Origin of the sequence: Aliiroseovarius pelagivivens (assembly GCF_900302485.1) — a bacterium.
Classification (GTDB): domain Bacteria; phylum Pseudomonadota; class Alphaproteobacteria; order Rhodobacterales; family Rhodobacteraceae; genus Aliiroseovarius; species Aliiroseovarius pelagivivens.
Genome location: NZ_OMOI01000002.1, coordinates 1 through 453,801, shown reverse-complemented (window position 1 = coordinate 453,801; position 453,801 = coordinate 1). Strand labels below are relative to the sequence as shown.

Genomic DNA, 453,801 nt, shown 5'->3' with positions numbered 1-453,801 from the left:
TGCGGGTAGACCTGCGGATGGGTGGGTTTATAAGGCCGCGCCACATGTCCAGAAGGATAGGTGGGTTCGTCGTCATTTCCCGACAGCAAGACGCCAAGTGTTACCAGACCCAGAAGGGCTGCGATGATGGCGGCGCTGTCATCTCCGCGCGTTGCATCGCGGGCCTGAACAGGGGAAGCGGCCAATGTAGCCGCGACGGCGGCACTGAGAACAAGCTTCATGAAAGAGCGGGGCATTGAATTCGGGATCATGGGATCCTCCTTCCTGTTGGGTCGGTGCAAGCAGGCGCTTGATATGTCCCCAACATGCGGATCCCCCATAAAGACAGGCAATAACGGGCGATTGCTATCGCCTATCAGCCCGCTCGGGCGGGGTTTGTTATTGAATAACCAGCCCACGCGCCGCATGTTCGACGCATGATGAAACAAACCGCACTCACTTTACTTCTTGTCGCCATGGCATCGACGGCTCAGGCCGCGTGCTATGCGGACTACAAGGCCAAACGGGATGACCCGCTGAAGCTCCATTATGGTGTGATCGAGCTGTCGGACGACGTCTGTGACAATCGCAAAGACGCGCGTCGGCAGATTCGTGACCGGTTAGAGGCAAACGGCTGGTCCCTTCTGAAAGTCCAATCCATATTCGACGACACAGGTCTTGAGGAAAGGAAAGAAAGTGCCGGTAAATTCTTCCTTCGCTACTGATACGCTGAAGCGCTCAAATCGCGTGGTTGTTATCGGGATTGTCGCGATTGTCGTGATCCTGCTGGTGGCTGCTGTATTCCTGTTCATGACTCTGCCGGATGCCAATGCGTTTAACGCGCGGGTTGAACGGATCTTTGTTGAAAACGACGGGCTGAACTCGGGCGCAGAGATTAAGCTGCTAGAGATCCTGGCCCAGTCCGGCACCTCGTTTGCCGACACGCTGACCAGCTATCGCATGGTGATTTTCGTGCTGCTTATCTTTGCCACCGCGCTGCTGGTGGCCGCACTTGTGTTCCTTCTGACCATTTTCGGCCTGAACCGCCGCATGAGCGAGATCGAGCGCGCAGGCATTCAAGTGAACTCGCTTCTGATCAGCCGCGAAGAACGCACCGTGTATCTGAACAACATGGAGTTCTCGCTGACCGAGGCCGCCATCGAAACCCTGTCGGCCCTGGCCGAGGCACGGATGGACGAAGATGTCCTGTCCGGGTCCCAGCTTGAGGGGCTTATTTCTGGTCGCGACCCATCCGAGTGTGACGAGGCCGCCGGCGCGACTCGCATCAAACGTCTGCGCGACGCGCTGGGCAATCAGTTGATGAGCGAACTTCTGGTGAAAACAATCGCCCGACGCGGCTATATGCTGTCGATCGATAAAGATGTCATTCAGATGATCTGATTGGAGGCGATCTCTGCGGGGAATGGACCCGTCAGGTGACCGCGAAATCTAATCACATTGACCATAACAGTTGATCCCAATTTTCGACCATTGCCGTCGATCAATCGGTTTGCGGTGCGTTGAACCATGGCGAGAATGTGTCTGAAAAAAGACAGAAACATGGATTCCGCAATGTGGATTTGGTACAATTATTGCTGCAACCGATTATAGATTCTCGCTTGGTTGGGCGGAAAAATTATTTGGAGGGGAAACAATGAATACCAAAATGGTAAGATTAGTCGCGCTTATGATGGCAATCTTTTTGACCGTACCGGCAACCGGAACAATGGCGCATGCGACCACGACCGCAGAAGGCGGTGGTGGTACTGGTGATGGAGGTAGCACCGGTGGCGAAGGTGGCGGCACCGGCGGCGAAGGCGTTGGAACCGGCGGCAGTGGTGGCGAAGATGGCGGCACTGGCGGTGGCGAAGGCGGCGGCGGCGGAGAAGGTGGCGGCGGCGGCGGCAAAGGCTCGAAAGCGAATAACGGCTTCGGCAATGGCGGCGGCGATGGCGTGCCCGGCAAATCGAACAAGAACGACAGCAACCGCTGATATCTTGAGCCCCTGATTGTGGGCTAAGATAAGGTGACCATAAAAGCTTAGCCCGGCAGAAGGATCTCTCCTGCCGGGCTATATCGTTGTGAATAAGAGTAGGCGCTAGGCTTACTTAAGCTGCATTCCATTAGAGAAGACCGACCCGTCGGCGGTGACTTCGATTTCGGTCACGCGGGCATCATCGCCATTCGCGGTATCGGCGGCCGTAAACATATCCAGCATCATCATCGACCCGACAATCTGCTCGGCCGGAATACCAACCTGTTCCAACTTCTGCGAAAGCGCGGTCAGCCCTTTTGCGCGCAGGGTCAGTTTACCTTCTGGGCGCGGGAAGCCATCAAAGGTCTCTAGGTCGCTGGAATCGAAGGTAAATGCACCTTCTCCGGTGATCTCGGCGCCAACCGCCGACAAGCGCAATGCATTCAGCGTCGCGCTGCCCGGTTCCACCGGCAACAGGTCACCCAGCGCCTCGAGGCTGGCTTCGACATTGGCGAAATCAAGCCATTCGACGTTGTGCTTAAGCGTCCCGGAAAGATCGAGCGTCAAGTGGATGGGATCGCGTGGCAAAGCCCCCGCAGGATCGCCCATTGCCCACACCATATCGTCCAGCGTCAGCCCGTTCAGATCGAGGTTAAACGCCACGGGACCAAAGCTGTTATCCGCCAGAAGGGGGGCCTGCATCGTGGCAGTGACCGACGCAATGTTCCCACCAAGCGGCAGCCCGGGCATCATTGGCGTCTCCATCTCAATCCGCAGGTCATCAGCAGGCCCCGAGATCACGACACCGGTTGCATCAACCTTCATGGTCGTGTCGTAATTCTTGGCCGACGTGGATTGGGCCATCATGACCGTACCGCCCTGCGATGTGACCTGATTCGAGCTGTAGCTGTCGATGAGATAGTTCGCTTCCATCTCAAACCCATCGCGAAGGGATTTCGCGAGGTTCGCTAGGTCAATCCCAGTTGTTGGGGAAACCATACGCATGCTGCCCTCCATCCGGGCTGATTTCAGGACAGACTCGACGGTCAAAGGCCCTGCATCATCAAAACTCATTGTTTGGCTGACTGTGATGTTTTGCTCTTCAACAGAAAAAGTCACATCAGAGGAAATCATTTCGCCTGTTCTCGTCACCGATTGGCCCACGAGACCAAGGTACGAACCGTTCATCGCGAAGCCCTGAATTTCTTCTGGAAGGCCATTGATATCGAATTCAAGGTCAAGCCGATCGGCCTTTTGGTCGAATACAATCTCTTCCGGCGACCCCGAGAATGTGTTGGTGAACCCCTGATGGCTCATGCTCACGTTGCCGCTGAAGCTTTCGCCATCGGTGTCGGTATAGGTCAGCGCATAGAGCTCTTTTTCTGGCAGTACCATTTCAACACGACCATCGCCCATATCGATCAGATCGAATGCGCCCAGATCCATGCTTACCATGCCGGAATCAAATGGCAGGGTTAGGTTGAAGGTCACGCTTTCCAGCGCAAGACCGTCGCCACGCTCGGACATTTTAGCACTCAGCGTGCCGCCAACAGACGCCGAGCTTTGCTGAAAATGCTGCCAAACATCATTTGCAGAGAGGTCTGCGAAAGCAGAGCCGGGCAGAAGGGTGGCGCCCAGAAAAACGGCGCTGGTCAGCCGGGTGGCAAGAGTTTGCATGTGCGATAATCCTTTGCACTGTATGTGTAATTGGCGCGAAAGTAGTTCAGCGTTATAGGGGTTACAACACCTTTTGGCGTAGTGATGGCTTCTGATACAACGCATCCTTGCAGGGATGTTTGACCCACCTCCTTACTTTGAGGCGCCCACCAGAACATCGTTTATCAGCGCCAGTTGATCCGAGCGGATCATCTTGGGGGACAGTCGCAAAACCAACTTCCGTGGAAGGTTCACGATACCCGCGAAGGGGCGCACAAGCTCGCCACTGTCCAGAAAACGCTGCACCAGTGCCTCGTGCGCCATCAAGACGCCGCCGCCATGGCGCGCTTCCTCAAGCGCTACGGCGAAAAGCGAATGCTCGGTCCCGCCTGTGGCGATGCCGCCCTGATCCGTCTGCGCAGATAGCCAGCGCTCCCAATCGTCGGACCATGTGCTGTCACGCAGAAGCGTCTCGTTGCGAAGATCTTCAAGGCGCGTCTGACGCGCGGCCAGTTCTGGGGTGCAGATCGGGAAGATACGGTCCTGAGAAACCTCGATGTCATTTGGTCCCAACGGGTCAGCGGTGAAGAACAGCGACATATCTATTGGTTCGCGCACCAGATTCGGCGCCTCTTCCAAAGCGATCACCGACACCTGCAAATCAGGGGCGATCCGGCGCAGCCTCCCCAACCGCGCGGGCAACCAGTACTGGGCAAGCGACGGCAGGGTCGCCAGCTTGATCTTGTTCGGCGCGACCTGTTTGCGCAGCGCATGGACGGCAAGGCCCAATTGATCAAAGGCGCGGGTGAACTCGGGCACCAGCGCCTCAGCCATTGGGGTCAGCGCGACGCCGCGCGCATTCCGAACGAAAAGTGGAGCTTCGGCCCAGGCCTCCAGCGTTTTGATGTGCTGCGTCACCGCGCCCGGCGTGACTGACAGCTCTTCCGCGGCAGCTGCGAAGCTGCCCAGACGTGCTGCGGCCTCGAACGCGCGCAAGGCGTTTAAATGCGGGCCTTTGGGACGGGGTGGCGAGACGGGCATGACTGTCCTTCAAATAAGGCATAGTTTTTCTACGCCAAAATTATAGCAATACTGATTTGCGCGATCTAGCCCCGCTGACCGATCCTGAGGACGACACGGAAACGGACCTCAGGAAGGCGAGCCACCAGATGACACTTCAATTCAACACGCCGGTCGCCCAAACTGATCCGCTGATTGCAGATGCGCTGAACAGTGAGAAGCAACGCCAGCAGGATCAGATCGAACTGATCGCGTCGGAAAACATCGTCAGTCGCGCCGTTTTGGATGTGCTGGGGCACGAGATGACTAACAAAACGCTGGAAGGCTATCCGGGCAATCGCTTTCATGGCGGCGGCCGATTTGTGGACGTGGTCGAACAAGCCGCGATTGACCGGGCAAAGGCTCTATTCCACTGCAATTACGCCAATGTGCAGCCCCATTCCGGCTCGCAGGCCAATCTAGCCGTGTTCTTTCTGCTGCTGAAACCCGGCGACAAGGTACTGTCGTTGGATCTGGCTGCTGGTGGTCACCTGTCTCATGGACTGAAGGCCAATCTGTCGGGTCGTTGGTTCGAGCCACACCACTATGGTGTCGATCCGGAAACCGAGGTGATCGACTATGACGCGCTGGAACAACAGGCCATCACGCTACAACCAAAGCTGTTGATTGCGGGCGGATCTGCCTATCCGCGCGAGATTGATTTTGCGCGCATGGGTCAGATCGCCAAGAAGGTGGGTGCCTGGTTTCATGTGGACATGGCGCATATCGCGGGGCTGGTTGCGGGCGGGGCACACCCCTCGCCTTTCCCACATGCCGATATTGTCACCTGTACCACCACCAAAACCCTGCGCGGCCCGCGAGGGGGGCTGATCCTGACCAACAACGAAGATTGGTTTAAGCGCCTTCAATCCGCGGTCTTTCCCGGCGTGCAGGGCTCGATCCACACGCAGGTTCTGGCCGCAAAGGCTGTCTGTCTGGGCGAGGCGATGACGGATGCGTTCAAAGCTTACGCGCATCAGATTAAGGCCAATGCGGATGCATTGGCCAGCACGCTAGCCGCACGCGGAATTCGCATCGTTTCCGGTGGAACAGACACACATATCGTGCTCTTGGACCTCAGCAGCATGGGCCTGACCGGCAAACGTGCCGAGGTGGTTCTGGAGCGCGCCAATATCACTGCAAACAAAAACGCGATCCCCAACGACAGCCCCCGCCCGCCAGAATGGGTCGGCCTGCGCCTTGGGGCCAGCGCCGCCACGACACGCGGGATGAAAGAGGCCGAGTTTGCGCAACTAGGAGAGATCATTGCTGATTTGATTGACGCTGAAGCTGCGGACAATGCGGCCGCCCTTGAGGCAGTTGTGACTAAGGCCGCGGACAAGGTCGCGACGCTCTGCGCGGCTTTCCCCGCCTATTCCGGCTGACAGGATTCCTCTTGCCGACTACCTTTGCCTCGTCTGTGAACTCAGGCGGGTTCTCCGGGTCATTTGACCGACGCGCAGGTGTCGTTTTCAGAAAAGTCGGCCTGTGGTTAGGCTCTACGGTACAACGTAAGAGGAATTTAGAGCCGGAGGGATCCCATGCAGTCTCATGCGAAGGTCGTTGTTGTTGGGGGCGGCTGTGTTGGCGCCTCGATCCTGTATGGGCTGACTGAACACGGGTGCACCGATGCGGTCATGCTGGAGCGCACGCAGCTAACGGCGGGATCCACCTGGCACGCGGCGGGGCTGCTTGTGACCTTTGTACGGTCTCACAACGTCTCGAAAATGACGCTGGAAACGATCCGCATCTATACCGAGGTCGAGAAGAAGCTGGGCATGTCGGTCGGTCTGAAAAAGGTCGGGCAGCTGCGCGTGGCAAACACGCCTGAACGCTGGGACGAATTCCAAAGCTATCTGTCCGTGGCCGAGGCCGCAGGTGTTCCCTGCAAATTGCTGACCCCCGAAGAGGTCGCCGAGGTGCATCCGCTTTTGAACCAAAGCGACAGCATTCAGGGTGGCATCCTCCACACCGAAGATGGCTATGTGAATCCTGCCGACATCACGCAAGCCATGGCCAAGCTGGCCCGTGATGCAGGCGCCAAAGTGTACCAGAATACCGAGGCTCAGAGCTATGAGAAGCTCGAGAACGGATTGTGGAAAGTAGTCACTAATCAAGGCGAAATCACCTGCGAACACCTGATCTTCGCCACCGGGAACTACGCGCGCGAAAATGCCCGACGGGTGGGTATGGACCTGCCTTGTATCCCGATCGTGCACCAATACTGGACCACCGAAACAGTGCCGCATCTGATCGACCGCAAACAGCAGGGCTTGCCCGAGTATCCGATCCTGCGGGACGAGGATTACGGCGCTTATTTGCGCGAAGATACGGGCGGCCTTCAGTTTGGTCCCTATGAGTTCGAGAAGGATCTGAAGCTTTTCGCCGTGGACCGCGTGCCGCCCGAATTTGGCGCGGACCTTCTGCCCGAGGACTTCGATGCGGTGGAAACCCAGTGGGAACGCGCCATCGAACGTGTGCCAGTGTTGGGCGAGGTTGGCATCAAGGCCAACACCCGTGGCCCGTTCCAGATGACGCCCGACGAATTGCCTCTGGCTGGACCGGCTCCGGGGCATGAAAACCTGTGGCTGGCCGAGGGCATGCCGGGTGGCATCCTGTGGGGCGGAACCGTTGGCAATCAACTGGCGCAGTGGATCCTGAACGGACAGCCCGGAATTGATATGTCCGAGCTCGATCCGCGCCGGTTCGGAGACTATGCCTCGAAACGTTGGACCATGGACAAGGTGCGCGAGACGTGGGGCAACCACATGCACGCGCATATTCCCGGCGAGGACTTCCCCTCGGCCCGGCCCATGCGCACGGTTGGATCTTATGATCTGCTGACTGCCAAAGGGGCGGTCTGGACGACCTATAATGGCTATGAGTTCCCCAAATGGTTCGCGCCCTCGCCCGAGGACGCAATTCCGGTGCATTCCTTCCGCCAAACCCACGCTTGGGACCACGTCACCGACGAGGTGAAGACGACCCGAGAGCAAGCCGGCTTCATCGAAATGTCGCCCATGACAAAGTTCATGGTGCGTGGGCCGGGTGCTGCGGCGTGGTTGGACGGGTTGATGGCCAACAAGCTGCCCAAGGTGGGGCGGATGACCTTGTCTCTGATGTTGAACGACCGCGGCGGCATGGACGCCGAATACACCATCGTGCGCGACGCCGAGGACACGTTCTATCTGGTCTCGACCCCCAACGGGCAGGTCTATAACTGGGACGAGCTGACCAAGCGCCTTCCCAAAGATGGCTCGGTTGTGATCGAGGATGTATCCGAGCAATACGGCGTGGTCGCGCTGGCCGGTCCGCAATCGCGGGACATCCTGCAGCCGCTGACCGACAACGACCTATCCAACGAAGCCTTCCCGTGGCTGACGGCCCAGATCGGCGAGGTCGGCTATGCCAAAGGCGTGCGCCTGCTGCGGGTTAGCTATACCGGAGAGCTCGGCTGGGAAATTCACCATCCCGTCAACTACAACCGCCACATTGTCGATCTACTTTTAAAGGCTGGCGTGCGTCCCTTCGGGGCGTCGGCGCTGGAAAGCATGCGGCTTGAGAAATCCTATCGCGCGATCAACCGCGAGATCTGCAAGGACATGACCCCCTTCGAAGCCGGTCTGGACCGTTTCGTCGCCCTGAACGACCGGGACTTCATCGGGAAGGACGCTCTGCTGCGGCAAAAGAAAGACGGCAGATATAAGACACTAGTCACGCTGAAACTGCCCTTCCGCGAGACATCGGTGATCGCGCACGAAGCAGTCTATCATAATGGCCAGATCGTGGGGCGGGTGACCTCGGGCGGGTTCTCGTATTTTTGCCAGCATGACATCGCCATGGCGCTGGTTCCGTCAGAGCTGACCGCACCCGGCACGACGCTTCAGGTCAAGATCCACAACGAACTGCGCGAGGGCGAAGTGATCGACACCTGTGCCTATGATCCGGACAACCTGCGCCCACGAGCGTGACCGAAAACCGGGATGAGGATCTGAAGGCAGGAGGAATTTGGAGTAAGATAGAGGCCCGACTTATGTCGTTCCAGAACTTGGACGACATACCTTGCAGCCTCGTGCTGGGCCCGGGCGCATCGTGCAAATAGAGAGTGACGGAGATGAAACCGCCGAGATCCAGCCCCTCAATTCCGAGCTGGATGGAAAATATCGCCTTAAGGACAATCAAAATTGAACCGGATTTGTGTTAATCTTTACGCACTATTGGGATCACCTATACGTATTTGAGCCGCCCGACCGCGATTTAACCGGGCACGTGATCCCTCGATTTAAGACTGCAGGCCAACTGATTTTCAGGTGCATCTTCGCATCTCTGACGGTCTGTCCAATTGTTTTGGAGGATTGGAATAATGGCAAAGATTATCGGAACAAATGCCAATGAGACCATCATCGGCACTCAGGCAAAAGACATTTTGAAAGGCAAGGGCGGGAATGACACCATTCGCGGTCTTGGAGGGAATGACAGGATATTTGGCGGCGAAGGGGCCGATCTTATGATCGGCGGCGCTGGGAATGATTTTATTGACGCTGGCCCCACAAATACAGGGTTCAACGTGGCCAAAGGTGGCGGCGGCAATGACACGATCTACTCAAGTGGTACTGGTGAGTATTACGGCGGTTCCGGCAATGACTATATCAAAGCCGGGTTTGGTGTGAATGAACTTTTAGATGGTGGAAGTGGGGTTGACTGGCTTGATACGTCGCTTGTGAGCCTTAGCTATACCGTCAACATGGTCACCGGGGCCACGAACTGGGCTGGAGAGTCTTTTGTCAATTTCGAAAACATCCTGACGGGAGACGGGAATGACAATATTACAGGGACCAGCGGGAAAAACATCATTATGACTGGTGCTGGGACTGACACCATTAATGCTGGCGCTGGGAATGATATACTTGACGGCGGGCGCGACGCCGACATCTTGAATGGCGGATCGGGAACTGACACCGCTGACTACAGCAATTCGACTTCTTCGATCACGGTAGTCATTGATACCAACAAGGTCTGGGACGGCACAGGAACCGATACCATATCAAGTATCGAAAAGTTCAAAGGCAGTGACTACACTGACTATTTCTATTCAGATTTCGGTGACCATTATACTTTCCTTGGCCGTGCTGGCGATGACTATTTCTACAAGACTGAAGGGACAGGGCCAAACAACAAACACACCTTCAACGGTGGAAGCGGAACTGACACATTCCATGGACAGGGCCTTTCTAGTTTTCATACCATTAACCTGACCAAAGGGTATGTCTATGCCGACACCACCGAACGCGACAAACTGATTTCGATCGAGAATGTCGTCGCGTATAACGGCTCGACGGTCATTGGCAGCCACGGGGACAATGTTTTATCGGGCGCTGGCAATTACTCCTATACCCTGAAAGGGAACAAAGGGAACGACACCATCAATGGCAATTCACTAGGTGACGTTCTGTTCGGTGGCGCAGGGAAAGACACTATCCGCGGCAACGGTGGCAACGACACCATCAATGGTGATCAGGGAAATGACAAAATGTGGGGCGGTTCAGGCTCGGACACATTCGTGTTCAAAGGCCAGTTCGGCAAAGACCGCATCAACGATTTCAATGCGTTTGATTCCGATGAGAAGATCGACTTTAGCGGGGTGTCGGGCATCACGGGCTATAACGACCTGATGAACAACCATGCCACGCAAGTTGGGACGAATGTTGTGATCAAGGTTGGCAGCAACAAGGTCACGTTGGTTGACGTCAGCCTCAACGACTTGGATACAACCGACTTCTTGTTCTAGATGATGACACTGATCGGGCCGTGCTTTTGTGTGCGGCCCGCTACGCTTATCTGGCCTGCGATGTCAGCCAGTTCATCACGGCGTTCACCTCGGCGGTAGGTGCGGGTTTTCGCATCGACAGAAGATAGAAATCCTGCGCCGTGACCGCGGGCAGTGGGCCGATTTCAACAAGCTTCCCAGCGTCGAGATCCCGGACCGCAAGAAATCGATTGACCAGTGCCACACCCTGACCCGAGATCGCGGCGTCGACCGCAAGCGCCGTTTGGCTAAGCCGAAGGTGCCGCTGGCTTTGTTCCTTGATCCCAAGTCCAGCCAAGACGCTTGGCCAAAGATCATGGGTGTCGTGAATTTTCGGAAGCTGTGACAGCGCCTTGGGATCAAGTTCGGCGTCGGTGCGGTCAATCAAACTTGGCGCGGCCACCGCGATCACATCCCGCTTGAACAGAAGTGTGGCATTCAGTGCTGCGCCGAACGGAGGTTCCCCTTGGCGTATCGCAAGGTCAATTCCATCGCTGTGAAAGCTCGATACTTTCTCTGTCGCAAGAATCCGCAGATCAATGTCGGGGTGCTTTTCCGCCAGATCCGGCAGGTTGGGGATCAGCCATTTCGACGCGAAGGTCGGCGTGACGCTGATCAAGACCTTGCCGGGTTCGGGTTTCAGCTGGGCCGTGGCCGATCGCAGCTCGTCAAAAGCGCTTGAAATCCTGCTGTGATAGCTTCGCCCGGCAGGGGTCAGAGCCAGTCCCTTGGGCAACCTGTCAAAAAGAATGACGCCCAGATGTGCCTCAAGCTGACGCACCTGCTGCGCCACGGCGCCTTGCGTGACGCCCATCTCGTCCGCCGCAGCCCGAAAGCTTAGGCGGCGACCGGAAACATCAAATGCACGAAGCCCGTTGAGGGGAGGAAGATCGGCCATGCTGACAATAGTAATTCTATTGCCAAAGAAGATCAAATCTCGTTCGCGCTGACGCTTTGGGGCCAATATCTTAGGTCTAAGCGATGAAGGAGACTGATATGTCAGTAGAAAAAGTAGCACTTGTGACGGCCGGTGGCAGCGGAATGGGCGCCGATACGGCACGCCGGCTTGCAGCGGATGGGTTCAAGGTCGGGATCCTGTCATCCTCGGGCAAAGGCGAAGCCTTGGGGCAGGAACTCGGCGGGTTTGGCGTGACAGGTTCCAATCTGGACAATGACGCCCTGACCGAACTGGTCGAAGGTGCGCAAAGCCGCTGGGGCCGGGTGGACGTGCTGGTCAATTCGGCCGGACATGGCCCGAAAGGTCCGGTCTTGGACATAAGCGATGACGATTGGCATCAAGGTATGGAAGTGTACCTGATGAATGTGATCCGTCCGACCCGGCTGGTCACGCCTTTGATGCAGAAACAGGGCGGTGGCGCGATCATCAATGTCTCGACCTTCGCAGCGTTCGAGCCTGATCCCCTGTTCCCGACCTCGGGTGTGTTCCGCGCCGGGTTGGCTGCCTTCACCAAGCTGTTTTCCGACAAATACGCGGCAGAAAACATCCGCATGAACAACGTCTTGCCCGGCTTCATCGACAGCCTGCCCGAGACCGAGGACCGCAAGGCACGCATCCCAATGGGGCGGTATGGCCGTGCGGATGAAGTGTCATCTCTGATCGCGTTTCTGGCATCAGAGAATGGGGGGTATATGACCGGGCAGAACCTACGCATTGACGGAGGTCTGACCCGTGCCGTCTGATGTGATGATCGCAGAACCATCGCGCGAGCGGCTGGTATTCGCCGTCAAATGGGGTGCATCGGCCATCCAGATCATGGGGTACACCGCCACGGGGTTTGGCTGGACCCCGTGGAACCTTTATCTGTTCCTGGTCGGCGTTGTCGGTTGGTTCGCTGTTGGGGCGCTGTGGAATGACAAGGCTTTGATGCTGGTTCACCTTGTCGCCTTGGGCGCGATGATTGCCGGAATGGTCAGCGGCTAGGGCAATGCCGGCAAGGAACTGGTTCTTCACGTCGCGTCCGATCGTTTCATTTGCAAGAAAACAGTGGACCTCGTCATGTTAGCGCACATACATAGGGACCCAGAATAGAAGTGAGACCGGCCAGTTTCTGACGCCGGTCCATCTAAGGGAGTCCAATAGATGAGCGCCTCAGCTTATGTATATCAATCCATCGCCCAGTCGCTGGTGGATCACAATCACACCACCATGTTTGGCCTGATGGGCGACGCGAACCTGTTCATGGTCGATCATTATGTCCGCGAATGCAGCGGCGAATTCGTCCCCGTTGCGTTTGAAGGCAGTGCCGTTCTGATGGCGCTGGCCTATGGCCGCGTGTCCGGCAGTGTCGGCATCGCCACGGTCACGCACGGCCCGGCCCTGACCAACTGCGTCACCGCCCTGACGGAAGGCGTGCGGGGGCGCGTGCCGATGGTCCTTCTGACCGGGGATACGGCTGTGGCCAACCCACAGAACCTGCAGAACATCGACCAGCGCGAGACGGTGAAGATCACCGGCGCGGGGTTTGAACAGATGCGGTCGCCGGAAACCGCATCCTATGACGTGGCGCATGCGATCTATCGCGCCGAAGTCGAAAAGCGGCCCATCGTGTTGAACATGCCCGCCGATTTCATGTGGGAAGAAGTGACCCACGAAAAGCATGTCTTCCCCGCCTTCAGCGCCCCGGCTCATGTGCCCGAAGGCGATGATCTGGACGAAGCCATCGGCATGATCGCCAGTGCGAAGCGCCCGATCATTCTGGCCGGTATCGGTGCCAAGGACTCCGTGGATCAGATCAAGCGACTGGCCGACCGTCTGGAAGCCCCACTGGCGACCACGCTGAAAGCCAAGGGGATGTTCAATGACCATCCGTTCAACATCGACATCTTCGGAACGCTGTCGACCCCGGCTGCCTATGAAGCAATCGCCAAGGCCGACTGTGTTGTGGCCTTCGGTACGTCCTTGCATCACTTCACCACCGACAAGGGCGCCTTGATGAAGGGCAAACGCGTGGTGCAAGTGAATGACACGGTGACGGAAGTCTCTAAAAACTATCACCCGGACGCGGCCTTGGTGGCGGATGCCGGGCTGACGGCGGACAATATCGTCTGGTGGCTGGACGAGGCCGAAATCCCCCCCAGCGGCTTCACCGCCGAGCTGGATATCGATGCTCTGACCGCGCACCCTAAAGGCAACCCCGACAAATCCGCGCCCGGTTTTGTGAATTTCGAGTACGCGCTGGATCGTCTAGATGCAGCACTTCCCAAGGATCGCTTCCTGACCACCGATGGCGGCCGCTTCATGACCGAGGTCTGGTGCCGTGTCGCCGCCCCCGATGCGGAAAGCTTCATCGCCACGACCAACTTCGGCTCGATCGGGCTGGGGCTTCAGGTGGCCATTGGCGCGGGGTTTGCCGTGAAGGACCGCCCTGTAGTGCTGTTCACCGGGGATGGCGGCTTCATGATGGGTGGCATCAACGAGTTCAACACAGCCGTGCGCATGAAGCAGGATCTGGTCGTGATCGTCGCCAATGACAGCGCCTATGGGGCCGAGCATATCCAGTTCCTCGACCGCAAGATGGATCCGGGCTTGTCGATGTTCGACTGGCCATCCTTCGCTGAGATCGGCACCGCGCTGGGCGGGCAGGGTATCTATGTGGACAGCGTCGAGACGTTGGAAAGCGCGATCACTGCGATTGATACACGCACGAAACCCTTGTTGATCGAGCTGCGACTTGATCCCAACGACGTGCCGCGGATGCGGATCTAACCCGGGCGTTTACGCACTGAGATCGGTCAGGATCCGGTCCATCATCGCGTCGCAGGCGGCCAGTTCGGACAGGTCTACCCCCTCGTCCGCTTTGTGGCCGTCGCGCGCCATGTCTCCGGGTCCGATCACCACGGTCGCAAGCCCTTCGGCGGCGAAGAAACCTGCTTCGGTGCCGAAGGCGACCTTGGTGGTGTCGGGAGTGTTCGCCATCTGAGTCGCCCAATTGATGACCGGATCATCGATGGGCGTTTCCAGCCCGTAATAGGCATTGGTTTGTGTGATCTCGACACCCGTCGGGGTGTTGAACGATGCGCCGACACGCTCGGCGATATCGGTCAGATCGGAAAGAATCTCGGACGCCGGGGTTTGCGTCAGATGACGGTATTCCATCTCTAACTCTGCCAAATCCGGCACAATGTTCAGTGCGCGACCTCCGGTCATACGCCCGATATGGACGGTGGAATAGGGAATGGAATAGGCCGTATCCGTCGCGCCCTTAGCCAACCGATCCTGAAGCGCGCGGACCTCGTCGATGAACGTTGCGGCGACATGCAGGGCGTTGGTGAATTCGGGCGCCAGCGCACTGTGACCCGCTTCCCCGTGGCATGTGACCTTCAGCGCCACCTTGCCCTTGTGACCCGTCGCCACCTGCATCGAGGTCGGCTCGCCCACAATCACTGCGCGCGGATTGCCCAGAAGGGGCGCCAGCGTCGGCATCATCTGGCGTATGCCCACACAGCCAATTTCTTCGTCATAGGAAATCGCAAGGCTGAGCGGTTCTGTCAGGGGCGCACGCGCGGCACGTTCCGCCATCGCAAGAGCCGAGGCCAGAAACCCCTTCATATCCGTCGTGCCCCGCCCGTGCAGGCGATCCCCGCGTTGGGTCAGGGCAAACGGGTCGCTAGACCACTCCTGCCCATCGACCGGAACCACATCCGTATGCGCGGACAGGCAAACGCCGCCAAGTTCAGGCCCGATTCGGGCAAAAAGCCCGGCCTTCTGACCGCAGGGCGATGGGATGCGCACCAAAGCGAACCCGGCGCTTTGCAGCAGGTCCTGCACATAGCGAATCAGATCCAGATTGCTGTCTTTGCTGACGGTCGGAAAGGCGATCAGCCGCTCAAGAATCTCAATTGTGCGGCTCATTGTGCCTCCTTCGTTTCGGCATGTATCCTGACCGATCTGTGGGCAAAGGAACAGGTGCGATCAGTCCACAGCCAGCTCGGTGATTTCGCGGCGGAAGGGTAGGGCGTCGCCGATATCCTCTCCGTCCAGTTCACGGGCATAGCGGTGGCCGGCATAGGTTGCCCAGGCAATCGGGCCGGGCGCTTGAGCGTCTCCAATCAGTTTGACCGACTTGATCCCGGCATCGGCCCAGTCCGCCTGACGTGCTTTTAGGTCGTTGTAGACGCTGTTGTTCTCCAACTTTGCAGACACCAGAAGCACCCCGTCGCATTCAATCGGACGACGCTGATCGGTGAACGTGCAGTTGGTTTCCACGCAATCCTTGCCGATGGCCGTGACGCCGCGGTTCAGCTCGATTGTCACGCCCATCTCGACCAGACGGCGGTGGATTTCGTGCTGTTCTAGCGTGTTTAGTGTCCATTCGCTGACGTAAGCGGCAGGTGTGACCAGCGTGACCTTGCACCCCTTCTGCACCAAAAGCTCGGCCATCACGCCACCCATGTAATAGTGGTCGTCATCATAGATCACCACATGGCCCGAGGGGCTGGCCCCGTCCATCAGGTCGTCGGGCGTGAACAGCGGCATGGCGGCATCGGTCGGGAAGGGCACCACATGCTGGCGCGAGACCCCGTCGCGGCGCCATTTGGCTCCGGTGGCGATGCAGACATTCTCGAACCCGAACTCAAGGATGCTTTCCGCATCGAGCTCACTGTCGAAATAGGTTTCGACATTCGGTTTTTGGCTGATCTGGTATTCGCGGTAATCCACAACACGGCCCCAAGCCGACAGGCCCGGCAGGGTGCGTTCACGGGTGACGCGACCACCTATGACGGTGCCGGCCTCGGCCATCGCCACGTCATAGCCGCGTTCGGACAGGGCACGCGCGGCCTCGAGGCCCGCAGGACCGGACCCAACCACCAGCACGTTCGAGCTGTCGCCTTTGGTGTTCATCCGTTCGGGGTGCCAGCCTTTGCGCCATTCCTCCATGAAGGTGGGGTTCTGGGTGCAGCGGCTGATCGACATGGTCATGTCGCCGGTGATGCAGATATTGCAGCCGATACATTCGCGAATGTCCTCGATCCGGCCTTCTTCGACCTTCTTGGGCAGGAATGGATCCGCGATGGACGGACGGGCGCATCCGATGAAGTCCAGCGTGCCAGTGCGGACCATCTTGGCCATCACGTCAGGGCTGGTGAAGCGCCCGACGCCAACGATGGGCCTGTCCGTAAGCTCGTGAATGCCTTTGACCAGCTGTTCCTGCGCGGCTTCTTCCTTGAAGCGCGACGGGCCCGAGCAATCCTCCCACGTGCCCTGCGCCAGATCCCAAAGATCGGGCAGGTTTTTGTTCATCTCGACAAACTCGCGCACCTCGGCGTTGGAAAAGCCAAGATCACCGATGGTCTCATCCAAGCTGACACGCAGGGTGATCCCCATCGTATCGCCCACGGCGTCTTTGATGTCAGAAATCACTTCGTTCACGAAGCGCGAGCGGTTTTCCAGAGAGCCGCCATATTCATCCGTCCGGTGGTTGGTGGCGCGGCTAAGGAAGTGCTGGAAAATGCCGAACCCATGCGCGCCGTAAAGGCAGATCAGGTCAAACCCGGCGTCTTTCGATCGTACGGCGGCGTTCACGAACCAGCGGCGCAGATCCTTGATGTCCTGCTTGTCCAAAGCACGCGCCTGAACCGGGTCGTTGGTGAAGGTGCGGATCGGCTGGGCGGACACGGCCAGCGGAACCTCTTTGCTGTACAGATTCGGGCCATTTACGCCGGAATAGGCAAGCTGAATGCCCGCAAGCGCCCCGTTGCTTTTCATCGTATCGGACATTTTGCGCAGCATCGGAATGTCTTTGTCTTCCCACAGGCGCAGCTCGATAAATGGCGTGATTTCAGAGGTATGGTGCATCTCGCACTGCTCGGTGAAAATGACGCCCCAACCGCCTTCGGCCTTGGACCCGCGCATCGCCGCAGCAGCAGACGGATCGCGATAGCCACCCCCGTTGCAGTGGGGCACTTGATAGAAGCGGTTTTTGGCTGTGACCGGCCCGATTTTCATGGGCTCGAACAAAATGTCATAGCGAGGATCGCGCACGTTTCATCTCCTGTCAGGATGGTGTTATCGGGCCAGCGTGACAGATGATTGGGTTAGGCTAAAGTCGTGCTTGTGAAAGCGCGGCTTAGGCTGTGCTTAACTCTTGGGTGGGATGGCGCTGCCGGGATAATTCCAGTCGCGGATTACTGTCGCGGCGTGGTCAATGAAGGCGTTCACCGTCAAGACACTGCGCGCGCCTTCGGGGACAATCAGGCCCAGTCGCATGGGGCGCTGTTCCCCTTTCAAAGGGATAAACACCAGCCGCCGCCCGTCCGGAGACAGGTCGGAATAGGGTCTAATATTGGCGATTGCATAGCCAAACCCGTTGGCCACCATCGACCGCATCACCGCCATGTCCCGCGTACGTTCGACAATGCGGGGCTTGCGACCTGTTTGGTCAAAGAAGCTGAGGAAATAGTTGCTGCTGAGCGGCAGGTCCAAAAGGACCATCGGATAATCCAGAAGCTCGGCCACCTCGACCTCGTTCTGACGGGCAAGGGGGTGGCCTTCGGGCACCATTGCATAGGGGGGGAGCGAGCGAAGCGGCACGAATTCTAGATCCGGCGGGATCTCGAGGTCATAGGACAACGCCACGTCGATTTGCGCCCGGCGCAGCTGCTCGATCAGGTTCAGCTGGTCGGTTTCAATCTGGCTGACGCGGACATCCGGGTATTTCAGTTCAAACTGACGCCGAATCGCGGGCAAAAGCACCTGCGCGAAGGTCACAAGGCAACCGATGTTCAGCGGCCCCTGCACATTGCCCGAGATATCGCCCGCCAGCCGGTTCAGGGCATCCGCTTCCTGCAACACCTGCTTGGCTTGCGCCATGAACTGTCGGCCCGCTTGGGTCAGGCTCAGCCCATGCGCGTGTTTGCGTACGAAAAGCGGCAAGCCGAATTCGTCTTCTAGCTGGGAAATCGCGGCCGAGATCGACGGCGACGACACATTCACCCGCTCGCTGGCGTGCGAGATCGAGCCTTCCTCGCCGACGGCGACGAAGTATTCCAACTGACGAAGAGTGAACCGCAAAGCCATCGTGCGATTATGCCTTACGGTTCAAATGGTTCAAGACTGATACTTGATCCATGTGGTCTTCAACGCGGTGTATTTGTCGAAGCTGTGTAAGGACAGATCGCGGCCAAAGCCCGACTGTTTCATGCCGCCGAAGGGAGTCTGCGCGGACAGCGCGTCGACGGTGTTGACCGAAACGGTTCCGGCAAACAGCTTGTCCGACACACGCAGCGCGCGGCTTAGGTTGTCGGTCCAAACCGATGCTGCCAGCCCATAGACCGAGTCATTGGCCATGGTGACGGCTTCGTCCTCGCTGTCGAACGGGATGATCGACAGCACCGGGCCGAAAATCTCGTCTCGCGCCAGCGGATCGTCATGGGCGACGTCAGCAAAGATGGTGGGTGGCACGAAACAGCCCTTGCCGTCCACGTAAGCGCGTTCGCCCCCTGCCACCAGATTGGCGGTTTTCTTGCCGCCTTCAACAAAGCGCATGATGCCCTCGGTCTGCTTCTCGTCGACAATGGCGCCCATTTTCGAGGCGGGGTCCAACGGATCGCCCGGCTGCATTCCTTCGGCTCGTGCGATCATCTTTTCGACGAACGCATCCTTGATCGAGCGTTCCACATACAGCCGCGAATTGGCCGAGCAGACTTCGCCCTGATTAAAGAAGATGCCAAAGGCGGCCATGTCGGCAGCTGCGTCCAAATTCTCGCAATCGGCAAAGATTAGGTTGGGGGATTTTCCACCCGTTTCCGGCCACACCTGTTTCAGGTTCGACTGGCCGGAATACTCCATGAATTTCTTGCCGATCATGGTCGAGCCGGTGAAGGCCAGACAGTCCACATCCATATGCAAGCCCAGCGCCTGGCCCGCTGTTTGTCCAAAGCCGGGCACCACGTTGAAGACACCGTCAGGGACGCCAGCCTCAGCCGCCAGTTCGGCCAGCCGCAAGGCGGATAGGGGCGATTGTTCAGCCGGCTTCAACACGACCGAGTTGCCAGCTGCCAGCGCCGCCGCTGATTTCCATGTGGCCATGTCCAAGGGAAAGTTCCACGGAGTTACTGCGCCGATTACGCCCAAGGGCACGCGACTGACCAGCGCCAGATCGCCGGGGCCTGTCGGGGCGACCTCGTCATAGATTTTGTCGATGGCTTCTGCGTGCCACTGGAAGAAATGGGCTGAACCGGGGGCATCTACGGTGACCGCATCGGTTACCAGCTTGCCCATGTCCAGACTGTCCAGAAGCGCCATTTCGTACAGGTTCGCACGGATCAAGTCGGCCAGCTTCAGAAGTATTGCCTTGCGATCCCCCGGCGCCATACGCGACCAGCGCCCATCCTCGAACGCGCGCCGGCCGGCCGCCACGGCCAGATCTACATCCGCCGCGTCGCATTCGGCCACCTGCGCCAGCACCTGCCCATTGGCCGGATTGATGCTGTCGAAGGTCTTGCCCGACACGGCATCAACGAATTTGCCGTCGATGAAGGCCTTGTTGCGGAAGGAAATCTGAGCCGCGCGGTTGCGCCAGTCTTCTAGGGTGTGGTCAAGCATTTCTCTCTCCTATTGGGCGGCCACGATGGCGCTGTCCTGCCGCGCTAGCCAGATTTGGAAATCGCGGATTGTTCCTTCGTAGTCATCCCCTGCAAGCGGCCCCTCAAGCGCGTGCTCGGACCCCAAGGCCACCTGCATGCGCTCAAGCTTTTCGCGGTCCTCGCGGTTGACCTCTTCCCACAGCTTGATGCGGGCGGTGATGGTTTCGTCTTCCAGATCGTCGCCATAGACGGACATGGTCCACTTCACACGGATTTCCCCCGCACTGAGCGGGAAAATACTGAGCGACACCAAAAGACTGGCCGCTTGGCTGGCAACTTGGGTCGGGAACTTCGCAAACAGGGTCGAGCGCATGCGTTCGTCGTCGTTCAGCCCGTCAGCCCCTTTCCCGCGAGGGGGGATCGTCGCGGGGTAGTTTGCGGCATACGAGGTGAAGTCATAGCCGGCCAACAATTTGCGCGCCAACCCCGTGGGGGTGTAGCCATGCAAGGTTTGAGGATGGACTACGGACAGGTGGTAGCCTTCCATGAAATTCTCGACGAGGCACTTCCAGTTGGTAAGCCAGTTCTCTTCGGCTACGTGGACCAAACGGAACTTCTCGGTTTCGTAAGGAGCCAGCAATCCGTCGAGATCCGGGTGATCAAACGGGGCCGCATAAGTGTCTAGATTGACGTAAATGAACCCGTTCCACAGATGCACATTATGCCCATGCAGACGACAATTCTTAGTGTCGAACCCGGCGTTTTCCATCCGCGCGGCCCGCAAAAGCGCCCCGTCTCGGCCATAGGTCCAGGCATGATACGAACACACGAAACGCTTCACGTTTCCGCGCCCTTCGGCCAACGGCATGCCCCGGTGACGGCAGACATTGGCCAGCACGCGTACATCCCCGTCATCGCCACGTATGACGATCAAAGGTTCGGTCAGAAGTTTTACGGTGAAGAAGTCACCTGGTTCAGGGATTTCGTCCGCGCGACCAAGGCAATGCCACCCGTTGTGCAATACGGTGGCGGCCTCGTGTTCGAACTGGGCCTGATTGGTATAAAATGCACCCGGCATGCACATCGGCCGGTCGGCCGGCAAGGCGGCCAACTCCTGAAGCTTCGTTCTCAAATCACCCACTTTGCCCTCCGTTTCCTGTTGCGGTCTTGGGTTATTCGTCGCCGGGTACGCCGTAGGACGGCGCCTCGCGCGGGTCGAGCGCGCGTTGGACATAGGCGTCCAGCTGCGGCTTATAGATTTCCCACGCGGTGGCGATGTTTTCGATTGGACAGTCCTCGGTCCAGTCGCAGCGCAAGTCGGCGACCGGCCATGCGACCTTGTCGACCAGCATCATGCCTGCCGAATGGATTGGGCCAGCTTCGCCACCAGCCGCGAGGCCTGCGCGCATTGCGGCAATCAGCCGGTCGCCCAGATGGCCCGAGCTGGCCAGAAATCCATCAACAATGGCTTGCGGCACGCCGTCATTGGCCAAAAGGTTCCCACCCGAGGCCACATCCGGCCCCTGCGCCTGCGTCCAAATTCCAAGGCTGTTCGGCCCAGAATGGATTGCGGTCGCGCCGTTTTTGTCGACGGCCAGCACCTGACGGTATTCGATGAACCGACCCAGATCTTTCACGCCCGCGATCGCTTCGGATGCGGACATGCCGCCCTGCATGAGATCCAGTGCCAGCGGTCCTAGCATCGGATCCGTCACATTCTGCGATGCCACAGCCCCCACACCCGCGCGGGCATAAGCGCAACGCGCCGCCACCGCAGGGGATGACGACGAGATCGCAATGCCAAACATGCCCGTTTCGGCGCAGCGCGCCACCAGTGAAAAGGTCATCGTGTCACTCCGGAATGACGGCGGTGCCGTCGATTTCGACCAGCCAATCCGGCCGCGCCAATGCCTGCACCACCAACCCGGTCGAGACGGGGTACACGCCTTTGATATATTCGCCCATGGTGCGATAGACGGCCTCGCGGTGGCGAACGTCGGTGATATAGACTACCACCTTCACCAGATGCTCCATCTCGCCACCAGCTTCTTCGATCAGCTGGCGGATGTTCTGCATCACCTTGTGGGTCTGTTCGACCGGGTCGTGGCTGTCGATATTGACCGCGTCATCAAGGTTCTGCGGGCATTGGCCGCGCAGATAGACGGTTTTGCCGCCCTGCGTGACCACGGCCTGACACAGGTCGTTGTCCAGATTTTGTTCGGGGTAGGTGTCCGAGGTGTTGAACTTGCGAATACGGGTATGGGCCATTTGGCGTCCCTTATGTGAGATGTTGGGTCAGTTGCCGCGACCGGCGTTGATGCGTGCCATCAGATATTGGGCGAAGTCATAGTTGGGACGTTCCAGATGGCTAAGATGTCCGGGCACGGCGCGGTCGGATGACAGCCCTTTGAACACTTTCTCGGTGCAGCCGCGATCTTCGACATTCACGTCATCCAGAAGCGCCTTCAGGTCCGCGAAATTCTGGTCGATATCGGGATCATCGGCGAAATCATTCGACATGCCGCCTCCGAAACGGATCAGCACCTGACCCGGTCCTTTGGGATGCAGCGATAGATACCAGAAATAGCCCGGCGTCAGCGTAATAAGCAGGCTTGGATAGATCGCCAGCAAATAGGTGGTGCGCCGTTCCTCGCCTTTCAGGCGGTCGTTCTTCGCGTGCGCCATCGCGATGCGCAGCTCTTCATCCTTCAGGATGGTGTGATAGTTGAAGGCGGGCAGGCCCGGCGGGCAGATCATATCTTCAAGCTTTGACAGCCCGCCGATCGTGCCCGAGTGGCAAACGGGCAGGTGATAGCTTTCCATGAAGTTCTCGGCCAGCACCTTCCAGTTGGTGTCCCAGACGTGCTCTTCATAGAACGCCTCGGTATAATTGGTCATGTCATAGCCCGCGATCATCTCTTCGACTTGGGCAAGCTGATCGGACACGTCGGGGGCGTCGGCGTTCAGGGTGATGAACACCCAGCCCAGCCATTCCTGACATTTCACCTGAGGCAATTGGTACTGATCTTTGCAGAATCCCTCGTTCAAGGTCATCGCAGGGGCGCCGCGCAGGCTGCCGTCCAGATTATAGGTCCAAGCGTGATAGGGGCAGACGATGGCGCGCGTCTTGCCGTTTCCGTGCAAAAGCGTGGACATGCGGTGCAGACACACGTTGGACATGGCGCGCAGTTCGCCGTCGCGATCACGAATGACCAGAACTGGCTGGCCTGCCAGTTCACAGGTAGTGTAGGCACCCGGTTCCTTCAGCGCATCCGCCCGACCTACGCAGAACCAATCTTTCGAGAAGATGTGTTCCAGTTCCTCGTTCAGGAACTCGTCGGACGTATAGACCGAGGGCGGCATGGCATGGGCTTGCTCGAACGGCTGGGCCGTGTTCTGACGAAGTTCCTCTACCGGGTCGATGTGGTCTTTTGCCATCGGAGTTCCTTCTCGTTGAGCTTATTCTGCAGCCGAGGACACAACAGCCGCTTGGCCGTCGTAATCCAGATAGGCCCGCTGGGTCGCGATCTGATCCGCCACGTGCTTGGCGTCGTGCCAGACCCCCCACAGGAAGGTCGATCCACGGCGTGACTGCCACGGCAGACCAAGGAAATAGACGTCCGGCTCGACCGACACGCCGCGCTGATGGATCGGCGCGCCCTTGTCGTCGAATCCACCGATTTTCATCCAGTCGAAATCCTGCCGGAATCCGGTGGCCCAGATGATCGTCGTGATCCCTTCTTTGGCCAGATCGACCGAGCGGATGGGATTGCTCAGGCAGTCCGGATCGGGGAACACCTGACGCGCTTCGGGTTCTTCGGGCAGGGTCAGCCCTGTGCGGTCGACATAGGCATCGGCGGCGTCTAGCATCTCGTTATAATTCGCGTCACCAGCGGCCACATTGGCTTGCAGATCGTCGCGGAAGGTCAGCGTGTCGTTGTCAAAACCCTCGGTCAGACCAAGCAGGGTGACACCTTCGCCTGCCAGACGGCGGAAATCCATCGTTTGCCCGCCATAGGCACCACTGACCGAGATCGTTACATGTTCTGTCCCCGGATTCGGCGCGGCCATGTCCCACAGGCCCAGCACGCCCAACCACCAGACGAAATCGCGACCACGATAGCGGCGCGGTGGGCGGTCATGCGGCCCAACGGACAAGAAAACTTTGCGACCCGCGCGGTTCAGCTCGTCCGCGATCTGGGCACCCGATGATCCCGCACCGACAACCATTACCGCCCCATCCGAGAGCTGGGATGGGTTCTTGTAATGGAACGAATGGATCTGCTTAACCCCGGCCGTTTCCGGCACGATGGGCGGGATCACCGGATGTTGGAAGGCGCCGGTCGCGGCGACGATCCGTTTTGCCTCGATCACGCCTTCGGACGTTTCAACCCGGAAGCCGGCCTGATCGGGCAGTCGTTCTGCTTTCAGTACCTCGATTCCGGTACGAATCGGGGCGTTTACCATCTGCGCATATTCTTCCAGATAGTCCGCCACGCGGTCTTTCGTCACAAATTCGTCCGGGTCATTGCCCTTGAATTCAAGGCTGGGGAAGCGGTCGTGCCAAACAGGCCCGTTCGTCACCAGCGCGTCCCAACGCCCTGACCGCCAAGCCTCGGCCACGCGGTTCTTTTCCAGAATCAGATGCGGCACGCCACTGTTCCCAAGGTGTTCGCTTACGGCAATTCCAGCCTGGCCGGCGCCAACAACAAGCGTATCAATGGTTTCAACGGGCATGTGTCTGGTCCTTTCGTATGAATGCCGAGTCGGCGCAGCCGCAATGGCCGGGCACGCCTTGTTCGGCGACCGCTCTACTTTGGCAGGATGGGACCCACAGAAAAGAACGTTCTGTGTCAGCCATGATTAGGCAATGGCTAATGTTCGGAGGGTTTGAAAAGGTTAAGCCTAAGCCAAACTTCGCAAGATACGTATTTTTACGAAGCCGCGCGGCTTCTAGCCTTTTGACACTGACTCGGAGGTCAACATGCGCGGACATATCAATCCCCCATCGGGGGACTCGACAGCTTTGCAGACACTTGGATTTCCCACAGAACGGAGAGATCACAATGAATGACGACACCCAGATCGCGGTGGACGTACGCGATGCGGTGAAACGCTATGGCGATTTCACGGCGCTTCAGAAGATCTCGCTTGGGATTCGCGACAACGAATTCTTCACCCTGCTTGGCCCTTCAGGCTGCGGCAAGACCACGCTTCTGCGCATGATCGCTGGGTTCGAGGATGTGACCGAAGGCGCCATCTTCCTGTATGGCGACGAGATCGCGACCCTTCCCCCGCACCAACGCCCGGTGAACACCGTCTTTCAGAATTATGCGCTGTTCCCGCACATGACAGTCCTGGACAATGTGGGCTTCGGGCTTGAAATGCGTGGTGCGTCGAAAGCCGATGCGCGCAAGAAGGCTGGCGAGATGCTGGATCTTGTACAGCTGACGCAGTTTGCCGCGCGCAAGCCGTCGCAACTGTCGGGTGGTCAGCAGCAACGTGTGGCGCTGGCCCGTGCGCTGGCGCCCTCGCCCAAAGTTTTGCTATTGGACGAGCCGCTGTCCGCGCTGGATCTGAAGCTGCGCAAAGCCATGCAGATCGAGCTGAAACACATTCAGCGTGAAACCGGCATTACCTTTATTTTCGTGACCCATGATCAGGAAGAAGCCCTGACCATGTCCGACCGCATTGCAGTGATGTCGGCTGGAAGCATGCAACAATTGGGCGAACCCAAAGACATCTATGAAAGCCCGCGCAACATGTTCGTGGCGGACTTCATCGGGGAAACCAACCTGCTGGAAGTCTCGGTCGATGCGATCAATGACGGCCGTGCCGTCTGCCACTTGGGCGGCGGTCACGAGCTGACCTGCAACGCGGTGGACGAGGTGGGCGTGGGATCGACGGTACACATGTCCGTGCGGCCCGAACGTCTGTTCCTGTCGGACGAACCGACCGAGTCGGAAAGCCTGAAAGGCACCGTGGTCGAGAACATCTTTATCGGCACCGACATCACCACGATCATTGACCTGAACGAGGGGCCGAACTTCACAGTCCGGACCTCAAATTCGGATCGCGGCACCAAGCGGATCTTTGATCCCGGAACTGAAGCCTATGTGAATATGGAGGCAGGCTCGGCTCGCCTGTTGGTCGACTAATGGCCGGCGGAGCCGCATCCGGAGGGTCGTCCGCGTCCGACACCTATGCCGAGGCCCGCAACTGGCTTTTGCTGCCGTCGTGGGTCGTGTTGAGCATCTTCGTTCTGGCGCCGGTCCTGATGATGCTGGTTTATTCCTTCCTAACGAAAGAGTTTCGTGGGGGCGTCATCTGGGAATTCTCGCTGAACGCCTATGATCAGTTCTTCTTTGATCGCGGGCTGTTTGGGGACGAAGCACCGAAGATCGAATGGACCTATATCGCGATCTTCTGGCGTTCCATCTGGCAGGCGGGTGCGGCGACGATCCTGTCGCTGATCATCGGCTTTCCGACCGCCTATTTCATCGCCACCCGGCCTGAAAAGTCGCGCGCAATGTGGGTGTTCCTGATCACCATTCCCTACTGGGTGAACCTGCTGATCCGTACCGTGTCGATGAAGTTTCTGCTGCGCGACCAAGGTCCGCTGAACGACTTCCTGATCAATATCGGCCTGATCGACAGCCCGCTTCATATCATCAACACCAACCTCGCGGTGCAGTTGGGTCTGTTTTACAGCTATCTGCCCTTCATGGTGCTGCCGATCTATGCCTCGGTCGAGCGCTACAACTTCGCGCTTAGCGAGGCGGCGGCTGACCTTTACGCGACCAAGTGGGTCACGCTGCGGCGCATTCTTCTGCCTACTGTGAAGCCCGGCGTGATTGCGGGCTGTATCCTTGTGTTCGTCCCGTCGCTTGGTGCCTTCCTTGCGCCTGATCTTCTGGGCGGAGCCAAGAACTTCATGATCGGGTCGCTGATCGAGGAACAGTTCAAAGGCAACGCGGGCAACTGGCCGTTTGGGGCCGCGGCGTCGATGATCCTTCTGACGATGGTCTTGATCATCCTTCTGATCTTTGCCCGCCAGCAACGCAAAGCGGAGGCCGTGTCATGAGTGCCAAGACCGATGTCAAAACCTATCCCGGCTTCAAGTTCATGACCCTGCTGTGCCTGGTTATTCTGTATGCCCCGCTGGTCGTCGTGACGGTCTATTCTTTCAACGCCTCGAAATCGATCACGGTGTGGGAAGGCTTGTCGCTGCGCTGGTATGTCGACGTGTTTGTCGGGCCGGAAAGCGGCAAATTCAAACAGGCGGCGATCAACTCGTTCACCATCGCGATCGTCGCGGCAACCATATCGACCACCATCGCCACCACGGCGGCGACTGCCATTGTGCGTGGGGGCAAGTTCCGTCTGCGCACGGCATCGCTGGGTCTGATCAGCTTGCCCCTGATGGTGCCCGAGATCGTGACCGCCGTCGCTTTGCTGATCTTCTATAACTCGGTCGGCTTCACACGCGGATATCTGACCATCCTCGTGGCGCATATCGCGTTCTGCATCCCCTTCGCATACCTGCCCATTCAGGCCCGGATGCAAGGGATCGAGGATACGTTCGAACAGGCCGCGATGGACCTTTATGCCACCAAGGCACAGGCCTTCCGCCGCGTGCTTCTGCCTCTGATGATGCCCGGCATCATCTCGGGCTTCCTTCTGGCGTTCATCGTCAGTCTGGATGACTTCATCATCACCAACTTCGTCAAAGGCGCAGGGGTCGAAACCCTCCCCACGGCGATCTTCGGGTCGGTGAAACAGGGCCTCAAGCCCAACATCATGGCGATCTCGACCATGCTTCTCAGTGTGTCGATCGTGATGGTGACAATCTCCTACTTCGTATCGAAGTCGGACAATACCAAATAAAAACAGGGAGCTAACATAATGAAACTTCTTACCCAATCCGCCATGGCGCTGGCCTTGATGGCCAATGCCGCCGCTGCCGAGGGCGATCTGGTTGTCTATCACTGGTTCGAATACATGCCGCAAGAGCTGCTGGATAAGTTCACCGCGGAAACCGGCATTAACGTCACCATGGACACCTATGACTCGAACGAGGCGATGCTGGCCTCGCTGAAAGCAGGCGGCATGGGAACCTATGACGTGGCCGTTCCCGGTGACTACATGGTGTCGATCATGGCGGGCGAGGGTCTGCTGGACACCATCGCAGACGGAGAGCTTGCCAACAAAGGCAACATCGCGCCTGAATGGGCCGATCCATCCTTTGATCCGGGCCGCACGCATTCGATCCCGTATCAGTGGGGGTCCACCGCGTTCTCAGTAGATACCGAAGCTTACAGCGGTGACATCAACACCACCGACATCCTGTTCAACCCACCGGCCGAGCTTTCGGGCAAGATCAACATGCTGGACAGCCAGGGTGAAGTGATGGCGCTGGCCTCGCTTCACATGGGCATTCCGCAATGTTCGACCGATCGCGAGCAGCTGAAAGCGCTGAACGAGATGCTGGTCAATGCCAAGGCGCATTGGGCGTCCTTCAACTCGGACACCGCGAAAGAGGTTCTGGTCTCGGGCGATGTGGCTGTTGGCATGATCTATGATGGGTTCGGTGCCAAGGCGCGCTCGGAAAAAGCATCGCTGCAATATGCGTTCCCGACACAGGGCTATGTGGTCTGGATGGATAATGTCGTGCTGCTGAACGACGCGCCTAACCGTGATAATGCGCTGAAATTCATGGACTTCCTGTTGCAGCCGGAAAACATCTCGGCCGTGTCGAATTATGCACGCTATGGCGCAGGTGTCAGCGGCGTGGGCGATTTCCTTGACCCCGAACTGGCCACCTTGCCGGAATCCAACCCACCGGCCACAGCCGGTCAGGGCGCCTTCATCGAGGTCTGCGACGAGGCCACTCAAGCGGTCTATGACCAGATCTGGACCAACGTGAAAAAGTAAGTCTTAATGACGATAAGGGGCGGCTTCCGGGCCGCCCTTTTTGTATCTGCGGAGGCCCGAATGGAAACGATCTTTACCGAGAAACACCACCTGCGAAACTCGAAGTTCGAACTGTTCGGAGGCGAACTGGTCGAGCCCTTCGAACGTCCGTCGCGCGCGGAGTACATCATTGACCGTGTGCGTCAGGTGGGGCTGGGGCCGGTCTCGGACCCCGATGATTTCGGCATGGACCCGATCTTGGCCGTACATGACGCAGGCTTTGTGGAATTTCTGCAAACAGCATGGACCGAATGGGTCGCCGAAGGTTTCAAGGGCGAGGCGCTAACCACCGTCTGGCCCGCCCGCCGCATGTCCACCCGCATCCCGCGCCATATCGAAGGCAAGTTGGGATACTACTCGCTGGCCTGCGAGACCTCGATTTCAGACGGCACATGGGAGGCCGCATATGCCGCCGCGCAAGTCGCCCTAACCGGGGCCGAGCGGATCCGACAGGGCGCGACATCTGCGTTTGCGCTGTGCCGCCCGCCGGGGCATCACGCCGCAATCGATATGTTCGGCGGGTATTGCTTCGTGAATAATGCCGCCGTTGCTGCTCAACATCTGTTGGACAAAGGCGCCAAGCGGATCGCGATCCTTGATGTGGATTTCCACCACGGGAATGGCACGCAGGACATTTTTTATGATCGCAATGACGTGCTGTTTCTATCCATCCACGGTGATCCAATGGATGCTTTCCCGCATTTCCTAGGGCACGAGGACGAGACGGGCACAGGCGCAGGCGAAGGGTACAACGTAAACTACGCCCTGCCGCCCGGCACCGATTTCCCGACGTGGCGCGCGGCGTTGACAGATGCGCTGGCCCGTGTGGCCGAGTATGGACCGGATGTCCTAATTATCTCGCTTGGGGTGGACACGTTCGAAACTGACCCGATCAGCTTTTTCAAGCTGACCAGTGACGATTTCACCACCTATGGCGCGGATATCGCCAAGCTGAACCTGCCCACGCTGTTCGTGATGGAAGGCGGCTATGACATCGACGAGATCGGCATCAACGCCGTGAATGTGCTTCAGGGATTTGAAAGCGGGGCGTGACCAAACACGCCCCGGCTTTGTCACCGCATGACAAAGGGATTGGCCATCGGTTTGTCCGAGGTACTGATCCACGTGGTTTTGGTGCGGGTGTAATCCAACACCGCCTCAAGCCCCGCTTCGCGACCATATCCCGATTGATCATAGCCTCCGAATGGCGCAATCGGTGACACCGCGCGATAGGTGTTCACCCAACAGATTCCGGCCTTCAGCCGCGACGACACGCGGTGCGCGCGGGCGACGTTTTCGGTGAACACTCCTGATCCCAACCCGAAGGGCGTTGAATTGGCAATCGCAATGGCCTCGTCTTCCGTATCGAAGGGGACCAAGGACATGACCGGCCCGAACATCTCGACCTTCAGGGTCTCAACGTCTGTGTTGGGGCATTCCACCAGCGTCGGTGCCATGTAGTTGCCGGGGCGATCCAAAGGCGCGCCTCCGAACCGAATGCGCGCGCCGCCGTCGCGGGCGGCTTGAAGCGTCGCCTCGATGGTTTGCACCTGAGCCGCCGTGCAGAGCGGGCCGATATGGGTGTCCGCCGACAGTGGATCGCCGACGACAACCGACTGCATCTTGTCTTCGATCCGCTTGACCAGAGCGTCAAAGATCGACCGATGCACCAACCCACGTGTCCCTGCCACACAGCTTTGCCCCGAGGCGCCGAAGTTCCCAGCAATCAACCCATTGGCCGCGCCGTCCAGATCGGCGTCCTCGAACACTAGAATGGGGGATTTGCCGCCCAGTTCCAGCGAGGTGACGGCGAAGTTTTCGGCCGAGTTGCGCACCACGTGCCGTGCAGTTTCCGGACCGCCGGTAAAGGCGATGCGGTCCACATCCGGGTGGCGGGTCAGCGGGATGGCGCAGTTTTCAGCGTCCCCGGTGATGACCGAAACGACACCGGGTGGGAAGCCCGCCTGTTCGATCAGACGTGCGAATTCCAGCATCGGTGCGGGGGCAACCTCGGACGCTTTCAGCACCACCGAACAGCCCGCCGCCAAGGCCGGACCCAGCTTGGTCGCGGTTAAGAACATCTGCGCGTTCCACGGCACGATGGCGACCACCACGCCGATGGGCTCGCGCCGAGTGAACACATGCATGTCGGGCTTGTCGATGGGCAGAACCGCCCCTTCGATCTTGTCCGCGAGCCCCGCGTAATAGCGATAATAGTCCCCGACATAGGCCGATTGGGCCGAGGTTTCAGCAAGCAGCTTACCGCTGTCCGTCGTCTCGATCTGGCCAATGCGCTGGGCGTTTTCCTCGATCAGCTCGGCCAGACGGTACAGCAGTTTGCCCCGCTGGGTTTGCGTCATGTCCCGCCACGCGGGATCGTTCAGAACCCGACGCCCGGCTGCGATGGCACGCTCGACATCCGAGGGCGCGGCGCAGGCAAACGTTGCCCAGTCCTGACCCGTCGCCGGGTTTTGCGAGGCCATGACCTGCCCGTCGGCCCCATCGACCCACTGGCCGTCAATAAATAGCTGATAATGCGGTTTCTGTTCCATCTGTTCCCTCACTGAAACGCTGGCATGACGTCGTCGATGAACCGGGCCAGCGACTCGCGCTTGCGCTCAAAGCTCATGCCGCTGTCGATCCAGAAAGAATACTCATCATAGCCCAAATCTTCGTAGCGTTTGATCTGGTCGATCACTTCCTGCGCGGTGCCCATGGTCAGATCGCGTTTCAGGTTCTCGGGCGCCATCATCGTGTTTGCGGCCATTTCTTCTTCGGTCAACTCCTGAATCAAACCTTGGCTGACTGGACGCTTGTTCTGGAACCACGCGCCGAAATAGCAATAGAACTTCGACAGCTCTTTCGCCGCCTGATCCACATCTGCCGCGTCTTTGCCGACATAGGTGTGATGCAGCAGCATGATTTTCGGGCGCTTGCCGTCATAACCGTCACAGGCTGCGTTGAAGCGTCCCATAAGCGTTTCGATCTCTTCCATCCCCTGCCACAGCGGTGTCACCTGAATGTTGAATCCGTTCTGAACGCCAAATTCATGGCTGTTAGGGTCGCGCGCGGCGATCCAGATCGGCGGGCCGTCTTCCTGCACCGGCTTGGGGGCCGAAGTTGTGGCGGGGAACTGGAAGAATTCGCCGTCATGCGCGCAATCGCCTTCCCATAGCTGCGGGATCAAAGGGGCGATTTCACGCATGCGCTGCCCAGCTTCCCATGCGTCCATGCCCGGCATCAGGCGCTCGTACTCATAGGAATACGCCCCGCGTGCGATGCCCAGTTCGATCCGCCCATTGGTAATCAGATCGGCCGAAGCCGCTTCGCCCGCCAGCTTGATCGGATGCCAGAAGGGCGCGATCACGGTGCCAGTACCAAGGCGCACGTGCTTGGTGTGATTGGCCAGATTGACCAGCGCCAGAAACGGGTTCGGCGTGATGGTGAAATCCATCCCGTGATGTTCCCCGGTCCAGACCGCCCGCATCTTGGCGTCATCGGCCATTTTGCACAGTTCAATGAACTCGTCATTCAGCTGTGTGTGGGACTGGTCGGGCGTCATGCGCTCCATATGAGCGAACAGCGAAAATTCCATGGATCAGGTCCTTTCTGACAGGGCGTGCACATCGCCACGCTTTGCATCGCCCAAATAAAGGCCAAAGCTGCGGGTGCGGAATTCAAGGGCGTAACGGGCCATCATGTCGGCGATGGCTTGGGTGGTGTAATTCAGGGACGGAAGGTCGGCGACGGGCACGGCCTGAAGCGGGGCGGACACATCGACGTCATCACTGGTACCCAGAAAATACGCGAAGTGTTGGCCGCGGCTGGCATCATCATAGACGGAATAGGCCGGGCCCAACCGCGCTGCGATCCCGCGAGCGGCCAGATCCTCCTGCAGCTCCTGCCGCAATTGCCCGCGATCCGAGCGCTCGATCTGCGGCAGGCGGAACCCATTCGGCGTCTGCTCTAGCAGCACCGCATCTCTGGCCGAGATGATGGCCCCGCAGATCGCCTGACCTTCGGTTTGCTCCAGCGCGGCGCGCTCCAGCCCAAGGCTGAAATACTGACCGCTCGCATAGCCAAGGCCACGGCCTTCGGACTGAGCGAAATCTGTCACTTGCCCGATCAGGATCTGGTGGTCGCCTGCGGGCATGGAGTTCCATGTGGTGCAGGAAAACTGCGCAATCGCGCCGTCGATCAGGGGAATGCCATTGGGGTCAGATTGGTGACTAACCTTGGCAAATCGGTCGCCTTTGAAGCTGGCAAAGGTGTTCGACACGTCCTCTTGCCCTTCGGCCAGAATGTTCACAGCGAAATGGGTGCAACCTGCGAAGGCATCAAACGACGACAGGAACTTGCCCGGGCAGACCAGCAACAAGGGCGGGTCCATTGACACCGATGAAAACGAGTTTGCCGTGAAGCCGCAAGGCGTACCATCCGGCATGCGGGTCGTGACGACGGTCACACCGGTCATGAAGCGGCCAAAGGCTTGGCGCAGGGCGCGCGGGTCGAGATCGGTCATGGCCATAGCTCCTTTGCGAGATCCAGAAGGGCCGTGTTCACATCCGCCGCATGTGTCATCGGCATCATATGAGCGGCGCCCTCGACGATGTGCGCGCGGCCTTGCGGGGCCAGTGCGGCCATGGCTTGCGACATGGCTGGGGTCGAATTGGGCTCGTTCGCGCCCGTCATGAACAGTGCGGGGCAGGTGAGGTCGGTCAGGTCGTCCGCATCGGGTCCGTCCTGATGCGCGAAGATGGTGTAGGCGGACTTGTACGCCGCCGGATTCACGTCGCGAAGCCACGCGTGACAGGCGTCACGTTCAGGGGATGCGTCATTGCCAAACCACCGTTCCAACGTGCCAGAGGGATCGGCCATGCTGGTGCCATTCAAGCTGCCTGCCCGCGTCTGCACTGCCTCGGATGCATCGGGGCGACGACGGAAGATACCGTTCAACGCCGCGACGCCACGCACTTTTTCCGGATACCGGATCGCCATATCCAGCGCGATCATCGCACCCATGGAATGGCCGACCAGCATCACCGGCCCGTCGATCCCGGCGGCGATGGCATCGGTGTAATCGGACAAGCTCAGATCGCCCGTGGGTAGGGCGCTTTCCCCATGTCCTGGCATGTCCACGGCAACCACGTGATAGAGCGGCGACAGCGCGTCCAGCTGTGCCCCCCATGCTTCGGCCCGCATGCCGACGCCGTGGATGAACACCACCGTTGCCCCCTGTCCTGCGGAGATCGCAGACAGAGAGGCAAGATTAGACCGCAGCCGGGTTGTCCAGGTCATGTCCCAGATCCTTTAGGTCCTGATACCGGTCGCCGATACGGTGATGGGGCCGGCCGCTGGTGGCTGCGCCCAGAACGACGACGATTTCGTCATCGCGCGGCGCATCCGGGATTGCGAACTGCAAGGTCAGGTAATGCGAGCGGCGCCCGGCGTCGTTCTTGTCCATCAGGGGCACCATGATCGGCGCGTTCGCCGGGCCACGGGTGTTGGTGAAGGCCAGATAGGATTTCGCGCCCACGGCCTCGCGATAGAAATTGCCGAAACGCAGGGTGTGGATCAGGCCCGAGGCATGCTCGACCTCGCCATTCAGACCGACGACGGCGGCTTTGCCATAGGCTTCGATCGCGTCACCGCTTCCAGCCAGTGCGATCATCCGCTCGGTCATCATCTCGCCCAGCACCGGGCCAAAGGCGTGGATCTCGGGCTTCAGGTCTTCAACGAAGCGCCCGGCCCACGGGTTCTTGACCACGGCGGCCACGGCGAACATGCGCCACGGGGTGTCGGTGGGCTTGAACCCCTCGATCAGTACCTCTTCGTCATAAGTCACGATTTTGCGGATTTCGGGCGTCATTTTGGTCTCCTGTTCGCTTGCCGACATCATCGGAACGCCCTGATATTTTGACAAATGATAGTTTTACTGGCTTAGGTATTAGCAACACTAATGGCTTGGTTGACCCATGAAGAAATCTCTTCCCCCCCTGACTTGGTTTCGTGCTTTCGAAGCTGCCGCCCGGCACCTGAGTTTCACCGCTGCGGGCGACGAAATCGGCTTGACCCAATCCGCCGTCAGCCAGCAGGTTAAAGCATTGGAATCGCGGCTTCGCGTGTCGCTGTTCACGCGCCATGCACGCGGGCTGTCCTTGACCGATGACGGGCGCAAACTGCTGCCGCAAGTGGGCGCTGCCTTGGGCACACTTGCTGCTGCGACCGAGGTGTTTGACGCGGGCCCCACCCAGAACCTTCTGACCATTGCCGCATCGGTCAGCGTCGCCCAGTGGATCATCGCGCCGCACCTTCAGGACTTCACCCGGACGCATCCGAATGTCCGCGTGCGGTTCCTTAGCGCGATCTGGCCGGATGAATTCAACGCCTCACGCGCGGATGTGGAAATCCGCTTTGGGTCTGCCAAACAGGTCGGGAAGAACGCCGAGCTGCTGACCCCGAACCGGCTGGTCGCTCTGAAGTCACCGACCCTGTCTGGCACGCTGCATGACTTGCCGCTGATCGAAGCCGTCGGCACGTCGGGCGGATGGAAAAGCTGGTCTGAACAGATCGGCGGTCGCTTTGAACCCACGCTGTTCGCCGATTCCTTTGGCATGGCCCTGCACCTTGCTGCCCACGGGAACGGCGTGGCGTTGGTCAGCGAGCTTCTGATCCAGAACGCGCTTCAAACCGGTCAGTTGGAACGTGCCCATCCGGCGGCGATTCCCAGCAACGAAGGGTACTATTTGTCTGCAAATGACCAGAACCCCGCCGCCGTCGATTTCCGCGCGTGGTTGCTGAATCTGCTGTCAAAGGACGCGGAAGCATAGGCCCTAGGGATAGGACGCCCGCAGTGGGGCCGAGCGAGACAGATACCCCGAAAGCGCAAGGCCAGACACGGCGTGCCAGATCCCCCAGAAGGCCGCAACCACGGCCATCCCGCCAAGGCCGCTGAAGAAGCCGAAAATCAGGATAAGCCCGAGGCCAGAGTTCTGGATGCCGGTCTCGATCATGATGGCGCGGCGATCAAACGCGGACAGCCCCGCCAAGGTGGCGATGCCGAACCCCGCGCCCAGCGCCAAGGCGTTATGCGCGATGACCAAGACGGCCACGGCCTCGGCGTACTCTAGGAACAGCGACCAATTCGCGGCCAGCGCCAGCACAACAAACGCCACGAAAATCCCCATCGACAGATACTGAAGCGGCGTGCGCAACCGGCGGGTGATGTCGGGCCGTTTGGCGTTCAACAGCACGCCAAGGCAAAGCGGTAGCACCAGCATGACGCCTACGGTGATGGCCACCGACACAGGATCAATCGAGGTCTGCCGCAGGATCTCGCGCGTCGGTTCATAGAGGCTTCCCCAGAACGCGATGTTGAACGGTGTCAGGATGATCGCAAAGATCGTCGCAAACGCGGTCATCGACACCGAAAGCGCCGCGTTCCCTCCTGCGCGATGCGTGATGAAGTTCGAGATGTTTCCACCGGGGCAGGCCGCAACCAGCATCAATCCCAGCGCAATCGACGGGCGCGGGGTGGTGGCCAGAACCAGACAGAACGTCAACGCGGGCAGCACGATGAATTGCGAGGCCAACCCAGTCAGCAAAGGCTTGGGCGCGCGGATCAATTTCTTGAAATCACTCGGTTTCAGATCAATCGCGATCGAGAACATGACCACCGCAAGCACGGCGTTTAGGATCTGCAGGCTTGTGGGCGAGAAGTTCAGCATCACCTCATCAATGCCAGCTTGTGCTGGTGTACTCATGCTGCTCCCCCGTCCCTTGTTTGCCGTGTCGGTCTGTAACCGATTGGTGACACGTCAAGTTTTGAACACCGACTGCCACTTGGGCAAGCAATAAACGAATTGACCGCAGGTACTGCCAGATTGCAGTCTTGTCACCTACCACTCAGGCGCAGCTGCGCGTTTGCACCCACTACTTGAGATCACAAGGCCAATTTTGCCCCGACCGACGACAGAAAACCCAATGGACGAGCTGTTGCGTGCGCGCCTTCGGCTGACGAACAGCGCGCATTTGCGGCTGAAGGGGCTGCGTTTTTTGATGGGCTCGGTCGATCTGTTCAGCCGCACCCTGACCGGGCAGGCCTTCTTTGCCCTGCGCGAGACCGAGCAGGTGTTGCGCGAACTTGATGGCCGGACTGGTCCGGATCTTGTGAAGGCGTTGCTGGACATGAAGGGGGGCACGCAGATCACCGCGCATGGGATTGAAAATATCCCGGCCCAAGGTGCCGTAATCATTGGCGCGACGCATCCTGTGGGCACGTTCGATTTCATCTCGCATGCTGGCGCTTTGCTAAGCCATCGACCGGATTTGAAGGTTGTCGCCAACCGAGAAGCAGAACGGTTTCTGGGCGCCGATCGCATTGTCGCCGTGGACCTCGACCGGTCGGACAAAGTGCTGGGTGCGCGTCAGACCCGCGCCGACATGCAGGCGCATTTGGAACAAGGCGGCGCGTTGCTGGTCTTTGGGTCGGGGCGTGTGGCGGATATGGCCGGAGGGTTGCTGGTCGAGCCGCCTTGGCGCACCGGCATCACCCGCGTTTCGGCGGCAAGTGGCGCGCAGATTGTGCCCGCGTCTGTCGGCCTTCGAAACTCGCGTCACTATTACCGAACCAGAAAGCTTGCCCGCGTTCTGAGTGGCAACAATGAGTATATCGGTCGCGAGGTTGCCTCGCTTCGATACGTGTCCGAGCTGCTGGCCAAGCTTGGTGGCAGCTACGAGGTGCATTACGGCCCAATTCAGCCACCGGGGGCCACTCCTGAAGAGCTGCAAGTTTTGGCTGAGGCATTGATCCCCGGACTCTACCGCCCGGCCTAGAGCCGCTGATTGCCGTTTGGGGCAGCCTTCCGCAAACTGATTGCCTGCGGAAGGCCATTTAACTCACACCAATGCGCGTACTTTTTCAAGCAGCGCTGCATTCACGGCCACGCCCTCTTTCGCGGCGCGGATGCGGGCGGCCTGACGACCGTCACCCGGCAGACGTGCACCGTCTTGGTCGCGGAACGAGGCGATCAGAGCTGACAGTTTTTCCTGGAACAGACCGCCGGATGTGGCTTCCGGATCAATGGCAATGAAGAACTGGCCGGTCTTGGGCGGACCACCTGCGGTGCCCGAGAACGGGCTGGCGACCGAGCCCAGCGTGGCGCCTGCCATAGCGGCGGCCATCAGTTCCACGGTCAAAGCAACGCCGACGCCCTTATAGTCGCCCGATGGCACCATCGAGCCCTTTAGTCCGGCCTCGGGATCAGTGGTGGGCTGACCGTCTGCGTCCAGCACCCAGCCTTCCGGAACCGGCTTGCCTTCGCGGGCGTGTTTCATCACTTCGCTTTTGGCGATGGTGCTGGCCGACTGGTCGATCAGAAGCGCGGCGTTCCCGTCGGCATCGGGGGCCGAGATCGAGAACGGGTTGGTGCCAACCACCGGCTTTGCGCCGCCCGAAGGCGCAATCGACGCAGGCGCGTTGGTGAAGCCGATACCCATCAGGCCAGCTTGTGCCAGACGCTGCGTGTGCACGCCCAGAACGCCACAGTTATACGAGTTGTTCACGGCCAGAACTGCCACACCCATCTCTTTCGCCAGCGGGATCAGCTTTTCAAAGCCAAGATCAATCGCGCTGTGGGCAAAGCCTGTGGCGGCGTCCACGGTGACAACCGCAGGGCGCGGCTGTTCGACTACGGGTTTGGCCTGACCATCCACCTTGCCGCACTCGACGTGCTGGGCATAGATCGGAATATAAGCCAGCCCGTGCGAAGCGACGCCATCGGCTTCGGTCATCGCCGTTGCGACGGCCAAGGGGCGTGCGTTTTCTTCCGAGGTGCCCGCCTTGACCAGCGCGTCAAAAGCAAGTGTTTCGATTTCCGAGAGCGAGAGTGTTTCAGTGGCGGTCATCATTTTTTCTTTCTTTTTTATCAGTCGTTTGATGGGGGCAGCATCCCGCCCCCAGTCAAGATATCAGTCGTTGTCGCTGACCCCGGCACCCGCACCGCGCAGGCGGCTTTCTTCGGTGGCGGGGGCAAAGGTACGGTGGGCAAAGCTGCCCAGCTGTTCCCAGCTGGTCTCGCAAACGTCGGCACGCATCACCGGTTCACGCTTGCCCGTCATCTCAGCCGGAGCCGAGAAGACCAGCTGACTGGCATGTTTGGCCTGAAGTGCTTCAACGTCGCCCTGAACGCACAGCTGCTTTCCATCGGTGGCAACCCGTGCGCCATCCCATTCGGCGGCCACGGGTACGCCAAGACGCAACGCAGCGCCGCCCATGAAGGGCACGGCCAGCAATGGCAAGCTGACGTCTTTCATGGTGATGGTCCCGCGTTCCAACAGACGCACGGCGCAATCGGACAGCGAGGCACCTGCGATCAGAGGGCTCATCCGGCGGGTTGGCGCGTGCCAGATATCGGCGCTCAGCGATACGGGCGACACGTCAATCGGGGGGATCCGATCGTTCATTTCCAGCAGCTCAGCCAGCATTTCCGTGCCGGGAAAGCCGAAGGCGGACAGCCAGCGTGTGCCCTTTGCGGCTTCTTCTGACAGACCCCAAGACAGCCCGGCCCCGCGTGCGGCGCGTTTGCTCATGGCTTCGATTTCGTTCAGCGAATGGCTCATGCGACGCCCTCCTCAAGCTTGGTGTCGGCGTCGGGGAAAACCCAGAAATCGGCGTTGTCCTGTGTCAGTTCGGTGGGCAGCGGCGCGTTGCCATACATGCAAATCCGCACCCAGCGATCCGAACGCGGGTCGAATTGCGTGGCGCCAAAGAAGGCCAGCTTGCAGCGCAGCATGTCGATGGGCAGCACATGATCAGAAATCGTGTTGTCGCGGATTTCAGCGTAAGGCGCGCGGCCAACGATCTGGGCACGGCGAAGAACATGGCGGTGTTCGGGGTGACGCAGAAGGAAGTCAGCAACCTGTGCTTCATCTGGCCAATGGTTCAAGGCGTTGAACAACTGCGCGGCATCCCGACCCGGGGCCAGCGGCTGCTCATACTCCTCGATCGGTTCTTCGAAGCGTTCACCCAGACGGGGCTCGAGCTTTTCTTCCGACACATACCAAGCGCGGGCGCGGTTTTCCGGTGCCTGCCAGTTGGTGTCGATTGCCCAAGAATACACATCGGTCAGAAGCGCACGCAGATCACCCACGCTCATCGCGCCAGCGATGCGGAAGGTGGCGGTGTTGTCGGCGGCCATATCCTGAGCGTAGCCATCCACAAGCGAACCGTAGGGTTCCAATATCAGCGAGGCGATCCATTCCTGCCCTTCAAGCGACAGGTTATCTTCCGCCCAACGATACAGCGCGTCCCACGGCTGGCCCGAGGTCAGGTCAGCACCCGCCAGATAGTCATCCACCTTGGCCACATCCGCGCGCAGGTCGTTCAGCTTCTCGATCTGGATCGGGTGTTCAGAATGCCATTGGGCAATCGTGATCTTGCTGCGGGCGATCAAAGACTGGAACAGCGCAATCTCGTCCGCGCTGGCTTTCACAAGCTTGCGCACAGTCTGGATCGCGTTCTCGCGGGCGGCGACCCAGTTGTTGAACAGGACTGGGTGGTTCAGCAGAAACGGAGCCATACCCAAACCGGTCGAGTTGCCGATCCCCATGGCACGTCCGATCTCGGGCGACAGCTGGGCGGCTTCGCGCCCGTTTGCGGCGGCGCGACGGTCGGCCATGTACTGCACCAGATCCAGCACGAACCAGCGGGTCAGATAAACCGACAGCATCTCGACTTGGAACGGCGCGCGGAATTCCGGGCGGTCGGCGATCATCTCGCGATCGGCGGCACCCAGCTTGCCGGATCCATAGACGGCAGTTGTGCGCATCAAGTACCCAACGGCCTTGATTTGGTCGATGTCGGGCTGGTTGCCTTCGGCAAGGTTCGAGACCACGTGCTCCCACAGGCGGACCGAGCGGTTGGCGCGCGAAACGGACAGTTCGGTTCCGCTGACGCGGCCCGCTTCCTGTACCGGAATATTATGCGACAGACGTTCGATGTCGTCTGCTGTGGGCACGCCGTCAAACAGGGTGAATGTTGCATCCCATGCATCCGCGATAACCCGATCCGAGCGTTTCTCGGGCGGCAGGTCATGGGCATAGGCGATTAGCGAATAGGCGCGGTCGGGGCCGTAGGCGGTATAGACCGCGTGGCCTTCGCCTACGTCGTTTATGTTGAAGGCGGTCTTCTCAAATCGCCAGCCTTCACGGGCCAGACGACGAGTCAGCACGCGCATGAAAGACAGGCGTGATTGATGGATGGAACCGAGGCGCGCAAGGCGCATGACCAGTTCAGGATCGCGGCGTGGTATCGTGTTCATACTCTTGGCCTTTGCAGTCAGGACAATAGAGCATTTCCGGACTTTCGTCGAACAGGGTCCGATAATGCGCGGGGGTCAGGGGCGCCCGAAGGCGCCCCGTCTTGATTAGCTTTCTTTGCCTTTTGCCAGCGTGATGCGCAGGGCATCCCACAGCGACGGCAGCAAGATCAGCGATACCGGTACGGCGGTCACAACGATGAAGCTTTGCAGTTTAGATACGCCTCCGGACCCGACCGAGATCAAAATTACGGCCATGACACCCATGGCGATGCCCCAGAAGACACGTACCATTGCGGGCGGGTTGTCACCGTTGCTCATCGTGGCCGAGATCACATAGCTCATCGAGTCGCCGGTCGTGGCCACGAAGATCGTGGTCAGGATCAGGAACATCAACGAGACAAGGAAGCCCAGCGGCAGGTTCGAGGTGATCGCCAACAGCGCTGCGGGCAGGTTGAAGCCCTCGAACGCTTTCGAGATCGTGCCGGTTTCTGCCAGCTCCATCGAGATGCCGGTGCCGCCGATGATGGTGAACCAGAAGTTGGTCACGATCGGAGCGATGATCGACAGCATGATGATGATCGAGCGGATCGAACGGCCACGCGATACACGGGCGATGAACATTGCCATCAGCGGGCCATAGCCCATGAACCAGCCCCAGAAGAACACGGTCCACCAACCAAGCCAGCCGGGAGCTCCGAACAGACCTGCGTCACCGCGGTACAGCGCCATCTGGAAGAAGTTGGCGATATAGGTGCCGAAGCCCGAGAAGAACGAGCCGAAGATGAACCCGGTTGGGCCCGCCAGCAGGACGAAGACCAGAAGCACAGCCGCAAGGATCACGTTGATCTTCGACAGAAGCTGAATGCCGCGCGACAGACCGGTCATCGCCGAGATCGTGTAGATGCCCACAAGACCGGCAATTACCAGGAATTGCGTGGCGAAACCGTTCGGGATGCCAAAGAGGTCATCCAGACCATAAGCGACCTGCAGACCCAAAAAGCCGATCGGGCCAACGGTACCTGCCACAACGGCGATGATCGATGCCGCATCCGCGATCAGGCCGATCGGGCCGTGGATCGCCTTGTCACCAAAGACCGGGTACAGCAGCGTGCGCGGGGCAAGCGGCAGACCTTTTTCATAGTGGTAGTGCATCAGCATCACGGTCGACAGCGAGCCAAGGATCGCCCACGCCAGGAAGCCCCAGTGCATGAAGCTTTGTGCAATCGCGCCGTTTACCGCATCAGCGGTCCCGCCTTCGGCACCAAACAACGGCGGCGAGGACAGGAAGTGTGCAATCGGCTCGCCTGCGGCCCAGAACACGCCACCACCGGCCAGAAGCGTACACATGATCATCGAGCCCCACTGGAAGGTGGTGAACTCGGGCGCGGCAAGCCCGCCCATGATCGCACGGCCACCGGGCAGTACGCACAGCACAAGACCAATCAGGAAGGTCGCAAGAAGCAGAACCTGCCAGTAAAGGCCGAAATAGGTGGCCGAGACGTTGAAGCCCCAGTCCACAGTTGCCGACAGCGCGTCAAGATTGACCAATGCTGCCAGACAGAAAAGGGCGATGAACCCGCCCGAGATCAGGAACAGCGGCTTGTTCACGCCGCTGGATTTCTGATCAGTCACTCCCATAGATGCTTCAGACATCTATCTCTCCCTAGATATGGCCCCTCCTGTTCGCTCGAGGCCAAGTTTCACGTCCCCGGCCCCTTAACGTCCTGTCTGAGGGCCAAAATTCTCTGCAAAAAAGCGATACCAATTACGTCCCATGATGCCGGCAACCTCGCCGTCATCCATGCCCACGGCCTTCAGGCCGTTTTCGATGTTGCCAAAGTGGCGGTTGTCTTCGAACCAGCTGGGCATCGGGGGGAAACCGGGCGCGGATTTGGAGCCCTCGCCATAGTCGATTTCCTTTGTCCAACGGCCCACGCGCATCCATTCAACGATGCTGTCGGGCTGGTCCTGACAAAGATCCGTGCCGATCCCCAGATGCTCTGCGCCATATTTGTCCGCTGTGCGTGCGATCATCTCGCAGAAGCTTTCCAGCGTGCAGTCACCCTTGTCTTTCAGGTGGTGCGGATAGACCGAAAAGCCGAGCATCCCACCATTTTCGGTCACCGCACGGATCACCGCGTCGCGCTTGTTGCGCAAAGCGGGCGACCAGTCATACGGATTTGCGTGAGTGATGGCGATGGGACGCTCGGACAGTTCAGCGGCCTCGATGGTTGAACGATCAGCCGAATGGCTCATGTCAACCACAAGACCCACACGGTTCATCTCTTTGATGACCTGTTTGCCCATGCGGGTGATGCCCATATCCTCGGCTTCGTAACAGCCGGTCGCCAGAAGCGACTGGTTGTTATAGGTCAGCTGCATGAAGCGGGCACCAAGGGTGTGGACGATCTCGACCAGGCCGATGTCATCTTCGATCGGCGACGGGTTCTGGAAGCCGAAGAACACAGCCGTGCGCCCGGTTTCGCGGGCCACGTCAATGTCCGAAGCCCACAGACCCTTCATGATCAGGTCGGGATACTGCTCAAACCAACGGTTCCACTTTTCAAAGTTCAGAACCGTTTCGCGAAAGTTCTCGTGGTACGAGATGGTGACGTGGATTGCATCCACGCCCCCTTCGCGAAGCTGGCGGAAGATCTTCTCGGACCAGTTGGCGTATTGAAGACCGTCGATCCGCATCAGACAGGGCCTGCGCTGATATAGGCGGTCTTGACCGTGGTGTAGAACTCGGCGGCTGCCTTGCCCTGTTCACGCGGACCGTACGAGCTGTCGCCTCGGCCACCAAACGGCACGTGGTAGTCGGTGCCTGCGGTCGGCAGGTTCACGGTGACAACACCGGTCTGAGCATTGCGGCGGAAATGCGTGGCGCGGGCCAGCGATTTCGTCACGATGCCCGAGGTCAGGCCGAAGTTGGTGTCGTTGACGGTGGCCAGCGCCTCGTCATAGCTGCCAACCTTGATGACCGAGGTCAGCGGCGCAAACATTTCTTCGCGGTTGATGCGCATGTCGTTGGTGGTGTTCAGGAACACGCCGGGCGACATGTAGAATCCCTGATGCGGCATCTCAAGACGCGCACCGCCGCAGGCCAGCTCAGCACCTTCGGTTTTGCCCAGATCAACATAGGCCAGGTTTTCCGAAAGCTGCTGTTCGCTGACGACGGGGCCCATCTGGGTGCCATCTTCCAGCGCGTGTCCAACTTTCATGGCCTGCGTGCCAGCCACCAGTTTCTCAACAAAGGCGTCGTGGATTGCTTCGTGCACAACCAGACGCGAGGACGCGGTGCATTTCTGACCGGTGCCACCGAAGGCGCCGCCCAGTGCCAGCGTTACAGCCAGATCCAGATCGGCGTCATCCATCACGGCCAGCGCGTTTTTCGAGCCCATCTCCATCTGAACTTTGGTCAGGTTCTGGATCGCAGCAGAAGCGATGCCTTTGCCCACCGGAACCGAACCGGTGAAGGAAATGGCGTTCACTTTCGGGCTTTCCACCAGACGCTGGCCGATTTCGCGGCCTGCGCCCATGACCAAGCTGAACAGACCTTTCGGGATGTCCTGACGGTTGATGATTTCAGCCAGAGCAACAGCCGAGGCGGGCGTTACGTTGGCGGGTTTCCAAACCACGGCGTTGCCGTAGCACAGTGCAGGCGCGATCTTCCACGAGGCGGTTGCGGTCGGGAAGTTCCAGGGCGAGATGATGGCGACGGTGCCAACAGCTTCACGACGCACGTCGATTTCGACGCCCGGGCGCACGCTGTCTGCGTTCTCGCCCAGCTGACGCAGGCATTCAGCTGCGTAATAGGTGAAGAACTGGCCGGCGCGGTAGACTTCGCCTTTGCCTTCCGCGAACGGCTTGCCTTCTTCACGGGCCAGAAGCGTGCCCAACTCTTCGCAGCGGGCGATCAGTTCGTTGCCGATGGCGTTCAGAACCGCCTGCTTGCGCTCCATGCCATAGGCTTCCCATTCGCGCTGCGCCACTTTGGCTTGGTCCAGCGTTGCGTCCAGTTGGTCGCTGCTGGCCTGCGCAAAGACGCCAACCAGATCGGTCAGGTCCGAAGGGTTACGGTTTTCAATTTCGCTTACGCCTGCCAGCCATTCGCCAGCAATCAGGTTCTTTTGGATATCGGTCATGGAAGTGTCGCCTCACACAGAAGTCAGTTTCCTTGGGTATGGACTTTTTAAGTAACTTCAATCAAACTCAAATTACTTAAGGTTATTTCAGATAAACTGAAGTGTGGTCACTATGGCGCTGAAAATCGAAATGCTGCGTGGCTTTGCCACCGTCGCCCGCAGCGGCAATCTAAGCGATGCGGCCCAAACGTTGGGGCGCACGCCCTCGGCCGTGTCTATGATGCTGAAGCAGCTGGAAACCCATCTGGGCGAACCGCTGTTCGAAACCGACCGCAAAAGCAAACTGACCGCGCTGGGCACCTTCGTTCTGGAACAGGCCGAGCGCGAGCTGCAGCAGTTCGACAATACGGTGAAAGCGATCGAGGGCTTTGCCAAGGCCACCCACGGCCATGTGCGCATCGCCACCGTACCGTCCGTCGCCGGCACCATCATCCCGCAGGTTTTTTCGCGCCATATCAATGACTACGGAAATGTAGACATCGAACTGCGCGATATGGATTCAAGCTCGATCCTGCACGAACTTGACCGCGACAGAATCGATATCGGTATCGCAACAATGGGCCAGCAAAACGTGGGACTGAACAGCCAGCACCTTTTGTCTGACACGTTTGGCGTCATCTGTGCGCCCACCCATGCGCTGGCGCAGGAAACCGGTCCCGTCACGTGGGAGGCGTTGGATAATGAACGGCTCATCGCGAACTCTCTTTCGGCTGGGATCAGCGCGGAACCGTCGATCTTGCTGCACGAAAAAGCGCTGCTGTCGGCCCATAACCTGACCTCGATCATGGGGATGGTGCATGCCAATATCGGGGTAACAATCCTGCCAGAGATGGCAGTCAGGGCATCAAATTCAGCGGGTTTGATCTTCCGTCCGCTCGCTGAACCGCACGCAAAACGCGAAATTCACCTGCTGCGCCGGGCTGATTCGACCTTATCCCCGGCAGCTCGCCTTTTAGAGCGGCACATTCTGGAAATCGCTGCCGAGATCTCGCAAGACACTTTGATGGGAATGTCCTCATGACTGATGCAAGCGCGCCCCAAGCCCCGCTGACCTTGGGGATTTTGATCTTTCCCGGTTTTCCGATGGCTTGCCTGACCTCGTGTATCGAACCGTTGCGCGCGGCCAATGAAATTTCAGGGCAACAGGCGTTTCGCTGGAAGGTGATTGCAGAAGACAACGCCCCAGTCGACTCGTCAGCCGGGGTCAGCTTTGCGCCGGATTGCACGCTGTCCGAGGCCGGAGAGCTGGATGTTCTGTTGTTCACCGCCAGCCCCAATGCCCGTTTTGCGACGCCATCGCGGGCCAATGCCGCCCTTCAGCGTTACCAGCGTGGCAAGACCCGTCTGGGATCCATCAGTGGCGGGGTTTTCGCCTTGGCCCGCACCGGTCTGACGCGCGAGAATCCGTTGTCGGTGCATTGGTGTTACGAGGCCGCATTTCAGGCCGAGTTCCCCGACATCCCAGCGCAAAGCACGGTGATCTGCGAAGATGGGGATTACACAACCATCTCAGGCGCATCTGCCGCCTTCGACCATATGCTGGCCCTGATCGAAGACCGTCTGGGCGGCGATATCATGGCCGAGGTCGCCTGCTGGTTTCAGCACCCCTATATCCGCAGCGCCGCCGCCGCGCAGAAGACCCCGGCCCATGACACGGCGAAAAGTCAGGACCTGCTGCCCAAGCAGGTCGAACGCGCAATCGAGCATTTCGCCGCGCATATCGAAAGCCCCATCCAGATAAGCAAAGTGGCCGAGGCGGTGGGCGTCTCGACCCGCTCGCTTGAGCGCAGCTTCAAAGAAGCGACGGGGCAGAGCCCGCTGAAGTATTACCGGAAGATGCGGATGAAACAGGCGCGCCAGCTGGTGCTCTATTCCAACACGCCGGTAACCGAGGTCGCCTTCATGGTGGGTTATGCCACGCCCGGCGCATTCCTGCGGCACTATCGCGAGAGCTTCGGGATGACACCGATTGCGGATCGGCGTTCCAAGAACTCAATGCGGGTCAAGGGCAGCGATGCGCTGCCCTCGTGATCTGTGTGGATTAGACGACCGAACGGGCCGCTGCCACCAACGCGTGATGCAAGGACGCCGCTGACGAGCGCGGGGCGATCACAGCCATGCGGTCGTCAGCGAGACGCCACAGAAACGCGCCCAAATGTTCAACCGTGCCACGGATCACATCCCCGGCCGCCATCGTGCGCACGGGCACGTTGGACAGACGTTCGAAATGATCGCAAAGTGCTGCGCCCGACACGTCAAACCGGCACCAGCCGTCGGTCTGTTCCACGACCGACGCCGTGTCGCCCACGATCTGTTTCAGCTCTGCCGCCAGCAATTCGTGCTGATCGTGATCGGCAGAGATCATCCACTGATCGGGGCCGGTCCAGAAGGCTGCAAAATCGCCCTGCGTTGCGGATTTCCCGACGCCGGGCAAGGTCAGCGGCAGCGCCTTTTGCGCAGCATCTAATTGCCCTTCGCGCGCGGCCACGGACGCAAGCGCCTGATCCACAACCTCGGCAATGGTCAGCGTTCCGATCTGGTCCACTTGCGGTTCTTCCGCGCCCAGCGGGGTGATGGGTTTCAACTTATGCACGGAGCTTCTCTCCTTCCGGATCGACGAAATGCGGGCTGACGATTTCGACCAGAACTTCTTGCCCTTCCAGTGGGTTAACCAACCGAAGTTGTTCCCCCATCCGCTCAAAGCCCGACTTCACAAAGCCAAGCCCGATCGAACTTTCAAGGATTGGTGAGTAAGCGGCCGAAGTGACATAACCCTGATCATGGGCCGCATCGACGGGACCAGAGACACTCATCAGATGCCCACCTGCAGGCACAGAATTCGACGCGTCCACAGGGCGCAGCCCCACAAGGTTCAGCGCATCTTCCGCGGTCATCCCATCGCGACGTGACAGCACGTTGCCGATGCAATCTTTCTTGGTCGAAACCATACGGCCCAGCCCAAGGTTCAGCGCTGTGGTGGTGCCATTCAGTTCATTGCCCGCCGCGTGGCCCTTTTCGATCCGCATGACGCCCAGCGCTTCGGTCCCGTAAGGGGTCACGTCGAACTCTTCGCCCGCCGCCATCATCTGACGCATCAGGGCATCACCGTAACGGGTGGGGACGGCGATTTCATAAGCCAGCTCGCCCGAGAACGAGATACGGAACAGCCGTGCACGGCAACCGCCGCAGACGGCAATCTCAGCGCAGCCCATGAAGGGGAATGCTTCGTTCGAGATGTCGAACTCCGGATCCACGATCTTTTGCAACAGCTTGCGCGCATTGGGGCCAGCGACGGCGTATTGCGCCCAGGCTTCGGTCGTCGAAATCAGCTGCACATCCAGATCCGGCCACAGGCATTGGCGGGCGAATTCCATGTTGCGATAGACCACAACCGCATTGGCGGTGGTGGTGGTGACGACGAAGTGATCCTCGGCCAGACGGGCGGCGGTGCCGTCGTCATAGGCCACGCCATCCTCGCGCAGCATCAAGCCATAGCGGACCTTGCCCACGGGCAGTTTCGCGAAACCGTTGGCGTAGATCTTGTTCAGGAATTCAGCGGCATCCGCGCCCTGCACGTCGATCTTGCCCAGTGTGGTCACGTCGCAAATACCGACAGAGTTGCGGGTCGCCAGAACCTCGCGGTCCACGGATTGGCGCCAGTGCGTTTCGCCTTCTTGTGGGAACCATTGCGCGCGCAGCCAGTTGCCGACTTCGACAAACACGGCGCCCTGTTCCTCGGCCCATTTGTGGCTGGGGGTCAGGCGGGTTGGGTGGAATTCCTTGCCCACCGCACGGCCTGCCAGTGCGCCCATCGAGACGGGCGTATAGGGCGGGCGGAAGATGGTGGTACCGGTCGCCGGGATCGACTTTCCGGTCAGTTCCGCCATCACCGCCAGCGCGCCCATGTTCGAGGTCTTGCCCTGATCGGTAGCCATGCCCAGCGTGGTATAGCGTTTCAAGTGTTCCACGGATGTGAAGTTTTCCTGATGCGCCAGCTTCACGTCCTTGACGGTCACATCGTTCTGGAAGTCGAGCCACGCGCGTTTTGCGCCCGAGACATGCCAGAATGGGGTGAGCGTGATGGGCGCGTCTTCGGCTTTGGGCAAGTCTGTTGGGGACGCAGTGATACCCAATTCAGACAACGCTTCGACAGCTTTCGCAGCGCCACCGGTCAGCGCGGCATGGGTCGACATCTCGCCCATCGCGGCCCCGGCAACGCTTTGGCCGGGCGGCAGGCCCTGACCCGGTACAAAGGCGTGGATATTGTTGCTCCAAACCGGGCGACCGCGCTGATGGCAGGTCAGGCCGAGGTTGGGGTTCCAACCGCCAGACATCGCCAGCGCGCCACAAGGGATCACGCGGGTCTGGCCGTTTGCCAAGCGCACGGTGACCGAGCTCAGGCCAAGACGGCCCTTGGTGTCGATGATCTGTGCGCCTGCCAAGACTTCAGTCCCGTCGATTGCGGATGCATCCGGGCGGATGTCGACCACGGCGGGCACCTCGACCCCTTTGGCGATCAGGTCGCGGGCGGTCTGGTGGGCGTCATCGTTGTTGGCAAACACCACAACCGACTGCGCGGGCGCGGCCGCATAGCGGTTGGCATAGGCGCGGGTGGCACCGGCCAGCATCACGCCGGGACGATCGTTATTCTCAAATCCGATCGGGCGTTCAATCGCGCCGGCAGCGACCAGTGCGCGTTTGGAATAGATCCGCCAAAGCGTCTGGCGTGGTTTGTCAGCTTCGGGGGCGATCAGGTGATCGGCGTTGCGCTCGACCGCGCCATAGACGCCGTGATCGTACGAGCCAAACACCGTTGTACGCGGCATCACGCGGACATTGGGAAGCGAGGTCAATTCGGCCTGCGCCTGTTCAACCCAGTCCGCGCCGGACTGATCCGACAGCGACCCGGTGTCCAACAACAGACGCCCGCCCAGACGGAAATCTTCGTCTGCGATGATGACCTGCGCGCCAGCACGGCCTGCGGTCAACGCGGCGGCAAGACCTGCAGGCCCCGCCCCGATCACCAGAAGATCGCAATGCAGAAAACCCTTGTCATAGACGTCGGGGTCGCCCTCGCCTGTCAGACTGCCAAGACCGGCGGCTTTGCGGATGATCGGTTCGTAGAGCTTTTCCCAGAAGGCGCGTGGCCACATGAAGGTCTTGTAGTAAAACCCGGCGCTTAGGAAATTCGAGAAGCGATCATTGATCGCCATAAAATCGCGTTCCAGTGACGGCCAGCGGTTCTGCGAGTTGGCGGTGAACCCGTCATAAATCTCGGCCACGGTGGCGCGGGTGTTGGGTTCTTGACGACCGCCAGAACGCAGCTCGACCAGCGCGTTGGGTTCCTCGGACCCGGCGGTCAGCACGCCGCGCGGGCGGTGGTATTTGAACGAACGCCCCATCAGGCGCACGCCATTGGCCAGCAATGCGGAGGCCAGCGTGTCGCCCGCATAACCCTGATAGCTTTTGCCATCAAAACTGAAGTTCAGCGTGGCGGATCGATCGATCAGCCCACCGGAAAGGCGGTTCGCCTGTGTCATTGCATTACCTCGGCGGCGCGGTTGGCGCGGGCGACGTCACGGGCCAGCTCGACCTTGGTGATCTCATGCGTGGTGGTGTCGCGGGTCACGACCAGCCAGGACCGGTCGCCTTGTTCGTGGAACCACAGTTCGCGGTGCAAACCAGCGGGGTTTTCGCGCAGATGCAGATAGTCGTGAAACTCGCGTAGGGCGTTTTCCGACAGCCAATAGGGACGGTTGATCAGGCCCGCGTCGCCCAGATAGGTGAACTCTTGCGCGTCGCGCGGTCCAAGAAGCGGATGGTTGATGATCATCGGTTCAGTTCCTCAAATCGCAGCTGTGTCAGTGCAGGTTTGGTTGGGCGCCTTGGCCCTTTTCGTCGATCATGTGCCCGGTCATGAACCGGTCCAGCCGATAGGCCTTCGCGGTCTCATGCGGACGGTCGGTTTTCAGAAGATGGGCAAAGCAGAAGCCCGCAGCAGGCGTGGCTTTGAAGCCGCCATAGCACCAGCCGCCGTTGAAATAGAGGCCCTCGATATGGGTCTTGTCGATATAGGGCGAGCCGTCCATCGACATGTCCATGATGCCGCCCCAGCTACGCAGAAGCCGCGCGCGTCCAAGGCCCGGAATCAGTGACATGCCGCCTTCGATCACGTCCTCGACCACTGGCAGGTTGCCGCGTTGGGCGTAAGAGTTGTAGCCGTCGATATCACCGCCAAAGACCAGTCCGCCCTTGTCGGATTGGCTGCAATAGAAGTGACCCGCGCCATAGGTGATTACGCCCGGAATGAAGGGTTTCAGCCCTTCGGACACGAAGGCCTGCAATACGTGGCTTTCGATGGGCAGACGCATCCCCGCCATCGCCATCACCCGGCTGGAACTGCCCGCGACCGACACGCCAACCTTCTTGGCACCAATAAACCCGCGCGAGGTCTCGACGCCCAGAACCCGCCCATCTTCGATCTTGAAACCCGTGACTTCGCAGTTCTGGATGATGTCCACGCCGCGCTGGTCTGCGCCGCGGGCATAGCCCCAAGCGACCGCATCGTGGCGCACGGTCCCGCCGCGCCGGTGCAACAGCCCGCCCTTGATCGGGAAGCGGGCGTTGTCGAAGTTCAGGAACGGGTACATGGCGCGCACGCCGTTCGTGTCCAGAAGCTCGGCATCTGATCCATTCAGGATCATCGCATTGCCACGCCGCCGCGCTGCATCGCGCTGCGCATCGGTGTGGACAAGGTTCAGAATGCCGCGCTGGCTGACCATCGCGTTATAGTTCAGGTCTTGCTCAAGACCTTCCCAAAGCTTCAGCGAAAACTCGTAGAATGGCTCGTTCCCATCCAGCAGATAGTTCGAGCGGATGATCGTCGTGTTCCGGCCCACATTACCGCCGCCGATCCAGCCCTTTTCCAGCACCGCGATCCGCGCGCCCTGAAACTCTTTCGCCAGATAATAGGCCGTGGCCAACCCATGCCCGCCACCGCCAATGATCACATAGTCATAGGCGTCCTTCGGGTCGGGATCACGCCACTGCGGCCCCCACCCCTTGTGTCCGGTCAGGCTTTCTTTGATCAGTCTCAAAGCAGAATAGCGCATGAGGGCTCCTGTTCTTTCTTCCTCCATGAAGATTGATATTGCCGCAAAGCACCTTTTCGCTTTTAGACAAGATTCACGTCAGAATCGACATGGGCGCCCAAAACCACCTCAACTTCAGCCAAGTCTTGCGGTGGTGGCAATAAATGCCAGCGCCAGAGCAGATCTCAGCGGGAAGCTGAAAATCGCTCTGCGATGTGATGAATATATGCAGGTGATCTTGGCGACCCCGGCAGGATTCGAACCTGCAACCTGCCCCTTAGGAGGGGGCTGCTCTATCCAGTTGAGCCACGGGGCCGTTTGCGCAGGAGATAGGCAAGCGGGCGCGGCTTGTCTAGCGGCGTTTCAGGGTCTCGCCAGCTTCGATTTTGGGCGTAAGCTCGATCCGTTCGGCACCGCCTGTGTCGCCACTTTCGGTGCTGCGGTCCGCGATGATCTGCGCAGCCGCGCGCCCGATTTCCTTGCGACAGGCGTCCATCGTTGCCAGTTGGCGGGGCAAGCCGTCCAGAAGTTCGACCCCGTTGAAGCCCGCAAGGCCGATTTGTCCTGGTACGTTGATCCCTTTGTCCAGGCAGTACAACAAACCACCCGCTCCGATCATGTCGTTGGAGTAATACAGGAAATCCAGCTCTGGAGTGCGTTCCAGCATGACTTCGGTCATCTCACGACCTTTGGCCAGAGCCGACCCGCCTTCATAGAACTCGCGATCTGCGATCTCGATCCCTTCCTTGGCCAGCACCTCGGTGAAGCCCTCGAAGCGCTTGCGGGCGCGGTGGTCCAGCGGCATTTTGGTGCCAAGGAAGCCGATGTTTTTGTAGCCAGCCTTCAGAATGGACTGGGCCATTTTGCGCCCGGCACGGCGGTGTGAAATGCCCACGCAGGCGTCGATCGCGTCGCCGTCGGTGTCCATGATTTCGACCACGGGGATGCCCGCGGCCTTCAGCATGGCTTTGGCCGCATCAGAATGCTCTAACCCGGCGATAATCACGCCTGACGGACGCCATGACAGCATCTCGTACAGCACTTTCTCTTCGCGTTTGGGGTCGTAATTCGTGACGCCCACGACGGGCTGCAACGGTGTTTCGTCCAACACCTCGTTGATGCCCATCATAACTTCGGGGAAGACCATGTTCGACAGGGACGGAATGATCACAGCAACAAGGTTCACCCGTTGCGAGGCCAGCGCACCGGCAATTTTGTTGGGCACGTATCCCAGTTCCTTCGAGGCCTCCAACACGCGGTCGCGTGTGGCTTGGCTGACATCCCCACGATTTCGCAGCACGCGGCTGACCGTCATTTCGCTGACGCCCGAGGCTTCAGATACGTCACGAAGGGTCAGTGGGCGGCGGTTCGGGGGGGTCTGTCTGTCTGTCACGAAGGCATCCTTGAACATATGAGGGTTGCCGTATGTTAGCGATAGATATGCGCTTGGCAATGCCCTCTTTTCACAGGGATGTTAGGCTAACGGTTCCGCTAACCGTGTGATCAACGCGTCATGGACCGGCGGCGTTCCCGCGACCATGCCGTGCAACTGCGGATGTGGGTTGTTGAACCGCGCAAATCCCTTGGCTTGATCCGTGACCGATCCGCCCGCCTCTTCCACGATCAATGCCCCTGCTGCCACGTCCCATTCCCAAGTTGGGCGCAGGGTAATCATCGCGTCAAATCGACCCTCGCCTACCAGAGAAAGGCGATACGCCAACGAGCTTCGGAAGGCGCGCTCGACCGGAGGAACGTCTCTATTCCGCCAGAAAGAGGGGTTGAAGTTGGGTTTCGACGCCAAAACCGTGGCACCGTCGATCCCGGTCTTCGGGCTGACAGTCAAGGCCGTGTCATTCAGCGTTGCCCCTTGTCCACGCGCGGCGGCATAAAGCTTGCCGCGTTCGGGCAGATAGACAACTGCCGCCTCGACAATCCCGTCCCGCGCGATGGCCAGAGAATGCGCCCAAGTGGTCGAGCCCTCGATGAAGGACCGCGTGCCGTCGATCGGGTCGACAATAAACACCTGTTCGGCCTCCAGCCGCGCTGGGGTGTCTTCGGTCTCTTCCGACAGCCAACCATAGCCGGGGCGTGCTGCGGTCAATTCGTTTCGCAACATCCGGTCCACGGCCAGATCGGCTTCGGTCACGGGGCCTTGCCCGCCGGGTTTGTCCCAGCGTTCGGCCGAGCCGTGGAAAAAGCCCGAGGCGATCTTGCCCGCTGCTTGCGCCGCGTCGATCAGAAGGGTCAGGTCATCAGTCACCGGCAAGGGTCATCCCTTCGACCAGCAGGCTGGGGATCATACGGCTGAGATGTGGTTCCGCGTCATTGGCCGGGATGATCCGCTTCAGCATATCGCGCAGATTGCCCGCGATGGTGCATTCGTTGACGGGATAGGCGATCTGCCCGTTCTCGATCCAAAACCCCGACGCCCCGCGCGAATAATCGCCCGTGTTCGGGTTGATCGTGGACCCGATCATCGAGGTCACCAAAAGCCCGGTGCCCATCTGCGCGATCAGATCTTCTTTCGTCGATTTACCCTGCGTTAGAGCCACATTCGAGATCGACGGCGAGGGTGGCGAAGATGTTCCGCGTGACGCGCTGGCGGTACTTTGCATCCCCAGCTGGCGTGCGGTGGCGATGTCCATGGTCCAACCCGTCAGTTGCCCGTTATCGACGATCTTGCGCATCTGCGTGGGCAGACCTTCCCCGTCAAAGGGACGCGAGCCGGAAATGCGTTTGCGGAGCGGATCCTCGATCAGGTCGATGCCATCGGGAAGCACTTGCTCTCCCAGCGCATTCAAGAGCCAAGACGATCCACGGGCGATCATCGCCCCGTTCGAGGCGCTCAGCAGATGACCGATCAATGACGCCGAAATCCGTTCGTCATAGAGCACCGGAAAGGCACCCGTCGGCGGTTTCTTGGCGCCTAGACGTTCGACGGTGCGATTGCCGGCCTTGGTGCCGATCTCTTCCGCGCTGGGAAGATCGGCCTGAAAGGTGCGCATCTCGCCAGCATAGTCACGTTCCATCGTCGCGCCTTCGCCGGTGATAGCCACCGTGGAAATGGCCCGGTGAGTACGTCCATATCCGCCAGAAAACCCGTTCGAGCACGCCAGATGGAACTGATGCCGCCCATAGCCCGCCGACGAACTGCTGACCTGCGATACGCCTTTCACGGCCAGCGCGGCGGCTTCAGCCTCTAACGCATCACGTTCCAACGCAGCGGGGTCCGGCTCGGCGCTTGGGTCGGCCATCTCGAGCGCGTCCAAATCCCAGTCTGTCGCCAAATCCGCCGGATCGGCCTGTGCGATATGGGGGTCTTCCGGCGCTTCCTTGGCCATTGCCACGGCGCGCTCGGCCATGGCCTCGATCGTTGCCTCAGAGACGTCGGAGGCGGATACACAGGCCTGACGTTGCCCCAGCATCACGCGCAGGCCAATGTCTACGCCCTCGGACCGTTCCGCGTGCTCCAGCTTGCCGTTCAACACGTCAATCGACACCGATGTGCCATCCACGGCCAACGCATCGGCCCGGTCGGCCCCCGCCTTACGGGCGGCGTCCAAAAGCTGTTGTGTCAGGCTGTCAAGCGATGCGCGCATGGGGCGTCCTTTCAATTACGTGCCTTTCAGGTAACCCCTGCACCCCGCGCTCGCAAGATGTGTCTCTGGCATCTGGGCGAATGCTGCGCTAGCATCAACGGAAGGGAGGGCACCATATGCATGATATGACAGGGAAAACCGTTGTGATCACCGGCGCAAGTCGCGGGATCGGAGAAGCCGCCGCGCACATCTTTGCGCAGGCAGGGGCCAACGTGGTGCTGACCGCCCGCAGCGCGGGGCAGATCCAAGCCATCGCGGAATCCATCGGCGAGCGCGCCTTGGCCGTCACGTGTGACGTGTCAAACTGGAGCCAAGTGAAAGCCGCCATTGATCTGGCTCACGGACGCTTTGGAACGGTCGATGTGTTGATCAACAACGCAGGTGTCATCGAACCCATTGGACCACTGGAAACCTCGGATCCCGAAGGGTGGAGCCATGTCATCGATGTGAACCTAAAAGGTGTCTATTACGGCGCAAGAGCAGCCTTGCCGCACATGATCGAACAGGGCTCGGGCTCGATCCTGACGATCAGTTCCGGGGCTGCGCATCACCCGCTGGAAGGTTGGGCGCATTACTGCACCTCGAAGGCTGGGGTGAACATGTTCAACCGGGCGCTTCACCTTGAAACCGCAGGGAAGGGCATCCGCGCTATCGGCCTGTCCCCGGGTACTGTCGCGACGCAGATGCAGCGCGAGATCAAAACCTCGGGCATCAACGCAGTTGCGCAGCTGAACTGGGACGATCATATCCCCGCCGAATGGCCCGCGCGTGCGCTGTTGTGGATGTGTAGCGAAGATGCGGACGAGTATCTGGGGCAGGAAATCTCGCTTCGGGATGTGTCGATCCGGAAAAGGGCAAATGTATTCGGATGATTGAACTGACAAAAGAAAACGGCGTCTGGGTGGTGACCATCAACCGTCCGGACAAAGCAAACTCGCTGACGAAATCGATGCTGGAGCGGCTTGCCCAGATTGCGCAGGACGCGGCAGGGGATGCACGTGTGCTGGTGCTGACCGGCGCAGGCAAGGTGTTTTCCGCTGGCGCGGATCTGGACGAGGCGAAGGCCGGTCTGGCCACCGATGATGTGTGGGAGCGTCTGTCCGGCGCCATCGCCGCCGCGCCCTGTCTGACCATCGCCGCCCTGAACGGCACGCTTGCGGGGGGTGCCTTCGGCATGGCCTTGGCCTGCGATTTGCGCATTTCCGTCCCCAGCGCCAAGTTTTTCTATCCGGTGATGAAACTGGGCTATCTTCCCCAGCCGTCTGACCCTGCGCGCCTGTCCGCTCTGGTCGGTCCCGCGCGGGCCAAGATGATCCTGATGGCGGGCCAGAAAATCCTGACGGACGAGGCATTGTCATGGGGTCTTGTTGACCGTGTGGTGGAACCCGACGGACTGATGGAGGCCGCGTTGGAGCTTGCTGACCACGCTCGCTCACAAAGTGCCGACCACGTGGCTGCGATGAAGCGGATGATCCCCTGAAAAAGGCTCTAATTCGGCCTATGTACGACCTTTCCGGCGACGTGCTCCTTTGGTGACGGCATAGAAATCCGGAGGCCGTTTCGCGACCCAATGGATGAACTTGACCAGACCGGGGTGGCTGCGAAGGGATTCAGGCGTGTGATAGCTGTGCGCCAGCTCGGCCTCGCTAAGCTCAAGATGGATCTGGTTGTGGCAGATCTGGTGCAGCAGCACCGTTTCCCCACCCTTGCCACCCTTCAGTTTCGGGATCAGGTGATGACGGCTTTGTGCCACATCTGGCGGAATCACGCGCCCGCAAAGCGCGCATTCCGGCAAGGAAGTCTTGCCCTTTGAGGTCAAACCGCTATCCATTTCCAAAGGTTTTATCAGTGATCGCGTGAAGGCAAGGGAAAGCAGATGGAAAATCGACCTCAGATCGTGGACACCGCGCTGGGCTATCTGAACCAAGGGTGGGAGATCGCCGAAGGTTGGCTTCTGTCCCCTGCCGCGTGGTCGCAACTCGGCCTATTGATCGCGGCTTTTCTGGCTGCCCGATATACCGACAAAAAGCTTGAGCCGTTCCTGACGCGCATCCTGACCCCAAACGGGGATCGGAGCCATCCGATCGCCAAGATTCGTCTTTTTGCACTGATCTTCCTGCCGCTGACCATGCCGCTTCTGGCCTGGGCCTATACGGCACTGGGTGAACAGGTCACGCGGTCGATCTTCGGCTCTGGCGCCGTGATCGCCTTCGGCAAGCGCGTTTTCCTGTTTCTTGCGATACGCGCCTTTGCCCGCGAGATCATCAAAGATCCGTTCCTGAAGCTTCTCGGCAAATACATCCTGATTCCGGTGGCGGCCTTGTATGCCGTCGGCATTTTGGATCTTGTGACCACCAAGCTGGATGAAACTGTCGTTCCCTTGGGCAACATGAGCTTCTCGCTTTTGTTTGCCATTCGCTTTGCGGTCTTGGGTGGCGTGGTTTTCTGGCTGGGGCGCTGGTCGAATGACCAGACCGCGCAAGCGATCAAGAAGCAAAAAGAAATGCGACCCGCTGCGCGCGAGCTGGCGGTTAAAGCCGCCGAGATCGGGATCTTTGGTGCGGCCTTCTTGATCCTTATGAATATCATGGGGGTCAATCTGACGTCGCTTGCGGTTCTGGGTGGTGCGATTGGTGTGGGGCTTGGTTTTGGTCTGCAGCAAATCGCCTCGAACTTCATTTCCGGCATCATCCTTCTGCTGGAAGGGCAAGCGACGGTTGGAGATTACGTTGAGTTGGACGGAGGAGAGGCGGGCACGATCGTCAAGATGACGGCCCGTGCGGCCATATTAGAGACGTTTGATGGCAAATGGATCGTAGTTCCGAACGAGCACTTCATCACGACCCGCGTTGTAAATTATTCGGACGCGGGCAGCGCCAACCGGTACGAGGCGCCGTTCTCGGTCAGCTATAAAGCCGACATCGAAGCGGTGCCGGGCATCATCGAAAAGGCCGTGGCCGAGCTGGATTTCATTCTGACCGACAGCGAAGAACATATGCCTGACTGCGAGCTGCGCGCTTTTGGCGACAGCGGAGTCGACTTCGCGCTCGAGTTCTGGGTGAACGGCATTGACGACGGGCGCAACAAGTTCACACCGCGTGTCATGATGCAGATCTGGAAGGCGCTCAAGGCCAATGACATCGAAATCCCTTATCCGCACCGCGTGGTCGAGATGTTGGGTGCCACTGATGATTCTGCGGCCAAACCCTCGTGAAAACTGCGCTTGTCATTGGGGCAGGCCCGGCGGGCCTGATGGCGGCTGAAGAGCTTGCGAAGGCCGGACTTTCGGTGATCGTCGCTGACGCCAAACCTTCCCCTGCGCGGAAATTTCTGATGGCAGGGAAGTCTGGGCTTAATCTGACGAGATCAGAGCCTATTTCGGCCTTTTTGTCCAATATACACGGTCCGAACAGCCTGCGGGATATCGTGGCTGCGTTCGGGCCAGATGCCGTTCAGGAATGGGCGCAGAAGCTTGGGCAAGAGGTCTTTACCGGTTCGTCCGGCCGTGTCTTTCCCAAAGCCATGAAAGCCTCGCCCTTATTGCGCGTGTGGCTTGATCGGCTGGATCAGGCCGGGGCTCAGCTGCGTCGGAACTGGCGCTGGGTCGGGATTGAGAACGGCACAGTGCAGTTCGACACCCCTGATGGTCCGCTGTCCCTGCATCCGGACGTTACCGTTCTGGCATTGGGCGGGGCCAGCTGGTCGCGCTTGGGATCTGATGGAAAATGGGTCTCTATTCTTGCCGAACATGGCGTTTCTTGCGCACTGTTCCAGCCCAGCAACATGGGGTTTCAAGTCAACTGGAGCGCCCATATGGAGCGCCACTTCGGCCAGCCGGTGAAATCCGTTCGTGTGACCGCCGGGGAGCAGTCGGTACTAGGTGAGTTCGTGATCTCGTCACGTGGCATTGAAGGGTCCGCCATCTATGCCGTCAGCCGCGCCATGCGCGAGGGTACACCCCTGATGCTGGATCTGATGCCCGGTCGCAGTCTTGAAGACATCACCAGCCGCCTATCCCGCCCGCGCGGCAAAGCCAGCCTGTCCAATTTCCTGCGCAAAACACTGAAGCTGGATCCGGTGAAACTGTCTCTAATGCAGGAATTTTCGCGGCCATTGCCTTCTGATCCCGCTAAGCTCGCCGCCCTGATCAAAGTTTTGCCGATTCCGCACCAAGGCCCGCGCCCGATGGACGAGGCGATCTCGACCGCGGGCGGTCTTCCGTTCGACGCGTTGGACGACGGGCTGATGATCAAAGCGCTGCCCGGCGTCTTTGCCTGCGGTGAAATGCTGGATTGGGAAGCCCCGACCGGAGGCTATCTGTTGACCACCTGTTTCGCGACGGGGCGTCATGCAGGGCGTGCCGCTGCGGCCTATGCCTTGGCCTAGCGCTGGCCACCCATCATCGCCAGTCGGATCAAGGTCCGCTCCATCAGCGCCATCTGCGGGGCTTTCTGGGCAGAACGCAGCTTCAAATCCGTATCAATCAGCACCTCAAGCGCTTTTTCCAGGCGCCGCAGACCCCATTTGTTGGCCTGCCGCACCATCCGATCGCGGGATTTGAAATGCACAGGCGGGCGCAGACGGTTGATGCCTTGCCCCGGCCCGGCAGGGTCAGAACTTGCCCCATGAAGCGCACGGAAATGGCGTGTCGTACCGATGCAAAGCCCCACCGCAGCCACGCCTTGGGCCTGCAATTTCGCAAGAATAGGGCCTATTTCACCCGCGCGTCCCTCGGCGACCGCATGCAGCAGATCGTCCAATGCCGCCTCGGTCGAGGCAGGCGCGACGGCCAGTACATCGTCGGGCGTGACGGGCGAGGGGTCGGACAGCTTGTAAAGCCCCAGCTTCTCGACCGTTTGGCGGAAGTCGCCGGGATCCAGATCGCGCGACAGACCCATCAGGTCATTCATTGCCTCGGGGCCAATCTGACCGACGCCAGAGCGTTTCAGGTCGGCTTCGATCTCGTCCCGCGAGGGCGGGTCGTCATAGATGCCGGCGGCAAATGCGTTCGGGTGCCCCTCGAACAACTTCCGCAGGGCCGAGCGTGCAGTCAGAGATCCCGCCGTGACCACCACCTGCGCGTCGCCATCTTGCCAATCGGCAATGGCGGGCGTGATGATTTTAGCGAGCGTATCGGTGGCATCCTCGACAAAAGCCACGCGCGGGCCGGGGAAGAAGCCTTGCGACTTGATCGCGTCCGACAGCATCGCGGGGTCTTTGCGCAGATCAGCGGCGGGAATGCGGGTTAGGCGCATTTCCTCTTCGCCGGTCGGACCGATCAGATTGGCAATCAGCTCTTGCCGTTTCAGTGCTACACGCATCGCGTCCGCCCCGAAAATCAGCACGCCCATCCGTTTGGGATCGGGCTTGGCGAAATAGCCGCTGGCGTCCCGAGGGGAAAGCTTCATTCGCCCCAGCCTGCGAAGGTGGCCGAGAATCGTGTGGTGATTTGATCCGCCAACAACACCATCAAGCGGCGGTTTGCGTCACGCTCGACCGCGGCGGTGGATACGGTGGACCCTTCGGTCGAATAAGACGTGAAGTTCGACACCGTTCCGCGTTCCACCACCTCGCCCAAAGCGATGGAAGTGACTGAGAATTCGACGGCGCCCAGAACCTGCGTGCGGGTGATTTCCTGACGGGGCGTCACACCCACGCCTTCCGAGCGTGTGGTGATCGTATAGTCCAGCTGGTACGGCGCAGACAGGTTGCGGCCCAGACGCTCTTCCATCCGTTTCACGAACTCGTAGCTGTTGGAATCATCGGGCGCGGCGATTGTCACCGCCCCGCGCAACCCATCGGCCGAGCCACCCGGCGCATAGACCGGGGTAAAGCCGCAGCCGGATAAAAGCGCGGCAGCGGCTGTGATTTTCAGGAAATGGCGGCGATCAGACCACGACATTCACAATACGTCCCGGAACAACGATAACTTTCTTGGGTGCCTTACCTTCCAGCGCCCTGACGACAGCATCCTCGGCCAGCGCGAGTTTTTCAACCTCGGCTTTGTCCATGTCCTTCGGCACGCTGATTTCCGCACGGCGTTTGCCGTTGATCTGGATCGGCAGGGTGACGGTGTCTTCGACCAGCATAGCGTCGTCCGCGACGGGCCATGCGGCTTGCGCCACCAGACCTTCGCCGCCCAGCATCGACCAGACTTCCTCGGACAGGTGCGGGGTCATGGGCGACATCAGCTGTGCCATGATGCGCATGGCCTGCTTTTGCGCTTTGCCGCCGGCCATCGATTTCGAAATGGCGTTCTGGAAGGCGTAAAGCTTGGCGATGGCCGCGTTGAAGCCGAAGCTTTCGATGCCCATGGTCACATCATGGATGGCCTTGTGCATGGCGCGCAGCAGCTCTTCGTCATTTCCGTCCGCGTCATCCATGTCGGCGATCTTCACGGCAGTCGCATAGACGCGGGTCAAGTGCTTGGCGGCGGCTTCCGCACCGGAGGCTGTCCATTCCACGTCCCGTTCAGGGGGCGAATCGGACAGGACGAACCAACGGGCAGTGTCCGCGCCGAAGGCCGAAATGATGTTCACCGGGTCAACAACGTTGTTTTTCGACTTCGACATCTTGGCCGAGGGGATCACTTTGACCTTCTCGCCGGTCTCAGAGACGACCATCACGCCATCACGTTCCTCGACTTCTTCGGGGTAGTGATAGATCGCGCGACCGTTTTCATCGGTGCGCTCGTCGTTCTTATAGATCGCGTGGGTCACCATGCCTTGCGTGAACAGCGCGTTGAACGGCTCGCGGGCTGAATCTGGCAGATGGCCGCAGATGTTCATCGCGCGGGCAAAGAAGCGCGAGTACAGAAGGTGCAGAATCGCGTGCTCAATGCCGCCAATATATTGGTCGACATTCATCCAATAGGACGCCTCTTCCAAATCGGTCGGCGTGGCCGCGTTCGGCGAGGTGAAGCGCGCGTAATACCAAGACGAATCGACGAACGTGTCCATCGTGTCGGTTTCACGCTTGGCGGGCTTGCCGCAGGACGGGCAAGCGCAGTCGCGCCAAGTTGGGTGACGGTCCAGTGGGTTGCCGGGCACGTCAAATGTGACGTCTTCGGGCAGTTTGACTGGCAGATTCTCTTTCTTCTCGGCCACGACACCGCAATCGTCGCAATGCACCACGGGAATCGGACAGCCCCAATAGCGTTGGCGGCTCAGGCCCCAGTCGCGCAGGCGGAATTTCTCGACACCTGTGCCCCAGCCGGCGTCTTCGGCGAACTTAACGGTCGCGTCGATCGCTTCCTCGCCCGTGGCTTCACCCAGACCGGCGAAGTGGTCAACCCATTTCACCTTCTCGGTTTTCGGCGGCACGAAGGCTTCGTTTTCGACGGGCGCGGGGTTTTCCAGCGACAGGAACGTATCGATCACCGGCAAATCGTACTTGCGGCAGAAGTCCAAATCGCGCTGGTCATGCGCCGGACACGCGAAGATCGCGCCGGTGCCGTAGTCCATCAGGATGAAGTTGGCGATCCAAACCGGCAGCTCCCAGTCCGGGTTCAGCGGGTGTTTTACGCGGATGCCGGTGTCATAGCCCAGCTTCTCGGCGGTCTCGATGGCCTCGGCGGTGGTGCCGCCCTTGCGCATTTCGACAAGCTGCGCGGCAATCTCGGGGTTTTCCGCCTCGAGCGCCTTGGAAATCGGGTGATCGGGCGAGATGCCGACAAAGCTGGCGCCGTTCAGGGTGTCAGGGCGAGTCGTATAGACCTCGATCGCTTCGCCACCATCCACACGCTCAAAGCTGAACTGCAGACCTTGGCTGCGGCCAATCCAGTTGGCCTGCATGGTGCGTACTTTTTCCGGCCAGTTGTCCAGCGCGTCCAGCGCATCCAGCAATTCGCCCGAGTAGTCCGAGATCTTAAAGAACCATTGTGTCAGGTCGCGACGTTCCACCGGTGCGCCCGAGCGCCAGCCGCAGCCGTCGATGACCTGCTCGTTGGCCAGAACGGTCATGTCGACCGGATCCCAGTTCACCGTGGCGTTTTTACGGTAAACCAGCCCACGTTCCATGAAGTCGATGAACATCGCCTGTTGCTGGCCGTAATATTCCGGGTCACAGGTGGCAAATTCGCGGCTCCAGTCAATCGACAGACCCAGCGGGCGCATCTGGCCCTTCATGGTGGCGATATTGTCATAGGTCCACGTGCCGGGGTGACCACCCTGCGCCATCGCTGCGTTTTCGGCGGGCATCCCGAAGGCATCCCAGCCCATTGGGTGCAGAACCGAGAAGCCGCAAGACGACTTATACCGCGAGATCACGTCGCCCATCGTATAGTTGCGCACGTGACCCATATGAATCCGGCCCGACGGATAGGGGAACATCTCGAGCACATAATACTTGGGCTTCGATTCATCGCGCTTGGCGGTGAAGATTCCGGCCTCGTCCCAGGCTTTTTGCCATTTCGGTTCGATATCTGCGGCAGTGTATCGCGACATTCGTCAGGTCCTTGATGTGAAAACGCCGGGCGTGTGGCCCGGCGCATGTCTTATAAGTCTGGTCGATCCGGGTCTAGAGCTTGCCGTCACGAATACGTAGCTGGCGTGCGCGGGTCAGGATCGCGTCCTCAACCTTGCGAACGGCCTCGGCGCTGGCGGGGCGACCACCGCTTGTATAAAGCGCAACCGACAGCGAACGAGCGTCCAGCGCGGGGTCACGTACATATACGGTGGCTTTATATGCAGCGCCGCCACCCGGCGGGCGGCCAAGGCCAAACACGATAATACCCGAGAACGGATCAGCGGCCTGTACTGGCATGAAGCTCAGGACATCCAGCGATGCATTCCAAATATAACGGTTTACTTCGACGGTAGTGTTGGGGTCGTCCACGTTCTTGAACAAATCCCAGATGGTCTCGCGCGGTTCTTCAACCTCAGGGGTATGGCCAAGACCACCACCTTGTTGTTGTGCGTTCGCGCCGCCCCCGAAAATGTTGCCGGAACCGGCGGAGCCCACCGATCCGCTACCGCCACCACAGGCGGACAGGCCAAGAATCGCGATCAATGACAGACCAAAAGCAGAAGTTCTAAGGATGCTCATAAACAGCCCCATATGCATAAATTTCCTCTTGTTAGTATATAAGCCCCTGCGGGCGGGCAAGCGTTTTCCCAAATGCCGTAGATCACCCTAATAATAATAGAATCTCTTGATATTGCGGGTTTTCGCCCGATGCGTGAATCAAACTGTGGCATAGAAGCACCAATGCGCCCTGCATTCGGTTTTCGGCGTTTCAGTCGACTTGCAATGAACGTCGGAAAGGTAGATTGAACGATGCATACTCAATTCGGATACCCCTGAATTGGGGCGAACTCTTAAATCTCATGAGGGAAAACGAAATGAAAAAGATTCTCATCGCTTCGACCGCTCTGGTCGCAACTGCTGGTTTCGCTGCCGCTGAAGTAAGCTTCTCGGGTGAAGCTGGTTTTGGTGTTGTATACAACGACACCGCCGTAAACGAGTGGGCACCTGACTACTACACCACTCTGTCGGTTTCGATGACCGGTGAAACCGACGGCGGCCTGTCGTTCGGCGCTGACTTCGACATCACCATGGACAACGGTGCAACCGCTGTTGGTGACACCGAAGTGCACATCGAAGGCGGCTTCGGCAAGCTGACCGTTGGCGCTGTTGGTTCGGCTGTTGACGCAACTCTGGGTCTGGGCGACATCGGTTACTCGGGTCTGGGCGTAGACAACGTTGCAGAATTCATGATCGACCTGAACGACGCAGGCAACATCATGTACAAAGGTTCGTTTGGTGACTTCGGTGTTGCTCTGTCGTACGACATGAACGGCGCAGAAACCTTCTCGATCGCTGCTACCTACGCCATGGGCGACTACAACTTCGGCCTGGGCTATGACGACATGGTAGACGGTTCGTCGACCATCGTTGTTAAAGCTGGCGGAAACTTCGGCGACATCGCTCTGAACGGTCTGTACTCGCGCAACAGCGACAACGACGCAACCGCTTACGGCGTACACGCTGCCTACACCATGGGCGCAGCAACCATCTCGGCTGCTTACTCGGAACTGACCGTTGGTGCAGCTTCGGTTGACGCATTCGGTCTGGGCGTTGCATACGACCTGGGCGGCGGCGCTTCGGTTAACGCTGGTATCGGTGAAAACATGTTCGGCGCAACTGTTGCCGACCTGGGCATCATCATGACCTTCTAATCCTAACGGATTATTTGGTAGGGGAAGAGCGGGCCTTGCGCCCGCTCTTTTCTTTTGGGAAACCTGTTTCCAAGCACAAGACAGGATGACCCATGGCACTTTCAGACATTCAGGACCGCATCACCAAGGAAGAGGCTCGAATGGGCCGCACACCGGGATCGGCGCAATTGATTGCCGTATCTAAGGTTCAGCCCTTGGAACGCGTGGTCGCCGTGCTGGAAGAAGGCCACCGCGTTTTCGGTGAAAACAAGGTGCAAGAGGCTGCTGGCAAATGGCCAGACTTGAAAGAGAAGTTCGATGGGGTCGAACTTCACCTGATCGGTCCGCTTCAAACCAACAAGACCCGGCAAGCAATGGGGTTGTTTGACGTAATCCATTCCGTCGACCGACCCAAGCTGGCCCGCGCCATCGCGCGCATCGCAGACGAGGAAGGCCACTGCCCGAGACTGTTCATTCAGGTGAATACGGGCGAGGAGGATCAGAAAGCAGGCGTATTGCCGGGCGATCTGGCCGAGCTTGTGGCCCTTTGCCGCGAGCTGAACCTGCCCGTGGAAGGGCTGATGTGCATCCCGCCTTCAGATGAAGAACCCAGCCTGCATTTTGCCCTGTTGGCGAAGCTGGCGAAGAAGCACGGATTCGAGGGTCTATCGATGGGTATGAGTAGTGATTTCGAACGCGCGATTGCGCAGGGTGCGACCTATGTGCGGGTTGGCTCGGCGATCTTTGGCGAACGGGACTATGCGTAGGGGCTTTGCCCCTCGAGCCTGCGGCTCTCACCCCAGGATATTTTCGGTAAGAAAATAGAGTTAGCGAACGATGATCCGGCTTTGCTGGGTCCAGCGTTCAAGAATCCAGTGCAGGTCTTTGGGCGCAAATGCCAGGCAGCCTGCCGTCGGATGGCGCGGTTTGCGCCACTGGTGCACGAAAATGGCGGAGCCTTTGCCGGGCGTCGCGTCTGGATAGTTCCAGTCGCTGAACAGCACCACGTCATAAAGCGGCGCGGTCATGCGCATTTTTTCGTGGCTATGGGCATAGTTCTGCGCGCGTAGCCCGTGATTATAGGCGGGATCTTCAGGGTCGTCGGACCAGACATCCATTGGGCCGATGCTATTCAGGTTTAGCGGAGAAACAGGTTGGGGCAGGCGATCCGCGCGAAAGCTGCCGCCCATCAAGCGCCAGACGCCACGAGGGGTCGCCCCGTCGCCCTCGTGTTTGTCATCTGTCATGCCGCCACGGCCAATGGCCACGGCAAAACGCCGTCCCATGAAGCGTGCACCCCAGCGGGTGACGACCATGTCATGACGGCGTGGGGTGATCACAGAAGATGCCCAGATTTCTTGGCTTTGGTCGCCAGATAGGCCGCGTTATGCGCGCCTTCGCCCACTTTCAGCGGCACGCGTTCGGCCACTGTGATGCCGTTGTCTTCCATCATCGCCACTTTGCGCGGGTTATTCGTCATCAGTTTGACCTGGCTGAATCCCATGGATTTCAAGATCTCCGAGCCTATGCGGAAGTCGCGCTCGTCGTCCTCAAACCCAAGGCGGTGGTTGGCCTCGACCGTGTCAAACCCTTGATCTTGCAGGGAATAGGCGCGCATCTTGTTGGCTAACCCGATGCCGCGACCCTCTTGGTTCAGGTAGAGCAACACGCCCGCGCCGCCTGCCCCCATGGCGGCCAACGCGGCGTTCAATTGCGGACCGCAATCGCATTTCAGGCTTCCCAGCACGTCGCCGGTGAAACAGGCCGAATGCAGTCGCGCCAGCACTGGTTCGTTGCGCGAAGGGCGGCCAATTTCGACGGCATAGTGTTCTTCACCACCGTCTTCGGGACGGAAGATATGAAGCCGCCCGGCCTCGCTGACTTGCATGGGCAGGCGGGCATGGACCACGGGCACCAGATGCAGATCACGCAGCGTTGCCGGATCCAGATGTACCTGTGTTAGGCCATGCGACAGGGCCAAGGCGTCCGCATCTTGCGTTTCTACCACCAACGCCGAGGGCAGAAGTTGTGCTGTTTTGCAAAGCGCAATCGCATGTGCCTCCAGCGCGTCATCTCCGCCACGGCAGGTGCGGAAGGGACCTTTCATCGGGTGCGACAGGTCATCCGCCGGATCCGCCACCGAGGTAATCCAGCGTGTGTCCGCATCCGACGGTAGCTCGATCCGGGCCACTTGGTCGGAATAAGCACGCGCCTTCAGCGTCTCGGCGCGGCGCGGCGTGATCGCCAGAACAGCGTCCCCCAAGGCGCGCAGGCTGTCCAACCGCCCGGCAGACAAGGTCTCGGCCGCTGCTGCCAGCACATCGCGCCCATCCAACCGCAAGATAACCGGCACCCCCATGCGCAGATCGGCACGGGCGCGGGCTAGAAGCTCGGTCTGGTTTGGGGCAAGCGTCATGGGCATCCTTTCCCGCCCTAGATAGGCGGTTCTGACACGATATGAAACATTTCCCGGCGAATTGACACGAGGCCGTGAGAGTTTTGTTGCATATCTTGTCATTTCCGTGCGCGCCCACAAATCTGTCAACAAGGCGACAGAGGAGGGCACCATGTCCACGTTGAAAAAGATTTTGCTGGTAGATGACGACGAGGATCTGCGCGACGCGCTGGCCGAACAGCTTTTGATGACCGAGGATTTCGACGTGTTCGAAGCCGGGAACGGGGCCGAGGCGATCACCAAGTCCAAGGAAGCCCTTTATGATCTGGTGATCTTGGATGTGGGTCTGCCCGACACCGATGGACGCGAGCTGTGCCGCGTGATGCGCAAGCAGGGCGTGAAATGCCCGATCCTGATGCTCACTGGGCATGACACCGACGCGGATACCATTCTTGGCCTGGACGCGGGTGCCAATGATTATGTGTCGAAACCCTTCAAATTCCCGGTGCTTCTGGCCCGTATTCGCGCCCAGCTGCGCCAGCATGAACAGTCCGAGGACGCCGTGTTCCAGCTTGGGCCGTACACCTTCAAGCCCTCCGTGAAGATGCTGGTGACCGAGGACGACCGCAAGGTCCGCCTGACCGAGAAAGAGACGAACATCCTGAAGTTCCTCTATCGCTCGACCGATGGTGTCGTGGCGCGTGATGTGCTGCTGCACGAGGTCTGGGGCTATAACGCTGGCGTCACCACCCACACGCTGGAAACCCACATCTATCGCCTGCGTCAGAAGATCGAGCCTGACCCCTCGAACGCACGGCTGTTGGTGACGGAAAGCGGTGGCTATCGCCTGAACGCATAAGGTCTAAACGAAAAACGGGCGCAAGGTTTCCCCTGCGCCCGTTTTCTTGTGATTTGTCGTCCGATTAGAACAAGATCGACGTCTTGAGCGAGATCACTTCAAGCGTCTTGTTGTAATCGTTCGGCATAATCTTCGACATTTTGTCGTAGGACAGCTCGACCCGGGTGGTGCCGAAGCTGGTTTCGGTCTGCGCGCCCAAACCGACTGTGAAGCCTTTGGCGCGGCTGTCAGCGAAGGTGAAAGGACCGTCTTCTGCAAGGCCAGCTGCCGTGGCAAAACCACCCATCGCCATGATCTCAAAGTTGTCGCCAACCGGAACGCCAACAAAGCCGCGGAGGCGTACGATGTTGTCCACATCACACCAATCCGGCGAGCGGCTGGTGCACGAGGGCTGTCCGTTGTCATAGGACATCTCGCCGTTTTTCAGGAAATCGAATGAAGCTTCCACACCGGTCGACCAGCCGTTCTGGAGTTCGAACCGATAACCAGCAACGGCGCCCAAGGTGACGCTGCCACCCGTGGTGCGGTCGAATGAGTCACTTTCAAGCGTCAGAACGCCAAGCGATCCACCGTAGTAGAAGCCTTGTTCTGCTGAAGCAGCGCTTGCGCCAATCAGGGAGGCAGCAAATGCGACTGCTGTGCAAATCTTTGTTTTCATTGTAGTACCCTTTGTATTCCCAATATGGTCAATGTTTTCTTATTGACGACTAGTCAATGCACCGCGCCATTACGTTGTAAATTGTTGCGAGAGAGACACTCGGGTTGGTGTCGATATAGTTGTATTCTGTGCTGCGCGGTCAGGGGTACACCCCCCTGATGGACTGGCCGGGTCCTAGTGGTCCGGGTGTCTTATTTCGTCCCGATCAACTCCATGGAAATGTCGCGACCAAATAGGCGTTCTGCGTTCTTATAGGCAATCTTCTCGGCCACGCTGCGCGGCAGCTTGGACAGCCATTGCCGGTTGGACGCGATAATGCCCTCGTAGTTGTCCCATTGGCCGTTTACCCAAGTGTCGCTGCCAACCATCAGCCGATCTTGAAAATCGAACACGATTTTTTTCCATTCGGGATCAAGATTGTCGCCGTAACCCAGTATTGCATGCTCGCGCAGTGATGTGTCCGCGACCAGCTCTGGGTATTGGGACATCAGTCTGTAAACCTCGCTGGCGGGTTCACCCAGTCCAGCATGTGCCCAAATTATTTTGACATCAGGGTCCAAATCATAGAGCCAGCGGATGGGTTCGGCGTCGGAATGAACATGCAAAAAAAGGTCCAGATTTTTCGCCATTTCAATAATGCTACGAAACAGATCTTCGTCCCACATCTTCCGATTTCGAATGTGAAATTCGCCAATTCCCTCGTGAGGGTGGGCGTGTAGCCGTCCCTCAAGATACTGCTGCATCTCGGGGAATTCAGTCCAATTCGACGAGCCCGCATTGCCATGATAAGGGCGCAACTCGGGCACCACGCGATTGGGGGCATGCTCCCACAGCATGATGGTGCCTTCATCCGGGGTGGACGAGACAAGGCCCATCGCTACGCCTGTATTGTCCATCAGTCTAATCACGGATTCGACTGGATAGGGTTCCCAAGCGGGTTCCTTATAGTGGATATGCGCGTCGAAAATCGGCAGTTCCGAAACCGCGTCACCGATTGGGTGGTCATGAGAATCAGCAATAGCTACCGAGGGTAACAGCATCGCCCAAGAGGCTAATGCGACCTTTAGCAAGGGCGTGAGGTATGATTTCAACATGGCCAGTCTTCTCCCAAGCGGCGGTGACATTGTTAGGGTAGAGCGTCCCGTCGATCCGTCAACTTTTGCCCACCGCTAGGGTGTCAGGCGTTAAACATACTCCCAACCCCATAAGCCAACCCAGCCGCGGCCCCTCCGATCAGCAGTGTTTCGATGGCGGACCGCCACCACGGGCTAAGCGACCAATGGCTTTTCAGGGCACCGATGGCAAAGAAGCTCGCCATTGTTACCCATGCTGAATAGGTGAATGCACCCTCGAGTTTGAGGATGAAGGGCAGCAAGGGGATCATGCCGGCAACAAGAAAGGCCAGAAAGGTCGTTGTGGCTGATCGCAGTGGATTAGGGTCTATTCCGCCCAGTCCGTATTCGCCTTCCATCATCAGGGCGATCCAGCGTTCCTTGTCTTTGGTGACGGCGTTGGTTGCCTCGTCCAGGATCTGATCAGACAGCCCTTTCTGGGACAGGATTTCCCGAACCTCGCGCCATTCCCCTTCGGGATTGCGCGCGATGTGCTCTTCCTCGATCTTTCGGATACGCTGAAAGTTGTCCTGCTCGGCCTTGGTCCCGGAATAGGCCGCAGCCGCCATCGAAAACCCGTCGGCCAGCACGTTTGCCAGCCCCAGGATGACGATGATGAAGGGCGAGAGCCCGGCGCCCGCGACGCCCGCGACGATGGCGAAGGTGGTCACCGCACCGTCGATCGCGCCATAAACGGCATCTTTCAGCACCCCACGTCCAGGTGGGGAGCCGATGCGCGCTGTGATTTCCTGCGGGCTGTGTCCATGTTCTGGCATAGGCGGTCTCCTTCAGGGCAGTCTGACGGAGTGTTGATCGTGTTGCCTTAAGCCAGATCAAGAGGCGGGGATGGTCGGGACGCGTTAGTCCTCCGGCCTGACCGCCTCATCCCCCATCAGATATCGTGGCCCTGCGCCCTTATCCGCGGCCACATCGTCGGGGTTGTACAGCGCGCAGCGATCCAGTGACAGGCAACCGCAGCCGATGCATCCGTCCAGCTTGTCACGCAGGCGGGTTAGAGCCTCGATCTGTTCGTCCAGTTCGGCGCGGAAATCCTGAGAGATCTCTGTCCAGTCCGTAGCAGTCGGTGTGCGGCTTTGGGGCAGGCGGGTCATTACCTCGCGGATACGATCCAGCGTGAAGCCGAACTTTTGCGCGATCATCACGAAGCTCAGACGGCGGATGTCCGATCGCAAAAACCGCCTCTGCCCACCCGCGTTGCGCTCGGGCGCGACCAGTCCCTGTGTTTCGTAATATCGGATCGCGGACACGGCCAACCCGGTGCGGTCTGCCAGTGTGCCGATGGAAATCTCGTTTCTGCGTTCCATGAAAACCCCCGAAAGAAAAAGCTTGAGCTAAAGTTAGCTTTAGGAATTATCAACCGAGTCGCACCAAAGATCAAGGAGGCCAAAATGGCAAATCTAGAGCATGTGAATGTGACCGTAAGCGACCCTAAAGCAACCGCCGCATGGTTGGGCGCTGTGTTCGGCTGGACCACCCGTTGGGAAGGTGATGCAATATCGGGCGGCTACACCGCCCACGTGGGGGATGAAGGCAGCTATGTGGCTCTATACACGCCCAATATGGCGATCAAGGACCCTCAGCATTCCTATACAACCCGTGCCGGTTTGAACCATGTCGGGGTTGTTGTGGACGATATCGACGCCACCGAAGCGCGGGTAAAAGCGGCTGGTTTTAAACCCCACAATCACGCGGATTACGAACCGGGGAAGCGGTTCTATTTCGATGACCATGACGGTGTGGAATGGGAAATTGTGTCTTATGCCTGATCCGCTTGGATCAAACCTCGGGCCGGTGCTGCATCAGCCAACTTTTCACGTCAGCCAGTCGGCCGCGTGCAATTGGCACGGAGTTGCCGTTTGACAGCAACAACACCGGATTTCCCTCGTGGCGCTTGCGGCCAGTGACCGCTTTCTTCGCGACCCAATGCGAGCGATGACACTGAATTCCGTCTGTGTCATCGCACATCGCCACGAAATCCTTCAACGCACCACGCAACAAAAGCTCGGTCTGCTCGAATACAAACTCAAGGTAATGCTCTTGCGACCGGACATGCAGAAGCGAGGCGAGATGGATTCCCTTTTCGTCGAACAAAATGGTCCGCGGTTCAGGGGGGGCGGGCTTTGCCGCAGCTGGATAGGGCGCCGCGGTTTTACCCTCCCAAAAGAAGGGCAGAATGCTTGTAACGATCAGAAGTTCCACAAGTCCGGCGATCAGCAAGTTTCGCGCAAAATCGCCGAAAGTCAGGCTGGCAGACAGGAAAGTGCTTTGCGTCAGAACGCTGACCAAAACCGTGCTTGTGAAAACAGCCCCCACGGTTGCAATCGCCGTTGCCGGATAGTTGAACACGGCAGCTCCGACCTTCAGGCGATCCCGGATCAGGTGGACCGCGCGGATCAGCAGGTACCAGTACAAAGTGGTCAAGTAGACGCCAATCAGCCAAAAAATGATGCGGGTCAGGTAGGGCGCAGGAATGTTGAACAGCGTTTGTTTGTATGTTGCAAGCGCAAGAGCAATCAAAATGAACGCCCCATTCATCCGCCCAGAGCTGAGCAGGCGATGTAGGACGCTCCAATCACATGTAATGCGTGTGCCATTGATGGCAATTACATGCATTTCGTTCCAACGGGCTGTATTTGCTGGTGTTCTCATGCGATCAGAATCTCAGTCATGGGGGAGTGAGGCGCGACAAAATGCTGTTTGGCAGGTTGGCCGTTTGATGGTGGGTTGAGTAATTAGTTTTTACCATGATGTTAGAGCGCCAGTGTTCCAATACACTTGGTGCTCTTTTCTATTCCAAAGGTGCAAATAATTTCTGAATGGTGCCAGCTTTGTTTTTCTGGCAAGTCTTATGGCTCAAGCGATCTACAACCCGCATTAACAGGAAGACGCCCGATGAGCTTTACCCTTGCTACCTGGAACATCAACTCGGTCCGTCTGCGCGAGCCGATTGTGCTGAAGCTTTTGGAAGAAGAAGCGCCTGATGTGCTGTGTCTTCAGGAGTGTAAAAGCCCGGTCGAGAAGATCCCCCTAGAGGGCTTCGCGGCGCTGGGCTACACCCACATGGTTGCGCGCGGGCAGAAGGGCTATAACGGCGTTGCGATCCTGTCGCGCATCCCGATGGTCGAGGCTGAGAGCTTCGACTTCGCAGAGCTGGGCCACGCCCGTCATATCGCAGGGCAGCTGGAAAACGGTGTGACGGTTCACAACTTCTATGTTCCTGCGGGCGGCGATGTGCCGGATCGTGAAGTGAACGAGAAGTTTGGTCAGAAGCTCGATTATCTTTCCGACATGCGCGATCATTTCCGGCGCGAAAAACCGTCGAAATCTATTCTTGTGGGCGATTTGAACATCGCTCCGCGCGAAGATGACGTCTGGTCGCACAAGAAGCTTCTGAAAGTGGTCAGCCACACACCGATCGAGGTCGAGGCGCTGGGCGACGTACAGGACGCTGCTGGCTGGGTCGACATCACCCGTCAGGATATCCCGGAAGGACAGCTTTACAGCTGGTGGTCCTATCGTGCCCGTGATTGGGATGTCGCCGACAAAGGTCGCCGTCTGGATCACGTCTGGGCTACGTCCGATATCTCGAACGCGGGTCACGGCTCGCGGGTGGTACGCGATGCGCGCGGCTGGGAAAAGCCGTCGGATCACGCGCCGGTATTCGCGACATTCGACCTTTAAAACCTGCCTGACCCACGCCATATAAACGGTAAATCTATTAAACGGAGCCAAAGCCATGGAATTCGGACTGGACGGCGCGTCTGCGGGCGTGGAACTGATCAAAGATGTGGGTGAAGCAACCTTCATGCAGGACGTGATCGAAGCCTCGCAAGAGGCGCCGGTGATCGTCGATTTCTGGGCGCCGTGGTGCGGCCCGTGCAAGACGCTTGGCCCCGCTTTGGAAGCTGCCGTAACCGAGGCAGGCGGCAAGGTGCGCATGGCCAAGGTGAATGTCGATGAAAATCAGGCGATCGCAGGCCAGATGCGCGTGCAGTCGATCCCGACCGTCTATGCTTTCTTTCAGGGGCAGCCTGTGGATGGTTTCCAAGGTGCGGTCCCCCCCAGCGAAATCAAAGCTTTCGTGGAACGCGTCGCCGAATTGGCGGGCGACGGCGGGCTGGCGGATGCCATTGCCGCCGCTGACGAAATGCTGGAAGCGGGCGAAGTTCAGGACGCTGCCCAAACCTATGCTGCGATCCTTGAGGAAGATCAAAACTCGGCCGCAGCCTATGCCGGTCTGGCCCGCACACATCTGGCCGTGGACAACGCGGATGATGCCGAGGCAACCCTGAATGGCGCCCCTGCCGAAATCTCGGAAGCGCCTGAAATCGAGGCTGTCCGCGCCCAGATCGAACTGGCCCGCCAAGCCGAAAACGCGGGTCCCCTGGCCGAGTTGCGTGCGGCTGTCGACGCCAACCCCGACGACCATCAGTCGCGTTTTGATCTGGCGATTGCGATGAATGCAGACGGTGATGTGCAGGGTGCTGTGGATGAGCTGTTGGAGCTTTTCCGCAGGGATAGAGACTGGAATGACGCGGCCGCCAAGCAGCAGCTGTTCACCATTTTCGATGCTCTGGACGCCAAGGATCCGATCGCGTTGACCGGCCGTCGCAAGCTGTCGTCGATGATCTTTGTGTGAATGGAAAAGTCGCGCTAGACTGGTGTCATGATCTCATCAGCTGACTTGCCGGATACTCTTCCGATCTTCCCTTTGCCGGGCGCGCTGCTTTTGCCCCGTGGCCGGCTTCCCCTGCATGTGTTCGAACCGCGCTATCTTGCGATGGTCGACGATGTGCTGAAAACACCCCAGCGGTTGCTTGGTATGATCCAACCCATTGGCGAGGAATGCGGCGAGGATACACGGCTGCACAGCATCGGGTGCGCGGGGCGGATTACCTCGTTCACGGAAACCGATGACGGGCGCTATATGATCACGTTGACCGGTGTGTCCCGCTTCCGTCTGGGACAGGTGGAATCAGGCTTCATGCCCTATCTGAAAGCGCAGATGGGCTGGGACAGTTTCAACCGTGACCTTGGCAAAGCCGAGCATGACACCGCCCTGAACCGCGAGACGTTTCTGGCGCTGCTGACCCGCTATTTCAATCTGCAGGAATTGCAGACCGATTGGGAAAGCCTTGAAGAGGCCGAGGACGAGTTGTTGATCAATGCCCTATCCATGTTGTGCCCCTTTGCGGCCGAGGATAAGCAGGCTCTGCTAGAGGCCCCCTCGCTGCCAACGCGCCGTGAGACTCTGGTAACTCTTATGGAATTTGCGTTGCGCAAAGGCGCGGGCGAGGAGAAAGTTCAATGACCACCCCAGCTGAAACCAAGTTCGACCGCCGCATGATCGAGGCACTGGTCTGCCCTGTCACGCAGACGCAGTTGACCTATGACGCGGATAAGCAAGAGCTGCTGTCGAAAGCCGCCAATCTGGCCTTTCCGATCCGTGGTGGCATCCCGGTGATGTTGGTCGATGAGGCGCGCAAGATCGAAGACTGACCAAAGCAGTCGACGCCAGACCCACTTAGAACCAGTTGATCCGATCGCGGAAGTCCCGCCGCTCGGGGAAGCGGTGTTCGTGTTCTTTCAACAGGTTCTTGGCCGCATCTGGCGACCGCAAGGGACGGCAAAGGGTGATCAGGCGCTCAAGGTAATTGGGCGTTGCGGGCTCCAACTTTGACGCAGCTTCGAAGCATTCAAAAGCGGGCTCGAAATCGCGCGCCTGAACATAGCGCTTGCCGAACAGGGCCAAAGCTTCAGCACTGCTGGCGAACACATCTTTGTTGGCGTCGTAAAGCTTGAACAAGTCTTCGCTGTCACCCAGCTTGTCCAGCATCCGAGCCGACGCCAGAAGCGCTTCGAGTGTGTCTTCCTTTTCCTGACCCGCCGGGCTTTCGATATAGCTTTGCACGACATTGGCCATGATCCGCGCCACCAAATCCGGTGACACGTGGCGATAGTCACCCCGCGACCAAGCCACGGTCGGGTTGGATAGAGTGACGAACTCGTAAGACGGAAAGTAGTCCACACCTTCGCGGTTCAGCACGAACTGTTCAAGCGCGGCGCGTTGAACGGATTTGGAATAAGCGTTGGCAACCAGCACATCCATATCGCGGAACGTAGACAGAAGCGGCACTGGCGAGACCGTCAACAGCATCTTCAGCGGCTTGGAGCGGTGCTTTGTCAGAAGGGCATAGATTTCTTCAAGCCCTTCAAGCACGTCCTGAAAACTGAGCACACGGAATTCGAAACGCTCGGGCTCGGCATTCACCATGGGTTGCGGGGGCGAGACATTCAGATAGATGCCCAGCTTGTTGTCATACCAAGTCTCGACATAGCCCAGCGTGATGATGATCACATCTGCGTCCAGAACACGGCCCATGACGCCCGTAAACCGCTGACGGAAATCCATAATCTCGTCCAGCGGATACTTCAGCCGAGCCATGCCAAGTTGCAGGTCAGCGTATTCTTCGCCGTTGTTGACCGGATAAATGATATCTTCGCCGGGGAAGGTTTCAGGCTCGAGCGCCCAACGGATTTCATTCAGGACCGAGTGGATCGAGTACTTGTTATAGAAGTTCGCAGCGAACCCGAGGCTTTCACCAATCGGTCCAAGATCCAATTCGCGGCTGGTCACGGTCAGGCCGTTGTCGATCAGCGCGCTTTCGACGTTACGCGCAAAGCAAGATCCGATGGTGAAAATCGTGTCAGTTTGCTGGATGCTGAAAGACGGTTTCGCGGCAGGCGAGGCCAAAGGGTAAAGCCGGTCCCCGTCCCGTTCGGGCGAGGGATAACGTCGCAGTTTGTTGCGCCGAATCCTTTGAAAAGCTTCTGCGCCCGGGATGGACTCGAGGGGATGGTCAGTCATCCGGTTACCCAATAATTGAAAAACATCTAGAATGTTATACACCTCAAGACCTTAAGGAAAAGGTATACTGAGCAACTCCAGAAAATATCCCAGTGGTGATCAGTCAGTGATCCGTTTCAGAAGGGCAGCGAGGCTAGGATTGGCCGGATGTGCGGCCTGTACTTTTTCGACAAGATGCCGGGCGCTTTGCACATCATTGGCGATCAGCGCCTGTTCGGCGAGTTCGATCAGAGCATCCGGGTTGTCCGGGGCAAGGTCCAAAGCTTTCTGAATGGCGTTACGGGCTTCGTCTGGACGGTTCTCTTGCCGCAGCAACTGGCCGAGCAGCACGAACCGGCCCGGGCGGTCGGGCTGGGGGAACATGGTGACGGATTTGCGAGCCAGATCAATTGCTTCGGGAAGGTTCCCACGAAGGGTCAGAACCTTAATCAACTGAGCAATAACGGCCCGCGCCCTTGGCGACGTCTCGTGCGCATTGCGTAAGATTTCTTCTGCAGTTTCAAGCTGTCGTTTGCCGATTTTCACCCCGGCCAACATAACGCTGAACTGTGGATCGTTTTTGAACTTGAGCAACGCCGTCGTGAACAACCGCTCGGCATCATCCAGACGCCGCTCGCGCTGGGCCAACGCCCCTGCCATCAGATAGAATTCGCGCGACGTTGCGCCAAGCTTTTCGAGCCGCTTCAGAATACCCGCAGCCGCCTCGCGCGAGCGGTGGCGGATCAGAATCTCTGCATATTGCACAAGTCCGCCTTCGTCGGTGGCATCGGCAAGCACGGTCTCCATCTGATCCAACGCGGACGAGGCCTGTGGGTTCTTGGCGTCGTAGGCGAAATTCGATGGGTAAGCGTTGGGTGATTTATGGAAGGTCAGCGCATCATGGGTGCGCTCGATCGAATACACCATTGGGGCAAGCGCATCTATCGTGGCTTCTGGATAGTGAACAAGGATCTCGACATGATCGACCAAGGTGAACCGGTACATCGCATATTCCATCACCTCTCCGTTCGGATCGAAATCATGTGCCGGATCATCACTGCGCAGAACCAGAACGCTGTTGTCGCCCATGTCAGACAGGCGGGCCTCTAAGATATCGGCGTCAAAAGGTGCATCTTCGGACAGGGTCCAGATCGCGATGTCAGCTGCACTGTCGTTTTGCGCCGTCGCCGTGGGGCCCGTCAGCTTTGTCAAAGCGGTCAGATCTACATCGTCACGCCCGTGGAAAATCAGCTTGGGTAGTTTGTGTTCAAAGCGTTCGAAAAGAGATGAGGTAAACACATCCCGGTCCGCTCTTGTCGTGTCACGTTTATGCAGGGCAATGATGTTGTGATACCGCTCCATCCCCGCGACGTCTTGGATCAGGGGATCATCGCTGTCTGTGTTCAGCTGCTGCATCAATATACCGAAGAAGCCAACGCTGTTGGGTTCATCCAGTGTCAGAGAGCCACCAAACCGCGGATGGAACGAGGTCTGGACATCCTCGGCGATATAGATGCCGCCGGGCGCAAGAGTTGGAAACAGAAGGTGATAGCTTTCGACGATGTGTTCGTTTCGGTGCGATCCGTCGTCGATGATAATGTCGAAAGGACCGCGTTCTGCGATCACCTCGTGCAGAAAATCTGGGTCAACCTGGCTGCCCTGAAGGATCTTGACCCGAGGGCCAAAATCCAAGGTCTTTTTCTGAATGTCGATCCCGGTGACTTCCCCGTTCTTGAAGAAGTCGCGCCACATTCTCAGGGACTGCCCACCTCGGTCGACGTCAGCATAGCCGCCGACGCCGATCTCGAGGATTTTCACTGGCTTGTCGCGCAGATGCGCCAGCAGTTTGAAATAGTTGGGCGTGTAGTCGTGATAGCCGAACTTATCGGTGCCGTGCAGGATTGCGAGCGTCGAAAGAGGATCGGTCACGATGTGGTGCTCCTGCTTAGGTTTGCACACTTGGGGTCTGCACGGCGGGTCGAATTACTTCCTTTCGAACGGCTTGAAGGCCTGCTTCTGCGACACTTCCAGCTCGGCCAAGGATTCCTTCCGCTGATCGTCGTCCAAGTGCTGCCACGGGGTGGAATCTTCGATAAAGCCACCCTCTTTCAGACGCTCGTACATGACGGTGAAGTCGACCTCGCCAAAGGATACACGGCTGGGGCGGTTGTCGGATTCCGGGATCCAGTTGCGCAAGAGCGCGCTGACGGTGGTGGTCTCGATCCCTTGGAAGGCTTTCATCTGGCGGGCAAAGTACTGGTCCAGATTTCCTGCGCGCCGGGCGATGCAGGCCACTTTTTGATCGGCGTCACCCACAAGTGCCGCCAGATGCAAAGGCGAGCAATCGGTCGATACAATGTAGCGTGCGGCGCGATAGGCTTCGATCTGTTCTTGGAAGTTGTGCTTTTGCGGATGGAAAGGCACATAGCCTTCGGCCTCAAGCTTCTCTTCCAGAAACTTCTCGCCCAGAATACTGCCGCGTTGCGGGGGAAGTTGCGTGCGTGAGACATAGATTTTTTCCGGGCCTTTGGGGGCCGGAGCGTGATCGCTGATGCGGTTCACAAAATCACGGAATTCGGGTGCGCCTTCGATCATGTCGAACATGCCGAAGCCCTGCTGCGGGACGTACAGCTTTTCAACGCGGGTCGGGTCTTCAATGTTGAACAGGGGAACGTCGATGCCCAGCATTTCGGACAGAGGCTTGAAGACGTTCAGAACGTGCTGTGGGCGGTTCTGGAATTTGGGAACCCAGACCACTCCGTCAATTTTGTCACGCAGTTGATCCACAGCCCAGAAGCGACAAATGCTTTCCACCAGGAAGTGACCGAAATGGCCAAACAGGGGGCCCGCGAACATGTACCTGCCCTTTAGTTCGACGATGTCTTCGGCCGCAGGCATGGGGGGTTCAAGGTTGATCTGGTTGGTGTTGCGCCATGTTATGCTGTTGGCGACGAAATTGCCGTCAGCATCCAGAACGCCCGACTTCTGAACGGATCGGTTGGCGTCCCCTTTAGGGGGCGGCACGACAAGCGCGTTGTCCAGTACGTCAATCTTGTCCGAGATGCTGTCAGCCAGCGAGGGGGCACTTAAAGTCATGTGTTTATCTTATCCGTTTTGCCTGTTGGGTGCCGCTGCTTCACCTTGTTCGCAAGGGCGGTGTGGTTGTGATCAGATAGCCATTCAGCCAGTTGCAATGCAAGCTGATCCCGGCCTCGCGCCTGTAACCGGTCGGCCAATCCGTTCAGAAACCACGGAAGGTCACGCCGAGTGCGGTAAAGCGCATAGTAACGCGCGGGCGTCAGTTGCCCGTCCGCTGCATCACGCACGAGTGTTTTCAGGATGTCGGCCCGGCGCAGAAACAGCGCGGACTTATGCGAGGAGTACCAGCTTTTCAGAAAGGTGATGTTCGTCCCGTCATAGCGCGCGGCGTGACGGGCGTCGGGTTCAAAATAGGGGTCATACACCACAAAAACCTGATCGGCTTGGCTGCAATGTCGGGCCGCATCCGCGTAGCGACCGGACCAATCCTGTTTTCGGCCAGAGTTGAAGCGCTCTTCCCATGGAACCAGCCCTTCATCCAGCGTGGATTGCGGAGAGAATGCCAATACCGTGCAGCCCGGCACCAGATCGGCAAGGGCTGTGGCGGCATAAGCCCCCATCGAGGTGCCGGTCAGGACTACTTTCTTGTAGCCTTGAAAGAATCCCTCTGCGGCCAGCTTCTCGAACGCGTCAAACAGGTCGTCGTCGCGGTACCAATAGCGTTCGAACGCAAGCACGCCCAGATGCGACCAACCTTCGTCACGATAGAAGGGATAGCCCCAAGTCTCGCGCGACAGAGCGGGGTCATTGACGCTGGACAGGTTGTCGAAGGACACGATCAGGACGTCCGATTCCCGGTCTGCGAATTGCAGCGCACATTTGGGAAGCGACTGATAAAACCCTTTCCGATGATCGCTACGGCGGAAATCAGCCAGCCAGCGCGGGGCGGTGTCGATCTGCACAGCAGGGGCACTTTCTTCCGAAGCGAACTCTTCTGCCTGATCTGAAGGCGGTGCCATAAACGCCAAGAGCGCCGCATCCTCGGGACTCTCAGGGTTCAGTTCTGCGTGCATCTTGGTGATCGCCTGCATATGTGCCGCGACACAGTCCTGATGCGCTGTGCGCACACCGGGCAGGTTCATCAGCGCCTCGATCTGCGCCGACAGTCGGGTGGCGAAGGGCAGCATCACCGGGCGGCGCTGGGCGTTGCAGTTGAACCGGGCATAGGCGCTGGCCGCATAGTTCTGGGTGTCGCTGCCGGGAAGGCTTGAACCAAGCGATTGCAGAACAAAGCTTTCCGTGCTGCGGATCTTATAGTGGTGCACTTCGCACAGGTCTCGACCGTCCTGACCAGCGGGCGCACGCCAGCCCTTTTGTTGCAGGCCCGTATCGAACCGATCACCCGAGCCGTTCAACCAGACGAAGTTCGGGTCGGTTTGATGGTCAGCAATCAGTACTGGCCGATGCGGCTTCAGTTGCTCGACCACGGGCGGGCGGAACAGCGTTTTCAGACCGGGATGTGGGTTTTGATGCAGCGCGTCATCGGACGCGGCGCAGGTGAATTGCAGTGCTACGGGGGCGTCGACAAATGCCGTCTGTCCGCAATCCCCGAAGAATCGCCAGCAAGGGCTGATCGCTTGTGCATCCGGGGCGGTGGCCAGCAGCGTCTCAAGGCTGCCGTCCCCGGTGTGAACAACCAAAAACTCGTCCACATCCAGCACCATTGCCCAGTCGGCGTCCTGCACATCCGGCAGGTTCACCGCTTTGTTCAACGCGCGGGTGGCGTGGTCTAGGGCAGCCTCTGGATCGGAATTGTCGACGTGATTGATTACGCCCGCGTCAGCCAATGCCTGCAACAACGGGGTTGAGCCGTCTTGCGAAGGGTCGTCAAAAATCACGATCCGGTCAAAGCCGATCATCCGGTGCCATGCAATCCATTCGACCAGATAGGGCCCTTCGTTGCGGGCAGCTGTGACAAGCGTGTGTCGGGGCATCTTAGCTAAGCAGCCCCTTCAGATAGGTGCCATAATCGTTCTTCTCGAATGTGTCCGCACGTTCCGACAGTTGGTCGGCGCTGATCCAGCCGGACAGATAGGCGATCTCGTCCAGGCAGCCGGTTTGCAGACCCTGACGGCGCTCTAGCGTGCGCACAAAGTTGCCTGCGTCCAGAAGGCTGCCATGGGTGCCGGTGTCCAGCCACGCATAGCCGCGACCCATGCGCTGCACATCCAGTTTTCCGGCGTTCAAGTACATTTCAAGCAGTGTGGTGATCTCAAGCTCGCCCCGCTCTGATGGGCGGACCTCGCGCGCAAGACGTGGCGCGTCACCGTCCAGAAAATACAGGCCCGTCACCGCATAGCGCGAGGGCGGGACGGCGGGTTTCTCGATGATCTGCTGGGCCACGCCGTTTTCATCAAAGCTGACCACGCCATAGCGTTCCGGATCGGCAACGTGATAGCCAAATACAGTACCGCCATCGGTGCGTTGATCGGCCAGATCCAGAAGTTCAGGCAGGCCGTGGCCGAAAAAGATATTGTCGCCCAGCACCATGGCCGACGGCGCACCATCCAGAAAATCTTCGGCCAGCAGATAGGCCTGTGCCAGACCGTCAGGCGAGGGCTGAGTGATATAGGTCAGCGAGATACCCCATTGGCTGCCATCGCCTAGGGTGCGCTTGAACTGGTCCTGATCCTGTGGCGTGGTGATCATCGCGATCTCGCGGATGCCTGCCAGCATCAGCACGGACAGCGGGTAATAAATCATCGGCTTGTCATAGATCGGCAGAAGCTGTTTCGAGATGCCGATGGTGATCGGATAGAGCCGTGTGCCCGAGCCACCTGCCAGAATGATCCCTTTGCGTCCCGTGGTCGAGCCTGTGATCGAGGATGTCATGTGCGTGCTCCGAGTTGAGTCAGGATCGCGGAAAGCCCGTCACGCCACTTGGGGCGGGCGATGCCAAAGACCTGCTGGGTGGTCGTGCAGTCGAGCCGCGAGTTCAGCGGGCGTGTTGCCGGCGTTGGGAAGGCTGTGGTCGGAATGTCTTCGACCTCGCATTCGGTGCCGGATTGGGCAAAGATCTCGCGTGCGAAGTCGGCCCAGCTGGTGTCGGGCGCGCCCGAGAAATGATAGGTGCCTGCGCGGTCCGGCTGGGCGCATAGCTGATCCGCGATGGACAAACACGCCTCGGCAATGGCTCCGGCCGGGGTTGGGCCGCCGATCTGGTCGGCCACGATGGTCAGCTTGTCGCGCTCGGCCCCAAGGCGCAGCATGGTTTTCACGAAGTTGTTGCCATGTGCCGAAACAACCCACGAGGTCCTCAGAATAGCATAGGCTCCACCCGCTGCACGCACGCGGTCTTCGCCCGCCAGTTTGGTGCGGCCATAGGCGTTGGGCGGAGAGACCGCGTCGTTGGGTGTCCACGGCGTATCCCCGTCGCCAGCAAAGACATAGTCGGTCGAGATATGGACGAAGGGAACACCCAACTCTGCACAGACTTGCGCCATAGCGCCGGGCGCGATGCCATTCACCGCAAGTGTAGTGGCCTCGTCTTCTTCGGCCCGGTCCACGGCGGTATAGGCGGCGGCGTTGATCACGGCGCTGGGCGCGTATTTGTGGATCATCGCAGCACAGGCATCAGGATCGGTCAGATCCGCTTGCTCGCGACCCAGAAAAATAGCGTCAGGGGAACGCGCTTGCAGTTCCAGAGCAACCTGCCCGGTTCTGCCAAAAACCAGAAGCGTCATGTGCTTACTCCCACACGGGTGCCGACGCCATCGGTGTCCAAAAGGGGCTTCCACCAGGCTTGATTGTCCAGATACCACTGAACGGTCTTGCGCAGTCCCTCTTCCACGGTGACGGACGGACGCCAGCCCAGCGTTTTTCCGATAAAGGTCGGATCAATCGCATAGCGCGCATCATGGCCGGGGCGATCTTCCACATAGCGGATCAAATCGGCGTAAGGCGCAGTTCCCGGGCGCATGTCGTCCAGAAGGGCGCAGATGGTGGTGACAAGATCAATATTGCGCCGCTCGTTCTCGCCACCGACGTTGTAGCTTTCGCCGGGGGTGCCTTTCGTGACGGCCAGAAGCAGCGCGTCGGCGTGATCTTCAACATACAACCAATCGCGCACGTTCAGGCCTTGGCCATAGACCGGAATCTCTTTGCCCTGAAGCGCGTTCAGAATGACCTTCGGGATCAGCTTTTCGGGGAAGTGATAGGGGCCGTAATTGTTCGAGCAGTTGGTCAGGACCACGGGAAGCCCGTAGGTATGAAACCACGCGCGCACCAGATGATCGGAACTGGCTTTGGACGCCGAATAGGGCGAACGGGGGTCATAGGGGGTCTGCTCGGTGAACAAGCCGTCCTCACCCAGCGAACCATAGACCTCGTCGGTCGAGATATGGTGGAAGCGAAAGCCCTCGGGCTTGCCTTCGTGCACCCAATGGGTGCGTGCGGCTTCCAGCATGTTGTAGGTACCGGTGATGTTGGTCTCGATAAAATCGCCCGGCCCGTCGATGGACCGGTCTACATGGCTTTCGGCGGCCAGATGCATCACCGCATCGGGTTTGTGAGTGGCAAAGACCCGATCCAACGCAGCGCGGTCGCGGATGTCGGCATGTTCAAACACATAGTTCGGGTCGTCTGCCACGGGGGCCACGTTTTCCAGTCGCCCGGCATAGGTCAGCGCGTCCAGATTGACGACCTGATGCCCGCGCGACACGGCCAGTCGCACCACAGCCGAGCCGATAAACCCAGCGCCACCTGTGATCAGGATCTTCATGCGGAGACCCCATATGTGAAGGGGCTGTCAAAATCGGCCAGTGCTGGGGCGTCCTGATCTTTGGGCGACAACTGCGGCTCTCCGTCGAAATCCCAGTCGATGCCGCAACTGTCCCAACGCACGGCGCCGTCACAGTCCGGTGCATAGTAATCCGAGCATTTATAGACGATTTCTGTGTCTGGGCTGCGGGTGATGAAACCGTGCAGGAAGCCCTCGGGCACCAGAAGCTGGCGGCCATTTTCGAAGCTCAGCTCGTATCCAACCCATTGCCCATAAGTCGGGCTGCCTTTGCGGATGTCGACGGCCACATCGAACAGTGATCCACGCCCACAGCGTACCAGCTTGGCCTGCGCATGAGGGGGCGATTGGAAATGCAGTCCACGCACCGTACCCACCTGCCGGGACAGGGAATGATTGTCTTGAACGAAATCAATATCGATGCCGTTCTCGGACATCCGCTGACGGTTCCAGCTTTCCGAGAAAAAACCGCGGTCATCCCCGAAACGGGCGGGTTCCAGCAAAAGCACTCCGGGCAGGGTGGTTTCAGTTATCTTCACAAATGGACTCCCGCACAAAAACTGCCTCGCAAATAGCAAGGCAGCCGTAAATTGTCACGGTGCGATATTTTAGGCCCAAATGTGGCCTTAGATGGGCGAAACAGGCGGGGCGGGCTCTGTTTTCTATGGCTTAGACGGCCTGATCTCGGGCCAACCGCAAAGCGCGTCGATCAGGTGCTGAGCATCCTCTTTGAGGGCCCGAATTGGGTTTGGCAGACAACAGGAAAAGCTGGCATGGCGAAGCTGTTCTGAGGCTGTAATTCGCCCGCTTCAACCTTGAAGGCGTGGGTGGGGCCGCCCCGCGTCGCGGTTGCGTCAAATAAAGCGATAGCGCCTTGGTTTCAGCCGAGTAGGCAGAAGATCCAGTGATGTGCGGGGTTTCTGGAGCGGGCGGCGGGAATCGAACCCGCGTCATTAGCTTGGAAGGCTAAGGTCTTACCACTACACAACGCCCGCTCATTAAAAACAGGACATATTTCATGCGCTTCTGGGCGTCAAGAGCACCCAGCGTGGGAAATCAAAAGAGTGGATAATTGAATGTACTGAACGGGCGGGAAGCGGACTCTCGCTGCTGCCACTCCAATGTCAGCAATGCGCGTGTGATCCACATCAAATCGGCCGCACAAATAGGCGCTGCTATCGCGTATCCGAACTGATCAAATTTGCGGCGAGACCAAGAAACACGATCCCTGTAGACCTTTGTAGGAGAGTCTGGGTTCTTTGCGATTGAGAAAGGCGTTCGCTGGCGAGGCTGGACAACAAGGCGATACTGCCGAACGCGATCATCGTCACATCTGTTATAACCAGCCCCAAAACGAGAAGTTGTCCTTCGACATCCCTCTGTGTCGGATCAACGAATTGGGGCAGGAACGCGAGCATGAAGATCGCAACCTTCGGGTTCGACAGGTTCATAATCAAACCCCGGCCAACCAGGCGGGGCATCGACTGCAGAGGTGCCCCATTGGCGCTCAGTTTGCCGGGCCCTGCACGCAGAACGCCCCAGGCCAGATAGACCAAATACGCTGCGCCGATGGTTTTCAAAGCGGTAAAGGCCGACGGCATGGTCTGCACCACGGCAGCCAGGCCTACGGTTACCGCAAGAGTATGCACAAGCAAGCCCAGGCAAAGTCCAAGTGTCACCAGCAATCCTGATCAACGTCCGGACACGGCCGATTGGGTCATCACGAAAATATTGTCTGGACCAGGGACGAGTGCCAGCAGAGCAGATGCGGATATAAAGACGACCAGGGTTTCAACAGTTGGCATTCTTGGCTCCTTGAAGGTGCCTGGCCTCGCTTTGGCGAGCAAGTTGGAAGCAGACGGCCGCCAGTCCGGCACACAGGGACAGGCCAATGCTCAGGGGTAAGGCGGTTTGGTCGTAGAAGATCCCGGTTGCGTAGCCCGCGGCGACACCAAGACTGATCTGGATACTGCCGATCGCGGCAGAGGCCGTGCCCGCCCGAGCCGCAAACGGTTGCATGGCACGCGCCGTGGCGTTGGGCAGCACGATGGCGAGCCCGAAAACCACGCAAGCAGCGGGCCCTGCAACGGCGAGCGGTACGTGTATCTGTAACATCGACAGGACCAGCATCAGCACCCCGCCGACAAGAGAAACGGCAAGCCCCATGGCTGAGACCATGTGAAAAGGCACCCGTTTCAGCAAGCGCGCGTTGAGAAGTGCGCCGCATAGCAAGGCTGAAGCCGATAGGGCAAAATAGTACCCGTACTGCTCGGCCGGCAACCCGAAGCCATCAATCAGTACTGCCGGAGAGGCCGAGATGTAGCAAAGCATGCTGGCGTAAATGAACCCTCCGGACAGCATATAGGCACGTGAAGCGGGATGTCTGATGACAAGGACATAGCTGCGCAAGGATCCACGGAAATTTAGTGACTCGGCCTGCCTCGCCGGAAAAGTTTCCCTGAACCAAACGAGCGTTATGGCGAGCGTTAGAATGGACAATCCGCTCAGGGCCCAGAACACGCCTGCAACACCGAAGATTGCGACCAGAACACCGCCTAGCGTCGGTGCTATCAGGGGGCCAAAAGCCATGGCGAACATGACCATGGCCATAGCGCGTTCCGCCCGCGCACCCGAGTAGCAATCCCTCAAAATGGCCCGCGCCAAAATCGGGCCACAGCCGGCCCCCATTCCCTGCAGGAACCGCAGCGTATATAGGGCCTCGATCGAGCTTGCCTGCAATGAAAGCGCACTGGCCAGTGCGAAAATCATCAATCCCAACAGCAATACGGGTTTTCGACCATAGCTGTCCGACAGCGGCCCATAGAAAGGTTGCATGACGGCATAGCCCAGCAGGAACAGGCTGACGATTGCGTGGGTTGCGGACACATCTACGGCGAATTGGCTGGCGAGCGCCGGGATCGCGGGCAACGAAATATCTGTGGCAATTGCCGTCAGGCTGGTGAGTCCGCCGAGAAAGGCCAGCATCGGTACATCGCTTCGGGTAAGCGTGCTTGTTGAATCCGTCACACCGTGCTCCACACGTCAAAGACAATGAGATGCATAATGCTGCAAAAGACTGGATTTCACTGTCCGCCCAAAAGGGGGACAAGCTTGGCACTTACCGATCCGTTCCGCACAACGTGAACAACGCTGGTTTCGAATTGATCCCCAACTTTATGTAAGCACGTTTGCGATAGGTGGTTACTGTACTGGGCGCCACCTCAAGCTCCCAGGCAATCGCATCCGTCGTCTTGCCTCGCAGGATACCCTCGCATATCTCACGTTCACGCTCGGATAAGGACAAAAGCGGGCTGAGCATGTCTTGTGGCTGACTGTCGGAATAATGCAGCAGCGCCAACTGCCCCAGAACATCCAGGACCGGGTTGGCTGTAAGCTCTGGCGCAAAGGCACCGCTGTCAGCGAAACGATAGAAATTCACCCCAAGGCAGGACGTATCCCGCCGCGCCAGCACCGTCAGCTTGTCGACGATTCCCGGTAGCTCAAAAAACCGGTGCCGATAAAGTGGAGCCATGTTTGTCGCCAATGTACTCAAGGAGAACACATCGGTCCCATTGATGCCGGCCAACCGAGAAATCTGCGGTTGCAGGGGATCATCGGCATAGCCGGTTTCAAGATACGCCTGAGCCAACTGATTGGCGTTTTTTTCCGGGTGAGTGTTGTAGGACAGGTAACAGGTCGGTTTGCTGGCACCATAGGAAAACACCATGACCTGATCAGCCCCCAATTGGGTTTCGACTAGGTTCAGGAAAGCTTGGTTGAAACTCCTGTCGCCCACTTTTCCCATACAGGCAGCCAATTCCGATAACAGGTCTGAAGAGGAAGAGTTGGAACTGTGCGCATTATTAGACATGCGCACATTCTGGAAGGCATTCAAAGGGTAAGCAATGGCCAGATCATTCTTGGTCAAGATTATTCCGAGCAGAGCTGATCAATTCTATCGTGCGTGCGCCATCCCCCAGTTCCCGCGCCATAAGCAGGCTGAGCTTGCTCAGGAGCAGCTCTCGGTCGTTCTCAGCAACAGCATCCAATGCTATGGCCAATTCTTCATAGAAAGTTTCAAGATCGGAAAAATCGAGCGGCATCAGTTGGCCTCCTTCTTGCCATATGCTTTTTTGACCTGAGCGACGATTTCGCTCGCTGTATTGGGGTCCCAAATGGCCCCGAGATACCCGTCTGGCCGGATCAAAAGAACCGCTCCATCCACGATTTCCAAGCGAGTTATGACCCGCAGAAGTGCCTGTTCTCCAAACTGTTCGCGGATTTTGCTTCCGGTAACCAGTTCAAGTTCCGGATCGGCAGATGTTAGAGAATTGCGAAGCTCTGCAAGGTCGATGGCAGGCGTGTCGTTCAGCATCAATAGTGTGAAACCGTTGCCGAGAAGATCACTCAAATACGTGCCCTCCGAAAGCTTTTCGTCGGGCAAAACTGTCCCCGGTTTGAGCCCTGATGCAGAAGACGTGGTTTTCAGAACCGCACCGCCATCCGAATAGGTGAACGGTACCATCTGGCGTGGATTGGCGAATTCCCCAGCCCATTCATGTTTAAGCGACAGGGACAAAGCAGCGTCACGCATCAGTGCCCAGCCCTTGGTGGGCGGGGTCATAAAACGAGCGCTTTTGCTGGCATTTTCGAAGACGTCCAGCGTCGCACCGCGCCGTTCAGGCGAATAGCTGTCAAGAAGGGTCTCGTCGCTCAAACCTTTCACCACACGCGCCAGTTTCCAGCCTGCATTTTCGGCATCGGCCAGCCCGTTATTGAGCCCCCGCACGCCGAAAATCGGAACAATATGAGCGCTGTCCCCGATGAAAATCACCCGGCCATCGCGGTAATCATCAAGCGCCAGTGTATTGGCCGCATAGATGCTCCACCATTCCAACTCCCAGGCGCCCTCATGGCCGATATCATTCAGGATACGGGAAACGTTTGCGCGGATGTTGTCTTCTCGGATCGCCTCTTCTTCGGTCTGCCCCTCGGGCAGCTGGTAGTCAATGCGCCAAATATTGTCGGGCTGCCGGTGAATCAGGATCGTTTTGTCAGGATTTGACTTGCTGTCGAACAGGGCCCGGCGAATGGTGGGATAGTCATGATCCATTTGCACATCGGCAATGACATAACGGCCGGGGAAATTGTCGCCCTTGAGGCGAAGCCCGCGCATTCCGCGGATCGGGCTGCGGGCACCGTCGGCAGCCATGACCCACTCTGCATCACAAGTATATTCGCCATTCGTATCCCGGACACTCAGCCGCACCCCGCCTTCGGTGTCTTCGATACCCGTCACTTCGCTGCACCAGCGGGTTTCGATCAATTCTGATGCTTCGACCGCATCCCACAGGTATTGCTCGATATATTGCTGCTGGATGTTGTACATCGGCAGGTACTTGTCGCTGTCCGAATGCGGCATCTCGAATTCGAGAATCTGCTGGCCGCGATAGAACGTGCGCCCCTTGGTCCAGCCATAAGGTTTGTCGAGAAAGGATGCCACCGCTCCGGCACGCTCAAGTGCCTGATAGCTGCTGCGCTGAATGCAGATCGCGCGGCTGCCGTCGTTGAACGTATCCTTGTTGTCGAACAGAACCGAAGGAATGCCAAACCGCGCCATCGTTAAAGCGGCAAACATGCCCACTGGGCCGGCACCCACAATGGCGACCGTGAACCTGTTTTGCGCCAGGACATGTTCCCTGTCGGGAGCCGTGAATGAGGGGTAGTCGAAGTATAGTGATTCAAATTCACCCTTTCCTGTAGGTCTCAAAGCGCATTCCTTCCGATAGATGATTTGTTAGTGATCAAGATGAGGAAAAAGACGCGCTGTGACTGTCCCTCATAAGGGTGGACAGGCCGAAATCAGTTGGTAAGGGAAGGTATTGTTACGCTGTCAGAGTGAAAGGCAGCTTATGTTCGTGAACCGGCTCTTTGTTGTTGGGTTGCTCTGTGGCAGCTTTGGGCCGATTACACCATCGGCAGGAATGGCGGTAGCCCGTCTTTACTGCTTCTTGCGTCGGCCGCAAAGGTTAGTTTCACCGCGTCATACGCAACAGTCAGCAAAGCGCAGACAGTGAACTTCACGGAGTTCACCGTCTGGGGTAGCGATGTAGCCATCAAGGCTCATGGCGATATATCCAACGTATTGCGTCATGCGCGGGGTACCTTACTTGGGCCAGCTGACGGCAGGCAGGATCTGTCCGACGCAATCGCCAAAGCCGATCTGGAAACCGTCACCCTTGGCAGCACCGCGCAGGGTCAGCGTGTCGCCGTCCTCGATAAAGGTGCGGGTTTCGCCGGTGTCGAGCGTGAAGGGCTCGCGCCCCGCCCAGCTCATTTCCATCAGCGATCCGTATTCGGTCTTCGTCGGACCCGAGATGGTGCCGGACCCCAAAAGGTCGCCCACATTCATCGCGCAGCCGCCGATGGCGTGGTGGCACAACTGTTCAGCGGCCGAGTAATACATGCGGGTGTAGTTGGTTTCACCAACCACCGACGTTGTGTCGCCGCCTTCGGGCTGCATCAGCACCTGAAGCTCGATGTCATAAAGACCGTCCTTGGAGCCATCCAGATAGGGCAGCAGTTCTTTCTCGCGTTCCGGCGTCGGGGCGCGGAACTCTTCCAGCGCAGCGGCAGTCACGATCCACGGGCTGATTGACGTGCCGAAGGCTTTACCCTGGAACGGACCAAGCGGCTGGTATTCCCAGCCTTGGATGTCACGGGCGGACCAGTCATTCAGCAGCACGTAGCCAAAGATCATGTCGTCGGCTTCATCTACGGTGATCGGCTGACCGAACTCGGAGGGTTTGCCAACGATGGCCCCCATTTCCAGTTCGATATCCAGACGCATCGAGGGACCAAAGCTGGGCATCTCGGCGTCAGGCGCTTTGCGTTGACCGTTCGGGCGGTGGATGGGCGTACCCGAGATCACGACGGAGGACGCACGGCCGTTATAACCGATCGGGATGTGCAGCCAGTTGGCGGGCAGATCGGGCGAGCCACGCAGGATCGCGCCCATGTTGGCAGCGTGCTGACGACCGGCATAGAAGTCGGTGTATTCCGACACAAGGAACGGCATGTGCAGTTCCGCGTCGGCTTGAGCAACCAGCAGAGGCTCAACGGCGTCACGCTCGGTCGAGCCTTCGCCCAGCAGTTGTCCAAGACGGGCGCGCAGTGCGGACCATGCGTCCGATCCCAGCTCCATCAGCTCGTTCCAGAAAGGAACGTCGAAGACGGGTTCGTCACCGATCTCAATCAGGCCAGCTTCTTCAGCGGCCTGCATATCAAGGATCATATCCCCGATGGCCACACCACAGCGCGGCTCGGTGTCGGCGGTCGAGAACACGCCATAGGGCAGGTTATTCAGGGGAAAGGGGGTCTCGGCAGAGTTCGCGCTGTCCACCCACGACTTTTTCAGTTGGCTCATGTGATCCTCACTCGGCGTCGGCCTGTGCCTCGGGTCGCGCATCGGCGAAGGCGGGCAGGGCCAGACAGGTTTCTTCGATTTCGGTCAGACGCGGATAGGCGGTCAGATCCACCCCCCAGCGCCGTGCGTTATAGTACTGTGCGACAAGGCAAATGTCTGCCAGCGTCGGCGTGTCGCCAAAGGCAAACTTGGTGCCCTTGTCGACCATCTGTTCAAGGGCGGCAAAGCCCGTGTCCATCCAGTGGACCATCCATTGGCGCTTCGCCTCGGCATCCGCACCGAACGTGTCGCCCAGATGCTTGGCCACGCGCAGGTTGTTCACCGGATGAATATCCATCGCGATGACATGCGCGGCGGCCATCACCTTAGCACGTTTGACTGGATCTGCGGGCAGCAAGGCAGGCTCGGGCTGCACGGCCTCAAGATAGTCGATGATCGCCAGCGACTGGGTCAGGACGGTGCCGTCCTCCAATTCCAGCGAGGGCACCAGATGGGTCGGGTTCTTGGCCACATAATCCGACGCGTGCTGCTGTCCGCCATCTTTCACAAGATGGACAGACACATGCTCTGCTTTGAGCCCCTTGAGGTTCAGCGCAATGCGCACGCGATAGGCCGCAGTGGACCGCCAGTATCCGTAAAGCGTCATCACTTTTTACCCGGCGTCCCGTCGAACTTCTTCTCAAGGCTCTCCCAGCAGTCGATATACTCGTCCTGAAGCGGCGCTTCATTCGCCGCAAACGCGGTCAGGTGCTGCGGGAAGCGGGTCTCGAACATGAAGGACATGGTGTTGTCCAACTTCTCGGGCCCTAGGTTCTAGTTCGAGGCACCCTCGAAGGCATCACGATCCGGACCGTGCGGCAGCATCATGTTGTGCAAGGACACACCACCGGGGACAAAGCCCTGCGGCTTGGCGTCATACTGGCCATAGATGTTGCCCATCAGTTCGGACATGATGTTCTTGTGATACCACGGCGGACGGAAGGTGTTTTCGGCCACCATCCAACGCTCGCGGAACAGAACGAAGTCGATATTCGCGGTGCCCGGCTGGCCCGAAGGTGCCGTCAGCACGGTGAAGATCGAGGGGTCCGGGTGGTCAAACAGGATCGCGCCAACCGGGCAATAGGTTGTCAGGTCGTACTTGTACGGCGCGTAATTGCCGTGCCATGCGACGACGTCCAAGGGCGACTGGCCGATCTCGGTCTTGTGGAACTGGCCACACCATTTGATGGTGATGGTCGACGGCACTTCGCGGTCTTCAAACGCAGCAACAGGGGCTTTGAAGTCACGCGGATTGGCCATGCAGTTCGCGCCAATCGGCCCGCGGCCCGGAAGCTCGAATTTCTGGCCGTAGTTTTCACAGACGAAGCCGCGCGCGGGGCCTTCCAGAAGCTCAACGCGATAGACAAGGCCACGGGGGATGATGCCGATTTCCTGCGGCGCAAGGTCGATGACACCCAGTTCCGTATAGAAGCGCAGCTTACCTTCCTGCGGCACGACCAGCAGCTCGCTGTCGGCCGAGAAGAAATAATCATCCACCATAGACTCGGTGACCAAGTAGACGTGGGTTGCCATGCCGACTTGGGTGTTCACGTCGCCCGCCGTGGTCATGGTCCGCATGCCGGTGATCCAGTTCAGACCTTCGGCGGTGGGCACGGGATCCCAGCGATACTGGCCCAGCGAAATCACATCCGGATCCACGCAGGGCGCAGATTTCCAGTAAGGGACGTCAATCTTCGTGTAACGCGCCGAGTGCTTCACCGACGGGCGGATGCGATAGCACCATGTGCGCTCGGGCGGATTGGCTGTGAAGGCAGTGCCGGACAGCTGCTCGCCATACAGGCCATATTCGCATTTCTGCGGGCTGTTCATGCCTTGCGGCAGCGCACCGGGCAGCGCCTCGGTTTCGAAATCATTCGCCCAACCGGGCATGTAATGGGTCTCGGTGCCAACGACTGACACCGCGCGCGTCATCTCGCGCGAGGGGCTGTGCTTGTTCATAACTGTGCTCCGGCTTGCATTCAGGTCTTGCCCAGCTCTTTGGCGTGAAGCCAATCAGCATGCTTTGGTGCGCGTTTCGTCACCGACCATTCATTCAGCATATCCCACTTCACTGAATCCATACGCTCAAGCATCGCTTCCTCTTCAGGATCAGGGCATGCGAGTTCAATACGGTGGCCGTTAGGGTCAAAGAAGTAGATAGAATGGAAGATAGAGTGATCGGTCACACCTAAGACTTCGACGCCCTTAGTTTCCAAGTGCTCTTTGAACTCAACAAGAGTGTCACGATCCTTAACCTTAAACGCGATATGCTGAACCCAGATTGGTGTGTTTGGGTCACGACCCATCTCAGGTTTGGTGGGCAGTTCAAAGAATGCCAATACGTTGCCGTTTCCTGCATCCAGGAACAGATGCATGTAAGGGTCAGGTTCATGTGTCGAAGGGACATGATCTTCGGCGATTGCCAGGATGAAATCCATGTTCAGCATTTCGCCGTACCATTCGACGGTCTCTTTGGCGTCTTTACAGCGGTAGGCCACGTGGTGGATTTGTTCGATCTTCAAGTCGTATTCCTTTCTTGCAAGGGGTGGACGGGGTCCAAATGCACCCTAAACTTGGGTGTTGGATCCAGCGGCCAGCTGTAGCGCTGCATCAAGAGCTTGCGTGTCACCGATGTGATTACAAAGGATCAAGATCAGCCGAGCGTTCAGCGCGTCGCTTTCTTCTTTGGAAAGCTCCTCGTGAGCGGCCAAAAGGGAAGCATAGAAGTCGTCAGGACTTTTTATGTTTGGATCTGTATTGAGAGCAGTCATTAGATATGTCCTTTCACACACGAGCTGTAGCGACGTTGATCGCGGCGCGTACGGCAGTTTCATCAAAGGTTTCCCAGCGGGCTGCAACGTGCTGATCAGGGCGCATCAGGTAAACGGCTGAGGTAGCTGCCCCTAGATAGCGTTCTGCCAATTCCGGATTACCCGAGGCGCTGAGTGCAACGCGAGTGACACCGATACCGTCCACGTCCATGCTTTCTGGGGCGTCCGCATCGATAGTCAGTAGTTGGAATTCACCTCCAAGACGTTCCAGCAGCCACTTTCCATCTGCCGGGGCGTCTGCCATGGGTGCGCCAACACGCAATCGACTGGGAAGCTTATCGCTGTCGGGACCGTTCAAAGACAGATCATCATAGGTGCAAGGCACAGATAGGCGACCCGAATTTACCAGCGGGCGCGCAAATGCTGCCTCGCCGGATAGGGTAAGCACGGCATCGCGAAATATCTTGCTGACTTCCGATTTCGGCGTGATGAAATCAGTTGATCGGGTGGAGTTGAGGATGTTTTCATCAGCTCCATGCACTCGTTCTTCGGAATAGGTGTCCAAAAGAGCTTCTGGGGCCTTCCCGTTGATCACCAGGCCGAGTTTCCAGCCCAAATTGTCGACGTCCTGCATGCCTGAGTTGGCCCCACGCGCGCCAAAGGGCGACACTTGGTGGGCGGCGTCTCCGGCGAACAGGACCCGACCGTGACGGAAGCTGTCCATGCGTTTACACTGGAAGGTGTAAATCGATGACCAGACCATGTCGTAGTCCACGTCATCACCAAGGAACGCGTCTAGACGACGGCGTATATTCTCTTCCTTCATTTCTTCTTTGCGATCCACGTCCCAACCGATCTGGAAGTCTACGCGCCAGACATCATCAGGTTGTTTATGCAGCAGCGTCGATGCGCCCGATCCGTGAGAGGGTTCAAACCAGAACCACCGTTCGGTCGGAAACTCAATCTCACCCTTCATCTTGATGTCAGCAATAAGGAAGCTGTCTTGGAAGACTTTTCCTGTGAAATCCAGATCCATCATTTCGCGCAGCGGCGAAGATGCACCGTCACAGCCAATCAGCCAATCGGCTTCAATCTTGTACGGCCCGTCCGGTGTCATCACGTCCAGAACGACATGGTCATCTTTAACGTCGACGGCATCAACGCGGTTCTTTCCACGGATCTCAATTGGTGCACCTTGGGTCTGCAATTCACGCAGACGTTCGATCTGGAACTGCTCGTAATAGGGCTGCTGCAAGTTGATAAAGGCAGGGTACTTGTGCCCAGATTCTGGCAACAGGTTAAAATCGAACACTTTATCATCGCGATGGAATACCTTGCCCAAATTCCAGACAACGCCTTTGTCGAGCATCGGCTCGCCACAACCATATCGATCGGCAATCTCCAAACAGCGTTTGGCAAAACAGATCGCACGGGACCCCATGCCAATTCCTTCATGATCGTCCAGAACCAGAACGGGGATACCTTGCATTCCAAGGTCCAAAGCCGCGGCAACTCCGATGGGTCCGCCACCCATGACGACAACCGGATGCCGGACAGCTGTGTCTAGGTCCTGATCTGCGGATTTTTCGTATGGATAGAGCTTGTAGGCCAGAGTGTATCTATCATCGAACATTTCGTAATCTCCTCTCGAATTTCAGATCAACCCTGCAGGGCAGCCCACATGTCCAGATCGCGTTGTGCAGTCCAGATTCGAGGGGTGTCGATGCCACGGGCTTCGTCATATGCACGCGCCACATTGAAGGGCAGGCAGTGTTCATAGATGGCGTAGTCTGCGAACTTAGGGTCACAGCTTTCACGCACAGCGTGCCAAGCCTCTTTCAGGGACCCGCCACGAGCGGCAACCTTTGCTACAGGTTGATAGGTGCTATCGACAAAGTCTCGAGTGCTCTCGATGGCACGGTTTACTGCGTCTTTGCCGACCAAAGCGCCGCCACGCCCAGGTGCAATCGCATCCACATCATAGGCGAGGATATTGTCGAGCGTCTGACCCCAATCGTTGAAGTGGCCGTCGCCGCAGTAACAAGCGGAGTGGTCTTCAACGATATCACCTGTGAACATGACGTTTTGGTCAGGCACGTGAATCACGGTGTCGCCAGCGGTATGCGCGCGGCCGATCTGTTTGATGTCTACGCGGCGGTTGCCCAGATAAACGGACATGGAATCCGAGAAGGTCGTGGTTGGCCACGTCAGGCCAGGAATTGATTCATGCCCTTCGAACAGCCGCGGAAAGCGTTGGAATTCACTGTCCCAGTCTTCTTGACCGCGCTCAACGACCATCGATCGTGCGATATCCGACATGATAACCTGTTCGGCGCCAAAGGCACTCGCGCCCAGAACGCGGACCGCGTGATAGTGTGTTAAAACCACATGGCTGATTGGCTTGTCTGTAACGGACCGGACGCAATCGATAACTTTGTTTGCCAATCGAGGTGTCGCCTGGGCTTCGACAATCATCACACTCTCGTCACCGATGATCACACCGGAATTGGGATCCCCCTCTGCCGTGAAAGCATAAAGGCCATCGCCAATCTCATCGAATGTAATCTTTTTTTCCGTCATGTCCCCTTGGGACGCAAATTTCGTAGCCATGTTGTTTCCTCTTTCAGCTGTGAACAGTTCCCAGGAAGAGCCCGAACCTGCACACGGTTTTCTTAATTTGAGATCAGGGTCTCATTGGCCAGTTCGCGAGCTGTTGTGACAAACCGCTGATTGCGTATCGCCGACCCATCTTCATCCATGCGCGTGGTGATCCATCCGACATAAGTCAGCGCGCGAAGCAGGATAAAAAGATCAAGCATGTCAGTGTCGATCGGGCGGTGGCTGCGGTAGCCTTTGATGAGCGCATCGCGAAGTTGGGGATAATCCGGCTCGCGCATGTTCTTGATCAACGTCGTTGCGAGATCAAAAATTCGGAAGCCAAACCCGGCATCATCGAAATCGATGAACTGCAGCTTGTCGCCGTCGGCCATCACGTTTTCACGCACCAGATCAGCATGGATCAGGCCGAAATCGAGAGAAGCCTCTGCTTCTTCCAACTGCGCATTCGCGTGGTCACGTATGCGCATAAAGAGCTCACGGTCTTCGCTAGTGAGCGTAGGGTTCTCCCAAAACCGGCCCCAGAGTGGTGAATCGCCAACCAATCCTTTGCGGTCCCAATGACAACGCGTGAAGTTGTTAGGAGGAGTCCAATCGTCGGACAGCTTGTGCAAGCGGGCCATTTCACGACCCAATCGGAAGAACAGATCATCACGATCCGCCGTTTGAAGCGGCTCGCCTGTCTTGCCAATAGGTGCACCGGATAACCACGTTAGTACGTCGATCTGAACATCATCTACGACATGTAGATAATCTCCGGACGTTGAACGGATCGGTGCCGGTACATGCAAACCGCCGTCGGCGACAGCGCCCATCCATTCCAGTTCGGAAACCAGTTCTGCGTTTGTGCGGTAACCCGCGCGATGCAGGCGAAAGGCGAAAGACTTGCCGCCGTGATCTGCACGAAAAACGCGGTTCTCGCGTGCTGCGATCAGACGCCATTTCGCACCGTTCATACCCCAGAGATCAAGGGCCTTCTCAACCGTCTGTGTCATGGTGTTACCGGCGTTTTCGCCAGGACGTCATCGAGAGTATCGAACAGAAGGTCGGCGTTTTCGATTGAGAACGGCATTGGCGGCCGAATTTTCAATGTGTTTTTGTGGCGTCCAAGTTTTGAGAGGATGATGCCGCGATGGCGCATCGCATTGATGACGCGATCAGTGAATTCACTTGCTGGGGATTTGTCGTCATGGTTCAGGACCATTTCTGCGCCAAAAACTAGGCCTGATCCGCGCGTGTTGCCGATTACACTATACTTGCTGGCAAGTTGGTCGAGCCGCGATCGCGCGTAAGCACCAACTGTTTTGGCGTTATCCACAAGATTTTTTTCCTGAAGCTCTTCGAGGACAGCCATCGCCGCCGCACAGGAAACAGGATTGCCGCCAAACGTATTGAAATAGCGATACCCTTTGCGGAAAGTCGCCAGGATGTCGGTGTTCGTCACAACGGCGCCAACTGGATGACCATTACCCATCGGTTTGCCCAGTGTCATGATGTCGGGCACGATCCCCATCTTTTGGTGCGCCCACATGTGGGTGCCTGTGCGACCAAACCCGGATTGGACTTCGTCGCAAATCAGCAACCCTCCGGCTTTGCGGACAACCTCTGCGACGGGTTTCAACCATCCATCCGGATGATCGGGAAAGCCTTCGTTCAAGAAATAGGGGCAGATCACGAGGGCTGCGAAACCGGTGCCACTTTCTTCGTGTGCTGCAATCTGCTCGGATACGGATGCGGCGAATTTTGTGCCGTCTGGATCCGGGTTGCGGTAGCTGTCGGGCGCTTCCACAAAGCGGAAGTATTGCCTTAGCCCAAAGCCAACGGTCGGCACGTTGGATTGGCTCAATTGGCTGACCAGCGATGTGTTTCCGTGATAGGTCGCATCGGTTGCAATAATTCCGCGCTTTCCGGTCATACCTTCGGCCATGCGCAAAGCGATGTCGTTGGCTTCCGAGCCTGTACAGGTCATTACCGCAGTGTCGAGCGCGCCATCCAATGTGGAGGTCAAGCGTTCGACGTAGTCGAGGATGCCTTCGTGTAGATATCTGGTGTGGGTGTTGAGGGTGGAAGCCTGACGACAGATCGCTTCGACGACGCGCTCATTACAATGTCCGACATGAGGTACATTGTTATAGCAATCCAAATACTTGCGCCCATCGGCGTCCCAAAGCCAGACGCCTTCACCTTTTACGACGTGAATTGGGTCGTCATAGAACGTAGAGACGTTTGGCCCCAGAAGCCTGTTCCGATCTGCAAGCAATTGTTGTGTGGTTCTGGTCAAGTTACACCTCTTCATGTGAAGTCTGGGGATTAGTGATGGGAAGGGTTTCCCAAATCGCCGCCAGATCGTCTGGGACACGCCCGCCGCAAGACTGGGTGATGTCGATGCATCCTGCTCTGAGCGACGACAGGATGTTGTCTTTCAATTCGTCAGTCAGGCGGGACTGCGGAACAGGAACGGCCACTGTGCCGATCGCCTCTCCGTCTGGCCCAAAGAAAGGCATGCCAAATGAGACAATTTCTCTGGTGAAATACTGATCCGAGAAACTGTATCCGCAGGCTTGGAATTGCTCGATGAGATGCAACATGTCGGAACGTGCGATTACGGTGTTTGGCGCGAATGAAGTCATCGCGCTAGAAAACGCCGTGTCGATGATCCCTTCTGGCCCAAACGCCAGGATCGCAAGACCCGAAGCGGTTGCGTGCAGTGGCAGCAACTCTGCTTCGTCGAAAATTACACGCAACCCATGCCGCAACGGGTCGGCGTGGTAGGTGGGCGACATAACATCCCCTTGCAAGAGCGAAGCGTGAACGAGCTCGCCTAGTTGTTCTGCCATCCTGTCAACAACAGGCCTGATTGCGCTGCGAATCGGTAGATGCTTCTCGCGCACAGAAGCCAGTCTCAAAACTGCTGGCCCTAGGCGATAACCGCGAGTCTCGGGGTGTTGCTCTAAGAACCCATTCTTTTCCAGTTCAACCAGATGCCGTCGAACGGTGGCCTTATCGCCACCGCTAAGCCGCACGAAGTTCGCAAGTCCGATCTCGCCGCGGCTGGATGAAAAATGGGTTAGCAATGTCAATGCCTTAGTGATCGTTCCCATGGCTTTGTTCCACTCCGTGTTTTGTATTCCTGATCGCTTCATCAGTAATGTAAAACAAATTAGTTGCAATTCTGACTATAGCGTGTCAAATAATGACACACAAGACAAATTCGGGATTAGGAGGAGAAAACCGATGAAACGACAAACTAAGAAAGCGACAGCGCTCGCGCTCGCCACTTGCCTTGCACCGCTTGCTGCATGGGCTGAATATCCTGAGAAACCAGTAAGCTTTGTGGTTCCATTCCCTCCCGGAGATTTGGAAGACATCGTTACTCGCTTGATCGCGGATGAGTTTCAGGCGGCATATGGAACGCCTGCGGCCGTCGTGAATAAACCTGGCGGCGGCGGCGGCCCTTTCCCGGGCGCGGCTGAAGTTGCCGGTGCGCCGGCCGACGGCTATACAGTTGGATCGTTTGTAATCGACATCCCCGTCGTCGGCCCGCATGTCGGCATTCCGGCGCTGGACCCGAACCCGTTCGAGCCCATCGGAATTTTCCTGACCTATCCCTTCGTACTGGCTTCATCAAAGAGCCAGCCCTATTCAGATATGGATAGTCTCGTTGAGCACGCGCAGGAAAACCCAGTAGTACTTGGGCATTTCGGCTCATACCTGGTCCCGACCCAAGTGTCGCTCGCTCTCGCGAACGCCAAGGGCATGGAATACTCTGCCGACACAGCATTCGACTCGCTTGATTGCAACACTTTGGCGTCTGGTGACGCGGACGTAATCAACACCAACCTGCAATCGGTGCTTCCGTGTATCGACAACGTGAACGTGCTTGCCACGATCGGTGATGAACGTATTCAGCTTACTCCCGATGTACCCACTGTTGGGGAAATGGCGCCGGATCTGAATGTTAGTCTCTGGAACGGGCTTTTTGTGCACAAAGACACGCCTGAAGACGTGCGTGCGAAGATCGCAATGGTCGCCGAGAAAGTAATGAGCTCCGACCGTGTCAAAGAGATCTCAGCCGAAACCGGCGCACTAATCTACTGGGAAGACGCTGCAAGCGCTGCTGCACGGATTGAAACGGACAGTGCCACGTTGGACAGAATCAACTCGATTCTAGGCGAGTAATCTCCCTCTACCACTCAGTGAGTCGGCTAGTGAGCCGGCTCGCCCTACTCACACGGTTTCTCGGGGTGATTTACAATGTCGCACGTTAAGACGCTGCAAGATCTATTCAAACGCTATCGTCGACCTGGGGACCTCGTAATGGCATCCCTTTCAGTAGCCTTTGCGTTTTTTCTGGCGGTTAATCTTCCATTCCAGACAACTTGGGTGCCACGCACCAAACTGTTTGCGCAGCCGGCGTTCTGGCCGTCAGTGGCCGTTTCTTTGATGGTTGTGTTCTCTCTCATGCATCTTGTGGGGTCTTTGGTTTCCGAGCGGATCGCAGGTCGCATGCAAGAGATCATGATGTGGGTCAAATCACTCGAGTTTGTTTGTTGGTTCATGGGCTACGTCCTGTTGGTCCCACTACTCGGCTATCTGCCCATGACAATAGTGTTCACCCAGCTTCTAACGCGGCGCTTGGGGTACCGAGGCTGGACGTGGATCGCGTCAGCAATGGGCGTGGCACTTGGTGTTGTTGTTGTTTTCAAAGGCGTCCTGCAGGTCAAGATCCCAGCGGGTGCCGTCTATGACCTCTTGCCTGCGGGTGCCGCGCGCAACTTCATAATGATCTATTTCTAGGGGCTAAATGATGGAAGCTTTTCTGTCCGGACTGGACATTCTCTTCGCACCGCAAGTGGTAGTCGCTTTGCTGATTGGATCGATCGGGGGTGTCATCATCGGCGCCATTCCCGGAGTTGGGCCTGCTGTCGCCATTGCCATTTTGTTGCCAGCAACATTTTCATTCGAACCCATTGTAGGTTTGACGATGCTATTGGGAATCTACGGATCTTCGATGTATGGCGGTTCGCTGCCTGCGATTTTGATCAATACGCCCGGTACAGCTGTCAACGCACTCACTACCTATGACGGCCATCCGATGACGAAGCGCGGGCATGCATTGCGCGCCCTTGGCCTTGCATATGGAGCTTCATTCTTCAGTGGTATTCTGTCGATCCTCGCGCTGATCCTTCTTACGCCCCTTCTTGCAAAAATCGCTCCACACTTTGGCTCGCGCGAGATATTTTTGGCCGCATTGTTGGGGATTGTCCTCGTTGTGATTGCGCACCGCGGACAAACATTTGCCGCCGGGTCCTTGGCTGCTTTCGGCATCTTTCTTGGCACCGTAGGACTTGAGCCAGTGAAGTACACGCAACGCTTCACGTTCGGGTTGGACTTCATGAACTCGGGTTTTGATCTGATCGTTGTGGTGCTTGGACTCTTCGCCTTGAGCCAAGCCTTCATGCTCTTGACACAACCCGACCACGCACCAAAAGGACAGCTGCTTGAAGGGAATATGTTTCGTTCAATGTTTCGGGTTTTCCGCCACAAACGCGTTGCGTCCGTTGGTTCCGGATTTGGCGTAATCATGGGGATGATCCCCGGTGTCGGTGAGTTCACAGCACAATTCCTAAGCTACACTTACGCCCAGAAAAGCTCGAAAACGCCAGAAGAGTTTGGCAAGGGCAGCGAAGAGGGGTTGGTCGCAGCGGAAAGCGCAAACAATGCTGTACCAGCCGCAGCGATGATCCCTTTGCTGGCGCTTGGCATTCCTGGCGAGGCTCTAACAGCGATGATGCTGACGGTGTTCTACGTGCACAATGTTGTGCCAGGACCGGCGCTGTTCCGAGACTCCATGGATTTCATCTATGCGCTCTACATTGCAATGATCTTGCTAAATGTAATCGTCGTGATCTTTGTTTGTTTCTCTTCAAACATTCTGATGAAGATCATCCAGATCCCGACCCGTTTTCTTGGGATGGTAATTCTGACGTTGTCCTTTGTCGGCATCTACTCACTTCGGAATTCGGCTACCGATTGCGCCATCGCAGCGGCATTTGGAGTGATGGGGCTTATCTTGAAACGTCAGAACCTTCCGATTGTGCCGATCATCCTCGGAATGGTTCTGGGTGGGATCATGGAAGTTAAACTTCGTTCCGCCATGGCGCGGGTTCGAGATCCCCTAGACTTCGTAGACCGTCCGATTGCGGCGGGTCTGGCCATCGCAATCGTGTTGCTGATCGGTTTCCATATCTGGGGCGTCGTCCGCGAACGCCGCTATTCCGAGCCGGAAACTTCACATGACCACGACATTCATGACAGCCAACAAAGCTGACCAAAAATCGAAAGGACGCAAGAGATGACAAGATTTAACGGAAAAACCGTTTTGGTCACCGGGGCAGGGACGGGCATTGGCTCCGCGATTGCGCGCAGGCTTAGCGATGAAGGTGCGAATGTCGCCGTTATGGGCCGTCGCGCGGAACCGCTTCAGGCGGTTGCTGAACCGATCAACGGTTTGGTTGTGCAGGCCGATGCTGCCGATACCGAGCAGGTGAATGCTGCGATCCAGCATATAAACAGCCACTTTGGTCCGCTGGATGTGTTGGTTTGCAACGCTGGTGGATTCGGATTTGGTACGCTGACGGATAACACCAACGACGATTGGGACAAATCTGTTCAGGCCAACCTGAATACGGCAATGGTCACTGCTCGTGCGGCCATGCCGGATCTGATCGCGCAGCAAGGCAATGTCTTGATGATGTCCTCGATCGCTGGTTTGGCAGCGGGGCCGGAAGCGTGTGGCTATGTGACGATGAAGCACGCGCTAATCGGCTTGGCCAAATCCATCACACGCGACTATGGCGGTAAAGGCGTACGATGCAACACCATCTGCCCGGGGTGGGTGCGCACGGAAATGGCTGATAGCGAGATGGCGGAGCTGGTCGAACGAAAGGGCTTGTCCTCGGTCGAAGAGGCCTATGCTTTGGTGACGCGGGACGTTCCACTGGGTAAACCCGCCATGCCTGAAGACATCGCCAATGCCGCTGCATTCCTATGCTCGCAAGAGGCCGCATTGATCACGGGTGCCGTGCTGACCATCGATGGTGGGGCTACCATCGTTGATGTGCCCACGATCGCATTCGCAGACGAATAACACGCCTTCAGAAAGGTACGAAAATGCTTGACCAGATTCGGATTGACGAGCTTCGAAATGCGCCGGTTTCTCCGTTCCAGCACATCATTGATGGTGAAAAACGCGACTCCTCTGATGGGGATGTTCTGAATGTGATCTCTCCGTTGAATGGCGAGGTCCTGACGACGATGGCGCGAGGAACTGTTGAAGACGCAAACGCTGGTATCGCCGCCGCACGGCGGGCTTTTGACGATGGCCGGTGGTCGGATTTGGCGCCGTCGGCACGTAAGAAAATCCTGATGAAATGGGCTGCTTTGATCGAAGAGCAAGCGCTGGAGATTGCTGTTCTTGGTGTGCGCAATAATGGCACCGAGATCAATATGGCCATCAAAGCCGAGCCGATGTCCGCAGCAAACACCATTCGCTACTACGCTGAAGCAATTGACAAGATCTACGGAGAAGTGGCCTCGACGGATCCATCTGTACTTGCACTGGTCCATCGTGAACCAGTTGGTGTTGTCGGTGCGATCGTCCCGTGGAATTTTCCGCTTATGATCGGATCGTGGAAATTCGCACCAGCGCTGGCAGCGGGCAATACTGTGGTTCTGAAACCCGCTGAAACTGCATCGTTGACGTTGGTGCGATTGGCAGAGCTCGCGCTGGAAGCTGGCATGCCGCCGGGTGTTTTCAATGTCGTCACCGGCAAAGGATCCGTCGTTGGTGAAGCCATCGGTCTTTCGATGGATGTGGATGTAATGGTGTTTACGGGTTCGGGATTTATTGGCCGCAAGCTGCTTGAGTACTCTGCGCGCTCTAACCTTAAGCGCTGCTATTTGGAACTAGGTGGCAAATCACCGAATATCGTGTTTGCTGACGTTCCGGATTTGGACGAAGCAGTCAAGGTTTCGGCCAATGGCATTTTCCGCAATTCGGGACAGGTCTGTATCGCTGGTTCGCGCCTTCTGGTGGAGCGATGTATCCATGATGAGTTTGTTGAGAAACTCGCGGCGTTTGTCGAAACGCTCAACCCTGGCGATCCATTGAACATCAAGTCCACCGCAGGCGCGGTCAATTCGATGAGCCAACTACAGCAAAATTTGGGGTTTGTTGAAGAAGCCAGGGATCTGGGACGGGGGATCCGCACCGGAGGGACTCGCATTCTGGAAGAGACCGGCGGTTACTTTATGGCACCTACCGTTATCACTGGGGTTCATCCACGCGACCGGTTGGCCACTGACGAAGTCTTTGGACCAGTTCTGGCGGTCATTCCTTTCGATACAGAAGAAGAGGCCGTCGAAATCGCAAACGGAACAGATTTCGGGCTTTCCTCGGCCGTGTGGACGTCGAACCTTTCGCGGGCGCATCGCATGATCCGTGCCATTCAAGCAGGGGTCGTTCACGTGAACACCTATGGAGGTGCCGACACCACAGTGCCGCTTGGTGGCGTCAAGCAATCGGGTAATGGGCATGACAAGTCGCTGCACGCGCTCGACAAATATCTCGAACTGAAAACAGCCTGGATCAAACTTTAATTCCGGAAAAGAGACCCAACATGACTGATCATACTATTCTGGTCGTAGGGACCTATGACACCAAAGATGATGAACTGAATTTCATCGCTGACGTTATCCGCGAACAGGGTGGGTTGGTCAAAACGATGGACATTTCTGTGCTTGGAGATCCTAGTACGCCAACAGATTTTTCAAAGCATCAGGTGGCTGAAGAAGGTGGGCACTCGATACAAGAAGCCATTGATAGTGGTGACGAGAACGTTGCCATGCAGATCATGGCCAAGGGCTCAGCGCTTCTGGCTGCGCGATTGCACAACGAAGGCTTGTTTGATGGCGTGTTGGTTTTGGGTGGATCAATGGGGACCGATTTAGCACTCGATCTGTGCTGTGCGTTACCGATTGGCGTCCCAAAATACATCGTTTCTACGGTCTCGTTCTCTCCAATGATCCCCCCTGAGCGTCTGCCCGCAGACATTCAGATGATCCTTTGGGCTGGCGGCCTCTACGGTCTTAATTCCGTTTGTGAGGCGTCGCTCCGACAGGCGGCAGGTGCTGTTCTTGGGGCAGCCCGCGCTGCGCGACCAATGAAGCGAGATCGCCCTTTGATTGGGATGACTTCATTCGGCAAAACTGTTCTGCGGTATATGGTGCATCTGAAACCAGCCCTTGAGGCACGAGGGTTTGAGTTGGCAGTTTTTCACGCAACCGGAATGGGAGGGCGCGCTTTTGAAAGCCTGGCGTCCAAGGGCGAGTTTGCTGCCGTCTTGGATTTTGCACCTCAGGAGGTTGGCAACCACATGCTGGGATCAGCCATCAGCGCTGGTGAAGATCGGATGACCAATGCAGGTAAAGCTGGTGTTCCTCAAATTGTATCAATTGGATGCTATGATTTGGTCGATCTGGTCGGTTGGCACCCTGTTCCCCAAGCACTTGCCGATCAAGACCTGCATGACCACAACCGCCTGATCACAGCTGTCAGTATGTCTAGTGATCAACGCCAAGAGATGGCTCGTACGATGTGTGAAAAACTTGCCAAAGCGACTGGGCCGACAATCTTGATTTTGCCGTTGGAAGGTGGAAACGAATGGGATCGAGCAGGCGGCCTGCTTGAAGATGCAGAGGGCCTGTCGGCATTCATTGAAGAACTGCGTGAGCATTGTCCGGAAAATGTGACTTTGGTTGAGTTGGGTTGCCACATCAACGATGCAGAGTTCTCAGATAAAACCCTTGAAATCCTCGATACATGGATCTCGGATCAAGTGGTTTGATTAGATCATCTCGAACTTGAGGTTGTCAGTCAGCCTTAGTTTGTTGTGGTCTACGGCCATCCTGCAAGACTCTGCTCACCCGCAGAATTTACAGGATTGTTTAAGTGCCTTACGGACCTCAGAAAGGTAATAGATGAAAAAAATATACCCAAACGCAAAGACCGCTCTGGACGGGCTTTTGTCGGACGACATGCTGATTGCCGCCGGCGGCTTTGGCCTGTGCGGCATCCCCGAGCTTCTGCTGGAAGCCATCAAGGACAGCGGTGTGAAGGATCTGACCTTCGCCTCGAACAACGCCGGCGTTGATGATTTCGGCATTGGCATCCTGTTGCAGACCAAGCAGGTGCGCAAAATGATATCGTCCTATGTGGGCGAAAACGCCGAGTTCATGCGCCAGTATCTGTCGGGCGAGCTGGAGCTGGAGTTCAACCCGCAGGGCACGCTGGCCGAGCGTATGCGCGCTGCCGGTCACGGCATCCCCGGCTTCTATACCAAGACCGGCGTGGGCACCGTGATTGCCGAGGGCAAGGACGAAAAGGATTTCCCAACCGGCCCGAACGGCGAGATGGAAACCTATATCATGGAAGAAGGCATCTTTGCCGATCTGTCCATCGTGAAAGCTTGGAAAGCCGACGAGACCGGCAACCTTGTTTTCCGCAAGACCGCCCGCAACTTCAACCCGCCGGCTGCCATGTGTGGCAAAACCTGCGTAGTCGAAGTCGAAGAAATCGTGCCGACCGGCTCGCTGGATCCTGACTCGATCCATCTGCCGGGCATCTACGTGCATCGCATCATTCAAGGCGAGCACGAGAAGCGCATCGAACAACGCACCATCCGGGAGGCTTAAGACATGGCTTGGGACCGCAATCAAATGGCCGCTCGCGCGGCACAAGAACTGCAAGACGGTTGGTATGTGAACCTCGGCATCGGTATCCCGACGCTGGTGTCCAACTACATTCCCGAAGGCGTTAACGTAACGCTTCAGTCGGAAAACGGCATGCTGGGCATGGGCCCCTTCCCGACCGAGGACGAGATCGACGCCGACCTGATCAACGCAGGTAAGCAGACCATCACCGAACTGCCCCAAACGGCCTATTTCGATAGCTCGATGAGCTTCGGCATGATCCGTGGCGGCAAAATTGCCATGGCGATCCTTGGCGCGATGGAAGTGGCCGAAAACGGAGACCTTGCCAACTGGATGATCCCCGGCAAGCTGGTCAAAGGCATGGGCGGCGCGATGGACCTTGTGGCCGGAGTTGGCCGCGTGGTGGTTGTGATGGATCACACCAACAAGCATGGCGACTCGAAAGTTCTGAAAGCATGCACTCTGCCCCTGACCGGCAAATCGGTTGTGGACCGCATCATCACCAATCTGGGTGTGCTGGATGTGGTCGAAGGTGGATTGAAAATCGTCGAGACTGCCGATGGCGTGACCGAGGACGAACTGCGCGCCGCGACCGAAGCGACCATATTTTAGCTACCGCTCACGAGGTCTAGTTGAACATATTGATCGATAAGGAAGCAATCAGTTGAGCGAACCAATCTACGCGATCGGAGACGTGCATGGTCAGTTGGGTATGCTTGAACATACGCTTGATCTGATTGAGAAAGACGGTGGTCCACAAGCGCGTATTGTCTTCTTGGGTGACTATGTTGATCGCGGCGCGCACAGCAAGGGGGTAGTTACGTTACTCCTCGAAGGCCTTAACCGCGGTCGGAACTGGATTTGCCTATTAGGAAACCATGACCGAATGTTCTCTATGTTCATGGAAGAGTATCCGCGGCATGATGAGCAATTCTTGGTTGGATATCACTGGTTTGACAAACGGATCGGTGGGATTGAGACGATGAGCTCCTACGGCGTGGGCGTCGCCGAGAACGATCGACTCTATCAGATTCATGCCGCAGCCCAGCAACGCGTACCCTATCAACATGTAGAGTTTCTCAGGGCACTTAGGCCGTATCATCAGCAGGGGGACTATCTGTTTGTTCATGCCGGCATTCGCCCAGGCATTCTCTTGGAGGAGCAAACGGTAGATGACTTGATCTGGATCAGAGGTGACTTTCTGAACGACAAGCGGGCTCATCCATGGATTGTTGTTCACGGGCATACACCTGTTGACGGAGATGTCGCGCACTATGGCAATCGCATTAACGTCGATACCGGTGCCGGGAATGGGCGCAAGCTATCTGCTGTTGTCTTGGAAAATGGTAAGTCTTGGATCCTAGATGATCGAGGTCGTACGGAGCTAAATCCATCGGCAACCCTCGTTTGAAATCTGATCGGAAACCTCAGAATCGCGCTTCAAACCAACCAGATGAGCCGAACTCTCTCTTAGTTTAGCCAGCCTTTGGTTCCAAAAACTCTGACGACGGACAGTCACTTGCAGCTAGTGACGGGTTCGACGGGCCGCCCCGCAGTACCATCATAAGTTGCTGGAGGTCGACTAAGGCGGATTGTCCCTGTCTGATGTGGCTTTTTCTGTTCAATTCCCATTCGGCGCACAAAAAGGCTCCACCTCCGGTCCTCGGGAAGGCGGCAAAAATTTCTAACCCTCCCCCTCCCCAGTTGTTGATGGGCGGGGAGATAACAACAACAACCCAAATCTCAACACCTGCGAGGCGCTTCAAATCCCGATGCCACGGGGTGCGAATTACCCCCATTCGGGGGAGGGGCAGGAAGGACCCAAACCTTCTTCTCATTCGAAAATTTGTGCGGACAGCAGACCTTCGCTGCGTTCGGCAACAGGGGCGGCTATGCGGGACGAAGCGGACTTGTGCACATGCGGCTATTGCTGACGCAGCATATTTTTGCATTTGCGGGAGAGACAAGTCTGCGCCGCTGTTCCCGCCGCCAGACCGGTCATTGGCAAGTATCATATTCGCGCAAGCCGAGACCGCACCTTCGCTGCAAGTTTGCCAGACGAATGAGACCAAAACTCAAATCTGCTCCAACCTGGATACTACTGCCAGTCCGATCGCGTCGGGTGACGACTCTTTAACAAAGTGCAGCCCCAAAACGATGGGCACGACATTGGTGTTCTGAAACATCTGCGCTGCAGTCTCAGCGCTTGGCGGTGGGTTGAGGAGCCTAGGTTCCGCCCACATGGAAGACTTTGTAGTCTCGAAAGTACTCAGCTAATCGTTGCAGCGGTTGATCATCTCGGTTGGCGCGTCGCCAATCGGCAGTTGGCTGGACCAAACCAAGAACGGTTTGCGACCTGCATTGCAGCGACGTAGGGCGCGGTACATGGTTTACTCCGCCGATGATAAGCTCTGCCCCGTTGACATTCCAGGAAATGCCAGCACCGACAGCGTGCCAGGATGAATTGGACACGGTGCTACATGGATGCTGCGTTCTGGAACCAAGTGACCGTTTGCTTAAGCGCGCGACTTTCGCCCTGGAAGGGGCGGTGTTGAAGGAAGTAGGACACGTCGCGATCCGATACGCTCGGGCCGAGACGTAGGATCTCACCTCTGGACAGAGCTTCATCTACAAGTCCGTGCCACCCCAGGGCGATGCCGTCCCCTCGCTGGACTGACTGCAGAAGAAACGGGTAAGCATCGAATTCCGCCGAGGAGGCAAACTGCGGTGGTTTCAGCTTGGCGAGCGCGAACCACTTTGGCCAGGTCATGAAGCCTGAACCTCCGACATCGAAATGCAGGAAGAGTTCTGGCGGCAGGCTTCGAATGTCAGCTTCGACCTCGGGATAGGCCTGCAGAAAGCTCGGGCTGCAAATCGGGAAAATCTCCGACTTGATCAAGGGGATGAAGGGTCTGTTCGGAAAGCGCGCGGTGTCCCAGACCACGGCGGCATCCACGCGGCTGAGATCGATGTCTCCAAGCTGGTCCGTCGTGACAACGCGAACCCGTGCCCCATCCAGAGAATCTCTCAGGTCCGTAAACTTGGGCATCAACCATTGGTCGGCAAAACCATATGTGCATGCAAGGATTACCTCTGCGCGTTCGGAATGGGCAGCGACTTCTTTCCAGACCTGATCCACATGTCCGTAGCCGAGCCTGATTGCCTCCGCCATCCGCACGGCGCTTTGCGTTGGGGTAATCTGGTTGTTGTTTCGCCGAAACAGCGCTTGCCCGAGCCGACCTTCGAGTGTCGCGATATGCCGCGAAACCGCGGGTTGGCTTAAACCCAGTTCTTCAGCGGCGCGCGACAGGCTTGCATGGCGGACCGCAACTTCAAGAACGAGGAGTGAGTTCAGCGAACCAGTGGTTGGTCGTTTCGATGATTCCATAACAAAAAGCTATAGAATGCATCAACTCAAGACCAGTGTCTTTCTTTGCCCCAATCCCGCATTGTGCCTGGTAGCCATCTACCACATTGGTCAAGAGGAGCCCTTCATGTCTGTGGTCAACGCCATTCGAGGAAGCGAAATCGCACCGGATCCTGCAGGCCGGGAAGACACTCTCGCCGCGCGCTACTATGTCGACCAAAGCGTCATGGATACTGAGATCCGCGACCTTTTCTACAACTCCTGGCAGTTCGTATGTCATGAGAGCGAGGTCGCCAACCCCGGCGATTACTTTGCCTTTACCTTGCATGGGCAGGACTTCTTCCTTGTGCGCACGTCAGAGGGGGATTTGAAGGGCTTTCACAATGTATGCCCGCACCGCGGACACCGGCTTGTTGAGGGACAAGGCAGCAAGTCCCGCGTCACGTGTCCCTACCACGCCTGGACCTTCACGCTTGAGGGGAAGTTGCGCGGCGCAAGGGGCGTGAACCGGGCATCCGAGGCCAGCCGGGATCGAAAAAATCTTCTACCCGTGCGCGTGGATCAGATCGTGGGCTTTGTCTTCATCAATGCCGATCTCGATGCCGAAAGCCTTGCGGAATTCGCGCCTGGGCTTGAGCAACAAATGCTGGGGGCCTGCCCCGATCTGCCGGATTATGTGATCAGCGCCGGCAGCGATGAGTTTGGCCACACCTATCTCTGCAACGCCAACTGGAAGGTGATGCTGGACAATTTTCTGGAGTGCTATCACTGCCAGATGGCGCATCCCGAGTTCAACGAAATGATGGCGATCCCTGACAGCAAGTTCACCATGTTCAGGAATTTCACCTACCAGAACGCGCCAACAAAGCGGAAAGCTGAAAACCGGGCCTTTCCGCTCGATTTAGAGCATGACGTTCTGGTCGGCGAGTTTTGGTGGATGTTCCCCAATATCACCTTTGGCCGGTTTCCGGGCGTACAGAACTTCTATGTCTCGCGCTTCGATCCGCTGGAACCGGGGAAGACGTCACGCTACACGGTGACCCTTGCGCCGCGTGTGCCAACCGATCCGGGCGCGTCCGTGCGGGATCGCTTGCGCTCTGAATGGACAAACAATGTTGTGGCCGTCGAAGACAAGGACCTTTGCGAAGGCGTGCAACAGGGAATGTCGCAGCGGGCATTCCGCCATGGCTGGTATGTCACAGACCCCGATGATCACGGCGTCTCCGAGCACGCGATGCGCCATTTCCATGACCTCTACAGAGCCTGGGCCGACAAATCGCTCGATCCTCGCAGCTGATTGACCACGTCGTCGCACATTCCTCGCGGTTGCTCATCCACGGACACAAGACATGAAACCTATGTACACCTATGGCGCACAGCCAACCCAACGCATGCTGACCGTCAAGGATCTGCAGGACAATCGCGGCATCCGAAAACACACGATGGCCACTGCTGTAAGCCGGGATGAAGCCGAAGCCTGTGCCTTGGCCGGGATTGATACCATTTCCTGCGACTACGACGACTACGATGCCGTGCGCGCAGGCGCCCCCCATTCGTTGATCATCACGGCGTTGCCGCCCACGCAATTCGCGACGCAGGACGAGATCATGAGCGCCGCACTGTCTGTGATGGAACGTGGGAGCGATGCGCTTTATACCAGCCGCGGTCTGAGAACAGTCGAGATGCTGGCCCATGAGGGCTTTTCGGTGATGAGTCACATTGGCAACCTGCCACGCCATTCAACGAAATACGGGGGCCTCAAAGCGGTTGGCAAAACGGCACAGAGTGCCCGTGAGGTTCTGGAACGGTTCCGACGGCTGGAAGACGCAGGCGCATTCGGCGTCGAGGTCGAGTTGATCGCCGGGCGCACGATGGAAGAAATTGCGAAACGGACCAATCTTGTCACGTTCTCGATTGGGGCGGGATCCGCAGGCGACGTGATCTTCCTTTTCACCTGCGACATTTGCGGCGAAACCGAGAAACTGCCCCGCCATGCAAAGGCCTACGGAGACCTTCGTCCGCTTCTGGACGCCGTCCAGACAGAACGCGTCCGCGCGCTCTCCGCCTTCCGCTCAGATGTGGAGAACGGCGCGTTTCCCGGACCGGAGCACGCGGCGAAAGTGTCGGATGACGAGTTGTTCGCCTTTCTCAAAGATATTTCCTGATCCCATGATCTCGATCCTAAATCGGGCAACGCGCGAAATCGAAGAGCGACAAAACTGAGCTCCGGGATTTCCCGCGCTTCACTATACCTAATCCATGCCCTCGAAGTCTTCACTGCATCACCAACGAATGTCAGGTATTCCCGTCGCCGCGCAGCACTCCGAGGCAAGCAAATGAAGCAATGTCTACGCTGCAGGAGCCCGCAGCAATAAACTCAAACTCACGGGTTGGGCTCATTCCTGCCGATAGCTGCATCAAGCACTAAGGTTCGCAATGGGCCGAAACTGGCGAAAGGGAAAAATGATCTTCATAACCGCTTGAGAAGGCGAGTCTTGCTGTTTCGAGGAAACATAAAGAAATATCGCTCTTATCGCATTGATAATAATATGTTTTTTGAACCTAGTTCCGGGTCGAAGAGGTGAGTACCTGATTTTAGCTTGTGCCTCTGATCCTGCATATATCGACTGAAATTTCGCCATCTGAGGGAAATAAAATCTGCGCGTGCTAGGGGGACGGGTCTGCAGGCTGAAACATCTCAGGTATTTGACCTACCCCCCCATCGGCCCAAGGCTGTAACTCGTTCAGCGTCGCGAAACTATGAGACTTCCGATCTGTACTTCTTGAGCAAACGGCCTACCGCATTCGAGAAAGACAACACACCCTTTGTCATCTCGCCATAGATTACCTCAATCTCAGTTGCGGGAAGCGACAATAATCCTTCGTAGCCATACCCCTCCCGCTCGAACACCTTTACCACCCGCTTCTCAAACTCCCCCAAATCCATTTCAGTTTTGGATGCACCATGCTTTTCACTGAGCGACCTTGAGTTCGGCACTGTCTCTCTCTCAGAACTCCTCTTTTTCTTTATTGTTTCTTTTATAGTTTCGGGTGAACTGCGCTTCAGGGCTGAGCGGAAGAGCGCTGCAGGTTGAGCGGAAGTGGAGTTCATGGATGAAGAGCGCCCTGAGCGTGACTTCAGTTCTGACAATCTTGCAATCTGACCAAGCTCTTCCACAGAGTGAATCAGAAACTGATTGCGTGAACGCTTGGCGGCGCGATAACGCTTCACTGCGCCACGTTCTTCCAGCTCCTTGAAAGCAGAGCGAACGCTCCGCTCGGTAAATCCAGTTTCTTCTGCAAGCCCGATGGCAGACGGATCACAACGCCCGGATTTAGTATTCTGGCGATCCAGAAGTCTCATCAACACTGCGTAGCTAGCACGTGTGAGTGGTGGATCCATCTGAGCCCAATGTTGGGCTACAAACCATTTTTGCTTCAGGTCCAGAGGCGTTCTCTTTGACATCGGGGCACCTCTATTGGTCATATAGTACCGCCAATCAATGCATTTTCACGATTGGCGACCACATCCCCACAAGTCTTAGAATCCATCCAATCATCAAGATCTTTTCGACGATACCGGATGGCTCTGAGGCCAATGCGACAATATACCGGTCCAATCTGTGGGCCAGTTCCCATCCGGAGTTTTGCGAGGTAGCTTTCGCTGAGACCTGTGTAGCTGGCTGCCTCTGCAGCGGTGAGGTACTTCGGTTCCATTTCATTCTCCTTGGCATATTCAATGACCTTGAGAATGATGAGCTTTCTTCTAGAACTAAATGTCCATCAAATCGTAGTTTTCCATTTTGCCGTCCACGTACTTGCGCCAGCTATCGTAAGCCTTCCTAAAACTCGTCTTCTTGATCCCGAAAACATCAAAGACGTCACGTAGGAACCGAGTCAAATCGCCATAGTTATCCAAATCGTCTGGGATATTGATGCTCTTGTTGAATTTCGCGGCTCGAACACTGGCATCAATCAAAGCCCATTCATTGAACGTCTGTCTGTTGCGAGTGGGAATGCCCTCGGGAAGCTCTCGCTTTGTTATCTCAATCGCGGAAATCAACTCGTCAGAATGCTCGGCCAAAGACTTTAATGCTGCATAAGCCTTCGTCGCACCACGTTCGGGCAACATGTGTTGGAACAACACATCGTGTGTGGTCTTCTGCAGAAATCTTTCCTTGTTCAAACTATCAACTTGTCCTGTATCCCATTCCATTTGGTCCGTCACAAGCAACGGCAGATTGTTATACGCCCCAATAGCTTCCGACAGGGATCTTCTTAGCTTGTCCAAGGTCTTGCTCACATCATCCCTTCTCCAGAAATGAACCATCACGTTGTCAAAGTTTGCAATTATGGATGCGGCAAGTTGTCTGGAGGAATACCCTTTTACTGGACCGATATGCTCTTCCACGACTGGGATAAGGCGACCGCGAAGGTCGCGATACTCTTCGCTGTCTGGATCGTGGTCTTGGAACGGTTTAACGCCCATTTTATCATTCATCGGGGAATGCTCCGTTTTGTCTTCTAAATAGCTCTTCGCAGGCCACCTTCATCGCCGGTCGCAAGGCCGCCAACGAAGGCTTCACATATCTCTGCCCCGTGATCGACAGCGGCGTGTGGTTCAGCAAGCGCCCAACCACTTCCTCGAGCACGCCAGCCTCCATGGCGACAGTCGCAAAGGTGCGACGGTGCGCGTGCGGACCCCATGCGAGTCTCGCTGGGTTTGTGATATGACCCAACTCCGACTTCGGAGATGGAAATACCCATTGCTCGCTCAAGCCGCGAACAGGAGCCAGGATCTCATGATGCAACTGCAAGATGGGAAGATCAAAGCTTCGGCCGTTTTTGGTCATGGGGAGATGGATGTGATCCTCATGAATGTTTTTCCATTCCAGCGTCAGCGCCTCGCTCTTGCGCAAACCCGTAAACAGCAAGAGTTCATAGAAGACCTGATGAATGGGATTTGAGAGGCCATCGACGTCGTCGCGCCAGGCCTTGAGATCCTCAATGACCTGTCCCTTTGGCTGCTCATCAAACCACTCGATCGCCATAGTAGGCGCCTCGGGCAGATCATAGACCCGTCTGGCGTGGTTCCAGATCGTTCGGAAATACTTGAGCATGTGATTGGCTGCCGATGGTGTCGCTGCCATAGATTGGTGCTTCTCCACCACCATCTTCTTCGAGATCTCATCCAGTGGCAGCTTGAGCCACTCTTTCAGGTGAAGTTCGAACTGCTTGCGCAGAGAGCGCTTGTGGGCATCTGATCTCAGTTTGGGGCGTCCCAGGTACCCTTCTAATGCGGTCTCCAGCGTGGGCGCTCCGATCTGCGCTACTTTCCCAGCCCCGCGCCCCATTTCCAGCGCAAGCTCCATCGCGGTCTGCCGCGCAGCTTGTGCAGAAATCACCGGGAACCGACCGATCATCACCCGTTTCGTTTGACCGCCAACGTCCTTCTGAAAGTACCAGGTTTTCGAGCGTTTCCCGACGAAGAGGCAGAGCCCTCGCACCTCACTGTCCCAGTGCTTTTCGGTCCCCGTTTTGGACTGGGGCAGCTTGCGGGCAAAAGTTTCTGTGAGTTTCGGCATGATTTTTTTGTCGGAATTTTGTAGGTATTGAACTGAAAATCAGGGAAACTGAGGGAATGTCCCTACAATAAATTCTTCCATAAAGTGAATGACTTGGCAACTACAGGAATGTCAGGGAATAATATATCACGAGCTTGGAAGGCTAAGGTCTTACCACTACACAACGCTCGCCCAGTGAAAACAGGACATATTTCATGCGCTTCGGGGCGTCAAGAGCACCCAACATAGGAAATAGAAAGAGTGGACCCATGACCGTCTAAAGGGGCGATAGAGCGGCTGTTCGCTGCGCGGCCATCCTAAGTCCGCAATTGATGTATTCGCGCCTAGAACCAAGAAAGTCGACCTGACCCGAAGAAATTGACCAATCTGCAGTTGCTTTGCCTTAATTACTTATCGGTGTATTAGGCGTAAACGAAATACGCAAAGGCTCTACAGTTGCTCGATCTAACAGAAATCCGATCCGTTCTTTCAAACGCCTATGACCTCGCGCCTTCACCGGAATGTGCAGATTCGATGCAAGACATCTATTCACGGATGGATCGCGTGGTGACGCCTCCGGACTTCGCGATCTACGCGCCCTACATCAAGGCGATCAATGCGCTGAAGAAAGAGCGTAACGCGGTCATTCTGGGCCACAACTACATGACACCCGAAATCTTCCACGGCGTGTCCGATTTCGTGGGCGACAGCCTGCAACTGGCGATGAAGGCCAGCGATGTCGAAGCGGACGTGATCGTTCAAGCCGGCGTGCATTTCATGGCTGAGACATCGAAGATCCTAAGCCCCGAGAAAACCGTGCTAATGCCTGATATGGCAGCGGGTTGTTCGCTGGCCGAAAGCATCACAGCTGATGGCATCGAAGAGATGCGCGCCAAATACCCCGGTGCCCCGGTCGTGTCCTATGTAAACACGACCGCCGAAGTGAAAGCGGCTTCTGACATCTGCTGCACATCATCTAATGCGGTTCAGATCGTAAATGCGATGGAGAGCGACACGGTTATCATGACGCCCGATCAGTATCTGGCGCAGAATGTGGCGAACGAGGCAGATAAGAACGTTGTGTACTGGCCCGGGTCGTGCATCGTGCACGAACAATACACGGCGAAAGACTTGCGTGATTTCCGCGAATGGAATCCCGGAACGCGCCTGATCGCCCACCCGGAATGCCCGCCTGACGTGGTCGCCGAGGCCGATTTCTCGGGCTCGACCAGTGGCATCATCAAATACGTGACAGACGAAAAGCCGAAAAAGGCGATGCTGATCACTGAGTGTTCGATGGCATCCAACATCTCGGACAGCCTGCCCGAAGTCGACTTCGTCGGCCCTTGCAACATGTGCCCCTACATGAAGAAGATCACGTTGGAAAAGATCCTCTATGTGCTGCACACGATGGAGGGTCAGGTCGAAGTTGACGCCAAGGTGGCAGAGAAAGCCCGCCATTCAGTTCAGGCGATGATCGACCTGTCGAAGAAACTGGGTCTCTGATCTGACATGAAATCCATCACCACTGATCGCGTAGTTATCGTGGGTGCCGGTCTGGGCGCCCTTTATGCCGCGTTGAAACTGGCACCGCACCCGGTGGTGATGATTTCGCCCGAAACCTTGGGCGAAGGCGCAAGCTCGGCTTGGGCGCAGGGTGGCGTTGCGGCTGCGATGGACGCAGATGACAGCCCCGAAAACCATGCCAACGACACCGTGAATGCGGGTGCGGGTACGGTTGACCCGAAGGTCGCTGACCTAGTGACGCGCGAAGCGCGTGACTACATTCTTGATCTGACAACGATGGGCACGCCTTTCGATCGGACCGAAGACGGGGACTATGTGTTGTCGCGCGAAGCGGCGCATAGTTTTGCCCGCGTAGTCCGGGTAAAGGGGGATCAGGCGGGCGCTCAGATCATGGCGGCGCTGATCGATCACGTGCGCGAAACGCCGTCGATCCAAGTGCTGGAAGGCACAATGGCGCTGGATCTCGAGGTCAGTGCAGGACGCGTGACCGGAGTGGCCATTCAAGACGCAGGAGAAGGGCGCTCGGCCCCTGTAATGCTGCGTAGCCCAGCCATCCTGTTGGCTGGCGGCGGCTCAGGTGGGCTTTATGCTCTGACCACCAATCCGCCACGCATTCGTGGGCAGGTCATCGGTATGGCCGCGCGCGCCGGTGCATTGATTTCCGACGCTGAATTCGTCCAGTTCCACCCCACCGCCATGGATGTGGGCGAGGACCCCGCGCCGCTGGCGACCGAAGCCTTGCGGGGCGAAGGCGCAATCCTGATCAACAAACACGGCGACCGCTTCATGCAAGCCATCCACCCGGACGCCGAACTGGCCCCGCGTGATGTTGTTGCCCGCGCGATCTATGCCGAGGTGAAGGCGGGCAACCGCCCGATGCTCGACACACGCGAAGTGCTGGGCGAGGCAATCAAGACGCTGTTCCCATCCGTCGCTGAGTATTGTGCCCGCAACGACATTGATCCGGCGAACGAGCCGATCCCGGTTGCCCCCGCCGCCCATTACCACATGGGCGGCATCGCGACTGACACCAAAGGGCGTGCCAGTATCGAGGGGTTGTGGGTCTGCGGCGAGGCATCCTCGACCGGGCTGCATGGGGCCAATCGTCTGGCGTCGAATGGATTGCTTGAAGCTTTGGTCTATGCCCGCATCTGCGCGGAGGGCATTTCGGAAACTCTGCCGTCATACCAAGACGCTCCGCTCCTCGAACTGACGTTCGACGAAGGCGGCACCCCCCCTGCACCCGAGGCCGTAAAGGTGCTGCGTGAAACCATGACCCTACTTGTGGGCGTCGTCCGGGATCGCAAGGGTCTGGCCAAGGCACTTCAAACCATCGCGGCTCTTGAGCAGGCGAATGGCAACAGCCCATCATTCCTAAACATGTGCGCTACAGCGACGTTGATCGCCGCCGGTGCATTGGTCCGTGAAGAAAGCCGCGGCGCGCATGACAGGTCCGACTTCCCTGAACCCACCGCAGGACCGGGGAAACGGTCCGAGATGTATCTATCAGACGCGCTTATTATCCGCGCACAAGCTTGTAAGGAGCTGTCATGAGTTTTTCCTCTGTCCCCGATCTTGTTCTGGAACCGATGATCCGCAACGCGTTGATGGAGGATCTTGGCAGCTATGGCGACGTGACCACTCGTGCCGTGATCCCGGCAGACACCACTTATGACGCGCGGATCAACGCGCGCGAAGATGCGGTTGTGTCGGGCATGCAGGTCGCAGAAATTGCATTTCGTTTGGTGGACCCAACGCTTCAGGTTGTCACCCATGTCGCGGATGGCAACACCTGTCAGAAAGGTGACACGCTGATGACCATCAAAGGGTCGGCCGCGTCGATCCTGTCGGGTGAACGCGTGGCCCTGAACTTCGCGGGTCGCCTGACCGGCATCGCCACCAAGACCGCCGGTTTCGTGGCCGAAGCAAAGGGTACAAACGCTCGTGTCACCTGCACCCGCAAAACCACGCCGGGCCTGCGTCTGGTCGAGAAGCTGGCCGTCTTGCATGGCGGCGGGTTCAACCACCGTTACTCGCTTTCAGATGCGATCCTGATTAAGGACAATCACATCGCCGCTGCCGGTGGTGTGCGTCAGGTGCTGGAGGCCACCAAAGCTCACGCCAGCCACATGATGGCGGTTGAAATCGAAGTCGATCGGCTGGACCAATTGACCGAGGTATTGGAGGTCGGCGGTGCCTCTGTCGTGCTTCTGGACAACATGGACAATGACATGTTGCGCGAGGCCGTCGCGATGGTTGATGGCCGGTTGAAAACCGAAGCCAGCGGTAATGTGAAACTGGAGCGGATCGCCTCGATCGCTGCGACGGGCGTGGACTATATCTCGTCCGGCGCACTGACCCATTCGGCGCGCACAGTGGATCTCGGCTTGGATTTTTAAACCGTTCGATCCTGACCCTAAAACACTGCCTATTATAACATTGCAAATTTTGTCGCTTTGGCGATAGAAGGAGTCGTTTTTAGCCAGATTAGGTTGCCCCCATGAAGATGCGTGACACGTTCCTTAAGCCAATGCATCCTGAGGGGCGCAAATTTGTCAGCATCTTTGCCGCAATCACAGTCGTCCTCTTTCTCATATGGTCCGTTCTAGGGTGGATCGGTGTGGGTCTAACGATTTGGTGCTACTACTTTTTTCGGGATCCCGTGCGCGTCACTCCTTCGCGAGAGGGGCTGATCGTCAGTCCTGCTGACGGCATCGTCTCGCTCATCGAAAAAGCTGTCCCGCCAGCCGAACTTGGAATGCCTGATACGGCTCTAACCCGCGTCAGCGTGTTTATGAGTGTCTTCAATTGCCATGTGAACCGTGCCCCAATAGCGGGTCAGGTCGCAGCGATAGCCTATCGTCCGGGCAAGTTTTTCAATGCGTCGCTGGACAAAGCCAGTGCTGACAACGAGCGCAACAGCCTTTGTATTGAGATGACTGACGGCCGCCAAATTGCCGTGGTGCAGATTGCGGGGCTGGTCGCACGAAGGATCGTTTGCTTCACGACGAAAGGTGCCACCTTGCGTACCGGAGAGCGGTTCGGCCTGATCCGTTTTGGCTCGCGGTTGGATGTCTATTTGCCCGATGGGGTAGAACCAATGGTCAACCTAGGACAAACCATGATTGCAGGTGAGACCGTTTTAGCAGATCTTGCCTCTACTGAACCCGCGCGCACCGCCTTGGCGGATTGATCAATGGCTGAGCCCTTGGATAGTGAAAAGCAATCAGATATTCGCTTGATCTATCTGTTGCCCAATCTTATTACCATCGCCGCAATCTGCGCAGGGCTTACCGCGATACGATTTGGGTATGAGGGCAACTTTGAATTGGCTGTTCAGCTCATTCTAGCGGCCTGTGTTCTTGATGGTCTCGACGGTCGGGTGGCGCGTCTATTAAAGCGGTCAACCGCTGTTGGAGCAGAGCTCGATTCACTTGCTGATTTTGTTAACTTTGGCGTCGCACCGGTGCTGATCTTGCACAGTTGGGCTTTTCAGGACTTCCGAAGCGCTGGTTGGATCGCTGTCTTGTTTTACGCAATTTGCTGCGTCTTACGCCTTGCGCGTTTCAATGTCAGCGGTCGATTGGAAACGGGTTCTACGCCCTCTGAGTTTTTTGTTGGTGTACCCTCACCTGCTGGGGCGGTCTTGGTAATTTTGCCGATGGTCTTCTCGTTTGCAGTTTCAGACATGCCTCTGACCCCCCCGGCCTTTGTCGCTTTTTACATCTGCTTGGTAGGTCTGCTGATGATCAGTCGTATCCCGACCTACTCATTTAAGAACATGGCTATGGATCGCGCCAATGCCAAGTTCTTCCTGTTGGGGGCAGCGATTTTGACCGCAGCCCTGCTGACCTACCTATGGGCCACGCTGACATTTCTTACCTTAGTTTACGTAGTTTGCCTTGTTTGGGCATACCGCTGTTCACGAAAATCAAAACCAGTCGAGGGATAGTGTCTTGGAGCTCAATGCCGTCAAAACCTCATACGCCCGTTGGGCGCCGGTCTATGACAAAACATTTGGGGCCATTACGAATGTCGGGCGCCGAACAGCAGTCGACTACATTAACGAACAGGGTGCCGAAAAGGTTCTTGAGGTTGGAGTTGGAACAGGTCTCGCGTTGCCAAACTATCGCTCAGATCTGAGGGTGACGGGCATTGATTTCAGCGAAGATATGTTGGCCAAGGCGCGGGCCAAGGCCAAAACTCTGGATTTGAATCATGTACAAGATTTGAGGCAGATGGATGCACGCAATCTCGATTTTCCCGATGCATTGTTTGATGTCGTCGCCGCGATGCACATCATATCAGTCGTACCAGAACCCGAGCGCGTCATGGCTGAGATGGTACGTGTCTGCAAACCAGGCGGCCGTCTCGTGATCACCAATCACTTCGCCAGAGAAACCGGATTGCTCGCTCGGATCGAGCGGTTAACCGCACCATTTGCCAATCTGCTTGGCTGGCATTCGGACTTTGAAATCACCACGGTTCTCAAGCAACCCGAGCTTAAGGTGATCGAGAAGAAATCGCTGCCGCCCATGGGAATGATGACATTTTTGGTGCTGCAAAAAAGTGAATAGTTGATCTCTACACCAGACCCGTTAGGGGAATTCGTGCACGGTGATTGTATGCTAAGCAGCTACACTTACGCGTTGGTCTTCAGCGTTGATATTGTTCGCCTGAAGGCGGTTTTCAGGTTTCACCTTCGTTCAGCATGAGAGTGGGTTTTTTCTGGTCAATTTCAGCTTTGCGCGCAAGAAGGCTTCCCCTCCGGTCCATAGGCAAGTCGAGAAAGCTTGTGCCCTCCCCCCACCTCTTCGAGTTGGCGGGAGGAGAGGTGGCAACAATAACCTAAATCTCAACACTTGCGGGACGCTTCAAATCTCGATGCAGCGGGGTGCAAACTCCCCCCATTCGGGGGAGGGCCAGGAAGGACCTAAACCTTCTTCCCATTCGGAAATTTGGGTGGGAAGCAGCCATTCGCTGCGGCTGCGCCAATATCCACTTTGAGGTAATCAGGTCATCACAGCGGTCGCTGCCCGATTGCCCTTCATTGGTATTGCGCCTTGCTTACCTGGGCTCTGAATAATCTCAAAGCGAGGACAGGGCCTAATTTCACCTCAACTTTTCGCTACTACCTGGGTGCCCCAAAAGCGGGCGCATGAGGATTGGGGTTAAATACATGGGGAACTGGTAGCACCCCAGAAACAAAAGGAACTCGTCTGTTTGAGTGGCCGATGATGCGACAAGGAAAAGTGCAACGTTGCGATTTCCAGCCACCAAAGCCATGGGTGCCGCACTGTGCTTTGATCCAAACCGGCGCAACCCTACATATGACAGTGCCTGCAAGCCAAGGTTGGCCGCCATTGCCACAAGAAGCCATTTCACGAGCGTCCAAGGGGCTGTCGACAAGGCCGGTGCCACGGCGCTCATAAGTCCGATCACGATGACGACCAAAGCCAGCGACGTAAGCCCATCCAGCGCTTGGACTTCAGGCTTCCGCATCTCGGGCCGAATGATCGCACGAAGCGAGAACGCCAACACGATGGTCACGCAGATCGAAAGACCAAGGCGCAAGGCTGCATGAACCGCTTCCGTCAGGTTTCCCAACGCGGGTGAGGACCAAAAGATGGGAATAATCGTAATCGGCAGGACCAATGTACCAAGAATGAGCAACCGAAAGGCCGGCTCGGGTGCTTGGCCCAGCAGGACCGCCATGTTCGGGTTTGCAGTCAAAGACGGAGCGGCAAGCATGAGCGTTAACGCAATGGCCACTGGGCTGTGTGCAAGACCGAAGATTGCAAAGAGGGCGATGCAAAGCAGCGGCAATACCAGTTGATAGACCAGCACAATTCCAAACGTATTACGGGTTTGGGTAAGTCCCTCAAGTGCTGACGGCAGACCGACGCGAAACGCAGTAAGAAACAACAAAAGCAGCACTAGTTCGCTAAGCCACGGGCGAAGGGCCAAGGCTACGCCGGGCAACACAAGCCCGGCGATCAGTCCTATTACAAGAACAAAGCGCCCGTAGCGCGCAACGAACCCAAGCGCGTGAAGCATCCGGGCTTAGCGGCCCGGACCTTGGCGGATGTTTTCGGGCAGCCATGTGGCCAGTTCGGGCCAGATCACCAGGATAACCACCATAAGCAGCATAAGGCCAACCATCGGGATCGCTGTCTTGGCGATGTATCCGATATCGTGGCGGGTCATTCCCTGCAGCACGAAAAGGTTGAAGCCGATGGGCGGCGTAACTTGCGCGGTTTCGATAACAACAACAAGGAAGATCCCAAACCAGATCACATCAATGCCAGCGGCGCGGATCATCGGTTCGACAATCGCCATTGTCAAAACCACGGACGATAGCCCATCCATGAACATCCCGAGTATCAAGTAGAACACCGTCAACACTGCGATCAGGGCCACCGGCGATAGATTATAGCTTTCAATCAGTTCGGCCAACGCACGCGGCAAGCCCGTGAAGCCCATCGAGAGCGACAAGAACGCTGCTCCCATCAGGATAAATGCGATCATGGCCGAGGTTTTCGTTGCCCCCATCAAACTGCCTTGGAATGTCTTCCAATCAAGCGAACCTTGCATGGCCGAGAGGGCAAGCGCCCCAAGAACACCAACAGCAGCGGCTTCAGTGGCGGTGGCATAGCCAAGATACATCGAGCCAATGACTACGAACACGAGACCGAAGAGCGGCAGCAGAAAGCGGCTTTCGGAGAGCCGTTTGCCAAATGGCATCGGGGGTTCTGGTTCGGGGCGCTGCTCTTTGTAAATGAAGTGCCAGGCCATGATGTAGAGCATGAAAAGTCCAGCCAAGACGAGGCCGGGAAAGACACCCGCCATGAAAAGCTTGGTGATGCTTTCATTGATCGTAACGCCGTATACGATCAGTGTAAGTGACGGTGGGATCATTAGCCCAAGCGTCGCTGCACCCGCCAATGTTCCGATGATCATATACTCTGGGTAACCACGTTTGCGCAGCTCGGGGATGGACATTTTGCCGACCATATTAAGCGTCGCCGCAGATGACCCAGAAACAGCCGCGAAGATCGTGCAACCCGCGATGTTGGTGTGCAACAGGCCGCCGGGCAAGAAGCGCATCCAGGGTGCAAGCCCGCGGAACATATCTTGGGATAATCGCGTTCGATACAAGATTTCACCCATCCAGATGAACAGCGGTAGGGCCGTGAGGGTCCAGCTTGAAGCGCCTGTCCAGATTGTGGTGATCATCGCATCGCCGGCTGGGCGCGATGTGAACAGCTCCATACCAACCCAAGCCACACCCATCAGTGCAAGCCCGATCCAAACGGAACCCCCTAAAAGCGCAAAAAGGACAAAAAGGAAAATCGCTGTGGCGTATAGTTCGCTCATTCCAGAACCTCCCCGTGAATTTGACTTTTACGATGCGCAAGAAGTCGTGTCAGGTAATCCCAGATTGCGATTGCCAAAAGCACGGTACCAATCGACATCGGCAGCTGTGGCAACCAAACGGGTGTGTACACCCATTCCGACCCTGTCTTTGCCCACATCTCACCCCATTTTGCTGGGGAATTGGCGAACATGGAGAAGAATGTCAGCAGCCATTCCGGGACGAAATCCTGTCCTTGCGTTCGATCATTCAGCATCTCTGACATGATGTTGGTCTTGATCGCGTAACGCGCAAAATATGTGGCAGTGATGGCCGCAATGAACATCGCCACTGCATCAAGCCAAAACTCGGTGTGCCTATTGAGATTAAGCAAAACAGACACGCGGATATGCCCCCCCTGCGTCAATGTGTAAGCCAGGGCGAAAAAGGATGTCGCAGCCATGGCGTAGCCTGCGTATTCGGTCGATCCGGGAAAGGTGAGGCTGGACCAACGGGCAATCATCTGGCCGACAATCAGCAGCAAGATCACCACCATAAAGCATGCAGCAAGCACGCCAGCGGCCTTGTAGAGTCTATCGAGTAGCCTCCAAATAGGTGACAGAAGCGCGACGGCTTTTGGTCCCTGCCAAAGACAATAGAGCGCTAAAAGCGCTGGAAGCACAAAGAGCCAGACCCATAAGGGAAGCCCTAGAAATGGTTGCCAGTCTCGCATGGAAATTCCCCTGAATTCAGTTTGGTAGCGGCCTCGCTTTGAGTGAGGCCGCTACCATTGGGCTTAGTTGGCGTTGTAGGCGTCAAGGATAGCTTGGCCATCCTCGCCAACTTCTGCGAGCCAATCAGCTGTCATTTTCGCACCAATGGTTTCAAGCTCGGCAAGGAACTCGGGACCCGCGTCTTCGACCTTCATGCCGTTGGCTTCCAGCTGTTCGAAATACCAGTTGGCAAGCTCTGCCGACTTGGCCGCGCATGCAGTGCCCGTTTCATCGGCGGCCTTCTGGACGTTTGCTTGCATATCTGCACTCAGCCCATCCCAGACGCCTTTGTTAACCATGACATAGTTGCGCGGAAGCCATGCGTTCACTTTGTAATAGTGGGTCAAGTTTTCCCACACCTTCCGGTCATAGCCCGTTGAGCCTGACGAGATGAACGACTCTGCTACACCTGTGGCCAACGCTTGGCTAAGCTCTGCAGCTTCAACCTGAACGGGGATCATGCCAAGTTCTTCAGCAAAGGTGGCGGTGGCTGTGTTGTACGAGCGGAACTTCACGCCTTGGGTGTCCTTAGACGACATGACTTCTTTCTTGAAATAGAAGCCCTGCCCAGGCCATGGACAGGTGTACAACGCCACAAGGTTGAGATCGGACAGCTGTGCATTCACCTTGTCTTTGGCAGCCGCCCAAAGCTTGTCGTTGTTTTCATAGGTTGTCGCTATGAATGGCAGGTTGTCCCAGCCCAAAAGCGGGGCTTCATTGGCATGAGCAGACATGAAGCGTTCGCCAATGGGCGCCTGACCTGTTTGGACCGCGCGTTTGATCTCGCCGCCCTTGAAAAGCGAGCCGCCTGGGTGAACCGTGATGTCAATCTCGCCGCTGGTGTATTCGCGAACTTTGTCCGCAAACACGACACCCATCTCCGAATGGAAATTTGTTGCGGCATATGCCATTGGCATGTCCCATTGCTCTGCAGATGCGGCAGATCCTGCGATTGCCAGCGCCACAGTCATGGCGGTCGTACTTAATGTCTTGTTTAGTGGTTTCATCGTTCTCTCCCTAGGTTACTTTTTTGTTGATCTTGGTTATTTGCCCGCTGCAAAGCGCATTGGCTCAAAGGGGCGAATATCGTTGTTGGTGTGGTTTCCTGAAATTATATCAGCAACCAAACGGCCCGTTTTGGGTCCACCTGTCAGGCCAATGTGATGATGGCCAAACGCTGTAAAAACACCAGTTTCGCGAAGCTCGCCGATTAGGGGCAGGCTATCAGATGGTGCCGGACGATACCCAAGCCATTCTTCATCACTCGCGTATGTCAGCTTGGGGAACATCTCTTGTGCTTTTCGGCGCAGCAGCTTCAGAGGTGCTTTTGAAGGCGTCTCACTTAGCCCGCCAAACTCAACTACACCTGCGCAGCGCACGCCTTGATCCATAGCTGTGGCGACGAATTTTCCAGCCGTTAGCATCATAGGATTGTTGGGCTTAAGGTTGGGTTCTTTAAACATGATGTGATAGCCGCGCTCTGCTTCGAGCGGAACATTCAAACCCAGCTTTTGCATGAGCGGTTTGGACCACACCCCAGATGAGATAACTGCCTTGTCGCAGTGGATGCGACCAACGCTGGTATCCACTGCACTGACCCGACCCCCACCCAGTTCAAAATCTTTAACTTCGGCCTGAATGAACGTTCCACCCATCTGTTCCAGAAGCTCAACAAGATCCCCTACGTAAGAGCCGGGGTTCAGAATGAAACCGTGGTTCTTAAGCACGGCCAAGAGCTTCGTTTTAGGACCCAAGATCGGTTCCGCTTCTTGAACGGCATTGCCTTCGATAAACGTGGGTTCAAATCCGGCCTCGTGGCGCAGCTTCCATGCAAATGCATCGGCTTCAAAGGCGTTGCGATCAGGGTATGCGAAACTATAGTCGCTTTCCTGCACCCACTTCGCGGCCTTGGTGCCTGTGGTCAGCGCCTGATGTTGCTCAAGGCTGTCGCCAACAATCGTCGTCAGTCCTTGGCTGATCTTGCGCGTGTCATCTTCATTTGCATGCGACATGTATTTAATCAGCCACGGCACAAGTTTGGGTAAATAGCCCCACCGTAGGAAAAGCGGGAAGTTCGGGTCGGCCAAATACGCCGGGCTTTTCTTAAGAAGGCCAGGACCGGTCACGGGCACGACAGAGCAACTCGCTAAAATGCCGCCATTTCCGTATGAAGCCCCCATGCCGGGCGTCCCCTTATCTAGAAGCGTGACATCATATCCCGCACGGCGCAGCCATATGGCTGAGGACGCACCGACAATCCCGGCACCGATGACAACAATATGCTCTGAAGACATTCTGCGACTTACTCCCAAGGTTGGGATCCAGTTTGGCAGCCGCTATATATCATTTCCAATACTAATATCTGGCACTAATATAACTTTAAGTGATATACGGCGGTATGCGACTTCGGTTCCGACAGCTTCAAGCGTTCCATGCCATCATCGAGACCGGCACCGTCACAGGTGCTGCCGATTCCTTGGGAATTTCTCAGCCGGGGATATCAAACTTGCTGGCCCAACTTGAGCGTCAAACAGGGCTTACGCTTTTTGAGCGCTTGCACGGTCGGCTTGTCCCGACCCCCGAGGCAGAGCTGATGCACCGAGAGATCGACACGGTTGTGCGCGGGCTTGATCACGTCACACAAACCGTAGTTGACTTGCAAAATAAACAAGCCGGGCAGCTTCAGATCGCGTCCCAGCACTCTATGTCATTCGGTTTTGTACCCAAGCTCATTGCCGAGTTTGCGAAAACCAGACCGAACATGAATATCTCGTTCCAGTCGCAGTATAGTTCGAAGATTCAGGAGTGGGTCTTATCGGGTCTTTTTGAGATTGGCATATGCGAGATGCCGATGCTTTATGACACGCTGCAATACTACCCGCTGCATGTAGAAACGCGCATTGCGTTGCACAAGGATAACCCACTTCAGCGACATGAAGTGCTTACACCAGAGCTTCTGAAAGACGAGCCGTTGCTTGTGATGGGGCCTGATCATATTACTCAGCGGCGGCTTCGAGAGGCGTTTGAGAATTCCAACGTCCCAATGAAATCACGTGTCAATTCGCATCTGTTTAAGAACCTGCTGGCCTTCGTAAAGGAAGGTATGGGTGTTGCGTTGCTTGACCGTTTTGGATTGGAATTCGATTATGATGACCGCTTTGTCTCGCGTCGCTTTGAGCCACCCATAATGATGGACATGGCCGTGATCACGTCTGCAACACGCCCGCTCTCTCAACTTGGTAAAGAATTCCTGGCGCTGCTCTTGGCGGAATTGCAGCCATACAACGCCGACGGCAAACCCATCGAGCGCGCAAAATAGGAGGCGTTATGGAACGTGCAGCTATCGGTATACTGATGTTAGAGACCAATTTTCCGCGCCCTCTTGGCGACATTGGTCACCTGCACACGTGGGATTTTCCCGTCCAAAAGCGCGCGGTCGGTGGGGCCAGTGCTCAAAAAGTTGTGCACGAAGACCCACGCGCGCTTTTGGACGCCTTTATTCAAGTCGGACGCGAGCTGGTTGCCGACGGTTGTAGGGGGCTGACAACTTCCTGCGGATTTCTATCGCTTATGCAAGATGAACTAAAAGACGCCCTTGGTGTTCCTTTTGCCAGTTCGTCCCTGATGCAGATACCGATGATCGAGGCGATGCTGCCTACCAATCAAGAAGTTGGTGTTCTGACCATCTCAAAAGACAGCTTGAGGGCTGAGCATTTGCAAGCAGCAGGTGCCCGAGGCGACGTGCCGATAGAGGGATTGCCACGCGATGGGGCCTTTGCGACTGCAATTTTTGACGACCTGCCAGACATAGATTTCACGTCCTGCCAGACTGAAATGAGCGCAATAGCGCAGAAGCTCGTCTCAAAGCACGAGTCCGTGGGTGCGATCGTGCTCGAATGCACCAACATGGCACCCTACGCTGCCGACATTGAAAAGCTCACTGGATTGCCGGTTTATTCGATTGTCAGCTTTCTGAACTGGTTTCAGGCGGGGTTGGCTCCCATGCGCTACTAGATATTTTGCATAAGAATGGAGCCTCGAATTCTGAACTCGCCAAGCCTAAGAATTGTTCACTTTTGCAATCTAAATGGTCTTTCAATCCAAAGATCGTCCGGCGTGCGGAGCTGACAGCCAAATTGCACCCTTCGCGATGCGAGGAGCGCGTCACGATTTTTACATGGTCTCAACTACTCCACACCGGATCACAGCAAACGTCCGCGTGAAGTACTATTCGAGCAAAAGCCAAATCTGTTTCAATTGCACTCGGCTACGTCCACGGCCGATTGCATCGGTTGCAGATATGGGTCAATCTAAGCTTGTGAAATCGTCATTGTTGATACTCGCCTATCTCGTAGCTGTCCTCCTGCCGTTGATCGTCTCCTGGCTTGTCGGGGGGCCTCCGCGTCCGTTGCATCAAGAGCTGGCTTCGGGCCTTGGCATACTGGCGTTTTCAATCATTCTTGTGGAATTCATCCTCTCTGGTCGTTTCAAGCGTGTTTCCAATGGTATTGGCATGGATGTGACCATGCGATTTCATCAAGTGATGGCGCGTACGGCATTGCTTTTTGCGTTGCTGCACCCCTTTCTGTATGGGGGTACGCCTGCAGGTGGCCAACGACCGTGGGACCCCACGCGTCAACTCACGCTCACCACTGACTTGGTCTATCTTTCATCCGGGATTGCGGCATTCGTGCTGCTGCCAAGCGTTGTGCTGTTTGCGGTATTCCGCAAACAACTAGATTGGAAATACGAGAGTTGGCGCTTGCTTCATGGCCTTGGTGTAGTCTTGATTGCGCTGCTTTTGCTCCACCACACCGTGTATGCGGGTCGGTACGGATCGCAACCGATCATGACATGGGTTTGGCTGATATTGACCGGCCTGGCCGTCGCATCGCTGTTCTACGTTTACCTGATGATGCCATTCATCAAGAAGGCGAACGCATGGCGCGTGAGTAGCGTCGTCCAGCTATCACCAAGGCAGTGGGAGCTGACAGTCGCGCCTGACAAAGGGGCGGGCCTTGATTACTCGGCTGGGCAGTTCGCCTGGATCAATGTTGGCCAGAGCCCGTTTTCGCTCCATGAGAACCCGTTTTCGATTTCCTCGGCGCCGGCGTCCGGAGAAAAAGTTTCCTTCATAATTAAGGAGCTTGGAGATTTCACGCGGACCGTTGGCCAAATCAAGCCGGGGACCGTTGCCTATCTTGATGGAGCATATGGAAGTTTGTCGGTCGACGGCCGCAACGAACCCGGGGTTGCGATGATCGCCGGCGGTGTTGGCATAGCGCCGCTACTGGGCATCCTCAGACAAATGCGTCTCTCTGGTGATCCGCGTGCGGTAAAGGTTATCTATGGCAACCGGAGCATTGAGCAAATTGTCCATCGCGATGAACTTGATGCCGAGGACGTGCGCTATGTTCTATCCGAGCCGCCTGAAAATTGGGACGGCGAAACAGGCCTAGTCACTCCGGCACTGCTTGATAACGTCTTTTCCGATAAGGAGATCAAGCAGTGGGTGTTCGTGATCTGTGGGCCTGTCAAGATGATGGACATTGTTGAAGATCACCTGATCAGCCGGGGCGCTCCTTCAAGTCACATCCTGACAGAGCGGTTTGACTATGATTGATCCGAAGCACAGCATGAACTCGCGGCGTCGGTTGTCCCTCGTGATCTGGGGGCTAAACGTCATCTTATGTTTGACCTTGCTGGCTTTCGCGTTGCGCTAATCCCGGCTCTGGGTCTTTGTGAGGAACGGCAATGTAAGCGAAATGACCGTTCGTTCAGGCAGCCGAGACGCCCGCCTTCGACAGCACTTGAGCGTTCATCCCTATTGCTACATTGGGCTCAAACCGGACCTAGGCCGCACAATACATCTAGGTTCACTTTGTGCGGGAAGCAGCCATTCACCGCGCCGCTCGGGAAACGGTGAAGAACGTTAAAGCGGACCTTTGATATTGAGCCGTTGCAGGCCTGTTGGTCAGCACATCAGTTTCGGGGAAATGATGCGATATACCCGAATTGAAACAGCAATTCAGATTAGGTCAACTGGCGTTCCCTGAACGAGCGATCCTGCAGCTGCATCCGCGAGAAGCTGTGCTTGCAGACCGTCGTTCAAATTGGGCGTTGGCGATGAGCCACTCGCAACCGCGTCGACGAAATGGGTCATCTCGGCCTGATAGGCGGCCTCGTATCGCTCGAGAAAGAAATGCTGGGCCGGTGCCTTGGTGAAACCTGACGCCGTTGCTATTTCCACCGTGGTCTCGTGCACGTTTTCGGCGCGGAGCATCCCGCCAGAACCATGCACTTCGATCCTTTGGTCATAGCCATAGCTAGCGCGGCGTGAATTCGTGATCTGACAGATCTTCCCGCTGGCCGTGGTCAGCGTAACGGCGGCCGTATCCACGTCTCCTGCCTTGCCGATTTCGGGATCCACAAGTGACGCGCCGACGGCATATATCCGAACGAATTCTTCGCCCACCAGAAAGCGTGCCATGTCCAGATCGTGTATCATCATGTCGCGAAACAGACCGCCAGAGCTTTGGATATAGCTGACGGGGGGCGGGGAAGGGTCGCGTGATTGGATAGTCACGATCTCGACGTCCCCAATTTGTCCATGCCGAAGCCGGTTTTGGAGGTCTGCGAAATTCGGATCGAAACGCCGGTTAAAGGCTGTCAGGAAAGGTACGCCTGCTTGCTCGACAACTGTCTTGCAGTCTCGAATGCGATTTGAAGACAGGTCCACGGGCTTTTCACAGAAGATGGCTTTGCCCGCCCGGGTAGCAGCATGGATCAGATCATAGTGCGTGTCAGTGGGGGTGCCAATGACCACGGCATCCACGTTTGGGCTGTCGATCAGTGCCAACGGGTCTAGAACCTCGGCGCCGGTGCGTGCGGCCAATGCTTGCGCGGGTTCAGCAAAGGCATCGGCCACCGCCGTCACGCGCGCGCCTTCGATCTGGCTGATCGAGCGTGCATGCACCTGACCGATGCGGCCACAGCCCAAAAGTCCGATCCGTATCATGTTAGGCTCCTTTAAACGCTTGCAGAACCCGGCGGGCAGCAGCCACCACCGGATCGTGGGTTTCTTTCAGGATTTGCACGCGGTCAAAGCGTGCTGGGTCGGCGTTAATCGCGTCACGTAACGCGTTTCCAAAGGCCATACGCAATTCGGTCCCGATATTGAATTTGCAGATTTTCGAACCGCGCGCCAGTTCAGTGCGCTGGGCGACCGGCACGCCGGATCCGCCGTGGATCACCAGTGGTACGTCAGTCATGGCTTCGATCGCGCGGATGCGGTCGATGTCCAAGCCACCTTCTTTATCCTGCTGCAAATGTACATTTCCAACCGAGATCGCCATGGCGTCAACGCCGCTTTCACGGGCAAATTGCGCTGCTTCCTGTGGATCGGTGCCAGCTGACCCTTCGCCGCCGGAGTAGCCGACGAAGCCAATTTCGCCCTCGCAGGACACACCTGCCTTATGCGCCATTTCAGCAATCAAGGCAGTCTCGTCGATGTTCTGTTGAAGCGGCTTGCGTGAGCCGTCGAACATGACCGAGGTAAACCCGCTGTCGATCGCCTCGCGGCATTCATCAAACGTATAACCATGATCAAGGTGGGCCACGACGGGGACCGATGCGGCCTCCGCCAGATGACGAAACATCTTGCCGAGTATCGGAAGAGGGGTGTGTTCGCGACACGACGGGCCCGCCTGCAGGATGACCGGACAGTTCTCTGCCTCGGCCGCCGCCACATAGGCACGCATATCTTCCCAGCCCAGCGTAACCAAACCGGCCACGGCGTATCCGTCCTTCAGCGCGGGCTGAAGGGCATCTTTCAATGTCACAAGGCTCATTTGAACTTTGCCACCATGTCCATGATGCCCGGGATGGTGTGAAGCTGTGCTTCATGCGTCGGCTGGAAATATTGTTTCAGCGACCGCTGGCTCAGCCCGCCCAGAATAGTGAAATAGTACATCTGATATCCCGGCAAGACGGCACAGGGGTGATAGCCTTTGTCCAACATAATCGTGGAACCATCCATGATGTGATAGGCATCCCCCGGTTTGTTGTCTTCACGCTGCAACATCTGCACGCCTGAGCCGTAGTTCGGCTTGAAGCGGAAGTTATAGGTTTCGTCATGGCGGGTTTCGATCATCCCACCGTCGGGGTCGGGACGGTCGGTGTCATGTTTGTGCGACGGGAAGCCCGACCAACCGCCTTCACCCACGGTGTAAAGCTCGCTGACCAAAAGGCGGCCTACACGGTCATGGTGGTTCGCGCCAAGGATATGCTTGATCTTGCGGTGAGTCTTGGTGTCGTCAGACCCATACTGCACGACGTCCAGCTGTGCCTCGCGCACATCGAAGGGCTCAAGCACCTTGTCGTATTTCGCGCCAGCGATGAAGGTCTCGGTTTCATCGGTTTTACAGGTGATGCGCACTTTTGCGCCAACTGGCACATACACGCCCTCTGGCTCGCCATCCCAGACGTCCTCGGTACGGTTGCCAAGGTCCGGATAGATGGCCCCGTCGACGTCCACATCGACCGTGCCAGTGGCTGGCACCACGCAGGTCTCATAGCCGGGCACGGCATATTCGAACACCTCCCCGCGTTTGAGCTTCACGATGTTGAAGTAGTTCAGGGGGACCAGCGCATTGTCCGCATCCACGATGGGTTTGTTCTGGTTGTCATGGGGCGCAATATGCATTGAGCTCTCCTTTCATTCCGTGGGGCCGGGATGCGAGGCAAGAAAGGCCTCAAGCTCGGCGGTTGTGGGCATGGCATTGGCACAGCCGGGTTTCGATACGACGATCGAGGCACAGGCCGACCCGCGCAGAACAGCGTCGCGCAAGTTGTGGCCTGCCGCGATCGACGCAAGCAGACCAGCCATGAAACTGTCACCTGCGCCGTTTGGTTTCACGGCGGTGACGGGATAGATGCCGGTGCGGATTTCTTCGCCGCCAGCAAGGGTGATGGCGCCTTCGTGACCCATCTTGTAGATTACCATGCGCCCATCGGCGGCAAGCGCGCGGGCCTTGTCCAAGCCTTTGTCGATGCCCCCGGCCATGAAACCGAACTCTTCGTCATTTCCGACGATCAGGTCGCTTGCCTCTCCGGCGCGGGTCAGCACATCAGCGGCGACCTCGGGTGAGGTCCACGAATAGGGGCGGTAGTCGATGTCGAATATAATCGGCAGCCCGGCATCGCGTGCCTTATCGAAGGCGTGAAATGTCGCGCTACGCGAGGGTTCGGCGGCAAAGACGGTGCCGGCAGAGATCAGGGCGGTGAACGTGTTGTAATCGACCGCATCCATGTCCGACGCAGTCACCTGAAAATCAGCGGCGCCGTTGCGATAGATGACGTTCTGGAAATCTTCGATACAGCTTTCATAGACGGCCAGAGAGGTGCGGGCTTCTCCGCCCACCGACCGCACATAGGTCGTGTCCACGCCATAGTCGCGCAGACGGTTAAGGCAAAACCGGCCAACCGCATCATCCGAGACCGAGGTGACCAAAGCGGCCTCTGCCCCAAGCTTTACCAAGCCCGCGCAGATGTTGGCGGAAGACCCGCCCAGATCAGCGCGGAATGTGGCGGCGTCTTCGCTTTTGGTGCCAATCGGGTCGGCGAACATGTCCATGCCCGCACGCCCGAAGACCGCAAAACGATTGCCTTTGATGCCGTCGATCAGTGTCACGTGCGGCCCTCGGTGTTGCCCGCGCGGGCTGCGTCCAGCACCTCGGGGTAGGGATAGTTCAGCCCCAAAAGCTGGCGCATGTCCGGGCTGGCGTGATCCAGAAACTCTTTGGGAAGGGCAGCTGGCATGTCTTCCATAGGTTTGACCCATTTGGGCAAATATTGGATCAGGATGGCGCTGCGGTCGTGGTCGGCGTTGTTCGGCATCGCGCAGTGCCATGTCACGCCATAGAACAGGGCGACATCGCCAGGCTCTCCGGTCATCTGCTCGCAGCGATCAAAGAACTTGTCCTCGGGTCCGGGATAGCGCAGCTCTTTCTGTGATCCGGGTACATAGCCCGTCGCGCCGCTTTCTTTGGTGAACGGGTCCAGCAGCACCGAGACTTGCGCGTTCATTGGGAAAGAACCATTGAATCCGATCGGGTGCGTTTCGGGCTTGTGGAAATCCCAATATGGATAGTCCACATGGGGCTCCTGTCCCGGTCCGCCCGGCAAGATGCGGTTGGCTGCGATTGATCCCATGATGAATTCGGTGCCCAGAAAAGCGCGCAGGATTTCCATTAGCTTGGGGTGAGCAGCCATGCGCGAGAAGATCTCGCCCTTGCCCAGCAGGTTCCAGACCCGGCGTTGCAGGTTCAGCTTGCCCTCTTCAGCAGCGGCCCCCTGAAAATGTGTGACTTTCTCGGCTGTTTCCTCGGAATGCTCCATCACGATTGCGCGGGCTTCGGCAATCTCTTCTGGTGAGAACAGACCAGAGATGGCCACGGCGCCACCGCCATGAAGAAGTTCGTCGATGATGTCTTTCGGGTTGGCCGTTTCGGCAGTGAAGCGTTTCATCAAACACCCTTTCGTTGTTTGCTGCGCGAGGCTTCCCAATCGACATGGGCAGTGCGTACGTTTTCGTCTTCGGAGATGTGCGGAGTGCCAACTTCCCACCAGGCGTGGCCTTCGGTGGTCCAGCCCTCATAGGGATCAACATCCATCACGATCACATAGGTCTTGTCTGACGCCTTGGCGCGTTTGAACGCGTCGCCCAATTCGGCAGGGTTCGAGACTTTCTCGGCCGTCGCACCCATTGAAGACGCATGCGCCACGAAGTCGACGCCGAAGGGTTCGGCAATGGTCGGGCAGTCTTCAAGCAGATTGTTGAAGCTTTCGTTCCCCGTGTTGTTCTGCAGCTTGTTGATGACTGCGAAGCCACCATTGTCCAGAACCATGACGATCAGCTTTTTGCCGGACAGGACGCTGGAATAGATGTCCGAGTTCAGCATCATGTAAGAGCCATCACCACAGAAGGTAATCACGTCCTGATCGGGTTCCATTTGGGCTTGTGCGATGCGCGCGCCCCAAGCCCCCGCAATCTCGTATCCCATGCAGGAAAAGCCGAACTCAACGTCCACCGTACCGATGTCCAGCGTGCGCCAGTTGGCTGTCACCTCGGCAGGCAAGCCGCCAGCCGCAGCGACAACGCGGTCGCGCGTGTCACACAGCGCATTCACGACGCCGATGGCCTGTGCATAGGAACTCGGGCGGTTGCCATACGAAACATTCTCGGCAACGTAGTCGTCCCAGCTTTTCCGCACATCTTGAGCAAACGCCACCCAGTCTGCGGGTGCTTTGTAACCGCTTGCAGCGCCCAGTGCCGCAAGGCTCAGCTTCGCGTCGCCCACGACGGGCAGGGACATATGCTTGCCCGCATCATGCCGGGCTGCGTTGATCGAGATGAACTGTGCATCTTTGTCAAACGCGGTCCATGATCCGGTGGTGAAGTCCTGAAGGCGGGTACCGACCGCGACGATCACGTCTGCTTTCTCGGCCACGGCGTTGGCGCTGTCCGATCCGGTGACGCCGATGGGGCCGATGTTCAGCGGATGCTCTGCCAGCATATTGGCCCGCCCGGCGATGGTTTCGACCACGGGGATTTGATGGGCTTCGGCAAAGGCGGTCAGTTCGCTGACAGCGCGCGAGTATTGCACCCCGCCGCCTGCGATGATCATAGGACGTTCTGCGCCGGCCAAGGCAACGACCGCATCGGCGATCTCGGCTTCATCCGGCGACTGCCGACGAATGCGATGTACTTTCTTTTCAAAGAACTTGACCGGATAGTCATAGGTCCAGCCCTGTACATCCTGCGGCAGGCCGATGAAAGCTGGGCCGCAATCCGCGGGGTCCAGCAGCGTAGCAATTGCTGCGGGCAGCGATTGAATCACCTGCGCCGGGTGGCTGATACGATCCCAATAGCGGCTGACGGGTTTGAACGCGTCATTCACACCGAACGTCGGGTCGTTGAAGTGTTCCATCTGCTGCAACACCGGATCGGGCAGGCGGGTCAGGAACGTGTCACCGCACAGAAGCAACATGGGCAGGCGGTTGGCGTGGGCCAACCCGGCAGCCGTAAGAAGGTTCGCCGTGCCCGGCCCAGCACTTGCCGTGCAGAACATGAAGCGTTGGCGCACCCAAGTCTTGGCATAGCCTGCGGCTGCGAATCCCATGCTTTGTTCGTTCTGCCCGCGATACAGCGGCAGCTCGTCCCGTACGGTGTTCAGGGCCTCGCCCAGACAGGTCACATTACCATGTCCAAAGATGCCGAAGCCGCCGCCACACAGGCGCATTTCTTCTCCGTCTATTTCAATGAACTGGTTGGTAAGCCAGCGTATGATCGCCTGTGCAGTTGTCAGGCGGATGGTGTCGTCTTGCGCAGACATGTCAGCGTATCTCCCCCGGGAAAAATCGGTGCGGTGCCGAATGCGGCTTGCGAGGTTTCGATTCTCAGGATACAGTTTTTGCAACCGGTTGCAAATTGTTTTCAAACGAAAGGGACATCCACGTGACTCAGATCGGCATTGGCATTCTTGGCGGAGGCTACATGGGCAAGGCCCATGCAGTGGCTATGGCCGCCGTTGGCGCGGTGTTCGAGACCACGTTGCGACCGCGATTGGAAATGGTCTGTGCCTCGTCCCCGGACAGCGCAGAACGCTATCGCCGAGCCTATGGATTTGCGCGCGCAACAGACAATTGGCGCGCCTTGGTCGAGGATGACGCGGTCGAGGCAATCATCATTGCAACCCCGCAAGAAACGCATAGGCAAATCGCCGAGGCTGCCTTTGCGCTGGGCAAGCCGGTCTTTTGTGAAAAACCCTTGGGGGCGTCCCTGGAGGACAGTGCGGCCATGGTGTCTGCGGCCGAGGCTTCGGGCGTGACGAACATGGTCGGCTTCAACTATATCCGCACCCCGGCCAGCCAATACGCACGCGCCTTGATCGCAGCGGGCGAGATCGGGGACATCACATGGTTTCGCGGCGAACATACAGAAGATTTCTATGCCGACCCAAACGCTCCGGCAAGCTGGCGCACCAGCGGCATGGCTAACGGCACGATGGGCGACCTTGCGCCGCATATGGTGAACGCGGCGCTTGCCCTGTTGGGACCGATCGCGCGTGTCATGGCCGAGGTTGAAACCGTTCACAGTGACAGACCGGGCGGGCGCGTTACAAATGACGACCACGCTCAGATGATGTGCCGTTTTGAAAATGGTGCAATGGGGCAGATGTATTTCAGCCGCATCGCGACTGGGCGTAAAATGGGCTATGCTTACGAGATCACTGGAACCAAAGGCGCGATCCGCTTTGATCAGGAAGATCAGAATGCGCTTTGGCTGTATCGCATGGATGACCCCGAGGCCGAACGCGGCTTTCGCAAGATCCTGACCGGCCCTGCCCATCCCGACTATGAGCCCTTTTGTCAGGGGCCGGGACACGGCACCGGGTATCAGGACCAGATCATTATCGAGGCACGTGACTTCCTGCGTGCCATCGAAACCGGCGCGGATGTGTGGCCCACCTTCCGCGACGGACATGAGGTGAACCGGGTGATTGCGGCGGGGCTTGCCTCGACCGACAGTCAATCCTGGAAAGATATCAACGACTTCTGAGCATCGGAGACACTAAAAGATGAGCATCAGAATTGGCAATGCACCCTGTTCCTGGGGTGTTGAGTTTGCGGATGATCCGCGCAACCCGACGTGGCGATCTGTCCTGAAGGACTGTGCCGACGCGGGCTATAAGGGCATCGAATTGGGCCCTGTGGGGTTCATGCCCGAAGACCCCGCCGAGCTGGGCGAGGCTTTGGCCGAACATGATCTGGAACTGATCGGCGGCGTTGTGTTTCGCGCCTATCACGACCCCGACGCATGGGACGATGTTCTGGACGCCACGCACCGCACCGCGCGGGCGCTGAAGGCGCATGGCGCGCAGCATCTTGTGCTGATCGACTCGATCTCGCCGCGTCGTGCACCGACCGCTGGCCGGGCAGCCGAAGCCGAGAAAATGGACAAGGCCGAGTGGGTTGCCTATCGCGACCGCATTGCCGAAAGCGCCCGGATTGGTGCCGAAGAATATGGTCTGACCGTTGGTATCCACGCCCACGCTGCTGGCTTCATGGATTTCGAGCCAGAGCTTGAGCGTCTGCTGGACGAGGTCGACGAAAACCTTCTGAAAATCTGTTTCGACACAGGTCACCATTCTTATGCCGGGTTCGATCCTGTGGCGTTCATGAAGCGCCATGTTGGACGGATTTCCTATATGCATTTCAAAGATATCGACCCGAAGGTGAAAGCCGACGTGATCGAGAAGCGTACCGGCTTCTATGACGCCTGCGGGCAGGGGATCTTCTGTAATCTGGGCGAGGGCGACGTGGACTTCTCTGCCGTGCGTCAGGTTCTTTTGGATGCTGGGTTCGAGGGCTGGTGCACGGTCGAACAAGACTGCGACCCGACACTTGATCCGGATCCGGTGGGGGATGCCCGCAAGAACCGTGAATACCTAGAATCCATCGGCTTCAAGTAAGGAGTTCCCGATATGACGAAACTGAAATGGGGCATGATCGGTGGCGGCGAAGGCAGCCAGATTGGTCCAGCGCACCGCCTTGGCGCCCTTGCAGACGGCCGCTTCGCGTTCACGGCAGGCGCCTTGGATCACCGCCCCGATGTGGGGCGCGACTATGCGCAGCGTTTGGGCATCTCGGCTGATCGTGCCTATGGCGATTGGGAAGAGATGCTGGCAGGCGAAAAAGATCGCGACGACCGGATTGATCTTGTGACCGTTGCCACGCCCAACGCGACGCATTTCGAAATCACCAAGAGCTTTCTGGAAGCCGGTTTCAACGTGCTGTGCGAAAAGCCGATGACCATGACAGTCGAGGAAGGCGAAGAGATCGTAAAGATTGCCGAGAAATCGGGCAAGATCTGCGCCGTTAACTACTGCTACTCGGCTTATCCGATGGTCCGTCAGGCGCGTGCAATGGTGCGCGCTGGTGAAATCGGCAAGGTCCGTCTGGTCGTCACCAGCTTCAGCCATGGGCATCACGGCGACGCGACAGACGCGGACAATCCGCGTGTGCGCTGGCGCTATGACCCTGAAATGGCAGGAGTTTCCGGGCAGTTCGCCGATTGCGGCATCCATGCCTTGCACATGGCGAGCTTCATTTGTGACGACGAGGTTCAGCGCCTCTCGGCTGATTTCGCTTCGACCATTCCGTCACGGGTTCTGGAAGATGACGCCATGGTCAATTTCCGCATGGAAGGTGGCACTGTTGGGCGGCTCTGGACGTCGTCGGTGGCCATTGGCCGTCAGCACGGGTTCGACATTCAGGTGTTTGGCGAGACGGGTGGCCTGCGCTGGGCCTCTGAGCAACCCAACCAGCTGATCTACACGCCAGTTGGTGGTCGTACCCAGATCATCGAAAAGGGCGAAGGCGGGCTGCATGAAGATGCACAACGTCTAAGCCGGGTGGCGATCGCCCATCCCGAGGGCTTTCCGCTGGCCGTTGCCAATATCTATTGTGATCTGGCCGATGCCATTTCAGGTGCGGATCGCGACGGGTTGCCTAATGCGGCGGACGGTGTGCGCTCGATGGCGGCTGTTCACACGGCGGTGGCTTCGGCCAAGGATGGCGGCACCTGGATGGACGCTCGCCCACCGATGTTCCGATAAGTTTACGGGGCGGGGCGCAAGGTGTCCCGCTCGACGACCGAACAGGGGAAAATGCGGGCCTCGGGATAGCGATCCGGTTCGTCCAACATGGCAACCATCAACTCGATCGACGAGGTCACGATCTGCCGGATTGGCTGGTGGATGGTGGTCAGATTGATGTTTTCCCAACGCGCCATTTCCATGTCGTTCAGGCCGATAATTCCGATGTCATCGGGAACTTGCAGATTGCTGTCCTTGATCGCGGAAAGCGCGCCGATCGATAGAACGTCATCGCCGCAGAAATAGGCTTGTGCAGGATTTGATTTCACCAAGCGCAACATTTCCTTCCGTCCGGCTTCGAAGGAATAGGCCTCGGCAAAGGAATGTGTGGTTTGGATGTTGGGGTGCTTGGTCATCTCTGACATGAACCCGGCATGTCGGTCTTGTGTGGACGTTGCGTCCTCGGGACCGCCCATGAACCCCACATGTGAGTAACCACGCGCAATGAGGGTCTGAGCTGCCATGCGCCCACATTCCACGTTGTCGATTCCGACAACATGAACCTGCGGCGCGGATGATGACCTGCCGAAGCTGTGCACAACCGGAACGCCTGCGTCACGAAACGCCTTGGCAAAGCCTGGCGGCAAGGTGGACGACGCCACGACCACTCCATCAACGGAATACTGGCGTAACATGCGCACCGAGTGTTCGGGGTCAGTTTCGTCGGTCAAGTTTACCAGAAGCGGGCGCAAGCCGCGATCCTGCAAGCCCCGTGTGAACAGGTCGAACACTTCAAGGAAAATCGGGTTGTGAAAGTTGTTCGAGACTAGACCGATCAACTTTGTACGACCCGTGGTCAGCGAGGACGCCAATGCGTTTGGGCTGTATCCCAGCTCGCGCGCGGCTTTCTCGACCTTGCGGCGCATTTTGTCGGAAACAGAAGCGCCATCGGTGAAAGTGCGCGATACTGCGGAACGGGAAACGCCTGCGCGTTCTGCAACCTCTTTCAACGTAACGGCCATGTTCTGCGTGCCTTCTTAACTTGCCTCTTCGATCCTTTTAGCGCGTTTTCTCTGTCTCTGCAGCTTGAAACCATCCGGATCATTTTGCAACCGGTTGCAAAATGACGTTGAATGTGCTTTAATTCGAGTCGGAGAGGCGGGGAGGACCGCTCTCGCACCGGAAATAAGGTGAATTTTTGGGAGGAAATCATGACTTCACTTACGAAGAAACTCGCGCTTGTGGCTGCCGTTGCCGCAGCGCCGCTGATGGCGGCGACCGCGGCCTCGGCCGAAGGCGAGAAATACATTCTTGTTAGCCACGCGCCTGACAGCGACAGCTGGTGGAACACGATTAAGAACGGCATCGCACTTGCTGGCGAGCAGATGGGTGTAGAGGTTGAATACCGTAACCCGCCCACCGGTGACCTGGCCGACATGGCTCGCATCATCGAACAAGCCTCGGCATCTGGCCCGAATGGCATCATCACCACGCTGGCGGACTACGACGTCCTCTCTGGCCCGATTAAGTCGGCTGTAGACAGCGGTGTGGACGTGATCATCATGAACACCGGTTCGCCCGAGCAGGCCCGCGAAGTAGGGGCCCTGATGTATGTGGGTCAGCCAGAATATGACGCTGGTTATGCCGCAGGTCTGCGCGCCAAGGGCGACGGCATCGGCAGCTTTTTGTGCGTGAACCACTATATCGTGCAGCCGTCCTCGCAAGAGCGTTGCCAGGGCTTTGCTGACGGACTGGGTATCGATCTTGGCACCCAGATGATCGACGCCGGCCAAGACCCGGCCGAGGTCAAAAACCGCGTGCTGGCCTATCTGTCGGCCAACCCGGATACGGACGCCGTTCTGACGCTTGGGCCGACCAGTGCCGATCCAACACTTCTTGCGCTGGAAGAAAACGGTATGGCCGGTGACATCTATTTCGGTACCTTCGATCTGGGTGGCGAAATCGTCAAAGGCATTAAAGCTGGCGTGATCCAGTGGGGCATCGACCAACAGCCCTTCCTGCAGGCCTACCTGCCTGTTGTCGTGATGACCAATTACCATCGCTATGGCGTTCTGCCGGGCAACAACATCAACTCTGGCCCCGGCTTCGTTACTGCCGACGGTCTTGAGAAGATTGAGATGTTTGCAGGCGAATACCGCTGATATTCTCCCAAAGGGCGGCCGGAGCAATTTGGCCGCCCTTTTTCCATCCTGAATAAGGACACAGAGGCACACCATGTCCAATGCACCCACCGAAACTGCGGTCGACGAAAGGATCAAGACACGATCCCGCTTCCGCGAAGCGATGATCCGCCCTGAACTTGGCGGGATTGTCGGCACCGTCGCCGTCTTTACATTCTTTCTGCTGTTTGCGTTCGACAGTGGCATGTTCAACAGCCAAGGCATCATGAACTGGTCGACTGTTTCGGCCCAATTCATGATCATCGCAGTAGGCGCCTGCCTTCTGATGATTGCAGGCGAGTTTGACCTCTCGGTTGGCTCAATGATCGGCTTCGCAGGAATGCTGATCGCAATCTTCAGCGTGACTCTTGGCTGGCCGGTTTGGCTGGCGATCATGATCACGTTTGTGATGTGTACAGCGATTGGCGGATTGAACGGCTACATTGTGATCCGCACCGGGTTGCCAAGCTTCATCGTGACGCTGGCCTTCCTGTTCATCCTGCGTGGCTTTGCGATTTTCCTGCCGCAAGTGATCGAGCGTAAAACCATCATCGGTGGGATCAAAGATGTCGCCGAGGGGGATTGGCTTGCGCCGATTTTTGGCGGCAAGATACTTACCGGCCTATTCCAGTGGATGGGCGACGCGGGCGTCATCGCCGTGTTCGAGCGCGGCACACGTAAAGGCCAGCCAGTAGTTGATGGCATTCCGATGTTGATTATTTGGGCCATCGTCCTCGTCATCTTTGGTCATATTCTTTTGACCAAGACCAAGTTCGGTAACTGGATTTTCGCCGCAGGGGGCGACGCCGAAGCTGCCCGCAACTCGGGTGTTCCGGTCAACAAGGTTAAGGTCCTCATGTTCATGTTCACCGCATTCTGCGCCACTGTGTTTGCAGTTTGTCAGGTGATGGAGTTCGGATCGGCTGGTGCTGACCGCGGGCTTCTGAAAGAATTTGAGGCGATCATCGCCGTGGTCATCGGTGGCGCGTTGCTGACAGGTGGATACGGGTCGGTTCTTGGCGCAGCCCTTGGCGCGTTGATCTTTGGTGTCGTTCAGCAGGGTTTGTTCTTTGCGGGCGTCGAAAGCAGCCTGTTCCGCGTGTTCCTGGGGGTGATCCTTCTGGGCGCCGTGATCCTGAACACATACATTCGCCGCATCATCACGGGGGAGCGTTGATATGAATCCGGAAAAAGCTCCAATCATCCAGATGAAGAATATCGAGAAGCACTTTGGTAGCGTGATCGCGCTGGCTGGTGTCTCGCTCGAAGTCTTCCCTGGGGAATGCCATTGCCTTCTAGGCGACAACGGCGCCGGCAAATCAACCTTCATCAAGACCATGTCTGGCGTGCATCAGCCGACCCATGGCGAGATCCATTTCGAAGGCAAGCCGATGAGTTTTGGCGACCCACGTGATGCGATCACCGCGGGGATTGCGACCGTGCACCAGCACCTTGCCATGATCCCCCTGATGTCGGTCAGCCGTAACTTCTTCATGGGCAATGAGCCGGTAAAGAAGGTCGGGCCAATGAACTTCTTTGACCACGAACATGCCAATACGGTCACCATGGACGAGATGCGCAAAATGGGCATCAACCTGCGTGGACCAGATCAGGCTGTGGGCACCCTTTCGGGTGGCGAGCGCCAAACGGTTGCCATTGCACGTGCTGTGCATTTTGGCGCCAAGGTGTTGATCCTGGACGAACCGACCTCAGCTCTGGGTGTACGCCAGACCGCGAACGTTCTGGCCACGATCGACAGAGTGCGCAAGCAGGGCATCGCTGTGGTGTTCATCACGCACAACGTCCGTCATGCGATGGCTGTCGGGGACCGGTTCACCGTTCTAAACCGTGGCCAGACACTGGGTACGGCGCAGCGCGGGCAGATCACGCCCGAAGAGTTGCAGGATCTGATGGCAGGCGGTCAGGAACTTGTCGCCCTTGAGGGTAGCCTAGGCGGCACAGTTTAAAAGCAGACGTCCATAATCCTGGTTCGAGCCAGGTTGTAAGGACATTGAGCGGCACCCGTTGTTCCTAGGAACGGCGGGTGCTGCGTCGTTGTATCTTGTAGGTGTATTGGCGGTTCACGACGGGCCGTTCACTGTTTTCGGAGGCATGAGCCGTCTGCTTACTCCTGCATTGAGGGCGAAGTGCTGAAGTTCAGTGTGGGTGCTTTGTCACCGGTCTTCTCGGCATAAGCTGACGCACCGCAAGGGCCGATCGTCACCGCAGCAAGCCGCCCCATCACCTGTATGAATTGTCGACCTGTCACCCGTGGTAAGATGATTTTGGTGTTTCCCATGAATTCCGCGTGTGCATTACGAATACGGCAGGAAGTACTGGCGGCAACGGTGCGACGCTGTATGACTTTACCTTGCGGCAATTATTTTCTGGAGAGCGTTGGAAAATCGCTTTAGTTAAGAAGTGGTTCAAAAACAGAATTTTACCGCTGCTTGTGGTAGGTACAGGAGTGAAACAAATTGCCAAATGCGCACGCTCGGGAACCTGCCGAACGAACAATACTGGATTGGATAGAAGACAATGCATCCAAGTACCCAGATGCGCCGGCGCTTTTTGACATCTCGGGTTCTGTACGGTTGAGCTACACCGATCTGGCCGAGCGTGTCAGCACGCTTGCCCATGAATTTCGCGAATTTGGCATCGGTCGTAACACTCGGGTTGCGGTTTCCATGACGGATGGGCCGGAAACACTCACGATCCTTCTTGCCTTGATGAGCATCGCCGCTGTGATGCCAATTCATCCAGCCGCCGCAGCCGAGACCGTCGATGCGCTTGTCGACAAATTGGACATCTCGGTCGTCGTGGGTGCGCACAGGCCAGCCTCGGCAGCATGGAAAATCGCGGCGTCGCGGAACCTTTGCTATATTGAAGTTGAGAGCGCGCCTTCCAGAGCAGAAGGCGTTCTTCTAAAACCCCATGGCACGATTGCAGAACCGTCGCGAGAGCTGGCCGGGCTTGATGATGTGGCGCTCTACATCTCGACATCGGGGACGACGGGGAATTCTTCGGTGGTCGCGATTACTCAGCGCAGCCTTGATCGCAATATCTCGACACATGGCGCGTTGAATAACTATGGTCCGGGTGATCGCGCAGTGTGCGTGATGAACTTCACCTATCTCTTTGCTTATGTGCGTGCTTCGCTGCCCATACTTCGGTTCGGAGGCGCCGTAATCGTGGCGCCGGGCTATCGCTTCGCAGACATGCAACGATGCTGTGAAAACCTTAAGCCGACCAGTTTGGCCGCCACTCCAACGATCATCCAGAAACTGATCACGGACAGCGAAACCAGAGGCTGGCGGCCGGGGCCGGATGTGCTGCGAAAATTCCATGCAACGGGCGAGGCAATTCCGGACACTCTGCGGGCGCGACTGCGCGCGGTCTATGATGCAAGCCTTGGGACGAATTATGGGATGACCGAGGTGTCACCGCAGGTGGCGTATTGCAGGCCCGAGGATCAGTTGGATCTCGGCGCGGTTGGGAAGATCGCACTGCCATGGCAGGTTGATATCGTTGGCGAAAATGGCACCGTCATGCCCATCGGCGCTGTCGGCCGCATTGCTCTTAGGGGGGGCTATGTAAACGCAATCGTCGGAATGGAGAAGGAGACGCGTTTCGATCAAGATGGGCGCTTCCTGACGGGTGATCGAGGGTTCATTAACGACGCCGGCATCCTGTTCGTTGCCGGGCGTGCTGATGAAGTCATCAACCGCGGCGGCGAGAAGATGGACCCCAAGGTGATCGAGCAGTCGCTGGACCGCGATCCTGATGTGGTGCGGTCGGTCGTCTTTGGTTTGCCTGATCCCAAGCTGGGCCAGAAGATTGCTGCACTGATCGTTTTACGAGAAGGAGCAACGCGGAGCGTTCAGGACATCCGTGTGTCTGTTGGCGCTCAGATCACGGGCTGGGGAATGCCAGAGCGGCTTTTCGTCGTTCCTGACATCCCTACCAACTCGAATGGCAAGGTATCACGGCGCGACCTTTCTTTGCGATATGCGGATGAGTGAGCCGGACACCACAATTCTTGCTTCAGGCACGTCAGAGGCCATTCAGGAAGAGCTGCTTTCCGTGTTCCGCAATGCGATAGGGCGCCCGGATTTCAAAGCCGACGAGGGTTTTCTTGATGCGGGCGGCGACTCTCTGACGGTTATCGAAACCATTCTTGAAATAGAGCAGCAATATGGTGTTGCGCTGTCGGCGGCCGAGTTCATGGCGCTCGATACAGCAGAAAACCTTGCTCGGCGCATCGTGTCTGCGATGCAGGAAAATGATGCAGAGGCCGGTATCGCGTCTGCATCAGATGTCGACGACAGAACGATGCTTTCGGTTGTGCAGGAAGGGGAGGATGCCCTTCCTTTGGTGTGTGCATACGGGATGAATGGCGAGGCGGCCTATGCTGTGACGGCAGCAGGGTTTTTCCCGGCGAAACAGCCAGTCGCAGCCCTTCAGGTCCGTACAGACAAGGTAACGAGCGACAAGATGCGATCGTTCCGGGATCTGGCAAAATGCGACGCCGAGAAGATTCTTCAACAGTATCCGGACCGTCGATGTGTGCTTCTGGGCCACTCGCTTGGTGCCCATGTTGCGCTTGCGGTTGGCCATGAACTTGCCCAGCGTGGATGCCCCCCAGCCTTAATTGTTGTTCTGGACGATGAGGCCGATCTTGACCGCCGCTACTTCGGCGCATTGCAAGGAACCCCCCGGACCAACGGTATCAGGGGTACTCTGAAAGCCGCGTTGAAATGCACGCCTGCCCAACCCATTGCCTCGCGTCTGGTCTACGTTCGTTCAGCAGAGAACGATGCACTTTACCGATCTAGTCCAACATGCGGATGGGACGAAATCGCAACGGGGGGCGTCACGTGTTACGACCTTCCCTTCCACCATTTCAAAATCAATAGGAAGCATAGTTGGTGCCAGATCGCGCCACTTCTGCTGGACGAGATCAATGCGCCCAATCCGCAAGCGCCGATGCCGGACGAGGCTCAGATCCTTCGCTATACGGCACGTTGCGCCGCGCGTGAGGGGGATCTTTCAAAAGAGATTTCTCTTCTGACACAGGCGATTGGCAACGACGAAGATCAACCCGTCTGGGTGTACGCCAATCTTGCGGAAGCGTTGTTCCAAAAAGGCGACACCGCAGCAGCGCTTGCCGCTCTCTCGCAGGCGCGCCGTCGAGAGACTTGGCAACTTTCGTTGGATCTTCGTTTCCTGTCCGAATTTCAGAAACCCGGGCGTGAGGCCGAGCGTGAGGATGTGTTGCGACGGCTTGCAGCTTTGAAGGCAGATCACCCGTCTGTTCACGAACAGAAGGCAAGGGCGTATTTTCGTCTGGGGCTTGATCAAGAGTGCGAGCGCGAGTTGAGGGCAGGGCTTGCCATGCAGCCATCACATCTTCAATTGTCTCGCCTGTTTGCCCGGTACCTGTATCGTATCGCTGCATGGCCAGAGTTGATCGCGACGGCTGAACCGCTGCTCGAAGAATATCCTGTTGGTGCGCTTGTTCTGACGCCTCTTATTACGGCCTACATAAAGACAGGATCTCCGGAACGGGCTTTGCGTTTCCGTGATGAAATCATGGCGCGGGAAGAGCCTGACCGTGACGAACTTGTTGTCCTTGGCAGGGCACTGTTTCGCTGCGATCGAATGTCCGAAGCGCTTGATGCTGTCGACATGGCTCTAACAGTGAAGGCATCCCACCCGAATACTCATTCCCTGCGCAGCAAGTGCCTTAAGTCGTTGGGTCGCCATTCGGAAGCCGCCGCTGCAAGGAATGTGGCGAACAGTTTGCGGCGCAAGAAAACGAAGGCGCGCGCAGCGATCGTCGGCCCGCAGAGGAAGAAGGGCTATCTGGCATCTACAATCAGACGCCTGCTTGGAACTTAGAAAAACATGAGGGCCCTGCGTTCTAAAAGCGGAAGGGCGACCCGATGGGCCGCCCTTCCTTTTCTGCGCCCGTGAGTGGGGGGGATTAGGCCGCAGAAATGGCTTCGTGTTTTTCATCGCGTTTGAAGAACACGTAGTAGAACACCGGAGCGGCGACCAGCGTCAGGACCGACGCGAAGGCCAGACCGCCCATGATGGTGACTGACATCGAGACGAAGAAGGCGTCGCTTAGCAGCGGTGCCATGCCAAGGATGGTGGTCACGGCGGCAAGAACCACCGGGCGCACCCTTGACGCCGAGGCCTCGATGATTGCGGGGCGCAGGGCTTTACCTTCGGCGCGGACAAGGTCGATTTCCTCGACCAGCACGATGCCATTCTTGATCAGCATCCCCGACAGGCTGAGTAGACCCAGAAGTGCGGTGAAGCTGAAGGGCAGACCCGTGCCAAGCAGTCCGACCACAACACCATTCACCGACATCGGGACCAGAAGCCAGATGATGATCGGTTGACGGATCGCGTTGAACAGCAGGATCGAGATCATCACCATGATCAGAAGGCTGACTGGAAGCTGTGCCCCAAGGCTGGCTTGGGCGTCACGCGAGTTCTCGAACTCGCCACCCCATTCCAGGGTGTAACCTGCGGGAAGCGGCATGGCCTCGATCGCGGCGCGAATTTCGGAATGGGCCTGTGCGGCGGTCACGTTCGGCACCACATCCGCCCCGACCGAGATTGTGGGAACGCGGTTGCGGCGGTGCACAAGGGTGTTTTCCGTACGCACCTCGAACCCGTCCGTCACCTGTTCAATCGGCAAATGGCTGCCTGCAACCGGGGAGTAAACAAGCTGATCATAGATGTTGAACGGCTCTTCCTGTGGTCTACGCATGATGATCGGGATCTGCCGCTCGCGCTCGCGATAGACACCCACGCGCTGCCCATCCGTCGCAAACAGAAGGGTCGCGGCGATGTCTTCACGGTTCACACCGGCCGTCTGGGCGCGTTCGGTGGCGTAGATCGGCTTGATCACCAATTCCTGCTCGCGCCAGTCGGTACGCAGGTTCTGCAGACTGTCCGAGTTCTCACGCATGATTTGCGCGGCTTGGTTCGCCAGTTCACGCAGAACCTTTGGATCATTGCCCGAGAAGCGTGCCTGAATGGGATCCCCGCCGCCCGGTCCGAAGACCAGACGCTGCACGCGGAATTCAGCCTGCGGGAAGGTTTCCTTGCCGAAGCTTTCAAGCCGCGCGTGCAGATCGGGAATGTCGTCCAAAATCTCGGTGCGGATGATCAGGTGACCATAGCTTTGATTGTCCTTGCCGCCGTCATAGGTCAGCATGAAACGCGAAGCTCCGCGTCCAGCATAGGATGCAACCGACACCACCTTGTCCTGCTCAAGCAGCCATTCCTCCATTTGTGCCAGATCGTCCGACACCTGATGGATCGAGCTGCCCTGCGGGAGCGTGTAGTAGACGAAGAACAGAGGCGTGTTCGAGTTCGGGAAGAACTGCTGTTTCACCTGACCAAAGCCTGCGAAACAAACCACCGTGATGGCCACTAGCGCAGCGATCACCATCCAACGCGCCGACAGCGCCAGATCGAGCGTCCGTTTGTACAGGCGGAAGAATGGCCCGTTATAGGCGTCCTCGGGGTTCTGATTGTCATGTTTGAACAGATAGTGGCCCAGCAGGGGGGTCACAGTCAGTGCCAGCACCCATGACAGAAGCAGCGAAATACCGATCACGGCGAACAGCGAGAACAGGAACTCCCCGGTCGAATCCGGCGACAGGCCGATACCCGCAAAGGCCATGATGCCGATGACGGTCGCGCCCAGAAGCGGGATTTGCGTCTTCTTTGCAGCGTCATCTGCGGCTTCGCGTGAATTCCGGCCACGCAGCATCGAGATTTGCATCCCTTCCGCCACAACGATTGCGTTGTCCACCAGCATCCCCATCGCGATGATCAGGGCGCCCAATGAAATCCGCTCCATCTCGATGGAAAAGAGCCACATGAACAGGATGGTGCCCACCACGGTAAGCAAAAGCGTGGAGCCAATCACGATGGCCGCACGCCAACCCATGAAAGCGCCCAGCACGATGATCACGATCCCCACGGACATCGCGAGGTTCACAAGAAAGTCGTTCGAGCTTTGCTCAACCACCAAGTGCTGTTGATAGATCGGCTGCAGGTCAATCCCGTGCGGGATGCTTTCGCCAAGCTGCGCCAGACGCGCGTCAACGCGGTGACCGACTTCGACAATGTCTTCGCTTTCAAGGCCCGCAATCGCGATTGTGAAGGCCTCTTGCCCGTTGAAACGGATCATCTGGTCGGGGTTTGCCTCGCGTTCGCGGGATACATGCGCAATGTCTGCGACGTTCACCAGCACACCGTTTACGCCCACGTTCAGGGACGCAATGTCACCGATTGTTTCCGAGCCCTCGGGGGCGCGGAACATGGTGCGGCCCGAGCTGTTGTCCAGCCCGCCCGCAGATGCGACCGAGTTGGATGTCGACACGGCCCCGGCAATCGCATTCGGCGGAATGCCCTGATTGACGGCCAATGTCATGTTGGGTTCGATATAGATCACTTCGGCCGGAAGCCCCGCCAGATCCACGTCGGCAACGCCATCTACGACCAGCAGTTCGCGGCGCAGGAAGGTGGCCAGTTCGTGCCGTTCGGCATCGGTGAAGCCGGGGCTGGTGACGGCATAGTACAGGCCGAACACATCCCCGAAACTGTCGTTCACGAAAGGCGTCATCGCCCCGGATGGAAGATTGCGTGAAGTGTCACGGATTTTTGCGCGAAGCCGTGTCCAGATGTCCGGCAAAGCATCGGCCGGGTAGGTCGACTTGATTTCGATATCAATGCGGCTTTCGCCCGGACGGTTGGTCGAGGTGATCTTGTCGACCTCCTCCATCTTCTGAAGGGCGCTTTCCAGCGGTTCAGACACTTCTGTCGCGACCTGCTCGGCGCTGGCGCCGGGGTATTGGGTGACCACAACGGCCTGCTTGATGGTGAAGGCAGGATCCTCAAGGCGACCCAGATTGAAAAAGCCGTAGGTTCCCCCAAACAGCATGGTGAGGATGATCAGCCACGTATAAAGCGGCTTCTCGATCGAGGCGCGGGCGATGTTCAACATGACGGGCCTCAGTTCGCAAAGCCGTGAAAGGGACGTACGGTTTCACCGTCTGCCACTGACGAGGCCCCGGCAGCCACAATGACATCTCCATCAGACAGGCCTGAGGTCACGATGAAAGTGCCGTCAGGGGCCGTTTCTACCTGAATTGCCGTGGCCGAGATCGTGCCAACGCCGTCGGCGGTCTCGACAAAGCGCATGGCCTGTGTGTTGCCTTGCGGGTCAATGGAAATCGCTGTGGCGGGCAACTTGATCTCTTGAGAGTTGGTGGTTGCGCTGATGCGCACGTCGACAGACGACCCCGGCAGCAACCGCAGATCTTCAACCGGCTCCATCCCAAGGGTCAGGCGATAGGTTTGACCGGCAACGGCGGCCTCGGCGTTGAATTCGCGAATCCCAAGTGGGTAGGTTTCGGGGTGACCGGCAAAATGGGCCTCGATCGCGATGTTTTCTTCATCACCGGCGGACTGGAAAAGAATTTCGGGCACATCAATTTCGATGCGAATTTCGCTCATGTCATGCAGGCGCGCGATGGGAGAGCCCGCGCCAATGGTGTTGAAATTGCCGACGTTACGAGATGCCACAAGCGCATCGAACGGCGCGTAGAGCGTGGCGTTGTTCAAGTTCTTCTCGGCCTGACGGAACGCGATGTCCGCAAGGCTGGCCTGTGTCTCGGCGTCGTCAATCGTCACTTGGCTGACGGTGTTTCCGCGCAGCTTCGTCAGGCGTTCAAGGGTGCGGTCGGCCTGATCTTTCTGAACAAGGGACTGCTCGAGCGCCAGCGAGAACGGTTCCTGATCCAGCTGTGCAATCAGGCTGCCTTCGGGCAGAAGCTCGCCTTCGATAATCGGAAACTCAACAATCTGACCACCGACCTGAAACGCCAGATCAATTGTCTGACGGGCAACGACCTTGCCATAGAAGGTGCGCGAGAACGTCTGCTGGCTTTCCGAAATGGTCATCAGCTTGACCGGTTTTACGATGTCCGACGGGGCTGTGCCATCTTGTGCGACGGCCGAGCCAAGGGACAATGCGGTTGCCAATGCAGCGGCAACTAGGGGACTGGTGCGATGGGTCATGTGCCTCACTCAACCGTTGTTTAATTCTTGGATTTTCAGGTGTATTTTCAAAGAGACTTGGGCGAAGGCTTCGACCTCGTCATCTGACAGGCCCAGGGTGTCGTGCAAAAGCTCGTGGGCAAGTCCGACAACATCTTTGCGCTGCTGCTGGCCTTTTTCAGTCAAACACAACAGCCAAGCGCGGCGGTCTTCCGGGTCACGCATACGTTCAATCAGGCCGCGCTCTTCCATTTGGTCGGCGACGGTCGTCATGGTCGATGGCAGCGCGTCTAAGTCACGGGCCAAAGTGCCGATCCGCTTTGGGCGGTCCAGCTTGACCAGCACTTTGCGTTCCAAGGTGGGGCCGCTGCAGTCATCGCCCTGCTGACGCATATTTGTGTCGATGTAGGTGTAGAGTGAGAAGACCCCCATAAGGGCGCGCAGCTCGGGCTCAAGCTCGTCGGGTTTGGATTCTCTCTCGATGCTCATTGGACGGAGTCCTTCTTTGGTGAGCGCTCACATATACTTCAGAAAATGAAATGTCCAGAAATTAAATTAATGCAGCACAGAGGGAATCGGACGCGACGTCAACTTGCCTATTGTGAAGAAAACTATGTCAATTCGGCGCATGGTGCGTTTCAGTTCAACTGAAGCGATAGCGCCCGGTTGTCAGTTCTGTAGAGCCGACAAGGGGATACGTGTGAATTGGTAAGAAAATTTTACCAGTTAAGTAGATTCCAATTGAAATCTAATTCTAGCTGCGTAGTAATTGGCGTGGCAGCGCAGGCGGGCCATTGCTTAACCTGTGCGTCTCAGAAGAACAAAATTGAGAACTCGGAGGAGAAATATCCAATATGGAACGCCGTAAGTTTCTAAAAGGTGCAGCGCTGGGCGCTGGTGCAACCGCTCTTGCAACGCCCGCACTTGCCCAAAGTGGCAAAACCCTGACCATCGTATCGACATGGCCGCGTGACTTCCCGGGCCTGGGCATCTCGGCCCAGCGTCTGGCTGCTCGTATCGGCCAACTGTCCGATGGCGCGCTGAATGTTGAGTACTTTGCGTCCGGCGAACGTGTTGGCGCATTTGACGTCTTCGACGAAGTCGCATCTGGCAATGCTCAAGCCTATATTGGTGCTGAGTACTACTTTACCGGCAAGCATCCTGCATTCGCCTATTTCACGTCGGTACCGTTCGGTATGTCGACGCCAGAATGGAATGCGTGGATCAAGTTTGGTGGCGGTCAGGAACTGTGGGACGAAGTCTCGGGCGAATTCGGCCTGAAAGCTCTTGCCGCTGGATCGACCGGTACGCAGGCTGGCGGCTGGTTCAACAAGGAAATCGAAAGCGCAGATGACCTGAAGGGTCTGAAGATGCGTATTCCTGGTCTTGGCGGTCAAGTTCTGTCGAAACTTGGTGCGTCGACCGTTTCGGTGCCGGGTTCGCAGATCTATGAAAACCTAGTGTCGGGCGCCATTGACGCGACCGAGTGGGTTGGTCCGTACAACGACTACTTCATGAAGTTCTATGAAGCTGCCAAGTACTACTACACCGCTGGTATGCACGAGCCGGGTGGTGGTCTGTCCTTCAGCATGAACCGCGCATTCTATGACGGCCTTTCCGATTGGGAGCGTGCTGTGGTCGAAGCGGCCTGTAACGAAGAACATGCTGCTTCTCATGAAGAAAACATTGCGAAGAACGGTGAGTACCTGGCCAAGCTGGTTGACGAGCAAGGCGTTCAGGTTCGTGCGTTCAACGACGATGTTTGGGACAGCTTCGGCGAAGCTGCCGAGGAAGTGTTTGAAGAAACCCGCGACCACTCGGAACTGGCTGCACGGGTCAATGATGACTTCCAAGCTAAACTCCGCGAGATGGGTACCATGATGGCTCAGTTCGAAGTGGGTTACATCAACCAGCGTAACCGCGTTCTGGGTCTGGGCGAATAAGTCGCAGATCGTTGATTAACAATCTGAGCGGGGCCGAAATGGTCCCGCTCTTTTGTAAGGCACAGGGGCGACCACTGCGCTGACACCTTACGCCAACCGACCTCGGGGGAGCTGATGGCAACCGATTTTTCCGACATTTCACGCGAAGGCAGCCCGGCAATCACTGCACGGCTGTTTGCATGGGGCATGCTTGGCTTCCTATCTGCGTTCTTGGTTAACAACGTACTGGTAGTAGGCTTCGGCATGCCGGGTACAAAACCGATCTTCCAAGGCGGAGCGACGGGGGGCAGTTGGGCGAATATGGCGGTCTATATCGTCGGCGTAGCCGTTGCAGCCTTTTATGTTCTCAGCACCAAAGCCACGGCGCTTCGCTGGGATGCGATGAAGATCCACAAGTTTAACGTCTATCTGATCCGCGCCATGTTTTGGGCTGTTTTGCTGGTCGGCATCGCCGACAGCGCCATCGCCTTCATGCGGGTCGAGGGCATTCTGGCGGGCATGTTCAGCGAAGAGACTACCAAACTGTTCAGCAAATCGCGCTGGGTTGGGCCGTATATCCACATGCCGCTGATCGTGGTCGGTTTCGTCGTCGCCCTGTTCACCCGCACCTTGGGGTTCACTTGGTTGGCCTTGATGATCGTCGCGGCCGAGCTTCTGATCGTGATTTCGCGCTTTGTCTTCAGCTATGAACAAGCGCTGATGGGGGACCTTGTACGCTACTGGTACGCGGCCCTGTTCCTATTTGCCTCTGCCTATACCTTGTTCGAAGAAGGCCACGTGCGCGTTGACGTGCTGTATGCCGGCTTCGGGCGCACAACACGTGGCTTTGTGAACGCCTTTGGCTCGATCGTGTTGGGGATGAGCACCGTTTGGGTGATCCTGATTGTTGGCTTCAACGGAAAGACCGCGATCATCAACAGCCCCATCATCAACTTCGAGATTTCGCAGGCTGGCGGCGTGGGCATGTTCATCAAATACCAGATGGCCGCCTTCCTTGGCGTGTTTGCCATCACCATGCTGATCCAGTTTGTCAGCTACTTCCTTGAGGCCGTCGCCGACAAACGTGACGAGCCCGGACACCGAGAAGTCGCCCCAGCGGCCCACTAAGGACACGACAGATGGAATTCTACTTCCTAGCCCTTCTTATTCTGATCATGGCCGCCGCCCTTGGGTCCGGCTATCCCGTGGCCTTTGCGCTTCCCGGCGCGGCCATCATCACCATCGGCCTTGCGGCCGGTACCGGTTATATTTTTGCAGGCTCGACGGATGCCTTCTTCCACTCGGGCGGTCCAAACCAATGGCTGTCAGCGGGGGTGACGAACCTGAGGGGCGTCTACTGGGAGGTCGAGAGGGATACCCTGATCGCCATCCCATTGTTCATCTTCATGGGCATCATGCTGCAACGCTCGAAGATCGCCGAGGACCTTCTGGTCACGATGGCACAGCTGTTCGGTCCCGTACCGGGTGGTCTGGGCATTTCAGTTGTCTTCGTGGGTGCGCTGCTGGCGGCCACGACGGGGATCGTGGGTGCAACCGTTGTGGCGATGGGCCTGATTTCACTGCCTGCGATGCTGCGCAACAACTATTCGCCGTCGCTGGCGACCGGGACCATTGCGGCCTCGGGAACGCTTGGGCAGATCATTCCGCCCTCGATCGTGTTGATCATTCTGGCGGACCAGTTGGCCTCGGCCACGGACCAAGCCTCGACCGCGCGTAAAGCGTTGCACAAAGAGGCGACCGGCGAGTTGTCGATGCCGTCTGTGTTTGACGTCGGCTCGACCTCGGCGGGCGAGATGTTCCTGGGCGCGTTCATTCCGGGTATGCTGCTGGTTGGGCTTTATATGGCCTATATCCTTTTCTACGCGATCCTGAGACCCAAGCAGGCCCCGGCTGTGCCTTATGAAGGCAAGTATGACGGCGCCTTCTTGAAGAACATGCTGATCACTCTGGTGCCGCCGCTGGCGCTGATCTTCCTTGTTTTGGGATCGATCATTGCCGGTGTTGCTACGGTTAACCAAGCGGGTGCCATTGGTGCTGCGGGTGCAATGATTATGGCCGGCTATCGCCTGCCGAAAGCCAGCAAATCGCTGTATTATCCTGCGCTTTTGGCGATTGTAGCTCTGGCTGTGATTGCTTTCTCTCTGGCTAATTTCGACATGAACGTGAAGGCTGTCGAGGACGGCACGGATCAACTCGGGATCATTCTGGGAGCAGTCGGGACAGTCATGCTGTTGGCTTCGCTGGTGTGGTCCTGCTGGCGTGTTCTGAAGATTGAAAACACCTTGGCCGGTGTCATGCTGGAAACTGCCAAGACGACCTCGTTGGTGTTCATCATCCTTCTGGGTGCCGCCATGCTGACCGCCGCCTTCCGTGCTTTCGGGGGTGAGGATCTGGTGAAAGAATTCCTGCTGGGCCTGCCGGGCGGGTTCTGGACGCAGTTCTTCATCGTCATGCTGGTGATCTTCGTTCTGGGCTTCTTCCTAGACTTCATCGAAATCGCCGTGGTCGTGGTGCCGATTGTTGCCCCGATCCTGCTGGCTGATCCCGAGGCAAACATCACCGCCGTTTGGTTGGGTGTGATGATTGGTCTGAACATTCAGACCAGCTTCCTGACGCCACCCTTCGGATTTGCGCTGTTCTATCTGCGTGGGGTCGCCCCTGCGATCGTAAAGACGGTGCAGATGTACAAGGGTGTGATTGCCTTCATCTCGCTGCAGATTGCTGCTCTGGTGATTGTGGGCCTGTATCCGCCCTTGGTGAACTATCTGCCGAACCGGGTGAGCTTCCTGTCGGAAAGCAGCCCGCCGCCGCGCAACCCGAAACTGCAACTCTGCGTCGAGGATTACGTAGGCCAGAAATTGGCAGAAAGCTCGGCTACGCGTGATGCGATCGCCGCCGCACGTGGGCTGGATCTGTCGGTGCTGCCGAAGGGCCTGTCGGGTGACCTGACTGATGGTCTGGATGCTGCAGATACCGCTGTCGCGCAGTTGGATGCGGCCTTCGTTGCGGCAGTCAATGTGCAGGCAGCCTCGGGCGAGTATCGTCCGCAGTTGCGACTGGTACGCGGGATCGAAAAACAGATCCGCAATATTCAGCGCGAAGTGGACGAGTTCGAAAAGCTGGCCAGCCGGATGCGTGACGAAAGTCAGGCGGCTGAAAGAGCCCAGCTTGAGACGAAGGTTGCTGCTCTGAAAGCCGAGATGGAACATCTTCACTCCGGAATCCCGGCCAGCTGGGAAGGCGTGCATACAGTGTTCCAGACCCTGACGAAGGCCGAAAACAACGCACGCTCCAAGTATCGTCGTGCGGCTGATGAAGCTTGGGAAGCACCGCTATCGGTTCTGGCTGTGCTGGACGCCAACGACGGCTTCATCGCGCTGGAACAAGATCTGCGTGATATGAAAGCGACGATCATGTCGACGCCGGAAGACGAGGCGCAAGAGCTTGTGAACGAGTTGTCCAAAGTGTTCGGCAAGGTCGAAGGCGCGGATGACGTGAAGAAGGCTCTTGGCAAGGCGCGTAAGGCACTGAAGTCCAAGACACCGGATCGTGAGAAGGCGCTGGCGTCGTATGATGATGCCGTGGCCGCTTATGAGGCACAGCTGGCATGGCGCGCCGAGGCAGATGCGAAGCTGCGAAATGGTCTGAATGCCTATCTGGACGGAATCAGAGGTACTCTGGGTCTGCGTCAGCAGCAGCGCTTTACGCGTGATCAGGCTTTGGAGATGGCGTCTTGTACTGCTTATCACAGGGACATCTCGCTCAACTTCTGATCTGCAAGCGCAAGAACATATATAAATAACTGAAAGGGCTGGATTTTATCCGGCCCTTTTTGCTGGGCGTCGACGCGTTTGAAATATGGGTCTTTGCGCCTGAATTGTCGTTTTGCGTCATGTCATGTCGTAAACTTGTAACCGAGAGTCGGTATCCGCCCTTGCGATACGGCGGGTTCTGGGCAACTCTGTTGGCTGAACCAATAAAAAACGGCGGTCAAATACAACACGCCGACCACTCAGGGAGCCTTCAATGAAAAAAGAACTCGAACATCTGTCCAAACGCGTTGCGGAAAACAAACTGTCGCGTCGTGACTTCATGGGGCGCGCAAGCGCTTTGGGTGTATCAACCGCTGCCGCAAGCACCATGCTGTCTTCAGCTGCAATGGCTGCTTCCCCCAACAAGGGCGGCACCATCAAGCTGGGTATGAATGGCGGCGCTGGTACAGATTCGCTGGATCCGGGCCTGGTTGCTTCTCAGACGCCGCGGGCAGCTCTGGGCAACTGGGGTGATACACTTGTAAACGTATCGCCGGCCGGTGAGATCGATATGCGCGTTGCCGAAAGTATCGACAGCTCGGCCGACGCGAAAACCTGGCACTTCAACATTCGTCAGGGCGTAGAATTCCACAACGGTAAATCCCTGACCGCCGAAGACGCAATGAAGACGATCGAACGTCATTCGAACGAGGAATCCAAATCGGGTGCCTTGGGAATCGTGAAAGGCATCGAGAGCATGTCGGTTAGCGGCAACACGCTGACGCTGAACCTTGATACTCCGAATGCTGACCTTCCCTATCTGATGGCCGACTACCACCTCGCAATCCAGCCCAATGGTGGCATGGATGATCCCACAGCCGGGATCGGTACTGGCCCGTATCAGATCGAGAGCAACGAGCCCGGTGTGCGTCACACCTTCACCAAGTTTGCCAACTATTGGGATGACAGCGTAGGTCACGCGGACTCGGTCGAGATCCTGGTGATCAACGACGCCACTGCCCGTATGTCGGCTCTGCAGTCGGGTCAGGTACACATGGTGAACTCGGTTGATCCGAAAATCGCCAACCTGCTGGATCGTGCGCCCAACATTACCGTGCAGAACGTCTCGGGTCGTGGCCACTATGTATTCATCATGCACACCGACACGCCGCCCTTTGACAACAAAGAGCTGCGCCTTGCGCTGAAATACGCGATCAACCGTCAGGAAATGGTGGACAAGATCCTGCGCGGCTATGGTGGCGTCGGCAACGATATTCCGATCAACGCAGCTTACCCGCTGTTCGATGACAGCCTTGAGCAACGTGAATACGATCCGGTCAAAGCGGCAGAGCACTATAAAAACTCTGGCCATGACGGTACCCCGATCATCCTGCGCGTTGCAGAAACTGCGTTCCCGGGCGCCGTGGATGCAGCACAGCTGTTCCAGCAGAGCGCAGCCGCCGCTGGCATTCCGCTGGAAATCAAGCGTGAACCGAATGACGGTTACTGGTCGGAAGTGTGGAACAAGCAACCGTTCTGCGCGTCGTACTGGACTGGCCGTCCGGTTCAGGATCAGATGTACTCGACTGCCTATCTGTCGACGGCTGACTGGAACGACACCCGTTTCAACAACGCCGAATTCGATAACATGCTGCAAGCCGCCAAGGCTGAGCTGGATCCAGCCAAACGCAAAGAGCTGTACAGCAAAATGGCACATATCCTGAATGATGAAGGCGGCGTAATCGTCCCGATGTTCAATGACTTCATCGATGGGATCAGCAACGATATCGGTGGCTATATGCCGGATCCGAACGCCGAGCTGATGGCCGGTCTGGCAGCCTCGCGTTGCTGGTTGAAATAAGGGATTCTCATGCATCCCGTCCTTAAACTGGTGGCTCAGCGCTTAGCGCTGAGCACCCTTCTTCTTCTTGCGGCGTCGGTGCTGATCTTTGCGGGTACCACCATCCTTCCGGGTGACGTTGCACAAAACATCCTTGGACAATCCGCCACGCCCGAAAGCCTTGCCAACTTGCGCAAAGAGCTGGGCATGGATCAGCCCGCCACCACACGCTATTTCAACTGGCTGTTTGGTGCGCTGCAGGGCGATCTTGGCACGGCCCTGACCAATGGGCGTGACATTGTCGACAGCCTTGGCGGGCGTCTGAAAAACACACTTTTCCTTGCGTTCTGGGCAGCCGTTGTTGCCGTGCCGCTGGCCATTTTCCTTGGCCTGCTTGCGGTGCGCTATCGCGAGCGCTGGCCGGATAAGATGATTTCGGCGGTGACTCTGGCGTCGATCTCGGTTCCTGAATTCCTGATCGGTTACGTGCTGATGTACTATGTCGGCGTGAAACTGGGCTGGGCGCCTACCGTGTCCACGATCTATGACAGCATGTCCCTGGGCGAGAAGCTCAATGCGATTGCTTTGCCGGTGACGGTTCTGACGATGGTCGTGCTGGCACATATGATGCGCATGACACGTGCCGCCATTCTGAACGTGATGCAGTCGGCCTATATCGAAACAGCTGAACTGAAGGGCCTGACAAGTTTTCAGGTCATCGCACGACACGCTTTTCCGAATGCCATCGCACCGGTTGTGAATGTGGTCATGCTGAACCTTGCTTACCTTGTCGTGGGCGTTGTGGTTGTCGAGGTGGTCTTCGTCTATCCCGGCATGGGCCAGTATCTGGTCGACCACGTGGCCAAACGTGACGTACCCGTTGTGCAGGCCTGTGGTCTGATCTTCGCAGCGGTCTATATCGGGCTGAACATGGTGGCTGATATCGTGTCGATCCTGGCGAACCCAAGGCTGAGGCATCCAAAATGACCAGAATACCTCCTGTGGCCTTGATCGGCCTGTTCTTCACAGGGCTTTATTTCTTCATGGCAATCTTTGCCCCGTTGATCGCGCCCTATTCGATGACTGAAATTGTCGGCGATGTTTGGGAACCGTCCTCGTCCGAGCACTGGCTGGGCACCGATAACATCGGGCGCGACCTGCTGACCCGTATGATTTATGGCGGGCGTACAACGATCTTTATCGCAACCGCGGCCACGATTCTTAGCTTTACCCTGGGGTCAATCCTTGGATTTACGGCTGCCGTGGTTGGCGGTTGGGTTGATCAGGCAATGAGCCGTTTCGTCGACCTGATCATGTCCATCCCGACCCTGATCTTTGCGCTTGTTGTGTTGTCGGTCATGCCGGTGACGCTGCTTATCCTGATCCTTGTGATGGGACTTCTGGACTCGACCCGTGTCTATCGTTTGGCCCGGGCGGTCGCTGTCGACATCAACGTCATGGACTTTGTAGAGGCGGCGAAATTGCGTGGCGAAGGTCGTCGCTGGATCATCTTCCGCGAGATCATGCCCAACGCTTTGTCTCCGCTGGTGGCCGAGATGGGTCTGCGCTTTATCTTTGCAGTGCTGTTCGTGTCGACGCTTTCGTTCCTTGGTCTTGGTGTGCAACCGCCCAACGCTGACTGGGGCGGCATCGTGAAGGAAAACAAAGACGGTATCGTCTATGGCATCCCGGCTGCTCTTGTGCCCGCGGTCGCCATCGCGACGCTCGCGATTTCCGTGAACCTTGTTGCCGACTGGGTGCTGAACCGCACCACCAGCCTGAAAGGGGGCCGCGGATGAGCGAGAAACTTCTGAAGGTCGAAAACCTGAAAATCGGCGCGCGGATCTATCCGCCCGGCGAGAAACCCCGAAACATCGACATCGTGCACGGCGTGTCCTTCGAATTGGAGAAGGGCAAAGTGCTGGGTCTGATCGGGGAATCCGGGGCTGGTAAGTCCACCATCGGTCTAGCCTCGATGGCCTATGGCCGGGGCGGGGTCGAGATCACCGGCGGCAAAGTCTGGGTCAATGGTCGCGAGATCCTTGGCACCAACCTTAAGGACTTGCGCAAACTGCGCGGAACCGAGGTGACCTATGTCAGCCAGTCGGCTGCGGCCAGCTTCAACCCGGCCAAGAAGATCTTGGAACAGGTGATCGAAGCCTCGCTACACCAGGGCAAGTTCTCGAAGAAAGAGGCTGAAACGCGCGCGGTGGAACTGTTCACCAAGCTAGGTCTGCCTGATCCCGAAAATATCGGGGATCGCTATCCGCACCAAGTGTCGGGTGGTCAGTTGCAACGTTGCATGACGGCCTTGGCCCTGTGCCCTGAACCCGATCTGGTTGTGTTCGATGAACCCACCACCGCGCTGGATGTGACCACGCAGATCGACGTTTTGATGGCGATCAAAGATGCCATTCGGGACACCGGTGTTGCGGCGCTCTATATCACGCACGACCTTGCTGTTGTGGCTCAGGTCTCGGACGAGATCATGGTGCTGAAAATGGGCGACATGGTCGAACATGGCACCACGGATCAGATCATCAACCACCCGGTCGAGGAATATACCCGCGATCTGGTGTCGGTCCGGTCCACGCAGCACGATGGCAAGCCGCCTACGGATAATCCCGTTCTGACCGTGGAGAACGTCACAGCCCGCTATAAGGGCACGAATTTCGACGTATTGCACAATGTCACGATGGAGCTTCACCCGGGCCAAACTTTGGCCGTTGTGGGTGAATCCGGTTCGGGCAAGTCGACGACAGCCCGCGTGATCACCGGCCTGTTGCCTCCGCGCGAGGGTAAGATCCACTTCGACGGGCGCGATCTGTCATTGGATTTGGAAGGCCGGACGCGCGATGATCTGCGCGAGCTTCAGATGATCTATCAGATGGCTGACGTGGCCATGAACCCGCGTCAGACCGTAGGGACGATCATCGGCCGCCCGCTTGAATTCTATTTCGGCATGAGAGGTGCCGAAAAGAAAAAGCGGATCCTTGAGCTGTTGGAAGAAATCGAGATGGGTCCGGAGTTCTTGGACCGCTATCCGGCAGAGCTTTCGGGTGGGCAGAAACAGCGTGTCTGTATCGCCCGCGCGTTGGCCGCGAAGCCCAAGGTCATCATCTGTGACGAGGTGACCTCGGCGCTGGACCCGCTGGTGGCGGACGGCATTCTGAAGCTTCTGGAAAACCTTCAGAAGGTGGAAAACGTCGCCTATCTGTTCATCACCCATGACCTTGCGACGGTGCGGGCCATCGCAGACAGCATCGCAGTGATGTATCAGGGTCGCGTCGTACGCTATGGCCCGAAGGCAGAGGTGCTGGCGCCTCCGTTTGACGACTATACCGACCTGCTTCTCAGCTCTGTCCCCGAGATGCGTCTTGGTTGGTTGGAAGAGGTCGTGCAGAACCGCAAGATGGAGAGCGCGGGCAACTGATCGCTGGATTTCGATAATACCGGGGGCGCTGAAATTGCGCCCCCGTTTTCTATTCGCTGGGGTCAAAACCGACCCATTCTGGCGCATCTGTTACATAATTTCGCGACGGCCCGCGCCTAGTCTGAGGCAACTCAACGCGCAATCTGGAAGGGCGCTGACATGGACAGAAAACTCCTGCTTCTCATCATCGACGGAGTGCCGCATCGCAATTGGCGCCGGTTGTTCGGAAATCTGGAAGGCTGGGTGCAATCGGGTGATGCGAAGCTGTTGAAGATGCGTGCCGTGCTGCCGTCGACCTCGGCCAGCTGCTATGCCTCGATCCACACGGGCGTGACCCCGCAAGAGCATGGCTGCACGGGCAATCACGATGTCTTCCGCCTGTCGCATGATGATATCTTTAGCCAAGTCCGCAAGGCAGGTGGTGTGACAGGAGCCGTGACGCATTCCTTCTGGTCCGAGTTCTTCAACCGCGCACCTTTCGACGTGGTGCGGGACGTCGAATATGACGAGCCCGAAAGCACCACGATCAACCACGGGCGTTTCCACACGATGACCGGTTACGGGATGATCAACCAATGCACCCCCGCCGATGTCGATCTGTTCGGTACGCTGACCATGCTGTGCGAGCGCAAAGGGATCGACTATGGCATCCTGCACACCTGCACGCTGGACAGTATGGGGCACCGCTTCGGGCACGAATGCCATGAAATGGATGACGCGTGCTTTAAAATGGACGAGCAGATGGCCCCCTTCATCAAACGCTGGCGGGATCAGGGCTATGACGTGATCGTCACCGCAGATCACGGTCAAACGGATCGTGGCCATCACGGCGGGCATGAAGACCTGCAACAAGACGTCGCGCTGTACTATTTCGGGGATGCGGAAGTTGTCGATGACAGCGATACTCTGTGCCAAACTCAGCTGGCGCCCACGGTTCTGTCCCTGATGGGTGCGCCGATTGCAGACACGATGAAAGGCAAGGTGTTCCTGAAATGACTTGGGCCATTCCCACTCCCGCGCAACCGTTTCTTTCCATCGCTGGCTCGGACCAGAAATTCCCAGTGCGCCGGATTTTCTGCGTCGGACAGAACTATGCCGCCCATGCCCGCGAGATGGGATCGAACCCGGATCGAGAGCTGCCCTTTTTCTTTTCCAAACCTGCAGATGCGCTGGTCGCGGATGGCGCGAGCATTCCCTACCCTTCGGGCACGTCGAACCTTCATCACGAGGTCGAGCTGGTTGTGGCGCTTGGCAAAGGCGGTGCGAACATCGCAGCCGATGCCGCGTTGGATCATGTCTGGGGCTATGCGGTTGGCAATGACCTGACCCGACGCGATGTTCAGGCGGATGCGAAATCGAACGGGCGTCCGTGGGACATGGCCAAAGGGTTTGATCGATCAGCCCCCTGCGGAGAACTACATCCCGCTGAGTCTGTAGGGCATTTCACGAAAGGTGCCATTTCGCTGAGCGTGAACGGCGAGACACGCCAGAAATCGGATGTTTCCGATCTGATTTGGCCAGTGGCGGATGTGATTGCCTATCTGTCGACGCTGGTCGAGCTCAGCGCGGGCGATCTGATTTTTACCGGTACACCGGAAAACGTCGGTCCACTGCAGTCAGGCGATACTTGTGTCGCGCAGATTGATGGCTTGGGCAGTGTCACCACGCATATCGAGTAGAATTGGTCTTTTGGACGTTGTCGCAGCTTACTTGAGATAGGCCAGCAGCTTGTCTCGGGCCTCTTCGATATGGGTCAGCGTCAGCTCGGCCGCTTTTTCTGCGTCACCGGCCTCGCACGCTTCCTGAATCATAAGGTGATCGTTGTTGGCGCGGATCATGCCATCATCCATCATGATGCGCGCACGTAGATAGCGGTCGATCCGGTTCAGGGCGTTGTCGATGGCAGCCAGATGATAGGTCAGGCCACTGGCGGCATAATGCGTCGCATGAAATTTCCGGTTCAGATCGCCCCATTCCGAGGAATCGTTCGACGATGCCAGTGCTTCATAGTGCCCGCGGGCAATGCGCAGTGTCTCGGCGTCCATCTTCGGAACGGCTTGCGCAATGACATGCGGTTCCAACAGGGCTCGGAAATCAAAGATTTCGCGCACTTCGTCCTGCGACAGCGACGAGACAACAGCCCCCTTATAGCGCTGCGATGTCACCAACCCGTGTTCTTCCAGCTTCAAAATGGCTTCACGAACCGGGATGCGCGAGGTGTTGAACATCTTCGCAATCTCATCTTGCCGCAACGGGGTGCCATCCTCCAATTCACCCTCGACGATGGCCTGTTTCATCGCCTCGAAAATAATGGTGGTGGCTGATGCGGTCTTTGACACATCCACGGATTTCAACTGCATTCACTGGTCTCCCTTATGGGCAGACTAACAACATCGCTTGGTGGGTTGAAGTGCTTCAAACGGTTCTTCAGCTTCGGCCATCTATGTCGCGCGGAACTCAGGTGTCCTGACGCACGATGTTTGTGACCAGCACATCCTTCACCGTTGGCCCCAATATGGATTGCGCGACCTCAAGCAAGGCTGCGCGCAGAGGGTCCAAGCGGCTTGACTGCGTGAATACGCCGTCAAACCCACCCGTGTTGGCGTGACTGAACATCACTTGAAGGAACTCGTCGCGCAGTTTGGGTTCGCGTTGGTAAACAGTTTCACGCCCGCCCAGATCGACCTCGATATTCAGAGACATCACCACCAAGGACGAGATATTGCCATCGGCGACGACAGGTATGACGAACTGGTTGTTGATCTTCACGAACTCTGTGTCCGTGGGGTCATCCTCGGCTGTGTCTTTGGTGTCTACCTGCGCGATGGTGCCCGCGTCACCGCAGGGGTTCATCACGACGGGTTCGGGGTCAGGCTGAAGCATCATGCCTGCCCCTGCGCCGACCCCAAGCCCGATCAGGGCCAGAATGATTGGGATGAGCTTGCCCATATTAGCCCCCTTTAAAACGGAAGAATGATGTCAGCGGCTTGCTGGCCATATCTTGGCTGTTGGACGTCGCTGATCTGGCCGCGACCACCATAGGAAATGCGGGCCGATGCGATCTTGTCGTACGGAATCTCATTCTGGCGCGAGATATCTTCAGGTCGCACGAACCCGGTAACCAAAAGCTCGCGCAATTCGAAGTTCACACGAACCTCTTGCGTGCCCTGGATCTGCAAAACACCATTGGGCAGCGTTCCCAGAACAGTCGCTGCCACGCGCAGTTCCAGCTTCTCGTTGCGCTTGACTGATCCATTGCCGTTGAACGAACTGCTCGACGACAATCCGACCGCATTTGCCATCGACGCGCCCTCGGGCAATCTGTTGTCGACGGCTTGCGGGATCCCAAATAGGTTTGGAAGGCTCATGTCGTCGGATGCACCGCGCGCGCGGGCTGAGCTGTTGGAAAACTCGGCGCGATCATCAATTTTGATAACCACGGTCAGGATGTCGCCCGATTGCTGGGCGCGTCGATCCCCGAGCAGCGATTGGCGCCCACCACTCCACAGGGACGAGCGATCCACAGTGCCCTGCGGTGGAATGTCTTGCGGCAACGCCGAGGCGCTCATTGCGTGGTGTTCCGCACTCATTTCTACGGGATTCAGCTCGGGGGCTTTGCCGATGTTATCCACGCGGGAACAAGCGGCAACCATCATGGACAAGATCAGAATAGGCAGGGTCAAGCGCATGGGATTTCCTTGTTAAAAATGATTGTGAGCGTTCGAGACGATGACGTCGCCATTGGCTGAAACCGAGCCGGTGATCGTGGTGCGCGATGACAGGTTCATCACACGTACCCGGTCTCCGACTGCGCCACGTCCAAGGCTGCGCCCTTCAGCCAGGATGGTCATCGGGCCGGCCTGGTAGATCAGTGTCACGATTTGATTCCGGTCGATCAATGCAGGCGGGCCGATGTTGTTCGGTAGAATCGGGCGACCTGCATAGAGCACTACGCGCGCCTCTTGCCCAACGACGTCTTCGAGCAGCTGAAAGCCTCCTGCGATGTGGGTGTCGATCAGCTTTACGTCTTGCGTTGATACGATCATGCCAGGACGCAGGTTCTTGGCGGCGACGACGGTATCTGCCGCAGCCGGTATGGCGACCCCAACTAGAAGGAATGTCAGAAACCGTTTCATCAGCGTACCTGCGTGGTTGCTGCAAGCATCTGGTCAGCCGCAGTGATGACTTTCGAGTTCAACTCGTACCCTCGCTGGGCAGCGATCAGCTCGGTGATCTCGCGCACAGCATCGACCGAGCTGTTCTCTAGATAGCCCTGGCGAAGTGTGCCGCGCCCATCCTCGCCGGGGGCGCCGACAAAGGCTGGGCCAGACGCGGGTGTTTCACGAAACAGGTTCGACCCGATCGCTTCAAGCCCCTTGTCATTGGTAAAGCTGGCCAAGGTGAATGCGCCCAAAAGTTCGGGTTCGACCGTGTTGTCGAAATAGGCGTAGACCTCGCCATCTGCGTTGATCGAGATTTGGCGTGCATCGCTAGGAACTGTGATTTCCGGAGCGACCGAATAGCCGTCCGAGGTCACGATCAGCCCATCCCCAGACAGTTTCAGTCCGCCGTCACGGGTATAGCCTGACGCGCCCGAGGGCAGGGTGACTTCCAAATAGCCGCGCCCCTCGATCGCAAGATCTAGGTCGCCGCCGGTCTGCGCCAGGGTACCCTGCTGCACCATCATCGTGACCGAGGTTGGGCGAACCCCCAGCCCAAGCTGGACACCGGTGGGAAGAACGGTACCGTCTGCGGCATTGATCGTACCCGCCCGTGTGGCCTGCTGATAATGCAGGTCGGCGAACTCGGCCCGGCGGGTGTTGTAGCCGGTGGTCGACATGTTCGCGAGGTTGTTCGAGATCGTCTCGACCCGCATTTGCTGGGCCAACATCCCGGTAGCTGCAATGTTCAAAGCGCGCATTTGGGCCTCCTGTTATCCGATGACCGTTTTGGTGACCGAGCGGATGCGTTCATCCTCTTTCTCCATGAATTTTTGGCCCAACTCATAGCTTCGCTGGACTTCAATCATGCGGGCGATTTCTGCGATGGGATCGACGTTGGACCCCTCGACAAACCCCTGCAGAATCGTGGCTTCAGTCAGGGCTGGTTCGACCCCGCCAGGGGCTTCGAACCGGACGCCGTCACGGTGCTGAAGGTCAGTTTGGTCCACTGGGGAAAACAGCCCGATCAAGGCCAACGCCCGTCCACCTTCTGACAGCGTCCCATCTGCAGACATCGATACGGCTTTGGCGTCCGGTGGAATGAACACGGGGGACCCGCCACCATCCAACAGGCGATATCCGTCGGGGGTCACAAGCTCGCCTTCAGCCGATGGAGTGAAGACACCCGCGCGCGTTAGAAACTGTCCGGTCGGTCCGTCGAGTAAAAAGAACCCATCGCCCTCGATGGCGAAGTCGAATGTGCCGCCGGTTTGGGTTAGCGCACCCTGCTCTAGGTTCAATGCACGCGTGTTAGCGGTCGCCATGGACAGAGAAGGGTCTTTTCGATCCAGCGCGTGAATATACTCGGAGAAGATCACACCTTCACGCCGAAATCCGGTGGTCGAAGCATTGGCAATGTTGTTGGCGATGCTTTGCATCTCGCGCATCAAGCCAGATTGCCGTGTCAGGGATGTATAGCCGATATTGTCCACTTCACCCTCCTGCAATCAAGGGAACGACGCGCAGTTGAAAGAAGCTGACCAGCGTTTCAGTCATGAAACCCATGCTGCCCCAGAAGACGACCAGAATGGCCACAAGCTTGGGCACGAAAGTCAGGGTCATCTCTTGGATCGAGGTCAGAGCTTGGAACAAGCCAACGATCAGGCCGGCAATCAGCGCAACCGACAGAATGGGAAGCGAGATCAGGACCGCGTCCCAAAGCCCCGCGCGCAACGTGTCATAGAATACAATCTCGTCCATCATCAGACCGGCATCCTTAGAATTTCCTGATAGGCTTCGACCACCTTGTCACGGACGGTCACTGCGGTTTCGACGGCTAGTTCCGTTTGGGCCAACGCCTGCACCAAAGCATGAGGATCCGCATCGCCAGACAGGGCGGCCATTGCGGTTTGTTCCCCGTTTTGCAGGGTCTGCGCAAAGTCTTGTGCGACACCTGTAAAGCTGTTCACTTTTTGTTCATTATTTGAAGTCGGCTGAGCCGCCTGACGCGAGGCCGCATATTGTTGCGACGCGAGTGATGCACGAATATCCATAATCTATCCTCCTACCGGCGCAGCAAATCCAACAGCCCGCGCGACATCTGGCGCGACTGGTCGAACATTTTCAGATTGGCCTCATAGCTTCGCTGCGCCTCACGGGCGTCCGCGATCTCGATCACCAAGTCCACGTTGGATCCTTGATAATGACCGCTTTCATCAGCAAGCGGATGCGAGGGGTCATAGATGCTGGGCAGGGCGGACTTGTCCAATTGGATACGCCCGGTTTCAACCAGACCGGTTTGGCGCCCACCTTCAAGGGCGGCCTGAAAGCTGACCATCTTTCTGCGATAGCCTGGCGTATCCACATTTGCGATGTTTTCAGACACATGGCGCAGGCGATTGGCCTGGCTCTTCATGCCTGATGCGGCTGCGGCGACCGAATTGCGAAGATCACTCATGACCCGTTACCTCCGCCCCAACGAGCTGCGCACAATGCCCAGCGTTGATTTATAGACGGCCAGCGCCATGTCGTGATCCCGTTTGGCTTCGGCTGCCATCATCATCTCGGTCTCAAGCGACACCGAGTTCCCGTTGGGTGACGTCGCACCCGCGCGATAAACGACATTGTCTTCTGCGACGGGCGTTGTTGCCAAACCTGCACCGAAATGCCCGCTGCGCGTGGCGCGCATCTGGTCTGTCCGGTCGGGTTGATATGTTTCAGCAAACGGGGCGACGTCGCGGGCGCGATACCCTGGTGTATCCGCATTCGCCACGTTCTGCGCGATGACGGACTGCCGTGCCGCAGCATGGAGCGCAAGGTCATTTGCCTTGGCAAAAATGGTCAATTTATCAAACATCGGGGCTTCTCCCTCGATTGGCTTCAACCAAGGCTTAACCCTGATTCCTTTATAAACAGTTTCAACGAAAATTTTAGGAGAATGCCGATGCAAAATGTTGGGTTCGAGCAAGTGTCCGCAGCGGTTACATCACTGCAGGTCGTTCGTCATATCGGGCGCGTGACTCACATTCGGCAGGGTATGGTCCAGGTGTCCGGGCTTGCGAAAATCGCGGCCCAGGCGGATCTGGTGCAAATCCATCCGCGTTCGGGTGACCCCCGCATGGGCGAGGTTTTGGGGCTGTCGGGTGGGAACATTTCGGTCCTACCAGATGGAGACTGCGCAGGGCTTCAGATCGGGGATGAGGTCGTGTTGTTAGGCGGAACCAGTATTGCCCCAGATGACAGTTGGATCGGGCGTGTAGTGGATCCGTTGGGGCAAAGTCTGGATGGGCAGCCGATCCTGCATGGGACGCATGCGCGTGCGTTGAAGGGCGAGGTTCCAAACCCGACCGCGCGCCGCCCTTTGGGTAACCGGCTTGAGACAGGAATGACCGTGTTCAATACTTTTCTTCCAATTGTTTCTGGGCAGCGGATCGGACTTTTTGCAGGCTCCGGGGTTGGGAAATCAACATTGCTCGCCAAGCTCGCGCGTGGCGTGCATGCGGATGTGGTCGTGATCGCGCTGATCGGCGAGCGCGGGCGTGAAGTGCGTGAGTTTGTTGAACGTGTCTTGGGCGAGCAAGGGATGAAACGAGCCGTTGTCGTCGCCGCGACATCAGACCAATCGCCGATGATGCGGCGGAGATGTGCGTGGATGGCAATGTCGGTGGCCGAGCATTTCCGAGATCTGGGGCGACAGGTACTGTTTCTGGCCGACAGCGTTACACGATTTGCCGAGGCGCATCGTGAGATCGCGCTTGCGTCGGGCGAGAACGGAAATCTACGTGGCTTTCCTCCGTCCACAACACAGCAAATTACCTCACTTTGTGAACGGGCCGGCCCCGGCGTCGGTCAAACCGGTGACATCACGGCCGTGTTTTCGGTTCTTGTGGCAGGGTCGGATATGGAAGAGCCGGTGGCGGACATTCTGCGTGGGGTCCTTGATGGTCATGTCGTGTTGGATCGACAAATCGCTGAACGCGGGCGATTTCCAGCAATTGATGTTCTGCGGTCGGTATCGCGTGCGCTCCCCGAAGCTGCTTCCGACGAAGAGAATGCATTTATTCTGGAGGGGCGTCAGCTATTGGGGCTGTATGACCGGTCTGAAATGATGATCCAAGCGGGGCTCTATTCGGCTGGATCAGATGCACTGCTGGATCATGCCGTCGAAGCCTGGCCGAAAATCGACGGGTTTCTTGCTGCACCCGAGGTGGTGAATACGCGCTCCAGTTTCGAGCGGTTGGCCCAGTGCCTAGAGAAAGGTGCCAAGTAGGTTAAGCGTATTGCAACAAGGTCAATGCAATCGAGTTCGAGCTGAGCGCAGCTGTTCCCTGCGCAATCTGCGAGCGGGCCAGAAACAGACGTGTAAGCTCTTCAAGCCGGTCGGGTTCTGAGAATTGATCAACCGTTGACGCTCCGAAATAGCGTTCGGATTTTTCTTGAAAGACTTCTAGTTGCTTATCGATATCGATGGTGCCGAAGGACGGCGGTAGGCCCAAAGCGGTCTCAAAAACTTGACGCAATGGTGGGTTGCCCATGACAGAATACCACTTGCCTGCATTTGACGTGGATTTACCAACAATATTTCCAAGGTCGCGTTCTAAGCTCATTGCTAGACGCATATCCTGATTTTGATTGCCAACGGCGACTTCGAATTGCCGTTCTTTGTACGCTTCGGTTGTCTTGGTGCCGAAATCTGAAATTTGGGTGCGTGGGATGTTGTAGTCCCCAAAGCCAAAATCCTTTGCCATTTCTAAATAGCGTTTATCCGAGAGTTTGTTGGCCAAAGCATCTGAATCAAGCGTCCCATCTTCCAGCACTTTGCGGATGAAGTAGGTGTTGTTGATGTCGTCGCTCAGACCATAGGCCCCTAGCGCGACAGAGAGCAGCCGGCGATCGCTTACCAGCTGTTCAGCTGTTGTGATTTCACCAATAGTTTCTTGGAAGTACTGCACGTCGCGCTGAAGGACCGCACCACTTTCAAACGCCGTTTGTTGGACATCTTTCGTGCGCTGTAAAAAGGCCCAGCCGGCCGCGCCGCTGAACGGTATGACCGGCTGAAAGCTCATGCGAAACGCGCCGACAGAAGGCGCTCTTCACGTGGCAGCAAGGTTCTGAGTTGCTTGAGTGCCTGATAGAACTGGTCATCCAGAACCGCGCCGGTGGCTGTACTCAGAATTGTACGGCTATCTGGATCGGTAAGCACCTGACTAAGTTGCTCAATCCCACGCAGCAGTTGTAGCTGCCCATCATTTTTCTTGGCATCTCCAGACAAGATCAGTTGCGCAATATAGCAGACGCGTCGAACTGGGGTATTTACTTCCTCCGGGTGGATGGCGTCTTTCAGGCGCAGGATGTTGGCGTTCGGTGTAACAACGGAAAGCCGTGACCTCCGGTCGCCATTCTCGATGACTGCTCCATTGATCAATACACGTTCTTTCGGGCTGAGTTTGAGGACCAATCCACTCATGCTGCTACTCCGGTTTGGCGAAGGCCACGCATTACGACGGTGTTGATGTCGACCAGCACTGAAGGATCGGCATCGTCGCTGAGAATCTTACGCGTATAGTCGGCGGTGAATTCGGCCAAATAGAAGATGCGAGCGCGTAGTTCCGCGGGCAGGCCGTTCATGTCTTCGGCCACATCTGCGGCAAGCAACGTCCAAAGTTTTCGATTGTCGTGAAGGGCGTGGGCCAGGTCTGCAAAGCCTGAAGCTCCCTTCTTTGCGTACTGATCCAGACGGTGTGTGATCTGTGCGAATAGTTCGTATTCGGTGCCACGGGTCGTTTGCAGCGCCGCGCGAGATGAAGGGGCATAGGCCGTTTTGGCCATACTGATTGCGTTCACGGTATTTCCTTCCGGTAACGAAATTTAAAAGGGCAAGGCGGAGGGCGCCATTTTGGCACCCTCCAGTTCCTTTAGCGGAACAGCGACAGGATGTTCTGCGGTGCCTGATTGGCGATCGACAGTGCCTGTGTTCCAAGCTGTTGCTGAACCTGCAGTGCCTGAAGTTTGGCCGAGGCGGCCTCCATGTCAGCGTCAACCAAAGCACCAATCCCCGACTTCAGCGAGTCGGACAGTTTGCCGACGAAGTCCGACTGGATTTCGATCCGGCCCTCGACCGAGCCAAAAGAAGCCGAGGCGTCGATAGACGTTTGGATCATGTTCTCGATGGCGCCCAAGGCTGCATCAGCGCCAGACGAGGTTGACACATCAATGGTACCAAGACCGGACAGGCCACCCGAACCACGGGTTGCTTCAAACGAGAAAGCAATGTCTGCGTTGGTTTCGTTGGTGATGACCAGTTGGCCGGCGTTGGTATCGATGTCCATGGTTAGGGCGCTGCTATCCATCCCTGCTGCCACCATGGCATTCTTCATTCCAGCGACGACCGACTCGGCGGTGTCACCTTCTTTCACGACATAGCTTCCTTGGACCGAACCGACTGTCAGTGACAGCTGGTCACCGACAACCATGCCGGTATTCACAGCCGTGTCGACACCTGCCGCGTTGGGAAGGACGGCTTCAGTGGCGGTTGCACCACCGGAAGTGTCCAGGAAGGCAAACGTATCTAGAGTGATCGAGTCGTTTGTGCCGCCATCATTGGCATCAATCACCCCAGCTGTGCCTGTATCAGTGCCAACTGATGCGGCCGCCGCTGCAAGATCCGTGCCTGCGGTCAACGAGAGGTTCTGCGCATCAACGCCAATGGAGCTGGTTACCACAGAACCATCGGCCTTGCGGTCGAGCGACGACAAAACGTCAACGCCGACACTGCCATTTGAGTTCGTGCCGGATTGCGAGCCGTCAACAAGGTTCAAGCCATTGAACTGTGCAGCCCCAACGACCGAAGTGATCTGGTCGCGCAGTGCGACAATGTCGGTCTGGATCTTGGCACGATCCACGTTGTCTTCTTGAGCCGCAACAATCTTGCCTTTGATTTCGGTCAGAAGGTCAGTCACAGTTTCCGATGCCTGACGGGCCACCGCAACTGTGCTTTCCCCAAGCGACAGGCTTTCCGAGATTCCTTTGAAACCTTTCACGTCGGCTTCCATTACTTTCGAAATTGCCCAGACGGCAGAATTGTCCTTGGCCGAACCGACCGCTTTGCCCGTCGAGATTTCGGCTTGGGTGCTGGCAAGGTTCGAGTTGATTGATTTCAGCGTTTGAAGCGCCACCATTGCGCTGTTGTTGGTCAGAATGCTGGACATTTTGTATTCCCTTCAATCTATGGCGCTTCGCGCCTATTTCCATGACCCCGATTCACACGGGAAGTCGTTGCCTTCTGACATCTGCAAGCCATTTTGATCGGCTGCGCCACCCGTCTGGATGCAAGGTGAAACTGCAGTGGAAACTCTGAACGAATACTGAATCTCGCAGGTCAGATTTCATACAAGTTGAACTAAACTGAGGTGTTCACGCACGCTTCTCAAAGCTCGAGGGCGTAGGCGAAAGAACACGAGATGCACCTGTACATGTATAGGTCTTGACCCCCTGCTCTCGATTGCGAATAGCGTCGAGCCGTTTGCGTGCAGAGCGAATGCCATTTGCAGCCGCTGTTAACAGGCTTTGATTGCGTACGGTCATGGCTTGAAGATGCGCAATCTGCTGTTGTGTGACCGCGTGTTGCCCAAGCTGTGTTAGAGCGTCAACTTTAGCTTCGGCCAGTTTGGGTAGATCGTGAAGGTCGCCGTTCAGAATCATCCTGCGTTCATCCTCGAGCAGGGTGAGCAGAGCTTTAACGTTGTACATCTGATTGTTCCTTCAGTGCTTCGAAAAGGGATTGAGCAAGCCCGATTCCACCGTTGTCGACCATGCTGCGGGCCTGTTCTTGGCGCAGGAACGAAGCGAACTGGTCCTCTCCGATTCCTCCGCCGAAACTGTCGGGTGTTTTGCCGATTCCGGCTGACTTCAGCATTTCGGACAGAAAGCTTGCTTCAAGCGCCTTCGCGGCATCCCAAAGCGGGTTGTCTGCGTCCGTTATGGTCGATTTTTGCGTAGTGAGGGGTGTCGATACACCTGAAACAGGATCCATGGTTTCGACCTTTCAAATTGGTCACAGTTTTTCCAACTATCGCAGTCAGCGGTAAAGATTTGGTAATTCCCGTCTGCAAACCTGTGTTCAACCGAGGCAGAACTCCCGGACGGAACACATGCAAATTGCACAACTCCTTTCCCTTCATTTAGGGCAGACAGGACGTGAGCTTCAGATCCCAAGTGAGGATTTGGGCGCGGCGGCCGGGTCACTGGCGACGCCTTTCGATATGGTGTTTTTGGCCCAGATAGATCCGTTGGTGACCAGAGTGGAACTGCCGGCAGAATCAGATGCTAACCTTGTGGGCGATGAGCAGGTTTCTGAGGGTCAGAAAGAAACGGAGCACGCTCCTCTGATGGAGCCGTCCGAGTTGGCTGTAACCACACCCAACCCTGTTGGTAGAGCGCGCGCGGAGTTTCCAGTAACCGCGGTGTCGATCAAGAGAATGGGTGATCCCGCCATTCAGGAAGACGTAGACGTGGTTGTATCATCGAAGCCCCTGGATCGGAATTCACCCGAAACGGGAGGCGTGAACTCAGAACCGGATTCCGTGCAGCTAACGGCTTGGGGAAATGTTCCGCCCGGTCGGCTCGTGGGACCAGTCGAAGTACCAGAATCAACGGGAGAAGCGCAGCCGAAATTTACGGAGGCAGAGATGCCAATATTGGCGGCAACGTTGTTGACGGAGGAGCCCGTTGCCGGGTCTGTGGTGCCAGGCGAGCAGGCCCCAAAACCCGCTGAACCTCATCGTGCGCAAGCCGAGGCAGCGTGGCCGTTCATTGAACAAGCTTTTGCAGAGGCTTCCTCGGATCGGGTTTTACATACTGATCCAACAGTTGCCCAATCGCATGTGTTGACCGATGCCGCCCCCCAGCTTGGACGCGCTCCTAACCCGGCTATTGCCGCGGTTGTTGCTAAGGTTCTGGAATCCGGACCGATTGTCGACGAACCTAGCCAAACCGTAAATCTGCCAGCGGAAACTGATCGCCCTCTGCACAGCACATCGGTTGTGATGCCAGAATCAATTGAACCGAAGGACGAGCAGAACGATACACACAAACCTTCTGGAAACGTGGTCGAGAGGCTGTGGAGTTCGACAAACCAGCCCGAAAAGTCGGCGTTCACCGCCCCCGTTTCTAACGCTGTGCCAGAACTCGGCGTGAGGTCCTTGTACAGTCCGGACGCGGCCAGATCAGTCTCTTTGCCTTTGACTTCCACACCCTTGATGCCAGTAACAGCGCAAGAGGCCGAGCACACACCTGCCGACGAAACTGGATTCCGGATGGTCGAGCACGTGACTACCTCTTCAAGTGATTTAAAACCGGCCACGATCACTCGCGGCCTGGATGTACCGCGTATGATCCCGACGCAGATCACAGAGATCATACGGCAGCAGCCGGATCGCCCGATCGAACTGACACTCAGCCCTGAGGAGCTCGGACGTTTGCGTATGTCCTTCCAGTCAGAAGGTTCTGCCATGCACGTCACGCTTAGCTTTGAAAGGCCTGACACGCTGGATCTGATGCGACGGCACATCGATCAGCTGGCACAAGAAATGCGCGCATTTGGCATGCCGAATGTGAGTTTCACTTTTCAGCAGCAAACATCTGGTGAAGGAGGCGAGTCTTTCTCAGACGACGGCTCGGCCAGACCTTCAAATGAACAACAACCCGACCTTTCAGGTGGACCAGATAACATTACGCCGATCATCCTAAGCGTGGCTGATCGTGCAGGTGTGGATATACGAGTGTGAGGAGCACAGCATGAACGTCACCCCAACAGCCATGCCAGCAGCGCTAACGGCTCCTGCGGCAAACTACACACAGGCCTCTGCCTCGGATGGGCCCGTGATCTCGTCCGATTTCGAGACATTCTTGGTGATGTTGACGGCCCAAATGGAAAACCAGGATCCGTTAAACCCGATTGAATCATCGGACTATGCCGTCCAGCTGGCAACATTCTCTGGGGTCGAGCAGCAGGTACGCACCAATGATCTGTTGAAAAACATGGGTGTACAGTTGGGTTTGATGGGTATGTCGGACATCGCAGATTGGGTCGGAAAGGAAGCGCGTGTGGCCGCCCCGGTTCAATTTGATGGTGACCCCATCACGCTGTCCCCAAACCCGGTTGCCGCCGCAGACGAGGTCATCTTGGTGGTGAAGAATGCCGAAGGCATCATTGTGGACAGTAAGCCCCTTCCGGTTTCGACCGATCCGGTGGAGTGGAATGGAGAGGATGGAAACGGCAACGGGCTGCCCTACGGTGTTTATTCATTTGAGCTGACCAGCCGCAGCAATGGGAAGCACCTATCGACCGATCCGATGGAGAGCTATGGCAGGATTGTGGAAACGCAGAACAGTGGTGGTCAGCTGTGGCTGGTGCTGGAAAGCGGTGAAAGGGTGACGGCTGATGCCGTTTCCGCCCTGCGTGAAGCCGCTGAATGAGTTTTCGTCGCCTAAGGCCCGGGTTATACAGGTTGCATGACTTTGCGCGACGACATGATGATGCACCCGACTGGAGCGTTGGAACACGACAGGTTGCAGCAATCGCTGTCCTTGATCTGGCAGGAAGAGGGGCATGTGTCCAAGCATGCCAACTGGTCCCGTCTTCTGGGCGGGCGCAGCAATCCGGTTTGGCGCATCACATCAGATGACATGTCACACGACCTTGTGTGCAAGCTGTATAACGAGGCGGCGGCGACGCCTCTTTTTTCCAATGACGGCACGCGCGAGGCGTTGGTCCTCAAGCATTTGGCAGGCACAGGCTTAGCCCCCGACTTTGTTGCGTTTCTGGACAGCGCGCTGGGCGCAAGCGTTCTGTATCGACATGTCGATGGTATGCCATGGTCCGGAGCCGTCGAGGACGTGGCGCGTTTAATGGCCAGGCTTCACCGGACGAATGCCCCCGAAGGATTGCCCGAGACGATCACATCGCCTGTCACACTGATTGCCGAGACTTGTGCAATGGGAGAGGCAACAGGCATCAGACTGACGCCTCCGCCGCAAGTGCCGAATGATCTGCCTGCCGCAACCCGACGCCTTTTGCATGGTGATATTGTGCCGGGCAATATCGTGGCCGCTGAAAGTGGATTGCGACTGATTGACTGGCAGTGCCCGACGATCGGGGATCCAGCAGGAGATATTGCGATCTTTCTGTCCCCTGCGATGCAAGTTCTCTATGGCAACCGGCCCCTTTCATCCGAGGAACAATCGGCGTTTCTAACGGCTTATGTCAGCGCTGGGGGGGATCCCGTCGGCGCAGCACGCTACAGGGCGCTTGCGCCGCTCTTTCATTGGCGCATGGCGTGCTATTGTCATTGGAAAGCAGCGCACGGGGACGCGGCCTATCGCGGGGTTGCAGAGTTGGAGCGCCGCGCGTCAGAGCAGGGTTGAGACCCAAACCGCTGCCAAAGCAAGGCCGCCACCCACAGCAACATAGCTCATCGCGCGCAAGGGACGGGCTCGGTCGTTTTCCACATGTGCTTCGGATTGGCGGATCAGAGCGGCCTCGGCCAGTTCTGGTAGGCGCGGACCAAAGCGGGCCAGAACGCGTGCGGTGAGCACCAGATCCTGCAACAGAGCCTTCGGCCCGATCGAATTCGAGATATAGCTTTCCACCACGGGCTTTGCGACTTTCCAGATGTTGATATCCGGAGACAGCGACCGCGCGACCCCTTCGACCACAACCATGGTCCGTTGCAACAAGATCAGTTCGGTGCGGGTTTCCATGCCGAACTTCTCGGTCACTTCAAAGAGATACGCCAGCAGGCGCCCCATCGAAATCTGCGTGGCGTTCATCCCGAAAATCGGCTCGCCCACAGCGCGTAGGGCACGGGCGAATTCCTCGACATCGCGGTCAGCGGGGACGTACCCAGCTTCGAAATGCACTTCGGCGACGCGGCGATAGTTGCGGGTGATGAAGCCATAGAGGATCTCGGCATAGACGCGGCGGGTGTATTCGTCGATCCGCCCCATGATGCCAAAGTCCACGGCAATGATGTCGCCGTTGGCGGCAAATTTCAGGTTGCCCTGATGCATGTCACCGTGAAACAGACCGTCGCGCAGTGCATGGGACAGGAACAATTGCAGCACGCGCTCGCCCAACCGGTGCATGTCCAGACCCGAGGCGCGGATGGTCTCGAGGTCATTGGCCGGAATGCCTTCGCCCCAGCCAAGGGTCATCACGGTCCGGCCGGACAGCCCCCAATTCACTTCAGGAACGACAAAGCCTTCGTCCTTAGCTGTGTTTTCGGCAAATTCACTGGCGGATGCGCTTTCAAGGCGCAGGTCCAGCTCTCCCATCACGGTGGTTTCAAAGTGCTCGACCACATCGGTGGGGCGCAGCCGGCGGGTCGACGGCAACAACATCTCGATCACGCGGGCCGAGAAGTGGAAGGCGTCAATATCGGTGCGGAAGGCGCGTTCGATGCCGGGACGCAGAACTTTGACGGCAACAGATTCGCCAGTTTCGGCCAGTCGCGCCTTATGTACTTGCGCGATCGAGGCTGCGGCGACCGGTTCCGAGAACTCGGAAAACACCTGGTCGATATCAATCCCAAGCTCTTTTTCGATCATGCGTCGGGCGATGGCCTGATCAAACGGGGGCAGTTTATCTTGCAGATACTGAAGCTGGTCCGCCAACTCGGGACCGACCACATCTGGTCGTGTCGATAGGATCTGGCCAAACTTGATATAGGCGGGGCCAAGCGCTGTGATCGCGCGGGTGACCGGGGGCAGTGTTGGATCGCCCTTTTTGCCAAGCCAAGCAAAGGGCCACCCAACAACGTGGGCCGCAACGCGGACCGACGGAGGGGCCTTCATCGCGTCCAGCACGACGCCCATTGCGCCGGTGCGCTGGAAGGTTGCGCCGGTTCGGATCAGGCGCCAGATGTTGTGAGGACCACGCATCTTAGATTTTCCACCCCGAATGCAGGGCCGCAATGCCCAAAGACAGGTTGCGATACTTCACGTTTTCAAACCCGGCCTCGCGGATCATGCGGGCGAAGGTTTCCTGATCGGGGAACTTTCGGATCGACTCCACCAGATACTGATAGCTGTCCGCGTCGCCTGCGATTAGCTGCCCCATCTTGGGGATAACGTTGAAGGAATAAAGGTCATAGAGCTTTTGCATGCCTTCATCGGGAAGCTGACTGAATTCCAACACCATCAGACGTCCGCCGGGTTTCAGCACGCGATAGGCTTCTTTCAACGCGTCCGGGATGCGGGTCACGTTGCGGATGCCGAAGCTGATCGTGTAGCGATCAAAGCTGTTGTCTTCGAAGGGCAGGGCCATGGCGTCGCCGACGACCCAGTCTAGATGATCGGCAAGGTGCGAGGCTTCGGCCCGTTGGCTGCCTTCGACCAGCATGCTTTCCGTCATGTCCAGAACGACGGCTTCAGCGCCCGGCGCACGCCCCAAAAAGCGGAACGAGACATCGCCGGTTCCCCCAGCCACATCCAGAAGGCGCTGACCATCGCGCGGGGTCAGCCAGTCCATCATCGCGTCCTTCCAGACGCGGTGGATGCCCACGGACATGACATCGTTCATAATGTCGTATTTCGAGGCCACATTGGTAAAGACGCCATGGACCATTCCGGCCTTGTCGTCCTCGTTCACGGTTTTGAACCCGAAATGCGTGGTGCGGTTGTCTGACGTGCTCATTGGGCATACTCGCTTCTTGCGGTTGATCCCTCATATCGTGACAGTAAGGGACGCACAATGGAGAGGCTTTCAACATGCCCGAATTACCCGAGGTCGAGACAGTACGCCGCGGATTGCTGCCAGTGATGGAGGGTGTGCGTATTGGGCGTGCCGAGACACGGCGAGACGGGTTGCGGTGGCCGTTTCCCGATCGCATGGCCGAACGCCTGACCGGGGCGACGGTGCAACGGCTTGGGCGGCGGTCGAAATACCTGTTGGTGGATCTGGATACGGACGAAACTTTGATCGTGCATCTGGGCATGTCGGGGCGGATGCTGATCTCGGGCCATAAGCTTGGGAAGTTCCATCACGAACATCCTGCACCAGAAAAGCACGACCATGTGGTCTTTGATCTTGAGAACGGCGCGCGGGTGACCTTCAACGATCCGCGTCGGTTTGGGGCGATGGATCTGTGCCCGACAGGGGCGTTGGATGATCACAAACTGATCCGCGTGTTGGGCCCTGAGCCGTTGGGCAACCAGTTCGACGAATCGTACCTGATCGAGGCGTTGCAGACAAAGAACTCTCCTATCAAATCGGCGCTGCTGGATCAGGGAATCATCGCGGGTCTAGGCAACATATATGTCTGCGAAGTGCTGTTCCGGGCTGGCATTCACCCCGCGCGTAAGGCCAGCAAAATTGCGAAACAGCGTGTTGCCAGTTTGGTTCCGATCATTCGCGAAGTGCTGTCGGATGCCATCGAAAGCGGCGGGTCATCATTGAAGGATTACCGGCAGGCGGATGGTGATTTGGGTTATTTTCAACACAGTTTTCGCGTCTATGGCCGCGAAGGTGAACGTTGCGTCACTTCTGGATGCGCGGGCGAAATTGCCCGCATAACACAATCTGGGCGCTCGACATTCTATTGCCCGCAATGCCAAAGATAGCTTGATCCAATGGGGTGGCGTGTTAGGACTCCGCTCCAACCACTCGTTACACAAGGCAGGGGAACCATGGCCTATAAGAACATCATCGTTGAAACCGAAGATCATGTGACGCTGATCAAGCTGAACCGGCCTGACGCTCTGAACGCTCTGAACCTGGACTTGCTGGGCGAACTGGGCGAAGCGCTGGCTGAAGCGCAGGCCAACGACAAGGTGCGTTGCATCGTCGTCACCGGCTCGGAAAAGGCGTTCGCCGCCGGGGCCGACATCAAGATGATGGCCGAGAAAAGCTTTGTAGACGTATTCACGGGTGACCTGTTCACCCCGGAAGAAGACGCAATCATGCGCATTCGCAAGCCAATCATCGCTGCTGTGTCCGGTTATGCGCTGGGCGGCGGTTGCGAGCTGGCCATGATGTGTGACTTCATTATTGCGTCGGACACCGCCAAGTTTGGCCAGCCCGAGGTGAACCTGGGCGTGATGGCCGGTATGGGCGGCACGCAGCGTCTGACCAAACTGGTTGGTCGCGCCAAGTCGATGGACATGAACCTGACCGGTCGTTTCATGGACGCAGAAGAGGCCGAGCGTTCGGGGCTGGTCAGCCGCGTTGTTCCCGCCAAAAAGCTGATGGACGAAGCCATGTCCGCAGCGGCCAAGATCGCTGAAAAGTCGATGGTCACTGTAATGGCGATCAAAGAAACCGTGAATCGCGCCGAGCAGCTTCCGCTGACCGAGGGTATCCTGTTCGAACGCCGCGTCTTCCATTCGCTCTTTGCGACCGAAGATCAGAAAGAGGGTATGGCCGCCTTCACCGAAAAGCGTCAGCCGCAGTTCCGCGACAAGTAAACCAATAGGGCTTCCCTTTGCGGCCGAAATGGCTTAAAGGGCAGCCCATCCATGCGCGTGAGGCCCGCTTAGGCCAGAATCACCGGTTCTGAACCCGGTCGGGTGCTGTACGCGCAGCTTTGACAACGTAACACACCCGAAAGAGGGATCAGACACATGGCAAATTCGCCCCAAGCAAAAAAACGCGCCCGTCAGAACGAGCGTCGTTTCGCCGTAAACAAAGCCCGCCGTTCGCGCATCCGCACCTACCTGCGTGCCGTTGAAGAAGCCATCGAGTCGGGCGACAAGGATGCAGCTGCTGCTGCCCTGAAAGCTGCTCAGCCTGAACTGATGCGCGGCGTGACCAAAGGCGTTTACCACAAGAACACCGCTGCACGTAAAGTCTCGCGCCTGAGCTCGCGTGTAAAAGCACTGGGCTGATTCAGATTCACCTCTGAACAGCGTCCGAAAACAAAAAAAGAGCGTGTCCAAATGGGCACGCTCTTTTTGCTAAGTCTGCTAAGAAATTTGATTTTGCGACGTGCCTTCGGGATTCGTTTCGGCAATCACAGAGTCAAGCGTGAAGTTCTATTGCGCCAGTCGCAGAGTGATTGCTAGCTTGCATTCAGCGATTCACTTCGCCGACTTGGGACTATCAGACATAAGTGGGCTAAACCCACGAACTATAAGGGGAAAACCCCTTTTGCCACATCCGGATTTGATTCTTTGAGGTCAGATCTCAATGCCTATTGTGTGCCTGCTGTCATGTGGTGCGCCTGAAGGCATGTTGCCACCCTGACTGCTAGGGTGGATGCGCAAACTGTAAAGTTCCGAACGTCCAATTGGGCATGTCGCCAGAATGGGTAACCATGTGGTGCGGTTCAGTATTGGGCGCGGCGTCTAAAGCATGCTCGTCGGCAGCGGGCTGTGGATTTCGTGTTTCGCCATGAAGGGGTGCGCTGAAAGTGCGCCGTGTGAATGGGATATTAGTGCCTGTGAGGGACTGTCTTGGGCGGTCTTAATAAAACGCTGGGTCGAGGTAATATGACGAACGAAGAATGGGGTAAGGTCCGTAATAAGCTGCAAAAAGCAGTGGGACAGAACAACTATACCAGTTGGATTGAACCCTTGGAATTTGCTGAACTGGATGGTGGTGTGGCGCGTTTTCTGGTGCCAACCAACTTTCTGGGCAACTGGGTCAGTCAGAATTTTGGGGATCAGATTCTGAAACACTTGAACGGCGAGGGCGTCAAAGTCGCGCGTCTTGAGTTCAAGGTTCCTGAAAAAGCAAAGCCGCGCCCGGTTGTGCCGAACGCTGACAAAACGGCCGCACCGGCGACCATCACCAAGCCCGATCACAGCGATCTGCCCGGTGCGCCGCTTGACGCGCGCTTTACCTTCGACAGCTTCGTTGTCGGCAAGCCGAACGAGCTGGCCCATGCTGCGGCCCGCCGTGTCGCTGAAGGTGGCCCGGTCACGTTCAACCCGCTCTTTTTGTATGGTGGTGTTGGCCTTGGTAAAACGCACCTGATGCACGCCATCGCGCACGAGATGAAGACCCGCCAGCCCGACCTGCGCGTGGTGTATCTGTCCGCCGAGCAATTCATGTACCGCTTCGTTCAGGCGATCCGCGAAAAACAGATGATCGACTTCAAACAGTTGTTCCGCTCGGTCGATGTGCTGATGGTGGATGACGTTCAGTTCATCGCCGGCAAAGACAGCACCCAGGAAGAGTTCTTCCACACGTTCAACGCGCTGGTGGACCAGAACAAACAGATCATCATCTCGGCTGACCGTGCCCCGGGCGAGATCAAGGATCTTGAGGATCGTATCAAAAGCCGTCTGCAATGCGGTCTGGTCGTGGACCTGCACCCCACCGATTACGAACTGCGTCTTGGCGTGCTGCAAACCAAAGTGAACGCTTACCGTGAACAGTACAAAGGTCTGGTGATTGCCGATGGTGTGCTGGAGTATCTGGCGCATCGCATTTCGACCAACGTTCGCGTGCTGGAAGGCGCTTTGATGCGTCTGTTCGCCTTTGCGTCGCTTGTTGGTCGCGAAATCACACTGGAGCTGGCTCAGGACTGTCTGGGCGACATTCTTCGCGCGTCCGATCGCAAGGTCACTGTGGAGGAAATCCAGCGCAAAGTGTCCGAGCATTACAACATCCGTCTGTCGGATCTGATCGGCCCCCGTCGTGTGCGCACCATTGCCCGTCCGCGTCAGGTTGCGATGTATCTGGCCAAGCACATGACCTCGCGGTCGCTGCCGGAAATTGGGCGTCGTTTCGGCGGTCGGGATCACACCACGGTCATGCATGGCGTCAAGCGGATCGACGAGCTGAAAGGCATCGACGATCAGATTGCGGAAGATCTGGAGTTGCTGCGTCGCGCGCTCGAGGCGTAAAGCGACCCCAAAACGGTGGGTTTTGGGCCTTAAACCCTTGACCCGCCCACGAAAGAAGCGGACATTCCGAATAAAGAATTGAGCCGGGCGGTGAACATGATATGGTCTCCGCCCCGGTATCTGTCAGGAGTGGGACATGAAGATCAGTATCGAACGCGGCGCGCTTCTGAAGGCCGTGGCACAGGCGCAATCTGTTGTAGAACGCCGGAATACTATTCCAATCCTAGCAAATGTTTTGATCGAGGCTGAGGGCAACAGCGTTTCCTTCCGCGCCACCGATCTGGACATCGAAGTGGTGGACAAGACCGACGCGATGGTCGAACGCGCTGGCGCGACGACCGTGTCGGCTGTGACCCTGCATGAAATTGTGCGCAAGCTGCCCGACGGGGCACTTGTCCAGCTGACCGATGACGGCGCCACCGGGCGTCTGAGCGTCGAAGCTGGCCGCTCGAGTTTCTCGCTGGCGACCCTGCCTAAGGAAGATTTCCCGGTCATGGCATCGTCGGAGTATTCGGCGAATTTCTCGGCCCCCGCGCCGGTTCTGCGTCGCCTGTTTGACAAGTCAAAATTTGCGATCTCGACGGAAGAGACCCGCTATTACCTGAACGGTGTCTATCTGCACGTCTCAGACGCCGAAGGCGGCAAAGTGCTGCGTGCCGTGGCCACGGACGGTCACCGTTTGGCACGCATCGACGCTGATTTGCCCCCCGGAGCAGAAGAAATGCCCGGCGTGATTGTTCCCCGCAAAACCGTGGGCGAGCTGCGCAAGCTTCTGGACGATGACGATGCGACGATTGCAGTGTCGGTATCGGAAACCAAGGTGCGCTTTGCAACGCCGGTCATCACGCTGACGTCGAAAGTGATCGACGGCACGTTCCCCGATTACACCCGCGTGATCCCCTCGGGCAACACACGTAAGCTGGAAGTGGACGCGACTGCGTTTGCTCAGGCCGTGGACCGTGTGGCCACCGTGTCCAGCGAGCGTTCGCGCGCTGTGAAGCTGCAGCTGGACGAAGATCGTCTGGTTTTGTCGGTGAACGCACCCGATGCGGGCGCTGCGGAAGAAGAACTGGCAGTCGCTTACAATGACGAGCGGTTGGAAATCGGCTTCAACGCCAAGTACCTGCTGGAGATCGCCAGCCAGGTAGATCGCGAAAACGCCGTCTTCATGTTCAATTCCTCGGGCGATCCGACCCTGATGCGTGAAGGCAATGATACCAGCGCCGTTTACGTCGTCATGCCGATGCGCGTGTGACCTGTCGGTCCTTGAAGCGTTGAAAAGGAGGGCGTGATGACACTCGCCCTTCGCGAGCTGACACTCAGCCATTTTCGAAGTCACAAAGTGGCCCGCCTGTCCTTGGATGGGCGGCCTGTTGCCATTCACGGGCGCAACGGGGCGGGTAAAACCAACATTTTGGAAGCTGTGTCCATGTTGTCCCCCGGACGGGGGCTGCGGCGGGCCGCGTTAGACGAGATGATCCGAAAGCCCGAGGCAGTGGGGTGGAAAGTCTCGGCCGTGTTGCAAAGCCTGCACCAGATGCACGAGGTTGAAACTTGGTGCGAGGCCGGGGCGTCGCGTCAGGTAAAGATCGACGGCAAGGCCGCCGCACAGGTGGCGCTGGGTCGGATCGCGCGGATTGTCTGGCTTGTCCCCGTGATGGACCGGCTGTGGGTCGAAGGCGCAGAAGGCCGTCGCCGGTTTCTGGATCGCATGACGATGAGTTTTGAGCCCGGCCATGCGGATGCAGTGCTGACCTATGAGAAGGCCATGCGTGAACGCAATCGGCTGCTGAAAGACGGGCAGCGCGACGCACATTGGTATGATGCGCTCGAGGCGCAAATGGCGCAGGCTGGGGCACGGATCATCGCAAACCGCGCCTATTGTCTGGATCAGCTGCAAGAGGCGCAAGCCTTGGCCGAAACCGCCTTTCCCGTGGCGGATCTGTCACTGGTGCAGGTGGATGATAGTGATCTGTCAGAAAGCGAGGGCGATTTGGCGGTCGCATTTGCCGATAGCCGGTCGCGGGATTTGCCGGCTGGGCGGTCTTTGGTCGGGCCGCATCGGACAGACTTGGCGGCGGTCTATGCGGCGAAAGGCGTGGCGGCGCGGGATTGCTCAACGGGTGAGCAGAAAGCGCTTCTGGTCTCCTTGATCCTTGCCAATGGCCGTGCACTGGCGCGGGATTTCGGGGCGCCCCCCATCCTGCTTTTGGACGAGGTGGCCGCGCATCTGGATGCAGGGCGACGTGCCGCGCTTTATGACGAGATTTGCGCCTTGGGCGCGCAGGCGTTCATGACAGGTACGGGCCCAGAACTGTTTGAGGAACTCGGCGACCGCGCCGCGCATTTCGAAGTGACCGAGACCGACGGCGTGTCGGAAGTAAAAGAGGTGAAGCCATGAAAACCAATCGCGTGACCCTGATCACATTGGGCGTCAAAGATCTGGAGCGCGCCGTGGCGTTCTATGGCGCCATCGGCTGGGAGCCATCCAATGTCATGGACAAGGTGGCCTTCTATGACATGAATGGCATGAAATTTGGTTTCTACACGTTGGAAGGGCTGGCCGAAGACATGAAACGCCCGGTCGAGGCGCTAGGCACAGGTGCGATGACGCTGGGCCAGAACTTCCCGACCGAGGCCGAGGTCGATGCAGCATATGACGCGGCCATTGCGGCTGGTGGCACGGTTGTCACGCGGCCTGACAAGATCTTCTGGGGCGGTTACTCCGGCTATTTCGCGGATCCGGACGGACATGTCTGGGAATACGCAATGAATCCCTTTTGGGAGCTGGACGAGGACGGCCACCTGACATGACCATCTCGCCTGCCGAACTGGGTTTCTACATCTTCGGCCTGTTCATCTTGTTCCTGACCCCGGGACCCGTCTGGGTGGCGCTGGTCGCGCGTGTGCTGGCGGGTGGTTTCACGCAAGCGTGGCCACTGACGCTAGGTGTTGCAGTGGGCGACATCTTCTGGTCGGTTCTGGCTGCTTTGGGAATGGGGTGGCTGGCGTCCAGTGTGGAAGGTGGAATGCTGGTGCTTCGCATTGTGGCGGCCTTGTTCTTTCTTTGGCTGGGCATCACGATCATCCGATCCGCGGGACACAAGGTGACGGGCGACAGCCGTTTGACACGACCCGGTATGTTGGCGGGCTTTGTTGCGGGGCTAATCGTGATCCTGTCGAACCCAAAAGCAATCCTGTTTTACATGGGTGTTTTGCCCGGTTTCTTCGATCTGTCGCTTTTGACAGCTGGCGATATCGTGGCCATCGCTTTGGCGTCCTTCATCGTGCCGTTGGTGGGAAACTTGATGCTGGCATATTTTGTCGATCGCGCAAGGTCGCTTCTGTCGTCAGAACAAGCACTTACACGGATGAACTACGCGGCAGGGGGGCTGTTGATTCTGGTCGGATTGGTGATCCCCTTCGTTTAGGAGAAACATCGCCAGAAAACCGCTAAATATGGTGGCTTCGGCGTGACAATCCCCTCGGAAAACACTATATTTTCCAGAACGAATAACAGGAAGGCCCTCATGGCTGATGACGCGCAGAACGGCACCGACTACGGCGCCGAATCCATCAAAGTTCTCAAAGGCTTGGAAGCGGTGCGCAAGCGCCCCGGCATGTATATCGGTGACACCGATGACGGGTCGGGCCTGCACCACATGGTTTACGAGGTCGTCGACAACGGTATCGACGAGGCTTTGGCAGGTCACGCTGACGCTGTGACCGTCAAGATTCATGCCGACAACTCGGTTTCTGTATATGACAACGGGCGCGGGATTCCCGTGGATATTCACAAGGAAGAAGGCGTGTCCGCAGCCGAGGTCATCATGACCCAGTTGCACGCCGGCGGTAAGTTCGACTCGAATTCGTACAAAGTGTCGGGCGGTCTGCACGGTGTGGGCGTTTCGGTTGTGAACGCGCTGTCCGATTGGCTTGAGTTGCGGGTTTGGCGCGATGGTAAAGAGCATGTCGCCCGGTTCGAGCGCGGCGAGACCGCGAAACATCTGGAAGTCGTCGGCGACTGCGGTGATCGCACCGGGACCGAGGTGCGGTTCTTGGCCTCGACCGACACGTTCTCGAACCTCGATTATCAGTTCAAGACACTGGAGAACCGTCTGCGCGAGTTGTCCTTCCTGAACTCGGGTGTGCGGATCATCATCGAAGATGAACGCCCCGCCGAGAAGCTGCATTCGGAATTGCACTACGACGGCGGCGTGAAAGAGTTCGTGAAATATCTCGACCGCTCGAAAACGTCTTTGATGGAAGAGCCGATCTTTGTCACCGGCGAAAAAGACGGCATCGGAGTCGAGGTCGCGATGTGGTGGAACGATGGCTACCACGAAAACGTGCTGCCCTTCACCAACAACATCCCGCAGCGCGATGGCGGTACCCACCTTGCGGGCTTCCGCGGCGCGCTGACACGGACACTGAACCTCTATGCCAACTCCTCGGGCTTGGCGAAGAAAGAGAAGGTGAACTTCACGGGCGACGATGCGCGCGAAGGACTGACTTGCGTGTTGTCCGTGAAAGTGCCGGATCCGAAGTTCAGCTCGCAGACCAAAGACAAGCTGGTGTCGTCCGAAGTGCGCCCGGCGGTCGAAGGTCTGATGAACGAAAAGCTGCAAGAGTGGTTTGACGAGAATCCACAGATTGCACGGATGATTGTTGGCAAGATCGTCGAGGCCGCCTTGGCCCGCGAAGCTGCCCGTAAAGCGCGTGAAATGACGCGTAAGAAATCCTCGCTTGATGTGGCGTCGCTGCCCGGAAAGCTGGCTGATTGTCAGGAAAAAGACCCGGCGAAACGTGAACTGTTCCTGGTCGAGGGTGACTCGGCTGGTGGGTCGGCCAAGCAGGGTCGCTCGCGTCACGATCAGGCGGTTCTGCCCCTGCGCGGGAAGATCCTGAACGTGGAACGTGCGCGGTTCGATCGGATGCTGTCCAGTCAGGAAATCGGCACGCTGATCACAGCGCTGGGTACCGGGATTGGTCGCGACGAGTTCAATATCGAAAAGCTGCGCTATCACAAGGTCATCATCATGACCGATGCTGATGTGGATGGCGCACATATTCGGACACTGCTTTTGACCTTCTTCTTCCGTCAGATGCCGGAACTGATCGAGGGCGGGTATCTTTATATTGCGCAACCACCGCTTTATAAAGTGGCGCGCGGCAAATCCGAGGTCTATGTGAAAGATCAGGCAGGTCTTGAGGATTACCTGATTAATCAGGGGATCGACGGGACTGTGCTGCGTTTGGCAAATGGCGAAGAAATCGCCGGTCCCGATCTGACCCGCGTGGTTGATGGTGCCCGGAATTTCAAACGCATTCTGGATGCATTCCCGACCCATTACCCGCGTAACATTCTGGAACAAGCCGCTCTTGCAGGTGCCTTTGATCCAGGCCGTGCGGATGCGGATCTGCAGCGCGTAGCGGACGATGTAGCGGCGCGTCTGGACAAGGTTGCAGTAGAATACGAACAAGGCTGGCAGGGTCGGATCACACAGGATCACGGCATCCGTCTGGCCCGCGTTCTGCGCGGGGTCGAGGAAATCCGTACGCTGGACGGCGCTGTTCTGCGCTCGGGCGAAGCACGGCGTTTGTCGGAAGTGTCACAAGATACCCGCGACATCTATCGCGAGCATTCGCACCTGTCGCGGAAGGATCGCGAGATCCTAATTCAGGGGCCGATTGACCTGTTGAGCTCTATTCTGGCTGAGGGCGAGAAAGGGCTGACGCTGCAGCGTTACAAGGGTCTGGGCGAAATGAACCCTGATCAGCTGTGGGAAACCACGCTGGATCACGAAGCCCGTACCCTGCTGCAGGTAAAGGTGGATGATTTGGCCGAAGCTGACGATATCTTCACCAAGCTGATGGGCGACGTGGTCGAGCCGCGCCGCGAGTTCATCCAGCAGAACGCCTTGTCGGTGGAAAACCTGGACTTCTGATCGTTTCAGGATGCAGTTTGATGATTGGGCGGCGCTCGTGGTTTCACGTGCGCCGCCCAGCTTTTTAAACGCGGAAGATATGCGCAAGTCAGGCGTTTATGCCGCTCGAAAACGTTCGCGCCAAAGCTTGATGCGTTGATCGTCCCGGCTTTCATATTCGTTGATTGCCGCAAGTAGATCGCGATGAACTTTCGCTTCCCTGTCCAGTCCAAGATCTAGCATTCGCATGGTGAACCAAGCGGTCATTCCGCCGGGGGGCAAAGCGTCAAATCGGGGGAAGCTGGGATCGTCGCCACCTGCTTGCCACGTTGTTGGTAAGTCCGGATCAAGAACGAATCCACGGGCCACCCCGACGGCATCTACATCGCCGGACGCAATGGCCTGTTCTGCTTCCTGACGATGCTTGAAACCACCTGTGGCCATAAGCGGGAAAGTCGACACCGCACGGGCCGCGCGTGCGAATTCGAGGAAATATGGTCCCTTGGTCGTTCGTTCCGAGCTTGAAGGTGCGCCGGGGAAATAGGTGCCACCGCTGATGTCCAGCAAATCGACACCCTTGCCTTCAAGTGCCGCAATAACCTGAAGAGCGTCATCTTCGGACAGTCCGCCATCCAGTTGATCGGTCGCGTTCAGTTTGGTTGCCACAGTAAAGTCGCTGGGAACAGCCGCGCGAACGGTCTCGACCGTTTCGATCAGAAGCCGCATCCTTTGCTGGACCGAGCCACCGTAGGTATCTGTTCGACGATTGAATAGCGGAGACAGAAACTGGCTGAGAAGGAAGCCGTGGGCCGCGTGAATTTGCACGCCGCTGTATCCTAATTCCGATGCCCGCCGAGCAGTTCTGGCGAAACTTTCGGGTACGGTTTGGATCTCGGCCAAAGACATTTCTTCTGCGCGGAAGTCAGGGAATGTCATGGCGCTGGGACCCTTGGGCTGGCTGATCGGAAGATGCGACAAGGCACCTGCATGGCCCAGTTGCAGCCACAGATCAGCCCCGTTGACCGAGCCGCGTCGCGCGAGATCCTGGAACGCTGCGCTATCTGCATTGTTGTCCAATACCAGATTGCCTGGCTTCTCTGGATAAAGTGGATCGCCCTGTACCTCGCCGATGATCGACGCCGCAAGCCCGCCTTCGGCCCAACGTTCATAAAGGCGCATCTGCGCGGGCGTCGGATTGCCCCGACCATCCCCAAGCGAATCCGACATGGCTGATTTGATGATCCGGTTTTTCAGAACGCGCCCGTTCGGCAGCGTAAGCGGTGAGAATAGAGAGGAGTTGGCAATGGTCGACACGGAGGGACTCCTTGGGTTGGGCGTGCTTTTGATATAAACTGGATAGAAGATGTGGAAAATGGTGAGATTAGGATCATGAATTGATCCACACGGGATCAAGTGATGCAAAAATCAGATCTGGAAATCCTGTTGGCTGTAGTCGACCATGGCAGCTTTTCAGCAGCCGCACGCGTGTTGGGATACACACCGTCAGCGGTGGGAAAACGTGTACATCTTCTTGAGCAACGCTTGCGGGTGCCCCTGCTTATCCGGTCGACGCGACGCATGTCCCTGACCGAGGCAGGGCAGCGCTATGTCGAGGAGGCTCGGGACATTCTGGCGCGCATGACGGCGTTGGAAGAAGACATTGCCGAAGATGAAAGCCAGCTGAGGGGCGTTATCAGGATGACCTGCTCGGCTGCTCTGGGACGATTGCGGGTGGTTCCATTGGTGAACGACTTCATGTCTCAGCATCCTGAGCTGGAGATAGAACTTCTTATATCGGACAAGCTTGTCGATCTGGTAGGCGAGGGGTTCGACATCGCGATCCGAAGTGGGAACTTGACGGACTCTTCCCTTATATCGCGGAAGATCACGGCGTATCGGCGGGTGTTATGCGCATCACCCAAGTATATTGAGGTGTATGGCGTCCCGCTGGATCCAACTGAGCTTGGACACCACAGGTGCCTGCGTCTGAATCTGGAAAGACAAGTTTCAGACTGGGGCCTGACCAAAGGGGATAACAGTCACGCCCGTCTTGGCACCGGTATGATGTGCAACAGCCTAGAAGCGATCCATTCAGCATGCGTTGCCGGGCTTGGAATCGCCTGGCTGCCCGAGTTCCTTGTCGATCGCGATCTGAATGAAGGTGGCCTGGTTCCGGTGCTTTCGGAATACTCCGATCCTAGCGCTGGCGGAGGTGTCTTTATATTGCGCCCGGAAACAAGCTTTTTGCCGCACAGGGTGCGCTTGCTGGTCGAGCATCTGGCCGCAGGTTTGAGGATGAATTAGCTGTGGTTGTAGAGTTGATTGAGTTCTCAGGGTCAGAAGGGCGCATGTAACAATCTGTATATAAACGATTTATACAGATTGTGGATTGCCTCATGCGCCCATTGCATACCCTATACGATATCGGCATTTGCGCCCACCTGCCCCCGGCTCTAGCGTTTTGATCACAACCACAGGGGAGTAAATCCATGACTAAGATAGTCCGTAGCCTTGCGGCGGCCGCCGCAGTGGCGACGTTGGCATCGGCAGCTTATGCCGAAACCACCGTGCGCGTTGCTTATGACGCTGACCCGGTTTCGATGGACCCGCATGAACAACTTTCAGGCGGCACACTACAGCTTTCACATATGGTCTTTGACCCGCTGGTGCGCTGGACCAAGGATCTTCAGTTCGAAGCCCGTCTGGCCGAAAGCTGGGAACAGATCGACGCCACCACCATGCGCTTCAAACTGAAGAATGGTGTCAAATTCCACTCGGGTAACATGCTGACCGCAAAAGACGTGGACTGGACCTTTGACCGTTTGAAGGCCAGCGACGACTTTAAAGGCATCTTCTCGCTGTTTACCGATGTTGAAGTCGTCGACGACATGACTTTCGACCTGAAAACATCAGAGCCGTACCCGCTGGTGCTGCACACCGCGACCTACATCTTCCCGATGGACAGCGCGTTCTATACCGGCACGACCGATGACGGCAAAGACAAGTCGGAAATCGTGAAGCACGGTGACAGCTTTGCCTCGCGCAACATTTCGGGTACTGGCCCGTTCGTTGTGTCCGAGCGTGAGCAGGGCGTGAAAGTGGTCTTTGATCGTTTCGACGGTTACTGGGATACTGAAACCGCTGGCAACGTCGACAAGATCATCCTGACCCCGATTAAAGAAGACCCGACCCGTGTGGCCGCCCTTCTGTCGGGTGACGTTGACTTCATCGCTCCGGTTCCGCCGACTGATCTGAAGCGTGTGGGTGACGCTGATGGGATCGACCTGATCACCATGGCTGGCACACGCATCATCACCTTCCAGATGAACCAGAACCGTGTCGAGGCGTTCAAGGACCCGAAAGTGCGTCTGGCCATCGACTATGCTGTGAACAACGCTGGTATCGTGGACCGCATCATGCGTGGCTTCGGCACCGTGGGTGCTCAGGCATCGCCGGCTGGCTATCTGGGTCATGACCCGGCAATCATGCCGCGTTTCGATCTGGAAAAAGCGAAGGCACTGATGGCTGAAGCTGGTTACGCTGATGGTTTCTCGATCACGATGATGGCTCCGAACAACCGCTATGTAAACGACGACAAGATCGCACAAGCTGTTGCCTCGATGCTGTCGCAGATCAACATCAAGGTTGACCTGCAGACCATGCCGAAAGCCCAGTACTGGCCCAAGTTCGACGAGCGCGCTGCTGACATGATGATGATCGGCTGGCACGCAGATACCGAAGATTCGGCGAACTTCCACCAGTTCCTGTCGGCTTGTCCGGATGAAGCTACCGGCAACGGTCAGTACAACTCGGGTGCTTACTGTAACTCGATGGCGGATGACCTGATGAACGCTTCGAACAGCGAAACCGACCCGGCAGCACGTGCTGCTCAGCTGCAGAAGCTGGAAGGTATCCTGTACGATGAAGCGGCCTTCATTCCGCTGCACTGGCAGAACCTGGCTTGGGGATCGAAGTCGAACATGAACTCGGCTGACATCGTCAACGCACTGAACTTCCCTTACTTCGGCGATCTGGTCGTCAAGTAAGAGGTAATCTCCGGGCTGGCCTTGTGCTGGCCCGGATCTCACCCTGATTGCGCGCATTGTCCGCTTGGCTCTTGCGAAGCTACCTGTCTCCTGACATCACACGGTGCGCAACAGATACACGTCTACAAAGGTCAAAACGATGTTTGCCTATCTCGTGAAGCGAGTATTTCAGGCGATTGCAGTGATGTTTGTCATCTCGGTGATCGGCTTTGCCATCCAGGGCAATCTGGGCGATCCGCTACGCGAGCTGGTCGGGCAATCGGTATCAGAAGAAACGCGTCAGCAATTGCGCGACGAGTTGGGGCTGAATGACAGCTTCATGACCCAATATCTTCGGTTCGCAGGTAATGCGCTTCAGGGGGATCTGGGCACGTCGTACTTCTTCAAAGAGCCCGCGCTGGACGTGATCTTGAAAAAACTGCCCGCCACGCTTGAGCTGGTGATGGGCGCAACAATTATCATCATAGGCCTGTCGGTCCCGCTGGGTGTGTATACGGCGATCAAGCCAGACACGATCCTAAGCCGGTTGATCATGGGCCTATCGATTATCGGGATTTCGATCCCGGTGTTCCTGACCGCGATCATGATGATCTTCGTCTTCTCGGTTCACTATGGCTGGTTCCCGTCTTTCGGGCGTGGCGATGTTGTGCATGTGTTCGGCTATTGGGAAACCAACTTCGCTACCGTCGATGGGTGGATGCACATCATCCTGCCATCGTTTGCGCTGGCGTCGATTATGCTGCCCTTGTTTGTGCGCCTGATCCGCTCGGAAATGATGGAAGTGCTCCAATCCGAGTACGTGAAATTCGCCCGTGCCAAGGGCATCAGCCCGCGCCGCATTTATTTCCTGCACGCGCTGAAGAACACGCTTCTTCCGGTCATCACCGTGGGCGGTGTGCAGATCGGCACGATGGTGGCCTATACGATCCTGACCGAGACTGTTTTCCAGTGGCCCGGCATGGGTTTCATGTTCCTCGAAGCCGTGAACCGTGTCGATACGCCCTTGATCGTGGCCTATCTGATCGTCGTAGGTTTCATCTTCGTGGTGACGAACACCATCGTTGACCTGATCTATGGCCTTGTGAACCCAACCGTGAATATTGCGAGGATGGGCGCATGAGCAGCAACACCATGACCCCCGGCACCGAACCGTCGCACTTCGCGAAGATCTGGAACTCGAATATCGGGTATAGTTTCCGCAAGAACCCCGTTGCGATTGTCAGTATGGCGATCTTCCTGATTATCGCGATATCCTCGTTGCTGTCGCCTCTGCTTGCTCCCTTTGATCCTTATGATCCCGCGTCGATCGACATCATGAACTCGGAGTATCCGCCGTTCTGGGTGGATGGATCCCTGCCTGACTTCTCGCTTGGGACCGACGATCAGGGCCGCGACCTGTGGTCGACAATCCTTTACGGAACTCGTTTGTCGTTGTTGATCGGTGTTTGCGCGGTGGCGCTGCAAGCCTTTCTTGGCATCTCGATCGGTCTGATCGCGGGTTATGTCGGCGGACGTCTGGACAGCCTTCTAATGCGTCTGGCAGATATTCAGCTCAGCTTCTCGACCCTGATGGTTGCGATCATCTTCCTTGCTGTGACCCAAGCGATGTTTGGGTCCGAGACCTTCAACCAATATGCCGTGTTCTTCCTGATCGCTGTGATCGGCGTGGCCGAGTGGCCGCAATATGCGCGGACCGTGCGGGCGACCGTGCTGGCTGAGAAGAAGAAAGAGTACGTCGACAGTGCTCGCGTGCTGGGCTTTGGGCCGGGTCGCATCATGGTGCGGCATATCCTGCCGAACTCGCTGTCACCGATCTTTGTTATCTCGACTGTGCAGGTGGCAAACGCAATCATCTCGGAAGCGTCGCTAAGCTTCTTGGGTCTGGGCATGCCACCCAGCCAACCGTCGCTTGGTTCGCTGATCTCGTCCGGGTTCGATTACATCTTCTCGGGCAGCTGGTGGATTACCGTCATTCCGGGCGTGGTGCTGGTCGTGCTGGTCCTTGTTATCAACCTGTTGGGCGACTGGATGCGCGATGTCCTGAACCCGAAACTTTACAAGGGGTGACGCGATGAGCCTTCTTTCCGTCCGTGACCTGACCGTAAAATTCGCGATGCGCGAACAGACGGTCACCGCTTTGAACGGCATTTCCTTTGATCTGGCGAAAGGCGAACGCCTTGGGATCGTTGGGGAAAGCGGGGCAGGCAAGTCGATCACCGGCTTTGCCCTGATGAACCTGCTCAGCCGTCCCGGCTTTATCGACCACGGTCAAATCATGTTCGAGGGCGAAGACGTCGTCACCATGAATGATCGGCAGCTTCGCGGCATCCGGGGTAACCGTATGGCGATGATCTTTCAGGATCCGATGGTGACGCTGAACCCGGTTTTGACCATCGGCCAGCAGATGATCGAGACCCTGATGGCGCACCGCAAGCTGTCACGCGAAGAGGCACGCCAGATCGCGATCGTCAAACTGCGCGAGGTGTATATTCCCTCGCCCGAGGAACGGTTGGAGCAATACCCGCACGAGCTTTCGGGTGGGATGCGGCAACGAATTATCATTGCGATTGCCCTGCTTTTGGATCCGCAGATGATCATCGCGGACGAACCGACCACTGCGCTGGATGTGACCATTCAAGCAGACATCATGGAGCTGTTGCTGGAGCTCTGCCAGTCCAATCAAGTTGGTTTGATCCTGATCACCCACGACCTTGGTGTGGTCAGCCAGATGACCGAGCGCACATTGGTTATGTATGCAGGGCGGATCATTGAATCCGGCCGCACGCGCGAGATCATCAACGATCCGCAGCACCCCTATACGCAAGGGCTGATCAACGCCCTGCCACAACAGACACTGCCGGGCCAACGGCTCAAGCAGATCCCGGGAAACATGCCGCCACTCACGAACATACCCCCGGGATGCCCTTTCAATCCGCGGTGCGAGTATGCGACGGACGTGTGCCGTTCGCGTATCCCCGAGATCTCGCATTTCGGCGAGGTCGAGGTCGCCTGCCACGAGGTTCAGCGCCTGCAATCCAATGACGCCCGGCGAGAGGTCAAAGCATGAAGGATATGGCAAGCCAGACCCCCCTTCTGGAAATCAAAGGTCTTGAGAAACGGTTCGATTTGGACCAGGGCTTTCTTGAGACGGTGAGGTTCAAAGGCGGTCGGATTACCCGCGAAACGCGCTCGGTCCATGCGGTGAACAACGTGTCTTTGGACGTCAATCGCGGCGAAGCACTGTGCGTGGTCGGCGAAAGCGGATGCGGCAAGTCCACTGTGGCCCGACTGGTAGCGGGGCTTCTGACCCCCAGCGCCGGCGAGATCCACTACGAAGGACAGCGCATTGATGATCTGTCGCGCCATGACATGTTGCCCCTGCGCAAGAAGATCCAGATGATCTTCCAGAACCCCTATGCGTCGTTGAACCCGCGCATGACGATCCTGCAGGCCTTGGAAGAACCGGTGCGCCATCACAACCCGAAGTACTCGGCTGCCGAGGTGCGCGACAAGGTGACCGAGGTCATGATGTCCGTCGGCGTCGATCCCACCTGGATCAAACGCTATCCGCACGAATTCTCGGGTGGGCAACGTCAGCGGATCGCCATCGCGCGTGCCCTGACCGTCGATCCCGAGTTCATCATCGCGGATGAACCGATCAGTGCGCTGGACGTCTCCATTCAGGCGCAGGTCTTGAATTTGATGCTGGAAGCCAAGGAAAACCGGGGCCTGACCTATCTGTTCATCACCCATGATCTAAGCGTGGTCGAGCATTTCGGAACGCGGGTTGCGGTTCTGTATCTTGGAACCGTCTGCGAGGTTGCCGAAACGGCAACTCTATTTTCGAATCCAAAACACCCCTATACTAAAGCCTTGCTGTCCGCAGTGCCGCAGTTGAAGGATGATCGTCCGAACCATATCCGCCTGAAAGGCGAGATCCCGACGCCGATCAATTTGCCGCAAGGTTGCCCCTTCGAAAGCCGCTGTGCTTTTGCGAATGGCAGATGCAATAGTGAAAAGCCGCGCGCCATTCACCAGCCAGACGGCAGCACGGTTGCCTGTCACGCCCTTGAAGAAGGCAGGTTGGATGCGGATGCGACCGGCCTTTAAGGCGGATTGGTCCTTTGGACATTCTTTGGTTGAAAGACTTCGAAGCGTTGGTCGCGTGCCGAAATTTCTCGCGCGCTGCGGAAGAGCGGAATGTCAGTCAGCCGGCGTTCTCGCGCCGGATCCGCGCGCTTGAGAACGACATCGGTGTGCGGCTTATCAACCGCGAGACACTTCCACTGACATTGACGCCTGCGGGTGATGTGTTCCTGTCGCAGGCACGTATCATGTTGCGGACCTATGAAGAAACGATCGAACGTTGCCAAACCATTGATGCAGCTAAGGAAAACGTGATCCGTTTTGCTGCGTCTCAGTCGCTTTACATGACGCACTACAAGCAGCTGATTGCGCCCTTGGTGATGGAAGGCGGGATGGAGACTGATCTGAACTCGACCTCTTGGGCGGCAGATCAATTCGTCAGCGCGCTGCAACAGAGGTATTGCGATGCGTTCCTGACCTATTGGCATCCGTCGATGGATTACCTTGGCCCGCTTGAGGTTGCCAGTTTCGAGCATATGACGCTTGCCCATGATCAATTTGTTCCGGTGTCGCGGTGCAAATCTGGCGGGGAGGCGGAATTCACGTTTAGTGAAACGGCGAAAGACGCGATGCCGCTACTGTCCTACGGAGCTGTTTCGGCGCTGCGATCGGTGCAGGAATTCGTGGTGGAACAGATTGTCAGCCCACGAAAAGTCTTTGTCGTGAACCAAAACGCGCTGGCGAACAGTGTAAAAGCGATGATCCTTGAAGGGTTCGGGATGGGATGGCTGCCGCTTAGCCTGTGCCAACCCGAAATAGATGAGGGTGTCTTGACCATCGTGGACAATCGTCTGGTCACAGATCTTGAGATCCGCATCTACCGTGATCCTAAGAACAGCAAAGCGACCCTGAACGATCTTTGGAGCCAGCTTTCCGATTTTGGGCACGAAGTATTGCCCGTCGCGTTGAAAGCTGCGCAACGGGGCGTTCGGCCCAGTTAAGGCTTCTTCAACCTCTCTGTTTAGAAAGCTCGACACCCATCACGCAAGGTGCCCAGATTGTGGCCGCCTGTCAGCGTGTAAACTTGTCAGGAGCTTGCAATGTCCAACCCCTTCGAAAACCGTTCGCCGTCCCTGCGTGGACCGGCCACCGACATCGAACCCGTTCTGCCGTCCGACCTGAGCGATCTACCTAATGTTGCTGTGTCTTTGTATGTGGAAACAGGTGGCACGGTGTCGTTTGAAAGTGCGGCAGGGATGGCACGTACAGTAGTGGTCGCCAACAACGCCATTCTACCGGTCGGTGTTCGCAAAGTCATGTCGACGGGCACAACAGCGTCGGGCATTCATGCGTTCGTGCTGATCTGATGCTGTCATTAGGATTTGAACTTCCGGCGGTAGCTCTGCGGACTGCAGGGTCATCGTCATCACCTGCGCCGTTCTCGCCGTTGCAACTTGCACCCTCGGCGATGTTCGATCCGGCGAATACAGCACAGTTATATCAGGACGATGCGGGAACGACTGCCGTGACTGCAGATAACCAACCGGTCGGGCTTTGGCAGGATGAGACACTGAATGGGCTGGATCTGAGCCAAGCGGTCAGTGCCGCACGTCCCAGCTATCGGACCGATGGTACCTATCACTGGATCGAGACGGATGGCGTGGACGATGGTTTGGTTTCCTTGCCGTCATTACGGGTCGGAAACCCGATGACCATGGTGCTTGGCTATCAGTTGCTCACAACAGTTGGTGCTGCTCGTGTGAACTTCGCTGAAATCAGTAAAAACAGCGCGAATGGCATGTCGATGGGATCCCATGCGAGCTATGACCGCCTGCAGTACTACAGTCGATTGGTGCAAGAAGGGGTGAACGCCAGCAATCTGGTTGCCAACAGCATCTGGGGTGGCCACCAGATCCGCGTTGCTACGCTGCAAACCTACGCGGGTGGAGCGACGATGCGCCTGGACGGTGTAAAGGTTATGACGCGCTCGCAAAACTTGATGAGCGAGTTCGTCGATGCCCAGCCGTTGCGGGTAGGTTTGGCCGAGGTTTCAGGCAGCATTCCCGGGGCGTTTCGTCTCTATGGGCTTCAGGTGTGGGATAGCACCCGACCTCAGCCTAGCCTCACGCAGATCGAGATGCTTGAACAATGGATGGCAGACAAAATCGGAGTAACGCTATGACGCTTCGCATAACTATTGCATGTCCCGAGGCCATGATGGCCGATGCCAACCAGTTTGCACTTTGTGTTGGAAGCAGTGCGGCGGATGTTCAGACATTCAAGCGTGCTGGGTGGGAGAACCAAACCGGCGCGCGTTTCGCTTTGGCATCTTTGCTGGCCGGTGATGATTTCCCTGTTGCCGCGTCGAGCGTCCTGCAAACACCTGCGCATGCGCCAATGGCGGATATAGATGCGGCGGCTCGGGCACAAAGCAAGCTGGCGATCTGGTCTCCGCTCATGTCGGATACGCCACCCGTGCTGAATCAGGATACGCTTCTGGCCATTGTCGGGGTGGAACCGGGTTCTGCAATCCCGCTTCTACATCTTGCGCCGATCCCAATTGAAGAATGAAGAGATCCCGCCCGAAAGGGCGGGTTTCTACCGGGAACAGATAGCTTTGATGGCTTGTTTCTTAGACTTTGTAATAGTCCCGATACCACGCGACGAAGCTGTTTACTCCATCTCGGAAATCTGTGGCTGGGCGATATCCAGTTAGGCGTTGAAGCAGGGTCGCGTCCGCCCATGTGGCCGGCACGTCACCCTTCTGCATCTCCATGTAGTTCCGCACGGCTTTCTTGCCCAACGCGTCCTCGATCGCTTCCACGAAATCCAGAAGACGCACTTTGTCGGAATTTCCGACATTCACCACGCGATAGGGCGCGGCGGGGGACAGGCTGTCGCCTTCTTCGATGTCATCCTTGCTGTCGGGGCGCACGGGCGGTTCGTCAATCAACAAACGGATACCGCGGACCAGATCCTCGACATAGGTGAAGTCGCGGAACATGTCGCCATTGTTGTAGATGTCGATGGGCGTGCCCTCGATGATCCCTTTGGTGAATTTGAACAGCGCCATATCAGGCCGTCCCCACGGGCCGTACACGGTAAAGAACCGAAACATCGTGGACGGAATGTTCCACAGATGGGCATAGCTGTGCGCCATGCTTTCATTCGCTTTCTTAGTGGCCGCATAAATGGTCAGCTGATTGTCGGCCTTTTCCATTTCGGTGAACGGCATTTCGTCATTGGCGCCGTAGACCGAACTGGTCGAGGCCATCAGAAGATGCTCAACCTCGTGACGCCGGGCGGCCTCCATCACGTTGAAGGTGCCGACAACATTCGAGTCGATATAGGCGCGGGGGTTCTCAAGGCTGTAACGCACGCCAGCTTGTGCCGCCAAATGCACGATGATGTCAGGCGCGAAATCGTCTGCCATCTGGTCAAACAGCTCCAGATTTTCCAGCATTCCTTCGGTGGCCGAAAAGCTTTCATTTTGCAAAAGCATCTGGTGGCGGCGCTGCTTCAAGGTGACGTCGTAATAATCCGTCATCCCGTCGAAGCCATGCACGCGAAAGCCTTCTTCCAGCAGAAGTTTTGACAGGTGATAGCCGATAAACCCGGCCGAGCCCGTCACAAGAACCTTACGTTTACGCATTGAAAATGACCTTTTCTGAAATCGTCTGGCTTAACCCTAGACGCCACAATCGGCTGCGCCAAGCAGGTTGGTGATACGCCGAGGCCAATGTGCAATCCCAGCGAAGATGTCAATCTGCTCTGGTTTCAACGTGCGCGAGGTGATAATCGCTGCCAGACAGGAACACTAAGATAAGGGTGGGAACCGCATGCCTGCTTACAGATCCAGAACTTCTACTCATGGCCGCAACATGGCTGGTGCCCGCGGCCTTTGGCGCGCGACCGGCATGACTGACAGCGATTTCGGCAAGCCGATCATCGCCATCGTGAACAGCTTCACGCAGTTCGTTCCGGGTCACGTGCACCTGAAGGATCTGGGCCAGATGGTCGCCCGCGAGGTCGAGGCCGCAGGCGGTGTCGCCAAGGAATTCAACACCATCGCCGTCGATGACGGCATCGCGATGGGCCATGACGGGATGCTCTATTCGCTGCCGTCGCGCGAAGTGATCGCGGATTCGGTCGAGTATATGGTCAACGCGCACTGTGCGGACGCCATGGTCTGTATCTCGAATTGCGACAAGATCACCCCGGGTATGTTAATGGCCGCCATGCGCCTGAACATTCCGGTGATCTTCGTTTCCGGTGGTCCGATGGAAGCGGGCAAGATCGACATTGCCGATCTGGACATGACCAAGATCGACCTTGTGGACGCGATGGTTGCCGCTGCGGACGACAAATTCACCGATGAGCAAGTTCAGCACATCGAAGAAAACGCCTGCCCGACCTGCGGGTCGTGCTCGGGCATGTTCACCGCGAACTCGATGAACTGTCTGGCCGAGGCGCTGGGCTTGGCACTGCCGGGCAACGGCTCGACGCTGGCAACCCACGCCGACCGTAAGGGCCTGTTCCTGGAAGCGGGCCGCAAGATCGTCGAGATCACAAAGCGCCACTATCAGGACGAAGAAGCTGGCCTGCTGCCGCGCGAGATCGCGACCTTCAAAGCGTTCGAGAACGCCATGTCGCTGGATATCGCCATGGGCGGATCCACCAACACGGTTCTGCACCTTCTGGCCATCGCCAACGAAGGCGAAGTTGATTTCAACATGACCCACATGGATCAACTCAGCCGCAAAGTGCCGTGCCTGTGTAAGGTCGCGCCGAACATCCACAACGTGCACATGGAAGACGTGCACCGTGCGGGTGGCATCTTCTCGATCCTCGGTGAGTTGTCGCGTGCTGGGCTTTTGCACAACGATTGTTCCACGGTTCACTCGTCGACCATGGGTGAAGCGATTGCCAAGTGGGACATCAAGGTTGCCAACAATCCCGAAGCGGAAAGCCTGTTCAAGGCGGCCCCCGGTGGCGTGCGCACCACGCAGGCGTTCTCGACCGAGAACCGGTACAAGGAACTGGATACCGACCGCGAAGGCGGCGTAATCCGTTCGAAAGAACACGCGTTCAGTCAAGACGGCGGTCTGGCGGTTTTGTTCGGCAACATCGCTGAAGATGGCTGCATCGTGAAAACCGCGGGTGTGGATGCGTCGAACCTGACCTTCACCGGCACGGCCCATGTCTGCGAAAGCCAAGATGCCGCCGTGAACAACATCCTGACCGGCAAGGTCAAGGAAGGCGACGTGGTTGTCATCCGCTATGAGGGTCCGCGTGGCGGGCCGGGGATGCAGGAAATGCTCTACCCGACCAGCTATCTGAAATCGAAAGGGTTGGGGAAATCCTGTGCGCTTCTGACGGACGGTCGTTTCTCGGGCGGGACCTCGGGCCTGTCGATCGGTCATGCTTCGCCGGAAGCGGCTGAAGGTGGTGCCATTGGCCTTGTGCAGGACGGCGACAAGATCGAGATCGACATCCCGAACCGCTCTATCAACCTTGCCATCTCGGACGAGGAAATGGCCACACGCCGCAAGGCGCAGGATGAAAAAGGCTGGAAGCCTGCCGAGCCGCGCAAGCGCAAGGTATCGAAGGCACTGAAAGCCTATGCGATGCTGGCCTCGTCGGCAGCCAAAGGCGCCGTGCGCGTCATCGACTAAACACCATCGGGCGCGTAGGTAGGAATACCTTCGCGCCCGTTTTCCCTTTCCCGACCGCCCTGCTTGCCCGTAGGCTAAGGTGGCGAACGGAAAGGATCCCCCATGCCCATAAAAGCGATTGCATTCGACGCCTATGGCACCCTGCTGGATGTCTATTCGGTCGGCGCATTGGCGGAAGAGTTCTTCCCCGGAAAGGGTGCGGACATTGCCGTCACATGGCGCGACAAGCAGATCGAATACACCCGCCTGCGGACGATGTGTGATCGCTATACCGATTTCTGGCAGGTGACCGGGGACGGGTTGGATTATGCTTGCGCATTGCATGGGGTCGCCCCAACGGCCCAGCAACGTGCCGCGCTGATGGGCGCCTATGAGAAGCTGACCGCGTTCGACGAAAACCACGCTCAGCTGACCCGTTTGAAAGCTGCTGGTGTGCCGATGGCGATCCTATCCAACGGGACGCGTGCGATGATCGACAGCGCGCTTGAGGCCGCCGGTTTGGACGGGCTGTTGGACCATGTTTTGTCGGTCGATACCGTCGGCAAGTTCAAAACCGCACCCGAGGCCTATCAGATGGGCCCGGATGCCTTCGGCTGTGACGCGTCGGACATCCTGTTCGTGTCGTCCAATTGCTGGGACATCTGCGGGGCCACATGGTTTGGCTATCACACGATCTGGCTGAACCGTTACGGCCTGCCGATGGAACGGCTGGGGGTCGAGCCAATGGCGCGCGGCAAAAGCCTGAAGGACGTGGCGGATTACGCGCTGGCGTCATTCTCGGGATAGCGCGCCGCACGTTTTGGCCCCTGATCGGTGATCATGTCATACGACAGCGTATGGTCCATGTTCCGCATTCGGTGGCGCAGCATTTGCCGTGTCAGGCGCGCCAGATCAGGAGCGAATTCTGGCTTGTCCGCCACGTCCTCTAGCTCTCCCTGACCACCGTGATCAAACAGAAGCGGCGGCAGGTCTGCGGCGAACTCGATCAGGGTAAACCGTTGGTCGCGCAGGATGCCGACGCAGGAATTGCTGGCATCCGTGCCCAGCTCTTTTTGCCACAGGGTCGGTGTGATCGGGTCGCCAAAGTCCAATTCCGAGAAGGAATACTCACGCCAATCCTCGGGCGTTTCCCCGGACATGAGCGGCAGCAAAGACCGCCCATCCATCGCATTCGGAACCTCCTGTCCAACCCATGACAGGATCGTCGGAGTCAGGTCGATGCTTTCTGTCGGAACGTCCACCACATGCCCCGCAGTGCAGCCCGGCGCGTGGATGATCAGCGGCGTGTGATAGGCCGCGTCATAGACCGAATGTTTGCCCCATGCGTGGTGGTCGCCCAGCATCTCGCCATGGTCGGCGGTCACGATCAGAAGCGTGTCCTCCCACTGGCCGCTGTCTTTCAAGAAGGTGACGACGCGGCCGATATGATGGTCCACCTCGGTCGCCAGTCCCAGATAGACGGCGCGCAGGGCTTGCAGGGTTTCGTCGCTGTCGTCGGCCTTGGCTCCAATGACGAAATTCGCAGCCTTTTCTTTGGCCAGCGCAGGCCCGAAGAAGGGATGCACTGCGGTCTCGTCCTTGCGCGTGCCGACACGCGTGGGTGCGGGCAGGGTGGTCGGATCGTACATGTCGTTATAGGGCGCGGGGGCAACAAGCGGCGGGTGCGGCCGGATGTACGTCAGATGTGCGAACCAGCTTTGATCGGCATAGGCAGGCATCCGGTCAAGGAACTGATTGGTCAGGAAGGCGGTGTCGCTGTCCTCGGCCTTATAGACAGCCGGGGCGTTCAGCGCAGAGCCATCGCCGCCGGGAATGTAAAGCTGCCAGTAATTGTCCCAGTGATGCCCCTTACCCATCAGGTAGGATCGCCACGGATAGGACATCTCAAGCCGCATCTCGACCTGCTCGACAAAGCCGGACATGGCTGCTTCATAGGTCTGCACTGCCGGGTCATTTGGCGCGAACACGCGCGGATCCTGCGAGGTGTCGGTATAGCCAAACAGCATCGGTAGATACCCCGCCTTGCGCATCTCGCTGGCGATGGTGGGCGTGTCGTGACGAAGCGGCGTGCCATTGCGCACGGACCGGTGGTTCATCGCATACTGCCCCGTCAGGATCGAGGCACGCGACGGCCCGCACGGGTTCACGACCGAGAAGTGACGTTTAAACGTGACGCTGTCGTCCATCAGGGCCCGCAGGTTGGGCAGGTCCACGTGATCGGCCAGAGCACCATGCAGGCAGTCCGCCCGCAATTGGTCGATGATGATAAACAGCACGTTCTTCTTGGCGGTCATCGCGGAACTCCTACCCCGTTTCACAATTGATAGGGCATGGAATTTCTTTGGGTCCAGCGGAAGTTTCTCTGGATCCGTCGAAATCGGCAAACTGGAATGTGCAGCCACAGAAAAAGCCGCAGCGCACGGGGCGGCTGCGGCTTTGGCCCGAAGGGCGTGTTTGGATCAGGCTTCGGCGCGCGACAGAACGCTGGCCGGGCGTACCTTGACCAAGGCGGCGGTCAGCATGCCAGCAAGGGCCGCTTTGATCGCGTCGCCGGGGATGAAGGCCGTGACCAGACCGGTGGCTTCCAACAGCGACTTGTCCAGCATGAAGGCCAGACCCGGAATGCCAAAGGCATAGAGCACGATGATGCCGCCCACGACGGACGCCACGCCGGCGCTCAGCCAGACGGGGCCGGCACGCCATTTTTCAGTGATCAGGCCGGTGACGAAGGCTGCGATCGGGAAGCCGATCAGGAAGCCGACGGTCGGGCTCGCAAAGACGCCAAGGCCTCCGCGTCCGCCAGCCAGAAGCGGCAGGCCGATGGCGACCAGCAGCAGGAACAAGAGCACAGCCAGCGCGCCGCGTTTGGCGCCCAAGATGGTGCCGCACAGCATGATGCCGAGGCTTTGGGCGGTGATCGGAACGCCGAAGAACAGATCAATCTTGGGGATCAGGCCCAAGGCCGCGATCAGCGCCGCAAACAGGGCGATAAGGGTTACGTTCTTTTCCATGATTTCTCACTCCTTCATAGCGTCGAAACCACCGCGCGCACGCAGCGCATCGGCAATATGGTCTGCGTCGTCCAACGCAAGAACCGTGAATGGTAGGATAACACGCCAGCCGGGACGGCGGGCAGACCGGGCGCGCCACGCCTCGGTCAGGTGGGTGCCTTTGGCCAGTAGGACAGGCGTAAAGCGAATGACCAGCGCGATGGCGGTCTCAAGATATTCGGTGCGTAGCCCCAGCGCGCGCAGGGGTGTGGCCAGCCAGCGTACGACGGCGATCATGTCAGACAGGCGCGTGGTCATGGTGACCAGATTGGCCAGCCCGACTGCGGTCAGCATGCGCAGGATGATCACCAACCCGTCCACGGGACTGCGGATGATAAGGTGATAGATCCCGACCAGCAGCACGAAGGGCCAGAGCACTTTCAGTGACCGCAGGCCTGCGCGCAGGAAGCTTTGGCCGGGCAGGGCATAAAGCGTCAGCGTGGTTGCGAAAGCGGCCAGATGGAACCACAGGCTTTGCATCTGGAACAGCACGATCGTCACGACGCACAGCCCCGCCAGCTTCAGCCCAGCAGGCCAGCCGTGGGCGCGGGTCTCAATCGGAGAGGTCAGAGATATCATCGCTCTCTCCTTGCTGTGTCATCTGGGCGGTAAATGCGGGCAGCACGTCGGTGGGCAGGCCCTGTTGCGCCAGCTTCCCGGCCTCGATCCAGAGCACGTGGTCATAGGCGGTCAGTTCGTGCGGGTCATGGGTGACATGGACCAGCGTGCCTTCATATTGATCCAGATAGCGGCCCAGTTGCATCCGCGTGGGGATGTCCAACCCCGCGAAGGGTTCGTCCAGCACCAGAATGCGCGGGGCCATTGCAAGAACCGCCATCAGGCAGACCAGTTGTTTCTGCCCCTGAGACAGCCCGTGCACGTGGCTATCCGCCCAATGGGATTTGCCAAACCGATCAAGTTGTGCGCGGGCAGCTCCCTCGGGATCGTCCAGACCAAGCTGCCGCAGGCCAAAGGCCAGTTCCTCGACCACAGTGGGAAAGATGATCTGGTGATCGGGGTTCTGAAACAGGATGCCCACCAAGGACAACGCGGCGCGGCGATCTTTTGCGGGATCGACTCCGTCGATCCGCACGGTGCCTGCGCTGGGCTCCACCAGTCCGGACAGAAGCCGTGCAAAGCTGGTCTTGCCAGACCCATTGCGCCCGATGATGCCGATGCGTTTGGCGGTCAGGTCTACCGACAGGTCCGACAGAATCCGACGCTCGGCCACCGTAAGGGCAGCGGTGCTGAATTCGATCCGCGCGGGTTTCATCTGACTGTCCATGTGCCCTTTCCAAGGCCCGAAGTTTGCAGGTGTTTGACGGGCCTTTTAGCGGGACGCAATAGAGAATACCGCAAGAAAATGCAGAAAACGTAGTTCTACCACGTCACATTTTGGGCTTCGAATTTGATCACATCAGGTGCAGATCGCAGTTGTCAGCGTGTTCCATTGGCGCTGGGTCAGCTCTCCGCGTTCCGCCACCATCCAGTAGGAATTCTCGGACGGAAGAGCGTCTTCGGACAGGCGGATCAGCTCTCTAGATGCCAAAGCGCGTTCGACCAATGGGACCGAGGCCAGCAACACACCCGCACCTGCGCGTGCGGCAGAGAGGGCAGCGGTGAAGGTATCAAAACGCAGAAGCGGAATCGGGGTGGGGGCGTCGCCGGTCTGCGCCGCCCATTCATGCCAGCCCATGCGGGGCCCGGACAGTCCGATCCGTGGCAGGTCCTGCCAGCGCTCCGGCTCCAGCCCTCGCATCAAAGCGGGCGCGGCGACGGGGGCCAGCACTTCGTCAAACAGGCGGGCGCGGTGGGGGATGTTCCAATCGCCGCTGCCATAGCGCAATCGCACCCCGCGCAGCTGCGGATTGTCTTCGGACGCCAGCATCAGCGTCTTGAACGATAATTGTACGTCTTCTCCCAGTGACAGCCCCGCCAATCGCGGCGCAATCCAGTGTTCAAGGACCGAGGCGCTGCTCCAGATCGTCAGGCGCTTGCGTTGTATGCCGAAGAGCTCTTCCGAGCTTTGGCGCAATGTCCCCAGCGCGTGGGTGACATAGGGCAGCCAAGCCTCGCCCTCGACCGACAGGACAACGCCGCGCGGCTTTCGGATGAACAGCGCGACGCCCAGCCGGGTTTCCAGATGCCCGATCCGTTGGCTGATCGCGGCCTGCGTTAGTCCGGTTTCCTGCGCGGCGGCGGTAAAGCTGCCCAGCCGTCCGGCGACCTCGAACGCGTGGATCCAATCGAGGGGCAGGTTTGAGAGGGGGTTATCCATAAGAAAATCGAGGTCTCAGATGCAATTTCGCTTGGTTGTCCTTATCACGGATTGCGTGGACAATCACCACAGGATCAACGCGTCACAGGAGACACGCGCATGTTTACCACCCAGCTTGACCCGGCGGGCCAGGTTCTGACCCTGACCACCCCAAACGGCCCCCTTCGTTTTCACGCTATGTGGCTGCGTGACAATTCCTGGGATCCCGAAACCCGCGCGGCTGGCAATGGCCAGCGTCTGCTGTCTTTGGGCGAACTGCCCGCCGACACGCATATGACCGAGGCGGCGGCAAGCGGCGACCAGATCACCATCCGCTTCGCGCCGGAAGGCAAGACCGTCACCTATGATGGGGGCTGGTTGATCGACAACGCTTATGACCGTCCGACTGCAACAGAGCGTGGTTGGCTGGGCGACGGGATCTCGACATGGGATTCAGGGCTGATGGGCAATGTGCCGATTGGCGACTTCGCGCAGCTGTCCTCGGACCCGGATGCGCTGGGCGCCTGGCTGGAACAGGTCACACGTTACGGCTTCGGTAAGGTCGTGAACGGCCCGATTGAGGACGGCGCACTGTTTAAGGTGGTCGATCTGTTCGGCTATGTGCGCGAAACCAACTATGGCCGCCATTTCGAGGTGCGGACCGAGGTGAACCCGACCAACCTTGCCTTCACGGGGCTTGGGCTTCAGGCGCATACAGACAACCCATACCGCGACCCGGTGCCCTCGGTGCAGGTGCTCTATTGTTTGGAAAGCTCAGCCGCTGGGGGCGAGAACATGGTCGTGGACGGCTTCGCCGCCGCCCGCCGTTTACGTGAAGAAGACCCGGCGGCGTTCGACGTTTTGGCCAATCACTGCGCCCGGTTCGAATATGCGGGTGAAGAGGGCGTTTGCCTGCAATCCCGCCGCCCGATGATCGAATTGGCCCCGGATGGCGAGATCATCGGCTTGCGCTTCAACAACCGTTCGCTGGCCGCCGTGACCGACGTGCCCTTCGACCAGATGCAGGCCTATTACGCCGCCTATCGTCGTCTGGGCGAGATCATTGACGACCCCGCGATGGAGGTCACCTTCCGCCTTGAGCCCGGCGAAGGCTTCGTCGTCGACAACACCCGCGTTTTGCATGCGCGTAAAGGCTATTCCGGCGAAGGCACGCGCTGGCTTCAGGGATGTTACTCGGACAAAGACGGGCTGCGCTCGACCTTTGCTGCCCTGTCGCGGTCGCGTCGTCAGGAGGCTGCGGAATGAAGCCGAATATCGAAACCCTCACCGCGGAAAACATCGTCGACTTCATTGGCGGGATCTTCGACCGCCGTGGCGGTGAGGAGTATCTGGGCGAAGACGTCACGATGGCCGAACATATGCTGCAAGGAGCCACCATCGCCGAGCAGAACGGCCAAAGCGAGGAAATCATTGTCGGTGCCCTTCTGCACGACATCGGCCACTTCACGTCCGAGTTCGGCACCTATCACCCCGATGACACCGAAGACCGCCATCACGAAGATGCCGGTGCCGAGGTGCTGGAGCAGTTCTTCCCGAGCGTCATCACCGATTGCGTGCGGTTTCACGTGGCGGCGAAACGCTATCTTTGCGCGACCAAGCCGTCCTATTTCGATCGCCTTAGCGCGGCATCGGTGCACACGTTGGAGCTGCAGGGCGGGCCGATGAACGATGACGAGGTCGCCGATTTCGAGAAGAACCCCAACCTGAAAGAGATCATCGCGGTGCGCTATCTGGACGAAGCTGGCAAGCGCGCCGGAATGGAAACGCCGGACTATTGGCACTTCGCCCCCATGGTTCAGCGTATGGTAGATCTCCATCATCCAAAAACGTGATAAAACGCGGATGGTTCAGAATGGGCCATCCGCATTTATTCGCCGAGCAAAAATCGCAACCTTGCGGCGAATGTGTAATTTTGTTTTGTAGTCCCCAGATATCTGGCTGGAGAACAAAATGAGCAGCGCCACCACGGATTTCCACAATTTCCATGAGATGACCTATGACGCCAGTGTTACGGCGGCTTCAGGGCCCTCTTTTGCGTCACTGCCCTATTACTCGACAAATCAGGTCGCAGACTATCTGGTGAACGGCTACTGGGCTGATACTGGGCGATCAGCACGCAAGTTTGCCGTGTCAACAGGTGGAACGCTCAGCTATTCGGTCGATGGCCTCGAAGCGGCGGGTGTCTGGTTTGTCGAAAAAGCGCTGGAAGCTTGGAGCGTTGTGACCGGTATTAACTTTTCCAAAGTAAGCGGGTCCAATGCGGATATCGTGTTCCAAGATGGCGCGGCCGGGGCATATAATTCGTCAAGCACGTCCGGCGGCACCATCAACAGGTCTTGGGTGAATGTGCACCCAAGCTGGTATCAAGGGCAGCAGTATGACCTGCATAGCTATGCCTACCAGACCTATGTCCACGAGATCGGCCACGCGCTGGGTTTGGGGCATGGCGGAGATTATAATGGATCGGCGTCGTTCCCCGGTGGTGCGCACTATGCCAACGACAGTTGGCAGATGTCCGTCATGTCCTATTTCAGCCAATTCGAGAACACCAACATCAACGCTGACTATGCCTATATTTTGACACCCATGATTGCGGATGTTGCTGCGATCCAAAGCATGTATGGCAAACCGACAAACGCAAATGGTGGCAACACCACATGGGGCTACAATTCGAATGCTCAGGGACCGTCGAAAGATTTTACATCACTTGCGGGTGGGTCGACTGGCATTGCAATGACGGTGTTGGACACTGGCGGTGAAGACACGTTTGATTTTTCCCGAACCGCGCAAAGCCAGAACATCGATTTGCGTCAAGGGCGCATTTCGGATGTGTTGGGGTACAAGGGAAATCTGATCGTTGCCAACGGCACCGTGATCGAGCATGCGATGGGCGGTTCAGGCAGTGACAAGATCGTGGGCAATGGACAGGATAACGAGCTGTTCGGCGGCGGCGGCAGAGACACGCTGGTCGGGCGCAGTGGCGCAGACCAACTGTATGGCGGCACCGGATCGGACGATCTGACCGGAGGCAAGGGCAAAGACCGCCTGTACGGGTCAGATGGCGATGACGAGTTGACGGGCGGCAAAGGCAAGGATCGGTTCTATTATGACGACGGCAAGGACCGTATCACCGATTTCAAGGCCAAGCAGAATGACAAGATTTACATTGATCAGGATGATGTGCCGGCCGGAATGACGGTGAGGCAGCTGTTGAAACAGAATGGCACGGTCAAGAACGGTAATGTGCACATTGATTTCGGGAATGGTGACAAGCTGATTATCGAAGACGTGTCCAACAAGATGAACCTTGTAGACGATATTCTGTTCTACTGATCACACTTCGGGCGGATGGATCAGGATCGGGGCGGCAAAGCTGTGCTCTTCCAGATTGGTTCCATCGCCGATCCGATCCACGACCGCATAAAGCCCTTGCGCGTCGATGGGGGCCAGCACCCCGTGCCAAGTCCCTTTATGTAGGTTGATCGCTTGATCAGGGCGCATCACGAAGGCATGCGGCGTGCCGGGGCTGCCGTCTTCATCCGGGCAGACGGTGACCAGAAGGGGTACGCCGTTCATCGGGATGAAGGCTTGTGATCCCAGCGGGTGCCGTTCGACCAGATCCAGCGCATAGGGAAACTGCCGCGCCTTGCCGTCAAACAGGCTGATCCCGGCACGCCCTTCGCCAAAGTCCAGCTGCGCCAGATCGTGATGACGCTGGCACATGCCTGCGTTGATGGTCAGGCTGTCGTGGTCGGTCAGTTCCAAAACATCGCCGAACGGGGCGAACGCTTCGGCGGTCAAGGGCCGCGCGGTGATCTTGGTCATAGCAGCAGGTCCATCAGGCGGAACTCGGCGATGCGTTCGACCTGACGGCAGGCTTCGGCAAACTCGGTGGCGCGGTCATTCCTGATGCGTCGTTTGAAAGCCGCAAGGATTGACGCCTTGTCGTGATCGCGCACCGCGATGATGAAGGGAAAGCCGTGTTTGGCCACATAGTCTGTGTTCAGATGCACAAAGGTTTCGCGTTCTTGATCCGTCAACATGTCCAGCCCGGCGCTGGCTTGCTCGGATGTGCTTTCCGCAGTCAGTCGCCCCGCCGCTGCCAGTTTGCCCGCCAGATCGGGGTGCGCAGTCAGCACGTCCAACCGTTCATCATCGCTGGCGGAACGGAAGGCGCGGCACAGCGCGTTGTGCAGACCCTTCGCGCTGTCATGCGCGGGGCCAAGTTCGAGATCAAATGCCGCTTGGGCCACCCAAGGGGAATGTTCAAATATCCCGCCATACAAAGTCACAAAGCGATGCCGTTTCATCTGACTGGGACGCTCGATCCGTCGGTGTGGATGGTGAGCCGCCCAATGCTCGGCAATCTCGATCCGGCGAGGACACCAGACGCCATCGTGGCGTTGGATATGGTCGATGAAACGGCGCAGCCCCGCGATCTTGCCGGGGCGTCCGATCAGGCGGCAGTGCAGCCCGACCGACATCATTGCGGGGCGGTCGCCTGCCTGCCCTTCCGCATAGAGCGTGTCAAAGGCGTCGATCAGATAATCTCCGAAGTCGTTACCTGTCACCCAGCCCGGCGCGGTGGCAAAGCGCATGTCATTGGCTTCCAGCGTGTAAGGGATGATCAGCTGGTCCCGATCCCCGATCTCGGCCCAATAGGGCAGATCATCGTCATAGGTGTCCGAGACATAGTCGAACCCGCCATGCTCGGCGACCAACCGCACGGTGTTTTCCGAGCAGCGCCCTGTGTACCAGCCGCGCGGAGGCGTTCCGACGACCTCGGTATGTAGGCGGACAGCTTCGTCGATCGCGGCGCGTTCGTCGGCTTCGGGCATGTCCTTGTGTTCGACCCATTTCAGCCCGTGGCTCGCGATCTCCCACCCGGCATCCGTCATCGCCGCTACCTGTTCGGGGCTGCGCGCAAGGGCAGACGCCACGCCATAGATCGTCACCGGAATATCCGCACCCGTGAACAGACGATGCAACCGCCAGAACCCCGCCCGCGCGCCGTATTCATAGATGCTTTCCATGTTCCAATGCCGCTGGCCCTGCCATTGGGCGGCGCCGGGGATATCGGACAGGAACGCCTCGGACGCGGCATCGCCGTGCAGCACGCAATTCTCGCCGCCTTCTTCATAGTTCAGGACAAACTGTACCGCGATCTTGGCATCATTCGGCCAGTTCGGGTTGGGCGGTGTCGGGCCGTGGCCGCGCATGTCGCGTACGTATCTGTCTGGCATGGGTTCTCTCGTGCTTGGTTCCTGTCCACCCTTCCAAGGAAAGGTCGAGACGTCAAATAGGATTGCGCGTTGGTGCGGATCCCCCAATAGTGGGGCCGAGGAGAGGACTTATCATGACCGGATATCTGACCACCCATGTTCTGGACACAGCACGCGGCTGTCCCGCGCAAGGCCTGCGCATTGACCTTTACCGGATCGAGGGCGAGGCGCGTGCGTTGGTGAAAACCCTTGTGACCAATGACGACGGGCGAACAGACGAACAAATCCTGCCCGCTGATGTGTTCGAGGTCGGAACCTATGAGCTGGTCTTCCATGCGGGCGACTATCTGCGGGCCTCTGGTCAAGATGGCACAAGCCCGCTTTTCCTTGATGTGGTCCCAATCCGCTTTGGCATGTCCGAACAGGCGCATTATCACGTACCACTTCTGTTGTCGCCTTATGGATACTCTACGTATCGCGGAAGTTAATTCTGTTTCATAACAATACCTTGCGCTTTTTGCGACTTTTGCAGTGGCGTCTGCGACCCGTCGCCCCGCGCGCTTTCGCTTGACTCGTCCCCGCCAGTTCTGACATGCAGAACCAGCGATCGGTTTCGCGTGTGCAGAAGCACCGCGAAAGTAATAGGGAACCCGGTGAGGTGTAGCCAACAGGCGCCAAAACCGAGACTGCCCCCGCAACTGTGAGCGGCGAGCGAAGCTGAACATGCCACTGGGTCCGCCCGGGAAGGCCAGCCAAGCAAAGACCCGCAAGTCAGGAGACCTGCCGGACGCTGGGCATTTGCCCATTTCCACCGGACGCCGGGGTGAGCGTCTGGCCCGGCGGTCCAAAGACCCTCCCGTGCCAAAACCCCGTTCGTTCATTCTTGATTGCAGGTAACCCCTGTGACGTCGAATGAGGACGACATGAAAAAGACTATTCTGGCCACTGCACTGGCCACTTTTGTACCCGTTGCCGCGCAGGCGCATTTCCTGCTGCAACACACCGACGAAGTGCTGATCGACAAGCCCGGCGACGTGCCGATGGGCCTGATCTTCTGGCACCCGATGGAGAACGGGCACGCCATGGATATGGAAGCTCCGCAAGAGTTCTTCATGATCCACAACGGCGCAAAGACCGACCTGATGGATCGCGTGGCGCCTGCTACGTTTATAGGCAAGCACAATGAGGCCGCCGCTTTCACGGCTTCCGTGCCGGTCAAACGGTCGGGCGACTATGTGGTCGTGACCGTGCCCACGCCGTATTATGAGCAAAGCGAAGACATCTACATCCAGCAGATCACCAAGTCGGTTCTGAACCGCAACACGCTGCCCACCGATTGGGATCAGCCTGCTGGCTTGCCGACTGAGATCCTGCCGTTGAACAAGCCTTATAACGTCGTGGTCGGATCGACCTTCTCGGGTGTGGTTCTGTCCGAAGGCAAGCCGGTTCCGGGCGTTGAGATCGAGATCGAATACATGGCCGCCGAGCCGGATCTAGAGGCATTCGCAGCCACTGACAGCACCGTAGGCGCCATGCCGGGCGGGACCATTGTGGCCCTGACCGACGCAAACGGCGTCTTCACCTTCGGCATTCCAAAAGCAGGCAACTGGGGCTTCGCGGCCTTGGGGTCGGGTCCGGTCACCGAACATGACGGCAAAGAGCTGAGCCAAGACGCGGTTTTGTGGATCAACGCGACAGAGCTGAAGTAAGGAGCCCGCGATGCACATTGTAGATGGAGCCCTGTCAAATCCCGTGCTGATCGGCGGCGCGGCCTTGGCTGTGGGCGGTATCGCGATGGGTCTGAAAAAGCTGCCGCTAGAGCGTATTCCGGCTGCAGGCGTGCTGTCTGCAAGCTTCTTCGTGGCCTCGCTGATCCATGTGCCCATCGGCCCAAGCTCGGTCCATCTTATCCTGAACGGGTTGGCTGGCTTGGTGCTGGGATGGGCTGCGTTTCCGGCGCTGTTCGTTGGGCTGCTCTTGCAGGCCGTGTTCTTCGGATTTGGCGGGCTGACCGTTCTGGGCGTGAACGCGATCAATATCGCGGGACCGGCTGTATTGGCCGGGTTGATCTTTGGCCGCCTCGTCGCCCGCGGCAGCCCCATGCAGGGCGCCGTTTGGGGCGGGATCGGTGGCGGTTTCGCCATCGCCGTGACAACGCTGGCCGTGGCCTTTTCGCTGGCCTTGTCTGGGGACGAATTCATCCCCGCCGCCAAGCTGGTCTTCGTGGCGCATATTCCTGTCATCTTCATCGAAGCGCTTCTGTCCGGCGCGGCCATCTTCCTGGCCCGCCGCGTTAAGCCCGAGCTTTTCGCAGGCTCGAAAGGAGGCTGGGCATGATCCGATCCCTTATCCTGATCCTCGCCTTGGCGGCACCTGTACCTGCGTTGGCCCACAACATCATCTCGTCCGTTTTTCCGTCTGGATCGGACATCGAAGGCGAGATCGGTTTTTCCAGCGGCGACATGGCCACCGATCTGCTGGTCGAAGTCTTTGACGAGGCTGGCAACAAGCTGGGCGAAACAAAGACCGACGCGGACGGGTTCTTCGTCTACACACCCATGCAGCCCGTGACCCATATCTTCCGCGGCGATCTGGGCGCCGGCCACGTGGCCGAGGTCATCATGACTGCCGCAGACGTGGCCGCGCTGATGGGGCAGGACGCTGCGGTCTCGACCTCCGCCGCCTCTGCTACGGCACCTGCGTCGACGGCTGGTCTGTCTGGTCTGTCCGATCAGGCCCGCGCAGAACTTGCCACCATGATCCGGACCGAGCTGCGCCCCCTGCGACAGGAAATCAGTGCCTATAAAAACAAGAACAATCTGCAGACCATTCTGGGCGGGTTGGGCTATATCGCCGGCCTCTTCGGTCTTGGCTTCTACATCGCGGCCCGCCGCAAGATGGAGGGCGGCAAATGACCTATGTCCTGACAGGGGAAGACAAGCCGCTTACTGGCTTCGGCGCGCTTCGGGCCGCGGTGTCCTCGCTTGATCCGCGTATGCGGATCGTGATGACCGTGATCTACGCCGTGACCGTGGTTGCGCTGGATGATCTGCGGGTTCTGTCGGGCGCTTTGATCCTGTCGATGTGGCTCTTGGCTATTTCAGGTCTGCCGTTTCAGAAGACATTGAAACGCATGGCGATGATGGATGGGTTCATCATTTTCACCCTGATCCTTCTGCCCTTCACCATGCCCGGCACGCCGATGTTTTCGGTGTTCGGGTTTGACGCTACATGGGAAGGCCTCTGGCGCGCGACCGAGATTGCGCTGACCGCCAACGCGGTCATTCTGGCGGTGATGACGCTGGTCGGCTCGATGGAGCCGGTCACCATGGGCCACGCCCTGTTCGCCCTGAAGACGCCCGAGCGGCTGGTCCATCTGATGATGTTCACGATCCGCTATATCGACGTCTTGCGCGAAGAATACATGCGTCTGCGCACCTCGATGAAGCTGCGCGGGTTTCGCCCCGGCACGAATTGGCACACCTATCGCAGCTATGGCTATTTGGTGGGCATGATGCTGGTGCGCGCGATTGAACGGTCCGAACGTATTCTGGCGGCAATGAAATGCCGGGGCTTTTCGGGCCGGATCGTTCTGCTGGAAGAGTTCCGCCTGACCCGGACGGATGTAATGTTTGCAGGCGCCATGGTGCTTGCGCTGGCTGCCCTGATCTGGGTCGAGGTCGCCTATGCCGTTGCTTGAACTGACTGACATCCATTTCGCCTATCCGGGGCTTGAACCTGTGCTGGAAGGGGCATCCATGCGGATGGAGCCGGGCGAGCGGCTGTCGATTGTCGGGCCGAATGGCGCGGGCAAGTCGACGCTTCTGAAGCTTATAATGGGGCTCATGCCGCCAACCGCCGGAACCATCAAAGCCTTTGGAAAACCCCGCGCCGAAGAGGCCGATTTCCACGAAGTCCGCCGCCGCGTCGGGTTTGTTTTTCAAGATGCCGACGATCAGCTGTTCTGCCCCACCGTGGCCGAGGACGTGGCCTTTGGCCCCCTGAACCTTGGCAAATCCAAAGACGAGGCACTGGCGATTGTCGATCAGGTTCTGACCCGTCTTGGCTTGATGCATCTGCGCGACCGGATCACGCACAAGCTGTCTGGTGGTGAAAAGCGTCTGGTGACGCTGGCGACCGTTCTAGCGATGGAACCCGAAGTGCTGATCTTGGACGAGCCCACCAACGCGCTGGACCCGGACAACTACGCCCGCTTGACCGAGATTCTGAAAGGGCTGGATCAAGCGATCCTGCTTGTCAGCCACGCCCCCGATTTCCGGGCCGAGATCGCACCCGATGGCTATCGTCTGGAAAATGGGAAACTGGTGCGGATCTAACCCAGACGCACGACCTCGCCCCCAGCCGCATCCGCATCTTCCTGATCATGGGTGACCATCAGAACGGGCAGAGCGCGGGCGTTGGCGTGGTCAAACACCAGCGCGCGCACTTGTTCACGCAGGGCGGCATCAAGGCCGGAAAAGGGCTCGTCCAGCAACAGCGCCTTTGGCTCGGACAGAAGCATCCGCATCAGCGCCACCCGTGCGCGTTGCCCGCCGGACAGGGTTTCGGGGTCGCGATCGGCAAAGCCCTCCAGCCCCACCTCGGCCAGAGCCGTATCAATCTGCGTGCGGCGTTCCGCGCGGGTGCCACCTTGGGCTAGCCCGAAGGCCAGATTGGCCCCAACGCTGAGATGCGGGAACAAAAGCGCGTCTTGGAACAGGATCCCGACACAGCGATCCTCGGGCGGCAAGGGAAGCAAATCACGGCCCTCTAGGCGGACATGGCCTTGCAGGTCAAACGCAGGGGGCAATGTGCCGATGATCGCGGACAGCAGAGTGGATTTCCCCACGCCGCTTGGCCCCATGATGGTCAGCACCGAGCCCGGCGCTACATGGGTGTCGATCTCGATCAGCGGTGCGCCGTCTTTCAGGATGCGGACCTGATCCAGATGCAATCCGTTAGCCATTCAAAAGCCCCTTTCGGTTGCGCCATACCAAAGCCGGCAGCGCCAAGGCCAGCGCGAAAGGAAGCATCGCGGCGGCAGTTTGCATCAGGCCGAAGACGCCAATGGCGCGGCGATCCCCTCCGGACGCCAGCGCGACGGCCTCGGTCGTCAGGGTCTCGACCCGGCCACCGCCTGCCAGAAGCGTGGGCAAGTATTGCCCGACAGACACGGCAACGCCCACAGCAGTGGCGGTCAGAAGCGGGGCCAGCAGCATCGGCAGACGCACGCGCCACAGGATTTGGTTCGGCGTGGCCCCCAGCGCTTTGGCGACAGTGGCTTGACGGGTGTCCCATGCCCTCCATGGTCCTTCCAGAGACAGGCGCAGATAGGGCAAGACGAAGACCAGATGCGCCAAAATGACCGGCACGCGTCCCATTCCAAGCCCAAGGTTCAGCAGCAGCGTTTGCAACCCCGGTAGGAAGGCGGTTTGCGGCAGGATCAGCGGCAAATAGATCAGCCACATCCCGCGTTGGGTCATACGTAGGCCGTATCGCTCTTCGGTCTCCAGACAGCCAATGGTCAGGATCATCCCGATGGTGACCGAGACCCCGGCGATCAATGCTGTCTCGCCCAGAGCATCCAGACTTCCCATGCGGTGACGCATCCAGCTGCGCAGGGTGAACTGATCGGGTAGCAGGTCAGGGAAGCTCCAGAACCCAGCGAAGGACCAGATGATCAGGCCAAGGAACCCAAGCAGCAGTGACAGCGAGACAGTGGTGCCAAGGGCGAAGCCTACGACGCGCAGGGGGGTGTCGCTGTGCCCGCGGCGTCCGGCCTCGACCTGTCTGCGGGCAATGCGGGCAATCAGGTGCTCGCCCAGAAACCAAAAGCCTACGCCCGCGACGACCAGCACCAGTTGCCACAGTGCGGCAGCGGCGGCGAGCAGGCGGAAGCCGATGTCGGGGTCGGACATCCAGCGCACGATTTGCACGGACAGGGTGGGCGGAGTGGACGGCCCAAGGATCACCGCCACATCCACCACCGACATGGCCCATGTCAGGACCACAAGGACGGGCAGGCGAATGCGTGCATAAAGCGCGGGGAAGATGGCGATCATCCATGCCTTGATGCGGCCGTATCCCATGCTCTGGCTCAGCGCCATACGGCGGCGGCCGTCGATCTGGCCAAGTGCGGCGATGGACATAAGCAGCAGGAACGGCACCTCTTTCACCACCATGCCCGCGATCAGCGACAGCCCCCACGGGTCGTTCAGGATCAGCAGGTCTGGCGGGCGCTCCCACCCGGTCAGCCACGGGGAAAACAGCCGCGCGATCCAGCCCGAAGGGGCGATCAAAAAGGCCAGCCCGAAGGCGGCGGCAGCATGGGGGACCGAAAGGAAGGGAGACAGTAGACGTTCGAGTGCCCGAAACCCGCGTGTGCCGGTCCAGCCTGCAAGGATCAGCGCCGTGATGGACAGTGAAAGCAGTGCCGAGACAACGCCCGTGACCAGCGACAGCCGGGACGCATCCGACAATCCGGGCCAGTCAAGAAGCGCGCGAAATGGATCAAGCGAGGGGCCATGATGCCCCCCAGCCGGGAAATGCCCAAAGGCAGGCAGAAGCGTCCCCCACAGTCCAGCCACCAGCGGTCCCAGCAGAAACAGGACCGTCAGTAATGGAAACAGGGGAAGGCGGGGGAAGCGGATCATACTGGGATACTGCCCCGCGCGCAGGACGCGGGGCAATGAGATGTTTTACTGAACGCCGTAGCGTGTTTGCCAGTCTTCCGCGATGCGGGTCATCCAGCTGGGATGCGGTTCGTCCTGCACGCGGCCAAGCTGGGCTGGGGGCAGGGTCGCGATGCCCAGATCCAGCGCGTCAAAGCGGGCGCGGTCTTCGTCAGACAGGGCGGCCATGTTCAGAACCGTGCCATAGCCCAGCACGTTCGGGTCTTGGGCGTTGGCCTGCGCCTCGGGCGACATCAGGAAGTCCGCCAGCACCATCGCGCCCGCTTTCGACCCCGAGTTATAGGGGATCGCCACGAAGGACGCGTTGCCGATGGTGCCTTTATCCAAGACGAAGGTGCGTACGGTGTCCGGCAGCTCGTAGTTTGCAATCGCGGTTGAGGCCGCGCTGGGGCTGAACGAGACAGCCATGTCCAGCTCGCCGTCATTGATCAGCTGGATCTGACGGGTGCCGTTGGGCGGATAGGTGCGGCCCTCGCGCCACAGGGCGGGGGTCAGTTCTTCCAGATAGGCCCACAGCGGCGCGGTCACGTCGGCGTAGTTTTCGTCAGACACAGGCGCGGCCAGAACGGAGGGATCGTCCAGCAGCTCGACAAGCATTTGCTTCAGGAAAGTCGTACCCAGGAAGTCAGGCGGTTGGGGATAGGTAAAACGGCCGGGATGGGCTTTGGCCCACTCAAGGATCGCGGCGGCGGAAGGCAGAGGTTTGGCAATGTCCGCCGTGTCATACATGAACACCACCTGCGCCATCGCCCAAGGGGCCTCGTACCCTTCGACGGGAACCGTAAAGTCAGTACGTACGGTCTTGCCCTCGGCATCTACAAACTTCCAGTTGGGCAGATCCTCGGCGAACGGGCCAAACAGCAGACCGTTGTCTTTCATCGAGGCAAAGTTGGCCCCGTTAATCCAGATCATGTCGATCGCACCGTCATCATCCTGACCAGCCTGCTTTTCCGACAACACGCGGGTCACCGCGTCGGCAGTGTCAGTCAGCTTCACATGCTCCAGCGTCACGCCATAGCGCGCTTCGATCTGGTCGCCTGCCCATTCGATGAAGGCGTTCGTGGTGGGTGAACCACCCCATGCGTTCCAATAGACGGTCTGGCCTTTCGCCTCGCCCAACACGGCATCCCAATTCGCGGGGTCAGGATCGGCAAAACTGGTCGTAGGCAGAAGGGTCGACGCCAAAAGGCTGGCGGCAAGAGCAAGGTGTTTCATTTGGACTCCTGTTGATCGGAAAGAGAGGGGCCAAAGGCCTGATACGCACCCCAGACACGCAGAATGGCGGTGGCGAAACAGGCGATGGCGAACAGCCATGCCAGAGGCATGAAGAAACGGGGGGCAAGGCAGAGAAGCACGAAGAACAGGATCGTCTCGGTGCCCTCAAGGATGCCGTTGGAATAGTAGAGCGACTTGATGCCCTGCGCGTGGGTATCGAGCCCCTTTTTTGCGGCAAGGATCGCATAGCCAAGGAAGCTTGCGCCGTTCACATAAAAGCTCAGCAGCAGGACGGCCCCGGCAATGCCATTCGTGGCAGGGTCATGCAGAATGAACGCCAAGGGAATGGCGCCGTAGAAGGCAAAGTCGGCGGTGATGTCCAGATAGCCGCCGAAATCGGTCCGGGTGCTGGCGCGGGCGATCGCTCCGTCCAGCCCGTCGGCCACGCGTGATGCCAGAACCAGCCACAAAGCCAGCGTGAACTGCCCAAACACGATGCTGACCGCGGCCAGCAGGCCAAGTCCCAGCCCGACCAGCGTCACCGCATTGGCGCCGACGCCCGCGCGCGCCAACAGGCCGCCCACGCGATCCAGCGGTGGATCAATCAATCTACGTGCATATGCGTCCAGCATGACGCGTCCTTTCCCTTCGCCAATCCATTTCGGCGTGTCTTGGTTATCTGGACCAAATCTGCACCTCTCGTCCATGCGGCATACGAAAACGTGAGCATTCGTCATAGGTTCCGCGTGAAAAACCTTGGCGGGTGTGTTGTCTTGCGATTGTATGGGACGTCAATCGGAGGCCTTGATGAAGAAACCGACCTATTACACGCCCAAGGGTGGTTTGCCGCCGCAGACCCAGCTTTTAACGGATCGCGCGGTGTTTACGGATGCATATGCCGTGATCCCTAAGGGTACGTTGTCGGACATCACGACCTCGGCCCTGCCGCATTGGTCGGATGCGCGCTTTTGGGTCTTGGCGCGTCCGCTGTCGGGCTTTGCTGAAACATTCTCGCACTATATCGCCGAGGTCGCGCCGGGTGGTGGAAGCGATCGGCCCGAGGACAACCCCGAGGCCGAGGCCGTTCTGTTCATCGTCGAGGGCGAGATGACCTTGACCATCGACGGGACTTCACACGACATGCAGACGGGCGGCTATGCTTTTCTTCCGGCGGGCTGCGCGTGGGCGTTGAACAATCGCTCGGATGCGCCGGTCAGCTTCCACTGGATTCGCAAACGCTTTCAACCTGTCGATGGCATCGCCGCCCCCACCCCCTTCGTCACGAACGAGACTGAGCACGACCCGATGCCGATGCCCGACACCGACGGCGCATGGGCCACAACGCGCTTTGTGGAGCCTGCCGACCTGCGGCACGACATGCATGTGAACATCGTGACCTTCCAGCCGGGCGGGGTCATTCCCTTCGCCGAAACCCACGTGATGGAGCACGGGCTGTATGTGCTCGAGGGCAAGGCCGTCTATCGCCTGAACCAAGACTGGGTCGAGGTCGAGGCGGGTGACTATATGTGGCTGCGCGCCTTCTGTCCGCAGGCTTGCTATGCGGGTGGGCCGGGGCCGTTTCGCTATCTGCTCTATAAAGACGTGAACCGCCACATGCCCCTGAACGGGTTTTGATCATAAGGCTTGAACCTTCCGTGCATTTCCCCTTCTGTGGCACCGACACAGGCGCGAGGGATCAACGATGTCACACAAGATTCGCATCGGATTGAACGGGTTTGGCCGCATTGGCCGATCCATTCTGCGCATTTTGGCGCAGGATTCCGACCCGTTCGAGGTGGCTTTCATCAACGATATCGAAAGCTTGGACACCTGCGCCTATCTGTTCAAATACGACAGCGTATTCGGCCCCTTCCCGGGCGAGGTTTCAGCGGCGGAACAGGCGCTTGTGATCAACGGACAGAGCATTCCCTTCTATGACAAGCCTGACATCAGCACGATGGATTTGTCCGATGTGGACGTGGTTCTGGAATGCACCGGCATGGCGGGCAAACGCGCCGTGGCCGAGCGTGGTCTGGCGGCAGGCGCGCGCAATGTCCTGATCTCGGGCCCGTCGTCCGAAGCGGATGTGACCGTGGTGCTGGGCGCGAACGAGGATCAGTTGGCAGGGCACCGGATTGTGTCCAATGCCTCTTGCACCACCAATGCGCTGGCCCCGCTTTTGAAGCTGTTGGATGACCAACTTGGCGTGATTGGCGGCCACATGACCACCGTGCACTGCTATACCGGCAGCCAGCCCACCGTGGACAAACCCCGTGCTAATGCTGCGCGGTCGCGTGCAGCGGCGCTGTCGATGGTGCCGACCACCACCAGTGCGCACAAGCTGGTGGGCGACGTGCTGCCCCAGCTAGCTGGCAAGGTCGAAGCCCGCGCCATCCGAGTGCCCACCGCCTCTGTATCCTGTATCGACCTGACCGTGCGCCTACGCGACGAAGTCACCGAGGCCGAGGCCCGCGCGATCCTGCAAAAAGGCGCGACGGGCAAGGTGTTGGGCTGGACCGAGGAACCTCTGGTGTCGTCCGACCTGCGGATGCGGCCGGAAAGCATCGTGATCTCGGGGCCCGAAACCTCGGTTTGCGAGGGTGGATTGCTGCGGGTTTTCGGCTGGTATGACAACGAGTGGGGCTTCTCGCACCGGATGCTGGATGTCGCCCGCTTGATGGCGCGTGGCTAGGCGTATTCCAAGATTGCTTACCTAAAGTAACGTTTCAGTCCGGATTCCCGTAAGGGTGCGCCCCTTGGCGGGTCGCTGGCGCGTTGCTACACTTAAGTCATGCGAACCCGGCGCCGATGGCGCGTTGATGACTGACTGAACATGACCGAACCTGCGCATCCCATGTCAGGCCAGAAAGAGGGTCTGACAGGTAGAACCCGCGATGAAGCGATCGAACGTCTTTACGACGTGGCGCTTGATCCGTCGCGGTATGAAACGCTTTTGGACTTGTGGGAAACGGCGCTGAAACCGATGCGTGAAGGGGTCGACCTGTCCGCGCCCCGGCTTCTGGATGACAACACCATTTCCAGTCATTTCGAGCGCGCCAGCGCCTTTTTGGACCGTCTGGAGCAATCCAGTACGCAAGCGCAGCTGAATGCGGCAATCGCCCCTTTTGACAAAGTTGCGGCCTTTCTTCTGGATCCACAGGGCAAGGTTGCGGCGGTAAATTCGGCAGCAACGCAGGTCTTGGGCCTGTCGCTTGGCGACGACATCGCTGCGATGCGGGTGAACCCGGAAGATATCGAAAGCATCCGCGTTGCGGCCCGGACCTTGGTGACCGATACGCGCGACAAAACCGCCGTCTTGCGCCTGCGCTCGCGCGAGAAGGGGCATTTCGTCGTGGTTCGCCTGCAAGAGGTGCAGGTCGGCGACCGGGGCGCGTTTGTACTTGCCGCCTCGTCCGAGGTCAGCTGCCCGGATGGGTTCGAGGACATCCTGAAACGCGCCTTTGACCTGACCGGGGCCGAGGCCAAGGTCGTGCAAAGCCTTGTCGAATGCTGTTCCGTCAAAGAGATCGCTGAACAGCGGGGCCGGTCGATCGACACAGTGCGCGCGCAGATCAAGTCGATCCTGTCCAAGACCGAAACGAAAAGCCAGATCGAGCTGGTGCGCCTTGCGCTGTCGGTCATGGACATGTCGAACCTGACCATCAAAGCAGATCCCGGTCCGCGTATCGTCAGCCGGGGTTATGCCACGCTCAAAGAGCGCCCCTTCCAGACGCTGATCACGCCCGACGCGCGGCGATTGGATTATCTGGTGCTGGGGGATCCGGCTGGCAAGCCCATTTTATTCCTGCCTTTGGATTATGGTCTGGTGCGCTGGCCTGCTTCGGCCGAGGCCGAAGCGCAGGCGCGTGGGTTGCGCATCATTGTTCCCGTGCGCGCGGGTTACGGCCAGTCTGACATGGTGGCGAAGTCGGTTGACTATGATAACTGCGCCGCACGCGACACCGTGCAGATCCTGCAAGCCGAACGGGTGGACCGTTGTCCGGTGATTTCGCTGGGATCCGACAGCTACTATGCCTTTGCGCTGGCGGCTCGGGATGACGTCGATCTGACCGCCATCATCGCCTGCGCCGGAACGCTTCCGATGACCAAGCGGGTCCAGTACGAGCGGATGGAGAAATGGCACCGCTTCATTCTGGCAGGTGCCAAATACACGCCGCATCTGTTGCCTTTCATGGTCAAAGCCGGGTTCTATCTGGCACGTAAGATCGGCAAGCGCGGCTTTGTGCATGCGGTTTACGGCAATAATCCCGCCGATATCGAAACCTTTGAAAACCCAGAGGTTTTCGAGGCGATGGTCACGGGATCAGAAACCGCGCTGACCGACACCCATTCCGCACACGAGGCGTTCTCGCGCATGGTGATGGGGGAGCAGCAGGGCGACTGGTCTGATTTGGTCAACAGGCAGAAAGACCGCCTTCCAGTGATCTATATGAACGGAGCACAGGACCCGCAGGTGCCGCTTGCGACACTGGACGAGTTCCGCGCCGATCATGATTGGATCGACTATCGCCTCTATGATGATGCAGGGCAGCTTGTGTTTTTCCGTCATTGGCGCGACGTGCTGGATGAGGTGGAAAAACACCTTCCTTAGATGCGTTTTACCCCAACTTGGGTATGACGCCGTCCCAGCGGCCTCTTAGTCTTAATCGTATTGATGCAAAGAGGTTTCTAGTTGCCAAGTGTTCTCGAAATTTTTGCGAGATGCTCATGACTTCTTCTGGTCAGAAGGGGTTATGGATCGGCCATCTGAGTGGGTGGGTTCGCACCGGTTCACCATGGGTATACATGCGGCAACGGTGCTGGGAATTCGCTGTCTAAGTCATTGGCAGCGGTCCTTGTGCTGGCCAGTCTGAATGATGCTCTTGATCTAAGGTCTTCGTGACTTGGGTCGGGGCATCGTCTGCAGAATGGTTGGGGTGGTTCGTCGTGGGGAGGCAGCTCGCTACACAGTGCCATGTCGCCGGAATTTGACGGTGGCTTGGCGCGCTTTCCTGCGACGGAAGCATCTTAAGCGCGGTGCAAAGTCAGATTGTGCTTTGTGATGGTCCCGACCAGGGGATGGTTCTTGGGCGTCACTAAACGCACAATTCATGGATGATGTGGAGCGTCCATGTGAAATCTCGGGATCGTCGTGTCTTGCGGCGATCCCGAGGTTATTTCTAGAACTTACATCAGCGAATGCGCAGGCAGGCTGAGCAGGTCAAGTTCCGCAATAGGTCGTGTAGGGTCCAAATCCGTCCGGTGCGGGCAGGGCATAGGCTTCGGCGCCTTGCTGTTCCGCGAAGGGGGCGCTGAGGATTTCCAGCATCCGATCAAACACTTCCATGTCACCGTCAGATGCAGCTGCCAAAGCCTCTTCCACCTTGTGGTTGCGCGGAATGTAGATGGGGTTCACCGCATCCATCTCCGCCGCACGTGTATCGCTCTCACCGTCGTTTTCTAGCCGGTGCTGATAGCGCGCGACCCAGTCTCTGGTACCTTCGGCGGCCAACACCCCATCCAAAGCAGCCCCGTCTCCGTCCGCTATGCGCGACAGCGCGCGGAAGGTGCGGGTATAGTCGCTGCCCGCCTCTTGCATTAGGCTGTGCAGGTCATTGGCCAGATCCAGATCCTCGTCCCGCTCGGTGAGCAGCCCAAGTTTACGACGCATACCCGCTAGCCAATGCTGCTGATACTGCGCAGGGAACTCCTCAAGCACCTGCATCAGCTGTGCAATGGCCGCGTCTTGGTCATCCGGGTTGATCAGTAAGACCAGCGTTTCGGCGAGCCGGGCAAGGTTCCACTGCGCTAGATTGGGTTGGTTCCCAAACGCATAGCGCCCTTGCCGGTCGATGGAAGAAAACACCGCGTCTGGGCTGTAGGCGTCCAGGAAAGCGCAGGGACCGTAGTCAATCGTCTCGCCCGAGATGGTCATGTTGTCGGTGTTCATCACGCCATGGACAAAGCCCACATGAACCCAGCTGGCAATCAGTGCGGCCTGACGGGCCTGCACCTGGCGGAACAGCTCAAGATAGCGGTTTTCGGCGTCTTCCACGTCAGGATAGTGGCGCGCAATGGCATAGTCGGCCAGTTGCTTCACGCGCCCATGGTCGCCCCGCGCCGCAAAGAATTGGAACGTGCCGACCCGCAGGTGCGAGGCCGCAACCCGCGCCAGCACCGCACCCTGTTCAGGTCCATTATTGCGCAGCACGGTTTCCCCGGTGGTCGAGGCCGCAAGCGCGCGGGTGGTCGGGATACCAAGGGCGTGCATCGCCTCGCCCAACAGGTATTCACGCAAGACGGGGCCAAGCACGGCCTTGCCGTCGCCGCCACGTGAAAAGGGCGTCTTGCCAGATCCCTTTAGGTGCAGATCGCGGCGGTTTCCGTTTCGGTCAATCAGCTCGCCAATCAACAGCGCGCGGCCGTCGCCCAGTTGCGGCGAGAAGCCCCCGAACTGATGCCCGGCATAGGCCATAGCGACTGAGCTACCACCGTCAGGAGTACGCATTCCCACCAGCTCTTGTGCGCCATCCGGGGTCATCAGGTGATCTGCATCCAAGCCAAGCTCGTCCGCCAAGGGGCGGTTCAGGCGCAAGACTTTTGGGTCGGGCACTTGCGCGCCCTTCCAATCTACATAGAACCCTTGAAGGTCACGGACAAAACTGTTGTCGAATTCTGGCTGTGTCACGAAACGAGCCTATTCGGCCGCGTCGCGTTTGGGCAGAACCCAATCGGGACGTGCAAAGTGGCAGGTATAGCCGTTGGGCAGGCGCTCTAGGTAATCCTGATGCTCGGGTTCGGCATCCCAGAAATCACCGGCGGCTTTCACCTCGGTCACGACTTTACCCGGCCAAATCCCGCTGGCGTCAACATCTGCGATAGTGTCTAGCGCGGTCGCTTTCTGGTCTTCCGACAGATAGTAGATGCCCGAGCGATAGCTGGTGCCAAGGTCATTGCCCTGACGGTTCACCGTGGTCGGATCGTGGATCTGAAAGAAGAACTCCAACAGCGTACGATAGCTGATCTTGGCCGGATCAAACCAGATCTCGATCCCTTCAGCATGGGTGCCGTGGTTGCGATAGGTCGCGTTGGGAACGTCCCCACCGGTGTATCCCACACGGGTCTTTTCCACGCCGGGCATCTTGCGGATCAAATCCTGCATGCCCCAGAAACAGCCACCGGCCAGAATTGCGCGTTCAGTCATTGGTTTCCCTCCACAAGGTCAAGATAGTCGCCATAGCCTTCGGCTTCCATCTGGTCTTTCGGTACAAAGCGAAGCGAAGCCGAGTTGATGCAATAGCGCAGCCCGCCCATCTCGCGTGGGCCGTCCGGGAACACGTGCCCTAGATGGCTGTCACCATGGGTGGACCGGACCTCGACCCGCTCCATCCCGAAGGTGCTGTCACGGTGTTCGGTCACATGCGCCGTTTCAATGGGTGTCGAAAACGCGGGCCAGCCACAACCCGAATTGAATTTGGCGGACGACGAAAATAGCGGCTCGCCCGAGACGATATCGACGTAGATCCCCGGCTCATAGTGCTTGTCATACTTGCCCGTGAACGCCCGCTCGGTTCCGTTTTCTTGGGTCACCCGGTATTCTTCCGGGGTCAGGCGTTCAATGGCGTCTTGGGATTTCTGATACGACATGCGGTCCTCCTGCGAGTTGAAGCAAGGATATGGGGTGTCGGGTGCAAATTGGAAGCGCCCCGTGGCGCACGTTGACGTGAGCGCCCTGTAACGATTGTGGTTCAGAACCGCGTCGGTGCGAACGGGTCCAGTGTCAGCCCCGGCGTTTCCCCAAAGATCAGAGCCGCGACCAACTCGGCCGTGCCTGCTGATTGCGTCAGGCCCAGATGGCCGTGGCCGAATGCGTAAAGCACCCGCGGATCCTTGGGCGAGGCGCCGATCACCGGCAGGCTGTCGGGCAGCGACGGGCGGTATCCCATCCACTGCGTGCCGCCGTCTGTGTTCAGGCCGGGCATGAACGCTTGCGCTTTCTTCAGCAAGACATCTGCGCGCTTGTAGTTCGGCGGCAGCTTCAAGCCGCCCAGCTCGACCGCGCCACCGATGCGCACGCCGCCGTTGATACCCGAGGCGACAAAGCCGTGCTGGCTGAAGGTCAGATGGGTCCGCAGGTCAAACGCGCCGGGGGGCAGGGTGGTGTTGTAACCGCGCTCGGTTTCCAGCGGGATCTTGTCGCCCAGAAGGCGTGCCAATTGGTGAGACCACGCCCCCGCCGCGATGATCAGTTTCGAGGTTTCAATCGGCCCGTCGTCCGTGTCGATCCGCACCCCGGTTTCCGTGGGCAGGATGTTCTTGACCGTGGTGATCTGGATTTCGCCGCCCGCGTCGCGCAGCGCCTGAGCGACGGTCTCTGTCCACAGTTTCGGGTCCACGGTGTTGAACCAATTGGGGGTGAATGCACCGTGGGTGAACCGCGGGTGCAGGCCCGGCTGATACTCGGCAATCGCCTCTGGGCTGGTCAGGTGGATGGCATCAAAGCCGTGCTGTTTCTTCAGCTCCCACGCGGGTAGGGTAGCGCGATAGGCCTTCTCGCCTTCATAGAGCGCCATCTGTCCTTTGCGCTGGATCAGGTCTTCGCGCTTGATACGCTCGACCTGCCGTTCAAACGCCGTCTTCGCCACGTGCATCAATTCGGCCTGCGCCTTCATCGAGTCTTCGTAGCGGTCGCGCCAACTGGCCCGCCAAAACCGCAGCATCCACGGCGTGATCTGTGCGGCATAGGCCGGCGGGATCGACAACGGCCCAAGCGGGTCCATCAGCCACTTGGGGGCTTTCTTCATGATGCCGGGGGTGGCCAGCGGCTCGATTTCCTGAAACGCAAAGGCACCCGCATTCCCGGCCGAGGTCTCGCCCGCGACGCCCTTGCGGTCCAGAACGCGCACTTTCTGGCCGCGGCGGGCCAGTTCCAACCCGATGCTGACGCCGATGATACCGGCACCGATGATTGTGATTTCGTTAGACATCTTGGACCTTGAGGGAAAAGTGGATCAGGTGCGGATACCATTCCTGAAAGGATCGGTAGCGTCAAAGATCAATCGACCTTCCGCCATGACAAAAGCTTGACCAGTGATGGAGGGGATGACGCCCCCGTTCGGTCCCGGCGTACAGGACAGACGATAGGGGCTACCAATGACGCTTTCCTGCGTGATCTCTTCCCCGAACTTCAGCCGACCATCGGCGATCAGACAGGCCAGCCGCGCCGAGCTTCCGGTTCCGCAGGGTGAGCGGTCATAGGCATCATCGGGGCAGAGCACGAAGTTCCGGCTGTGCATGTCCGGATTGGGCGAGGCGTCTTGGAAGATCACGTGGTCAATCGGCTCGCCCCCTTCGCCGCCGATGCCCTGTGCATTTGCGGTGTCGCGGATGGCGATGGCCGCATCTGTCAGGGCGCGGATGTTGTTTGGGGCGACGGGCAGGGGCGTGGGGTCAAGGATGAAGAACCAATTGCCGCCATAGGCGACGTCCCCGGTCACGTGCCCAAGCCCCGGCACATCAAACGAGACGCCCGCGTGCACACGGCGGCTTTCAATGTTGGTAACGGTGACGGTGTTGGGGTCGGACAGCAGAACTTCGACCACGCCAACGGGGGTCTCGATGCGATGGGTGCCAAGCCCGATCCGCCCAAGGTGAAAAAGCGTGACGGCCAACCCGATCGTGCCGTGCCCGCACATGCCAATCACCGCACCCGCGTCGAAATAGATCACGCCGGTGACACATGTCGGGTCCACCGGTTCGACCAGCAGCGCGCCAACCATGGCTGGCTGGCCGCGTGGCTCTAGCATCACAGACAGATAGAAATCTTCGTATTCCTCCGCCAGCGTCTGGGCGCGCCGGGCCAAGGGGCCAGAGCCCAGATCAGGGCCACCGTTTAGGATGACACGCGTGGGTTCGCCGCCCGTGTGGCTATCGATAATATCCATGACCGTTCATCCCAGAATTTCAGTGGAAACAATCAAGCGGCCGTTTGGCGCCTGATTTCGAAGTTCCGCCAGTCCGGCCGCGCCCACTTTGTGTGCGAAAATCGCATGGGCGACGGCCGGATCTGAGTCGAGGGCATCGAAGTAACCTTCGACGCGCAGACCTGCATTCGAGATGCGCTCAACACCTTCCAGTTTAAGTGCGTCATTGAAACTGTTTTGCCGTGTCCATGGGGTGGACGGCACGGCGCATTCTTCTTGATGGATTGATATGTTGCGCGTGTTGTCACATGCGCCAGCAATCCCTTGGAGCACCACATGATGCGGGGCCAAAGGGGAGAGCTCTCCATTGTATGAAATGTCCTGTTTCATTGACGACTGTTCGATAGAAGGCCGGTTGTCCGCGAGTGGTGAGATGAGCCTAATGTATTTTGGATCCAAAAATCTAGCGAAAACGCGACGACCCGGCGTAAACTAGCGCAAAGGTTGAGGGCGGCCAGCTTGGTGACGCTTCAGACTAAGACTGCGATGGACAAATCAGCGTGGCCTAGCCTCCGAACCCGGATAGATTTCCGAACGACCCGATGGCCCCGGTTAGGATAGGGGAGACGATGGCGATGATGGCCTTCAGGGCATCAAGCGTCGCGATGCGTTGTATGTCAAATCCCGCGACACCTGCTGCAAGCTCGTGCTTTCCGGCAGCATCAACCGCATCATGGAACGCATCAATGCGGACTTTAAGAAACAGGCTGACGGGCAGGTAATAGGACAGGATCAGCACCGAATAGGTGACGCCCCGATAGATCGACAAAGAGCTGACCAACTCGGCATGGGCCTTGCGCATGTCATCGTTCAAGATCGCGTCACCCGGCCAAGACATCCATGACAGCATGAGAACCATCCCGGCCGTCAGCAGAATGCCCGAGCAGTAAAGATAACGTTGCGTGGCTTCCTGTGCGGATTTCAGGATGCGCGCTTCTGCTTCAACGTCGGGGTGGGCCGACGGCCCTATGCTTGCGGGTCTGGACAGGGCCAGTACCATCCCCGCGATGACGGCCCCCGCCGACAGAGACGTCAGTATGTTCGCCCGATCCAACAGGTATTCCATCGCGAAATAGGCCCCCTGCTGGTCGCATTTTTCGGACAGGCCGCCTGTCATATCGCAGCCCGGAACGCCGGCTGGGATCATCAAAGCATGAAACAGGTTGTCCCCCAAAAGAGCCTGGCTTTCAAAGCTTGCAGGCATCCAGTCGGGTTCAAAGGTCGAAAAGCTGAGTGAGACCACGATGATCCCCAATATGCCCACCAGCGTGGTCAAGATCGACCGCCTTGTGTGGCGCGAATAAAGCTCGAACACGAAGATCGCGATGACCGAGATTGTCGCCCCTCCGAAGAAGAACAAAGCAGCCAGAAAGCGATAACGCGCGCTAAGCTCGATGAGTTGGGACTGATCTTTCAGCTCCAACCCCTCAAGATGAACCGCGGTATCCCCGAAGGTGCCAAGCAGATACTCGGCCACGATAAGTACCACCACGGGCAACAGCATGATCAGCAGATATCGCGGATCAATTTGCAGCTTGGTTATGTCCGAAGCTCGCGTCATCACAGCCTCCGATCAACCCAGGTCAATGTCAGCGATCAGCGCCTTGCGCGTGTCCGCCAGCTTGTCACGTACGATGTCGCGCACATCGGCATAGATGTCCGGGCTTAGGGTCAGTTTCTGGGCCGACAGCCAATAGTCCAGTTCATTCTTACCCCAAGACACGAACAACACATTCTGCTTGCGATCCTTGAAGGTGAAGTTGAACGCGCCCAAGGCCATGCTGATCACATGACCCGCCGCCTCGGCGCTGCCGATTTGGAAGTTGCCGCCGGTCGAGGATGAGGTCTCGAAGTCGAAAAGTTTGATTTTGCCATCGTCTTGCGTCAGGCCACGAAGCGCCTCGATCGCGCTTTCGACGATGCGAAATTGGTTGCCCGTCGCGACCTGCGCCAGCGTGGCCAGAATGACCTGATCAAAGCTGCCGTTGCCTTTCATTTTCTGGCTGGCCTCGACTGGGGCGGCCTCGCGGCTCCATCCCAACACGCTTAGCATTTCCATGTATTTCACGAACCAAGCCGCGCGGTCTTTCACCGGGTCGAATGCGGCATCGGCAGCGCGCTGGGCGAAGAGGGTAGACAGCAGCACGTCTTCTTTCTGCTGCGGGGTTAGGTTCTCGACGAATGAGATCACGCTCGAGGCATTTACCGCCGACTGAAGCGCCTGCTGTGCAGTTGCGCTGGTGGTGTCTGGATCGAACTGGCCTGCTGACCGGGTGGTGGGTTCGGCGAAGGCTGACGGTGTGAAATCGCCCGGTGCGGACCGTGTCTTGGCCAGAATGGTCGAGATCAGAATCGCGATCCGGTCTGCCAGTGCGGGGATCTTGTCCGGAATCCGAGACGTCTGAGGTTTGTCAGGTTTTGACGGCGTGCTGGGTTTCGACGACGCACCGGGCTTTTTCGGCAAAAGCGGGGATTTGCTTGGCAGTGCATCATCCCGAAACGCGGGCGGCCAGGTCGCGTTTGTACCGCGCGTATCGATATGGGTGAAGCTGTTGTAGCGCCCGATCCCCCCTGTGAAGAACCCTTCCTTATCGCGCAGCCAGCGCAGGGCCGTGGCGACTTGCGGCGCGTCCATCCCCGAGACTTTGAAGTCCAGCGCCCGGAACGCCATGTGCTGGCTTGAGGTCGCGCCGCCGATGCACTTGTTATAGGCGGGCCCGCGATAGGCGTTGGTGATCGCAATCGGTTTGCCCAGACGATCACGCAGATGGTCGATGACCTGTGCGGTCTTGGCGATGTTGGTCCACAGATTGCGCGGGGGGTAGAGGTTCTTGCCCTGACAGGCCCCGCCGGGCGTACTGTGCCCACCGCCCAAAATCAGAAACTCGTCGGTCGAGAAGTTCCTCAGACCCAGAGACCGCATGAACTTGTCGAACTTCGCATAGTCCGGCCAGTTCAGTGCGGCGGTCGAGTCGCGAAACCCAGCGCCGCGCGCTTTGGCGTCAAGGATCGCGCGCACTTCGCTGTCAGGGATCTGGTCATTCTCGTCGCCTTCTTCATCCTCGGCGCTGGCGTGGGTCGGACCTCCGATCGAAGTGGTGCGCCCACCCCGCGCGGGCAGTAGCGTAAAGGGCCGATCCGTGACGAAGTTCGGCTCTTTCAGCAGAGTTTCGAACAGTTGAGGGTTCTGGCTGTCGCTGTCGATTTCTTCGTCAATGGCAGCGCGGAAAGAACGGTAGTCCCCTTTGAATGCACCATCCGCCCAGACCTTCAAAAGCGCGCCGGTGAAGGCACCGTTCCGGGGGCCATCCATCGCAAATTGCGTGTCCTTGCAGGCGCCAAGATTCAGGACCGAGGCTTGGATCGGGCTGGACAGTGGCGAGGTCATCACGCTTTCCTTGAGCGCGCTATAAGACTTTGATGCCTCGCGATACGCCGCTTCATTCGCGCGCCAGACGCGCTCTTCGATATACAAAGGCATCGCCCGTACATTCGGGTTTGGTGACATCGGGCGCCCAAACAGGGTCGTTGGCGCACCGGGACCAAACCGGATCATCGAGCCTGAATGGCAGGTGTCCGGCACCACCAGCACCCGCACGCCCGCCTGAAACTTGGTCCACAGCATGTAAAGCTCGTCATCGGCGATCTGGAAATCGAACAGGCACAGGGTCTCGTCCATCTTGTCGTCGCCGTCATGGTCTTCGTCCTGATTGAAGTCAGGCACCCGCCCCCCATGGCCCGAGACGGTGAGCAGGAACATGTCGCCTGCCTTCAGTTCAGCTGCGGCTTGTTCGATCTGGTCGACCACGTTCTGCCGGGTGGCGTCAGCGGTCAAAAGCCGCGTGGGTGTGAACCCCTCGGCTTCGGCCAAGGCTTCCATGTCCAGCGCGTCGGCCTCGCAGGCCGCCAGCTTGCCGTCCCACCCATCGTAATGGGCCGGGTCCACCAAGTTCAGACCCACATGCAGGGACATCCCCTTGGGCGTCCCCCCCGCGATGACGGGCGTCGGGTGAATGTCTGCTTCCAAATCGCTGGCCAGACCAAACGGCCCGCTGACAATCGGGGCGGGACTGATGCGATCGGCTTCGATCTTTTTGATCTCTTTCTGAAACTTGCGCGCGACCTCGGCATAGCCCGTGTTGTCGGGGTGAAGCTCGTCATGCCAGTGCTTGTCTTTAACCAGTCCACGACAGTCGAGATAGGTGGCGTTTGGCACAGACCGGGTCAGCCGCCGCAGGCGCCGGTTAAAGGCGTCCATCATCTCGACAGCGATGGCGCGTTGCAGCTTTTTGTCGAGGATCTCTTGTTCTTCCATCGGGGCGCCCAGCCAGCGGCCTCCATCCGGGATGGGATAGTCATAGCCGTGGCACAGCACGCTGACATGCGGGAAGTGCTGCTGGACGTCCCGGAACATGCGTCCATAATTGTGGATCGCGTCGTCCAGTAAGGTTTGGAAAGACGGCAGAAGATAGTCCGCAGGCTTGAGCGCCGGATCGTATTTTTCGAGATGCGAGGCAAGCGCGCCACCGGCGACCAGATCATTGCCGCCGCCGGACAGCAGCAGGATCTCGCCTTTCTGTTCTTCTAAGGCTTTCAGGTACTCTTGCTTGTCCGCCATTCTTTTCAAAAGATCACCGGCAGCCCCCAGCGAAAACACTGCATAGGGCTTCATCAGATAATCGATGGTGTCGTGCAAACGCACCGGATACTGGAACCAGCTGTCCCCTTCGGACACGATGATCGGCCCTGTATATCCGGCGTTGACCTTATCCTTGAACTTGCCTTGCCGCTTTGCACGCGAGGCCCAGTTGAAAAAGTTCATAGCCGCTGCGGTCCGTGCCCGAGCATCCGGGCCTTCCGGGATTTCGACCGTTTTCGGGTTCAGTTCAAACATCGGGTTGAACGCACCGGAGCGTTCTTCATCCAATATGAAGTATTTGGCCAAGTCCTCTTCCGCGACGTTGGGATCCGCCATTTGGGACATAAGCTGTTCGACTGAGATTCTGGCCATCGGTCTTCTCCTTTGTCAGGTCACGTGTTTCTTGTTCCTCTGATGCACTCGAAAATACTGTTGGTGATGGTGGGGTCGGCATTCAGGTCGCTCTGCTGAATGCGTTCAAGATCGTGCTTTTGGTTGTGGATGCGGTTCAGGCGAAAGATCGCGCCGCTGGCAACCGCCGCGTCGTTTTCGACAAGGCTGGCCATGCCCAGAAAGGGCCGTGCTTTCAGATAGGCCGCAACATCTGGTGTATCGGTGCCACGCGGCAAGGGATAGCGATCTTCGAACGCGTTCGAGACCAGATGCAAAACGGATTTGCCGTAGGCACCGAAGCAGACGCGATCCTCAAGCTCTTCTGTTGGGACATAGATCCGGGCAGGAACATCGCTGGCCGCGCGCAGGACCGGCTGCACCACAGGACCACGCGCCCGGCTTTTGCTGTGACGCGCGGGATCCAGCGCCCCGTTCATCTGCGCGATCCGGGGCAGAAGGACATTCTGGGCGCGCGGCAAACCGATGGCCGGATGCGCCAGATGCATCGTGTCGAACCATGTTTCGCGGAAATCCACGCCGGGGCGCGAAAAGGGTGGGGGCATGTCGGGTTTCAGCAGCGACAGCATCTCGTGCACCATCAGAACGCCCGCACCTTCGGCCACGATATGCAGCTCGCAGCCGGTCTGTTCCTTCAGATCGAGAAGGCTATGCAGGAAGTCCCCGACCACGCCGGTATCAGAATAGCTTCGGTCCAGATGACGTTCGAACGGCAACTCGCCGGTGCCTTTCATCGCGCGCATGGCGCTCATCTCGATGTCCCGCCAAAAGGCACGGCCAACGCCGCGCACGCGGTTTTCGATCAGCTCGTCCAGATGTTCAGCGGTTTCGCCAGCTTGGGAGGTGCAGCTGTCGAACAAGCTTTCCAGCACCTCTAAAGACTTCTCGACGAAGCTGTTGCACCAGAAAATCGAATAGGGATACAGCCCCATCGCCTTGATCGCGTTCTTGCGTGCGACTGCGGCGGAAAAGGCGGGCTTGATGCCCTCCAAACTGCCGGGGATCCACACCAGCAATCCGCGATACTTGTGCGGGTCGTCCGGCGCGGCCTTGGGGTCCAGCTTAGGGGCAAGGTGGTCATGTGTGCGGGTCCAGCCGTCTTTGAACGACGGATAAGATCCGGTCGAAACATGATAGCCATCGTCCAGATGCATGTAGTGCCCGACAAGTTCGAAACACGGGGTCGAAGCCGAGCGGATCTTGCCGATCACACCCTTGGTGCCTTTCTCGCCCACCGAGGCCCCAAAGGCAGCGGGGGCAGGCACGCCCAAACGCAGCACCCAGCCGTCAATCACGTTGCGCGCCCAGTCGTCATAGCTCCACAATCCGATCCCGGCCTGCCCCTGATAGCCACCCCATTCCGCCCCCCACGAGTTCAGAACGTGAAAGCCGTGCTGGTCATAGCCGGTCAGAACAAAGGCGTGCGTCCCCATCTTGCCTTGCGCAGGGGGCCAACCAATCACCCCGCTGTTCTGCGGCGTGGCGTGGAGCCACCCGTCGTGGACATTGGCGCTGACCAATACGGCCTGCGCGTCGTTCAGTGCGGCGTGAAAATGGTTCAGGACCGAGGCCAACCGGAAATACGCCCCCAACCCAATGTCGCGGGCATGGCGGGCTTGCGCCACGCTGGTGAACCGCCGCCCCGCATCCGGGCCACCCGCCAGATAGCAGTCGCTTTGCCACCGTGTGTCATCGGGGGGCGCATCGGGGAATGGCCAGTCCAGACAGGCACCGTGATGATAGAACCCCTTGATCGCCGAGCGCAGGGTCAGGACGCCCTCGTGTGCCTCGACCTTCATGGCTTCAAGAGATGGATAGCGATCGTGGAAATGTGCCATGCGATACAGCATGTCTGCGCTGGTTATGTCGTCGGCATGGGCTTCGCCACTTTGTGGCGGCTCACCCCGTTCGGCCCGTTGCAGGTGTCGCTGAATGTCGATCAGATTGGCTAATGCAAACCCAACGCACCGCCCGGACGCGCCCTGATGTCGAACCGTGAAAACCGGATGTCGCAATCCCGCGTCATCAGGGGCGGTCAGCAACTGAGGGTCAATCGACAATGCGTGTTTCAGGATGGCCAGGTTCGGCACATAGTTCTGATCCCTCAGATCAACCCAATCTGCTCGGACCCCATTTTTCTTTACTATCTTGGCATCAATATCGGACATGCGCACCCGCGGCCCAAATCAGAATTTGCAATTAATTTTAGAAGGCTAGTCCGGCCACTCTATCACAAATTGGGGTGTTCTCAAAATTGGGGCAAAAATGGGGCAGATGGGGTCGGGCAAGATTTGGCGCAGTGTTTTAAGGGCGCAAGGCGTAGGTGGTTGTTTTCAAATGCCGAAAAGTCTTAGCTAGAACTGCTACTTTGTCCGAATTTGCGAAACAATTTGGTGCGATCAAACGCTTCTTCCAGTGCATCTGTCCGCGCTTTCACATCGTCCCAAAGGCGTTCCTGTACTTCGGCCACGGCGCATTCCAGCAAGACCAAAATCGCGGCCATGGAATCCCATGCAGATGGAACAGCGATACGTGCGCTGAAAGTGTGGCGCGCCAGCCGGTGAATGGGCGATCGCCACTGGTCGGTGAACAGCACGATCTCGGCCTCGCGTTCATGGCAGAGCTGCCCGATCACCAGCGTGGTGTTTTCATAACGGCGCACATCCAGCGCGATCAGTACGTCCCCCTTGCGAATGTCCAAAAGCTCGTGCGTCCACGATGCTGAGAAGGGCAAAAGACGCACGTCGGGCCGGATCATCTGAAGGTGCAGATAGAAATACTGCGCCAGCGTGCCGGTGATGCGGCCCCCGGCGATGAAGATGCGGCGGTTTGGATCACACAGCAATTTGCACAAGCCGTCGAACTCGTCCGGGTCGACCTCGTCCAGGCTGCGCCGCTGGTTCTCAAGCGCTTGTCGTGAATACCGGTTCAGCATGTGCTCTTCCGGCAGATCGGTCTTCCACACATCGCGTTTCGCGACGGGGTCCGAGATCATCTCTTTCAGCTCGCGTCGCAGGGCGGCCTGAAATTGCGGATAGCCCTTGAACCCGGTTTTTTGCAAAAGCCGCGCGACCGTGGTGGTGGACACCGACGCGTTCGCCGCCAGCTCGGTGATGCTGCCCAGCCCGGATAAGGGATAGTCGTCCAGAAGCACGCTCAAGAGCTGCCGCTCGGACGGGGTCATCTCTTCGCGATGTTGTAGAAGCTGATCAGTTACGCGCACGTGGCATCACCCTTTTGCTGTGAATTTAGTCATTCTGTCAAAAAACCGACAGGAAAATCAAGGGCGGGAAAATCGTTACGGAAAAATATTGACACAACGAATGAAGCTGTGGAACTTTTTCCAGATGGAATCGCAGTCGTTGAAATCTACTTTCGGTCCAGCTGTGCATGTGGATCAGATGGCCGATGCGCCCTCGGTGATCGTGGTGTGTGAACACGCCACGAACCGGGTGCCTGCGCATCTGGCGGGGCTTGGGTTGGATGACGACATACTGACCCGCCACATCGCTTGGGATCCCGGCGCGTTGCCCGTCGCCAAGGGGCTGGCGCAGAAGATGAATGCCGTGCTTGTGCATGGCGGAATTTCGCGGCTGGTGTACGATTGCAATCGACCTCCCGACGCGCCGGACGCTATCCCGGTCCGTAGCGAAGTGTTTGAAATACCGGGAAATACAGATCTGTCTGACGTCGCGCGCGCCGCAAGGGTGGACCATGTCTATCGTCCGTTTTCAAGCATGCTTACGGAACAGATCGGTGTGCACCGGGCGTATCTTCGGATGATGGTGACCGTCCACAGTTTCACACCTGTCTATCGCGACCAGATGCGCGCGGTACAGATCGGAATTCTGCATGGAGATGATGACCGGCTGGCGCACGCTATGATGCAGTCGATCCCGGCGGATCTTGGGATGGAGGTTCAGTTGAATGAACCCTATGCGGCATCGGATGGCGTCGCCCATACCCTCAATCACCATGCGGTGCCGTATGGGTTGCCGAATGTGATGATCGAAATCCGAAACGACCTGATCGAGACTGCTGACCAGCAATCTGGCATCGCGCTGATGCTGGCGAACTGGATCGCCGTGGCCGAGGCCACCATGACCGAAAGGAACACCACGTGACCGCGTTCATGACCGGATATGTACATGTCATCGACGCTGTGAACTATCGCATCGGGCGGGTGATGATGTGGGGGCTGTTCGTGATGATGGGGATCCTGTTGTGGTCCTCGATCTCGAAGACGTTCTTCCTGCCGTCGCTCTGGACCTTGGAAATGGCGCAGTTCGCGATGGTGACCTATTACATCATGGGCGGGCCGTACTCGCTCCAGATGGGGTCGAATGTGCGGATGGACCTGTTTTACCACACATGGAACGACCGCAAGAAAGCGTGGTTCGATGCCTTCACCATCTTCTTCCTGTTGATCTATCTTGGTGTGCTGATCTGGGGTGGCGTCGGATCGACGGCCTATTCGTTGGGCTATTGGGGCGACGCGCCGTTTTCCTATTTCTGGGGACTGATCACAGGGGCCGAGGAGATCGGGCGGCTTGAGAGATCATCGACCGCGTGGCGGCCTTATGCTTGGCCGATCAAATCCATCATGGTTCTGGGCTTCTTCCTGATGCTGCTTCAGGCCATTTCCGAACTTTTCAAAGACATCGCCCGCATCCGCGGCAACGAGATTGGTGTGACACGCACATGAGCCAAGAATATATCGCCATTTTCATGTTCGCATCGATGATGCTGATGCTGTTCACCGGACAGCGCGTGTTCGGCGCGATTGGTGCCGTGGGCGCGATTGCTGCGCTGTCGCTTTGGGGCGTGGGTGGGCAGGACATTCCGTTCTCGGCCGCGATGAAGCTGATGAAATGGTATCCGCTTCTGACCCTGCCGATGTTCATCTTCATGGGGTATGTCCTAAGCGAAAGCCGTCTGGCAGACGACCTATACCGCATGTTCCACGTCTGGATGGGACCGGTGAACGGAGGCCTCGCCATAGGCACCATCGGCTTGATGGTGCTGGTGTCCGCCATGAACGGGCTGAGCGTCGCGGGCATGGCCATCGGGGCCACCATCGCGCTGCCAGAACTTTTGCGCCGGGGCTATGACAAGATCATGGTCACGGGGGTGATTCAGGCGGGGTCTAGTCTGGGGATCCTTGTGCCGCCCTCGGTCGTGCTGGTGCTTTATGCGATGATCGCGCGTCAACCGGTTGGGCAGCTGTGGCTCGCTGGGGTGTTGCCGGGGCTGATGATGGCCACGCTGTTCGTCGTCTACATCTGGCTGCGTTGTAAGTTCCAACCGCACCTTGGACCAGCGATGGAGGACGCGCACGAAGTCTCGCGCGCCGAAAAGCTTCGCCTTCTGGGCGCAGGTGTCCTGCCACTGGCGATCTTTGCTGCGATGATGGTTCCCTTCGTGAATGGCTGGACCTCGCTGGTGGAAAGCTCGGCGATCGGAGCACTGACGGCTTTGTTCGCGTCCGTCGCCAAGCGTCGCATGACGTGGCACATCTTCGAGACCTGCACCAAGCAGACCTTGCTGATTTCTTGCATGTTCATGTGGATTATTCTGGCTGCACTGGGCTTTGGCGCTGTCTTTGACGGGCTGGGCGCGGTCAAGGCCATCGACAACCTGTTCACCGATCAGCTTGGGCTAAACCCGTGGGTCATTTTGATCCTGATGCAGCTAAGCTTTATTATCATGGGTACGTTTCTGGATGACACCGCGATGCTGGTCATCGTGGCGCCGCTTTACGTGCCCTTGGTCAAAGTGCTGGGCTTCGACCTGATCTGGTATGGGGTGCTTTACACCATCACCACCCAGATCGCGTATATGACGCCGCCCTTTGGCTATAACCTGTTTCTTATGAGGGCCATGGCACCGCCAGAAATTGGGCTGGGGGACATTTACCGTTCGATCGTGCCATTCGTCCTTATCATGGGAGTTGCCTTGGCAATCATCATGATCTTCCCCCAAATCGCTCTTTGGCTGCCCAATTATGTGTACGGAAAATAACAATAATAAAAACAACCAACTAGGAGAGAGAAGATGACAACGAGACGTAAGTTCTTAACCACCGCCGGGGTCGGCATGGCAGCCGCCCCACTGGCGACACCCGCACTTGCACAAAGCACAATTAAGTGGCGGATGCAGACCTATGCCGGTCCCGCGCTTGCCGCGCATGTGATTGATCCTGCAATCGCGATGTTCAACAAGATTGCCGGCGACCGCATGCAGATCGAGCTCTTCTATGCCGACCAGTTGGTCCCGACAGGCGAGCTGTTCCGCGCCATGCAAAAGGGTACGATTGATGCGGTGCAGTCGGATGATGATTCGATGGCGTCACCCACGGATGTGACCGTCTTTGGCGGCTATTTCCCGTTTGCCTCGCGCTATTCTCTGGATGTGCCGGTACTGTTCAACCAGTACGGCCTGAACGAGATCTGGGACGAGGAATACTCGGCCGTTGGCATCAAGCACGTCAGCGCCGGATCGTGGGACCCGTGCCACTTTGCCACCAAAGACCCGATCAACTCGCTTGCCGACCTGAAAGGCAAACGCGTCTTTACCTTCCCGACAGCGGGCCGGTTCCTTAGCCAGTTTGGCGTGGTCCCGGTGACACTGCCTTGGGAAGACATCGAGGTTGCCGTGCAAACCGGCGAACTGGACGGCGTTGCTTGGTCAGGCATCACAGAAGACTACACCGTTGGGTGGGCTGATGTGACCGACTATTTCCTGACCAACAACATCTCGGGCGCATGGGCTGGGTCGTTCTTCACCAACTTGGATCGCTGGAACGAGCTGCCGGAAGACCTGCAAACCTTGTTCCGCGTGTGCTGTGATCAGTCGCACTATTATCGCCAGTGGTGGTATTGGGGCGGAGAAGCCAGCCTGCGGGTCAACGGCGACAAGATGAAGCTGACGACCATCCCAGACGAAGAATGGGCGCAGGTCGAAGAGGCCGCCGTCAAGTTCTGGGACGAGATCGCCGCCGAAAGCCCGACCAAGGCCAAAGTGGTCGAGATCTTCCGCAAGTATAATTCCGACATGCAGAAGGCTGGACGGCCTTACCGCTACGGTTAATGTTACCGCGTGGGGCGGCCACCTGCCGCCCCCGCATTTCTTGAAAGAGGCAGTTATGACACTCGACGATCTGAAAGCCCAATTTGCCGAAGGCAGCGTTGATACGGTTCTGGTATGTCTGGTCGACATGCAGGGGCGCCTGATGGGCAAGCGGTTCCACGCGGGCCATTTCGTGGCCGGAGCCTATGAAGAAACCCATTGCTGCAATTACCTGTTGGCAACGGATCTGGAAATGGGCACGCCGGAAGGCTATGCCTCGACGTCGTGGGAAAGCGGGTATGGCGATTATGTCATGAAGCCCGATCTGTCGACCCTGCGCCCGGTCCCGTGGCTTGAAGGCACGGTGATGGTGATGTGCGATGTGCTGGATCACCATACGCATGCGGATGTTACCCATTCCCCGCGCGCGATCCTGAAGCGTCAGGTGGCGCGTCTGGCCGAGCTGGGCTTTGACGCGATGACCGCGACCGAGCTGGAATTCTTCCTGTTCGAGAAAAGCTTTGACGAGATTAGCAAAGGCGGCTTCCGCGATCTGACCCCGATCTCGAGCTACAACGAAGATTACCACATCCTGCAGACCACCAAGGAAGAACACGTGATGCGGCCGATCCGCAATCACCTGTGGAACGCGGGTCTGCCGATCGAGAATTCAAAGGGCGAGGCCGAGACCGGTCAGGAGGAGTTGAACATCAAATACGCGCCCGCGATGGACAATGCCGAGTATCACTCGATCGCCAAGCACGCGGTGAAGGAAATCGCGTGGCAGCAGGGCCATGCCGCGACATTCCTGCCGAAATGGCATCACGACAAGGTAGGTAGTTCGTCCCACGTGCATCAGTCGCTGTGGAAGGATGGTGCAAACGTGTTCTTCGACCCTGATGATGCGCTGGGCATGTCGGATCTGATGAAGAACTACATGGCGGGGCTTTTGAAATACGCACCGGATTACACCTATTTCATGGCGCCCTATATCAACTCGTACAAACGCTTCATGAAGGGCACTTTTGCGCCCACGCGGATCATCTGGTCGGTGGACAATCGCACGGCGGGGTTCCGTCTGTGCGGAGAAGGTACCAAGGCGGTGCGTGTGGAATGCCGTATCCCTGGATCGGACATGAACCCCTATCTGGCCATAGCTGGAATGCTGGCGGCAGGTATTGCTGGCATCGAAGAAGGGTTGGAGCTTCAGGCCCCGACCACTGGCGATGTCTATCAGGGGGACACAGGAATGATCCCGGGCAATCTGTCCGCCGCGCGCGATGCGCTGCACGGATCCGCGATGTTGAGGGCTGCGATGGGGGACGACGTGGTCGACCACTACACCCGCGCCGCCGAGGTCGAGATCGAAGAGTTCGAGCGCGTTGTGACTGATTGGGAAGTCGCACGCGGGTTCGAGCGGGCGTAACGGGCAAGCCCCTACGATAATTGTGACAAGAAAAAAGGGGCGTGATCCCTTGGAAGATGGAGACATGGCATGGGCCAGATGTTGAAATGTATCTCGCCGATTGACGGATCGGTCTTTGCCGAGCGCGAGGTGCTGTCGCTGGACGCGGCGCAAGAGGTCGTAGCACGTGCGCGGACGGCACAGGCAGACTGGGCCGCGCGCCCGTTGGCCGAGCGGGTGGAGCTGGTGATGGCAGGCGTGGCTGCCGTTGGCGCAATGAATGACGAGATCGTGCCGGAACTGGCCCAGATGATGGGCCGCCCGGTGCGCTATGGCGGAGAGTTCGGCGGCTTCAACGAGCGCGCTAGCCACATGGCGTCGATCGCGGCAGACAGTCTGGCCGATATCGAGGTGGGCGAGGATGCGACCTTCAAGCGCTACATCAAGCGCGTGCCGCATGGTGTCGTTTTTGTCGTCGCCCCTTGGAACTATCCTTACATGACCGCGATCAACACCGTCGCGCCTGCGTTGATTGCTGGGAACACGGTGGTTCTGAAACACGCGACGCAGACCCTGTTGGTGGGCGAGCGGATGGCCGCGGCCTTTGCCTCGGCTGGTGTTCCCGCCGATGTGTTCCAGAATGTCTTCCTGTCGCACGACGTGACCAATGATCTGATCGCGGGCAACGCTTTTGATTTCGTGAACTTCACCGGATCGGTTGGTGGCGGTCAGGCGATGGAGCGCGCGGCTGCGGGTACCTTTACGGGTGTCGGAACCGAGCTGGGCGGCAAGGATCCGGGCTATGTCATGGAAGACGCTGATCTGGACGCAGCGGTCGACACGCTAATCGATGGTGCCATGTTCAACGCGGGTCAGTGTTGCTGCGGGATCGAACGGATTTACGTGCATGAAAGCCTGTATGACGACTTCGTCGCCAAGGCGGTCGAGATCGTGAAGGGCTACAAGCTGGGCAATCCGCTGGACCCGGAAACCACGCTTGGTCCGATGGCCAATGTGCGATTTGCAGACGAAGTGCGGGCGCAGATTTCCGAGGCGCTGGCCGATGGTGCTGTGGCCCACATCGACACCTTCGCCGAGGATGATGGCGGTGCCTATCTGACGCCGCAGATCCTGACAAACGTCACCCACGACATGCGCGTGATGCGCGACGAAAGCTTTGGCCCCGTTGTGGGGATCATGAAGGTCTCATCCGATGATGAAGCCATCGCGCTGATGAATGACAGCGAGTTCGGTCTGACGGCGAGCTTGTGGACCAGCGATGTGGATCGTGCCGCGCACGTGGGCGATCAGGTCGAAACGGGGACAGTTTTCATGAACCGTGCGGACTATCTTGATCCTGGCCTGTGCTGGACCGGCTGCAAAAACACTGGGCGCGGAGGGGGGCTGTCCGTGATCGGCTTCCACAACCTGACACGCCCGAAATCCTACCATCTGAAGAAGGTGACATCATGAGCCTTGTTGGAAACTGGTCCTATCCGACCGCTATGAAATTCGGCGCAGGCCGCATCAAGGAACTGCCCGAGGCCTGTGCGCAGGCGGGCATGAAGCGCCCGCTTCTGGTGACCGACAAGGGTCTGGCCGACTTGCCAATCACGCAAGCTACGCTGGATATCATGGAGGCCGCTGGTCTGGGCCGCGGCATGTTCAGCGACGTGGACCCGAACCCGTCCGAGATTAACCTGCATGCGGGCGTTGAAGCCTACAAGGCAGGCGGCCATGATGGTGTGATTGCCTTCGGCGGTGGCTCGGGCTTGGATCTGGGCAAGATGGTCGCGTTCTACGCGGGCCAAACCCGCCCGATCTGGGACTTTGAGGATATCGGCGACTGGTGGACCCGCGCGGATGCGGATGCGATTGCGCCAATCATCGCGGTGCCGACCACGGCGGGGACGGGCTCGGAAGTGGGGCGTGCCTCGATCATCACGAATTCTGAGACGCATGAGAAGAAGATCATCTTCCACCCCAAGGTTCTGCCAGCCGTCGTGATTGCGGACCCGGAGTTGACCGTGGGCATGCCCAAGTTCATCACCGCAGGCACCGGACTGGATGCCTTCGCGCATTGCGTCGAGGCGTTCTCGTCCCCGCACTACCACCCGATGTCGCAAGGCATTGCGCTGGAAGGGATGCGGCTGGTCGTCGACTATCTGCCGCGCGCCTATGCGGACGGCACCGATCTTGAGGCGCGAGCCAACATGATGTCCGCCGCCGCGATGGGCGCGACTGCCTTCCAGAAGGGCTTGGGCGCGATCCATGCGCTGTCCCACCCGGTCGGCGCGATCTTCAATACCCACCACGGGACCACGAATGCGGTCTGTATGCCGGCTGTGTTAGAGTTCAACGCGGATGTGATCGCCGATCGTTTCGACCGTGCGGTGGGCTATCTGGGGATCGAGGGCGGCTTCAAAGGCTTCCAAAGTTTCGTTCAAGACTTCAACGACAGCTTCGAGATCCCGCGCAAACTGTCCGAGATGGGGGTGAGCGCTGACCAAATGGATGCCCTTGTTGAAGGGGCGATCAAGGATCCTAGCTGCGGCGGCAACCCGGTCGAACTGACCCGCGAAAACCTGCGCCAACTGTTTGAAGATGTGATCTGACCTTATGACAACGGGCATCGTCCTGATCATCCTGTCGGCGGCACTGTTGCACGCCACATGGAACACCATTGTGAAAACGGCAGGGGATCGGACATCCACATTGGGTCTGGTGGCGCTGGGCCACGTGATCCCCGGTCTGGTCATGGTGACAGTGCTGCCATTTCCCTCTGTGGAAAGCTGGCCTTACCTGATCGCCTCTACGGTGATCCACTTCGGCTATTTCTATATGCTGGGACAGGCCTACAAACACGGAGACCTCAGCGTCGTCTACCCCATTGCGCGCGGCATCGTGCCTGCGCTCGTCTCGTTGTGGGCCATGCTGTTCGTGGGCGAGATACTGCCCGCACAGGCGTGGTACGGCATCGCCCTGATCGCTGTGGCAATCCAGATTTCCAGCTGGGCGGCGCTTCGGCACGGGGTCGGGCGGGCTGCGCTGTTCTTCGCCCTTGGCACCGGGTTCTGCATCTCGGGTTATTCGCTGGTGGATGGGGTCGGCGTGCGGCTGTCGGGTGATACGCTGTCCTATTGGGCGTGGCATTCGGTGCTGCATATTTTCATCGTGGGTTTTATCGCATTGCGACGTGGAAACGCGATCCGTGCATTGCCGCGGCGCACTTGGATGATCGGCATTCTGGGCGGCATAGTATCGATGACGGCCTATGGCTTGGTCTTGTATGCCAAGAACTTTGCCCCGCTTGGCGCGGTGTCGGCATTACGTGAAACGTCGGTCATTTTCGCGGCATTGATTGGCTTTGTCTTTTTGGGTGAAGGCAACTGGCGTCGTCGCCTTCTGGCCGCGGTCCTGATGGCAGGAGGTGTCGCCCTTATTGGTCTTTCGATCTGAGGGGATTCGAGAGCGGCTGGGGTGCGCAGTTGACACACCCCCCTTTCAGGTCGTTCACTTCGTAAGGTGGCCGAGGAGTCGGTCCAGTGAAATCAAGTATCAAGGTGTTGATGTGTCCAGTTTGTATCTTGGTGCTTAGTTATTTGAAAATAAAGGGAGAAAATTGGATCTGAGGCCCGGTTTGTCGCGAATTGATGGTCAAGAACGATCAGAAGCCAAATCGCGGCACTGAAACTGGACCGAACAAGCAACAACAGCTGGCGCTATTGGTGCGCCGGATAATGAAAAAAACTGTCACAAGACAAAAAGAAAAACCAACGGGAGAATACAATGACAACAGAGAACAAATTCAGTCGTCGTTCCGTGCTGAAAGGCGCGACCACGATGGGCGCTGCTGCACTGGCGACGCCGCTTTACGTGAAGAACGCGCTGGCGTCCTCCGGTGAAGTCAACATCCTGATGTGGTCCGACTATCTGCCACCCGAGTTCATCGCAGGCTTCGAAAGCGAGACCGGCATCAAGGTGAACTACACCGGTATCGGATCGAACGAAGAAATCATCAACAAGATGAAAGCGACCAAAGGTCAGGGCTTCGACATCATATCGCCCACCAACAACCGTTCGCTGCAGTGGGAGCCGCTTGAGCTTCTGAAACCCTTCGATCTGGCGAAAGTGAATATCGACGCTGTGAACCCGGCGATGGCCAAGATTGGCACCGATGCATGGAACTTTGCTGGTGGCGGCGCACACTGGCTGCCGCACATCTGGGGCACCGAAGGCATTGCCTATCGTACCGACAAATGGCTGCCGGCGGGTGATGCACCCAGCTATGGCGACGTCTGGTCGGAAGAAAACGCTGGCAAGACCATGGGTCGTGCACACTCGATGATGCTGGGCGCTGGTCTGTACATGGAAGCGTCGGGCGAGATGGAGCCGGGCTCGGTCTGGGCTGCGTATAACGACGAAGACACCATGCGTAAGGTATGGGGCCAAATCACCGACTGGTGTGTCGCACGCAAGTCGCGCATCAAGCTGATCTGGAACGATGCTGACACCCAGAAGAACGGTCTTCTGAACGAAGGCGTTGTGGTTGGTCAGACTTGGGATGGTCCGCCGCTGGCCCTGAAATCGGCAGGCGAGCCGGTGCACTATCAGGCACCAGTTGAAGGTGCGATGGCATGGGTCGACGGTATGTCGATGCCGGTTGGCGCAACCAATGAAGAGCAGGTCTATGCCTTCATCGAATACGCCTATCGTCAACAACCTGCAGGCGTCGCGATCGACAGCCACGGCTATAACTCGCCGGTGCTGGGTGCCGACACCTATTCGGGTGACACCTACAAGAAGAACTTCTCGGAAGCCTATCCGGGTGAAAGCCTGGCCAACCTGAACCCCTGGCCTGCTGAAGCGCCTTGGTATGCGGATGTGCGTACCGAGTTCGTCAACAAGTTCAAGAGCGCCTAAGCGACTTGAAAACTGTGCGCCCCCGTCGTGGGATGGGGGCGCCTTACCAAACTGACTGAAACGTCTGGAAACACGGTCGCACGCCTGAGATCAGCGCGTGAGCGACCCGTTTATGGGGAGAGACCATATGAGTGCCGGAGTAGGCGTCGATCTTGAAAACCTCTGGATCCGCTTTGGAGATTTCGTCGCCGTGCGCGACGCGAATGTGCACATCAAAGGGGGCGACTTCTTCTCGTTCCTTGGACCGTCGGGCTGTGGCAAGACCACGATCCTGCGCGCCGTTTCGGGTTTTCTTGAACCCAGCGAAGGCAACGTGCTGATTGGTGGAAACAACATGAAGGGCATCGGGCCGAACAAGCGTCCGACTGCTCTGATTTTCCAGAACCTCGCGCTTTTCCCTCTGATGAAGGTTTGGGAGAACATCACCTTCTCGATGGAGATTGCAGGTGCCTCGGCACGTGAACGTCGCAAGCGCGCGGATGAACTTTTGGACATGATCGCACTGCCGGGTCAGGGCGATAAGCTGCCCTCGGAACTGTCGGGTGGTCAGCGTCAGCGTGTGGCCATTGCCCGCGCGCTTTGTGCAGAACCTGATGTGTTGTTGCTGGATGAACCGCTGTCCGCGCTTGACCTGAAGCTGCGCCAACACATGCGTACCGAGCTTCGTGAAATTCAGAAGCGCGTCGGTATTACGTTCATCTACATCACGCACGACCAAGGCGAAGCGCTGACCATGTCAGACGATATCGCCGTGATGCGCGCGGGTGTGATTGACCAGATCGCTGATGGCAAAACCATCTACAACGATCCGGCGACCGCATTTGCGGCCAGCTTCGTGGGGGAAAACAACGTCTTCCGTGGCAAGGTCATCGACGTGAAAGACAAGCATGTATTGATCCGAACCAACCGTTCGGGCGACCTGCTGTCGCGCATCTCGACCGCCAATCAGGGCAAGATGAAAGTGGGTGACGAGGCGATGATGTTCATTCGTCCCGAAGCGCTGTCTCTGGCACCGACCGGCACGCAGGGCGATCACTTCGTCACCGCCAAGGTTAACCACGAAGAATTTGAGGGTAACTCTTTCAACATCTTCATGGAAGGCGATGGCGGCAAAGAGTTGAAGGTCGCAATCCCCAACCACGGCCAGTCGTTCGATGACCATTCGGGTCAGGACATGACGCTGGAATATGACGTGAACAACGCCGTTGCGGTTCCCGCCGGCGAATTGGCCGCGGAATAAGGAGTGGAGCGATGCCAAGTTTCCTGAAGGAATTCTTCAACCGGAACGGCACGCTGATGGGATCCTTGATGCTGGGTCTGGTCCTGTTTTGGACCGTCGGCCTGATCATTCTTCCGCAGCTGTCGATGCTCGACTTCTCGTTCCGTCCAAACCTTCCCCCGCCCGAGATCGGTGGGCCGAAGGATGTCTATACGCTTGAGAACTACAAATACCTGATCTTTGGCCCCGAAGGCGGGTCGCAGGATTATAATGCGGTGGACCTGAAAGTGTTCTTCCGTACGCTGGTGGCGGCGGTCTGTGTGACCATCTTCAACCTGATCCTGTGTTATCCGATTGCCTATTATCTGGGTCAGAACAAGGGCAACCACATCCGCGTTTTCGCGCTGATGCTGATCATCCCCTACTGGATCAACGAGATCCTGCGCGCCTTCGCGTTGCGCATCATCTTTGGGGAAAGCGGGGTTATAAACACGCTGCTTGTAGGGTCCGGGATATTCGACACGCCCTTTGACTTCATCCGCAACGACATCGCGCTTTATGCGGGTCTGGGGTACGCGTACATCCTTTTGATGATCTTCCCGATCTACAACGTGATCGAAAGCCTTGATCACAACCAGATCGAGGCCGCGCGTGACCTTGGTGCCCCGTGGTGGAGGATCCACAAACGAGTGGTTATTCCCTACGCCAAGCCGGGTATCAGCTCGGGCTGTACGATGGTGTTCATGCTGTCTGCCGGTGCACTGGCTGCACCCCAAATCCTTGGGGGTCCGTCCAGTCTGTGGTTCACGCAGTTGATCTATCAGCAGTTCAACGACAACTCTGACTGGCCGCAAGGTGCCGCCTACGCGATCGTTCTGCTTGTCACCTGTATCTTGCTGGTGCTGGCCCTGATGCGTGTGTTCAAAGTGAACATGGGAGATATCGGCAAATGACCTCGGATAAAATCATACGTGTGTCGATCTGGGTTTATCTGGGAATCTTCTTTTCCTATTTGCTCGGCCCCCTGATCATCATGTCCATCACGGCGTTCAACTCGCCCAGCTTTCCGCGGGCGACACCGTGGGAATGCCTGACCTTCGAGTGGTTCGGTGCCTTGTTCCAGGACGAACGCATTCTGAACGGGATCAAGAACTCGATCCTTGTTGGGATGGGAACGGTCGTTCTGTCGGTGACGATGGGTCTGGCGGGGGCACTGATGCTTACGCAGATCTGGCCCAAGCTTCGGGCGACCTATTACACGATCATCATTGCGCCAATCCTGATCCCTGGCGTTGTGATCGGTATCTCGACGCTGGTGTTCTGGGACCGCATCAACCGGATGTTGGGACTGGGTGCAGATAGCTTCCTGTCGAACGGTCTGTTCTTGACCATCATCGGTCAGTCCACCTTCATCGCCAGCTACTGCATGCTGGTGCTGGTGGCGCGTCTTCAGCGCTATGACACCGCGCTGACCGAGGCCGCTTTGGACTTGGGTGCGACCCATGCACAGGCGTTCCGCAAGGTGATGATGCCCTTCATGATGCCCGCGATCCTGTCGGCTGGTGTGCTGGCGTTCCTCGCTTCGTTCGAGAACTACAACACCACCACGTTCACTTTCGGTGAATATCCGACGCTGACGATCGAATTGGCGCAGAAAGTGCGTTACGGGATCACCCCGGCAATCTCGGCTCTGGCCTTCATGATCGTTGCGCTGACAGTGTTCTTTGCCCTGATCAACGAGGCGAACATCAAGCGCAAGAAGATGGTCGCCGAGGCCCGCAAGGACGCCACTGTTGGCGAGCTTGCAGGCAAGATCGAGGTGCCCGGCATTATCAGCCGTAACCCGGCTGCGATTGCTCTGATCGTTCTATTGATCGGCACAGTGACTGTGATTGGCTCGGCTATGAATTATAGCCCGGCACAGTGTGTCGCCAGTATTCAGGAACAAAAGCGTCTTGAAACCGAGAAGCGCATTCAGGAACTGCGCGACCGTCGTGCCAAGGAAGCGGCTGATAAAGCTGCCGCCGAAGGTGCGGAAGGTGGGGCAACCCAGTCGGCGCCTAAACCGTCCAACAACTCGGGCTTCGGTGGAGTGTTCGCTCCGAACACGCTGCAGAACGAGGAAGAGGGCGCATCGGACGAAGGTGCTGCTGGATCATCGAACAACTCCGGTTTCGGAAATGTGTTCGATCCCAACGCGATCGGGAACGACAACAACTGATCGTTCCGCTGCTTGAAAACGAAAAGGCCCGGCACTGCGCCGGGCCTTTTCACGTTTCAGGGATCACTTTCCCCATGTCATACGTTTCAGCACGTCATCTTTGTGATGGATGTGATGCCAGATCGCGGCGCCCGCATGCCCTAGCAGAAGAAAGCCAAGGGCGAGGGCGGAATAGAAATGCACCTGCGCAAAGAAGGTTGCCAACGCTTCGCTTCCGGGCACGAAGGGGTCGTACATCTCGAACCAGTTGAACACCTTGTTCTTCACGCCGAACCGATCCTGCAAGGGCGAGGCCGAGGCCATAAGCCAGCCAGACAGCGGCATGACGAACATCAGGGCATAAAGCCCCAGATGTCCCATCTTCGCCGCCAGCTTCTCAAGCGGGGGCATGTGTGCGGGCAGGGCGGGTGCTTTGCGGTTCTGCAGGCGCCAGACCACGCGGATCACGGCCAGAACGAACACGACAAAGCCCCAGCTTTTATGGGTCTGCACCAGCGGAAACTGTGCCAATGCGTCGGTCACGAACTGAGTCATCCAGACACCGAGCCCCAGTAGATACAGGATGATCCCTGCAATCGCCCAGTGCAGGAGGCGCGCAAGCGCCCCCCAGCTTTGTGTCGTGTTCGTCAGACGCATGATTATTCCCAGCCGCCTGCACGCATTTCGGCCGAGATTTCCAGACGTACTTCGTCGGATGTCACGGGTGCGAACATGCCGACACCATAGTCAGAACGCAGCATATCGCCCGTGCCCTGAACACCAATCCACTCGCCTTGGTAATAGTCGAAGAATTCGCCCAGCGGGTGAGGGCCATTGTGGTTCAGGGTGAAGTTCATTGTGATCGGCTTGGTGTTGTCTTTGATCGTCAGGTCACCCACCAGCGTGATGGTGTTGTCCGAGGTCTGCTCGACCCCGGTCGAAGTGAAGGTGATCTCGGGGAAGTTCTCAACGTCAAAGAAATCCGCGCTTTTCAGGTGATCGTCCAGCGGACCAACGCCTGTGTCGACGCTGGCCGGGTCCACGGTCACGGTGACTTTTGTGGCCGCGATGTTGGCGGGGTCGAAGTCAACTTCGCCGCCGATTACTTTCCATTGGCCCGACTGTTCCGACAGGCCGGCGTGATTGTAATAAAAGCGAATTTCGGTGTGGCCGGGGTCGAACTTATAGATCTCGGCAGTGGCAGTTCCGGCGGCAGCAAGGCCCAGTCCAAGGGTGGCAGCGGTCAGAAGTGGTTTCATTGTGTCGGCTCCTTTGTCATGTTGCAGGACAGCGTGGGATAAACTAATAGATGCATGTGCATGTATCTAAAATGAGCGCGTAGGGGAAGACGGCACATCTGCCGATAACGGGAATGTGAAATGGACAAGAAACCAAATGATCAGACCACCGCGATCTGGGTGCTTCTGAACATCGCCCATAAACGGGTCACGCAAACCTTCGAGTCCGAGCTGAAACGCGCCCGGCTGCCATCAGCTGCGTGGTATGACATTTTGTGGGCGTTGGAGCGTGAAGAAGAGGGGATGCGTCAAAACGAGTTAGAGCGCCAATCCCTGTTCGACCAACCCAACCTGTCGCGCACGATAAAGCGCATGGTGGATGACGGGCTTGTCACGCAATGCCCTGCGCCAAGCGATCGGCGCGGTCGGGTTTTGCGGATCACCGATGCGGGCAAAGCGCTTCGGGCCCAGATGTGGGAAGTGTATGGCGGCCTGATGCTGTCACAAATCGAAGACAAGGTGCCAGCGGCGCACCTTTCGGGATTGATCGAGGGGCTGGCCTCGATGATACCCGAGAAAGATGAAAAGCTTCAGGGAAAGCTAAATTCGGCCCGAGAGACGGCCGAAAACTGATCTAAAGGACCGTATTGAAAAACTCGTGAAGCATTTCGTTGGGATACTGCGGCGCGAGAAACCGGAATCAAAAGGCGCGCGGCATGAATAAAGAATTCTTCAAACTGCTGGAAGACATGAATAAATCCGGGGACAATCCCTTCGGCGCCTGGGCTGAAACCTGGATGTCTTATCAGAAAGACATGGCGAAGCTGTGGATGACCACTGCGCTGAAAGCTGGCGAAGGGCTTGAACCGTCCAAGGACAACCGTTTCCGGGGTGACGCATGGAACGAAGGTGTCTTCCCCCTGCTGCGTCATTCGTACGAGCTTACCGCGAAGGCGATGGTGGACATGGCCGACAAAGCCGGGCTGTCGGATCAGGAACAGGACAAGCTCAGCTTTTACGCGCGCATTGCGGCCGACAACATGTCGCCGTCGAACTTCCTGGCGACCAACCCTGAAGCGCAGAAACTGGCGCAGGAATCCGGTGGGCAAAGCCTGATTGATGGCTATCAGAACCTGATGGAGGATCTGGAAAAGGGCTATATCAGCACGACCGATGAAGATGCGTTCGAGGTCGGAAAGAACCTTGCGACCACGCCGGGGTCAGTCATCTATCGCAACGATCTGATCGAGCTGATCCAATACAAACCAATGGCTGCGAAGACCCGCAAAGCGCCGATCCTGATCGTGCCGCCCTGCGTGAACAAATTCTACATCTTCGACCTGAACGAAAAGAAATCCATGATCCGCTATCTGCTTGAACAAGGGCAGAGCGTCTTCATGATCGCATGGCGCAACCCGAGCCCTGAAATGGGCGACTTGGGTTGGGACGAATATGTCTCGGATGGGATATTCGAGGCTCTGCGTGTCACCACCGAGGTCTCGAAATCCGACTCGGTGGATATAATGGGCTGGTGCAATGGTGGAACGATGCTGGTCGCAGCGTTGGCTGTCATGCCTGAGGATCTGAAAGCAAAGCTGGGGACCGCAACCTTCCTGTCGACGATGATCGATTTCTCGGATTCAGGGCAGATCAAAGTGTTCATCGACGAGCCGCAAGTCGAAGCCTACAACCAGCGTCTCAAGTCTGAAAAGGTCGCGCCAGGCCGTGACATCGCCAACGCTATGGCAATGCTGCATGTCAACGAATCCATTTGGGGCTTTGTTGTCTCAAACTATCTGATGGGCAAATCGCCTGCGCCGTTTGACGTGCTGTATTGGAACGCAGACACGCAGAACTTGCCCGCCAATTGGTACAGTTTCTTCGTCGAAGAAATGTACATGGCCAATAAGCTGAAAGAGCCGGGCGCGCTGACCATTTGCGGAACGCCAGTCGATACCAGCAACATCGATGTGCCGTGCTATTTCGTAGCCGCAGACGGCGACCACATCGTGCCGTGGAAAACATCGTTCACTGCGACCAACCTAGTGTCCGGCCCGACCGAGTTCGTGCTGACCACCGGTGGCCATGTCTCGGGCACTGTGATCAATCACCCGGTTAAAACCCGCCGCAAATTCTGGGCCGCTGGCTCGGACCAATCCAGCGCCGAAGGCTGGCAGGAAAGTGCATCGCTGACCGAGGGCAGCTGGTGGCCCCATTGGCTGGAGTGGCTGGACCAGCACAACCCTGCTGCGCGCGGCGCAGCGGCCAAGACGCTGGGGAATCGCAAGTACAAGCGTCTGGCCGATGCGCCCGGCACCTATGTGCTTGAGGGCGAGGGGTAATGGGCGTTCAAGAAGTGATCGATACCATCGACAAGTCCGAATTTCATATGATCGAGGTGGACGGCGCCAAGATCCGCTACTTCCATCGGGTCGTGAATTCGGACCTTCCGCCGCTACTGGTGTGTAACGGTCTTGCCCAGTCCATCGAGGTGCTTTTGCCCTTGTTGGACGAGATCAACGACCGCTGCCTGATCGCAATCGACATGCCCGGCACGGGCCGATCGCATATGATCGATGGGGTCTCGACCATTCCAGACTATGCTGAATTCACCCTCAAGGTGCTGGACGAGGTCGGGATTGAGAACTTCGATATTCTCGGCATTTCGTGGGGTGGTGCCTTGGCACAGCAGATTGCCCATACGGTCCCGGATCGTGTGGCGAAACTGGTGTTGGCCATCTGTTCCGCGGGTGGTGTTGGCAGCTGGTGGGGCACCCCCATAGCGCTGACCGAAATCATGTTCCCGATGCGCTTTACCAGCAAAGCTTATGGTAATTTCATCGGTCCCCTGATGTACGGCGGCGAGGCGATCTTCGCCCCGGCTGAATTCCGCGAGTACTCGAAGCACGCCATTCGTCCCAGCCCGGAAGGGTATTTCTCGCAGGTGCGGGCAATGTGTAACTGGACCAGCCTGCCGTGGCTGCGCACGTTGACCCAGCCCACGCTGGTAATTGCAGGGAAATTTGATGGGCTGATCCCAATCACCAATCAGATCCTGCTGTCCAACATGCTGCCAAACGCCAAGCTGCATGTGTATCCTGCCGGACACCTGCTGATGTATACGCAGCGCGAAGAAGTCGGTGCCGAGATCACGACCTTCTTGGGCAAAGACTGACCCATCGACAAAGCCGGGCGCCAATGGATGGCGCCCGGCTTTGTCAGTCTAGGGTTTGGAAATCAGAAAACACTGGATGTCGGCCACATTGGTGCCCGTCGCGCCGGTCATCAACAGATCACCCGAGGCGGCAAGGGCGGCGTAGCTGTCGTTGTTTTGCAAAAGCGCGGCAGGATCCGTTCCGCTGGCAATCATTCGCTGCAAACTGTCTGCGTCCACGATGCCACCCGCCGCATCAGTCGGACCATCGCGCCCGTCTGTTCCGCCGCTTAGGAAGACCCAACTGTCATCCAGCCCACGCTCAGCAGCACCCATCGCCACGTGAAGCGCCAGTTCCTGATTGCGTCCACCCCGACCCGTACCGGTCAGTTGGACGGTGGTCTCTCCACCGGCCAGAAGTACGGACAAGGTGCCGGAAGGTGCAGACTCGGCCGCGTCCAGAAGGGTGGTTGCCGCGTCCCTCACATCCCCGGTCAACATGTCCGAGACGACCTGAACCGCGCCTATGCTTCGAGCTTCCGCTTGGGCGGCGTGAAGACTGTGGCGGTTCGACCCGATTAGAAGGTTCTGGGCGGCTTGGGGTGCCGTATCAGGCGTTCCCGTTTGCGACAGATGCTTTTGGACCGACGCGGGCAGGTCCGCCCAAATCTCAGCCGCTTCGCAGATCGCGCGCGCGTCGCCTCGCGTGCCAATGGGCGCCACCGTGGGTCCGCTGGCAATTGCGCGCAGATCATCGCCAATCACATCCGACAGGATATAGGCCGTCACCGGCGCTGGGCTTGCTGCCCGCAGCATGCCGCCGCCTTTCAACTGGCTAAGCTGTTGGCGTACAAGGTTCATTTGTGTGATGTCGATGCCTGCCCCCAGCAATAGCGCGCTGACCTTCCCCTTGTCCTCGATCGAGATTCCGTTTGCAGGCAGCGCCATCAGCGCCGACCCACCACCCGAGATCAGGGCGATCACGCGATCTTCTGCCCCGGCCTGCGAAAGCAGATCCTTCACGGCTTGTCCGGCCGCCAAGCTGCTTTCATTGGGCACCGGATGAGCGCCGTGCAGAAGAGTTACGCCCTCGACCTGTTCCTCGTTCTCTGGGTGGGTGATGCACAGTGCGTGGTGCGGGCCGTCAATGTGTTTCAGCGCCTCACGCATCATCGCGGGTGCTGCTTTGCCGATGCCGATCACATAGCTTTTCCCCTTCGGTCCGGGCGTTGGAAGCGGAGCGTGAGTAAGCGCTTGTCGGACTGCAAGAGCAGGGTCCGCAGCCTCGACGGCTTTCATGAAAATCTGGCGGGCTGCGCGACGAAGCGCCTCGATGCTGTGAATGGTCATATCAGTCTCGAAATGGGCAAGAGTGGCGGAGAATTATCCAGAAATGCAATCCGGTCGAGGTCGTGCGGGATGTGGATCAGTTCCGACAGCTGCGTGCCGTCGAAGATGCAACCATTGCGGAAAGCTATGGTGACGTCTGTCATGCTGCCCTGTTCTTTACTATGTGCCATTGCTCAGCTCGTCGCGATACATCTGCGCCAATTCGAACGCACCGGACAGCGGTTCGCCCTGCGGAGCGGTGACGTTCGCCGCAATACTATCCGGCAGATAGGGTGCGAAATGTGGCCCGATCCCGCCGGTCAAACACAGTGCCATGCCAGGGGTCCAGCCGAGTTTCGGCAGAAGCGCGGTGATGTCCTCAGCGGCCTCGTTCATGATTTTACAGGCAATGGCATCATCTGTGAGAGCGTGTTCGGTGACCGCCGGGGCCAGCGCGCCAAAGTCGGAAGGGCGCGCAGTCGCGGCGAAGGCGACGATGCCTGCGCAGCCGGTGAACTTCGCCAACAAGCGATCCGATAGTGCCGAGGTCGCGCGCAGTCCATCTACCACCTCCAGCGTCAAGGTTAGCGCGCGCCGCCCGACCCATTGCGCCGAGGTCGGATCACCCAGAACGGCCCCCCATCCTCCTGCAAATCGGGTGCGACCAGCGACCTGAGCGGCGATGAAAGAACCTGTGCCGCAATGTGCCACGACGCCATCGGTGGTGCCCAATGCCCCGCGCAATGCCGCCGGCCGGTCGTCTTCGACCCGGATATGCGTTTGTGGCAGGGCGGCGGTCACCTTCTGCGCCATGCCCTGATCCATGACACCTGCCAGACCTGCATAGGTGGGCAAAGCTGCAAGGTCCGAAGTGGTTAGGCCGGCTTTCTGTGCCAATGCCGCGAGGCCACGTGACAGTTCGCGAACGGCTGCGTCAAAGTTACTGGTGACATTGACCGACCCACCTTCGATCAACACGGGCTGGGACTCGGTTATCAGTGCAAGGCGGCATCTCGTGCCTCCGCCATCAATGGCGATCACGGACGTAGGATGCAGGTGGCGCAGGTTGCTCATACTGTCACCTATATCGCAGCGGCAGAAGCGGTCAAAGGCTGCCGGCAAGGCGGTTTAGCCACCTGCAGGTCAGCATGAAGCAGATGACACAATGGACAAATCCATCAGGTATTCAGCAAGAAGAAGGAAAATGGCGCTCTGGGGAGGATTCGAACCCCCGACCCCCTGATTCGTAGTCAGGTACTCTATCCAGCTGAGCTACCAGAGCGCGGTAGGGGGGAATTAACTGGACCGCTGGGGGTTTGCAAGGGCGAAAGTTGAAGTTTTTTCGACTTTTTCTTTCGGAGGCGTCAAACGTGTCAGGGACGATCCGGTGGCTCAGCGGGCCCAGCGGGACAGAACGTCGGAAACGTTCTGAGGCGCTTTCTCTTCCCCGGCTTTGGCAGGCAGAACACTCTTTGACATTTGTGGGGCTGGGCTGGGCTGCGCCACCCCGTCGATCGTGGCGAAACTGCCCCGGGCTGCGTTGTGCGGGTGGGCCGGAGCCTCGGCCAGCGACAGGATCGGGGCGCAGCACGCATCCGTGCCTTCCAGCATCTCGGCCCATGCGTCACGGGTCTTTTCCTTGAAACGTTTTGCAAAGGCGGCACGCAGCTGGGGCCACCCTTCGACGTCGTGTTGGGCGGGCAGATTGGCGTCGGCAAGACCGATCCGTTCGAGGAACTCGGCATAGAATTTTGCTTCCAGCGCCCCCACCGTCATGTGGCCGCCACAGGCGCATTCATAGACCGTGTAGAAAGGCGCGCCACCATCCAGAAGGTTCGCCTCGCGCTGATCGGCCCAGATGCCGGACCCGTAAAGCGAATAGATCATCGCCATCAGATGCGCGGTTCCGTCGGTGATTGCCGCGTCCACCACCTGCCCACGGCCTGTGGTTTTTGCAGCGTGAAGGGCGGCCAGCATTCCGGCCACCAGATACATGCCGCCGCCACCGAAATCGCCCAGCAGGTTCAAAGGCGGCACTGGATGATCGCCGCCTATGGCATGAAGCGCGCCCGAGATGGCGATATAGTTGATGTCATGCCCCGCCGCATGGGCCAGTGGGCCGCTTTGGCCCCAGCCCGTCATGCGGCCATAGACCAGCGCAGGGTTTGCCGGGAAATCCTCTGGACCCAGACCCAGACGTTCCATGACACCGGGGCGCATCCCTTCAATCAGCATGTCGGCGCGGCTGATCAGATCATGCGCGGTGGCGCGGTCAGCTTCAGACTTCAAATCCAGCTCGACAAAGCCGCGTCCCCGGTTCAGCACATCGACCTTTTGCGGGATCAGCGCCTTCAGGTTCGGGCGCTGGATACGCACCACATCCGCCCCCATATCCGCCAGCCACATGGCTGCGAAGGGGGTTGGCCCAAGCCCTTGGATCTCAACGACTTTCAATCCCGTAAGGGGCTTATCTGCGTTCATGCCGTGATCCTTTGTCAGTGCCTGCATAAAGGTGAGGGGTAGCCCCGTTTACACATCAATCGACCGCGCGATCAATTCCTTCATGATCTCGTTGGTCCCGCCATAGATCATCTGCACCCGCGCATCCGCGTAAAGCCGCGCGATGGGGTACTCCATCATGTAGCCATAGCCGCCGAACAGCTGCAGGCATTCATGCATGATCTCGTTCTGGACCTCGGTGCCCCAGTATTTCGCCATCGAGGCCGTGGGCGCATCCAGCGTGCCCGCGATCAGCTGCGCGATGCAGTCATTGACGAAGCTACGCAGCACCTCGGCTTTGGTTTTACACTCGGCCAGCTTGAAGCGCGTGTTCTGGAAATCCATCACGCGCTGACCGAAGGCTTTGCGGTCCTGCGTATAGGCGATGGTCTGCTCCAACGCGAAATCAATCGCCCCAAGCGCTTGAATGGCGATCAGCAGACGTTCCCAAGGCAACTGGCGCATCAGTTGATAGAAGCCCTGACCCTCTTCCGAGCCGAGCAGGTTGGTCAGCGGCACCTTCACGTCTTCATAGAACAGTTCGGAGGTGTCATTGGCCTTCATGCCCAGCTTTTTCAGGTTCGTGCCGCGCTGGAAGCCCTCGCATTGATCCGGTTCAACCACGATCAGCGAGACACCTTTCGATCCGGCAGAAGGATCTGTTTTGCAGACCGTGATGATTAGATCCGCGGCCTGACCATTGGTGATGAAAATCTTCGAGCCGTTGATCTTGTACTGGTTCCCGTCCTTCTCGGCCCGTGTCTTGATCGCCTGAAGGTCGGACCCCGTGCCCGGCTCGGTCATCGCAATTGCGCCGACAATCTCGCCCGAAGCAAGCCCCGGCAGCCAGCGCGCCTTTTGTTCTTCGGTGCCATAGGCGGTGATGTAGTGGGTGACGATCGACTGAATGCCGTATCCCCAACCGCAATCACCGGTGCGTGTCTGTTCATAGATCACGACGCTTTCAAACCCCATGTCGCCACCTGCGCCGCCGTGCTCCTCTGGGATGGCACCGCCCATGATTCCCGCTTGTCCGGCCGTATGCCAAAATTCGCGGTCCACAATGCCCTGATCGACCCAGCGTTCGATGTTGGGGGAAAGCTCGTCCGCGAAGAAGCGGTTGGTCATGTCTGCGAACATGCGATGTTCGTCGCTGATCCAGCTGGCCGAGGGCGAAAACAGGCTCATGGGGGGGCTCCGATTTGACGTTGTTTTTCAAACTATAGGCCGCGGGAATTGCAATCGGACTGGTAACGTGACGTTACACGCGCTAAGCCGACGCAAGGGAACTTGTGCAATTGCGCGACAATTTTCCACAAACCGCTGAAGCGGATATGTTTTGCGTGCGTTAAAGGCGCGGATCACGTATTGAGATTGGAAAAAATACGTTAGACGGAGACCGCGGTGACTACTGCACGGGTGGATTTCATCAAATACGCAGCGCTTGGCCTGCTGGCGACTGCTGCAATGCCTGCTCAAGCGCAGGTCGGAACCGAAACCTCAAGCTATACGCTGTTCGGCACGCCGGGCCTGATCCTGATGCCGACGGGCGAAGTCGCGGCGGACAGTGAGCTGGCGTTCTCCTATTCGCAGTTCGGTCCGAACTCGAATGGTACGTTGACCTTCCAGATCCTGCCCCGTCTGTCGGGCAGTTTCCGCTATACGAAGCTTGATAACTTTTGGGCCAGCGGCCCGCTGCGTGGTCAGGACTTCTTCGATCGCAGTTTTGACCTGCAGTACCGAATTCTGAACGAATCGAAATATCTGCCGGCCGTCTCGGTCGGGATCCGCGATTTCATCGGCACCGGGATTTATTCCAGCGAATACGTTGTCGCGACCAAAAGCCTTGGCGACAAGTTGCGTGTGCACGGTGGTCTGGGGTGGGGGCGTCTGGCGTCTCACAACCCGATTGGCAATATCGGAGGCGACCGCCCGGATTGGGATGCGGGCAAAGGCGGCAATCTGAACTTCAATCAGTGGTTCCGCGGCGATTTCGCCCCATTTGCCGGTGTTAGCTACAAGGTAAATGACAAGCTGACCTTCAAGGCCGAGTACTCTTCGGATGCGTTCACCGTGGAAGAGCGTCGTGGCACGCTGGAGTACAATTCGCCCTTTAACTTTGGCATCGACTATGAGGTTTCTCCGGCACTTCACCTGAACGCCGCCTATGTAGGGGGCAGCATGTTCGGGGCCGGGTTGACCATCCGCTTGAACCCTCGCGCGCCTCAGGCACGCTCGGGCAACGAAAAGGCCCCGCTGCCTGTCAAGCCACGCCCGGCGCGTGCTGACTCGGCCGCTTGGGGTACCGACTGGGTGTCGACACCTGAAGATCAGGCCGGCATCCGCAAAGTCGTCGCCGATGCCCTTGGCAAAGAAGGCATCCAACTGAAAGCTCTGGCGCTGACCGCCACGCGGGCTGAGCTGAAGATCGACAACAAACGCTATAACTCGCAGCCGCAAGCCATCGGTCGCACCGTGCGTGTCCTGACCCATGCGCTGCCGGCATCGGTCGAGACCTTCAAGATCACGGTCACGCAGAACGGCATCCCGCTGTCGACGGTCACCATGCGCCGCAGCGATATCGAACGCTTGGAACACGCGCCGGCCTTCGACATCTACGAGCGCGTCACCATCGACGAGGCAACGCCGACCGCGGTTAAAAACGCGGAACTGCCAAATTACGACACGCGGTTCACATGGGCGGTGGCCCCCTATATGGCGATCAGTTTCTTTGACCCGTCCAGCCCGGTTCGGGGCGATTTCGGGCTGCGTCTGAGCGCGAAATACGAACTTGCACCGAATATCGTCCTGTCGGGTGCGATCCAGAAAAGCATCTGGGGCAACTTGGACGATGACGTGCATCGCGACACATCTGTCCTGCCACACGTACGGACCGATGGAGCGCTCTACGCCCAACAAGGCGACCCCGCGATCGAGCACCTGACCGCGTCGTGGTACGAACGCCCCGGCAAGAATCTTTATAGCCGCGTTACCGTTGGTTATCTGGAAAAGATGTTCGGCGGTGTGTCTGCCGAAGTGCTGTGGAAACCCGTGGACAGCCCGCTGGCCGTTGGGGCCGAGGTCGCATGGGTCAAGCAGCGTGACTATGATCAGCTTTTCGGCTTCCGCGACTATGACGTCGTAACCGGCCATGTCTCGGCCTATTACGATTTCGGCAATGGTTTCTCGACCCGCGTGGATGCGGGCCGCTATCTGGCCGGAGATTACGGCGCGACCTTCTCGGTTGACCGGACCTTTGCCAATGGCTGGAAGATCGGTGGCTATTTCACCAAGACCAACGTCTCGGCCGAAGATTTCGGCGAAGGCTCGTTCGACAAGGGGATCCGTATTTCGATCCCGTTCGAATGGGCGCTGGGCACCCCGTCGAAAAGCGAAAGCGCGGCCGAGCTGCGTTCGCTTGAACGTGACGGCGGCGCACGCCTGAATGTCGACGGCCGCCTGTTTGACTGGGTCGAAGACGGTCACGGCGATGCCTATGCAGGCCGCTGGGGCAAATTCTGGAGGTAACATGCTGGGACATTATCTGACAAAGCCGCTGCGCGCGGCAGGCTTAGCCTTGTGCGCTGTTGCGGGTCTGACTGCTTGCGGTTCCGACACACAAGAGATTGAGTTGTCCAAGGCAACCGCAGGGTTCTTTAAACAGGCGACTGGCAAGGTCACATCGAAAGCTTCGGGTGGCAAGTCCGGCGCGAAGGCCGCAACCGAGCAGCCCGCAGCTCCTGCTGATCCCAACGTGCTTGTTGCCAAGGCGCTGTCAGCCACCAAAGGCCCGATTGCCATCGTTGTTCGCCTGGACACCAATGCCGTACTGGCGATGAACCCGGTGGGCCGCAATGGCGACCACGTGACCTGGGGCAGCGCGCCGGGGCAGGGGATTACCTATCAGCGTGGGGTTATGTCCAACACGCGCGGTCTGGGCGAAGACTTGATGTCCTCGCGTATTGATGCAGCCGTCGCAGCGATCACCTCGCGCAGCGATGCAGACTATACCCGCAAGCATTATTATCTGGGCGATCTAGGGCAGACGACAGAATTGTCGCTGAATTGTTCGCTGCGTCGCGCGGGCACCGAAAAGGTTGCCGTGGGCGAAATCAATGCGAATGCCGTCATCCTGAAGGAAAGCTGCCGTAAGGATGAGATCTCTTTCACCAACATTTATTGGGTGGATGGTGCCGGTCGCGTGCTGAAATCCAGCCAATGGGTTGGTCAGCGTATCGGCAGCTTGGCTATTCAGAACCTGCGCCTGTAACCGGGAACCGCCTATGCGCTAGGTACGTGCATAGGCGTCTTCATAGCGCGTGATGTCGTCTTCCCCCAGATAGGCACCGGTCTGCACTTCAATCAGCACCACATCCTGCGAGCCGTTGTTCTCTAGCCTATGTTGTGCGCCCAGGGGAACGTAAACGGATTGGTTTGCGGGGACTTCGAAACTGTCCGGTCCGATGGACACCGTCGGGCAACCCTCGACCACCACCCAGTGTTCCGCCCGGCGCTCATGTGATTGCAGTGACAGCACCCCACCCGGATGCACAGTGATGATCTTCACCTGAAATCCCGGCCCGGCCACCAACTGCTCGAACCAGCCCCAAGGGCGATAGTCGCGCGGCATCGTATGGGCCTGCTTGTGGCCACGCTGGGCCAAGTCCTTGACCAGCGCCCCAATATCGGACGAGCGGCTTTTGTCGGCAACCAGAACCGCGTCCTTGGTGGCAACCGCAATCACATTCTCGAGCCCTAGCCCAACCAGCACCTGATCCGGATGCTCGGCCATAAGCAGAGACGACTGACAGTCTATGGCATGGCTGTCACCGAGGGTCACAGTCGCGTCCTTACCAGCGTTGTTCACGTCTTCGCGCCAGACGCTCTGCCAGCCCCCCAGATCTGACCAGCGCCCATCATACGGAACCACATGCAGGTCGTGCTGCTTCTCCATGATGGCGTAGTCAATTGACACGTCTGGCAGCGCAGACCAGTGATCGCGCGGCAATCGGGTGAAACCCAGATCCAGCTCTTTATCGGTCAGGGCTGCCCTCACTGGGGGCAGCATCGCAGGCGCATGGCTTTCGAAAGCGGCGACCATGTCGCGGGCGCGAAACAGAAAGATCCCGGCGTTCCACAGGTGACGTCCGCTTGCCAGCATCTGTGCGGCAGCGTCGACGTCAGGCTTTTCGGTGAAGCTTTTCAAGCGGACCGTTTCTTGATCTGCGGTGGGGGGGCTGGTCAATTCCAGATAGCCAAACCCAGTCTCGGGACGGTTAGGCGAAATGCCAAATGTCACCATATGACCGGCGTGGACAGCGCTTAGTCCCTTGGACACACAAGCGGCAAATTGCGCATGATCCGGCATCAGGTGGTCGGCCGGAGTGACCACGCAAACAGCGTCAGGATCTTTGGCGAGCGTCGCCAGTGTTGCGGCCAAAACTGCGGGTGCGGTGTTGCGTGAAATGGGTTCAAGCAGGATCTGCTCTGGCAGGCTTGCGATCTCTCCCATTTGCTCGACCACATGGAAGCGATAGCTATCGTTGGTCACGACGATTGGACGGTGGAATAGCGCACCCTGAAACCGTTTGATCGCATCTTGAAAAAGGCTGTCGTCGGCCCCCAGTTTTCTGAACTGCTTGGGATAGGATTGCCGAGAAATGGGCCAAAGCCGCGTTCCGATTCCGCCAGCTAGGATGATCGGAACGATCTTTTTCACGTCAGAGGTCTCCGGTCACATGATCTTAAGTCACAAAGCGGCCTGTGCACGCCTTGGTAGAATCATGTCCCCTCCAACGAAAAACGGCAAGCCCGAAGGCTTGCCGTTTCAACCGAAAGCTTCTTGCGAAGCAGTCAGTATTAGTCGTCCGACGACGAGTCCGAAGCAGCGATGATGCCTGCAACCAGGGCCAGGCCCAGCAGAGCTGCGCCGGTGTTGCCCAGCGAGCTTGCAGCTTCTTCAACTACTACGATTTCTTCTTCAACAACGGGATCGCTGTAGCCGCCAGCAAAAGCGGGGGCGGTCAGGGCGATCATGCCAGCAGCGGCGAGGGTCATGACTTTTTTCATGTTTCATACTCCATAATTAATTAGCGGGCATCGCTGATCTAGCGAGCCGTCCATGATTGTTTCGCACACAAGTGGCAGCATTGGAAGTCTGATTCTTGGATCGGCGTCTATATGCCGGCTAAGTTTTAGCCCCTGTGGCAGTGTTGCAATACCCAGTTATCAGCCAAGAAATATCTGGGTAAGGAAAACCGCACCACAATGCTGCGAGTTGGGGCGAATTCCGCCTCCAGCTCCAGTATGGCGCAGATTTCGGCGCAAGATGTTCTTTCGGTGCCCCGGTGACTCCATCCATTCACGCACCGCAAGCTTCGCCAGACTGCGATAGCTATGCCGCCCAATGGGCTCGCCTGCTGGGGTGGTGAACACGCACTTCCCCGACGACCGAATCAGAAAACGGCGCCCGTCGAGGTTGTACAGTCGCATGACGCCGATGTTTTCGGCGCCCGTCTTGAACCTCAGACCCGAAGACTTAAGCCGCCCGGTTAGGTTGCGGGAGGACCCGTTTGTGGCCTTGTGACTAAGCTTTCCGGACCGTGCCATCCACGCCGAGTGCTTGCTGGCTTGCTTGCGCAACCCACCGGCTGGCGTCAGTTTCGACAGGCCATGTTTACACCGATAAAAGTTCACTTGTGCCAGTATTGCTGCATCCAGGAGCGCTTGGTTTAACTGCTTGTGGGATATAGATTTCTCCTCACCCGACACGCGCTGAACCGAACATTTCGCTTGGGCGGCAGCAGGCGACAGAAACATGGCAAGGCATGCCGTCAACACGAAGGGCAACAAGGGGCGCAGCATTTCTGTCTCCGATCTGAGTGGTGGCTACCCGTATAACACGTAATTATTGAAGAAGTCATTGAGGAATGAGGGGCCTTTTCTGGGCAATTATATGGCGCTTTCCATTGACTTGACGCGGCGTTTCCCGCACCAAAGTTATACTGTATTTTTAAATGTATGAGAGAAAAGACCGATGAAAATCGCGATGATTGGAACGGGCTATGTTGGGCTCGTATCGGGGGTTTGTTTTTCTGATTTTGGACATGAAGTTGTTTGCGTCGACAAGGATCCGAATAAGATCCAGATGCTCGAAGCTGGCAAGGTTCCGATTTATGAGCCCGGACTAGAAGATTTGATGGCCAAGAACGTCCAGGCAGGGCGTTTAACCTTCACCGAGAATTTGAAAGACGCCGTAACAGACGCCGATGCTGTATTTATTGCTGTTGGAACGCCCACACGGCGCGGAGACGGACATGCAGACCTGACATACGTCTTTGCAGCCGCAGAAGAAATTGCTGATTCGCTGGACCATTATGCCGTGGTGGTCACGAAATCGACCGTGCCTGTCGGTACCAACCGCAGCGTCGCCGAGGTGATCGCCAAGACCAATCCGAGCTTGGAATTCGACGTGGCCTCCAACCCCGAGTTCCTGCGCGAAGGCGCCGCGATTGATGATTTCATGCGGCCAGACCGCGTGGTGGTCGGTGTCGAAAGCGATCGCGCCGAGCAGGTCATGGCTGATATCTATCGTCCGCTTTTCTTGCGTGATTTCCCGATCGTGACAACCGATTTGGAAAGCGCCGAGATGATCAAATACGCGGCCAATGCCTTCCTGGCGACCAAGATCACTTTCATGAACGAAATTGCCGCGCTTTGCGAACGTGTGGATGCGGATGTGAAGCAGGTGTCCAAGGGCATCGGGCTGGATGGGCGTATTGGCAACAAGTTCCTTCATGCCGGTCCCGGCTATGGTGGCAGCTGCTTCCCCAAAGATACCAAAGCGCTGGCCCGTATTGGTCAAGAAAACGGTATGGCAATGCAGATCACTGAAACCGTGATCAATGTGAACAACGACGCCAAGCGCCGGATGATCGACAAGGTGGTCGACATGTGTGGCGGGTCGGTTTCGGGCAAGACGATTGCTGTGCTGGGCGTCACCTTCAAGCCCAACACTGATGACATGCGTGATGCACCCAGCCTGACCATTGTTCCGGCCCTGATCGGAGGGGGGGCTACGGTGCGCGTGGTGGACCCTCAGGGCCTTGCAGAAGGCGAAGCACTTTTGCCGGGTGCACATTGGTTCGAAGATGCGTATAAGGCTGCCGAGAATGCGGATGCGGTTGTGCTGTTGACTGAATGGAACGAGTTCCGTGCGCTAGACCTGAAACGTCTGGCCGGTTGTATGGACACTGCGGCAATGGCCGATCTGCGTAATATCTATTCGCCATTGGATGCGAAGCGTGCGGGATTCGCGGCCTATTGTGCCGTTGGGCGACGCGGGTTCGGCACCGGAGAATGGCTTGACTGAGGCAACCTTCCAGAATTGGGAGGCGGCAGACAAGAAACGGAACGGGCGAAGTTTGAAACGACTTTTAGACATCGTGTTGGCACTTGTGCTTCTGGTGCCGGTAATCCCCGCGCTTGCGGTGCTTTATGTCGTGGTGCTGGTCAAGGATGGACGCCCGTTCATCTATCGCTCGCGCCGGAACACCAGCTTTGATCAGGAATTTGACCTGATGAAGATCCGAACCATGCGAACGGTGCCTGCGCACGAAAACGTGGGTATCACCGGGGGACACAAGAAAGGTCGTATCACCAAGCTGGGTCGGTACCTGCGCAACCACCGTCTGGATGAGCTTCCGCAACTGTGGAACGTACTGAAAGGCGAGATGAGCTTTGTTGGCCCGCGTCCGCCCGAACCACGCTATGTCGCCGCCTGCCCTGAGATCTATCAGCAGGTTCTGCTGGACCGTCCGGGCATCACCGGAATGGCCTCGATCATCTTCCATTCGCATGAAGAAAAGATGCTGGCGGAATGCAATTCCCAGCAGGAATCGGAAGACGTCTATGTGCGTCGCTGCATTCCGCGGAAGGCGCATCTGGACATGATCTATCACCGGAACAAGTCGCCGATGCTGGATATCTACGTGCTGTACCTGACAGCGGCGAAACTGTTGCCGCTGCCAGGGCGTCGCGCCGCCCGCATTCGCGGACAGTAAGCGCTTGGGCGCTGTCGCTTACAGCGCAGTGCCGTCCGCTATCTTCAGCCATGCCGTGCCATCGCTGTAGGCAAGCTGTGCGCCTCCGCTGGCGTCTGACACGAATGCGATCCCACCTGCGCCAATCGTCGCTGCAGCTGGCAGGTTGGCTGTCAGAACCGGGGCCAACTTCATCACCCCATCTACATCCAACTTAGCATCGGGGGTCTTGCCGATCCCTACATCTCCGCCGCCCGTGGCGACGATGGTGTTGTTCCAGACAGAGCCGTCTGCGCTGGTTTTGACCGAGAAGTCATCATTCCCCGCCAACCCCATTTCCGCGCGACCTGACCAGTTGTCCTGAAACAGAAGCGACCCAGTGTCGCCGCTGCTGGCTTTGTTGATCTTCAGTTGATGTGACGTGCCCGCATGGGTCAGAAGAGTGGCGTCCGAGGACACGGCGAGCCGGTTGGTGGCATCCGCGCTGGTGTTTACGCCGACAAGGTTCAGGTTGTTGGTATCGGGCGTGACCTCGCTCCAGATGCTGCCATCAAATCGCATCTGTGCCGCTGAGGCTGTGACGTCGGCGCGCCAGCCTTCCAGCGGGGTAAAGAACTGCCATGTGCCGTTCTCGAGCAGGGCGATGTTGTGATCCTGTCCGGCCCAGTCACCGGTTGCACCGCTGGCGACGATATGGCGGTCCCCATCCACTGCTGCGACGGGGGGCGCGGTGTCATCTGCGCTTTGGACCGTCAGTTGCACCAGCACATCCAGCAGCCGAAGTGCTTCATTGTGGGTGACGTGCTTCTGCGCTTGGGACGGCAGGATAAGGGGCAGGGACAGGACAGGTGACTGGCTCATGGGGCTCTCCGCAAAAAGGTCATTCCCGTCCGAGTGATTGGTGAAAATTGTTAATGCGCTGGCACTTAGGCGTACGTTGCTTCGTGCCAGCGTCCTAAAATGACGCACCCTAGTAGAAGTCGATATTGTCCTCTAGTTGTGACAGGCTGCTGACGCCTTTGACGATCAGCTTGTCCCCATCGCCAAAGTCAAACACGGCTTTATTGCCTTTGATGTCAGCGTATTTCAGGATCTTTTTCACCGACTTGCGCCCGCCTCCCCAAAGCTCGCTGTCAAATAGGAGTGTGTCTTTCTTGTGATTGAAGTCGCGGATGCGATCCACGCCGTCGTTGAACAGGAAAGTGTCCCGCCCGGTGCCGCCGTACATGACATCACGTCCAGCACCACCATCCAGCACATCGTTTCCACCGCCACCCCGCAGGGTGTCGCGCCCGGCGCTGCCACCAAGAGTGTCGCCTCCACTGTTGCCCGACAGTTGGTCATTGCCGCTTCCGCCGGTCAACTGGTCCGAGCCACCGCCGCCAAGCAATATGTCGTTGCCACCTGCCCCGGCCAGCGTGTCAGCGCCATTGTTTCCCTCGAATCTGTTGTTTGCCGCATTCCCAATCAGCCTGTCGTCATACCCCGTCCCCAACAGGTTTTCGACATTGGCAAACTGGTCGCCCGCCATGCTGCCATCGCCCGTTCCCGCTGTCAGATCCACTGTTGCGGCTGCAGTGTTGGCGCGCATGTCGACAACATCGACACCCGATGAGCCATCGAACAGATCGGCCCCGTCGCCTGCGATGAAACGGTCGTCCCCGCCTCCGCCGATCAACCTGTCATTCCCGGCGCCACCGTCGATCAGGTCACGTCCCCCGCCGCCTTCCAATACGTCGTCCGTTGCCGCACCCGTCAACGTATCGTTTCCGAAGCCCCCTGCAATTCCCTCAATGGAATCAAAGGTATCCAAAGCGGCCGCGCCGGTGCGCTCTCCGGTGGCGAAGTTGAAGACGAACCCTTCTGTTACATTGCTATAGTCAGCGATATCGATGCCGCCACCGCCATATAAGGTGTCAGCGCCGTCCCCTCCGATCAGCCGATCATCCCCGCTTTGCCCGTAAAGCAGATCATCGCCGGCATCGCCTTGGATGATGTCGTTTCCGGTGCCGCCCCAAATGCGGTCATCCCCGTTGCCTCCGACGACGGTATCATTTCCGCCATTTGCACGGATTGTGTCATCCCCGCCGTATCCGAACAGCGTTTCGGCGTCATCAGAGCCCCCCAGATTGTCATTGAAATCTGTCGCCAGAATAGACTCGATCGATGTGAACTGATCCCCAATCGCCCAGCCCGCCCGAAGCCCTGTCAACAGATCCAGAACCAAGGCAGATCCCAACGAGGTGTAATCAACGGTATCGAACCCGTCACCGCCGATGAACTGGTCTGCCCCCTCGCCACCGATCAGCGTGTCATTTCCGTTTCCGCCATCAAGAATGTCGTCTCCGTAGCCGCCGATCAGCGTATCATCACCGTCACCGCCCTCGAGGGTGTCGTCCCCATCGTTCCCGTACAGGGTGTCGTCATCCTCGTTTCCTAGAAGCTCGTCATTGCCATCCAGACCGCGCAAGGTGTCGGCACCATCGCCACCTGCCAGCCGGTTTTCCTCGTTGTTCCCAGTAATATCATCGGCATGGTTGCTTCCGATTACGCCTTCAATGCTAATCAACATATCTCCGTCTCCTCCGGTTCCGGTCAAAAGTGAAATTGTTATTCCTTGGGGGCTTAGGACGAAGCTCACGCTGTCCAGCCCTGCGCCGCCCTCCAATCGGTCTTGCCCGTCACCGCCGCACAAGATGTCGTCCCCGGCGCCTCCGATCAGATGGTTGTTTCCGGCATCTCCGACCAAGACGTCATCGAACTCGGACCCCATCAGGTTCTCAATCGAGTCAAACTGTTCGCCCCAAGCGGCTAGATCTGTTTCGCCGGTGTGAAGATTGACGAGGACACCGGTGTTGGCCGCCGCATAAGAGACGGTGTCGATCCCAGCGCCGCCGTAGAACAGATCGCCGCCACCCGACCACAGCAGGACGTCGTTACCCGCCATTCCATGCAACGTGTCAAAGCCCGCATTGCCTTCGATTGTGTCGTCAGCCGCGGTGCCGTTCACGGTCTCGGGGAAATAGTTGAAGCCGTTCGGCGGACGATCCAGCGTCAGTATGTCGCCTGTCTGAAAGTGAGAGGCGTCCAGCGCCCCACCGCCCGCGCGATAGACATGCAATACCTCGCCCTGATAGCTCAGGATCGCCCCCCAATTGGTCGAGGTGACCTGAAGCTGGCTGGCGTCGTACAGCATGTGATAGCCGCTGAGGTCCAGCTTATCCTGACCCGGATCGAAGTCTGTGATCGTGTCCAAGTTGCCGTCACTGCACAGGATGAAAAGGTCTGCCCCCGCTCCACCGGTCAATATGTCCGCGCCTGTGCCGTCGCTTAGAATGTCGCGGCCGCCTGCGCCTGTCAGAGTGTCGTCGCCATACCCGCCAAGGATGATGTCGCTGTCGCCTCCACCGCTTAGGATGTCGCCGGAAATTCCGCCTGTCAGCGTCACACCTGCCGGGTCTGGATCAATTGTGAAACGCGAGATCCCAACCTCGGTCTCGCTGGTGGCGAAAACCACGATCTGCCCAGCCACGACAGCGGCATCCAATGCCGAGACATTCTGAAGCGCAGTCGAATTCGTGTCCCAGACCGTGTCCAGATGCACCAGCACTCCGTCAGGCAATAGCGTGAACAGAGACAACCCGTCATCCGAACCGCCCGCAATGACATAAAGGCGTCCCTCATGTTCGACCGTCGTCAGTTCGGTAACATCCGAAAAGCGTGTGAACTTGTTGTCTATGATGTGATCAACCGGGATTAACGTGCCGGTCTGGGTCACTTCGAACACAGTCAGGGACGAACTGCCTGCGCTGGCCATGATGACGAAGTTTTGACTTCCGACCATTCCGGTCGCCAACTTGGTCGGTGTGCCAACCGGCAGCACCGTATCGGCCGAGTGTTCTGAAACCAGCGTCGGGATGCCGGCTGTATCCAGAAGATAGCTGGCGATCCCATCTCCGGAAGAAGACGCGGAAATCAGAACCTTATGTGTGCCAAAATCGACCGTCTCAAAATCGACAAGGTCCGGTTCATTCAGAAACCCTGATTGGCTATAATTTCCCTGCAATATGAATTCGTTATTGCCATTTATTGTGTAGTGGCAGAAACCCGTGCCCGTCATGCTGGCCGCGTAGACATGCGTGCTGCCGTTGATCGTAGTGGCGTGCAGGGCGGACAGCATTCCAACCCCGTTTGGGCCCCACTGATACGACACCGGGGCCGACAGTTCAGCGCCGGGTTCCAACGTTAGACCGGCAATGGCCCAATCGCTTTGACCGAAGGCCATCAGGACGGTAGCACCATTGTACGCGACGCTCTCTAGCACCGGGGTGGATGATGATACTGCCCCTCCACCTGTCCAGACCTGATCCGACAGCGTCAGCACGCCACCGGAGTCGACGGCATAGATCATAGATCCGTTTGCAGATGCACTGATTGACACAAGGCAGGCTTGGCCACCTTGCCAGACGATCCGAAGATCCGTGATCCCAAAACTGTATTGCTGGCCGGCACCAGAACTGGTGCCAGCGAAACTCAACATGGTCACCCCAACCACCCTCGATTTCACCCACGCGTTAAGAACGCCCTTCGAGTGTGTTAGATGCGGGTTAACGTCTGTTTATCTGTCGTCAGGAACTTGTTTAGGAATTGTGAGTAATTGAATCTTAGTGATTTCCTAACGGCTGCGCGCCAAATTGCCCAATTGATGGCGGTGCCGTGTCGTCATGTTGCCTTAATTCTTGTTTTGATTGTAGTTCCAGTTAAACCGGACGCCGAACAGGCAATAAGTGGAGACGCCAGTAATGACGATGGCTATGCATAGTACCAGCTTCCAATTCCCCCAGCAGGTATTTGCCGCACAACCCAAAGCCGCTGCGAAACCATACGGAGAGATCAGCGACTTTGTTAAACAGCTGACTGTGGATTTTGCGAACTTTTTCGGAGAGCCGGCAAACGCATCCTTTGATCTGCGCCCGGGGCGCGTCCTCACGTACAACGTTTCGAATCTTTCCAAGGCCGGAAAGTGGTTTGCGAAAAAAGCCTTGTCTGCATGGTCCGCAGCCACCGGAATTACTTTTACCAAGGCCAAAGCAAACAAAGCAGACATCAAGTTTGTCCAAGCGGATAAATCTGGGGCCTATGCGGTAACGAAGTTCAACTCGAGTGGCGACATTGTTAAGGCGAAGGTGAATATTCCCCAAAGCTGGTACAAGGGCGAGGCGTTCGAGCTTGGTAGCTATGGTTATCAGACATTTCTGCATGAAATTGGCCACGCTCTTGGGCTGGGGCATGCTGGTAACTATAACGGTACGGGTGGTTTTGCTGGGGACGCGCGGTTCTCGAATGACAGCTGGCAAATGACAGTGATGTCCTATTTCTCGCAAACTGAGAACCCGAACATTACCGGGTCTTTTGCTTATATCCTGACGCCGATGCCCGCCGATCTGGCCGCCATCCACAAGCTGTACGGTGTGCCCACTGGCGCGAAGCAGGTAAATACTGGGGACACCATCTGGGGCTTTGATTCAAACGCCAGCGGACCGGTAAAACTGTTTGCCGAAACCAAACCAGTGGGAGCCATAACCATCTTTGATCAAGGTGGCGTCGATACGCTGGACTTTTCCAAGACGAAAAAGGATCAGGTTATCGATCTCGATCCCGGGGCGTTTTCGAACGTGCTTGGCAAGACTAAGAACGTCCAGATTGAACTGAATACTTGGATCGAGAACGCCAAGACTGGCGGAGGCGAAGATGAGCTCTATGGCAACAGCCTAGACAACGTGCTGTCTGGTGGAAGCCAAGCGGATCTTCTGGTCGGCCGCGGAGGAAATGACACTCTGAATGGACAAAGCGGCAATGACATTCTGCAGGGTGGCGCGGGTAATGACATCCTGCGGGGTGGCAATCGCGATGACATCTTGACTGGCGGCGATGACGCCGATGTTTTTGTGTTCAATGCCGGGAATGACACGATCACCGACTTCGACAGCGTTGAAGGTGATACGATCGAAATCGACGCAAGCCTTGTGGCTGTCACCGATGCGACGCAACTTTTGACGAACAATGCCGCGATCGTAAACGGAAACACGGTCATCACCTTTAGCAACGGTGACACTCTGACCGTTGAGGGTGTTGTCACTGCTTTGGACCTCGTCGACGATATCTCGTTTATCTGATCCAATAGGATTTGGAAAAGGGGCTGGCCGCATGTCGTGGCCGGCCTCTTTGCTTTTTGCGAGTCGGCGAAATCGACCACCGCACACCCATTCCCGTTTGCCAAAAAAGCCGTGATGTGGAACAACGCCGGGGATATTTAGGTTGGAGATTGCGATGAACATCTTACTTGTCGGAGCAGGTCTGAGCGGCGCTGTCATTGGGCGCGAGCTGGCCGAAGACGGGCATCAGGTCACCATCGTAGAAAGCCGCGATCACATCGCAGGCAACTGCCACACCGAACGAGACGGCGAAACCGGGATCATGGTCCATGTCTATGGGCCGCATATCTTCCACACCGATGACGAACAGGTTTGGGATTATGTGAACCGTCACACCAATTTCCTACCGTTCAAGAACCGGGTGAAAACGACGTCGAAAGGCACTGTGTTTTCGCTGCCGATCAACTTGCATACAATCAACCAGTTCTTTGGCCGTTCCATGCGTCCCGACGAGGCGTTGGAGTTCATCACCAGCGAACAGGCCGACACCTCGATCGAGGATCCAAAGACGTTTGAAGAGCAAGCCCTGCGCTTTGTAGGCAAGGACCTGTATGAGGCGTTCTTCAAGGGTTACACGATCAAGCAGTGGGGTATGCAGCCGTCCGAGCTGCCCGCAAGCATCCTGAAGCGCCTGCCGGTGCGCTTCAACTACGATGACAACTATTTCTTCCACAAGTTTCAGGGCATGCCGGAAGAAGGCTATACCAAGATGGTCGAGAAGATCCTGGATCATCCCTCGATCACCGTCCACCTGAATACCCGTTTTACCCGCGATGAGGCGGGCCAGTATGACCACGTGTTCTATTCCGGTCCGCTGGATGGGTACTTTGATTTCGAGCTGGGTCGTCTGGGCTATCGCACGCTCGATTTTGAACGCTTCACCTATGATGGCGACTATCAGGGCTGTGCCGTGATGAACTATGGGGAAGAGGGTGTTCCCTTCACCCGCATCACCGAACACAAGTATTTCAGCCCGTGGGAAGAGCACGAAGGCTCGGTCTGCTATCGCGAATTCTCGCGCGCCTGTGGACCGGATGACATTCCGTATTACCCCATCCGTCAGGTCGATGAGAAAGCCCTGCTGGCAGATTATGTCGAGCTGGCCGAGACCACCAAGGACGTGACCTTTGTGGGCCGCCTGGGCACCTATCGCTATCTCGACATGGACGTCACCATCCGCGAAGCACTGGACACCGCTGACATGTTCCGCAAGTCCGTAGCCGACGGGACCGACATGCCAACTTTTGCCGTGGCACCGTAAGGATCGACACATGACAAAGCTGATCCTTCACGTTGGACTGGGAAAAACTGGAACAACTGCGTTTCAGGATGCCATGCGCGATGGCTATGACGCGCTGCTCGAGGCGGGCTTCATCTGCGCAGGGCCGCGGCTTAAATTCGCTGTCCCTGAAGAGGAAGAGCTTGAGGCGCAGTACCATGCGCGCGATCCAGAACTTCTGGCAGCGGCCCTTCAATCTCTTGAAAAAGCCGCGCTTTCTGCCCCCGATGTTTCGACCGTCGTTTGGTCAAACGAGGCCATCGGCATGGCCCCAAATTTGTCAGATGTCATTGATGTCATTGATCAGTTCATCAAGGACTCCAAGGCCTTTGATGCGGTCGAGATCGCAATTTGCTTCCGTCGACAGGACGATTGGGTCGAAAGCGCTTATCGCCAATGGGGATTGAAGCACAAGACAAGCGAAATGCGCGGGATCGAAGCGCCCGAAGCGTGGCTGGATCGCAGTTGGCACGCGTTGGACTATCTTGGTCAGTATCGCGCGTGGTCCAAGCTGGGGGGCGACCGTATTCGGATCATGACCTATGATGCGATGCGAAACGCAGGCGGAAGTGTGCCGTATTTGTACACTCAGTTCGGATTGCCGGTCGAGCTGATCCCGGCCGAGGCAGCGCATGAAAAGAACGTCTCTCTTGGCCCGGCGCAAAGCTATTTGAACGCCCTTCATAATGGCACCCATGAAGGCCCGGTACGTCCGGTCGAATTTGGTAAGGTGTTCGAGGCTTTCGACTTGCCCGAGCTGGACGACAAGAACAGCAGCTTCGTGTCGACTGAGCTGCGCCAGAAAGTTCTGGATCGCTGTGCTGCCGACAATGCCGAGTTGGCGAAGCTGGCCTTGGGGCGTGATGCGCTGTTTGGTGATTTCCCGGTGGGTGGTGGCGTGCTTTACGAAAGCGGCAATCAGGACGCCCTATTCTATCTCAGCCGTATCGTGGGCGAACAGCAGAAACTGATCGACGATCTTTCACATCAACTGACCAACGAGCACGCAAGACGCCTTCGCGATCTTGAGCGCCCGTTCTATCAGTTGCGCAAGCTGCGTCGGCGTCTCAGGGCTAAGTTCGGGTTGGACGATTAGATCCAGCCCTAATGCTTCGTCATTTCCAAAATTTCAGGGTGCGTCCGCGAGGTGTGGTGGCGCAGCCCGTCTGACACCGCTGCGCGGCGCAGAGCCTCATAGGCTGCTTTGTCGCTTCCATAGCGGTTGGCAGCCCGCTTCCATGACACCAGCAGCAAGGGCAGAAGCGCCCAGAAGAAAACACCGGCCGCGCGGCGATACATGATCAGACCGTTGCGATAGGCGTAATAGACTTTCCACAGCGGCTTGTAGGTCTTCTTTTCGTCCTTCTGGAAGGTCGAACAATCATGGACGAAGCGGACTGACGGATCGAAGTCGATCTTGAAGCCGCGTTTGCGCAGGCCCAGCGTATAGATCACGTCATCGCCATAGATGAACAGCCCCGGATCGGGCAGCCCCACCGTGTCCAACATCTTCTTCGAGATGAACAGCCCAACGAAAGACGTCAGGTCGATAGAGGTCGGTTCCTTGGCCTCATAGGCGCTGGGCGGGATGTGATAGCCGTCACGTCGTTTGATCAGTGTGCGCAGGAATGTACGGGGCGACCAAAACGGGTTTACCGACGGGCGGTTCATCTCGCAGATGCGACCATCGGGATAATAGACCGCCGCCGCGACAGCCGTGTCGTCCGGGCGTTCGCTTGCCATGAAACTGTCCAACATGCCCGGCTCGGGCCAGGCGTCGTCATCCATCACGACGTACCAATCGGCCTTGTGCTGGGTCAGGGCATGGCGCAGCCCTTGTTCGAACCCACCCGCGCCGCCGCGATTGGTGGCACTGGTCAGGATATCCAGCCGCGGATCATCTTGTGTGGCCAGCCAGTCCGCCGTCCCATCGGTGCTGGCATTGTTTACCACCACGATCGAGGCCAACCCGGCAGGCGAGTTCTTCAGCAGGTTCGACAGCGTCAGCTTCAGCTTGTCCAGTCGGTTAAATGTCACGACAACAGCAACCAAGTTGCCATTCTGGCCGGCATTATCGTGCATTTTCAAAACCTTGATCTTGTGTGGGCGCGCACGCCGTTCGCCGTGGGTTTTCCCCTTTATTTACAGGGCTTGTCAATGCTCTTCCCTCAGCTCCGATCGGCGCAAGGTGCCAAAGGGGAACAGTGGTTCGATTTGGCACCCCACGGTTTGACCTTTGGGGCAGGGGGCTTTAGGTGAACGGGCAACGAATACAGATATTTTACCGGGCAAACAGACATGAAAAATTCAACTTCACTGGTGCTGATCGGAGGCTTTGGCTTCGTGGGGCGCAACATTCTGGATGTGATCGCACAGGACGACCAGTTCGACGGTCTGGAGCCCATGGTGATCGACGATCTGTCCAACGCCGTTCCGGGGCACGAAGCCTTGGACCTGCCCAGTTTTGCAGGTGGCTATGAAGACGCTGGCGCGATTGAGTTTCTCAAGGCGCAGAAATCCGAAGACAACGGCCGCGTCTTCGTCTTTCTGGCCGGCGAGACCCGCGTGGCGGAATCGAAAGACCGCCCGCTGGACTTCATTGATGCAAACATCGCCAACCCGTCCAAATTCGTGATGGAGGCGGTCCAGCCCGGCGACCACTTCATTCTGATCTCGACCGCAGGTGCCCTGTTTGACGGTACGTTCGAAGTGCGCACCAGCTCGGCCTATTGCCCCAAGAACTTCTATGGCGCGACGAAAGCGGCAGAAGAGATGATCCTCGAGAAGCTCGTGGAACTGCGCGGTGGCTCGTTCTCGGTCATCCGGATGACCAACGTCTATGGCCGCTTCTCGGACAAGAAGAAAAGCGCCATCCACGCCTTCACCCGCGCCATCGTCGAAGGTGGCGAGGTGTTCATCAACGGTGACGGCGAGCAGTCGCGCGACTTCATCTATGCGGGTGATATCGGGCGTGGGATCGCGATGCAGGCCAAGCGCGTGCGCGACGGCGAGGCATATGATCGTGTGAACATGCTGGGCGCCGGTGTCTCGACCACCCTGATGGATGTGGTCGGTGCAATCGAGGCCGCCAGCGGGGACAAGCTGAACTATACCAAGATCCCAGCCGAAGACCTTCTGAAGACCGAACCACGCGACGTGATCGCCTCGGCCGAGGATGTGAAGGTGCTTCTTGGGGACCAGATTACCGATTTTGCCGACGGGATTCGTGAAACCTATACCTACTATTCGCGCTAGGCTGTCGCAGCTTCACGGATAGAGGTTTTCCTTTGATAGAAACGGGTCTATAGCTCGTTCCAACCTAATTATAGCGGGTAAAGAAACATGAAAGTAATCATTCTAGGTGGTGACGGATTCTGCGGCTGGCCGAACGCCCTGTACCTGTCCAACCGTGGCCATGATGTCATTATCGTCGACAACCTGTCGCGCCGTGAAATCGACATTGAGCTCGAAGTGGACAGCCTGACCCCGATCCGCCCGATCGGCGAACGTATCCGCGTCTGGAAAGAGCTGACCGGCAAGGATATTCAGTTCCACAACTTCACCGTGGGTGAGCACTATCACCGCCTGCTGACGCTGATCAAAGACGAAAAGCCGGATGCGATCATCCACTTCGCTGAACAGCGCGCTGCCCCCTATTCGATGAAATCTGCTGCGCACAAGCGCTATACGGTGTCGAACAACCTGAACGCCACCAACGACGTTCTGGCAGCTGTGGTTGAAAGCGGTCTGGATGTTCACCTGATCCACCTTGGCACCATGGGCGTCTACGGCTATGGCACCGCCGGCATGAAGATCCCTGAAGGTTACCTGAAGGTGAAGGTCGACACGCCAGAAGGCGAAACCGAGACCGAGATCCTGTACCCGACCAACCCGGGTTCGATCTATCACATGACGAAAAGCCAGGACCAACTGCTGTTCGCCTTCTACAACAAGAACGATGACGTGAAGGTCACCGACCTGCACCAGGGTATCGTTTGGGGCACCCAGACTGCCGAAACCAAGATGGACGAGCGTCTGATCAACCGTTTCGACTATGACGGCGACTATGGCACCGTACTGAACCGCTTCATCATGCAGGCGGCTGTGGATTATCCGATGACCGTGCACGGCACGGGTGGTCAGACCCGCGCCTTCATCCACATTCAGGACACCTGCCGCTGCATCGAGCTGGCACTGGAAAATCCGCCGCAAGCCGGCGAGCGTGTGAACATCCTGAACCAGATGACCGAAACGCACCGCGTCCGTGATCTGGCCAAGATGATCCACGACATGATGGGCGCCGAAATCGCCTATCTGGAAAACCCGCGCAACGAAGCAGCCGAAAACGAACTGCATGTTGCCAACGACCGCTTCCTGGGTCTGGGTCTTGAGCCGATCAAGCTGGAAGGTGGCTTGATGGACGAAGTCAAAGAGATCGCCGAGAAATACGCCGAACGCTGCGACACGACCAAGATCCCCTGCGTCTCGCTTTGGAAATAAAATAATCAGGGCCGCTGCCGAAAGGTGGCGGCCTTGTTTCTTGTCCTCCAGACACCAAAGGCAGGCACATGCACGCTCTGGAAACAAATGCACGCATCGAGCTGCGTGAAAAAGCGCAGGGTCTGACGGAAAGTTATGACCAGCTCCCTGCCGAAGATGTCCTGAAACACGCGATCAAGACGCTCTTTCCCGGACGGATTGGACTGGTGTCGTCCTTCGGGACTGAGGCCGCCGTGCTTTTGCATATGGTGTCACGCATTGATCCCTATGTGCCCGTGATCTTTCTTGAAACAGGCATGCACTTCCCCGAAACGCTCCAGTACCGCGAAGATCTGGTGTCACGGCTTGGTCTGTGCAACATCCAGACTGTCCGTCCGCGGCCTGCCAGCGTGAAGGCCGATGACCCGGATGGTATTCTGCACCAGTCAAACACCGATCTGTGCTGCCACGTACGCAAGACGCTGCCGATGCTGGCCGCTCTGCGCGGGCTGGATTGCTGGATTACCGGGCGCAAGCGTGGACAGGCTGCGACGCGGTCTGAGCTGGAGTTGTTCGAAACGCAGGACCGCTGGCTTAAGGTCAATCCGCTGCTGGACTGGACCGCTGATGATGTAACTGCCTATTTCAAGGCGCATGACCTGCCCGACCACCCGTTGAAAGAGCGGGGCTATCTGTCGGTGGGTTGCCTTCCCTGTACGCGCGCGGTGAAACCCGGTGAAGACGCCCGCGCCGGGCGCTGGGCGGACAGTGAAAAGACCGAATGCGGCATTCACTTTGTTGACGGTAAAATGGTCCGCGGCGGAAGCTAAGCCAGTTCAGCTCTTAGCTGCGTTGGTATGCGGGAACGCGTCCTTGGGCTCGTCCACACCATAGAACGTCGCCAGTGCCGAGTAGCTTTTCAGATCGCTCCACTGAAGCTCGACGCAATGATCCGGGAAGGTGTCGGCCAGTGCCAGAAACGCCTCGTGATGGCGCTTCCAAAATGCCAATCGGTTGGCGATACGTGCGTCCGGATCGGTCTTCCATAGACCTTGGTAGCGATAGATCTCGGGGTGCGATGTTTCCCATTTACGCACGCTTTCCAGCCAACCCTCGGGATCGCGGTTAACCCAGATGAATCGTGCCTCGGGGGCGATGATCTTGCGGATGAATGGATGCAGATGTGTGTGCCCCATTGGGGCATCGTGAAAGATGTCATAGCGCGCGGCTTTCGCCACAAGCGGCTTGAACTGCTCTAGCACCTTGTCTTTTTTTGCAGCCTCGAAGGCCCGGAAGTCGCGTGCGCCTGCAAGTTGCTTTCGATAGCGCCGTGCCGCAGGTTTGGTGGCTTTCAAAAGCGCGCCATCATGCTGCATTTCGCGGTGACCGACGCCCAAGGCAATCAGCGATTTCCCAACCGAGGTCGACCCCGTTTTATAGGGCGATGCAATGATGTGTACCGGCCCCTCGATCTGCGTCACCGAAGAGCTGCGCTGTAGGCGATTGCCAAGGGATTTCAGAACCGCCTTCATGCGACTACCGGATCTTGCGGATGGTATTATAGGTGATCAGAAGGGGGCGGTTCAGAGACGGATACTTCTGCCCGACGGCCTTCCCAGCTTCGACGATGCGTGTTTTGTCGAACAGCTTGCGACGGCTGGCAGCCTGAAGCGAGGCCATCACCTCGCCATAATAGGGCGTATTGATCAACGCCTGCCAATAGAGGCCCGATTGCGGTACGGCGACGCCATGCCATGGCTTATAGGCGCGGTCGGCATAGTGAATGATCCACGGGTCGCGACGCGCTTCCATCGCCTTGGCGTGGTTGGGCTTGGGCACTTTCGAATAGGCAGCGTCGACCGAGTTGAACACGTTCCAGCGTCCATCCAGAACATGCAGGTCATCCTTGAATGCCTTGTTCAGAATGTCTTGGTCGCGGAACAGGTAGCGCCCGTTCTGCGCTTCGTGCAGCAAGTGGCGGCCCAGTTCGTTCAGGTCACCCATTGCCTTGAGGTTGAACAGCAGAACGCCCGCGTTGAAATAGCGCGCAATCTGGTCGTCCGACATCTCTAACCGCTCGCGGTGATAGGCGGACAGGTCCGGCACGTCCGGGTCAATGGTCGGAATGGGGCCGGTCAGGGTGCGGGTCATGATCCAATCCGGCACCGCACCGATCTTGGCGTCGCCAATATCCGCGTCGTACAGCTTGCACACATCCGTTTTCAGGATGATGTCCACGTCCAGATACAGCAGGCGATCAAGCCCCGGCAGCAGGTTGAACAGCAGGAACCGGTTATAGGTCGCGTTCGATGGCGCACGGCTGGACGAGCGATAGCTGTCATCGAAATAATTGCCAGTGTCGATGGCGTGCAGCTGAATGTTTGCGCGCTGGGATTTCAACCAGCCGTCAAAAATCTCGATATCATCGAACTCGATGCCCGAATGCAGGAAGTACAGCGCGATGGGGCGCTTCGGGTCGGAATGTGCCAGCAACGAGCTCATCATAGCCGAGGCATGCGGCAGGTAGTTCCGGTCTGCCGCAATCGCGATGTTCATCACGTCGTCGGCGGGTTTGTCCTGTTGTGTCAGGTACGGCGTCACAACCGCCTTCGACAGGTTTACAATCGCAGTTTCGCGGATGCGTGTAGAGGGATTGGTTTGCTGTTCATGGATGACAAATGCTGTCATCAACCGCTCGGCCAGAAAGCCGATATAGCGGGATTGATAGGGGCTGTAGTTGCTCCGATCAATGGCCGCCGCATCCACCTTCAGCAGGATATCAAACAGCCAGGCGCAATACCGGTCAAAGACCTCGCGGCGCATCAATGCGATGTTGCCAAGGCGCATGTCGGTTGACGCCGACGCCGTGTTGAACGCGTCCAGATAGGTGGGGTGATCTGCGGCGATCACGTCGCGCATCTTGTCGAAGTCTTCCTTGTGGTGGCCAGCCAAATAGTTGTTCTCGACGCTGACGCCCATTTCATGAAGGCGCGGCAGAACGATGTCCCAGTTGTCCAGTTCGGCTTCCATCCACGCCTCGGCGCGGCCGGTCCAGCTGTCGATGTCTACTGCGCCGACATAGGCCTCTGCCGGGCCGTCGTTGATTTCGCCCGCGACATCCAGCAAGCGGCGATAGTGCATCAACCCGATGAAGTCGCTGTCACGGTCGTTTTTCCAGGCCCAGTACAGCGCTGTCAGCTCGCAAAAAGACCCGTTCTTGTCCGAGATGTTGTCGCCCGTGTTGTCCGCAAGCATACCCGACAGAGGAGCGCTGGCGAAGGTGGCTCCTACATGGATGGGCTTAATGCTTTTCGACGAAACTCGCGGCGATAGCTTGTGGTAGGCGGAGTAGAACGAGACTTTCATAATGCACCTTATCTGCGTCGCGCGATGTATAGTGTGACGTCGGTAGAGTTACAAGATTTCAAGGGGTCTGCGGGTCTGAATGCGCAGTAATCCACTGCTCAATTTCAGCGTCCGTGACAGTGTCATTTCCAACCTCAGGATAGCGGGACAGATCCATATCGAAATAGAACGGGGCCTCTTTGTCACCAAGTATTTCAGCCAAACGTCGGTTGCTGTCTTTGAAGTGACTTAGGAAGACTTCGGCCTGTGCGCGTGACGGGATCAGCTTGTCGGGGTCTTCAATCTTCTTGATTAGTCGGGCGACTTTGGGCCGTTCGACGCCCTTGGACCGTTGATACAGCCCGACCAAAAGCTGTTTGCGCGACAGGGGGGGATTTGCGTGCTCTCCCCACTCGGGCGTTGCAAGCCCAAGTAGGTGGAAGAAGTCATCCACCGTGTCCTGATTGAACAATGCGGACTTCTCGAATTTGCGAATGTGCAGATTGTCGTTCCCGAACGCATCGGCCCAGATTTTCAGCTTCTGATCATACTGAAAATAGCGATCGAAGTGCTGTTGATAGGTAGGCAGGGCTGACACCTGCAGGCCGTAAAACCCCTCTGCCGCGTTCCGCATAACGGCCTGCTTGCGATGCGAGATCGCCAAGGAATCCTGTCGACGCAGGTAAGCCACAATATGGATCTTGTCGAACTGTCGCTTCAGGACTCGGGCAAGCTTGCGCACTTGCCGAGGGTTGTGGATCCAGAAGAACATTTCGGACGATGCAATATAGCTGCCCTTGTCCGGGAAGGCCGCTTTTAACCCGCGAAAATCAACTGTGGTCTTAAGTGCCTTGCCTGCTCCTTTAACCCTAATCAGCTGATTGATGCTGGAGCTTTTGGGGCAGTGGGCATAGGTCAGGTCGCCAAGCAGATTGTGGGTTTGCGCATATAGCAGCGCACGTTGAAGCGATGATGTGCCGGTTTTGTGCGAACCGATGTGAAGCCAGAGCTGTCTCATCAACTTCCCTTCAGTTTTTGTGCAGCGCATCAATGCGTGCGGTGCGGAAGATCTTGGACCAATCGGTGTCGGTCGCGCTGATCATCATGTTGAACAGATCCCCCAGCGCATGAATGCGACGCAATTCGCTGGCCGGGAAGTGGTCCGCCGGATCGGTCGATGTGACCGACGGGCTGGCCTTTTTTATGGCGACATCCAGCGCGTTTTCCAGCAACGGCTCCCCGCCAAAGAACGCCGTGTCCACCGTGTGTGCATCTTCGGCATAGTGTTCTGCAATGCTCTGTGCCAGCTCGACATGCATCCGCAGCTTCTCGTCATTCGCAGTCGAAGGTTGGTGTCCCAGATGTCGGGCGACCTCGCGCCCGAATGTATGACGAGTCGTTTTCGGCTGATCGGAAATGCGCGATTGCAACGCCTTCAGAAGCATAAGGTCTTGCAAGCTCAGGGATTTGTTGTCGTCATCAAACGGGGTGATTTCGAAGTTTTCGGTTCCGAAGCCGTGGATGATGAAGTCGTCAAGCAACGACTCGTTTGTCAAAGCGCTGGGTATCATTGGGCGCAAGATGAACTGATCGCCAAAAGCATCGCGCCATGCTTGGAACCGCTTCGCGTAAAGCAGGCGGTCACCTTTGGCCATATTGTCGCAAAAAGCCTGCAGGCTTTTCTGGTTCCCACCAATTTTGGTCACCTCGGCATAGCCGGACAAAAGTCGTTCTGCATGGGGGCGTACATAAGAGATGACCTTCACCTCATCAAATGCCGATCCGGTGTAGTCGTCGATGAAACGTTTCAGCTGTGCAGGCGGAGTACGCTCCAGCATTTCGCCCGATATCAAACTGTATTTCGTCGATGCGGCCTTCAGATTCTGACCTAGTTTGGTCAGAATGGCGCGGCTGCGTGCATCGGTCTTCAGGCCCTTCCCCTTGTACCGGTCGTACAGGGCCGATGGCAGGAAGTTGTGATTCAGGCGATTTGGATAGCAGGGGGTTTCGCCCTCGATCTGGATGCAGCTTTTTGCAAAGGCATTCTGAATGGTTGTCGATCCAGTCTTGTGGTCGCCGATATGTATCAGCAGCATGCGGCCGGATGCCTTGCGTTTTCCGAAAATCATGCTCTGCCACTCTCCCGTGTCTTCACGTATCAAATGCCCTGTCACCCTTAGGACATAAAGGCCGTCGGGCAGCGAGCGAGAGATTGCATCTAACTGTGTTCAGTTCAAGCCAATCTAGCGCAGATTGCCATCGGAACCCTGAATTCCTGTCTACTTATACAGGATGTCGTCGTGAAACCGGCTTAGCAGCGTTAGCCCTGCCGACAAAGTAACCAGAGAAATGGAGAAGACAAAGATGTACGAAATATAGGTAGGTTCGTAAGTGGCAAAGACGCCCATGCGCATTTGGCCGACCACATGAACAATCGGATTCCACCACAAAATGTCCTGCGCGAAGGCAGGCAGGTCATCGAAATTATACAGAACGCCCGAGATGATGAACAGCGGGCGCATGAGAACCTTCCACAGCGGCTGCCACCAGTCGACACGCCAAAACAGGAAGCAGTTCAGCGTACCGATTCCCACACCAAGCGATATCGACATGATGAAGGCGAGACCGATTTCCGGCATATTGAGGAAGACAAACGAGGGGCTGATCAGCACCATCCCGCCGATCAGCATGGCACTGATCAGAATATGCGTGAAGCTGTTCAGGATGACCCGCGCCAGAATCGTGTCAATGAAGGTTACTCGGGGGTAACCCAGAAGAGGTTTCGAGTACCTGATCGCACCGGCCGTTTTCGAGCTTAGTTGCCTGAACAGCCCAAGGGGCAGCATTCCGGTCGCGTAATACAGCGCAAAACTGTCCCCGATCGACGGAGAACGCAGCGCGTAGGAAAAGACGACAGTCAGGAAGGCAATGCCGCTGATCGGTTCGATCAGGGCCCAGATATATCCGCCTGTCGACCGCCCATACGTCGATGACATTTCGCGCAGCATTAGCGCGACGATGGTGCGTGCCATCTTGAAACGGGTAGGATCTGCGGCGTGTGACGTAGTCATATGAGCAATATCGAGTTGATTCGTCCTAAGAGGTATCCGATAACTGCCGCCAATGCATATGATTTGCAAAATGTTTTACCGTGGATAGCAAATGACCCAGTCCCCCGAAGCGCCCAAGCCAAAGGCCGAGGCCGAAATCGACAAGGATGCCGCGACCTCTCACGCCGAGCAAGATGAGCTGGACGATGATGGTTGGGGTTCTGAAGGGCAGGATGACAAGAACCTTCCGCCTCCGCGCCCGCATGCCAAGCCGGCCCGCCGTCGCAGACGCCACAACATGATCCGCAGATTCTTCATGCTCGGCGTATTGGCGCCGATCTTGTTGGCGACCGCGTATCTTTATGTGATCGCCAAGGATCAGTACGCATCCTATCTGGGGTTCTCGGTCCGAGCCGAAGACAGCGCGTCACCGGTTGAGATGCTGGGGGGCATCACTGAACTGGCCGGATCATCCAGCGGGACCGATACCGATGTTCTGTTCGAGTTTATTCAAAGCCAGCGCATCGTTCGGCTTGTGGATGAACGGCTCGACCTGCGGTCGATGTACCACATGCCATCCGATCCGATCTTCGGCATCAGCCCCGACGTGACGATCGAAGGGCTTCAGAAATTCTGGGGCCGGGTTGTGAAGGTGTTCTATGACAGCGGCTCGGGCTTGATCGAGGTGCGCGTCACAGCCTTCAGTCCCGAGGATGCCAAGGCAGTTGCCGATGCGATCTATGAAGAGAGCACTCTCATGATCAACAAGCTGACGGCTGTCTCACGCGAAGACACAACCAGCTATGCCCGAAGCGAGCTTGAGAAAGCGCTAGAGCGCCTCAGCTCGGCGCGCGCTGCGATCCAGAAATTCCGGCTGGAAACCCAGATCATCGACCCCGAGGCCGACATCGTTGGCCGCATGGGGCTTTTGAACTCGCTTCAAAACCAGCTGGCATCGGCTCAGATCGATCTGGATATCCTGATGCAAACTGCGCGCGAGGGCGACCCGCGCCTTGTTCAATCGCGCCGCCGTGTAGATGTGATCGAGCAGCGGCTAGAACAGGAACGTGCCCGTTTCAGCGCAACTGATGGCACTGTGAATGGGGCCTATGCCAACTTGATCGGCGACTACGAACGACTGTCGATCGACAAGCAGTTCGCCGAGCAAGCCTATCTGACAGCGCTTGCGTCGTTGGATATGGCCACCGCCGAAGCCGCGCGGAAGTCTCGCTATCTTGCGGCCTATATCGAGCCGACATTGGCCGAAACCCCCCAATACCCGCAGCGCCTGGTCATCCTGGTCACTCTTGCCGGTTTCTTGACCGGTATCTGGGTGGTCGCGACCATGGTCTATTATTCGGTCCGAGATAGGCGATAGGACCAGCGTATGATTCGGATCCGAAACCTGCGCAAAGCCTATCGCATGCAAGGGCAGACCAAGGTCGTTGCTGACAACATCTCGGTCAAGTTCGAGCCTGGCAAGGTGATCGGATTGTTGGGCCGCAACGGTGCGGGAAAGTCCAGCCTTCTGCGCATGGTCGCCGGAACGATGCGTCAGGACGGCGGCTCCATTGATATTGATGGTACAGTTAGCTGGCCGGTTGGCTTCGCTGGCAGCTTCCATAAGGATCTGACCGGTGCGCAGAACACCAAGTTTCTGGCGCGCATCTATGGTGTCGATACGGAAGAACTGCGCGAGTATGTTGAAGACTTCGCCGAACTAGGCCAGCAATTCTATTTGCCCGTACGCACCTATTCTTCGGGTATGCGGTCGCGTCTTGCATTTGGCCTGTCCATGGGCATCAAGTTTGACGTCTATCTGGTGGACGAAGTCACCTCGGTTGGCGATGCGGCCTTCCGCAAGAAAAGCATGCGCGTATTCCGCGACCGGATGGAAAGCAGTGGGGCGCTTCTGGTGACACACAACCTTCGTGTGATTAGCAATGTATGCGACGCAGCGTGTATTCTCGATGAAGGTCGCCTGACCTATTATGACGATGTCGAAGAGGCAGTCGCACTGCACCGCGAGATGACCGCCTGACCCAAGTGTGTCCGTGCTACTGCAAATTGTGCGGAGTTCGGAATTAACATCGAAATCTGCCTATCGACGCTTGAGAAATTGCGGGTTCATTACTAATGTGCGCCTAATTGGTTTGCTGCCTTGAACCATAATGAAACCTGGGGGTTGCGCGTATGCGTTTTGTTTTAATTGCGGTGTCGGCCCTTATTTTAGCCGGCTGTGGCGCACCTCGGGGTGCTGCCGTTCAATCAGAAATTGTAGGCGGTGGCGCGGAAAGCACAGCAGATCTGGCTGTGTACAACGTGACCAAGGCGACCATGCCAGCGATTTCTCGCTGGCCTGCGCCCAATTCTGAAGGCGCCTATTCTTGGCCATCGCGCGGAGCGGCCGCGGCAGACAAGCCGATCAGAGCGTTTGACCGCGTGGATGTAACTGTTTGGGACAGTGAGGAATCATCGCTTCTGTCGAGCCCCAACCAGAACACCGTCGAGATGAAGAATATGCAAGTCTCTGCTGGCGGCACGATCTTCCTGCCTTTCGTCGGCACAGTTCATATCGCGGGCATGCCCCATTCTGCAGCCCGCGCCCGGATTCAGCGCAAGTATGTCGAAGCTATTCCCTCGGCTCAGGTTCAGTTGAATGTGGTGCAAGGCACACGTGGCACGGTTTCCGTCGTCGCGGGCGTATCGCGTCCCGGACCGATCACGCTGGATGATCCAAGCTTCACCGTACTGAATGCCATCGCAGCTGCTGGCGGCCCGGAGCGGGGATTGGAGAACCCCAGCGTTAAGCTGGTCCGTGGCAATCATACCTATCTGCGCCCACTGACGCAGGTGATGTCCAGCGCATCCTATGACACATATCTGCAGCCCGGCGATAAACTGGCGGTCGAGAATGACAGCCGCTATTTCCGCTCGCTGGGGGCTGCCTCGAAAGAAGCATTGATCCCCTTCTCGAAGTCCGAGATCTCGGCGCTTGATGCGATGTCACTGATTGGCGGTCTGTCGGAAAACCGTGCCAATCCGAAAGGCATCCTGATCCTGCGCGAGTATCCGCAATCTGTTGTGCGGCAAGACGATCAGGGGCCGGACAATGCGCGCAGCGTCTTTGTGATCGACCTGACCACTGCCGACGGCCTGTTCAGCGCTGGCAAGTTCCAAATCCACAGCAAGGACACTGTACTTGTCACCGAAAGCTCTGTTGCGGCGACCAACACCTTGATCGGGCTCTTGCGGAACCTGACGGGCTTGGCGGTGAATGTGAACAAGCTGTAGGCAACGCGTAGTCTGGCCTAGAAAGGGCCGAACTGACGCCTGATACAAAACGCCCTCGCAGCAAGCTGCGGGGGCGTTTTTGTTTTAACGACCGGATGTCGGTGATCGGCCATCGAAAGGTGGCGCAGAGTTTTCCCGATGAGACTGCCAAGTATGCAGTTCCGGCCCATCTACTTGACCCTTCCGCGCGCGGTCCTTACCCATTGAGTTTCAAGGAGGACCGCACATGCGCAACGCAGACGAAGCCCTGATCGTGATCGACGTGCAGAATGATTTCTGCCCCGGTGGCGCTCTTGCGGTCGAAGGTGGCGATCAGATCGTGTCCCTGATCAACACCATGCTGCCCGACTTTGCCGTGAAAGTGCTCACGCAAGACTGGCACCCGGCTGGCCACAGCTCGTTTGCCACATCTCATGACGGTAAAGCCCCGTTTGAGGTGACCGAGATGCCCTATGGCACCCAAGTCCTCTGGCCTGACCATTGCGTTCAGGGCACCGATGGCGCGGCGTTCCACCCGGACCTTCTGACCGACCCAGCCGACTTGGTGATCCGCAAAGGCTTCCGCCCGCAGATCGACAGCTATTCCGCGTTCTTTGAGAACGACCAGACCACGCCCACCGGGTTGGAAGGTTACCTGCGTACCCGTGGTGTGACCAAGCTGACCATGGTTGGCCTCGCCACTGATTTCTGCGTTGCTTACTCGGCCATCGACGGGGCCAAGCTGGGCTTTGACGTTACCGTTCTTGAACCCGCTTGCCGCGCCATCGACCTTGATGGTTCGCTTCAGGTGGCGCGCGATAACATGCGTGCCGCTGGCGTATCTCTGGAGGCCTAAATGGTTGATATTGCGTCTCGAGTCTATAACCACAGCTGGAAGATCGACCCGATCGTCCGGTCCCTGATCGACACCGATTTCTATAAGTTGCTCATGTGCCAGTCGGTCTTTCGCAACAAGCCCGACACCAATGTCACCTTCAGCCTGATCAACCGCTCGAAACACGTTCCCCTCGCCGATCTGATCGACGAAGGCGAACTGCGCGAGCAACTGGATCACATCCGCTCGCTGTCCCTGTCCCGCGGCGAAAGCACATGGCTGCGCGGCAACACCTTCTATGGCAAACGCCAGATGTTCCGCCCCGATTTCATGGAGTGGTTCGAGGGCATGCGCCTGCCGCCCTACCACCTAGAACGCGTCGGCGACCAGTATGAACTGACCTTCGAAGGGTCCTGGCCCGAGGTCATGCTGTGGGAAATCCCCGCCCTCTCGGTCCTTATGGAGCTCCGCTCGCGCGCTGTCCTGCGCGGAATGGGCCGCTTTGAGCTACAAGTCCTCTACGCCCGCGCCATGACCCGCGCGTGGGAGAAGATCTCTGGGCTCCGCTCGCTCGACGGCCTTCGCTTGGCCGATTTCGGCACTCGCCGCCGTCACTCCTATCTCTGGCAAGACTGGTGCGTGCAGGCGGCGATGGAGGGGCTAGGAGATAACTTCGTTGGTACCTCAAACTGCCACATCGCCATGAAACGTGACATCGAGGCGATCGGCACCAATGCCCACGAACTGCCCATGGTCTACGCCGCACTGGCCCAAGACGACGCGGCGCTGGCCCGCGCGCCCTATGACGTGCTTGCCGACTGGCAACAGGAACACGACGGCAACCTACGCATCATCCTGCCCGACACCTATGGCACCAAGGGCTTTCTGGACAATGCGCCCGATTGGCTTGCCGGCTGGACCGGCATCCGCATCGACAGCGGAGACCCCGCCACGGGTGCCGAGATCGCCATCAACTGGTGGAAATCCCGCGGCGAGGATCCGACCCAGAAAATGGTCATCTTCTCGGATGGACTGGACACCGACAAAATCATCGAACTGCACAACCAATTCGCAGGCCGCGTCCGCACCAGCTTTGGCTGGGGAACCCTGCTGACGAACGATTTCCGAGACCTCGTACCCGACAATGCCCTCGCCCCATTCTCGCTGGTCTGTAAGGCGGTCGAGGCGAACGGACGCGCGACGGTGAAGCTCTCCGACAACCCCAACAAGGCGATGGGGCCGGAGGACGAAATTGCGCGCTATAAGCGTGTGTTTGGGGTTGGTGAGCAGGTCGGGATGGAGGTCGTGGTCTAGGCACTCAAAGCTTAAGCCTCACCCGCTGCGCAGTCTCCTCATCCCCCAAGAAACTTCCGGGCGGCGGTGACGGCTCTTTGGGTGTAGAGCGCGACCTCGGGGCCGGTCGGATCGTATCGCGGAACCGCCCAGCCCATCGAGGCAAAGCGGCGCATCATCAGGAACATAGGCAAAAGGTTTTCCGCCTCTTGGCTTAGCGTTCGGTGTTCCCGATACCCCGCCAGCGCCGCCGCTTTGATCGCATCGTATGCGGGTTCGTCGACATTCTGGGTCATCATCACCGCAAGGTCGTAGAGCCGGAATCCAAACCCTGCGTCGTCGAAGTCGATCAAGGTCAGTAGGTCCTTGTGAATGAACACGTTCTCTCGCAACGCGTCTGCGTGGATCAGTCCGAAATCTGCGCCGTTCTCAAGGTAAACGGTGGCCATATCATGTGCCACAGCGCGTGCGCGCAGCACCAAGTTCCGGTCGTCCTCGCTCAGCGCCGGGCACTCCCAAAACCGTCCCCAAAACGGGTCGTCCCCCAACAGTCCCGGGATGTCCCACCGGTGCCGTGTGAAGCCGTCGGGCAGGGTAATGTCATCCGTCAGATTGTGCAGCTTCGCCAGTTCGGCACCGACTTTACGATACAGCGCGGCCTGGTCTTCCGCCGAGCCATCCAGCGGTACGCCGCTTTCCCCGATCGGTGCGCCCTCGACCCACGACACCATCGTCGCGCACTGGTTTGATCCCATGGAGAACACGAGATCACCGTCCATTGTTGGGATGGGCGAGGGCACCCGCATCCCACGCTCGGCCAGCGCGCCCATCCAGTCGAGTTCTGACCGAATGGCGGCCTTTGATTGATACCCCGGACGGTGCAAGCGCAGCGCTGCAGGCTTTCCGTTGATCCGGACTTCATGCACCGCGTTTTCGCGGTCCTTGATCATCCGCACATGCTGTGCGCCCCACGCCTTCAAGGCTTGCTTCAAAACGGTGCTCATGCGGGAACTGCTTTCAGTGCGGCGTCCAATGTCTCGGCCAGAAGCTCGGCCTGCGCGCGGTCAAAACACATCGGCGGACGGATTTTGATCCCGTGATAATGCCGCCCCATCAGGTGCAACAGTACGCCGCGATTGCGCATTTCCTCGACCAGATCTTTGCAGAATGTGGTTGCGCCCTCCGGGTCCCCGTCTCGCGTGAATTCGATCCCCATGAACATGCCAGCCCCGCGGGTGTCCGCGATCATCGGGTGTGTCAGGTCTTTAAGCAGTCCCAAGGCATAGTCGCCGGTGTCGCGTGCGTTCTGAACCAGCTCTTCTTCTTCCAGCACATCCAGAACCGCCATTGCGGCGGCAGCCGAGACCGGGTTTCCGCCGAAGGTGTTGAAGTACCCAAAGCGGGTGCGGAACTCGGCCATGATCTCGGGGCGCGTCACGACAGCTGCCACAGGATGCCCGTTCCCCATCGGTTTGCCCATTGTCACGATGTCGGGCACCAACCCAATCCGATCATGTCCCCAGAAATTGCGCCCGGTGCGGCCAAAGCCCGGCTGCACCTCGTCCGCGATGATGATCCCCCCGGCCTTTCGGACAACGGCAACTGTTGGGTCCAGAAAGCCCTTGGGCAATGTGTGAAAGCCCTCGTTGGCGAAAAAGGGGTCGAGGATCAAGGTGCCGAAGCCGTACCCTGCCTCTTCCAGCTCGTTGATGGCACGCTGGATTTCGTCGGCGAATGCTTGCGGCTGAGCCTCGGCGCTGCCGCCCAGCGGGAACAACGTATCCGGCGCAGGCACCTTCTTGACCCAATCCACAGGCCCGCCAATCGGCGTACGTTTCGAGGACATCTGGCTGACCAAGTCCGTATTGCCGTGATATGTGTTGTCGGTGCAGATGATGCCAACCTTCTCGGTCATCGCACGGCCCATCCGCAGAGCAATGTCGTTGGCCTCGGATCCAGTGCAGACCATGATCATCGTGTCCAGCCCGTGGTCCATCGTGCCGGTCAGGCGTTCGGCATAATCCAGAATGCCTTCGTGCAGGTATCGCGTGTGGGTGTTTAGGGTCGAGGCCTGTTTGGTGATCGCTTCAACCACTTTCGGGTGGGCGTGTCCGACATGCGGGACGTTGTTGTAGCAGTCCAGATAGCGGTTCCCGTCTGCATCCCACAGCCATGTTCCTTCACCGCGCACAACGTGGACCGGCTCGCGATAGAAGGTGGTCATGTTCGGGCCAAGAAGCCGTGCGCGTCGGTCCAGAATCGAAGAGGTATCGGCCATGTCATGCTCCGCTGTGTTTGGATGGTGCTGTCCGTTCGGTTTGCGGACCCTGCCCATGTGGGGATGCTACGTCATAGTAATTGCGTTGTTAAGTAAATAGTCAGTCGTCCGTGACCCGCCCACGCAGAGCCTTAACCTGTCCGCGTTTGGTCTTGGTGTCCATGCGCCGTCGTTGCGAGCCTTTTGTGGGCTTGGTGGGAATACGCCGCTTGGGCGCGACCAGCGCTTTGCGGATCATCTCGGCCAGACGTTCGGCGGCGATCTCGCGGTTGCGGGCTTGGCTTCGGGTATCCTCGACCCGAATGGTGATCGCGCCGTCCTGCGCCCATTTCCGTCCTGCGATACGTTTCAGGCGGGTCTTCACTGGTTGTGACAAATGGGGCGAGCGTGCTGCTTCGAACCGCAATTCGACAGCGGTCGAGACCTTGTTCACATTCTGCCCACCGGGGCCGGACGAGCGTGAAAAGCTTTCGCTGAGTTCCCAGTCTTGCAGGGTGATATCGTCATTCACGCGGATCATGAGGGCACATTATCCAATCGCATGCGTGACGGGAATGCCTGTTACGAAAAAGGGTCGCCCATCAGGACGACCCTTTCGAGAATGTAGGAGGTGGGACCGGTTAGACCAGAGTCAAATCGGCCCGCGTTCCGATCCGGGGGCTGCCCCGGAACGTCGCGATCTAGATTGTCCCGGCACCTCGCTCCGTTGTATCTCTTGACATGGACACCTCCTTTCTCGCTGTTTCTATATCTAGGAGGTTGCCACAGATTTTGCGTTTGTCAAAACTTTTCACGCAGGATTTGGTGAAAGTTTTGTGACCAGGACGCGGAATGGCACCAGTGCCAGCAGAGCAAGCGCCAGTTTTACCATCCAGTCAGCGACCGCCAGCGACACCCATAGCGGGGCCATTGGGCCTGATCCCAGAAGTGGCAGAACCTCGCCCGCCCAAGATACATCGTTGGCGGGTTCCAGGAAGGCCAGTGCGCCCGAGAAGGCGATGGTGAAGAAGATCGCGGTGTCCACCGAGCTGCCGATCAGGGTCGAGACAACCGGCGCGCGCCACCAACGGCCTTCGCGCAGACGATCAAAGATCGCGACGTCCAGAAGTTGCGCAGTCAGGAAGGCAAGGCCAGAACCCATCGCGATGCGCAGGGTCACAAGCGGGCCGAACTCGCCCATGATCTGAGTGCCGATAAAGCTGCAGATCACGCCGGTCACGAAGCCAGCAAGAACGACTTTACGTGCGGCTTTCGCACCATAGACGCGGTTCATCACGTCGGTGACAAGAAAGGCAAGCGGATAGGTGAAGGCGCCCCAGGTCAGCCATTGGCCGAACAGGAATTGCACTAGGATATTCGAGGCCACGACGATGGCGGCCATGGCGATAACGCCAGGAAGAAGACGGGTCATATTGTTGGTCCGTTTTAGCAAGGTTGCGGAGACTTGGCGCCTGAAGATCAGGAACGGAGTGCTCTTACATTGGGAAAACGGACAGATCAACCCTTGTAAACAAGGGGGCTGCTGCGTCAGTTGGCGGGAACTGCCTGATCTGGTGACGGAGTCAGAACCACGTATTCAACGAATTCGGTCGCCTGAAAGAACTTGAAGTTGTCGTCTGACACCATGGTCAGGCGGATGCTGTCATTGTCGTCACGCCAGACGGCGAGCCCCTCGAGATTGTCATGCAAGCCGACGGGCGTGCGGAGAAGTTCGACCTCGTTCCGGAAGCCATCCGGGGTGATGTCGAAGCGGCGGATGCGGTTGGTGAAGCCCAGAATGCCGCTTAGGTGACGTTCCAGAAGATAGAACTTTCCATCTGGGCCAATGTCGGCGCCCACCGGCAAGTAGGGTGCGAAGCGCGGGATCGTGAAGGGCTTTTCCCATGTCTGGCTGCCCGCGCGCAGGCGGTAGACCGGGAAGGGCGATCCTTCAAGACCTGTGCGTTCCGGGATGGTGTAGAGCGTGCCGTCGCGATCGATGGCCAAGGCTTCCAGAGACGAGTTGTTCTGCAAACCCTTGAAGTCGGGATGCTTTTTGAGCGTACGTCCCTTGGCTTTAACGTCACCAAAGCGCATCACCCGGTGTTTCGCTTCGAAGCTAACGAAAATCGGACCGTCCATATGCGAGGCCAATCCTTCGCTATCGGATCGAAACCGCCCAAAGGGCTCGCCTTTGGGGGATTTCAGCGGACTAAGGCGTACGGTTTTTAGGCCTGAAATGACGCCCCCCTCGCGTTCGAAACTGCCTTTGGCAATATAGCCACGGTCAGTGATCGCGATGAAATCCGTGCCATCCTCGCTGACTTCCAAACCCGAAAACCCGCCGAAATTCTCACCGGTGCCATGCCAGCGATAGGCCGACACAAGCTGCGCGTCCGATGCGGGCTGCGCACCAAGATCAAGCGCCAATAGCGCGGCAAGTGCCGCTATCGCGATGACAAAACGGGTCCGCATTGATTGGGAAGATCCTTAAGGGTCAGGGGGCCACGAGGTTTTCTGGGCGTTGTTGGTTTCGTGGGTTTCGGTGCGGGTTTTGGATGCAGAATGTCCTGCACCCATTTCTCGGCATCCTTGCAGCCATCACCTGCGGGGGGCGGGGCCTGATTTACGCAGCCCTTCACCCCTTTGGGGCAGGAAAGGCGCACGTGGAAGTGATAGTGATGTCCCCACCACGGGCGAATTTTCCGAAGCCAGCGCCGGTCGCCTTTGGCGTCCTTGCACATTTGCACCTTGGCGCCCGGGAACACAAAGATCCGCGCTACGCGTTTGTCTTCCGCGGCAGCCTTGATGATTTCGTGGTGCGCGCGCGTCCAGTTTTTGTTCACATAAGCGCCTTTCGACCGGCGGGTCGAGATGGACGAAAGCGCCTCGCGTTCAGAGGTGGACAGGTTCAGACGCTTGGGTGGCAACATCCAGATATCGGCATCCAACCCGATCTGGTGCGACCGGTGCCCGGTCAGCATCGGCCCGCCGCGCGGCTGGCTAAGGTCGCCCACGTAAAGCCCTTTCCACCCGCGCTGTTGGGCGGCTTTGCGCGACAGCTTCTGCACAAAGTCAATCAGCTCGGGGTGGCCCCAGTTGCGGTTGCGCGACAGACGCATGGCCTGCCATGTGGGTCCGGTCTCGGCCAGCTGTTCGGCCCCGGCCAAACAGCCTTTGGCGTAGGACCCAAACGAGGCCGAACGGCTTGCGGTGCCTTTGCGGGCCGCGCCGAAAAGCTCTTTGGCGGGTTGTTGTGCCGCCACAGGTGCCCCGGTGAGGGCAAGACCGGCGATCAGGACAAATTTGTGGAACAGCTTCATGTGAAAACCTACGCGTGAGTGCCTTTGGGTTTAACCCAGATCAATAGGACAAGTCCCAGTAAAAAGAGCCCGATAAGCGGTGAGACGCCGAGCTGCTGACTGCCCGTCGTGGCCGTGACGATGCCAATCAGGAACGGCGCAAGGAAGCTGGTGGCCTTGCCCGCAAGGGCATAAAGGCCAAACGCTTCGGTCATGCGGTCGGGGTTTGCTTGGCGCACCATCATGGTGCGACTGGCCGACTGAAGCGCACCGCCAGCGGCCCCAATCAACGCGCCCAGTATGTAAAATCCAATATCAGGCAGCTTGCTGTCTGCCTCGACGGGCATGCCAAACACGCTGTCGCGTGAGATGAAGACGATGCAGATGGCCACAAAGGTCAGCACCAGAATGCAGATGGTGATCACCGGCTTAGGACCAAAGCGTCGATCCGCGCGCCCCCCGATCCATGCAAAGATCGCTCCGGTGATGATGGCCAGAATACCGAAGATCCCAACATCAACGACCGACCAGTTCAACACGCCCGCCGCATAGATTCCGCCAAACGTGTACATCCCGTTCAGGGCATCCCGATAGAACATCGAGCTGCTGAGATAGGCAAACAGGCTAGGAGACTTCGGAAGTGACCGGATGGTCTTCCACAGGCTGGCAAGCGCGTGGCGCACCAGCAAAGGATCGCTGCTGACCGGTTTCGGGTCGCGCACCCACAGGAAGAACGGGATCATGAAAACGGCAAACCAGACTGCGGTCAGTGGGCCAACAAAGCGTGTGCCCTCTTTCATCGCCGGGTCTAGCCCGAAGGGGGGCGTCATGCCGATCAGCGTCTTGCCATTGGGCTGTTCAACGAACAGCGCCAGCATGATGATCAGGGTCAAAAGGCCACCGATATACCCAAACGCCCAGCCATTGCCAGAGATGCTTCCGATCTCTTCGCGCGAGCCAAGGTCTGGCAGCATCGCGTTGGTGAAGATCGTGGCGAACTCCATCCCGATCAGCCCGAAGCCAAAGAAGATCAACAAAAGCGCCATGTTGAAGTTGTCAGGGGACGAGTACCAAAGCCCGAAACTGCCGATCACATACATGAGGGAAAACAGCCAGATCCATCGCAGCCGGTTGCCGGAATTGTCTGCGAATGCCCCAAGAATGGGCGCGAGCAGCGCGATGATCAGGCCGCAGGTGCCAACCGCGAAACCCCAACTGGCCTGTGCCTGCGCACCATCGCCCACAACGGTCTTGAAATAGGGGGCGAAGACGAAGGTCAGGATCAGCGTGTTATATGGTTGGCTGGCCCAATCGAAAAAGAACCAACCCCAAATGCGCTTACGTGCCGAGATTTCTGCCATGTCTGCCCTCTGATTTTTTTCGATCAAACAGGGAAACGGGCGCGCGGGCAAGAGGGGTTACATTTCAGGCGGCCAAGGTCGCGTAGCGTCAGCCGCGATCCATGCCTGCACCCAGTCAGGTAATGCAGGCGCGGGGCCGGTATGGCCGATGGCTGTCCGCACCCTGTCGGTCGAGACAATACCGCCGCGATCCGTCACCGCCGAGCGATAGACGATCTGGTTCGCGCAATCGTCGCCCAGCCACATGGTTTGTTCGACATAGAAGAACTTGCCGTCCCAGCCGACCAACCGACTGCGCATCTCGAACCGTGCAAAGGTGCGGATCCGCTTGCGATAGCGCACACTGGCCCCGGCCATGGTCAGACCCCAGCGGTTCTTGATCAAGGCGCGGCTTAGACCCGTGCGCCCTGCCAATGGAATGCGACCCAGATCGTACATGGTCAGGGTGCGGCCATTGTTTAGCTCGCGCCACAGATCGATATCCCACGGCCAGCACCGATGGTGGCTGATATGGACGCCATCGACGGGCAGGGGATCGGCCTTGGCGTATTTGACCATCTCTTTGATCATGCGGACGAAGGGATACATGGCGGCTCCTTTGAATGTGCCCGACCTGCCGCGACTTTCCCTGAACGTCAACGCCAACCGCGCGTCACCCTTGCTCTTGGGCGCCAAGCGACCTAGATGACAGGGAACCAAATTCAAGGAGCCGACATGATTAGCATTCTCAAAATCCTTCTGATGCTTACCGAAATTGCTTGGTTCATCCTGATCGTGCATATCGTCATGTCGTGGCTGATCAATTTCCAGGTGCTGAACCTGCGTCAGCCGATCGTCGCGCAAATCTGGTACGGCCTGAACAAACTGCTCGAGCCCGTGTATTCACGCCTCCGTGCGTTCCTGCCCAATCTGGGCAATTTGGATCTGGCGCCGCTGGTTGCCTTGATTGCGCTTATGGCCATTCGGATTGTTCTCAACGACGCATTGCGCGCTTCGATCTACTAACCTCTTGCCGCCCACGCGTGGGCATGGGATTGTGCTGTCAAAACACCGAGCAGCATACACATGCCCCGCGACCTTGATCTTCTGAAATCCGTTTTCGGCTTCGATGACTTTCGGCCCGGTCAGGCCGAGATCGTGCAGGCCGTGTGCGATGGTCAGAACACTTTGGCCATCATGCCGACGGGTGGTGGGAAATCCCTTTGCTTTCAACTGCCCGCGCTTGTGCGCGACGGGGTGACGGTGGTCATCTCGCCCTTGATTGCCTTGATGCGCGACCAAGTGCGCGGGCTTCAGGCGGCGGGCGTGTCGGCGGGGGCATTGACCTCGGGCAATACGCAAGAAGAAACCGACGCCGTCTTTGCTGCGCTGGAGCGTGGCGAGTTGAAGCTTTTGTATATGGCGCCCGAGCGTCTGGCCTCGGGTGGGACGCTGAACCTGCTGCGCCGGATCGGCACCAGACTGATCGCCGTGGACGAGGCGCATTGCGTCAGCCAGTGGGGCCATGACTTCCGCCCCGATTATCTGCGGATCGGAGAGCTGCGCCGCGCGTTGGACGTGCCATTGGCCGCCTTCACCGCAACTGCCGACGAAGAAACCCGCACCGAGATTGTCGAAAAGCTGTTCGATGAACAGCCCCCACAAACTTTTCTGCACGGGTTTGACCGGCCCAATATCCATCTGGCCTTTGCCGCCAAGAATTCGCCCCGCCAACAGATCTTGTCTTTCGCCGCTGCCCGAAAAGGCCAGTCCGGCATTGTCTATTCCGGGACCCGCGCCCGGACCGAGACTTTGGCCAGCGCCTTGCGCGATGCGGGCCACGCCGCAGTACATTATCACGGCGGCATGGATCCCGATGACCGCCGCGAGGTCGAGCGCCGTTTCCAACAGGAAGACGGGCTGATCGTGGTCGCGACCGTGGCGTTCGGCATGGGTGTCGACAAGCCCGACATACGCTGGGTCGCCCATTCCGATCTGCCCAAATCGATCGAGGCCTACTATCAGGAAATCGGCCGTGCTGGCCGCGATGGTGCGCCGGCCGAGACGCTGACGCTGTTCGGCGCCGATGATATCCGCTTTCGCCGCACCCAAATCGACGAGGGTCTCGCTCCTCCCGAGCGGCGCTCCGCAGATCACGGGCGGCTGAATGCATTGCTTGGTCTGGCCGAGGCACATGGCTGCCGCCGTCAGCAGCTTCTGGCCTATTTCGGGGAAGAGGCCGAGCCTTGCGGGAACTGCGACCTGTGCGCGACTCCGCCGGATCTGTTTGACGGAACTGTCGATGTGATGAAGGCCCTGTCCGCGATCCTGCGCACGGATGAACGCTTTGGCTCGGGACACCTGATCGACATCTTGCGCGGTACAGTGACAGATCGTGTGCAGGAACGCGGACACGACAGCTTGCCGACCTTTGGGGTAGGGCAGGATCACACGAAACCGATGTGGCAGGCGATTTTCCGGCAGATGCTGGGCCTCGATCTGGTGCGGCCTGATCCGGAGCGGCACGGTGCACTGCGGATCACGCAAAAGGCGCATCCAGTCCTGCGGGGCGAGGCGCAGGTCACGCTCCGGCGCGATACGTTGAAGGCCGCTCGCCGCCCCGCCGCGAAGATGCTGGTGTCGGAAGAAGACGCCCCGCTTCTGTCTGCGCTCAAAGCCAAACGACGGGCGCTGGCCGAGAATGCTCGCGTTCCCGCCTATGTGGTCTTCACCGACAAAACGCTGATCGAAATGGCCGAAACCCGCCCCGCCACGTTGGATGACATGGCGCGGATCGGGGGGGTTGGGGCCAAAAAGCTGGAAAGCTATGGCGCCGAGTTTCTGCAAGTCATCGCAGGCGAGGTTGAACATATGCATCCGGCGCGGCGCAAGCTTGCTGGTCGCGCGGCGGGCAGTCTGTTTGACCGGTTGCAAGACGCCGCCACGGAATTGTTGCGGGGCGAGGATGGGACGGGCAAATACCTGACCATAGCGCCGGGCACGTTGCGCAAAATCGCGGAGCGAAAACCGATGAGCATCGGGGATCTTGGCCGTGTGACGGGTATGAATGACGCCAAGGCCGAACGGTTCGGCCCGGCCTTTCTGGAAATTCTAAGCGAAGGGGAATGACATGCTGGTTGTGGTTTCACCCGCCAAAAGACTAGACGAAAAACCGGCCCTGAATGGCGCTGGCACGCGGCCTCGGTTTCTGGACCAGGCCGAAATTTTGGCCGAGACTGCCCGAGGTGCCGGGGCCGAAGGGCTGGAAAAGCTCATGCATATCTCGCCCAAACTGGGCGCGCTGAATGCTGAACGGTTTCAGGCTTTTGGCAGTGGCGAAGGTGAAAAACCTGCGATCGAGATGTTCGCGGGCGACACCTATGCGGGCCTTGATGCCCCCAGTCTGGACGAAGACGCGTTGCGCTATGCCGACAATCATCTGTGCCTTTTGTCCGGTCTTTACGGTCTATTGCGCCCACGCGATCAGATAGCGCCGCATCGGCTTGAGATGGGTACGCGAATGCAGAACCCGCGCGGCAAGAACCTGTATGAATTCTGGGGGCCGCGCATCGCGGATGCCTTGAATGCCGCGGGGAAAGAGACCCAAAGCGAGGTCTTGGTGAACTGCGCCTCGGTCGAGTATTTCTCGGCTGTGCAGAAGGACCAGCTGGCCCTGCGCGTGATCACGCCGCAGTTCATGGAGATGAAGAACGGCACGCCGAAAGTGGTCAGCTTCTTTGCCAAAAAAGCACGCGGGTCAATGGCGCGGTATGTGGTGCAGAACCGGCTGCGTGATCCCGAGGCCCTGACCGAGTTCGATTTGGGTGGGTATCAATACCAGCCTCAGATGAGCAAACCCGATCAGCCGGTTTTCCTGCGCGACGACGGCTGATCAAGCGTCGACCATCGGAGGTACCGCGTCTTCGGGACAATTTGCCATGATCTCGTCAAAGATGGCGGGTTTGCGCAAGGGCTTGGTCAGATACTTGTCCAGCCCATGCATCAGGATTTCCTCGGCATCTCCAGTCATCGCATGCGCTGTCAGTGCAACGATGCGGGTGCGGAGCATGTTCTGATCCTGCTCGATCAGGCGGATGCGGCGGGTGGCTTCTTTGCCATCAACCACGGGCATCGAGATGTCCATGAAGATCAGATCGGGCTTGAAATCCAAGAACGCCTCGACCGCCTCAAGCCCGTTATTTACAAAACGCAGGTCGATGTTCAGGGATTTGACCAGTTTCGAGAAGACAAGTTGATTGGTCTTGTTGTCCTCGGCCGCCAGTACGCGCATCATGCGGGTCTGATCCGGGGCCGAGGTAATCTGCGCGGGCGGCGTTTCATGTTGCACAACCGCCTCCGGCATCGCAGTTGGGAAGCTAAGCTTGCCGAGCGTGTCAAACAGCACCTCACGCAATACCGGAGTGTGCAAGACATGTGACGCCATGGCGGCGCAGCTGCAATCGGGCCCGCGTTTCTGGGGAGGGGTCAGCAAGATCAGGTTGATTTCAGGATACTCAGATTTCAGTGCCCGCAAGGGGTCGACGTCGGATGATCCTGCTGCGCAGAGCACCTCGTCCACGAAGACGACCTGTGTACCTCGGCATTTCTCGGTAAGCTCGGCCGTGGATGAGGTCAGTTCGACCGTAAAGCCCAGTGCCTTCAGTCGTTTTTCAAGGATGTTTCTGTTCAACCCGTCGGTCAGCGCCAGCAGGGCTTTGCGAGGCGTGTCTGGCAGCCGGGGTTCGACAGTATGTTCCAGTACGGGCAGCGAGATGTTGAAGCCGAAACAGGATCCTTCGCCTTCTTCGCTCTCAAGCCAAATCTCACCATCCATCAATTCAACCAACTGGCGGGCGATGGCCAACCCCAGCCCGGTGCCTTCGTATCGGCGGTTGTGTTCGTCTTCGACTTGGTTGAACTCGCCAAAGATGTGGGCCTGCATGTCCTTGGGTATGCCAATGCCGCTGTCTTCGACCGAGATATGGACGCGATAATCCTTGTCATCCTCGGCGGGCAACCCGATGGCGCGGACCAGCACATGCCCTTCAGAGGTAAACTTGACCGCGTTGCCAATCAGGTTTGTCAGAACCTGCCGCAACCGCACCGCGTCGCCCATGAACTTGCTTGGCAAGAACAGGTCGAAATCAATCGACAGTTGGATCCCCTTTTCCTGAACGGAGGGTTGCAACAATGTCACCACATCCAGAATGGTTTTCTCGAGATCGAAAGGTTCTGGGTGTAGCTCCAGCTTCGCGGCCTCGATCTTTGAGTAATCCAGCACGTCGTTGATGATGGTCAAAAGTGCCTCACCGGACTTGCGAATTGTGTCCACATACAGACGCTGTTCGTCATCCAGATCACCCTCGGCCATCAGCTCGGCCATCGAGACGACACCGTTCATCGGCGTGCGGATTTCATGGCTCATGTTCGCAAGGAACGCGGATTTGGCACGGTTCGCGGCCTCGGCGCGGAAGCGTGCTTCTTTCAACTTGGTTTGATAGGTGATGGTTTCGGTGATGTTCAGCCCAAGACAAACCATGTCCCCATCGCGCGACCGGCGGTCCACTAGCTGAATATGGGTGCCATCCCACAGCCGCAGGTTCAGAGGGTCACGTTGTGGAGCGCGCCAACGATCCAGCATCATGTCACGCCACGCCAGCGGGCGCAGATCGCCAATGTCGACGATGCCTTCTTCCGTGGCGATGTTCAGGATGTCGACATAGCGAATGCCTGGGGCCACGCACATTAGCCCGTCGAAGGGTTTCAGGTAGGCGCTGTTGGCGGCGATCATTCGGTCCGTTTGGTCGAACACGGCAAACCCGTCTTCGATGGTTTCCAGAGAATCCCATAGACGCCGCTTTGCGATCACGACTTCCTTGTTGGCGCGTTCAAGATCAGCGCGGACTTGGGTGTTCTCCCCTTTGATTTCTTCGACAACCTCGCGGGTCTCGATAATCTCGTCCGACAATGACAATGCATGCTGAGACAGTATGCGGTTGGCATCGGAAAGCTCGGCCTGTTTCTGGGCCAATAGCCGTTCAGCGGCCATTCTGGCGCGCCGTTCTTGTGCAAGTATATCTTCGATTTTCATCCCCGGTTCTCCGGTTGGCCGATACTGTCAGAAACAACATCGCCCATCACGGTGAACAGGAACTTAACGGGAACTGGAAAATTTGAGGCAGTATACCTGCCCAAAGAAAAACCCCGGCGCTTGGCCGGGGTTTTGATCTTATTTGTCCTCGTCGTCGTCTTTCGAGTCCGGCAGGTTGAAGAAGCTGTCTGCATCGGGCAGCTCTTCTTCTTTCTCTACCGGCGCATCAGACAGCGAGAATGTCTCGAGGCCTTCGATGGCGCTTGGGATCTTTGGCTCGGTGTCCATTGCCAGACTTTGCTCGGTCGACACCAGCTTGCGGCGTTCGTCATCGGACATGACGCCACCTTCTTTGGCTTGCTTGGCGGCCGCTTTCTGAACGGCCTGATCCAGCTCGCTTTGACGACACAGACCCAGAGCAACCGGATCAATCGGTTCCATGTTCTGGATGTTCCAGTGGGTGCGTTCGCGGATCGACTGGATGGTCGGCTTGGTGGTACCCACCAGCTTAGCAATCTGGGCGTCGGCCAGTTCCGGGTGGAACTTCACCAGCCACAGGATCGAGTTCGGACGGTCCTGACGTTTGGACAGCGGGGTATAGCGCGGGCCACGGCGTTTTTCTTCGCCAGCGGCAGCGGCATAGAATTTCTGCTTCAGCTTGTGCAGCGGGTTCGCTTCGGCTTTCTCGATCTCGCCTTGGTCCAACTGGTTGTTGGCCACGGGATCAAAGCCCTTTACGCCGGTGGCGACGTCGCCATCAGCAATGCCTTGTACTTCCAGCTCGTGCAGGCCGCAAAAATCTGCGATCTGCTTGAAGCTCATCGTCGTGTTGTCCACCAGCCAAACGGCGGTGGCTTTTGCCATGATCAGTTTGCTCATCTGAACACTCCTTACAATATCGGTCCGAATACAACTCTCCCGCGCCCTGGCTGGGCTGTCTGGTGCCTTGAGGCCTTCCAGACGGGTTTCCGTTGTCGGGGAACTTCAGGCCTATATAAGGGGGGAAGGCGAAAGAGGGAAGGGCAAATGCGTCAACTGCTATTGGGTGGCTTGATCTGGCTGAGCACTGCATGGGCCGGTTGGGCCGAGGACGAGCGCGCTGGTCTTTTCGATTACTATGTCCTGTCACTCAGCTGGTCGCCAAATTGGTGTGCCACAACCGGCGATCATCGTGGGTCCGAGCAATGCGACCCTTCGCGTGATCTGGGGTGGGTCGTGCATGGGCTTTGGCCTCAGTACGAAAGCGGCTGGCCCAGCTTTTGCAAAACCGCCATTCGCCCTCCGTCCCGGTCGATGACGGCCGCGCAGGCGGATATGTTCGGCACCAGCGGGGCGGCGTGGTACCAGTGGAAGAAACACGGATCCTGCGCGGGGCTTGAAGCTGCGGTGTACTATGACCTGGTGCGCGAGGCATTCGGCATGGTGAAACGCCCCGAGGTGCTGCGCAAACTGACGCAACCTGTGCGCCTTCCTGCCTCGGTCGTCGAAGAGGCATTCCTTCAGGCCAATCCTGACTGGCACCCAGACATGCTGACGATCACCTGCAAAGCTGACCGCATCCAAGAGGCGCGCCTGTGTCTGACCAAAGATTTGGAACCTAGAAAATGTGCCCGCGATGTGGTGCGCGATTGCACGGCGCAGCGGGCATTGCTGGATCCGATCAAGTAGTTACGACTTCAGCAGGTGGACCACACGGGACTTGAAGCTGGTTTTGCGCATGTCGTAGCCAAGGTTTTCGAAATCCGCCCGGTACTTCTGGTTGGTCGCGATGGTGCTGTTCGCGGTCCAGTTGATCTCAACCGGATGGTCATTTGATCCACGGTGATGCGGGATTTCATCTGGCATCGGCAGGCCGGTTTTCTTGGACACGTCCTTGATGATTTCACCAATGCCATCTTCGAACCGATAAATCGTGCAATTCTCGGTCAGGAATTCCCATTGGGGGATCAGGTGGCCGTCCAGAACAAAGGGGTCTGACTTGGCCCGATGCATCACGCGATCCACCCAAGATGGGAAACGACCCTTCTGCGCGATCACGTCGGCCGAGCGTTTGGTGCGCATTTTGAATTCGGACTCGAGACGTTTGTAGGGATCGCGGACAATGGCGAAGACAAAGTCGAAATAGTCCACGCCGAACATGGCTTCGAAATCCGTCATCCGCAGGTGCTGAGGAGTCAGACGCAGCCCTTGGGTCGGGATCGGGTTGTGCAGCCGAAGCGGCGCAATGGAGCTGAGCCAATCTTCAACCGAGGACCCACCCGTCTTGGGAATATGGACGAACAGGATACGCTTCCCGCCATGTTCGATATAGGGCACTAGCGGATCTCCAGTACAATTTTGCCAATATGCGTGCTGGTCTCCATGCGGGCATGGGCCTTGTGAGCATCTTCAAGCGCAAAGGTCTGATCCATGACGGGTGCGATGCGACCTGCATCCAGAAGCGGCCAGACCTTCTCGGCCAGTTCCTCGGCAATGCGGGCTTTTGCCAAGTCTGACTGAGGGCGCAGGGTTGATCCGGTGACGGTCAGGCGTTTGGCCATGATCATCGCGAAATTGATCTCGGCTTTGGGGCCGGACAGGAACGCGATGTGGACCATGCGGCCTTCGACGGCCAGACATTTGATGTTGCGGGCAATGTAATCGCCGCCCACCATATCGAGGATCAGGTTCGGGCCGCCCTCGGATTTCATGACCTCGACGAAATCTTCGTCTTTGTAGTTGATCGCGCGTTCGGCCCCCAGATCGGTGCAGACGGCGCATTTCCCGTCCGAGCCTGCGGTGGTGAACACCCGCGCGCCAAAGGCGTTGGCCAGCTGGATTGCCGTAGTCCCGATGCCCGAGCTGCCACCGTGGACCAAGAATCGCTCGCCTGCTTGCAGGCCACCACGCATGAAGACGTTGGACCAGACGGTGAAGAAGGTTTCTGGCAGACAGGCGGCCTCTTTCATGCCCATGCCTTCGGGCACACGCAGCGCGTGGGCGGCTGGCGTCGTGACGTATTCCGCATATCCGCCGCCGGGCAGAAGCGCGCAGACCTGATCGCCTACGGCCCATTGCGTGACACCTTCGCCCAGCGCCACAACCTCGCCCGAGGCCTCAAGGCCGGGCAGGGGGCTAGCGGTCGGGGGCGGAGCATAGCTGCCAGCGCGTTGTAACGCATCGGGACGGTTCACGCCCGCAAAGGCCACCTTGATCAAGATCTCGCCCGGACGCGGGGCCGGGATCGGTTGCTCGCAAAGCTGTAGAACGTCAGGACCACCGGGTTCGGTGATCTGGATTGCGCGCATAGTGTCGGTCATTTTTCGTCCTCGTCTGGGTGCCAGCGGCCGGGGTAGTTTGGGTTCGGTGTTCCGGGGGCTTTGATCGTATCCAGGATTTTTCCCGGTCCCGACATGAACGCCTTATAGAGCGCCGATCCGCGCGCCTGCCCCTTGATCTTCTCGATCTGCATCACATCGTCGATGCGGCGGTCAAGGAAGGCCCAAGTGGCCTCGTCCCCGTCGCTTTCATCGCCAAGCCAGAACAGCACGACCGATGAATAGACCGCCGACAATGTGGCGCGTTTCGTGTACCAGTTCAGATCGGTCGAGCTGTCGCCCAGCGTCTCCCAGATCAGTCCGCAAGTGGCCCAAAGGGCTGCCGCGCCGTCGCTGGCATTCTGCGGCATTGCGAAGAACGCCATGCCCTTGCGCACCAGTTCCTTATCCGCGACCTCAAGCCGGAAACGTACACCCGCCGCGATCTTATCGCGAAAGCGCACCTCGGACAGGTCTTCAGAGTTCAGGCGTTCGACCATCTTGGCGTCACCTGCACGGTGATAGGCCAGCGCCAGATCCACCGCCCCGCGCGGATACATCGCGCGTGCATCTGTTTCAGACAGGTCGCAATCCTCGGCGGCGGCCAGAAGGGTTGCATCCGACCACCCATCGAACGGAACGTGGTTCAGGGCGGCCTCGAGCAATTTATCTTTTTCAATCATAGTCATTTCCTCGCATTTGAGGGCGAACTGGACAAGAGGCTTCGTCGCTGCTAGAAGCCAGCTTCCTGCTACTTTTTGCAAACTCTAACTTAGAAAGGTGGTGACAACCACATGCAGGTTTCGGTTCGTGATAACAACGTCGATCAAGCGCTTCGTGCGCTGAAGAAAAAACTTCAGCGTGAAGGTGTCTTCCGTGAGATGAAGCTTAAGCAACATTTCGAGAAGCCCTCCGAGAAAAAAGCGCGCGAGAAGGCGGAAGCGATTCGCCGTCAGCGTAAGCTGGCTCGTAAGAAAGCACAGCGTGAAGGTCTTCTCTAAGACCTGAACAGTGTTAGATGGGCAGGTTGTCAACTGTCCGTCAAAACGACCCCCGTAAGCGCCGCTTCCGGGGGTTTGTTTTTTTCAGGAACATGTCCCGCCGAAGCAAGTATCGGTTCCGCGGTTCGGACATGCGACCACATTCAAGCTAGATCAGGCTTTCGGCCAGATCACCGGGAACCAGTCTTCGCGCAGCTTTTGGCCTTGGGTCATCTCGTGCCCCGGGAAGGGCGGCGAGGTGCGGCCGGGGCGTTCCACATAGCGCGCGTCGTCCCCCATCCAGCGCAGGCTAAGCGCGCGGCGGCGGTTGGGCGATTGGTTGCCGCGGGCGCCATGTGCGGTGCGGAAGTCAAAGATGACGGCGTCGCCGGGGACCATCTCCCATTCCAGCACTTTCATGTCGTCGGGGTTGGCATCCGGATCGGGCACCGGGGTCCATTCCTGATCACCATCATAGAAGTCGCTATCATCAGCCCAGCTGACCGGACGGACCATGTGCTTCCATTTGTGGCTGCCTGCGATGAACCGCAGAGAGTTCTCGCGGACCGGATCAAGCGGGATCCAGAAGCTGGCGGTTTGCTCGCCCTCGACAAAGTAATAGGGGCCGTCCTGATGCCACGGTGTGGGCTTGGGCGTACCGGGTTCCTTGACCAGCACGTGGTCATGGAAGAACTGCGCGGTTTCACTTTGCATGACCTCGGCAGCGATTTGCGCCGCAGGGCTTTCGCGCACGATACGCTCGTATTCCGGGATGCGGGTCCAGTTGACGTAATCGTCAAAGAATCGGCCTTCGGTTACGGCGTTCTCGGACGCGTACTGCGAGGGGTCCGCCATGTTGCGGTCCACACCCGCGATCATCGTGTCGATCCAGTCGGTAAAAGCGCCACGGATCACGACCACACCATCGCGCTGGAAATCTTCGATATGCTGCTTCGTGATCATCTGTTCCTCCAAGCGTTCAGGATGTAGCGGCTGGTCATCAGGTCCAGATGCGCGCCGCCGCCGTTTTTGTAGAGTGTGATGTCCTCGGGCGCGCGCTTAAAAACGCCATCTTTGTGGTCGTAAAGGTCGCCCACCACATCGTCGCGGCTGATCACCCCACGGGACAGCGGGTCTTTGAATTCGCCAATGTGATCCAGCACCGTGTCGCGGCTGTCCATGAACAGGCGTGCGCGGGTCAGGGCGGTGTCGTCCGCCTCGCGCATGTCGGGGCGATAGGCGCCGATCAGGTCCAAATGCTGGCCGGGGCGCAGCCACTCGCCTTTGATCAGGGGATCAGTCGTCATGGTGGCCGAGGTGATGATGTCCGCCTGCGCGAAACCCTCTTCTAACGAGGCCACGGCGTCGGTCTTATCGAACTCATCCGCGAATTTGGCAGCGCCCTCGGGGCTACGGTTCCAGATCAGGAAGTGCGCACTGGGGAACATGGCCTCAAAGGCCATGCGCAGATTGCGCCCGACCGTGCCCGCGCCGACGATCAGCACGACTTTGCTGTCGGGCCGCGCCAGAAGCCGCGCGCCAAGGGCGCTGTCGCCTGCAGTTTTCCACTTGGTGACAAGGTGGAAATCCACGATGGCTTCCAGCAGCCCGGTGGTGTCGTCATACAGGTTCACCGCGCCGTGGATCATCGGCTCGCCCCGTCCCGGATTGCCGGGCATGATGTTGGCGGTCTTCACTGCGATCCCCAACCCGTCAATCCACGCCGAGCGCGTCAGCATCGTGTCTTCGCCGCGATACAGGAAGGTATCCCCGATCTCGGCTTTTGGTTTTGCGTGGTCCTCAAGGAATGCGTTGGCCAGACCTTGCCAGCTAAGAAGATTGTCGGCGTCAAAGGGGATCAGTTCAGGGGTCACAGGTCGCTCTCCTTAATCAAGTCGCGGGCGATAAGGGTGTCGGCCCAGCTACGGGGCGAGGTGAAGTGGTGGGTCTGCCAACCGCGCTGGACGGCGGCGTCAATGTTCTCAGTTCGGTCGTCGGTGAATAGAAGACCGCCGGGCGCGTGGCCACAGTCGTCTTCCAGCATCTGATAGATCCGCGCGCTGGGCTTGGTTACGCCCATATGGCCCGAGATATATCGGCGATCGAACTCGGACAGGAAGTCATAGGCGGCTTCCCCGACCTCGAACGTGCCGATGCCGAAGTTCGACAGGGCAAAGACCGGCACGCCCCGGGTTTTTAACGCACGCAGAGTGGCAACGGACAAGTCAATCGCGGGGCCGGCCAAGTCCAGCCAGCGATCATGCCACCAGCGGATCTCGTCCCGATAGGCGGGGTGTTTGTCGGCGGTGTCATAGATTACCTGCCGAAAATCCCCGCCTCGGTCGACCAGTTCATTCATGAAATGCAGATCGACGGCGGCGAACATGTCTTCCCGACGGGCTTGTCCAACCCACTGGTCATACAGCTCTTCCGGCTGCCAGCGGATCAGGACGTTGCCGATGTCAAAGACCACGGCGGTGACGGGGATATTCTGTGTCATGCGGCGACATTAGTGCGTTTATCCGGAAACGAAAGCCATAACCTTGGCGTGCATCATCCGTCGCGTGTGCCGGCCTCTTGTTGCGCCGCACGGGCGTGGTAGTCGACAAGACTGACGATGTCAGAGGGTTCCGCGTCCACTGACACGCACGCATGGGCATTTGACGCCAAGGCAAAGATCGAGCCATCGGAAAAGAAGCTGGTGCTGGTCACGAAGATGATCCGCGCAGCAGGCAGGCGATAGGAAATATAATCCGCAAGCGCAATCGGCCGTCCACCATCAATGTCGGCGTCCAGAATAACCACGTCGAACGCGCGCTCGGTCACCAACGCGTGTGCCTCGGACTTCGACTGGGCGTGCGATACATCCATCCCCTGACGCGTTAGGTGCGCCGACCAGATCCGGGCCAGATCGGGGTTTTCTTCGACAATCAGTATTTGCATAATAATCTCCGCCGCTGCGGTATGGCACGTTCCGCATCACATGCCAATCTTGCCGTTGCTGCATACGTGTCGCCCAACCCGGCCACTTCGCCGCAATTTGCGTTGTCTTTCGCCGCGTTTTCCGTTTGAACCAATTCCAACAAAGAAGGAGCGCGCGATGACAACCTGGATCACCATCTGTGACACTTGCAAGCACGAGGATTGGGCCGAGCGCGGGATGGAGCAGACCGATGGCGAAGTTCTGGCCGCGCTGATCGAGGCGCAGGCCGATGGCACCGCTGTCCGCACGCGCCGCGTGTCCTGTCTGATGGGCTGTGACAACAGCTGCAACGTGGCCATTCAGGCGAACGGCAAGCTTTGCTACACGCTGGGACGGTTCGAGGTGTCCGAGGATGCCGCACAGGGGATCGTCGACTATGCGGTGGCCCATGCGGATAGCGACACCGGGCAAGTGCCGTACCGCGAATGGCCGCAGGCCGTTAAGGGCCATTTCGTGACCCGCCACGCACCCTTGCCGGAGGACACATGACCCAAGCGGAAGAACGCGATCACGGGGGCGGGCTGGACGCAGCCATCGCGCGGTTCGGCGGCACACGTACCGGCTGGTTGGACCTGTCCACTGGCATCAACCCGCTGCCCTATCCTGTGGGTGCGTTCTCGGCGGATGCATGGACCGCGCTGCCCGACAAGGGCGCGTTTGCACGGCTTGAGGCCGCGGCGCGCTCGTTTTGGAACGTGCCGGATGGTGCTGCGGTTTTGGCCGCGCCCGGTGCGTCTGCTCTGATCGCCCGCATCCCCTCGCTTCTGCCTGCGGGTCAGGTGCAGATCGAAGGTCCAACCTATAACGAACACGCCGCCGGGTTTCAGGCGCAAGGCTGGCAGGTCACAGATCACGCCGCCCCAGCCCGCGTCGTCGTACATCCCAACAACCCCGATGGTCGCGTCTGGCCGGACTTGGACTTGGACCGTGCCCTGACCGTGATCGACGAAAGCTTTTGCGATGTGATCCCGGATCAAAGCCTGATCGAGGCCGCGACCAAACCGGGCGTGTTGATCCTGAAAAGCTTCGGCAAGTTCTGGGGACTGGCTGGGTTGCGACTGGGCTTCGTGATCGGAGATCCCGCGCTGATCGCCAAGCTGCGCGACACGATTGGACCTTGGCAGGTTTCTGGTCCCGCGCTGGAATTGGGTGCTCAGGCGTTAGAGGATTCGGCATGGGCCGACGCGACGCGTACACGGTTGGCGGAAGACACCGCGCGTCTGGATGCGTTGATGAGCGCCAATGGCGCCGAAGCGCTGGGCGGCACCACTCTGTTCCGGCTTTACGATGTGGGTGACGCGCAGGCGTGGCAAGACCGCTTGGCCGAACGCCATATCTGGTCGCGCATCTTCCCCTATTCGACGCGCTGGCTTCGCCTTGGGCTACCGCATCCAGATCGTTGGTCGCAACTGGAGGCCGCCCTATGAGCTACGCTGGTGTGCTTGCCCTCGCCTTGTTGCTGGACGCCTTTGTAGGCGAACCCGATTGGGCGTGGAAACGAGTGCCGCATCCAGCGGTCTTGATGGGTCGCGCAATCGGGCGGCTCGAGCGTGCGTTGAACGAAGGCGATAACCGTTTCTTCAACGGTGCGATGGGAGTTTTCGTACTGGCTGCTTTGGCAGGGATCGTTGGCCTAGTGATCCAGCATCTGCCCTTTGGCGGGCTTCTGGAAATCATCTTGGCTGCGATCCTTCTGGCGCAGAAATCCTTGGCTCAGCACGTGCAGGCCGTGGCCGACGCGCTACGCCAATCGACGGAAGAAGGACGCAACGCGGTTGCCATGATCGTTGGCCGAGACACGCAGGATATGCGTGACGATGCCATCGCACGCGGTGCGATTGAAAGCGCGGCCGAGAACTTCTCGGACGGGGTGGTGGCGCCTGCCTTCTGGTTCCTGATTGCGGGGCTGCCGGGGCTGATGGTCTATAAGCTGGTGAACACGGCCGACAGCATGATCGGCTATCGCAACAAACGATACGAACAGTTCGGCAAATTCGCCGCCCGTTTGGATGACGTGTTGAACTGGGTGCCCGCGCGGCTGACCGCCGTGATTCTGATGCTGGCAAGTCGCAAATGGTCCGCGTGGTCGGTGATCCGTCGCGATGCCCCCTTGCACCGCTCGCCCAATGCGGGCTGGCCCGAAGCGGCCATGGCCTCGACCCTGAATGTGGCCCTCTCCGGACCCCGCGCCTATCACGGCGAGATGCGGGACTTCCCGTGGGTGAACGGCGAAGGCGCGCGCGACATCGGCGCGAAAGAGGTCGATCAGGCCGTGGATGCCCTGTGGTCGGCATGGTTGGTCCTGCTGGGCGTCGTGATCCTACTTGCGGTTGTCTCGTGATGCGAATCCGGTAATCTGCCGGGCGAGCAGAGAACCAAAGGTATTCACATGCAAAAAATTATCTCGGCCGTGGCGATTGCCATGTCCCTGGCCCTTCCCGCACAGGCGCAATCCGTGGCCTGTGGCGGAAGCTTCAAAGGCTTCGTGGGCGCGATGAAAAACGAGGCCATCGCCAAGGGTCATTCCAAAGCCAGCGTGAACAAGTTCTTCGCGTCCGTCCGTCAGGATCAGGCGACGCTGAAGGCAGATCGGTCGCAGGGGATCTTTCAACGGCCCTTCGTTGATTTCTCGCGCCGTCTGATCAGTCAGGACCGGATCAACCGGGGCCGCGCAATGCTGACCAAACATGCCGCGGTCTTTGATAGGATGGAGGCCGAATACGGCGTCAGTCGCGGCGTTCTGACCGCATTCTGGGCGTTCGAGACCGACTATGGCGCCTTCCAAGGGGACTTCAACACGCTGAACTCGCTGGTCACGCTATCGCATGACTGCCGCCGCCCCGAGCTGTTCCAGCCGCAGGTTTTTGCGGCGCTTGAACTGTACGAGGCCGGTGCCTTCAACCCGGCGACCTCGACAGGCGCATGGGCGGGCGAGATTGGCATGGTTCAGATGCTGCCCGGTGACATCATCGAGGCCGGTGTGGACGGCAATGGCGACGGCAAGATCGATCTGCGCAAAACACCAGCCGATGCGCTACTGTCTGGGGCCAACATGTTGCGGGGTCTGGGCTGGCGCGCGGGTGAGCCGTGGCTGCAAGAGGTCACCGTTCCTGCCGATCTGAATTGGGCCGAGACCGGGTTGGACACGACGAAAGCGGTGTCAGACTGGGCGGCGCTTGGCGTTTCGCCGCGGGCTGGAAAGCTGGGTGCGGGGAACCTGCCTGCCTCGATCATCTTGCCGCAGGGACGCAAGGGGCCAGCCTTCATCGCCTATCCCAACTTCCGTGTGTATTTCGAGTGGAACCAAAGCTTCGTCTATGTGACCACCGCAGCCTATTTCGCCACGCGCCTTGAGGGCGGACCGGTTTTCAATGCGGGCAATCCCGATCCGGCCTTCAGCGGTCAGCAGATGAAAGCGCTGCAAAAGAAACTGTCTGCGCGCGGGCATGATGTGGGCAAGATTGATGGTATTCTGGGCGCAAAAACCCGTGCCGCCATTCAGAAAGAGCAGGTTCGTCTTGGCCTGCCTGCGGACGCTTGGCCGACGGCACAGCTTCTGAACGCTCTGTAAGAAAAACGCCCCCAGCCTTCGGGGTGGGGGCGATGCGTATTAGGAAAGCGCGTCTTCGAAGCTTTCCACGACCTCGGTCCAGATATCGAAGACCTCGTCAAAGTCAGCCATGCTGACGCCGTCCTGACCGGTATAGATGTCATACTCCAACATTTTACGACCGTCCTCGGCGCGATAGGCTCGGCCATAGCGCTGCGCGGCGTTCCAGTCGTTCAGGCCCTCCAGCGTGATCTCGCTTTCCGCGGTGTAGGCTGCAAAGAACTGAAGAGAGTTGCAGTTCGTATTGTTGCGGCATCCATAGAAGAAAACGACCATGCTGGTGCCGTAATACTGCACCTCGACAGAGGGGTCGCCAACGCTGTCTTCGACCAGTTTTGCAGGGGCTCCGAGATCTTCAAAATAGGCCAAAACGCTTGCAGGTTCAGACGCTTTCACCTGCTGAGCAGTTGCGGCGTGACCACCCATCATTGACAGCGCCAGTGCACCAGAAAAAAGAAAGGATTTCATAAGCTTCTCCAAATCGAATTTTGAAACAAGCCTAGGGTCATGATCGCGGTGGGGCAAGGGCGTTGCCGGGTCAGGCGACCATTTGCTCGGCCTTTTTCAGGTCAACACTCACCAGCTGGCTGACACCCTGTTCAGCCATAGTTACACCAAACAACCGGTCCATCCGTGCCATCGTCACCGCGTGGTGGGTGATGATCAGGAAGCGCGTGTTCGTGCGGCGGGTCATCTCGTCCAGCAGGTCACAGAAGCGCGTGACGTTGGCGTCATCCAGCGGCGCGTCGACCTCGTCCAGCACACAGATCGGGGCGGGGTTGGCAAGGAAGACGGCAAAGATCAGGGCCAGCGCAGTCAAGGTCTGTTCGCCGCCCGACAGCAGGCTGAGTGTCGACAGCTTCTTGCCCGGCGGTTGGCACATGATTTCCAGCCCCGCATCCAGCGGATCGTCGCTTTCGACCAGCACCAGCTTGGCTTCGCCGCCACCAAACAGATGCTGGAACAGGGTGCCGAAGCTTTCGTTCACCTGCTCGAACGCGGTCAACAGACGCTCGCGTCCTTCCTTGTTCAGACTGGAAATACCCGAGCGCAGCTTCTTGATTGCTTCTTCCAGATCGGTCTTTTCAGACAGCAGATGATCGTGTTCTTCCTGAACTTCCTTGGCGTCTTCTTCGGCGCGCAGGTTGACCGCGCCCAAGGAATCTCGCTGGCGTTTCAAACGGTTCACATCGTGTTCGATCTGCTCGGACGAAGGCATCTTTTCGGGGTCCGCATCCAGCGTTTCCAAAAGAGCGTCCGGCGTGGTCTCCATCTCTTCCTGAATGCGCTCGGCAGCAAGGGTCACTGTCTCGCGGGCGGCGTCTGCACGGGCTTCGGCACGGGCGCGGGCCTCGCGGGCTTCGCCGGCGGCGCGTTCTGCGTCGCGTTCAGCATTAGCCGCTTCGCGCTCGGCGGTTTCGCCTTCGGCCAACTTGTCGCCGGCCGCCTTAAGCCGTGTTTCAGCTTCGCCAATAGCATCGGCCAACTCGTCTCGCTTGGCGGCCAGTTCGTCTGGCGCGGCCTGAGCGTCCTTCAGTTCGGCTTCGTTTTCCGTCTTGCGCTCTTCCAATTCGGCAATCCGTTTGCCAGCGGTTTCCAGACGGTGCTTCCAGCCCGAGATTTCCTTGGTGATTTCCTGAGAGCGGCGGATGCGTGCTTCGCCCTCGCGGCGCAGTTCATCATGGGCCGAGCGTTTGGACATCATGGTCATCCGTGCGGCTTCCACGGCCATTTTGACTTCTTCCACCTGTGTGCGGGCAGCATCCAAATCGCCCAGATCAGCAACACCGCGTTCGGCCTCGGCCAGACGCTGGCGCGCACCCATGGCTTCTTCCTCGTGGCGTTTCAGCGCCAGCCCAAGGTTTTCCAGTTTGCCTTCCGCGATATTGCGATCTGCTTCGGCACGCGACAGGGCGCGGTTGGCCTCGGTCACGGCGCGGTCGGCATCGCGACGCGCATCGCGGGCACGCTTGTCAGCCTCGGTCGTTTCGACCAAACGGGTTTTTAGTACGTCATGGGCTGCGCGGGCCCCATCGGCGCGGGCGGTGGCTTCTTCCAGATCCTGCTTGAGTTCTTGCAGGCGGTTCAGCTGCTCAAGCCGCAACGCGGCGGTCGAGGGTTGGTCTTCGGCGCCCGCCCGGAACCCGTCCCAACGCCACAGATCGCCTTCCATCGAGACCAGACGCTGCCCGGGTTTCAGGTCTGCCTGAAGGCGCGCTGCGTCTTCGGTGCTGACCAAACCAATCTGGCTCATGCGGCGGGCCAAAACTTCGGGCACCGAGACATAGTTGGACAGGGCATTCACGCCATCGGGCAAGGCCTGTGCTTGCGAATACCCCGGTAATAGTGCCCAACCAGACGGTGCTTCGCCATCAATTTCAGGGGCACGCAGATCATCGGCGAGCGCCGCACCCAAAGCTTTCTCGTACCCAGATTTGACACGCAGACTGTCCAGCACTTGCGTACCTTCAGCCGAGTCGCGTTCGACCAGACGGGACAGCGCCTGAACCTCGGCATGAAGGGCGTTCACTTCGCCTTCAGCGGACGATCGGGCGGCGCGGGCGTCGGCTTCGCGCGACTGCGCTTCGGAACGGGCTTCATCAGCTGCGACAAGTGCGGCTTCCGCATCCTCAGACGCTTTGGCGGCAGAGGTTTGCGCCACGCCAGCCGCGTTAAAATCCGTACCCGCCTTATCCACGGCCCCCTTGGCGTCGTCCATTGCGGAGCGTGCTCGCGTGGCCTCGGCTTCACTTTTCTCAAGCGTTTTACGGCTGTCATCCAACAGGCGGTGAGCGGATTGGTGGCGCGCGGCCAGCCGCGCGACGTCTTCCGTCAGTTGGGTCAGGTCAGCTTCACGTTCCTGCAAGATCGCGGCACTGTCGCGCGCATCGGCATTGGATGCTTCAAGCACGTCTCCATGACCTTCAGACGCCTTGGCAATTTGCGCCTGTTCCCATTCCAACCGCTCGATCGTTTCGCCGGCGTCTTTGTTCAGCCCACTTTCCCGATCAATATCGCGGGTCAGTTGGGTGATGCGGCTTGTCAGGGTCTCGATCCGTTCGCGGGCTTGGCTTTCCTGATCTGACAATTGGTCGCGCTGAACTTGCAGACGTTGCAGGATTGCGGCGGCGATGGCCTCTTCCTCGCGCAGGGGTGGCAGGCGGTCTTCGGCGTCCTGTCGGGCTTTGGTCGCTTGACGCGAAGCACCTTCAGCGGCGGCGGCGGCCTTTACACGGTCGGTCAACTGGGTCTGTGCATCGGCGCGGGCGGCGTCAGCTTCTTTCCAGCGGCGATACAGAAGCAGCCCTTCAGCCCGACGCAGGTCGTCACCGATGGTGCGATACCGCGCGGCTTGGCGGGCCTGTCGCGCCAACTGCCCCAGCTGAGAGGCCAGCTGTTCGATCACATCATCGATGCGCGCCAGATTGGTCTCGGTGCCTTTCAGTTTCAGCTCGGCTTCGTGCCGGCGCTGATACAGACCCGAGATCCCGGCGGCCTCTTCCAAAATGCGACGACGCGCTTTGGGTTTGGCGTTGATCAGCTCGGAAATCTGACCCTGCCGTACCAGCGCGGGCGAATGCGCCCCGGTTGAGGCATCGGCGAACAGCATTTGAACGTCACGCGCGCGGACGTCTTTGGTGTTGACCTTATAGGCGGATCCGGCGTCGCGGGTGATCCGGCGCACGATCTCAAGGTTGTCGCTTTCGTTGAACCCGGATGGCGCAAGCCGTTCGCTGTTGTCCAAAAGCAGGGATACTTCGGCAAAGTTGCGGGCAGGGCGGCTTGATGCCCCGGCGAAGATCACGTCCTCCATCCCGCCGCCGCGCATGGCAGTCGGGCGGTTCTCGCCCATGACCCAGCGCAGCGCTTCCAGAAGGTTGGATTTGCCGCAGCCATTCGGACCCACAACACCCGTCAGCCCGTCCGCGATCACCAGATCGGTCGGGTCTACAAAGCTTTTAAAGCCATTCAGACGGAGTTTTGAAAACCGCAAGCGGTCTGCCTCATAATTGATTCTTACTGTTGGATGATTGTTCGAAGGGATTGTGCAGGAGTCAACGGTGAGGAACGATATGTGGTCGAAATGGGTGAGTTATCCACAAGATATTGCTTTTGTGGCTGAAGGGGCGTGGTCGTCTTGCCGCCATTCCCGCTTGCGACGTCGGTTTCGATCTTGACCCTTTACCCGCTTGCACGGCAAAGAAGTTCGGCATGGTTCCCATTGGGACAAAAGGGAATGCACCGGGGACGACCCAATCCGGGGTCTGATGGTGCAGCCGCCCCCGCGACTGTAAGCGGAGAGCGCCCGCCAGCGCCACTGGCCCTAAGGGTCGGGAAGGCGGCGGCGCGCTTCGACCCGCAAAGCCAGGAGACCTGCCATGCGCACATGCAACCCACCCGTCGGGGAGACGGGCGAAGGAGGATAAGATGCAAGCAAAGATTCCTGCCACCGTGGTCACCGGTTTTCTGGGCGCGGGCAAGACGACCCTGATCCGCCACATGCTGGACAACGCCAAGGGCAAGCGCATCGCGCTGATCATCAACGAGTTTGGTGATCTGGGCGTGGATGGCGACATCCTGAAAGGTTGTGGGGACGAAACCTGCACCGAGGATGACATCATGGAGCTGTCGAACGGCTGCATCTGTTGCACCGTGGCCGAGGATTTCATTCCGACGCTTGAAAAGCTTCTGGACCGCGACACGCCCCCTGATCACATCGTGATTGAAACCTCGGGTCTGGCGCTGCCGCAACCCTTGGTGCGTGCTTTCCAATGGCCCGAGATCTCGACCCGCGTGACCGTGGATGGAGTTGTGACCGTGGTGGACGGCAAGGCCGTGTTTGACGGTCAGTTCGCGTCCAACCTGGATGCCGTCGAAGCCCAGCGCAAGCTGGACGAGAACCTAGATCACGAAACGCCTCTGTCAGAGCTGTTCAAGGATCAGGTCACTTGCGCCGACATGATCGTCGTCAACAAGTCCGATCTTCTTGCCGATGGCGAAGCGGATCAGTTGGTCTCGCGGCTGACCGGTGAAAGCCGCGATGGAGTTCAGGTGGTCCGCTCGACCATGGGTGCGCTGCCGGTCGAGGTTCTGCTGGGGCAGGGCATGGGCGCCGAGGATGACATGGATGCACGTCTATCGCTGCACGAGAAGGGGCATCATCACCACGATGATCACCACCATGACCATGACGACGACCATCACCATCATGATCACGATGATGACCACCATCATGACGACCATCACCACCACCACGATCACGACCATGATGCGTTTGAAAGCTTCGTGGTTACGCTGGGGGAAGTCTCAGACCCGAAAGCTTTTGCCGAAAAGGTCGCCGAGGTGATCCGCGCCAACAACATTCTGCGTCTGAAAGGCTTCGCGGCCGTTGAAGGCAAGCCGATGCGTCTGACGCTTCAAGCTGTTGGTCCGCGTGTGGACACGTATTTCGACCAACCCTTTGGCACCCAGGCCCGCGAAACGCGGCTGGTGGTCATCGGTCAGTCGGGTCTTGACCGCACAGCCATCGAACAGGCGCTAACCGCATGACGATTGAAGTTGTTCCCGGCGATCCGCGTGATCCTCAGGCTACGGCGCTGCTAAAGCAAAGCCATGCCCTGATGGAGAGCCTGTTTTCGTCCGAGGACAACTTTTTTCTGGATATCGATGACCTTTGCGTGCCCGATATCTCGTTCTTCGTGGCGCGCGAGGGCGACGTGGTGCTGGGCACCGGGGCGCTCGCCGATAAAGGCGACTATGGCGAGGTGAAGTCCATGTTCGTCTCGCCGGATGCGCGCGGGAAAGGCGTGGGCGAGGCCCTGCTTCAGCAGATCGAAGCCGCCTCTTGTGCGCAAGGCCACGCGGCGATGAAGCTGGAAACCGGCAATGTGCTCTATGCGGCGCACCGTCTGTACGAACGGGCCGGATTTACCAAGTGCGGTCCGTTCGGAGACTATCCCGAGGCCAACAGCTCTCTCTTCATGGAGAAAAAGCTGTGAGCGGGCCTCAGTCTTTTTTGGCCGCTGCGGCTTTCATCCGGGCCAGCAACGCAGCCTTGTCGTCTTTACGGTTCAGCGGATTTTTCGCTGTGCCGCGAGCATTATGTTCGGAATGGCGCGGGGTGCCTTTGGCGGGTTTCGGCGCGCCTGCTGCTTTGTAATCCATTGGGTCCACCTTGATCGGGTCACGTTTGCCCGGTCCATAACATCTTAACGCAAGGGACGCGACATGCATCTTCTGGCAGCCACTCCGGGCAGCATTGATGACGGAAAAGAACCGGTGGATCTGGGGCAGACGCCTTCGGATCTGGTGTTCATTTCGGCGGCAGACACGGAACTTGCCGGCCTTGCACAGGCGCGGGCCGAGATGGCGGACGCCCCCGGCCTGCGTCTTGCCAACATGATGCATCTGGCGCATCCGATGTCGGTTGATCTGCATATCGACAACTGCGCGACGAAGTCGCGGTTGGTCGTGGCGCGCGTGTTGGGCGGCGTCGGTTACTGGAAATATGGGGCCGAGCAATATGCGGCCCATCTGCGCGACGCGGGCGTGCCTTTGGCGCTGTTGCCGGGTGACGACAAGCCGGACGCCGAGCTTCGGGCGCTGTCGACGGTGCCGGACGAAGACTATGATGCGCTTTGGGCGTATCTGGTCGAAGGCGGGCCAGAGAACTCGGTTGGGTTCCTGAGTTATGCCAAGGCGATGCTGGACAGCGGCGAGCGCCCTGAAGCCGCACGCCCCTTGCTGCGCGCGGGCGTCTATTGGCCGGGTGCTGGCGTTGCGGATCTGTCCGCCGCGCAGGAGGCGTGGACCAACGGAGCGTCTGTTGTCCCCATCGTCTTCTATCGCGCGCTGGTGCAGGGCGCGGGGCTGAACCCGATCAATCGGCTGGTGAAGTCGTTGCTGCGCAAAGGGCTGAATCCGTTGCCGGTGTTCGTGGCGTCTTTGAAAGACCCGGTGTCTGTGGCTACGCTGGAGAGCCTATTTTCTGAGGCCAAGCCAGAGGTTATCCTGAATTGCACCTCCTTCGCCGTCGGCTCGCCGCACCAAGGCGACGCCCCCAGCCAGAACCCGTTCGAAGCCCCGTGGTGCAATGCGGCGCCCGTATTCCAAGTGGTGCTTGCCGGGTCCAGCGAAGAGGCATGGGCCGAGGGACTGACCGGACTGTCTGCGCGCGACATCGCCATGAACGTGGCCCTGCCAGAGGTGGACGGCCGCATCCTGTCCCGCGCGATCAGTTTCAAGGGCGAGGCTTTCTTTGACGAAGCCACCGAATGCCCCATTGCGACCTACATGGCGCTTGGGGATCGCGTTCAATTCGTGGCCGAGCTTGCCGCCAACTGGGCGCGTCTGCGTCGGGCCGAGGCCGGATCGCGCAAAGTCGCGCTGATCATGGCGAACTATCCCAACAAAGATGGGCGACTGGCCAACGGCGTAGGGCTGGATACGCCTGCCGCCGTAGTGCATGCGCTGGGGCTGCTGGCGGATCAGGGGTACAGAGTTGCCGACGCACCTGCGGACAGCGACGCCTTGATGCAGGCCGTGATGGCGGGGCCGACCAACTGGCTGACCGACCGGGCCGCACGTACGGGCGGAGTTACCATGCCGATGTCGGACTATCAGATCAACTATGGCCAACTGCCTTGGGAGATGCGTGAGGCGATTGAGAGCCGCTGGGGCAAGCCCGAAGAAGACCCGTTCTTCACGCCGGGTGACGTCGATTGTGGGTCATTTTCGCTGTCGGTTCTGGAGTTCGGAAACGTTGTCGTCGGCGTACAGCCCGCGCGTGGCTATAACATCGATCCGACCGAGACCTATCACTCGCCCGACCTTGTGCCGCCGCACAACTATCTCGCCTTCTATTTCTGGCTGCGTCACGTCTTTGGCGCACACGCGCTGGTGCACATGGGCAAGCACGGAAACCTTGAATGGTTGCCGGGTAAGGCCGTCGCCCTGTCCGAGACCTGCTGGCCCGAGGCCGTGATGGGCCCGATGCCCCACGTCTATCCCTTCATCGTGAACGATCCCGGCGAAGGGACGCAGGCCAAGCGTCGCGCACAGGCGGTGATCATCGACCACCTGACCCCGCCCCTGACGCGGGCCGAGACCTATGGTCCGCTGCGTGATCTGGAAGCTTTGGTGGATGAATACTATGAAGCCGCTGGTGTCGATCCCCGTCGGATCGTGCATCTTCGCCGTGAAATCCTGACGCTGACCCAAGCCACAGGTTTGGATGCCGATGTCGGCATGTCGGGCGAAGATGAAGACAGCGATCTGGCCAAGCTGGATGCCTATCTTTGCGAGTTGAAAGAGGCGCAGATCCGCGATGGATTGCATGTGTTCGGGCAGTCTCCGGTGGGTGATCTGGAGCGCGACCTTGGCATCGCGCTGGTCCGCGTGCCGCGCGGGCAAGGCGAGGGCGGGGATGCGTCTCTGATCCGGGCTTTGGCTGCCGATTGCAGAGTGGATATTGATCCGCTGGATTGCGACATGGCGGCCAAATATGACGGCCCGCGTCACGCTCGCCTTGAAGCCATCGAGGCGGGCAACTGGCGTAGCAATGGCGATACGGTTGAACGGTTGGAGCTGCTGGCGCAGGCGGCAGTCGCGTGGGATGAAGTGCCGGAAGAGTTCGCCGTAACTCGCCCGGTTCTTGACGCCTATCATGCGCAGGTTTTGCCCTCGGTGCGGGCCTGTGGGCCGGACGAGGGGGAGGGGCTTCTCACCGCCCTTGCCGGGCAATTCGTCGCCCCTGCGCCATCCGGCGCCCCCACCCGCGGACGTTTGGATGTTCTACCCACGGGGCGCAATTTCTTCTCGGTCGACAGCCGTGCTGTGCCGACGCCGACCGCGTGGGCGCTGGGCTGGAAATCAGCCAGCCTACTGATCGACAAACACCTACAGACCCATGGCGACTGGCCACGTTCGATGCTGGTGACGGCATGGGGTACCGCCAACATGCGCACCGGCGGCGATGACATTGCACAAGCCTTGGCGCTGATGGGGGTGAAGCCTAAATGGGATAGCGCCAATCGCCGCGTGACCGGGTTCGAAGTGATCCCGTCCTCGGCGCTTGGCCGTCCGCGCGTGGATGTGACCCTGCGTGTGTCAGGCTTCTTCCGCGATGCCTTTCCGCAGCTGATTTCGTTGGTCGATAGCGCCGCCCGCGCTGTGCAGGCGATGGATGAGCCCGATGATGTGAACCCCGCCGCCGCGCGTGTGCGGGCGGGCGAGGGCGCGTCGCGGGTCTATGGTTCGAAACCCGGCGCTTACGGCGCAGGGCTTCAGGCGATGATCGACGAACGGCTTTGGGCCGATAAGGCAGATCTGGCCGAAGCTTATCTGGAATGGGGTGGCTATGCGTATGGGGCGGGCAGCGAAGGCACCCGCGACCGCGAAGGGTTCGAGGCGCGACTGGGACAGGTCGAGGCCATCGTGCAGAACCAAGACAACCGCGAGCACGACCTTCTGGACAGCGACGACTACTATCAGTTCGAAGGTGGCGCAGCAGCGGCTGTGTCGACCCTTCAGGGTCGCGATCGACCGATCTATCACAACGACCACTCGCGCCCTGAACGCCCAGTGATCCGCACGCTGGAAGACGAGATTGGCCGCGTGGTCCGCTCGCGCGTTGTGAACCCAAAATGGATCGATGGGGTGAAACGCCACGGATATAAAGGCGCGTTCGAGATTGCGGCGACGGTCGACTATATGTTCGCCTTCGCAGCCACCACGGGCGCGGTGCGTAGCCATCACTTCGATCTGGTGTACAGCGCCTTCATCGAGGATGACGACACGCGCGAGTTCATCGAGGATCACAACGACCCGGCGCTGAAGGAAATCGCCGAACGTCTGCGCGAAGCGATTGAACGCGGGCTGTGGACGCCACGGTCAAACTCGGCCCGGGCGATGCTGGACCAGATCCGGTGATACCGCGACGGCTCAGGGCGGACGAAGATATGGCGCCGGTTCTGGCGCTGCTTCGCACTGCCTTCGCTGGGATGGAGGGGCGGATTGATCCGCCGAGTTCTTTGCATCAGTTGACCGAGGATGGGATCGCCGCACAGGTCCGGACAGGAGAGGTCTGGGTGATCGACGAACAGGCTTGCGTGTTTCTGACACCGCGCCCCGACGCAAATCCGCCCGAGCTTTATCTTGGTAAACTTGCGGTCCATCCAAACGCGCAGCGGCAGGGGCTGGCGCGGGCATTGATCCAGCTGGCTGAACAACGTGCGCGTGCTTTGCAACTGTCGGTTCTGCGTCTGAAAACGCGGGTCGAACTGGTCGAGAACCAACGTACGTTCGAGCGGCTGGGGTTCACCAAGACTGGCACACACCGCCATCCGGGCTTTGATCACCCAACGTCATTCGAGTTCTCCAAGACGGTGACGCCGAAGCCGGCCGACTAAGCCGCGTCGCAGTCAATCTCGGCCCTCTGAATGGCCTGATCGCCGCTGAGCGACCCTTTGACCACCTTACAGCCTGTGGCCTGTTCAATTGCGATCTTCGCGCGGGCCAGAATCACCGGAACGCGGGGCAGCGCCTCGAATCCGATGCGATAGACCTCGACCCAGTTCTCGCGCTGATGCACCGAAAAGGTAGAGCCCTCGACCTCGACCCGCGTGGTGGCGGTGTCGCGATGCATGAATTGCGGGCTGGGGCTGTCGCAGGAAGCGAGGGCTGAAAGGGCCAGAAAACAAAGGGAATGGGCAAGGCGCATAGTTGATGTCTCCTTCCCCTGCACATTGCGTTGTCTTGGTTAACAATCGGTAAATCCGTGCATTTTCGCCCCGCGACAACATGTGCAGTCTGACGACTTGCTAACAGTTGCATTTGCAATTATAAGATATTCAAGAAATAGAATATGAATGGAGAAATCCGATGCAAACCTCTCGTCCCGCGGATAAATATTCGCCGCTCTACTTCCTCGCCTCGGTCGGGGCCGGTGGCCTGTCGGTCACCTTCTTCATGTACCTGATGTTCTGGGTGAACCACCCGGGCAAGCCCGTACCCGTATTTGAGGACATCATGGCCGCATTCACCACCGGGTCGATGGGGATGCAAACCGCCATCGTCGTCGCGTGGGTCGGCATCGCCGCGATGGTCTTCCTGAACCTGAAATACCTGATCTGGAACCTGAAAAGCTTCTCGGCCTTCCGCAAAACCGAAGCTTACACTGCGCTGAAGAACTCGAACGCGGAAACCACCATCCTTGCCATGCCGCTGGCCTTGGCGATGAGCGTGAACGGCATGTTCGTGGCCGGTCTGGTCTTCGTGCCCGGCCTGTGGTCGATCGTAGAGTACCTGTTCCCCTTCGCCATGGCCGCCTTCCTGGCCATCGGCATTCTGGCGCTGAGCTATATCGGCGATTTCCTTGGTCGCGTTCTGTCCAAGGGTGGCGTCTTCGACGTGACTGCCCATAACAGCTTTGCACAGATGCTGCCTGCCTTCGCTCTGGCAATGACCGCCGTGGGGTTTGCCGCCCCCGCCGCGATGAGCACAAACACCATCGTTGTTGGCGTGTCGCTGGTGGGCTCGACCTTCTTCGGTGTGGGCTCGATCGTCTATGCCGCACTGGCCCTGTTCACGGCCTTCAACTCGATGCTGCATCACGGGACTGCCAAGGAAGCTGCCCCGACCCTGATGATCGTCATCCCGCTGATGACCATTCTTGGCATCATGTTCCTGCGTCAGGATCACGGTATGCACGTGACCTTTGATGTGCACGGCTCGGCTGCGGAAACCATGATCTTCCTTGCCCGTCTGATCGCTGTACAGGTGCTGTTCGGTCTCTTGGGTCTGGTTGTGCTGTCGCGCGTTGGCTATTGGAAAAGCTTTGTCTTCGGAAACGAGACCTCGCCCGGTTCCTATGCGCTGGTCTGCCCGGGCGTTGCCCTGTCGGTTCTGTTGCAGTTCTTCCTGAACTCCGGCTTGGTGAAAGCGGGCGTGATTGACAAGTTCTCGCTGATGTACTGGGTGATTTCCGCCATTGCGATTGCATTCCAAATGGCGATGATTGTTCTGGTTGTTCGCTTGAACAAACAGCATTTTGGCCGCGGACTCAGCTCGGCCGTACCAGCCGAGTAATATACCACTCACGGTGGCCAAAATAGACGGGCGTCCTGATTTTCAGGGCGCCCGCTCTTGCATCTGGAGGAGTGTGCTCTCACACTGGCATGACATTCCAAAGTGAGGCCAGAATGACCGTAGATCCCGATCGCCACGCCACAAAGATGGCAAAGAAGAAAGCCGCCCGTGACAAGATCATGGCGACGAAGACCGACAAGAAGGGTCTGATCATCGTGCATACGGGCAAGGGCAAGGGCAAAAGCTCGGCCGCGTTCGGGATGATCTTCCGCTGCATTGCGGCTGATATGAAATGCGCCGTGGTGCAGTTCATCAAGGGCGGGATGGATTGCGGCGAGCGTGATCTGATCAACGCCAAGTTCAGCGACATCTGCGAATTCTACACGATGGGTGAAGGCTTCACCTGGGAAACGCAGGACCGCACCCGTGACATCGAAATGGCACAGGCCGCGTGGGAGAAGTCGAAAGATCTGATCCGCGATCCGTCCAACAAGATGGTCCTGCTGGACGAGATCAACATCGCCATTCGTTACGACTATGTCGACGTGAACGAGGTCGTGAAGTTTTTGGTCGAAGAAAAACCCGACATGACCCATGTGGTCCTGACCGGGCGCAATGCGTCGGACGATCTGATCGAGATTGCCGATCTGGTGACCGAGATGGAATTGGTAAAACACCCGTTCCGGTCAGGCATCAAGGCGCAAATTGGGGTCGAATACTGATCCCAAATACGGGAGGAAAAACGATGCCGAAGTTTTACATGGCGTATCACGAGCCTACGGACGTGCCCGACGACAAGAAGGCCGAGATGCAGGCCGCGTATAAGGCGTGGATTGCCAAATACGCGGATGTGTTCGAGATGCCCGAGACGCCATTCAAGGCGCAATGGACCGTGGATGGCGATGGTCACCGCGAAGGGTTCAAGCAGCCGATGATGGGGTTTTGCGTGATCAACGCACCGGATGCGGACACGGCCTTGGCGATTGCCAGTGAAAACAGTTTCATCCAGATGGGCACGATCCATCTGGCCGAACTGATGGAGATGCCGAAGGGCTGAGCCTTAGCGACAGGGCGTGGCGGTTACCCCGCCTCGCCCTGTGCGCGCAACTGATCCAAAGTCAGGCCCGGCGTGGCGACTTGCGGGTCTACCTCCAAATCGATCACGGCCAGCTTTCCGGACGCTTTTGCGCGTTGGAAAGCAGCTTCGAAGTCTTCGCCCTTGGTGACGGTTTCGCCGTGGCCTCCATAGGCACGGGCCAGATCTGCGAATTCAGGATTCGCCATATCGGTGCCCGAGACGCGCGCCGGATAAGTGCGTTCTTGGTGCATCCTAATGGTGCCATAACGCCCGTTGTTCACAATGATCGCAATGGGTTTTGCCCCGTGCTGCACAGCGGTCGACATCTCGTTCAAGGTCATCTGAAACTCGCCATCCCCTAACCATGCAATCACGGTGCGATCGGGGTGCTGAAGGCTGGCTGCAACTGCTGCCGGGAAGCCATAGCCCATCGAGCCTGAGGTCGGGGCAAGCTGCGTGCCGTATTCCTTGAAACGGAAATAGCGGTGCAGCCATGTGGCGTAGTTTCCTGCTCCATTCGTCATGATAGTGTTGTCGGGCAGTGTGTCCGACAGCCAATGCATGATGCGTTCCAACTTGACCGGGCCGGGGGTTTCGATCGGGGCTTGGAAAGCGTCATAGGCGGCGCGGCCCTGTTGCGTCCAATCGGCCCAAGGGGTTGCGGACAGCGCGGGCGGTTCACTCAGCGCTGCAATCGCTGCCGGGCCAGTCGCTAGAACAGTCTGATCCGCATGATAGACACGCCCCAATTCCTCGGCGCAGGGATAGACATGCACGATGCGTTTTCCGGTGTGGATCGGATCCAGCATCTCGTAGCTGCCGGTCAGGATGTCGCCCAGACGGCTACCCAGAACGACCAGCGTGTCGGCCTCGTCGAACATGGTCTTCAGCGCCGGGTTGATGCCAAGGCCAAGATCTCCGACATAATTTGGATGGCGGTTGTCGACGTAATCCTGTCGGCGGAACGCGGTGGCGACGGGCAAGGCGTTTTGGGCGGCGAATGCCATGAGGTCCGCGCCTGCGTCAGCGGTCCAACCCGGTCCGCCTGCGATCAAAAGCGGACGCGCCGAGGTCTCGATTGCTGCCAGCATCGCACCCGCGTCCGCGCTGGAAACGCGGCCCTGTGTAGCAGGCACGGCGGGGCGATCCGGCACGTCGGCCACATCACTCAGCATATCCTCGGGCAGCGCCACGACGACGGGCCCCGGGCGCCCAGTGCGGGCCACGTGGAAGGCGCGGGCAAGGTATTCAGGCAGGCGTTCGGTCTGGTCGACCTCGCAGGACCATTTGGCCAGCGGGCCGAAGAAGGCGCGATAATCGACTTCTTGAAACGCGCCACGATCACGATGCGCGCGCGCGATTTGTCCGACGAAAACCACCATCGGTGTCGCGTCCTGCATCGCCACGTGAATGCCGGAAGACGCATTCGTCGCCCCCGGACCGCGCGTCACGAACAGAACACCCGGCGCGCCGGTCAGCTTGCCATGCGCCTCGGCCATCATGGCGGCCCCGCCTTCCTGCCGGCAGACGACGTTTTCAATCCCGCTGTCATATAGCCCGTCCAGTGCGGCCAGAAAGCTTTCGCCGGGTACGGAAAATACGCGGCTGACGCCTTCGGTTTTCAGGTGATCGACAAGGATTTGTCCGCCGTGGCGCATTGCTGTGTCTCGTCTCTTCTTGACCTCATACGTGCCGCGCCCCACATCTTTGTGACCCGACGAAGGAGGTTCTTGTGTCCAAACACCAATTGCTTGGCATGTCCGGTTCCCTGCGTAAAGACGCAACCAACCGGTTCTTGCTGCGAAATGCAGCGAGGCTTTACGGCGATGCAGTCTATACCGAGGCAGATCTGAACCTGCCGCTCTATGACGGCGACCTCGAGGTCGCGGACGGGATCCCCGACAGCGTCGCCCAGCTGGCAACTCAGATTGCGGAGGCGGATGCGGTGATTATCTCGACGCCAGAGTACAACAAGATGCTGACGGGTGTTCTGAAAAACGCGTTGGATTGGGTCAGTCGGGTGAAGCCCCAGCCGTGGGAGGGCAAACCCGTTGCGGTCATGTCCGCGGCTGGCGGGCGTGCGGGTGGAGAGCGAGCGCAGGCGTCTTTGGTCGCCGCGATGACCCCTTTTCAGCCCCGCCTTGTGATTGGACCAGAGATCGCCGTGGCGGGCAGTTCGAAAGAATTCGACGCGGATGGCGTGCTGACGAATGAACGCTACGAGGCCAATCTGACCAAGCTGATGGCTAAGCTGCGCGCGGCTGTCGTTTAAAGACTTGCTTCAACCCGGAAATCTTCGGGGATCTCGTCGCGGCCATCCAACACAAGGTCGGCCATCAGCTCGCCCACGCGCGGGCCCATGCCGAAGCCGATCTTGAAGCCGCCATTGGCGATGTAGGCCCCGGGGCGGCCGGGGTATTCCCCCAGCATCGGCGCGCGGGATTTGGCGCGGGGGCGTACCCCGGCCCAGCGTTCGATCACGGGCGCATCTGCAAGTGCAGGGCAGGCGGTGCGGGCCCGGGCGATAACCTCGTCCAGCGCCTCGTCACAGCTGGATGGATCGTCAAAGTCCCGTTCGCTGGTGGACCCGATGGCCACAGTACCGTCTGCGTGCGGGATGATGTGTACGGCGTCGGCAAACAGCTGCGGCATGTCCCGCGCGTCATAATCCAGAAGCGCGCTTTGGCCTTTGACACCGTTGCCGACGGATTTGTCCAGTTCCTCGGACAGTTTCACCATGCCTTGCCAACCGGTCGCCCAGACCTCGGTCCCTTCCGAGGGCCCCTCGGTCACGATTTTGCCGCCCTTGGCTTGGATTGCTACAACCAGTGCGGCACCTGCCCGGCGGGGGCTCATTCGGGCGGTCAGTGTGTCGTAGATCAGGAAACCCGTCGGGCTGTTCGGTGCCCAATCGGGGAAGTCCGAAGTGGGGCGCACCTGCCAAACAGCCTTGCCTTGCCACAGGGTTTCGGCCTCGGCCGCGCGGGACTTGGCAAGATCCAGCAGGCGGTCGTCCGCGATGGGTTGCAACCGACCCGAGCGCGCGTAGCCGGGGGATTTTCCTGACACCGCTTCGACCTCGGCCCAATAGGTTTCCGCCATGATCAGGCTGTCGAATTGAAAGGCTTTCTTGGCGTTCCAGCGTTCGGGCACATGCGGGGCCAGCGCGCCGACCAGACCTCCGGACGATCCCGCGCCCGGTCCGTACGGGTCGATCACCCGCACCTTTGCGCCGCGCCTGGCGCAGCTCCACGCGACCGATAGGCCAAAGATCCCTGCGCCATAGACCGTCACATCAGCCGTTGCCATCAGAGCTATCCTTCTTCATGTTCGCGCAGGTTTCAAAAGCGTTCTAGGGCAGATCATGACAAAGCGCCAGACAACGACCACCACGGCGACGATCACGTGGAAAGACAGCGGCGTGCCGGTGGCGGATCGGTTCGACGATCCCTATTTCTCACTCGAAGACGGGCTGGCCGAGACGCGGCATGTCTTCATCGACGGCAATGATCTGGCCGCGCGTCTAAGCCCCGGCTTCCAGATTGCCGAGCTGGGCTTTGGCACCGGTCTGAACATGCTGGCCGCGTTCATCGCGTGGCGCGCTTCGGGATCGCCCGAGGGGGCTGGGCTCACTTCGTTCGAGGCTTTCCCGATGAAGGCTGCCGACATCGACCGCGCCCTGCAAACTTTCCCCGAGGCGCATGCGGTGGCCGGGCCTTTCCTGACGGCGTGGGCTGAGGGCGCGCGACGCTTCGATCTGGACGGGTTCACCGTCGAAGTGATCGAGGGCGACGCCCGAGACACGCTGGCAAGTTGGGACGGCAAAGCGGACGCGTGGTTCCTTGACGGCTTCTCGCCCGCCAAGAACCCCGAGCTGTGGGGCGAGGATCTTATGGCGCAGGTTGGCATCCACACCGCGCCAAATGGCACGTTTGCGACATACACTGCCGCAGGTTTTGTCCGTCGTGCCCTAGACGCGGCGGGTTTCGATGTGGAACGTGTATCCGGATACGGGCGCAAACGGCATATGAGCCGTGGAACATTGCGGCCCTAGAAGGACGCAATGGATCGCAACAATCAAATCGGCATTTGGCTGATGGTCGCCACGACTTTCGTTTTTGCGATGCAGGACGGGATCTCGCGCCATTTGGGCGGGGAATACAACGTCTGGATGGTGGTGATGATCCGCTATTGGTTCTTCGCGGTCTTCGTTCTGTGGCTGACCCGCCGGAACGGAGGGCTGGCACAAGCCCTGCGCCCCGCCCGCCTTTGGCTGCAAATCTCTCGTGGGGCGCTTTTGGCGCTAGAGATCTGCGTGACCGTTCTGTCTTTCACACTGCTGGGCCTTGTGGAAAGCCATGCGATTTTCGCCGTGTATCCGCTGATGGTGGCAGCCCTATCCGGCCGGGTTCTGGGCGAGCATGTGGGCTGGCGTCGTTGGGCGGCCATTGGCATCGGTTTCATCGGGATCTTGATCATTCTGCAGCCGGGGACAGGCGTGTTTTCACCCTATGCCATCATTCCGCTGCTGGGGGCGGGAATGTTCGCGGTCTATGGGTTGATGACACGACTTGCAGCGAAGACCGACAGCACGCAGACCAGTTTTTTCTGGACGGGAATCATTGGCGCCGTGGTCATGACTGCGATTGGCGTCTGGTTCTGGCAGCCCATGTCGCAGGGCGATTGGGCGTGGATGGCGCTGCTGTGCTGCACGGGCGTTCTGGGCCACTGGCTGCTGATCAAATGCTATGAATTCGCCGAGGCCAGCACCGTCCAACCCTTTGCCTATCTGCAACTGGTCTTCGTCAGCTTCATCGGCGTCTTGGTCTTCAACGAGACCTTGCACACCAATGTTGTGATCGGCGCGGTGATCGTCGTGTCGGCAGGCATCTTCACCCTAATCCGCAGCCGCCGCTCTACTTCTTAAGCTCTTTCGACAGGCGCAGGGGTTCGGTTTTCCCGGTCAGCCGCGCACGATAGATCGGCAGGCTTTCAGTTACGCGCATCACATAGTTGCGGGTCTCGCGGAATGGGATGTGCTCGATCCAGTCGATGATATCCACCGACGAGGACCGCACATTGCCAAACCGTTCGCTCCAGTTCTGCGACCGTCGGGGACCGGCGTTATAGCCCACCGAAATCAGAACGGGGTTGCCATCGAAATCTTCGATCAGCTTCGCCAGGTATTCCGATCCCAGCCGCGTGTTATAGGCCGGGTCCTCGGTCAGACGGGCCTTGGAATAGGGCATGTCCAGACGCTTCGCCATGTCGGATGCCGTGCCGGGCATCAGCTGCATCAACCCACGCGCGCCAACACCCGAGATAACCGACGGATCAAATTCGCTTTCACGCCGGGCGATGGCAAGTTCCAATGCGCGGGGCACCGAGCGGTTGCCGCGCCCGATGTCGGGCGTCGGGAAATAGGGACGGGCGATCGTATGACCCTGACGTGCGGCCTGTTTGGCGATCATAACCTGCAGGTGCGGCTCATTCACGCTTTCCGCCCATGCGCCCAGCTGGCCCAGCTCTTCGCGGGTCAGGCTTTCGGCAAGATGGACCGAGAATCGCTCGGCCCAGTAAAGCTCTCCTGCGGCTTGTAACAAGCGGGCGGCTTCCATGACGGAACCACCCCAAAAGCTGGCTTGTCGATGATCGGGGAAGGGTTCTGATCCGGTCAGGCGGGGGTCCATCGGAACGCCTGCCTTCTCGGCGGCTAGAAGGCCGTAGAAACTTGTCTGAAACTCGGCCCCGAACTCATAGGACGCCTGCGCGGTGATCTTGTCACCTGCTGCTTCATAGGCACGTCCTTGCCAGTATCCGGCGCGCCCCAGACTGATCGGGGTTTCGACCCCCAGCTGAAAAGCTTGAAAATGTTCGATGGCGGTGGCCGGGTCGTTCAGTTTGCGCAGCGCTACATAGCCCGCCAACCATTCCAGATCGTTGCGATCAGATCCGCCGGGAATGTGATGTGAGGCGGCAAGGCGATAGGCTTGCTTGGGCTTGCCATCGCGCATGGACCAACGGGCCAGTACGCGGCGCCAGCTTCCCCAGCGCTCGGGCGCCCCAAGTGATTGGGCCGAGGTCGAGCGCTCGAGCAGAAGGTCCACAGCATCCTGATTGCGCCCTTTCGAGGCCCGCCACAGGAAGCGTTCATACGCCAGCCCCGGATCATCCGATAGGCTGGCAGGGATGGCTTTGATCAACGCATCCACGCCGTTTTTCTTGCCACGCAGAGCTATGCGGGCCTTGGCCAATGCCTGCTGCCCCGAAGACAGCAGCGGCAACATACGGCCGGCTTCGGTCGTGGACCCGCGCCACAACAGCATATCCGCGCGGTCCCGGTGGTGAGGCTTCAGCGTATCCCCATAACGCGACACGAATGCGTTGTGTTCATCTTCGTCCAAGGACAGCGAGATCCACGCGAGGATAATCTGCGCGTTCGCCTCGTCCCTGTTGCCGGTCGCCTTCAGCGCCTCGGCCAAACGCAATGCACCGCGCCCGGTCTGAGGCGGCTGTGTTTCGAAAAACGCCAGCACTTCGGATGGGGTGTGGTTATGCGGGATGGATTTCTCGGAACGTTTGCGCAGAAGCTTCAGGCCGGGCCAGTCGGGACGGCGGGCCAGAAAGGCGCGGGTATCCGCAAAGCTGCCTTCACCTTGCCGCAACAGGTGCCACTCGACGATGTCGGCAGACAGCGCCCCTCCGTCCGAGGCCTGACGACGGGCAGTGTCCCAATCCTTGGCGCGAGCGGTTTCAATGGCGGTTTTGAAGGCCGACACGGCCCCAGCATCCTGCGCGTAAGCGGCGTTGTTGGGTGCAAAACCCAAGCAAGCGGCCAGTGCAAGGGCCGGGATAAGGCGAGATTCTATCCTGTTCATGGGGAAAACCTAGCTTTGTGGCGCTAACACGCAACACACAAACTTGGCATTTCTGTCGAACCCGGCTAGTTTCCGCCGCGTTTGCGGGGCGATTCAGCAACTGCCCGCAGACGTGATTGGAAACACAGACAAAAATGGAGCGTGTCATGTTTAAAGGATCTCTTCCTGCCCTGGTTACGCCGTTCAAGGACGGTGCAGTGGATTTCGACGCGCTCAAACGCTTGGTCGAATGGCAGATCGAAGAAGGCTCGACTGGTTTGGTGCCGGTGGGCACGACTGGCGAAAGCCCGACCCTGACCCACGATGAACACGAAGCGGTCATCGAAGCCGTGGTTGAAGCCGCTGCAGGCCGCGTGCCGGTCATCGCAGGCGCCGGATCGAACAACACCGCCGAAGCTCTGCGCTTCATGGAATTCGCCAAACGCGTCGGTGCGGCCGCTGGTCTGGTCGTGACGCCGTACTATAACAAGCCGACCCAGCGCGGACTGGTTGCGCATTTCGAAACGATTGCGAATGCCGTCGACCTGCCCATCGTGATCTACAACATTCCCGGTCGTTCGGTCGTGGACATGACACCCGAGACCATGGGCGTTCTGGCCAAGCACAAGAACATCGTGGGCGTGAAAGACGCGACCGGTGATCTGGCGCGTGTCAGCTTTCAGCGCATGACCTGTGGTGCGGACTTTGTTCAGCTGTCGGGCGAAGACGCCACGGCGCACGGGTTCAACGCCCAAGGTGGTGTGGGATGTATTTCGGTCACGGCGAACGTGGCCCCGCGCCTGTGTGCAGATATGCAGGCCGCAACGCTGGCTGGTGATTTCGGTAAAGCGCTTGAGATTGCAGATAAGCTGATGCCGCTGCATCAGGCGATCTTCATGGAGCCGGGTCTTTGCGGGGCTAAATATGGTCTTTCCAAGCTCGGCCGTTGTGGCACCGAAGTGCGCAGCCCGCTGACTGAAATCACGGACGAGACCAAAGCCGCCATCGATGCCGCCATGCGTCACGCTGGGCTGATCAACTGATGAAAGAAGCGCGCGAAGGCGAGGAACGACTCGCCTTCGATCCTGCTGACAACGATGGACCGCGTGTGGCTTTCATCGGACGTATCCATACGCCGTGGAAACCGGGTGATGCACCGGGCAATGTGGCTGGTGCGCGTAAACGTGTGGCTAAAGAAGGTGGCGCGTTTCGCATTGAGTTGGCCGAAGGCTATCAGCCCGGCATCAAGGATCTCACGGTCGGGCAGCATATCATCGTGCTCTACTGGATGGATCAAGCGCGTCGTGATCTGATCGTACAGACGCCACGTCATGCGGATGCGCCGCGCGGGGTGTTCTCGCTCCGCTCGCCCAACCGTCCCAATCCGATTGCGATGAGCACGGTTGAAATCGTGTCCCTGGATGTCGAGGCCGGCGTCATCGGCATTGATGCGTTGGACTGTTTCGATGGAACCCCAGTGGTGGATTTGAAGCCATGGATCGCCACGATTGATGCGCCGGTTGCCTGAGCAGTCTGGACAGTTGGCGGTGCAAGCCCTACATCCGGCACATGGCTAAAGCGAAGACAAAAGAAGACACCAATTACAAAGTGATCGCCGACAATCGGCGCGCACGCTATGACTATGCGATCGAGGAAGACATCGAATGCGGCATCGTGTTGATGGGCTCCGAGGTGAAATCGCTGCGTCAGGGCGGGTCGAACATTGCCGAAAGCTATGTGGCCGTTGAAGATGGTGAGCTTTACCTAACTAACAGCTATATCGCGCCTTATAAGCAGGCCATCACTTGGGGTCATCTGGAGCGCCGCAAGCGTAAGCTGCTGGCGTCCAAGCGCGAGATCTCGAAGATGTGGAATGCGACCAGCCGTAAGGGCATGACCCTTGTGCCGCTGGTCATCTATTTCAACCACAAAGGTCTGGTGAAGGTGAAGGTGGGCATTGCCAAGGGTAAGAAGGCCCATGACAAGCGCGCGACCGAAGCCAAGCGGGATTGGGGCCGCCAGAAGCAGCGTTTGCTGCGTCATGGCGACTAAGCTTAGGTAATTCCAAGGCTATCGTAGGACAGGAAACGAACCGGTGTGCCGGGAGCGATGTCCATCGCCCCGTCCGGCAGTTCGACCAACCCTGTCGCCCATGACAGGCCCGAGATGCGGCCCGAGCCTTCGGACTTGAAAGCCTCCACCCGACCGTCTTCGTTCAGCCGCGCGCGCAGGTATTCGCGGCGGCCTGCTTTCTTGGATTTCGTGAAGGCGGCTGGAAGCATTGTACCGGCTGATGCCAGCCACGGACCGCCCGCGAGCACTGAAAAGGCCGGGCGCGCGAAGATCAACGTGGTGACAAGGGCCGCGACAGGGTTGCCGGGCAAGCCAAAGACGGGCGTGCCGTTCCACTGCGCCAACGCCAGAGGTCGCCCCGGTTTGATCGCGATGCGCCAGTGGTGCAACGATCCGGTTTCCTTCAGCAGAGCCGAAACGTGATCTTCATCCCCCGCAGACGCACCACCTGAGGTCAGGATAACGTCTGCCTGTGTTGCGGCTGTGTCAAAGGCAGCGCGCAGGGCGTCGCGGTCGTCGGCCACATGGCCCAGATCGATGGGCGTGTATCCCCAGCCCTCGGCCAGCGACAGAAGCATCGGGCGGTTGGCATCATAGGTGCGGGCGGTGTCGGTGGTAGTTCCGGGCTCGGCCAGTTCATCGCCGGTGGACAGGACGCCGACACGCAGCGGCTTGAAGGCTTGGACATCAGGCAGGCCCAGTGCGGACAAGAGCGCGACATCGGGTGCGCGCATCTTGTGGCCCGCAGGCAAGGCCAGCTTGCCGGCCTCGACGTCTTCTCCGGCGGCGCGGGCATTGGCGCCCGGTTTGACGCCCGCGGGGAAGCGCAGGGTTTGCCCGTCGACTTGGACGTCCTCTTGCAACACCACCGTGTCCACGCCGTCGGGCAGAAGTGCGCCGGTCAGGATGCGGATGGCGTGACCCATCGGGACGGTGCCAGTGAAGGGGCCCCCGGCAGCGGCGCGTTCAGCCATCAGTGGCATCTCAGTCACATCACCAGCGGGCAATCCGGCATAAGCGAAGGCGTATCCATCGACGGCAGAGTTCGCGCCGGGCGGGTTGGAGCGGGCTGCCATATGGTCGGCGGCCAGGATGCGGCCACGGGAGTTCGCGGTCGGTACGGTTTCGGTCCCAACCACGGGGGACAGGCGGTCGCGGAGCGTGTCCAGTGCCTCGTCCACGGGGGTCCAGTGGACGCCGGGCGGCAGGGCGAAGCAGTCGTTTTTCAATCCCTTCGGCTTGCGCGGCGCAAGGCCCGTAACATCCGCGATGAACGCGGCAATGGCGGCGGTGTCGTCCAGATCGAAGACGGGCAGGTCCAGATCGGGCAGGGCTTCATTGCTGGCCACGGCGCGGATCGTGTCATTGCTTGGGGCCAACAGGTCTTCGCCCGTTTCTACACGGTGCGCTTCGATCTTGGGATGCGATGCTCCCTTGAAACCTTCTACCAGCACAAGGTCACACGGGGTCAGGCCCGCGATCAGCTCGGCCAGACGCGGTGCGGGGTCGTCGCGAAGCTCGTGCAGGGTGGTGATGCGGGCGGAGGACGCCAGCACGACCTCTTGCGCACCCGCGACGCGGTGGCGGTGGGTGTCGGTGCCGGGCTTTTCCAGATCCACGCCGTGATGGGTGTGTTTCAGGGTCGAAACGCGCAACCCCTGTGCGGTGAAATGTGCGATCAGCCGCTCCATCAACCCGGTTTTGCCCGAGTTCTTCCAGCCGGTGACACCGAAGATTTTCATGGGGCGGTCTCCAAAAACTGTTCGGCCTGGGCAAGGTCTTCTGGGGTGTTCACGTTGAAAAACGGATCGAAAGGAGTGGGCGCGAAGCTGGCGACGGCAGCACCGTGCTTGTCGGTCCAGAGGACGACTTTTCGCAGGCCGTCTTCTAGGGCTGCACGTAGGTCATCACGCAGCGCGACCGGCCAAAGGCCAAAGGTGGGTTGGCGCATGGCCCCGCGTTGCGGATCCAGCGTGGCGGCCAAAGCAATGTCAGTGCCGTCGCGCTGCGCAGCAATCAGAAGCCGATCCACAAGGTCGCGCGGGAAAAACGGCGTGTCGGCAGCGGCGGATACGACATGGGTCGCGCCCTGTTCAGAAGCCCAATCCAGCCCGGCCAAGACGCCTGCCAAGGGACCCGCATAGCCGTCGATGCTGTCGGGCAGAACGGGCAGGCCGGTGTCGGCAAAACGCACGGGGTCTCCGTTCGCGTTCAAGGCCATGCCGTCGACCTGAGGGGCCAGTCGGTCGATCACGTGGGACAAAAGTGTGCTGTCGCCCAAGGGAAGGCGCCCTTTGTCTCCACCGCCCATACGGGTGGCAAGACCACCGGCCAGAATGATGCCAAGGGGACGGGTCATGTGTCGGCCCCTTTGCGGCGGTGTTTGCTGTCTTCTCGGGTTACATGGGCTGGGTCCACATCGCGGATCAGACGCTCTTCCCCGGCCAGACAGGTGAATCGTTGACCGCGCATCCGACCGATCAGGGTCAAGCCGATCTCGTTCGCGATCTCGACGCCCCACGCGGTAAAGCCCGAGCGCGAGACCAGTGCTGGGATGCCCATCTGCGCGGTTTTGATCACCATCTCAGACGTCAGTCGCCCGGTGGTGTAGAGGATCTTGTCTGCGCCCGAGACACCCTGATCCAGCATCCAGCCCGCCACTTTGTCGACGGCATTGTGGCGGCCGACGTCCTCCATATAGACCAGCGGGCGGTCACCTTCGCACAGCACGGTTCCATGGATTGCACCAGCTTCAAGGTATAGCGAGGGCGTGCGGTTGATCTTCTGCGACAGCGCGTAAAGCCACGAGGTTTTCACGGGGGTTGAGGGCAAGGTCAGCCCTTCAAGACCCTCCATCATGTCGCCAAACACTGTGCCCACGGCACAACCCGAGGTGCGGGTCTTGCGGGAGAGTTTGTCTTCATAATCCGTTTCAGTCGCCGTGCGCACGACGACCGTTTCGATGTCGTCATCATAGTCGACGCCGATGATCTGGTCGTCCTCGGACAGCATCCCCTGATTGCGCAGAAATCCCAGCGCCAGATATTCGGGATAGTCGCCGATGGTCATGGCGGTCACGATCTCGCGCCGGTTCAGGAAAATGGTCAAAGGACGTTCTTCCACCACGTTGATGGTCACCGGTGCGCCGGTTTCGTCATGACCTGCGACAGCGCGCGTCAAACGCGCCGCGCCGGGATCGGGGGCGATCAGATAATCGGATAGATGTAATTCGGTGGACAATTGCAACTCCTGCGCGGACGCCGTAAGCGTTAGGGGTAATCTAGGAATTCCCAATGACGACGTCCAACCCGAAACGACAATTCCTGCGCGGAACGCGCGATGCGCTACCGTTTCTTCTGGTTGTCGTCCCTTTTGCGGCGCTTTTCGGAGTCGTCGCCACCGAAGCGGGCCTGAATCTGGCCGAGACGATGGGCTTTTCCGTCATGGTGATCGCTGGGGCTGCTCAGTTCACAGCGGTGCAACTGATGACGGAAAACGCACCCACGTTGATCGTGATCCTGACCGCGTTGGCGGTGAACTTGCGTATGGCAATGTATAGCGCGTCTTTGACGCCGTATCTGGGAAGTGCACCCATATGGCAGCGCGCATTGGTGGCCTATATGATGGTGGATCAGGCCTATGCTCTGTCTCAGATCAAGTTCGAGATGGAACGAGATCTGACGGTATCCGAACGCTTTGCCTATTACATGGGCACGGTCGTTCCGCTGGTGCCGTTTTGGTACGGGGCATCTTATCTAGGTGCCGTCGCAGGTGCGCAGATCCCCCCTGAATTCGCGTTGGACTTTGCGCTTCCGATTACCTTTCTGGCGATGATCGCTCCGGCGTTGCGCAGCATTGCGCATATCGCATCTGCCGGTACGTCTGTGGCGTTGGCGCTGCTCATGGCGTGGATGCCATATGGCTCGGGACTGTTGGTGGCTGCGATCGGCGCAATGATCGTTGGCGCTCAGATCGAGCTTTACATGGAGCGGAGAGCAGCGTGATTGAAGACCTGAACCATACCACCGTCTGGTTTGTTATCTTCGTGATGGCGATTGGCAGCTTTTTGATCCGCTTCAGCTTTTTGGGTCTGATCGGGGATCGCCCGATGCCCGAATGGGTGCTGCGCCATCTGCGCTATACACCCGTCGCAGTGCTGCCCGGGCTTGTGGCCCCGCTGGTCTTTTGGCCCGACGCGACAGGGGGAAACCCCGACCCGGCGCGATTGGGGGCTGCTCTTGTGACCTTGGCTGTGGGGTATTTCAGCAAAAACGTTCTGGCCGCGATCCTGTCAGGAGCCGCCACGCTTTACGGGTTGCTGTATCTGCTTGGATGACGCGCGGGTCAGATGCCCTGCGTTCTGATCTCACCACCCTTATGCGGATCGGTGTCGCTGAAGCTTTGCGTGCGGACTCCGGGAAGCTCTCCGAATCCGTCCATGATCTTTTTCGGATAGTAGCTTTGCGGAATAGACTCGAAGCCCGGAAGGCTGCGCAGGATGGCGCTGACTGACTGGCCGCAATGTGCCTTGGGCACCGCGCCATATTGCTCGACCGCGCGCTTGGCCATCTCAGCCACCTGCGGCGACACGGTAATGTCCTGGCGCACCACGTCATAGGTGATGCGGGCGTGGTAATCGATATAGAAGTCAACCGCCCGATCGGTCATGCCGTAAATCACGTCATGGCGTTCGGGCAGCTTGGGATGGTTGAAAGTGCCGGCCGGATCAAAGATCAGGCGCTGTGATCCGTTGATCAAAAGCGCCGAATGCGCCCCGGCACCAGAGCCCGTGGACACCACAGTAAACAAGGTGATGGTCGGAGGGGCGTCATGTCGATAAACGGCATCCGCCACGGTCTGATCGCTGGCCCAGATGTTGTCTGCGCCACCGCATCCGGCAAGCGAGACGATCAACGACAGCACTGCAAGCAATCGTACCATAGGATCCTCGAACCTGAACTGTGACGGGGGTGCCGGAGTTACGCGCCGACGATGGCCAAGAAGACCAAAATGGCCAGAATAGCGATAACCGACCATTTGGTTGCAGCGACAAAGCCCGCATAGGTCTTTTCCTGCGCGCCGGTATCCATGGTGCCATGTACGTGATCAGCCATAGTTCAATTCCTGTTCTAAGTTTGCGTTTTGCACCGAATAACGGATTTCCGGGCCTCTGTCACGGCCCGGATTCCATTCATAATGCAGTTTGCATTTAATCTTCTTCCAGCTGGGCGGCCAAACGAAAGCCGATGCGGTTCGGTTCGGCGCTTTCGACCTGTTTAGGCAGGGCGCGCAGCATCACCGACAATTGGCTGACATGCTGTACCAATTGGGTTTTTGTGCCTTCACCATCTGATCCGTAATAGGTGATGATGTCTGGGTCGAAAAAGCCGATCCCCTCGATCCGCAACACACCCGCATCGCCTCCGGCAAAGCCCATGGCGACCTCGTGTTCGTTGTCCAACTGCTCTTCGAAGTTTTTGATATAGAGAATCAGGCGCTCATAGGCCCATTCCGCGGGGCTTTTTTCCTCGACCGGTGTCTTGGCGACCTTTGCGGGCAGTGGTTGGTCTTCAACCACCACAGGCCCGGATTCGCTGCAATCAACAGTATGCGAACGGGGTTGGCGGGCTTTAGGTTTGGGGGTGTCGTCGGACATAAGGCACCGTTTTCTCGAATTACACTTCGGCAAGATTGGCACAGCCAAGCCCCGGCGTCACGTCACGATATAATGATCCAGCCAAATCTTGGGGAATGTCGGTTTCAGGACAGAAAGGCGCGACTTCCGCTGAAAGCCTGACCGAAAGTCAGGGAGAATGTGTATGAAAATCGGATTTGTGGGGCTTGGCAATGTCGGTGGAAAACTGGCGGGCAGTCTGTTGCGCAATGGTAAGGATTTGACGGTCTTGGATCTGAATCCGGAACTTGTCGAAGATTTTGTATCGCGTGGAGCTGAAGCCGCAGACAGCCCAGCAGCCCTGATGCGGGACTGTGACGTGGTGATCACCTGCCTTCCCTCGCCCGCCGCGTGCAACGCCGTTGTCAGCGAGATGCTGGACGAGGTCTGCGAGGGCAAGATCTGGCTTGAGATGTCCACCACCGACGAGGCCGAGGTAAAGCGGTTGGGCTCTGAGGTCATTGCGCGTGGCGGTGCGGCGGTGGATTGCCCGGTTTCGGGCGGGTGCCATCGGGCGGATACGGGCAATATCTCGATCTTTGCGGGCTGTGATCGGGCGACGTTTGAACGCGTTCTGCCCATTCTGACCGTGCTGGGGCGGCGCGTGTTGCATACGGGCGAACTGGGATCGGCCTCGGTCTTGAAGGTGATGACCAACTATCTGGCGACCGCCAACCTGCTGACCTGCTGCGAAGCCTTGGTGACGATGAAAGCTGCGGGCTTGGATCTGGCCACAACTTATGAGGCCATCAAGATTTCGTCCGGCACATCCTTTGTGCACGAGACTGAAAGCCAGGTTATCCTGAACGGATCGCGTGACATTTCCTTCACTATGGACCTTGTGAAAAAGGACATTGGACTGTTTCAGGACATCGCGGATCGGGCCAATGTCCCGCTGGAAATCTCGCCCTTGATGATCGAGATTTTCAAGGACGGGATTGCGCGCTTTGGCGAGCGGGCGCAGTCAGACGACATCATTCGTCGGCTCGAGGAAGCCACCGGGTTGGACATCACCGCGCCCGGCTTCCCAGCCGAGATGACGGATGATGAACCCGAAGAGCCGGGATACGAGGTGGTGCCAGCGCGCGGTTAGATTGCGCGCCACACCCACGCGCCATCCTCGCGCATTGTGCGGGTGGCGCGGCCTTCGTGCAGAAGGTGGTTCAGATGGCCGACGGCCTCGACCAGCGCCAGCCCGTATTCACCGCCCTTGATTTCGCGTTTAAACAGTGGCGGGAAACATTCGCCAGCGGTGTGAGGCTCTGACAGGAACTCTTCCAGTCGACGCAAAGCGCTGTGGTGGTTGTCAATCAACTGGCGCATCCGCGTGGGCAGGCCTGTGAAGGGCAGCTTATGGCCGGGCAGGACCAGTTGGTTGGGGGTCGCGTATTGCCTCAGCCGCTCGTTCGCTTCCAGCCAGTCGCCCACAGGGTCGGCATCGGGCTCGGTGGCATAGACGCCAAGGTTCGGGCTGATTGTCGCCAAAAGCTGATCGCCGCCGATCACCAGTTCTCCATCCGTCGACCAGAGCGTCGCGTGTTCTGGCGCGTGACCATTGCCAATCCGTACGTCCCAATCGCGGCCGCCAAAGCGAATGCGGCTGCCTTCCTTGATGCGTTTGAAGCCAAGGGGCATGTCGGCGACGATGTCGGCATAGTTGAAGGGGCGTTCGGTCAGGCGTTTCTCGTAAACCTCGCGATCCATCCCCGCCGCGCGCCAATAGGCGAGCGTCTCGTCCACGGGTTCTATTTGCTCGTCCAGCAGCAACATCCGGGCGAACAGCCAAGCTGTGCGGGTCGTCACAAGCTCTGCGCCATGATCGCGCTGGAACCAGCCCGCCAGCCCGACGTGGTCGGGGTGATGATGCGTAACGATCACGCGCACCACGGGTTTGCCGCCCATAGGTCCGGCCAGAAGCTTTTCCCAAATGCGGCGCGTCTTCCCGGTGTCAAAACCAGTGTCGACGATGGTCCAGCCCTCGGGATCTTCAAACGCGAAGACGTTCACATGATCCAGCGCCATTGGCAGCGGAAGTCGCGCCCAAAGCACACCTTTTGCAACCTCGATGGCCTCGCCTTCAGCCGGAGCGTCAGGAAAGGGAAAGTCCAGCTTTCCGGTCGATACGTCGCTCACGATGCCAGATCTTCGGGGCTGAGTGCATAGAGGCCAGCAGCCCCGGCACGGGCCTGGGCAAACTGTGCAGTATGTTCGGGCAGCAGGCGGTTGATGTGGAAGCGGGCCAGTTCGGTGCGCGGGCCTTTGCCGCCTTCCGCAATCGCCGCTTTCAGATGCATATGCGCGCCCAGCACGCGGGCAAAGCCCATCAGGAACGGCACGGCACCGGCGAAACGGTCCTGCATGTCGCCCTGTTCAACCATCCATTCGACAGTTTCGCGCAGGTCTTCGGCAGCCGACCAGACGGCTTCGGACATGTTGGGGAACATGGCGCGGGCACTTTCGGCCTGTGCTTCGATCTCTTCCAGCAGGCGGAAGGCAGCGTCGCCACCATCCATCATCTTGCGGCCAACAAGGTCCATGGCCTGAATGCCGTTGGTGCCTTCGTAGATCGCGGTCACGCGCACATCGCGGCAATACTGCGCGGCGCCTGTTTCTTCGATGAAGCCCATGCCGCCATGGACCTGCACGCCCAGATGGCTGACCAGAATGCCGGTCTCGGTGCCATATGCTTTCACGATCGGGGTCAGTAGCGCCGCACGGGCTTTCCAGCTTTCGTCACCCGTTGCGGTGGCCATGTCGATGGCCTTGGACAGCGACAGCGCCATGGCACGTGCCGCGAACAGCTCGCAGCGCATTTGGGTCAGCATCCGGCGCACATCGGCAAAATCAACGATCATGCCGGTGCCATCTTCACCCAGCGGGGTGCGGCCCTGCTTGCGCTCCAATGCGTATTCCAGCGCTTTCTGATACGCGCCTTCACCGGCACCCAGACCCTGCACGCCCACACCCAGACGGGCGTTGTTCATCATGGTGAACATGGCGGCCATGCCTTTGTGCGGCTCGCCGATCATCCAGCCTTTTGCGCCCTCGAAGGACATCACAGCCGTCGGGCTGCCGTGCAGACCCATTTTGTGCTCAAGGCTAACCACACGTAGGTCGTTCTTTTCGCCCGGGTTGCCATCAGCATCGGGAATGAATTTCGGCACAAGGAACAGCGAGATGCCTTTGGTGCCAGCTGCACCATCGGGCAGGCGTGCCAGAACAAGGTGGCAGACGTTTTCGGTGATGTCGTTGTCACCCCAGCTGATGAAGATCTTCTGGCCCGAGACCGCATAGGTGCCGTCGCCATTGTCACTTGCTTTCGAGCTCAGCGCGCCCACGTCCGACCCGGCCTGGGCCTCGGTCAGGTTCATGGTGCCCGCCCATTCGCCCGAAATCAGCTTGGGCAGATAAAGCGCCTTCAACTCGTCCGTGGCATGATGTTCCAGCGCTTCGATCTGGCCTTGGGTCATCAGCGGGCAAAGCTGCAAAGACAGGTTCGCGGCCGACATCATGTCATTCACAGCCGTTTGCAGCGTCAGGGGCAGGCCCATGCCGCCATATTCGGGATCTGCGGCCATACCGATCCAGCCACCTTCGGCAATCGCGGCATAACTGTCAGCAAAACCGGGCGAGGTGCGCACAACACCGTTTTCTAGAACCGCCGGGGTCAAGTCGCCGTCACGATGCGATGGCGCCAGCTTGTCTTCGCACATCTTGCCGGCTTCGGTCAGAACAGCGGTCGCCATGTCGCCGGCGGCTTCGGCGAAAAGCTCGGTTTCGGCGATGTCGCTATAGCCGATGATATGATCGAACAGGAATTGAAAGTCATCAGTTGTGGCGCGATAAGTCATGTTCGATCCTTGGCTTCATGGGCATTGACCCTTAACAGGGCTTTGATGATCCCTTACCGAAGGTCATTTGAAGGGCAAAGGAAAACGCAGCGTCATGGCCGAGCGCGAATTGAAAACCGAGCATTTGCAGGACGACGCAGGGGGAATTTCCCGCGCGGCAGATCTGTTGCGCTCGGGGGCTTTGGTGTCCTTCCCGACCGAGACTGTCTATGGCCTTGGAGCGAACGCGACGGATGATCGGGCAGTTGCACGGATATTCGAAGCCAAGGGCCGACCGCATTTTAATCCTTTGATCGTGCATTTGCCCTCGGTCGATGCGGTGGCAGAATATGCCGAGCTGTCTGGCGTCGCGCGTGATCTGGCGCTGGCGTTCTGGCCGGGGCCGCTGACACTCGTCTTACCGCTGAAGCCGGATGGACCTTTGTCTGCACTGGTGTCTGCTGGGTTGCCCACGGTGGCAATCCGCGTGCCCGCGCATCCGCTGGCGCAACAGCTTTTGGAGGCTGCTGGCGTACCCGTCGCCGCACCATCGGCCAATCCCTCGGGACGGATCAGCCCCTCGACCGCGCAGCATGTGCTGGACGGGTTGTCGGGCCGGATCGAAGCCGTGCTGGACGGCGGTCCCTGTGGTGTCGGGCTGGAAAGCACCATTGTCGGGCTGGATCCTGAACCTACATTGCTGCGCCCCGGAGGTCTGCCGGTCGAAGCGCTCGAGGCTGCATTGGGCGGCCCTATGGCCACGCGCGGTCAGGATGCGGCGATCAACGCGCCGGGTCAGTTGACCTCGCACTATGCGCCGAATGCACGGATGCGGCTGAATGCGGACACTGTTGCCCCCGGCGAACGTCTTTTGGGCTTCGGAGCGGTCGAGGCCACGCTGAACTTGTCGCCGTCTGGTGATCTGGTCGAAGCCGCGGCGAACCTGTTTGGCTATCTGCATAAGCTGGATGCTGACGGGGAGGCGCCGATTGCGGTGTCACCCATTCCGGATCATGGGCTTGGTCGCGCGATCAATGATCGATTGCGCCGTGCGGCGGCTCCGCGCGATTAAGCGTGGCCACCCTCGGCTGACAAAAGCAGTGGATCCACGCCAAGTTTGGCCAGCGCAGCAGTCCATTTGCTGTCATCATCGGCAGCAAAGACAATCGCTTTCTCGGCGTCGCAGGTCAGCCACGCGTTTTGCTGAATCTCGTCTTCGATCTGCCCCGGTGACCATCCGGCATAACCCAATGCGGCCAACGCCTCTTCCGGGCCTTCGCCATGGGCCATCGCTTCAAGAATGTCGCGGGTGGCAGTCATCGAGAACACTTCATCCACGCGCAAGGTCGAATCGTCGTTGTTGTATTCGCCCGAGTGCAGAACAAACCCACGTCCACCCTCCACCGGCCCACCGAAAAACACTTTGCCCGCCTTGGTGATCGAGCTTGCGTCTATATCCAGCTGTGCCAGCACATCGCCCAATGACAGCTCGGCTGACGGCTTGTTCACGATCAGACCCATCGCGCCTTCCGGAGAATGGGCGCACATGAAAACCACGGATTTTTCGAACCGCGGATCCCCCATGCCTGGCATGGCAATCAACAGCTTACCGCTGAGGTTCATTTCGGTGTTATTCGTGTCGCTCATACTTAATAGAAAAGCGGTCTGACCGACGCATTGCAAGGGCTGGTCACAACTTATCCGGAATTTGTGATTTTACATGTGCGATTTGCCGCTTATGTATTTGGGCATGAAGATGAAACACGCCTTCCTTGCCGTCTGCCTTGGGGCCATGTCGCTGGTGTCTCCGGCATCGGCTCAATCGGACCTCCCGCCGTCGCTCGAGGATGTGGCGCAGATCGACGTTCTGCCGGGATGGCGCGACGCGTCTGGCAACCATATGGCGGCGCTTCGGGTGCGGCTGGCGGATGGGTGGAAAACCTATTGGCGCAGCCCCGGAGAGGCCGGTATCCCCCCAAGTCTTGACTGGCGCGGATCGGGCAATCTGACGGGTGTGACCTTCCATTGGCCTGTGCCCGAGGTGTTCGAGACGTCCGGGATGCAGACCATTGGCTATTCGCAGGAACTGGTTCTGCCGATGAGCCTGACGCCCAGCCAAGCGGGTGAACCCATTACCTTGACCGGCAAGGTGAACCTTGGGGTGTGCAAGGATGTGTGCATGCCGATGGACGCCGAGATCTCGGTCACGCTGCCCGTCGAGGCCACCAAAGCCGCACGGCCGATCAAGCGGGCGCTGAAGGCGCGTCCCGACACGGCTGCCGAGGCCGGACTGCGCAAAGCCATCTGTCAGGTCGAGCCGATCGCGGATGGGCTGCGTCTGACCGCGACAATCGACATGCCACGCGTTGGTCGGGGCGAGGTCGTGGTGGTGGAAACCGCAGACCCGTCACTGTGGGTGAACACCTTGTCGACACAGCGCAACGGCAGGGTTTTGACCACCGTGGCCGAGCTTGTTCCGACCTCGGGAAAACCGTTCTTGCTGAACCGTTCGGATGTGCGCCTGACCGTTCTGGCGGCCGGGCGTGGCGTGGACATTCGCGGCTGCACGGGCGGCTAGCGCCCCCTTGATCCGTAAAACCTGCCCCTGAATGTCGCCAATCGGCCCTTCCGTGCCGTCTTTCCCATTGCGCCCATCCCATACGCTTTCTATAGAAAACCCAACGAAGCCCATAGGGCCAGAGAGGTTGGCTGTTGACGATCGACCCAGATAGGGGATCAGACGCAGCGTCGTAGAACGAAAGAGGCAACCTCTTTGCGCCCGCTTTATGCGTGAAAGGATGCCGCATGACCCGTTTTGCTCTTGTAGTTCTTGGCCTTCTGGCCGGTCCGGCCATTGCCCACCCCAGTCATATCGGAGACGTCGCAGGACACGACCATATCGGGGCAATCATCCTGATTGGTCTGGCAGCTGGCATTGGCCTTTGGGCGGCACTGAAGGGCCAAAAGGGGAAAGATGCTGACGCTGAAGAGCTTGAGGCAGAAGGCGTAAACGAAGAGCCGCAGGAGGCGTGAACGTGTCGAAAATTGGTGTGATGATCTGCGGGCATGGCTCGCGTAGCCAGGATGCCGTGGACCAGTTCGCGGTCCTAGCGGAAAAGCTTCCGGCGTATTTCCCGGACGACTGGATGACCGACTATGGCTATCTGGAGTTTGCCAACCCGGTTATCCGCGACGGTCTGGACCGACTGCGCGAAGCTGGCTGTGACCGCATTCTGGCCGTACCCGGCATGCTGTTCGCCGCGATGCACACCAAGAACGACATCCCAACGGTTCTGAATTCCTATGCTGAAAAGCATGGGATCGACGTGACCTATGGGCGCGAGCTGGGCGTGGATCCCAAGATGATCGCCGCCGCGGGTGCACGCATTCAGGAAGCTGTCGAAGCTGCTAACGCCGAAAAGGGCGAGGTGCCGCTGGAAGAAACCTGCCTAGTTGTGATTGGACGAGGTGCGTCCGACCCCGATGCCAACGGCAACGTCGCCAAAGTGGCGCGTCTGTTGCAAGAAGGCATGGGCTTTGGCTGGCTGGAAGTGGGCTATTCCGGCGTGACATTCCCTCTGGTGGAACCCTGCCTGAACCACGTGACCAAGCTGGGCTATAAGCGCGTCATCGTGTTCCCGTATTTCCTGTTCAGCGGCATCTTGATCGACCGGATCTATGGCTTCACTGATAAGGTGGCTGCCGAAAACCCGGACATTCATTTTGTCAAAGCGGGCTATCTGAACGATCACCCGAAAGTCCTGGAAACCTTCGCCGAGCGCGTGACCGAGCAGCTGGGCGACGTGCGTCCGCCAAACTGTGGCACTTGTGGCTATCGCACGCAGGTTCTGGCGATGGATGGCGGTGAAGAGAAAACCATTTCGGTCGAGGATCGCGAGAAGCACCCCGCTTTCGCAGATGTCCCGCCGCCCACTTGCGTGATGTGCAAATACCGCGTGGAAGTTCTGGGCTTTGAAGCCGAGGTCGGCGCCGTTCAGGAAAGCCACCACCACCACGTCGAAGGGCAGGGGGCATCCGCGCCCGGCTCGAACGTGGCGGATTGCAAACTGTGTGACACCTTCTGCACAGGCGAATGCCGTCTGCACATGGGGCACCACCACCACGATCACAGCCATGACCACGGCCACGATCACGATCATGGGCACCACCATCATCACCATGATCATGACCACGATCATGTGCACGCGGAATACCCCCATGCGAAACACCCGCATGGCCCGGAATCGGCGCGCTCGAAATGAGCACGGGCCGACCTCCTCTGCGCTATGAACGCGACCCAATGGCGATCTATGCCGAAAGCTTCGCGACCCTGCGCCGCGAAGCACGGTTGGAGCGGTTCCCCGGTGGCATGGCTGCCCTTGCCACCCGCGTGATCCACGCCTGCGGCATGGTCGAGGTTGCGGATCGTCTGGCGTTCTCGGAAAACGCCTATCAGGTCGGACATGCAGCGTTGAAATCCGGCGCACCCGTCTTTTGCGACTGCGAGATGGTGGGCGCGGGGATCATCCGCCGCTATCTGCCTGCCGAGAACGAGGTGATCGTCACCCTGAACGACCCCCGCACGTCCCCGCTGGCGAAAGAGATCGGCAACACACGGTCTGCCGCTGCGGTCGAGCTGTGGGCGGACAAGCTGGACGGCGCAGTGGTCGCCGTTGGCAATGCGCCCACCGCGCTTTTTCACCTGCTCGAACTGATCGACGCGGGCGGGCCGAAACCAGCGGTGATCCTCGGCTTCCCAGTGGGCTTCGTGGGGGCTGCCGAAAGCAAAGCGGAACTGGCAAACAACCCGCGCGGCTGCGAGTTCGTCGCCCTTCGCGGACGGCGTGGTGGCTCGGCCATTGCCTCGGCCGCTGTGAACGCTTTGGCAGCGGGGCTACCGGAGGAAAACGCATGACCCAACCTTGGCTGCATATCATTGGCATCGGCGAAGACGGTGTGGACGGGCTGGCCCCGGCAACCCGCGCGGTTCTGGATGCGGCCGAGGTCATCGTGGGCGGGAAGCGCCATCACGAGATGCTGGACACGCAGGCTGAACGCCTTGCGTGGCCCTCGCCCTTTGACAACTTGATCTCGGAACTGGAAACCCGGCGCGGCAAGCGTGTGGCGGTTCTGGCGACGGGGGATCCATTGTGGTTCTCGGTCGGGGCCAAAATTGGCCGTCATTTCGATGCGTCCCAGATTGTTTTCCATCCGCAAGTCGGCGCGTTCCAACTGGCCGCGGCCCGGATGGGGTGGTCGATGGCGGACCTTGAAACGCTGACTGTACATGGCCGCCCGGTCGAGCAGATGATTGCCTTCATCCAGCCCGACGCGCGGCTTTTGGTGCTGACCACCGGGGCCGAGACCCCCGGCCAGATCGCGACTTTCCTGACCGAGCGTGGCTTTGGCAAATCCCCTATGACTGTGCTGGCACATATGGGTGGCGACAAAGAAGCGCGCTTTGACGGGCTGGCGGAAAGCTGGGACCATGAAGTGCCAGAATTCAACACGCTGGCGGTGGACTGTGTTGCCGCGCCCGACGCCGCGCTTCTGCCGCGCGTGCCGGGTCTGGCGGACGAGCTGTTCCAATCCGACGGCACCATGACCAAGCAAGAGGTCCGGGCGATCACTTTGGCAAAACTTATGCCGATGCGCGGCGCTTTGCTGTGGGATATTGGGACCGGCTGTGGCTCGGTCGCCGTCGAATGGATGCGTGGCGCGCGCTATGCCCGCGCTATTGGGATCGAACCCAAGCCTGAACGCCGCGCTATGGCGGCTGCGAATGCGCTGGCGCTGGGCGTGCCGCGTCTGGAGCTTGTCGACGGCATGGTCCCTGCTGCGCTCGACGGGTTGGACGCCCCCGATGCTGTTTTCATTGGCGGTGGTCTGACCGAAGAAACCTTCGACGCCGCATGGGCCGCCCTGCGCCCGCTGGGTCGATTGGTCGCCAACGCGGTCACCATCGAAAGCGAAATGTGCCTGACCGCGCTGCACAAGAAACACGGCGGCCAGTTGGTGAAACTGTCCGTGGAACGCGCTGAAGCGCTGGGGTCGCTGTCCGGCTGGAAGCCGCTGCGCCCTGTCACCCAATGGAGCCTGATCAAAAGATGAACGGAACCCTCTATGGGATCGGCCTTGGCCCGGGAGACCCCGAGCTGATGACGCTGAAGGCTGCGCGCCTGATCGCGGCGGCCAAGGTCGTGGCCTATCCGGCGCTGGAGCGGGGCGACAGCTTTGCGCGTTCAATCGCCGCCGACCTAATTTCGGAAGACGCGGACGAGATCCGCATCCCCGTTCCGATGAGCGTCGAACGTGCCCCGGCGCAAGCCGCATATGACGCAGGTGCCGCGCAGATTGCCGAACGTTTGGCCGCTGGCGACGATGTCGTGGTGCTGTGCGAGGGCGACCCGTTCTTCTATGGCTCGTTCATGTATCTCTTTGCCCGCCTGTCTGATCGCTTCGACTGCGATATCATCCCCGGCGTGACCTCGATCACCACGGTGGCGGCACGTGCGCAGAAGCCTTTGGTCGCGCGTAACGAACGCCTGACTGTGCTGCCCGGCCCGCTGGACGAGGTCGAGCTTCGGTCGCGTATCGAAGGCGCAGAGTCGGTGGCGATCATGAAAGTCGGTCGCCACCTGCCCAAGATCCGCAGCGTGATTGACGACCTTGGCCTGACCGCGAAAGCCACCTATGTGGAACGCGCCAGCCTGCCGGAAGAAGTCGTGCTGCCCCTGTCCGAGGCCCCTGAAAAGGCCCCCTATTTCTCGATGATCCTGCTTGCGAAAGGAACCGACCCATGGCTGTAACGCCTGTTGTAATTTGCCTGAACTCTTCGGGTGAAGCTCTGGCCCATAAGGTCGCTGCCCTGTTGGGCGCGCAGGTCCATGGCCGCGAGGGCCGTGTGGAGAAGGCCGATGCGTTCTTCCCCAACGCGCTGGATCACGTGCGGATGTTGTTCGCTGCGGGCACGCCGATCGTTGGTGTTTGTGCTGCGGGCATCCTGATCCGCGCCGTGGCTCCGATCCTTGCCAACAAACTGGCCGAGCCTCCCGTTGTTGCCGTGGCCGATGATGGATCCGCTGTGCTGCCGCTTCTGGGCGGACATCGCGGGGCGAACCGTCTGGCCACGCAGATCGCATCCGGAATCAACGCCACCGCTGCCGTGACCACGGCCGGTGATGTGTCGATGGGCGTGGCTCTGGATGAGCCGCCCGTGGGCTATCGGCTGGCAAATCAGAGCGACGCCAAAGAAGCGATGGCAGAATTGCTGTCGGGCGCGGGCGTGTCCATCGCTGGCGAGAACATCTTTGAGATCGAAGACGCAGGCGGCTCGGTCGAGTTGGTCGTGTCGGAAGCACCGGTCGAGACCGGCCCAACCCGTCTGGCTTACCACCCGCAGCGTTTCGCGCTGGGCGTCGGCTGTGCGCGCAATGCGGACCCGGAAGAGCTGTGGCAGAACGTGTCCGAACAACTGGCCGCTGCGAACATCGCACCCGAGGCCATCGCTTGTGTGACCTCTCTGGACCTGAAAGCGGACGAGCGCGCAATGAATGATCTGGCGCGTCGTCTGGACGTGCCGTTCCGCGTGTTCACGGCGGAGGAACTGGAAGCCGAAACCGGGCGTCTGGCGAACCCTTCGGACGTCGTGTTCGAGGAAGTTGGCTGTCATGGCGTGTCCGAAGGCGCGGCGCTGGCCGTCGCTGGTCCTGACGCCGAACTGGTGGTCGAGAAGGTCAAAACCGCCAACACCACTTGCGCCATCGCGCGTGCACCCGAGCCCATTACCGAGATGCGCGGTCGCACCCGTGGCAAGCTGTCCATCGTGTCGATCGGGCCGGGCCAACACACATGGCGCACGCCGGAAGCCAGCCACCTTCTGCAAGAGGCAGAAGAGCTGGTTGGCTATGGCCTCTATATCGATCTGATCGGCCCGCTGGCCGCTGGCAAAACGCGATCCGACTTCCCGCTGGGCGGCGAGGAAGATCGCTGCCGCTATGCGCTGGAACAGGCGGGCAAGGGCAAGAACGTCGCGCTGGTTTGTTCGGGCGACGCGGGCATCTATGCGATGGGCGCGTTGGTCTATGAACTTCTGGACCGCACAACCGAAGAAAAAGGCGTGACCGATGCAGCGCGTCGGGTCGAGGTTGTGTCCACACCCGGTGTGTCCGCGCTGCAGGGTGCAGCCGCCCGTGCAGGCGCGCCGTTGGGCCACGACTTCTGCGCCATTTCTCTGTCGGACCTGCTGACCCACCGCGAGGATATCGTGAAGCGTCTGCATGCCGCCGCTGAGGGTGACTTTGTGATCGCCTTCTACAACCCGGTGTCGATGAAACGCCGCACCCTGTTGGCCGAGGCGCGCGACATCCTGCTGAAGCACCGCCCGGCGGATACGCCCGTCATGCTGGCCTCGAACCTGGGCCGTCCGACCGAGAACATCCGCTATCGCCGTCTGGACGAATTGCAGGTGGATGAAGTCGACATGCTGACCGTGGTGCTGGTGGGCTCGTCGAACTCTCGCCTTGCTCAACTGGGAGAAGGCCCCCGTATGTTTACCCCGCGCGGCTATGCCCGTCGCATTGATGGAGATCTGTCATGACCGTCTATTTCATTGGTGCCGGCCCCGGCGATCCCGAACTTCTGACCCTGAAAGCGCAGCGCATCATCGGTGAGTGTCCGGTGTGCCTCTACGCGGGGTCTCTGGTCCCGCCGCAGGTTGTTTCCTGTGCCCCTGACGATGCGAAAGTCATGGACACCGCTGCAATGACGCTGGACGACACGCATGCCGAAATCAAAGCCGCCCATGCGCGCGGCGAAGACGTGGCCCGTGTGCATTCCGGAGACCCGTCTCTTTACGGTGCGATTGCTGAACAAATTCGCCGTTTGAATGCGGACGGCATCGACTATCAGGTCATCCCCGGCGTGCCTGCCTATGCGGCTGCGGCTGCGGCTTTGGGACAGGAACTGACCATCCCCGAGATTGCGCAGTCCATCGTGCTGACGCGGATGTCGATGCAGTCGACCTCGATGCCCGAAGGGGAAACGCTGGAAAACTTCGCCAAGACCGGCGCAACGCTGGCCATTCACCTTGCTGTACGCAACATGCGCGAGATCGAACGCGTGCTGACCCCGTACTATGGCGAGGATTGCCCGGTGGTCGTCGCCTATCGCGTCGGCTGGCCGGACGAGATGTTCATCCGCGGCACGATCAAGGACATCCGCAAGAAAGTCCGCGCCGAAAAGATCACCCGCACCGCGTTGATTCTGGTCGGTCCCGCGCTGGATCGCGGCCGGGATTTCAAGGATTCGGCACTGTATGATCCCGAGAAGCCCCACGTGCTGCGCCCAGTGGTAGGGGTCAATCTGGTGGAAGACCACAACACCTGAACAAGAACGCATTGTTCTTAACTGGTTAACTTGACGCCAACCATTTCCCTGCCATGATGTTGGCAGGGAGGGGACCCATGCTTGAATTTCTGCCAAAAGAGGTGCGCGAGGGGCTGGAAGCCGCGCGCAAAAAAGACCTTAAGAAGAAAAGCCGCCTACGCATTCTTGTGAATGAAGAGGTGTTTCCAGTGCTGAAGTTCTGGGAGACGGGATTCGCGCTGGATGCCGAACGCGCTCCGCATTTGCGCGGGCTTGTGGACCTCTATGACGGGTCGCGGCATTTGTATCAGTGCCTGATCATTGCCTCGGAAGAGGAAGACGGTCAGATGAAATACGAATTCAAGCGCAAGGCCGAAGCACATGATCAAGTGCCGCTTGATTTTGCCCGCGAAGAAAACGCGCCGGTTGCGCTGATCGAGGGCAAGTGAAGCCTGAATGATCCCTGCGCGATGTTGTTTCGCACCGCGCAGACTTTAGTTCCTGAGTTTACTGCAGATCGGCGAAGGCACGTTGCATGCGGTCGATGGCCTCTTCGACCCGTGCGCCTTGCGTGGCCAGATTGAAGCGTTGGAACCCTTCTCCGCCGATGCCGAAGGACGGACCCGGGCTGACGGCGATTTTGGCGTCGTCACGGATGCGGGTGATGACCTCGTCATCGGTCATGCCAGTTCCCGAGAAATCGACCCATGCCAGATAAGTCGCCTCGAGTGGCATGGAGTTCAGGCCGGGGATGGCGTTGATCGCCTCGTCGAACATTTTGCGGTTGCGATCCAGATGCTGGATCTGGGCGTCCGCCCATTCCGCACCCTCGGGCGAGTACGCTGCTGTGATCATCGACACGGCCAACATGCCGGGCGCATAGTCCATCTGATACAACTTCGCGCGCATGGCGTTGCGCAGATCATTGTCAGGGATGATCATGTTGCCAGTGCGCTGGCCCGCAATATTGAAGGTCTTCGAAGCAGCGGTCAGCGTGACCAGACGCGAAAGCGATTCTGGTGCGGCAACGGCAGTCGGAACGAATTTGTAATCCGGATAGACCAGATCCTGATGGATCTCGTCCGAGATTAGCATCAGGTCGTTCTTCTCAGCAAACGCAGCGACCGCCTTCAGCTCGGCTTCGTTCCAGACCCGGCCCGACGGGTTCTGCGGCGAGCACCACAGGATCATCTTCTCGTTTCCAGTTAGGCGCGACTGTGCGTCCTCCAGATCCAGCTCATAGCGATCGCCCACACGCTTCAAGGGGCATTCGACCACCTTGCGGCCGTTCTTGCCGATCTTCAGGGCGAACTCGTGGTAGACGGGGGTGAAGATCACAACGCCATCGCCGGGCTCGGTCCATGTCTGCAGGCACAGAGCAATCGCGTTGCCAAGACCTTGGCTGGACAGAACCCAATCCGGGTTCACTTCCCAATTGTGACGGGTGCGCATCCACCACGCGACGGCCTCTTTGTAGGCGTCATATTCCCACGAATAACCGAAGACGCCATGCTCGACAGCTTTGCGGGCCGCTTCGATCACGCAGGGCGCGGTTTCATAGTCGCTGTCCGCTGTCCACATCGCCAGCCCGTCTTCCTGCGATACGCCAAACAGCTGCTCCATCTTGTCCCATTTTGAGGAGTGCGTGCCGCGGCGCTCGGTCATCTTGTCGAAATTCATGGTGTCTCCTTCGGGATGGCGTTTGGGGCAAGTTAGCGGCTTTGGCGGTAGGCGCAAGCCAGCCATTGCACCAACGAAGCGCATGGCCTAAATGCAGCATATGACCATTATACCGATCCTTATCCACCCCGACCCGCGCCTGAAAAAGGTGGCCGACGCCGTGCCGGACCTGTCCGATGACTTGCGGACGTTGGCCGACGACATGCTGGAAACAATGTATGACGCGCCGGGCATTGGTTTGGCAGCGCCGCAAATCGGCATTTTGAAGCGTCTGATCGTTCTGGATTGCGTGCGCGACGAAGACGCGCCGCACGAGCCGCTGGTCATGTTCAACCCCGAAGTCCTTCAATCCTCGGACGAGTTGAACGTCTATGAGGAAGGCTGCCTGTCGATCCCGGATCAGTTCGCAGAAGTCACCCGCCCGAAAGAAGTTCGTGTGCAGTGGCTGGACCGCGACGGCAACCTGCAAGAGCGTGATTTCGATGGGCTGTGGGCGACTTGTGTGCAGCACGAGATTGACCACCTGAACGGCAAGCTGTTCATTGATTATCTGAAGCCGCTGAAGCGCCAGATGATAACCCGCAAGATGCAAAAGCTGAAGCGAGAGCTGGCCCGGTCGTGACCCATCGCCCGTATGTGAAATACCCGCATAAATGCCTGCGCACGGTGGCCGATCCGGTCGAGGCCGTGACGGACGATACTCGCGCCATCTGGGACGAGATGATTTTTGCGATGGACTCGATGCCCGGTGTTGGGCTGGCGGCGCCTCAGCTTGGGATCATGCTGCGCTTGGCTGTCGTAGATGCATCCGATGAACGCGGACAGGCAGTGCGCATGGCGAATCCGGAAATCCTGCACGCCTCGACCCAGTATCGCGAGCATGAAGAAGCCAGTCCGAACCTGCCCGGCGTTTCCGCTGTGATCAGCCGTCCGCGCGCGGTGACCGTACGCTTTCTGAACGAAGCGGGCGAGGTCGAGGAACGGGATTTTGTGAACATCTGGGCCACATCCGTGCAGCATCAGATTGATCACCTAAACGGCAAAGTGTTCGTTGATCACCTGTCGAAGGTGAAGCGCGACATGCTGGTGAAAAAGGCAAGGAAACTGGCGCGATGAGACTGGTCTTCATGGGCTCGCCCGACTTTTCCGTTCCGGTGCTTGAGGCTCTGGTCGAGGCCGGGCATGATATTGCTGCCGTCTATTGCCAGCCGCCCCGCCCAGCGGGTCGTGGGAAGAAAGACCGTCCCGGCCCGGTCCATGCGCGGGCTTTGGAGCTGGGGCTCGAGGTTCGTCACCCGGTGTCCCTGAAGGGCGCGGACGAGCAAGCCGCTTTTGCTGATCTGAACGCCGATACCGCTGTCGTGGTGGCCTATGGTCTGATCCTGCCGCAAGCGGTTCTGGATGCGCCGGTACATGGCTGCCTGAACATCCAAGCCTCGCTTCTGCCGCGCTGGCGTGGAGCCGCGCCGATCCATCGCGCGATCATGGCGGGCGACGCCGAGACAGGCATTTGCATAATGCAGATGGAGGCCGGTCTGGACACTGGCCCCGTTCTGCTGCGCGAAGCCACGCCCATCGGCGCCGAAGAAACCACCGCGCTTCTGCATGACCGTCTGGCGGCCATGGGATCACGCATGATCGTTGACGCTCTGGCGCGATTGGATGATCTGACCCCCGAGGTGCAGCCTGAAGATGGCGTGACCTATGCCAGCAAGATCGACAAGGCCGAAGCGCGGGTGGATTGGACACGCCCAGCCGTCGAAGTGGATCGCCTGATCCGTGGCTTGTCCCCGTTTCCCGGCGCGAAGTGCGATGTGGCCGGCGAACAGGTGAAGCTTCTGGCATCGCGTCTGGCTGGCGGGCAGGGTACTCCGGGGCAGGTGTTGGATGGGCTGACGATTGCTTGCGGCGATGGTGCGGTCGAGGTGCTGCGCGCCCAGCGTCCCGGCAAACGCGCGATGGAGGCCGAAGACTTCCTGCGCGGTTTTGACATGCCCGGTCACGTCGGTTGAGCCTTTCAATCCGCACACTCTGACCCCATATTGGTTTCATGTCGGTTATATTTTTGATCATCGTTGGTGCTGCTGCGGGTTTTCTGGCCACGCGCATCATGGATGTACGCACTGATGTCCCCACGACCATCGCCATTGGTGTCGGGGGTGCGCTGATCAGCGGTCTGTTGATGCGCTTTCTGTTGGCCATCGGCAGCATTGCCTTTGGCGCAATCGGGGCCGTGTTGGGGGCCATTCTGTTGATCTGGCTGTGGCAGAGGTATTCGGGCCGCAGTTAAGACCCGGTTAACCATCCTGCCCCACAGTGAACCCATGTTGGTTCGTTTGCTCATCCTGCTCTGTTTTGCTCTGACTGCGACGGTGTATCAGGCCAGCGCTGGATCGTGGCCGCGCGAACAGGGCGAGGTGTTCCTGTCTGTGTCAGCCAAGCAGGATACCGATCGTCTGCAGGACTATCCGCTTGGCACGGCATATGTTGAATACGGTTTGCGGAACAACATCACAGTATCGGGCAAAGTCAGCTATGATTTCGCGATACTGGAGGCCACAGAATATGAGCTGTCCGTGCGCTGGCATTTTCCCGAGACTGACCAGCCGCTGAGAACGGCACTAAGCCTGACCCTGGCCGGCCCGTCCGAGGATCCTCGGGTCACGCCAGCCGTCCATTTTGGGCGTGGGTTTGACACCGCCTTCGGGTCGGGTTGGGCGGATCTAGAGCTTTACGCCAGCCTTTCCGTGGAAGGTCGAGAGACCGAGTACGGCGGCTTTGGGATGTTGGGATTGAAACCCCGTGATCGGTTGATGATGATGCTTGGCGTAGATGTGATGATGACCCCGGATCAGACTTTCTTGAAAGCCATCCCATCTGTCGCATGGGAGTTGCGTGAGGGGCGTCACCTGACCGCGCAATACATGAAAGGATTGCACGGGACGAACGAAAGCGAACTGGGGTTAGGGTTGTGGCTTCAGTTCTAGGGACAAGAGCCTAGCCCTTGAAAGGCGCCATGCCCGCGCGTGCCAGTTCATCGGCGCGTTCGTTTTCCGGATGGCCTGCGTGGCCTTTGACCCATTCCCATGTCACGTGGTGGCGCGCTTGGGCTTCGTCCAGACGTTGCCAAAGCTCGGCATTTTTGACGGGTTTCTTGGCGGCAGTCTTCCAGCCGTTGCGTTTCCAACCGTGAATCCAGCCGGTGACGCCATTCTTCACATATTGGCTGTCGGTGATAACCGTGATCGCGCAGGGCTTGCCCAGAGTCTCAAGCGCCATGATGGCGGCCATAAGCTCCATCTGGTTGTTGGTAGTCAGCTCCTCGCCACCTTTCAGCTCGCGCTCTTTGACGACAGTGCCGCCTTCCTTGGCCTGCAAAAGTGTGCCCCAGCCGCCGGGGCCGGGATTGCCGGAACAGGCGCCATCGGTATAGGCGAAAAACTCGGCCATGATTGTGTTCCTTTCGCCTTAGCTGCGCGCGTGCAGGACAATCCAATCGGATGACCGACCATCCAGCCCGGTGCCCTTGCCCAGAATGCGGGTGATGATTGCAAAGCCCGCCAAGGTCAACAGCTCTTCCAGTTCATCCTGTTGGTAGTAGGTGTAAAAGCGCCCCAGATCATCGCGCGCGTCGCCTGCGCCAAGTTTCACCCCGATGTGAAGCACGCCCCGTGATTTCAGCAGCCTATGCAGTCGGGTCAGCATCGCGGGCATCTCGGTCCGGGGCAGGTGGAGCAGGCTGAAATTCGCAAAGACCCCATCATAGAGAGACCGACCGTCGATCTGGTGAAACAGAGCCCGTCGCGCGGGAACACCGTGATCGCGGGCACGTTGCACCATCGCGTCAGACCCGTCCGTGGCGTCCACCGTCAGGCCGTGATCCATCATCTGTTTTGCGGTCAGGCCGGGGCCGCACCCCAAGTCCAGAACATGCGCGTGTCGGGGCAAGGCCGCGATGAAACCGTCCAGCCCCGGTGTGTCCTTGGTCGCGACCCGCGCCTCGTATTCGGCGGCTTGGGCGTCATAGACGTCAAGGGTCTGGCGATCCTCGGACATGCCGGCTCAGGCAGGCACACGCAGCACGCGCGGGACTTTGAACTCGATGTTTTCTTGTGCTGTCTCGACCAGCTCAACCGTCACGTCATAGCGGTCGCGGAAGGCGTCGATGACCTCGTCCACCAACACTTGCGGCGCAGACGCGCCTGCGGTCAGACCGACGGTGCGGATCCCTTCAAGCGAGCGCCAATCGATCTCGGATGCGCGCTGCACCAGCATGGAATAGTTGCAGCCATTGGCGCGCGCGACCTCGACCAAGCGGCGCGAGTTCGAGCTGTTGGGCGCACCGATCACCATAACCGCATCCGATTGCGGCGCGATGGCTTTGACCGCGTGCTGACGGTTGGTGGTGGCGTAGCAGATGTCTTCTTTGTGCGGGCCAACAATGGCGGGGAAACGCTCGCGCAGGGCGGCGACAATACCGGCGGTGTCGTCCACTGACAGGGTGGTCTGGGTGATATAGGCCAGCTGTTCTGGATCGCGCGGTTCCAGCGTCGCCACATCCTCGGCGGTTTCGACCAACAGGACTTCTCCGTCGGGCAGTTGGCCCATCGTGCCGACCGTTTCCGGGTGACCTTCGTGGCCGATCATGACCATCTGAAGTCCGTTATCGTGGTGCCGTTCGGCCTCGATGTGCACTTTCGAGACCAGCGGACAGGTGGCATCGACATAGACCATTTCGCGGCGCGAGGCTTCGGCCGGGACGGATTTCGCAACGCCATGTGCCGAGAAGATGACCGGGCGATCATCAGGGCATTCGTTCAGTTCCTCAACGAATACCGCACCCTTCGCGCGCAGCCCGTCCACAACGAATTTGTTGTGCACGATTTCATGGCGGACATAGATCGGCGCGCCCCATTTCTCGATCGCCATTTCGACGATCTTGATGGCGCGATCCACGCCTGCGCAAAAGCCGTTGGGGGCTGCAAGATATAGGGTCAGGGCGGGTTTGGTCATGGCGTCCTCCGATCTGGGTCAGAGGTAAGGGTTTTCACGCCGGGCGTCCAGAGCCGCCCCCCAAAGGAAACAGGCCAGAGCGTTTGCTCCGGCCTGTCTGTTCAGATCAATCTCGGTCTTCCGGCGCGTCAAATTCACGCGGAGGGCGGCCGATCACGTCTTTTAGCTCTTCCAGTTCGATGAAGTTATCGGCCTGACGGCGCAGTTCATCCGCAATCATCGGCGGCTGGCTGCGGATCGTTGATACGACCGATACACGTACGCCTTTACGCTGAAGCGCGGCCACGAGCGGGCGGAAATCGCCGTCGCCCGAGAACAGAACAGCGTGGTCGATATGGTCAGCCAGCTCAAGCGCATCGACGGTCAGTTCGATGTCCATGTTGCCTTTGACTTTCCGGCGCCCCATGGAATCGGTGTATTCCTTGGCGGGCTTCGTCACCATCGAGAAACCGTTATAGTGTAGCCAGTCCACCAACGGACGAATGGGTGAGTATTCGTCGTTTTCCAGAAGGGCTGTATAGTAGAATGCGCGCAGCAGTTTGCCACGACGCATGAACTCTTGCCTAAGCAGCTTATAGTCAATGTCGAACCCCAGCGACTTCGCCGCTGCATAAAGGTTCGAGCCATCGATGAAGAGTGCGAGTCGCTCATCGCGATAGAACATAATTATTCCTTTCCAATTGTCTTCGCCGAGCAATTCCGTGAGTGGTAGGATTGAAATTACTTTTCGAAGAAAACACCCGACGCAATCTAGGGAACATGCGCCGTGCCGCAAGCTAAAAATCACCAAAAAGCCTATTCAAAGGCCTTAGTTCTACTGGGAAGCAACGTTACCTACGCGCTAGAGGAATCATCTAAACTTGTGCGCGATGCGCTAAATTGTCTTTCAGAACGCGGATTAAGAATCACTTCCACTAGTCATTATTATAGCACAGCTTGTTTTCCGGCGGGCGCCGGGCCAGATTTTATCAATGTCGCTGCGCAATTGATGGTGGATGAGCCCCCTGAAAGCCTCTTGATAAAGTTGCATGAAGTCGAAGATGTCTTCGGTCGTGAACGGCCCTCGCGTTGGGCGCAGCGCACGTTGGATATCGATCTGATCGCGTATGATGATCTCGTAATGCCAGATCGCGAGACCTTCCAGCATTGGATGAACTTGCCGCTGGAAGAGCAGATGAAGCAGGCACCGGATCAATTGATCTTGCCTCATCCACGGGTTCAGGATCGCGCGTTTGCGCTGATTCCTCTGTCTGATGTGGCGCCCGACTGGCGTCACCCGGTTTTAGGCAAATCCATCAAAGAGATGGTGGAGGCCTTGTCAGAGGATGAAAAAAGCGAAGTTTCGCCCTTTGAAATGGGCTGAATTGGGGGGATTGTGCTTGTCAACGCCAACCCAGACGCATAAATAGGCCTTTCACATCCCCTTGCAAGGAATGGAACTGACATGGCCCGTGTGACGGTTGAAGATTGCGTTGATAAAGTGCCGAACCGGTTTGATCTGGTTATGCTGGCATCGCATCGTGCGCGTGAAATTTCGGCAGGTGATCAGATCACTGTTGACCGCGACAATGACAAAAACCCCGTTGTGGCTCTGCGCGAGATTGCAGACGAAACCCAGACGGCGGACGAGCTGCGCGAGCGCATGATCGAAGACCACCAGACTCAGATCGAGGTGGACGAGCCCGAAGAAGACAGCATGGCGCTGCTTATGGGGGCCGAAGCTGCTGACAAGCCGGCTGACGACGATATGTCGGAAGAAAAGCTGCTGCGTGCGCTGATGGAAGCGCAGGGTCAGGGCTGAGCGAAAGCGAACGGGGGCGTCACGAGTGACGAGCTGGAAAGAAGAGCTTGTTGATCTCGATATCGACGGTCTGATCGAACGCATTTCGACGTACAATCCCAAGTCCAGTTCGGACCTGCTTATGGCCGCCTTTGAATATGGCGGCCAAATGCATTTTGGGCAGTACCGCCATTCGGGCGACCCTTACTATATGCATCCCTTCGCCGTGGCCGAGATCCTGGCGGATATGCAGCTGGACGATGCCACCATCGTCACCGCGTTTCTGCACGATACGATCGAGGACACCGGGTCCACATACAGCGAAGTTGCCGAGCTGTTTGGCAAAGAGATTGCCGAGCTGGTGGATGGTGTTACCAAGCTGACCAACCTTCAGCTTTCGTCGTCCGAGACAAAGCAGGCCGAAAACTTCCGCAAGCTTTTCATGGCGATGTCCAAGGACATGCGCGTCATTTTGGTCAAGCTTGCCGACCGTCTGCACAACATGCGTACGATCCGGGCAATGCGTCCGGACAAGCAGATCCAGAAATCGCGCGAGACGATGGATATCTACGCCCCATTGGCTGGCCGCATGGGGATGCAGTGGATGCGGGAAGAGCTGGAAGATCTGGCTTTCCACGTTCTGAACCCCGAGGGGCGCAGCTCGATCATGCGGCGGTTCCTGCGTCTTCAGAAGGAAAGTGGCGATGTGATCGAAAAGATCACCGGCGACATCCGTTTGGAGCTGGATAAGGCGGGCATCGACGCCAAGGTATTCGGGCGCGCGAAAAAGCCCTATTCCATCTGGCGCAAGATGGAAGAAAAAGGGCAGAGCTTCTCGCGCCTGTCAGACACTTACGGCTTCCGGGTGATCACGGATAGTGACACGGATTGCTATCGGGTGTTGGGCGCGATCCACCAGCGTTGGCGCGCGGTGCCCGGTCGTTTCAAAGATTATATCAGCCAACCTAAATCGAACGGCTATCGCTCGATCCACACAACAGTATCCGGTCGTGACGGCAAGCGCGTCGAGGTTCAGATCCGCTCGCGCGAGATGCATGAAGTGGCGGAAACCGGTGTGGCGGCGCATTGGTCCTATCGTGATGGGATTCGGGTGGAAAACCCGTTTGCGGTCGATCCCGCCAAGTGGATCGCCTCGCTTACCGAGCGGTTCGAAACGGCGGATGATCACGACGAGTTCCTCGAGCACGTGAAGCTTGAGATGTATCAGGACCAAGTGTTCTGTTTCACCCCGAAAGGCGAAGTGGTCAAACTGCCGCGAGGTGCCACGCCTCTGGATTTCGCCTATGCCATCCACACCCGAATTGGGGACAGCTGCGTGGGTGCAAAGGTTGATGGCATCCGCGTGCCGCTGTGGACGCGCGTCAAAAACGGCCAGTCGGTCGAGATCATGACCGCAGAAGGCCAAAGCCCGCAGGCCACGTGGATCGACATTGTTGTGACAGGCCGCGCCAAGGCCGCCATTCGCAAGAAGTTGCGCAATGACGACCGCGAACGCTATGTCCGCTTGGGACGCGAGCTTGCACGCCTCGCGTTCGAGCATGTCGGACGGAAAGTCAGTGACAAAGCGCTGGCGACAGCCGCCAAGCAGCTTCGACTGAAGGACACGGACGAGCTTTTGGCCCGTCTCGGGTCGGCCGAGCTTCAGGCGCGTGATGTGGTGGGAATTCTGTATCCCGAAGCTGATCCGCACGGAGATGAGGTCGATCTCGATGCCTCGGTGATCGGACTGGAAGCCGGGCAGGACTTCGCGCCCGCTCAATGCTGTCAGCCGGTGCCTGGCGAACGGATCGTCGGGATTTCCTATCGCGGCAAGGGCGTGATGGTGCACACGATTGACTGCGATGCACTGGCTGAACTGGACGACGACAGCTCGCGTTGGGTTGACCTGCATTGGCACTCGGGCAAACACCCAGCCATCCATGTGGTCAGTATCGAATTGACGATTTCCAATGATGCTGGTGTGTTAGGGCGCATCTGCACCTTGATCGGGGAGCAGAAGGCCAATATCTCGGATCTAAGGTTCGTCGACCGGAAGCCGGATTTTTACCGTTTGATCGCCGATGTTCAACTTAGGGATGTCGAACATCTGCATGCCATCATGCTGGCGCTCGAGGCAGACAGTGACGTGGCGGCGGTGCATCGGCATCGGGATTTGAGCCGCAAACCATAACCCACCCGACCGGGCAGGCGGAAGGAAGCGTACGTGTTTAAACGAAATCCGCGATCGTATCTGCGAATCGTAGCGGAATTCTTTTACCCGCGTGGCGGCTGGTACCGCGCGGCACAATACGTAGGGCATCGTTTGCGGCGCCTGCCGGATCCGGCGCACCGGATCTCGCGCGGGATTGCGGTGGGCGTGTTTGCGTCGTTTACCCCCTTTTACGGGCTGCATTTCTTGACCGCGGCCATTTTGTCGTGGCTCTTGCGTGGGAACGTGTTGGCCTCGCTTCTGGCGACTTTTGTGGGCAACCCACTGACCTTCCCCTTGATCGCCGAGCTCTCGGTCAATCTGGGTCACGCCATGCTGGGGCAGGATGTAACGGTCCACCTTCCTGAAATTGTTGCCAGTTTTGCCTCGGCCACCAACGATATTTGGTCGAACCTCAAGTCGATCTTCACCGATGACGTTGCGGACTGGTCGAAGATCAGCCGGTTCTATGACCGGGTGTTCCTGCCGTATCTGGTGGGCTGCCTGATCCCGGGCATGATTGCGGGCATTGCGGCCTATGTGTTGGCCAACCCGGTGATCCACGCTTATCAGCGCCGACGGATCAATAAGCTGAAGTCGCGGTACGAGAAACGGATTGCGGAACGGTTTTCTGAGGGTGGCGGCCCCGACAAAAACAAGTAACACTTTCCAAAACGGAACCGGTGCAGGAGCGCGAACATGACACAGACCGCAGGCAAGCTTCGGCTTGGCGTGAACATTGACCACGTGGCAACCGTGCGCAACGCGCGTGGGTCGGCCTATCCTGATCCGGTGCGGGCTGCGAAACTGGCGGAAGTGGCCGGGGCCGATGGCATCACCGCGCATCTGCGCGAAGACCGTCGCCATATCCGGGATGAAGACATTGATGGCTTGATGGCTGCTTTGACCACTCCCTTGAACTTCGAGTGCGCGGCGACCGAGGAAATGCAGGCGATTGCCCTTCGCCACAAACCCCACGCGGTCTGTCTGGTGCCCGAGAAGCGCGAGGAACTGACGACCGAGGGCGGTTTGGACGTGGCGCGCAATGACAACCGTCTGGGTGACTACATCCTGCCGCTACGTGATGCGGGATGCAGGGTGTCGATGTTCATCGACGCGGATGCCGAGCAGATCAAAGCTTCGGCGCGGATTGGCGCGGCGGTGGTCGAGCTGCACACTGGTGCCTATTGCGATTTCCACGCGGAAGGGGAATTCGACAAACGCGATGCCGAGCTGGAACGCCTGCGCGAGGGCGCGGCGTTTGCCCATTCGCTGGGGCTTGAGGTGCACGCCGGTCATGGCCTGACCTATGACACCGTCGCCCCAATTGCCGCTATGTCCGAGGTGGTCGAGCTGAACATCGGCCATTTCCTGATCGGCGAGTCGATCTTCCGCGGTATGCCCGACGCCATCGCCGAGATGCGCCGCCTGATGGACGAGGCCCGGGGATGATGCGTGCTCTGATCGCCTGCCTACCGTTGCTGTTTGGAACCCCCGCATTGGCGCAGTCTGTTTCAGAATGCGACTGGCGGGCAGGAGCCGCCGTCATCGCCGAGCCGTGGCCGGACAACACGCGGACTTACAGCAATGGGAAGGTGCGGTTGGCAGTCCTCGACACGATCGAGCCCGCCGCCGCTGCATTTCACCTTCTGGTCTTGTCGCCACCTTATTCCGAGGTTGGGGACCGACAATGCCGTGTCGTGTCTCTGGACGGCGCGTTGGGCTTCTCGGGAATGGATATCTCGAAGATCGAGTCCGACTATGATCCCGCGCGCGGATTGATGTTTACCCTTCCCGCGGGGCTCTACAATCCAGAGACCGGCGGAAGCAATTGGCGCCAATTGTCGATCACGCTGAACCAAGCGACGGGCCAAATCATTACGACCTTGGGGGATCTGGCACGTTGATCCTTGGCATCGGCACGGACCTTGCGAATATCGAACGCATTCAGGGCACGTTGGATCGGTTCGGCGACCGGTTCCGCAGCCGTGTCTTCACGGACCGCGAGATGGCCAAAGCCGCCCGTCGCAGGGATGAAGCGGGTACGTTGGCCAAACGATGGGCCGCGAAAGAGGCGTGTTCCAAAGCGCTGGGGACCGGGCTTGCCATGGGGATCAGCTGGCGCGACATGGCGGTATCGAACTTGCGGACAGGCCAGCCGGTGATGGAGGTCACGGGCTGGGCCAAGGACCGTTTAGACGAAATGACTCCTGCCGGGCACGAGGCCGTGATCCACGTCACCTTGACCGATGACCACCCTTGGGCGCAGGCATTTGTGGTGATTGAGGCGCGTCCCGTCTAAATCCCCAACCAAAGCCGCCGAAACCCGGTGTGAAACTTGACTCCTGCCCCCCATCCGCCCATATCGCCCCAATAGATTTTGGCCCCTGCGGCCTGACAAACAAAAGGCAGCTACATGACCGAGAAGCAGAAAGATGGCCTGTGGGAGAACGTCAAAACGATCTTCTGGGCGCTGATCATCGCCGGGATCTTCCGCACCCTGTTCTTTCAGCCCTTCTGGATCCCTACCGGGTCGATGAAAGACACGCTGTTGATCGGTGACTTTCTGTTCGTGAACAAGATGGCCTATGGCTATTCCAAGTACTCGTGCCCGTTCTCAAGCTGCCCGATCTCGGGGCGTATCCTTGGATCCGAGCCCGAACGTGGTGACGTTGTTGTGTTCCGTCATCCGACCCTTGGCACCGACTATGTGAAACGTCTGGTTGGCCTGCCGGGTGACAAAATTCAGGTTAAGAGCAGTGTCCTTTGGATTAACGGCGAAGAGGCCAAGCAGGTATCTGCCGGGATGTTCTCGGAAACCAAGCTGCCGCAGGGCCGCTTCCGCACCATCCCGCAATGTATCAACCGTCCGGTTGGCGAAGGTGGCGAGTGCCTGAAAGAAAAGTTCGTCGAAACTTTGCCGGGGGGCGTGTCCCACTCGATCCTGAATTTCGCCAACCGCAGCGTGGACAACACCAATGTGTTTACCGTGCCTGAAGGCCACTATTTCTTCATGGGCGACAACCGTGACAACTCGATCGACAGCCGTGTCAGCCCGAACGCTGGCGGCGTGGGTTTCGTACCCGCCGAGTACCTTCTGGGGCGTGCGGACCGCATCATGTTCTCGGCTGCTGGCAAGCGCCTGTTCTACTTCTGGACTTGGCGCTCTGATCGTTTCTTCAAGGAAATCGAGTGAAGCTGTCCTCTGATCTCATCGCCTTCACGGCACGCATTGGGTACGAGTTCTCGAAACCCGAACTGCTGATCCGCGCGCTGACGCATGGGTCGCTTTCTTCAGAAACGCGCCCTGACAACCAGCGGCTTGAGTTTCTGGGCGACCGCGTGCTTGGGCTGGTGATGTCCGAAAAGCTTCTGGCCGACGACCCAGACGCGCCCGAAGGCACCCTGGCGCCGCGCTATAACGCTTTGGTGCGCAAGGAAACCTGCGCCGATGTAGCCAAGCAGATTGAACTGGGCGAAGTCCTGAAACTGGGCCGGTCCGAGATGAAGACCGGCGGTCGGCGTAAGCTGGCGCTTTTGGGTGACGCGATGGAGGCCGTTATTGCGGCCGTCTATCTGGACGGCGGGTTGGACCCGGCGCGGGATATGATCATCCGCTTGTGGGGCGAACGCATCCACAAGGTCGAGGCCGACGCCCGCGACGCAAAAACAGCCCTGCAAGAATGGGCGCAGGCGCGTAAGATGACCGTGCCGAAATATGTCGAGACAAGCCGCGAAGGCCCGGATCACGCCCCGGTCTTCACCATCGAAGTGCAGTTGCCCGATGGTCGTGCAGCGCAGGCGAAAGCCAACTCAAAACGGGCCGCCGAACAAGCTGCGGCCAAAGCGCTTTTGGCGCAGGTTGAAGGATAAAAGATGTCGGATGCGAAAACACGCGCGGGCTTTGTCGCCCTGATTGGCGAACCCAATGCGGGCAAGTCGACGCTGACGAACCATATGGTTGGGGCGAAGGTCTCGATCGTGACGCACAAAGTGCAAACCACCCGCGCGCGCATTCGCGGCGTGGCCATCGAAGGCGACGCTCAGATTGTTTTTGTGGACACGCCCGGCCTGTTCCAACCGCGCCGCCGTCTGGACCGTGCAATGGTGGCAGCCGCTTGGGGCGGCGCATCGGACGCGGACGTGATCGTTCTACTGGTCGAGGCGCATCGCGGTGTCACCGAAGGCGTGCAGCGCATTCTGGAAGGTCTGGAAGAGATCGGGAAGGGCCGTACGGTTGCGCTGGCCATCAACAAGATCGACCGCGTGCAATCCGAAGTGCTTCTGGCCCTGACCAAAGATCTGAACGAACGCTATAATTTTGCCGAAACCTTCATGATCTCGGCCGAGAAAGGCCACGGCGTGAAGGATCTGCGCAAGTGGCTGGCGGATCGCCTGCCAGAAGGTCCGTGGCTGTACCCCGAAGACCAGATCGCTGATTTGCCCATGCGCATGATCGCGGCCGAGATGACGCGCGAAAAGCTGACCCTGCGCCTGCATCAGGAATTGCCCTATCAGCTGACGGTCGAGACCGAAAACTGGGAAGAGCGCAAAGATGGGTCCGCGCGTGTGGATCAGATCATCTATGTCGCGCGTGACGGTCACAAAGGTATCATTCTGGGCAAACGCGGCGAGACGATCAAAGCCGTCAGCCAGTCAGCCCGCGCCGAACTGGAAGAGTTCATGGGCCGCAAGATCCACCTGTTTTTGCAGGTAAAAGTTCGCCCCAACTGGCTTGAGGAAAAAGAGCGCTACTCGGAAATGGGGCTCGATTTCCGCGACGGGAATAAGTGATGCGCCTGACGGCCGATGTCTGGGTCTCGGCCTATCTGACGCGGCTGCGCCTGTCTGACATTCCAGCCTTCGTGACCCAGAAGGGCGACGCGACCGCTGGTGCTGTGTTGGTAAAGATGAACACGCTGGACGGGCAGGCGGTGGCCTATCAACGCAGCTTTGATCTGATGACAGGTGATCGCTGCTGGGTGGTGCTGACGGAAGGCGTCGAAGCCGACGTGGATGCAGCGCTTCAGCGCCAGAAGGGCTTTGATCCGGACCTGTGGGTGATCGAGGTCGAAGACAAGCAAGGCCGCCACCTTCTGGACGAACCGGGGCTTTCAGACTGACGCGTGCCCGGCTAGGCTGCGTGCAGGAGGGTCGCAATGGATTGGCGGGATCAAGGGGCGTTGTTGTCCGTGCGCAAGCATGGCGAAACCTCTGTCATCATTGATGTTTTCACAGCAGAACACGGACGTCATGCGGGCGTCGTGCGCGGAGGTGTCAGCCGTAAGATTGCGCCCACTCTGCAACCCGGCGCACAGCTCGACGTTACATGGCGCGCACGGTTGGAAGAGCATATCGGTAGCTATACGGTTGAGCCTTTACGCTCGCGTGCGCTGGTCCTGTCAGATCGCACCGCCTTGGCTGGTCTGAATGCAATTACCGCGATGTTGGCCTATGCCCTTCCTGAACGCGAACCCCATCCTGTTTTGTATGATCGCACGCAGTCCATGCTGGACCTACTTGGTGTCAACGAGGCGTGGCCTACGGCCTATCTGAAATGGGAACTCGCATTGCTAGAGGAGCTGGGCTTTGGCCTGGATCTGGCCGAATGTGCCGTCACGGGGGCACGAGACGATCTGGCCTATGTCTCGCCCAAAACGGGGCGGGCGGTGTCCGCCGAAGGGGCAGGGGAGTGGGCGGATCGTTTGCTGCCTCTGCCACCCGAGCTTCTGGGCGTTGGCGATGGGGCGCTCGCAAATGTCTTGGACGGGCTGGTGACCACGGGGCACTTCCTGACCCATGGCATCGCGCATGCGCTTGGCGACAAACCTCTGCCCGAGGCGCGGGCGCGGCTTGTGGACCGGCTCAAACGCGATGCGGCTAACGCGGAAGACTCGTAAACACCATCTCGCGCCCATCTTCATTGGACAGGATCAACGTATCGCCTGACACTTCTGCGAGGCGCATCTGGCCAAGGGCCTCGAAGAATTCAGCCTCGGCCGTCAGGTCCGGACAGGCGCGTTTCGTGGCGGCAATTGGGCCGGTTTCAAACCACGGGTATGGCGCAGATTGGGTGCCGGAATAGCTGTTGCACGGGGCTTGTCCGGCAATTCGGCCCTTTTCAGGAAAGCTGATCGTGGCCTTCGCAGGGAATGAGGCACCGTCCAGCTCGACCAACTTCCAACTTGTATTGGTGTTGGCATAGCCTGAAATGGTTTCGTCTTTGCAGCCAGATGACATCACGGCGGCCCCTATTGCGATCCATAGAAGTTGTTTCATTTGATCTATGTGGTGATTGCCGCGCGAATTTCCAGCCTAGGCATCCCGCAGAGCCAGAAGGGCTGCTAACAGCGTGCTTATGGCATCTTGGTCGGCCGAGCGGTTGTTGGTCGAAAGTGTTCCAAATCCGATCAGCGCGCTGTGCACGATGTGGATAAAGTCAGGGTTGGGCAGGTCGAGGTCGCGCAAGATCCCGGACAGAAACTGCTCGCGTGCTTGATCGACGGTTGCCACAGCATTCGCTGCCGTATGGTTTTCGTGTGCCCATGCGCGTACGGGCGCATCGATACCGGCAGGCAGCGGGTCTTGGGGGTGTGATAGATTTTCTGCAAAAAGCGTCAGGCGTCCAACGGGGGTTGCTTCTGACCGCGATTGATCTTCTAGGGCAGACAATGACAGCTCTTCCCATCGTGTAAGAACTGATGTGTGAAAGTCCTGCAGATCTTTGAAATGCCAGTAAAAAGACCCCTTTGTCGTCTTCATGTGACGTGACAGGGGTTCGGCCTTCAGGCTTGTGTGTCCATGAAGCGAAAGGGTGTTCAGCCCTTCAATTATCCAATCATCTTTGCGAAGTCGTTGTCGATGATTTGTCATTCGCGGATCTCCATACGCAACCGTATGTTGTCTCTAGCCCGAATGAGACCATACGCAATCGTATGGGGCGACTTGGTGTCCCTCAACGCCCCATACGTGTTATTTGTATCAACCCAGAAGACGGCGGGCGATGACCTGTGCCTGGATCTCGGCGGCACCTTCAAAGATGTTCAGGATACGCGCGTCGCACAGTACGCGGCTGATTTGGTATTCCAGCGCGAAGCCGTTGCCGCCGTGGATCTGCAGCGCGTTGTCCGCACAGGCCCATGCGATACGCGCACCCAGAAGCTTGGCCATACCAGCTTCAAGATCACAGCGATGGCCGTGGTCCTTTTCCCAAGCCGAGAAATAGGTCAGCTGACGCGCGACCATGATCTCAACCGCCATCATGGCCAGCTTGTTGGCCACGCGGGGGAAGTTGATCAGCGACTTGCCGAACTGCTTGCGATCCTCTGCATACTGCATGCCGATTTCCAGCGCGTTCTGAGCCACGCCGATCGCACGGGCTGCGGTTTGAATGCGAGCAGCCTCGAAGGTTTTCATCAGCTGTTTGAAGCCCTGACCTTCAACGCCTCCCAGCAGGTTTTCACCCTTCACTTTGAAACCGTCAAAGCCCAGCTCGAATTCTTTCATACCGCGATAGCCCAGCACCTCGATCTCGCCGCCGGTCATTCCTTCGGTCGGGAACGGGTTTTCGTCGTCGCCGGGGGTCTTCTCGGCCAGGAACATCGACAGACCGCGGTGGTCTTTGCTGTCCGGGTCAGTGCGTGCCAGCAGCGTCATCACGTGGGTCCGCGCGGCGTGGGTGATCCAGGTCTTGTTGCCGGTCACTTCATAGTCGCCGTCAGCGTTCTTCACCGCACGGGTACGCAGCGATCCCAGGTCCGAGCCGGTGTTGGGTTCGGTGAACACGGCGGTCGGCAGGATTTCTGCGCTGGCCAGCTTGGGCAGCCAGTGTTGCTTTTGTTCCTCGGTGCCGCCGGCCTCGACCAATTCGGCCGCGATTTCCGAGCGGGTGCCCAACGATCCCACACCAATATAACCACGCGACAGTTCTTCCGAGACAACAACCATCGACGCTTTCGACAAGCCCAGTCCGCCATATTCTTCCGGAATGGTCAGGCCAAAGACGCCCATCTCGGCGAGCTCTTCCAGAATTTCCAGCGGGATGTAATCGTCTTTCAGGTGCCATTCGTGGGCGTTCGGGACGACGCGTTCATCCGCATAGCGGCGGAACTGTTCGCGGATCATCTCAAGCTCGTCATCCAGACCGGTGGCGCCGAAGGTGGCATGGCCTGCGTTATCTTGCATCAACTCGACCAGACGGGTGCGGGCGGCTTGGCTGTTGCCGTTGGCGATCAGCGCGTTGATTGCGTCGGTGTCCAGAGCGGCGCCATCAACACCCATATCGGCCAGACGCGCCATTTCGTTCTGGCTCATCATCATGCCGCCCTTCATTTGGGCGAGGTATTCTCCGAATGCGATCTGAAGGATCAGCTTTTCCATCTCGCCGAATCGACCTTCGCCGGTCAGGCGCGTGGCCCAGGCGTTCATCTGGCGCAGGCTTTCGGCATAAGTGGCCAGCCACGACAAGGCGTGCGCGGCGGCTTGATGCTCTTCCAGTTTTGCGCCCGAAACGCGGTCGCCATCCGTGACCCGCGCGCGGACATTTTCCTTGGCGGCGTCAAAGGTTGCTTCGACCGGGGCAAGAGCCGCGCCGGTCAGGTCAAGAAGGTTGTCGATCAGGGCGCTGGTCATGGGGAACTCCTGTCACATATGGCCGGGATTCGGCGGCTTATTTTGCGTCTGCAGAGAGATAATCCTTTTGCAGGTGCAGCGCAATAAAAATACGCCAGAAACCTTAGTTGTGAACATATATAACGCGAGGGGGTTTTTGGTGCCGTGTATGTTTTATTCCGCTAGAAGGGTCGTGAACTGGAGGATGCGCATGGGAATTCTGGCCGACCTGACCTTGTCGACGCTGTGTTTCGCCGTCGCAATCACGGTATTCGCGGGCTTGGTAAAAGGCGTGGTTGGGTTCGGGCTGCCGTTGATCATGATCTCGGGGCTTGCGACCTTTTTGCCGGCTGAGGTCGCCTTGGCAGCGTTGATACTGCCAACCGCCAGCACCAACGTTCGGCAAGCATTGCGGCAGGGACCGCACACTGCGTGGCAGGTAGTGCGAAAGTTTCGCGTCTTCTTGCTGGGCCTGTTCGTCACCCTAATTATCAGCGCGCAGATGGTGCTGTTTCTGCCTCAGCGCCTGTTCTTCATCCTGATCGGTGTTCCCATTGTGTTGTTCTGTTTGATGCAGTTGCGCGGCTGGGTGCCGACCCTTCGTCCAGAAAACCGAGTACGGGATGAAAGCATCATCTCGTCGATCTCTGGACTGGTTGGTGGGATCTCGGGCGTTTGGGGGCCACCGTTCGTGGCCTATCTAACCGCAACAAACACTCCGAAATCCGAGCAGATGCTGGCGCAGGGTGTTGTCTACGGGTTCGGGGCAATGGTCCTTGTGGGCGCGCATATGCAATCGGGTGTGTTCAATGCATACACCGCACCTTTGTCCGCGGCGATGTTGATCCCGGCGTTTCTGGGAATGGCCCTGGGCTATCGCCTGCATGATCGGATGCCGCAGAAGACCTTCAAGCGCGCGACGCTGGTCGTATTGACTGTTGCCGGGTTGAACCTGATCCGGCGCGGTCTGATGGGCTAGGCAATCAGGGCGGGCCACAGCGCTGCATTCTGGCGGCGGAACGTATCTGTGTGGCCGACCTTGGCTAGACCAAAGTCGCGCGGGTGAAGTGTCAGATGCTCAGTTTGAGTGCCGGGATAGAGCTCGGCCAATCGGGCTACGGCATTAGGCGGAACCGAAAGATCATCGGACAGAGACACCATGCGAAAGTCGCAGGTCAGCGCTGCCTCTTTGGCGGCAGGAACAATCGGATCTGCGGCGGTAAACCCGCGCGTCGTGCACCAATGCTTCCACTGTGTGAATACGGGCCCCGGAATATCGGTGCCAAGGCCGGACAGTTGTTTCGGGACATATCCAAGCATCGCGACCGATGCGGGTCCAACACCGAACCAAAGCGCACGCACCATGGCTTGAAACGGCCAAGGATGGTCCGTTGTGTGCACCGGACCAGAGCAGACGGTGATTACGCGGGCGATTTCTTCCGTACGTTCCTGCCGGGCCAGAAGCAGTCCGCCCAGCGAATGCCCCATCACCCAGATTGGCAAACCACCCGCGCGGGCAGACAGCCAATCGCGCGCGGCTTGGGTGTCGTGCAGGCCCCAATCCAACAGAGTTGCAGTGACATCTTTCACGTGACCTCGGGCAGAGGTTGCGAAATCGCGGTAATCATAGATCAGACATGAAACGTTCTGGGTCTCGGCCAGCCACGCGGCGAAATGGCGATAGAAGCGGTGCGGAACGCCTGTCGCACCATTCAGAACGGCAACCGCGCGTGGGGTGTCGGCGGCGAAGAAGGTGCCGGTCAGCGGGGCAGGGCCATCTATGGTGACAGTCTGGGTCATGGGCTTATGCAAATGCAAAGTTTACGTTTGCGTAAAGCATGACTGCGCGTCAGCGCAAAAGAAAACGCCCCGGTGATGGACCGGGGCGTTTGTCTAATTCTGATGTTCGGCTTACCCGATGGCGACGGCTTTCACGTCATCATCAATGTCGCCTTCATACTGAACGAAGTTGTCCGAGAACATCTTGACCAGCTTGGCAGCCTGCGCGTCATAGGCAGCAGCGTCCTGCCATGTGCGGCGCGGATCCAGAAGCAGATCGGCAACGCCTTCCACTTTGACCGGAACCTCGAAGCCAAAGTTTGCGTCCTTGCGGAACTTGGCTTCAGCCAGCGACCCGTCCAAAGCGGCGGTCAGCAGGGCGCGGGTGGCGCGGATCGGCATACGCGAGCCGGTGCCGTAAGCACCACCGGTCCAGCCGGTGTTTACCAGCCAGCAGGTTGCGCCGTGCTTGGCGATCTTGTCACGCAGCAGTGCGCCATACTCGGCCGGGCGGCGCGGCATGAAGGGTGCGCCGAAGCAGGTCGAGAAGGTCGGCTCGGGCTCGGTCACACCTTTTTCGGTGCCAGCCACTTTCGAGGTGAAGCCCGACAGGAAGTGATACATAGCCTGTGCCGGCGTCAGACGCGCGATCGGAGGCAGAACACCAAACGCATCACAGGTCAGCATGATGATGTTCTTCGGGTGACCACCGATAGCGGTGTCCGAAGCGTTGGCAATGTAGTGCAGCGGGTAGGCGCAACGCATGTTGGCCGTCAGGCTGTCATCTTCAAAGTCCAGTTCCTTGGTCTCTTCGTCATAGACCATGTTCTCGATCACAGTCGCGAACTTCTGGGTCGTGGCGTAGATTTCAGGCTCGGCTTCAGCCGACAGGTTGATGGTCTTGGCATAGCAGCCACCTTCGAAGTTGAAGGTGCCGGTGTCCGACCAGCCGTGCTCGTCATCGCCGATCAGCGTGCGCTCGGGATCTGCCGACAGGGTGGTTTTGCCGGTGCCCGACAGGCCAAAGAAGATGGCGGTGTCGACCGGGTTGCCAGTGGCGTGGTTGGCCGAGCAGTGCATCGGCATGATGCCTTTCTCAGGCAGCATGTAGTTCAGCAGCGTGAAGACCGACTTCTTGTTCTCGCCTGCGTATTCGGTGCCGCCGATCAGGATCAGCTTGCGGTCGAAGTTCAGCGCGATCACCGTTTCCGAGCGACAGCCGTGACGCTGGGCGTCGGCCAGGAAGGTCGGGCAGTTGATGATAGTGAATTGGGGGTCGAACTCGTCCAGCTCGTCACGGTCGGGGCGACGCAGCAGGTGACGGATGAACAGGTTGTGCCAAGCCAGTTCCGAAACCACGCGCACATCCAAACGGTGTGCCGGGTCGGCGCCACCGAAAAGGTCCTGAACATAATAGTCCTTGCCCTTCATGTGCTCCAGCATGTCCTCGTACAGGACGTCGAATTTGGCCGGATCCATCGGCGGGTTGTTTTCCCACCAGATGTGCGGCTCGACGCTGGGAGTCTTGACGACAAATTTATCCTTGGGAGAACGGCCCGTGTGCTTGCCGGTCTCGACCAGGAAGGTCCCGCCTTGTCCAAGCTTGCCCTCGCCGCGGCCCAGTGCGGCTTCGATCAGAGCTGGCTCCATCAGGTTGTAATAGACATTTCCCAGCCCGGAGATGCCTTGATCTTCCAAGCGGCGCGCTGGGTTTACCCGTCCAGTGGTCATTTATTTGCTCCTGTCGCCGGTCCGTCTGTTGTCCCCGGCGTATCTGTTTCACATGAGAGCGCAGAGAAACCCCTACACGCCAACCCTCATGTGAACGAGGGCCGGTGACCGGCCTATAGCACGACTGCTTTCTGATGGAACAGTACGCATTGTCGCGTTAGCGCAAGCAAGCCTGTGTTTGCGCAATCAAAAAGTTTCGTATGCGAAATAAACACCAGATACATTCGCGTTGATTTCCGAGTGGCGACGTAAGAAAGCTGCGTAGCTCGGTCCCGAATCGTAATTCTCAGTTGATTCGGCACTTAGAACGCGAGAAGATATACGCTAGAGTTCAAGAACAAACGTAGCTCGAGCAGTGCGAGGAAGCCCAATGTCCAGGATTGCCTTGGTCGACGATGACAGAAATATTCTGACTTCAGTATCTATTACGCTTGAAGCCGAAGGGTTCGAAGTCGAGACCTATAACGACGGTCAAAGCGCGTTGGACGCCTTTGCCAAGCGCCTTCCAGACCTTGCGGTCTTTGACATCAAAATGCCCCGCATGGACGGGATGGATCTGTTGCAACGTGTGCGGCAGAAGACCTCGACCCTGCCGGTGATTTTCCTGACGTCGAAAGATGACGAAATTGACGAAGTGCTGGGCCTTCGAATGGGTGCAGACGACTATGTTACCAAGCCCTTCAGCCAGCGCCTTCTGGTCGAACGCATCCGCGCGCTTTTGCGCCGGCAAGAAGTGATCGCAAGCGACGACGCCGGAGAAGTCGAAGATGGGCGTGTCATGGAACGCGGCGAACTGCGTATGGACCCCCTTCGGCATGCCGTGACTTGGAAAGGGCAGGATGTATCCCTGACCGTCACCGAATTTCTGTTGCTACAGGCCTTGGCCCAGCGGCCCGGTTTCGTGAAAAGCCGCGATCAGCTGATGGATGTGGCCTATGATGATCAGGTCTACGTAGATGACCGAACCATCGACAGTCACATCAAGCGCCTTCGCAAGAAGATGCGCTCGGCTGATTCAGATTTCTCGGCCATCGAGACGCTTTATGGCATCGGATACCGTTACAACGAAGAATGACGCGCATGCTGTTTGCATCTGGCCGGAAGCGTAAGCGCTCGAAGGCCCGAAAGACCCCGTCTGAAAGTCATGTTGAACTGGGAGAAGACTGGATGTCTCCTCAGGATGATGACTATGACGAGATGTTTCAGGACGTGAAGGTCGAACGCGGGCTGATCTCGATCAACCGGTCACCGCTTGCGCGCAAGATCATCACCTTCAATCTGCTGGGGCTGGTGATTCTGGTTGCGGGCGTTCTGTACCTCAATCCGTTTCGTGACAGTCTTTTGTTCCAGCGCGAACGCGGTCTGGTGGTCGAAGCCGAACTGATTGCCGATGTGTTCGAGGCCCAATTGGCACAGGTCGAGGAAACCACGCGGATTGTCGAAGAAACACTGTCTGAAGCTGCGGACGGAGACACCGGCGAAAGTGAGGTCGAACAGAAGACGATCGAGACACTGGAAACCGATCTTAACGACACAGCGCCTTCTGATTTCGCGAAGACCTTGTCGAACTTGCACTTGCCTGTTGGGCTTGAAGTGTTCGTCTTTGATGACACTGAAACGCTTCTGGCGACTTCGGTTGGACGAGATCGGGGGGAAGCCACCCCAGTTGATGGACTTCAACGCGATATCGGGTCGACGGTGATCACGGACCTGCTGAACACGGTTTGGGAGGCCACTTCGGGTTTCGCAGATACCGGGCGCGGGCTTGAGCAGCCGTTGGATACGGAAAGCATGGCGCGCAGCCTGTATTTCCGCGCGATGCTGGGGGCCACACAGGTGGCAAACGGCGTTGATCGCAACGGGGGCACCGTCTTTTCCGTGGCAACACCCATTCTGCTGGACGGGTCTCCCACAGGGGTGGTTGCGATCACCAGTGCAGCTGGCGAGCTTGATTTGCTTGTCCGTGCCGAGCGTGAACAGCTTTTACAGATGTTCGTCATCGCCATATTGGTGTCGATCGGCCTGAGCCTTGTGCTGGCGTCGACCATCGCCAACCCGCTGTCGGATCTGGCGACAGCTGCCGAGCTAAGCGGCGAAAACGATCCGCGTAACGTCAAGACGCGCCGCGTTCGCATTCCTGATATGACTGGTCGCCCTGACGAGATCGGGCGCCTGTCTGGTGCGCTGCGCGGCATGGTGACGGCGCTTTATGATCGCATCGATGCAAACGAGCAGTTCGCCGCGGATGTTGCGCACGAGATCAAGAACCCGCTGGCCAGTTTGCGGTCGGCCGTGGGTACGCTGCGTCTGGCAAATAAGGAAGAGCAGCGAGAGCGGCTTTTGGATGTCATTGAACATGACACACGACGCCTGGACCGTCTGGTCAGCGACATCTCGAACGCATCGCGTCTGGACAGCGAGCTGGTCCGCGAAGAAGAGGAAGAGTTCGATCTTTTGCGGATGTTGCGCAGCCTGTCGGACTATCTGGGTGGCGAGGCGCAGAACAAGGGCGTCGATTTCATCACCGACCTGCCCAAGAATCCGATCATGACCAGCGGGCTTGAAGCACGTCTGGCGCAGGTGTTCGTCAATCTGATCACCAACGCGCTGAGCTTCTGCGAAAGCGGAGACGCCATTCGCGTCTGGACCCGTCGCCGTGAAAACCGCGTGCTGGTGGTGGTTGAAGACACCGGCCCGGGGATTCCTGATCAGGCGCTGGGCAAGATCTTTGACCGGTTCTATTCCGAGCGTCCACAGAACCAATTCGGCAACAATTCCGGTCTGGGGCTAGCGATCTCGAAACAGATTGTCGAGGCGCATGGCGGGGTGATCTGGGCTGAAAACATCCGGCCCACCGATGCCGATCTGACGTCTGATCCACTGGGTGCCCGGTTTGTGGTTGGGCTGCCCGTATGAGCGACGCCTCCGTCATCGCCCGCTATCACGCGACAACGGTGGCAGTTGGTGATGCGGCGGTGATGATCACCGGCCCGTCAGGATCAGGGAAATCCGCATTGGCGTTGGAACTGATCGGGCTGGGGGCTCAGCTTGTGGCCGATGACCTGAGCCAGATCGTAATGCAGGAAGGGGCTCCTTTCGTGATTGCCCCTCCAGAGATGCCCGGCGTGATCGAGGCGCGCGGCGTGGGCTTGATCAACGTACCGCATTGCACCAAGGCCCAACTGCAGCTTGTGGTGGATATGGGGCAGATCGAAATGTCTCGTTTACCCTCTTCGCAGGCGGTCACAAATGTTAACGGTTGCGAGATCGAATGCCTATTTCGCGTCGACGCACCTTATTTCGCAATTGCTGTCTTCAACCTGTTGCGTCACGGTCGCCACGCGGCCGCACAATAAGATGGCCGGACTTTGGTCCGCTTCTGAATTGCGTTATATGCGTCGCACGCTTAGCGAGACGCCAGTTCTAAAGGAATGGCAATGACGGATGGTAAGACAAAAACTGAACAGAAGATTGTGCTGGTTACCGGTCCGTCGGGGGCTGGTCGCACCACCGCGATCCGCGTTCTGGAAGACATCGGATACGAGGTCATCGACAATCTGCCACTGTCCCTGATTGATCGTATGCTGTCCGGCCCTGCGCTGACGCGCCCTTTGGCGCTGGGTGTGGATGTGCGCAACCGCGACTTCTCGACCGAGATGCTGTTGCAGGTGATCGAAGACCTGCGCGAAGATGACGGCTTCGAGGTCGAAGTCCTGTATATGGATTGCTCGCAGGATGTGCTGGTGCGCCGGTATTCGGAAACACGCCGCCGCCACCCGCTGGCCCCTGATGAAACACCCGAGCTGGGCATCACCCGCGAGATCGAGCTGCTGGTCCCGATCAGGGGGCGCGCGGACGTGTTGATCGATACGTCCGACCTGTCGCCCCATGATCTGAAAGACGAAATCATGCGCTGGCTGTCGGTGTCCGGCGCGGAAGAGCTGGCCGTATCGGTCCACTCGTTTTCCTATAAGCGCGGAGTGCCGCAGGGGTTGGACATCGTGCTCGACGCACGCTTCCTTCGTAATCCCCATTGGGAGCCCGCCCTGCGCGCGTTGGATGGGCGCAGCAGTGAAGTTGCGGGCTATGTCGCCCAGGATCCGCGCTTTAATCAGTTCTTCGATCAGGTGCAGAATCTGGTCGAATTTTTGATCCCGGCCTTCGGTGAGGAAGGCAAAGCACACCTTTCGATTGGGTTTGGCTGCACCGGTGGTCAACATCGCTCTGTTGCCCTAGCGGAAAACTTAGCAAAGTCGCTTGCAACTAAGGGGTGGCAGGTGTCAATTAGACACCGGGAATTGGAACGCCGCGCCGGGACAGCAGCGGCATCAACATCGAGGGTTTAGCGTGATCGGTATAGTGATCGTCGCGCATGGCGGGCTTGCAAACGAATATCTGGCAGCGGTCGAACATGTGGTCGGCAAGCAGCCGGGTATGCGTGCTATTTCAACAGCCGCAGAATGTGATCGCGATGACAAGCGGGCCGAGATCTCGGCCGCCGCGGACAATGTAGATCAGGGCGATGGTGTAGTGATCGTGGTGGACATGTTCGGCGGGTCACCCGCCAATCTGTCGCTTCCTGCCTGCTGCAAATCTGACCGCAAGATCCTGTATGGCGCGAACCTTCCCATGTTGCTGAAACTGGCAAAAACCCGCCATCTGTCGGTCGAAGCCTCGACGCAGAAAGCACTGGCCGCAGGTCGAAAGTATATTGACTGCATTGATGTGAGCGAGGATTGACACGCGATGAGTACGAACCGAGAGCTTGAGATTATCAATGTGAAAGGTCTGCATGCGCGGGCCTCGGCTAAATTTGTCGACACAGTTGAAAATCATGATGCCCGTGCGCGTGTGTCCAAGGATGGACTAGACGCGGATGGAGATTCGATTATGGGTCTGCTGATGCTGGCGGCCTCGCAAGGGACAAGCATTCAGGTCGAAACATCTGGACCGCAAGCGGTCGAGCTGATGAACGCGCTTGAGGCGCTGGTGGCTGACAAGTTCGGCGAAGGCATGTAAGCCCGACCAAAGGGCAAAGGTGAACGAACGTGACGCATGAAGCGGAGACCCATACGGCGCAGGCCGATCCGACTGCTTCGGTCGCTCAGCAATACGACCGGCGGAGCCTGACCTATTCCAATTCGTTCAACAATCCTCTGCAGGGATTGATCATTCGTACGATTGAATGGGTGACCGGAAAACTCACAATCCTGCGCATGGTGCGCAAGCTGGAACGCCGTGGCGCGCCCAAGGGTCAGGCTTTCTGGGGGGCGTGTCTGGATGTGATGGGGGTGCAGGTGCAGACCCCGGACGACCAGCTTGCCAATATTCCCGCCGAAGGCCCGGTCGTAGTGGTGGCCAATCACCCGCACGGCCTGACCGATGGAATGGTGCTGGCCGAGATGATTGGCCGTCGTCGGAATGATTATCGCATTTTGTCGCGCTCGGTTCTGGATGGGTTGGACGAGGTTGCCTCGTCCTACATGATCCCGGTACCTTTCCCGCATGACCCCGATGCGCAAAAGAAAATGGTCGAGATGCGAGCCGAGGCCATGGCCTTTTTGAAGCAGGGCGGGCTGATCACCCTGTTTCCGTCAGGTGTGGTTGCATCGTCCGATACCCTGATGGGACCCGCGATCGAGCGGGAGTGGAGCGTTTTCACAGCGCAGCTGATCCGCCGGTCAGGTGCACGCGTTGTGCCGATCTTTTTCCCCGGCGCCAACACGCGCTGGTACCAGATGGCCAACCGCCTGTCCGCTACGATGCGTCAGGCACTTTTGCTGCACGAGATTGTCAAAAGCTGCAATCGCCCGATTGCCCCTGTGGTGGGTGAGGCACTTACGGACGAGGAAATGGCCACGCTGCAATCGGACCCGCGCGGGTTCATGACATGGCTTCGGGCGCATACGCTGGCACTGGCAAACAAGTGACATGAAAAAAGGCCCCAGTGGGGCCTTTTGATTTTGGGACTGACGGTTGTTTATCTCGTCGGGACTGGCGCCTCGCCGCGATAGTCATAGAACCCGCGTCCGGCCTTGCGCCCGACCCATCCGGCCTCGACATACTTCACAAGCAGCGGGCAGGGGCGGTATTTGGTGTCCGCCAGCCCGTCATGCAGCACGTTCATGATCGCCAAGCAGGTGTCCAATCCGATGAAGTCACCCAGCTCCAGCGGGCCCATCGGGTGGTTGGCACCCAGTTTCATCGATGCGTCAATCGACGAGACCGAACCGACGCCCTCGTAAAGTGCATAGCAGGCTTCGTTGATCATCGGAATCAGGATGCGGTTCACAATAAAGGCCGGATAATCCTCGGCGCTGGCGGCGGTCTTGCCCAGCTTTTCCACCACGGCCAAACAGGACTGATAGGTGGGTTCGTCGGTCGCGATCCCGCGGATCAGCTCGACCAGTTTCATCAGGGGCACCGGGTTCATGAAATGGAACCCCATGAAGCGTTCCGGGCGGTCAGTGCCACTGGCCAGACGTGTGATCGAAATTGAAGAGGTGTTCGAGGTCAGGATCGTGTCGGGCGACAGATGCGGCAAAAGCGTATCAAAGATCTGCTTTTTGAGGGATTCGTTCTCCGATGCCGCTTCGATGACCAGATCGCTCGGGCCAAGATCGGGCAGCGACAACGTGGTGCTGATCCGCCGCATCGCGTCATCCATTTCTTGCGCCGTGATTTGCTCGCGCGAGACCTGACGATCCATGTTCTTGGAGATACGAGAGATGGCGGCATCCAGACTGTCTTGGCTGATGTCGTTCAGGCGAACCTCGTATCCGGCAAGGGCCAGAACATGCGCGATGCCGTTACCCATTTGCCCGGCGCCAACAACGCCCACTGTCTCGATGCTCATATGTCATTCCTTCTGGTCACGCCGCATAGGCATGACCCTGCGTTACGTCTGGTTATGAACAGACTATGCGCCGCGCGGATGCAGGTGCAAGGGTTAAGCGGGTTTGAAGGAAACATCGCGCATTTTAGGATTAGCAAATTGACAAGACTTTGGGCCGACACTGCTTTTCGGGTGAATAAAAAGGAGTGGGTGGCATGGCATATGACATTCTTGGCAAAGGGGCGTTGGACTATTTTCCATGCCGCTACAAAACGTCGAAAATTCTGTTCCGGGGTCCAAAACGCGATCTGAGTGGGCCCTATGTGGCGGTCTTAGGTGGAACCGAAACCTATGGCCGGTTCATGGAACATCCCTATCCCGAATTGCTTGAGGCTGATCTGGGGCGTGTGGTGGTGAATTTCGGCTGCCCGAATGCAGGGCTGGACGTGTTTTTGCATGATCCGATGCTGTTGAAGCTATGTAATAGTGCCACAGACATCGTGATTCAGCTGCCGGGTGCTCAGAACCTTTCCAATCGGTTCTACGCGGTCCACCCGCGCCGGAACGACCGTTTTCTTCGCGCTTCAAGCATGTTGAAATACCTTTATCCCGAGCTGGATTTCACGGATTACCACTTTACGCGACATCTTCTGGGCGCGCTGCAATCCACCTGCGGGCAACGGTTTGACGTGGTGCGGAAAGAACTGAAGCAGGCATGGGTTGGGCGCATGAAAGGTTTGCTGTCGCGGCTGGACAAGCGCGCGACGCTGGTCTGGATGTCGGACCATTCGATCGGGGATCAGGCAAATGATGCATTGGGGTCGGACCCTCTGTTCGTGGATCGTGACATGGTCGAGGATGTGCGCCCCTTTGTGCGTGATCTGGTCGAAGTCGTGCTGACACCTGACGAGATTGCAGTCGGGCAACAGGGGCTTGTGCATTCCGAGATGGACGTCGCTGCCGCCCATATGATGCTGGGCACGCTGGCACATGAACGGGCGGCGAGGAAGCTGTTGGACAGCCTATCGAACCACAGGCTTTAAAAAGAAAAGGCCCGCCAAACAGGCGGGCCTTTCGTGTCTCATGCGATGTCCGATTAGACAGCGTCGGTCAGGGCCGGCACAGCTTCGAACAGGTCGGCAACAAGGCCGAAATCGGCAACCTGGAAGATCGGCGCTTCTTCGTCTTTGTTGATCGCAACGATGATCTTCGAGTCCTTCATACCAGCCAAGTGCTGGATGGCGCCCGAGATACCCACGGCGATGTACAGTTCCGGAGCAACAACCTTACCGGTCTGACCAACTTGCAGGTCGTTCGGGGCATAGCCCGAGTCAACTGCTGCACGCGATGCACCAACAGCGGCGCCCAGCTTGTCAGCCAGTTTCTCGATCAGAGCGAAGTCGTCTTCCGAGCCAACGCCACGGCCACCCGAAACAACAACGCCAGCCGAGGTCAGCTCGGGGCGGTCGCTTGCGGCAACTTTGTCTTCAACCCATTCCGACAGGCCGGGGTTGTCTGCAGCGCTGATGGCCTCAACGGCAGCTGAACCACCTTCGCCAGCGACGTCAAAGGTCGACGTCCGGAAGGTGATGACCTTCTTGGCGTCCGACGACTTGACGGTTTGCATGGCGTTGCCAGCATAGATCGGGCGCTCAAAGGTCGCGCCGTCTACAACAGCGGTCACGTCCGACAGAACCATCACGTCCAGCAGCGCGGCAACGCGCGGCATAACGTTTTTGGCGTCGGTAGTGGCCGGAGCAACAATGTGTTCGTAATCGCCAGCCAGCGATACGATCAGGGCTGCGGTCGGTTCGGCCAGGCGGTGACCCAGCGATGCGTCTTCAGCAACCAGAACCTTGGCCACGCCGTCGATCTTGGCAGCGGCTTCACCGGCAGCGGCGGCAGATGCGCCAGCGGCCAGAACGGTTACGTCACCCAGAGCTTTCGCAGCGGTAACAGCCTTGGCGGTGGCGTCCAGCGCCAGTTCACCATTGGTAACTTCAGCAAGAAGTAGAACAGCCATTATACAGCCCCCGCTTCCTTGAGTTTCGATACAAGCTCGTCAACCGAGCCAACGATGATGCCAGCGGCGCGTTCTGCCGGCTCCGAGGTCTTCACGATCTCGAGGCGCGGGGTCACGTCAACGCCGTAATCAGCCGGGGTCTTTTCGTCCAGCGGCTTCTTCTTGGCTTTCATGATGTTCGGCAGCGACGCATAGCGCGGCTCGTTCAGGCGCAGGTCAACGGTAATGATGGTGGGCATCGAAACCTTGATGGTCTGCAGACCGCCGTCTACTTCGCGGGTCACAACGGCGTTGTCGCCATCGATGTCCAGCTCGGACGCAAAGGTGCCTTGCGACCAGCCCAGCAGGGCCGACAGCATCTGGCCGGTAGCGTTCATGTCGTTGTCGATGGCTTGCTTGCCCGCCAGAACGATGCCCGGCTGCTCTTCTTCAACAACTTTGGCCAGGATCTTGGCAACGGCCAGCGGCTCGATGTCTTGGTGCACATCTTCAGCGGCGTTCACCAGAATGGCGCGGTCTGCACCCATGGCCAAAGCCGTGCGCAGCGTTTCCTGAGCCTGCTTCACGCCGATGGACACGACGACGATCTCGTCAGCTTTGCCGGCTTCTTTCAGGCGGATGGCCTCTTCGACGGCGATCTCGTCAAAGGGGTTCATCGACATTTTTACGTTGGCAAGATCGACACCGGATCCGTCCGCTTTCACACGAACCTTCACGTTGTAGTCGATCACGCGCTTCACAGGCACAAGCACCTTCATCAGCGGTATCTCCCAGTTATGCCCACAAGGGGCGGTAATGCTCTCGCGACACGTTTAACGAAATGCTGCAAATGAAAACAGAGCAAAATCGTCACGTCCGGGTCCGCAGACGTCGCGTTCTTTCGTTTTGACGGGGATTCTTTGCAAGAATGTTGCCGGGTCAAGGAGTTTGCCATGGCGCTTAGGGAAAGGCATCCTGAATGGGGAATCACAGGAGGTCCGCAATGGCACAGTCTGAAATCATCGAACTTGTTCACGCGCCATCCCGTATCATCGCAGGGCGATCGGGCAGGTATTCGATGGAAACGCGCAACCAGATCCCGGGTCTTTGGCAGCAATTCTTTTCCGACCCGCCCGAGATCGAGAACGTGATTGAAGGTGCATTTTATGGGGTATCGTATGGGATGACCCCAACTGGGGAGTTCGACTATGCCGTGGGGCTTGAGGTGCCATCAACCGTGGAAGCTCTGCCAGCTGGTTGTTGTCATGTCACCCTGTCCGAAGGTGATTATCTGGTCCTGCGCACCTTTGGGCCCGTCTCAGACCTGCCGCGTCAGTTTGATCGTGTGTTCAGTGAGCTGATGCCAGCAAAGGCGATGGCCCCACGCGAAGGCGCGGTGTTCGAGCGTTATCCTCATGATGACCGCAATACACCCGAGGCTATGGCCTACGAAATCTGGGCACCTGTACAGGCAAACGACTAACGATTCGCCCTTTCGGTCAGCACAATGCCCATTGGGCATTGCACTGCTTTCAGCGGTTCGCGCCTGGAACCCACAGCACATCGGCTTTGCCGCCGTCGTTCGAGACGCGGGCGGCGACGAAGCACCAGTCGGACAGGCGGTTCAGGTATTTGACCGCGACCGGGTTCACGTCTTCTTGGGTGGCCAGATCGGTCGCCAGACGTTCAGCGCGGCGAGACACCGTGCGCGACAGATGCAGGTGGGCGGCGAGGGCCGAGCCTCCGGGCAGGATGAAGCTTCGCAGCGGTTCCAGCGCCTTGTTCATCACGTCGATTTCGGCTTCCAGACGGTCCACCTGTTCTTGCGCCATACGCAGCGGTGGGTATTCGGACTCGGCGTCTTTCGCCATGTCAGGGCGGCAGAGGTCTGCGCCCAGATCAAACAGGTCGTTCTGAATGCGGGCTAGTGCGGCGTCCATGTCGCCATCGGCGTGCAGTCGTGCCATCCCGATGGTCGCGTTGGTTTCGTCCACGGTGCCATAGGCTTCCACCCGCGCGTCATGCTTCGGACGGCGCGAGCCATCACCCAAGGCGGTTTCGCCCTTGTCGCCGGTCCGCGTGTAAATCTTGTTCAGAACTACCATCAGTTTCCTCCACGCAGCCAGACGAACAGCAAGATCAACGCAATGGCCACAGCCTGTGCCCCGATCCGCCAACGCATCAATCGGTTCGAATGTTTGTGGGCCACTTTGCCCCCGACGCCAAACGACCCGATGCCCAGCATCAGGATGACCAGAACGGCAGCGCAGGACAGCACTACGAGTATGAACAGGGGATCGTCGGCCATGATCTTTCTTTCCTTGGTTTCGGGTGTCAGATAGCCCTATTTCCCCCGCTTTGCGAGGGGCATTTGGGCGCACTTAGCCGTTAGGCGTCAGCCGATCCCCCACACGCGTGGACAGGATGCGCTTGGCAACGCCCGCGATGTAGGTGGCCGTGGTGACGTAATAACGCGGTTTGGGCTTAGGGTGCTCTAGCGCGTGGATCAGCTTCTTCGTCACTGCAGACGGGGGCAGTTCGAACGTGTCCAGATCGCCGCTGTCGTCATACAGACGTTCGCGCAGTTTGGCATAGAGGTTCCGGCGCGGGCTGTTTTCCCAGTCGATCCAACGCTCGAAATGCGGTTGGGCGTTTTCGCGGATCTTTGTCGTGACGGGGCCGGGTTCGATCAGGATGATGTCAATCGGCATGCCGCGCATCTCAAGGCGCAACGTATCCATCAGTCCTTCCAGTGCGAACTTGGTCGAGACATAAGCCCCGCGCCATGGCAGCGCGGCAAAGCCCAGAACGGACGAGTTGTGGATCACCCGTCCGTGCCCCTGCTTGCGCATCACGGGCAGGAGCAGTCGGGTCAGGTGGTGATAGCCGAAGAAATTGGTCTCAAAAATGGTGCGTAGGGCGTCGGTGGGCAGATCCTCGACCGCGCCGGGGATGGCATAGGCACCGTTGTTGAACAGCGCGTCCAGCGTGCCACCGGTGCGCGACAGGATCTCGGCGACGGCGGCATCCATGCTGGCCTCGTCCGCGTGGTCCAGACGAAGGCTTTCCAGCCCCTCGCCGCGCAGCTGTTCGCAATCTTCTTCCTTGCGGCAGGTGGCAAAGACGCGCCAACCACGGTTGGCCAGCGTGTGCGCCGCGTCATAGCCAATACCGGAGGAACATCCGGTGATTAGGATGGATTTCTGGGTCATGTGTGTCTCCTGGCTCGCCCGGAATGGGTACGGGTTGGCCACTGCGGGGGTCAACAAAAAAAGAGGCGCCACAAAGGGCGCCTAGTGGAACTCATGAGGAAGGGACCGCTTATCAGAGTTGCGGCTTCAGGAATCTCGATGCAATGAACCCGCGCTTGCCGGTGTCGACCACTTTGATCTGGCTCCAGCCATCGTCGGTCTGGCCGGTTTCAATCACCTCGGTGCCGCGGGTTAGTTTGCTGACCACACCATGCCCGGTCGAGGGACCGCCACGCATGTTCACCGTGCTGCCGCTGACAAAAAGGGTGGGGAACCCGGTGTTGTCTGCAGTCGCTTCAGGTTCAGGAATGATCGGGGCTGGCGCGCTGGCCGCCATTAGGCGCGCGGCCGCCTCTGCCTGCGCGGCAGGGCTGGACGGATCGCCAGTAACAGCAGCGGCTTTGATCACCATGCCAGTGGCGGAATTTGATGTGTCAGGCACGGTAGCACTTGGTGCGGTGGCCAAAACAGGAACCACAGCAGTTTCAGGAGTTTCGGCAAGCTTGGCAGACACGGCAATGATGCTGTCTTGCGGAACGCTTGGTTCGCGGCCGATCCGATCGGTTGGCAGACCGGTGTCTCGACCGTAATGCATCATGGCAGCGCCCATCACGCCAGCCGTTAATAACGACATTCGAATAATACCCATAGTATCCCCCTTAAATCGTCACCAGTTAACATCTCGTAATCAAAAATATCGCGGGGAATGTAATATGAATTTCCCCCGGAAACCCGCTTGGCAGCTTTACGCGAGTCGTCCTCAAGGATACACCAAACGCATGAATGATGTAACTGACAATCCCGAGAGCAATGGCAACGAGCTGGCCGAACCGCTGCGCCGTGCCATTGGTGATCGTTATCTGACCTATGCGCTGTCGACGATCATGCACCGTGCTTTGCCCGATGCACGCGATGGTTTGAAACCGGTGCACCGTCGTATCCTTTATGCGATGAGCCGTCTGAAGCTGGTATCGAACGGTAAGTTCCTGAAATCGGCAAAAATTTCTGGCGATACGATGGGCGACTTCCACCCGCATGGGGACGCCGCGATCTATGACGCGATGGCGCGTTTGGCACAGGATTTTGCGGTGCGTTATCCGCTGGTCGACGGGCAGGGGAACTTCGGGAATATCGACGGAGATAACCCAGCTGCCAGCCGCTATACAGAAGCGCGTATGACCTTTGTCGCCGAGGCGATGTTGCAAGGGTTGGACGAGAATGCCGTCGACTATCGCGATAACTATGATGGTCGCCTGACCGAGCCGGTTGTTTTACCGGCAGAGTTTCCGAATCTGTTGGCCAACGGTTCATCGGGCATTGCCGTGGGGATGGCGACCAACATCCCGCCGCATAACATCTCGGAACTGATCGACGCCTGCCTGCATCTGATCAAGACGCCGGACGCGCGGGACGACACGCTTCTGAACTATGTGCCCGGCCCGGATTTTCCGACGGGCGGCGTGATTGTCGAACCCAAGGATAGCATCGCCAACGCCTATCGCACGGGCCGTGGCTCGTTCCGTCTGCGCTGCAAGCACGAGATCGAGGATCTGGGCCGTGGCCAATGGCAGATCATCGTGACCGAGATTCCCTATCAGGTTCAGAAATCCAAACTGATCGAGAAGATTGCCGAGCTGATCCAGACCAAGAAGGTTCCGATTCTGGGTGATATTCGCGATGAAAGCGCCGATGATGTGCGCATCGTCTTGGAGCCCAAATCCAAGAATGTCGATCCCGAGCTGCTGATGGGGCTGATGTATCGCAACTCGGACCTAGAAACGCGGTTCAGTTTGAACATGAACGTGCTGATCGACGGGGTGACGCCGAAGGTCTGTTCTATGAAGGAAGTGCTGCGCGCCTTCCTTGATCACCGCCGTGATGTGCTGGGGCGCCGCTCGCGTCACCGTATGGACAAGATTGACCACCGTCTTGAGGTGCTGGAAGGTTTCATCGTTGCTTTCCTGAACCTTGACCGCGTGATCGACATTATCCGCTATGATGACGACCCCAAAGCCGCCCTGATGCGCGAGGACTGGGGCATCGAACATGTCCGTGCCATGTCGGAAGATGACTATGTCAGCCCCGCACCGGGGGATGGCGAGCTGTCCGAGGTGCAGGCCGATGCGATCCTGAACATGCGCCTGCGCAGCTTGCGCCGCCTTGAAGAAATCGAGCTGGTGCGCGAGCGGGACAAGCTGATGGAAGAGCGTGCATCGCTTGAGGATCTTCTGGACAGCGAAGACCTGCAATGGAGCAAGATTTCCGAGCAGCTGAAAGAATCGAAAAAGCTGTTTGGCAAGGACTTCGAAGGGGGCGCACGTCGCACCCAGTTCGCCGAAGCAGGCGAGGTCGAAGAGGTGCCGCTGGAAGCCATGATCGAGCGCGAGCCGATCACCGTGGTCTGCTCGCAGATGGGCTGGATTCGCGCCATGTCGGGCCATATCGACCTGACCCGCGAGTTGAAATTCCGCGATGGCGACGGTCCGCGTTTCGTGTTCCACGCTGAAACCACCGATCGTCTGTTGGCTTTCGATTCAAACGGCAAGTTCTTCACCATTTCCTGTGCCAACCTACCGGGTGGGCGCGGCATGGGCGAACCTCTGCGCTTGATGGTCGACCTGCCGAACGAGGCCGAGATCGTGGATCTGTTCATCCATCAACCAGACCGCAAGCTGTTGGTCGCCTCGAACGAGGGCAACGGGTTCATCGTCAATGAAAGCGATGTTCTGGCCCAGACCAAGAACGGCAAGCAGGTGCTAAACGTAGGTGACGCGACCGCAAAAATCTGTGCGCCCGTCACGGGGGATCACTTGGCGATTATCTCGGAAAACCGGCGCCTGCTGGTCTTCCCGATTGCCGAGATCAACGAGATGACGCGCGGCAAGGGTGTTCGGTTGCAGAAGTACAACTCGGCCCGTGGCAAGCAAGGGATCCTGGAGCTGGATGGCGGTCTGTCGGATGTGAAGACCTTCAATCTGGAAGAGGGCCTGTCCTGGCCCGCCACTGGGGACCGCACCCGCACCGAAAGCGATATGTCGCCGTGGTTGGGTAAACGCGCCGGCGTTGGTAAAGCACCGCCGCACGGCTTCCCGCGCAACAACAAGTTCGAGTGATCCGGTGTGCCTCCCAGTTCTCTGACGATTTCATATGCGGGTGAAAAGGGGCCAGTCTTCTGGCTGGCCCTGCGCACCAGCATCCTGACGGTTCTGACCCTTGGGTTCTATCGTTTCTGGGCCAAGACCCGATTGCGCCGGTATTACTGGAGCGCCATTCGACCCGGTGGCGCGCCGCTGGAATATGTGGGCGATCCGCTAGAAAAGCTGCTGGGCTTTCTGGTCGCGGTGGTCTTCATGGCCTTTTACATCGGGGTCGTGAACCTGATCCTGATGTATTTCAGCTTTGCGCTGCTCAATGCCAACTTCGCCGCCTATGCGCTTAGCTTTTTGGGTCTGACCCCGATCATCTTTTTCGCCCAGTATCGCGCGCGTCGCTATATTCTGGCCCGCACCCGTTGGCGCGGCATCCGCTTTGGGCTAGAGCCCGGGGCGTGGGGGTATAGCTGGCGGTCGATGATCCACTGGGCCCTGACGATCTGCACGCTGGGCCTAACGTGGCCGCTGACCACGCTTTGGCTGGAAAAATACCGGGTCTCGCGCACGTTCTACGGCGATCAGCGCTTTGTTCAGGGTGGCTCAAAAGGGCTGCTGTTTGGCGCGATGCGGCATGTATACTATGCCATCGGTTTGGGCGCGATCGCCGGGCTGATGCTTTATCTCTACGAAAACCCAGCTTGGATAGTGCTGTTTGTGTTGTCCGGGTCGTGGCTTATCTATGGGCTGGCCTATTGGCGGGCTGAAAGCTTCAAGCGCATGACCGATGCCAAGCAACTGGGCGAGATGCAGTTCACGGCCAAGCCGCGCCCTTTGCGGATCATCGGGATCTATGCGCTGGGCGGGCTGGTGTTGAACATTGTCCTGTTTGGCCTGTTTTTTGCCCTGCTCATGGTGTTCGCGTTTATAGCCGGGACCGCGGATATCGAGAACATTAACCTAGACCTGCTGGAAAGTGGCGGTACGGCCTTTCTGCCGGTCGCACTAATGGCCTATTTCCTGCTTCTCACGCTGACTCGCGCCATAACCCACGCATGGATCACTTTGCCCTTGGCGGAACACTTTGCCGAAGTGACCGAAATCGTGAACACGCAGAACGTCGCGCAGATCATCCAACGCGACCGAGATGAGTTTGCCGAGGCTGAAGGCTTTGCCGACGCTCTGGATGTGGGGGCTGCGATATGACGGGGCAGGACGTGGATTGGGTCTTTGCTGATCTGGCACAAGGCGAACGCGCCCATCTGACCCGCGTGCAGGTCGCCTTTCACCCAGAGGCGCTGGTTTTGGGGATGCCCAGCGGTGAACAGGTCACTTGGAACTGGAACAATCTGCGTCGATTGCCCGATCAGGCTGACCGGCGCGTCATGGTGTTGTCGCGCAAAGGTGACCCACTTACACGCCTCTATTTGACGGATCAGGCGGCACAGAAATTCGTGACGCAACACGCCAGATCGCTGCGCAAGCGCGACCGTGCAACACCCCTGTCCAAAGTGGCGCTGTGGGCAGGTGGGGCCGTGGCGTCGGTCGCCGCGATCATCTTCCTTCTGGTCCCGCTTATGGCGACCCAGCTGGCCGAGATCCTGCCGCCCGAGGGCGAAAAGGCACTGGGCGACACCACATTTGAACAGATCCGAACCGCGCTTTCCCAGACCGGGTTCGAGGATCGACTTAGGATTTGTGATGACCCGGTGGGTTCAGCCGCGATGCAAGCCATGTACACGCGGCTGAACCCGGATGCGGACCTGCCCTATGATGTTCAGATTCACATTCTGGACCACCCGATGGTCAACGCCTTTGCCTTACCCGGCGGGCGACTTGTCTTCTTCCGGGGGCTTTTGGAAGAGGCGAATGGCCCCGACGAGGTTGCCGCCGTTCTTGCGCACGAGATCGGGCATGTAGTCTATCGCGACCCAACCCGCGATGCGCTGCGATCAGCCGGGTCGCTTGGGGTGCTGGGGCTTCTGTTCGGGGATTTCGCGGGCGGCACCGTCGCCCTGTTCATTGCCAATCAGCTGATCAATGCGTCCTACAGTCAGGCGGCCGAGGCACGGGCCGATGACTATGCCCACGAGCTGCTTGAAAAGGCGAATATCTCGCCCGTGGCGCTGGGCACGTTCTTTGAGCGTTTGTACGAAGAACACGGGGATGCCGAGGGGATCGTGGCTCATCTTGCCTCGCATCCGCAGATGGCAGATCGTATTTCAGCCGCGCAGGCAGCGGTCGATCCGAACCGCGATTATGATACGATTCTGGATGCGCAAACGTGGCGGGATCTACAGACGGCTTGTGGTGGCCAGGGTAACCATTCGTCCAGCATAGTTGCGCCTGATAAAAAGCCATGGTCGCGGACAGAGTAGGCACTTCTCGGTGTGGATGGCCAAGTCATTGGCAATCCGACGAAAAAACAGATGACGCGTTTTGTTGTCGCGGGATTGTAACATTTCCTTGCCCCGGAACGCACGCAAGCCTTGATTTTCTTTCGCCAAAGCTTTAGCTAGCGCGCGATATTGAACCACGGGGTCAGTGACCCCCCCAGACACGAGGCGTAGTGCTCATGGCTAAGGAAAAGTTTGAACGCGGTAAACCGCACGTTAACATCGGCACGATCGGTCACGTTGACCACGGCAAGACGACGCTGACGGCTGCTATCACCAAATTCTTTGGTGACTTCAAAGCATACGACGAGATCGACGGTGCGCCGGAAGAGAAAGCTCGCGGCATCACCATCTCGACTGCTCACGTTGAGTACGAGACCGAGAACCGTCACTATGCGCACGTTGACTGCCCCGGCCACGCCGACTACGTCAAGAACATGATCACCGGTGCGGCCCAGATGGACGGCGGCATTCTGGTTGTGAACGCAGCTGATGGCCCCATGCCTCAGACCCGCGAGCACATCCTGCTGGCACGTCAGGTTGGCGTTCCTGCACTGGTTGTTTTCATGAACAAAGTTGACCAGGTAGACGACGAAGAGCTGCTCGAGCTGGTTGAGATGGAAGTTCGTGAACTGATGAACGAATACGACTTCCCGGGCGACGACATGCCGATCATCGCGGGTTCCGCGCTGGCCGCCATGGAAGGCCGTGACAACGCAATCGGTGAAGACAAAATCCGCGAGCTGATGGCTGCTGTGGACGAGTACATCCCGACCCCGGATCGTCCGGTTGACGGCGACTTCCTGCTGCCGATCGAAGACGTGTTCTCGATCTCGGGCCGCGGTACTGTTGTGACCGGCCGTGTTGAGCGTGGCGTAGTGAATGTTGGCGACACCATCGAGATCGTTGGTATCAAAGACACTCAGACCACCACCTGTACCGGTGTTGAAATGTTCCGCAAGCTGCTTGATCGCGGTGAAGCAGGCGACAACGTTGGCGTTCTGCTGCGCGGTATCGACCGTGAAGCTGTTGAGCGTGGCCAGGTTCTGTGTAAGCCGGGTTCGGTTAACCCGCACACCAAGTTCGAAGCCGAGGTCTATATCCTGACCAAGGAAGAGGGCGGCCGTCACACGCCGTTCTTCGCGAACTACCGTCCGCAGTTCTACTTCCGTACCACCGACGTGACCGGTACTGTTGAGCTGCCTGCTGGCACCGAAATGGTCATGCCGGGCGACAACCTGAAGTTCAACGTTGAACTGATCGCTCCGATCGCCATGGAAGAGAAGCTGCGCTTCGCTATCCGTGAAGGCGGCCGTACCGTTGGTTCGGGTGTTGTCTCGAAGATCATCGACTAAGAACGCCCAGCGTTCTTAGTGCGAGAGCCTAGAGATACAGAAGATATGAAAAGGCCTCCCGTGTGGGAGGCCTTTTTGCTTTTGCAGCAGGCAACTCACACAGCAAATCCCGAGCTAAGAATGTAGATCATTGACGGGGCGTCCACAGGCGCGTGTACTTGCGTTGTTTTCGCAAATACCTGATGCACCACTGTTGATTTCTTACCGGCACTTCAATTTAAGCGTGTCAGGTTAAAGTTAAGTCGGACAAGATTGTGCAGAAACTCGTATTGATTTTTCTCTATAGCGTCGTGGTGTTTTCCGGCCTTTTCACCGTCGCCACACTATTTCATTCCGACTGGTCAGATTTTCTGATCCTTGCAGCCTCTGTATGTGCTGCAAGTTTGTTTCTGCTTCTGAAGCTTCTGGCACCTCGAATTGGGCGGGCATCCCGCGCGACAACACGGGTCGTCGTTGATGGTTCGAATGTGCTGTATTGGAAAAATAACACCCCCGATCCAGAGCCTCTTTGCGATGTTGCGCATCGTCTACAGGAACTCGGATACGCACCGCATATCTTTTTCGATGCGAATGCTGGTTATCTTTTGGTGGGCAGATACTTGGGCGACCGTGAGTTTGAAAAAGTGTTAGGCCTGCCCCGAGGTTTAGTAACCGTCGTGCCCAAAGGTACGATTGCGGATCAAGAGATTCTTCGCGCTGCCCTCAAATACAAATGCCAGATTGTAACCAACGATCGCTACCGGGATTGGGCAGAGCAATACCCGAACGTTAAACAGCCAGGTTTCCTGCAAACGGGAAGATACAGGTCAGGTGAACTTGTTCTGACACTAGAGCCGGTTCCAGCATAGCCCACCCAAATCTCGCGATATGGACGCCGCTGTGTGGGCGCCATCTGGGCCTCGACTGATATACCCTTAAAACTTCCGAACGAAGTGTTTGGCGCGGTCGGCATCTGGGTGCTTTTCCAGCGTCCAGATCTGTTCGGCCATGGGTTTTACGACATCGAAACCGGCTTCGATCATGCGGCGGCGTGCACGTCGCAACAGGCGAAGGCGCTCGTCATGGGCAATCGGGGCGACGGCCGCCCGATCCAGCGCAGCGTCATCAATCTGTTTGGTGTTCAGGAAAACCATCGTGTGTCCCGGAACGCAGGCCACCGGGGTAAAATAGTCCGCCAAAAGCTCCATCTGGATGGCGATCCACGGCAGGCGCCAGAACAGATAGTCCTGCTGCACGACCAGTGATTGACCGGGGATCAGAGACGGAAAGAAAACGCGCGACATCGTATCCATGTTCTGAACGGTTTTCGACGCGTCCATCACCAAGATCTCGATCGGGCCATTTTCCCAGGATTGGGTTTCGATCTGGCCTGGGTAAAGCGAGGTACGCTCGGTCCATGGCGTCAGAAGGTCAATTGCCAGATCCAGAATGTTGCTGCCATCAAAGGGGGCGATGCCCTGCGCATAAAGGATGTGGGCCTTTACTTCTTCATTCGCACGGAACCGATCATAAGCATGGATCAGGCCTGTGTGGCCAGCGTGCTGGTGACCGGCTGCCAACCGGGCTGTTGACCCACCAGCAAAGCATCCCAGATCAACGACGGCACCATCGCCCTGCATCCATTCAGACGTGGCCCAGAAATAGAACTGTTGTTCTTCTGGCGCCAACATGGTCGGCACCGTCGAAGCCTGCATCAGCAATGCAGGATCGAGCGCTTTCCATGGGGTGTCTTTGAATATTGCCGGATCGGTCATTCGTGGGGCCTGTTTTTGGGGTTAGGTGAAAGATAGCACCAAAAATGTCAATGAAAGCTCTTGATAATCCCGGCGTGCTGGCATAATCGCTGTCTCGGTCATAGGGGTATAGCTCAGTTGGTAGAGCGACGGTCTCCAAAACCGTAGGTCCCGGGTTCGAACCCTGGTGCCCCTGCCACCACCTTCAGAAAATTGATGACCCAGCGATGCCCCGCTTAACGATCCGGCGGCTGTTGTCGCTGTGCATTGTCCGCGCTACATCCGTGGTATGAGATCATTGCGCCCGACCCTTCTGTCTATACCGATCATTGCAGCCACGGCACTGCCTTTGGCCAGCCATCCGCACGTCTTTATTGATGCCGGAGCGAATCTGCTGTTCGACGATGCGGGGCAACTGGCTGCAGTGCGTGTGTTCTGGGCCTATGACGAGTTCTATTCCCTGCTGCTGGTCGAAGATAACGGCTTGGATGCTGATGGGGATGGCACGCCCGAGCAAGCCGCGCTGGATGCCTATGCAGGGCAGGATGTAGACTGGGCGGCAGGATTTCCGGGGGATCTGTATCTGCAAGACAAGGGTTCCGACGTTGCGCTGCTTGGTCCGGTCGAACACGGGATGCGGTACGAAGACGGGCGTGTGATCAGTTGGCACATCCGCCCACTGGAAACCCGCGTGTCGGTCGGGGCGGAACCGCTGTTGGTGCAGATCTATGACCCCACTTTTTTCGTTGCCTACGATGTGCGTCTACCGGTCACCGTTAAAGGCCCCGAAGGCTGCACAGTCGAGCACATACCCGCCGATTTGAATGCTGCCTATGACAAGGTGGAAAGCCTGCTCTATGGCCCGGACAGTGTCGAGTATTCGGACGATAGCTATCCCGAGGTGGGCGACCTGTTTGCCGATCAACTGCTGCTGACATGCTCCGAGTAATCTCGATCCTGTCGCTTGCGATACTGGTGGTCGGCGTTGCGCTTTGGGCCACCGGCGCGCTGGATGGTGTGTCGGCTTGGGCGGCGGATTGGCAGCGGCAGGTGCAGACCTCGATGGCGCGGGGACTGCGCGCGCTGAGGGCAGGGGAGCCGGGCGCGCTGGCCGCGCTGCTGGCGATCTGCTTTTCCTATGGGTTCTTTCACGCGGTTGGGCCGGGGCATGGCAAGGTGTTGATCGGGGGCTATTCTTTGGCCTCGAAGGCGACCATGTGGCGGATGTCTCTGGTGGCGCTGCTGTCTTCGCTCGCGCAGGGGCTCAGCGCCATCGTGCTGGTGTTTGCCGGTGTGCTGGTCCTGAACCTGACACGCCAGCAAATGGTCGGACTGGCCGAGGATTGGTTTGCCGATGCGAGCTATGCGGCCATTGCGTTAATTGGCCTCTATCTGCTGCTACGCGGGGCACGGAAGCTGTTGCGTGTGACCCGAGCACAGACGCCGTCGCACGACCACGACCACGAGCATCACCACGGACACACCCATTGCCACGACTGCGGCCACGCCCATGCACCGGGCCTGCATGATGTGGAAGCCGCTGGGAACTGGCGCGAGCTGGCTGTCCTGATTGCAGGGGTCGCCATTCGACCCTGTACTGGTGCGCTATTCCTTCTGGTGCTGACATGGCAGATGGGATTGGTGTGGCAGGGCATTCTTGGCGTAGCGGCCATGGCGCTTGGTACCGCCAGCGTGACCGTATTCACCGCCTTGGTGGCCGTGGGTCTGCGTGGCGGGCTGTTGGCGGGGATTCTTCAAGGTGGTGGCAGCATGGCCGCTCGCGCTGTTCCGATGCTGGAAATTGCGGCGGGCGCGCTGGTAATTATCGTTGCTTTGGGGCTTTTAGGCGTGGTTTGACGCACAAGGCTTGAAAACCCCGTGCGCATTGCGTAATTGACCGCCTATCATATGAAAGGCCGAGAACAGATGACCAATCCGTTGCAATTCATCCAGCAAGTGCGCGCCGAGGTGTCCAAAGTCACCTGGCCGACCCGCCGTGAGGTTCTTTTGACCACCGGCATGGTCTTCGTGCTGGCCGCTCTTACGGCATTGTTCTTTTCGCTTGTGGATCTTGGCATCCGCAGCGGTCTGTCAGCAGTGCTGGGCTACTTCGGCTAACACACCGTCTTTGCCCTTGAAATGAGCGTGTTTCAGGGGTAGTTCGGGCATCACTTCGGGACGGGCGTGCGGCGAATCAAGTTGCACGCCGATTTTTTGTTCCCGGAAACAGAATTTGAAATGTCCCTTCGGGGCGCAGGAATGCAGAGGCTGACATGGCGAAACGGTGGTATTCGGTAAGCGTGCTGTCGAACTTCGAAAAGAAGATCGCAGAAGCAATCCGTGCTTCGGTCGAAGAAAAAGGTCTTGAGGACCAGATCGACGAAGTACTGGTGCCGACCGAAGAGGTCATCGAAGTGCGTCGCGGCAAGAAAGTCCCGACCGAGCGTCGCTTCATGCCGGGTTACGTGCTTGTCCACATGGAAATGTCGGACGAAGGCTATCACCTGATCACTTCGATCAACCGCGTGACCGGTTTCTTGGGCCCGCAAGGCCGCCCGATGCCGATGCGTGACGCCGAAGTTCAGGGCATCCTGGGCCGCGTCGAAGAAGGCGCCGAAGCACCGAAGCTGCTGATCAGCTTCGAAATCGGCGAGAAGGTTTCTGTCGTCGACGGTGCCTTCGAAGGCTTCGACGGTCTGGTCGAGCATGTGGACGAAGAAGGCCAGCGCCTGAAGGTTGCTGTGTCGATCTTTGGCCGGGAAACCCCGGTCGAACTGGATTACACGCAGGTCTCGAAGCAGGGCTGACGTGTTGAGAACGTGGGAGGGGCGGTGATCGCGATCACCAATCCAGACCGCGGCAATAAGAAGGCAAAGGGACGCGTCCCCGAGCTGTTGTTAAAGGAGAAGCCAAATGGCTAAGAAACTAGCTGGCACGATGAAACTGCAGGTTCCTGCAGGTCAAGCCAACCCCAGCCCGCCCGTCGGCCCCGCACTGGGTCAGCGCGGCATCAACATCATGGAATTCTGTAAGGCGTTCAACGCTAAGACACAGGATCTGGAGCCCGGCGCACCGTGCCCGACCGTGATTACCTATTATCAGGATAAGTCCTTCTCGATGGACATCAAGACGCCCCCCGCGTCGTATTTCCTGATCAAAGCTGCTGGTCTTAAGTCGGGTGCAAACAACCCCGGCCGCGAAACCGTTGGTTCGGTCACTGCTGCTCAGGTGAAAGAAATCGCCGAAGCAAAAATGAAAGATCTGAACGCAAACGACATCGACGCTGCGATGCAGATCATCCTGGGCTCGGCCCGCTCTATGGGCATTGAGGTGAAGTAAGATGGCAAAACTGGGTAAACGTACCGCTGCCGCACGCGAAGCCTTCGCCGGCAAAGACAACCTGACCGTTGAAGAGGCTGTTGCACTGGTTAAGGGCAACGCCAAAGCAAAGTTCGATGAAACCATCGAGATTGCACTGGCTCTGGGTGTTGACACCCGTCACGCCGACCAGATGGTCCGTGGCGTAATCGGCCTGCCGAACGGCACCGGCAAAACCATGCGCGTTGCTGTTTTCGCTCGCGGCCCGAAAGCTGAAGAAGCTCAGGCTGCTGGTGCAGACATCGTGGGCGCCGAAGACCTGATGGAAACCATTCAGGGCGGCACCATCGAGTTTGATCGCTGCATCGCCACTCCGGACATGATGCCCGTTGTTGGTCGCCTGGGTAAAGTTCTGGGCCCGCGCAACCTGATGCCGAACCCGAAGGTTGGCACCGTGACCATGGACGTCAAGGCAGCTGTTGAAGCAGCCAAGGGCGGCGAAGTTCAGTTCAAAGCTGAAAAAGGTGGCGTGGTTCACGCTGGCCTGGGCAAAGCCTCGTTCGACGAAGCCAAGCTGGTTGAAAACGTGCGCGCCTTCGTGGAAGCCGTTCAGAAAGCCAAGCCCTCGGGCGCCAAAGGCACCTACATGAAAAAGATCTCGCTGAGCTCGACCATGGGGCCGGGCGTGACGCTGGACGTGGAGAACGCCACCGGCAACTGAGCTTTTTCAGTCTGAATTAAAGAAAAGGGCGCTCCAACCGGGCGCCCTTTTTTGCTGTGATTTGTGTGTAAATTTTGAGAAGCCCGATTTCTGTGGTAGTGTTGCGGGAATGGGCAGCCGGTGTTTCTTGACCGAGCGCCCTGTTAGGGGTTGGAAAACCTCTTCAAACGTCCTAAAGAGACCAAGCAGCTCAGCGTGCGATTCGTCGTGCGCTGTTTTGCGTTTCGTCCGAGACGGTGGGTGACGCCGGTGGGCCAAGCTGAAAAGCGACCGCGCACAAGTGTCATAATTCCTGCCTGAGATGGGAAATGAACAAAAGAATTCCCGCGGCCGCTTGGCCTTGGGGCGATTTTGCGAAGGACCCTTATCGCGGACCCGATTGCCGGGTTTTCCTAGAAAACTTGGTAAAATATGAGCCGGAGGGGTCAAACCCTCCATACTTGGAGTGAAACTGTGGATAGAGCACAAAAAGAAAAAGTGGTCGAGGAACTCGGCCAGATCTTTGAAAGCTCTGGCGTCGTTGTGGTTGCCCACTACGCCGGTCTCACGGTTGCTGAAATGCAGGACCTGCGTTCGCAAATGCGCGAAGCCGGTGGGTCTGTACGCGTTGCCAAGAACAAGCTCGCCAAAATCGCCCTTGAAGGTAAGCCGGCCGCTTCGATCGCCGACTATCTGACGGGTATGACCGTTCTTGCCTATTCCGAAGATCCTGTGGCTGCGGCCAAGGTCATGGATGCATATGCCAAGACCAACGACAAGTTGGACATTCTTGGTGGTGCAATGGGCGAGGATGCTCTGGACAAGGCTGGTGTTAAAGCCGTTGCCGCTATGCCGTCGCGTGAAGAGCTTATTGCTTCGATCGCTGGCTGTATTGGCGCACCTGCTTCGAACATCGCTGGGGCCATTGGCGCGCCTGCTTCGAACATCGCATCCATCTTGTCTACTGTTGAAGACAAGGCTGCTTAAGCAATCTGAGGCCAGCGGAGCGGAATATCACTCTACGTTGGAACACATCTAAATACGGAAAGAAGTCAAATGGCTGATCTGAAGAAACTTGCAGAAGAGATCGTGGGTCTGACCCTTCTCGAAGCACAAGAACTGAAAACCATCCTCAAAGACGAGTATGGCATCGAGCCCGCAGCTGGCGGCGCAGTTGTAATGGCAGCAGGCGGCGACGCCGGCGGCGCAGCAGCTGAAGAGAAAACCGAATTCGACGTCGTTCTGAAGAACGCCGGCGCTTCGAAAATCAACGTGATCAAAGAAGTTCGCGGTCTGACCGGTCTTGGCCTGAAAGAAGCCAAAGAACTGGTTGAAGCCGGCGGCAAGATCAAAGAAGGCGTGTCGAAAGACGAAGCTGAAGACGTAAAAGGCAAGCTGGAAGCAGCTGGCGCAGAAGTCGAACTGGCTTAAGCTTTACGCTTTTGGGCCCTCGGTGGCCTGCAAAATCAAGGCTGGGCCCGGAGAAATCCGGGTCCAGCCGAACCTGTCTTGAAGAGGGCCTGAACGCAGGCCTTGTTCTGGGAAAGGTTCAATGGATCGGGAGGGAACCCTTGGGCGGGTTTCCATGAATTGGTTCGAACCCCCGTCTCGGACGAGGTGTCGCCGGCGACCCAACGGTTGGCGCCTCAGTTGAGAAATGAAAGGTAAATACCTTATGGCGCAGACCTATCTTGGCCAGAAACGCTTGCGTAAGTATTACGGCAAAATCCGTGAAGTTCTGGAAATGCCGAACCTGATCGAGGTTCAGAAAAGCTCGTATGATCTTTTCCTGAATTCTGGCGATCAGCTTGAACCGATGGACGGCGAAGGCATTAATGCCGTGTTTCAGTCGGTCTTTCCGATCAAAGATTTTAATGAAACCTCGATCCTCGAGTTCGTAAAATACGAGCTGGAAGAACCTAAATTCGACGTTGAAGAATGCCAACAGCGCGACCTGACTTATTCGGCTCCGCTGAAGGTCACCTTGCGTCTGATCGTGTTTGATGTGGACGAAGATACTGGCGCGAAGTCGGTAAAAGACATCAAAGAACAAGACGTATTCATGGGCGACATGCCCCTGATGACGCCGAACGGTACGTTCGTCGTAAACGGCACCGAGCGCGTGATTGTATCGCAGATGCACCGTTCGCCGGGCGTGTTCTTTGACCACGACAAAGGCAAGACGCATTCGTCAGGCAAACTTCTGTTCGCCTGCCGCATCATTCCGTACCGTGGTTCGTGGTTGGACTTCGAGTTTGACGCTAAAGACATCGTCTTTGCCCGTATCGACCGCCGCCGCAAGCTGCCTGTAACCACCCTGCTGTATGCACTGGGTCTGGACCAGGAAGCGATCTGTGATGCGTACTATAACACCGTTCAGTACAAGCTGAAGAAGAACAAAGGTTGGGTCACCAAGTTCTTCCCCGAGCGTGTTGCCGGCACCCGTCCGACACAAGATCTGATCGACGCCAAAACCGGTGAAGTGATTGCCGAAGCCGGCAAGAAAGTCACCCCGCGCGCCGTCAAGAAGTTGATGGAAACTGGTGAAGTAACTGATCTTCTGGTGCCGTTTGACAGCATCGTTGGTCGTTATGTCGCCAAGGACATCATCAACGAAGAAAACGGCGCAATCTATGTCGAAGCTGGTGACGAGCTGACGCTTGAGCACGACAAAGATGGCGAGTTGATCGGCGGATCGCTGAAAGAGCTGATGGATGCGGGTATCACCGACATCCCGGTTCTGGACATCGACAACGTCAACTATGGTCCTTACATCCGCAACACGATGGCGGCTGACAAGAACATGGGCCGCGACACCGCGCTGATGGACATCTACCGCGTCATGCGCCCGGGCGAGCCGCCCACGGTTGAAGCTGCGTCGAACCTGTTCGACACGCTGTTCTTCGACAGTGAGCGTTATGACCTGTCGGCTGTTGGTCGCGTGAAGATGAACATGCGTCTGGCTCTGGATGCGGAAGACACGCAGCGCACCTTGCGTCGCGAAGACATCATCGCCTGTATCAAGGCGCTGGTCGATCTGCGTGATGGCCGTGGCGATGTCGACGACATTGACCACCTGGGCAACCGTCGTGTGCGTTCCGTTGGCGAGCTGATGGAAAACCAGTACCGCGTTGGCCTGCTTCGCATGGAGCGCGCGATCAAGGAACGTATGTCCTCGGTCGAGATTGACACCGTGATGCCGCAGGACCTGATCAACGCGAAACCGGCTGCTGCCGCAGTTCGCGAGTTCTTCGGTTCGTCGCAGCTGTCGCAGTTCATGGACCAAACCAACCCGCTGTCGGAAGTCACCCACAAACGCCGCCTGTCGGCGCTTGGGCCGGGTGGTCTGACTCGCGAACGTGCTGGCTTCGAGGTGCGTGACGTTCACGCCACTCACTATGGCCGTATGTGTCCGATTGAAACGCCGGAAGGGCCGAACATTGGTCTGATCAACTCGCTGGCCACTTTTGCCCGCGTGAACAAATACGGCTTCATCGAAACGCCCTATCGTAAGGTTGTGGACGGCAAGGTCACTGACGAAGTGAACTATATGTCCGCCACCGAAGAGATGCGTCACACCGTGGCTCAGGCCAACGCGCATCTGGACGAAGATGGTCGGTTTGAAAACGATCTGGTGAACACCCGTCAGTCGGGCGAATACACCATGGCAATGCGCGAAAACGTTGACCTGATCGACGTGTCGCCCAAGCAGCTGGTTTCGGTTGCTGCATCGCTGATCCCGTTCCTTGAAAACGACGATGCTAACCGCGCTCTGATGGGCTCGAACATGCAACGTCAGGCTGTTCCGCTTCTGCGGGCTGAGGCTCCGTTTGTCGGCACCGGTATCGAAGGCAAGGTTGCCATCGACTCGGGCGCTGCCATCCAAGCCAAGCGCGGCGGTGTGATCGACCAAGTGGACGCTACACGTATCGTTGTGCGCGCCACCGAAGACCTTGGTCTGGGTGACGCGGGCGTAGACATCTACCGTCTGCGCAAGTTCCAGCGTTCGAACCAGAACACCTGCATCAACCAACGTCCGTTGGTGAAAGTAGGTCAGAAGGTTTCCAAAGGCGAAGTTGTTGCTGACGGTCCGTCGACAGATATGGGCGAACTGGCTTTGGGTAAAAACGTGGTCGTCGCGTTCATGCCTTGGAACGGCTACAACTACGAAGACTCGATCCTGATCTCGGAACGTATTGCGCGTGACGACGTCTTCACTTCGGTTCACATCGAAGAGTTTGAAGTCGCTGCTCGTGACACCAAGCTTGGGCCGGAAGAAATCACTCGCGATATTCCGAACGTCGGTGAAGAGGCGCTGCGCAACCTCGATGAGGCTGGCGTTGTGTACATCGGTGCGGACGTCGAACCGGGCGATATTCTGGTCGGTAAGATCACTCCGAAAGGAGAAAGCCCGATGACGCCGGAAGAAAAGCTTCTGCGCGCCATCTTCGGTGAAAAAGCTTCGGACGTGCGCGATACCTCGCTGCGTGTGAAGCCGGGTGACTTCGGTACTGTTGTTGAGGTCCGCGTCTTCAACCGCCACGGCGTTGAAAAAGACGAACGTGCCCTTCAGATCGAGCGCGAAGAGGTCGAAAGCCTTGCCCGCGACCGTGATGACGAGCTGCACATTCTGGAGCGCAACACATATGCCCGTCTGAAGGACATGATCCTGGGCAAAGCTGCTGTAAAAGGCCCGAAAGGCGTGAAAGCCGGCTCGACCATCTCGGAAGAGCTGCTGGAAGGTCTGTCGCGCGGTCAGTGGTGGCAACTGGCGCTTGAGGACGAAGACGATGCGAAAATCGTTGAAGCCCTGAACGAACAGTTCGAAGCTCAGAAACGTGCTCTGGATGCGCGCTTTGAAGACAAGGTCGAAAAAGTCCGTCGTGGCGACGATCTGCCGCCGGGTGTGATGAAGATGGTTAAAGTCTTCGTTGCCGTGAAGCGTAAGCTTCAGCCGGGCGACAAGATGGCCGGTCGTCACGGGAACAAAGGTGTTATTTCCAAGGTTGTACCGATGGAAGACATGCCGTTCCTGGCCGATGGTACTCCGGTTGACTTCTGTCTGAACCCGCTGGGCGTGCCCTCGCGTATGAACGTTGGTCAGATCCTTGAAACCCACATGGGTTGGGCCGCGCGCGGTCTGGGTCTGAACATTGACGAAGCTCTGGGTGAATACCGCCGTTCCGGCGATCTGACCCCGGTTCGCGAAGCCATGCGCATCGCCTATGGCGACGATGTCTATGAAGAAGGCATCTCGGGCATGGACGAGGACGAGCTTGTGGATGCAGCTGGCAATGTGACCCGCGGTGTTCCGATCGCGACTCCGGTCTTTGACGGCGCCAAAGAGGCTGACGTAAACGACGCGCTGACGCGTGCCGGTTTCGACACCTCGGGTCAGTCGGTTCTGTTTGACGGTCGTACCGGTGAACAGTTCTCGCGCGAAGTCACTGTCGGCGTGAAGTACCTGCTGAAACTGCACCACCTTGTGGACGACAAAATCCACGCACGTTCGACTGGTCCGTACTCGCTTGTTACGCAGCAGCCGCTGGGTGGTAAGGCGCAGTTCGGTGGTCAGCGCTTCGGTGAGATGGAAGTCTGGGCCTTGGAAGCATATGGCGCGGCATACACGCTGCAAGAGATGCTTACCGTCAAGTCGGATGACGTTGCTGGCCGTACCAAAGTGTACGAGAGCATCGTCAAAGGCGAGGACAACTTCGAAGCCGGCGTGCCGGAATCGTTCAACGTTCTTGTCAAAGAAGTCCGCGGCCTCGGCCTCAACATGGAACTCCTGGATGCGGAGGGCGAGGAGTAAGGCGCCTGCCTTACCCCTCCCACCCTTCCCCTGATTAAAGGAAACGCAAAATGAACCAGGAACTGACAACAAACCCGTTCAACCCGCTGGCCGCTCCGAAGGTCTTTGATGAAATCAAAGTCTCGCTCGCCAGCCCGGAACGGATCCTTTCGTGGTCCTATGGCGAGATCAAAAAGCCCGAGACCATCAACTATCGTACCTTCAAGCCCGAGCGTGACGGCCTGTTCTGTGCCCGTATCTTTGGCCCGGTCAAAGACTACGAATGTCTGTGCGGCAAATATAAGCGCATGAAGTATCGCGGCGTTGTCTGCGAGAAATGTGGTGTTGAAGTTACCCTTCAGAAAGTACGCCGCGAGCGTATGGGCCATATCGAGCTGGCAGCCCCTGTCGCTCACATCTGGTTCCTGAAGTCGCTGCCGTCGCGCATCGGCCTCATGCTGGACATGACCCTGCGTGATCTGGAACGCATCCTGTACTTCGAAAACTACGTTGTGATCGAGCCGGGCCTGACGGACCTTCAGTATGGTCAGCTGATGACCGAAGAAGAGTTCATGGACGCCCAGGATACGTTCGGCATGGACGCCTTCACCGCCAATATCGGTGCTGAAGCCATCCGCGAAATGCTGGCCGCGATTGATCTGGAAGCCGAAGCCGAGCAGCTGCGCGCTGATCTGGCCGAAGCCACCGGTGAACTGAAGCCCAAGAAGATCATCAAGCGTTTGAAGATCGTAGAGTCGTTCATTGAATCGGGCAACCGCCCGGAATGGATGATCCTGACCGTGATCCCCGTGATCCCGCCAGAGCTGCGCCCGCTGGTGCCGCTGGACGGTGGCCGTTTCGCGACCTCGGATCTGAACGATCTGTATCGCCGCGTGATCAACCGGAACAACCGTCTGAAGCGTCTGATCGAGCTGCGCGCCCCTGACATCATCGTCCGCAACGAAAAGCGGATGCTGCAGGAATCCGTGGATGCTCTGTTCGACAATGGCCGTCGTGGCCGCGTAATCACCGGCGCCAACAAGCGTCCGCTGAAATCGCTGTCGGACATGCTGAAAGGTAAGCAGGGTCGCTTCCGTCAAAACCTTTTGGGTAAGCGCGTCGACTTCTCGGGTCGTTCGGTCATTGTGACCGGCCCGGAACTGAAGCTGCACCAATGTGGTCTGCCGAAGAAGATGGCGCTCGAGCTGTTCAAGCCGTTCATCTATTCGCGTCTTGAAGCCAAAGGCCTGTCTTCCACCGTGAAGCAAGCCAAGAAACTGGTGGAAAAAGAGCGTCCCGAAGTTTGGGATATCTTGGACGAAGTGATCCGCGAACACCCGGTCATGCTGAACCGTGCACCTACGCTGCACCGTCTTGGCATTCAGGCGTTCGAACCGGTTCTGATCGAAGGTAAAGCTATTCAGCTGCATCCGCTTGTCTGTTCGGCGTTCAACGCTGACTTCGACGGTGACCAGATGGCTGTTCACGTGCCGCTCTCGCTGGAAGCCCAGCTGGAAGCCCGTGTCCTGATGATGTCGACGAACAACGTTCTGTCGCCCGCAAACGGCGCACCGATCATCGTTCCGTCGCAGGATATGATCTTGGGTCTGTACTACATCTCGATGGAACGCGAAGGCATGAAGGGTGAAGGCATGGTCTTCTCCGACGTGGACGAAGTGATCCACGCTTTGGACGCTGGCGAAGTGCATCTGCACGCCAAAGTTCAGGCGCGTCTGCCTCAGGTAGACGAAGAGGGTAACACCGTCATGGTTCGCTTTGAAACCACGCCGGGCCGTATCCGTCTGGGCGCGCTTCTGCCGCAGAACAACAAGGCGCCGTTCGCTCTGGTGAACCGTCTTCTGCGTAAGAAAGAAGTGCAGCAGGTCATCGACACCGTCTATCGTTATTGCGGTCAGAAAGAGTCGGTTATCTTCTGTGACCAGATCATGTCGATGGGCTTCAAAGAAGCGTTCAAGGCTGGCATCTCGTTCGGTAAGGACGACATGGTTATTCCGGACTCCAAGTGGCCGATCGTGGATGAAACCCGCAATCAGGTTAAAGGGTTCGAACAGCAGTACATGGACGGCCTGATCACCTTGGGCGAGAAGTACAACAAAGTTGTCGATGCTTGGTCGAAATGTAACGACAAAGTCACCGACGCTATGATGGACACCATCTCGTCCAACAAGCGCGCTGAAGATGGCTCGGAAATGGAACCGAACTCGGTTTACATGATGGCCCACTCGGGTGCGCGTGGCTCGGTTACGCAGATGAAACAGCTGGGCGGCATGCGCGGCCTGATGGCCAAACCTTCGGGCGAGATTATCGAAACACCGATTATCTCGAACTTTAAAGAAGGTCTGACCGTGCTTGAGTACTTCAACTCGACCCACGGTGCCCGTAAGGGTCTGTCGGATACCGCTCTGAAAACCGCGAACTCGGGTTACCTGACCCGTCGTCTGGTTGACGTGGCACAGGATTGCATCGTTCGCGAGCAGGACTGTGGCACCGAAAACTCGATCACGGCTGAAGCTGCTGTGAACGACGGTGAAGTTGTCGCCTCGTTGGCCGAACGTATTCTGGGTCGCGTTGCTGCTGAAGATGTACTGGTTCCGGGCACAGAAGAAGTTCTGGTCGCCAAGAACGAGATCATCGACGAACGCAAAGCTGATGCTGTGGAAGATGCTGGCCATACCGCCATCCGCATCCGCAGCCCGCTGACCTGTGAAAGCGAAGAAGGCGTCTGCGCCAACTGCTATGGTCGTGACCTGGCCCGCGGTACCAAGGTGAACATCGGTGAAGCTGTCGGCATTATTGCTGCACAGTCGATCGGTGAACCCGGCACGCAGCTGACCATGCGTACGTTCCACATTGGTGGTGTTGCGCAAGGTGGCCAGCAGTCGTTCCAAGAAGCCAACCAAGAAGGCAAGATCGAGTATCGCAATGCGACGGTGCTTGAGAACCGTGACGGCGAGATCGTCGTTATGGGCCGCAACATGGTTATGGCGATCATGGGCGACAACGGTGAAGAGCGTGCGTCGTTCAAAATCGGCTACGGTTCGAAACTGTTCGTCAAAGACGGTGCTGATGTGGCCCGCGGCGACAAGCTGTTCGAATGGGACCCGTTCACACTGCCGATGATTGCTGAAAAGGACGGTAAGGTTAAGTTCGTCGACCTGATCAGCGGTATCTCGGTGCGTGACGAAACCGATGACGCAACTGGTATGACACAGAAGATCGTGTCGGACTGGCGTTCGGCGCCGAAAGGCAACGAGCTGAAGCCCGAAGTGATCTTGGTGGCTGAAGATGGCGAACCGGTCCGCAATGATGCGGGCAACCCGGTGACCTACACCATGTCCGTGGACGCCATTTTGTCGGTCGAGGAAAGCTCGGACGTCAAAGCTGGTGACGTTATTGCGCGTATCCCGCGTGAAGGCGCCAAGACCAAGGACATTACCGGTGGTCTGCCACGTGTTGCTGAACTCTTTGAAGCGCGTCGTCCGAAAGATCACGCAATCATCGCTGAAATCGATGGTTATGTGCGCTTCGGCCGCGACTATAAGAACAAGCGTCGCATCTCGATCGAGCCTGCGGATGAGTCGATGGAAACCGTGGAATACATGGTGCCCAAAGGCAAACACATCCCAGTTGCAGAAGGGGACTTCATCCAGAAGGGTGAATACCTGATGGACGGTAACCCGGCACCGCATGACATCCTGTCCATTATGGGTGTTGAAGCTCTGGCCGATTACATGATCGACGAAGTTCAGGACGTTTATCGTCTGCAGGGCGTGAAGATCAACGACAAGCACATCGAAGTGATCGTTCGCCAGATGCTGCAGAAGTGGGAGATCTTGGACTCGGGTGAAACCACACTGCTGAAAGGCGAACACGTGGATAAGGCCGAGTTCATGGCCGCGAACGAAAAAGCCGCCGCCGAAGGGCGTCGTCTGGCCTCGGCCGAGCCGATCCTTCTGGGGATCACCAAGGCTTCGCTGCAGACCCGTTCGTTCATCTCGGCTGCGTCGTTCCAGGAAACCACCCGCGTTCTGACCGAGGCTTCGGTTCAGGGTAAGCGCGACAAGCTGGTTGGCCTGAAAGAGAACGTGATCGTGGGTCGTCTGATCCCGGCCGGTACTGGTGGGGCAACCCAGCAGGTTCGCGCCATCGCGCAGAAGCGCGACCAGAAGGTGATCGAAGAAGCCCGCGCCGAGGCCGAGGCAGCCGCCGCTTTGGCTGCTCCGGTCGAGGACGTGTTCGGCGATGCGCCCGAAGACGATCTGGGTCTGGTCGAAACCCCCGAAATGGGTGGCGGCGAACAGCCCTGATCAGCGCTGACATAAGATTTGGAAAGCCCCGCCTCGTGCGGGGTTTTTCTTTTTTGGCTTGGCCTGTTTGGGAAACGCTGATTAGGTGGCTGAACGCTTTCAAGGACATTTCCCGATCATGCCTTCGGACAATTTCAAAGCAGCTGCGCTGATGACCGGTTCGATGGCCGGCTACACGTTCAACGACGCCTGTATGAAAGTGTTGTCGGCAACGATGCCGCTTGAGCAGGCAGTGTTCTTGCGCGGTGTTGTGACCTGTGTGCTGCTTTATGTTTTGGGGCGTTATCTGGGAACGATGCGCTTCAACCTGTCTAGGCGGGAATGGAAGCTGATCGGACTGCGCTGCGTCGGAGAAATGGGGGCAACTTATTGCTTTCTTACGGCGCTGTTTCACATGCCCATCGCCAATGTCACGGCGATCTTACAGGTGTTGCCGCTGGTGATTGCTCTCGCTGCTTGGGCGTTTCTGTCCGAACCATTAGGCTGGCGGCGTCTGGCAGCCATCGGCGTCGGGTTCGTCGGCGTGCTTCTAATCATCCAACCCGGCGCGGGGTTCTCGGTCTGGTCGCTTTATGCGCTGGCCGCGGTTGTGTTCATCACCTTCCGCGATCTGGTGGTGCGAAAGCTGTCGCCCGAAACGCCCTCGATGACCGTGGCGATCATGGCGGCGATCTCGATCACCATCGGATTTGGCGTGGCGTCAGTTGGCGTGGAATGGGCCCCGGTTGATGGTCTGTCGGCGTCGATGCTGACTTTGGCCGCTTTTTTCATCTTCTTGGGCTATCTCTTCTCGGTCATGGTGATGCGGGTGGGCGACATCGCATTTGCCGCGCCATTCCGCTATACGGGCCTTCTGTGGGCGCTGGTTCTTGGGCTGGTATTGTTCAATGAATGGCCAAACGATCTGACTTTGATCGGTGCAGCGATCGTTGTGGGAACCGGCCTTTTCACTCTGTTTCGCGAACGTAAAGCGGCGCGACAGTAATCACGCTAGGCCGACTGGTCCCGCGGCTCGGGCTTGGGAAGGCTTTGGGCCATATCCTTGTGATATACAAAGCGCGGATCCAAGCGGTGATCATCTTCGCGTTTGGCACACATCGCTTTCACCAGATCGGCGCAGCATAGATGGTGCAGCCGTAGCACGCCCGGGATGGCAACAAGCTTGGCATATTCCGTATCGAAGCGATCCTTGAATGCCAGCGTGGAGGGGTTCGCGACACTGACGTGATTGAACCGGTCGAAGAAATCATCCGTATAGCGATTGACCGACCCGGCGGAACCGGGGCTTCCCTTCTTGAAGGTGAACTGTTCTTTCGTTTGCAGGATATAGTGGTTCAGATGCGCAACTTTATGGGTGATCAGTTTGTGGTGTGATCCGTTCAAAGCATTCTTGGTTGGATGGTAATCCTCGAACCAACTTTCGTCCGAGAAGACCCAGTGATTGCTGCCGGTGTCCCACGATCCCTCACCACGCCAAAATTTCGGCGCGTGCGAGCGCAGGCGCCCAAACTCCAACGGCTTGTAGACGAAGCTTTTGACGCAGTTGTTCTGGCGGGCCTTTTCTGGCGCACTTTTCAGGAAACGCTGGTGGACAAAGCGGTCTTCCCATTGATCCTCGTCCCCTGTGCCGTAAACCAGCCAGTGAATGGACATTCCGCGAAACCGGTCTTCCGCACCATTTCCGATCAGCTCGTCAATGGTTCCATTTCCTTTGCGGATCACCAGATACTCGTCCACATCACAGGAAAACATCCAGTCGCATTGCTTCAGAAACGGATGCGAGCGCGCCGCCTTATAGGCGGACCCCAAAGGGGTTTCATTGGGTTGGGGGTGATGACGCTTTGCAGCCAGAATGTCGTGACGTTCGAGTAGCCGTAAAAGCTGCGGCATCCGATCAGTGCAATCGTTGTGCATGATCAGGAATTTCTCGAACCCGAGCATCCGGTTCCAAGCCAACCATTCCAGTACGAACGCGCCTTCGTTTCGCATGCAGGCCAGCAATAAGGTGCCCTTCATCTGAAACTCCCGGTATTGGACAATCGGCTTTCGGCAGCCTACAAGGGGGCCAGCCGCGCCGCAATGCAGAGGGCCCGCTGTTGACAGTACCAGCGACTCCCTCTATACGCGCGAGCATCCAGCTGGGTTTAACCCGGCTATCCAAGAATTGAGGGATCAAGTTCGGGCTACTTTGAAGCGCCGATCCTCTGTGAACCAACCGCGACGTTTGCCTCGGAATGGAAACGCTCGCGGGTTTTCGTTTTGTGGGTTGTCACAATCCTGAAACGCGAAACAGATTTAACCGCGTGGGGGTTTCCCTGCGTAGACTGAGTTGAGAAACGGGAAAAGAGCCCTATGCCAACGATCCAACAGCTGATCCGCAAGCCGCGTCAGCCCAAAGTCAAGCGTTCCAAGTCGCAGCACCTGGAATCTTGCCCCCAAAAGCGCGGTGTATGTACCCGCGTTTACACCACGACCCCTAAAAAGCCGAACTCGGCTATGCGTAAAGTTGCGAAGGTTCGCCTGACCAACGGCTTCGAGGTCATCTCCTACATCCCCGGTGAAAGCCACAACCTTCAGGAGCACTCTGTGGTTCTGATCCGTGGCGGTCGTGTAAAAGACCTTCCGGGTGTCCGTTACCACATCCTGCGTGGTGTGTTGGATACCCAGGGCGTCAAAGACCGTAAGCAACGTCGTTCGAAATACGGCGCCAAGCGTCCGAAGTAAGGAGAGTCAGATATGTCTCGTCGTCACGCCGCTGAGAAGCGCCAGGTCCTGCCCGATGCCAAGTTTGGTGATCTGGTTCTGACCAAATTCATGAACAACCTGATGATCGATGGTAAAAAATCGGTTGCAGAGAAAATCGTCTACAACGCCTTTGATCGCGTTGAAGAAAAAATCAAGCGTGCCCCCGTGGAAGTGTTCCACGAAGCGCTTGATAACATTAAGCCTTCTGTTGAAGTTCGCTCGCGCCGTGTGGGTGGTGCCACCTATCAGGTGCCGGTCGAAGTTCGCCCCGAGCGTCGCGAAGCTCTGGCAATCCGCTGGCTGATCACCGCTGCGCGCAAGCGCAACGAGAACACCATGGAAGAACGTCTTGCAGGCGAACTTCTGGATGCTGTGAACTCGCGCGGTACTGCCGTTAAGAAACGCGAAGACACTCACAAAATGGCCGACGCGAACAAAGCGTTCAGCCATTACCGCTGGTAACGCCAAGGAAGGACGAACACCATGGCACGCGAATATCCGCTCGAGCTGTACCGCAACTTCGGTATTATGGCTCACATCGACGCAGGTAAAACCACCTGCTCCGAGCGTATCCTGTACTACACCGGCAAATCCCACAACATCGGTGAGGTGCACGATGGTGCAGCCACCATGGACTGGATGGAGCAGGAGCAGGAACGCGGGATCACCATCACCTCGGCTGCGACGACCACCTTCTGGGAACGCACCGAAGACGGTGAAACCGCTCAGACGCCTAAGCACCGCATGAACATCATCGACACTCCCGGCCACGTTGACTTCACCATTGAAGTTGAGCGTTCGCTGGCGGTTCTCGATGGTGCTGTTTGTGTTCTTGACGCCAACGCTGGTGTTGAGCCCCAGACCGAAACCGTGTGGCGTCAGGCTGACCGCTACAAGGTTCCGCGTATGGTGTTCGTCAACAAGATGGACAAAATCGGCGCTGACTTCTTCAACTGTGTTGCAATGATCGAAGACCGTACTGGCGCCCGCGCTGTACCGGTTGGCATTCCGATCGGTGCTGAAACCGAGCTGGAAGGTCTGATCGACCTGGTGAACATGGAAGAATGGCTGTGGCAGGGTGAAGACCTTGGTGCATCGTGGATTCGTGTTCCGATCCGCGAAAGCCTGCAGGACATGGCCAACGAGTGGCGCGAGAAGATGATCGAAGCCGCCGTCGAACAAGACGACGACGCCATGGAAGCCTATCTGGAAGGCAACGAGCCTGACGTCCCAACCCTGCGCGCACTACTGCGTAAGGGTACTCTGGCGCTGGACTTCGTTCCGGTTCTGGGTGGTTCGGCCTTCAAAAACAAAGGTGTTCAGCCGCTTCTGAACGCTGTGATCGACTATCTGCCCAGCCCGCTGGACGTTGTTGATTACATGGGCTTCAAGCCGGGCGACGAGAACGAAGAGCGTAACATCGCACGTCGTGCTGATGACGACATGGCCTTCTCGGCTCTGGCGTTCAAAATCATGAACGACCCCTTCGTTGGCTCGCTGACCTTTACCCGCGTTTACTCGGGTGTCCTGAACAAAGGCGACACGCTTTTGAACTCGACCAAAGGTAAGAAAGAGCGCGTTGGCCGTATGATGATGATGCACTCGAACGATCGTGAAGAAATCACGGAAGCGTTCGCTGGCGACATTATCGCTCTGGCTGGTCTGAAAGACACCACCACTGGCGACACGATCTGTGCCGTTAACGATCCGGTGGTTCTGGAAACCATGACTTTCCCTGATCCCGTCATCGAGATCGCGGTCGAGCCGAAAACCAAGGCTGACCAAGAGAAGATGTCGCAAGGTCTGGGCCGTCTGGCTGCTGAAGACCCCTCGTTCCGTGTGGAAACTGACATCGAAAGCGGTCAGACCATCATGAAGGGCATGGGCGAACTTCACCTGGACATCCTGGTGGACCGTCTGAAGCGCGAATTCAAAGTGGAAGCCAACATTGGTGCGCCGCAGGTTGCTTATCGCGAGACCATCTCGAAGGCGATCGAGCACACCTACACCCACAAGAAACAGTCGGGTGGTTCGGGTCAGTACGCTGAAGTCAAAATGGAAATCATGCCGACTGAAGCGGGCGAAGGCTATTCGTTCGAAAGCCGCATCGTTGGTGGTGCTGTTCCGAAGGAATACATCCCCGGTGTTGAAAAAGGCATCAACTCGGTTATGGATAGCGGCCCCTTGGCTGGCTTCCCCGTGATCGACTTCAAGGTTGCCTTGAACGACGGTAAGTTCCACGACGTTGACTCGTCGGTTCTGGCCTTCGAAATCGCTGCACGTATGTGTATGCGCGAAGGTATGCGTTTGGCTGGCGCCAAGCTGCTTGAGCCGATCATGAAAGTGGAAGTGATCACGCCCGAGGAATACACCGGTGGTATCATCGGCGATTTGACCTCGCGTCGCGGTCAGGTGTCGGGTCAAGAGCCGCGCGGCAACGCTGTGGCAATTGACGCCAACGTACCGCTGGCCAACATGTTCGGCTACATCAACACGCTGCGCTCGATGTCTTCGGGCCGTGCGCAGTTCACGATGCAGTTCTCGCATTACGATCCGGTTCCGCAGAACATCTCGGATGAAATTCAGGCGAAATTCGCCTAATTCGAGGTCGCTTCGATGTATTTGGAACGCTCAAATATTCTCTATGCCTCGGTGCCGAAATGCGCCTGTTCGGCATTGAAAGCCTTCTGTGTGAAGGTGGAGTATGGAAAGCCTTTCAAAGAAACCGAGCTTGCAAAGGACGGTAAAACTCTGCACGGGGTCGTCGACTCCGTGCCGTTTCGGAAGCTGAAAAATCAAGGGCAAAAAGACGCCTGGAAGTTTGCAGTTGTCCGCCATCCTGTGGACCGTGTTGTGTCCTGCTATGAATCTAAGGTGCTAGATAAGCCTGAGAAACTACAGCAGCGGCGCGCGCAACTAGAAAAGAAAGGACTCAGCCTGACGCCCGATTTGGCTGAGTTCGTTGACCGACTTGAAGATTATCAATCCGCAAGCAACGTCATCAGAAAACACTCGCTGCCGTTGGACTATTTTCTGGGGGATAACCCGGAGTATTTCGACCGCATTTACAATTTTTCAGAGATTGCCGAAGTGCCGGTTGCGATCAACGAGCGCGCTGGAACTGAGGTCGAACTTCTGAAAAGTAAAAACGCCTATGTAAAGCGTTTGCCGTCGGGTGCTGTGACAGAAGAGCTTTGCCGGAAGATCCTCGAGAAATACCGGTCAGATATCGAAATATTCGGACCATATCTCGGTCCGAGCAAATTTGCGGTTGCGAATGAGTGCACCGTGATCACTAAAAGGAGGCCATCATGGCTAAGGAAAAGTTTGAACGCGGTAAACCGCACGTTAACATCGGCACGATCGGTCACGTTGACCACGGCAAGACGACGCTGACGGCTGCTATCACCAAATTCTTTGGTGACTTCAAAGCATACGACGAGATCGACGGTGCGCCGGAAGAGAAAGCTCGCGGCATCACCATCTCGACTGCTCACGTTGAGTACGAGACCGAGAACCGTCACTATGCGCACGTTGACTGCCCCGGCCACGCCGACTACGTCAAGAACATGATCACCGGTGCGGCCCAGATGGACGGCGGCATTCTGGTTGTGAACGCAGCTGATGGCCCCATGCCTCAGACCCGCGAGCACATCCTGCTGGCCCGTCAGGTTGGCGTTCCTGCACTGGTTGTTTTCATGAACAAAGTTGACCAGGTAGACGACGAAGAGCTGCTCGAGCTGGTTGAGATGGAAGTTCGTGAACTGATGAACGAATACGACTTCCCGGGCGACGACATGCCGATCATCGCGGGTTCCGCGCTGGCCGCCATGGAAGGCCGTGACAACGCAATCGGTGAAGACAAAATCCGCGAGCTGATGGCTGCTGTGGACGAGTACATCCCGACCCCGGATCGTCCGGTTGACGGCGACTTCCTGCTGCCGATCGAAGACGTGTTCTCGATCTCGGGCCGCGGTACTGTTGTGACCGGCCGTGTTGAGCGTGGCGTAGTGAATGTTGGCGACACCATCGAGATCGTTGGTATCAAAGACACTCAGACCACCACCTGTACCGGTGTTGAAATGTTCCGCAAGCTGCTTGATCGCGGTGAAGCAGGCGACAACGTTGGCGTTCTGCTGCGCGGTATCGACCGTGAAGCTGTTGAGCGTGGCCAGGTTCTGTGTAAGCCGGGTTCGGTTAACCCGCACACCAAGTTCGAAGCCGAGGTCTATATCCTGACCAAGGAAGAGGGCGGCCGTCACACGCCGTTCTTCGCGAACTACCGTCCGCAGTTCTACTTCCGTACCACCGACGTGACCGGTACTGTTGAGCTGCCTGCTGGCACCGAAATGGTCATGCCGGGCGACAACCTGAAGTTCAACGTTGAACTGATCGCTCCGATCGCCATGGAAGAGAAGCTGCGCTTCGCTATCCGTGAAGGCGGCCGTACCGTTGGTTCGGGTGTTGTCTCGAAGATCATCGACTAAGAACGCCCAGCGTTCTTAGGGCGAGAGCCTAGAGATACAGAAGATATGAAAAGGCCTCCCGTAGGGGAGGCCTTTTTTGTACGACGTCTATGGTATCGAGACGCGCCTCAAACATGTGCCGAAGATCATCAAGTCAGAACGCTCGGCGTTCTGACAGTGACAGGTGAGACGGCGGCTCCAAGCCACCGCGAGCTTAGGGGCGCAGAAGATAGGTAAGGGACGCACGAACGAACCCCTGTTTTGCGTTAGGGGGGATCTGTTCCTCCTGAAGTGAGTGTTGAAACTGCATCATCACAAAGGTCACCTCTAAGTGAGGCCTAGATTGGTGTTGATGGGTTCCGCTATGAAAGATTACTAACTCAAAAGTATACGAAATTTGGCCGCACTTTCTGCTGGCGGGAAAAAAGAAGGGCTGACTATGGGAATTCAATCAAAAGCTATCGCTGCCGCGATCGGCATAGCGTGTGCGACGAGTGCAGCTCAGGCCGAAGGCTATTGGGGTGTCGCGTTGGATGTTTCCAAAGCAACCTCCGAGGTCCCCTCGTTTGGCAATTATGAGCATGACAAAATCGTGCCGGGTATCGCGGTTGTGCTGGGGAACCGCATCAACAGTGGAAATTTCTTCTACGGTTACGAAGCAAGCGCATCGATCACATTGAATGGTGACTTCGACGAGTGTTCGGGTTTCAATCCGGCGCCCGCTTTGTGCAAACAGGCCGCCAACCTGCGCGTGGTGGGTGTCGTCGGTCAGCAAATGGGCGAGTATGACGTCTATGGCAAGCTTGGCTACGGGGCTGTCTTTGGTGATTTTGCGGTTTCCCCTTTCAGTGTCGACAGCGGGAACGTCAAAGGTCTTACCATCGGGCTTGGTACGAGCCGCCAGTTGAATGACGCAACCAAGCTGTTTGGCGAAGTCATCTATGACGCATATCGCAATAGCGGCGGCCAGCCTGGTGGATATGTAAGCAACTATGACAGTATCAACCTTCGCCTGGGCGTGATGCGCTCGTTCTGATCCTGCGGACAGACTATACTGGGCGCTCAGTTCGTCGATATCTCATGCAACCCGCCTAACTGGCGGGTTGTGTCCTTTCGGGGGCCATAGATAGAGAAGCCGTGACGAGCGTGGGCCGGATATCAGTGCGCAATGACGCAATGCTGATGTGTTGTTCCGCAGCGGATTGAGGGGCGCTGATTCTATAGAATTCGCCCCTATTCCTTGGAAATGCGCCGATTGCCTACCTGATTTCCGCGAAAAACTGCCAAAAACACCTCATTCTAAAGAAACCTATTGCAATTTGCGCCCCAGCCCCCCATTTGCCGGGTGCTAACGTTTTTCTTTTTCGACCAACTGTCTCCTACAATGGCATTCAGTCTTTCGATCCAGACCGACCTCGCCAGGCCGCTGCACTTCCGCGAGCGGCAACTTAATTAGGAGACTACGGATATGGCCAATGGCACCGTAAAATGGTTCAACTCTACTAAAGGCTTCGGCTTCATCGCACCTGAAACTGGCGGCAAAGACGTGTTTGTACACATCTCGGCTGTTGAGCGTTCGGGCCTGACCGGTCTGGCTGACGACCAAAAAGTAACATTCGACGTTGAAGCTGGCCGTGACGGTCGCGAGTCGGCTGTGAACATCGAACTGGCATAAGCCTTTTCGAATACAGTTTTGAAACGCGGTTCTCATCCGAGAGCCGCGTTTTGCATTTCAGGGTGAAAGTGGGTTTACCCCCTTGCCACATGGTCTATCGCCCTGTACTACGCGCGAGTTCGCTCGGCGAATTTATTAGCGGGATTCGGTCCCGCTTTTTGAATTTGTCCGGGGTTCGACGAGGGCAGGGGGAATGAGCTTCCTGTCGTCCTATCAACTCTCTGCCTGAAAGGGCGAATGCTATGACCAGTCAAAACATTCGTATCCGTCTTAAGGCGTTTGACTATCGTGTGCTGGATGCGTCCACACAAGAGATCGTCAACACTGCCAAACGGACCGGTGCAAACGTTCGCGGCCCCATCCCGCTGCCGAACAAGATCGAGAAGTTCACGGTTCTCCGTGGTCCTCACATCGACAAGAAATCCCGCGACCAGTTCGAGATCCGCACGCACAAGCGTCTGCTCGACATCGTCGACCCGACCCCGCAGACCGTGGACGCGCTGATGAAGCTCGACCTGGCTGCTGGCGTTGACGTCCAGATCTCGGTCTAAGGAGGGTATCACAGATGCGCTCTGGTATTATCGCGAAAAAAGTGGGCATGACCCGCTTGTTCATGGAAGACGGCAAGCAGATCCCTGTGACCGTTCTTCAACTGGAAAACCTGCAGGTTGTTGCCAACCGCACCGAAGAGACCGACGGTTACACCGCCGTTCAGCTGGGTGCTGGTGAAGCAAAAGCAAAACGCACTTCGAAGCCGATGCGCGGCTACTTCGCCAAAGCTGGCGTTGCCCCTAAGCGCAAGATGGTGGAATTCCGCGTTCCTGCTGAAAACCTGATCGCCGTTGGCGAAGAGATCTCGGCCGAGCACTATGTTGAAGGTCAGAAGGTCGACGTTGCAGGCACTTCGATTGGTAAAGGCTTTGCCGGTGCCATGAAGCGTCACAACTTCGGCGGTCTGCGCGCGACACACGGTGTTTCGATCAGCCACCGTTCGCACGGTTCGACTGGTCAGTGTCAGGATCCCGGTAAGGTTTTCAAAGGCAAGAAAATGGCCGGCCACATGGGTTCGGTTCGTGTGACCACTCAAAACCTGGAAGTCGTGAAGACCGACGCCGATCGCGGCCTGGTATTCATCAAGGGCGCTGTCCCTGGCTCGAAAGGTGGCTGGGTCACCGTGAAAGACGCCGTGAAGAAGAAGCTGCCCGAGAACGTTCCGTTCCCGGCTGCTCTGAAATCGGCTGCAACCGAAGCACCGGCTGAAGAAGCCCCTGCGGAAGGTGGTGAAGCATGAAACTTGATGTAATCAAACTTGACGGCAAAAAAGCCGGTTCGGTCGATCTGGACGAGGCCCTGTTCGGTCTTGAGCCGCGCGCCGATATCCTGCACCGTATGGTCCGCTGGCAGCGCAGTAATGCGCAAGCTGGTACCCACAAGGTGAAAACACGGTCGGAAGTTAAATACTCGACCAAGAAGATCTATCGCCAAAAAGGCACCGGTGGCGCACGTCACGGCGCCCGTTCGGCACCGATCTTCCGTGGTGGTGGTGTTTATAAAGGCCCGGTTGTTCGCAGCCACGGCCATGACCTGACCAAAAAATTCCGTAAACTGGGTCTGAAGCACGCCCTGTCCGCCAAAGCGCAAGCTGGCGAACTGGTTGTGATCGACACCGCTGACGCTGACGGCAAAACCGCTGTTCTGGCTAAAGCTGTGAAGGATCTGGGTTGGAAACGCGCTCTGGTTATCGACGGTGCCGAAGTGAACGAAAAGTTCGCTATGGCGGCTCGTAACATCGAAGGTCTGGACATCCTGCCGTCGATGGGCGCCAACGTCTATGACATCCTCAAGCGTGACACTCTGGTGCTCACCAAAGCAGGTGTCGAAGCTCTGGAGGCTCGCCTGAAATGACCGATAAAGCTGCACTCTACGACGTGATCCGCAAGCCGATCATCACCGAGAAAGCCACCATGGCTTCGGAGAACGGCGCCGTGGTTTTCGAAGTCGCAATCGACTCGAACAAGCCGCAGATCAAGGAAGCTGTTGAAACCCTGTTTGGCGTGAAGGTGAAAGCCGTCAACACGACCATCACCAAGGGTAAAGTCAAGCGTTTCCGTGGTCAGCTTGGTAAGCGTAAAGACGTCAAAAAAGCCTATGTAACCCTGGAAGAGGGTAACACGATCGACGTATCGACCGGTCTTTGATCGTCGGCTTGACGTGAAATCAGAAAGCCCCTGCCGCAAGGTGGGGGCTTTTTTCGTTTTTGGATAGAGTTGGTGTTGGGTCGCCGTGCGCTCTAGGGTAGAACGCGGCAGGTACACCAAGAGCAGGACTGACATAAGATGTTGACCGCTGATTTTCGCGATGAAATTGCCAAGGATGACAGTATCGATAGCTTCTCGGTCATACTCTGCGCGCGTGAAAGTTTGCCGGTGTTGCGCGTATTCGTAGAGCATTACCAGCGCGCCGGAGCCGAACAGATATTTCTGTATATCGACGATACAAAAGAAGTCTCAGACGCCGTGGCTGAAGGGCTAAAGCCTTACGCGTTTGTGACGGTTAAGGGATGCGACGAAGCCTTCTGGAAAGAGGTCTATCCAGATGAGGACGTGCCCTCGCTTCAGCAAAAACAGTTTGCGCTTCGCGATGGCGCGATTGCGCTGAACAAGTCTGACTGGCTGTTCTTTTGTGACGCGGATGAATTCATTGCCGGCGACCGACCAATTGGGATGGCGTTGGCCCAACTTCCCGAAAGCTTCCCGGGGGTGCGACTGCAAAACTCCGAAGCAGTTTGGGGGCCAGATGACGATATCTCGCAGCCATTTGGCTGCACGTACGAACGCTTTCGGTTTTCGCGTAAACAGCGGCGTACCAAAATTGTGCCAATGCTGGTTTACGGCAAAGACTGGCGTGAGATGGTTAAGGGCACCGCAGGGCATTCTCTGGGTAAGCACTTTTTGCGTCGGGGGGCGTATCCCGAAGACTCAAATAGCCATTATTCGAAATTTGATGGGAAACGTATTCCCTACTTCCCCAGTGAGATCTGCGAACAACACAATTGGCGCGTGGTGCATTTTGATGCAATCAGCTTGGAGCGCTGGCAAGAGAAATGGGGGGGGCGACTTTCGGGACGCACCAACAATGGCAATCTAGGGGATTCGCGTATCGGCCAGGGTCAGGCGGCTGACCGCGCATTTCAAACGGGAAAGTCACAGAATTTGTTTCGCCGCTACTATAAGGTAAACACTTGGCAGAAGTTCATGTTGATGCGGTTGGGACTGCTGCGCAAAACCTAACACTGATCGAAGACGACTTGAGTGCGGTAAGCCCATCACTTTGGGGTGGGACGGTGTTGGAATTTGGGTACTACGTCGCTAGAGGTCCTGTAAGTAGATGTATAATGCGTGGAAACGAACATGTGGCGCACAGATTTTCGGGATGATGCTTTGACCGACGAAAAGATCGACAGCTTTTCCATCTGCAGTCTGGTGCGAGAAACGCTCCCAATCCTTCAAAGGTTCGTAGACCACCACCAACGCGCAGGCGTTGAGCATATCTTTCTGTATTTCGATGGCACCGAAGAAGAAACCCGTACGGTGCAAGAGGCCTTTCAACAGGACGATTCTGTCAGTGTTGAATGCTGCGACAGTAGCTATTGGGCAAAGATGTACCCGGACAGCTCTCAGCTTGATCTAGGGGACAAGCAAATCGGAGCGTTTCGGAATGGGATGACGCGGAACAAATCAGACTGGATGCTGATCTGTGATGCGGACGAGTTCGTTACTTCAGACAAACCTCTCGGCGCGGCGCTTGCGCAGTTGCCCAAGGAATTTAGCGGTGTGCGCATTCGCAACACGGAAGCCGTCTGGGGTACCGGTGACGATATCCATGAAGAATTTGGCTGCGGCTACGAGAGGCACCCTTTTCCCATCGGGTTCTGGGGCCGCACGGTCCTGCCACTTTTGGTATACGGGCGTGACTGGCTTTTGATCCGGCGCGGCGTGACCGGTTTTATGTCCGGGAAGCACCTAGTGCGCAGAGGGATGATCCCCGACAAGATGACCAGTCACTTTTCTTGGTTCAACGGGAAGAAAGTCAGCTTCATGCCTCAGGACATCGCGAAGGATGCCAATCTTCGCATCGTTCATTTTGACTCGATTGGGTATAAGCGTTGGGAATCCAAGTGGGCCACGCGCATTTCCGGGCGAACCATCCCACGCACGAAATCTCCGATGCGGTTGAAGCAATGGTCCATGATCGAACACGCCCTGAATTCAGGGCAGGGCGAGGGGCTCTTCCGGCGCATGAGTGCTTTGAACCGGTGGCAACAGTTCATTCTGAACCGTCTCGGTCTGCTCACCCGGATCGAGAAATAGGGCGCGAACATACGCGGTTTTGACTCGTTTTACCTGACACCGTAGGTAGTGTGGGATTGTTCGACGAGTGATTCATTCTGATACGAGGACTGCCAATGTTAACCCGCCGCCATTTCGTCATCACGACGGCCACGCTGTTTTCCGGCCCAATTGCTTCGCCTGTGTTTGCGCAAGAGAACTCAGCGCCTGACGTGGCTCCTGAACCCGTTGCTCCTGCTGCGCCGGTCGCGGTCAAACGCCGCCCGGTGTCGAACCCAGCGATGTGGAACAGCTATGACGCGCGCGTGACGCCCGTTGACTACAATCCGATAACGTCCAACCCGTGGGGTCTGAAGCCACGCCTGCTGCCACGTATCGTGCAGGCCAATGACGGGCTGAAGCCGGGTGATATCCATGTCGATGCGGTCGCGCGGTATCTCTATCACATTCGTGGTGACGGTACGGCGATGCGCTATGGCGTTGCGATCGGTCGCAGCGGGCTGTACGAGCCCGGCACCTACACCGTTGGCCGCAAGACCAAGTGGCCGACCTGGACGCCGACCAAAGACATGATCGAGCGCGAGCCGCACAAGTACAAGAAGTACGAGGACGGCATGGACGGCGGTCCGTCGAACCCGTTGGGATCGCGCGCGCTGTATCTGTACGAGGGCCGCCGCGACACATATCTGCGCATCCATGGCTCGCCGCAGCCGCGGTCGATCGGCTCGCGCGCCAGCTCGGGCTGCGTACGCATGGTCATGGCCCATATCATCGGGCTGTACGAACAGGTCGAGACCGGCGTGACCGCGCATCTTTATCCGGCCTGATCCGGATCCCATAAACGAAAACGGGCGGCCCCATCTGGCCGCCCGTTTCTGTTTTCAGGTTGCGATCAAGCTTCGCGCTTGATGCAAATTGCGCGCCCCTTTTTGTTGCGCAGCGGGATATAGGTCGTCTCGACCGGGCCGTTGTGGCGATACATCAAACAGCCATCGCGGGCATCAATCCGGATGTCACTTGTATCCTGCCCTGGCGCAACGGTCGCGGCCACTTCTGGGGGCAGGGTTGCCTGCGTTTTCAGGTTCGGATCCATGTTCGCCACGCCCGAGGGCGTTACACAGCCCGACAGCCCAAACGCGGCGACGCCTGCCAGAATAACTAGGTTCTTCATTACACTCTTCCCAAAGTTTTGTTGGCGAGAGGATGGGGGATTTTGAGGCGGAAGGGAAGGGGGGACTAGGTCAGTAAGCCTTGAGGGGCAAAGGAATAGTGGACCTGCCTAGATCATGCTTCCGCTGTTGATACGGCTCGCTGATAGAGGTGCCATGTGGTGTGGCCAAGGATCGGTAGAGTGAAGATCAAGCCAAGAAATGCCAGAGCCAGCGACAACAGCATGGTGACCGAGATGATCGCCGCCCAAGTGAGCATGGTCACCGGGTTCTCCGTGACGACGCGGACAGACGTCAACATCGCGGTCACGAAATCAATCTCGCGATCAAGCAGCATGGGCATGGCGACGACAGTGACCGAGAACAGGACCGCCGACAGTATAGCGCCCGCACCCGTGCCAATCGCAAGGAAGGTCCAGCCCTCGGGTGTGAAGAACACTGCGTTCAAGAACCCGTCAAAGCTCGAGAACGACGCATCCTGCATGATGATCGCCAGCCAAAGCCGGATTTGGTACATCCACACCCAGAAGACGAAGAGGGTGACAAATGCCATCCAGCCCATCTCGCGTTTACTTTGACGCGCCATGACGGTCAGGATGTCTGACCAGCTGAAGCTTTCGCCCTTCTGCAATCGGCGGGACATTTCATATAGCCCGGCGGCGGCGAAGGGTGCGACCAGCGGAAAGCCGACCATGGCGGGAATGATCATCCAGATTTTGCCAAGCCAGACCAAGCACCAAACAAACAGAATTCCGAAAACTGCATAGAACAGGCCGAAGAAGCTGCTCATAACAGGTCGCGCCAGAAAGTCGGAAAACCCAGCCTTCAGGGACGCGGTAATATCGCTTGCGGTCACTGTGTTGACCTCGATCGCGGCCTGCTGATGCGGCGTTGGATGATCCGGTGGTGTGGTGTCTGTGGTTTTGGATGTCATAGCGCACTCCTCCCAAAGCAGGGCTCCGCGCTGACCGCCTTTCGGTAGGTCCGGCTGCGATACGGAACCCCCTTGTGTGTATACAGGTTTGCATAACGTGAGGTTTATGGGCAAGAGGGGGCTGTGGCGGCGTTGTCCTGCTCTGTCGAGGGCGTGGCGCAAAGCCTTGCGAGATTGGGCGATTGGCGCGAAATGAATCCGCCTCGCCCCTTGCCAGCCCCCCCCAACCCTGATAGATCGCGCAAGTCGTGTGGCCTCGGATTCGTTCCGGGGCCTGTGACATTTTGAACTTGGGGACCTTCGGGGCCCTATAACATCCGGGCAATCCATTTGCCCGCACATGCAAACGGAAGACAGTAAACATGGCACTTAAGTCGTACAAACCGACGACGCCAGGCCAGCGTGGGCTGGTTCTGATCGACCGTTCGGAGCTGTGGAAAGGACGTCCTGTCAAAGCCTTGACTGAGGGTTTGACAAAATCGGGCGGCCGGAACAACACCGGACGGATCACGTCGCGCCGCCGAGGTGGTGGTGCGAAGCGTCTCTATCGTATCGTTGACTTCAAACGTAACAAATTTGACGTCGCAGCCACGGTTGAACGGATCGAATATGACCCCAACCGTACCGCCTTCATCGCCCTCGTAAAATACGAAGACGGCGAGCAGGCGTACATCCTGGCACCGCAGCGTCTGGCTGTTGGTGACACCATCGTCGCATCGGCCAAGGCCGACGTGAAGCCGGGCAACGCTATGCCGTTCTCGGGCATGCCGATCGGTACCATCATTCACAACATCGAACTGAAACCAGGCAAGGGCGGCCAGATCGCTCGTGCAGCTGGTACTTATGCTCAGTTCGTTGGTCGTGACGGTGGCTACGCTCAGATCCGCTTGTCGTCGGGCGAACTGCGCATGGTACGTCAGGAATGCATGGCCACCGTTGGTGCCGTGTCGAACCCTGACAACTCGAACCAGAACTTCGGTAAAGCCGGTCGTATGCGCCACAAAGGCATCCGTCCCAGCGTCCGTGGTGTTGTTATGAACCCGGTCGATCACCCGCACGGTGGTGGTGAGGGTCGTACCTCTGGTGGTCGTCACCCGGTTACCCCGTGGGGCAAGCCGACCAAAGGTGCACGTACCCGCAACAAGAACAAGGCGTCGTCGAAGCTGATCATCCGCTCGCGTCACGCCAAGAAGAAGGGCCGCTAAGATATGGCACGTTCTGTATGGAAAGGCCCTTTTGTTGACGCTTACGTCCTCAAGAAGGCTGAAAAGACCCGCGAGTCGGGTAAAAACGAGGTCATCAAGATTTGGTCGCGTCGTTCGACCATTCTGCCCCAGTTCGTGGGTTTGACCTTTGGCGTCTATAACGGCCAGAAGCACGTTCCCGTGCTGGTGACCGAAGACATGATCGGCCAGAAGTTCGGTGAATACTCGCCGACCCGTACCTACTACGGTCACGCCGCTGACAAAAAAGCGAAGAGGAAGTAAGCCATGGGTAAGGATAAAAATCCCCGCCGCGTGGCCGAGAACGAAGCAATGGCGAAAACTCGCATGCTTCGTACGTCCCCGCAGAAACTGAACCTGGTCGCGCAAATGATCCGTGGCAAGAAAGTTGATCGTGCTCTGACCGATCTGACTTTCTCGAACAAGCGGATCGCTCAGGACGTGAAGAAATGCCTTCAGTCCGCGATTGCGAACGCCGAAAACAACCACAACCTGGACATCGATGAACTGATCGTTGCCGAGGCCTATGTGGGTAAAAACCTGACCATGAAACGCGGTCGTCCGCGCGCCCGTGGTCGTTTCGGCAAGATCATGAAGCCGTTCTCGGAACTCACCATCAAGGTGCGTCAAATTGAGGAGCAAGCCTAATGGGTCATAAGGTAAATCCGATCGGCATGCGTCTTCAGGTCAACCGCACCTGGGATAGCCGCTGGTACGCAGACACGAAAGACTACGGTGATCTTCTTCTGGAAGACCTGAAGATTCGTGACTTCATCAAGACCGAATGCAAGCAGGCTGGTATCAGCCGTGTGATCATCGAACGTCCGCACAAAAAGTGCCGCGTTACGATCCACACTGCTCGTCCCGGTGTGATCATTGGCAAGAAAGGCGCAGACATCGAAACCCTGCGCAAGAAAATCGCCAACATCACCGACTCGGAACTGCACCTGAACATCGTCGAAGTTCGTAAGCCCGAACTGGACGCTGCCCTGGTTGCAGAATCGATCGCTCAGCAGCTGGAACGTCGTGTGTCCTTCCGTCGTGCCATGAAGCGCGGCGTGCAGAACGCAATGCGTATGGGTGCCCTGGGCATTCGTATCAACGTTGCTGGCCGTCTTGGCGGTGCTGAAATCGCGCGTACCGAATGGTACCGCGAAGGTCGTGTGCCGCTGCACACCCTGCGCGCTGACATCGACTATGCACATGCAGAAGCTATGACGCCTTACGGCATCATCGGAATCAAAACCTGGATCTTCAAAGGCGAAATCATGGAGCACGATCCTGCTGCTCGTGATCGTCGTCAAGCTGAGCTCCAGGAAGGTCCCGCGCCCCGTGGCGCCGGCGGCCGTCGCTAAGGAGATATGATCAATGCTTCAGCCTAAGCGTACAAAATTCCGCAAGATGCACAAAGGCCGGATCAAAGGTGAGGCCAAAGGTGGCTCTGACCTGAACTTCGGTTCCTACGGACTGAAAGCTCTCGAGCCTGAGCGTGTAACTGCACGTCAGATCGAAGCCGCACGTCGTGCCATGACGCGTCACATGAAACGTCAGGGTCGTGTATGGATCCGCATCTTCCCGGACACCCCGGTAACCGCCAAGCCCATCGAAGTTCGTATGGGTAAAGGTAAAGGTTCCGTGGACCGTTGGACCTGCAAAGTTAAGCCGGGCCGCGTAATGTTCGAGATCGACGGCGTCAACGACGACGTTGCTCGCGAAGCTCTGCGCCTTGCTGCCATGAAACTGCCGATCAAATCGCGCGTCGTGGTTCGTGAGGACTGGTAATTTTCGCTAACGCGAAATTGCTAGTGCAAAGAATAAAAGCCCCCGTCGAGAAATCGGCGGGGGTTTTTCTATTTGCGCCCAAGCAGCGCGCATAGCAGAGTTTCGAGAAATGAAGGAGTTCTAAGGAACGATGTTTCGAGGACTGATCAAAGTCGTGGAACAAGCCGAGAGCAATCGTTTTGTGAAATGGATTGCTCTCGGGTTCTTAGCGCTGGGGGTTGTCGCTCTATCCGTTTTTGGCCAGCTTTGGGATTTGCTTGTTCCGATAACTATATTTGGGTTGGCGATGTTTGGTGCGGCAATGGGTAAGTTCATTGGATCTTTTAGTGCGAGATTATTCACGCCTGAAGACAAGGAAAACGCCCTAAAGCTAGAGGTGGCGTTTTCCCTCTTATTCTTCGTTCTGTTGCCCGGGATTGGAATGCACATTTGGCATTTGTATTTTGTGACCATTGTCCCATATGCCTCTCTACCTCAGATCTTTGGTGCGGCGAATTTGGCGTCTTTGTCTGGGTATGTGCTCAGTAAACGTACTGTTGAATAGCATGGGCCCCGATCGAGCCAAGCCCGACCCTCCCCATGGGAAGGCGTTCAGCGACGAATTAAAGTGCAGAAGCGTTTGCGAAGGGGCGAGGGCGCGTAGGGAATTACCAGATCGATACGGCCCGCTAGCGTCGGGCGTGGTCCTCACCTCGCCTTTTCAGGGGCTTTCTGCCGGCCCCTCTATTTCCTGATTGAACTTTGCCTCAAAACCGCTGATTGCAAGGGGGAACACATGTTTGCGAACGGAAGGACAGGGCATGATTGAACGTATTGAAACCGGGGTGCGCTCCTCGAAGATCGTGAAGTACAAGGGCATCGCCTATATCACTGGCCAAGTGGGCGAGGGGGAGACCATTCAAGAGCAGACTGCCGAATGTCTAAGTCGTCTGGATGCCTTGCTGGAGAAGGCCGGATCGTCGCGTGAACACATGCTGCGCGCCACCATTTGGCTGGCGGATATGAGCGATTTTGCAGGGCTGAACGAGGTCTGGAACGCGTGGGTTCCCGAGGGCCACGCGCCCGCACGAGCCTGCGGTGAAGCCAAGCTGGCCCGGCCCGAGCTGAAAGTCGAAATCATCGTGGACGCCGCTTACGAAGAGTAATCGCCAGTTTGGAAGACCAAGCTACAGGGCAGCCGGCATTCGTCGTCTGCCCTGTTCGTTTTTAAGGCGATGGGAACCACGGGAACTTGGTCAATGCAGCGGTTTGCCTTCTTGCCATGCTGTGATCGAGGTCGCCCCAATCTACGCCCTGATAATCTTGCGCCGTACGGGAAATCTAAACGCCTACCTTAAATACCCCAATCGCCTCTTCGAGCTGGGTCTCTTCATAGCCGAAATGCGAATGCACCACGGTTTCCAGCTGACGAAACACCGCGCGGGCGGCGTTGAACTTCTGGGCGTCTACCTCGAACATCAGCGCCATCGCGGCGCGTTCCAGACGGACCAGCAGTTCGTGCACGACCTTATGTTCCTCGACCAACCGTGCAACCACGGCACGTAGGGCGTCGTTTCCCTTGGTCGCAAGCTCGGGGAACAGCATGTATTCCTCGGCATCGTGATGCATGTTCAACACCTTGCATTCCCGCCCGCAGAGCGAGCCGAATTGCCGGACGTTCTGTGCGAACTCGGCATTGGTCAGAGCTTCTGACAGGTCCTTGCCTGAAGCCTCGCCTGCTTCGATCTGGTCCAAGACGATTCCGATCCGGCCTACATCGTTTAGATGCATCCGGTGGATCGCCGCCAACCGTCGCCCCGTGCGTCGATCCACATCCGTCGCCTCGGGCATTGCGGGCATGGTCGGGCGGGTGCCGTAGTCGACGGTCAGCTCGGTCAGTGGTGTGTTGCTGAGTGTGCTCATGATGTCCTCGGTCGCGGCGCAATGCGAAGCAGATAGGCACCGGACCGAAGATTGCAATGATAGTGGTCTAGCGCAGCAGCGCGTCCATCAGGCCGATCACTTCCAGAATTCGGAACGTGGTCGGGTCCGCGCGATAGATCATCTCGCCGACGCGATAATAGCTATAGCGGGGATCAAGCTGATATCGGTCGTAATCCGTGAAGGGGAGATAGTCATAGTCATGAACGTAATCCCCCTCTTTCGGTTTCGCCAAACCTGGCGGCACACAAGGCGGGTTCTTCTTTGCCAGTCCGGGCGGGCAGCCGGCTGCGCCGTGCCCCTTTGCTTTTCCGTTGCCGGCCCAAGCGGCACCCACCGTCAGGGGAAGTAGGGCTAGGATCAGGGCTGCCTTAAGTGGTGCTTTCATGGTCGTTCCCATCATGCAGAGTGTGTCGCGTGTTGAGCATGATGCTATCGGCGCCGCCAGTGTTATCCAATATCAACAGGATCCGGCGCGGCATCTTGCCGATTTCCGAGGGCCCAAAGCAAAACCGCGCCGAGTGGGCGCGGTTTGATGGGATTTTCGAGTGGTGAGGGCGCGGACCGTCACTCACCCCATTTATAGTTAAAGCTCACCGACAGGCGCTCTTCCTCGCCGGTGTTCTGCATCACCTCGTGACGCAACCAGCTTTCCCAAAGCAGGACGTCGCCCTCGGCCGGACGTTTGGTGATGAAGCTTTGCAGTTCTTCACGGGCGTTCTTGCGGCGGGGCGGGGCAGCCATCATGCGGGCGTGGCGCGGGTCTTCATAGCGCAACGCACCTGCACCTTCGGGCAGGGCCAGATAGGTGGTGCCGGAAATGACCGAATGCGGGTGGATATGCGCCGAGTGATAGCCACCGGGAGGCAGGATGTTGATCCAGATGTCCTCGAGCACCAGCGCGCGGTCATCCAGATTGAACTCCAGATCCTCGGCAAAGGCGGCGACGTGCTTGTCCAGGCTGTCGACCAGATCTTTGAAGATCGGGAAGCGCCAAGGCAGGTCGGTCAGGGAGGCGTACGAGGTATAGCCGGGATAGCCCTCGGCCTCGCACCATTCCTGCCCCGCCTCGTCATCCTCGGCGATGGAATAGCAGCTGTCATAAAGCTCGTCTTGGCTGACCTTGGGGTCAAACTCGGACAGTTGAGCATGGTAAAGGCGGGTCACGAAGAGGGAAGAGATATTGGCCATGATGGTCACCCAAATTTAAAAGTGGCGCGTAGTGAAGCGATACCCTAACTGAATGAGAGGCTCAAACGTCAATTCGGGGAAACGCTGCGGCTTATTTGCAGCCAGAAAAGAATAGCTGTTATCGGGGTTATTTCCCTTGCCCCCAAGGCCCAGCCACCCTATAGACGCACATCGCGCGGATTCCCGGCAACGGGATTCGTGTGTATTGCATATAACCCACCAGACATAGGGTGACCTGCCGACAAAGACGGGTAGAGCTCTCTGGTGCAAGGAAAGGAAAAGGCGAATGAACGCCAAGGAACTGCGTGATCAGTCTCCTGACCAGCTGCGCGAAAAGCTGGCAGAGCTGAAAAAGGAAAGCTTCAACCTGCGTTTTCAGCAGGCGACAGGTGCCCTCGAAAACACTTCTCAGATGCGTAAAGTACGTCGCGACGCCGCGCGTGTGAAAACCATCCTGAGTGAACAAGCCAAAGCTGCGGCTGAGTAAGAGGAGCCTGAAGAATGCCCAAACGTATCCTGAATGGTGTTGTTACCAGCGCCGCAAACGAGCAAACCGTGACTGTTTCGGTTGAACGCCGCTTCAAGCACCCGCTGCTTCAGAAAACCGTTCGTAAGTCGAAGAAATATCGCGCTCACGACGAACAGAATGCCTACAAGGCTGGCGACAAGGTCCGCATCATCGAATGTGCACCGAAGTCGAAAACGAAACGTTGGGAAGTTCTGGAAGGCTAAGCTCTGCTTACCTTCCCGGACGACTTAACAAGTCGAAACCCTGGGGGTTCCGCCATGCATCGGCGCCCCAAAGGTCGGGAGAAACCACATGATCCAGATGCAAACCAATCTGGATGTAGCTGACAACAGCGGCGCTCGCCGTGTTCAGTGCATCAAGGTTCTGGGTGGTTCCAAGCGTAAATACGCATCCGTTGGCGACATCATTGTCGTCTCGGTTAAGGAAGCCATCCCGCGCGGTCGCGTAAAGAAAGGTGACGTCCGTAAGGCCGTCGTCGTACGTACCGCCAAAGAAGTCCGTCGTGACGACGGCACCGCCATCCGTTTTGACCGCAACGCTGCTGTCATTCTGAACAACAACAACGAGCCCGTTGGCACCCGTATCTTCGGACCGGTTGTTCGCGAACTTCGCGCGAAGAACTTCATGAAGATCATCTCGCTGGCTCCGGAGGTTCTGTAAGATGGCTGCTAAGTTGAAAAAAGGCGACAAGGTTGTCGTTCTTGCTGGCAAAGACAAAGGTAAACAGGGCGAGATTTCGTCGGTTGACCCGAAAGCTGGCAAAGCCATCGTTGATGGCGTGAACATCGCAATCCGCCACACCCGTCAGAGCCAGAACGCACAAGGTGGCCGCATCCCGCAAGCGATGCCGATCCAGCTGTCGAACCTGGCCCTTCTGGACAAGAACGGCAAAGCAACGCGCGTTGGCTTCCGCGAGGAAGACGGCAAGAAAGTGCGTTACGCCAAAACCACTGGGGAGACTGTCTGATGCTGGATACCGCAAACTACACCCCCCGCCTGAAGGCCGCTTACAAGGACAGCATCCGTGCTGCCATGAAAGAGGAATTCGGTTACAAGAACGACATGCAGATCCCGCGTCTGGACAAAATCGTTCTGAACATTGGTTGTGGCGCTGAGGCCGTTAAGGACTCGAAAAAAGCCAAGTCAGCAATCGAAGATCTGACCAAGATCGCCGGCCAGCAGGCCGTTGGTACGAAAGCGCGCAAGTCGCACGCTCCGTTCCGTCTGCGTGAAGGTATGATCATCGGCACGAAGGTGACCCTGCGCGGCGACCGGATGTACGAATTCCTGGACCGCCTGATCACCATCGCGATGCCCCGTATCCGCGACTTCCGCGGCGTATCGGGTGCCTCGTTTGACGGTCGTGGCAACTATGCCACCGGCCTGAAAGAGCACATCGTGTTCCCGGAAATCGACTTTGATAAAGTTGATGAGACCTGGGGCATGGACATCGTGATTGCCACCACCGCTGAAACCGACGCGGAAGCAAAGAGCCTGTTGAAGCATTTCAACATGCCCTTCAACAGCTGATCCGCGGGAAGGAATAGACATGGCTAAAAAAGCAATGATCGAACGCGAGAAGAAGCGCGAGAAGCTGGTGGCGAAGTATGCCGCTAAGCGCGCCGCTCTGAAAGAGATCGCGAATGATGAAAGCAAGACGATGGAAGAGCGCTTCACTGCTCGCCTGAAGCTTGCAAAACTGCCGCGCAACAGCTCGGCCACACGCTTGCACAACCGTTGCCAGCTGACCGGCCGTCCTCACGCTTACTATCGTAAGCTGAAGGTGTCGCGTATCGCGCTGCGGGAACTTGGCTCTGCTGGCCAGATCCCCGGCATGGTGAAATCGAGCTGGTAAGGGAGAGAAGATATGAACGATCCTATCGGCGATATGCTCACCCGTATCCGCAACGCTCACATGCGTGGCAAGTCCACCGTTTCGACCCCCGCGTCGAAACTGCGCGGCTGGGTTCTGGATGTTTTGGCTGACGAAGGCTACATCCGCGGCTACGAAACTGGCACTGACGAGCGTGGCCACGCCACTCTTGAAATCAGCCTCAAATACTTTGACGGCACGCCCGTTATCCGCGAATTGAAGCGGGTATCGAAGCCTGGTCGTCGCGTCTACATGGGTTCGAAAGACATCCCGCAGGTCCGTCAGGGTCTGGGTGTGTCGATCGTTTCGACCCCTAAAGGCGTCATGTCCGATGCAAACGCTCGCAACCAGAATGTTGGTGGCGAAGTGCTTTGCACCGTCTTCTAAGGAGGCCCTCGAATGTCTCGTATTGGTAAAAAACCGGTCGAACTTCCCGCAGGTGTCACCGCGACGCTTTCGGGTCAGACCGTTGAAGTGAAAGGCCCGAAAGGCGTCCTTTCGTTCACCGCCACTGACGATGTCACTATCGCCATTGAAGACAACCAAGTCACTGTCGAGCCGCGCGGCAAGTCCAAGCGCGCCCGTCAGCAGTGGGGCATGAGCCGCACGATGGTTGGCAACTTGGTGACTGGTGTGTCCGAAGGTTACAAGAAAGAGCTGGAAATCAACGGTGTTGGTTATCGTGCTCAGATGCAGGGCAACACCCTGAAGCTGAACCTTGGCTACTCGCACGACGTTGATTTCGTTGCTCCGGAGGGCGTCACTGTGACTGCTCCGAAGCCGACGATCATCATCGTTGAAGGCATTGATCAACAACTCGTCGGCCAGACCGCGGCAAACATCCGCGAATGGCGTAAGCCCGAGCCCTATAAAGGCAAAGGCATCAAGTACAAAGACGAGTATATCTTCCGCAAGGAAGGTAAGAAGAAGTAAAGGACCAGACAGATGGCAAACAGCAAACGGACCCTGTTCCTCAAGCGCCGCCTGCGCGTCCGGAACAAACTTCGCAAGCACAATGTCGGCAAGCTGCGCCTTTCGGTGCACCGCTCGTCGAAAAACATCAGTGTTCAGATCATCGACGACGTTCAAGGGACCACCCTTGCTTCGGCTTCGACGCTGGAAAAAGCACTTGGTGTTGTTGGCAAGAACAACGTGGACGCCGCTTCCAAAGTGGGCACCGCGATTGCCGAGCGCGCGAAAAAGGCTGGGATCGAAGAATGTTACTTCGATCGTGGCGGCTTCCTGTTCCACGGTAAAGTGAAGGCCTTGGCCGACGCTGCCCGTGAAGGTGGCCTGAAGTTCTAAGAACTTTGAGAGGGGCAACGGTTTTCCGTTGCCCTTCCGATGATCCGGGGACACGCGTTGGCTATTCAGGGCGCGTTCACTGGGATTGAGTTAAACGGCGCAAGACGCCGCCTATGAAAAGGATGTTCTCATGGCAGAACGTGAAAACCGCCGGAACCGCCGCGACCGCGACGAAGCTCCGGAATTTGCAGATCGCCTAGTTGCGATCAACCGCGTGTCGAAAACCACCAAGGGTGGTAAAAACTTCGGCTTCGCAGCTCTGGTCGTTGTTGGCGACCAAAAAGGCCGCGTCGGCTTTGGTAAAGGTAAAGCGAAAGAAGTGCCTGAGGCCATTCGCAAAGCCACCGAGCAAGCCAAGCGCCAGATGATCCGCGTACCTCTGAAAGAGGGCCGCACCCTGCACCACGACGCCGAAGGTCGTCACGGTGCTGGTAAAGTGATCATGCGTACCGCTCCGGAAGGTACCGGGATCATCGCCGGTGGTCCGATGCGTGCCGTATTCGAGATGCTGGGCATCAAGGACGTTGTGTCGAAGTCGATCGGCTCGCAGAACCCCTATAACATGATCCGCGCCACCATCGACGGTCTGAAGAAAGAATCCAGCCCCCGCCAGGTCGCTCAGCGTCGTGGCAAAAAGGTTGCAGAAATTCTGGGCGCAAAGTCGGACGCTCCGGCTGAAGCCGCAGACGCGTAAGGAGATCTGACCAATGGCTAAAACCATCGTTGTAAAGCAGGTCGGCTCGCCGATCCGTCGCCCCCAAGACCAGCGCGCTACGCTGATCGGCCTGGGCCTGAACAAGATGCACAAAACCCGCGAGCTGGAAGACACCCCGGCCGTGCGTGGCATGATCTCGAAGATCTCGCACATGGTTGAGATCATCGAAGAGAAAGGCTGAGCTTCGGCTTAGACCACATCTTGAAGAATTAGAGCACCCCGGTCAGAAAAGGCCGGGGTGTTTTTTTAAGTCAGAGATTGAGGCGAATCCATGAAACTGGTTTACGCAATATTGGGTGGAGTAACACTTTATCTGATACTTCTTGTCATACTTGCGCGAACTGTTGATGATGTGGACTGGGTAGCGGATACCTTGAACCGCATCGACAAGCCGCATATTGCCTTTGTAAAAGGTGATTCAATAAGCTTTGGCGATTTGGAGATCAACGGAGCGATCCTTGATAGTAAGAGCCTGTTTTCAGAACACATTCCCTCAGATCCGGAAGATTTTGGTTTTGTAGACGTTTGGGTGTTTCTTCCCAGCTCCTTCGATGAAATCGCAACCAACGATATTGCCCGTGGTTTGGGGATAGATGTTTCAAACGTTTCTAAGAACCGGCCAGGTGCTTTGGTTCATATCGAAAGAGAAAACTACATTGTAAGCTGGTCGTTGGTGCCGATTTGGTTTGAAAGAAAGAGAATTATCCTGACGGATGAGGCATATTTCAATCTATTTAGGCAGGACTGTGCGCGCGAAGTTTTCTACCGAGCGGTGTTGAATAAAACAGATAAGGACTTTGAGGATGCTTGCCGGAAGCTTTAGGGAAGCTGCTTATAGCATTTCAACCCATGCATCCCCTGCAACCCGGACTTTCCGATTCAGCGGTGGTTGTTTGGCCCGCCCGCTCCTATCACGGCGGCAACCAAACATTACCCTGTTAAGGACCGCCAAGATGAACGCTCTGATCGCTCCCGTGACCCCGCTGGCTTCGGCCATTGCTGACCTTTTCGTCGCTGTGCAGAACGCGACCCGTCGTTTCATGAATTCGGAATGCACCCCGACGTGGACCGATTTTATGAAAGACTGCAACAAAGACTAAGCAGCTCTTTCAGACTTCCAGAAAAACCCCCGGCGGCATCTGCCCCGGGGGTTTTTCTTTGCGGATCTGGCACTGATCACACGGGTCCAAGAAATCCGCTATAATGCCTCAATTTAAACATGAACAATGCGTGTGAAAGTCGTAGACTGTTCGCGAACCAATGTTCGAAAAGTTCTTTTGAAGCAGTTGAGGCAGTATTTATGGGGGTAGACACAAACAGCCCCGAAATCGACATTCCACTGGCCCCGATCTCGGATCGCCAGACCATTACCCTGATCATCCCGGTGTACAACGAGATGGACAGCATCCAGCCTTTTCTTGACTGCTGCGACATGGCTTTGGCCGAGCTGAGTGACACCTGTGAGTTCGAATTTCTTTTCATCAATGATGGCAGCGTGGATCGAACAGAGCGGATCATCCGGGCAGCCCGTGAAAAGGATACGCGGATTTCGCTTGTGAACTTGTCGCGCAATTTTGGGAAAGAGGCCGCGCTGTCCGCCGGTCTGTCTCATGCTGCCGGGGATGCGGTGATCCCGATGGATGTGGATCTTCAAGATCCACCCGAGGTCATTCCTCAGATGATTGCAGCATGGCGCGAAGGTGCGAAAGTTGTAAATGCGCAGCGTGCAACGCGAGACGAGGATACATGGCTCAAGCGCACCAGTGCTGGCCTGTTTTATCGACTCTTTAACATTCTGGCCGAGTATCCCATCCCCTCGGGTGTCGGAGATTTCCGCCTTTTGGACCGCGAGGTTGTTCAGGCCATCAATTCACTTGGCGAACGCTCGCGTTTCAACAAAGCCATCTTTAGCTGGGTCGGGTTCGAAACCGCTGAGGTTAGCTATGAACGTCCGGCACGTTTGGCCGGGGAAACGCAGTGGTCTTACTGGAAACTGTGGAAGCTGGCACTGGATGGTATCTTTGCAGCCTCGACCATGCCGCTGCGCGTCTGGACCTATGTCGGGCTGACCATGGCGATGATGTCCTTCCTCTATTCGGCCTTCCTGTTTATTCGGGTGCTGCTTCTGGGGGTGGACACACCGGGTTATGCCTCGACGATCATTTTGATCCTGACTTTTGGCGGTATGAACATGTTCGCTTTGGGAATCATCGGTGAATACGTTGGCCGAATTTATACAGAAGTCCGCCAACGCCCGCTTTATATCGTGCGCTCCTATCTGCACGGCGACGAACAGGAGACCCGTGATGGATCGTGATGTCTATCAGCGCATGAGCGAGCTGGAGGCGAACCACTGGTGGTTTGTTGCCCGCCGCAAAATCATTGGCACGTTGGTCCGTCGCAAAGCTGATCTGCCCTCAGATGCGCGCATTATGGAAGCGGGCTGCGGCAGCGGGGGCAATCTTGCCATGTTGCAAAAGTTTGGCGCGCTTGATGCGTTCGAATATGACGATGTCGCCCGTGAAATGTCGCGCGACCTGTCCGGTCTGGACGTTCAATTTGGCGCGTTGCCAGATGATCTGCCCTTCGCGCCGCGTGACTACCATTTGATTGGCCTGTTTGATGTGCTTGAACATGTGGAACAGGACGAGGCATCTTTGGCCGCACTTGGTGCACGACTGGCGCCCGGCGGTAAGCTTCTTGTGACGGTGCCGGCGTTTCCATTTATGTGGTCGCGCCATGACGAGACGCACCACCATTTCCGTCGCTACACCCGCAAAAGCCTGACCGAAGTCGCATCGCGCGCCGGGTTGCGCGTGACCTATTGCAGCTATTTCAATATGTACCTTTTCCCTGTCGCTGTTGTGGTGCGGGCGTTGAAAAAACTGACGGGGCGCGACACACCTGATGACGACATGCCACCTGCACCAGTTAACGCGGCGATGAAAACCTTGTTTTCGTCCGAACGACATTTCTTGGGGCGCATCTCGTTGCCCTTTGGCCTGTCTTTGGCTGCCGTGATCGAGAAAGCCTGATCATGTTCATGCAGCTCGTGCGCTTCGCGGGGGTAGGGGGGCTGGCAACGCTGGTCCATGTCTGCGTTGCGCTGCTTGCGAACTCTGTATTCGGACTCGAGGGATTGGCTGCCAACTTTGCCGGCTTCATCGCAGCGGTGCTTCTGTCCTATTTTGGGCACGCAAAGATTACATTCCAGGCACAAGCAGACCACACGCAACACATGCCGCGTTTCCTGTTCGTGTCTCTTGTGGGCCTGATGACCAGTTCATCCGTAGTGTGGTTGATTACAGAACGTATGGGGCAGGGCTTTGGTCTTTCGATGGTGCTGGTTGCGATCGCGGTGCCTATGGCGTCGTTCGTAGCCATGAAGTTTTGGGTGTTTGCCCACCATCGGCGCCAGATCCAACCTGACTGGATCTCGATCATTGTCGCCGTAGGGCTTTCGATTGTCTTTTTGCTGATCTATTGGTCGCGCCCGCATCATCACGATGTGGCCTGGTACCTAGTGGCTACGCAGAAAATGCTGGAAGGGGCTGTCCTTTATGTGGATGTGATCGAAATCAATCCTCCCCTGAATTTCTTTCTGACAATTCCTGCAGTCTTGCTGTCAGAGCTTCCCGGCATATCCCTTGCGAATGGCCAGTATCTGTTCGTGGCCTTCTTGAGCGCTGGCAGCCTTCTTTGGTCCGGTCACATTTTGCGTGACGCGGATATTTTGACCCCGAGCCATAGAGCCCTGTTTCTGATCTTGGCAGGAATCGGTGTGACCGCTGCAGCAATCAACAACATCGCTCAACGCGAACATCTTTTGGTCTTGCTCATTCTTCCGTGGCTCGTTGGACAACTATCGAGCAATATTGGCCCGCGCTCCATTGCGCCTGCACTGGTCGCTGCGATCGGGATCTGCCTGAAGCCCCACTTCCTGATCTTCCCGATACTCATGCTGGTCCGTGATATCTGGCGCAACAGGTCCCTGCGCCCAGTGATCTGGCCCGAGTATATGAGCATGCTGGCCATTGGCGTCGGTTACACACTCTTTGTTGCTCTGGTGTATCCGCTTTACCTGTCCGAGATCATTCCGACCGGGCAAGTGGTGTACGGTGTTTATGGAACGGAATTCAGCAATGTGCTCCACTCCATCCGGATTCCTGTGGGCATCGCTTTGGTCATCCTCGTGCCCAATATGATCCGACCCGGTCAGGGCAGCGGAGTTTTTGCGCTGGCAGTTGTGGCTGGATTGATCAGCTATCTCGCTCAGGGCAAGGGCTTCCTTTATCACCTAGTCCCATTGATCAGCTTTATTATCGTTGCGGGGTTCTGGGTCGCGCTGACCAAACAAGCGCTGTGGTCCGCACGGCTTCTGTCTGCAATCGCAGCTAGCTTCACATGTGCCATCGTCTTCAGCTTCCCTTTCTATGACAACAACCTGAAAAATGACGTTGTCGACGTGGCGCGCGATCTAAGGGTAACCGGCCCGATTTTGACCGCATCGCCTGGTTTGGATGCCGGCCCTTCGGCCGCCCTTGATCTGGGGCTGGACTGGGCCAGTCGCTATCCCGCCCAGTGGGTTTATCCGGGGGCGCTCGAGATGCGCTTGAGAACGGACTGCGCAACACAGTTGAAACTTTGCGACACCATCGATGATCTGCTGGCGCGCAACCGCCAGCGAATGATGGATGACCTCTATGCCTACGAGCCCGAACTAATTGCGGTATCACGGTACTCGCTGACTCGCGTGACAAACTTCACGCACTGGATAGAGTTCATGCAACCCCATCCTGAGTTCGGGGCGTTCATGTCTAACTACCAGCTGGCGCGAACGACGAAGCACCATCACTTTTACCTTCGGGCAGGGCGCGACGTCGGGGCTCAATAGCAAGATTCGTGAATCACACTGCCCGCGACTCGCCGATTCACGGGACGAGTCGCGCGATTCCTCTCCGATTCATCAAAATGACACCCTGAGTCTCGTCAATTTGCGGGTCAAACCGCACCTCAGCCCCAATTGAACCCCGTGATTCCTGTTTAAACCGGCGGGATTGCTGTTTGTGTTTATGGTGTAGGAAAGAAATTGGGTGCCTCAAACCCCTTATTTATAAGGGAGTTCGGAGAAAATTCGCTCAATGTGTCATTTTTCTAAAAAAAGCGCTTGCGGGTCGGGTCCAGTAACCTTAGAACCCACTTCACCGGCGGCGCTGAGGCGCACAACGGGACGCCAGACGGCGCGGACGACGGGGTCGAGAGACGCAAGAGACTGCAAAGTTTG

The 453,801-nt window shown here is 58.1% G+C and carries 451 protein-coding genes, 4 tRNA genes, 1 pseudogene and 2 riboswitches (1 of these 458 only partly in view); of the genes and pseudogenes, 250 read left to right on the top strand and 206 right to left on the bottom strand.

The annotated features are described in order from the left end of the window. Positions 1–251: the 5' portion of a hypothetical protein gene (locus ALP8811_RS14380; RefSeq protein ID WP_108857948.1), read on the bottom strand. The gene continues 262 nt to the left of window position 1, outside the view; 251 of the gene's 513 nt are visible here — the first part of the coding sequence; its start codon is at positions 249–251; the stop codon falls past the left edge of the window. Between the two features lie 165 nt (positions 252–416). On the opposite strand from ALP8811_RS14380, the gene ALP8811_RS14375 reads away from it, so the two are divergent. From ALP8811_RS14375 to ALP8811_RS16400, 3 genes are all read left to right on the top strand, one after another. Beyond that, a complete protein-coding gene (locus ALP8811_RS14375) occupies positions 417–704 on the top strand; it encodes a hypothetical protein (protein WP_370738907.1) in 288 nt (95 codons plus the stop codon). Continuing rightward, entirely contained in the window at positions 676–1,380 is a 705-nt protein-coding gene (locus ALP8811_RS14370; RefSeq protein ID WP_108857947.1) for a winged helix-turn-helix domain-containing protein, read from the top strand. Before ALP8811_RS14375 ends, ALP8811_RS14370 begins: the two co-directional genes overlap by 29 nt. 265 nt (positions 1,381–1,645) lie before the next feature. Further along, the gene (locus ALP8811_RS16400) at positions 1,646–1,972 is read left to right on the top strand and encodes a hypothetical protein (protein WP_181363780.1); all 327 of its coding nucleotides are present in this window, start codon (positions 1,646–1,648) and stop codon (positions 1,970–1,972) included. A 111-nt stretch (positions 1,973–2,083) separates the two neighbouring features. On the opposite strand, the gene ALP8811_RS14360 is transcribed toward ALP8811_RS16400, so the two are convergent. Together ALP8811_RS14360 and ALP8811_RS14355 are read right to left on the bottom strand one after the other, a co-directional pair. Then, entirely contained in the window at positions 2,084–3,631 is a 1,548-nt protein-coding gene (locus ALP8811_RS14360) for a DUF2125 domain-containing protein (protein WP_108857946.1), read from the bottom strand. A 132-nt stretch (positions 3,632–3,763) separates the two neighbouring features. Continuing rightward, the gene (locus ALP8811_RS14355; protein WP_108857945.1) at positions 3,764–4,651 is read right to left on the bottom strand and encodes a LysR family transcriptional regulator; all 888 of its coding nucleotides are present in this window, start codon (positions 4,649–4,651) and stop codon (positions 3,764–3,766) included. Between the two features lie 128 nt (positions 4,652–4,779). Here ALP8811_RS14355 and ALP8811_RS14350 point away from each other — a divergent pair, with 128 nt between their 5' ends. From ALP8811_RS14350 to ALP8811_RS14340, 3 genes are all read left to right on the top strand, one after another. Then, entirely contained in the window at positions 4,780–6,054 is a 1,275-nt protein-coding gene (locus ALP8811_RS14350) for a 2-methylserine hydroxymethyltransferase (RefSeq protein WP_108857944.1), read from the top strand. 156 nt (positions 6,055–6,210) lie between these two features. Continuing rightward, the gene (locus tag ALP8811_RS14345) at positions 6,211–8,640 is read left to right on the top strand and encodes a GcvT family protein (RefSeq protein ID WP_108857943.1); all 2,430 of its coding nucleotides are present in this window, start codon (positions 6,211–6,213) and stop codon (positions 8,638–8,640) included. Positions 8,641–9,032: 392 nt separating this feature from the next. Beyond that, positions 9,033–10,457 (top strand): calcium-binding protein, encoded by a 1,425-nt coding sequence (locus ALP8811_RS14340; protein WP_108857942.1) that lies wholly within the window; start codon positions 9,033–9,035, stop codon positions 10,455–10,457. A gap of 46 nt (positions 10,458–10,503) precedes the next feature. Here ALP8811_RS14340 and ALP8811_RS14335 read toward each other — a convergent pair whose 3' ends face one another. Beyond that, positions 10,504–11,373, bottom strand: coding sequence for a LysR substrate-binding domain-containing protein (locus ALP8811_RS14335; protein ID WP_108857941.1), 870 nt, complete (start codon positions 11,371–11,373; stop codon positions 10,504–10,506). A 98-nt stretch (positions 11,374–11,471) separates the two neighbouring features. On the opposite strand from ALP8811_RS14335, the gene ALP8811_RS14330 reads away from it, so the two are divergent. From ALP8811_RS14330 to ALP8811_RS14320, 3 genes are all read left to right on the top strand, one after another. Continuing rightward, on the top strand, positions 11,472–12,176 hold the full coding sequence (locus ALP8811_RS14330; protein ID WP_108857940.1) for an SDR family oxidoreductase: 705 nt from the start codon (positions 11,472–11,474) through the stop codon (positions 12,174–12,176). Positions 12,177–12,180: 4 nt separating this feature from the next. Continuing rightward, the gene (locus ALP8811_RS14325; RefSeq protein WP_245924669.1) at positions 12,181–12,417 is read left to right on the top strand and encodes a DUF6552 family protein; all 237 of its coding nucleotides are present in this window, start codon (positions 12,181–12,183) and stop codon (positions 12,415–12,417) included. A gap of 159 nt (positions 12,418–12,576) precedes the next feature. Further along, positions 12,577–14,202, top strand: coding sequence for a thiamine pyrophosphate-binding protein (locus tag ALP8811_RS14320; RefSeq protein ID WP_108857938.1), 1,626 nt, complete (start codon positions 12,577–12,579; stop codon positions 14,200–14,202). Positions 14,203–14,211: 9 nt separating this feature from the next. On the opposite strand, the gene argE is transcribed toward ALP8811_RS14320, so the two are convergent. The 9 genes from argE to ALP8811_RS14275 all read right to left on the bottom strand — a co-directional run bounded on the left by argE (position 14,212) and on the right by ALP8811_RS14275 (position 24,758). After that, positions 14,212–15,348, bottom strand: coding sequence for an acetylornithine deacetylase (argE, locus tag ALP8811_RS14315; RefSeq protein ID WP_108857937.1), 1,137 nt, complete (start codon positions 15,346–15,348; stop codon positions 14,212–14,214). Between the two features lie 60 nt (positions 15,349–15,408). After that, on the bottom strand, positions 15,409–17,478 hold the full coding sequence (locus tag ALP8811_RS14310; protein ID WP_108857936.1) for an oxidoreductase: 2,070 nt from the start codon (positions 17,476–17,478) through the stop codon (positions 15,409–15,411). A gap of 96 nt (positions 17,479–17,574) precedes the next feature. Next, positions 17,575–18,513, bottom strand: a complete 939-nt coding sequence (locus ALP8811_RS14305; RefSeq protein WP_108857935.1) for a LysR family transcriptional regulator — start codon at positions 18,511–18,513, stop codon at positions 17,575–17,577. 30 nt (positions 18,514–18,543) lie between these two features. Next, positions 18,544–20,040: an aldehyde dehydrogenase gene (locus ALP8811_RS14300; RefSeq protein ID WP_108857934.1), complete on the bottom strand. Its 1,497-nt coding sequence runs from the start codon at positions 20,038–20,040 to the stop codon at positions 18,544–18,546. Between the two features lie 9 nt (positions 20,041–20,049). Beyond that, positions 20,050–21,162, bottom strand: a complete 1,113-nt coding sequence (locus ALP8811_RS14295; protein ID WP_181363779.1) for an aromatic ring-hydroxylating oxygenase subunit alpha — start codon at positions 21,160–21,162, stop codon at positions 20,050–20,052. Positions 21,163–21,193: 31 nt separating this feature from the next. Next, positions 21,194–21,868, bottom strand: coding sequence for a DUF1028 domain-containing protein (locus ALP8811_RS14290; RefSeq protein WP_108857933.1), 675 nt, complete (start codon positions 21,866–21,868; stop codon positions 21,194–21,196). A 4-nt stretch (positions 21,869–21,872) separates the two neighbouring features. Then, on the bottom strand, positions 21,873–22,289 hold the full coding sequence (locus tag ALP8811_RS14285) for a RidA family protein (RefSeq protein ID WP_108857932.1): 417 nt from the start codon (positions 22,287–22,289) through the stop codon (positions 21,873–21,875). A 27-nt stretch (positions 22,290–22,316) separates the two neighbouring features. Further along, on the bottom strand, positions 22,317–23,459 hold the full coding sequence (locus ALP8811_RS14280; protein ID WP_108857931.1) for an aromatic ring-hydroxylating oxygenase subunit alpha: 1,143 nt from the start codon (positions 23,457–23,459) through the stop codon (positions 22,317–22,319). 21 nt (positions 23,460–23,480) lie between these two features. Beyond that, positions 23,481–24,758, bottom strand: a complete 1,278-nt coding sequence (locus tag ALP8811_RS14275) for a flavin-containing monooxygenase (protein ID WP_108857930.1) — start codon at positions 24,756–24,758, stop codon at positions 23,481–23,483. 329 nt (positions 24,759–25,087) lie between these two features. Here ALP8811_RS14275 and ALP8811_RS14270 point away from each other — a divergent pair, with 329 nt between their 5' ends. From ALP8811_RS14270 to ALP8811_RS14250, 5 genes are read left to right on the top strand one after another with little or no spacing between them, the layout of a single operon-like run. Then, positions 25,088–26,179 carry an ABC transporter ATP-binding protein gene (locus ALP8811_RS14270; protein ID WP_108857929.1) on the top strand — a complete coding sequence of 364 codons (1,092 nt, stop codon included), beginning with the start codon at positions 25,088–25,090 and terminating at the stop codon, positions 26,177–26,179. Further along, positions 26,179–27,105: an ABC transporter permease gene (locus ALP8811_RS14265; protein WP_108857928.1), complete on the top strand. Its 927-nt coding sequence runs from the start codon at positions 26,179–26,181 to the stop codon at positions 27,103–27,105. The genes ALP8811_RS14270 and ALP8811_RS14265 overlap by 1 nt, the downstream gene beginning before the upstream one ends. Next, positions 27,102–27,908, top strand: a complete 807-nt coding sequence (locus ALP8811_RS14260; protein ID WP_108857927.1) for an ABC transporter permease — start codon at positions 27,102–27,104, stop codon at positions 27,906–27,908. The genes ALP8811_RS14265 and ALP8811_RS14260 overlap by 4 nt, the downstream gene beginning before the upstream one ends. A gap of 18 nt (positions 27,909–27,926) precedes the next feature. Continuing rightward, positions 27,927–28,955 carry an extracellular solute-binding protein gene (locus ALP8811_RS14255; RefSeq protein ID WP_108857926.1) on the top strand — a complete coding sequence of 343 codons (1,029 nt, stop codon included), beginning with the start codon at positions 27,927–27,929 and terminating at the stop codon, positions 28,953–28,955. A 60-nt stretch (positions 28,956–29,015) separates the two neighbouring features. Continuing rightward, the gene (locus ALP8811_RS14250; protein WP_108857925.1) at positions 29,016–30,047 is read left to right on the top strand and encodes a histone deacetylase family protein; all 1,032 of its coding nucleotides are present in this window, start codon (positions 29,016–29,018) and stop codon (positions 30,045–30,047) included. Positions 30,048–30,067: 20 nt separating this feature from the next. Here ALP8811_RS14250 and ALP8811_RS14245 read toward each other — a convergent pair whose 3' ends face one another. The 5 genes from ALP8811_RS14245 to ALP8811_RS14225 are packed head-to-tail and all read right to left on the bottom strand — an operon-like array spanning position 30,068 to position 34,863. Further along, positions 30,068–31,546 (bottom strand): aldehyde dehydrogenase, encoded by a 1,479-nt coding sequence (locus ALP8811_RS14245; protein WP_108857924.1) that lies wholly within the window; start codon positions 31,544–31,546, stop codon positions 30,068–30,070. An 8-nt stretch (positions 31,547–31,554) separates the two neighbouring features. Next, on the bottom strand, positions 31,555–32,589 hold the full coding sequence (locus ALP8811_RS14240; protein ID WP_108857923.1) for an LLM class flavin-dependent oxidoreductase: 1,035 nt from the start codon (positions 32,587–32,589) through the stop codon (positions 31,555–31,557). Between the two features lie 3 nt (positions 32,590–32,592). Beyond that, entirely contained in the window at positions 32,593–33,516 is a 924-nt protein-coding gene (locus ALP8811_RS14235; RefSeq protein WP_108857922.1) for a flavin reductase family protein, read from the bottom strand. After that, on the bottom strand, positions 33,513–34,292 hold the full coding sequence (locus ALP8811_RS14230) for an alpha/beta fold hydrolase (protein WP_108857921.1): 780 nt from the start codon (positions 34,290–34,292) through the stop codon (positions 33,513–33,515). Before ALP8811_RS14230 ends, ALP8811_RS14235 begins: the two co-directional genes overlap by 4 nt. After that, the gene (locus ALP8811_RS14225; RefSeq protein WP_108858299.1) at positions 34,264–34,863 is read right to left on the bottom strand and encodes an amino acid synthesis family protein; all 600 of its coding nucleotides are present in this window, start codon (positions 34,861–34,863) and stop codon (positions 34,264–34,266) included. Before ALP8811_RS14225 ends, ALP8811_RS14230 begins: the two co-directional genes overlap by 29 nt. A gap of 106 nt (positions 34,864–34,969) precedes the next feature. Here ALP8811_RS14225 and ALP8811_RS14220 point away from each other — a divergent pair, with 106 nt between their 5' ends. Continuing rightward, positions 34,970–35,824: a LysR family transcriptional regulator gene (locus ALP8811_RS14220; RefSeq protein ID WP_108857920.1), complete on the top strand. Its 855-nt coding sequence runs from the start codon at positions 34,970–34,972 to the stop codon at positions 35,822–35,824. A 3-nt stretch (positions 35,825–35,827) separates the two neighbouring features. On the opposite strand, the gene ALP8811_RS14215 is transcribed toward ALP8811_RS14220, so the two are convergent. Then, positions 35,828–36,757 carry a bile acid:sodium symporter family protein gene (locus ALP8811_RS14215; RefSeq protein ID WP_108857919.1) on the bottom strand — a complete coding sequence of 310 codons (930 nt, stop codon included), beginning with the start codon at positions 36,755–36,757 and terminating at the stop codon, positions 35,828–35,830. 220 nt (positions 36,758–36,977) lie between these two features. On the opposite strand from ALP8811_RS14215, the gene ALP8811_RS14210 reads away from it, so the two are divergent. Next, complete coding sequence (locus tag ALP8811_RS14210; protein WP_108857918.1) at positions 36,978–37,829, top strand: 1-acyl-sn-glycerol-3-phosphate acyltransferase; 852 nt, start codon at positions 36,978–36,980, stop codon at positions 37,827–37,829. 63 nt (positions 37,830–37,892) lie between these two features. Here ALP8811_RS14210 and ALP8811_RS14205 read toward each other — a convergent pair whose 3' ends face one another. The 6 genes from ALP8811_RS14205 to ALP8811_RS14180 all read right to left on the bottom strand — a co-directional run bounded on the left by ALP8811_RS14205 (position 37,893) and on the right by ALP8811_RS14180 (position 45,459). Further along, positions 37,893–38,900: an Ldh family oxidoreductase gene (locus ALP8811_RS14205; RefSeq protein ID WP_108858298.1), complete on the bottom strand. Its 1,008-nt coding sequence runs from the start codon at positions 38,898–38,900 to the stop codon at positions 37,893–37,895. A 63-nt stretch (positions 38,901–38,963) separates the two neighbouring features. Then, a complete protein-coding gene (locus ALP8811_RS14200) occupies positions 38,964–39,614 on the bottom strand; it encodes a DUF3726 domain-containing protein (protein WP_108857917.1) in 651 nt (216 codons plus the stop codon). Further along, positions 39,611–41,314, bottom strand: coding sequence for a hypothetical protein (locus ALP8811_RS14195; protein WP_108857916.1), 1,704 nt, complete (start codon positions 41,312–41,314; stop codon positions 39,611–39,613). The genes ALP8811_RS14200 and ALP8811_RS14195 overlap by 4 nt, the downstream gene beginning before the upstream one ends. Positions 41,315–41,419: 105 nt before the next feature. Beyond that, positions 41,420–42,967 carry a BCCT family transporter gene (locus ALP8811_RS14190; protein ID WP_108857915.1) on the bottom strand — a complete coding sequence of 516 codons (1,548 nt, stop codon included), beginning with the start codon at positions 42,965–42,967 and terminating at the stop codon, positions 41,420–41,422. Between the two features lie 63 nt (positions 42,968–43,030). Then, a complete protein-coding gene (locus ALP8811_RS14185; RefSeq protein ID WP_108857914.1) occupies positions 43,031–44,011 on the bottom strand; it encodes a membrane dipeptidase in 981 nt (326 codons plus the stop codon). Further along, a complete protein-coding gene (locus ALP8811_RS14180; protein WP_108857913.1) occupies positions 44,011–45,459 on the bottom strand; it encodes an aldehyde dehydrogenase family protein in 1,449 nt (482 codons plus the stop codon). Before ALP8811_RS14180 ends, ALP8811_RS14185 begins: the two co-directional genes overlap by 1 nt. Positions 45,460–45,571: 112 nt before the next feature. Here ALP8811_RS14180 and ALP8811_RS14175 point away from each other — a divergent pair, with 112 nt between their 5' ends. Beyond that, positions 45,572–46,480: a LysR family transcriptional regulator gene (locus ALP8811_RS14175; RefSeq protein ID WP_108857912.1), complete on the top strand. Its 909-nt coding sequence runs from the start codon at positions 45,572–45,574 to the stop codon at positions 46,478–46,480. Further along, on the top strand, positions 46,477–47,490 hold the full coding sequence (locus ALP8811_RS14170) for a GlxA family transcriptional regulator (protein WP_108857911.1): 1,014 nt from the start codon (positions 46,477–46,479) through the stop codon (positions 47,488–47,490). The genes ALP8811_RS14175 and ALP8811_RS14170 overlap by 4 nt, the downstream gene beginning before the upstream one ends. A gap of 10 nt (positions 47,491–47,500) precedes the next feature. Here ALP8811_RS14170 and ALP8811_RS14165 read toward each other — a convergent pair whose 3' ends face one another. From ALP8811_RS14165 to ALP8811_RS14130, 8 genes are all read right to left on the bottom strand, one after another. Beyond that, positions 47,501–48,052, bottom strand: a complete 552-nt coding sequence (locus ALP8811_RS14165; RefSeq protein ID WP_108857910.1) for a sarcosine oxidase subunit gamma — start codon at positions 48,050–48,052, stop codon at positions 47,501–47,503. Beyond that, a complete protein-coding gene (locus tag ALP8811_RS14160; RefSeq protein WP_108857909.1) occupies positions 48,045–50,999 on the bottom strand; it encodes a sarcosine oxidase subunit alpha family protein in 2,955 nt (984 codons plus the stop codon). The genes ALP8811_RS14165 and ALP8811_RS14160 overlap by 8 nt, the downstream gene beginning before the upstream one ends. Beyond that, positions 50,996–51,292, bottom strand: coding sequence for a sarcosine oxidase subunit delta (locus ALP8811_RS14155; protein ID WP_108857908.1), 297 nt, complete (start codon positions 51,290–51,292; stop codon positions 50,996–50,998). The genes ALP8811_RS14160 and ALP8811_RS14155 overlap by 4 nt, the downstream gene beginning before the upstream one ends. Before the next feature lie 28 nt (positions 51,293–51,320). Then, a complete protein-coding gene (locus ALP8811_RS14150) occupies positions 51,321–52,571 on the bottom strand; it encodes a sarcosine oxidase subunit beta family protein (RefSeq protein WP_108857907.1) in 1,251 nt (416 codons plus the stop codon). A gap of 218 nt (positions 52,572–52,789) precedes the next feature. Beyond that, a tRNA-Arg gene (locus ALP8811_RS14145) sits at positions 52,790–52,866 on the bottom strand. A 36-nt stretch (positions 52,867–52,902) separates the two neighbouring features. Next, on the bottom strand, positions 52,903–53,943 hold the full coding sequence (locus ALP8811_RS14140) for a LacI family DNA-binding transcriptional regulator (protein ID WP_245924668.1): 1,041 nt from the start codon (positions 53,941–53,943) through the stop codon (positions 52,903–52,905). A gap of 81 nt (positions 53,944–54,024) precedes the next feature. Next, complete coding sequence (locus tag ALP8811_RS14135) at positions 54,025–54,816, bottom strand: inositol monophosphatase family protein (RefSeq protein WP_108857905.1); 792 nt, start codon at positions 54,814–54,816, stop codon at positions 54,025–54,027. Further along, positions 54,803–56,149, bottom strand: a complete 1,347-nt coding sequence (locus tag ALP8811_RS14130) for a TldD/PmbA family protein (protein ID WP_108857904.1) — start codon at positions 56,147–56,149, stop codon at positions 54,803–54,805. Before ALP8811_RS14130 ends, ALP8811_RS14135 begins: the two co-directional genes overlap by 14 nt. A gap of 116 nt (positions 56,150–56,265) precedes the next feature. Between ALP8811_RS14130 and ALP8811_RS14125 the strand changes: the two genes are divergently transcribed. Continuing rightward, positions 56,266–57,021, top strand: a complete 756-nt coding sequence (locus ALP8811_RS14125) for an SDR family oxidoreductase (protein ID WP_108857903.1) — start codon at positions 56,266–56,268, stop codon at positions 57,019–57,021. Continuing rightward, a complete protein-coding gene (locus ALP8811_RS14120) occupies positions 57,018–57,629 on the top strand; it encodes an enoyl-CoA hydratase/isomerase family protein (protein WP_108857902.1) in 612 nt (203 codons plus the stop codon). Before ALP8811_RS14125 ends, ALP8811_RS14120 begins: the two co-directional genes overlap by 4 nt. A gap of 18 nt (positions 57,630–57,647) precedes the next feature. On the opposite strand, the gene ALP8811_RS14115 is transcribed toward ALP8811_RS14120, so the two are convergent. Further along, the gene (locus ALP8811_RS14115) at positions 57,648–57,980 is read right to left on the bottom strand and encodes an HNH endonuclease family protein (protein ID WP_108857901.1); all 333 of its coding nucleotides are present in this window, start codon (positions 57,978–57,980) and stop codon (positions 57,648–57,650) included. Between the two features lie 45 nt (positions 57,981–58,025). On the opposite strand from ALP8811_RS14115, the gene ALP8811_RS14110 reads away from it, so the two are divergent. Beyond that, positions 58,026–59,363 (top strand): mechanosensitive ion channel family protein, encoded by a 1,338-nt coding sequence (locus tag ALP8811_RS14110; protein ID WP_108857900.1) that lies wholly within the window; start codon positions 58,026–58,028, stop codon positions 59,361–59,363. Next, positions 59,360–60,535, top strand: coding sequence for a TIGR03862 family flavoprotein (locus ALP8811_RS14105; RefSeq protein WP_108857899.1), 1,176 nt, complete (start codon positions 59,360–59,362; stop codon positions 60,533–60,535). The genes ALP8811_RS14110 and ALP8811_RS14105 overlap by 4 nt, the downstream gene beginning before the upstream one ends. Here the strand turns inward: ALP8811_RS14105 and holA are convergent. From holA to ALP8811_RS14085, 4 genes are all read right to left on the bottom strand, one after another. After that, entirely contained in the window at positions 60,532–61,557 is a 1,026-nt protein-coding gene (gene holA, locus ALP8811_RS14100) for a DNA polymerase III subunit delta (protein WP_108857898.1), read from the bottom strand. The two genes, ALP8811_RS14105 and holA, sit on opposite strands and share 4 nt — an antisense overlap. Further along, positions 61,554–62,051 carry an LPS assembly lipoprotein LptE gene (gene lptE / locus ALP8811_RS14095; protein ID WP_108857897.1) on the bottom strand — a complete coding sequence of 166 codons (498 nt, stop codon included), beginning with the start codon at positions 62,049–62,051 and terminating at the stop codon, positions 61,554–61,556. Before lptE ends, holA begins: the two co-directional genes overlap by 4 nt. Beyond that, the gene (leuS, locus tag ALP8811_RS14090) at positions 62,038–64,593 is read right to left on the bottom strand and encodes a leucine--tRNA ligase (protein WP_108857896.1); all 2,556 of its coding nucleotides are present in this window, start codon (positions 64,591–64,593) and stop codon (positions 62,038–62,040) included. Before leuS ends, lptE begins: the two co-directional genes overlap by 14 nt. Before the next feature lie 73 nt (positions 64,594–64,666). Next, positions 64,667–65,194, bottom strand: a complete 528-nt coding sequence (locus ALP8811_RS14085) for a DUF3576 domain-containing protein (protein WP_108858297.1) — start codon at positions 65,192–65,194, stop codon at positions 64,667–64,669. Positions 65,195–65,490: 296 nt separating this feature from the next. Between ALP8811_RS14085 and ALP8811_RS14080 the strand changes: the two genes are divergently transcribed. Further along, the gene (locus ALP8811_RS14080) at positions 65,491–66,327 is read left to right on the top strand and encodes a porin (protein ID WP_181363778.1); all 837 of its coding nucleotides are present in this window, start codon (positions 65,491–65,493) and stop codon (positions 66,325–66,327) included. Between the two features lie 92 nt (positions 66,328–66,419). Next, positions 66,420–67,073 carry a YggS family pyridoxal phosphate-dependent enzyme gene (locus tag ALP8811_RS14075; protein WP_108857894.1) on the top strand — a complete coding sequence of 218 codons (654 nt, stop codon included), beginning with the start codon at positions 66,420–66,422 and terminating at the stop codon, positions 67,071–67,073. Positions 67,074–67,133: 60 nt separating this feature from the next. Here the strand turns inward: ALP8811_RS14075 and ALP8811_RS14070 are convergent, their stop codons facing one another. Further along, positions 67,134–67,622 carry a L,D-transpeptidase family protein gene (locus tag ALP8811_RS14070; RefSeq protein ID WP_108858296.1) on the bottom strand — a complete coding sequence of 163 codons (489 nt, stop codon included), beginning with the start codon at positions 67,620–67,622 and terminating at the stop codon, positions 67,134–67,136. Between the two features lie 20 nt (positions 67,623–67,642). After that, the gene (gene ribA, locus ALP8811_RS14065) at positions 67,643–68,722 is read right to left on the bottom strand and encodes a GTP cyclohydrolase II (RefSeq protein ID WP_108857893.1); all 1,080 of its coding nucleotides are present in this window, start codon (positions 68,720–68,722) and stop codon (positions 67,643–67,645) included. A 151-nt stretch (positions 68,723–68,873) separates the two neighbouring features. On the opposite strand from ribA, the gene ALP8811_RS14060 reads away from it, so the two are divergent. Beyond that, the gene (locus ALP8811_RS14060) at positions 68,874–69,560 is read left to right on the top strand and encodes a response regulator transcription factor (RefSeq protein WP_108857892.1); all 687 of its coding nucleotides are present in this window, start codon (positions 68,874–68,876) and stop codon (positions 69,558–69,560) included. Between the two features lie 64 nt (positions 69,561–69,624). Here the strand turns inward: ALP8811_RS14060 and ALP8811_RS14055 are convergent, their stop codons facing one another. The 4 genes from ALP8811_RS14055 to soxR form a co-directional block, all read right to left on the bottom strand. Then, on the bottom strand, positions 69,625–70,218 hold the full coding sequence (locus tag ALP8811_RS14055) for an outer membrane beta-barrel protein (protein WP_108857891.1): 594 nt from the start codon (positions 70,216–70,218) through the stop codon (positions 69,625–69,627). Between the two features lie 191 nt (positions 70,219–70,409). Next, positions 70,410–71,312, bottom strand: coding sequence for an amidohydrolase family protein (locus ALP8811_RS14050; protein WP_108857890.1), 903 nt, complete (start codon positions 71,310–71,312; stop codon positions 70,410–70,412). An 83-nt stretch (positions 71,313–71,395) separates the two neighbouring features. After that, entirely contained in the window at positions 71,396–72,106 is a 711-nt protein-coding gene (locus ALP8811_RS14045; protein WP_108857889.1) for a VIT1/CCC1 transporter family protein, read from the bottom strand. An 84-nt stretch (positions 72,107–72,190) separates the two neighbouring features. After that, complete coding sequence (gene soxR / locus ALP8811_RS14040) at positions 72,191–72,655, bottom strand: redox-sensitive transcriptional activator SoxR (RefSeq protein WP_108857888.1); 465 nt, start codon at positions 72,653–72,655, stop codon at positions 72,191–72,193. Between the two features lie 84 nt (positions 72,656–72,739). On the opposite strand from soxR, the gene ALP8811_RS14035 reads away from it, so the two are divergent. Continuing rightward, a complete protein-coding gene (locus ALP8811_RS14035; protein ID WP_108857887.1) occupies positions 72,740–73,117 on the top strand; it encodes a VOC family protein in 378 nt (125 codons plus the stop codon). 10 nt (positions 73,118–73,127) lie between these two features. Here ALP8811_RS14035 and ALP8811_RS14030 read toward each other — a convergent pair whose 3' ends face one another. After that, complete coding sequence (locus ALP8811_RS14030; protein ID WP_108857886.1) at positions 73,128–74,000, bottom strand: LytTR family DNA-binding domain-containing protein; 873 nt, start codon at positions 73,998–74,000, stop codon at positions 73,128–73,130. A gap of 243 nt (positions 74,001–74,243) precedes the next feature. Between ALP8811_RS14030 and ALP8811_RS14025 the strand changes: the two genes are divergently transcribed. From ALP8811_RS14025 to ALP8811_RS14010, 4 genes are read left to right on the top strand one after another with little or no spacing between them, the layout of a single operon-like run. Continuing rightward, complete coding sequence (locus ALP8811_RS14025) at positions 74,244–75,032, top strand: exodeoxyribonuclease III (protein ID WP_108857885.1); 789 nt, start codon at positions 74,244–74,246, stop codon at positions 75,030–75,032. 55 nt (positions 75,033–75,087) lie between these two features. After that, entirely contained in the window at positions 75,088–75,990 is a 903-nt protein-coding gene (gene trxA, locus ALP8811_RS14020) for a thioredoxin (RefSeq protein ID WP_108857884.1), read from the top strand. A 27-nt stretch (positions 75,991–76,017) separates the two neighbouring features. Continuing rightward, a complete protein-coding gene (locus ALP8811_RS14015; RefSeq protein WP_108857883.1) occupies positions 76,018–76,662 on the top strand; it encodes an LON peptidase substrate-binding domain-containing protein in 645 nt (214 codons plus the stop codon). Then, positions 76,659–76,850: a Trm112 family protein gene (locus ALP8811_RS14010; protein ID WP_108857882.1), complete on the top strand. Its 192-nt coding sequence runs from the start codon at positions 76,659–76,661 to the stop codon at positions 76,848–76,850. Before ALP8811_RS14015 ends, ALP8811_RS14010 begins: the two co-directional genes overlap by 4 nt. 25 nt (positions 76,851–76,875) lie before the next feature. On the opposite strand, the gene ALP8811_RS14005 is transcribed toward ALP8811_RS14010, so the two are convergent. The 24 genes and pseudogenes from ALP8811_RS14005 to ALP8811_RS13890 all read right to left on the bottom strand — a co-directional run bounded on the left by ALP8811_RS14005 (position 76,876) and on the right by ALP8811_RS13890 (position 101,988). Next, a complete protein-coding gene (locus ALP8811_RS14005) occupies positions 76,876–78,219 on the bottom strand; it encodes a GSCFA domain-containing protein (protein ID WP_108857881.1) in 1,344 nt (447 codons plus the stop codon). Between the two features lie 99 nt (positions 78,220–78,318). Further along, the gene (locus ALP8811_RS14000) at positions 78,319–80,127 is read right to left on the bottom strand and encodes a tetratricopeptide repeat protein (protein ID WP_108857880.1); all 1,809 of its coding nucleotides are present in this window, start codon (positions 80,125–80,127) and stop codon (positions 78,319–78,321) included. 54 nt (positions 80,128–80,181) lie between these two features. Beyond that, positions 80,182–81,294, bottom strand: a complete 1,113-nt coding sequence (locus tag ALP8811_RS13995; RefSeq protein ID WP_108857879.1) for a glycosyltransferase family 61 protein — start codon at positions 81,292–81,294, stop codon at positions 80,182–80,184. Further along, positions 81,291–83,231, bottom strand: a complete 1,941-nt coding sequence (locus tag ALP8811_RS13990) for a glycosyltransferase family 2 protein (RefSeq protein ID WP_108857878.1) — start codon at positions 83,229–83,231, stop codon at positions 81,291–81,293. Before ALP8811_RS13990 ends, ALP8811_RS13995 begins: the two co-directional genes overlap by 4 nt. Position 83,232: 1 nt before the next feature. Beyond that, entirely contained in the window at positions 83,233–84,129 is an 897-nt protein-coding gene (gene rfbA, locus ALP8811_RS13985) for a glucose-1-phosphate thymidylyltransferase RfbA (RefSeq protein WP_108857877.1), read from the bottom strand. Then, positions 84,126–84,980, bottom strand: coding sequence for a dTDP-4-dehydrorhamnose reductase (gene rfbD, locus ALP8811_RS13980; RefSeq protein ID WP_108857876.1), 855 nt, complete (start codon positions 84,978–84,980; stop codon positions 84,126–84,128). Before rfbD ends, rfbA begins: the two co-directional genes overlap by 4 nt. Then, the gene (gene rfbB, locus ALP8811_RS13975) at positions 84,977–86,017 is read right to left on the bottom strand and encodes a dTDP-glucose 4,6-dehydratase (RefSeq protein WP_108857875.1); all 1,041 of its coding nucleotides are present in this window, start codon (positions 86,015–86,017) and stop codon (positions 84,977–84,979) included. The genes rfbD and rfbB overlap by 4 nt, the downstream gene beginning before the upstream one ends. Next, the gene (gene rfbC, locus ALP8811_RS13970; protein ID WP_108857874.1) at positions 86,014–86,574 is read right to left on the bottom strand and encodes a dTDP-4-dehydrorhamnose 3,5-epimerase; all 561 of its coding nucleotides are present in this window, start codon (positions 86,572–86,574) and stop codon (positions 86,014–86,016) included. Before rfbC ends, rfbB begins: the two co-directional genes overlap by 4 nt. 382 nt (positions 86,575–86,956) lie before the next feature. Continuing rightward, positions 86,957–87,030 (bottom strand) — tRNA-Gly (locus ALP8811_RS13965). Between the two features lie 180 nt (positions 87,031–87,210). Then, positions 87,211–87,714, bottom strand: coding sequence for a LysE family translocator (locus ALP8811_RS13960; RefSeq protein ID WP_219928735.1), 504 nt, complete (start codon positions 87,712–87,714; stop codon positions 87,211–87,213). A 112-nt stretch (positions 87,715–87,826) separates the two neighbouring features. Beyond that, entirely contained in the window at positions 87,827–89,062 is a 1,236-nt protein-coding gene (locus ALP8811_RS13955; protein ID WP_146184032.1) for a multidrug effflux MFS transporter, read from the bottom strand. A gap of 91 nt (positions 89,063–89,153) precedes the next feature. Beyond that, positions 89,154–89,963, bottom strand: coding sequence for a helix-turn-helix transcriptional regulator (locus tag ALP8811_RS13950; RefSeq protein ID WP_108857872.1), 810 nt, complete (start codon positions 89,961–89,963; stop codon positions 89,154–89,156). After that, positions 89,950–90,138, bottom strand: a complete 189-nt coding sequence (locus tag ALP8811_RS13945; RefSeq protein ID WP_108857871.1) for a DUF2783 domain-containing protein — start codon at positions 90,136–90,138, stop codon at positions 89,950–89,952. Before ALP8811_RS13945 ends, ALP8811_RS13950 begins: the two co-directional genes overlap by 14 nt. Then, entirely contained in the window at positions 90,138–91,805 is a 1,668-nt protein-coding gene (locus ALP8811_RS13940) for an FAD-dependent monooxygenase (RefSeq protein WP_108857870.1), read from the bottom strand. Before ALP8811_RS13940 ends, ALP8811_RS13945 begins: the two co-directional genes overlap by 1 nt. Before the next feature lie 396 nt (positions 91,806–92,201). Beyond that, a complete protein-coding gene (fahA, locus tag ALP8811_RS13935) occupies positions 92,202–93,461 on the bottom strand; it encodes a fumarylacetoacetase (RefSeq protein WP_108857869.1) in 1,260 nt (419 codons plus the stop codon). 7 nt (positions 93,462–93,468) lie between these two features. Then, positions 93,469–94,107, bottom strand: coding sequence for a maleylacetoacetate isomerase (gene maiA / locus ALP8811_RS13930; RefSeq protein ID WP_108857868.1), 639 nt, complete (start codon positions 94,105–94,107; stop codon positions 93,469–93,471). After that, positions 94,107–95,432 (bottom strand): annotated as a pseudogene (hmgA, locus tag ALP8811_RS13925) (homogentisate 1,2-dioxygenase). The gene maiA and the pseudogene hmgA overlap by 1 nt, the downstream one beginning before the upstream one ends. Before the next feature lie 47 nt (positions 95,433–95,479). Continuing rightward, positions 95,480–96,022: a VOC family protein gene (locus tag ALP8811_RS13920; protein ID WP_108857867.1), complete on the bottom strand. Its 543-nt coding sequence runs from the start codon at positions 96,020–96,022 to the stop codon at positions 95,480–95,482. A 45-nt stretch (positions 96,023–96,067) separates the two neighbouring features. Next, complete coding sequence (locus ALP8811_RS13915; protein WP_108857866.1) at positions 96,068–96,271, bottom strand: DUF2783 domain-containing protein; 204 nt, start codon at positions 96,269–96,271, stop codon at positions 96,068–96,070. Positions 96,272–96,284: 13 nt separating this feature from the next. Continuing rightward, a complete protein-coding gene (locus tag ALP8811_RS13910) occupies positions 96,285–97,904 on the bottom strand; it encodes an FAD-dependent oxidoreductase (protein WP_108857865.1) in 1,620 nt (539 codons plus the stop codon). Between the two features lie 26 nt (positions 97,905–97,930). Then, a complete protein-coding gene (locus ALP8811_RS13905; RefSeq protein ID WP_108857864.1) occupies positions 97,931–98,881 on the bottom strand; it encodes an MBL fold metallo-hydrolase in 951 nt (316 codons plus the stop codon). A 62-nt stretch (positions 98,882–98,943) separates the two neighbouring features. Next, a complete protein-coding gene (locus ALP8811_RS13900) occupies positions 98,944–99,882 on the bottom strand; it encodes a phosphotransferase enzyme family protein (RefSeq protein ID WP_245924666.1) in 939 nt (312 codons plus the stop codon). After that, complete coding sequence (locus ALP8811_RS13895; protein WP_219928734.1) at positions 99,879–101,168, bottom strand: aspartate aminotransferase family protein; 1,290 nt, start codon at positions 101,166–101,168, stop codon at positions 99,879–99,881. Before ALP8811_RS13895 ends, ALP8811_RS13900 begins: the two co-directional genes overlap by 4 nt. Before the next feature lies 1 nt (position 101,169). After that, the gene (locus tag ALP8811_RS13890; protein ID WP_108857862.1) at positions 101,170–101,988 is read right to left on the bottom strand and encodes an IclR family transcriptional regulator; all 819 of its coding nucleotides are present in this window, start codon (positions 101,986–101,988) and stop codon (positions 101,170–101,172) included. Between the two features lie 133 nt (positions 101,989–102,121). Here ALP8811_RS13890 and ALP8811_RS13885 point away from each other — a divergent pair, with 133 nt between their 5' ends. The 9 genes from ALP8811_RS13885 (at position 102,122) to ALP8811_RS13845 (ending at position 111,071) form a co-directional block, all read left to right on the top strand. Beyond that, a complete protein-coding gene (locus ALP8811_RS13885) occupies positions 102,122–103,066 on the top strand; it encodes a tripartite tricarboxylate transporter substrate binding protein (protein ID WP_108857861.1) in 945 nt (314 codons plus the stop codon). Positions 103,067–103,204: 138 nt separating this feature from the next. Further along, positions 103,205–103,684 (top strand): tripartite tricarboxylate transporter TctB family protein, encoded by a 480-nt coding sequence (locus tag ALP8811_RS13880; protein ID WP_245924665.1) that lies wholly within the window; start codon positions 103,205–103,207, stop codon positions 103,682–103,684. A 10-nt stretch (positions 103,685–103,694) separates the two neighbouring features. Next, positions 103,695–105,218, top strand: a complete 1,524-nt coding sequence (locus ALP8811_RS13875; protein ID WP_108857859.1) for a tripartite tricarboxylate transporter permease — start codon at positions 103,695–103,697, stop codon at positions 105,216–105,218. Between the two features lie 24 nt (positions 105,219–105,242). Further along, entirely contained in the window at positions 105,243–106,037 is a 795-nt protein-coding gene (locus tag ALP8811_RS13870) for an SDR family NAD(P)-dependent oxidoreductase (protein ID WP_108857858.1), read from the top strand. A 23-nt stretch (positions 106,038–106,060) separates the two neighbouring features. Next, positions 106,061–107,548 (top strand): aldehyde dehydrogenase, encoded by a 1,488-nt coding sequence (locus ALP8811_RS13865; protein WP_108857857.1) that lies wholly within the window; start codon positions 106,061–106,063, stop codon positions 107,546–107,548. A gap of 20 nt (positions 107,549–107,568) precedes the next feature. Next, entirely contained in the window at positions 107,569–108,795 is a 1,227-nt protein-coding gene (locus ALP8811_RS13860) for a Tm-1-like ATP-binding domain-containing protein (protein ID WP_108857856.1), read from the top strand. A 133-nt stretch (positions 108,796–108,928) separates the two neighbouring features. Further along, positions 108,929–109,642, top strand: coding sequence for a CoA transferase subunit A (locus tag ALP8811_RS13855; RefSeq protein ID WP_108857855.1), 714 nt, complete (start codon positions 108,929–108,931; stop codon positions 109,640–109,642). A gap of 3 nt (positions 109,643–109,645) precedes the next feature. Then, positions 109,646–110,272: a 3-oxoacid CoA-transferase subunit B gene (locus tag ALP8811_RS13850; RefSeq protein ID WP_108857854.1), complete on the top strand. Its 627-nt coding sequence runs from the start codon at positions 109,646–109,648 to the stop codon at positions 110,270–110,272. A gap of 52 nt (positions 110,273–110,324) precedes the next feature. Further along, complete coding sequence (locus ALP8811_RS13845) at positions 110,325–111,071, top strand: metallophosphoesterase (RefSeq protein ID WP_108857853.1); 747 nt, start codon at positions 110,325–110,327, stop codon at positions 111,069–111,071. Between the two features lie 1,065 nt (positions 111,072–112,136). On the opposite strand, the gene ALP8811_RS16520 is transcribed toward ALP8811_RS13845, so the two are convergent. Further along, a complete protein-coding gene (locus tag ALP8811_RS16520; RefSeq protein WP_108857851.1) occupies positions 112,137–113,048 on the bottom strand; it encodes a LysR family transcriptional regulator in 912 nt (303 codons plus the stop codon). A 16-nt stretch (positions 113,049–113,064) separates the two neighbouring features. On the opposite strand from ALP8811_RS16520, the gene ALP8811_RS13830 reads away from it, so the two are divergent. Further along, positions 113,065–114,324: an aromatic ring-hydroxylating oxygenase subunit alpha gene (locus tag ALP8811_RS13830; protein WP_108857850.1), complete on the top strand. Its 1,260-nt coding sequence runs from the start codon at positions 113,065–113,067 to the stop codon at positions 114,322–114,324. A 52-nt stretch (positions 114,325–114,376) separates the two neighbouring features. Beyond that, positions 114,377–115,192: a 3-methyl-2-oxobutanoate hydroxymethyltransferase gene (locus tag ALP8811_RS13825; RefSeq protein WP_108857849.1), complete on the top strand. Its 816-nt coding sequence runs from the start codon at positions 114,377–114,379 to the stop codon at positions 115,190–115,192. Positions 115,193–115,785: 593 nt separating this feature from the next. Here ALP8811_RS13825 and ALP8811_RS13820 read toward each other — a convergent pair. The 4 genes from ALP8811_RS13820 to ALP8811_RS13805 all read right to left on the bottom strand — a co-directional run bounded on the left by ALP8811_RS13820 (position 115,786) and on the right by ALP8811_RS13805 (position 118,612). Then, entirely contained in the window at positions 115,786–116,391 is a 606-nt protein-coding gene (locus tag ALP8811_RS13820; protein ID WP_146184031.1) for a helix-turn-helix domain-containing protein, read from the bottom strand. Between the two features lie 119 nt (positions 116,392–116,510). After that, positions 116,511–116,744 (bottom strand): helix-turn-helix transcriptional regulator, encoded by a 234-nt coding sequence (locus ALP8811_RS13815; RefSeq protein ID WP_108857847.1) that lies wholly within the window; start codon positions 116,742–116,744, stop codon positions 116,511–116,513. Positions 116,745–116,799: 55 nt separating this feature from the next. Then, on the bottom strand, positions 116,800–117,528 hold the full coding sequence (locus tag ALP8811_RS13810; protein WP_108857846.1) for a hypothetical protein: 729 nt from the start codon (positions 117,526–117,528) through the stop codon (positions 116,800–116,802). Beyond that, positions 117,521–118,612: a tyrosine-type recombinase/integrase gene (locus ALP8811_RS13805; RefSeq protein WP_108857845.1), complete on the bottom strand. Its 1,092-nt coding sequence runs from the start codon at positions 118,610–118,612 to the stop codon at positions 117,521–117,523. The genes ALP8811_RS13810 and ALP8811_RS13805 overlap by 8 nt, the downstream gene beginning before the upstream one ends. A gap of 435 nt (positions 118,613–119,047) precedes the next feature. Between ALP8811_RS13805 and nadA the strand changes: the two genes are divergently transcribed. The 6 genes from nadA (at position 119,048) to ALP8811_RS13775 (ending at position 124,695) form a co-directional block, all read left to right on the top strand. Beyond that, positions 119,048–120,097, top strand: coding sequence for a quinolinate synthase NadA (gene nadA, locus ALP8811_RS13800; RefSeq protein ID WP_108857844.1), 1,050 nt, complete (start codon positions 119,048–119,050; stop codon positions 120,095–120,097). A gap of 6 nt (positions 120,098–120,103) precedes the next feature. Then, entirely contained in the window at positions 120,104–121,672 is a 1,569-nt protein-coding gene (locus ALP8811_RS13795) for an L-aspartate oxidase (protein WP_108857843.1), read from the top strand. Next, positions 121,669–122,517 (top strand): carboxylating nicotinate-nucleotide diphosphorylase, encoded by an 849-nt coding sequence (gene nadC / locus ALP8811_RS13790; RefSeq protein ID WP_108857842.1) that lies wholly within the window; start codon positions 121,669–121,671, stop codon positions 122,515–122,517. Before ALP8811_RS13795 ends, nadC begins: the two co-directional genes overlap by 4 nt. A gap of 101 nt (positions 122,518–122,618) precedes the next feature. Continuing rightward, entirely contained in the window at positions 122,619–123,311 is a 693-nt protein-coding gene (locus ALP8811_RS13785; protein ID WP_108857841.1) for a phosphatidylserine decarboxylase, read from the top strand. A 3-nt stretch (positions 123,312–123,314) separates the two neighbouring features. Continuing rightward, on the top strand, positions 123,315–124,070 hold the full coding sequence (pssA, locus tag ALP8811_RS13780) for a CDP-diacylglycerol--serine O-phosphatidyltransferase (protein ID WP_108857840.1): 756 nt from the start codon (positions 123,315–123,317) through the stop codon (positions 124,068–124,070). A 4-nt stretch (positions 124,071–124,074) separates the two neighbouring features. Continuing rightward, positions 124,075–124,695, top strand: coding sequence for a class I SAM-dependent methyltransferase (locus ALP8811_RS13775; protein ID WP_108857839.1), 621 nt, complete (start codon positions 124,075–124,077; stop codon positions 124,693–124,695). A 535-nt stretch (positions 124,696–125,230) separates the two neighbouring features. Here ALP8811_RS13775 and ALP8811_RS13770 read toward each other — a convergent pair. The 5 genes from ALP8811_RS13770 to ALP8811_RS13750 all read right to left on the bottom strand — a co-directional run bounded on the left by ALP8811_RS13770 (position 125,231) and on the right by ALP8811_RS13750 (position 130,539). Next, positions 125,231–126,175 (bottom strand): hypothetical protein, encoded by a 945-nt coding sequence (locus ALP8811_RS13770; protein WP_108857838.1) that lies wholly within the window; start codon positions 126,173–126,175, stop codon positions 125,231–125,233. 6 nt (positions 126,176–126,181) lie between these two features. After that, positions 126,182–127,495, bottom strand: coding sequence for a TRAP transporter large permease (locus ALP8811_RS13765; RefSeq protein ID WP_108857837.1), 1,314 nt, complete (start codon positions 127,493–127,495; stop codon positions 126,182–126,184). Further along, positions 127,492–128,205: a TRAP transporter small permease gene (locus tag ALP8811_RS13760; protein ID WP_108857836.1), complete on the bottom strand. Its 714-nt coding sequence runs from the start codon at positions 128,203–128,205 to the stop codon at positions 127,492–127,494. The genes ALP8811_RS13765 and ALP8811_RS13760 overlap by 4 nt, the downstream gene beginning before the upstream one ends. 63 nt (positions 128,206–128,268) lie before the next feature. After that, positions 128,269–129,216 carry a TRAP transporter substrate-binding protein gene (locus ALP8811_RS13755; protein ID WP_245924691.1) on the bottom strand — a complete coding sequence of 316 codons (948 nt, stop codon included), beginning with the start codon at positions 129,214–129,216 and terminating at the stop codon, positions 128,269–128,271. A gap of 72 nt (positions 129,217–129,288) precedes the next feature. Next, positions 129,289–130,539 carry an NAD(P)/FAD-dependent oxidoreductase gene (locus tag ALP8811_RS13750; RefSeq protein ID WP_108857834.1) on the bottom strand — a complete coding sequence of 417 codons (1,251 nt, stop codon included), beginning with the start codon at positions 130,537–130,539 and terminating at the stop codon, positions 129,289–129,291. Positions 130,540–130,643: 104 nt separating this feature from the next. On the opposite strand from ALP8811_RS13750, the gene ALP8811_RS13745 reads away from it, so the two are divergent. The 3 genes from ALP8811_RS13745 (at position 130,644) to ALP8811_RS13735 (ending at position 133,868) form a co-directional block, all read left to right on the top strand. Next, positions 130,644–131,564 (top strand): LysR family transcriptional regulator, encoded by a 921-nt coding sequence (locus ALP8811_RS13745; protein ID WP_108857833.1) that lies wholly within the window; start codon positions 130,644–130,646, stop codon positions 131,562–131,564. A gap of 8 nt (positions 131,565–131,572) precedes the next feature. Further along, complete coding sequence (locus ALP8811_RS13740; protein ID WP_108857832.1) at positions 131,573–132,259, top strand: aspartate/glutamate racemase family protein; 687 nt, start codon at positions 131,573–131,575, stop codon at positions 132,257–132,259. A 304-nt stretch (positions 132,260–132,563) separates the two neighbouring features. Beyond that, positions 132,564–133,868, top strand: a complete 1,305-nt coding sequence (locus ALP8811_RS13735; RefSeq protein WP_181363777.1) for a ferredoxin reductase family protein — start codon at positions 132,564–132,566, stop codon at positions 133,866–133,868. 405 nt (positions 133,869–134,273) lie between these two features. Here the strand turns inward: ALP8811_RS13735 and iolG are convergent, their stop codons facing one another. From iolG to iolD, 6 genes are read right to left on the bottom strand one after another with little or no spacing between them, the layout of a single operon-like run. Next, positions 134,274–135,263 carry an inositol 2-dehydrogenase gene (gene iolG, locus ALP8811_RS13730; RefSeq protein ID WP_108857830.1) on the bottom strand — a complete coding sequence of 330 codons (990 nt, stop codon included), beginning with the start codon at positions 135,261–135,263 and terminating at the stop codon, positions 134,274–134,276. A gap of 1 nt (position 135,264) precedes the next feature. Then, positions 135,265–136,095, bottom strand: a complete 831-nt coding sequence (locus ALP8811_RS13725; protein WP_108857829.1) for a class II fructose-bisphosphate aldolase — start codon at positions 136,093–136,095, stop codon at positions 135,265–135,267. After that, on the bottom strand, positions 136,092–136,949 hold the full coding sequence (locus ALP8811_RS13720; protein WP_108857828.1) for a 5-deoxy-glucuronate isomerase: 858 nt from the start codon (positions 136,947–136,949) through the stop codon (positions 136,092–136,094). The genes ALP8811_RS13725 and ALP8811_RS13720 overlap by 4 nt, the downstream gene beginning before the upstream one ends. 12 nt (positions 136,950–136,961) lie before the next feature. Next, entirely contained in the window at positions 136,962–137,936 is a 975-nt protein-coding gene (gene iolC / locus ALP8811_RS13715) for a 5-dehydro-2-deoxygluconokinase (RefSeq protein WP_108857827.1), read from the bottom strand. After that, positions 137,933–138,772, bottom strand: coding sequence for a phytanoyl-CoA dioxygenase family protein (locus ALP8811_RS13710; RefSeq protein WP_108857826.1), 840 nt, complete (start codon positions 138,770–138,772; stop codon positions 137,933–137,935). Before ALP8811_RS13710 ends, iolC begins: the two co-directional genes overlap by 4 nt. Further along, positions 138,772–140,640 carry a 3D-(3,5/4)-trihydroxycyclohexane-1,2-dione acylhydrolase (decyclizing) gene (iolD, locus tag ALP8811_RS13705; RefSeq protein ID WP_108857825.1) on the bottom strand — a complete coding sequence of 623 codons (1,869 nt, stop codon included), beginning with the start codon at positions 140,638–140,640 and terminating at the stop codon, positions 138,772–138,774. The genes ALP8811_RS13710 and iolD overlap by 1 nt, the downstream gene beginning before the upstream one ends. A 122-nt stretch (positions 140,641–140,762) precedes the next feature. Here iolD and ALP8811_RS13700 point away from each other — a divergent pair, with 122 nt between their 5' ends. Genes ALP8811_RS13700 through ALP8811_RS13690 form a run of 3 tightly spaced genes read left to right on the top strand, consistent with a single transcriptional unit; the run spans position 140,763 to position 143,925 of the window. Further along, the gene (locus ALP8811_RS13700) at positions 140,763–141,866 is read left to right on the top strand and encodes a Gfo/Idh/MocA family protein (protein WP_181363776.1); all 1,104 of its coding nucleotides are present in this window, start codon (positions 140,763–140,765) and stop codon (positions 141,864–141,866) included. A gap of 19 nt (positions 141,867–141,885) precedes the next feature. Next, positions 141,886–142,779 carry a TIM barrel protein gene (locus tag ALP8811_RS13695; protein ID WP_108857823.1) on the top strand — a complete coding sequence of 298 codons (894 nt, stop codon included), beginning with the start codon at positions 141,886–141,888 and terminating at the stop codon, positions 142,777–142,779. 12 nt (positions 142,780–142,791) lie between these two features. Further along, entirely contained in the window at positions 142,792–143,925 is a 1,134-nt protein-coding gene (locus ALP8811_RS13690; RefSeq protein ID WP_108857822.1) for a Gfo/Idh/MocA family protein, read from the top strand. A 2-nt stretch (positions 143,926–143,927) separates the two neighbouring features. Here ALP8811_RS13690 and ALP8811_RS13685 read toward each other — a convergent pair whose 3' ends face one another. Continuing rightward, entirely contained in the window at positions 143,928–144,926 is a 999-nt protein-coding gene (locus ALP8811_RS13685; RefSeq protein ID WP_108857821.1) for a LacI family DNA-binding transcriptional regulator, read from the bottom strand. A 189-nt stretch (positions 144,927–145,115) separates the two neighbouring features. On the opposite strand from ALP8811_RS13685, the gene ALP8811_RS13680 reads away from it, so the two are divergent. The 5 genes from ALP8811_RS13680 to ALP8811_RS13660 all read left to right on the top strand — a co-directional run bounded on the left by ALP8811_RS13680 (position 145,116) and on the right by ALP8811_RS13660 (position 151,985). Continuing rightward, positions 145,116–146,066, top strand: a complete 951-nt coding sequence (locus ALP8811_RS13680; RefSeq protein WP_108857820.1) for a sugar ABC transporter substrate-binding protein — start codon at positions 145,116–145,118, stop codon at positions 146,064–146,066. Positions 146,067–146,139: 73 nt separating this feature from the next. Continuing rightward, positions 146,140–147,261 (top strand): ABC transporter permease, encoded by a 1,122-nt coding sequence (locus tag ALP8811_RS13675; RefSeq protein WP_108857819.1) that lies wholly within the window; start codon positions 146,140–146,142, stop codon positions 147,259–147,261. Position 147,262: 1 nt separating this feature from the next. Continuing rightward, the gene (locus ALP8811_RS13670; RefSeq protein ID WP_108857818.1) at positions 147,263–148,051 is read left to right on the top strand and encodes an ATP-binding cassette domain-containing protein; all 789 of its coding nucleotides are present in this window, start codon (positions 147,263–147,265) and stop codon (positions 148,049–148,051) included. Positions 148,052–148,561: 510 nt separating this feature from the next. Continuing rightward, positions 148,562–150,106 carry a class I adenylate-forming enzyme family protein gene (locus ALP8811_RS13665; RefSeq protein ID WP_108857817.1) on the top strand — a complete coding sequence of 515 codons (1,545 nt, stop codon included), beginning with the start codon at positions 148,562–148,564 and terminating at the stop codon, positions 150,104–150,106. Then, a complete protein-coding gene (locus tag ALP8811_RS13660; RefSeq protein ID WP_181363775.1) occupies positions 150,099–151,985 on the top strand; it encodes a phosphopantetheine-binding protein in 1,887 nt (628 codons plus the stop codon). The genes ALP8811_RS13665 and ALP8811_RS13660 overlap by 8 nt, the downstream gene beginning before the upstream one ends. Before the next feature lie 85 nt (positions 151,986–152,070). On the opposite strand, the gene ALP8811_RS13655 is transcribed toward ALP8811_RS13660, so the two are convergent. Genes ALP8811_RS13655 through ALP8811_RS13645 form a run of 3 tightly spaced genes read right to left on the bottom strand, consistent with a single transcriptional unit; the run spans position 152,071 to position 156,662 of the window. After that, positions 152,071–155,115, bottom strand: coding sequence for an efflux RND transporter permease subunit (locus tag ALP8811_RS13655; RefSeq protein ID WP_108858294.1), 3,045 nt, complete (start codon positions 155,113–155,115; stop codon positions 152,071–152,073). Between the two features lie 11 nt (positions 155,116–155,126). After that, positions 155,127–156,194, bottom strand: coding sequence for an efflux RND transporter periplasmic adaptor subunit (locus tag ALP8811_RS13650; protein ID WP_108857815.1), 1,068 nt, complete (start codon positions 156,192–156,194; stop codon positions 155,127–155,129). A gap of 9 nt (positions 156,195–156,203) precedes the next feature. After that, positions 156,204–156,662 (bottom strand): MarR family winged helix-turn-helix transcriptional regulator, encoded by a 459-nt coding sequence (locus ALP8811_RS13645; RefSeq protein WP_108857814.1) that lies wholly within the window; start codon positions 156,660–156,662, stop codon positions 156,204–156,206. A 365-nt stretch (positions 156,663–157,027) separates the two neighbouring features. On the opposite strand from ALP8811_RS13645, the gene ALP8811_RS13640 reads away from it, so the two are divergent. The 9 genes from ALP8811_RS13640 (at position 157,028) to ALP8811_RS13600 (ending at position 168,820) form a co-directional block, all read left to right on the top strand. Continuing rightward, entirely contained in the window at positions 157,028–158,116 is a 1,089-nt protein-coding gene (locus ALP8811_RS13640; RefSeq protein WP_108857813.1) for a TRAP transporter substrate-binding protein, read from the top strand. Between the two features lie 114 nt (positions 158,117–158,230). Then, the gene (locus ALP8811_RS13635; RefSeq protein WP_108857812.1) at positions 158,231–159,223 is read left to right on the top strand and encodes a TRAP transporter small permease subunit; all 993 of its coding nucleotides are present in this window, start codon (positions 158,231–158,233) and stop codon (positions 159,221–159,223) included. A gap of 11 nt (positions 159,224–159,234) precedes the next feature. Then, on the top strand, positions 159,235–161,889 hold the full coding sequence (locus ALP8811_RS13630; protein WP_108857811.1) for a TRAP transporter large permease: 2,655 nt from the start codon (positions 159,235–159,237) through the stop codon (positions 161,887–161,889). Positions 161,890–162,142: 253 nt separating this feature from the next. After that, positions 162,143–163,729: an ABC transporter substrate-binding protein gene (locus ALP8811_RS13625; protein WP_108857810.1), complete on the top strand. Its 1,587-nt coding sequence runs from the start codon at positions 162,143–162,145 to the stop codon at positions 163,727–163,729. A 9-nt stretch (positions 163,730–163,738) separates the two neighbouring features. Then, entirely contained in the window at positions 163,739–164,695 is a 957-nt protein-coding gene (locus tag ALP8811_RS13620) for an ABC transporter permease (protein ID WP_108857809.1), read from the top strand. Further along, positions 164,692–165,507 (top strand): ABC transporter permease, encoded by an 816-nt coding sequence (locus ALP8811_RS13615; RefSeq protein WP_108857808.1) that lies wholly within the window; start codon positions 164,692–164,694, stop codon positions 165,505–165,507. Before ALP8811_RS13620 ends, ALP8811_RS13615 begins: the two co-directional genes overlap by 4 nt. After that, entirely contained in the window at positions 165,504–167,141 is a 1,638-nt protein-coding gene (locus ALP8811_RS13610; protein WP_108857807.1) for an ABC transporter ATP-binding protein, read from the top strand. The genes ALP8811_RS13615 and ALP8811_RS13610 overlap by 4 nt, the downstream gene beginning before the upstream one ends. Before the next feature lie 159 nt (positions 167,142–167,300). Beyond that, a complete protein-coding gene (locus ALP8811_RS13605; RefSeq protein ID WP_108857806.1) occupies positions 167,301–168,137 on the top strand; it encodes an alkaline phosphatase family protein in 837 nt (278 codons plus the stop codon). Further along, positions 168,134–168,820, top strand: coding sequence for a fumarylacetoacetate hydrolase family protein (locus ALP8811_RS13600; protein WP_108857805.1), 687 nt, complete (start codon positions 168,134–168,136; stop codon positions 168,818–168,820). Before ALP8811_RS13605 ends, ALP8811_RS13600 begins: the two co-directional genes overlap by 4 nt. A gap of 27 nt (positions 168,821–168,847) precedes the next feature. On the opposite strand, the gene ALP8811_RS13595 is transcribed toward ALP8811_RS13600, so the two are convergent. From ALP8811_RS13595 to ALP8811_RS13550, 10 genes are all read right to left on the bottom strand, one after another. Then, positions 168,848–169,501, bottom strand: a complete 654-nt coding sequence (locus ALP8811_RS13595) for a GntR family transcriptional regulator (RefSeq protein ID WP_108857804.1) — start codon at positions 169,499–169,501, stop codon at positions 168,848–168,850. Positions 169,502–169,598: 97 nt separating this feature from the next. Then, positions 169,599–170,090: a flagellar basal body-associated FliL family protein gene (locus tag ALP8811_RS13590; protein ID WP_108857803.1), complete on the bottom strand. Its 492-nt coding sequence runs from the start codon at positions 170,088–170,090 to the stop codon at positions 169,599–169,601. An 11-nt stretch (positions 170,091–170,101) separates the two neighbouring features. Further along, positions 170,102–170,830: a flagellar basal body L-ring protein FlgH gene (gene flgH / locus ALP8811_RS13585; protein WP_108857802.1), complete on the bottom strand. Its 729-nt coding sequence runs from the start codon at positions 170,828–170,830 to the stop codon at positions 170,102–170,104. 12 nt (positions 170,831–170,842) lie between these two features. After that, complete coding sequence (flgA, locus tag ALP8811_RS13580) at positions 170,843–171,277, bottom strand: flagellar basal body P-ring formation chaperone FlgA (protein ID WP_108857801.1); 435 nt, start codon at positions 171,275–171,277, stop codon at positions 170,843–170,845. Then, positions 171,277–172,062, bottom strand: coding sequence for a flagellar basal-body rod protein FlgG (gene flgG / locus ALP8811_RS13575; protein ID WP_108857800.1), 786 nt, complete (start codon positions 172,060–172,062; stop codon positions 171,277–171,279). The genes flgA and flgG overlap by 1 nt, the downstream gene beginning before the upstream one ends. 12 nt (positions 172,063–172,074) lie before the next feature. Beyond that, positions 172,075–172,794, bottom strand: coding sequence for a flagellar hook-basal body complex protein (locus ALP8811_RS13570; RefSeq protein ID WP_108857799.1), 720 nt, complete (start codon positions 172,792–172,794; stop codon positions 172,075–172,077). Position 172,795: 1 nt separating this feature from the next. Beyond that, a complete protein-coding gene (locus tag ALP8811_RS13565) occupies positions 172,796–173,065 on the bottom strand; it encodes a flagellar biosynthetic protein FliQ (protein ID WP_108857798.1) in 270 nt (89 codons plus the stop codon). Then, a complete protein-coding gene (gene fliE, locus ALP8811_RS13560; protein ID WP_108857797.1) occupies positions 173,065–173,355 on the bottom strand; it encodes a flagellar hook-basal body complex protein FliE in 291 nt (96 codons plus the stop codon). Before fliE ends, ALP8811_RS13565 begins: the two co-directional genes overlap by 1 nt. An 11-nt stretch (positions 173,356–173,366) precedes the next feature. Further along, positions 173,367–173,759, bottom strand: coding sequence for a flagellar basal body rod protein FlgC (gene flgC, locus ALP8811_RS13555; RefSeq protein WP_108857796.1), 393 nt, complete (start codon positions 173,757–173,759; stop codon positions 173,367–173,369). A 6-nt stretch (positions 173,760–173,765) separates the two neighbouring features. Beyond that, the gene (locus ALP8811_RS13550) at positions 173,766–174,158 is read right to left on the bottom strand and encodes a FlgB family protein (RefSeq protein ID WP_108857795.1); all 393 of its coding nucleotides are present in this window, start codon (positions 174,156–174,158) and stop codon (positions 173,766–173,768) included. 87 nt (positions 174,159–174,245) lie between these two features. Between ALP8811_RS13550 and ALP8811_RS13545 the strand changes: the two genes are divergently transcribed. After that, entirely contained in the window at positions 174,246–175,571 is a 1,326-nt protein-coding gene (locus ALP8811_RS13545; RefSeq protein ID WP_108857794.1) for a FliI/YscN family ATPase, read from the top strand. Between the two features lies 1 nt (position 175,572). Here ALP8811_RS13545 and ALP8811_RS13540 read toward each other — a convergent pair whose 3' ends face one another. The 6 genes from ALP8811_RS13540 to ALP8811_RS13515 form a co-directional block, all read right to left on the bottom strand. Further along, a complete protein-coding gene (locus ALP8811_RS13540; RefSeq protein ID WP_108857793.1) occupies positions 175,573–176,367 on the bottom strand; it encodes a DUF1217 domain-containing protein in 795 nt (264 codons plus the stop codon). Then, positions 176,364–176,768 (bottom strand): flagellar biosynthesis repressor FlbT, encoded by a 405-nt coding sequence (gene flbT / locus ALP8811_RS13535; protein ID WP_108857792.1) that lies wholly within the window; start codon positions 176,766–176,768, stop codon positions 176,364–176,366. Before flbT ends, ALP8811_RS13540 begins: the two co-directional genes overlap by 4 nt. Beyond that, positions 176,765–177,145, bottom strand: a complete 381-nt coding sequence (gene flaF / locus ALP8811_RS13530; RefSeq protein WP_108857791.1) for a flagellar biosynthesis regulator FlaF — start codon at positions 177,143–177,145, stop codon at positions 176,765–176,767. The genes flbT and flaF overlap by 4 nt, the downstream gene beginning before the upstream one ends. Before the next feature lie 71 nt (positions 177,146–177,216). After that, the gene (locus ALP8811_RS16515; protein WP_108857790.1) at positions 177,217–178,509 is read right to left on the bottom strand and encodes a flagellin N-terminal helical domain-containing protein; all 1,293 of its coding nucleotides are present in this window, start codon (positions 178,507–178,509) and stop codon (positions 177,217–177,219) included. 205 nt (positions 178,510–178,714) lie between these two features. Beyond that, on the bottom strand, positions 178,715–179,050 hold the full coding sequence (locus tag ALP8811_RS13520; protein ID WP_108857789.1) for a hypothetical protein: 336 nt from the start codon (positions 179,048–179,050) through the stop codon (positions 178,715–178,717). After that, positions 179,037–179,333 (bottom strand): rod-binding protein, encoded by a 297-nt coding sequence (locus tag ALP8811_RS13515; RefSeq protein WP_108857788.1) that lies wholly within the window; start codon positions 179,331–179,333, stop codon positions 179,037–179,039. The genes ALP8811_RS13520 and ALP8811_RS13515 overlap by 14 nt, the downstream gene beginning before the upstream one ends. Before the next feature lie 118 nt (positions 179,334–179,451). On the opposite strand from ALP8811_RS13515, the gene ALP8811_RS13510 reads away from it, so the two are divergent. Genes ALP8811_RS13510 through ALP8811_RS13500 form a run of 3 tightly spaced genes read left to right on the top strand, consistent with a single transcriptional unit; the run spans position 179,452 to position 182,725 of the window. Beyond that, on the top strand, positions 179,452–181,086 hold the full coding sequence (locus ALP8811_RS13510) for a flagellar hook-length control protein FliK (RefSeq protein ID WP_108857787.1): 1,635 nt from the start codon (positions 179,452–179,454) through the stop codon (positions 181,084–181,086). 10 nt (positions 181,087–181,096) lie between these two features. Then, a complete protein-coding gene (locus ALP8811_RS13505) occupies positions 181,097–181,777 on the top strand; it encodes a flagellar hook capping FlgD N-terminal domain-containing protein (RefSeq protein ID WP_108857786.1) in 681 nt (226 codons plus the stop codon). Positions 181,778–181,813: 36 nt separating this feature from the next. Then, entirely contained in the window at positions 181,814–182,725 is a 912-nt protein-coding gene (locus ALP8811_RS13500) for a phosphotransferase family protein (protein WP_108857785.1), read from the top strand. Here ALP8811_RS13500 and ubiB read toward each other — a convergent pair. Together ubiB and ubiE are read right to left on the bottom strand one after the other, a co-directional pair. After that, positions 182,711–184,240 carry a 2-polyprenylphenol 6-hydroxylase gene (ubiB, locus tag ALP8811_RS13495; RefSeq protein ID WP_108857784.1) on the bottom strand — a complete coding sequence of 510 codons (1,530 nt, stop codon included), beginning with the start codon at positions 184,238–184,240 and terminating at the stop codon, positions 182,711–182,713. The two genes, ALP8811_RS13500 and ubiB, sit on opposite strands and share 15 nt — an antisense overlap. Position 184,241: 1 nt before the next feature. Next, positions 184,242–184,994, bottom strand: coding sequence for a bifunctional demethylmenaquinone methyltransferase/2-methoxy-6-polyprenyl-1,4-benzoquinol methylase UbiE (gene ubiE, locus ALP8811_RS13490; RefSeq protein ID WP_108857783.1), 753 nt, complete (start codon positions 184,992–184,994; stop codon positions 184,242–184,244). A gap of 74 nt (positions 184,995–185,068) precedes the next feature. On the opposite strand from ubiE, the gene mutM reads away from it, so the two are divergent. The 9 genes from mutM to gyrB all read left to right on the top strand — a co-directional run bounded on the left by mutM (position 185,069) and on the right by gyrB (position 195,096). Then, positions 185,069–185,920 carry a bifunctional DNA-formamidopyrimidine glycosylase/DNA-(apurinic or apyrimidinic site) lyase gene (gene mutM / locus ALP8811_RS13485; RefSeq protein ID WP_108857782.1) on the top strand — a complete coding sequence of 284 codons (852 nt, stop codon included), beginning with the start codon at positions 185,069–185,071 and terminating at the stop codon, positions 185,918–185,920. A 66-nt stretch (positions 185,921–185,986) separates the two neighbouring features. Then, positions 185,987–186,763, top strand: a complete 777-nt coding sequence (locus ALP8811_RS13480; RefSeq protein ID WP_108857781.1) for an enoyl-CoA hydratase — start codon at positions 185,987–185,989, stop codon at positions 186,761–186,763. Positions 186,764–186,919: 156 nt separating this feature from the next. Beyond that, entirely contained in the window at positions 186,920–187,183 is a 264-nt protein-coding gene (gene rpsT, locus ALP8811_RS13475; RefSeq protein WP_108857780.1) for a 30S ribosomal protein S20, read from the top strand. Between the two features lie 603 nt (positions 187,184–187,786). Continuing rightward, positions 187,787–189,148: a chromosomal replication initiator protein DnaA gene (dnaA, locus tag ALP8811_RS13470; RefSeq protein WP_108857779.1), complete on the top strand. Its 1,362-nt coding sequence runs from the start codon at positions 187,787–187,789 to the stop codon at positions 189,146–189,148. 136 nt (positions 189,149–189,284) lie between these two features. Continuing rightward, positions 189,285–190,403 carry a DNA polymerase III subunit beta gene (gene dnaN / locus ALP8811_RS13465; RefSeq protein ID WP_108857778.1) on the top strand — a complete coding sequence of 373 codons (1,119 nt, stop codon included), beginning with the start codon at positions 189,285–189,287 and terminating at the stop codon, positions 190,401–190,403. 36 nt (positions 190,404–190,439) lie between these two features. Next, a complete protein-coding gene (gene recF / locus ALP8811_RS13460) occupies positions 190,440–191,549 on the top strand; it encodes a DNA replication/repair protein RecF (protein WP_370738906.1) in 1,110 nt (369 codons plus the stop codon). Next, complete coding sequence (locus ALP8811_RS13455) at positions 191,546–191,962, top strand: VOC family protein (protein WP_108857776.1); 417 nt, start codon at positions 191,546–191,548, stop codon at positions 191,960–191,962. Before recF ends, ALP8811_RS13455 begins: the two co-directional genes overlap by 4 nt. Then, positions 191,959–192,579 (top strand): LysE family translocator, encoded by a 621-nt coding sequence (locus ALP8811_RS13450; RefSeq protein WP_108857775.1) that lies wholly within the window; start codon positions 191,959–191,961, stop codon positions 192,577–192,579. The genes ALP8811_RS13455 and ALP8811_RS13450 overlap by 4 nt, the downstream gene beginning before the upstream one ends. A 99-nt stretch (positions 192,580–192,678) precedes the next feature. After that, a complete protein-coding gene (gene gyrB / locus ALP8811_RS13445) occupies positions 192,679–195,096 on the top strand; it encodes a DNA topoisomerase (ATP-hydrolyzing) subunit B (RefSeq protein WP_108857774.1) in 2,418 nt (805 codons plus the stop codon). Between the two features lie 96 nt (positions 195,097–195,192). Here the strand turns inward: gyrB and ALP8811_RS13440 are convergent, their stop codons facing one another. Continuing rightward, complete coding sequence (locus ALP8811_RS13440; RefSeq protein ID WP_108857773.1) at positions 195,193–196,389, bottom strand: NADH:flavin oxidoreductase/NADH oxidase family protein; 1,197 nt, start codon at positions 196,387–196,389, stop codon at positions 195,193–195,195. Between the two features lie 102 nt (positions 196,390–196,491). On the opposite strand from ALP8811_RS13440, the gene ALP8811_RS13435 reads away from it, so the two are divergent. From ALP8811_RS13435 to ALP8811_RS13390, 10 genes are all read left to right on the top strand, one after another. Beyond that, on the top strand, positions 196,492–197,379 hold the full coding sequence (locus ALP8811_RS13435) for a LysR family transcriptional regulator (RefSeq protein ID WP_108857772.1): 888 nt from the start codon (positions 196,492–196,494) through the stop codon (positions 197,377–197,379). 185 nt (positions 197,380–197,564) lie between these two features. Beyond that, the gene (locus tag ALP8811_RS13430) at positions 197,565–199,121 is read left to right on the top strand and encodes an ABC transporter substrate-binding protein (protein ID WP_108857771.1); all 1,557 of its coding nucleotides are present in this window, start codon (positions 197,565–197,567) and stop codon (positions 199,119–199,121) included. A gap of 139 nt (positions 199,122–199,260) precedes the next feature. Further along, positions 199,261–200,241: an ABC transporter permease gene (locus ALP8811_RS13425; RefSeq protein WP_108857770.1), complete on the top strand. Its 981-nt coding sequence runs from the start codon at positions 199,261–199,263 to the stop codon at positions 200,239–200,241. Next, positions 200,238–201,188, top strand: coding sequence for an ABC transporter permease (locus ALP8811_RS13420; RefSeq protein ID WP_108857769.1), 951 nt, complete (start codon positions 200,238–200,240; stop codon positions 201,186–201,188). Before ALP8811_RS13425 ends, ALP8811_RS13420 begins: the two co-directional genes overlap by 4 nt. Positions 201,189–201,192: 4 nt before the next feature. After that, positions 201,193–202,188 carry an ABC transporter ATP-binding protein gene (locus tag ALP8811_RS13415; protein WP_108857768.1) on the top strand — a complete coding sequence of 332 codons (996 nt, stop codon included), beginning with the start codon at positions 201,193–201,195 and terminating at the stop codon, positions 202,186–202,188. After that, complete coding sequence (locus ALP8811_RS13410; protein WP_108857767.1) at positions 202,185–203,231, top strand: ABC transporter ATP-binding protein; 1,047 nt, start codon at positions 202,185–202,187, stop codon at positions 203,229–203,231. The genes ALP8811_RS13415 and ALP8811_RS13410 overlap by 4 nt, the downstream gene beginning before the upstream one ends. 14 nt (positions 203,232–203,245) lie before the next feature. Further along, positions 203,246–204,208, top strand: coding sequence for a LysR family transcriptional regulator (locus tag ALP8811_RS13405; protein WP_108857766.1), 963 nt, complete (start codon positions 203,246–203,248; stop codon positions 204,206–204,208). A 99-nt stretch (positions 204,209–204,307) separates the two neighbouring features. Continuing rightward, the gene (locus ALP8811_RS13400; protein ID WP_108857765.1) at positions 204,308–204,574 is read left to right on the top strand and encodes a spike base protein, RCAP_Rcc01079 family; all 267 of its coding nucleotides are present in this window, start codon (positions 204,308–204,310) and stop codon (positions 204,572–204,574) included. A gap of 158 nt (positions 204,575–204,732) precedes the next feature. Then, positions 204,733–205,389 (top strand): hypothetical protein, encoded by a 657-nt coding sequence (locus tag ALP8811_RS13395; protein ID WP_146184030.1) that lies wholly within the window; start codon positions 204,733–204,735, stop codon positions 205,387–205,389. Then, positions 205,386–205,778: a hypothetical protein gene (locus ALP8811_RS13390; RefSeq protein WP_108857763.1), complete on the top strand. Its 393-nt coding sequence runs from the start codon at positions 205,386–205,388 to the stop codon at positions 205,776–205,778. The genes ALP8811_RS13395 and ALP8811_RS13390 overlap by 4 nt, the downstream gene beginning before the upstream one ends. A gap of 61 nt (positions 205,779–205,839) precedes the next feature. Here the strand turns inward: ALP8811_RS13390 and ALP8811_RS13385 are convergent, their stop codons facing one another. Beyond that, entirely contained in the window at positions 205,840–206,859 is a 1,020-nt protein-coding gene (locus ALP8811_RS13385; protein WP_108857762.1) for an NAD-dependent epimerase/dehydratase family protein, read from the bottom strand. A gap of 187 nt (positions 206,860–207,046) precedes the next feature. Here ALP8811_RS13385 and ilvD point away from each other — a divergent pair, with 187 nt between their 5' ends. Together ilvD and ALP8811_RS13375 are read left to right on the top strand one after the other, a co-directional pair. Beyond that, a complete protein-coding gene (gene ilvD, locus ALP8811_RS13380) occupies positions 207,047–208,882 on the top strand; it encodes a dihydroxy-acid dehydratase (RefSeq protein ID WP_108857761.1) in 1,836 nt (611 codons plus the stop codon). A gap of 102 nt (positions 208,883–208,984) precedes the next feature. Beyond that, entirely contained in the window at positions 208,985–209,668 is a 684-nt protein-coding gene (locus ALP8811_RS13375; RefSeq protein WP_108857760.1) for a haloacid dehalogenase type II, read from the top strand. Here ALP8811_RS13375 and ALP8811_RS13370 read toward each other — a convergent pair. From ALP8811_RS13370 to ALP8811_RS13350, 5 genes are all read right to left on the bottom strand, one after another. After that, positions 209,641–211,176 (bottom strand): alkaline phosphatase family protein, encoded by a 1,536-nt coding sequence (locus ALP8811_RS13370; protein WP_108857759.1) that lies wholly within the window; start codon positions 211,174–211,176, stop codon positions 209,641–209,643. The two genes, ALP8811_RS13375 and ALP8811_RS13370, sit on opposite strands and share 28 nt — an antisense overlap. Positions 211,177–211,341: 165 nt before the next feature. Beyond that, positions 211,342–211,893, bottom strand: coding sequence for a biotin transporter BioY (locus tag ALP8811_RS13365; RefSeq protein WP_108857758.1), 552 nt, complete (start codon positions 211,891–211,893; stop codon positions 211,342–211,344). 6 nt (positions 211,894–211,899) lie between these two features. Then, positions 211,900–212,511: an energy-coupling factor transporter transmembrane component T family protein gene (locus tag ALP8811_RS13360; RefSeq protein WP_108857757.1), complete on the bottom strand. Its 612-nt coding sequence runs from the start codon at positions 212,509–212,511 to the stop codon at positions 211,900–211,902. Further along, positions 212,486–213,217: an energy-coupling factor ABC transporter ATP-binding protein gene (locus ALP8811_RS13355; RefSeq protein WP_245924664.1), complete on the bottom strand. Its 732-nt coding sequence runs from the start codon at positions 213,215–213,217 to the stop codon at positions 212,486–212,488. Before ALP8811_RS13355 ends, ALP8811_RS13360 begins: the two co-directional genes overlap by 26 nt. 132 nt (positions 213,218–213,349) lie before the next feature. After that, a complete protein-coding gene (locus ALP8811_RS13350) occupies positions 213,350–214,210 on the bottom strand; it encodes a LysR family transcriptional regulator (protein WP_108857756.1) in 861 nt (286 codons plus the stop codon). 99 nt (positions 214,211–214,309) lie between these two features. Between ALP8811_RS13350 and tmpA the strand changes: the two genes are divergently transcribed. From tmpA to ALP8811_RS13335, 3 genes are all read left to right on the top strand, one after another. Further along, entirely contained in the window at positions 214,310–215,455 is a 1,146-nt protein-coding gene (gene tmpA, locus ALP8811_RS13345; RefSeq protein WP_108857755.1) for a 2-trimethylaminoethylphosphonate dioxygenase, read from the top strand. Beyond that, positions 215,452–216,042 carry a (R)-1-hydroxy-2-trimethylaminoethylphosphonate oxygenase gene (gene tmpB / locus ALP8811_RS13340; protein WP_108857754.1) on the top strand — a complete coding sequence of 197 codons (591 nt, stop codon included), beginning with the start codon at positions 215,452–215,454 and terminating at the stop codon, positions 216,040–216,042. The genes tmpA and tmpB overlap by 4 nt, the downstream gene beginning before the upstream one ends. A gap of 118 nt (positions 216,043–216,160) precedes the next feature. Beyond that, positions 216,161–217,543, top strand: a complete 1,383-nt coding sequence (locus ALP8811_RS13335) for a M10 family metallopeptidase C-terminal domain-containing protein (protein WP_108857753.1) — start codon at positions 216,161–216,163, stop codon at positions 217,541–217,543. Here ALP8811_RS13335 and ALP8811_RS13330 read toward each other — a convergent pair whose 3' ends face one another. Further along, positions 217,544–218,035, bottom strand: a complete 492-nt coding sequence (locus tag ALP8811_RS13330) for an ureidoglycolate lyase (protein WP_108857752.1) — start codon at positions 218,033–218,035, stop codon at positions 217,544–217,546. Next, the gene (gene puuE, locus ALP8811_RS13325) at positions 218,032–219,453 is read right to left on the bottom strand and encodes an allantoinase PuuE (RefSeq protein ID WP_108857751.1); all 1,422 of its coding nucleotides are present in this window, start codon (positions 219,451–219,453) and stop codon (positions 218,032–218,034) included. The genes ALP8811_RS13330 and puuE overlap by 4 nt, the downstream gene beginning before the upstream one ends. A gap of 113 nt (positions 219,454–219,566) precedes the next feature. Between puuE and uraH the strand changes: the two genes are divergently transcribed. The 6 genes from uraH to ALP8811_RS13295 all read left to right on the top strand — a co-directional run bounded on the left by uraH (position 219,567) and on the right by ALP8811_RS13295 (position 223,769). Next, positions 219,567–219,920: a hydroxyisourate hydrolase gene (gene uraH, locus ALP8811_RS13320; protein ID WP_108857750.1), complete on the top strand. Its 354-nt coding sequence runs from the start codon at positions 219,567–219,569 to the stop codon at positions 219,918–219,920. Positions 219,921–220,023: 103 nt separating this feature from the next. Next, positions 220,024–220,234, top strand: a riboswitch (cobalamin riboswitch). A 121-nt stretch (positions 220,235–220,355) separates the two neighbouring features. Next, positions 220,356–221,141 (top strand): DUF4198 domain-containing protein, encoded by a 786-nt coding sequence (locus ALP8811_RS13315; protein WP_108857749.1) that lies wholly within the window; start codon positions 220,356–220,358, stop codon positions 221,139–221,141. Positions 221,142–221,151: 10 nt separating this feature from the next. Then, positions 221,152–221,769 carry a cobalt transporter CbiM gene (cbiM, locus tag ALP8811_RS13310; RefSeq protein WP_108857748.1) on the top strand — a complete coding sequence of 206 codons (618 nt, stop codon included), beginning with the start codon at positions 221,152–221,154 and terminating at the stop codon, positions 221,767–221,769. Continuing rightward, positions 221,766–222,347 (top strand): NikL family nickel/cobalt ECF transporter subunit, encoded by a 582-nt coding sequence (locus ALP8811_RS13305; protein ID WP_108857747.1) that lies wholly within the window; start codon positions 221,766–221,768, stop codon positions 222,345–222,347. The genes cbiM and ALP8811_RS13305 overlap by 4 nt, the downstream gene beginning before the upstream one ends. Further along, complete coding sequence (cbiQ, locus tag ALP8811_RS13300; RefSeq protein WP_108857746.1) at positions 222,344–223,132, top strand: cobalt ECF transporter T component CbiQ; 789 nt, start codon at positions 222,344–222,346, stop codon at positions 223,130–223,132. The genes ALP8811_RS13305 and cbiQ overlap by 4 nt, the downstream gene beginning before the upstream one ends. Further along, entirely contained in the window at positions 223,119–223,769 is a 651-nt protein-coding gene (locus tag ALP8811_RS13295) for an energy-coupling factor ABC transporter ATP-binding protein (RefSeq protein WP_108857745.1), read from the top strand. Before cbiQ ends, ALP8811_RS13295 begins: the two co-directional genes overlap by 14 nt. Here the strand turns inward: ALP8811_RS13295 and ALP8811_RS13290 are convergent. From ALP8811_RS13290 to ALP8811_RS13275, 4 genes are read right to left on the bottom strand one after another with little or no spacing between them, the layout of a single operon-like run. Next, positions 223,766–224,398: an ATP-binding cassette domain-containing protein gene (locus tag ALP8811_RS13290; RefSeq protein ID WP_108857744.1), complete on the bottom strand. Its 633-nt coding sequence runs from the start codon at positions 224,396–224,398 to the stop codon at positions 223,766–223,768. The two genes, ALP8811_RS13295 and ALP8811_RS13290, sit on opposite strands and share 4 nt — an antisense overlap. Further along, positions 224,391–226,085: an ABC transporter permease gene (locus tag ALP8811_RS13285; protein ID WP_108857743.1), complete on the bottom strand. Its 1,695-nt coding sequence runs from the start codon at positions 226,083–226,085 to the stop codon at positions 224,391–224,393. The genes ALP8811_RS13290 and ALP8811_RS13285 overlap by 8 nt, the downstream gene beginning before the upstream one ends. Before the next feature lie 45 nt (positions 226,086–226,130). After that, positions 226,131–227,339 carry an ABC transporter substrate-binding protein gene (locus ALP8811_RS13280; RefSeq protein WP_108857742.1) on the bottom strand — a complete coding sequence of 403 codons (1,209 nt, stop codon included), beginning with the start codon at positions 227,337–227,339 and terminating at the stop codon, positions 226,131–226,133. Continuing rightward, positions 227,336–227,971, bottom strand: a complete 636-nt coding sequence (locus ALP8811_RS13275; protein ID WP_108857741.1) for a CDP-alcohol phosphatidyltransferase family protein — start codon at positions 227,969–227,971, stop codon at positions 227,336–227,338. Before ALP8811_RS13275 ends, ALP8811_RS13280 begins: the two co-directional genes overlap by 4 nt. A gap of 175 nt (positions 227,972–228,146) precedes the next feature. On the opposite strand from ALP8811_RS13275, the gene ALP8811_RS13270 reads away from it, so the two are divergent. From ALP8811_RS13270 to ALP8811_RS13260, 3 genes are all read left to right on the top strand, one after another. After that, entirely contained in the window at positions 228,147–228,974 is an 828-nt protein-coding gene (locus ALP8811_RS13270; protein ID WP_108857740.1) for a bifunctional allantoicase/(S)-ureidoglycine aminohydrolase, read from the top strand. A gap of 67 nt (positions 228,975–229,041) precedes the next feature. Then, positions 229,042–230,031: a type I glyceraldehyde-3-phosphate dehydrogenase gene (locus ALP8811_RS13265; RefSeq protein WP_108857739.1), complete on the top strand. Its 990-nt coding sequence runs from the start codon at positions 229,042–229,044 to the stop codon at positions 230,029–230,031. A 141-nt stretch (positions 230,032–230,172) separates the two neighbouring features. Then, positions 230,173–231,951 (top strand): bifunctional helix-turn-helix transcriptional regulator/alpha/beta hydrolase, encoded by a 1,779-nt coding sequence (locus tag ALP8811_RS13260; protein ID WP_108857738.1) that lies wholly within the window; start codon positions 230,173–230,175, stop codon positions 231,949–231,951. A 609-nt stretch (positions 231,952–232,560) separates the two neighbouring features. On the opposite strand, the gene ALP8811_RS13255 is transcribed toward ALP8811_RS13260, so the two are convergent. The 10 genes from ALP8811_RS13255 to ALP8811_RS13210 form a co-directional block, all read right to left on the bottom strand. After that, a complete protein-coding gene (locus ALP8811_RS13255) occupies positions 232,561–234,027 on the bottom strand; it encodes a protein adenylyltransferase SelO (protein WP_108857737.1) in 1,467 nt (488 codons plus the stop codon). 9 nt (positions 234,028–234,036) lie between these two features. Next, on the bottom strand, positions 234,037–234,543 hold the full coding sequence (msrA, locus tag ALP8811_RS13250) for a peptide-methionine (S)-S-oxide reductase MsrA (protein ID WP_108857736.1): 507 nt from the start codon (positions 234,541–234,543) through the stop codon (positions 234,037–234,039). Beyond that, positions 234,540–234,986 (bottom strand): peptide-methionine (R)-S-oxide reductase MsrB, encoded by a 447-nt coding sequence (gene msrB / locus ALP8811_RS13245; protein WP_108857735.1) that lies wholly within the window; start codon positions 234,984–234,986, stop codon positions 234,540–234,542. Before msrB ends, msrA begins: the two co-directional genes overlap by 4 nt. Before the next feature lie 101 nt (positions 234,987–235,087). After that, positions 235,088–236,326, bottom strand: coding sequence for an NAD(P)/FAD-dependent oxidoreductase (locus ALP8811_RS13240; protein ID WP_108857734.1), 1,239 nt, complete (start codon positions 236,324–236,326; stop codon positions 235,088–235,090). A 24-nt stretch (positions 236,327–236,350) separates the two neighbouring features. Continuing rightward, a complete protein-coding gene (locus ALP8811_RS13235; RefSeq protein WP_108857733.1) occupies positions 236,351–237,283 on the bottom strand; it encodes a 4-hydroxyproline epimerase in 933 nt (310 codons plus the stop codon). Positions 237,284–237,289: 6 nt separating this feature from the next. After that, positions 237,290–237,652, bottom strand: coding sequence for a hypothetical protein (locus ALP8811_RS13230; RefSeq protein WP_146184029.1), 363 nt, complete (start codon positions 237,650–237,652; stop codon positions 237,290–237,292). Between the two features lie 175 nt (positions 237,653–237,827). Next, on the bottom strand, positions 237,828–238,883 hold the full coding sequence (locus tag ALP8811_RS13225; protein WP_108857731.1) for a hypothetical protein: 1,056 nt from the start codon (positions 238,881–238,883) through the stop codon (positions 237,828–237,830). 12 nt (positions 238,884–238,895) lie between these two features. Further along, on the bottom strand, positions 238,896–242,333 hold the full coding sequence (locus tag ALP8811_RS13220; protein WP_108857730.1) for a D-Ala-D-Ala carboxypeptidase family metallohydrolase: 3,438 nt from the start codon (positions 242,331–242,333) through the stop codon (positions 238,896–238,898). 20 nt (positions 242,334–242,353) lie between these two features. Then, the gene (locus ALP8811_RS13215; RefSeq protein ID WP_108857729.1) at positions 242,354–244,540 is read right to left on the bottom strand and encodes a C1 family peptidase; all 2,187 of its coding nucleotides are present in this window, start codon (positions 244,538–244,540) and stop codon (positions 242,354–242,356) included. 182 nt (positions 244,541–244,722) lie between these two features. Next, positions 244,723–245,595 (bottom strand): MurR/RpiR family transcriptional regulator, encoded by an 873-nt coding sequence (locus ALP8811_RS13210; RefSeq protein ID WP_108857728.1) that lies wholly within the window; start codon positions 245,593–245,595, stop codon positions 244,723–244,725. A 124-nt stretch (positions 245,596–245,719) separates the two neighbouring features. On the opposite strand from ALP8811_RS13210, the gene ALP8811_RS13205 reads away from it, so the two are divergent. From ALP8811_RS13205 to ALP8811_RS13150, 12 genes are all read left to right on the top strand, one after another. After that, positions 245,720–246,496 (top strand): N-formylglutamate amidohydrolase, encoded by a 777-nt coding sequence (locus tag ALP8811_RS13205; protein ID WP_108858292.1) that lies wholly within the window; start codon positions 245,720–245,722, stop codon positions 246,494–246,496. Positions 246,497–246,504: 8 nt separating this feature from the next. After that, entirely contained in the window at positions 246,505–247,077 is a 573-nt protein-coding gene (locus tag ALP8811_RS13200) for a TRAP transporter small permease subunit (RefSeq protein WP_108858291.1), read from the top strand. Further along, positions 247,074–248,393, top strand: a complete 1,320-nt coding sequence (locus ALP8811_RS13195) for a TRAP transporter large permease (protein WP_108857727.1) — start codon at positions 247,074–247,076, stop codon at positions 248,391–248,393. Before ALP8811_RS13200 ends, ALP8811_RS13195 begins: the two co-directional genes overlap by 4 nt. A gap of 33 nt (positions 248,394–248,426) precedes the next feature. Then, the gene (locus tag ALP8811_RS13190) at positions 248,427–249,461 is read left to right on the top strand and encodes a TRAP transporter substrate-binding protein (RefSeq protein ID WP_108857726.1); all 1,035 of its coding nucleotides are present in this window, start codon (positions 248,427–248,429) and stop codon (positions 249,459–249,461) included. A 55-nt stretch (positions 249,462–249,516) separates the two neighbouring features. Then, positions 249,517–250,866: a glutamine synthetase family protein gene (locus tag ALP8811_RS13185; RefSeq protein ID WP_108857725.1), complete on the top strand. Its 1,350-nt coding sequence runs from the start codon at positions 249,517–249,519 to the stop codon at positions 250,864–250,866. A 69-nt stretch (positions 250,867–250,935) separates the two neighbouring features. Then, positions 250,936–252,318, top strand: coding sequence for an aldehyde dehydrogenase family protein (locus tag ALP8811_RS13180; RefSeq protein ID WP_108857724.1), 1,383 nt, complete (start codon positions 250,936–250,938; stop codon positions 252,316–252,318). Continuing rightward, positions 252,315–253,460, top strand: a complete 1,146-nt coding sequence (locus ALP8811_RS13175; protein ID WP_108857723.1) for an iron-containing alcohol dehydrogenase — start codon at positions 252,315–252,317, stop codon at positions 253,458–253,460. The genes ALP8811_RS13180 and ALP8811_RS13175 overlap by 4 nt, the downstream gene beginning before the upstream one ends. 4 nt (positions 253,461–253,464) lie before the next feature. Next, positions 253,465–254,304 carry an EamA family transporter gene (locus ALP8811_RS13170; RefSeq protein WP_108857722.1) on the top strand — a complete coding sequence of 280 codons (840 nt, stop codon included), beginning with the start codon at positions 253,465–253,467 and terminating at the stop codon, positions 254,302–254,304. A 330-nt stretch (positions 254,305–254,634) separates the two neighbouring features. Beyond that, positions 254,635–255,768: an extracellular solute-binding protein gene (locus tag ALP8811_RS13165; protein WP_108857721.1), complete on the top strand. Its 1,134-nt coding sequence runs from the start codon at positions 254,635–254,637 to the stop codon at positions 255,766–255,768. Between the two features lie 127 nt (positions 255,769–255,895). Beyond that, a complete protein-coding gene (locus tag ALP8811_RS13160) occupies positions 255,896–257,008 on the top strand; it encodes an ABC transporter ATP-binding protein (protein WP_108857720.1) in 1,113 nt (370 codons plus the stop codon). An 11-nt stretch (positions 257,009–257,019) separates the two neighbouring features. After that, on the top strand, positions 257,020–257,940 hold the full coding sequence (locus ALP8811_RS13155) for an ABC transporter permease (protein ID WP_108857719.1): 921 nt from the start codon (positions 257,020–257,022) through the stop codon (positions 257,938–257,940). After that, entirely contained in the window at positions 257,937–259,208 is a 1,272-nt protein-coding gene (locus ALP8811_RS13150) for an ABC transporter permease (RefSeq protein WP_108857718.1), read from the top strand. Before ALP8811_RS13155 ends, ALP8811_RS13150 begins: the two co-directional genes overlap by 4 nt. Before the next feature lie 63 nt (positions 259,209–259,271). Here ALP8811_RS13150 and ALP8811_RS13145 read toward each other — a convergent pair whose 3' ends face one another. Then, positions 259,272–259,844, bottom strand: coding sequence for a cytochrome b (locus ALP8811_RS13145; protein ID WP_108857717.1), 573 nt, complete (start codon positions 259,842–259,844; stop codon positions 259,272–259,274). Between the two features lie 2 nt (positions 259,845–259,846). Continuing rightward, the gene (locus ALP8811_RS13140) at positions 259,847–260,446 is read right to left on the bottom strand and encodes a YceI family protein (protein WP_108857716.1); all 600 of its coding nucleotides are present in this window, start codon (positions 260,444–260,446) and stop codon (positions 259,847–259,849) included. A gap of 120 nt (positions 260,447–260,566) precedes the next feature. Here ALP8811_RS13140 and ALP8811_RS13135 point away from each other — a divergent pair, with 120 nt between their 5' ends. The 3 genes from ALP8811_RS13135 (at position 260,567) to ALP8811_RS13125 (ending at position 263,600) form a co-directional block, all read left to right on the top strand. Beyond that, positions 260,567–261,058 carry a MarR family winged helix-turn-helix transcriptional regulator gene (locus ALP8811_RS13135; RefSeq protein WP_108857715.1) on the top strand — a complete coding sequence of 164 codons (492 nt, stop codon included), beginning with the start codon at positions 260,567–260,569 and terminating at the stop codon, positions 261,056–261,058. An 83-nt stretch (positions 261,059–261,141) separates the two neighbouring features. Beyond that, positions 261,142–262,767 carry a PHA/PHB synthase family protein gene (locus ALP8811_RS13130; RefSeq protein WP_108857714.1) on the top strand — a complete coding sequence of 542 codons (1,626 nt, stop codon included), beginning with the start codon at positions 261,142–261,144 and terminating at the stop codon, positions 262,765–262,767. Then, positions 262,767–263,600, top strand: coding sequence for an alpha/beta fold hydrolase (locus ALP8811_RS13125; RefSeq protein WP_108857713.1), 834 nt, complete (start codon positions 262,767–262,769; stop codon positions 263,598–263,600). Before ALP8811_RS13130 ends, ALP8811_RS13125 begins: the two co-directional genes overlap by 1 nt. A gap of 48 nt (positions 263,601–263,648) precedes the next feature. On the opposite strand, the gene ALP8811_RS13120 is transcribed toward ALP8811_RS13125, so the two are convergent. The 6 genes from ALP8811_RS13120 to ALP8811_RS13100 all read right to left on the bottom strand — a co-directional run bounded on the left by ALP8811_RS13120 (position 263,649) and on the right by ALP8811_RS13100 (position 268,595). Then, positions 263,649–264,929 carry a glycerate kinase type-2 family protein gene (locus ALP8811_RS13120; RefSeq protein ID WP_108857712.1) on the bottom strand — a complete coding sequence of 427 codons (1,281 nt, stop codon included), beginning with the start codon at positions 264,927–264,929 and terminating at the stop codon, positions 263,649–263,651. After that, a complete protein-coding gene (locus tag ALP8811_RS16395) occupies positions 264,926–265,099 on the bottom strand; it encodes a hypothetical protein (protein ID WP_181363774.1) in 174 nt (57 codons plus the stop codon). The genes ALP8811_RS13120 and ALP8811_RS16395 overlap by 4 nt, the downstream gene beginning before the upstream one ends. Further along, positions 265,089–265,982 (bottom strand): glucosamine kinase nucleotide-binding domain-containing protein, encoded by an 894-nt coding sequence (locus ALP8811_RS13115; protein WP_108857711.1) that lies wholly within the window; start codon positions 265,980–265,982, stop codon positions 265,089–265,091. Before ALP8811_RS13115 ends, ALP8811_RS16395 begins: the two co-directional genes overlap by 11 nt. Before the next feature lie 131 nt (positions 265,983–266,113). Then, positions 266,114–266,190: transfer RNA gene (locus tag ALP8811_RS13110), tRNA-Arg, on the bottom strand. 110 nt (positions 266,191–266,300) lie between these two features. Then, positions 266,301–267,389, bottom strand: a complete 1,089-nt coding sequence (locus ALP8811_RS13105) for a CaiB/BaiF CoA transferase family protein (RefSeq protein WP_108857710.1) — start codon at positions 267,387–267,389, stop codon at positions 266,301–266,303. Between the two features lie 48 nt (positions 267,390–267,437). Then, positions 267,438–268,595: an acyl-CoA dehydrogenase family protein gene (locus ALP8811_RS13100; RefSeq protein ID WP_181363773.1), complete on the bottom strand. Its 1,158-nt coding sequence runs from the start codon at positions 268,593–268,595 to the stop codon at positions 267,438–267,440. 216 nt (positions 268,596–268,811) lie between these two features. Between ALP8811_RS13100 and ALP8811_RS13095 the strand changes: the two genes are divergently transcribed. Beyond that, positions 268,812–270,935 (top strand): YjbH domain-containing protein, encoded by a 2,124-nt coding sequence (locus ALP8811_RS13095; protein ID WP_146184028.1) that lies wholly within the window; start codon positions 268,812–268,814, stop codon positions 270,933–270,935. A 1-nt stretch (position 270,936) separates the two neighbouring features. After that, complete coding sequence (locus tag ALP8811_RS13090) at positions 270,937–271,677, top strand: YjbF family lipoprotein (RefSeq protein ID WP_181363772.1); 741 nt, start codon at positions 270,937–270,939, stop codon at positions 271,675–271,677. 18 nt (positions 271,678–271,695) lie between these two features. Here ALP8811_RS13090 and ALP8811_RS13085 read toward each other — a convergent pair whose 3' ends face one another. The 3 genes from ALP8811_RS13085 to ALP8811_RS16570 all read right to left on the bottom strand — a co-directional run bounded on the left by ALP8811_RS13085 (position 271,696) and on the right by ALP8811_RS16570 (position 274,226). After that, the gene (locus tag ALP8811_RS13085; protein ID WP_108857707.1) at positions 271,696–273,126 is read right to left on the bottom strand and encodes a mannose-1-phosphate guanylyltransferase/mannose-6-phosphate isomerase; all 1,431 of its coding nucleotides are present in this window, start codon (positions 273,124–273,126) and stop codon (positions 271,696–271,698) included. A gap of 140 nt (positions 273,127–273,266) precedes the next feature. After that, positions 273,267–273,476 carry a hypothetical protein gene (locus ALP8811_RS13080; RefSeq protein ID WP_108857706.1) on the bottom strand — a complete coding sequence of 70 codons (210 nt, stop codon included), beginning with the start codon at positions 273,474–273,476 and terminating at the stop codon, positions 273,267–273,269. Between the two features lie 159 nt (positions 273,477–273,635). Beyond that, positions 273,636–274,226, bottom strand: a complete 591-nt coding sequence (locus ALP8811_RS16570; RefSeq protein WP_181363771.1) for a CAP domain-containing protein — start codon at positions 274,224–274,226, stop codon at positions 273,636–273,638. Between the two features lie 217 nt (positions 274,227–274,443). On the opposite strand from ALP8811_RS16570, the gene ALP8811_RS13070 reads away from it, so the two are divergent. Both ALP8811_RS13070 and ALP8811_RS13065 read left to right on the top strand, forming a co-directional pair. Then, positions 274,444–275,778, top strand: a complete 1,335-nt coding sequence (locus ALP8811_RS13070) for a UDP-glucose dehydrogenase family protein (protein ID WP_108857704.1) — start codon at positions 274,444–274,446, stop codon at positions 275,776–275,778. A gap of 52 nt (positions 275,779–275,830) precedes the next feature. Further along, positions 275,831–276,469, top strand: a complete 639-nt coding sequence (locus tag ALP8811_RS13065; RefSeq protein WP_245924663.1) for a sugar transferase — start codon at positions 275,831–275,833, stop codon at positions 276,467–276,469. An 18-nt stretch (positions 276,470–276,487) separates the two neighbouring features. On the opposite strand, the gene ALP8811_RS13060 is transcribed toward ALP8811_RS13065, so the two are convergent. Further along, positions 276,488–277,309 carry a DUF2793 domain-containing protein gene (locus ALP8811_RS13060; RefSeq protein ID WP_108857702.1) on the bottom strand — a complete coding sequence of 274 codons (822 nt, stop codon included), beginning with the start codon at positions 277,307–277,309 and terminating at the stop codon, positions 276,488–276,490. A 109-nt stretch (positions 277,310–277,418) separates the two neighbouring features. Beyond that, complete coding sequence (locus ALP8811_RS13055; RefSeq protein WP_108857701.1) at positions 277,419–280,988, bottom strand: calcium-binding protein; 3,570 nt, start codon at positions 280,986–280,988, stop codon at positions 277,419–277,421. 262 nt (positions 280,989–281,250) lie between these two features. Here ALP8811_RS13055 and ALP8811_RS16510 point away from each other — a divergent pair, with 262 nt between their 5' ends. The 3 genes from ALP8811_RS16510 to ALP8811_RS13040 all read left to right on the top strand — a co-directional run bounded on the left by ALP8811_RS16510 (position 281,251) and on the right by ALP8811_RS13040 (position 285,038). Continuing rightward, a complete protein-coding gene (locus tag ALP8811_RS16510; RefSeq protein WP_108857700.1) occupies positions 281,251–282,624 on the top strand; it encodes a M10 family metallopeptidase in 1,374 nt (457 codons plus the stop codon). 154 nt (positions 282,625–282,778) lie between these two features. Continuing rightward, a complete protein-coding gene (gene glf / locus ALP8811_RS13045; RefSeq protein ID WP_108857699.1) occupies positions 282,779–283,924 on the top strand; it encodes a UDP-galactopyranose mutase in 1,146 nt (381 codons plus the stop codon). 10 nt (positions 283,925–283,934) lie between these two features. Continuing rightward, positions 283,935–285,038, top strand: a complete 1,104-nt coding sequence (locus ALP8811_RS13040; RefSeq protein WP_108857698.1) for a hypothetical protein — start codon at positions 283,935–283,937, stop codon at positions 285,036–285,038. An 8-nt stretch (positions 285,039–285,046) separates the two neighbouring features. On the opposite strand, the gene ALP8811_RS13035 is transcribed toward ALP8811_RS13040, so the two are convergent. Continuing rightward, a complete protein-coding gene (locus ALP8811_RS13035) occupies positions 285,047–286,024 on the bottom strand; it encodes a glycosyltransferase (protein WP_108857697.1) in 978 nt (325 codons plus the stop codon). Between the two features lie 216 nt (positions 286,025–286,240). Between ALP8811_RS13035 and ALP8811_RS13030 the strand changes: the two genes are divergently transcribed. The 3 genes from ALP8811_RS13030 to ALP8811_RS13020 all read left to right on the top strand — a co-directional run bounded on the left by ALP8811_RS13030 (position 286,241) and on the right by ALP8811_RS13020 (position 289,251). Beyond that, positions 286,241–287,197 (top strand): NAD-dependent epimerase/dehydratase family protein, encoded by a 957-nt coding sequence (locus ALP8811_RS13030; protein WP_108857696.1) that lies wholly within the window; start codon positions 286,241–286,243, stop codon positions 287,195–287,197. Between the two features lie 87 nt (positions 287,198–287,284). Continuing rightward, complete coding sequence (locus ALP8811_RS13025; protein ID WP_108857695.1) at positions 287,285–288,442, top strand: NAD-dependent epimerase/dehydratase family protein; 1,158 nt, start codon at positions 287,285–287,287, stop codon at positions 288,440–288,442. A gap of 68 nt (positions 288,443–288,510) precedes the next feature. After that, positions 288,511–289,251, top strand: coding sequence for a phosphoadenylyl-sulfate reductase (locus tag ALP8811_RS13020; protein ID WP_108857694.1), 741 nt, complete (start codon positions 288,511–288,513; stop codon positions 289,249–289,251). A 6-nt stretch (positions 289,252–289,257) separates the two neighbouring features. Here ALP8811_RS13020 and ALP8811_RS13015 read toward each other — a convergent pair whose 3' ends face one another. The 5 genes from ALP8811_RS13015 to ALP8811_RS12995 all read right to left on the bottom strand — a co-directional run bounded on the left by ALP8811_RS13015 (position 289,258) and on the right by ALP8811_RS12995 (position 294,837). Next, entirely contained in the window at positions 289,258–289,953 is a 696-nt protein-coding gene (locus tag ALP8811_RS13015) for a sulfotransferase (RefSeq protein WP_108857693.1), read from the bottom strand. 4 nt (positions 289,954–289,957) lie between these two features. Beyond that, complete coding sequence (locus ALP8811_RS13010; RefSeq protein ID WP_108857692.1) at positions 289,958–291,787, bottom strand: DUF4422 domain-containing protein; 1,830 nt, start codon at positions 291,785–291,787, stop codon at positions 289,958–289,960. A 58-nt stretch (positions 291,788–291,845) separates the two neighbouring features. Further along, positions 291,846–292,784: a hypothetical protein gene (locus ALP8811_RS13005; RefSeq protein WP_108857691.1), complete on the bottom strand. Its 939-nt coding sequence runs from the start codon at positions 292,782–292,784 to the stop codon at positions 291,846–291,848. A 10-nt stretch (positions 292,785–292,794) separates the two neighbouring features. Next, positions 292,795–293,895, bottom strand: coding sequence for a hypothetical protein (locus ALP8811_RS13000; RefSeq protein WP_108857690.1), 1,101 nt, complete (start codon positions 293,893–293,895; stop codon positions 292,795–292,797). Between the two features lie 150 nt (positions 293,896–294,045). Continuing rightward, complete coding sequence (locus tag ALP8811_RS12995) at positions 294,046–294,837, bottom strand: ABC transporter permease (protein ID WP_245924662.1); 792 nt, start codon at positions 294,835–294,837, stop codon at positions 294,046–294,048. A 91-nt stretch (positions 294,838–294,928) separates the two neighbouring features. Here ALP8811_RS12995 and ALP8811_RS12990 point away from each other — a divergent pair, with 91 nt between their 5' ends. From ALP8811_RS12990 to pncB, 5 genes are all read left to right on the top strand, one after another. Continuing rightward, a complete protein-coding gene (locus tag ALP8811_RS12990) occupies positions 294,929–296,194 on the top strand; it encodes a KpsE/RkpR family capsule polysaccharide export protein (RefSeq protein WP_245924661.1) in 1,266 nt (421 codons plus the stop codon). 9 nt (positions 296,195–296,203) lie between these two features. Continuing rightward, positions 296,204–296,857, top strand: coding sequence for an ABC transporter ATP-binding protein (locus ALP8811_RS12985; protein WP_108857689.1), 654 nt, complete (start codon positions 296,204–296,206; stop codon positions 296,855–296,857). A gap of 152 nt (positions 296,858–297,009) precedes the next feature. After that, entirely contained in the window at positions 297,010–298,110 is a 1,101-nt protein-coding gene (locus ALP8811_RS12980) for a polysaccharide biosynthesis/export family protein (protein WP_108857688.1), read from the top strand. Positions 298,111–298,336: 226 nt separating this feature from the next. Further along, complete coding sequence (gene pncA, locus ALP8811_RS12975; RefSeq protein ID WP_108857687.1) at positions 298,337–298,945, top strand: bifunctional nicotinamidase/pyrazinamidase; 609 nt, start codon at positions 298,337–298,339, stop codon at positions 298,943–298,945. Beyond that, positions 298,946–300,238 (top strand): nicotinate phosphoribosyltransferase, encoded by a 1,293-nt coding sequence (gene pncB / locus ALP8811_RS12970; protein WP_108857686.1) that lies wholly within the window; start codon positions 298,946–298,948, stop codon positions 300,236–300,238. A 38-nt stretch (positions 300,239–300,276) separates the two neighbouring features. Here the strand turns inward: pncB and ALP8811_RS12965 are convergent, their stop codons facing one another. The 8 genes from ALP8811_RS12965 to ALP8811_RS12930 form a co-directional block, all read right to left on the bottom strand. Beyond that, positions 300,277–301,221 carry a phosphotransferase enzyme family protein gene (locus tag ALP8811_RS12965; RefSeq protein ID WP_108857685.1) on the bottom strand — a complete coding sequence of 315 codons (945 nt, stop codon included), beginning with the start codon at positions 301,219–301,221 and terminating at the stop codon, positions 300,277–300,279. Next, the gene (locus ALP8811_RS12960; RefSeq protein WP_108857684.1) at positions 301,218–302,495 is read right to left on the bottom strand and encodes an aspartate aminotransferase family protein; all 1,278 of its coding nucleotides are present in this window, start codon (positions 302,493–302,495) and stop codon (positions 301,218–301,220) included. The genes ALP8811_RS12965 and ALP8811_RS12960 overlap by 4 nt, the downstream gene beginning before the upstream one ends. A gap of 100 nt (positions 302,496–302,595) precedes the next feature. Beyond that, complete coding sequence (gene arfB, locus ALP8811_RS12955; RefSeq protein ID WP_108857683.1) at positions 302,596–303,015, bottom strand: alternative ribosome rescue aminoacyl-tRNA hydrolase ArfB; 420 nt, start codon at positions 303,013–303,015, stop codon at positions 302,596–302,598. Between the two features lie 270 nt (positions 303,016–303,285). Continuing rightward, complete coding sequence (locus ALP8811_RS12950; RefSeq protein WP_108857682.1) at positions 303,286–303,906, bottom strand: queuosine precursor transporter; 621 nt, start codon at positions 303,904–303,906, stop codon at positions 303,286–303,288. 116 nt (positions 303,907–304,022) lie between these two features. Next, positions 304,023–304,949 (bottom strand): esterase-like activity of phytase family protein, encoded by a 927-nt coding sequence (locus ALP8811_RS12945; protein WP_108857681.1) that lies wholly within the window; start codon positions 304,947–304,949, stop codon positions 304,023–304,025. Next, positions 304,922–305,797 (bottom strand): penicillin-insensitive murein endopeptidase, encoded by an 876-nt coding sequence (gene mepA / locus ALP8811_RS12940; RefSeq protein WP_108857680.1) that lies wholly within the window; start codon positions 305,795–305,797, stop codon positions 304,922–304,924. The genes ALP8811_RS12945 and mepA overlap by 28 nt, the downstream gene beginning before the upstream one ends. Before the next feature lie 8 nt (positions 305,798–305,805). Further along, positions 305,806–307,137, bottom strand: a complete 1,332-nt coding sequence (locus ALP8811_RS12935; protein WP_108857679.1) for an MFS transporter — start codon at positions 307,135–307,137, stop codon at positions 305,806–305,808. Positions 307,138–307,194: 57 nt separating this feature from the next. Continuing rightward, positions 307,195–307,725 (bottom strand): thioesterase family protein, encoded by a 531-nt coding sequence (locus tag ALP8811_RS12930; RefSeq protein ID WP_108857678.1) that lies wholly within the window; start codon positions 307,723–307,725, stop codon positions 307,195–307,197. Between the two features lie 126 nt (positions 307,726–307,851). Here ALP8811_RS12930 and ALP8811_RS12925 point away from each other — a divergent pair, with 126 nt between their 5' ends. From ALP8811_RS12925 to yaaA, 3 genes are read left to right on the top strand one after another with little or no spacing between them, the layout of a single operon-like run. Continuing rightward, complete coding sequence (locus ALP8811_RS12925) at positions 307,852–308,142, top strand: YggT family protein (protein ID WP_108857677.1); 291 nt, start codon at positions 307,852–307,854, stop codon at positions 308,140–308,142. Between the two features lie 60 nt (positions 308,143–308,202). Then, entirely contained in the window at positions 308,203–310,245 is a 2,043-nt protein-coding gene (gene recQ, locus ALP8811_RS12920) for a DNA helicase RecQ (protein WP_108857676.1), read from the top strand. A 1-nt stretch (position 310,246) separates the two neighbouring features. After that, complete coding sequence (yaaA, locus tag ALP8811_RS12915; RefSeq protein ID WP_108857675.1) at positions 310,247–311,008, top strand: peroxide stress protein YaaA; 762 nt, start codon at positions 310,247–310,249, stop codon at positions 311,006–311,008. On the opposite strand, the gene ALP8811_RS12910 is transcribed toward yaaA, so the two are convergent. Together ALP8811_RS12910 and ALP8811_RS12905 are read right to left on the bottom strand one after the other, a co-directional pair. Then, entirely contained in the window at positions 311,009–313,207 is a 2,199-nt protein-coding gene (locus tag ALP8811_RS12910) for an ATP-binding protein (RefSeq protein ID WP_108857674.1), read from the bottom strand. A 138-nt stretch (positions 313,208–313,345) separates the two neighbouring features. After that, on the bottom strand, positions 313,346–314,086 hold the full coding sequence (locus ALP8811_RS12905) for a DUF1013 domain-containing protein (protein ID WP_108857673.1): 741 nt from the start codon (positions 314,084–314,086) through the stop codon (positions 313,346–313,348). Positions 314,087–314,233: 147 nt separating this feature from the next. Between ALP8811_RS12905 and ALP8811_RS12900 the strand changes: the two genes are divergently transcribed. Beyond that, the gene (locus tag ALP8811_RS12900) at positions 314,234–314,875 is read left to right on the top strand and encodes a ribonuclease T2 family protein (protein WP_108857672.1); all 642 of its coding nucleotides are present in this window, start codon (positions 314,234–314,236) and stop codon (positions 314,873–314,875) included. Here ALP8811_RS12900 and ALP8811_RS12895 read toward each other — a convergent pair whose 3' ends face one another. From ALP8811_RS12895 to ALP8811_RS12885, 3 genes are read right to left on the bottom strand one after another with little or no spacing between them, the layout of a single operon-like run. Continuing rightward, the gene (locus tag ALP8811_RS12895; protein ID WP_108857671.1) at positions 314,876–315,523 is read right to left on the bottom strand and encodes a sulfotransferase family 2 domain-containing protein; all 648 of its coding nucleotides are present in this window, start codon (positions 315,521–315,523) and stop codon (positions 314,876–314,878) included. Beyond that, positions 315,523–316,506, bottom strand: a complete 984-nt coding sequence (locus tag ALP8811_RS12890) for an NAD(P)H-quinone oxidoreductase (RefSeq protein ID WP_108857670.1) — start codon at positions 316,504–316,506, stop codon at positions 315,523–315,525. Before ALP8811_RS12890 ends, ALP8811_RS12895 begins: the two co-directional genes overlap by 1 nt. After that, on the bottom strand, positions 316,503–317,186 hold the full coding sequence (locus tag ALP8811_RS12885) for a COQ9 family protein (RefSeq protein ID WP_370738905.1): 684 nt from the start codon (positions 317,184–317,186) through the stop codon (positions 316,503–316,505). The genes ALP8811_RS12890 and ALP8811_RS12885 overlap by 4 nt, the downstream gene beginning before the upstream one ends. A 111-nt stretch (positions 317,187–317,297) precedes the next feature. On the opposite strand from ALP8811_RS12885, the gene rpsU reads away from it, so the two are divergent. Then, on the top strand, positions 317,298–317,504 hold the full coding sequence (rpsU, locus tag ALP8811_RS12880; protein WP_007255353.1) for a 30S ribosomal protein S21: 207 nt from the start codon (positions 317,298–317,300) through the stop codon (positions 317,502–317,504). A gap of 153 nt (positions 317,505–317,657) precedes the next feature. Here the strand turns inward: rpsU and ALP8811_RS12875 are convergent, their stop codons facing one another. Genes ALP8811_RS12875 through ALP8811_RS12860 form a run of 4 tightly spaced genes read right to left on the bottom strand, consistent with a single transcriptional unit; the run spans position 317,658 to position 320,426 of the window. Then, positions 317,658–318,458: a phytanoyl-CoA dioxygenase family protein gene (locus ALP8811_RS12875; protein ID WP_219928733.1), complete on the bottom strand. Its 801-nt coding sequence runs from the start codon at positions 318,456–318,458 to the stop codon at positions 317,658–317,660. Then, a complete protein-coding gene (locus tag ALP8811_RS12870; RefSeq protein WP_108857667.1) occupies positions 318,443–319,357 on the bottom strand; it encodes an ornithine cyclodeaminase family protein in 915 nt (304 codons plus the stop codon). The genes ALP8811_RS12875 and ALP8811_RS12870 overlap by 16 nt, the downstream gene beginning before the upstream one ends. Continuing rightward, on the bottom strand, positions 319,354–319,983 hold the full coding sequence (locus tag ALP8811_RS12865) for an HAD-IA family hydrolase (protein ID WP_245924660.1): 630 nt from the start codon (positions 319,981–319,983) through the stop codon (positions 319,354–319,356). Before ALP8811_RS12865 ends, ALP8811_RS12870 begins: the two co-directional genes overlap by 4 nt. A 53-nt stretch (positions 319,984–320,036) precedes the next feature. Further along, the gene (locus tag ALP8811_RS12860) at positions 320,037–320,426 is read right to left on the bottom strand and encodes a response regulator (RefSeq protein WP_108857666.1); all 390 of its coding nucleotides are present in this window, start codon (positions 320,424–320,426) and stop codon (positions 320,037–320,039) included. A 157-nt stretch (positions 320,427–320,583) separates the two neighbouring features. Between ALP8811_RS12860 and ALP8811_RS12855 the strand changes: the two genes are divergently transcribed. Genes ALP8811_RS12855 through ALP8811_RS12840 form a run of 4 tightly spaced genes read left to right on the top strand, consistent with a single transcriptional unit; the run spans position 320,584 to position 324,037 of the window. Beyond that, positions 320,584–320,955 carry a DUF1636 family protein gene (locus ALP8811_RS12855; protein ID WP_108857665.1) on the top strand — a complete coding sequence of 124 codons (372 nt, stop codon included), beginning with the start codon at positions 320,584–320,586 and terminating at the stop codon, positions 320,953–320,955. Then, on the top strand, positions 320,952–321,893 hold the full coding sequence (locus tag ALP8811_RS12850) for a threonine-phosphate decarboxylase (protein ID WP_108857664.1): 942 nt from the start codon (positions 320,952–320,954) through the stop codon (positions 321,891–321,893). Before ALP8811_RS12855 ends, ALP8811_RS12850 begins: the two co-directional genes overlap by 4 nt. After that, on the top strand, positions 321,890–322,807 hold the full coding sequence (cbiB, locus tag ALP8811_RS12845; RefSeq protein WP_108857663.1) for an adenosylcobinamide-phosphate synthase CbiB: 918 nt from the start codon (positions 321,890–321,892) through the stop codon (positions 322,805–322,807). The genes ALP8811_RS12850 and cbiB overlap by 4 nt, the downstream gene beginning before the upstream one ends. A 48-nt stretch (positions 322,808–322,855) precedes the next feature. After that, on the top strand, positions 322,856–324,037 hold the full coding sequence (locus tag ALP8811_RS12840) for a lytic murein transglycosylase (RefSeq protein WP_108857662.1): 1,182 nt from the start codon (positions 322,856–322,858) through the stop codon (positions 324,035–324,037). 39 nt (positions 324,038–324,076) lie between these two features. On the opposite strand, the gene ALP8811_RS12835 is transcribed toward ALP8811_RS12840, so the two are convergent. Both ALP8811_RS12835 and smc read right to left on the bottom strand, forming a co-directional pair. Then, on the bottom strand, positions 324,077–324,544 hold the full coding sequence (locus ALP8811_RS12835; protein ID WP_108857661.1) for a YbjN domain-containing protein: 468 nt from the start codon (positions 324,542–324,544) through the stop codon (positions 324,077–324,079). A 70-nt stretch (positions 324,545–324,614) separates the two neighbouring features. Continuing rightward, positions 324,615–328,070 carry a chromosome segregation protein SMC gene (gene smc, locus ALP8811_RS12830; protein ID WP_108857660.1) on the bottom strand — a complete coding sequence of 1,152 codons (3,456 nt, stop codon included), beginning with the start codon at positions 328,068–328,070 and terminating at the stop codon, positions 324,615–324,617. Between the two features lie 202 nt (positions 328,071–328,272). Further along, positions 328,273–328,472, top strand: a riboswitch (cobalamin riboswitch). 32 nt (positions 328,473–328,504) lie between these two features. Here smc and cobW point away from each other — a divergent pair. Continuing rightward, positions 328,505–329,626, top strand: a complete 1,122-nt coding sequence (cobW, locus tag ALP8811_RS12825) for a cobalamin biosynthesis protein CobW (protein ID WP_108857659.1) — start codon at positions 328,505–328,507, stop codon at positions 329,624–329,626. Further along, positions 329,623–330,075: a GNAT family N-acetyltransferase gene (locus tag ALP8811_RS12820; protein ID WP_108857658.1), complete on the top strand. Its 453-nt coding sequence runs from the start codon at positions 329,623–329,625 to the stop codon at positions 330,073–330,075. The genes cobW and ALP8811_RS12820 overlap by 4 nt, the downstream gene beginning before the upstream one ends. A gap of 7 nt (positions 330,076–330,082) precedes the next feature. Here the strand turns inward: ALP8811_RS12820 and ALP8811_RS16390 are convergent, their stop codons facing one another. Next, positions 330,083–330,241: a hypothetical protein gene (locus ALP8811_RS16390; RefSeq protein WP_181363769.1), complete on the bottom strand. Its 159-nt coding sequence runs from the start codon at positions 330,239–330,241 to the stop codon at positions 330,083–330,085. Between the two features lie 63 nt (positions 330,242–330,304). Between ALP8811_RS16390 and cobN the strand changes: the two genes are divergently transcribed. Both cobN and ALP8811_RS12810 read left to right on the top strand, forming a co-directional pair. Beyond that, the gene (cobN, locus tag ALP8811_RS12815; protein ID WP_108857657.1) at positions 330,305–334,006 is read left to right on the top strand and encodes a cobaltochelatase subunit CobN; all 3,702 of its coding nucleotides are present in this window, start codon (positions 330,305–330,307) and stop codon (positions 334,004–334,006) included. A 29-nt stretch (positions 334,007–334,035) separates the two neighbouring features. Next, a complete protein-coding gene (locus ALP8811_RS12810) occupies positions 334,036–334,485 on the top strand; it encodes a GNAT family N-acetyltransferase (RefSeq protein ID WP_108857656.1) in 450 nt (149 codons plus the stop codon). On the opposite strand, the gene ALP8811_RS12805 is transcribed toward ALP8811_RS12810, so the two are convergent. Then, complete coding sequence (locus ALP8811_RS12805; RefSeq protein ID WP_146184026.1) at positions 334,482–334,721, bottom strand: hypothetical protein; 240 nt, start codon at positions 334,719–334,721, stop codon at positions 334,482–334,484. The two genes, ALP8811_RS12810 and ALP8811_RS12805, sit on opposite strands and share 4 nt — an antisense overlap. A gap of 236 nt (positions 334,722–334,957) precedes the next feature. On the opposite strand from ALP8811_RS12805, the gene ALP8811_RS12800 reads away from it, so the two are divergent. The 3 genes from ALP8811_RS12800 to ALP8811_RS12790 all read left to right on the top strand — a co-directional run bounded on the left by ALP8811_RS12800 (position 334,958) and on the right by ALP8811_RS12790 (position 337,220). Further along, a complete protein-coding gene (locus tag ALP8811_RS12800; protein ID WP_108857654.1) occupies positions 334,958–336,163 on the top strand; it encodes a TsoY family (seleno)protein in 1,206 nt (401 codons plus the stop codon). Between the two features lie 113 nt (positions 336,164–336,276). Beyond that, the gene (cobO, locus tag ALP8811_RS12795) at positions 336,277–336,885 is read left to right on the top strand and encodes a cob(I)yrinic acid a,c-diamide adenosyltransferase (protein ID WP_108857653.1); all 609 of its coding nucleotides are present in this window, start codon (positions 336,277–336,279) and stop codon (positions 336,883–336,885) included. 23 nt (positions 336,886–336,908) lie between these two features. Beyond that, on the top strand, positions 336,909–337,220 hold the full coding sequence (locus tag ALP8811_RS12790) for a YciI family protein (protein ID WP_108857652.1): 312 nt from the start codon (positions 336,909–336,911) through the stop codon (positions 337,218–337,220). A gap of 23 nt (positions 337,221–337,243) precedes the next feature. Here ALP8811_RS12790 and ALP8811_RS12785 read toward each other — a convergent pair whose 3' ends face one another. Next, positions 337,244–338,899: a thiamine pyrophosphate-binding protein gene (locus tag ALP8811_RS12785; protein ID WP_108857651.1), complete on the bottom strand. Its 1,656-nt coding sequence runs from the start codon at positions 338,897–338,899 to the stop codon at positions 337,244–337,246. Positions 338,900–338,973: 74 nt separating this feature from the next. Here ALP8811_RS12785 and ALP8811_RS12780 point away from each other — a divergent pair, with 74 nt between their 5' ends. Continuing rightward, the gene (locus ALP8811_RS12780; protein WP_108857650.1) at positions 338,974–339,513 is read left to right on the top strand and encodes an NADPH-dependent FMN reductase; all 540 of its coding nucleotides are present in this window, start codon (positions 338,974–338,976) and stop codon (positions 339,511–339,513) included. On the opposite strand, the gene ALP8811_RS12775 is transcribed toward ALP8811_RS12780, so the two are convergent. Next, positions 339,510–340,550: an NAD(P)/FAD-dependent oxidoreductase gene (locus ALP8811_RS12775; protein WP_108857649.1), complete on the bottom strand. Its 1,041-nt coding sequence runs from the start codon at positions 340,548–340,550 to the stop codon at positions 339,510–339,512. The two genes, ALP8811_RS12780 and ALP8811_RS12775, sit on opposite strands and share 4 nt — an antisense overlap. Positions 340,551–340,605: 55 nt before the next feature. On the opposite strand from ALP8811_RS12775, the gene mnmC2 reads away from it, so the two are divergent. Together mnmC2 and ALP8811_RS12765 are read left to right on the top strand one after the other, a co-directional pair. Then, positions 340,606–341,295, top strand: coding sequence for a tRNA (5-methylaminomethyl-2-thiouridine)(34)-methyltransferase MnmC2 (gene mnmC2 / locus ALP8811_RS12770; RefSeq protein ID WP_108857648.1), 690 nt, complete (start codon positions 340,606–340,608; stop codon positions 341,293–341,295). Positions 341,296–341,304: 9 nt separating this feature from the next. Then, complete coding sequence (locus ALP8811_RS12765; protein WP_108857647.1) at positions 341,305–342,168, top strand: DMT family transporter; 864 nt, start codon at positions 341,305–341,307, stop codon at positions 342,166–342,168. Here the strand turns inward: ALP8811_RS12765 and ALP8811_RS12760 are convergent. Then, positions 342,158–344,119: a lytic transglycosylase domain-containing protein gene (locus ALP8811_RS12760; RefSeq protein WP_108857646.1), complete on the bottom strand. Its 1,962-nt coding sequence runs from the start codon at positions 344,117–344,119 to the stop codon at positions 342,158–342,160. The genes ALP8811_RS12765 and ALP8811_RS12760 overlap by 11 nt on opposite strands. Positions 344,120–344,265: 146 nt before the next feature. Here ALP8811_RS12760 and dapA point away from each other — a divergent pair, with 146 nt between their 5' ends. Genes dapA through smpB form a run of 3 tightly spaced genes read left to right on the top strand, consistent with a single transcriptional unit; the run spans position 344,266 to position 346,150 of the window. Continuing rightward, positions 344,266–345,141 carry a 4-hydroxy-tetrahydrodipicolinate synthase gene (dapA, locus tag ALP8811_RS12755; protein WP_108857645.1) on the top strand — a complete coding sequence of 292 codons (876 nt, stop codon included), beginning with the start codon at positions 344,266–344,268 and terminating at the stop codon, positions 345,139–345,141. Then, the gene (gene tsaA, locus ALP8811_RS12750; protein WP_108857644.1) at positions 345,141–345,626 is read left to right on the top strand and encodes a tRNA (N6-threonylcarbamoyladenosine(37)-N6)-methyltransferase TrmO; all 486 of its coding nucleotides are present in this window, start codon (positions 345,141–345,143) and stop codon (positions 345,624–345,626) included. The genes dapA and tsaA overlap by 1 nt, the downstream gene beginning before the upstream one ends. 41 nt (positions 345,627–345,667) lie before the next feature. Beyond that, positions 345,668–346,150: an SsrA-binding protein SmpB gene (gene smpB / locus ALP8811_RS12745; RefSeq protein ID WP_108857643.1), complete on the top strand. Its 483-nt coding sequence runs from the start codon at positions 345,668–345,670 to the stop codon at positions 346,148–346,150. 2 nt (positions 346,151–346,152) lie between these two features. Here smpB and ALP8811_RS12740 read toward each other — a convergent pair whose 3' ends face one another. The 3 genes from ALP8811_RS12740 to ALP8811_RS12730 are packed head-to-tail and all read right to left on the bottom strand — an operon-like array spanning position 346,153 to position 349,417. Further along, complete coding sequence (locus ALP8811_RS12740; protein ID WP_108857642.1) at positions 346,153–347,913, bottom strand: bifunctional molybdopterin-guanine dinucleotide biosynthesis adaptor protein MobB/molybdopterin molybdotransferase MoeA; 1,761 nt, start codon at positions 347,911–347,913, stop codon at positions 346,153–346,155. After that, positions 347,910–348,530: a molybdenum cofactor guanylyltransferase MobA gene (gene mobA, locus ALP8811_RS12735; RefSeq protein WP_108857641.1), complete on the bottom strand. Its 621-nt coding sequence runs from the start codon at positions 348,528–348,530 to the stop codon at positions 347,910–347,912. Before mobA ends, ALP8811_RS12740 begins: the two co-directional genes overlap by 4 nt. Next, complete coding sequence (locus ALP8811_RS12730) at positions 348,527–349,417, bottom strand: formate dehydrogenase accessory sulfurtransferase FdhD (protein ID WP_108857640.1); 891 nt, start codon at positions 349,415–349,417, stop codon at positions 348,527–348,529. Before ALP8811_RS12730 ends, mobA begins: the two co-directional genes overlap by 4 nt. A 47-nt stretch (positions 349,418–349,464) precedes the next feature. Here ALP8811_RS12730 and ALP8811_RS12725 point away from each other — a divergent pair, with 47 nt between their 5' ends. Together ALP8811_RS12725 and ALP8811_RS12720 are read left to right on the top strand one after the other, a co-directional pair. Continuing rightward, complete coding sequence (locus ALP8811_RS12725; RefSeq protein WP_108857639.1) at positions 349,465–350,175, top strand: AzlC family ABC transporter permease; 711 nt, start codon at positions 349,465–349,467, stop codon at positions 350,173–350,175. Next, entirely contained in the window at positions 350,175–350,507 is a 333-nt protein-coding gene (locus ALP8811_RS12720) for an AzlD domain-containing protein (protein WP_108858286.1), read from the top strand. Before ALP8811_RS12725 ends, ALP8811_RS12720 begins: the two co-directional genes overlap by 1 nt. 8 nt (positions 350,508–350,515) lie before the next feature. Here ALP8811_RS12720 and ALP8811_RS12715 read toward each other — a convergent pair whose 3' ends face one another. The 3 genes from ALP8811_RS12715 to ALP8811_RS12705 form a co-directional block, all read right to left on the bottom strand. Next, the gene (locus ALP8811_RS12715) at positions 350,516–351,112 is read right to left on the bottom strand and encodes a hypothetical protein (RefSeq protein ID WP_181363768.1); all 597 of its coding nucleotides are present in this window, start codon (positions 351,110–351,112) and stop codon (positions 350,516–350,518) included. 38 nt (positions 351,113–351,150) lie between these two features. Next, entirely contained in the window at positions 351,151–351,285 is a 135-nt protein-coding gene (locus ALP8811_RS12710; RefSeq protein WP_108857638.1) for an aa3-type cytochrome c oxidase subunit IV, read from the bottom strand. 95 nt (positions 351,286–351,380) lie between these two features. Next, entirely contained in the window at positions 351,381–351,827 is a 447-nt protein-coding gene (locus tag ALP8811_RS12705) for a DUF6173 family protein (RefSeq protein ID WP_219928732.1), read from the bottom strand. 163 nt (positions 351,828–351,990) lie between these two features. Here ALP8811_RS12705 and ALP8811_RS12700 point away from each other — a divergent pair, with 163 nt between their 5' ends. Further along, entirely contained in the window at positions 351,991–352,938 is a 948-nt protein-coding gene (locus ALP8811_RS12700; RefSeq protein ID WP_108857637.1) for an NAD(P)-dependent oxidoreductase, read from the top strand. Here ALP8811_RS12700 and ALP8811_RS12695 read toward each other — a convergent pair. Continuing rightward, positions 352,935–353,978, bottom strand: coding sequence for an MBL fold metallo-hydrolase (locus tag ALP8811_RS12695; protein ID WP_245924659.1), 1,044 nt, complete (start codon positions 353,976–353,978; stop codon positions 352,935–352,937). The two genes, ALP8811_RS12700 and ALP8811_RS12695, sit on opposite strands and share 4 nt — an antisense overlap. Continuing rightward, positions 353,975–355,696: an acyl-CoA dehydrogenase family protein gene (locus ALP8811_RS12690; protein WP_108857636.1), complete on the bottom strand. Its 1,722-nt coding sequence runs from the start codon at positions 355,694–355,696 to the stop codon at positions 353,975–353,977. Before ALP8811_RS12690 ends, ALP8811_RS12695 begins: the two co-directional genes overlap by 4 nt. A 94-nt stretch (positions 355,697–355,790) precedes the next feature. Here ALP8811_RS12690 and ALP8811_RS12685 point away from each other — a divergent pair, with 94 nt between their 5' ends. Then, positions 355,791–356,747 carry an L-threonylcarbamoyladenylate synthase gene (locus ALP8811_RS12685; RefSeq protein ID WP_108857635.1) on the top strand — a complete coding sequence of 319 codons (957 nt, stop codon included), beginning with the start codon at positions 355,791–355,793 and terminating at the stop codon, positions 356,745–356,747. Here the strand turns inward: ALP8811_RS12685 and ALP8811_RS12680 are convergent. Continuing rightward, positions 356,744–357,322, bottom strand: a complete 579-nt coding sequence (locus ALP8811_RS12680; RefSeq protein ID WP_245924658.1) for a YqgE/AlgH family protein — start codon at positions 357,320–357,322, stop codon at positions 356,744–356,746. The two genes, ALP8811_RS12685 and ALP8811_RS12680, sit on opposite strands and share 4 nt — an antisense overlap. A gap of 103 nt (positions 357,323–357,425) precedes the next feature. Between ALP8811_RS12680 and ALP8811_RS12675 the strand changes: the two genes are divergently transcribed. The 9 genes from ALP8811_RS12675 (at position 357,426) to ALP8811_RS12635 (ending at position 365,490) form a co-directional block, all read left to right on the top strand. After that, complete coding sequence (locus ALP8811_RS12675) at positions 357,426–358,253, top strand: protein-disulfide reductase DsbD domain-containing protein (protein ID WP_245924657.1); 828 nt, start codon at positions 357,426–357,428, stop codon at positions 358,251–358,253. A gap of 227 nt (positions 358,254–358,480) precedes the next feature. Continuing rightward, the gene (locus ALP8811_RS12670) at positions 358,481–358,708 is read left to right on the top strand and encodes a DUF6732 family protein (RefSeq protein WP_108857634.1); all 228 of its coding nucleotides are present in this window, start codon (positions 358,481–358,483) and stop codon (positions 358,706–358,708) included. Positions 358,709–358,728: 20 nt separating this feature from the next. After that, entirely contained in the window at positions 358,729–359,937 is a 1,209-nt protein-coding gene (locus tag ALP8811_RS12665; protein ID WP_108858281.1) for a sirohydrochlorin chelatase, read from the top strand. Continuing rightward, on the top strand, positions 359,934–360,590 hold the full coding sequence (locus tag ALP8811_RS12660; protein ID WP_108857633.1) for a precorrin-8X methylmutase: 657 nt from the start codon (positions 359,934–359,936) through the stop codon (positions 360,588–360,590). Before ALP8811_RS12665 ends, ALP8811_RS12660 begins: the two co-directional genes overlap by 4 nt. Continuing rightward, on the top strand, positions 360,587–361,786 hold the full coding sequence (gene cbiE / locus ALP8811_RS12655) for a precorrin-6y C5,15-methyltransferase (decarboxylating) subunit CbiE (RefSeq protein ID WP_108857632.1): 1,200 nt from the start codon (positions 360,587–360,589) through the stop codon (positions 361,784–361,786). The genes ALP8811_RS12660 and cbiE overlap by 4 nt, the downstream gene beginning before the upstream one ends. Beyond that, complete coding sequence (cobI, locus tag ALP8811_RS12650; RefSeq protein WP_108857631.1) at positions 361,783–362,484, top strand: precorrin-2 C(20)-methyltransferase; 702 nt, start codon at positions 361,783–361,785, stop codon at positions 362,482–362,484. Before cbiE ends, cobI begins: the two co-directional genes overlap by 4 nt. Next, positions 362,475–364,274, top strand: a complete 1,800-nt coding sequence (cobJ, locus tag ALP8811_RS12645; RefSeq protein ID WP_108857630.1) for a precorrin-3B C(17)-methyltransferase — start codon at positions 362,475–362,477, stop codon at positions 364,272–364,274. The genes cobI and cobJ overlap by 10 nt, the downstream gene beginning before the upstream one ends. Then, positions 364,271–365,062 carry a precorrin-4 C(11)-methyltransferase gene (gene cobM / locus ALP8811_RS12640; RefSeq protein WP_108857629.1) on the top strand — a complete coding sequence of 264 codons (792 nt, stop codon included), beginning with the start codon at positions 364,271–364,273 and terminating at the stop codon, positions 365,060–365,062. Before cobJ ends, cobM begins: the two co-directional genes overlap by 4 nt. A 77-nt stretch (positions 365,063–365,139) precedes the next feature. Continuing rightward, a complete protein-coding gene (locus tag ALP8811_RS12635; RefSeq protein WP_108857628.1) occupies positions 365,140–365,490 on the top strand; it encodes a hypothetical protein in 351 nt (116 codons plus the stop codon). Positions 365,491–365,548: 58 nt separating this feature from the next. Here the strand turns inward: ALP8811_RS12635 and ALP8811_RS12630 are convergent, their stop codons facing one another. After that, the gene (locus ALP8811_RS12630) at positions 365,549–366,721 is read right to left on the bottom strand and encodes a MalY/PatB family protein (protein ID WP_108857627.1); all 1,173 of its coding nucleotides are present in this window, start codon (positions 366,719–366,721) and stop codon (positions 365,549–365,551) included. Between the two features lie 100 nt (positions 366,722–366,821). Between ALP8811_RS12630 and def (ALP8811_RS12625) the strand changes: the two genes are divergently transcribed. Genes def (ALP8811_RS12625) through ALP8811_RS12605 form a run of 5 tightly spaced genes read left to right on the top strand, consistent with a single transcriptional unit; the run spans position 366,822 to position 369,708 of the window. Next, positions 366,822–367,343, top strand: a complete 522-nt coding sequence (gene def, locus ALP8811_RS12625; RefSeq protein ID WP_108857626.1) for a peptide deformylase — start codon at positions 366,822–366,824, stop codon at positions 367,341–367,343. Beyond that, positions 367,340–367,837 (top strand): peptide deformylase, encoded by a 498-nt coding sequence (def, locus tag ALP8811_RS12620; RefSeq protein WP_108857625.1) that lies wholly within the window; start codon positions 367,340–367,342, stop codon positions 367,835–367,837. Before def (ALP8811_RS12625) ends, def (ALP8811_RS12620) begins: the two co-directional genes overlap by 4 nt. Continuing rightward, on the top strand, positions 367,834–368,733 hold the full coding sequence (gene fmt / locus ALP8811_RS12615; protein WP_108857624.1) for a methionyl-tRNA formyltransferase: 900 nt from the start codon (positions 367,834–367,836) through the stop codon (positions 368,731–368,733). The genes def (ALP8811_RS12620) and fmt overlap by 4 nt, the downstream gene beginning before the upstream one ends. A gap of 38 nt (positions 368,734–368,771) precedes the next feature. Then, on the top strand, positions 368,772–369,011 hold the full coding sequence (locus ALP8811_RS12610) for a GlsB/YeaQ/YmgE family stress response membrane protein (protein ID WP_108857623.1): 240 nt from the start codon (positions 368,772–368,774) through the stop codon (positions 369,009–369,011). 34 nt (positions 369,012–369,045) lie between these two features. Then, positions 369,046–369,708, top strand: a complete 663-nt coding sequence (locus ALP8811_RS12605) for a hypothetical protein (protein WP_108857622.1) — start codon at positions 369,046–369,048, stop codon at positions 369,706–369,708. Between the two features lie 10 nt (positions 369,709–369,718). On the opposite strand, the gene rnhA is transcribed toward ALP8811_RS12605, so the two are convergent. From rnhA to ALP8811_RS12585, 4 genes are all read right to left on the bottom strand, one after another. Further along, positions 369,719–370,171, bottom strand: coding sequence for a ribonuclease HI (gene rnhA, locus ALP8811_RS12600; RefSeq protein WP_108857621.1), 453 nt, complete (start codon positions 370,169–370,171; stop codon positions 369,719–369,721). A gap of 18 nt (positions 370,172–370,189) precedes the next feature. Then, on the bottom strand, positions 370,190–370,777 hold the full coding sequence (locus ALP8811_RS12595; RefSeq protein ID WP_108857620.1) for a class I SAM-dependent DNA methyltransferase: 588 nt from the start codon (positions 370,775–370,777) through the stop codon (positions 370,190–370,192). Positions 370,778–370,783: 6 nt separating this feature from the next. After that, positions 370,784–371,734 carry a 4-hydroxy-3-methylbut-2-enyl diphosphate reductase gene (gene ispH / locus ALP8811_RS12590; RefSeq protein ID WP_108857619.1) on the bottom strand — a complete coding sequence of 317 codons (951 nt, stop codon included), beginning with the start codon at positions 371,732–371,734 and terminating at the stop codon, positions 370,784–370,786. 106 nt (positions 371,735–371,840) lie between these two features. Continuing rightward, a complete protein-coding gene (locus tag ALP8811_RS12585) occupies positions 371,841–372,398 on the bottom strand; it encodes a LabA-like NYN domain-containing protein (protein WP_108857618.1) in 558 nt (185 codons plus the stop codon). A gap of 102 nt (positions 372,399–372,500) precedes the next feature. Between ALP8811_RS12585 and folK the strand changes: the two genes are divergently transcribed. The 12 genes from folK to recO all read left to right on the top strand — a co-directional run bounded on the left by folK (position 372,501) and on the right by recO (position 381,623). After that, positions 372,501–373,097 (top strand): 2-amino-4-hydroxy-6-hydroxymethyldihydropteridine diphosphokinase, encoded by a 597-nt coding sequence (gene folK / locus ALP8811_RS12580; RefSeq protein ID WP_245924656.1) that lies wholly within the window; start codon positions 372,501–372,503, stop codon positions 373,095–373,097. Positions 373,098–373,178: 81 nt separating this feature from the next. Next, positions 373,179–373,535, top strand: a complete 357-nt coding sequence (gene rpoZ / locus ALP8811_RS12575) for a DNA-directed RNA polymerase subunit omega (protein WP_108857617.1) — start codon at positions 373,179–373,181, stop codon at positions 373,533–373,535. Between the two features lie 61 nt (positions 373,536–373,596). Beyond that, positions 373,597–375,705: a RelA/SpoT family protein gene (locus ALP8811_RS12570; RefSeq protein ID WP_245924688.1), complete on the top strand. Its 2,109-nt coding sequence runs from the start codon at positions 373,597–373,599 to the stop codon at positions 375,703–375,705. A gap of 33 nt (positions 375,706–375,738) precedes the next feature. Continuing rightward, a complete protein-coding gene (locus tag ALP8811_RS12565) occupies positions 375,739–376,386 on the top strand; it encodes a DUF2062 domain-containing protein (protein ID WP_108857616.1) in 648 nt (215 codons plus the stop codon). A gap of 36 nt (positions 376,387–376,422) precedes the next feature. After that, complete coding sequence (locus tag ALP8811_RS12560; RefSeq protein WP_108857615.1) at positions 376,423–377,175, top strand: pyridoxine 5'-phosphate synthase; 753 nt, start codon at positions 376,423–376,425, stop codon at positions 377,173–377,175. Continuing rightward, positions 377,175–377,630, top strand: a complete 456-nt coding sequence (locus ALP8811_RS12555) for a hypothetical protein (RefSeq protein WP_108858278.1) — start codon at positions 377,175–377,177, stop codon at positions 377,628–377,630. Before ALP8811_RS12560 ends, ALP8811_RS12555 begins: the two co-directional genes overlap by 1 nt. Next, on the top strand, positions 377,627–378,025 hold the full coding sequence (acpS, locus tag ALP8811_RS12550; protein WP_108857614.1) for a holo-ACP synthase: 399 nt from the start codon (positions 377,627–377,629) through the stop codon (positions 378,023–378,025). Before ALP8811_RS12555 ends, acpS begins: the two co-directional genes overlap by 4 nt. A gap of 114 nt (positions 378,026–378,139) precedes the next feature. Beyond that, positions 378,140–378,919, top strand: a complete 780-nt coding sequence (lepB, locus tag ALP8811_RS12545; RefSeq protein WP_108857613.1) for a signal peptidase I — start codon at positions 378,140–378,142, stop codon at positions 378,917–378,919. Then, positions 378,916–379,596, top strand: coding sequence for a ribonuclease III (gene rnc / locus ALP8811_RS12540; RefSeq protein ID WP_108857612.1), 681 nt, complete (start codon positions 378,916–378,918; stop codon positions 379,594–379,596). The genes lepB and rnc overlap by 4 nt, the downstream gene beginning before the upstream one ends. Before the next feature lie 3 nt (positions 379,597–379,599). Next, entirely contained in the window at positions 379,600–380,517 is a 918-nt protein-coding gene (gene era / locus ALP8811_RS12535) for a GTPase Era (protein ID WP_108857611.1), read from the top strand. Beyond that, positions 380,517–380,846, top strand: coding sequence for a DUF1491 family protein (locus ALP8811_RS12530; protein ID WP_108857610.1), 330 nt, complete (start codon positions 380,517–380,519; stop codon positions 380,844–380,846). Before era ends, ALP8811_RS12530 begins: the two co-directional genes overlap by 1 nt. A 36-nt stretch (positions 380,847–380,882) precedes the next feature. Then, positions 380,883–381,623 carry a DNA repair protein RecO gene (gene recO, locus ALP8811_RS12525; protein WP_108857609.1) on the top strand — a complete coding sequence of 247 codons (741 nt, stop codon included), beginning with the start codon at positions 380,883–380,885 and terminating at the stop codon, positions 381,621–381,623. Here recO and ALP8811_RS12520 read toward each other — a convergent pair. The 3 genes from ALP8811_RS12520 to ALP8811_RS12510 form a co-directional block, all read right to left on the bottom strand. After that, positions 381,604–382,002 carry an META domain-containing protein gene (locus ALP8811_RS12520; protein ID WP_108857608.1) on the bottom strand — a complete coding sequence of 133 codons (399 nt, stop codon included), beginning with the start codon at positions 382,000–382,002 and terminating at the stop codon, positions 381,604–381,606. The two genes, recO and ALP8811_RS12520, sit on opposite strands and share 20 nt — an antisense overlap. 36 nt (positions 382,003–382,038) lie before the next feature. Next, positions 382,039–382,485: a TetR/AcrR family transcriptional regulator gene (locus tag ALP8811_RS12515; protein ID WP_146184025.1), complete on the bottom strand. Its 447-nt coding sequence runs from the start codon at positions 382,483–382,485 to the stop codon at positions 382,039–382,041. Positions 382,486–382,704: 219 nt separating this feature from the next. Then, entirely contained in the window at positions 382,705–384,354 is a 1,650-nt protein-coding gene (locus ALP8811_RS12510) for an acyl-CoA dehydrogenase family protein (RefSeq protein WP_108857606.1), read from the bottom strand. 190 nt (positions 384,355–384,544) lie between these two features. Between ALP8811_RS12510 and ALP8811_RS12505 the strand changes: the two genes are divergently transcribed. After that, complete coding sequence (locus ALP8811_RS12505; RefSeq protein ID WP_108857605.1) at positions 384,545–385,312, top strand: sulfite exporter TauE/SafE family protein; 768 nt, start codon at positions 384,545–384,547, stop codon at positions 385,310–385,312. Here the strand turns inward: ALP8811_RS12505 and ALP8811_RS12500 are convergent. Further along, complete coding sequence (locus tag ALP8811_RS12500) at positions 385,309–386,133, bottom strand: alpha/beta hydrolase family protein (protein ID WP_108857604.1); 825 nt, start codon at positions 386,131–386,133, stop codon at positions 385,309–385,311. The two genes, ALP8811_RS12505 and ALP8811_RS12500, sit on opposite strands and share 4 nt — an antisense overlap. 111 nt (positions 386,134–386,244) lie before the next feature. After that, positions 386,245–387,843 (bottom strand): phosphoenolpyruvate carboxykinase, encoded by a 1,599-nt coding sequence (locus ALP8811_RS12495; protein ID WP_108857603.1) that lies wholly within the window; start codon positions 387,841–387,843, stop codon positions 386,245–386,247. A 370-nt stretch (positions 387,844–388,213) separates the two neighbouring features. On the opposite strand from ALP8811_RS12495, the gene ALP8811_RS12490 reads away from it, so the two are divergent. The 7 genes from ALP8811_RS12490 to ALP8811_RS12460 all read left to right on the top strand — a co-directional run bounded on the left by ALP8811_RS12490 (position 388,214) and on the right by ALP8811_RS12460 (position 393,773). Then, positions 388,214–388,918: a response regulator transcription factor gene (locus ALP8811_RS12490; protein ID WP_108857602.1), complete on the top strand. Its 705-nt coding sequence runs from the start codon at positions 388,214–388,216 to the stop codon at positions 388,916–388,918. A gap of 5 nt (positions 388,919–388,923) precedes the next feature. Continuing rightward, the gene (locus tag ALP8811_RS12485; protein ID WP_370738904.1) at positions 388,924–390,759 is read left to right on the top strand and encodes a sensor N-terminal transmembrane domain-containing protein; all 1,836 of its coding nucleotides are present in this window, start codon (positions 388,924–388,926) and stop codon (positions 390,757–390,759) included. Continuing rightward, complete coding sequence (locus ALP8811_RS12480; protein WP_108857601.1) at positions 390,756–391,199, top strand: HPr kinase/phosphorylase; 444 nt, start codon at positions 390,756–390,758, stop codon at positions 391,197–391,199. Before ALP8811_RS12485 ends, ALP8811_RS12480 begins: the two co-directional genes overlap by 4 nt. Before the next feature lie 81 nt (positions 391,200–391,280). Beyond that, the gene (gene rapZ, locus ALP8811_RS12475; protein WP_108857600.1) at positions 391,281–392,189 is read left to right on the top strand and encodes an RNase adapter RapZ; all 909 of its coding nucleotides are present in this window, start codon (positions 391,281–391,283) and stop codon (positions 392,187–392,189) included. 1 nt (position 392,190) lies between these two features. Beyond that, positions 392,191–392,583, top strand: a complete 393-nt coding sequence (locus tag ALP8811_RS12470; protein WP_108857599.1) for a PTS sugar transporter subunit IIA — start codon at positions 392,191–392,193, stop codon at positions 392,581–392,583. 6 nt (positions 392,584–392,589) lie between these two features. Further along, positions 392,590–392,862, top strand: a complete 273-nt coding sequence (locus ALP8811_RS12465) for an HPr family phosphocarrier protein (protein ID WP_108857598.1) — start codon at positions 392,590–392,592, stop codon at positions 392,860–392,862. 29 nt (positions 392,863–392,891) lie between these two features. Beyond that, on the top strand, positions 392,892–393,773 hold the full coding sequence (locus tag ALP8811_RS12460; RefSeq protein ID WP_108857597.1) for a lysophospholipid acyltransferase family protein: 882 nt from the start codon (positions 392,892–392,894) through the stop codon (positions 393,771–393,773). Between the two features lie 50 nt (positions 393,774–393,823). Here ALP8811_RS12460 and ALP8811_RS12455 read toward each other — a convergent pair whose 3' ends face one another. Beyond that, the gene (locus ALP8811_RS12455) at positions 393,824–394,699 is read right to left on the bottom strand and encodes a 3-hydroxybutyryl-CoA dehydrogenase (protein WP_108857596.1); all 876 of its coding nucleotides are present in this window, start codon (positions 394,697–394,699) and stop codon (positions 393,824–393,826) included. Between the two features lie 194 nt (positions 394,700–394,893). On the opposite strand from ALP8811_RS12455, the gene ALP8811_RS12450 reads away from it, so the two are divergent. Next, complete coding sequence (locus ALP8811_RS12450; protein ID WP_108857595.1) at positions 394,894–395,721, top strand: DUF6473 family protein; 828 nt, start codon at positions 394,894–394,896, stop codon at positions 395,719–395,721. Between the two features lie 53 nt (positions 395,722–395,774). Here the strand turns inward: ALP8811_RS12450 and ALP8811_RS12445 are convergent, their stop codons facing one another. Both ALP8811_RS12445 and ALP8811_RS12440 read right to left on the bottom strand, forming a co-directional pair. Then, a complete protein-coding gene (locus ALP8811_RS12445) occupies positions 395,775–396,701 on the bottom strand; it encodes an electron transfer flavoprotein subunit alpha/FixB family protein (RefSeq protein ID WP_108857594.1) in 927 nt (308 codons plus the stop codon). Next, a complete protein-coding gene (locus ALP8811_RS12440) occupies positions 396,701–397,459 on the bottom strand; it encodes an electron transfer flavoprotein subunit beta/FixA family protein (protein ID WP_108857593.1) in 759 nt (252 codons plus the stop codon). Before ALP8811_RS12440 ends, ALP8811_RS12445 begins: the two co-directional genes overlap by 1 nt. A 224-nt stretch (positions 397,460–397,683) precedes the next feature. Between ALP8811_RS12440 and ALP8811_RS12435 the strand changes: the two genes are divergently transcribed. Continuing rightward, entirely contained in the window at positions 397,684–398,163 is a 480-nt protein-coding gene (locus ALP8811_RS12435) for a GyrI-like domain-containing protein (protein ID WP_181363767.1), read from the top strand. Positions 398,164–398,212: 49 nt separating this feature from the next. Here the strand turns inward: ALP8811_RS12435 and ALP8811_RS12430 are convergent, their stop codons facing one another. The 4 genes from ALP8811_RS12430 to ALP8811_RS12415 all read right to left on the bottom strand — a co-directional run bounded on the left by ALP8811_RS12430 (position 398,213) and on the right by ALP8811_RS12415 (position 400,580). Beyond that, positions 398,213–398,785 carry a cob(I)yrinic acid a,c-diamide adenosyltransferase gene (locus ALP8811_RS12430; protein ID WP_108857591.1) on the bottom strand — a complete coding sequence of 191 codons (573 nt, stop codon included), beginning with the start codon at positions 398,783–398,785 and terminating at the stop codon, positions 398,213–398,215. Continuing rightward, complete coding sequence (locus ALP8811_RS12425; protein WP_108857590.1) at positions 398,785–398,988, bottom strand: twin transmembrane helix small protein; 204 nt, start codon at positions 398,986–398,988, stop codon at positions 398,785–398,787. Before ALP8811_RS12425 ends, ALP8811_RS12430 begins: the two co-directional genes overlap by 1 nt. Before the next feature lie 73 nt (positions 398,989–399,061). Next, entirely contained in the window at positions 399,062–399,892 is an 831-nt protein-coding gene (locus tag ALP8811_RS12420) for an SDR family NAD(P)-dependent oxidoreductase (RefSeq protein WP_108857589.1), read from the bottom strand. A gap of 112 nt (positions 399,893–400,004) precedes the next feature. After that, positions 400,005–400,580, bottom strand: coding sequence for an SH3 domain-containing protein (locus tag ALP8811_RS12415; protein ID WP_108857588.1), 576 nt, complete (start codon positions 400,578–400,580; stop codon positions 400,005–400,007). A gap of 130 nt (positions 400,581–400,710) precedes the next feature. Here ALP8811_RS12415 and parC point away from each other — a divergent pair, with 130 nt between their 5' ends. The 5 genes from parC to ALP8811_RS12390 all read left to right on the top strand — a co-directional run bounded on the left by parC (position 400,711) and on the right by ALP8811_RS12390 (position 407,619). Further along, a complete protein-coding gene (gene parC / locus ALP8811_RS12410; RefSeq protein WP_108857587.1) occupies positions 400,711–403,044 on the top strand; it encodes a DNA topoisomerase IV subunit A in 2,334 nt (777 codons plus the stop codon). 6 nt (positions 403,045–403,050) lie between these two features. Continuing rightward, positions 403,051–404,226, top strand: a complete 1,176-nt coding sequence (locus ALP8811_RS12405; protein WP_245924655.1) for a DUF898 family protein — start codon at positions 403,051–403,053, stop codon at positions 404,224–404,226. Beyond that, positions 404,223–405,398, top strand: a complete 1,176-nt coding sequence (locus ALP8811_RS12400) for a M48 family metallopeptidase (RefSeq protein WP_108857586.1) — start codon at positions 404,223–404,225, stop codon at positions 405,396–405,398. Before ALP8811_RS12405 ends, ALP8811_RS12400 begins: the two co-directional genes overlap by 4 nt. Before the next feature lie 197 nt (positions 405,399–405,595). Further along, a complete protein-coding gene (gene tuf, locus ALP8811_RS12395) occupies positions 405,596–406,771 on the top strand; it encodes an elongation factor Tu (RefSeq protein WP_108857569.1) in 1,176 nt (391 codons plus the stop codon). A 254-nt stretch (positions 406,772–407,025) separates the two neighbouring features. Then, a complete protein-coding gene (locus ALP8811_RS12390) occupies positions 407,026–407,619 on the top strand; it encodes an NYN domain-containing protein (protein ID WP_245924654.1) in 594 nt (197 codons plus the stop codon). 66 nt (positions 407,620–407,685) lie between these two features. Here the strand turns inward: ALP8811_RS12390 and ALP8811_RS12385 are convergent, their stop codons facing one another. Further along, the gene (locus ALP8811_RS12385; protein ID WP_108857585.1) at positions 407,686–408,525 is read right to left on the bottom strand and encodes a hypothetical protein; all 840 of its coding nucleotides are present in this window, start codon (positions 408,523–408,525) and stop codon (positions 407,686–407,688) included. Between the two features lie 102 nt (positions 408,526–408,627). Between ALP8811_RS12385 and ALP8811_RS12380 the strand changes: the two genes are divergently transcribed. The 12 genes from ALP8811_RS12380 (at position 408,628) to ALP8811_RS12325 (ending at position 423,626) form a co-directional block, all read left to right on the top strand. Next, positions 408,628–408,703: transfer RNA gene (locus tag ALP8811_RS12380), tRNA-Trp, on the top strand. A gap of 90 nt (positions 408,704–408,793) precedes the next feature. Then, positions 408,794–409,453, top strand: coding sequence for a DUF1007 family protein (locus tag ALP8811_RS12375; protein ID WP_108857584.1), 660 nt, complete (start codon positions 408,794–408,796; stop codon positions 409,451–409,453). Next, entirely contained in the window at positions 409,441–410,361 is a 921-nt protein-coding gene (locus ALP8811_RS12370; protein WP_108857583.1) for a nickel/cobalt transporter, read from the top strand. The genes ALP8811_RS12375 and ALP8811_RS12370 overlap by 13 nt, the downstream gene beginning before the upstream one ends. Before the next feature lie 69 nt (positions 410,362–410,430). Then, positions 410,431–410,622, top strand: a complete 192-nt coding sequence (secE, locus tag ALP8811_RS12365) for a preprotein translocase subunit SecE (protein WP_108857582.1) — start codon at positions 410,431–410,433, stop codon at positions 410,620–410,622. 155 nt (positions 410,623–410,777) lie between these two features. Next, positions 410,778–411,311, top strand: coding sequence for a transcription termination/antitermination protein NusG (nusG, locus tag ALP8811_RS12360; RefSeq protein ID WP_108857581.1), 534 nt, complete (start codon positions 410,778–410,780; stop codon positions 411,309–411,311). Between the two features lie 106 nt (positions 411,312–411,417). Continuing rightward, positions 411,418–411,843 carry a 50S ribosomal protein L11 gene (gene rplK / locus ALP8811_RS12355; protein WP_108857580.1) on the top strand — a complete coding sequence of 142 codons (426 nt, stop codon included), beginning with the start codon at positions 411,418–411,420 and terminating at the stop codon, positions 411,841–411,843. Between the two features lies 1 nt (position 411,844). Further along, entirely contained in the window at positions 411,845–412,543 is a 699-nt protein-coding gene (gene rplA, locus ALP8811_RS12350) for a 50S ribosomal protein L1 (protein WP_108857579.1), read from the top strand. Between the two features lie 453 nt (positions 412,544–412,996). Continuing rightward, the gene (gene rplJ / locus ALP8811_RS12345; protein WP_108857578.1) at positions 412,997–413,509 is read left to right on the top strand and encodes a 50S ribosomal protein L10; all 513 of its coding nucleotides are present in this window, start codon (positions 412,997–412,999) and stop codon (positions 413,507–413,509) included. 69 nt (positions 413,510–413,578) lie between these two features. Then, positions 413,579–413,953 carry a 50S ribosomal protein L7/L12 gene (rplL, locus tag ALP8811_RS12340; protein ID WP_108857577.1) on the top strand — a complete coding sequence of 125 codons (375 nt, stop codon included), beginning with the start codon at positions 413,579–413,581 and terminating at the stop codon, positions 413,951–413,953. Positions 413,954–414,197: 244 nt separating this feature from the next. Further along, a complete protein-coding gene (rpoB, locus tag ALP8811_RS12335) occupies positions 414,198–418,334 on the top strand; it encodes a DNA-directed RNA polymerase subunit beta (protein WP_108857576.1) in 4,137 nt (1,378 codons plus the stop codon). Between the two features lie 50 nt (positions 418,335–418,384). Continuing rightward, positions 418,385–422,641 (top strand): DNA-directed RNA polymerase subunit beta', encoded by a 4,257-nt coding sequence (rpoC, locus tag ALP8811_RS12330; RefSeq protein WP_108857575.1) that lies wholly within the window; start codon positions 418,385–418,387, stop codon positions 422,639–422,641. Positions 422,642–422,759: 118 nt separating this feature from the next. After that, entirely contained in the window at positions 422,760–423,626 is an 867-nt protein-coding gene (locus ALP8811_RS12325) for a DMT family transporter (RefSeq protein ID WP_108857574.1), read from the top strand. A 5-nt stretch (positions 423,627–423,631) separates the two neighbouring features. Here ALP8811_RS12325 and ALP8811_RS12320 read toward each other — a convergent pair whose 3' ends face one another. Beyond that, positions 423,632–424,657, bottom strand: a complete 1,026-nt coding sequence (locus tag ALP8811_RS12320; protein ID WP_108857573.1) for a glycosyltransferase family 2 protein — start codon at positions 424,655–424,657, stop codon at positions 423,632–423,634. Between the two features lie 336 nt (positions 424,658–424,993). Here ALP8811_RS12320 and rpsL point away from each other — a divergent pair, with 336 nt between their 5' ends. The 14 genes from rpsL (at position 424,994) to ALP8811_RS12250 (ending at position 436,703) form a co-directional block, all read left to right on the top strand. Continuing rightward, positions 424,994–425,365: a 30S ribosomal protein S12 gene (gene rpsL / locus ALP8811_RS12315; RefSeq protein ID WP_008182915.1), complete on the top strand. Its 372-nt coding sequence runs from the start codon at positions 424,994–424,996 to the stop codon at positions 425,363–425,365. Between the two features lie 12 nt (positions 425,366–425,377). After that, positions 425,378–425,848: a 30S ribosomal protein S7 gene (gene rpsG / locus ALP8811_RS12310; RefSeq protein ID WP_108857572.1), complete on the top strand. Its 471-nt coding sequence runs from the start codon at positions 425,378–425,380 to the stop codon at positions 425,846–425,848. A 21-nt stretch (positions 425,849–425,869) separates the two neighbouring features. Then, positions 425,870–427,987 (top strand): elongation factor G, encoded by a 2,118-nt coding sequence (fusA, locus tag ALP8811_RS12305; RefSeq protein ID WP_108857571.1) that lies wholly within the window; start codon positions 425,870–425,872, stop codon positions 427,985–427,987. A gap of 15 nt (positions 427,988–428,002) precedes the next feature. Continuing rightward, positions 428,003–428,782, top strand: coding sequence for a sulfotransferase family 2 domain-containing protein (locus tag ALP8811_RS12300; protein ID WP_108857570.1), 780 nt, complete (start codon positions 428,003–428,005; stop codon positions 428,780–428,782). Continuing rightward, entirely contained in the window at positions 428,698–429,873 is a 1,176-nt protein-coding gene (gene tuf / locus ALP8811_RS12295; RefSeq protein WP_108857569.1) for an elongation factor Tu, read from the top strand. Before ALP8811_RS12300 ends, tuf (ALP8811_RS12295) begins: the two co-directional genes overlap by 85 nt. 376 nt (positions 429,874–430,249) lie before the next feature. Beyond that, positions 430,250–430,888: an outer membrane beta-barrel protein gene (locus tag ALP8811_RS12290; protein WP_146184024.1), complete on the top strand. Its 639-nt coding sequence runs from the start codon at positions 430,250–430,252 to the stop codon at positions 430,886–430,888. A gap of 432 nt (positions 430,889–431,320) precedes the next feature. Beyond that, complete coding sequence (locus tag ALP8811_RS12285) at positions 431,321–431,527, top strand: cold-shock protein (protein ID WP_108857567.1); 207 nt, start codon at positions 431,321–431,323, stop codon at positions 431,525–431,527. Positions 431,528–431,769: 242 nt separating this feature from the next. After that, a complete protein-coding gene (rpsJ, locus tag ALP8811_RS12280; RefSeq protein ID WP_108857566.1) occupies positions 431,770–432,078 on the top strand; it encodes a 30S ribosomal protein S10 in 309 nt (102 codons plus the stop codon). A 14-nt stretch (positions 432,079–432,092) separates the two neighbouring features. Further along, positions 432,093–432,818: a 50S ribosomal protein L3 gene (gene rplC / locus ALP8811_RS12275; protein WP_108857565.1), complete on the top strand. Its 726-nt coding sequence runs from the start codon at positions 432,093–432,095 to the stop codon at positions 432,816–432,818. After that, entirely contained in the window at positions 432,815–433,432 is a 618-nt protein-coding gene (rplD, locus tag ALP8811_RS12270; protein WP_108857564.1) for a 50S ribosomal protein L4, read from the top strand. The genes rplC and rplD overlap by 4 nt, the downstream gene beginning before the upstream one ends. After that, on the top strand, positions 433,429–433,725 hold the full coding sequence (locus ALP8811_RS12265) for a 50S ribosomal protein L23 (protein ID WP_108857563.1): 297 nt from the start codon (positions 433,429–433,431) through the stop codon (positions 433,723–433,725). The genes rplD and ALP8811_RS12265 overlap by 4 nt, the downstream gene beginning before the upstream one ends. Positions 433,726–433,863: 138 nt before the next feature. Beyond that, on the top strand, positions 433,864–434,817 hold the full coding sequence (locus tag ALP8811_RS12260; protein ID WP_108857562.1) for a glycosyltransferase family 2 protein: 954 nt from the start codon (positions 433,864–433,866) through the stop codon (positions 434,815–434,817). A gap of 120 nt (positions 434,818–434,937) precedes the next feature. Then, positions 434,938–435,897, top strand: a complete 960-nt coding sequence (locus ALP8811_RS12255) for a glycosyltransferase family 2 protein (RefSeq protein ID WP_108857561.1) — start codon at positions 434,938–434,940, stop codon at positions 435,895–435,897. Between the two features lie 95 nt (positions 435,898–435,992). Then, positions 435,993–436,703, top strand: coding sequence for a L,D-transpeptidase (locus ALP8811_RS12250; protein ID WP_108857560.1), 711 nt, complete (start codon positions 435,993–435,995; stop codon positions 436,701–436,703). 65 nt (positions 436,704–436,768) lie between these two features. Here ALP8811_RS12250 and ALP8811_RS12245 read toward each other — a convergent pair whose 3' ends face one another. Continuing rightward, positions 436,769–437,047, bottom strand: a complete 279-nt coding sequence (locus ALP8811_RS12245; RefSeq protein ID WP_108857559.1) for a hypothetical protein — start codon at positions 437,045–437,047, stop codon at positions 436,769–436,771. Positions 437,048–437,160: 113 nt separating this feature from the next. Next, positions 437,161–437,979, bottom strand: coding sequence for a DUF2189 domain-containing protein (locus ALP8811_RS12240; RefSeq protein ID WP_108857558.1), 819 nt, complete (start codon positions 437,977–437,979; stop codon positions 437,161–437,163). A gap of 362 nt (positions 437,980–438,341) precedes the next feature. On the opposite strand from ALP8811_RS12240, the gene rplB reads away from it, so the two are divergent. The 7 genes from rplB to ALP8811_RS12205 all read left to right on the top strand — a co-directional run bounded on the left by rplB (position 438,342) and on the right by ALP8811_RS12205 (position 442,129). Continuing rightward, a complete protein-coding gene (gene rplB, locus ALP8811_RS12235; protein ID WP_108857557.1) occupies positions 438,342–439,184 on the top strand; it encodes a 50S ribosomal protein L2 in 843 nt (280 codons plus the stop codon). Between the two features lie 3 nt (positions 439,185–439,187). Beyond that, positions 439,188–439,466 (top strand): 30S ribosomal protein S19, encoded by a 279-nt coding sequence (gene rpsS, locus ALP8811_RS12230; RefSeq protein ID WP_108857556.1) that lies wholly within the window; start codon positions 439,188–439,190, stop codon positions 439,464–439,466. Between the two features lie 3 nt (positions 439,467–439,469). Next, positions 439,470–439,850 (top strand): 50S ribosomal protein L22, encoded by a 381-nt coding sequence (rplV, locus tag ALP8811_RS12225; RefSeq protein ID WP_108857555.1) that lies wholly within the window; start codon positions 439,470–439,472, stop codon positions 439,848–439,850. Continuing rightward, positions 439,850–440,557, top strand: coding sequence for a 30S ribosomal protein S3 (gene rpsC / locus ALP8811_RS12220; protein ID WP_108857554.1), 708 nt, complete (start codon positions 439,850–439,852; stop codon positions 440,555–440,557). The genes rplV and rpsC overlap by 1 nt, the downstream gene beginning before the upstream one ends. 13 nt (positions 440,558–440,570) lie before the next feature. After that, complete coding sequence (rplP, locus tag ALP8811_RS12215; RefSeq protein WP_108857553.1) at positions 440,571–440,984, top strand: 50S ribosomal protein L16; 414 nt, start codon at positions 440,571–440,573, stop codon at positions 440,982–440,984. Positions 440,985–441,114: 130 nt separating this feature from the next. Then, positions 441,115–441,528, top strand: coding sequence for a hypothetical protein (locus ALP8811_RS12210; RefSeq protein WP_108857552.1), 414 nt, complete (start codon positions 441,115–441,117; stop codon positions 441,526–441,528). Between the two features lie 256 nt (positions 441,529–441,784). Continuing rightward, positions 441,785–442,129, top strand: a complete 345-nt coding sequence (locus ALP8811_RS12205) for a RidA family protein (protein ID WP_108857551.1) — start codon at positions 441,785–441,787, stop codon at positions 442,127–442,129. A 175-nt stretch (positions 442,130–442,304) separates the two neighbouring features. On the opposite strand, the gene ALP8811_RS12200 is transcribed toward ALP8811_RS12205, so the two are convergent. From ALP8811_RS12200 to ALP8811_RS12190, 3 genes are all read right to left on the bottom strand, one after another. Beyond that, entirely contained in the window at positions 442,305–442,886 is a 582-nt protein-coding gene (locus tag ALP8811_RS12200) for a hemerythrin domain-containing protein (RefSeq protein ID WP_108857550.1), read from the bottom strand. Positions 442,887–442,953: 67 nt separating this feature from the next. Next, complete coding sequence (locus ALP8811_RS12195) at positions 442,954–443,292, bottom strand: excinuclease ABC subunit A (RefSeq protein ID WP_108857549.1); 339 nt, start codon at positions 443,290–443,292, stop codon at positions 442,954–442,956. Between the two features lie 179 nt (positions 443,293–443,471). Continuing rightward, positions 443,472–444,095, bottom strand: a complete 624-nt coding sequence (locus ALP8811_RS12190) for a TIGR02466 family protein (RefSeq protein WP_108857548.1) — start codon at positions 444,093–444,095, stop codon at positions 443,472–443,474. Positions 444,096–444,381: 286 nt separating this feature from the next. On the opposite strand from ALP8811_RS12190, the gene rpmC reads away from it, so the two are divergent. The 16 genes from rpmC to ALP8811_RS12115 all read left to right on the top strand — a co-directional run bounded on the left by rpmC (position 444,382) and on the right by ALP8811_RS12115 (position 453,411). Further along, positions 444,382–444,582, top strand: coding sequence for a 50S ribosomal protein L29 (rpmC, locus tag ALP8811_RS12185; protein ID WP_108857547.1), 201 nt, complete (start codon positions 444,382–444,384; stop codon positions 444,580–444,582). 14 nt (positions 444,583–444,596) lie between these two features. Further along, entirely contained in the window at positions 444,597–444,827 is a 231-nt protein-coding gene (gene rpsQ, locus ALP8811_RS12180) for a 30S ribosomal protein S17 (protein ID WP_108857546.1), read from the top strand. Positions 444,828–444,915: 88 nt separating this feature from the next. Next, positions 444,916–445,284 (top strand): 50S ribosomal protein L14, encoded by a 369-nt coding sequence (gene rplN / locus ALP8811_RS12175; RefSeq protein ID WP_007118848.1) that lies wholly within the window; start codon positions 444,916–444,918, stop codon positions 445,282–445,284. Position 445,285: 1 nt separating this feature from the next. Then, positions 445,286–445,591 (top strand): 50S ribosomal protein L24, encoded by a 306-nt coding sequence (rplX, locus tag ALP8811_RS12170; RefSeq protein WP_108857545.1) that lies wholly within the window; start codon positions 445,286–445,288, stop codon positions 445,589–445,591. Beyond that, on the top strand, positions 445,591–446,154 hold the full coding sequence (gene rplE / locus ALP8811_RS12165) for a 50S ribosomal protein L5 (RefSeq protein ID WP_108857544.1): 564 nt from the start codon (positions 445,591–445,593) through the stop codon (positions 446,152–446,154). The genes rplX and rplE overlap by 1 nt, the downstream gene beginning before the upstream one ends. 19 nt (positions 446,155–446,173) lie before the next feature. Beyond that, on the top strand, positions 446,174–446,479 hold the full coding sequence (gene rpsN, locus ALP8811_RS12160; RefSeq protein WP_108857543.1) for a 30S ribosomal protein S14: 306 nt from the start codon (positions 446,174–446,176) through the stop codon (positions 446,477–446,479). A 12-nt stretch (positions 446,480–446,491) separates the two neighbouring features. After that, entirely contained in the window at positions 446,492–446,884 is a 393-nt protein-coding gene (gene rpsH, locus ALP8811_RS12155) for a 30S ribosomal protein S8 (RefSeq protein WP_108857542.1), read from the top strand. A gap of 12 nt (positions 446,885–446,896) precedes the next feature. Continuing rightward, on the top strand, positions 446,897–447,430 hold the full coding sequence (gene rplF / locus ALP8811_RS12150; RefSeq protein ID WP_108857541.1) for a 50S ribosomal protein L6: 534 nt from the start codon (positions 446,897–446,899) through the stop codon (positions 447,428–447,430). Positions 447,431–447,442: 12 nt separating this feature from the next. Beyond that, positions 447,443–447,802, top strand: coding sequence for a 50S ribosomal protein L18 (gene rplR, locus ALP8811_RS12145; protein WP_108857540.1), 360 nt, complete (start codon positions 447,443–447,445; stop codon positions 447,800–447,802). A gap of 130 nt (positions 447,803–447,932) precedes the next feature. After that, on the top strand, positions 447,933–448,496 hold the full coding sequence (gene rpsE, locus ALP8811_RS12140; RefSeq protein WP_108857539.1) for a 30S ribosomal protein S5: 564 nt from the start codon (positions 447,933–447,935) through the stop codon (positions 448,494–448,496). A 13-nt stretch (positions 448,497–448,509) separates the two neighbouring features. Then, entirely contained in the window at positions 448,510–448,698 is a 189-nt protein-coding gene (rpmD, locus tag ALP8811_RS12135) for a 50S ribosomal protein L30 (protein ID WP_108857538.1), read from the top strand. Positions 448,699–448,788: 90 nt separating this feature from the next. Further along, positions 448,789–449,340, top strand: coding sequence for a hypothetical protein (locus tag ALP8811_RS12130; RefSeq protein WP_108857537.1), 552 nt, complete (start codon positions 448,789–448,791; stop codon positions 449,338–449,340). A gap of 130 nt (positions 449,341–449,470) precedes the next feature. After that, positions 449,471–449,617 (top strand): hypothetical protein, encoded by a 147-nt coding sequence (locus ALP8811_RS16385; protein WP_181363766.1) that lies wholly within the window; start codon positions 449,471–449,473, stop codon positions 449,615–449,617. A 200-nt stretch (positions 449,618–449,817) separates the two neighbouring features. Beyond that, on the top strand, positions 449,818–450,834 hold the full coding sequence (locus ALP8811_RS12125; protein ID WP_181363765.1) for a glycosyltransferase family 2 protein: 1,017 nt from the start codon (positions 449,818–449,820) through the stop codon (positions 450,832–450,834). Next, complete coding sequence (locus tag ALP8811_RS12120; RefSeq protein WP_108857535.1) at positions 450,824–451,552, top strand: class I SAM-dependent methyltransferase; 729 nt, start codon at positions 450,824–450,826, stop codon at positions 451,550–451,552. The genes ALP8811_RS12125 and ALP8811_RS12120 overlap by 11 nt, the downstream gene beginning before the upstream one ends. A gap of 2 nt (positions 451,553–451,554) precedes the next feature. Beyond that, positions 451,555–453,411: a GtrA family protein gene (locus ALP8811_RS12115; protein ID WP_108857534.1), complete on the top strand. Its 1,857-nt coding sequence runs from the start codon at positions 451,555–451,557 to the stop codon at positions 453,409–453,411. The last annotated feature ends 390 nt before the right edge of the window (positions 453,412–453,801 follow it).

Bases quoted from the DNA above. Each gene is read 5' to 3' on its own strand.
- ALP8811_RS14375 (WP_370738907.1), top strand. From the start codon at position 417: ATGATGAAACAAACCGCACTCACTTTACTTCTTGTCGCCATGGCATCG.
- ALP8811_RS16400 (WP_181363780.1), top strand. From the start codon at position 1,646: ATGGTAAGATTAGTCGCGCTTATGATGGCAATCTTTTTGACCGTACCG.
- ALP8811_RS14360 (WP_108857946.1), bottom strand. From the start codon at position 3,631: ATGCAAACTCTTGCCACCCGGCTGACCAGCGCCGTTTTTCTGGGCGCC.
- ALP8811_RS14355 (WP_108857945.1), bottom strand. From the start codon at position 4,651: ATGCCCGTCTCGCCACCCCGTCCCAAAGGCCCGCATTTAAACGCCTTG.
- ALP8811_RS14350 (WP_108857944.1), top strand. From the start codon at position 4,780: ATGACACTTCAATTCAACACGCCGGTCGCCCAAACTGATCCGCTGATT.
- ALP8811_RS14345 (WP_108857943.1), top strand. From the start codon at position 6,211: ATGCAGTCTCATGCGAAGGTCGTTGTTGTTGGGGGCGGCTGTGTTGGC.
- ALP8811_RS14340 (WP_108857942.1), top strand. From the start codon at position 9,033: ATGGCAAAGATTATCGGAACAAATGCCAATGAGACCATCATCGGCACT.
- ALP8811_RS14335 (WP_108857941.1), bottom strand. From the start codon at position 11,373: ATGGCCGATCTTCCTCCCCTCAACGGGCTTCGTGCATTTGATGTTTCC.
- ALP8811_RS14330 (WP_108857940.1), top strand. From the start codon at position 11,472: ATGTCAGTAGAAAAAGTAGCACTTGTGACGGCCGGTGGCAGCGGAATG.
- ALP8811_RS14325 (WP_245924669.1), top strand. From the start codon at position 12,181: ATGATCGCAGAACCATCGCGCGAGCGGCTGGTATTCGCCGTCAAATGG.
- ALP8811_RS14320 (WP_108857938.1), top strand. From the start codon at position 12,577: ATGAGCGCCTCAGCTTATGTATATCAATCCATCGCCCAGTCGCTGGTG.
- argE (WP_108857937.1), bottom strand. From the start codon at position 15,348: ATGAGCCGCACAATTGAGATTCTTGAGCGGCTGATCGCCTTTCCGACC.
- ALP8811_RS14305 (WP_108857935.1), bottom strand. From the start codon at position 18,513: ATGGCTTTGCGGTTCACTCTTCGTCAGTTGGAATACTTCGTCGCCGTC.
- ALP8811_RS14300 (WP_108857934.1), bottom strand. From the start codon at position 20,040: ATGCTTGACCACACCCTAGAAGACTGGCGCAACCGCGCGGCTCAGATT.
- ALP8811_RS14290 (WP_108857933.1), bottom strand. From the start codon at position 21,868: ATGACCTTTTCACTGGTGGCGCGCTGCGCCGAAACGGGCATGTTTGGC.
- ALP8811_RS14285 (WP_108857932.1), bottom strand. From the start codon at position 22,289: ATGGCCCATACCCGTATTCGCAAGTTCAACACCTCGGACACCTACCCC.
- ALP8811_RS14280 (WP_108857931.1), bottom strand. From the start codon at position 23,459: ATGGCAAAAGACCACATCGACCCGGTAGAGGAACTTCGTCAGAACACG.
- ALP8811_RS14275 (WP_108857930.1), bottom strand. From the start codon at position 24,758: ATGCCCGTTGAAACCATTGATACGCTTGTTGTTGGCGCCGGCCAGGCT.
- ALP8811_RS14270 (WP_108857929.1), top strand. From the start codon at position 25,088: ATGAATGACGACACCCAGATCGCGGTGGACGTACGCGATGCGGTGAAA.
- ALP8811_RS14265 (WP_108857928.1), top strand. From the start codon at position 26,179: ATGGCCGGCGGAGCCGCATCCGGAGGGTCGTCCGCGTCCGACACCTAT.
- ALP8811_RS14260 (WP_108857927.1), top strand. From the start codon at position 27,102: ATGAGTGCCAAGACCGATGTCAAAACCTATCCCGGCTTCAAGTTCATG.
- ALP8811_RS14255 (WP_108857926.1), top strand. From the start codon at position 27,927: ATGAAACTTCTTACCCAATCCGCCATGGCGCTGGCCTTGATGGCCAAT.
- ALP8811_RS14250 (WP_108857925.1), top strand. From the start codon at position 29,016: ATGGAAACGATCTTTACCGAGAAACACCACCTGCGAAACTCGAAGTTC.
- ALP8811_RS14245 (WP_108857924.1), bottom strand. From the start codon at position 31,546: ATGGAACAGAAACCGCATTATCAGCTATTTATTGACGGCCAGTGGGTC.
- ALP8811_RS14240 (WP_108857923.1), bottom strand. From the start codon at position 32,589: ATGGAATTTTCGCTGTTCGCTCATATGGAGCGCATGACGCCCGACCAG.
- ALP8811_RS14235 (WP_108857922.1), bottom strand. From the start codon at position 33,516: ATGACCGATCTCGACCCGCGCGCCCTGCGCCAAGCCTTTGGCCGCTTC.
- ALP8811_RS14230 (WP_108857921.1), bottom strand. From the start codon at position 34,292: ATGACCTGGACAACCCGGCTGCGGTCTAATCTTGCCTCTCTGTCTGCG.
- ALP8811_RS14225 (WP_108858299.1), bottom strand. From the start codon at position 34,863: ATGACGCCCGAAATCCGCAAAATCGTGACTTATGACGAAGAGGTACTG.
- ALP8811_RS14220 (WP_108857920.1), top strand. From the start codon at position 34,970: ATGAAGAAATCTCTTCCCCCCCTGACTTGGTTTCGTGCTTTCGAAGCT.
- ALP8811_RS14215 (WP_108857919.1), bottom strand. From the start codon at position 36,757: ATGAGTACACCAGCACAAGCTGGCATTGATGAGGTGATGCTGAACTTC.
- ALP8811_RS14210 (WP_108857918.1), top strand. From the start codon at position 36,978: ATGGACGAGCTGTTGCGTGCGCGCCTTCGGCTGACGAACAGCGCGCAT.
- ALP8811_RS14205 (WP_108858298.1), bottom strand. From the start codon at position 38,900: ATGACCGCCACTGAAACACTCTCGCTCTCGGAAATCGAAACACTTGCT.
- ALP8811_RS14200 (WP_108857917.1), bottom strand. From the start codon at position 39,614: ATGAGCCATTCGCTGAACGAAATCGAAGCCATGAGCAAACGCGCCGCA.
- ALP8811_RS14195 (WP_108857916.1), bottom strand. From the start codon at position 41,314: ATGAACACGATACCACGCCGCGATCCTGAACTGGTCATGCGCCTTGCG.
- ALP8811_RS14190 (WP_108857915.1), bottom strand. From the start codon at position 42,967: ATGTCTGAAGCATCTATGGGAGTGACTGATCAGAAATCCAGCGGCGTG.
- ALP8811_RS14185 (WP_108857914.1), bottom strand. From the start codon at position 44,011: ATGCGGATCGACGGTCTTCAATACGCCAACTGGTCCGAGAAGATCTTC.
- ALP8811_RS14180 (WP_108857913.1), bottom strand. From the start codon at position 45,459: ATGACCGATATCCAAAAGAACCTGATTGCTGGCGAATGGCTGGCAGGC.
- ALP8811_RS14175 (WP_108857912.1), top strand. From the start codon at position 45,572: ATGGCGCTGAAAATCGAAATGCTGCGTGGCTTTGCCACCGTCGCCCGC.
- ALP8811_RS14170 (WP_108857911.1), top strand. From the start codon at position 46,477: ATGACTGATGCAAGCGCGCCCCAAGCCCCGCTGACCTTGGGGATTTTG.
- ALP8811_RS14160 (WP_108857909.1), bottom strand. From the start codon at position 50,999: ATGACACAGGCGAACCGCCTTTCCGGTGGGCTGATCGATCGATCCGCC.
- ALP8811_RS14155 (WP_108857908.1), bottom strand. From the start codon at position 51,292: ATGATCATCAACCATCCGCTTCTTGGACCGCGCGACGCGCAAGAGTTC.
- ALP8811_RS14150 (WP_108857907.1), bottom strand. From the start codon at position 52,571: ATGCGCTATTCTGCTTTGAGACTGATCAAAGAAAGCCTGACCGGACAC.
- ALP8811_RS14130 (WP_108857904.1), bottom strand. From the start codon at position 56,149: ATGCGCGCATCGCTTGACAGCCTGACACAACAGCTTTTGGACGCCGCC.
- ALP8811_RS14125 (WP_108857903.1), top strand. From the start codon at position 56,266: ATGCATGATATGACAGGGAAAACCGTTGTGATCACCGGCGCAAGTCGC.
- ALP8811_RS14120 (WP_108857902.1), top strand. From the start codon at position 57,018: ATGATTGAACTGACAAAAGAAAACGGCGTCTGGGTGGTGACCATCAAC.
- ALP8811_RS14115 (WP_108857901.1), bottom strand. From the start codon at position 57,980: ATGGATAGCGGTTTGACCTCAAAGGGCAAGACTTCCTTGCCGGAATGC.
- ALP8811_RS14110 (WP_108857900.1), top strand. From the start codon at position 58,026: ATGGAAAATCGACCTCAGATCGTGGACACCGCGCTGGGCTATCTGAAC.
- holA (WP_108857898.1), bottom strand. From the start codon at position 61,557: ATGAAGCTTTCCCCTCGGGACGCCAGCGGCTATTTCGCCAAGCCCGAT.
- lptE (WP_108857897.1), bottom strand. From the start codon at position 62,051: ATGTCGTGGTCTGATCGCCGCCATTTCCTGAAAATCACAGCCGCTGCC.
- leuS (WP_108857896.1), bottom strand. From the start codon at position 64,593: ATGTCGCGATACACTGCCGCAGATATCGAACCGAAATGGCAAAAAGCC.
- ALP8811_RS14085 (WP_108858297.1), bottom strand. From the start codon at position 65,194: ATGAGCATCCTTAGAACTTCTGCTTTTGGTCTGTCATTGATCGCGATT.
- ALP8811_RS14080 (WP_181363778.1), top strand. From the start codon at position 65,491: ATGAAAAAGATTCTCATCGCTTCGACCGCTCTGGTCGCAACTGCTGGT.
- ALP8811_RS14075 (WP_108857894.1), top strand. From the start codon at position 66,420: ATGGCACTTTCAGACATTCAGGACCGCATCACCAAGGAAGAGGCTCGA.
- ALP8811_RS14070 (WP_108858296.1), bottom strand. From the start codon at position 67,622: ATGGTCGTCACCCGCTGGGGTGCACGCTTCATGGGACGGCGTTTTGCC.
- ribA (WP_108857893.1), bottom strand. From the start codon at position 68,722: ATGACGCTTGCCCCAAACCAGACCGAGCTTCTAGCCCGCGCCCGTGCC.
- ALP8811_RS14060 (WP_108857892.1), top strand. From the start codon at position 68,874: ATGTCCACGTTGAAAAAGATTTTGCTGGTAGATGACGACGAGGATCTG.
- ALP8811_RS14055 (WP_108857891.1), bottom strand. From the start codon at position 70,218: ATGAAAACAAAGATTTGCACAGCAGTCGCATTTGCTGCCTCCCTGATT.
- ALP8811_RS14050 (WP_108857890.1), bottom strand. From the start codon at position 71,312: ATGTTGAAATCATACCTCACGCCCTTGCTAAAGGTCGCATTAGCCTCT.
- ALP8811_RS14045 (WP_108857889.1), bottom strand. From the start codon at position 72,106: ATGCCAGAACATGGACACAGCCCGCAGGAAATCACAGCGCGCATCGGC.
- soxR (WP_108857888.1), bottom strand. From the start codon at position 72,655: ATGGAACGCAGAAACGAGATTTCCATCGGCACACTGGCAGACCGCACC.
- ALP8811_RS14035 (WP_108857887.1), top strand. From the start codon at position 72,740: ATGGCAAATCTAGAGCATGTGAATGTGACCGTAAGCGACCCTAAAGCA.
- ALP8811_RS14030 (WP_108857886.1), bottom strand. From the start codon at position 74,000: ATGAGAACACCAGCAAATACAGCCCGTTGGAACGAAATGCATGTAATT.
- ALP8811_RS14025 (WP_108857885.1), top strand. From the start codon at position 74,244: ATGAGCTTTACCCTTGCTACCTGGAACATCAACTCGGTCCGTCTGCGC.
- trxA (WP_108857884.1), top strand. From the start codon at position 75,088: ATGGAATTCGGACTGGACGGCGCGTCTGCGGGCGTGGAACTGATCAAA.
- ALP8811_RS14015 (WP_108857883.1), top strand. From the start codon at position 76,018: ATGATCTCATCAGCTGACTTGCCGGATACTCTTCCGATCTTCCCTTTG.
- ALP8811_RS14010 (WP_108857882.1), top strand. From the start codon at position 76,659: ATGACCACCCCAGCTGAAACCAAGTTCGACCGCCGCATGATCGAGGCA.
- ALP8811_RS14005 (WP_108857881.1), bottom strand. From the start codon at position 78,219: ATGACTGACCATCCCCTCGAGTCCATCCCGGGCGCAGAAGCTTTTCAA.
- ALP8811_RS13995 (WP_108857879.1), bottom strand. From the start codon at position 81,294: ATGACTTTAAGTGCCCCCTCGCTGGCTGACAGCATCTCGGACAAGATT.
- ALP8811_RS13990 (WP_108857878.1), bottom strand. From the start codon at position 83,231: ATGCCCCGACACACGCTTGTCACAGCTGCCCGCAACGAAGGGCCCTAT.
- rfbA (WP_108857877.1), bottom strand. From the start codon at position 84,129: ATGACATCCTCGATCACAGGCTCGACCACGGGACGCAAAGGGATCATT.
- rfbD (WP_108857876.1), bottom strand. From the start codon at position 84,980: ATGACGCTTCTGGTTTTTGGCAGAACCGGGCAGGTTGCTCTGGAACTG.
- rfbB (WP_108857875.1), bottom strand. From the start codon at position 86,017: ATGAAGATCCTGATCACAGGTGGCGCTGGGTTTATCGGCTCGGCTGTG.
- ALP8811_RS13945 (WP_108857871.1), bottom strand. From the start codon at position 90,138: ATGCCGCTCGATTTTTCCGATCTTGAAACTTTCTATGAAGAATTGGCC.
- fahA (WP_108857869.1), bottom strand. From the start codon at position 93,461: ATGAGCCAACTGAAAAAGTCGTGGGTGGACAGCGCGAACTCTGCCGAG.
- maiA (WP_108857868.1), bottom strand. From the start codon at position 94,107: ATGACGCTTTACGGATACTGGCGGTCCACTGCGGCCTATCGCGTGCGC.
- ALP8811_RS13915 (WP_108857866.1), bottom strand. From the start codon at position 96,271: ATGACTGCTCTCAATACAGATCCAAACATAAAAAGTCCTGACGACTTC.
- ALP8811_RS13910 (WP_108857865.1), bottom strand. From the start codon at position 97,904: ATGTTCGATGATAGATACACTCTGGCCTACAAGCTCTATCCATACGAA.
- ALP8811_RS13905 (WP_108857864.1), bottom strand. From the start codon at position 98,881: ATGGCTACGAAATTTGCGTCCCAAGGGGACATGACGGAAAAAAAGATT.
- ALP8811_RS13900 (WP_245924666.1), bottom strand. From the start codon at position 99,882: ATGACACAGACGGTTGAGAAGGCCCTTGATCTCTGGGGTATGAACGGT.
- ALP8811_RS13890 (WP_108857862.1), bottom strand. From the start codon at position 101,988: ATGGGAACGATCACTAAGGCATTGACATTGCTAACCCATTTTTCATCC.
- ALP8811_RS13885 (WP_108857861.1), top strand. From the start codon at position 102,122: ATGAAACGACAAACTAAGAAAGCGACAGCGCTCGCGCTCGCCACTTGC.
- ALP8811_RS13880 (WP_245924665.1), top strand. From the start codon at position 103,205: ATGGCATCCCTTTCAGTAGCCTTTGCGTTTTTTCTGGCGGTTAATCTT.
- ALP8811_RS13875 (WP_108857859.1), top strand. From the start codon at position 103,695: ATGGAAGCTTTTCTGTCCGGACTGGACATTCTCTTCGCACCGCAAGTG.
- ALP8811_RS13870 (WP_108857858.1), top strand. From the start codon at position 105,243: ATGACAAGATTTAACGGAAAAACCGTTTTGGTCACCGGGGCAGGGACG.
- ALP8811_RS13865 (WP_108857857.1), top strand. From the start codon at position 106,061: ATGCTTGACCAGATTCGGATTGACGAGCTTCGAAATGCGCCGGTTTCT.
- ALP8811_RS13860 (WP_108857856.1), top strand. From the start codon at position 107,569: ATGACTGATCATACTATTCTGGTCGTAGGGACCTATGACACCAAAGAT.
- ALP8811_RS13855 (WP_108857855.1), top strand. From the start codon at position 108,929: ATGAAAAAAATATACCCAAACGCAAAGACCGCTCTGGACGGGCTTTTG.
- ALP8811_RS13850 (WP_108857854.1), top strand. From the start codon at position 109,646: ATGGCTTGGGACCGCAATCAAATGGCCGCTCGCGCGGCACAAGAACTG.
- ALP8811_RS16520 (WP_108857851.1), bottom strand. From the start codon at position 113,048: ATGGAATCATCGAAACGACCAACCACTGGTTCGCTGAACTCACTCCTC.
- ALP8811_RS13830 (WP_108857850.1), top strand. From the start codon at position 113,065: ATGCATCAACTCAAGACCAGTGTCTTTCTTTGCCCCAATCCCGCATTG.
- ALP8811_RS13825 (WP_108857849.1), top strand. From the start codon at position 114,377: ATGAAACCTATGTACACCTATGGCGCACAGCCAACCCAACGCATGCTG.
- ALP8811_RS13820 (WP_146184031.1), bottom strand. From the start codon at position 116,391: ATGAGACTTCTGGATCGCCAGAATACTAAATCCGGGCGTTGTGATCCG.
- ALP8811_RS13815 (WP_108857847.1), bottom strand. From the start codon at position 116,744: ATGGAACCGAAGTACCTCACCGCTGCAGAGGCAGCCAGCTACACAGGT.
- ALP8811_RS13810 (WP_108857846.1), bottom strand. From the start codon at position 117,528: ATGAATGATAAAATGGGCGTTAAACCGTTCCAAGACCACGATCCAGAC.
- ALP8811_RS13805 (WP_108857845.1), bottom strand. From the start codon at position 118,612: ATGCCGAAACTCACAGAAACTTTTGCCCGCAAGCTGCCCCAGTCCAAA.
- ALP8811_RS13795 (WP_108857843.1), top strand. From the start codon at position 120,104: ATGAAATCCATCACCACTGATCGCGTAGTTATCGTGGGTGCCGGTCTG.
- nadC (WP_108857842.1), top strand. From the start codon at position 121,669: ATGAGTTTTTCCTCTGTCCCCGATCTTGTTCTGGAACCGATGATCCGC.
- ALP8811_RS13785 (WP_108857841.1), top strand. From the start codon at position 122,619: ATGAAGATGCGTGACACGTTCCTTAAGCCAATGCATCCTGAGGGGCGC.
- pssA (WP_108857840.1), top strand. From the start codon at position 123,315: ATGGCTGAGCCCTTGGATAGTGAAAAGCAATCAGATATTCGCTTGATC.
- ALP8811_RS13770 (WP_108857838.1), bottom strand. From the start codon at position 126,175: ATGCTTCACGCGCTTGGGTTCGTTGCGCGCTACGGGCGCTTTGTTCTT.
- ALP8811_RS13765 (WP_108857837.1), bottom strand. From the start codon at position 127,495: ATGAGCGAACTATACGCCACAGCGATTTTCCTTTTTGTCCTTTTTGCG.
- ALP8811_RS13760 (WP_108857836.1), bottom strand. From the start codon at position 128,205: ATGCGAGACTGGCAACCATTTCTAGGGCTTCCCTTATGGGTCTGGCTC.
- ALP8811_RS13755 (WP_245924691.1), bottom strand. From the start codon at position 129,216: ATGACTGTGGCGCTGGCAATCGCAGGATCTGCCGCATCTGCAGAGCAA.
- ALP8811_RS13750 (WP_108857834.1), bottom strand. From the start codon at position 130,539: ATGTCTTCAGAGCATATTGTTGTCATCGGTGCCGGGATTGTCGGTGCG.
- ALP8811_RS13745 (WP_108857833.1), top strand. From the start codon at position 130,644: ATGCGACTTCGGTTCCGACAGCTTCAAGCGTTCCATGCCATCATCGAG.
- ALP8811_RS13740 (WP_108857832.1), top strand. From the start codon at position 131,573: ATGGAACGTGCAGCTATCGGTATACTGATGTTAGAGACCAATTTTCCG.
- iolG (WP_108857830.1), bottom strand. From the start codon at position 135,263: ATGATACGGATCGGACTTTTGGGCTGTGGCCGCATCGGTCAGGTGCAT.
- ALP8811_RS13725 (WP_108857829.1), bottom strand. From the start codon at position 136,095: ATGAGCCTTGTGACATTGAAAGATGCCCTTCAGCCCGCGCTGAAGGAC.
- ALP8811_RS13720 (WP_108857828.1), bottom strand. From the start codon at position 136,949: ATGCATATTGCGCCCCATGACAACCAGAACAAACCCATCGTGGATGCG.
- ALP8811_RS13710 (WP_108857826.1), bottom strand. From the start codon at position 138,772: ATGAAACGCTTCACTGCCGAAACGGCCAACCCGAAAGACATCATCGAC.
- iolD (WP_108857825.1), bottom strand. From the start codon at position 140,640: ATGTCTGCGCAAGACGACACCATCCGCCTGACAACTGCACAGGCGATC.
- ALP8811_RS13695 (WP_108857823.1), top strand. From the start codon at position 141,886: ATGAGCATCAGAATTGGCAATGCACCCTGTTCCTGGGGTGTTGAGTTT.
- ALP8811_RS13690 (WP_108857822.1), top strand. From the start codon at position 142,792: ATGACGAAACTGAAATGGGGCATGATCGGTGGCGGCGAAGGCAGCCAG.
- ALP8811_RS13685 (WP_108857821.1), bottom strand. From the start codon at position 144,926: ATGGCCGTTACGTTGAAAGAGGTTGCAGAACGCGCAGGCGTTTCCCGT.
- ALP8811_RS13680 (WP_108857820.1), top strand. From the start codon at position 145,116: ATGACTTCACTTACGAAGAAACTCGCGCTTGTGGCTGCCGTTGCCGCA.
- ALP8811_RS13675 (WP_108857819.1), top strand. From the start codon at position 146,140: ATGTCCAATGCACCCACCGAAACTGCGGTCGACGAAAGGATCAAGACA.
- ALP8811_RS13670 (WP_108857818.1), top strand. From the start codon at position 147,263: ATGAATCCGGAAAAAGCTCCAATCATCCAGATGAAGAATATCGAGAAG.
- ALP8811_RS13660 (WP_181363775.1), top strand. From the start codon at position 150,099: ATGAGTGAGCCGGACACCACAATTCTTGCTTCAGGCACGTCAGAGGCC.
- ALP8811_RS13650 (WP_108857815.1), bottom strand. From the start codon at position 156,194: ATGACCCATCGCACCAGTCCCCTAGTTGCCGCTGCATTGGCAACCGCA.
- ALP8811_RS13645 (WP_108857814.1), bottom strand. From the start codon at position 156,662: ATGAGCATCGAGAGAGAATCCAAACCCGACGAGCTTGAGCCCGAGCTG.
- ALP8811_RS13640 (WP_108857813.1), top strand. From the start codon at position 157,028: ATGGAACGCCGTAAGTTTCTAAAAGGTGCAGCGCTGGGCGCTGGTGCA.
- ALP8811_RS13635 (WP_108857812.1), top strand. From the start codon at position 158,231: ATGGCAACCGATTTTTCCGACATTTCACGCGAAGGCAGCCCGGCAATC.
- ALP8811_RS13630 (WP_108857811.1), top strand. From the start codon at position 159,235: ATGGAATTCTACTTCCTAGCCCTTCTTATTCTGATCATGGCCGCCGCC.
- ALP8811_RS13625 (WP_108857810.1), top strand. From the start codon at position 162,143: ATGAAAAAAGAACTCGAACATCTGTCCAAACGCGTTGCGGAAAACAAA.
- ALP8811_RS13620 (WP_108857809.1), top strand. From the start codon at position 163,739: ATGCATCCCGTCCTTAAACTGGTGGCTCAGCGCTTAGCGCTGAGCACC.
- ALP8811_RS13615 (WP_108857808.1), top strand. From the start codon at position 164,692: ATGACCAGAATACCTCCTGTGGCCTTGATCGGCCTGTTCTTCACAGGG.
- ALP8811_RS13610 (WP_108857807.1), top strand. From the start codon at position 165,504: ATGAGCGAGAAACTTCTGAAGGTCGAAAACCTGAAAATCGGCGCGCGG.
- ALP8811_RS13605 (WP_108857806.1), top strand. From the start codon at position 167,301: ATGGACAGAAAACTCCTGCTTCTCATCATCGACGGAGTGCCGCATCGC.
- ALP8811_RS13600 (WP_108857805.1), top strand. From the start codon at position 168,134: ATGACTTGGGCCATTCCCACTCCCGCGCAACCGTTTCTTTCCATCGCT.
- ALP8811_RS13595 (WP_108857804.1), bottom strand. From the start codon at position 169,501: ATGCAGTTGAAATCCGTGGATGTGTCAAAGACCGCATCAGCCACCACC.
- ALP8811_RS13590 (WP_108857803.1), bottom strand. From the start codon at position 170,090: ATGGGCAAGCTCATCCCAATCATTCTGGCCCTGATCGGGCTTGGGGTC.
- flgH (WP_108857802.1), bottom strand. From the start codon at position 170,830: ATGCGCTTGACCCTGCCTATTCTGATCTTGTCCATGATGGTTGCCGCT.
- flgA (WP_108857801.1), bottom strand. From the start codon at position 171,277: ATGAAACGGTTTCTGACATTCCTTCTAGTTGGGGTCGCCATACCGGCT.
- flgG (WP_108857800.1), bottom strand. From the start codon at position 172,062: ATGCGCGCTTTGAACATTGCAGCTACCGGGATGTTGGCCCAGCAAATG.
- ALP8811_RS13565 (WP_108857798.1), bottom strand. From the start codon at position 173,065: ATGATGGACGAGATTGTATTCTATGACACGTTGCGCGCGGGGCTTTGG.
- fliE (WP_108857797.1), bottom strand. From the start codon at position 173,355: ATGGATATTCGTGCATCACTCGCGTCGCAACAATATGCGGCCTCGCGT.
- flgC (WP_108857796.1), bottom strand. From the start codon at position 173,759: ATGAGTGATCTTCGCAATTCGGTCGCCGCAGCCGCATCAGGCATGAAG.
- ALP8811_RS13550 (WP_108857795.1), bottom strand. From the start codon at position 174,158: ATGTTTGATAAATTGACCATTTTTGCCAAGGCAAATGACCTTGCGCTC.
- ALP8811_RS13545 (WP_108857794.1), top strand. From the start codon at position 174,246: ATGCAAAATGTTGGGTTCGAGCAAGTGTCCGCAGCGGTTACATCACTG.
- ALP8811_RS13540 (WP_108857793.1), bottom strand. From the start codon at position 176,367: ATGAGCTTTCAGCCGGTCATACCGTTCAGCGGCGCGGCCGGCTGGGCC.
- flbT (WP_108857792.1), bottom strand. From the start codon at position 176,768: ATGAGTGGATTGGTCCTCAAACTCAGCCCGAAAGAACGTGTATTGATC.
- ALP8811_RS16515 (WP_108857790.1), bottom strand. From the start codon at position 178,509: ATGTCCAGCATTCTGACCAACAACAGCGCAATGGTGGCGCTTCAAACG.
- ALP8811_RS13520 (WP_108857789.1), bottom strand. From the start codon at position 179,050: ATGTACAACGTTAAAGCTCTGCTCACCCTGCTCGAGGATGAACGCAGG.
- ALP8811_RS13515 (WP_108857788.1), bottom strand. From the start codon at position 179,333: ATGGATCCTGTTTCAGGTGTATCGACACCCCTCACTACGCAAAAATCG.
- ALP8811_RS13510 (WP_108857787.1), top strand. From the start codon at position 179,452: ATGCAAATTGCACAACTCCTTTCCCTTCATTTAGGGCAGACAGGACGT.
- ALP8811_RS13505 (WP_108857786.1), top strand. From the start codon at position 181,097: ATGAACGTCACCCCAACAGCCATGCCAGCAGCGCTAACGGCTCCTGCG.
- ALP8811_RS13500 (WP_108857785.1), top strand. From the start codon at position 181,814: ATGACTTTGCGCGACGACATGATGATGCACCCGACTGGAGCGTTGGAA.
- ubiB (WP_108857784.1), bottom strand. From the start codon at position 184,240: ATGCGTGGTCCTCACAACATCTGGCGCCTGATCCGAACCGGCGCAACC.
- ubiE (WP_108857783.1), bottom strand. From the start codon at position 184,994: ATGAGCACGTCAGACAACCGCACCACGCATTTCGGGTTCAAAACCGTG.
- mutM (WP_108857782.1), top strand. From the start codon at position 185,069: ATGCCCGAATTACCCGAGGTCGAGACAGTACGCCGCGGATTGCTGCCA.
- ALP8811_RS13480 (WP_108857781.1), top strand. From the start codon at position 185,987: ATGGCCTATAAGAACATCATCGTTGAAACCGAAGATCATGTGACGCTG.
- rpsT (WP_108857780.1), top strand. From the start codon at position 186,920: ATGGCAAATTCGCCCCAAGCAAAAAAACGCGCCCGTCAGAACGAGCGT.
- dnaA (WP_108857779.1), top strand. From the start codon at position 187,787: ATGACGAACGAAGAATGGGGTAAGGTCCGTAATAAGCTGCAAAAAGCA.
- dnaN (WP_108857778.1), top strand. From the start codon at position 189,285: ATGAAGATCAGTATCGAACGCGGCGCGCTTCTGAAGGCCGTGGCACAG.
- recF (WP_370738906.1), top strand. From the start codon at position 190,440: ATGACACTCGCCCTTCGCGAGCTGACACTCAGCCATTTTCGAAGTCAC.
- ALP8811_RS13455 (WP_108857776.1), top strand. From the start codon at position 191,546: ATGAAAACCAATCGCGTGACCCTGATCACATTGGGCGTCAAAGATCTG.
- ALP8811_RS13450 (WP_108857775.1), top strand. From the start codon at position 191,959: ATGACCATCTCGCCTGCCGAACTGGGTTTCTACATCTTCGGCCTGTTC.
- gyrB (WP_108857774.1), top strand. From the start codon at position 192,679: ATGGCTGATGACGCGCAGAACGGCACCGACTACGGCGCCGAATCCATC.
- ALP8811_RS13435 (WP_108857772.1), top strand. From the start codon at position 196,492: ATGCAAAAATCAGATCTGGAAATCCTGTTGGCTGTAGTCGACCATGGC.
- ALP8811_RS13430 (WP_108857771.1), top strand. From the start codon at position 197,565: ATGACTAAGATAGTCCGTAGCCTTGCGGCGGCCGCCGCAGTGGCGACG.
- ALP8811_RS13425 (WP_108857770.1), top strand. From the start codon at position 199,261: ATGTTTGCCTATCTCGTGAAGCGAGTATTTCAGGCGATTGCAGTGATG.
- ALP8811_RS13420 (WP_108857769.1), top strand. From the start codon at position 200,238: ATGAGCAGCAACACCATGACCCCCGGCACCGAACCGTCGCACTTCGCG.
- ALP8811_RS13415 (WP_108857768.1), top strand. From the start codon at position 201,193: ATGAGCCTTCTTTCCGTCCGTGACCTGACCGTAAAATTCGCGATGCGC.
- ALP8811_RS13410 (WP_108857767.1), top strand. From the start codon at position 202,185: ATGAAGGATATGGCAAGCCAGACCCCCCTTCTGGAAATCAAAGGTCTT.
- ALP8811_RS13400 (WP_108857765.1), top strand. From the start codon at position 204,308: ATGTCCAACCCCTTCGAAAACCGTTCGCCGTCCCTGCGTGGACCGGCC.
- ALP8811_RS13390 (WP_108857763.1), top strand. From the start codon at position 205,386: ATGACGCTTCGCATAACTATTGCATGTCCCGAGGCCATGATGGCCGAT.
- ALP8811_RS13385 (WP_108857762.1), bottom strand. From the start codon at position 206,859: ATGCGTAAACGTAAGGTTCTTGTGACGGGCTCGGCCGGGTTTATCGGC.
- ilvD (WP_108857761.1), top strand. From the start codon at position 207,047: ATGCCTGCTTACAGATCCAGAACTTCTACTCATGGCCGCAACATGGCT.
- ALP8811_RS13375 (WP_108857760.1), top strand. From the start codon at position 208,985: ATGCCCATAAAAGCGATTGCATTCGACGCCTATGGCACCCTGCTGGAT.
- ALP8811_RS13370 (WP_108857759.1), bottom strand. From the start codon at position 211,176: ATGACCGCCAAGAAGAACGTGCTGTTTATCATCATCGACCAATTGCGG.
- ALP8811_RS13365 (WP_108857758.1), bottom strand. From the start codon at position 211,893: ATGGAAAAGAACGTAACCCTTATCGCCCTGTTTGCGGCGCTGATCGCG.
- ALP8811_RS13360 (WP_108857757.1), bottom strand. From the start codon at position 212,511: ATGATATCTCTGACCTCTCCGATTGAGACCCGCGCCCACGGCTGGCCT.
- ALP8811_RS13355 (WP_245924664.1), bottom strand. From the start codon at position 213,217: ATGGACAGTCAGATGAAACCCGCGCGGATCGAATTCAGCACCGCTGCC.
- ALP8811_RS13350 (WP_108857756.1), bottom strand. From the start codon at position 214,210: ATGGATAACCCCCTCTCAAACCTGCCCCTCGATTGGATCCACGCGTTC.
- tmpA (WP_108857755.1), top strand. From the start codon at position 214,310: ATGTTTACCACCCAGCTTGACCCGGCGGGCCAGGTTCTGACCCTGACC.
- tmpB (WP_108857754.1), top strand. From the start codon at position 215,452: ATGAAGCCGAATATCGAAACCCTCACCGCGGAAAACATCGTCGACTTC.
- ALP8811_RS13335 (WP_108857753.1), top strand. From the start codon at position 216,161: ATGAGCAGCGCCACCACGGATTTCCACAATTTCCATGAGATGACCTAT.
- ALP8811_RS13330 (WP_108857752.1), bottom strand. From the start codon at position 218,035: ATGACCAAGATCACCGCGCGGCCCTTGACCGCCGAAGCGTTCGCCCCG.
- puuE (WP_108857751.1), bottom strand. From the start codon at position 219,453: ATGCCAGACAGATACGTACGCGACATGCGCGGCCACGGCCCGACACCG.
- uraH (WP_108857750.1), top strand. From the start codon at position 219,567: ATGACCGGATATCTGACCACCCATGTTCTGGACACAGCACGCGGCTGT.
- ALP8811_RS13315 (WP_108857749.1), top strand. From the start codon at position 220,356: ATGAAAAAGACTATTCTGGCCACTGCACTGGCCACTTTTGTACCCGTT.
- cbiM (WP_108857748.1), top strand. From the start codon at position 221,152: ATGCACATTGTAGATGGAGCCCTGTCAAATCCCGTGCTGATCGGCGGC.
- ALP8811_RS13305 (WP_108857747.1), top strand. From the start codon at position 221,766: ATGATCCGATCCCTTATCCTGATCCTCGCCTTGGCGGCACCTGTACCT.
- cbiQ (WP_108857746.1), top strand. From the start codon at position 222,344: ATGACCTATGTCCTGACAGGGGAAGACAAGCCGCTTACTGGCTTCGGC.
- ALP8811_RS13295 (WP_108857745.1), top strand. From the start codon at position 223,119: ATGCCGTTGCTTGAACTGACTGACATCCATTTCGCCTATCCGGGGCTT.
- ALP8811_RS13290 (WP_108857744.1), bottom strand. From the start codon at position 224,398: ATGGCTAACGGATTGCATCTGGATCAGGTCCGCATCCTGAAAGACGGC.
- ALP8811_RS13285 (WP_108857743.1), bottom strand. From the start codon at position 226,085: ATGATCCGCTTCCCCCGCCTTCCCCTGTTTCCATTACTGACGGTCCTG.
- ALP8811_RS13280 (WP_108857742.1), bottom strand. From the start codon at position 227,339: ATGAAACACCTTGCTCTTGCCGCCAGCCTTTTGGCGTCGACCCTTCTG.
- ALP8811_RS13275 (WP_108857741.1), bottom strand. From the start codon at position 227,971: ATGCTGGACGCATATGCACGTAGATTGATTGATCCACCGCTGGATCGC.
- ALP8811_RS13270 (WP_108857740.1), top strand. From the start codon at position 228,147: ATGAAGAAACCGACCTATTACACGCCCAAGGGTGGTTTGCCGCCGCAG.
- ALP8811_RS13265 (WP_108857739.1), top strand. From the start codon at position 229,042: ATGTCACACAAGATTCGCATCGGATTGAACGGGTTTGGCCGCATTGGC.
- ALP8811_RS13260 (WP_108857738.1), top strand. From the start codon at position 230,173: ATGACCGAACCTGCGCATCCCATGTCAGGCCAGAAAGAGGGTCTGACA.
- msrA (WP_108857736.1), bottom strand. From the start codon at position 234,543: ATGACTGAACGCGCAATTCTGGCCGGTGGCTGTTTCTGGGGCATGCAG.
- msrB (WP_108857735.1), bottom strand. From the start codon at position 234,986: ATGTCGTATCAGAAATCCCAAGACGCCATTGAACGCCTGACCCCGGAA.
- ALP8811_RS13240 (WP_108857734.1), bottom strand. From the start codon at position 236,326: ATGTCTAACGAAATCACAATCATCGGTGCCGGTATCATCGGCGTCAGC.
- ALP8811_RS13235 (WP_108857733.1), bottom strand. From the start codon at position 237,283: ATGGATATTATCGATAGCCACACGGGCGGCGAACCCACGCGTGTCATC.
- ALP8811_RS13230 (WP_146184029.1), bottom strand. From the start codon at position 237,652: ATGAAACAGGACATTTCATACAATGGAGAGCTCTCCCCTTTGGCCCCG.
- ALP8811_RS13225 (WP_108857731.1), bottom strand. From the start codon at position 238,883: ATGACGCGAGCTTCGGACATAACCAAGCTGCAAATTGATCCGCGATAT.
- ALP8811_RS13220 (WP_108857730.1), bottom strand. From the start codon at position 242,333: ATGGCCAGAATCTCAGTCGAACAGCTTATGTCCCAAATGGCGGATCCC.
- ALP8811_RS13215 (WP_108857729.1), bottom strand. From the start codon at position 244,540: ATGTCCGATATTGATGCCAAGATAGTAAAGAAAAATGGGGTCCGAGCA.
- ALP8811_RS13205 (WP_108858292.1), top strand. From the start codon at position 245,720: ATGGAATCGCAGTCGTTGAAATCTACTTTCGGTCCAGCTGTGCATGTG.
- ALP8811_RS13200 (WP_108858291.1), top strand. From the start codon at position 246,505: ATGACCGGATATGTACATGTCATCGACGCTGTGAACTATCGCATCGGG.
- ALP8811_RS13195 (WP_108857727.1), top strand. From the start codon at position 247,074: ATGAGCCAAGAATATATCGCCATTTTCATGTTCGCATCGATGATGCTG.
- ALP8811_RS13190 (WP_108857726.1), top strand. From the start codon at position 248,427: ATGACAACGAGACGTAAGTTCTTAACCACCGCCGGGGTCGGCATGGCA.
- ALP8811_RS13185 (WP_108857725.1), top strand. From the start codon at position 249,517: ATGACACTCGACGATCTGAAAGCCCAATTTGCCGAAGGCAGCGTTGAT.
- ALP8811_RS13180 (WP_108857724.1), top strand. From the start codon at position 250,936: ATGGGCCAGATGTTGAAATGTATCTCGCCGATTGACGGATCGGTCTTT.
- ALP8811_RS13175 (WP_108857723.1), top strand. From the start codon at position 252,315: ATGAGCCTTGTTGGAAACTGGTCCTATCCGACCGCTATGAAATTCGGC.
- ALP8811_RS13170 (WP_108857722.1), top strand. From the start codon at position 253,465: ATGACAACGGGCATCGTCCTGATCATCCTGTCGGCGGCACTGTTGCAC.
- ALP8811_RS13165 (WP_108857721.1), top strand. From the start codon at position 254,635: ATGACAACAGAGAACAAATTCAGTCGTCGTTCCGTGCTGAAAGGCGCG.
- ALP8811_RS13160 (WP_108857720.1), top strand. From the start codon at position 255,896: ATGAGTGCCGGAGTAGGCGTCGATCTTGAAAACCTCTGGATCCGCTTT.
- ALP8811_RS13155 (WP_108857719.1), top strand. From the start codon at position 257,020: ATGCCAAGTTTCCTGAAGGAATTCTTCAACCGGAACGGCACGCTGATG.
- ALP8811_RS13150 (WP_108857718.1), top strand. From the start codon at position 257,937: ATGACCTCGGATAAAATCATACGTGTGTCGATCTGGGTTTATCTGGGA.
- ALP8811_RS13145 (WP_108857717.1), bottom strand. From the start codon at position 259,844: ATGCGTCTGACGAACACGACACAAAGCTGGGGGGCGCTTGCGCGCCTC.
- ALP8811_RS13140 (WP_108857716.1), bottom strand. From the start codon at position 260,446: ATGAAACCACTTCTGACCGCTGCCACCCTTGGACTGGGCCTTGCTGCC.
- ALP8811_RS13135 (WP_108857715.1), top strand. From the start codon at position 260,567: ATGGACAAGAAACCAAATGATCAGACCACCGCGATCTGGGTGCTTCTG.
- ALP8811_RS13130 (WP_108857714.1), top strand. From the start codon at position 261,142: ATGAATAAAGAATTCTTCAAACTGCTGGAAGACATGAATAAATCCGGG.
- ALP8811_RS13125 (WP_108857713.1), top strand. From the start codon at position 262,767: ATGGGCGTTCAAGAAGTGATCGATACCATCGACAAGTCCGAATTTCAT.
- ALP8811_RS13120 (WP_108857712.1), bottom strand. From the start codon at position 264,929: ATGACCATTCACAGCATCGAGGCGCTTCGTCGCGCAGCCCGCCAGATT.
- ALP8811_RS16395 (WP_181363774.1), bottom strand. From the start codon at position 265,099: ATGGCACATAGTAAAGAACAGGGCAGCATGACAGACGTCACCATAGCT.
- ALP8811_RS13115 (WP_108857711.1), bottom strand. From the start codon at position 265,982: ATGAGCAACCTGCGCCACCTGCATCCTACGTCCGTGATCGCCATTGAT.
- ALP8811_RS13105 (WP_108857710.1), bottom strand. From the start codon at position 267,389: ATGAACGCAGATAAGCCCCTTACGGGATTGAAAGTCGTTGAGATCCAA.
- ALP8811_RS13100 (WP_181363773.1), bottom strand. From the start codon at position 268,595: ATGAGCCTGTTTTCGCCCTCGGCCAGCTGGATCAGCGACGAACATCGC.
- ALP8811_RS13090 (WP_181363772.1), top strand. From the start codon at position 270,937: ATGCTGGGACATTATCTGACAAAGCCGCTGCGCGCGGCAGGCTTAGCC.
- ALP8811_RS13080 (WP_108857706.1), bottom strand. From the start codon at position 273,476: ATGAAAAAAGTCATGACCCTCGCCGCTGCTGGCATGATCGCCCTGACC.
- ALP8811_RS16570 (WP_181363771.1), bottom strand. From the start codon at position 274,226: ATGTTTCTGTCGCCTGCTGCCGCCCAAGCGAAATGTTCGGTTCAGCGC.
- ALP8811_RS13070 (WP_108857704.1), top strand. From the start codon at position 274,444: ATGAAAATCGCGATGATTGGAACGGGCTATGTTGGGCTCGTATCGGGG.
- ALP8811_RS13060 (WP_108857702.1), bottom strand. From the start codon at position 277,309: ATGAGCCAGTCACCTGTCCTGTCCCTGCCCCTTATCCTGCCGTCCCAA.
- ALP8811_RS13055 (WP_108857701.1), bottom strand. From the start codon at position 280,988: ATGTTGAGTTTCGCTGGCACCAGTTCTGGTGCCGGCCAGCAATACAGT.
- ALP8811_RS16510 (WP_108857700.1), top strand. From the start codon at position 281,251: ATGACGATGGCTATGCATAGTACCAGCTTCCAATTCCCCCAGCAGGTA.
- glf (WP_108857699.1), top strand. From the start codon at position 282,779: ATGAACATCTTACTTGTCGGAGCAGGTCTGAGCGGCGCTGTCATTGGG.
- ALP8811_RS13040 (WP_108857698.1), top strand. From the start codon at position 283,935: ATGACAAAGCTGATCCTTCACGTTGGACTGGGAAAAACTGGAACAACT.
- ALP8811_RS13035 (WP_108857697.1), bottom strand. From the start codon at position 286,024: ATGCACGATAATGCCGGCCAGAATGGCAACTTGGTTGCTGTTGTCGTG.
- ALP8811_RS13030 (WP_108857696.1), top strand. From the start codon at position 286,241: ATGAAAAATTCAACTTCACTGGTGCTGATCGGAGGCTTTGGCTTCGTG.
- ALP8811_RS13025 (WP_108857695.1), top strand. From the start codon at position 287,285: ATGAAAGTAATCATTCTAGGTGGTGACGGATTCTGCGGCTGGCCGAAC.
- ALP8811_RS13020 (WP_108857694.1), top strand. From the start codon at position 288,511: ATGCACGCTCTGGAAACAAATGCACGCATCGAGCTGCGTGAAAAAGCG.
- ALP8811_RS13015 (WP_108857693.1), bottom strand. From the start codon at position 289,953: ATGAAGGCGGTTCTGAAATCCCTTGGCAATCGCCTACAGCGCAGCTCT.
- ALP8811_RS13010 (WP_108857692.1), bottom strand. From the start codon at position 291,787: ATGAAAGTCTCGTTCTACTCCGCCTACCACAAGCTATCGCCGCGAGTT.
- ALP8811_RS13005 (WP_108857691.1), bottom strand. From the start codon at position 292,784: ATGAGACAGCTCTGGCTTCACATCGGTTCGCACAAAACCGGCACATCA.
- ALP8811_RS13000 (WP_108857690.1), bottom strand. From the start codon at position 293,895: ATGATTTTCGGAAAACGCAAGGCATCCGGCCGCATGCTGCTGATACAT.
- ALP8811_RS12995 (WP_245924662.1), bottom strand. From the start codon at position 294,837: ATGACTACGTCACACGCCGCAGATCCTACCCGTTTCAAGATGGCACGC.
- ALP8811_RS12990 (WP_245924661.1), top strand. From the start codon at position 294,929: ATGACCCAGTCCCCCGAAGCGCCCAAGCCAAAGGCCGAGGCCGAAATC.
- ALP8811_RS12985 (WP_108857689.1), top strand. From the start codon at position 296,204: ATGATTCGGATCCGAAACCTGCGCAAAGCCTATCGCATGCAAGGGCAG.
- ALP8811_RS12980 (WP_108857688.1), top strand. From the start codon at position 297,010: ATGCGTTTTGTTTTAATTGCGGTGTCGGCCCTTATTTTAGCCGGCTGT.
- pncA (WP_108857687.1), top strand. From the start codon at position 298,337: ATGCGCAACGCAGACGAAGCCCTGATCGTGATCGACGTGCAGAATGAT.
- pncB (WP_108857686.1), top strand. From the start codon at position 298,946: ATGGTTGATATTGCGTCTCGAGTCTATAACCACAGCTGGAAGATCGAC.
- ALP8811_RS12965 (WP_108857685.1), bottom strand. From the start codon at position 301,221: ATGAGCACCGTTTTGAAGCAAGCCTTGAAGGCGTGGGGCGCACAGCAT.
- ALP8811_RS12960 (WP_108857684.1), bottom strand. From the start codon at position 302,495: ATGGCCGATACCTCTTCGATTCTGGACCGACGCGCACGGCTTCTTGGC.
- arfB (WP_108857683.1), bottom strand. From the start codon at position 303,015: ATGATCCGCGTGAATGACGATATCACCCTGCAAGACTGGGAACTCAGC.
- ALP8811_RS12950 (WP_108857682.1), bottom strand. From the start codon at position 303,906: ATGACCCGTCTTCTTCCTGGCGTTATCGCCATGGCCGCCATCGTCGTG.
- ALP8811_RS12945 (WP_108857681.1), bottom strand. From the start codon at position 304,949: ATGCGGACCCGTTTTGTCATCGCGATAGCGGCACTTGCCGCGCTATTG.
- mepA (WP_108857680.1), bottom strand. From the start codon at position 305,797: ATGAAGCTGTTCCACAAATTTGTCCTGATCGCCGGTCTTGCCCTCACC.
- ALP8811_RS12935 (WP_108857679.1), bottom strand. From the start codon at position 307,137: ATGGCAGAAATCTCGGCACGTAAGCGCATTTGGGGTTGGTTCTTTTTC.
- ALP8811_RS12930 (WP_108857678.1), bottom strand. From the start codon at position 307,725: ATGTATCCCTTCGTCCGCATGATCAAAGAGATGGTCAAATACGCCAAG.
- ALP8811_RS12925 (WP_108857677.1), top strand. From the start codon at position 307,852: ATGATTAGCATTCTCAAAATCCTTCTGATGCTTACCGAAATTGCTTGG.
- recQ (WP_108857676.1), top strand. From the start codon at position 308,203: ATGCCCCGCGACCTTGATCTTCTGAAATCCGTTTTCGGCTTCGATGAC.
- yaaA (WP_108857675.1), top strand. From the start codon at position 310,247: ATGCTGGTTGTGGTTTCACCCGCCAAAAGACTAGACGAAAAACCGGCC.
- ALP8811_RS12910 (WP_108857674.1), bottom strand. From the start codon at position 313,207: ATGAAAATCGAAGATATACTTGCACAAGAACGGCGCGCCAGAATGGCC.
- ALP8811_RS12905 (WP_108857673.1), bottom strand. From the start codon at position 314,086: ATGAGCAAACTGATCATGGCAAAAGCCACCGCCGTTTGGCTGGTGGAC.
- ALP8811_RS12900 (WP_108857672.1), top strand. From the start codon at position 314,234: ATGCGTCAACTGCTATTGGGTGGCTTGATCTGGCTGAGCACTGCATGG.
- ALP8811_RS12890 (WP_108857670.1), bottom strand. From the start codon at position 316,506: ATGACCGACACTATGCGCGCAATCCAGATCACCGAACCCGGTGGTCCT.
- ALP8811_RS12885 (WP_370738905.1), bottom strand. From the start codon at position 317,186: ATGATTGAAAAAGATAAATTGCTCGAGGCCGCCCTGAACCACGTTCCG.
- rpsU (WP_007255353.1), top strand. From the start codon at position 317,298: ATGCAGGTTTCGGTTCGTGATAACAACGTCGATCAAGCGCTTCGTGCG.
- ALP8811_RS12865 (WP_245924660.1), bottom strand. From the start codon at position 319,983: ATGACACAGAATATCCCCGTCACCGCCGTGGTCTTTGACATCGGCAAC.
- ALP8811_RS12860 (WP_108857666.1), bottom strand. From the start codon at position 320,426: ATGCAAATACTGATTGTCGAAGAAAACCCCGATCTGGCCCGGATCTGG.
- ALP8811_RS12855 (WP_108857665.1), top strand. From the start codon at position 320,584: ATGACAACCTGGATCACCATCTGTGACACTTGCAAGCACGAGGATTGG.
- ALP8811_RS12850 (WP_108857664.1), top strand. From the start codon at position 320,952: ATGACCCAAGCGGAAGAACGCGATCACGGGGGCGGGCTGGACGCAGCC.
- cbiB (WP_108857663.1), top strand. From the start codon at position 321,890: ATGAGCTACGCTGGTGTGCTTGCCCTCGCCTTGTTGCTGGACGCCTTT.
- ALP8811_RS12840 (WP_108857662.1), top strand. From the start codon at position 322,856: ATGCAAAAAATTATCTCGGCCGTGGCGATTGCCATGTCCCTGGCCCTT.
- ALP8811_RS12835 (WP_108857661.1), bottom strand. From the start codon at position 324,544: ATGAAATCCTTTCTTTTTTCTGGTGCACTGGCGCTGTCAATGATGGGT.
- cobW (WP_108857659.1), top strand. From the start codon at position 328,505: ATGCAAGCAAAGATTCCTGCCACCGTGGTCACCGGTTTTCTGGGCGCG.
- ALP8811_RS12820 (WP_108857658.1), top strand. From the start codon at position 329,623: ATGACGATTGAAGTTGTTCCCGGCGATCCGCGTGATCCTCAGGCTACG.
- ALP8811_RS16390 (WP_181363769.1), bottom strand. From the start codon at position 330,241: ATGGATTACAAAGCAGCAGGCGCGCCGAAACCCGCCAAAGGCACCCCG.
- cobN (WP_108857657.1), top strand. From the start codon at position 330,305: ATGCATCTTCTGGCAGCCACTCCGGGCAGCATTGATGACGGAAAAGAA.
- ALP8811_RS12810 (WP_108857656.1), top strand. From the start codon at position 334,036: ATGGCGCCGGTTCTGGCGCTGCTTCGCACTGCCTTCGCTGGGATGGAG.
- ALP8811_RS12805 (WP_146184026.1), bottom strand. From the start codon at position 334,721: ATGCATCGCGACACCGCCACCACGCGGGTCGAGGTCGAGGGCTCTACC.
- ALP8811_RS12800 (WP_108857654.1), top strand. From the start codon at position 334,958: ATGCAAACCTCTCGTCCCGCGGATAAATATTCGCCGCTCTACTTCCTC.
- cobO (WP_108857653.1), top strand. From the start codon at position 336,277: ATGACCGTAGATCCCGATCGCCACGCCACAAAGATGGCAAAGAAGAAA.
- ALP8811_RS12790 (WP_108857652.1), top strand. From the start codon at position 336,909: ATGCCGAAGTTTTACATGGCGTATCACGAGCCTACGGACGTGCCCGAC.
- ALP8811_RS12785 (WP_108857651.1), bottom strand. From the start codon at position 338,899: ATGCGCCACGGCGGACAAATCCTTGTCGATCACCTGAAAACCGAAGGC.
- ALP8811_RS12775 (WP_108857649.1), bottom strand. From the start codon at position 340,550: ATGGCAACGGCTGATGTGACGGTCTATGGCGCAGGGATCTTTGGCCTA.
- mnmC2 (WP_108857648.1), top strand. From the start codon at position 340,606: ATGACAAAGCGCCAGACAACGACCACCACGGCGACGATCACGTGGAAA.
- ALP8811_RS12765 (WP_108857647.1), top strand. From the start codon at position 341,305: ATGGATCGCAACAATCAAATCGGCATTTGGCTGATGGTCGCCACGACT.
- ALP8811_RS12760 (WP_108857646.1), bottom strand. From the start codon at position 344,119: ATGAACAGGATAGAATCTCGCCTTATCCCGGCCCTTGCACTGGCCGCT.
- dapA (WP_108857645.1), top strand. From the start codon at position 344,266: ATGTTTAAAGGATCTCTTCCTGCCCTGGTTACGCCGTTCAAGGACGGT.
- tsaA (WP_108857644.1), top strand. From the start codon at position 345,141: ATGAAAGAAGCGCGCGAAGGCGAGGAACGACTCGCCTTCGATCCTGCT.
- smpB (WP_108857643.1), top strand. From the start codon at position 345,668: ATGGCTAAAGCGAAGACAAAAGAAGACACCAATTACAAAGTGATCGCC.
- ALP8811_RS12740 (WP_108857642.1), bottom strand. From the start codon at position 347,913: ATGAAAATCTTCGGTGTCACCGGCTGGAAGAACTCGGGCAAAACCGGG.
- mobA (WP_108857641.1), bottom strand. From the start codon at position 348,530: ATGACCCGTCCCCTTGGCATCATTCTGGCCGGTGGTCTTGCCACCCGT.
- ALP8811_RS12725 (WP_108857639.1), top strand. From the start codon at position 349,465: ATGACGACGTCCAACCCGAAACGACAATTCCTGCGCGGAACGCGCGAT.
- ALP8811_RS12715 (WP_181363768.1), bottom strand. From the start codon at position 351,112: ATGGTACGATTGCTTGCAGTGCTGTCGTTGATCGTCTCGCTTGCCGGA.
- ALP8811_RS12710 (WP_108857638.1), bottom strand. From the start codon at position 351,285: ATGGCTGATCACGTACATGGCACCATGGATACCGGCGCGCAGGAAAAG.
- ALP8811_RS12705 (WP_219928732.1), bottom strand. From the start codon at position 351,827: ATGTCCGACGACACCCCCAAACCTAAAGCCCGCCAACCCCGTTCGCAT.
- ALP8811_RS12700 (WP_108857637.1), top strand. From the start codon at position 351,991: ATGAAAATCGGATTTGTGGGGCTTGGCAATGTCGGTGGAAAACTGGCG.
- ALP8811_RS12690 (WP_108857636.1), bottom strand. From the start codon at position 355,696: ATGACTTATCGCGCCACAACTGATGACTTTCAATTCCTGTTCGATCAT.
- ALP8811_RS12685 (WP_108857635.1), top strand. From the start codon at position 355,791: ATGGCCGAGCGCGAATTGAAAACCGAGCATTTGCAGGACGACGCAGGG.
- ALP8811_RS12680 (WP_245924658.1), bottom strand. From the start codon at position 357,322: ATGAGCGACACGAATAACACCGAAATGAACCTCAGCGGTAAGCTGTTG.
- ALP8811_RS12675 (WP_245924657.1), top strand. From the start codon at position 357,426: ATGAAGATGAAACACGCCTTCCTTGCCGTCTGCCTTGGGGCCATGTCG.
- ALP8811_RS12670 (WP_108857634.1), top strand. From the start codon at position 358,481: ATGACCCGTTTTGCTCTTGTAGTTCTTGGCCTTCTGGCCGGTCCGGCC.
- ALP8811_RS12665 (WP_108858281.1), top strand. From the start codon at position 358,729: ATGATCTGCGGGCATGGCTCGCGTAGCCAGGATGCCGTGGACCAGTTC.
- ALP8811_RS12660 (WP_108857633.1), top strand. From the start codon at position 359,934: ATGAGCACGGGCCGACCTCCTCTGCGCTATGAACGCGACCCAATGGCG.
- cbiE (WP_108857632.1), top strand. From the start codon at position 360,587: ATGACCCAACCTTGGCTGCATATCATTGGCATCGGCGAAGACGGTGTG.
- cobI (WP_108857631.1), top strand. From the start codon at position 361,783: ATGAACGGAACCCTCTATGGGATCGGCCTTGGCCCGGGAGACCCCGAG.
- cobJ (WP_108857630.1), top strand. From the start codon at position 362,475: ATGGCTGTAACGCCTGTTGTAATTTGCCTGAACTCTTCGGGTGAAGCT.
- cobM (WP_108857629.1), top strand. From the start codon at position 364,271: ATGACCGTCTATTTCATTGGTGCCGGCCCCGGCGATCCCGAACTTCTG.
- ALP8811_RS12635 (WP_108857628.1), top strand. From the start codon at position 365,140: ATGCTTGAATTTCTGCCAAAAGAGGTGCGCGAGGGGCTGGAAGCCGCG.
- ALP8811_RS12630 (WP_108857627.1), bottom strand. From the start codon at position 366,721: ATGAATTTCGACAAGATGACCGAGCGCCGCGGCACGCACTCCTCAAAA.
- def (WP_108857626.1), top strand. From the start codon at position 366,822: ATGACCATTATACCGATCCTTATCCACCCCGACCCGCGCCTGAAAAAG.
- fmt (WP_108857624.1), top strand. From the start codon at position 367,834: ATGAGACTGGTCTTCATGGGCTCGCCCGACTTTTCCGTTCCGGTGCTT.
- ALP8811_RS12610 (WP_108857623.1), top strand. From the start codon at position 368,772: ATGTCGGTTATATTTTTGATCATCGTTGGTGCTGCTGCGGGTTTTCTG.
- ALP8811_RS12605 (WP_108857622.1), top strand. From the start codon at position 369,046: ATGTTGGTTCGTTTGCTCATCCTGCTCTGTTTTGCTCTGACTGCGACG.
- rnhA (WP_108857621.1), bottom strand. From the start codon at position 370,171: ATGGCCGAGTTTTTCGCCTATACCGATGGCGCCTGTTCCGGCAATCCC.
- ALP8811_RS12595 (WP_108857620.1), bottom strand. From the start codon at position 370,777: ATGTCCGAGGATCGCCAGACCCTTGACGTCTATGACGCCCAAGCCGCC.
- ispH (WP_108857619.1), bottom strand. From the start codon at position 371,734: ATGACCAAACCCGCCCTGACCCTATATCTTGCAGCCCCCAACGGCTTT.
- ALP8811_RS12585 (WP_108857618.1), bottom strand. From the start codon at position 372,398: ATGTTCTATCGCGATGAGCGACTCGCACTCTTCATCGATGGCTCGAAC.
- rpoZ (WP_108857617.1), top strand. From the start codon at position 373,179: ATGGCCCGTGTGACGGTTGAAGATTGCGTTGATAAAGTGCCGAACCGG.
- ALP8811_RS12560 (WP_108857615.1), top strand. From the start codon at position 376,423: ATGACACAGACCGCAGGCAAGCTTCGGCTTGGCGTGAACATTGACCAC.
- ALP8811_RS12555 (WP_108858278.1), top strand. From the start codon at position 377,175: ATGCGTGCTCTGATCGCCTGCCTACCGTTGCTGTTTGGAACCCCCGCA.
- lepB (WP_108857613.1), top strand. From the start codon at position 378,140: ATGACCGAGAAGCAGAAAGATGGCCTGTGGGAGAACGTCAAAACGATC.
- era (WP_108857611.1), top strand. From the start codon at position 379,600: ATGTCGGATGCGAAAACACGCGCGGGCTTTGTCGCCCTGATTGGCGAA.
- ALP8811_RS12530 (WP_108857610.1), top strand. From the start codon at position 380,517: ATGCGCCTGACGGCCGATGTCTGGGTCTCGGCCTATCTGACGCGGCTG.
- recO (WP_108857609.1), top strand. From the start codon at position 380,883: ATGGATTGGCGGGATCAAGGGGCGTTGTTGTCCGTGCGCAAGCATGGC.
- ALP8811_RS12520 (WP_108857608.1), bottom strand. From the start codon at position 382,002: ATGAAACAACTTCTATGGATCGCAATAGGGGCCGCCGTGATGTCATCT.
- ALP8811_RS12515 (WP_146184025.1), bottom strand. From the start codon at position 382,485: ATGAAGACGACAAAGGGGTCTTTTTACTGGCATTTCAAAGATCTGCAG.
- ALP8811_RS12510 (WP_108857606.1), bottom strand. From the start codon at position 384,354: ATGACCAGCGCCCTGATCGACAACCTTCTTGACCTGACCGGCGCGGCT.
- ALP8811_RS12505 (WP_108857605.1), top strand. From the start codon at position 384,545: ATGGGAATTCTGGCCGACCTGACCTTGTCGACGCTGTGTTTCGCCGTC.
- ALP8811_RS12500 (WP_108857604.1), bottom strand. From the start codon at position 386,133: ATGACCCAGACTGTCACCATAGATGGCCCTGCCCCGCTGACCGGCACC.
- ALP8811_RS12495 (WP_108857603.1), bottom strand. From the start codon at position 387,843: ATGACCACTGGACGGGTAAACCCAGCGCGCCGCTTGGAAGATCAAGGC.
- ALP8811_RS12490 (WP_108857602.1), top strand. From the start codon at position 388,214: ATGTCCAGGATTGCCTTGGTCGACGATGACAGAAATATTCTGACTTCA.
- ALP8811_RS12485 (WP_370738904.1), top strand. From the start codon at position 388,924: ATGCTGTTTGCATCTGGCCGGAAGCGTAAGCGCTCGAAGGCCCGAAAG.
- ALP8811_RS12480 (WP_108857601.1), top strand. From the start codon at position 390,756: ATGAGCGACGCCTCCGTCATCGCCCGCTATCACGCGACAACGGTGGCA.
- rapZ (WP_108857600.1), top strand. From the start codon at position 391,281: ATGACGGATGGTAAGACAAAAACTGAACAGAAGATTGTGCTGGTTACC.
- ALP8811_RS12465 (WP_108857598.1), top strand. From the start codon at position 392,590: ATGAGTACGAACCGAGAGCTTGAGATTATCAATGTGAAAGGTCTGCAT.
- ALP8811_RS12455 (WP_108857596.1), bottom strand. From the start codon at position 394,699: ATGAGCATCGAGACAGTGGGCGTTGTTGGCGCCGGGCAAATGGGTAAC.
- ALP8811_RS12450 (WP_108857595.1), top strand. From the start codon at position 394,894: ATGGCATATGACATTCTTGGCAAAGGGGCGTTGGACTATTTTCCATGC.
- ALP8811_RS12445 (WP_108857594.1), bottom strand. From the start codon at position 396,701: ATGGCTGTTCTACTTCTTGCTGAAGTTACCAATGGTGAACTGGCGCTG.
- ALP8811_RS12440 (WP_108857593.1), bottom strand. From the start codon at position 397,459: ATGAAGGTGCTTGTGCCTGTGAAGCGCGTGATCGACTACAACGTGAAG.
- ALP8811_RS12435 (WP_181363767.1), top strand. From the start codon at position 397,684: ATGGCACAGTCTGAAATCATCGAACTTGTTCACGCGCCATCCCGTATC.
- ALP8811_RS12430 (WP_108857591.1), bottom strand. From the start codon at position 398,785: ATGGTAGTTCTGAACAAGATTTACACGCGGACCGGCGACAAGGGCGAA.
- ALP8811_RS12425 (WP_108857590.1), bottom strand. From the start codon at position 398,988: ATGGCCGACGATCCCCTGTTCATACTCGTAGTGCTGTCCTGCGCTGCC.
- ALP8811_RS12420 (WP_108857589.1), bottom strand. From the start codon at position 399,892: ATGACCCAGAAATCCATCCTAATCACCGGATGTTCCTCCGGTATTGGC.
- ALP8811_RS12415 (WP_108857588.1), bottom strand. From the start codon at position 400,580: ATGGGTATTATTCGAATGTCGTTATTAACGGCTGGCGTGATGGGCGCT.
- parC (WP_108857587.1), top strand. From the start codon at position 400,711: ATGAATGATGTAACTGACAATCCCGAGAGCAATGGCAACGAGCTGGCC.
- ALP8811_RS12400 (WP_108857586.1), top strand. From the start codon at position 404,223: ATGACGGGGCAGGACGTGGATTGGGTCTTTGCTGATCTGGCACAAGGC.
- tuf (WP_108857569.1), top strand. From the start codon at position 405,596: ATGGCTAAGGAAAAGTTTGAACGCGGTAAACCGCACGTTAACATCGGC.
- ALP8811_RS12385 (WP_108857585.1), bottom strand. From the start codon at position 408,525: ATGACCGATCCGGCAATATTCAAAGACACCCCATGGAAAGCGCTCGAT.
- ALP8811_RS12375 (WP_108857584.1), top strand. From the start codon at position 408,794: ATGAGATCATTGCGCCCGACCCTTCTGTCTATACCGATCATTGCAGCC.
- ALP8811_RS12370 (WP_108857583.1), top strand. From the start codon at position 409,441: ATGCTCCGAGTAATCTCGATCCTGTCGCTTGCGATACTGGTGGTCGGC.
- secE (WP_108857582.1), top strand. From the start codon at position 410,431: ATGACCAATCCGTTGCAATTCATCCAGCAAGTGCGCGCCGAGGTGTCC.
- nusG (WP_108857581.1), top strand. From the start codon at position 410,778: ATGGCGAAACGGTGGTATTCGGTAAGCGTGCTGTCGAACTTCGAAAAG.
- rplK (WP_108857580.1), top strand. From the start codon at position 411,418: ATGGCTAAGAAACTAGCTGGCACGATGAAACTGCAGGTTCCTGCAGGT.
- rplA (WP_108857579.1), top strand. From the start codon at position 411,845: ATGGCAAAACTGGGTAAACGTACCGCTGCCGCACGCGAAGCCTTCGCC.
- rplL (WP_108857577.1), top strand. From the start codon at position 413,579: ATGGCTGATCTGAAGAAACTTGCAGAAGAGATCGTGGGTCTGACCCTT.
- rpoB (WP_108857576.1), top strand. From the start codon at position 414,198: ATGGCGCAGACCTATCTTGGCCAGAAACGCTTGCGTAAGTATTACGGC.
- rpoC (WP_108857575.1), top strand. From the start codon at position 418,385: ATGAACCAGGAACTGACAACAAACCCGTTCAACCCGCTGGCCGCTCCG.
- ALP8811_RS12325 (WP_108857574.1), top strand. From the start codon at position 422,760: ATGCCTTCGGACAATTTCAAAGCAGCTGCGCTGATGACCGGTTCGATG.
- ALP8811_RS12320 (WP_108857573.1), bottom strand. From the start codon at position 424,657: ATGAAGGGCACCTTATTGCTGGCCTGCATGCGAAACGAAGGCGCGTTC.
- rpsL (WP_008182915.1), top strand. From the start codon at position 424,994: ATGCCAACGATCCAACAGCTGATCCGCAAGCCGCGTCAGCCCAAAGTC.
- rpsG (WP_108857572.1), top strand. From the start codon at position 425,378: ATGTCTCGTCGTCACGCCGCTGAGAAGCGCCAGGTCCTGCCCGATGCC.
- fusA (WP_108857571.1), top strand. From the start codon at position 425,870: ATGGCACGCGAATATCCGCTCGAGCTGTACCGCAACTTCGGTATTATG.
- ALP8811_RS12300 (WP_108857570.1), top strand. From the start codon at position 428,003: ATGTATTTGGAACGCTCAAATATTCTCTATGCCTCGGTGCCGAAATGC.
- tuf (WP_108857569.1), top strand. From the start codon at position 428,698: ATGGCTAAGGAAAAGTTTGAACGCGGTAAACCGCACGTTAACATCGGC.
- ALP8811_RS12285 (WP_108857567.1), top strand. From the start codon at position 431,321: ATGGCCAATGGCACCGTAAAATGGTTCAACTCTACTAAAGGCTTCGGC.
- rpsJ (WP_108857566.1), top strand. From the start codon at position 431,770: ATGACCAGTCAAAACATTCGTATCCGTCTTAAGGCGTTTGACTATCGT.
- rplC (WP_108857565.1), top strand. From the start codon at position 432,093: ATGCGCTCTGGTATTATCGCGAAAAAAGTGGGCATGACCCGCTTGTTC.
- rplD (WP_108857564.1), top strand. From the start codon at position 432,815: ATGAAACTTGATGTAATCAAACTTGACGGCAAAAAAGCCGGTTCGGTC.
- ALP8811_RS12265 (WP_108857563.1), top strand. From the start codon at position 433,429: ATGACCGATAAAGCTGCACTCTACGACGTGATCCGCAAGCCGATCATC.
- ALP8811_RS12260 (WP_108857562.1), top strand. From the start codon at position 433,864: ATGTTGACCGCTGATTTTCGCGATGAAATTGCCAAGGATGACAGTATC.
- ALP8811_RS12255 (WP_108857561.1), top strand. From the start codon at position 434,938: ATGTGGCGCACAGATTTTCGGGATGATGCTTTGACCGACGAAAAGATC.
- ALP8811_RS12250 (WP_108857560.1), top strand. From the start codon at position 435,993: ATGTTAACCCGCCGCCATTTCGTCATCACGACGGCCACGCTGTTTTCC.
- ALP8811_RS12245 (WP_108857559.1), bottom strand. From the start codon at position 437,047: ATGAAGAACCTAGTTATTCTGGCAGGCGTCGCCGCGTTTGGGCTGTCG.
- ALP8811_RS12240 (WP_108857558.1), bottom strand. From the start codon at position 437,979: ATGACATCCAAAACCACAGACACCACACCACCGGATCATCCAACGCCG.
- rplB (WP_108857557.1), top strand. From the start codon at position 438,342: ATGGCACTTAAGTCGTACAAACCGACGACGCCAGGCCAGCGTGGGCTG.
- rpsS (WP_108857556.1), top strand. From the start codon at position 439,188: ATGGCACGTTCTGTATGGAAAGGCCCTTTTGTTGACGCTTACGTCCTC.
- rplV (WP_108857555.1), top strand. From the start codon at position 439,470: ATGGGTAAGGATAAAAATCCCCGCCGCGTGGCCGAGAACGAAGCAATG.
- rpsC (WP_108857554.1), top strand. From the start codon at position 439,850: ATGGGTCATAAGGTAAATCCGATCGGCATGCGTCTTCAGGTCAACCGC.
- rplP (WP_108857553.1), top strand. From the start codon at position 440,571: ATGCTTCAGCCTAAGCGTACAAAATTCCGCAAGATGCACAAAGGCCGG.
- ALP8811_RS12210 (WP_108857552.1), top strand. From the start codon at position 441,115: ATGTTTCGAGGACTGATCAAAGTCGTGGAACAAGCCGAGAGCAATCGT.
- ALP8811_RS12205 (WP_108857551.1), top strand. From the start codon at position 441,785: ATGATTGAACGTATTGAAACCGGGGTGCGCTCCTCGAAGATCGTGAAG.
- ALP8811_RS12200 (WP_108857550.1), bottom strand. From the start codon at position 442,886: ATGAGCACACTCAGCAACACACCACTGACCGAGCTGACCGTCGACTAC.
- ALP8811_RS12195 (WP_108857549.1), bottom strand. From the start codon at position 443,292: ATGAAAGCACCACTTAAGGCAGCCCTGATCCTAGCCCTACTTCCCCTG.
- ALP8811_RS12190 (WP_108857548.1), bottom strand. From the start codon at position 444,095: ATGGCCAATATCTCTTCCCTCTTCGTGACCCGCCTTTACCATGCTCAA.
- rpmC (WP_108857547.1), top strand. From the start codon at position 444,382: ATGAACGCCAAGGAACTGCGTGATCAGTCTCCTGACCAGCTGCGCGAA.
- rpsQ (WP_108857546.1), top strand. From the start codon at position 444,597: ATGCCCAAACGTATCCTGAATGGTGTTGTTACCAGCGCCGCAAACGAG.
- rplN (WP_007118848.1), top strand. From the start codon at position 444,916: ATGATCCAGATGCAAACCAATCTGGATGTAGCTGACAACAGCGGCGCT.
- rplX (WP_108857545.1), top strand. From the start codon at position 445,286: ATGGCTGCTAAGTTGAAAAAAGGCGACAAGGTTGTCGTTCTTGCTGGC.
- rplE (WP_108857544.1), top strand. From the start codon at position 445,591: ATGCTGGATACCGCAAACTACACCCCCCGCCTGAAGGCCGCTTACAAG.
- rpsN (WP_108857543.1), top strand. From the start codon at position 446,174: ATGGCTAAAAAAGCAATGATCGAACGCGAGAAGAAGCGCGAGAAGCTG.
- rpsH (WP_108857542.1), top strand. From the start codon at position 446,492: ATGAACGATCCTATCGGCGATATGCTCACCCGTATCCGCAACGCTCAC.
- rplF (WP_108857541.1), top strand. From the start codon at position 446,897: ATGTCTCGTATTGGTAAAAAACCGGTCGAACTTCCCGCAGGTGTCACC.
- rplR (WP_108857540.1), top strand. From the start codon at position 447,443: ATGGCAAACAGCAAACGGACCCTGTTCCTCAAGCGCCGCCTGCGCGTC.
- rpsE (WP_108857539.1), top strand. From the start codon at position 447,933: ATGGCAGAACGTGAAAACCGCCGGAACCGCCGCGACCGCGACGAAGCT.
- rpmD (WP_108857538.1), top strand. From the start codon at position 448,510: ATGGCTAAAACCATCGTTGTAAAGCAGGTCGGCTCGCCGATCCGTCGC.
- ALP8811_RS12130 (WP_108857537.1), top strand. From the start codon at position 448,789: ATGAAACTGGTTTACGCAATATTGGGTGGAGTAACACTTTATCTGATA.
- ALP8811_RS16385 (WP_181363766.1), top strand. From the start codon at position 449,471: ATGAACGCTCTGATCGCTCCCGTGACCCCGCTGGCTTCGGCCATTGCT.
- ALP8811_RS12125 (WP_181363765.1), top strand. From the start codon at position 449,818: ATGGGGGTAGACACAAACAGCCCCGAAATCGACATTCCACTGGCCCCG.
- ALP8811_RS12120 (WP_108857535.1), top strand. From the start codon at position 450,824: ATGGATCGTGATGTCTATCAGCGCATGAGCGAGCTGGAGGCGAACCAC.
- ALP8811_RS12115 (WP_108857534.1), top strand. From the start codon at position 451,555: ATGTTCATGCAGCTCGTGCGCTTCGCGGGGGTAGGGGGGCTGGCAACG.